Source organism: Bilifractor porci (genome assembly GCF_009696005.1).
GTDB classification, from domain to species: domain Bacteria; phylum Bacillota; class Clostridia; order Lachnospirales; family Lachnospiraceae; genus Bilifractor; species Bilifractor porci.
This window is the reverse complement of sequence record NZ_VUMV01000001.1, coordinates 173,015-616,609: the sequence shown is the minus strand read 5'-3', so window position 1 is coordinate 616,609 and position 443,595 is coordinate 173,015. Positions and strand designations below refer to the sequence as shown.

The 443,595-nt window shown below is 51.7% G+C and carries 396 protein-coding genes, 17 tRNA genes, 1 rRNA gene, 2 other RNA genes, 4 pseudogenes, 1 riboswitch and 1 other annotated feature (1 of these 422 running past the window's edge); of the genes and pseudogenes, 384 read left to right on the top strand and 36 right to left on the bottom strand.

The features are described 5' to 3' along the window. Window positions 1-107: ribosomal RNA gene (locus FYJ60_RS02845) — 23S ribosomal RNA — on the top strand; the annotation flags it as partial. 164 nt (window positions 108-271) lie between these two features. Beyond that, window positions 272-343: transfer RNA gene (locus FYJ60_RS02840), tRNA-Asn, on the top strand. Between the two features lie 251 nt (window positions 344-594). Here FYJ60_RS02840 and FYJ60_RS02835 read toward each other — a convergent pair. Beyond that, window positions 595-786, bottom strand: coding sequence for a DUF6472 family protein (locus FYJ60_RS02835; protein WP_154457046.1), 192 nt, complete (start codon window positions 784-786; stop codon window positions 595-597). 224 nt (window positions 787-1,010) lie between these two features. Here FYJ60_RS02835 and FYJ60_RS02830 point away from each other — a divergent pair, with 224 nt between their 5' ends. The 12 genes from FYJ60_RS02830 to FYJ60_RS02775 all read left to right on the top strand — a co-directional run bounded on the left by FYJ60_RS02830 (window position 1,011) and on the right by FYJ60_RS02775 (window position 16,059). Continuing rightward, window positions 1,011-2,618 (top strand): response regulator, encoded by a 1,608-nt coding sequence (locus FYJ60_RS02830; protein ID WP_154457045.1) that lies wholly within the window; start codon window positions 1,011-1,013, stop codon window positions 2,616-2,618. Next, window positions 2,615-3,667: a sensor histidine kinase gene (locus tag FYJ60_RS02825; RefSeq protein ID WP_154457044.1), complete on the top strand. Its 1,053-nt coding sequence runs from the start codon at window positions 2,615-2,617 to the stop codon at window positions 3,665-3,667. Before FYJ60_RS02830 ends, FYJ60_RS02825 begins: the two co-directional genes overlap by 4 nt. Continuing rightward, window positions 3,664-5,100, top strand: a complete 1,437-nt coding sequence (locus FYJ60_RS02820) for an ATP-binding cassette domain-containing protein (RefSeq protein WP_154457043.1) — start codon at window positions 3,664-3,666, stop codon at window positions 5,098-5,100. The genes FYJ60_RS02825 and FYJ60_RS02820 overlap by 4 nt, the downstream gene beginning before the upstream one ends. Before the next feature lie 131 nt (window positions 5,101-5,231). Beyond that, entirely contained in the window at window positions 5,232-6,410 is a 1,179-nt protein-coding gene (locus FYJ60_RS02815; RefSeq protein WP_154457042.1) for a sugar ABC transporter substrate-binding protein, read from the top strand. 69 nt (window positions 6,411-6,479) lie between these two features. Then, on the top strand, window positions 6,480-7,964 hold the full coding sequence (locus tag FYJ60_RS02810; protein ID WP_154457041.1) for a sugar ABC transporter ATP-binding protein: 1,485 nt from the start codon (window positions 6,480-6,482) through the stop codon (window positions 7,962-7,964). Between the two features lie 17 nt (window positions 7,965-7,981). Beyond that, a complete protein-coding gene (locus FYJ60_RS02805; protein ID WP_205838933.1) occupies window positions 7,982-8,950 on the top strand; it encodes an ABC transporter permease in 969 nt (322 codons plus the stop codon). Then, window positions 8,950-9,912, top strand: a complete 963-nt coding sequence (locus tag FYJ60_RS02800) for an alpha/beta hydrolase (protein ID WP_154457039.1) — start codon at window positions 8,950-8,952, stop codon at window positions 9,910-9,912. Before FYJ60_RS02805 ends, FYJ60_RS02800 begins: the two co-directional genes overlap by 1 nt. A gap of 323 nt (window positions 9,913-10,235) precedes the next feature. Continuing rightward, the gene (locus FYJ60_RS02795; RefSeq protein ID WP_154457038.1) at window positions 10,236-11,849 is read left to right on the top strand and encodes a mannitol dehydrogenase family protein; all 1,614 of its coding nucleotides are present in this window, start codon (window positions 10,236-10,238) and stop codon (window positions 11,847-11,849) included. Window positions 11,850-12,027: 178 nt separating this feature from the next. After that, window positions 12,028-12,999, top strand: a complete 972-nt coding sequence (locus FYJ60_RS02790; protein ID WP_330579083.1) for a radical SAM protein — start codon at window positions 12,028-12,030, stop codon at window positions 12,997-12,999. 129 nt (window positions 13,000-13,128) lie between these two features. Further along, window positions 13,129-13,923, top strand: a complete 795-nt coding sequence (proC, locus tag FYJ60_RS02785; protein ID WP_154457037.1) for a pyrroline-5-carboxylate reductase — start codon at window positions 13,129-13,131, stop codon at window positions 13,921-13,923. A 109-nt stretch (window positions 13,924-14,032) separates the two neighbouring features. Next, window positions 14,033-14,962 (top strand): DJ-1 family glyoxalase III, encoded by a 930-nt coding sequence (locus FYJ60_RS12750; RefSeq protein ID WP_154457036.1) that lies wholly within the window; start codon window positions 14,033-14,035, stop codon window positions 14,960-14,962. Window positions 14,963-15,144: 182 nt separating this feature from the next. After that, window positions 15,145-16,059, top strand: coding sequence for an HAD family hydrolase (locus tag FYJ60_RS02775; RefSeq protein ID WP_154457035.1), 915 nt, complete (start codon window positions 15,145-15,147; stop codon window positions 16,057-16,059). Between the two features lie 359 nt (window positions 16,060-16,418). On the opposite strand, the gene ffs is transcribed toward FYJ60_RS02775, so the two are convergent. Next, an RNA gene (ffs, locus tag FYJ60_RS02770) (signal recognition particle sRNA large type) lies at window positions 16,419-16,681 on the bottom strand. Window positions 16,682-16,899: 218 nt separating this feature from the next. Between ffs and FYJ60_RS02765 the strand changes: the two genes are divergently transcribed. From FYJ60_RS02765 to FYJ60_RS02610, 32 genes are all read left to right on the top strand, one after another. After that, window positions 16,900-17,979 carry a 6-phosphofructokinase gene (locus FYJ60_RS02765; protein WP_154457034.1) on the top strand — a complete coding sequence of 360 codons (1,080 nt, stop codon included), beginning with the start codon at window positions 16,900-16,902 and terminating at the stop codon, window positions 17,977-17,979. A 6-nt stretch (window positions 17,980-17,985) separates the two neighbouring features. Then, window positions 17,986-19,671 (top strand): DNA polymerase III subunit gamma/tau, encoded by a 1,686-nt coding sequence (gene dnaX, locus FYJ60_RS02760; protein ID WP_154457033.1) that lies wholly within the window; start codon window positions 17,986-17,988, stop codon window positions 19,669-19,671. A 133-nt stretch (window positions 19,672-19,804) separates the two neighbouring features. Continuing rightward, window positions 19,805-20,155, top strand: coding sequence for a YbaB/EbfC family nucleoid-associated protein (locus tag FYJ60_RS02755; RefSeq protein ID WP_154457032.1), 351 nt, complete (start codon window positions 19,805-19,807; stop codon window positions 20,153-20,155). A 25-nt stretch (window positions 20,156-20,180) separates the two neighbouring features. Next, complete coding sequence (gene recR, locus FYJ60_RS02750) at window positions 20,181-20,777, top strand: recombination mediator RecR (protein WP_154457031.1); 597 nt, start codon at window positions 20,181-20,183, stop codon at window positions 20,775-20,777. A gap of 271 nt (window positions 20,778-21,048) precedes the next feature. Next, window positions 21,049-21,702, top strand: a complete 654-nt coding sequence (gene fsa, locus FYJ60_RS02745) for a fructose-6-phosphate aldolase (protein ID WP_154457030.1) — start codon at window positions 21,049-21,051, stop codon at window positions 21,700-21,702. Window positions 21,703-21,724: 22 nt separating this feature from the next. Continuing rightward, the gene (locus FYJ60_RS02740; protein ID WP_154457029.1) at window positions 21,725-22,561 is read left to right on the top strand and encodes a transketolase; all 837 of its coding nucleotides are present in this window, start codon (window positions 21,725-21,727) and stop codon (window positions 22,559-22,561) included. Next, complete coding sequence (locus FYJ60_RS02735) at window positions 22,554-23,501, top strand: transketolase family protein (RefSeq protein WP_154457028.1); 948 nt, start codon at window positions 22,554-22,556, stop codon at window positions 23,499-23,501. The genes FYJ60_RS02740 and FYJ60_RS02735 overlap by 8 nt, the downstream gene beginning before the upstream one ends. 137 nt (window positions 23,502-23,638) lie before the next feature. Beyond that, on the top strand, window positions 23,639-25,369 hold the full coding sequence (locus FYJ60_RS02730) for a DUF5711 family protein (RefSeq protein ID WP_154457027.1): 1,731 nt from the start codon (window positions 23,639-23,641) through the stop codon (window positions 25,367-25,369). A gap of 313 nt (window positions 25,370-25,682) precedes the next feature. Beyond that, window positions 25,683-27,038 carry a trigger factor gene (gene tig, locus FYJ60_RS02725; RefSeq protein WP_154457026.1) on the top strand — a complete coding sequence of 452 codons (1,356 nt, stop codon included), beginning with the start codon at window positions 25,683-25,685 and terminating at the stop codon, window positions 27,036-27,038. Between the two features lie 5 nt (window positions 27,039-27,043). Then, window positions 27,044-27,625, top strand: a complete 582-nt coding sequence (gene clpP, locus FYJ60_RS02720; protein ID WP_154457025.1) for an ATP-dependent Clp endopeptidase proteolytic subunit ClpP — start codon at window positions 27,044-27,046, stop codon at window positions 27,623-27,625. 241 nt (window positions 27,626-27,866) lie between these two features. Beyond that, window positions 27,867-29,168 (top strand): ATP-dependent Clp protease ATP-binding subunit ClpX, encoded by a 1,302-nt coding sequence (gene clpX, locus FYJ60_RS02715; RefSeq protein WP_154457024.1) that lies wholly within the window; start codon window positions 27,867-27,869, stop codon window positions 29,166-29,168. Between the two features lie 11 nt (window positions 29,169-29,179). After that, window positions 29,180-31,513, top strand: coding sequence for an endopeptidase La (gene lon / locus FYJ60_RS02710; RefSeq protein ID WP_154457023.1), 2,334 nt, complete (start codon window positions 29,180-29,182; stop codon window positions 31,511-31,513). Between the two features lie 246 nt (window positions 31,514-31,759). After that, window positions 31,760-32,410, top strand: coding sequence for a GTP-binding protein (locus tag FYJ60_RS02705; protein WP_154457022.1), 651 nt, complete (start codon window positions 31,760-31,762; stop codon window positions 32,408-32,410). 11 nt (window positions 32,411-32,421) lie between these two features. Next, complete coding sequence (locus FYJ60_RS12745) at window positions 32,422-34,338, top strand: energy-coupling factor transporter ATPase (protein WP_154457021.1); 1,917 nt, start codon at window positions 32,422-32,424, stop codon at window positions 34,336-34,338. A gap of 20 nt (window positions 34,339-34,358) precedes the next feature. Further along, window positions 34,359-35,162, top strand: a complete 804-nt coding sequence (locus FYJ60_RS02695) for an energy-coupling factor transporter transmembrane component T family protein (protein WP_154457020.1) — start codon at window positions 34,359-34,361, stop codon at window positions 35,160-35,162. 118 nt (window positions 35,163-35,280) lie between these two features. Then, the gene (gene truA / locus FYJ60_RS02690) at window positions 35,281-36,048 is read left to right on the top strand and encodes a tRNA pseudouridine(38-40) synthase TruA (protein ID WP_154457019.1); all 768 of its coding nucleotides are present in this window, start codon (window positions 35,281-35,283) and stop codon (window positions 36,046-36,048) included. 290 nt (window positions 36,049-36,338) lie between these two features. Then, window positions 36,339-36,767 (top strand): 50S ribosomal protein L13, encoded by a 429-nt coding sequence (rplM, locus tag FYJ60_RS02685; protein ID WP_154457018.1) that lies wholly within the window; start codon window positions 36,339-36,341, stop codon window positions 36,765-36,767. Between the two features lie 17 nt (window positions 36,768-36,784). Next, window positions 36,785-37,177, top strand: coding sequence for a 30S ribosomal protein S9 (gene rpsI, locus FYJ60_RS02680; RefSeq protein ID WP_154457017.1), 393 nt, complete (start codon window positions 36,785-36,787; stop codon window positions 37,175-37,177). 580 nt (window positions 37,178-37,757) lie between these two features. Next, complete coding sequence (locus FYJ60_RS02675) at window positions 37,758-38,384, top strand: hypothetical protein (protein WP_154457016.1); 627 nt, start codon at window positions 37,758-37,760, stop codon at window positions 38,382-38,384. Beyond that, window positions 38,284-38,961 carry a sensor histidine kinase gene (locus FYJ60_RS02670; protein WP_205838932.1) on the top strand — a complete coding sequence of 226 codons (678 nt, stop codon included), beginning with the start codon at window positions 38,284-38,286 and terminating at the stop codon, window positions 38,959-38,961. Before FYJ60_RS02675 ends, FYJ60_RS02670 begins: the two co-directional genes overlap by 101 nt. A gap of 246 nt (window positions 38,962-39,207) precedes the next feature. After that, on the top strand, window positions 39,208-41,889 hold the full coding sequence (locus FYJ60_RS02665; protein WP_334296175.1) for an FAD-dependent oxidoreductase: 2,682 nt from the start codon (window positions 39,208-39,210) through the stop codon (window positions 41,887-41,889). A gap of 3 nt (window positions 41,890-41,892) precedes the next feature. Then, on the top strand, window positions 41,893-42,258 hold the full coding sequence (locus FYJ60_RS02660; protein ID WP_154457013.1) for a hydrogenase maturation nickel metallochaperone HypA: 366 nt from the start codon (window positions 41,893-41,895) through the stop codon (window positions 42,256-42,258). 76 nt (window positions 42,259-42,334) lie between these two features. Next, window positions 42,335-43,042: a FadR/GntR family transcriptional regulator gene (locus FYJ60_RS02655; protein WP_154457012.1), complete on the top strand. Its 708-nt coding sequence runs from the start codon at window positions 42,335-42,337 to the stop codon at window positions 43,040-43,042. Between the two features lie 72 nt (window positions 43,043-43,114). Next, a complete protein-coding gene (hypB, locus tag FYJ60_RS02650; RefSeq protein ID WP_154457011.1) occupies window positions 43,115-43,831 on the top strand; it encodes a hydrogenase nickel incorporation protein HypB in 717 nt (238 codons plus the stop codon). 15 nt (window positions 43,832-43,846) lie between these two features. After that, complete coding sequence (gene hypB / locus FYJ60_RS02645; RefSeq protein ID WP_154457010.1) at window positions 43,847-44,518, top strand: hydrogenase nickel incorporation protein HypB; 672 nt, start codon at window positions 43,847-43,849, stop codon at window positions 44,516-44,518. 73 nt (window positions 44,519-44,591) lie between these two features. Then, window positions 44,592-45,773, top strand: coding sequence for an NAD(P)-dependent malic enzyme (locus FYJ60_RS02640; RefSeq protein ID WP_154457009.1), 1,182 nt, complete (start codon window positions 44,592-44,594; stop codon window positions 45,771-45,773). Between the two features lie 576 nt (window positions 45,774-46,349). After that, the gene (mgtE, locus tag FYJ60_RS02635; RefSeq protein ID WP_154457008.1) at window positions 46,350-47,735 is read left to right on the top strand and encodes a magnesium transporter; all 1,386 of its coding nucleotides are present in this window, start codon (window positions 46,350-46,352) and stop codon (window positions 47,733-47,735) included. A 194-nt stretch (window positions 47,736-47,929) separates the two neighbouring features. Beyond that, on the top strand, window positions 47,930-48,865 hold the full coding sequence (argC, locus tag FYJ60_RS02630) for an N-acetyl-gamma-glutamyl-phosphate reductase (protein WP_154457007.1): 936 nt from the start codon (window positions 47,930-47,932) through the stop codon (window positions 48,863-48,865). A gap of 21 nt (window positions 48,866-48,886) precedes the next feature. Further along, on the top strand, window positions 48,887-50,284 hold the full coding sequence (locus FYJ60_RS02625; RefSeq protein WP_154457006.1) for an alanine/glycine:cation symporter family protein: 1,398 nt from the start codon (window positions 48,887-48,889) through the stop codon (window positions 50,282-50,284). Between the two features lie 53 nt (window positions 50,285-50,337). Next, window positions 50,338-51,102, top strand: a complete 765-nt coding sequence (murI, locus tag FYJ60_RS02620) for a glutamate racemase (RefSeq protein WP_154457005.1) — start codon at window positions 50,338-50,340, stop codon at window positions 51,100-51,102. 246 nt (window positions 51,103-51,348) lie between these two features. Then, the gene (locus tag FYJ60_RS12545; RefSeq protein ID WP_235903290.1) at window positions 51,349-51,747 is read left to right on the top strand and encodes a hypothetical protein; all 399 of its coding nucleotides are present in this window, start codon (window positions 51,349-51,351) and stop codon (window positions 51,745-51,747) included. Between the two features lie 226 nt (window positions 51,748-51,973). Further along, window positions 51,974-53,440 carry a class I SAM-dependent RNA methyltransferase gene (locus FYJ60_RS02610; protein WP_154457004.1) on the top strand — a complete coding sequence of 489 codons (1,467 nt, stop codon included), beginning with the start codon at window positions 51,974-51,976 and terminating at the stop codon, window positions 53,438-53,440. A 123-nt stretch (window positions 53,441-53,563) separates the two neighbouring features. Here FYJ60_RS02610 and FYJ60_RS02605 read toward each other — a convergent pair whose 3' ends face one another. After that, a complete protein-coding gene (locus tag FYJ60_RS02605) occupies window positions 53,564-53,878 on the bottom strand; it encodes a type II toxin-antitoxin system RelE/ParE family toxin (RefSeq protein ID WP_330579082.1) in 315 nt (104 codons plus the stop codon). Then, entirely contained in the window at window positions 53,865-54,131 is a 267-nt protein-coding gene (locus FYJ60_RS02600) for a type II toxin-antitoxin system Phd/YefM family antitoxin (RefSeq protein WP_154457003.1), read from the bottom strand. Before FYJ60_RS02600 ends, FYJ60_RS02605 begins: the two co-directional genes overlap by 14 nt. 156 nt (window positions 54,132-54,287) lie before the next feature. On the opposite strand from FYJ60_RS02600, the gene FYJ60_RS02595 reads away from it, so the two are divergent. Then, window positions 54,288-54,968 carry a uridine kinase family protein gene (locus FYJ60_RS02595; RefSeq protein ID WP_154457002.1) on the top strand — a complete coding sequence of 227 codons (681 nt, stop codon included), beginning with the start codon at window positions 54,288-54,290 and terminating at the stop codon, window positions 54,966-54,968. Continuing rightward, entirely contained in the window at window positions 54,934-55,524 is a 591-nt protein-coding gene (locus tag FYJ60_RS02590; RefSeq protein WP_330579081.1) for an ECF transporter S component, read from the top strand. The genes FYJ60_RS02595 and FYJ60_RS02590 overlap by 35 nt, the downstream gene beginning before the upstream one ends. On the opposite strand, the gene FYJ60_RS02585 is transcribed toward FYJ60_RS02590, so the two are convergent. From FYJ60_RS02585 to FYJ60_RS02575, 3 genes are read right to left on the bottom strand one after another with little or no spacing between them, the layout of a single operon-like run. Then, entirely contained in the window at window positions 55,521-56,300 is a 780-nt protein-coding gene (locus FYJ60_RS02585; protein ID WP_154457001.1) for a DUF4097 family beta strand repeat-containing protein, read from the bottom strand. The two genes, FYJ60_RS02590 and FYJ60_RS02585, sit on opposite strands and share 4 nt — an antisense overlap. Further along, complete coding sequence (locus tag FYJ60_RS02580; protein ID WP_154457000.1) at window positions 56,297-57,301, bottom strand: permease prefix domain 1-containing protein; 1,005 nt, start codon at window positions 57,299-57,301, stop codon at window positions 56,297-56,299. Before FYJ60_RS02580 ends, FYJ60_RS02585 begins: the two co-directional genes overlap by 4 nt. Then, window positions 57,298-57,633 (bottom strand): PadR family transcriptional regulator, encoded by a 336-nt coding sequence (locus FYJ60_RS02575; protein ID WP_154456999.1) that lies wholly within the window; start codon window positions 57,631-57,633, stop codon window positions 57,298-57,300. Before FYJ60_RS02575 ends, FYJ60_RS02580 begins: the two co-directional genes overlap by 4 nt. 484 nt (window positions 57,634-58,117) lie before the next feature. On the opposite strand from FYJ60_RS02575, the gene FYJ60_RS02570 reads away from it, so the two are divergent. The 4 genes from FYJ60_RS02570 (at window position 58,118) to FYJ60_RS02555 (ending at window position 62,964) form a co-directional block, all read left to right on the top strand. Further along, window positions 58,118-60,013 (top strand): OPT family oligopeptide transporter, encoded by a 1,896-nt coding sequence (locus tag FYJ60_RS02570; RefSeq protein WP_154456998.1) that lies wholly within the window; start codon window positions 58,118-58,120, stop codon window positions 60,011-60,013. 25 nt (window positions 60,014-60,038) lie between these two features. Next, window positions 60,039-60,449, top strand: coding sequence for a PqqD family protein (locus FYJ60_RS02565; protein ID WP_154456997.1), 411 nt, complete (start codon window positions 60,039-60,041; stop codon window positions 60,447-60,449). Continuing rightward, the gene (locus tag FYJ60_RS02560; RefSeq protein ID WP_154456996.1) at window positions 60,427-61,881 is read left to right on the top strand and encodes an aminoacyl-histidine dipeptidase; all 1,455 of its coding nucleotides are present in this window, start codon (window positions 60,427-60,429) and stop codon (window positions 61,879-61,881) included. Before FYJ60_RS02565 ends, FYJ60_RS02560 begins: the two co-directional genes overlap by 23 nt. A gap of 138 nt (window positions 61,882-62,019) precedes the next feature. After that, the gene (locus FYJ60_RS02555; RefSeq protein WP_205838931.1) at window positions 62,020-62,964 is read left to right on the top strand and encodes a mechanosensitive ion channel family protein; all 945 of its coding nucleotides are present in this window, start codon (window positions 62,020-62,022) and stop codon (window positions 62,962-62,964) included. Between the two features lie 88 nt (window positions 62,965-63,052). Here the strand turns inward: FYJ60_RS02555 and FYJ60_RS02550 are convergent, their stop codons facing one another. Both FYJ60_RS02550 and FYJ60_RS02545 read right to left on the bottom strand, forming a co-directional pair. Next, window positions 63,053-64,183: a type II toxin-antitoxin system HipA family toxin gene (locus tag FYJ60_RS02550; RefSeq protein ID WP_154456994.1), complete on the bottom strand. Its 1,131-nt coding sequence runs from the start codon at window positions 64,181-64,183 to the stop codon at window positions 63,053-63,055. Then, window positions 64,149-64,445: a helix-turn-helix domain-containing protein gene (locus tag FYJ60_RS02545; RefSeq protein WP_154456993.1), complete on the bottom strand. Its 297-nt coding sequence runs from the start codon at window positions 64,443-64,445 to the stop codon at window positions 64,149-64,151. Before FYJ60_RS02545 ends, FYJ60_RS02550 begins: the two co-directional genes overlap by 35 nt. A gap of 188 nt (window positions 64,446-64,633) precedes the next feature. Between FYJ60_RS02545 and FYJ60_RS02540 the strand changes: the two genes are divergently transcribed. From FYJ60_RS02540 to FYJ60_RS12715, 34 genes are all read left to right on the top strand, one after another. Continuing rightward, a tRNA-Pro gene (locus FYJ60_RS02540) sits at window positions 64,634-64,708 on the top strand. Window positions 64,709-64,713: 5 nt separating this feature from the next. Next, window positions 64,714-64,784: transfer RNA gene (locus tag FYJ60_RS02535), tRNA-Gly, on the top strand. Window positions 64,785-64,807: 23 nt separating this feature from the next. Further along, a tRNA-Arg gene (locus FYJ60_RS02530) sits at window positions 64,808-64,881 on the top strand. A gap of 39 nt (window positions 64,882-64,920) precedes the next feature. After that, a tRNA-His gene (locus FYJ60_RS02525) sits at window positions 64,921-64,994 on the top strand. A 25-nt stretch (window positions 64,995-65,019) separates the two neighbouring features. Then, window positions 65,020-65,091, top strand: a tRNA-Gln gene (locus FYJ60_RS02520). Window positions 65,092-65,095: 4 nt separating this feature from the next. Beyond that, window positions 65,096-65,168, top strand: a tRNA-Lys gene (locus FYJ60_RS02515). 13 nt (window positions 65,169-65,181) lie between these two features. Continuing rightward, a tRNA-Leu gene (locus FYJ60_RS02510) sits at window positions 65,182-65,265 on the top strand. A 352-nt stretch (window positions 65,266-65,617) separates the two neighbouring features. Further along, the gene (gene rho, locus FYJ60_RS02505) at window positions 65,618-67,522 is read left to right on the top strand and encodes a transcription termination factor Rho (RefSeq protein WP_330579080.1); all 1,905 of its coding nucleotides are present in this window, start codon (window positions 65,618-65,620) and stop codon (window positions 67,520-67,522) included. A 102-nt stretch (window positions 67,523-67,624) separates the two neighbouring features. Next, window positions 67,625-67,828 (top strand): 50S ribosomal protein L31, encoded by a 204-nt coding sequence (gene rpmE, locus FYJ60_RS02500; protein WP_330579079.1) that lies wholly within the window; start codon window positions 67,625-67,627, stop codon window positions 67,826-67,828. A 335-nt stretch (window positions 67,829-68,163) separates the two neighbouring features. Further along, entirely contained in the window at window positions 68,164-69,105 is a 942-nt protein-coding gene (locus FYJ60_RS02495; RefSeq protein ID WP_154456991.1) for a DUF1385 domain-containing protein, read from the top strand. A 30-nt stretch (window positions 69,106-69,135) separates the two neighbouring features. Continuing rightward, complete coding sequence (gene prmC / locus FYJ60_RS02490; RefSeq protein ID WP_154456990.1) at window positions 69,136-70,053, top strand: peptide chain release factor N(5)-glutamine methyltransferase; 918 nt, start codon at window positions 69,136-69,138, stop codon at window positions 70,051-70,053. Beyond that, a complete protein-coding gene (gene prfA, locus FYJ60_RS02485; protein ID WP_154456989.1) occupies window positions 70,046-71,128 on the top strand; it encodes a peptide chain release factor 1 in 1,083 nt (360 codons plus the stop codon). The genes prmC and prfA overlap by 8 nt, the downstream gene beginning before the upstream one ends. A gap of 167 nt (window positions 71,129-71,295) precedes the next feature. Then, the gene (locus FYJ60_RS02480; RefSeq protein WP_154456988.1) at window positions 71,296-72,210 is read left to right on the top strand and encodes a nucleotidyltransferase family protein; all 915 of its coding nucleotides are present in this window, start codon (window positions 71,296-71,298) and stop codon (window positions 72,208-72,210) included. A gap of 63 nt (window positions 72,211-72,273) precedes the next feature. Further along, window positions 72,274-73,620: a phosphoglucosamine mutase gene (gene glmM / locus FYJ60_RS02475; protein ID WP_154456987.1), complete on the top strand. Its 1,347-nt coding sequence runs from the start codon at window positions 72,274-72,276 to the stop codon at window positions 73,618-73,620. A 221-nt stretch (window positions 73,621-73,841) separates the two neighbouring features. Then, window positions 73,842-75,233 (top strand): tetratricopeptide repeat protein, encoded by a 1,392-nt coding sequence (locus FYJ60_RS02470; protein WP_154456986.1) that lies wholly within the window; start codon window positions 73,842-73,844, stop codon window positions 75,231-75,233. 50 nt (window positions 75,234-75,283) lie between these two features. Then, complete coding sequence (hflX, locus tag FYJ60_RS02465) at window positions 75,284-76,531, top strand: GTPase HflX (protein WP_154456985.1); 1,248 nt, start codon at window positions 75,284-75,286, stop codon at window positions 76,529-76,531. Between the two features lies 1 nt (window position 76,532). Then, complete coding sequence (locus FYJ60_RS02460; RefSeq protein WP_154456984.1) at window positions 76,533-77,600, top strand: M24 family metallopeptidase; 1,068 nt, start codon at window positions 76,533-76,535, stop codon at window positions 77,598-77,600. A gap of 253 nt (window positions 77,601-77,853) precedes the next feature. Continuing rightward, window positions 77,854-78,570, top strand: coding sequence for an IMP cyclohydrolase (locus FYJ60_RS02455; RefSeq protein WP_154456983.1), 717 nt, complete (start codon window positions 77,854-77,856; stop codon window positions 78,568-78,570). 77 nt (window positions 78,571-78,647) lie between these two features. Further along, window positions 78,648-79,826, top strand: a complete 1,179-nt coding sequence (locus FYJ60_RS02450; RefSeq protein WP_154456982.1) for a phosphoribosylaminoimidazolecarboxamide formyltransferase — start codon at window positions 78,648-78,650, stop codon at window positions 79,824-79,826. A 183-nt stretch (window positions 79,827-80,009) separates the two neighbouring features. After that, window positions 80,010-80,252 (top strand): hypothetical protein, encoded by a 243-nt coding sequence (locus FYJ60_RS02445; protein WP_205838930.1) that lies wholly within the window; start codon window positions 80,010-80,012, stop codon window positions 80,250-80,252. Further along, window positions 80,249-80,791 carry a DNA-deoxyinosine glycosylase gene (locus tag FYJ60_RS02440; protein WP_154456980.1) on the top strand — a complete coding sequence of 181 codons (543 nt, stop codon included), beginning with the start codon at window positions 80,249-80,251 and terminating at the stop codon, window positions 80,789-80,791. The genes FYJ60_RS02445 and FYJ60_RS02440 overlap by 4 nt, the downstream gene beginning before the upstream one ends. An 80-nt stretch (window positions 80,792-80,871) precedes the next feature. After that, window positions 80,872-81,099, top strand: coding sequence for a hypothetical protein (locus FYJ60_RS02435; RefSeq protein WP_154456979.1), 228 nt, complete (start codon window positions 80,872-80,874; stop codon window positions 81,097-81,099). Between the two features lie 137 nt (window positions 81,100-81,236). Beyond that, on the top strand, window positions 81,237-82,022 hold the full coding sequence (locus tag FYJ60_RS02430; protein WP_235903289.1) for an Mrp/NBP35 family ATP-binding protein: 786 nt from the start codon (window positions 81,237-81,239) through the stop codon (window positions 82,020-82,022). Window positions 82,023-82,123: 101 nt separating this feature from the next. Continuing rightward, the gene (locus FYJ60_RS02425; protein ID WP_154456977.1) at window positions 82,124-84,892 is read left to right on the top strand and encodes an ATP-dependent DNA helicase; all 2,769 of its coding nucleotides are present in this window, start codon (window positions 82,124-82,126) and stop codon (window positions 84,890-84,892) included. A gap of 84 nt (window positions 84,893-84,976) precedes the next feature. Then, entirely contained in the window at window positions 84,977-86,833 is a 1,857-nt protein-coding gene (locus FYJ60_RS02420; protein ID WP_154456976.1) for an ABC-F family ATP-binding cassette domain-containing protein, read from the top strand. A 472-nt stretch (window positions 86,834-87,305) separates the two neighbouring features. After that, window positions 87,306-87,529: a binding site (T-box leader), on the top strand. 295 nt (window positions 87,530-87,824) lie between these two features. After that, window positions 87,825-89,600, top strand: a complete 1,776-nt coding sequence (thrS, locus tag FYJ60_RS02415; RefSeq protein ID WP_235903288.1) for a threonine--tRNA ligase — start codon at window positions 87,825-87,827, stop codon at window positions 89,598-89,600. A gap of 89 nt (window positions 89,601-89,689) precedes the next feature. Beyond that, window positions 89,690-90,664, top strand: a complete 975-nt coding sequence (locus FYJ60_RS12430) for a hypothetical protein (protein WP_205838929.1) — start codon at window positions 89,690-89,692, stop codon at window positions 90,662-90,664. Window positions 90,665-90,861: 197 nt separating this feature from the next. Further along, a tRNA-Arg gene (locus FYJ60_RS02405) sits at window positions 90,862-90,934 on the top strand. A 201-nt stretch (window positions 90,935-91,135) separates the two neighbouring features. After that, the gene (locus tag FYJ60_RS02400) at window positions 91,136-91,867 is read left to right on the top strand and encodes a pseudouridine synthase (protein ID WP_205838928.1); all 732 of its coding nucleotides are present in this window, start codon (window positions 91,136-91,138) and stop codon (window positions 91,865-91,867) included. A 119-nt stretch (window positions 91,868-91,986) separates the two neighbouring features. Next, complete coding sequence (gene ligA, locus FYJ60_RS02395) at window positions 91,987-94,002, top strand: NAD-dependent DNA ligase LigA (RefSeq protein ID WP_154456974.1); 2,016 nt, start codon at window positions 91,987-91,989, stop codon at window positions 94,000-94,002. Window positions 94,003-94,053: 51 nt separating this feature from the next. Then, window positions 94,054-94,983, top strand: coding sequence for a homoserine O-succinyltransferase (locus FYJ60_RS02390; protein ID WP_154456973.1), 930 nt, complete (start codon window positions 94,054-94,056; stop codon window positions 94,981-94,983). Window positions 94,984-95,416: 433 nt separating this feature from the next. Next, window positions 95,417-95,584, top strand: coding sequence for a hypothetical protein (locus FYJ60_RS02385; protein ID WP_154456972.1), 168 nt, complete (start codon window positions 95,417-95,419; stop codon window positions 95,582-95,584). Between the two features lie 26 nt (window positions 95,585-95,610). Then, window positions 95,611-96,234 (top strand): glycerol-3-phosphate acyltransferase, encoded by a 624-nt coding sequence (locus FYJ60_RS02380; protein ID WP_205838927.1) that lies wholly within the window; start codon window positions 95,611-95,613, stop codon window positions 96,232-96,234. A 433-nt stretch (window positions 96,235-96,667) separates the two neighbouring features. Then, window positions 96,668-96,802: a hypothetical protein gene (locus FYJ60_RS12715; RefSeq protein ID WP_272818866.1), complete on the top strand. Its 135-nt coding sequence runs from the start codon at window positions 96,668-96,670 to the stop codon at window positions 96,800-96,802. Between the two features lie 91 nt (window positions 96,803-96,893). Here the strand turns inward: FYJ60_RS12715 and FYJ60_RS02375 are convergent. Both FYJ60_RS02375 and FYJ60_RS02370 read right to left on the bottom strand, forming a co-directional pair. Continuing rightward, window positions 96,894-96,964, bottom strand: a tRNA-Gly gene (locus FYJ60_RS02375). Between the two features lie 56 nt (window positions 96,965-97,020). Further along, on the bottom strand, window positions 97,021-97,836 hold the full coding sequence (locus FYJ60_RS02370; RefSeq protein ID WP_154456970.1) for a LytR/AlgR family response regulator transcription factor: 816 nt from the start codon (window positions 97,834-97,836) through the stop codon (window positions 97,021-97,023). 340 nt (window positions 97,837-98,176) lie between these two features. Here FYJ60_RS02370 and FYJ60_RS02365 point away from each other — a divergent pair, with 340 nt between their 5' ends. The 8 genes from FYJ60_RS02365 to FYJ60_RS02330 all read left to right on the top strand — a co-directional run bounded on the left by FYJ60_RS02365 (window position 98,177) and on the right by FYJ60_RS02330 (window position 113,641). Further along, window positions 98,177-106,729, top strand: coding sequence for a DUF7507 domain-containing protein (locus FYJ60_RS02365; protein ID WP_154456969.1), 8,553 nt, complete (start codon window positions 98,177-98,179; stop codon window positions 106,727-106,729). A 269-nt stretch (window positions 106,730-106,998) separates the two neighbouring features. Further along, window positions 106,999-107,310, top strand: coding sequence for a hypothetical protein (locus FYJ60_RS02360; protein ID WP_154456968.1), 312 nt, complete (start codon window positions 106,999-107,001; stop codon window positions 107,308-107,310). Window positions 107,311-107,348: 38 nt separating this feature from the next. After that, on the top strand, window positions 107,349-108,278 hold the full coding sequence (locus FYJ60_RS02355) for a class I SAM-dependent methyltransferase (protein ID WP_154456967.1): 930 nt from the start codon (window positions 107,349-107,351) through the stop codon (window positions 108,276-108,278). A gap of 74 nt (window positions 108,279-108,352) precedes the next feature. Continuing rightward, window positions 108,353-109,801: a L,D-transpeptidase family protein gene (locus FYJ60_RS02350; protein ID WP_154456966.1), complete on the top strand. Its 1,449-nt coding sequence runs from the start codon at window positions 108,353-108,355 to the stop codon at window positions 109,799-109,801. 268 nt (window positions 109,802-110,069) lie between these two features. After that, entirely contained in the window at window positions 110,070-111,110 is a 1,041-nt protein-coding gene (locus FYJ60_RS02345) for a D-alanine--D-alanine ligase (protein ID WP_154456965.1), read from the top strand. 10 nt (window positions 111,111-111,120) lie between these two features. After that, window positions 111,121-112,518 carry a UDP-N-acetylmuramoyl-tripeptide--D-alanyl-D-alanine ligase gene (locus FYJ60_RS02340; RefSeq protein WP_154457078.1) on the top strand — a complete coding sequence of 466 codons (1,398 nt, stop codon included), beginning with the start codon at window positions 111,121-111,123 and terminating at the stop codon, window positions 112,516-112,518. 352 nt (window positions 112,519-112,870) lie between these two features. Then, window positions 112,871-113,482, top strand: a complete 612-nt coding sequence (locus FYJ60_RS02335) for a TetR/AcrR family transcriptional regulator (RefSeq protein ID WP_154456964.1) — start codon at window positions 112,871-112,873, stop codon at window positions 113,480-113,482. 86 nt (window positions 113,483-113,568) lie between these two features. Beyond that, window positions 113,569-113,641 (top strand) — tRNA-Ala (locus FYJ60_RS02330). A gap of 62 nt (window positions 113,642-113,703) precedes the next feature. Here the strand turns inward: FYJ60_RS02330 and FYJ60_RS02325 are convergent. From FYJ60_RS02325 to FYJ60_RS02315, 3 genes are all read right to left on the bottom strand, one after another. After that, on the bottom strand, window positions 113,704-114,828 hold the full coding sequence (locus FYJ60_RS02325; protein ID WP_154456963.1) for a tyrosine-type recombinase/integrase: 1,125 nt from the start codon (window positions 114,826-114,828) through the stop codon (window positions 113,704-113,706). Window positions 114,829-115,194: 366 nt separating this feature from the next. Then, a complete protein-coding gene (locus FYJ60_RS02320; RefSeq protein WP_154456962.1) occupies window positions 115,195-115,905 on the bottom strand; it encodes an NYN domain-containing protein in 711 nt (236 codons plus the stop codon). Window positions 115,906-116,081: 176 nt separating this feature from the next. Further along, a complete protein-coding gene (locus FYJ60_RS02315) occupies window positions 116,082-116,771 on the bottom strand; it encodes a LexA family protein (RefSeq protein ID WP_154456961.1) in 690 nt (229 codons plus the stop codon). A gap of 118 nt (window positions 116,772-116,889) precedes the next feature. Here FYJ60_RS02315 and FYJ60_RS02310 point away from each other — a divergent pair, with 118 nt between their 5' ends. Then, the gene (locus FYJ60_RS02310) at window positions 116,890-117,099 is read left to right on the top strand and encodes a helix-turn-helix transcriptional regulator (protein WP_205838926.1); all 210 of its coding nucleotides are present in this window, start codon (window positions 116,890-116,892) and stop codon (window positions 117,097-117,099) included. Between the two features lie 228 nt (window positions 117,100-117,327). On the opposite strand, the gene FYJ60_RS02305 is transcribed toward FYJ60_RS02310, so the two are convergent. Continuing rightward, on the bottom strand, window positions 117,328-117,735 hold the full coding sequence (locus FYJ60_RS02305; RefSeq protein ID WP_154456959.1) for a DUF2513 domain-containing protein: 408 nt from the start codon (window positions 117,733-117,735) through the stop codon (window positions 117,328-117,330). Between the two features lie 96 nt (window positions 117,736-117,831). After that, window positions 117,832-118,257, bottom strand: coding sequence for a hypothetical protein (locus FYJ60_RS02300; protein ID WP_154456958.1), 426 nt, complete (start codon window positions 118,255-118,257; stop codon window positions 117,832-117,834). Between the two features lie 257 nt (window positions 118,258-118,514). On the opposite strand from FYJ60_RS02300, the gene FYJ60_RS02295 reads away from it, so the two are divergent. From FYJ60_RS02295 to FYJ60_RS01975, 66 genes are all read left to right on the top strand, one after another. After that, entirely contained in the window at window positions 118,515-118,751 is a 237-nt protein-coding gene (locus tag FYJ60_RS02295; RefSeq protein ID WP_154456957.1) for a hypothetical protein, read from the top strand. Between the two features lie 2 nt (window positions 118,752-118,753). Next, complete coding sequence (locus tag FYJ60_RS02290) at window positions 118,754-118,963, top strand: helix-turn-helix domain-containing protein (protein WP_154456956.1); 210 nt, start codon at window positions 118,754-118,756, stop codon at window positions 118,961-118,963. Next, the gene (locus FYJ60_RS02285; protein WP_154456955.1) at window positions 118,953-119,195 is read left to right on the top strand and encodes a hypothetical protein; all 243 of its coding nucleotides are present in this window, start codon (window positions 118,953-118,955) and stop codon (window positions 119,193-119,195) included. The genes FYJ60_RS02290 and FYJ60_RS02285 overlap by 11 nt, the downstream gene beginning before the upstream one ends. Next, window positions 119,192-119,449, top strand: coding sequence for a hypothetical protein (locus FYJ60_RS02280; protein ID WP_154456954.1), 258 nt, complete (start codon window positions 119,192-119,194; stop codon window positions 119,447-119,449). The genes FYJ60_RS02285 and FYJ60_RS02280 overlap by 4 nt, the downstream gene beginning before the upstream one ends. Before the next feature lie 146 nt (window positions 119,450-119,595). Further along, entirely contained in the window at window positions 119,596-120,312 is a 717-nt protein-coding gene (locus FYJ60_RS02275; RefSeq protein WP_154456953.1) for a rolling circle replication-associated protein, read from the top strand. 2 nt (window positions 120,313-120,314) lie between these two features. Next, on the top strand, window positions 120,315-120,746 hold the full coding sequence (locus FYJ60_RS02270) for a ribonuclease H family protein (protein ID WP_154456952.1): 432 nt from the start codon (window positions 120,315-120,317) through the stop codon (window positions 120,744-120,746). Beyond that, window positions 120,739-121,236, top strand: a complete 498-nt coding sequence (locus tag FYJ60_RS02265) for a hypothetical protein (RefSeq protein WP_154456951.1) — start codon at window positions 120,739-120,741, stop codon at window positions 121,234-121,236. The genes FYJ60_RS02270 and FYJ60_RS02265 overlap by 8 nt, the downstream gene beginning before the upstream one ends. Further along, window positions 121,233-122,957, top strand: coding sequence for a PcfJ domain-containing protein (locus FYJ60_RS02260; protein ID WP_154456950.1), 1,725 nt, complete (start codon window positions 121,233-121,235; stop codon window positions 122,955-122,957). The genes FYJ60_RS02265 and FYJ60_RS02260 overlap by 4 nt, the downstream gene beginning before the upstream one ends. A gap of 10 nt (window positions 122,958-122,967) precedes the next feature. Next, window positions 122,968-124,104, top strand: coding sequence for a hypothetical protein (locus FYJ60_RS02255; protein WP_154456949.1), 1,137 nt, complete (start codon window positions 122,968-122,970; stop codon window positions 124,102-124,104). After that, complete coding sequence (locus tag FYJ60_RS02250) at window positions 124,104-124,337, top strand: hypothetical protein (protein ID WP_154456948.1); 234 nt, start codon at window positions 124,104-124,106, stop codon at window positions 124,335-124,337. The genes FYJ60_RS02255 and FYJ60_RS02250 overlap by 1 nt, the downstream gene beginning before the upstream one ends. Continuing rightward, a complete protein-coding gene (locus tag FYJ60_RS02245; RefSeq protein ID WP_154456947.1) occupies window positions 124,327-124,779 on the top strand; it encodes a hypothetical protein in 453 nt (150 codons plus the stop codon). The genes FYJ60_RS02250 and FYJ60_RS02245 overlap by 11 nt, the downstream gene beginning before the upstream one ends. Beyond that, window positions 124,776-125,117: a hypothetical protein gene (locus FYJ60_RS02240; protein ID WP_154456946.1), complete on the top strand. Its 342-nt coding sequence runs from the start codon at window positions 124,776-124,778 to the stop codon at window positions 125,115-125,117. The genes FYJ60_RS02245 and FYJ60_RS02240 overlap by 4 nt, the downstream gene beginning before the upstream one ends. Window positions 125,118-125,399: 282 nt before the next feature. Further along, window positions 125,400-125,684 (top strand): hypothetical protein, encoded by a 285-nt coding sequence (locus FYJ60_RS02235; protein ID WP_154456945.1) that lies wholly within the window; start codon window positions 125,400-125,402, stop codon window positions 125,682-125,684. A gap of 402 nt (window positions 125,685-126,086) precedes the next feature. After that, window positions 126,087-126,251, top strand: a complete 165-nt coding sequence (locus tag FYJ60_RS02230; protein ID WP_154456944.1) for a hypothetical protein — start codon at window positions 126,087-126,089, stop codon at window positions 126,249-126,251. Window positions 126,252-126,261: 10 nt separating this feature from the next. Then, complete coding sequence (locus FYJ60_RS02225) at window positions 126,262-126,450, top strand: phage terminase large subunit family protein (RefSeq protein ID WP_154456943.1); 189 nt, start codon at window positions 126,262-126,264, stop codon at window positions 126,448-126,450. Window positions 126,451-126,459: 9 nt separating this feature from the next. Next, window positions 126,460-126,648: a hypothetical protein gene (locus FYJ60_RS02220; RefSeq protein ID WP_154456942.1), complete on the top strand. Its 189-nt coding sequence runs from the start codon at window positions 126,460-126,462 to the stop codon at window positions 126,646-126,648. Continuing rightward, a complete protein-coding gene (locus FYJ60_RS02215) occupies window positions 126,635-126,877 on the top strand; it encodes a hypothetical protein (protein ID WP_154456941.1) in 243 nt (80 codons plus the stop codon). Before FYJ60_RS02220 ends, FYJ60_RS02215 begins: the two co-directional genes overlap by 14 nt. Then, a complete protein-coding gene (locus tag FYJ60_RS02210; protein WP_154456940.1) occupies window positions 126,865-127,251 on the top strand; it encodes a hypothetical protein in 387 nt (128 codons plus the stop codon). Before FYJ60_RS02215 ends, FYJ60_RS02210 begins: the two co-directional genes overlap by 13 nt. A 19-nt stretch (window positions 127,252-127,270) precedes the next feature. After that, a complete protein-coding gene (locus FYJ60_RS02205; protein ID WP_154456939.1) occupies window positions 127,271-127,531 on the top strand; it encodes a DUF551 domain-containing protein in 261 nt (86 codons plus the stop codon). Further along, window positions 127,528-127,734, top strand: a complete 207-nt coding sequence (locus tag FYJ60_RS02200; RefSeq protein WP_205838925.1) for a Lar family restriction alleviation protein — start codon at window positions 127,528-127,530, stop codon at window positions 127,732-127,734. The genes FYJ60_RS02205 and FYJ60_RS02200 overlap by 4 nt, the downstream gene beginning before the upstream one ends. After that, window positions 127,731-128,105: a DUF551 domain-containing protein gene (locus tag FYJ60_RS02195; protein ID WP_205838924.1), complete on the top strand. Its 375-nt coding sequence runs from the start codon at window positions 127,731-127,733 to the stop codon at window positions 128,103-128,105. Before FYJ60_RS02200 ends, FYJ60_RS02195 begins: the two co-directional genes overlap by 4 nt. After that, complete coding sequence (locus tag FYJ60_RS02190) at window positions 128,102-128,461, top strand: hypothetical protein (protein WP_154456936.1); 360 nt, start codon at window positions 128,102-128,104, stop codon at window positions 128,459-128,461. The genes FYJ60_RS02195 and FYJ60_RS02190 overlap by 4 nt, the downstream gene beginning before the upstream one ends. Window positions 128,462-128,558: 97 nt before the next feature. After that, window positions 128,559-128,876: a hypothetical protein gene (locus tag FYJ60_RS02185; protein ID WP_154456935.1), complete on the top strand. Its 318-nt coding sequence runs from the start codon at window positions 128,559-128,561 to the stop codon at window positions 128,874-128,876. 104 nt (window positions 128,877-128,980) lie between these two features. Further along, on the top strand, window positions 128,981-129,397 hold the full coding sequence (locus FYJ60_RS02180) for a hypothetical protein (protein ID WP_154456934.1): 417 nt from the start codon (window positions 128,981-128,983) through the stop codon (window positions 129,395-129,397). A 159-nt stretch (window positions 129,398-129,556) separates the two neighbouring features. Beyond that, the gene (locus tag FYJ60_RS02175; RefSeq protein WP_235903287.1) at window positions 129,557-130,831 is read left to right on the top strand and encodes an N-6 DNA methylase; all 1,275 of its coding nucleotides are present in this window, start codon (window positions 129,557-129,559) and stop codon (window positions 130,829-130,831) included. Continuing rightward, window positions 130,791-131,234, top strand: a complete 444-nt coding sequence (locus FYJ60_RS02170) for a restriction endonuclease subunit S domain-containing protein (RefSeq protein ID WP_235903297.1) — start codon at window positions 130,791-130,793, stop codon at window positions 131,232-131,234. Before FYJ60_RS02175 ends, FYJ60_RS02170 begins: the two co-directional genes overlap by 41 nt. A 30-nt stretch (window positions 131,235-131,264) precedes the next feature. Further along, the gene (locus FYJ60_RS02165) at window positions 131,265-131,702 is read left to right on the top strand and encodes an HNH endonuclease (RefSeq protein WP_154456933.1); all 438 of its coding nucleotides are present in this window, start codon (window positions 131,265-131,267) and stop codon (window positions 131,700-131,702) included. Window positions 131,703-131,905: 203 nt separating this feature from the next. Beyond that, window positions 131,906-132,382 carry a phage terminase small subunit P27 family gene (locus tag FYJ60_RS02160; protein WP_154456932.1) on the top strand — a complete coding sequence of 159 codons (477 nt, stop codon included), beginning with the start codon at window positions 131,906-131,908 and terminating at the stop codon, window positions 132,380-132,382. A gap of 11 nt (window positions 132,383-132,393) precedes the next feature. Beyond that, window positions 132,394-134,130, top strand: a complete 1,737-nt coding sequence (locus FYJ60_RS02155) for a terminase large subunit (RefSeq protein ID WP_330579077.1) — start codon at window positions 132,394-132,396, stop codon at window positions 134,128-134,130. Beyond that, window positions 134,131-135,405, top strand: a complete 1,275-nt coding sequence (locus FYJ60_RS02150; RefSeq protein WP_154456930.1) for a phage portal protein — start codon at window positions 134,131-134,133, stop codon at window positions 135,403-135,405. After that, window positions 135,392-136,072 (top strand): head maturation protease, ClpP-related, encoded by a 681-nt coding sequence (locus FYJ60_RS02145; protein ID WP_154456929.1) that lies wholly within the window; start codon window positions 135,392-135,394, stop codon window positions 136,070-136,072. The genes FYJ60_RS02150 and FYJ60_RS02145 overlap by 14 nt, the downstream gene beginning before the upstream one ends. A gap of 26 nt (window positions 136,073-136,098) precedes the next feature. Then, window positions 136,099-137,241 (top strand): phage major capsid protein, encoded by a 1,143-nt coding sequence (locus tag FYJ60_RS02140; RefSeq protein WP_154456928.1) that lies wholly within the window; start codon window positions 136,099-136,101, stop codon window positions 137,239-137,241. 38 nt (window positions 137,242-137,279) lie between these two features. Then, window positions 137,280-137,408, top strand: coding sequence for a hypothetical protein (locus FYJ60_RS12710; RefSeq protein ID WP_272818865.1), 129 nt, complete (start codon window positions 137,280-137,282; stop codon window positions 137,406-137,408). A gap of 1 nt (window position 137,409) precedes the next feature. After that, on the top strand, window positions 137,410-137,700 hold the full coding sequence (locus FYJ60_RS02135) for a phage head-tail connector protein (protein ID WP_154456927.1): 291 nt from the start codon (window positions 137,410-137,412) through the stop codon (window positions 137,698-137,700). A gap of 1 nt (window position 137,701) precedes the next feature. Next, the gene (locus FYJ60_RS02130; protein ID WP_154456926.1) at window positions 137,702-138,025 is read left to right on the top strand and encodes a hypothetical protein; all 324 of its coding nucleotides are present in this window, start codon (window positions 137,702-137,704) and stop codon (window positions 138,023-138,025) included. Beyond that, the gene (locus FYJ60_RS02125; protein WP_154456925.1) at window positions 138,012-138,419 is read left to right on the top strand and encodes an HK97-gp10 family putative phage morphogenesis protein; all 408 of its coding nucleotides are present in this window, start codon (window positions 138,012-138,014) and stop codon (window positions 138,417-138,419) included. The genes FYJ60_RS02130 and FYJ60_RS02125 overlap by 14 nt, the downstream gene beginning before the upstream one ends. Beyond that, window positions 138,416-138,760: a phage tail protein gene (locus FYJ60_RS02120; protein WP_154456924.1), complete on the top strand. Its 345-nt coding sequence runs from the start codon at window positions 138,416-138,418 to the stop codon at window positions 138,758-138,760. The genes FYJ60_RS02125 and FYJ60_RS02120 overlap by 4 nt, the downstream gene beginning before the upstream one ends. A gap of 3 nt (window positions 138,761-138,763) precedes the next feature. Then, entirely contained in the window at window positions 138,764-139,312 is a 549-nt protein-coding gene (locus tag FYJ60_RS02115) for a major tail protein (RefSeq protein ID WP_154456923.1), read from the top strand. Between the two features lie 64 nt (window positions 139,313-139,376). Next, entirely contained in the window at window positions 139,377-139,781 is a 405-nt protein-coding gene (locus FYJ60_RS02110; RefSeq protein WP_154456922.1) for a hypothetical protein, read from the top strand. Between the two features lie 230 nt (window positions 139,782-140,011). Next, window positions 140,012-144,208, top strand: coding sequence for a phage tail tape measure protein (locus tag FYJ60_RS02105; RefSeq protein ID WP_205838923.1), 4,197 nt, complete (start codon window positions 140,012-140,014; stop codon window positions 144,206-144,208). Continuing rightward, the gene (locus FYJ60_RS02100) at window positions 144,205-145,044 is read left to right on the top strand and encodes a hypothetical protein (protein WP_154456920.1); all 840 of its coding nucleotides are present in this window, start codon (window positions 144,205-144,207) and stop codon (window positions 145,042-145,044) included. The genes FYJ60_RS02105 and FYJ60_RS02100 overlap by 4 nt, the downstream gene beginning before the upstream one ends. Then, entirely contained in the window at window positions 145,035-146,018 is a 984-nt protein-coding gene (locus FYJ60_RS02095) for a Gp37-like protein (protein WP_154456919.1), read from the top strand. Before FYJ60_RS02100 ends, FYJ60_RS02095 begins: the two co-directional genes overlap by 10 nt. Continuing rightward, a complete protein-coding gene (locus FYJ60_RS02090; RefSeq protein ID WP_154456918.1) occupies window positions 146,019-146,789 on the top strand; it encodes a hypothetical protein in 771 nt (256 codons plus the stop codon). It begins immediately after the preceding gene. 367 nt (window positions 146,790-147,156) lie between these two features. Beyond that, window positions 147,157-147,369: a hypothetical protein gene (locus tag FYJ60_RS02085; RefSeq protein ID WP_154456917.1), complete on the top strand. Its 213-nt coding sequence runs from the start codon at window positions 147,157-147,159 to the stop codon at window positions 147,367-147,369. Between the two features lie 46 nt (window positions 147,370-147,415). Continuing rightward, the gene (locus FYJ60_RS02080; protein WP_154456916.1) at window positions 147,416-148,084 is read left to right on the top strand and encodes a tyrosine-type recombinase/integrase; all 669 of its coding nucleotides are present in this window, start codon (window positions 147,416-147,418) and stop codon (window positions 148,082-148,084) included. After that, window positions 148,020-148,166, top strand: coding sequence for a tyrosine-type recombinase/integrase (locus tag FYJ60_RS12910; protein WP_154456915.1), 147 nt, complete (start codon window positions 148,020-148,022; stop codon window positions 148,164-148,166). The genes FYJ60_RS02080 and FYJ60_RS12910 overlap by 65 nt, the downstream gene beginning before the upstream one ends. 435 nt (window positions 148,167-148,601) lie before the next feature. Then, the gene (locus tag FYJ60_RS02070; protein WP_154456914.1) at window positions 148,602-149,012 is read left to right on the top strand and encodes a hypothetical protein; all 411 of its coding nucleotides are present in this window, start codon (window positions 148,602-148,604) and stop codon (window positions 149,010-149,012) included. After that, a complete protein-coding gene (locus FYJ60_RS02065; RefSeq protein WP_154456913.1) occupies window positions 149,009-149,146 on the top strand; it encodes a CD1375 family protein in 138 nt (45 codons plus the stop codon). The genes FYJ60_RS02070 and FYJ60_RS02065 overlap by 4 nt, the downstream gene beginning before the upstream one ends. 10 nt (window positions 149,147-149,156) lie before the next feature. After that, a complete protein-coding gene (locus tag FYJ60_RS02060) occupies window positions 149,157-149,504 on the top strand; it encodes a hypothetical protein (RefSeq protein ID WP_154456912.1) in 348 nt (115 codons plus the stop codon). Further along, entirely contained in the window at window positions 149,473-149,739 is a 267-nt protein-coding gene (locus tag FYJ60_RS02055) for a phage holin (RefSeq protein ID WP_154456911.1), read from the top strand. The genes FYJ60_RS02060 and FYJ60_RS02055 overlap by 32 nt, the downstream gene beginning before the upstream one ends. Before the next feature lie 5 nt (window positions 149,740-149,744). Next, window positions 149,745-150,806: a GH25 family lysozyme gene (locus FYJ60_RS02050; RefSeq protein ID WP_154456910.1), complete on the top strand. Its 1,062-nt coding sequence runs from the start codon at window positions 149,745-149,747 to the stop codon at window positions 150,804-150,806. Between the two features lie 497 nt (window positions 150,807-151,303). Beyond that, on the top strand, window positions 151,304-151,486 hold the full coding sequence (locus tag FYJ60_RS02045) for a type II toxin-antitoxin system HicA family toxin (protein WP_154456909.1): 183 nt from the start codon (window positions 151,304-151,306) through the stop codon (window positions 151,484-151,486). Window positions 151,487-151,517: 31 nt separating this feature from the next. Then, window positions 151,518-151,916, top strand: a complete 399-nt coding sequence (locus FYJ60_RS02040; protein ID WP_154456908.1) for a type II toxin-antitoxin system HicB family antitoxin — start codon at window positions 151,518-151,520, stop codon at window positions 151,914-151,916. A gap of 405 nt (window positions 151,917-152,321) precedes the next feature. Next, window positions 152,322-152,951: a signal peptidase I gene (lepB, locus tag FYJ60_RS02035; RefSeq protein WP_154456907.1), complete on the top strand. Its 630-nt coding sequence runs from the start codon at window positions 152,322-152,324 to the stop codon at window positions 152,949-152,951. A 62-nt stretch (window positions 152,952-153,013) separates the two neighbouring features. Continuing rightward, a complete protein-coding gene (locus FYJ60_RS02030; RefSeq protein ID WP_154456906.1) occupies window positions 153,014-158,152 on the top strand; it encodes a hypothetical protein in 5,139 nt (1,712 codons plus the stop codon). 184 nt (window positions 158,153-158,336) lie between these two features. Continuing rightward, complete coding sequence (locus FYJ60_RS02025) at window positions 158,337-159,959, top strand: isopeptide-forming domain-containing fimbrial protein (protein ID WP_154456905.1); 1,623 nt, start codon at window positions 158,337-158,339, stop codon at window positions 159,957-159,959. A gap of 157 nt (window positions 159,960-160,116) precedes the next feature. Continuing rightward, window positions 160,117-160,992, top strand: a complete 876-nt coding sequence (locus tag FYJ60_RS02020; protein ID WP_154456904.1) for a class C sortase — start codon at window positions 160,117-160,119, stop codon at window positions 160,990-160,992. Between the two features lie 7 nt (window positions 160,993-160,999). Then, window positions 161,000-161,965, top strand: a complete 966-nt coding sequence (locus FYJ60_RS02015) for a Cna B-type domain-containing protein (RefSeq protein ID WP_205838921.1) — start codon at window positions 161,000-161,002, stop codon at window positions 161,963-161,965. Next, entirely contained in the window at window positions 161,962-162,645 is a 684-nt protein-coding gene (locus tag FYJ60_RS02010) for a sortase (protein ID WP_154456902.1), read from the top strand. Before FYJ60_RS02015 ends, FYJ60_RS02010 begins: the two co-directional genes overlap by 4 nt. Beyond that, entirely contained in the window at window positions 162,632-163,240 is a 609-nt protein-coding gene (locus FYJ60_RS12425; RefSeq protein WP_205838920.1) for a hypothetical protein, read from the top strand. The genes FYJ60_RS02010 and FYJ60_RS12425 overlap by 14 nt, the downstream gene beginning before the upstream one ends. A gap of 638 nt (window positions 163,241-163,878) precedes the next feature. Beyond that, window positions 163,879-165,057 (top strand): THUMP domain-containing class I SAM-dependent RNA methyltransferase, encoded by a 1,179-nt coding sequence (locus FYJ60_RS02000; RefSeq protein ID WP_154456901.1) that lies wholly within the window; start codon window positions 163,879-163,881, stop codon window positions 165,055-165,057. A 96-nt stretch (window positions 165,058-165,153) separates the two neighbouring features. Then, entirely contained in the window at window positions 165,154-165,765 is a 612-nt protein-coding gene (locus tag FYJ60_RS01995) for an XTP/dITP diphosphatase (RefSeq protein ID WP_154456900.1), read from the top strand. 43 nt (window positions 165,766-165,808) lie between these two features. Continuing rightward, entirely contained in the window at window positions 165,809-166,294 is a 486-nt protein-coding gene (locus FYJ60_RS01990; RefSeq protein ID WP_154456899.1) for a metallophosphoesterase family protein, read from the top strand. Window positions 166,295-166,700: 406 nt separating this feature from the next. Further along, window positions 166,701-167,804, top strand: a complete 1,104-nt coding sequence (mtnA, locus tag FYJ60_RS01985) for an S-methyl-5-thioribose-1-phosphate isomerase (protein ID WP_154456898.1) — start codon at window positions 166,701-166,703, stop codon at window positions 167,802-167,804. Window positions 167,805-167,941: 137 nt separating this feature from the next. Then, window positions 167,942-169,867 (top strand): oleate hydratase, encoded by a 1,926-nt coding sequence (locus FYJ60_RS01980; protein WP_154456897.1) that lies wholly within the window; start codon window positions 167,942-167,944, stop codon window positions 169,865-169,867. A gap of 304 nt (window positions 169,868-170,171) precedes the next feature. Continuing rightward, window positions 170,172-170,504, top strand: coding sequence for a hypothetical protein (locus FYJ60_RS01975; RefSeq protein ID WP_154456896.1), 333 nt, complete (start codon window positions 170,172-170,174; stop codon window positions 170,502-170,504). Between the two features lie 269 nt (window positions 170,505-170,773). Here FYJ60_RS01975 and FYJ60_RS01970 read toward each other — a convergent pair. After that, a tRNA-Trp gene (locus tag FYJ60_RS01970) sits at window positions 170,774-170,844 on the bottom strand. Between the two features lie 285 nt (window positions 170,845-171,129). On the opposite strand from FYJ60_RS01970, the gene FYJ60_RS01965 reads away from it, so the two are divergent. From FYJ60_RS01965 to FYJ60_RS01915, 11 genes are all read left to right on the top strand, one after another. Then, on the top strand, window positions 171,130-171,462 hold the full coding sequence (locus FYJ60_RS01965; protein ID WP_154456895.1) for a DUF6951 family protein: 333 nt from the start codon (window positions 171,130-171,132) through the stop codon (window positions 171,460-171,462). Between the two features lie 33 nt (window positions 171,463-171,495). After that, window positions 171,496-171,654, top strand: coding sequence for a hypothetical protein (locus FYJ60_RS01960; protein ID WP_154456894.1), 159 nt, complete (start codon window positions 171,496-171,498; stop codon window positions 171,652-171,654). Continuing rightward, window positions 171,642-172,532, top strand: coding sequence for a metallophosphoesterase (locus FYJ60_RS01955; protein WP_154456893.1), 891 nt, complete (start codon window positions 171,642-171,644; stop codon window positions 172,530-172,532). The genes FYJ60_RS01960 and FYJ60_RS01955 overlap by 13 nt, the downstream gene beginning before the upstream one ends. A gap of 434 nt (window positions 172,533-172,966) precedes the next feature. After that, a complete protein-coding gene (locus tag FYJ60_RS01950) occupies window positions 172,967-173,881 on the top strand; it encodes a hypothetical protein (RefSeq protein ID WP_154456892.1) in 915 nt (304 codons plus the stop codon). 2 nt (window positions 173,882-173,883) lie between these two features. Further along, window positions 173,884-174,927, top strand: coding sequence for an NUDIX domain-containing protein (locus FYJ60_RS01945; protein ID WP_154456891.1), 1,044 nt, complete (start codon window positions 173,884-173,886; stop codon window positions 174,925-174,927). 17 nt (window positions 174,928-174,944) lie between these two features. Beyond that, entirely contained in the window at window positions 174,945-175,460 is a 516-nt protein-coding gene (locus tag FYJ60_RS01940; protein WP_154456890.1) for an HD domain-containing protein, read from the top strand. A 225-nt stretch (window positions 175,461-175,685) separates the two neighbouring features. Further along, window positions 175,686-176,243 (top strand): RNA polymerase sigma factor, encoded by a 558-nt coding sequence (locus tag FYJ60_RS01935; RefSeq protein ID WP_154456889.1) that lies wholly within the window; start codon window positions 175,686-175,688, stop codon window positions 176,241-176,243. Further along, window positions 176,182-177,462 (top strand): hypothetical protein, encoded by a 1,281-nt coding sequence (locus FYJ60_RS01930; RefSeq protein ID WP_154456888.1) that lies wholly within the window; start codon window positions 176,182-176,184, stop codon window positions 177,460-177,462. Before FYJ60_RS01935 ends, FYJ60_RS01930 begins: the two co-directional genes overlap by 62 nt. 321 nt (window positions 177,463-177,783) lie before the next feature. Continuing rightward, entirely contained in the window at window positions 177,784-178,668 is an 885-nt protein-coding gene (locus tag FYJ60_RS01925) for a methionyl aminopeptidase (protein WP_154456887.1), read from the top strand. A gap of 340 nt (window positions 178,669-179,008) precedes the next feature. Further along, a complete protein-coding gene (locus tag FYJ60_RS01920; RefSeq protein ID WP_205838919.1) occupies window positions 179,009-180,496 on the top strand; it encodes a L,D-transpeptidase family protein in 1,488 nt (495 codons plus the stop codon). A 497-nt stretch (window positions 180,497-180,993) separates the two neighbouring features. Next, the gene (locus FYJ60_RS01915) at window positions 180,994-182,475 is read left to right on the top strand and encodes an AAA family ATPase (RefSeq protein WP_154456885.1); all 1,482 of its coding nucleotides are present in this window, start codon (window positions 180,994-180,996) and stop codon (window positions 182,473-182,475) included. Window positions 182,476-182,939: 464 nt separating this feature from the next. On the opposite strand, the gene FYJ60_RS01910 is transcribed toward FYJ60_RS01915, so the two are convergent. After that, window positions 182,940-187,178, bottom strand: coding sequence for a 2-hydroxyacyl-CoA dehydratase (locus FYJ60_RS01910; RefSeq protein WP_154456884.1), 4,239 nt, complete (start codon window positions 187,176-187,178; stop codon window positions 182,940-182,942). A 357-nt stretch (window positions 187,179-187,535) separates the two neighbouring features. Between FYJ60_RS01910 and tgt the strand changes: the two genes are divergently transcribed. The 9 genes and pseudogenes from tgt to FYJ60_RS01865 all read left to right on the top strand — a co-directional run bounded on the left by tgt (window position 187,536) and on the right by FYJ60_RS01865 (window position 198,508). Further along, window positions 187,536-188,684, top strand: coding sequence for a tRNA guanosine(34) transglycosylase Tgt (tgt, locus tag FYJ60_RS01905; RefSeq protein ID WP_235903286.1), 1,149 nt, complete (start codon window positions 187,536-187,538; stop codon window positions 188,682-188,684). A 249-nt stretch (window positions 188,685-188,933) separates the two neighbouring features. Then, window positions 188,934-189,182: pseudogene (yajC, locus tag FYJ60_RS01900) on the top strand (preprotein translocase subunit YajC); the annotation flags it as partial. Between the two features lie 224 nt (window positions 189,183-189,406). Then, a complete protein-coding gene (leuB, locus tag FYJ60_RS01895) occupies window positions 189,407-190,498 on the top strand; it encodes a 3-isopropylmalate dehydrogenase (protein ID WP_154456881.1) in 1,092 nt (363 codons plus the stop codon). 160 nt (window positions 190,499-190,658) lie between these two features. Next, on the top strand, window positions 190,659-192,332 hold the full coding sequence (ilvD, locus tag FYJ60_RS01890; RefSeq protein ID WP_154456880.1) for a dihydroxy-acid dehydratase: 1,674 nt from the start codon (window positions 190,659-190,661) through the stop codon (window positions 192,330-192,332). Window positions 192,333-192,493: 161 nt separating this feature from the next. Beyond that, complete coding sequence (gene ilvB / locus FYJ60_RS01885; RefSeq protein WP_154456879.1) at window positions 192,494-194,167, top strand: biosynthetic-type acetolactate synthase large subunit; 1,674 nt, start codon at window positions 192,494-192,496, stop codon at window positions 194,165-194,167. Window positions 194,168-194,344: 177 nt separating this feature from the next. Beyond that, window positions 194,345-195,427 (top strand): 3-phosphoserine/phosphohydroxythreonine transaminase, encoded by a 1,083-nt coding sequence (gene serC / locus FYJ60_RS01880; RefSeq protein WP_330579075.1) that lies wholly within the window; start codon window positions 194,345-194,347, stop codon window positions 195,425-195,427. 2 nt (window positions 195,428-195,429) lie between these two features. Continuing rightward, complete coding sequence (locus FYJ60_RS01875) at window positions 195,430-196,593, top strand: phosphoglycerate dehydrogenase (RefSeq protein WP_154456877.1); 1,164 nt, start codon at window positions 195,430-195,432, stop codon at window positions 196,591-196,593. Between the two features lie 286 nt (window positions 196,594-196,879). Then, window positions 196,880-198,121: a DUF1015 domain-containing protein gene (locus FYJ60_RS01870; protein ID WP_154456876.1), complete on the top strand. Its 1,242-nt coding sequence runs from the start codon at window positions 196,880-196,882 to the stop codon at window positions 198,119-198,121. A gap of 141 nt (window positions 198,122-198,262) precedes the next feature. Continuing rightward, window positions 198,263-198,508 (top strand): hypothetical protein, encoded by a 246-nt coding sequence (locus FYJ60_RS01865; protein WP_235903285.1) that lies wholly within the window; start codon window positions 198,263-198,265, stop codon window positions 198,506-198,508. 84 nt (window positions 198,509-198,592) lie between these two features. On the opposite strand, the gene FYJ60_RS01860 is transcribed toward FYJ60_RS01865, so the two are convergent. After that, window positions 198,593-200,122 carry a PucR family transcriptional regulator gene (locus FYJ60_RS01860; RefSeq protein ID WP_154456875.1) on the bottom strand — a complete coding sequence of 510 codons (1,530 nt, stop codon included), beginning with the start codon at window positions 200,120-200,122 and terminating at the stop codon, window positions 198,593-198,595. A 415-nt stretch (window positions 200,123-200,537) separates the two neighbouring features. Here FYJ60_RS01860 and FYJ60_RS01855 point away from each other — a divergent pair, with 415 nt between their 5' ends. The 5 genes from FYJ60_RS01855 to FYJ60_RS01835 all read left to right on the top strand — a co-directional run bounded on the left by FYJ60_RS01855 (window position 200,538) and on the right by FYJ60_RS01835 (window position 209,239). Then, a complete protein-coding gene (locus tag FYJ60_RS01855) occupies window positions 200,538-202,826 on the top strand; it encodes an LTA synthase family protein (RefSeq protein WP_205838918.1) in 2,289 nt (762 codons plus the stop codon). A 72-nt stretch (window positions 202,827-202,898) separates the two neighbouring features. Then, window positions 202,899-204,530 carry an ABC-F family ATP-binding cassette domain-containing protein gene (locus tag FYJ60_RS01850; protein ID WP_154456873.1) on the top strand — a complete coding sequence of 544 codons (1,632 nt, stop codon included), beginning with the start codon at window positions 202,899-202,901 and terminating at the stop codon, window positions 204,528-204,530. Window positions 204,531-204,636: 106 nt separating this feature from the next. Then, window positions 204,637-205,572 (top strand): sugar phosphate nucleotidyltransferase, encoded by a 936-nt coding sequence (locus FYJ60_RS01845; RefSeq protein ID WP_330579074.1) that lies wholly within the window; start codon window positions 204,637-204,639, stop codon window positions 205,570-205,572. A gap of 42 nt (window positions 205,573-205,614) precedes the next feature. Continuing rightward, a complete protein-coding gene (locus FYJ60_RS01840) occupies window positions 205,615-207,918 on the top strand; it encodes a DUF2298 domain-containing protein (RefSeq protein WP_235903284.1) in 2,304 nt (767 codons plus the stop codon). Window position 207,919: 1 nt separating this feature from the next. Next, window positions 207,920-209,239, top strand: a complete 1,320-nt coding sequence (locus FYJ60_RS01835) for a replication-associated recombination protein A (RefSeq protein WP_154456872.1) — start codon at window positions 207,920-207,922, stop codon at window positions 209,237-209,239. Between the two features lie 91 nt (window positions 209,240-209,330). Here the strand turns inward: FYJ60_RS01835 and FYJ60_RS01830 are convergent, their stop codons facing one another. Further along, window positions 209,331-209,846, bottom strand: a complete 516-nt coding sequence (locus FYJ60_RS01830; RefSeq protein ID WP_205838917.1) for a DUF4364 family protein — start codon at window positions 209,844-209,846, stop codon at window positions 209,331-209,333. A gap of 237 nt (window positions 209,847-210,083) precedes the next feature. Here FYJ60_RS01830 and gpmI point away from each other — a divergent pair, with 237 nt between their 5' ends. The 10 genes from gpmI (at window position 210,084) to FYJ60_RS01780 (ending at window position 219,077) form a co-directional block, all read left to right on the top strand. Then, window positions 210,084-211,631 carry a 2,3-bisphosphoglycerate-independent phosphoglycerate mutase gene (gene gpmI / locus FYJ60_RS01825; RefSeq protein WP_154456870.1) on the top strand — a complete coding sequence of 516 codons (1,548 nt, stop codon included), beginning with the start codon at window positions 210,084-210,086 and terminating at the stop codon, window positions 211,629-211,631. Between the two features lie 305 nt (window positions 211,632-211,936). Beyond that, entirely contained in the window at window positions 211,937-212,860 is a 924-nt protein-coding gene (locus tag FYJ60_RS01820) for an ABC transporter substrate-binding protein (protein WP_154456869.1), read from the top strand. Window positions 212,861-213,022: 162 nt separating this feature from the next. Further along, a complete protein-coding gene (locus tag FYJ60_RS01815) occupies window positions 213,023-213,745 on the top strand; it encodes an amino acid ABC transporter permease (RefSeq protein ID WP_235903283.1) in 723 nt (240 codons plus the stop codon). A 16-nt stretch (window positions 213,746-213,761) separates the two neighbouring features. Continuing rightward, window positions 213,762-214,484 (top strand): amino acid ABC transporter ATP-binding protein, encoded by a 723-nt coding sequence (locus FYJ60_RS01810; protein WP_154457071.1) that lies wholly within the window; start codon window positions 213,762-213,764, stop codon window positions 214,482-214,484. Window positions 214,485-214,654: 170 nt separating this feature from the next. After that, window positions 214,655-215,095, top strand: a complete 441-nt coding sequence (dtd, locus tag FYJ60_RS01805; RefSeq protein ID WP_154456868.1) for a D-aminoacyl-tRNA deacylase — start codon at window positions 214,655-214,657, stop codon at window positions 215,093-215,095. Between the two features lie 75 nt (window positions 215,096-215,170). After that, a complete protein-coding gene (gene secG, locus FYJ60_RS01800) occupies window positions 215,171-215,419 on the top strand; it encodes a preprotein translocase subunit SecG (RefSeq protein ID WP_154456867.1) in 249 nt (82 codons plus the stop codon). Window positions 215,420-215,498: 79 nt separating this feature from the next. Continuing rightward, window positions 215,499-215,966 carry an SsrA-binding protein SmpB gene (smpB, locus tag FYJ60_RS01795; RefSeq protein ID WP_154456866.1) on the top strand — a complete coding sequence of 156 codons (468 nt, stop codon included), beginning with the start codon at window positions 215,499-215,501 and terminating at the stop codon, window positions 215,964-215,966. 139 nt (window positions 215,967-216,105) lie between these two features. Beyond that, window positions 216,106-216,475: a transfer-messenger RNA gene (gene ssrA / locus FYJ60_RS01790) on the top strand. A gap of 307 nt (window positions 216,476-216,782) precedes the next feature. Continuing rightward, window positions 216,783-217,469 carry a response regulator transcription factor gene (locus FYJ60_RS01785; RefSeq protein WP_154456865.1) on the top strand — a complete coding sequence of 229 codons (687 nt, stop codon included), beginning with the start codon at window positions 216,783-216,785 and terminating at the stop codon, window positions 217,467-217,469. A gap of 150 nt (window positions 217,470-217,619) precedes the next feature. After that, window positions 217,620-219,077, top strand: a complete 1,458-nt coding sequence (locus tag FYJ60_RS01780; protein ID WP_154456864.1) for a sensor histidine kinase — start codon at window positions 217,620-217,622, stop codon at window positions 219,075-219,077. Window positions 219,078-219,194: 117 nt separating this feature from the next. Here FYJ60_RS01780 and FYJ60_RS01775 read toward each other — a convergent pair whose 3' ends face one another. Next, window positions 219,195-219,980 (bottom strand): biotin operon repressor, encoded by a 786-nt coding sequence (locus FYJ60_RS01775; RefSeq protein WP_205838916.1) that lies wholly within the window; start codon window positions 219,978-219,980, stop codon window positions 219,195-219,197. A gap of 260 nt (window positions 219,981-220,240) precedes the next feature. On the opposite strand from FYJ60_RS01775, the gene FYJ60_RS01770 reads away from it, so the two are divergent. From FYJ60_RS01770 to FYJ60_RS01760, 3 genes are all read left to right on the top strand, one after another. Then, complete coding sequence (locus FYJ60_RS01770) at window positions 220,241-220,759, top strand: CarD family transcriptional regulator (RefSeq protein WP_154456862.1); 519 nt, start codon at window positions 220,241-220,243, stop codon at window positions 220,757-220,759. A 124-nt stretch (window positions 220,760-220,883) separates the two neighbouring features. Next, window positions 220,884-221,183, top strand: a complete 300-nt coding sequence (locus FYJ60_RS01765; protein ID WP_154456861.1) for a cysteine-rich small domain-containing protein — start codon at window positions 220,884-220,886, stop codon at window positions 221,181-221,183. 41 nt (window positions 221,184-221,224) lie between these two features. Beyond that, window positions 221,225-221,773 (top strand): DUF2284 domain-containing protein, encoded by a 549-nt coding sequence (locus FYJ60_RS01760; RefSeq protein WP_154456860.1) that lies wholly within the window; start codon window positions 221,225-221,227, stop codon window positions 221,771-221,773. Window positions 221,774-221,779: 6 nt separating this feature from the next. Here FYJ60_RS01760 and FYJ60_RS01755 read toward each other — a convergent pair whose 3' ends face one another. Then, a complete protein-coding gene (locus tag FYJ60_RS01755) occupies window positions 221,780-222,931 on the bottom strand; it encodes a DUF4317 domain-containing protein (protein WP_154456859.1) in 1,152 nt (383 codons plus the stop codon). A gap of 169 nt (window positions 222,932-223,100) precedes the next feature. Between FYJ60_RS01755 and FYJ60_RS01750 the strand changes: the two genes are divergently transcribed. The 47 genes from FYJ60_RS01750 to rplT all read left to right on the top strand — a co-directional run bounded on the left by FYJ60_RS01750 (window position 223,101) and on the right by rplT (window position 273,996). Beyond that, window positions 223,101-223,172 (top strand) — tRNA-Glu (locus tag FYJ60_RS01750). 69 nt (window positions 223,173-223,241) lie between these two features. After that, window positions 223,242-225,167 carry a DNA gyrase/topoisomerase IV subunit B gene (locus tag FYJ60_RS01745; RefSeq protein ID WP_154456858.1) on the top strand — a complete coding sequence of 642 codons (1,926 nt, stop codon included), beginning with the start codon at window positions 223,242-223,244 and terminating at the stop codon, window positions 225,165-225,167. A 63-nt stretch (window positions 225,168-225,230) separates the two neighbouring features. Next, a complete protein-coding gene (locus FYJ60_RS01740) occupies window positions 225,231-227,468 on the top strand; it encodes a DNA gyrase/topoisomerase IV subunit A (protein WP_154456857.1) in 2,238 nt (745 codons plus the stop codon). Window positions 227,469-227,545: 77 nt separating this feature from the next. Further along, complete coding sequence (locus FYJ60_RS01735; protein ID WP_154456856.1) at window positions 227,546-229,069, top strand: zinc-ribbon domain-containing protein; 1,524 nt, start codon at window positions 227,546-227,548, stop codon at window positions 229,067-229,069. An 89-nt stretch (window positions 229,070-229,158) separates the two neighbouring features. Then, window positions 229,159-230,628, top strand: coding sequence for a YARHG domain-containing protein (locus FYJ60_RS01730; protein WP_154456855.1), 1,470 nt, complete (start codon window positions 229,159-229,161; stop codon window positions 230,626-230,628). 68 nt (window positions 230,629-230,696) lie between these two features. Next, a tRNA-Thr gene (locus FYJ60_RS01725) sits at window positions 230,697-230,769 on the top strand. A gap of 73 nt (window positions 230,770-230,842) precedes the next feature. Further along, window positions 230,843-232,207: a citrate/2-methylcitrate synthase gene (locus FYJ60_RS01720; protein WP_154456854.1), complete on the top strand. Its 1,365-nt coding sequence runs from the start codon at window positions 230,843-230,845 to the stop codon at window positions 232,205-232,207. An 88-nt stretch (window positions 232,208-232,295) separates the two neighbouring features. Beyond that, complete coding sequence (ylxM, locus tag FYJ60_RS01715; protein WP_154457070.1) at window positions 232,296-232,637, top strand: YlxM family DNA-binding protein; 342 nt, start codon at window positions 232,296-232,298, stop codon at window positions 232,635-232,637. Between the two features lie 3 nt (window positions 232,638-232,640). Next, window positions 232,641-233,999 carry a signal recognition particle protein gene (gene ffh, locus FYJ60_RS01710; RefSeq protein WP_330579071.1) on the top strand — a complete coding sequence of 453 codons (1,359 nt, stop codon included), beginning with the start codon at window positions 232,641-232,643 and terminating at the stop codon, window positions 233,997-233,999. Between the two features lie 100 nt (window positions 234,000-234,099). Further along, window positions 234,100-234,345: a 30S ribosomal protein S16 gene (rpsP, locus tag FYJ60_RS01705; RefSeq protein WP_154456853.1), complete on the top strand. Its 246-nt coding sequence runs from the start codon at window positions 234,100-234,102 to the stop codon at window positions 234,343-234,345. A gap of 23 nt (window positions 234,346-234,368) precedes the next feature. Then, window positions 234,369-234,599: a KH domain-containing protein gene (locus tag FYJ60_RS01700; protein WP_154456852.1), complete on the top strand. Its 231-nt coding sequence runs from the start codon at window positions 234,369-234,371 to the stop codon at window positions 234,597-234,599. Window positions 234,600-234,653: 54 nt separating this feature from the next. After that, window positions 234,654-235,172, top strand: a complete 519-nt coding sequence (gene rimM, locus FYJ60_RS01695) for a ribosome maturation factor RimM (RefSeq protein ID WP_154456851.1) — start codon at window positions 234,654-234,656, stop codon at window positions 235,170-235,172. A gap of 13 nt (window positions 235,173-235,185) precedes the next feature. Continuing rightward, window positions 235,186-235,890 carry a DUF4190 domain-containing protein gene (locus FYJ60_RS12740; protein WP_154456850.1) on the top strand — a complete coding sequence of 235 codons (705 nt, stop codon included), beginning with the start codon at window positions 235,186-235,188 and terminating at the stop codon, window positions 235,888-235,890. Continuing rightward, on the top strand, window positions 235,890-237,119 hold the full coding sequence (gene trmD / locus FYJ60_RS01685) for a tRNA (guanosine(37)-N1)-methyltransferase TrmD (protein WP_154456849.1): 1,230 nt from the start codon (window positions 235,890-235,892) through the stop codon (window positions 237,117-237,119). The genes FYJ60_RS12740 and trmD overlap by 1 nt, the downstream gene beginning before the upstream one ends. A 124-nt stretch (window positions 237,120-237,243) precedes the next feature. Next, the gene (gene rplS / locus FYJ60_RS01680; protein ID WP_154456848.1) at window positions 237,244-237,591 is read left to right on the top strand and encodes a 50S ribosomal protein L19; all 348 of its coding nucleotides are present in this window, start codon (window positions 237,244-237,246) and stop codon (window positions 237,589-237,591) included. A 75-nt stretch (window positions 237,592-237,666) separates the two neighbouring features. Beyond that, complete coding sequence (lepB, locus tag FYJ60_RS01675; RefSeq protein WP_235903282.1) at window positions 237,667-238,362, top strand: signal peptidase I; 696 nt, start codon at window positions 237,667-237,669, stop codon at window positions 238,360-238,362. Between the two features lie 31 nt (window positions 238,363-238,393). Further along, window positions 238,394-239,305 (top strand): ribosome biogenesis GTPase YlqF, encoded by a 912-nt coding sequence (gene ylqF, locus FYJ60_RS01670; RefSeq protein ID WP_154456847.1) that lies wholly within the window; start codon window positions 238,394-238,396, stop codon window positions 239,303-239,305. Between the two features lie 30 nt (window positions 239,306-239,335). Then, complete coding sequence (locus FYJ60_RS01665) at window positions 239,336-240,115, top strand: ribonuclease HII (RefSeq protein WP_154456846.1); 780 nt, start codon at window positions 239,336-239,338, stop codon at window positions 240,113-240,115. Then, window positions 240,112-240,474: a diacylglycerol kinase family protein gene (locus FYJ60_RS01660; RefSeq protein ID WP_154456845.1), complete on the top strand. Its 363-nt coding sequence runs from the start codon at window positions 240,112-240,114 to the stop codon at window positions 240,472-240,474. Before FYJ60_RS01665 ends, FYJ60_RS01660 begins: the two co-directional genes overlap by 4 nt. Window positions 240,475-240,734: 260 nt before the next feature. Beyond that, window positions 240,735-241,079 carry a hypothetical protein gene (locus tag FYJ60_RS01655; RefSeq protein ID WP_154456844.1) on the top strand — a complete coding sequence of 115 codons (345 nt, stop codon included), beginning with the start codon at window positions 240,735-240,737 and terminating at the stop codon, window positions 241,077-241,079. A gap of 10 nt (window positions 241,080-241,089) precedes the next feature. After that, window positions 241,090-242,715, top strand: a complete 1,626-nt coding sequence (locus FYJ60_RS01650; RefSeq protein ID WP_154456843.1) for an ABC1 kinase family protein — start codon at window positions 241,090-241,092, stop codon at window positions 242,713-242,715. A gap of 184 nt (window positions 242,716-242,899) precedes the next feature. Further along, window positions 242,900-243,006: riboswitch (glycine riboswitch) on the top strand. A gap of 71 nt (window positions 243,007-243,077) precedes the next feature. Next, on the top strand, window positions 243,078-244,508 hold the full coding sequence (locus FYJ60_RS01645; protein WP_154456842.1) for an alanine/glycine:cation symporter family protein: 1,431 nt from the start codon (window positions 243,078-243,080) through the stop codon (window positions 244,506-244,508). Between the two features lie 170 nt (window positions 244,509-244,678). Beyond that, entirely contained in the window at window positions 244,679-247,282 is a 2,604-nt protein-coding gene (locus FYJ60_RS01640) for a glycoside hydrolase family 2 protein (protein WP_154456841.1), read from the top strand. Window positions 247,283-247,336: 54 nt separating this feature from the next. Beyond that, entirely contained in the window at window positions 247,337-248,782 is a 1,446-nt protein-coding gene (locus tag FYJ60_RS01635) for a glycoside-pentoside-hexuronide (GPH):cation symporter (protein WP_154456840.1), read from the top strand. Between the two features lie 113 nt (window positions 248,783-248,895). After that, window positions 248,896-251,274: an alpha-galactosidase gene (locus FYJ60_RS01630; RefSeq protein WP_154456839.1), complete on the top strand. Its 2,379-nt coding sequence runs from the start codon at window positions 248,896-248,898 to the stop codon at window positions 251,272-251,274. 215 nt (window positions 251,275-251,489) lie between these two features. Beyond that, window positions 251,490-252,653, top strand: a complete 1,164-nt coding sequence (locus FYJ60_RS01625; protein ID WP_154457067.1) for a galactokinase — start codon at window positions 251,490-251,492, stop codon at window positions 252,651-252,653. Window positions 252,654-252,876: 223 nt separating this feature from the next. Beyond that, window positions 252,877-254,424 carry a UDP-glucose--hexose-1-phosphate uridylyltransferase gene (locus tag FYJ60_RS01620; RefSeq protein ID WP_154456838.1) on the top strand — a complete coding sequence of 516 codons (1,548 nt, stop codon included), beginning with the start codon at window positions 252,877-252,879 and terminating at the stop codon, window positions 254,422-254,424. A gap of 332 nt (window positions 254,425-254,756) precedes the next feature. Next, window positions 254,757-254,840: transfer RNA gene (locus tag FYJ60_RS01615), tRNA-Leu, on the top strand. A 439-nt stretch (window positions 254,841-255,279) separates the two neighbouring features. Beyond that, window positions 255,280-256,446: a carbamoyl phosphate synthase small subunit gene (locus FYJ60_RS01610; RefSeq protein WP_154456837.1), complete on the top strand. Its 1,167-nt coding sequence runs from the start codon at window positions 255,280-255,282 to the stop codon at window positions 256,444-256,446. Next, the gene (gene carB / locus FYJ60_RS01605; protein ID WP_154456836.1) at window positions 256,446-259,664 is read left to right on the top strand and encodes a carbamoyl-phosphate synthase large subunit; all 3,219 of its coding nucleotides are present in this window, start codon (window positions 256,446-256,448) and stop codon (window positions 259,662-259,664) included. The genes FYJ60_RS01610 and carB overlap by 1 nt, the downstream gene beginning before the upstream one ends. A gap of 6 nt (window positions 259,665-259,670) precedes the next feature. Then, a complete protein-coding gene (locus FYJ60_RS01600; RefSeq protein ID WP_154457066.1) occupies window positions 259,671-260,564 on the top strand; it encodes an undecaprenyl-diphosphate phosphatase in 894 nt (297 codons plus the stop codon). Between the two features lie 114 nt (window positions 260,565-260,678). Then, on the top strand, window positions 260,679-261,161 hold the full coding sequence (locus FYJ60_RS01595; RefSeq protein WP_154456835.1) for a COG2426 family protein: 483 nt from the start codon (window positions 260,679-260,681) through the stop codon (window positions 261,159-261,161). A 194-nt stretch (window positions 261,162-261,355) separates the two neighbouring features. Then, window positions 261,356-262,042 carry a PspA/IM30 family protein gene (locus FYJ60_RS01590; RefSeq protein WP_154456834.1) on the top strand — a complete coding sequence of 229 codons (687 nt, stop codon included), beginning with the start codon at window positions 261,356-261,358 and terminating at the stop codon, window positions 262,040-262,042. 21 nt (window positions 262,043-262,063) lie between these two features. After that, window positions 262,064-263,098, top strand: coding sequence for an SPFH domain-containing protein (locus tag FYJ60_RS01585; RefSeq protein ID WP_154456833.1), 1,035 nt, complete (start codon window positions 262,064-262,066; stop codon window positions 263,096-263,098). A gap of 28 nt (window positions 263,099-263,126) precedes the next feature. Beyond that, window positions 263,127-263,576, top strand: coding sequence for a transcriptional regulator NrdR (gene nrdR / locus FYJ60_RS01580; protein ID WP_154456832.1), 450 nt, complete (start codon window positions 263,127-263,129; stop codon window positions 263,574-263,576). A gap of 139 nt (window positions 263,577-263,715) precedes the next feature. Beyond that, a complete protein-coding gene (locus FYJ60_RS01575; RefSeq protein ID WP_154457065.1) occupies window positions 263,716-264,837 on the top strand; it encodes an ABC transporter substrate-binding protein in 1,122 nt (373 codons plus the stop codon). A 22-nt stretch (window positions 264,838-264,859) separates the two neighbouring features. Further along, window positions 264,860-265,810, top strand: a complete 951-nt coding sequence (locus tag FYJ60_RS01570) for an ABC transporter permease (protein ID WP_154456831.1) — start codon at window positions 264,860-264,862, stop codon at window positions 265,808-265,810. Continuing rightward, window positions 265,811-266,605: an ABC transporter ATP-binding protein gene (locus FYJ60_RS01565; protein WP_154456830.1), complete on the top strand. Its 795-nt coding sequence runs from the start codon at window positions 265,811-265,813 to the stop codon at window positions 266,603-266,605. It begins immediately after the preceding gene. A 314-nt stretch (window positions 266,606-266,919) separates the two neighbouring features. Beyond that, window positions 266,920-268,134 carry an aminotransferase class I/II-fold pyridoxal phosphate-dependent enzyme gene (locus FYJ60_RS01560; RefSeq protein WP_154456829.1) on the top strand — a complete coding sequence of 405 codons (1,215 nt, stop codon included), beginning with the start codon at window positions 266,920-266,922 and terminating at the stop codon, window positions 268,132-268,134. Between the two features lie 57 nt (window positions 268,135-268,191). Continuing rightward, a complete protein-coding gene (locus tag FYJ60_RS01555) occupies window positions 268,192-269,553 on the top strand; it encodes a citrate/2-methylcitrate synthase (RefSeq protein WP_154456828.1) in 1,362 nt (453 codons plus the stop codon). Window positions 269,554-269,566: 13 nt separating this feature from the next. Then, a complete protein-coding gene (locus FYJ60_RS01550; protein ID WP_205838936.1) occupies window positions 269,567-270,067 on the top strand; it encodes a YqeG family HAD IIIA-type phosphatase in 501 nt (166 codons plus the stop codon). Between the two features lie 206 nt (window positions 270,068-270,273). Beyond that, window positions 270,274-270,837: an elongation factor P gene (efp, locus tag FYJ60_RS01545; RefSeq protein WP_154456826.1), complete on the top strand. Its 564-nt coding sequence runs from the start codon at window positions 270,274-270,276 to the stop codon at window positions 270,835-270,837. Window positions 270,838-271,028: 191 nt separating this feature from the next. Next, window positions 271,029-271,886, top strand: coding sequence for a DUF5688 family protein (locus FYJ60_RS01540; RefSeq protein WP_154456825.1), 858 nt, complete (start codon window positions 271,029-271,031; stop codon window positions 271,884-271,886). Between the two features lie 93 nt (window positions 271,887-271,979). Further along, window positions 271,980-272,684, top strand: a complete 705-nt coding sequence (locus FYJ60_RS01535) for a 4'-phosphopantetheinyl transferase family protein (RefSeq protein WP_154456824.1) — start codon at window positions 271,980-271,982, stop codon at window positions 272,682-272,684. Window positions 272,685-272,910: 226 nt separating this feature from the next. Beyond that, the gene (infC, locus tag FYJ60_RS01530; RefSeq protein ID WP_154456823.1) at window positions 272,911-273,408 is read left to right on the top strand and encodes a translation initiation factor IF-3; all 498 of its coding nucleotides are present in this window, start codon (window positions 272,911-272,913) and stop codon (window positions 273,406-273,408) included. Window positions 273,409-273,421: 13 nt separating this feature from the next. Then, complete coding sequence (gene rpmI / locus FYJ60_RS01525) at window positions 273,422-273,619, top strand: 50S ribosomal protein L35 (RefSeq protein ID WP_154456822.1); 198 nt, start codon at window positions 273,422-273,424, stop codon at window positions 273,617-273,619. Window positions 273,620-273,642: 23 nt separating this feature from the next. After that, window positions 273,643-273,996 carry a 50S ribosomal protein L20 gene (gene rplT, locus FYJ60_RS01520; protein WP_154456821.1) on the top strand — a complete coding sequence of 118 codons (354 nt, stop codon included), beginning with the start codon at window positions 273,643-273,645 and terminating at the stop codon, window positions 273,994-273,996. A gap of 588 nt (window positions 273,997-274,584) precedes the next feature. Here rplT and aroC read toward each other — a convergent pair. Next, window positions 274,585-275,688, bottom strand: coding sequence for a chorismate synthase (gene aroC, locus FYJ60_RS01515; protein WP_154456820.1), 1,104 nt, complete (start codon window positions 275,686-275,688; stop codon window positions 274,585-274,587). Window positions 275,689-275,902: 214 nt separating this feature from the next. On the opposite strand from aroC, the gene FYJ60_RS01510 reads away from it, so the two are divergent. The 10 genes from FYJ60_RS01510 to FYJ60_RS01465 all read left to right on the top strand — a co-directional run bounded on the left by FYJ60_RS01510 (window position 275,903) and on the right by FYJ60_RS01465 (window position 286,378). After that, window positions 275,903-276,847, top strand: coding sequence for a rhomboid family protein (locus FYJ60_RS01510; RefSeq protein ID WP_154456819.1), 945 nt, complete (start codon window positions 275,903-275,905; stop codon window positions 276,845-276,847). Window positions 276,848-276,928: 81 nt separating this feature from the next. Continuing rightward, window positions 276,929-278,200: a diaminopimelate decarboxylase gene (locus FYJ60_RS01505; RefSeq protein WP_154456818.1), complete on the top strand. Its 1,272-nt coding sequence runs from the start codon at window positions 276,929-276,931 to the stop codon at window positions 278,198-278,200. Between the two features lie 69 nt (window positions 278,201-278,269). Continuing rightward, window positions 278,270-278,353, top strand: a tRNA-Leu gene (locus tag FYJ60_RS01500). Between the two features lie 186 nt (window positions 278,354-278,539). Continuing rightward, the gene (gene tadA / locus FYJ60_RS01495; RefSeq protein WP_154456817.1) at window positions 278,540-279,100 is read left to right on the top strand and encodes a tRNA adenosine(34) deaminase TadA; all 561 of its coding nucleotides are present in this window, start codon (window positions 278,540-278,542) and stop codon (window positions 279,098-279,100) included. Window positions 279,101-279,252: 152 nt separating this feature from the next. Next, window positions 279,253-279,519, top strand: coding sequence for a 30S ribosomal protein S15 (gene rpsO, locus FYJ60_RS01490; RefSeq protein WP_154456816.1), 267 nt, complete (start codon window positions 279,253-279,255; stop codon window positions 279,517-279,519). 344 nt (window positions 279,520-279,863) lie between these two features. Then, the gene (locus FYJ60_RS01485) at window positions 279,864-282,011 is read left to right on the top strand and encodes a polyribonucleotide nucleotidyltransferase (protein ID WP_235903281.1); all 2,148 of its coding nucleotides are present in this window, start codon (window positions 279,864-279,866) and stop codon (window positions 282,009-282,011) included. Between the two features lie 30 nt (window positions 282,012-282,041). Beyond that, a complete protein-coding gene (gene dut, locus FYJ60_RS01480) occupies window positions 282,042-282,479 on the top strand; it encodes a dUTP diphosphatase (protein WP_154456815.1) in 438 nt (145 codons plus the stop codon). A gap of 22 nt (window positions 282,480-282,501) precedes the next feature. Next, window positions 282,502-282,873, top strand: coding sequence for a DUF1292 domain-containing protein (locus FYJ60_RS01475; RefSeq protein ID WP_154456814.1), 372 nt, complete (start codon window positions 282,502-282,504; stop codon window positions 282,871-282,873). Between the two features lie 125 nt (window positions 282,874-282,998). Beyond that, window positions 282,999-285,746 carry a translation factor GTPase family protein gene (locus FYJ60_RS01470; protein ID WP_154456813.1) on the top strand — a complete coding sequence of 916 codons (2,748 nt, stop codon included), beginning with the start codon at window positions 282,999-283,001 and terminating at the stop codon, window positions 285,744-285,746. Between the two features lie 89 nt (window positions 285,747-285,835). Further along, on the top strand, window positions 285,836-286,378 hold the full coding sequence (locus tag FYJ60_RS01465; protein ID WP_330579067.1) for a TetR family transcriptional regulator: 543 nt from the start codon (window positions 285,836-285,838) through the stop codon (window positions 286,376-286,378). Between the two features lie 31 nt (window positions 286,379-286,409). On the opposite strand, the gene FYJ60_RS01460 is transcribed toward FYJ60_RS01465, so the two are convergent. Further along, complete coding sequence (locus FYJ60_RS01460) at window positions 286,410-287,453, bottom strand: hypothetical protein (protein WP_154456812.1); 1,044 nt, start codon at window positions 287,451-287,453, stop codon at window positions 286,410-286,412. 452 nt (window positions 287,454-287,905) lie between these two features. On the opposite strand from FYJ60_RS01460, the gene rpsF reads away from it, so the two are divergent. From rpsF to FYJ60_RS01385, 15 genes are all read left to right on the top strand, one after another. Continuing rightward, window positions 287,906-288,196, top strand: coding sequence for a 30S ribosomal protein S6 (gene rpsF, locus FYJ60_RS01455; RefSeq protein ID WP_154456811.1), 291 nt, complete (start codon window positions 287,906-287,908; stop codon window positions 288,194-288,196). Between the two features lie 23 nt (window positions 288,197-288,219). Then, the gene (gene rpsR / locus FYJ60_RS01450) at window positions 288,220-288,486 is read left to right on the top strand and encodes a 30S ribosomal protein S18 (protein WP_154456810.1); all 267 of its coding nucleotides are present in this window, start codon (window positions 288,220-288,222) and stop codon (window positions 288,484-288,486) included. Between the two features lie 205 nt (window positions 288,487-288,691). Next, window positions 288,692-289,942, top strand: coding sequence for an FtsW/RodA/SpoVE family cell cycle protein (locus FYJ60_RS01445; protein ID WP_154456809.1), 1,251 nt, complete (start codon window positions 288,692-288,694; stop codon window positions 289,940-289,942). Window positions 289,943-290,075: 133 nt separating this feature from the next. Continuing rightward, entirely contained in the window at window positions 290,076-290,309 is a 234-nt protein-coding gene (gene acpP, locus FYJ60_RS01440; RefSeq protein ID WP_154456808.1) for an acyl carrier protein, read from the top strand. Window positions 290,310-290,459: 150 nt separating this feature from the next. Further along, window positions 290,460-291,188, top strand: coding sequence for an SIR2 family NAD-dependent protein deacylase (locus tag FYJ60_RS01435; protein ID WP_154456807.1), 729 nt, complete (start codon window positions 290,460-290,462; stop codon window positions 291,186-291,188). 44 nt (window positions 291,189-291,232) lie between these two features. Then, window positions 291,233-292,684 carry a glutamate--tRNA ligase gene (gltX, locus tag FYJ60_RS01430; RefSeq protein ID WP_154456806.1) on the top strand — a complete coding sequence of 484 codons (1,452 nt, stop codon included), beginning with the start codon at window positions 291,233-291,235 and terminating at the stop codon, window positions 292,682-292,684. After that, window positions 292,674-294,530, top strand: a complete 1,857-nt coding sequence (locus FYJ60_RS01425) for an ATP-dependent helicase (protein ID WP_154456805.1) — start codon at window positions 292,674-292,676, stop codon at window positions 294,528-294,530. Before gltX ends, FYJ60_RS01425 begins: the two co-directional genes overlap by 11 nt. Beyond that, window positions 294,530-295,009: a zf-HC2 domain-containing protein gene (locus FYJ60_RS01420; protein WP_205838914.1), complete on the top strand. Its 480-nt coding sequence runs from the start codon at window positions 294,530-294,532 to the stop codon at window positions 295,007-295,009. Before FYJ60_RS01425 ends, FYJ60_RS01420 begins: the two co-directional genes overlap by 1 nt. A gap of 27 nt (window positions 295,010-295,036) precedes the next feature. Next, window positions 295,037-297,712 carry a DNA polymerase I gene (gene polA / locus FYJ60_RS01415; protein ID WP_330579066.1) on the top strand — a complete coding sequence of 892 codons (2,676 nt, stop codon included), beginning with the start codon at window positions 295,037-295,039 and terminating at the stop codon, window positions 297,710-297,712. After that, window positions 297,699-298,316 (top strand): dephospho-CoA kinase, encoded by a 618-nt coding sequence (coaE, locus tag FYJ60_RS01410; protein WP_235903280.1) that lies wholly within the window; start codon window positions 297,699-297,701, stop codon window positions 298,314-298,316. Before polA ends, coaE begins: the two co-directional genes overlap by 14 nt. 45 nt (window positions 298,317-298,361) lie before the next feature. Next, window positions 298,362-299,159 (top strand): MBL fold metallo-hydrolase, encoded by a 798-nt coding sequence (locus FYJ60_RS01405; protein ID WP_154456803.1) that lies wholly within the window; start codon window positions 298,362-298,364, stop codon window positions 299,157-299,159. Window positions 299,160-299,210: 51 nt separating this feature from the next. Next, entirely contained in the window at window positions 299,211-299,483 is a 273-nt protein-coding gene (locus tag FYJ60_RS01400; protein WP_154456802.1) for an ACT domain-containing protein, read from the top strand. A gap of 68 nt (window positions 299,484-299,551) precedes the next feature. Beyond that, window positions 299,552-300,916 (top strand): PFL family protein, encoded by a 1,365-nt coding sequence (locus FYJ60_RS01395; RefSeq protein WP_154456801.1) that lies wholly within the window; start codon window positions 299,552-299,554, stop codon window positions 300,914-300,916. A 9-nt stretch (window positions 300,917-300,925) separates the two neighbouring features. Further along, window positions 300,926-301,537 carry an HAD family hydrolase gene (locus tag FYJ60_RS01390; protein ID WP_154456800.1) on the top strand — a complete coding sequence of 204 codons (612 nt, stop codon included), beginning with the start codon at window positions 300,926-300,928 and terminating at the stop codon, window positions 301,535-301,537. Window positions 301,538-301,602: 65 nt separating this feature from the next. After that, on the top strand, window positions 301,603-302,403 hold the full coding sequence (locus tag FYJ60_RS01385; RefSeq protein WP_235903279.1) for an inositol monophosphatase family protein: 801 nt from the start codon (window positions 301,603-301,605) through the stop codon (window positions 302,401-302,403). Here FYJ60_RS01385 and FYJ60_RS01380 read toward each other — a convergent pair. Then, window positions 302,393-303,664: a tRNA(Met) cytidine acetate ligase gene (locus FYJ60_RS01380; RefSeq protein WP_154456799.1), complete on the bottom strand. Its 1,272-nt coding sequence runs from the start codon at window positions 303,662-303,664 to the stop codon at window positions 302,393-302,395. The genes FYJ60_RS01385 and FYJ60_RS01380 overlap by 11 nt on opposite strands. A gap of 240 nt (window positions 303,665-303,904) precedes the next feature. Between FYJ60_RS01380 and FYJ60_RS01375 the strand changes: the two genes are divergently transcribed. From FYJ60_RS01375 to FYJ60_RS01225, 31 genes are all read left to right on the top strand, one after another. Beyond that, window positions 303,905-305,101, top strand: coding sequence for an acetate/propionate family kinase (locus tag FYJ60_RS01375; RefSeq protein WP_154456798.1), 1,197 nt, complete (start codon window positions 303,905-303,907; stop codon window positions 305,099-305,101). A 167-nt stretch (window positions 305,102-305,268) separates the two neighbouring features. Further along, window positions 305,269-306,261: a phosphate acetyltransferase gene (gene pta / locus FYJ60_RS01370; RefSeq protein WP_154456797.1), complete on the top strand. Its 993-nt coding sequence runs from the start codon at window positions 305,269-305,271 to the stop codon at window positions 306,259-306,261. Between the two features lie 124 nt (window positions 306,262-306,385). Next, entirely contained in the window at window positions 306,386-306,571 is a 186-nt protein-coding gene (gene rpmF, locus FYJ60_RS01365; RefSeq protein ID WP_154456796.1) for a 50S ribosomal protein L32, read from the top strand. 250 nt (window positions 306,572-306,821) lie between these two features. Further along, complete coding sequence (locus FYJ60_RS01360; RefSeq protein ID WP_154456795.1) at window positions 306,822-307,472, top strand: NUDIX hydrolase; 651 nt, start codon at window positions 306,822-306,824, stop codon at window positions 307,470-307,472. 91 nt (window positions 307,473-307,563) lie between these two features. Then, window positions 307,564-308,514 carry a hypothetical protein gene (locus FYJ60_RS01355; protein ID WP_154456794.1) on the top strand — a complete coding sequence of 317 codons (951 nt, stop codon included), beginning with the start codon at window positions 307,564-307,566 and terminating at the stop codon, window positions 308,512-308,514. 76 nt (window positions 308,515-308,590) lie between these two features. Next, entirely contained in the window at window positions 308,591-309,640 is a 1,050-nt protein-coding gene (gene plsX / locus FYJ60_RS01350) for a phosphate acyltransferase PlsX (RefSeq protein WP_154456793.1), read from the top strand. Between the two features lie 180 nt (window positions 309,641-309,820). Further along, on the top strand, window positions 309,821-310,513 hold the full coding sequence (gene rnc / locus FYJ60_RS01345; RefSeq protein ID WP_154456792.1) for a ribonuclease III: 693 nt from the start codon (window positions 309,821-309,823) through the stop codon (window positions 310,511-310,513). Between the two features lie 11 nt (window positions 310,514-310,524). Continuing rightward, window positions 310,525-314,085, top strand: coding sequence for a chromosome segregation protein SMC (gene smc / locus FYJ60_RS01340; RefSeq protein ID WP_154456791.1), 3,561 nt, complete (start codon window positions 310,525-310,527; stop codon window positions 314,083-314,085). Between the two features lie 48 nt (window positions 314,086-314,133). Further along, the gene (gene ftsY / locus FYJ60_RS01335; protein ID WP_154456790.1) at window positions 314,134-315,057 is read left to right on the top strand and encodes a signal recognition particle-docking protein FtsY; all 924 of its coding nucleotides are present in this window, start codon (window positions 314,134-314,136) and stop codon (window positions 315,055-315,057) included. A 42-nt stretch (window positions 315,058-315,099) separates the two neighbouring features. Continuing rightward, window positions 315,100-316,323 (top strand): threonine ammonia-lyase, encoded by a 1,224-nt coding sequence (gene ilvA, locus FYJ60_RS01330; RefSeq protein WP_154456789.1) that lies wholly within the window; start codon window positions 315,100-315,102, stop codon window positions 316,321-316,323. 62 nt (window positions 316,324-316,385) lie between these two features. After that, window positions 316,386-317,468 carry a lysylphosphatidylglycerol synthase transmembrane domain-containing protein gene (locus FYJ60_RS01325; protein ID WP_154456788.1) on the top strand — a complete coding sequence of 361 codons (1,083 nt, stop codon included), beginning with the start codon at window positions 316,386-316,388 and terminating at the stop codon, window positions 317,466-317,468. Window position 317,469: 1 nt separating this feature from the next. Then, window positions 317,470-318,117 carry an epoxyqueuosine reductase QueH gene (locus FYJ60_RS01320; RefSeq protein WP_235903278.1) on the top strand — a complete coding sequence of 216 codons (648 nt, stop codon included), beginning with the start codon at window positions 317,470-317,472 and terminating at the stop codon, window positions 318,115-318,117. A 49-nt stretch (window positions 318,118-318,166) separates the two neighbouring features. Next, on the top strand, window positions 318,167-319,546 hold the full coding sequence (argH, locus tag FYJ60_RS01315) for an argininosuccinate lyase (protein ID WP_154456786.1): 1,380 nt from the start codon (window positions 318,167-318,169) through the stop codon (window positions 319,544-319,546). 214 nt (window positions 319,547-319,760) lie between these two features. Then, the gene (asd, locus tag FYJ60_RS01310; protein ID WP_154457059.1) at window positions 319,761-320,846 is read left to right on the top strand and encodes an aspartate-semialdehyde dehydrogenase; all 1,086 of its coding nucleotides are present in this window, start codon (window positions 319,761-319,763) and stop codon (window positions 320,844-320,846) included. A gap of 44 nt (window positions 320,847-320,890) precedes the next feature. Further along, window positions 320,891-323,077: a DNA topoisomerase gene (locus tag FYJ60_RS01305; protein WP_154456785.1), complete on the top strand. Its 2,187-nt coding sequence runs from the start codon at window positions 320,891-320,893 to the stop codon at window positions 323,075-323,077. Next, window positions 323,055-323,723, top strand: a complete 669-nt coding sequence (locus FYJ60_RS01300) for an LbetaH domain-containing protein (RefSeq protein ID WP_154456784.1) — start codon at window positions 323,055-323,057, stop codon at window positions 323,721-323,723. The genes FYJ60_RS01305 and FYJ60_RS01300 overlap by 23 nt, the downstream gene beginning before the upstream one ends. A gap of 190 nt (window positions 323,724-323,913) precedes the next feature. Further along, window positions 323,914-324,606, top strand: a complete 693-nt coding sequence (locus tag FYJ60_RS01295) for an iron-sulfur cluster assembly scaffold protein (protein ID WP_154456783.1) — start codon at window positions 323,914-323,916, stop codon at window positions 324,604-324,606. 18 nt (window positions 324,607-324,624) lie between these two features. Continuing rightward, complete coding sequence (locus FYJ60_RS01290; protein ID WP_154456782.1) at window positions 324,625-325,644, top strand: GGGtGRT protein; 1,020 nt, start codon at window positions 324,625-324,627, stop codon at window positions 325,642-325,644. Window positions 325,645-325,955: 311 nt separating this feature from the next. Further along, complete coding sequence (locus FYJ60_RS01285) at window positions 325,956-327,353, top strand: LCP family protein (protein WP_154456781.1); 1,398 nt, start codon at window positions 325,956-325,958, stop codon at window positions 327,351-327,353. A 32-nt stretch (window positions 327,354-327,385) separates the two neighbouring features. Further along, on the top strand, window positions 327,386-327,640 hold the full coding sequence (locus FYJ60_RS01280; RefSeq protein WP_154456780.1) for a type II toxin-antitoxin system prevent-host-death family antitoxin: 255 nt from the start codon (window positions 327,386-327,388) through the stop codon (window positions 327,638-327,640). 386 nt (window positions 327,641-328,026) lie between these two features. Beyond that, on the top strand, window positions 328,027-328,746 hold the full coding sequence (locus FYJ60_RS01275) for a BglII/BstYI family type II restriction endonuclease (protein WP_154456779.1): 720 nt from the start codon (window positions 328,027-328,029) through the stop codon (window positions 328,744-328,746). Beyond that, the gene (locus tag FYJ60_RS01270) at window positions 328,703-329,383 is read left to right on the top strand and encodes an MT-A70 family methyltransferase (RefSeq protein WP_235903277.1); all 681 of its coding nucleotides are present in this window, start codon (window positions 328,703-328,705) and stop codon (window positions 329,381-329,383) included. The genes FYJ60_RS01275 and FYJ60_RS01270 overlap by 44 nt, the downstream gene beginning before the upstream one ends. A 229-nt stretch (window positions 329,384-329,612) precedes the next feature. Then, window positions 329,613-329,924: a hypothetical protein gene (locus tag FYJ60_RS01265; RefSeq protein ID WP_154456777.1), complete on the top strand. Its 312-nt coding sequence runs from the start codon at window positions 329,613-329,615 to the stop codon at window positions 329,922-329,924. Window positions 329,925-329,946: 22 nt separating this feature from the next. Beyond that, entirely contained in the window at window positions 329,947-331,977 is a 2,031-nt protein-coding gene (locus FYJ60_RS01260) for a V-type ATP synthase subunit I (protein ID WP_154456776.1), read from the top strand. Next, on the top strand, window positions 331,974-332,450 hold the full coding sequence (locus FYJ60_RS01255) for a V-type ATP synthase subunit K (protein WP_154456775.1): 477 nt from the start codon (window positions 331,974-331,976) through the stop codon (window positions 332,448-332,450). Before FYJ60_RS01260 ends, FYJ60_RS01255 begins: the two co-directional genes overlap by 4 nt. A gap of 161 nt (window positions 332,451-332,611) precedes the next feature. Further along, window positions 332,612-333,205 carry a V-type ATP synthase subunit E gene (locus FYJ60_RS01250; RefSeq protein ID WP_154456774.1) on the top strand — a complete coding sequence of 198 codons (594 nt, stop codon included), beginning with the start codon at window positions 332,612-332,614 and terminating at the stop codon, window positions 333,203-333,205. Between the two features lie 12 nt (window positions 333,206-333,217). After that, window positions 333,218-334,189, top strand: a complete 972-nt coding sequence (locus FYJ60_RS01245; protein WP_154456773.1) for a V-type ATPase subunit — start codon at window positions 333,218-333,220, stop codon at window positions 334,187-334,189. After that, complete coding sequence (locus FYJ60_RS01240) at window positions 334,182-334,502, top strand: V-type ATP synthase subunit F (RefSeq protein WP_154456772.1); 321 nt, start codon at window positions 334,182-334,184, stop codon at window positions 334,500-334,502. The genes FYJ60_RS01245 and FYJ60_RS01240 overlap by 8 nt, the downstream gene beginning before the upstream one ends. 19 nt (window positions 334,503-334,521) lie before the next feature. Further along, window positions 334,522-336,288: a V-type ATP synthase subunit A gene (locus FYJ60_RS01235; protein ID WP_154456771.1), complete on the top strand. Its 1,767-nt coding sequence runs from the start codon at window positions 334,522-334,524 to the stop codon at window positions 336,286-336,288. Between the two features lie 6 nt (window positions 336,289-336,294). Then, entirely contained in the window at window positions 336,295-337,668 is a 1,374-nt protein-coding gene (locus tag FYJ60_RS01230; RefSeq protein WP_154456770.1) for a V-type ATP synthase subunit B, read from the top strand. A gap of 139 nt (window positions 337,669-337,807) precedes the next feature. Next, on the top strand, window positions 337,808-338,461 hold the full coding sequence (locus tag FYJ60_RS01225) for a V-type ATP synthase subunit D (protein WP_154456769.1): 654 nt from the start codon (window positions 337,808-337,810) through the stop codon (window positions 338,459-338,461). A 117-nt stretch (window positions 338,462-338,578) separates the two neighbouring features. Here the strand turns inward: FYJ60_RS01225 and FYJ60_RS01220 are convergent, their stop codons facing one another. The 3 genes from FYJ60_RS01220 to FYJ60_RS01210 are packed head-to-tail and all read right to left on the bottom strand — an operon-like array spanning window position 338,579 to window position 341,413. After that, complete coding sequence (locus tag FYJ60_RS01220) at window positions 338,579-339,844, bottom strand: BaiN/RdsA family NAD(P)/FAD-dependent oxidoreductase (RefSeq protein ID WP_154456768.1); 1,266 nt, start codon at window positions 339,842-339,844, stop codon at window positions 338,579-338,581. After that, a complete protein-coding gene (locus FYJ60_RS01215) occupies window positions 339,841-340,752 on the bottom strand; it encodes a MurR/RpiR family transcriptional regulator (protein ID WP_154456767.1) in 912 nt (303 codons plus the stop codon). Before FYJ60_RS01215 ends, FYJ60_RS01220 begins: the two co-directional genes overlap by 4 nt. Continuing rightward, entirely contained in the window at window positions 340,745-341,413 is a 669-nt protein-coding gene (locus FYJ60_RS01210) for a DUF3786 domain-containing protein (protein WP_154456766.1), read from the bottom strand. Before FYJ60_RS01210 ends, FYJ60_RS01215 begins: the two co-directional genes overlap by 8 nt. A 428-nt stretch (window positions 341,414-341,841) precedes the next feature. On the opposite strand from FYJ60_RS01210, the gene cmk reads away from it, so the two are divergent. After that, complete coding sequence (gene cmk, locus FYJ60_RS01205; RefSeq protein ID WP_154456765.1) at window positions 341,842-342,516, top strand: (d)CMP kinase; 675 nt, start codon at window positions 341,842-341,844, stop codon at window positions 342,514-342,516. Further along, on the top strand, window positions 342,513-344,444 hold the full coding sequence (locus tag FYJ60_RS01200; protein WP_154456764.1) for a bifunctional 4-hydroxy-3-methylbut-2-enyl diphosphate reductase/30S ribosomal protein S1: 1,932 nt from the start codon (window positions 342,513-342,515) through the stop codon (window positions 344,442-344,444). Before cmk ends, FYJ60_RS01200 begins: the two co-directional genes overlap by 4 nt. Window positions 344,445-344,593: 149 nt before the next feature. Here FYJ60_RS01200 and FYJ60_RS01195 read toward each other — a convergent pair whose 3' ends face one another. Further along, window positions 344,594-345,772, bottom strand: coding sequence for a ribonuclease H-like domain-containing protein (locus FYJ60_RS01195; protein WP_154456763.1), 1,179 nt, complete (start codon window positions 345,770-345,772; stop codon window positions 344,594-344,596). A gap of 200 nt (window positions 345,773-345,972) precedes the next feature. Here FYJ60_RS01195 and ruvA point away from each other — a divergent pair, with 200 nt between their 5' ends. The 26 genes and pseudogenes from ruvA to rseP all read left to right on the top strand — a co-directional run bounded on the left by ruvA (window position 345,973) and on the right by rseP (window position 374,718). Further along, window positions 345,973-346,593: a Holliday junction branch migration protein RuvA gene (ruvA, locus tag FYJ60_RS01190; protein ID WP_154456762.1), complete on the top strand. Its 621-nt coding sequence runs from the start codon at window positions 345,973-345,975 to the stop codon at window positions 346,591-346,593. Window positions 346,594-346,708: 115 nt separating this feature from the next. After that, the gene (ruvB, locus tag FYJ60_RS01185) at window positions 346,709-347,707 is read left to right on the top strand and encodes a Holliday junction branch migration DNA helicase RuvB (protein ID WP_154456761.1); all 999 of its coding nucleotides are present in this window, start codon (window positions 346,709-346,711) and stop codon (window positions 347,705-347,707) included. A gap of 86 nt (window positions 347,708-347,793) precedes the next feature. Next, the gene (locus FYJ60_RS01180; RefSeq protein ID WP_154456760.1) at window positions 347,794-348,159 is read left to right on the top strand and encodes a cell division protein ZapA; all 366 of its coding nucleotides are present in this window, start codon (window positions 347,794-347,796) and stop codon (window positions 348,157-348,159) included. Window positions 348,160-348,253: 94 nt separating this feature from the next. Next, entirely contained in the window at window positions 348,254-350,641 is a 2,388-nt protein-coding gene (locus FYJ60_RS01175) for a peptidase U32 family protein (protein WP_408609141.1), read from the top strand. Window positions 350,642-350,697: 56 nt separating this feature from the next. Then, entirely contained in the window at window positions 350,698-352,359 is a 1,662-nt protein-coding gene (locus FYJ60_RS01170; RefSeq protein ID WP_154456758.1) for an FtsW/RodA/SpoVE family cell cycle protein, read from the top strand. Then, window positions 352,301-353,761, top strand: coding sequence for a penicillin-binding transpeptidase domain-containing protein (locus FYJ60_RS01165; protein WP_205838913.1), 1,461 nt, complete (start codon window positions 352,301-352,303; stop codon window positions 353,759-353,761). Before FYJ60_RS01170 ends, FYJ60_RS01165 begins: the two co-directional genes overlap by 59 nt. A 290-nt stretch (window positions 353,762-354,051) precedes the next feature. Next, on the top strand, window positions 354,052-354,504 hold the full coding sequence (locus FYJ60_RS01160; RefSeq protein ID WP_154456756.1) for an NUDIX hydrolase: 453 nt from the start codon (window positions 354,052-354,054) through the stop codon (window positions 354,502-354,504). Between the two features lie 90 nt (window positions 354,505-354,594). Continuing rightward, on the top strand, window positions 354,595-354,930 hold the full coding sequence (locus FYJ60_RS01155) for a hypothetical protein (RefSeq protein WP_154456755.1): 336 nt from the start codon (window positions 354,595-354,597) through the stop codon (window positions 354,928-354,930). Continuing rightward, window positions 354,931-355,956 carry a DUF2953 domain-containing protein gene (locus FYJ60_RS01150; protein ID WP_154456754.1) on the top strand — a complete coding sequence of 342 codons (1,026 nt, stop codon included), beginning with the start codon at window positions 354,931-354,933 and terminating at the stop codon, window positions 355,954-355,956. An 18-nt stretch (window positions 355,957-355,974) separates the two neighbouring features. After that, entirely contained in the window at window positions 355,975-356,364 is a 390-nt protein-coding gene (locus FYJ60_RS01145; protein ID WP_154456753.1) for a GerW family sporulation protein, read from the top strand. Between the two features lie 97 nt (window positions 356,365-356,461). After that, window positions 356,462-356,647, top strand: coding sequence for a 50S ribosomal protein L28 (gene rpmB / locus FYJ60_RS01140; protein ID WP_154456752.1), 186 nt, complete (start codon window positions 356,462-356,464; stop codon window positions 356,645-356,647). Window positions 356,648-357,104: 457 nt separating this feature from the next. Continuing rightward, entirely contained in the window at window positions 357,105-359,195 is a 2,091-nt protein-coding gene (locus tag FYJ60_RS01135) for an elongation factor G (protein ID WP_154456751.1), read from the top strand. A 211-nt stretch (window positions 359,196-359,406) separates the two neighbouring features. After that, window positions 359,407-360,438, top strand: a pseudogene (locus FYJ60_RS01130) (branched-chain amino acid aminotransferase); the annotation flags it as partial. A 231-nt stretch (window positions 360,439-360,669) separates the two neighbouring features. Continuing rightward, window positions 360,670-362,172, top strand: a complete 1,503-nt coding sequence (locus FYJ60_RS01125) for an aminotransferase class I/II-fold pyridoxal phosphate-dependent enzyme (RefSeq protein WP_154456749.1) — start codon at window positions 360,670-360,672, stop codon at window positions 362,170-362,172. A 1-nt stretch (window position 362,173) separates the two neighbouring features. After that, window positions 362,174-362,926, top strand: a complete 753-nt coding sequence (locus FYJ60_RS01120; protein WP_334296174.1) for an exodeoxyribonuclease III — start codon at window positions 362,174-362,176, stop codon at window positions 362,924-362,926. A gap of 131 nt (window positions 362,927-363,057) precedes the next feature. After that, entirely contained in the window at window positions 363,058-364,971 is a 1,914-nt protein-coding gene (locus FYJ60_RS01115) for a hypothetical protein (protein WP_154456747.1), read from the top strand. 76 nt (window positions 364,972-365,047) lie between these two features. Further along, window positions 365,048-366,670: a biosynthetic-type acetolactate synthase large subunit gene (ilvB, locus tag FYJ60_RS01110; RefSeq protein ID WP_154456746.1), complete on the top strand. Its 1,623-nt coding sequence runs from the start codon at window positions 365,048-365,050 to the stop codon at window positions 366,668-366,670. A gap of 5 nt (window positions 366,671-366,675) precedes the next feature. Beyond that, window positions 366,676-367,155, top strand: coding sequence for an acetolactate synthase small subunit (gene ilvN / locus FYJ60_RS01105; RefSeq protein ID WP_154456745.1), 480 nt, complete (start codon window positions 366,676-366,678; stop codon window positions 367,153-367,155). Between the two features lie 3 nt (window positions 367,156-367,158). Beyond that, complete coding sequence (locus tag FYJ60_RS01100) at window positions 367,159-367,767, top strand: DUF5662 family protein (protein WP_235903276.1); 609 nt, start codon at window positions 367,159-367,161, stop codon at window positions 367,765-367,767. A gap of 19 nt (window positions 367,768-367,786) precedes the next feature. Then, entirely contained in the window at window positions 367,787-369,106 is a 1,320-nt protein-coding gene (locus FYJ60_RS01095) for an aspartate kinase (RefSeq protein ID WP_154456744.1), read from the top strand. A gap of 64 nt (window positions 369,107-369,170) precedes the next feature. Further along, window positions 369,171-369,875, top strand: a complete 705-nt coding sequence (gene pyrH / locus FYJ60_RS01090; protein ID WP_154456743.1) for a UMP kinase — start codon at window positions 369,171-369,173, stop codon at window positions 369,873-369,875. Window positions 369,876-369,970: 95 nt separating this feature from the next. Next, window positions 369,971-370,528 carry a ribosome recycling factor gene (frr, locus tag FYJ60_RS01085; RefSeq protein ID WP_154456742.1) on the top strand — a complete coding sequence of 186 codons (558 nt, stop codon included), beginning with the start codon at window positions 369,971-369,973 and terminating at the stop codon, window positions 370,526-370,528. A gap of 100 nt (window positions 370,529-370,628) precedes the next feature. Then, window positions 370,629-371,345: a polyprenyl diphosphate synthase gene (gene uppS, locus FYJ60_RS01080; protein WP_154456741.1), complete on the top strand. Its 717-nt coding sequence runs from the start codon at window positions 370,629-370,631 to the stop codon at window positions 371,343-371,345. 24 nt (window positions 371,346-371,369) lie between these two features. Further along, a complete protein-coding gene (locus tag FYJ60_RS01075; RefSeq protein WP_154456740.1) occupies window positions 371,370-372,245 on the top strand; it encodes a phosphatidate cytidylyltransferase in 876 nt (291 codons plus the stop codon). Window positions 372,246-372,268: 23 nt separating this feature from the next. Continuing rightward, complete coding sequence (locus tag FYJ60_RS01070) at window positions 372,269-373,417, top strand: 1-deoxy-D-xylulose-5-phosphate reductoisomerase (protein WP_154456739.1); 1,149 nt, start codon at window positions 372,269-372,271, stop codon at window positions 373,415-373,417. Beyond that, window positions 373,414-374,718, top strand: a complete 1,305-nt coding sequence (gene rseP / locus FYJ60_RS01065; protein ID WP_154456738.1) for an RIP metalloprotease RseP — start codon at window positions 373,414-373,416, stop codon at window positions 374,716-374,718. The genes FYJ60_RS01070 and rseP overlap by 4 nt, the downstream gene beginning before the upstream one ends. A 190-nt stretch (window positions 374,719-374,908) precedes the next feature. Here rseP and FYJ60_RS01060 read toward each other — a convergent pair. Then, window positions 374,909-374,992, bottom strand: a tRNA-Leu gene (locus tag FYJ60_RS01060). Between the two features lie 326 nt (window positions 374,993-375,318). Here FYJ60_RS01060 and leuS point away from each other — a divergent pair. From leuS to scpB, 35 genes and pseudogenes are all read left to right on the top strand, one after another. Next, entirely contained in the window at window positions 375,319-377,733 is a 2,415-nt protein-coding gene (gene leuS / locus FYJ60_RS01055; RefSeq protein WP_154456737.1) for a leucine--tRNA ligase, read from the top strand. 192 nt (window positions 377,734-377,925) lie between these two features. Next, on the top strand, window positions 377,926-378,780 hold the full coding sequence (locus FYJ60_RS01050; protein WP_154456736.1) for a patatin-like phospholipase family protein: 855 nt from the start codon (window positions 377,926-377,928) through the stop codon (window positions 378,778-378,780). An 83-nt stretch (window positions 378,781-378,863) separates the two neighbouring features. Then, entirely contained in the window at window positions 378,864-379,220 is a 357-nt protein-coding gene (locus tag FYJ60_RS01045) for an Asp23/Gls24 family envelope stress response protein (protein WP_154456735.1), read from the top strand. 17 nt (window positions 379,221-379,237) lie between these two features. After that, complete coding sequence (locus FYJ60_RS01040) at window positions 379,238-380,896, top strand: DAK2 domain-containing protein (protein WP_330579063.1); 1,659 nt, start codon at window positions 379,238-379,240, stop codon at window positions 380,894-380,896. Between the two features lie 375 nt (window positions 380,897-381,271). After that, window positions 381,272-383,353: an ATP-dependent DNA helicase RecG gene (gene recG, locus FYJ60_RS01035; protein WP_154456734.1), complete on the top strand. Its 2,082-nt coding sequence runs from the start codon at window positions 381,272-381,274 to the stop codon at window positions 383,351-383,353. A gap of 230 nt (window positions 383,354-383,583) precedes the next feature. Then, window positions 383,584-384,207, top strand: a complete 624-nt coding sequence (locus tag FYJ60_RS01030; RefSeq protein ID WP_154456733.1) for a DUF6465 family protein — start codon at window positions 383,584-383,586, stop codon at window positions 384,205-384,207. A 457-nt stretch (window positions 384,208-384,664) separates the two neighbouring features. Next, entirely contained in the window at window positions 384,665-385,069 is a 405-nt protein-coding gene (locus FYJ60_RS01025) for a methylglyoxal synthase (RefSeq protein ID WP_154456732.1), read from the top strand. 2 nt (window positions 385,070-385,071) lie between these two features. Next, the gene (gene rsmD, locus FYJ60_RS01020) at window positions 385,072-385,644 is read left to right on the top strand and encodes a 16S rRNA (guanine(966)-N(2))-methyltransferase RsmD (protein WP_154456731.1); all 573 of its coding nucleotides are present in this window, start codon (window positions 385,072-385,074) and stop codon (window positions 385,642-385,644) included. A gap of 1 nt (window position 385,645) precedes the next feature. Next, complete coding sequence (gene coaD / locus FYJ60_RS01015) at window positions 385,646-386,203, top strand: pantetheine-phosphate adenylyltransferase (protein WP_154456730.1); 558 nt, start codon at window positions 385,646-385,648, stop codon at window positions 386,201-386,203. Beyond that, window positions 386,184-386,837 carry an ATPase gene (locus tag FYJ60_RS01010; protein ID WP_154456729.1) on the top strand — a complete coding sequence of 218 codons (654 nt, stop codon included), beginning with the start codon at window positions 386,184-386,186 and terminating at the stop codon, window positions 386,835-386,837. The genes coaD and FYJ60_RS01010 overlap by 20 nt, the downstream gene beginning before the upstream one ends. A gap of 150 nt (window positions 386,838-386,987) precedes the next feature. Then, window positions 386,988-387,821 (top strand): GTP pyrophosphokinase, encoded by an 834-nt coding sequence (locus tag FYJ60_RS01005; RefSeq protein WP_154456728.1) that lies wholly within the window; start codon window positions 386,988-386,990, stop codon window positions 387,819-387,821. A 33-nt stretch (window positions 387,822-387,854) separates the two neighbouring features. Next, window positions 387,855-388,433 (top strand): hypothetical protein, encoded by a 579-nt coding sequence (locus tag FYJ60_RS01000; RefSeq protein WP_154456727.1) that lies wholly within the window; start codon window positions 387,855-387,857, stop codon window positions 388,431-388,433. 15 nt (window positions 388,434-388,448) lie between these two features. Continuing rightward, window positions 388,449-389,459: an RluA family pseudouridine synthase gene (locus tag FYJ60_RS00995; RefSeq protein WP_154456726.1), complete on the top strand. Its 1,011-nt coding sequence runs from the start codon at window positions 388,449-388,451 to the stop codon at window positions 389,457-389,459. Next, window positions 389,456-390,109, top strand: coding sequence for a signal peptidase I (gene lepB, locus FYJ60_RS00990; protein WP_154456725.1), 654 nt, complete (start codon window positions 389,456-389,458; stop codon window positions 390,107-390,109). Before FYJ60_RS00995 ends, lepB (FYJ60_RS00990) begins: the two co-directional genes overlap by 4 nt. A gap of 262 nt (window positions 390,110-390,371) precedes the next feature. Then, a complete protein-coding gene (locus FYJ60_RS00985) occupies window positions 390,372-390,905 on the top strand; it encodes a Holliday junction resolvase RecU (RefSeq protein WP_154456724.1) in 534 nt (177 codons plus the stop codon). A gap of 58 nt (window positions 390,906-390,963) precedes the next feature. Beyond that, window positions 390,964-392,217 carry an ATP phosphoribosyltransferase regulatory subunit gene (gene hisZ / locus FYJ60_RS00980; protein WP_154456723.1) on the top strand — a complete coding sequence of 418 codons (1,254 nt, stop codon included), beginning with the start codon at window positions 390,964-390,966 and terminating at the stop codon, window positions 392,215-392,217. Then, complete coding sequence (hisG, locus tag FYJ60_RS00975) at window positions 392,217-392,867, top strand: ATP phosphoribosyltransferase (RefSeq protein ID WP_154456722.1); 651 nt, start codon at window positions 392,217-392,219, stop codon at window positions 392,865-392,867. Before hisZ ends, hisG begins: the two co-directional genes overlap by 1 nt. A 108-nt stretch (window positions 392,868-392,975) precedes the next feature. Further along, window positions 392,976-394,271: a histidinol dehydrogenase gene (gene hisD / locus FYJ60_RS00970; RefSeq protein WP_154456721.1), complete on the top strand. Its 1,296-nt coding sequence runs from the start codon at window positions 392,976-392,978 to the stop codon at window positions 394,269-394,271. 10 nt (window positions 394,272-394,281) lie between these two features. Beyond that, window positions 394,282-394,881: an imidazoleglycerol-phosphate dehydratase HisB gene (hisB, locus tag FYJ60_RS00965; RefSeq protein WP_154456720.1), complete on the top strand. Its 600-nt coding sequence runs from the start codon at window positions 394,282-394,284 to the stop codon at window positions 394,879-394,881. A gap of 72 nt (window positions 394,882-394,953) precedes the next feature. Continuing rightward, window positions 394,954-395,319: pseudogene (locus tag FYJ60_RS12905) on the top strand (HisA/HisF-related TIM barrel protein); the annotation flags it as partial. Between the two features lie 222 nt (window positions 395,320-395,541). Next, window positions 395,542-395,853: pseudogene (gene hisI / locus FYJ60_RS12900) on the top strand (phosphoribosyl-AMP cyclohydrolase); the annotation flags it as partial. Between the two features lie 147 nt (window positions 395,854-396,000). Next, window positions 396,001-397,245, top strand: a complete 1,245-nt coding sequence (gene hemA / locus FYJ60_RS00955) for a glutamyl-tRNA reductase (protein ID WP_205838912.1) — start codon at window positions 396,001-396,003, stop codon at window positions 397,243-397,245. Continuing rightward, window positions 397,235-397,693 (top strand): precorrin-2 dehydrogenase/sirohydrochlorin ferrochelatase family protein, encoded by a 459-nt coding sequence (locus FYJ60_RS00950; protein WP_154456717.1) that lies wholly within the window; start codon window positions 397,235-397,237, stop codon window positions 397,691-397,693. The genes hemA and FYJ60_RS00950 overlap by 11 nt, the downstream gene beginning before the upstream one ends. A 27-nt stretch (window positions 397,694-397,720) precedes the next feature. Continuing rightward, complete coding sequence (gene hemC, locus FYJ60_RS00945) at window positions 397,721-398,644, top strand: hydroxymethylbilane synthase (protein WP_154456716.1); 924 nt, start codon at window positions 397,721-397,723, stop codon at window positions 398,642-398,644. A 61-nt stretch (window positions 398,645-398,705) separates the two neighbouring features. Continuing rightward, window positions 398,706-400,235: a uroporphyrinogen-III C-methyltransferase gene (gene cobA / locus FYJ60_RS00940; RefSeq protein ID WP_154456715.1), complete on the top strand. Its 1,530-nt coding sequence runs from the start codon at window positions 398,706-398,708 to the stop codon at window positions 400,233-400,235. A 55-nt stretch (window positions 400,236-400,290) separates the two neighbouring features. After that, complete coding sequence (gene hemB, locus FYJ60_RS00935) at window positions 400,291-401,274, top strand: porphobilinogen synthase (RefSeq protein WP_154456714.1); 984 nt, start codon at window positions 400,291-400,293, stop codon at window positions 401,272-401,274. 141 nt (window positions 401,275-401,415) lie between these two features. Then, window positions 401,416-402,702, top strand: coding sequence for a glutamate-1-semialdehyde 2,1-aminomutase (gene hemL / locus FYJ60_RS00930; RefSeq protein WP_154457057.1), 1,287 nt, complete (start codon window positions 401,416-401,418; stop codon window positions 402,700-402,702). Window positions 402,703-402,721: 19 nt separating this feature from the next. After that, entirely contained in the window at window positions 402,722-403,216 is a 495-nt protein-coding gene (gene rnhA / locus FYJ60_RS00925; RefSeq protein ID WP_154456713.1) for a ribonuclease HI, read from the top strand. Window positions 403,217-403,239: 23 nt separating this feature from the next. Further along, window positions 403,240-404,481 (top strand): tyrosine--tRNA ligase, encoded by a 1,242-nt coding sequence (tyrS, locus tag FYJ60_RS00920; protein WP_154456712.1) that lies wholly within the window; start codon window positions 403,240-403,242, stop codon window positions 404,479-404,481. Between the two features lie 320 nt (window positions 404,482-404,801). Further along, window positions 404,802-408,803 (top strand): Cna B-type domain-containing protein, encoded by a 4,002-nt coding sequence (locus FYJ60_RS00915; RefSeq protein WP_154456711.1) that lies wholly within the window; start codon window positions 404,802-404,804, stop codon window positions 408,801-408,803. Window positions 408,804-408,993: 190 nt separating this feature from the next. Further along, window positions 408,994-411,720 (top strand): alanine--tRNA ligase, encoded by a 2,727-nt coding sequence (gene alaS, locus FYJ60_RS00910; RefSeq protein ID WP_154456710.1) that lies wholly within the window; start codon window positions 408,994-408,996, stop codon window positions 411,718-411,720. 127 nt (window positions 411,721-411,847) lie between these two features. Beyond that, on the top strand, window positions 411,848-412,024 hold the full coding sequence (rpsU, locus tag FYJ60_RS00905) for a 30S ribosomal protein S21 (protein ID WP_004602251.1): 177 nt from the start codon (window positions 411,848-411,850) through the stop codon (window positions 412,022-412,024). A gap of 96 nt (window positions 412,025-412,120) precedes the next feature. Continuing rightward, the gene (locus FYJ60_RS00900; RefSeq protein ID WP_154456709.1) at window positions 412,121-412,930 is read left to right on the top strand and encodes a metallophosphoesterase; all 810 of its coding nucleotides are present in this window, start codon (window positions 412,121-412,123) and stop codon (window positions 412,928-412,930) included. A 3-nt stretch (window positions 412,931-412,933) separates the two neighbouring features. Beyond that, the gene (locus tag FYJ60_RS00895) at window positions 412,934-413,725 is read left to right on the top strand and encodes a segregation and condensation protein A (protein WP_154456708.1); all 792 of its coding nucleotides are present in this window, start codon (window positions 412,934-412,936) and stop codon (window positions 413,723-413,725) included. Between the two features lie 261 nt (window positions 413,726-413,986). Further along, window positions 413,987-414,529 carry an SMC-Scp complex subunit ScpB gene (gene scpB / locus FYJ60_RS00890; protein ID WP_334296173.1) on the top strand — a complete coding sequence of 181 codons (543 nt, stop codon included), beginning with the start codon at window positions 413,987-413,989 and terminating at the stop codon, window positions 414,527-414,529. Window positions 414,530-414,730: 201 nt separating this feature from the next. Here the strand turns inward: scpB and FYJ60_RS00885 are convergent, their stop codons facing one another. The 3 genes from FYJ60_RS00885 to FYJ60_RS00875 are packed head-to-tail and all read right to left on the bottom strand — an operon-like array spanning window position 414,731 to window position 418,513. Then, window positions 414,731-416,629, bottom strand: a complete 1,899-nt coding sequence (locus tag FYJ60_RS00885) for an extracellular solute-binding protein (protein ID WP_154456707.1) — start codon at window positions 416,627-416,629, stop codon at window positions 414,731-414,733. Next, window positions 416,626-417,450 (bottom strand): ABC transporter permease, encoded by an 825-nt coding sequence (locus FYJ60_RS00880; protein ID WP_154456706.1) that lies wholly within the window; start codon window positions 417,448-417,450, stop codon window positions 416,626-416,628. The genes FYJ60_RS00885 and FYJ60_RS00880 overlap by 4 nt, the downstream gene beginning before the upstream one ends. Further along, complete coding sequence (locus FYJ60_RS00875; RefSeq protein ID WP_154456705.1) at window positions 417,440-418,513, bottom strand: ABC transporter ATP-binding protein; 1,074 nt, start codon at window positions 418,511-418,513, stop codon at window positions 417,440-417,442. Before FYJ60_RS00875 ends, FYJ60_RS00880 begins: the two co-directional genes overlap by 11 nt. A gap of 407 nt (window positions 418,514-418,920) precedes the next feature. Between FYJ60_RS00875 and FYJ60_RS00870 the strand changes: the two genes are divergently transcribed. From FYJ60_RS00870 to FYJ60_RS00850, 5 genes are all read left to right on the top strand, one after another. Further along, entirely contained in the window at window positions 418,921-420,354 is a 1,434-nt protein-coding gene (locus FYJ60_RS00870) for an acyl-CoA carboxylase subunit beta (RefSeq protein ID WP_154456704.1), read from the top strand. 13 nt (window positions 420,355-420,367) lie between these two features. Next, a complete protein-coding gene (locus FYJ60_RS00865) occupies window positions 420,368-421,120 on the top strand; it encodes an OadG family transporter subunit (protein ID WP_154456703.1) in 753 nt (250 codons plus the stop codon). A 15-nt stretch (window positions 421,121-421,135) separates the two neighbouring features. After that, window positions 421,136-421,534, top strand: a complete 399-nt coding sequence (locus FYJ60_RS00860; protein ID WP_154456702.1) for a biotin/lipoyl-containing protein — start codon at window positions 421,136-421,138, stop codon at window positions 421,532-421,534. 37 nt (window positions 421,535-421,571) lie between these two features. After that, window positions 421,572-422,726: a sodium ion-translocating decarboxylase subunit beta gene (locus FYJ60_RS00855; protein WP_154456701.1), complete on the top strand. Its 1,155-nt coding sequence runs from the start codon at window positions 421,572-421,574 to the stop codon at window positions 422,724-422,726. Window positions 422,727-422,806: 80 nt separating this feature from the next. Further along, window positions 422,807-424,204, top strand: a complete 1,398-nt coding sequence (locus FYJ60_RS00850) for an oxaloacetate decarboxylase subunit alpha (RefSeq protein ID WP_154456700.1) — start codon at window positions 422,807-422,809, stop codon at window positions 424,202-424,204. A 228-nt stretch (window positions 424,205-424,432) separates the two neighbouring features. On the opposite strand, the gene FYJ60_RS00845 is transcribed toward FYJ60_RS00850, so the two are convergent. Together FYJ60_RS00845 and FYJ60_RS00840 are read right to left on the bottom strand one after the other, a co-directional pair. Next, window positions 424,433-426,898: an HAD-IC family P-type ATPase gene (locus tag FYJ60_RS00845; protein WP_154456699.1), complete on the bottom strand. Its 2,466-nt coding sequence runs from the start codon at window positions 426,896-426,898 to the stop codon at window positions 424,433-424,435. A 213-nt stretch (window positions 426,899-427,111) separates the two neighbouring features. Next, complete coding sequence (locus tag FYJ60_RS00840; protein ID WP_154456698.1) at window positions 427,112-428,860, bottom strand: Rqc2 family fibronectin-binding protein; 1,749 nt, start codon at window positions 428,858-428,860, stop codon at window positions 427,112-427,114. Between the two features lie 239 nt (window positions 428,861-429,099). Between FYJ60_RS00840 and FYJ60_RS00835 the strand changes: the two genes are divergently transcribed. From FYJ60_RS00835 to FYJ60_RS00770, 14 genes are all read left to right on the top strand, one after another. After that, a complete protein-coding gene (locus tag FYJ60_RS00835; RefSeq protein ID WP_154456697.1) occupies window positions 429,100-429,978 on the top strand; it encodes a YicC/YloC family endoribonuclease in 879 nt (292 codons plus the stop codon). A 14-nt stretch (window positions 429,979-429,992) separates the two neighbouring features. Then, on the top strand, window positions 429,993-430,259 hold the full coding sequence (locus FYJ60_RS00830; protein WP_154456696.1) for a DUF370 domain-containing protein: 267 nt from the start codon (window positions 429,993-429,995) through the stop codon (window positions 430,257-430,259). Window positions 430,260-430,536: 277 nt separating this feature from the next. Then, the gene (gene gmk, locus FYJ60_RS00825; protein WP_154456695.1) at window positions 430,537-431,169 is read left to right on the top strand and encodes a guanylate kinase; all 633 of its coding nucleotides are present in this window, start codon (window positions 430,537-430,539) and stop codon (window positions 431,167-431,169) included. A 140-nt stretch (window positions 431,170-431,309) separates the two neighbouring features. Then, window positions 431,310-431,591, top strand: a complete 282-nt coding sequence (rpoZ, locus tag FYJ60_RS00820; RefSeq protein WP_154456694.1) for a DNA-directed RNA polymerase subunit omega — start codon at window positions 431,310-431,312, stop codon at window positions 431,589-431,591. After that, window positions 431,591-432,925: a 30S ribosomal protein S12 methylthiotransferase RimO gene (rimO, locus tag FYJ60_RS00815; protein ID WP_154456693.1), complete on the top strand. Its 1,335-nt coding sequence runs from the start codon at window positions 431,591-431,593 to the stop codon at window positions 432,923-432,925. The genes rpoZ and rimO overlap by 1 nt, the downstream gene beginning before the upstream one ends. Next, the gene (pgsA, locus tag FYJ60_RS00810) at window positions 432,922-433,452 is read left to right on the top strand and encodes a CDP-diacylglycerol--glycerol-3-phosphate 3-phosphatidyltransferase (protein WP_154456692.1); all 531 of its coding nucleotides are present in this window, start codon (window positions 432,922-432,924) and stop codon (window positions 433,450-433,452) included. Before rimO ends, pgsA begins: the two co-directional genes overlap by 4 nt. A 1-nt stretch (window position 433,453) precedes the next feature. Beyond that, the gene (locus FYJ60_RS00805) at window positions 433,454-433,948 is read left to right on the top strand and encodes a CinA family protein (protein WP_154456691.1); all 495 of its coding nucleotides are present in this window, start codon (window positions 433,454-433,456) and stop codon (window positions 433,946-433,948) included. 10 nt (window positions 433,949-433,958) lie between these two features. Further along, window positions 433,959-435,383, top strand: a complete 1,425-nt coding sequence (purF, locus tag FYJ60_RS00800) for an amidophosphoribosyltransferase (protein ID WP_154456690.1) — start codon at window positions 433,959-433,961, stop codon at window positions 435,381-435,383. Between the two features lie 141 nt (window positions 435,384-435,524). Further along, a complete protein-coding gene (locus tag FYJ60_RS00795) occupies window positions 435,525-437,150 on the top strand; it encodes a CTP synthase (RefSeq protein WP_154456689.1) in 1,626 nt (541 codons plus the stop codon). Window positions 437,151-437,215: 65 nt separating this feature from the next. Continuing rightward, window positions 437,216-438,430 (top strand): LL-diaminopimelate aminotransferase, encoded by a 1,215-nt coding sequence (locus FYJ60_RS00790; RefSeq protein WP_154456688.1) that lies wholly within the window; start codon window positions 437,216-437,218, stop codon window positions 438,428-438,430. A 44-nt stretch (window positions 438,431-438,474) separates the two neighbouring features. Next, window positions 438,475-438,768, top strand: coding sequence for an Asp-tRNA(Asn)/Glu-tRNA(Gln) amidotransferase subunit GatC (gene gatC / locus FYJ60_RS00785; protein ID WP_154456687.1), 294 nt, complete (start codon window positions 438,475-438,477; stop codon window positions 438,766-438,768). Between the two features lie 24 nt (window positions 438,769-438,792). Continuing rightward, complete coding sequence (gatA, locus tag FYJ60_RS00780; RefSeq protein WP_235903275.1) at window positions 438,793-440,238, top strand: Asp-tRNA(Asn)/Glu-tRNA(Gln) amidotransferase subunit GatA; 1,446 nt, start codon at window positions 438,793-438,795, stop codon at window positions 440,236-440,238. Continuing rightward, the gene (gene gatB, locus FYJ60_RS00775; RefSeq protein WP_154456685.1) at window positions 440,235-441,677 is read left to right on the top strand and encodes an Asp-tRNA(Asn)/Glu-tRNA(Gln) amidotransferase subunit GatB; all 1,443 of its coding nucleotides are present in this window, start codon (window positions 440,235-440,237) and stop codon (window positions 441,675-441,677) included. The genes gatA and gatB overlap by 4 nt, the downstream gene beginning before the upstream one ends. Window positions 441,678-441,697: 20 nt before the next feature. Next, entirely contained in the window at window positions 441,698-442,909 is a 1,212-nt protein-coding gene (locus FYJ60_RS00770) for an NADP-dependent isocitrate dehydrogenase (RefSeq protein ID WP_154456684.1), read from the top strand. A gap of 238 nt (window positions 442,910-443,147) precedes the next feature. Here the strand turns inward: FYJ60_RS00770 and FYJ60_RS00765 are convergent, their stop codons facing one another. Further along, window positions 443,148-443,595, bottom strand: the final stretch of a protein-coding gene (locus FYJ60_RS00765; protein WP_154456683.1) for an ABC-F family ATP-binding cassette domain-containing protein. Its footprint extends 1,553 nt past the window's final position; 448 of the gene's 2,001 nt are visible here — the last part of the coding sequence; its start codon lies off the right edge, out of view; its stop codon occupies window positions 443,148-443,150.

Below are 443,595 nucleotides of genomic sequence, written 5' to 3'. Positions count from 1 at the left end.
TTCGAAAGAAGTAAGACCCCTTGAAGACGACGAGGTAGATAGGGCAGAGGTGGAAGTGCAGCAATGCATGGAGCTGACTGTTACTAATCGGTCGAGGGCTAGATCAGGGAAGCGCGGAAGCGGAGCAGAAGAAGCGAGGCGGAGGCGTGGAGCGGTTCATGGAATTGCGGGATGTTTGGAAAGAGTATATGCAGTTTTGAAGGTACGGAAGACGGCCGGAAGGCCGCAGGAAGTACCGGGAGCGCGGAAGGGAAACGGAAGCGCGGAATAATCCTCGATAGCTCAATGGTAGAGCATTCGGCTGTTAACCGAAGGGTTGTTGGTTCGAGCCCAACTCGGGGAGTTTTTTAAGAGCAGCAGGGGAATTCTCCTGCTTTTGCATTTTTATAAAAATGAAAGAATGACTATAGATTGTTTCCGGCATCGACATAATCTCGAGGCCTTTATATAGCTGGAAACAGTGAGGTGCCCGGTTCTTATGAGCCGGGTTTCTTCTTTATAGGATAAATATAAAATCAACATCAAAAATTCAACGATTTCTTCCATGCGGAAAGTTGGGGAATAAACTGTCTGGAATCTCGTTTTAGGCCTGAACTACATCTGGTGTCGGACGACTGCATATTCATCATTGTTCCGATAATAAGGACAATGGGATTCCGGGTGCTCCATCAGCCGGCAGGCATCATCTTCTTCCATGTCGATATCACAGTACTGTTCTTCGTATTCGTCATCATAGAGATAGTAGGCGCAGCTTTCACATTCGCTTGATGATGTTTTATTCAACATATATCTCACTCCTTTTTCATTACTATAAAGCGTATCTTCTTTTAGCATAGCATATTTAATGATAGTGCTATAGCTTATTTGTTTACAAATTATTCTCACAAAATAAAAAATAAAGAATGCGCATAATCAAACTATATGCTACTTGGAAATGAAACTTATTATAAAAAATAGTATAATGGTTGAGAACTCTAGTGTCTTTTACTCTTTAAAATGGAGGAAATGGATTGTTTACCTTCTTAATAGCTGATGATGAAAAGATTATCTGTTCTATGATAGAGAAAATAGTAGACTGGGAAAAATTAGGCTTTAGATGCATTGGTGCTGTAAACACTGGTATTGATGCTTTAAACTGCATAAAAGAAAAAATACCAGATTTGGTAATAAGTGATATTCGTATGCCTGGATTAGATGGTATACAAATAATAAAAGAAGTTGCAGAAGCTGGCTTAAACGTGAAATTTATTATGATAAGCGGTTTTCGTCAATTTGAATATGCACAAGGCGCAATGAAATATGGGGTGAAATATTATCTTTTAAAACCATTAGATAAAGATGAACTGGAGAAGGCTGTTCAAAAGGTAAATGAAGAGATTAGTTCCGAGAGAAGGACTAGCATAATTTCTGGAAAATATACTGAAATAAGAAGTAAAGTTAAAGAACATTTTTTAATATCAAATTTTTTTGCAGGTAATAAGAAAAAAGAGTCAGATTCTGGGAACTTATACAGGATAAATCAGAAATATGAAACACAATTCACTGAAGGCGTTTTTCAGGGCGTGTTTATAAAAATAGATACTACTGATCCAGAACAAATTGATATTTCTTTTATTCTGACACAAGTTATGGATTATATTGATAATTTTGGTAATCACTGCGATGAATATATTAAGACGGAAATGAGTTCCGGTTTAATATTGTTGATCAATTATCGAGAAGAGCGAGAGCAAGAAATTGTTAATGCAATTGAAGTGCTTTATAATGATGTTTTGGATTACATTAAGCGCTTTAAAGGGGTGATGCTTACAATAGGTGTAGGAGTTAAGGAAAACAACATTTCAAGAACATGGAATTGTCTGGAAACCGCAATTGATGCAATAAAATACAGGTTGCGTTTTACGAATGTACGTATTATTTATTTTTCTGAATATAAATTTGAATACAGAAAGTTAGAGGATATATTAGGGATACAGCATTTTCAAAATTTGAAGAGTAAAATAGAGGCCGGAAATCTTGAAGAGATTCTGTATATGATTGATGATGATATCGGAAGGATAAGAATTGTAGATTCTAATTATTCCCCTCTCATGATATACGATCTTTGCATAAGATATTATGAAGAGCTGAAAAATTATATTGACAATATTAAAATATTGGAAGATACCATTGAAATGTGTTTGCATAACTGGAAAGTGATAACAGAAAACGATAGAACTGAGCTAAAACTTATTATTGATACAAAGAAATTATTTAGAGAGCTGATACCGCTTGTACAGTCTGTATTAAAACAGAAAACTGTGCGTCCGGTTAGAGAAGCCAAGGAATACATTGATCATCATTTTAGGGAGGAGATATCTTTAAATAAAGTGGCTGATATTGTAGAGTTAAATCCGGCGTATCTTAGTTCTATGTTTAAAAAAGAGTTTGGAATTTCTTTCTCTGATTATATTATGAAGTGCAGAATCGAAGAAGCAAAGGAGCATTTGTCAACAACCAAAGAAAAAATAGCAGCTATTGCAGTGTCAGTTGGATACCATGATTCAAAATACTTCAGTAAACTTTTTTTGAAAGAGGTTGGGTTGAAACCCACTGAATATAGGAAGTTATATTCATGAAACATTTAAAGAGATACACTCCAATGGATTGGGTAAAAATTTTTATATTACTAATTGCAATAAATTTTATTGTGATATTCACAGGAATTATGATAGAAAATAGTGAGGTGACAAATGCACAATCCATAGTAACTTTTATGCTTCTCAGCATACTTCTATTATTGCTCGCTATGTGTGTTGTTATAATTCGCTGTATTTATAAACCCTTAATACATGTGGTATTGCATGTACAGGAAAAGATAACATTGTGGGGAGAAAAAAATTATAAGAAATTCAGTTTTGATGATTTTTTAGATATAGATGAAGCGATTGATAATTTTTTTGATGAGAAACAAAGTCTTTTGATGAAAGAAAAAAATGCTGAAATCCTCATGAAGACGGCAGAAATCAATAATCTTCAAGATCAGATGAATCCCCATTTTTTGTACAATACTTTGGAAGTTATTCGTGGACAAGCACTTATCCAAGGGGATATGAAAGTGGCCGAGATGACAAATGCTTTTGCTAACTATTTTCGCTACAATATTAGTCGTACAGAGTCGTTTGTGTTGCTAAAAGATGAATTAAAAAATATTCAAAGCTATTTTACTATCCAAAAGTATAGATTTGGCGATAAGATGAACTTTCAGATTGTATTTCAAGATGGAGAACGCGAAATGCTGGAGAATTGCTTTGTACCTAAGCTTATTATTCAGCCAATTGCTGAAAATTCAATTTATCATGGGTTAGAATTGAAAGTAGGAAAGGGAACCTTGATTATTAGAATTTCAGCTGTTGATAACCATGTGCTTATCAGTGTTTCTGACGATGGGGTTGGGATGGATCCCAAAAAACTGCAGAATTTAAAGGATTATATCAGGGGAACCGCTCCAGATCAAACTTTTGGCAATAGAACGGAGCATACAGGTACTGCATTAGCGAATATTTATAAGCGGTTGAAATTATATTGGGGGGATTCTGCATATATGGCGATCACAAGTGTTTTAGGATTTGGAACAGAAATACATTTGGCATTTCCAATTGAGTTTGAGAAGTTAGAAAAACTATGAGAAAAAATACACTGTTGATGTTGGATGTTGCGATAGATAGAGGGAATTATCCGATACATGATTTTTTTCTACATATAATGTCAGGTGAGCTGGTAGGTTTGATTGGAACCGAAGGTAGTGGAAAACATGCAATTTTTGAGATTTTGACGGAGGATACTCCGTTAAAAAGAGGAAAAATAAAGTTTTGTGATACGGTGGATACCTTTTATGCTAAGGATTATTTTGAAAAAGCTGGAGGTATTTTTGTTATTAGTAGAATGCCAGAGATTGTACGTGAATACACAGTAGCTGAAACTTTGTTTATTTTAGAAGATGTTAACTATCTTAGCAGAATGGTATCAAAAAAAACTATGGAATTAGAAGCTGAAAAGATATTTAATAAATTTGGAATTATGATCTCTCCTAAAGCACGGATGTCTGATTTGTCAGATATAGAAATAAAAGTTGTTCAAATTATTAGAGCTTATATAAAACATGCACGGTTGCTAATTTTAAATGATATTATGGAAAATGCCATTCAGAAAGATGTCATGGTTTTGTTGAAGCTGTTGAAAAGTATTGCGAAACAAGGAATGTCAGTTTTATGGATTAATAGTTATCCTGATGCATTTAATGCTGTTGCTGATAAAACTGTGGTGATTAAAAATGGCTGTACGGCTTGCGTAATGTATTCAGATCAGTACGATGAACAGAGATTATTGAATGTTATGTCTGACGATACGGAATCATATACAAGGAAAGTGTTTGAGCATCCATTAAAAGGAAAGAAAATTTTACAGATAACAAACGTTTGCACGAAACAACTTCCACCATTTCAGTTAGAGTGTATGGAAGGGGAGATTTTAGGAATATATGATTTGGCAAATAATTTTAGTTCTGAATTGTTGAATATATTGCTGGGTGTTCAAAAATATAGTGGTATCATATATATGAACGGAAAGGCAATCAAAATCAAGAAAAAAAGCGACCTTGTTAAGAATAAAATAGGTATTATAAACGGAAAGACCTATAGAAATCAAATTTTTGGCAAAATGACCATTGTAGAAAATATTTCTATTGCGGCAGAGAAAAAAAGCTCAATTCTAAAGATGTTTCTCAATTTTCGTATCAAATCTTACGCTGAAAAAACAAGAAAAAGATTTATAAAGGAATATAGTAGATCAATTACCGGAGAGGAATTGGATCGGGATGATGCTATAAAAATAATTTTTTTACGCTATATGATCGCGGGTGTTAAGGTTCTATTTTGTTTTCAACCATTTTTAGGGTTGGATGTAAATGAACAAGAGCAGCTTATGACTATGATTCGTTCAATGACAAACAAGAAGATAGCGGTAATAATTATAAGTGCCGAAAAAAACAGTTTGAATAAGATATGTAATCGGATTATAGTTATCAGACATAGAAAAATTCTTGAAACAGACGAAGATTAAAATGTATTATTTGGTATCTAAAAATATTACACTTTTTTGAAAGACAGTCTCATTGGAATCTGAGACTGTTTTTTTTATTATACTAATTAGTTAATAACAGACCGATCTTGAATCTTGAAAGGGGGAAAATCATGAATAGGATAGGTCGTAATATTGTAATAAGTATTTTATCTTTGGGCATGGCGCTTGGGCTAGGCGCATGCGGCGGTAGCACCTCCGTAGCGAGCAGTGCATCTGAAAACGGTACAGCAGAATCATCAACAGTTTCGGCAACAACAACCGCATCAACTCCCGGAGAAGAAGCACAGCTTTCAGACACCTCTTCATCGAAGCTTGATAATGTGATATCAGAGTCGGTGACCACTGGTAGCAGCACAGATGCAAATACAGGAACAGGTCTTGCAAAAGAAGATCAGTTACCTGAAGGTACGGATCTTAGCGATATTTCGATTGCATTTGTTGTGAGTGATCTTTCTAATCCTTTTTTTGCCAAACTTGTTGATAAAATGAAGGCTTACGCAGATGAAAAAGGCTTTCAGTTTACAGCGCAGGAGTGTATTGAGGATTCAGATAAGATAGATGCTATTGAGAATTTTACATCATCTGGAACAGATGTTATTATCGTTCATGTTTCTAATGCTGATGCATTAAAAAATGCGGCACTAAATGCTGAAAAACAGGGGGTAAGAGTAATTTCTTATGATACTGATATTGAAGGAACATCAGCCTTTGTTGGAATTGATAATCATGAATATGGTTATGCAATTGGCAAGAATGCTGCAGAATGGATAAATGAAACTTTTGATCCCTCGGAAGAAGTAAAGGTTGGTGTCTGCACATATCCAGATTTTCCATTCCTCGTGGTTAGAGAGCAAGGAATTGAAGATGCGTTAAATGATATTTCTCCAAATGCAAAAGTAGTAGTCAGTGCAAAAGCGGGAGAAACACCTGGAGGTGTTGATGTAGGTGATGCATGGGTTCAATCTAATCCTGATCTTAATGTAGTTGTCGGTATTAATGATTCTGGAGTCCTCGGTGTGTATCAGGCATTCAAGGCTGCAGGCCTTACAAATAATGATAAGATTGGCTTCTTTGGTGGAGATGCTGTGGATGAAGCGTTAAGTGCTATTAAAGAAGGAGGAGCTTTTAAGGCTACTGTTAGTACAAATATGCTTTTGCATTATGAATATTTTCTGGATGCTGCTTGTACGCTTGCGATTAATGGGAAACTTGAAAACAGAGAAATCCTGTTTCCGCTGACAAAAGTAGATATATCTAATGTGGATGAGTATATTGAAAATAATCAGTGATACACAGGTATGATTCAGTGGTACAGGAAAATCCTGTACCACTGATTATATCAAGGATGAGGTAGTATAATGGGAAATATTCTTGAAATTCATGATTTAACAAAAACTTATCCTGGCGTTATTGCTCTTGACAATGTTTCTATCAATATAAAAAAAGGTGAGGTGCATGCACTTGTAGGAGAAAATGGCGCAGGAAAATCTACTCTGATAAAAACTATAACTGGTGCAAGTAAACCTGATTCTGGGAAGATTATTTTTGAAGGTAAGGAATATCCGTTTATGACTCCAAGATTATCCGGAGACCTTGGAATTGAAGCAATTTATCAGGAATTTAACTTAGCGCCTTCCCTTTCTGTACAAGAAAATATATTTATGGGAACAAGGATTAATAAAGGTATATTTATTGACACAAAAGCATTGCTAAAAAAAAGCAAAGAAGTATTAGATAATTTTAATGTTGAAATAGATCCTCTTGTGCCTGTAGGAAGTTTAAGCGTTGCTTACATGCAGCTTGTTGAAATCGCAAAAGCATTAGCAAAGAAATGTAAACTATTAATAATGGATGAACCAACGGCGCCATTAACAGATAATGAAGTAGAGATTCTCTATGACTTGATTAAAACACTAAAGGAAAAAGGGGTATCTATCATTTATATTTCTCACAGATTAGATGAGATTTTTCATGTTTGCGATACAGTAACAATTATGCGAGATGGGAAAGTTGTTAAAAATTGTGGGGTAAATGAAATCGATAAGGACCAGATGATTTACTATATGGTTGGACATACAATGTCTGAAAAATATCCTCAGAGAAATCCGCATTTTGGAAACAAAGTTCTTGAGATTAAAGATTTGGAAGGACAGGATAACCAACCTAGCTCATTTTATGTGAGGGCTGGTGAAATTTTAGGATTAGCGGGTTTAGTTGGCGCTGGGCGGACAGAATTAGCGAGATTAATTTTTGGAGCCGATAAGAAAAGTGGCGGGGATATATATATAAATGGACAAAAGGTAGAGATTAATTCTCCCAAGGATGCCATCAGTAATGGAATTGCTTATGTGTCAGAAGATCGTAAAAATTTAGGAGTCATCCTCAAATTCCCTGTTAGTTGGAATATAACACTCCCAATCCTGAAAAGTATCTCACATTTTGGGTTTATTGATTTAAAAAAAGAAGACGAATATGTTTGCCAATATAAAGATGCATTGAGGATAAAAACACCTTCCGTTAATCAGTTGGTTAATAATTTATCTGGCGGTAATCAACAAAAGGTTGCAGTAGCTAAATGGTTGGCTAGCCATTCTAAAATTTTAATTTTAGATGAGCCGACTCGTGGTATTGATGTTGGCGCAAAGGAAGAAATTTATGAATTGATCAATCACTTAACTGATCAGGGGCTGGCGATTATAATGATTTCTTCTGAGATGGAAGAAATTATGAAAATGTCGGATCGAATGATAGTTCTCTCTGAAGGCAGAATTACTGGCGAACTTAGTAAATTTGAGTTCAATCAGGAAAAAATACTGAGATATGCTTCGAATATTGTGGAATGAGAGGGAAGAATATATACATGAAATCTTTTAAGAATTTTTCAAAACAATATTTTATAGTTTATATATTGATTATTTTGGTCGCCTTTTTTGGAATAATGAAGCCTAGTGCATTTTTTACCGGCCAGAATTTTCTAACAATATTAAGGCAGTCCTCTATTATGGGTATCGCTTCTATTGGTATGGTTTTTGTACTGATAGCTGGGGGGATTGATTTAGGTATTAGTTCTCTGCTATCTATGGGATGCATCATGGCAGCAGCATTTATGGCGAATCAGCATATGCCGCTCATAGCAGCGTATATATTTGCGATTGTGCTTACAACGGCCATTGATCTTGTTACTGGTTTTATTATTGTAAAAACTGGTATCTTTGCAATGATTGGCACACTAGCAATGCAGATTATCTTACAAGGTGTCGCGTATCTCATTTGTGGAGGCATGCCTATATACGATATTTCTCCATATGCAACTGTCATAGCTCAGGGGAAAGTTGGTTTTATTCCAGTTCCGATTATTATTTTCGCAGTTGTTATTTTGCTTGCAGCACTGGTTCTGAATCGTACATATATTGGTCGTCATTTTTATGCAGTTGGTAGTAACGCTGAAGCAGCACGACTTTCTGGTATTAATACTCAGAAGTTACAGATAATTTCATATGGGATTTCTGGCTTTCTTGCGGGTCTGGCAGGTATTATAATGCTTGGCCGTATCAATTCTGGTCAGCCAACAGCCGGTAAGAACATGGAAATGGATGCACTTACCGCGGTTGTTCTTGGTGGTGTTAGCCTTGCTGGTGGAGAAGGAAAAATTTCTAAGGCGGTTTGCGGAGTTGTAATTATTGGAGTATTGACTAATGGGATGACAATTTTAAATATAAGTGAATACTATCAACAAGTAATTCGTGGTGCAATTCTCCTTATTGCGGTGTGTGCTGATGGTATACAGAAGATAATTTCTTCAAAAAACAAAAGAAAGGCGGCGGTGTAATGAAAGAATATCGTAAGTTTATTGAACCGGAATATGGGGAGGTTTCACCAGAAGTAAATATTGGAAAACCGCAAGTATTGGATCTGGAGCATCCGGATAGATGGAGAAGAAGATCCAATCTGGAATCAGTAGCAGCTATGACAGATGCAATAATGAGGTGTAATTGCTATGAAGATATGATGGCATTAGATGCGGAAGATATTACAGTATTAAATGGAAATTATCGCGTACCGGTTAGAATATATTACCCAGATGATAAAAAACAACACCCAGTGTTGATTTTTATTCATGGCGGTGGATTTGAATATAATAACATAGATGTCTATGAGTATGTAAACAGATATCTCTCTTTAAAAGGGAAGATGGTCGTAGTTTCGCCGGATTATAGGCTTGCTCCGGAATATAAATTTCCTATTGGTTTGAATGATTGTTATGCAGTTTTAAAATGGGTTTGTCAACATGCGGATAGTATTCATGGATTAACTAACAATATTTGTGTAGGCGGGGATAGTGCAGGAGGTAATTTTACGGCAGCATTAACTCTTAAAGCGCGAAATGAGGGAACCCCAGAGATTGCTAAGCAAATATTGGTGTATCCTTGTGTAATACAAAAAGCGGATCATCTTAGTACTTCGGAAATCCGCTACGGTCACGGATATTTTCTGGAAATCAATGGATGTGAAGGGATTAAGGAATATTTCAATGAATTAGAAGACATGAAGAATCCACTTGCTTCACCGTTACTGGAAGAGGATTTAACAAATCTTCCACCAGCGTGCTTTATCTCGGCGGAATGTGATCCGTTATTGGATCAAGGCCTTCAGTATGCAGCCAGGTTGTTTGATAGTGGCATATCTGTTGAGTATCACATTATGAAGGGCATGATTCATGGGTTCTTGAATAGTACCTATGAAAAATCATTTGAGGCTTTGAATTATATCGCAGCCTTTGTGAATCAATAATTTGAAAAAAGAAAAATGAAGGGAAGCTTATTGGTCAATAAGGAAAATAATAGGACTTTATTTTTTACGATTGTTAAACTAGATTCTTTCCTCGTGAGTATGCGTTGCTTAAATAAATATGCATTTTTTTAGTCCATGTTATATAATATATTTCGTGTCCTAACAGTTTTTAGTATGTCGGAGCAACAAAGAGTTAAGTCAGGATTGTAGTACGAATAACTATACGTAAACAGGGGAGGAAACATCCTGGCAGTTATTAAGAACGTGATAAAAATTCCGACATATAAATTGTCTGTTTCTAAATCTAAAGGAGGGTTTTACGCATGAAATTATCACTGGAAGGAATTAAGGACAAAGCGCAATGGGAGAAAATAGGATTCACTCTGCCGGACTATGATATTGAACAGGCGACTGAAAAGGCAAGAAAATCTCCTAGATGGGTGCATTTTGGGATTGGCAATATTTTCCGTATTTTTATCGGAGGTATCGCGGATGATCTGATGGAAAAGGGTTTGCTTGACCGTGGTATTACATGTGTAGAAACATTTGATTACGATGTAGTTGATAAAATATATGCACCATTTGACAATTTGGGGATTAGTGTCATTCTTAATGGAGATGGCACCAGAGAGTATCGTGTCATTGGATCTCTGGCGGAAGCAATTAAGGCAAAATCCGACGATCCCAAAGCATGGGCGAGGATGAAAGCGGTCTTCTCCAGCAGAGATTTACAGATGGTTTCTTTCACAATTACGGAAAAAGGATATGCCTTAAAAAAGACTGATGGCGGATATTTTCCATTTATTCAGGCTGATATTGAGAATGGACCGGATAAAGCAACCAGCGCAATGGCGATTGTTGCATCAATGTTATACACGCGCTATCAAAATGGGAAGACCCCGATTGCCCTGGTATCTATGGATAATTGTTCGCAAAACGGAGCGAAACTAAAGGATTCTGTACTCACTATAATTTCGGAGTGGTATAAGAGAGGTTTCGTAGATGATGGGTTTGTTTCTTACGTCGAGGATGAGAAATGTGTTACGTTCCCCTGGACTATGATTGATAAAATTACACCCAGACCAAGTGAGAAGATTGCAGATGATCTGGAAAAAATGGGAATTGAGAACATGCAGCCGGTCATCACATCAAAGAAAACCTATATAGCACCTTTTGCGAATGCAGAAAAAGTCCAGTATCTTGTTATTGAAGATAGTTTTCCCAATGGCCGTCCGGAGTTGGAAAAAGGATATGGAGTTTATATGGCAGACAGAGATACGGTCAATCTTACGGAACGTATGAAAGTAACTGCCTGTCTCAATCCTGTGCATACCGCCATGGGGCCGATCGGAGTGGTTTTGGGAGAAGAATTGTTTGCCTCCATGCTTAACCATAATCCGGATCTGTTGAAAATGGCACATATGGTCGAGGATGAAGGCCTTCCCATGGTAAAGGATCCGAAGATCCTTTCACCTAAGGCTTTTGCGGATGAGCTTTTTAACGACAGATTTCCAAATGAATATCTTGGAGACACAAATATGCGTTTAGCTGTAGATGTTTCTCAGATGGAAGGGATTCGTTTTGGGGAGACCATTAAAGCTTATGTGGCAAAATATGGAAGCGCAAATCAGTTGGTAGCTATTCCATTAGGAATAGCGGGCTGGCTGCGGTATATGCTGGCTGTAGATGATGCCGGTCATAAATTTGAACTGGCTCCTGATCCGATGGATGAGGAATTGACGGAAGCGTTTAAGGATATAGAAGTGGGAAAACCGGAGACTTTTACAAATCAGCTGAAACCGATTCTTTCCAATGAGCGGTTGTTTTTTACAGATTTATACAAAGACGGCGTAGGGGACAAGGTAGAAGAGATGTTCCGTGAGATGATTCAGGGTCCCGGAGCAGTACGAGCTACCATTCATAAATATATGGCATAATGTGATCCTTAATTTATAAATGCATGCATGTTGGGCGGTTTGTTTCTGTACGGAAAGAAATATTTCGGAAAAATATTTTCTTTTCGTATAGAATTGACCGCCTGTTTTTTGGTTTGGACAAGAGAGCATAAGATTTTTATTTTCGGATAGGGGAGACATCATGATATAATTACTCCATATGGAAATTACCAGAGATTTTATCAATGAAAAAATGAGTCGCTGTACGATCTGCCCCAGGCGCTGCGGAACCGACAGACAGAGCGGAAGAAAAGGATTTTGTGGTGTTCCCTCTCAGCTTTATGCTGCGAGAGCCGCGCTGCATTTTTGGGAAGAACCCTGCATATCCGGCAGGAACGGGTCAGGAACAGTATTCTTCAGCGGATGCAATTTGCGCTGTGTCTATTGCCAGAACAGGGAAGTCGCGGCAGCGCATGCAGGCATGCCGATCACTTTGGACAGGCTGATTGAGATCTTTTTTGAGCTGGAGGCTCAAAACGCCAATAATATCAACCTTGTCACTCCGACTCCCTATTTTCCGCAGATTGCCTTTGCCGCCGCCGAGGCAAAAAAGCAGGGTCTTAAGATTCCGTTTGTCTGTAACTGCGGAGGTTATGAGGATCCGGAGACCCTCCGGCTTCTGGACGGGCTCATAGATATTTATCTTACGGATTTTAAGTATATGGATCAGGCTCCGGCAATGCGTTATTCTTCAGCCGGGGATTATTCCTTTTGGGCGAAGCGTGCTTTGAAAGAGATGGTTCGCCAGTGTCCGGAGCCGGTGTTCGGTCCGGAAGCCGGAAATACATCCGGAAAAATCATGAAGAAGGGAGTCATTGTACGGCATCTGCTGCTTCCCGGTCAGGTGAAAAATGCGGAGCGGATCGTCTCTTATGTTTACAATACCTATGGCGATTCGGTATTCTTAAGTCTGATGAGTCAGTATACGCCGTTCGCTGATACAGAAGAGAAATACCCGGAAATCGGCAGGAAAATTACAAAAAGATCTTACGAAAGACTTGTGAATTTTGCTCTGGGGCTGGGAGTGAAAAACGCCTACATCCAGGAGGGCGGGACAGCAAAGGAGAGTTTTATTCCAAGGTTTGACGGACAGGGTGTGCAAAAGTGTGGTACAATTCCTGTGGAAAATTGATGCATGCAGGGCAGACAAAAACAGATTCCGTAAAAAAGAAAACTATGTTTTTGCGGTGAGAGGATTCTTCGGCGTATCATTCGGAGGAGCGTGCGGATAAAACCTGAAGATTTTACAGGAGGTAGACGGTTGAAAATAGGATTTATCGGATGCGGGAATATGGCAGGAGCTATGATAGGGGGAATTCTTCGGAAGAAGCTGGTTGCTCCGGATCAGATCATAGCTACGGCAAAAACGAGAAATTCCATAGAAAGAGCAAAAAAGGAATATAGCATTGGGGTTACTCCCGATAATCGGGAGGCCGCGTCGTTTGCGGATGTCCTTGTTCTGGCGGTAAAACCGGTGTACATGGAGGAAGTTCTGGATGAAATAGCGGACGCTCTAAAGCCGGATTCGATTGTCGTGTCGCTTGCTCCCGGAAAAACGCTGGACTGGTTTGCGAAAAAGCTGGGGCCGGATCGGAAAATTGTGCGTACCATGCCGAATACGCCTGCCCTTGTGGGGGAGGGAATGACGGCGATCTGTCCGAATGGAAATCTTTCGGAAGAGGATATACAGCTTGTTGAGAATATTTTCCAGAGCTTTGGAAAAACAGAAATTACAGCAGAATCTATGATTGATGTTGTTACAGGAATCAGCGGAAGTTCGCCGGCCTATGTATTTCTTTTTATAGAGGCGATGGCCGATGCGGCTGTTTTAAAGGGAATGCCCAGAAAACAGGCGTATGTTTTTGCTTCTCAGGCAGTGCTGGGAAGTGCGAAAATGGTTCTGGAGACCGGGAAGCATCCCGGAGAGCTGAAAGATATGGTCTGTTCTCCGGCCGGGACCACGATCGAGGCAGTAAAGGTTCTGGAAGAGAAAGGCTTCCGCGGAGCGGTAATGGATGCGGTGAGTGCCTGTGTGGATAAGGGGCGCGGCATATAAGGGGATGCGGGAAAATGCTGCTTGCTTGGAACGTCCCCCTTTGCGGATAATGGCGGAAACGCGGAGCACTGCCAGGACTTTTTGTGTATGAAAGAAAAGGAGGTCGGAAATGGCTAAGGTTTATGAGTTTCTTGCGGACGGACTGGAAGAGGTCGAGGCAATTACGCCTGTGGATTTTCTGCGGCGCGCAGGCAATGACGTGACAACGGTCTCTGTTATGGGGCAGAAGAAAATTCTGGGCTCACACAATATTTATCTTGCGGCAGACGCGGTGTTTGAGGAACTGGACTTTAAGGACGGCGAGCTTTTTATCCTTCCCGGAGGAGGACTGGGAACCAGGAACCTCTCGGAGCATAAGGGGCTTAGAGAACTTCTGAATCAGGCCTACACAGAAGGAAAAAGAGTCGCGGCCATCTGCGCTGCCCCGTCTGTTTTTGGAGCTCTTGGGTTTGTGAACGGGAAGAAAGCCACGGTCTATCCGGGGATGGAGGATACGCTGGCTGGTGCCGAGCCTGTGGATCTTGCCGTGGTTACAGATGGGACGGTGACAACCGGCCATGGGCCGGGAGCCGCCATGGAATTCGCGCTGGAGCTGGTCCGGCTGCTGAACGGCGAGGCGGCGGAGGAAAAACTCAGGGAACAGCTGGTATTCCAGAGAAAGCTGGATCACATTACGATCAATGTGAAGGATATGCGGAAAACGGAAGAGTTTTACGCTGATGTCATAGGGCTTCAAAAGCTGTACAACGTGGATATGGGAGATCATCAGATCCATTATTTTTCCCTGGGCGGTGATGCCATGCTGGAACTGATTCAGTATGAGGAGCCGGAAGGAGAGGCGCACCCGTCTGTCAAGACCAAAGGTATTTTGCGCCATCTTGCCATCCGCACCAGCCATCTGGATGAGATCTGGGAGAGGGCAAAAAAGGCAGGAGTAAAGGTGAACTGCGAGCCCGGTTATGTAGAAAAACTGCGGTTCCGCAACTTCCTTATTGAAGACCCCAATGGCGTGGAGCTGGAGATTCTTCAGAGAGCCTGAGACCTGACGCGGGAACCGGATGAGGAAACGCCGCTGTTTTACGCCGGAATTACCCCGTCTGTACCAGGAATAGTCGTTCTTTACAAAAGCGGCTCAAGTTCCATGACAGCGGCGGGATTAACTTGTCTGCATAAGAAGCCGCTGTCCTTTGAAAAGCAGGGGGAAAGAAAGGATTACAAATCATGAGACTGACAAAAGTGCAGAGCGCCCTTCGGGAAAAGGCCTATTCCTTTGACTATGAGGAAGAGGACGGTATCGGGAGCATTGATTTTGAGGACCGGGGACTGGAATATCATGTCTGGGAATTTCAGGATGATGACGGTTCTTTCGGCGCGGAGACAAATCTGATGCATGCCGGGCATATGGAAGAACTTCACGGTGATTATGAGGAACAGCTTCTCCGGCTTCTGGAGCCTTTTGAAAACCGAAAGACCGGGTGGCCCTCGGCTGTCATTTTTGATATGGACGGACTGATGTTCCAGACGGAGCAGCAGATTCAGCGCGCCTGGGATTTGGTGGGACCGTCTTTCACCGGGGAGCCGATGGGATATCATCTGAAAAACACCATGGGAATGAACAGAACATCCCGAATGGAATATTTTCAGAAAGCCTGCGGACCGGATTTCCCGTTTGAGAAATTTGAGCAGAGCTACCGGGCAGAGGTGGAGAGGATCAAGGAGACCGAGGGGATACCTGTCCAGAAGGGCCTTTTTGAACTGATGAAATTCCTGCATGAGAAGCAGGTTCCGATGATTCTGGCGACCGGATCCAGAGAAGAGAGCACGATGGAAAATCTGAGACTGACCGGGACCCCGAAGGACTGGTTTGCCTTTATCATTACGGGGGATATGGTAAAATATGCCAAACCGGACCCGTATATCTATACGCTCTGCTGCAGGAAACAGGGAATTCTGCCGCAGGACGGACTGGTACTGGAAGATTCTGTCAATGGAGTTCTTGCGGGGAGCAGAGCCGGTATCCCTACTTTTTTTGTCCCGGATCTACAGAAGGGAACGCATGAGGCGGACGGCCTGTATGCCCGTGAATTCCAGGATCTGACAGAGGTGGAGAAGTATCTCCGTCAGTATATTCTGTAGGGTCAGCTGCAGGAACAACTGCAGGAACAGACGGCAGAACCCGGACAGAATTGTATCGGAAAATTGTAAAAACGAGTAGAGAGATTCTTTTATATCTAAATCGTAAAAAACGTAAAAAGAGCGGATCGTCTGATCCGCTCTTTCTAAAAAAGGAAGGAGAACCGACCCTGTCGGCCGGTGTATGAAAAAGAAACAATTAAATGTGTTGTAAGCCTTAATCTTAATTCTCAGATGTTTTCTGTATCTGATGGTTTTAAGTATACGGGGGAAAAGTGTGCAAAGAATGTGCGGGATGAAAAAAAATACGGAACAAACCATGAATAAAATATGAACGAAACTGGACTTATACAATAAAAAAGCCGCGCGCCTTGCTTCGGACCGACACCATGCACGTTACTTCGGCAGTTAGCTCAGCCCAGGCGCCCTCACGGCACACGAAAGGTTCTGCTTAGTGCTGCTACATTCCTGTCCTGACACGGTTCACAGATTTCCGCTGCGTGAGACCCAGACGTCAGCGCCACTTTCCAAAGGCAGCTGCATCATGAAAAAGTCCTCGGTTCGGCATCACCCCTGCTATAGCGGATTGCAGGTACAGGGCACCGCTATCTCCCCGGCTGCGCGGATAAGCGCAGTATATCGTTTTTAACAGCACTTGTCAATTCCGGGAAGATGCCCCTGTCCCGCATGACTGTTCTGCGTGCAGCTGTACTCCGGCTGAGATTCCGGGTTCGCGGCGGGTTGTACTGAAAAAAATTTTCCGCTATACTGTATCTGGGATTTTCTGCGGAGGGAAATCCCATAGGACTTGAAAACAGCAGCACAAGAAAGGATCGTACAGCCATGTTGAGAATAGGAATTTTAACCAGTGGCGGAGACTGTCAGGCGTTAAATGCCACCATGCGCGGAGTTGTGAAGGGGCTTGCCAATAACGCGGAAGATCTTGAAGTATATGGCTTTATGAATGGTTACAAGGGATTGATTTACGGAGACTACCGGATGCTTACGGCAAAGGATTTTTCCGGTATTCTTACAAGAGGCGGTACGATTCTGGGAACCTCTCGCCAGCCGTTCAAGCTGATGCGTGTTCTGGATGAGAACGGACTGGACAAGGTGGAAGCCATGAAGCAGAATTACTATAAGCTTCGCTTGGACTGCCTGGTCATTCTCGGCGGAAACGGAACGCAGAAGACAGCGAACCTGCTGCGCGAGGAAGGGCTGAATATCATTCATCTGCCGAAAACGATCGACAATGATATCTACGGGACGGATATTACTTTCGGCTTTTACAGCGCGGTGGATATTGCAAGCAACGCGATTGACTGCATCCATACGACGGCGTCGTCACACCAGAGGGTATTTATTGTTGAAGTGATGGGGCATAAGGTCGGATGGCTGACCCTGTATTCCGGAATTGCCAGCGGTGCGGACATTATCCTGATACCTGAGGTTCCGTATGATATTGCAAAGGTCATCGAGGCAATCAATAAGCGGAAACAGCGCGGCAGCGGATTTACCATTCTTGCAGTCGCGGAGGGAGCCATTCCGAAGGAGATTGCCGCGCTGGGGAAAAAGGAGCAGAAGAAGGCGCTGGAGGACATTGCCAAGCAGTATCCCTCTATCTCCTATAAAATTGCGGATGACATTCAGAAAGAGACAGGGATGGAGATCCGTGTTACCGTTCCCGGACATATGCAGAGAGGCGGCAGCCCCTGCCCGTATGACAGGATTCTTTCTACCCGCCTCGGGTCGGAAGCGGCAAAGGCCATTCTGGACCGGGATTTCGGCAATATGATTGCCATGGTAAACGGCAAGGTAAAACGCGTTCCGTTGGGCGATGTGGCCGGAAAGCTGAAAACGGTGGACCCGAAGTGCCAGGAAATCCAGGATGCAAAACGGATCGGAATATCTTTTGGAGATTAAAGCATTATGAGCTATACGGCTCTTTACAGAAAATTCCGTCCCATCTCGTTTGAGGATGTGAAGGGGCAGGATCACATTGTCACAACGCTGAAAAACCAGCTGAAGGCCGGAAGAATCGGCCACGCCTATCTGTTCTGCGGGACGCGGGGGACGGGAAAGACGACGGTCGCAAAGATTCTGGCGCGTGCGGTGAATTGCGAACATCCGAAAGACGGAAGCCCCTGCAACGAATGTGATACCTGCAGGGGGATTCTGGGCGGAACATCGACAAATGTCATAGAGATTGACGCGGCGTCCAATAACGGTGTAGACAACATCCGTGAGATCCGGGAGGAGGTTTCCTACCGCCCCACACAGGGAAAGTACAAGGTCTATATTATCGACGAGGTACACATGCTCTCGACAGGAGCGTTTAACGCGCTCCTGAAGACGCTGGAGGAACCTCCGGAGTATGTGATTTTTATCCTTGCGACAACGGAAGTCAACAAAATCCCGGTGACGATTCTCTCCAGATGCCAGCGGTATAATTTTCACAGGATTTCGATTGATACGATTGCGGCCAGGGTACGGGAGCTTCTGGACAAGGAAGGCGTGCAGGCGGAGGACAGGGCCATCCGTTATATTGCGAAGGCGGCGGACGGATCCATGCGTGACGCGCTCAGTCTGACAGATCAGTGTATTGCCTTTTATCTCGGCCAGGAGCTGACATACGACAGGGTGCTGGATGTCCTGGGGACGGTGGACACGGATGTCTTCAGCCGTATGCTTCGGGAGATTATCAAGGGAGACGCGGCAGCCTGTATCCGGCTTCTGGGCGATCTGGTCCGGGACGGCAAGGAGATGGGGCAGTTTGTCAGTGATTTCACCTGGTATCTGCGGAACCTGATGCTGCTGAAAAGCTCGGAGGATCTGGAGGATGTTCTGGATGTCTCCACGGAAAATCTGAAGCAGCTGAAGGAGGAAAGCCGGCTGATTGATGATGACACGCTTTTCCGCTATATCCGGATCTTTTCGGATCTCTCCGGCCGGATACGGTTTGCGACGCAGAAGCAGATCATGGTGGAGACCGAGCTGATTCGTCTGTGCAGGCCGCAGATGGACACGGATCTTTCCGGGGTTCTGGACCGGATCCGGGTTCTGGAAGAAAAAACAGAGAAAACGGACAGCAGGATATCCGCTCTTCAGGAAGCGGGCTGGGTGCCGGGAACCGCTCCCGCCGGGAGTGCAGGCACCGGTTCTCCGGGTTCCTTTCCGCAGGCGGACGGCCGGGCGGTTTTGCCGGGCGTGGCGGAAGTTCCTGAGAAGGAGCAGAAAGCGGTCATGGCTGCCCCGGAGGATCTGAAAAAAATCCGTGAAAAGTGGGGACAGATAAAAGGATCGGCGGCGCAGCCGCTCCGCGCTTTCCTGGATCAGTGTGTCCCGAAATACGACAGTAAAAACGGCGGTTCCACACTGTTTCTGGAGCTTTCCGATCCCACGGTGCAGGAAGCGATGGACAGGCCGGATACCGGTAAGATAGAGGAGTTGCGGGGCATCATCCGGAAGGTGACGGGAAAGGATGTAGAAGTCAAGACAGTGCTGCCCGGAGGTTCCGGAGAACATCATCTGAATGACATCCCTCTGGAGGAGATTCTTGAAAACGAGATCCAGATGCCGGTGGAGTTTGTGGATCTTTCCGAGGAAGATACCTAGCAGACGGATCCATTTTCATTATTGCTGGCAGTTTCGTGTCCAGAGGAAACCTGGCAGATGGATTCATTTTTTTTATTGACAGCAGTTTCGTGCCCCGCCCTGCGGGACATGTGGATTTACGGAGGATAACAGTATGGCCAGAAAAGGCGGATTCCAGGGCGGCATGCCCGGAAACATGAATAACCTGATGAAGCAGGCGCAGCGCATGCAGAGACAGATGGCGGAGCAGCAGAAAGCGCTGGAGGAAAAGGAATTTACGGCCACCGCCGGAGGCGGCGCCGTGGAAGTTACGGTGACGGGAAACCGGCAGGTGACAAAGGTTGTCCTGCAGCCGGAGGCAGTCGACCCGGATGATATAGAAATGCTGCAGGACCTGATTGTGGCGGCTGTCAATGAGGCGCTCCGGAAGGTGGATGAGGAAGTGACCGCTTCCATGAGCAAGATGACCGGAGGCATAGGAAATCTCGGCGGCCTGAATTTTTAATGAGTTTTAACGTGGAATTGCGGAAATGGAATTATACAGCAAACATATCAGCAAGCTGATCGAACAGCTGGGGAGGCTTCCGGGAATCGGCCCCAAGTCCGCGCAGAGGCTGGCGTTTCATATTATCGGGCTTCCGGAGGCGCAGGTACAGGAATTGGCGTCGTCCATCACGGAGGCAAAGGAAAACGTACACTACTGCAGGGAATGCGGAACCCTGACGGATCAGGAACTCTGCCCGATCTGTGCCAATCCCAGGAGAAACCACCGCCAGATTATGGTGGTGGAGAATTCCAGGGATCTGGCGGCATATGAAAAAACACAGAAGTATGAAGGGGTATATCATGTGCTGAATGGAGCGATTTCCCCGATGCTCGGCATAGGTCCGGATGATATTCGGATGAAGGAGCTGATGCAGCGCCTCCAGGGAGATGTGGACGAGGTCATTATCGCCACAAATTCCAGCCTGGAGGGGGAGACCACGGCTATGTATATCAGCAAGCTGATTAAGCCGACCGGGATCAAGGTCACAAGAATCGCCAGCGGCGTGCCGGTCGGGGGTGATCTGGAGTATATTGACGAGGTTACGCTTCTGCGCGCGCTGGAAGGACGGGTGGAATTGTAACTGCGGTAACTGTGGGTAACTGCGGTTTCCCGGCTTGGATTCATTGACAAGGGATTGCGGTTGAAATATTATGGTAGTGGTCTGCGGAGCCGTCTTTCGGGAACGGATTCCGCGGATCCGGATACGTACAGGCACTTGCCGCGTTCAGGGCGCGCCAGATGTTTTTGGGGATGCCGGGCCGGATGCCGGCGGTGGAGAGGTACATACAGTTGGGCATGGCAGAACATGCCCTGGGACAGCATACTGGAAAAATGTAACAGGAGGAAGGAAAATGCGTTTTTTTATTGACACAGCAAATGTGGATGAAATCAGGGAAGCGAATGACATGGGAGTCATTTGCGGAGTGACAACGAACCCGTCGCTGATCGCGAAGGAAGGCCGTGATTTTAAGGAGGTCATCAAGGAAATCACCAGTATTGTGGACGGACCGATTTCCGGAGAAGTAAAGGCCACCACCACAGATGCCGAGGGCATGATCCGGGAAGGCCGCGAGATCGCCGCGATCCATCCGAACATGGTCGTAAAAATCCCGATGACAGCGGAAGGACTGAAGGCCATCAAGGCTCTTCACGCAGAGGGAATCAAGACAAACTGCACCCTTATCTTTACCGCGAACCAGGCTCTTCTGGCCGCACGCGCCGGCGCTACTTACGTATCTCCGTTCCTGGGCAGACTGGACGACATCAGCACTCCCGGCATTGACCTGATCCAGACCATTGCAGATATGTTTGATGTTGCGGGGCTGGATACACAGATTATCGCGGCATCCATCCGGAATCCGATCCATGTTACAGACTGTGCGCTTGCCGGAGCGGATATCGCCACGGTTCCTTATAAGGTTATCATGCAGATGACGAAGCACCCGCTGACAGATGCCGGAATTGTGAAGTTCCAGGAGGACTACAAGGCGGTCTTCGGTGAATAAGGGATGCGGAAAGGAAATTATCATGACTGATCTTGAGTTAAAGAAAACCGCGGTGGAGATCCGGAAAGGGATTATTACTGCCGTGCATGCGGCTAAATCCGGCCATCCGGGCGGCTCGCTCTCCGCAGCGGAAATTTTTACCTTTCTCTATTTTGAAGAAATGAAGAACCTGGATCCGAAGGATCCGAAGAAGGCGGACCGGGACAGATTTGTTCTCTCAAAGGGGCATACCGCGCCCGGGCTTTATGCCACGCTGGCGCAGAAGGGGTATTTCCCGAAGGAAGATCTGAAGACTCTCCGGCACATCGGCTCTTACCTGCAGGGCCATCCGGATATGAAGCATATTCCGGGCGTGGATATGTCCAGCGGCTCCCTGGGACAGGGAATTTCGGCGGCCGTCGGAATGGCGCTTTCCGCAAAAATTTTCCACGACAGTTTCCGCGTCTATACCCTGCTGGGAGACGGAGAACTGGATGAGGGACAGGTCTGGGAAGCTTCCATGTTTGCCGGCGCGAAGAAACTGGACAATCTCTGTGTGATTGTGGATAACAATAACCTTCAGATTGACGGTGCGGTAACGGATGTCAATGACCCGTATCCGATTGACAAGAAATTTGAAGCTTTTAATTTCCATGTCATCAATGTCGAAGATGGAAATGATTTTGACCAGCTCCGGGCCGCGTTTGCGGAAGCCCGCGGGACAAAGGGAATGCCGACCGCCATTATTGCCAGGACAGTGAAGGGCAAGGGCGTATCTTATATGGAGAACTCCGTCGGCTGGCACGGCAAGGCTCCGAATGATGAGGAGTACGAGACTGCCATGGAAGAACTGAGAAAGGCGGGTGAGGAACTTGGCTGAGACAAAGGAAGTAAAAAAGATCGCCACCCGCGAGAGCTATGGACACGCTCTGGTGGAGCTCGGGAAAGAGCATGAGGATCTGGTGGTGCTGGACGCGGATCTTGCGGCAGCAACCAAGACGGCGATGTTTAAGAGGGAGTTTCCGGAGCGCCATGTGGACTGCGGAATTGCAGAATGCAATATGATCGGTATCGCGGCGGGCATCGCCGCGACAGGAAGAGTGCCGTTTGCCAGCAGCTTTGCCATGTTTGCCGCGGGGCGTGCCTTTGAGCAGGTGCGCAATTCCGTCGGCTATCCGCACCTGAATGTGAAGATAGGCGCGACGCACGCCGGCATTTCGGTCGGAGAGGATGGCGCGACGCATCAGTGCAACGAAGATATCGCCCTGATGCGCACCATTCCCGGAATGGTTGTCATTAACCCCTCTGACGATGTAGAGGCCAGGGCGGCTGTCCGGGCTGCGTATGAATATCAGGGACCGGTCTATCTGCGGTTCGGCAGGCTGGCGGTTCCGGTGATCAATGACCGTCCGGACTATCGGTTTGAGCTTGGAAAGGGTATCGTTCTCCGGGAGGGGAAGGACCTGACGATTTTTGCCACAGGCCTTGAAGTATCCGAATCCCTGGCGGCTGCGGAGCTGCTTGCCGCGGACGGCATTCAGGCAAAGGTGGTCAATATTCACACCATTAAGCCGCTGGACGAGGAACTGGTCGTTGCCGCCGCGAAGGAGACCGGAAAAGTGGTTACCGTCGAGGAACATTCGGTCATCGGAGGCCTTGGAAGCGCCATCTGCGATGTACTCTGCGAAAAATGTCCGACTCCGGTGAAAAAACTGGGTGTGCAGGATGTTTTCGGTGAATCCGGCCCGGCAGTGAAGCTGCTGGAGAAGTACAGGCTGGACGCGAAGGGAATTTATCAGGACATCAAGGCATGGCTGTAGGCATTGTACAGTGACAGACAGCAGGCTGCCGCAACCGGCGCAGGCCGGAGTTGCGGCAGCTTTCTTGTTTTTATGAAGTCCCGGTCAACCGCCGGTGCAGGGAAAACCGAACGCGCCGCTATTTTTGGAAAGAAACTATGAGCGATAAAAAAATACCTTTTGCGGAGGATTCCTGGCTCTATGACCGGGAACCCCCGGCTGATTCTTCTGATAAAACTGCCGGAAAGGAACCGGCGGAAGACAAACGCGCCGAGGAGGAGATCATGGCTCCGGAACCGGATGCGGATTCCGGTCATGATGCGGATTCCAGGGAAATCTCGGAGGACGAGATTCTTTCCGCGGATTGGGAGAAAACCGGAAAACCCGCGCCGGATCTGGATTATTCGGACGTAGAGATCCGGGTGCCCCCGGTAGAATACGCGACCTCTGTTCCCGGCAGGGAGAAGCAGGAAGAGGCCAGGGACGACGGCTCTTTGGAAACCGGGGAGAACGGGGAAAAAACGGCAGATCTTCCGGAGGACAGCACAGAGAAGGCGGCGGATCAGGACGTTGGAGATGCCGGACGGAAACTGAAAACGGTAGGAAAAGCCTTTCCGGGAATCAGCTTCTTCCGGAAAAAGAAAAAGGCCGGAGAGGAAGACGACAGAGACGAGGAGGTTGAGGACGGAGATCCGGACGAGGAGGACGCGTATGAGGATGAGGAAGAGCAGGAGCGGATTCCTCTTTCTGTCCGCCTGCGCCTGCTGCGGGAGAGAATCCCTGTCTCGCTGAAAACAAAATCCTATCTTCTGGTTATCGGGATCGTCCTTCTGACGGCTGTTCTGGCGACGGCGGTCAATCATTTCTGGAAATATTCCGGCTACGAGGTGATTTCCACCCATGCGCAGGAGGATACGGCTTCTTTTTCCTACTGCAATGTGGACGGAACCATTCTGCGGTACGGGGCAGAGGGAGCGACCCTGTATGACAGGCAGAACCAGGAACTCTGGGGAATCAGCTATTCCATGGATTCCCCTGTGGCCGTGGTGAACGGCGATGTGTTCGCGATTTTCGACCAGGCGGGCACGACCATAGAAGTGTGCAGCAAGTCCGGGCAGATCGGAACCATCAGCACCAGCTATCCTGTGCTGAAGGCTGCAGTAAACCCGGAAGGAATGGTCGCGACCATCCAGGAATCCGGTTCGGTTACGTGGATTGAGTATTACTCCGGGGACGGAACTAAAATCGCGGAGATGCGCACGGCCCTGGACGATCCGGGATATCCCATGGACCTTTGTGTATCCGGGGACGGGACATTGCTCGGGGTGACCTATATCAGTTATCAGAACGGGGTGCAGACCGGCTCCGTGGATTTTTATAATTTCGGAAGCTCCGGCCAGAATCAGATGGATAACCGGGTGGCGGAGTTTACCTTCAGCGGAAGAGTTCTTCCGGAAATTGATTATATGAGCAATACGGTCTGTGTGGCGTTCCGTGACAACGGCTTTACGGTTTACTCCGGCGGCATGATTCCCAGCCAGAAAGCGGATGTGGCCGTTGACGGGGATATTGTCAGTGTCTTTCACGATGATACGTATATCGGCCTTGTCCTTTCCGGAGAGAGCGATAACAGCTTTTTGCTGCAGCTCTATAATACCAGTGGGAGAGTGGTCATGCAGCAGGAGCTGGATTTCACCTATAATACGGTGGATCTGGTGGACGGACGCATCAGCTTTTACGGCGCGCGCTCGCTGCATGTTTACACTACATCCGGCGTCTGCAAATTCAGCGGGGATTATGCGGAGACGGTGCAGGAACTGTTTGCGATAGGGACATACCGCTATGTTGCCGTTACCGATAAGGATATGGAGCTGATCAGGCTGAAATAGTTGCGTTTTACAAAACGGTGTGATATACTTGTACGACGCTGGCCGCGGGACAGATTGTGTCCGTTTCCGGCATATTGATGTGCCGGTTTCTGTCAGCCCTGCCGGGAAGCGGATGCTTCCGGCGCGGACGGATGGAACTTCCCGCGCGAAAGGTCGGGTCTGCGGAGAAGAAAGTTCTTCCCGGCAGTGCCTGCGGCAAGATTTTGATGGTTGAAGCCACGCGTAATCATAAGTGGGCGGCAAAAAGTATGTTTGACACCCAAAACATCGTGTACAACAGAAAAGATAGATGGAAGCAGGAGGAAGAATCAAAATGAGTGTCCAAGTTGAAAACCTGGAAAAAAGCATGGCAAAACTGACGATTACCGTTTCCGCGGAGGATTTTGAGAAAGCTCTTCAGCGCGCGTATCAGAAGCAGAAGAAGAACATCAGCATTCCCGGATTCCGGAAGGGCAAGGTTCCCAGACAGGTAATCGAAAAAATGTACGGCGCAGGCGTATTTTACGAGGACGCCGCGAACAGCATTCTTCCAGGCGCATATGCGGATGCTGCCAAAGAGAGCGGACTGGACATCACATCCACCCCGCAGATCGATGTGACACAGATTGAGAAGGGCAAAGATTTTATCTTTACCGCGACAGTAGCGCTGAAACCAGATGTGGTCCTGGGACAGTACAAGGGCGTAGAGGTTCCAAAGCCTGACAGAACCGTCACGGATGAGGATGTGGAGAAAGCTCTGAAGGAGGAGCAGGAGAAGAACGCGCGCCAGATTACCGTCGAGGACGGCGGAGCCGAAAACGGCGACAGCGTTGTCATGGATTACGAGGGAAAAATCGACGGAGAGCCATTTGAGGGAGGATCCGCAAAGAACCATACACTGGTACTTGGATCCGGAAGTTTCATCCCCGGATTTGAGGACGGACTGCTCGGTGTGAAGGGCGGAGAAACCAGAGATGTCGAGGTTACCTTCCCGGAGGATTATCACGCAGAGGAGCTGAAGGGCAAAAAAGCTGTCTTTACCTGCAAGGTAGAGAAGGTTACCCGCAAAGAGCTGCCTGAGCTGGATGATGAATTCGCGCAGGAGGTTTCCGAGTTTGATACGCTGGACGCGTACAAGGCGGATGTCAGAAAGAACCTGGAGACAAAGAAGGAAGAGGCTGCCCGTCAGGAGATTAAGGACAATGCCGTGTCTAAGGCTGCGCAGAACTCCACCATTGAGATTCCGGCGCCCATGATCGACACACAGGCAGACCGCATGATTGACAACTTCGCCAGAAGACTGCAGGCGCAGGGAATGAGCATGCAGCAGTACATGCAGTTTACCGGATCGGACGAGAACATGATGCGGGAGCAGGTAAAGCCGCAGGCAGAGATCCAGATTCGCAACCAGCTGACACTGGAGAAAATTGCGGAGACGGAGAATATTCAGGTGTCCGATGAAGAGCTGGATCAGGAAATCGAGAAGATGGCAAAGGCTTACAACCTGGAGCCCGACAAGATGAAAGAGATCATCGGCGACGAGGAGAAGGAGAACATCCGTAAGGATCTTGCGGAACAGAAAGCCATGGATCTGGTTGCCGATGCTGCCGTAGAAGTGGAGAAGAAGGAAGAGCCGGCAAAGGCAGAGGAAGCTGCAGAGGATGCCGGGGAAGCAAAAACGGAGGAATAATAGGAATGCCATTGGTTCCATATGTCATAGAGCAGACAGGACGGGGCGAGCGCAGCTATGATATTTATTCCCGGCTGCTGAAGGACAGGATTATTTTTCTGGGCGAGGAGGTTACGGATGATTCCGCGAACCTGATCGTCGCGCAGCTTCTGTTCCTGGAGTCAGAGGATCCGTCCAAGGATATCCATCTCTATATTAACAGCCCCGGCGGTTCCGTTACAGCCGGGATGGCCATCTACGATACCATGCAGTACATCAAGTGCGATGTTTCTACCATCTGTGTGGGACTTGCCGCCAGCATGGGAGCGTTCCTTCTGGCCGGAGGCGCGAAGGGAAAGCGGATGGCACTTCCGAACGCGGAAATCATGATCCATCAGCCGTCCGGCGGCGCACAGGGTCAGGCGACGGAAATCCAGATTGTGGCGGATCAGATCATCCGGATTAAAAAGAGAATGAACCAGATTCTCTCCGAGAATACCGGACAGCCGCTGGAAAAAATCACGCTGGACACAGAGCGTGACAACTACATGACAGCTGATGAGGCGTGCGCCTACGGACTTGTAGACAGCGTCATCACAAATCGTTAAACTAAGAAGCGAGGGTGTTTCAAAACCGCCGGATGGCCTTTTTGTAATACCCTTTTGCGCTATTATGGCACTGCGAATGTGCCGTGGTCATTGTCAGGAGACGAGGAGATACAAAAGCGCTTTTGCGCTATTACGGCACTGCGAATGTGCTGTGGTTATTGTCCATGGGACGAGGAGATATAAAAGCGCTTTTGCGCTGTTTTGGCACTGCGAATGTGCCGTGGTCAGAATAAGGAGAAATATGGCAAACAAGGGAAATGATATGAAGCTTCACTGCTCCTTTTGCGGAAAAAGCGAGGATCAGGTAAAAAAACTGATTTACGGGCCCGGAGGAGCTTATATCTGTGACGACTGCGTGCGAATCTGCGCGGAAATAATTGATGAGGAATTTGGAGAGGAAAGCGTATCGGGCGGCGGGGAGATTAACCTCATGAAGCCTGTGGAGATCAAGGAGTTTCTGGATCAGTATGTGATCGGGCAGGAGGAAGCGAAAAAGGTTCTGGCAGTTTCTGTCTATAATCACTATAAAAGAATTCTCTCGGCTAAAAAAAGCGATGTGGAGCTGCAGAAGAGCAATATCCTGATGCTTGGGCCGACCGGATCCGGTAAAACTCTTCTGGCGCAGACGCTGGCCCGCATGCTGAATGTGCCGTTCGCCATTGCGGATGCGACGACACTGACCGAAGCCGGTTATGTGGGAGAGGATGTTGAAAATATCCTGCTGAAGCTGATCCAGGCTGCGGATTATGATATTGAGCGGGCGGAGCACGGCATTATCTATCTGGATGAGATTGATAAAATCACCAGAAAATCAGAAAATCCGTCCATTACCCGCGATGTCTCCGGCGAAGGCGTCCAGCAGGCACTACTGAAAATGCTGGAAGGTACGGTTGCCAATGTACCGCCGCAGGGGGGAAGAAAACATCCGCATCAGGATTTTATTCAGATTGACACGACCAACATTCTGTTTATCTGCGGCGGAGCCTTTGAGGGTCTGGAATCTATTATCGAGACCCGTATGGACACAAAGAGCATCGGATTCGACGCGGATCTTGGCGTCAGGAAAAGAGAAGATGTGGGACAAGTCCTGCGGGAAGTTCTGCCGGAAGATCTGGTGAAATTCGGTCTGATTCCGGAGTTCGTCGGGCGTGTGCCGATCGTGGTGACGCTGGACGGCCTGAACCGGGAGGCTCTGGTGCGGATTCTGAAGGAGCCGAAAAACTCTCTGGTCAGACAGTATACCAAGCTTTTGGAGCTGGACGGGGTGGATCTGACCTTTGATGAGGACGCGCTGACGGCAATGGCGGAAGAAGCGCTGACAAGAAAGACTGGAGCCAGAGGACTGCGCTCCATTATGGAAAAAACGATGATGGATGTTATGTACAAAATTCCGTCGGATAACACCATCCGTTCCTGCGAGATTACAAAGGATTCTGTAGAAGCTTCCGGAGATCCGGTTGTGATTCACGGGGAGCCGCGCCCGGTTCTCCGGAGAAATATGAAAACCAGGCATCTTCGGAACACCAACCCGGAGACAGCCTGAGAGGGAAGAGAATGGAAGAAGAGACGAGAGCAGTGCTGCCTGCCGTCGCCCTGCGGGGGCGGACAGTGCTGCCATCGACAGTCATACATTTTGATATTAACCGTGTGCGGAGCGTCCGCGCCGTAGAAAATGCCATGCTGAAGGACCAGAAGGTTTTTCTGGTTACACAGAGGGACGCTTCCGTGGAGGAGCCGACGCAGGATGACCTTTACCAGATCGGGACGGTAGCGCTGATCCGGCAGGTGGTCCGCCTGAATCCGGGCTCGCTGCGCATTGTCGCGGAGAGCCAGTCCAGGGCAGAGCTTCTGGATCTGACAGAGACAGAACGGCTGCTGATGGCAGAGGTGGCTGTGCTGGAGGAAACGGACGATACCGTGGAGGATCCGCTTCAGCAGGAGGCGATGATCCGGAATCTGAAGGAGTTTTTTGAGGATTTCTGCAGCGGGAACCGTCAGGTGAGCAAAGACCTCCAGCGTCAGATTCTGGAAATCAGGGATCTGAAGAAGCTGGTGGACCAGATCTGCGTCAATCTCTCTGTGCCGTACGAGAAGCAGCAGCGTCTGCTGGAGGCCGTCAGTCTGTCAGAGCGGTATGACCTTTTATCCGCGATGCTGGCCAATGAAGCAGCGGTACAGAAAATCCGTGCGCAGCTGCAGGCGGATGTAAAGGCAAGGATTGACAAAAACCAGAAGGAATATATCCTGCGGGAAGAGCTGAAGCTGATCCGGGAAGAGCTGGGAGAGGATAATACCCAGTCGGAGCTTCAGCGGTACCGGGAGCAGACGGATGCGCTGAAGGCTCCGGCTGTGGTAAAGGATACCCTGCGGGATGAAATCAGACGCCTGGAAAATGTTGTGGGAAATCCTTCTGAGAGCGGTGTGATACGCGGGTATATTGAGACGCTTCTCGGCCTTCCCTGGGACAGAAAATCCAGGGACAACCGGGATCTGAAGAAGGCCCGCGCGGTTCTGGAGGCGGATCATTACGGGCTAGAGCAGGTAAAAGAGCGGATTCTGGAATATCTGGCCGTCCGTCTGGCGACAAAGAAGGGAGAGGCACCCATCCTCTGCCTGGTCGGGCCTCCGGGAACGGGAAAGACTTCTGTTTCCAAGTCTGTGGCCAAGGCACTGAATAAGACCTTTGTCCGTATTTCACTGGGAGGGGTCCGGGACGAGGCGGAAATACGGGGACACCGGAGAACCTACGTCGGCGCCATGCCCGGACGCATTGCGCAGGGACTGCATCAGGCAAAGGTGAGGAACCCCCTGATGCTGCTGGATGAAATCGATAAGACAAGCAGCGATTACAAGGGGGATATTGCTTCCGCCCTGCTGGAAGTCCTGGATTCGGCGGAAAATTATGCGTTTGAGGATCATTACGTGGAGGTTCCGATTGATCTCTCGGATGTGCTCTTTATTGCCACGGCAAATGACGTGCAGAATATTCCGCGGCCCCTGCTGGACCGCATGGAGCTGATCGAGATCAACAGCTATACGGATAATGAGAAGTTTCATATCGCAAAGGAGCATCTGGTTCCGAGACAGATTTCTGCCAACGGGCTGAAGAAAGATAAGATGGTTCTGGAGGACGAGGCGCTGGAAGAGATTATCAGTGCTTACACGAAGGAGGCCGGAGTCCGTTCCCTGGAGCGCCAGATCGGCCGGATCTGCCGGAAGGCGGCTCTTCAGAAGGCGGAAGAGAAGGGGACAAAGGAGACGGTTGTCCGTGTTACAAAAGAAACGCTGAAGGACTATCTGGGCAAACCGAAATATCACGTTAATCCTGCCAATCCGGAGCCGGAGACCGGGATTGTCCGTGGCCTGGCCTGGACCAGTGTCGGCGGTGATACGCTGGAGATCGAAGTAAATGTCATGCCCGGAAAGGGGGAATTCCTTCTGACCGGACAGCTGGGGGATGTCATGAAAGAGTCTGCGCAGACGGGAATCAGCTATCTGCGCTCGGCAGCAGGAAAGTGGAAGATTCCGGAGGACTTCTTCGGAAAACATGATATCCATATCCATATTCCGGAAGGGGCAGTTCCCAAAGACGGTCCTTCTGCGGGAATTACCATGGCGACAGCGATGCTCTCCGCACTGACGGGAATCCCCGTGAGGTCGGATCTGGCCATGACCGGGGAAATCACTCTCCGGGGCCGTGTGCTTCCTATCGGCGGATTAAAAGAAAAGCTCCTGGCGGCCAGGAAAGCAGGCATCCGGATGGTTCTGGTGCCGGACAAAAACCGCCCGGACGTAGAGGAACTGGATGCGGAAATCACACAGCAGCTGGATATCCGTTTTGTCAGCAGCATGGACCAGGTGCTGGACTACGCCCTGGTGCGGAAGTGAAGGAATATTTCCAGGTGAAACTACCGGGCGGTTGTGACTTTCTGGCGGTTCTACCGGAAGATCCGGCGCCTGAGTATAATAACCTTGCGGCTGTCAGTATGGGTAAAGCTGCCGGTAGCTCAGGCATGTGTGTATAATAACCCTGCGGCGCCAGTACGGATAAAGCAGCGGTTAAAGTCTCCGGGTACTTCGCGTATAAATATTAAAAATCGGCGGTTGGGATTAACTGCGGGGAGGGTTCGCCCAATGATTATCAGAAATGTGAAACTGGATATTGTGTGCGGCGTGACCAGCAGGCTTCCGGACACCGGCAAACCGGAGATCGCGTTCGCCGGGAAATCGAATGTGGGAAAATCCTCGCTGATCAATACGCTGATGAACCGGAAGGCGCTTGCCAGAACCAGCTCTTCGCCGGGTAAGACGCAGACCATCAATTTCTATCTGGTGAACGGGGCTGTTTCCACGGACCAGCCGGCCGGGGACGAAAATAATCCGGACGGAAGTCTGACAGACGCGTCCATGTATCTGGTAGATCTTCCGGGGTATGGCTATGCCAGCGTCTCGGAAACGGTAAAAGAATCCTGGGGCAGAATGATCGAGCGCTATCTTCGGAGCTCAAAGAATCTGCGGGCGGTATTTCTGCTGATTGATATCCGGCATGAACCTTCCGGAAATGACCGGATGATGTATGAGTGGATCTTGAGCCAGGGATACCAGCCCATTGTAATTGCCACGAAAGCGGATAAACTGAAACGCAGTCAGATTCAGAAGCAGGTCCGGCTGATCCGTGCAGGCCTGGACATGAAGCCGGGAAGCGTGATTTTTCCGTTTTCCGCCACAAGCAGGCTTGGGCGGGATGATGTCTGGAATTGTATCGATACACTGGTTCTGCAGTAAAGGAAAAAGGAATGTCTATCATACACGCGGAAAAACTGGGCTACGATTATGTTCAGTATGATGAGGACGAAGGCAAAGAGCCGGAGATTGTGCATGCTGTCCGTGACGTGGACCTGAAGGTGGAGCGCGGACAGTTTATTGCCATTCTCGGCCATAACGGAAGCGGAAAGTCCACACTGGCCAAGCATATCAATGCGCTTCTGGTTCCAACGGAGGGAACCATTTATATCGATCATATGGATACCAGAGATGATGATTCCCTCTGGAAAATCCGTCAGGAAGCCGGTATGGTCTTTCAGAATCCGGATAACCAGATCGTTGCGTCTGTGGTGGAGGAAGATGTGGGGTTCGGCCCGGAAAATCTGGGTGTTCCGACCGATGAAATCTGGAGACGGGTGGATGACAGCCTGGCGAAAACCGGAATGATCGCTTACCGGAAACATTCGCCGAATAAACTTTCCGGCGGACAGAAGCAGCGGGTCGCGATTGCCGGTGTCATGGCCATGAAGCCGAAATGCATTGTCCTGGATGAACCGACTGCCATGCTGGATCCGAACGGACGGAAGGAAGTCATTAAGGCGGTCCGTGATCTGAATCAGTCGGAGCACGTGACGGTTATCCTGATCACACATTACATGGAGGAAGTAACCGACGCAGACCGCATTTTTGTTATGGATGCCGGCGAGCTTGTCATGGAAGGGACACCTGTTGAAATCTTTTCCCAGGTTGAAAAGCTGCGGAAGCTTCGCCTGGATGTTCCCCAGGTAACAGAACTTGCCTACGAGCTGAAGAATTCCGGCGTAGACCTTCCGGACGGAATCCTCACGACAGACGAGCTGGTTCACAATCTCTGCGAAAAGGAACACCCGATTGCAGATTCCCGGAAGCTGGAGGATTCGCTGCAGGAAGATACAGCCAAAGAGAGCGAAAACCAGGCACAGCCTCAGCAGGAAGATAAAACCGCTGAAAGCGGAGAACCTGGTACTATGGCACTGGAAGGTAAAACTGCCGGAAACGAAGAACCGCTGAATATGCCGCGAGAAGGGAAAACGGCTGAAACTGGCGGTCAGGAATCACTTCGTCTGGAACATGTCAGCTACGTTTACAGCACCGGGACCGCGTATGAAATTACAGCCTTAAAGGATGTCTCCCTGGAGATCCCGAAAGGACAGTTTGTCGGCATCATCGGCCACACGGGAAGCGGTAAATCCACTCTGGTGCAGCATTTTAACGGATTGATCCGCCCGACCTCCGGGCATGTGTATTTTAACGGCAGGGATATCTGGGAAGAGGGGTATCCGCTCCGGGAACTCCGGTTCCACGTCGGACTGGTATTCCAGTACCCGGAGTACCAGCTGTTTGAGACGGATGTCATCAAAGATGTCTGCTTCGGCCCGAAAAACCAGGGGCTTTCCGAGGAAGAGCAGATGGAAAGAGCCAGGGAAGCTCTCCGCCAGGTAGGAATCCCGGAGGGGCTGTATGAAAAATCTCCCTTTGAGCTTTCCGGCGGACAGAAGAGGCGGGTAGCAATCGCCGGAGTTCTTGCCATGAACCCGGATATTCTGGTTCTGGACGAGCCGACCGCAGGACTGGATCCCAGAGGGCGGGAGGAAATTCTCAGTGAGCTGGACCAGCTCCAGAAGGAGAGAGGGATTACGGTTATCCTTGTTTCCCACAGTATGGAGGATGTAGCCCAGCATGTGGATCGGATCATTGCCATGAACAAGGGAGAGGTCGCTTTTGACGGAACGCCCCGTCAGGTGTTTTCCCACTATAAAGAGCTGGAGACGATGGGACTGGCTGCGCCTCAGATGACATACATCATGCATGCGCTGCGGGAACACGGGCTGCATGTCGATGTGAATGCATCTACTTTGGATGAGGCCCGCAGAGCCGTTTTACAGGCTCTGAAAGAAAAGACTGCCTGAGAAACGGAGACAGGAAAAATATGTTACGAGATATAACGATAGGCCAGTACTATCCGGCAGATTCCGTTCTGCACAGACTGGACCCGCGAGTAAAGCTGATAGGCACGATTGTATATATTATCTCCCTTTTTGTTTTTCATACCTGGGGATATATTCTGGGAACCGTTTTCCTGGTTTCCATCATCCTTCTCTCCAGGGTGCCGTTTACCTTTATGGTGCGTGGATTAAAGGCTATCGTGATTCTTCTGATTATTACGATGGCTTTGAATATTTTTCTGACGCCGGGTACTTATCTGTTCCAGTGGAAGTTTTTCCACATCAGCAGGGAAGGCGTCGTGATCGCGGTCCGGATGGCCATCCGGCTGATTTATCTGATCATCGGCTGTTCGGTTATGACGCTTACCACAACGCCGAATAAGCTGACAGACGGGTTGGAAGCCCTGGGACAGCCGCTGAAAGCGGTTCATGTTCCTGTCCATGAAATTGCCATGATGATGTCGATTGCGCTTCGTTTTATCCCGATCCTGCTGGAAGAGACAGATAAGATTATGAAAGCGCAGACGGCCAGAGGGGCGGATTTTGAATCCGGCGGAATGGTTCAGAAAGTAAAGGCAATGGTGCCGCTGCTGGTTCCTCTCTTTGTGTCCGCTTTCCGCCGCGCCGGCGATCTGGCCATGGCGATGGAGGCAAGATGTTACCACGGCGGAGAAGGCCGCACACAGATGAAGCCGCTTCGCTACGAAAGCAGAGATTTTATCGCTTACGGTGTGCTGGCAGGGTATCTGGCCGCCGCTATTATTCTTCGGGCAGTGTTTCATTGGTAAATCGCCTGTATTTAGCTGGCTGCAGAGAAAAAATGAATGTATTCATTTGCGGGGATTATCTTAAAAAATCTTACTAACAGGGTGCAGCAGCAGAGAGCAGCAGTGAGGAGGACATGGCTTGCGCAGAATTATGCTTGTTGTCGCTTATGACGGAACAAATTACTGCGGCTGGCAGGTTCAGCCAAACGGCATGACTGTTCAGGAAACACTGAACCGGGCTCTTTCCGAACTTTGCGGCAGCAGCATTCAGACCATCGGTGCAAGCCGGACAGATGCCGGCGTGCACGCAAAAGGAAATGTGGCGGTTTTTGATACAGAGATGCGGATGCCGGCAGACCGGTTCTGCTACGCGCTGAACACCAGGCTCCCGGAGGATATCAAGGTGCAGGCCTCCAGAGAGGTACCGCTTCGTTTTCATCCGCGTTATACCAGTACAGTAAAAACCTATGAGTACAGAATTCTGAACCGTAAGCTGCCGGATCCGACCAGAAGGCTGGATACGCTGTTCGTCTATTCAGATCTGAACCTTGCCGCTATGCAGGAAGCAGCGGAATGCGTCATCGGGGAACATGATTTCCGGAGTTTTCAGGCTTCCGGTGCTTCCGCGGAGAAAAGCACGGTACGCCGTATCTATTCTTCGGAAATACGTAAGGAAGGCGAACTTCTTACGTTCCGGATTGTCGGAAATGGCTTCCTTTACAATATGGTAAGAATTCTTGCAGGCACAATCCTGGAAATCGGCCGCGGCAATCTTCCGTCCGGCTCTATGCGTCGGATTCTGGAAGCACGGAACCGGGCGGCCGCGGGGCCTACCGCGCCGGCACACGGACTGACGCTGATCGGAATCCGATACCCGGAGTGGGAGAAACTGTGGGCGGAAAAGTAAAATTACATCTTGACACGTCTGTCGGCATATACTACTATAACTAAGTGCGACGCAGGGAAAGTGCGCTCTTCTGTAATTCCCAATACAGTCGGGTGTGCGGACGCCGCAGGAGGAGACGGAGCCAAAAGCCCTGGTGATGATGTCTCTGATATTGCAGATTCTGACCATCCGGACAGTGGCGGTTTCTGCGGCAGCGGTTCATGCAGGTCTTATCGCCTGCGCATATGGACAGCGGCAATTCAATACAGAAAACGAACCGCAGTCGGTTCTTCAATCAGGAGGTTTTATCCATGAAGACTTATATGGCAAATCCGGATAAGTTAGAAAAAAAATGGTATGTGGTAGATGCATCCGGACAGACTCTCGGACGTCTGGCTTCTGGTATAGCCGGAGTGTTAAGAGGGAAAAACAAACCGGAGTTCACACCTTTTGTAGATACCGGTGACTATGTTATTGTCATCAATGCAGAGAAAATCAAAGTTACAGGAAAGAAACTTCAGCAGAAGATTTACTACAGACATTCCGATTATGTCGGCGGACTGAAGCAGACCACCCTCAAGGAGATGATGGACAAGCATCCGGAAAGAGTAATCGAGTTTGCTGTTCAGGGAATGCTTCCCAAGGGACCTCTCGGAAGAGAAATGATCAAGAAGCTTCATGTGTACACCGGCGCAGAGCATAAGCATGCAGCTCAGAAGCCGGAAGTACTCACATTTTGAAAGGGAGGTAAAGAACATTGGCTAGCGTAAAATACTATGGAACAGGAAGAAGAAAAAAATCTGTAGCAAGAGTATATCTGGTTCCCGGTACCGGAAAAATCACGATCAACAAGAGAGATATTGATGAGTATTTCGGTCTGGAGACGCTGAAAACCATCGTTCGTCAGCCTCTCACAGCGACCGATAACGCCGACAAGTTTGACGTTCTGGTTAACGTTATCGGCGGCGGTTTCACCGGCCAGGCCGGCGCGATTCGTCATGGTATTGCGCGTGCCCTGCTGGAAGCAGATGCAGAGTACAGACCGGCTCTTAAGAGCGCGGGATATCTTACCAGAGATCCGCGTATGAAAGAGCGTAAGAAATATGGTCTCAAGAAAGCTCGCCGCGCACCGCAGTTCAGCAAGAGATAATCAAACAGACTCCCTGCGGAATCTGTTGCAAGAACTCCCTGTTATTATGGCAGGGAGTCTTTTTGATTACCGCAGCTTTGCTGCGGCCTGCTCGTCACTTTGGACTCGCAGGTACTCGCGGAGCATGTGCCACCTGCACATGCTCTGATCGCTCGTACAGTTCAGCAAGAGATAATCAAACAGACTCCCTGCGGAATCTGTTGCAAGAACTCCCTGTTATTATGGCAGGGAGTCTTTTTGATTACCGCAGCTTTGCTGCGGCCTGCTCGTCACTTTGGACTCGCAGGTACTCGCGGAGCATGTGCCACCTGCACATGCTCTGATCGCTCGTACAGTTCAGCAAGAGATAATCAAACAGACTCCCTGCGGAATCTGTTGCAAGGGCTCCCTGTTATTATGGCAGGGAGTCTTTTTGATTACATCCAACACATCACATTCATGAGCTCCTTTTTCCGGAGTTCGTCTCACTTATTCTTCAGTTTCTCCAGTTTCGAAACCTTATAATGTTTCTTCTTGGCTTTCTGCTGATGCTTGTCTCGTTCATGGTTGTTCAATTGGACCGCAGCGGGACCATTCTGCTATGGCTGGGCGCATTTATGGCGCTCACGGGGCTCTGGGGATGTTCCAGTTCGGATATTATATATTTTTACACAAACGTTCCAAACCTCTGGTACATGGTGAGTTATCTCAGCTTTTCAGCCTGTTTCTCCCGCTGGAGTTTCTGCTGGATGAGAGTGTGAAATTTCACTATAAGAAACCGGGAGCTATTCTAAAGGGCATTTTAATGGCAGCCATATTGGCTGCCTTGATTCTGCAGATGACAGGGAGTGTGATGTTTATACAGAGTACCCGGTTTTTCCAGGTCCTGCTTCCGGTTTCCATCTTTTTCTATACGGGCATGGTCATGTTTGAGGCTGTCTGGGACAAGAACAAGGCAGGCGCCCTGTGGAGCACGCCGATGCTGATTCTGACAGCGTCGTGTATCATGGAACTCGTCTATTACGTCAGGAATGTGGTCTACGCCTCATCCCGGTATTTCCTGATCGGAACGATGATTTTCTGCTTTTTTATGTGTATGATCGGCGGCGTGCAGATCCGGAAATCGATTGAGACTTCCCGGCGGGAGAGAGCAGGAATATCAGCTCTCGCTGATGAACCGGGAGATCGGCGAGCAGAAGAAGTACCAGGACACCCTTCTGGAGCATGAGAAGGAGCTGCGGCGGCAGCGGCATGATTATCGCCATCAGCTGACGGTTCTGCAGGAGTATGCCAACGAGGGAAAGCTGGAGGAGCTGAAGGAGTACCTGGAGGATCTGGGCCGCTCGATTCCCTCCAGCAAACATATAAGATATACGGAAAATATCGCTGTGAATGCCGTGATTTCGTACTACACACAGATGGCGGAAAATATGGGAGCTAAGGTGAGGGTTGACCTCGCGCTGCCGAGGAATATCTCCCACAGCATGGAGCAGAATTTGTGCGTGGTCTTCGGAAATCTTCTGGAAAATGCCGCTGAGGCGATCGGAAGAATTAAGAGCGGCAAAGATCACAGCGGCGAGGAAGAAAAGGACATCAGTCTGTCCGCAGTCGTTCATATGGGAAATCTGGTCATCCATATGGAAAACAGCATGAGCGGAAAACCGAAAAAGTGGGGACGCTTCTTTGTCTCCAGTAAGCGCGCCGAGATGGGGATCGGACTTACCAGTATTGCCAATATTGCCGGTCTCTACAATGGAGACGCCTTCGGGCCGGTGTCGGTGCCTTGCGGCATTCCCCTGTTTTGACTGTGGTATGACCAGTAGTGCATTTCGCGCAAAAATTATAGCAATTAATGTGAAAAACGCTGATTGCTATCCCGAAGAATGCATGTTAAATTATTGACATACGTGGTATGACCACAAGCATGAAAACGCATGAAAACGTTTGGAGGGAAGAATATGACAGCGAAGAATGACCCAGGATATCCGCTGCGCCCGGAGATTGCGAATGTGGACGGGCCGTTCCGTAAACCGGTGGCGAAGCTTGGAAAAATGATTACAGACCGGATACCGATCAAGCTCGGACTGCAGAAAATCACGAGAGATGACCCGGAGTACTGGGCGGTTTCCCGCCTCTGCACCGATGAGGAGGCGGAACTGGCGCTGAAATTCGGAGGCATCCGCAAGCCGAAGACCTTTGCGCAGTTGAAGAAGCTGTCCGGGATAGAGGATGAAAAGCTTCAGGAAATGCTGGATCATATGTCCTGGACAGGACTGATAGAGTGGAATTATGAGAATCCGCAGCACGAGAAGCAATATGTTCTGCCGATGTTTGTTCCGGGATCCGGTGAGTTCTCGAATATGAACAAGGACCTGATTGATGAGCATCCGGAACTGGGTATGTTTTTCGAGCATATGACCAGGCTTCCGCTGGAGAAGGTGACAAAGATTGTCCCGCCGGGCGGTGCGGGGATCGGCATGCACGTCATTCCGGTAGAGGCCGCGATTGAAATGAACAATGAGGCTATTGGGATCGAGAAGATTTCCTACTGGCTGGAGAAATACGATGGCAAGTACGCCAAGTCCCCCTGTTCGTGCCGCCGCAGCCGCAAGACCTATGAAGAGGGATGCGGCGATGTGGAGGACGGCTGGTGCATCGCGGTGGGAGACATGGCGGATTATGTCGTGGAGACCAATAAGGGCGGTCAGTATATCACCCGCGAGGAAGCGCTGGATATCTTTAAGCGGGGTGAGGAAAACGGCTTTGTCCACCAGATCACCAATATCGACGGCGAGGATAAGATTTTTGCGATCTGCAACTGCAATGTGAATGTATGCTATGCGCTGCGCACGTCTCTTTTATTCAATACGCCGAATCTTTCCAGATCAGCTTATGTGGCGAAGGTGGATAAGCAGAAATGTGTGGCATGCGGCCGCTGCGTGGAATATTGTCCTGCCGGAGCCGTAAAGCTTGGCCAGAAGCTTTGCCGTAAGGATGGCTCCGAGGTGACTTATCCGAAGCACGAGCTCCCGTGGAACAAGAAGTGGTCGGAAGAGGACTGGGACTGGGATTACCGGGATCACAACCGTATAGAAGCATACCGCAGCGGAACTGCCCCATGCAAGACGGCATGCCCTGCCCACATTGCCGTGCAGGGATACCTGAAGATGGCGTCCCAGGGCCGGTATCAGGAAGCGCTTGCCCTGATCAAGAAAAATAACCCGCTTCCGGCTGTCTGCGGACATATCTGCAACCGCCGTTGTGAGGACGCCTGCACCAGAGGAAGCATCGACGAAGCAATCGCGATCGATGAGGTGAAAAAATTTATTGCCATGCAGGATCTGAATGCGGAGACCCGTTATATTCCGAAGAAGGTCATTCCGAGAGTTGACGGGGATTTTTCCGGCGACAAGGTCGCTATTATCGGGGCGGGACCGGCAGGGCTTTCCTGCGCGTTCTATCTGGCAGAGAAGGGATATGCGCCGACTGTATTTGAGAAGAACAGCCGCGCAGGCGGAATGCTGGTGTATGGAATCCCTTCCTATAAGCTGGAAAAAAATATCGTAGAGGCGGAGATCGATGTAATCCGCGCGATGGGCGTGGAAATTAAAACCGGTGTGGAAGTTGGAAAGGATATTACGCTGGATGAGCTTCGTGCCCAGGGTTATAAGGCCTTTTATATCGCGATCGGCTGTCAGGGCGGCAGGAGCATTGGTGTTGAAGGCGAAGACGCGGACGGCGTGACGAGCGCTGTGGAATTCCTTCGCGAGGTTAATGAGAAAGAAACGTATGACATCCGGGGCGATGTTGTCGTGGTCGGAGGCGGAAATGTTGCGATTGACTGCTCTAGAGACGCGGTCAGAGTCGGTGCGCCGAAGGTGACCATGGTCAGTCTGGAGATCCGGGACATCATGCCTGCCTCAGAGGAGGAAATTCATGAGGCGGAGGAAGACGGTGTGAAGCTCGTTGGCGGATGGGGACCGAAAGAGATCCGGAAGGATGAAAAAGGACGGGTAAAGTCCATCGTTTTCAAAAGGTGTCTGTCCGTAAAGGATGCAGAAGGCCGTTTCCATCCGACTTATAACGAAGAGGAGACGATGACGGTAAGCGCGGCCCACATTGTTCTCGCGGTGGGGCAGAGCATTGTATGGGGAAACCTTCTCGCCGGAAGCAGGGTGCAGCTGGGAAGGGGAAACGGAGCCAAGGCGGATCCGGTCACTTATCAGACAGCGGAGCCGGACATTTTTGTCGGCGGCGATGTCTACACCGGTCCGAAGTTCGCCATCGACGCGATTGCGGCAGGAAAAGAGGGCGCTGTGTCGATCCACCGGTATGTCCAGCCGCATACCAGTCTAACTATCGGACGAAACCAGAATGATTATATTGCGTTGGACAAGAATGATATCCGGATAGAGAACTACGATAATTCCAGCCGGCAGATTCCCGGAAAGAAAGAAGGAGATCACAGATCCTTCCGTGATTATCAGGAGGCCTTTACAGAGACCCAGGTTAAGAAAGAGACGGCCAGATGTCTTTCCTGCGGCGCGTCCGTCGTTGATACGAATCATTGTGTGGGCTGCGGCATATGTACCACCAAGTGCGAATTTGACGCGATCCATCTTTTCCGGGATAACCCGGAATGTTCCGTGATGAGAAGAAGTGAGGATAAACTGAAGTATATCCTTCCCTATGCTGTCAAACAAAACATTCACATTAAATTTGGTAAGAAGTAAACGATGCATGAGTTAGGTGTTGTTTTCAAAATCAGAGATAGGCTGAAGATGCTGGCGTCGGAAAACGGATTCAGCAGGATCAATTCCGTTACGGTTGCATTGGGAGAAGTGTCCACAGTTATTCCGGAGTACCTTACCGACTGCTGGGACTGGATGCGGAAGAAGGAACCTCTGCTTGCGGAAGCAGAGATGCTTATCGAACCGGTTCCGGCAATCACTTTCTGTGAAGATTGCGGGAAAACCTATCCGACCGTAAAGTATGCCAGGATCTGTCCGCATTGTGGAAGCGAGCGTACTTTTCTGGTGCAGGGAAACGAGTTCCTGATCAAAGAGGTGGAAGTTCCGGAGCCGGAGGATGCCCGGTCCTGAGGATTATCTCAGAAGACTGTCCCGAATACTTATACTGGAAGATTAACGAAGAAGATGATCTCAGGGGAGGGCTCCTATGGAGATGAAAAAACTTACCGTTCCTACGCACAAAGAGCTTTTTATCAAAAGGATGCAGGAGGCCATACTGTCCGGGGAACTGGCTGCCGGCACCAGGATTCCGCCGGAGCGGGAGCTTGCTGAAAAGATGGGAGTGTCGCGGGCGGTCATCAATGCGGGAATTATCGCTCTGGTCAGCCAGGGATTTCTGGAGGTTCAGCCCAGGCAGGGAACATTTGTTGCCGACTACCGGCATGAGGGCTCTCTCGAGACATTAAATGCGATTCTGGATCTGAAGGGGGATATTTTCAGCGACAGAGAGATCCGGTCTATCCTTGAGATCCGCTGGGCATTGGAGCATCTGACTCTGAAAAATGCTATCGAGAGATCGCGGGACGAGGATTTGTGTGAGATGCATAAGATCGTGGAAGCCATACGAGGCGCGGCTGATTTTCGGGCCGCCGCGGAGGAGGCCTTCTGTTTTCAGAAGAAGCTTGCCATGGTCGGGGATAATGAAATTCTTGCCATGATCATCACCTCCTTTCGTAAACCGGTGGTTGCGCTCTGGACACGTTTCTGCAGCAGATATGGTTCACAGCTGCTCTATGAACACACCCTGAAGTCGCTGGAATACATCAGAAAGAGGGACTATGAGGGCGCTGTCAGGTGGCTGGATCATATCATGCAGGATGCCCTCGAAGGGGAGACTTCCATCTACAACCGGTAGAAGTTTTCCGGCTTTCAAATAGGAAGCCTGCGCATGAACAGGCAGGATGCTTTAGGAAAATGAGGAGAACAGATGAACAGCGAGGAGATCAGAATTCTTGAAACCAAAGAACATGTTCTGGCAGATAACGGCAAAGCGGCAGATGCCGTAAGGAAGCTGCTTCAGAAAAAGGGTATTTTTCTCGTGAATCTGATGAGTTCACCGGGTTCGGGCAAGACCACCACCCTGATCCGGACGATCCGGATGCTGAAGGATCGTTATCGGATTGGCGTTATGGAAGCGGATGTGGACAGTGATGTGGATGCGAGGGCGGTAATTGAGGCCGGGGCAAGGGCCATTCAGCTCCATACCGGCGGCTCCTGTCACATGGATGCGGATATGACCAGACGCGGACTGGAGGGCCTTGGAACCGACGATCTGGATCTGGTTTTTCTGGAAAATATCGGAAACCTGGTCTGTCCCGCGGAATTTGATGTTGGCGCTAATCTGAAGGTTATGATCCTCTCTGTACCGGAGGGGGATGACAAACCGCTGAAATATCCCCTTATGTTTTCTGTCAGCGACTGCCTTCTGATCAATAAAATTGATGTAAAACCGGTCTTTGATTTTAACAGCAGCGTCTGCCGGGAGCGGGTGCGCAGTCTGAACCCGGAGGCAGTCTGCATGGAAATCTCCTCTAAAACAGGGGAAGGTTTCGAGGACTGGATTCATTATCTGGAAGGAGAAATTGAGAAATTCAAAAGGAATGAGCCGAAAGGGATGCAGGAAGCAGACACGCGGCATGCATGAGGAGGGGGAGAATTCATGAAGGTGATCGAATTAAATGAATCGGTGACAGCCTCCAATGACAGAGACGCGGATGTGCTGAGAAAAGAAATGAGACAGGAGGGGACACTGCTGGTCAACCTGATGAGTTCACCGGGTTCCGGCAAGACGAGCCTGCTTTCCGGGACGATCCTGGATTTGAAAGGAGAGCTTGAAATGGCCGTCATGGAGGCGGATATTGCCTCCGATGTGGATGCTGTCCGGATTGAAAACCTGGGCGCCAGATCCATCCAGGCACACACCGACGGCATGTGCCATATGGACGCAGGGATGACAGGAAGAGCCCTCTCCGCCATGGGATATTCCGGCATTGACCTGGTTTTTCTGGAGAACGTGGGTAATCTGATCTGTCCGGCGGAGTTCGATACAGGAGCTGGCGCAAATGTCATGCTTCTGTCGGTTCCCGAAGGGGACGACAAGCCTCTGAAGTATCCTCTGATGTTTACAAAGAGCGACGTGCTGATTATCACCAAAATGGATACCATATCCTATTTTGATTTTGATCTGACAGCCTGTCAGGAAAGAGTCCGGAGGTTGAACCCGGGCATCCGGATCTTTCCGGTTTCTGCCAGAACCGGGGAAGGGATGGAAGAATGGGAAGGATGGCTGAAAACGCAGGTTTCCCGATGGAAGCAGTTCCGAAATATCTGAGTTTGTGATATGGTATATGGCGGGACGGAAAAATGGGAAAACGGCGGGACAGCAGGCCGGGAAGGGAAAAATCATGGATATTTATGAGGAGTCGTTAAAGCTGCATGAAAAGTACAGAGGGAAACTGGAGGTTACGCCAAAGGTACCTTGTGAATCTCCCAGGGATCTCTCGCTGGCCTATACGCCCGGGGTGGCGCAGCCTTGTCTGGAAATTCAGAAAAATCCTGAAAATGCCTACCGGTATACCGGGAAGGGGAACACCGTAGCCGTTATCACAGACGGAACAGCGGTGCTTGGATTGGGCAATATCGGACCAGCCGCCGGGCTTCCTGTCATGGAGGGCAAGGCGCTTCTGATGAAAAAATTCGCAGGCCTGGATGCCTGGCCAATCTGTCTGGACACCACGGATCCGGATGAAATTGTGGATATTGTTAAGAAGCTGGCTCCCTCCTTCGGTGCTGTCAATCTGGAGGACATCAGCGCACCCCGATGTGTTTATATAGAAAGAAAACTGATCAAGGAGTGCAGCATTCCTGTATTCCATGACGACCAGCATGGGACGGCCATTGCGGTTCTGGCGGCTCTTATCAATGCGATGAAAGTAAAAAAAGCAAAGCCGGAGGACATGAAGGTTGTGATAAGCGGCGCCGGTGCAGCGGGTTCTTCCATTATCCGCATGCTTTATAAGAGCGGATTCCACAAAATTTACGCCTTTGATATTGACGGGTGCATTGATCCGGATGACAGCGAGAAATATGATCCCCTGAAGAAGGAACTTCTGGAGTTTGTCAATCTGGATCATCAGCACTACGCAAGTCTTGCGGAGGGGATGAAGGGGGCGGATATCTTTATCGGCGTCAGCGCGCCTCGTCTTGTGAGCAGAGAGATGATCGCCTCCATGAATCCGGAAGCTATTGTATTCCCGATGGCAAATCCGGAGCCGGAAATCACGTATGACGAGGCAAAGGCCGGCGGCGCGTTCATTGTCGGCACCGGGAGATCAGACAATCCCAACCAGGTGAACAATCTCCTTGTCTTTCCGGGACTGTTCCGCGGCGCGCTGGATTATCGCGCGACAAAAATTACAGAAGAGATGCAGATTGCGGCGGCCAGAGGACTGGCTTCGTTAATCGATGAAAAAGATCTGTCGCCGGATCATATTATTGCCTCTCCGCTGGATCCGAGAGTCGTGCCGACCGTGGCAAAGGCAGTGGGAGAAGAGGCGGTACGGCAGAGCGTAGTGCGTAAAGCATAAGGCGCCTTGCTCTGTTTTCATATTTACAAATTGGAAAACGAATGTTATAGTTAGGCAGGTATCAAGAACGGAGAAAATATGTCTTATTTTCTCCGTCCGTGAAAAAATAAACAGCAGACAGAAGGGAAGTGAAAGTTGAATGGAAGGCAGTGATGGTGCGGGTCGAAGTCCTTATCACATACGTAAGATGCCACAGATACTTCGCTTTTCGGCAGCCGGATCCGCTTTTCTTTTGACGGAGGTTACTGTCTGCTGATCTTTTGTTCTGTGTGCATTTCTTATAGCAGTTTTCTGCGCATTCCGGCATTTGGTGCCGGGTTTTCTGAATGAAAGATAATCGGATATATGCCGTTTGTTTTCTCCGTCAGTCTGTTCTGGTATCGGCTGGTATTTCGGATTACCGGAGCAGCAGATTTTTTTTCGTTCGGAAACGGCATGGATAACTGTAAAGTGATTTGAATTTCCCCCAACCGAGAACTTTTTACCGCAAACCTGTGAAAACAGGTCTGTTTTTGTGCGCGGATCGGACTGGACAACGCAGTCTTTTCCGGTTCAGTAGAAAGAGGGAGGTTGAGAATGGAAGAAAAAGTAAATAAAGATTACAAACAGGAGATACTGGACATTATCCGGAGCAGGAATTCCCCAAAGGTTATGCGGGAAAAGCTGGAGGATTATCATTCCAATGATATCGCGCAGGTTTTGCCGGATCTGCAGCTGAAGGAGAGGGAAAATCTTTACCGGCTGCTTCCTATGGATACACTGGCAGAGGTCATGGAGTACGCAGACGGCGCGGACCAGTATCTGGAAGAGATGGATCTCCGGAAGGCAGCCTGGGTTCTGGAGCGGATGGAGCCCGATGATGCGGCGGATCTGCTGAAGGAGAGTGATTCGGTAAAAAAGACTGCCTGGCTGGAGCTGATGGACGACTCCTCCCGTGCGGAGATCAAGAAGCTGGCGTCCTATGACGAGGATCTGATCGCCAGCCGGATGACTACCAATTATGTAACCCTTACCAGCAATCTGACCATCAAGGAGGCCATGCATTCCCTGGTGGATCAGGCTGCCGATCATGATAATATTTCTGTTCTGTACGTTCTGGATGAGGAAGGGGTCTATTACGGGGCCATCGACCTGAAGGAGCTGATTATTGCCAGGCAGGACTCAAAGCTGGAGGACATCATCGTCACCGCTTATCCGTATGTGTACGGGAGCGAGCGGATTGAGGACTGTCTGGAGACGATCAAGGACTATTCGGAGGAATCTATTCCTGTTCTGTCGGATGACAATCACATCCTCGGCGTGATCACCGCGCAGGATGTCGCGGAAGTGATTGATGACGAGATGGGAGAGGATTACGCAAAGCTGGGTGGTCTGACAGCAGAGGAAGATCTGAACGAGCCACTGAGAGAAAGCATCAAGAAGAGAATGCCATGGCTGATTCTTCTGCTGTTTCTCGGCATGGGAGTTTCCAGCGTCGTCAGTGTTTTTGAAAAGGTGGTTGCCCAGCTCACGATCGTCATGACCTTCCAGTCCCTTATCCTGGATATGTCCGGAAATGTCGGCACCCAGTCTTTGGCGGTGACCATCCGGGTTCTGTGTGACGAAAAGCTGACAGGAAAGGAAAAACTCCACCTGATCGGTAAGGAAATCACCTGCGGTACCTTTAACGGATTAATACTGGGAGCATTGTCCCTTGTTGCCATAGGGTTTTATATTATGGTCTTCCGGCACATGCCGGTTGCTTCCGCATTTGCCATTTCCGGATGCATCGGCATTTCCCTGGTGGTTGCCATGCTGATCTCCAGCGCGGTCGGAACCGTTGTCCCGCTGTTTTTCAAACAGATTGGTGTTGATCCCGCGGCTGCTTCCGGTCCGCTGATCACAACAATCACAGACCTTGTCGGCGTAGTTACTTATTACGGCCTTGCATGGATCCTGCTGCTGGAAGTCATGCATATGTAATCCGGAGCAGTTCACTCTTTTCATTCTTATTCAAATTTGTTACTATAGGAAAGTACAAAAATTGAGTCAAGAGGGAGGGCAGTCGTTATACGAAGATTTCTGTTTCAGACGCAGAATCTCGGCGGCTGCCTTTTTTCTATACTGCATAAGTTTGGTTTGAAGGTTTTATACATCCTGCAGGGGAGAGATCTTTTATGAAGACAAAGGTATATATTGACGGGCAGAGCGGAACGACCGGTCTGCAGATTTATGATCGGATCGGCGCCAGAGAGGATCTGGAGCTGCTGCGCATTGCGGAAGAGAAAAGACATGACCCGGAGGAAAGGAAGAAGTATCTGAACGCGGCGGATATTGTCTTTCTCTGCCTGCCGGATGACGGGGCAAGAGAGGCTGTCTCCATGATTGAAAATCCGCATGTCCGTGTCATAGATGCTTCCACAGCGCACAGGACGGCGGAAGGCTGGACCTACGGTTTCCCGGAATATTCCCCGGAGCAGAGAACTGCCATTGCAAACAGCAGGAGGGTGGCAAATCCGGGATGTCATGCGACCGGATTTATTTCTGTCACAGCACCCTTGGTCCGCATGGGGATTCTGCCGGAGGATTACCCGGTCACCTGCTATTCTCTTACCGGTTATTCCGGCGGGGGGAAGAAAATGATCGCGGAGTATGAACAGACGGACCGGGGTCCGCGGCTGGCGTCTCCGGGCATTTACGGACTGAGTCTGAAACACAAGCATGTCCCGGAGATGCAGAAAATGACGGGGCTGGCCTTTCCGCCTGTGTTTCTTCCGGTGGTTGATGACTATTATAAAGGGATGGCGACAACCATTCTTCTTCAGAACCGCCTGCTTAAAAATACGCCGACAGCGGAGCAGATCTGCGCGCGCCTGCAGGAATATTATCAGAAGGAGCATTTTGTGCGCGTTCTCCCGTTTGGGGAAGGCAGGAAAACCATTTACGCCAATACGCTTGCGGGAACCAATCGCCTGGAAATTCTGGTTCACGGACACGAGGACCAGACCTGCGTCACAGCGCTTTTTGATAACCTGGGAAAAGGGGCTTCCGGGGCGGCCGTCCAGAATATGAATATCATGCTCGGTCTGGATGAGACCGTCGGCCTGGAATAAGCAGACAGCTGAGGGGGAAAAATGAAAAATATAACAGAACTGATTAACCAGTTTGATTCTCTGGTATGGGGGATTCCCATGCTGGTTCTGCTGCTTGGGACCGGTGTTTTCCTCAGTATCCGTCTTCGGTTCATGCAGTTCCGGAAATTCGGATTTATTATGAAAAAAACGGTCGGGCAGCTTTTTACCCATAAGAAAAACCAGGAGGGCAGCCTGACTCCGGTGCAGGCGCTCAGCACTGCCCTGGCAGGGACGGTCGGAACGGGAAACATTGCCGGCGTAGCGGGAGCCATAGCGCTAGGCGGACCGGGAGCCATTTTCTGGATGTGGATTGCTGCCTTGTTCGGCATGTGTACAAAGTATTCGGAGATTCTTCTTGCCGTGCATTTCCGCAAGAAAAATACCTCCGGCGACTTTGTAGGAGGCCCGATGTACTATATTCAGAACGGGTTGGGACCCAAATGGCATTGGCTGGCCGTTCTGTTCTGTATTTTCGGTTCTGTCGCCGCCATCGGCACCGGAAACATGACACAGATCAATACGATTGCCACGTCGATTGGCGCGGTTTTTACTTCCTTTCATCCTGACATCCCGCAGGGGGATCTGCAGGCGCTGTATATGGTTATCGGTATCGTGGGAGCGGTTCTGACGATACTGGTTTTGTTCGGAGGTATGCAGAGAATCGGAAATGTGACGGAGCGGCTGGTTCCGGTCATGGCACTGGTGTACATTGTGGCTGCCCTGGTTGTTGTTTTCGGAAATGTTGACAGGATCGGCGGCGTTTTTGCCCAGATTTTCCAAGGCGCGTTTGACCCGGAAGCGATCAGCGGAGGACTGGCCGGCGTGGCTGTGCAGCAGGCGGTAAAGGCCGGATTCGGGAGAGGAATATTCTCCAATGAAGCAGGCTTGGGTACTGCCCCGATTGCTCATGCTGCAGCGGATGTGGAACACCCGGTACAGCAGGGTATGTACGGTGTCTTTGAAGTGTTTGCGGACACAGTCGTCATCTGTACGCTGACAGCCCTTGCCATTCTGATCTCCGGACAGGCGGAGCCGTTCTACGGACAGACCGCCGGCACGGATCTCACGATTCTTGCATTCGGAAGTGTGCTTGGGACAAAAATCGCCTCCATCGTCATTGCGGTTTGTATCGCCATGTTTGCCTATTCGACGCTGCTGTCCTGGAGCCTTTACGGAAGCCGGTGCTTTGAATTTATGTTCGGGACAACCGGAGCAAAGGTTTATCAGGCAATTTATGTGATTTTTGTTGTTGTAGGAGCAAATGTCAAGCTCGGGCTGGCCTGGACGATCGCGGACGCGTCCAACGCACTGATGGCCTTTCCGAACCTGATTGCCATCCTGCTGCTTTCTCCGGTGGTGGTAAAGCTGACAAAAGAATATCAAGGACTGTATCACTAAGGATCCGATCGGGAGAACGGGAGAAAAATTTGTCTGGAATCAGCAATAGCGTAATGAGAGAAAAATATATCGGCGTATTTGACTCCGGCGTAGGGGGCGTGAGCATTCTGAAGCGGATGACAGAACTGCTTCCGGGAGAAAAGTTTGTCTACTACGGCGACTCTGCCCATGCGCCCTACGGGGAAAAAACGGTGGAGGAAGTCCGGCAGCTCAGCCTTTTCATCGCGGAAAAAATGCTCTGGGGAGGCGTGAAAGCGCTGGTCATCGCGTGCAATACGGCTACCAGCGCTGCCGGCGCTTTATTGCGCAAGAGGTATCCGCAGCTGCCGATTATCGGCGTGGAGCCGGCCATTAAACCCGCGGCGGAGCAATATCCGGACAGCCGAGTGCTGGTCATGGCGACGCCGGTGACGCTCCATCTGGAAAAATTCAGAAGCCTCTCCGAGCGGCTTGCCGGAAAAACAGAATTCCTTCCGGTCGAGTGTCCCGGACTGGCGGCGGCCATCGAGAAGGGAGAACCGGACAGCCCGGAGATCTATTCTCTCCTGCATCGCTTTCTCGATCCCTATCAGGGAAAGGCAGACGCCCTTGTGCTGGGATGCACCCATTATCCGTTTATACGGAAACAGATCAGAGATGTGCTGGGAGATATACCGATGTTTGACAGCGCGGACGGCACAGCCAGGGAGCTGCGCCGGGTTCTCGCCGCGGGCGGCCTGCTGCGGGATGGGACAGACGGGACGGTGGTATTCGATTCCAGCAGGAAAACCGCGGGAGAACTTGCCGTATACCGCAGATTTTATCGGATGGATACTTAGCTGTGATACGAATGCCGGTCATGCAAGGCCGGGTAATGCAACAGGCTTTTTATCGCTATCTATATATTTCACTCCGGCCGGTGAGAGGACATAGAGCAGAAGTCCGAAGGCAGCGGAGGTTTGCGGCACGGGAGTCCGCCGGGCAGAGAAGAATAATTGCACAAATACAAAACAGATATTGGCGAATAACTGGTAAATGTGTTATACTTCATTTGATCGGAATTTGACAGAAAGGTGGCATACAACATGGATAAAATACAGGAATTAATCGATCTTCTGAATCAGCAGAATAAAAAAGAAGAGAAAACATTTCACCCGTTCCAGCTGGTGCTGACCGTACTGGTGTCGATTGCCGCGGCAGCAGGGGCAGTTTATGCCATTTACCGTTATTTCACTCCGAATTACCTGGAGGATTATGACGACGAAGACTTCAAGGATGATTTTGATGATTACTTTGAAGACGAAGACATGAAAGAGGAAAAAGAAAAAAAGTCGGTTTCCCAGCGTGTGAATGACGTCCGGGAGGCTGCCGCCGCCAAGGTAGAGGAAGTAAAGGGCGTTGTTTCAGATAAGGCAGAGGCAGTTAAGGATGTTTTTACCGATACCGTTGAAAAGGTAAAAAGCAGCGTCTCTCCAGAAAAATAATGATCCATACGTTTTTATCAGAATGCAAATCCGGTGCCTTTCCGCATCGGATTTTTTTCGGTCAGCAGATTCCGAAAAGGTGCGTATTATTTCTCCAGGAAGGGCGAAAATCATGTAAGCATTTCCGGCAGACGTGCATTGTCGGCGGATATGGCCGGGATTGTGAGGAATGCATAGATTCTGGGAGAGCTGCAGGTATACCAAACAGTAGAATGAAAGGTTGTCTATGAAAAAAGGAGATATGGTCGAAGGAACCATCGAGAGAGTCGATTTCCCGAATAAAGGAATTCTGAAAGCGGACGGGAAAGAGATTATCGTCAAAAACGCAATCCCCGGACAGGAGGTGCGCTGCAGAGTGAATAAAAAGAAGGCCGGGAGGGTCGAAGCGGCTCTCCTGGAGGTGCTGCGGCACTCCCCCATGGAGACCAGCGCCGCCGGATGCAGTCTTTTTCCGGACTGCGGCGGCTGTCTTTACCGGACCATGGAGTATTCCTCTCAGCTGCAGATGAAGGAACAGCAGATCCGCCGTCTGATGGAGGGAGCCCTGCGGGACGCCGGACAGGATCCGGCCTCGGTTTTGTTTGAGCCGGTGCATCCCAGCCCATCCAGATGCGGATATCGGAATAAAATGGAGTACTCTTTTGGAGACAGCACCAAAGGGGGACCGCTGACTCTGGGACTGCATAAACGGAACAGTACCTATGATATCCTGACGGCTTCCGACTGCCAGATTGTGGCCCAGGACTTTAACCGGATTCTGGAAGCTGTCCTGGGGTTCTGCAGGCAGATGGAATGGGGGTATTATCACAAAATATCACATGAAGGATATCTGCGGCATCTGCTCCTGCGGCGCTCCGAGGCGGACGGAAGCATCCTTGTTGATCTGGTGACCAGCTCTCAGTACCTGTCCTCCGACGGCGCGGAGAGACCGTTGCCCCAGGAAGGGCAGAAGAGAGTGGGATCCGGGAACGGAGAAGCGGGGACACAGGAGGCACGGGACTTGCAGAAGTTCTGCGAAATGCTTCTGGAGCTGAAGCTTGACGGAAACATAACAGGCATTCTCCATACGGTAAATGATTCTGTCGCAGATGCGGTTAAAAGTGACAGAACCGATCTTCTGTACGGCAAGGATTATCTGACAGAATCCCTGCTTGGACTTCAGTTTAAGATCACCCCGTTTTCTTTCTTCCAGACCAATTCGCGCGGGGCAGAAATTTTATATTCGGTCGTTCGCGATTACCTGGAGGATGCGGAGGGAAAAACCGTTTTCGATCTTTACAGTGGAACAGGAACAATCGCACAGGTTCTTGCCCCGGCAGCCGGAAAAGTAATCGGGGTGGAAATTGTGGAGGAGGCAGTAGAGGCCGCCGCCGAAAATGCTGTCCGGAACGGTCTGGATAACTGCAGTTTCCTTGCGGGGGATGTGCTGAAGGTGCTGGATGAGATTCGGGAGAAACCGGATCTGATTGTGCTGGATCCGCCCAGGGACGGCATACATCCAAAGGCTCTTCCAAAGATTCTGGCCTACCAGGTTCCGGAGATTATCTACATTTCCTGCAAGGCAACCAGTCTTGCCAGAGATCTTTCTGCTTTTACGGAACAAGGGTACAGGATGAAGCGGTACACCTGCGTAGATTTGTTCCCCGACAGCCAGCACATCGAGACAGTCGCTCTGCTAGTTCGGCAGAACTAGAAATGAGCCGGAAAAGCCCGTTTAAGCCATTTCTGCGGCATCAGTCTTTCTGAAAAGAGAGGCGGGTGCCGCTTTTTCTGGCTGGGAAAATGTGAAAGTCGGTCTGGTTTGCCATTATGGAAATCAGTCATTCAGCAGTTTTTCCAGATCACGCTTGGAATATAGAACACGTCGCACTTCCATGGTGTCATCGATGACGACATAAAAAACGGAGAAATTTCTCACGTTGATTCTGTAATATGGATGTGGTCGTTTCTTGGATGAGTGAAACGGCGCAAATGACAGCGGTGCTTCAAGACGATTCCGAATTGCAGATTCGATGTCATCAACCAGACGATCTGCGGCGCTTGGGTTCTGGAGATCTGTTGTGATATAATCCACAATCTCATTCAGATCTTCTTCAAAAAGGGGAAGAAATGACAGCTTATACTTTTTCACGGATGCGGGTCCTTACTCTGCCGAAGACTTCCGCTTCGGAGTATCGCCTGTCCGATTTCACTGCTGCTGCATCGGCTTCGTCAAGCTTACGTTCTGTATCGTCGGTGAGCGCGGAGTACTGTTCGATGCTTAACAGGACCATGGTACCATAACCGTTTTTCGTGAGAAAGACAGGTTCATTTGATTCCATGACAGCTTCTTCAAGTTCAGGGAACTTGTTTCTGAGATCAGATACGGGACGGATGTTGATCATAGTTATTCCTCCTTTATTATCAATATAATATCATTATTTTATCATAATAACAAGGAAAAAGACGACGTTTGAACAGTAACGTGTTTTTACTCATAAATTTAATAGCAGCTCTTCTGTCTGGACGAAATCGGTGAGATTTTGTATACTGTAGCCAGAATGGAGAAGGAAAAAGACAAAATTACAGATTTATACGATTTAGAGAATATAAATACCGGGGAAGTGGCCGGCGCCGATTTTCTGGCTTCTGTCATCCGAATATGGATGAAGGGCTGCCGGAGAGGGTTGGTTGGAATGGACGGCATGTGCGGCAGCGGGAAGACGACACTGGCGAACCGGCTGGGACAGATTCTGGAAATTCCTGTTTTCCATATGGATGACTATTATCTGCCCTTCTCGCAGAGAGAGGCGGACTGGAAAAATATCTGCGCGGGGAACATGGATCTCTGCCGCCTGGAGAGAGAGGTGCTGCTGCCGCTGTCGCGCGGACAGGCCGTGAGGACTTTTCGCTATAACTGCCGGCAAGATAAAATGGTAAAAGACAACAGAGAAGCTGCTTCGTTTGCCATTGTAGAGGGAACGTACAGCCTGCATCCCCGGGTCCGGTCTTATTTTGATCTGACCTTTTTTCTTTCCGTCGCGGACCGGCTGCAGAAGAGTCGGCTGGAGGCCAGGGAGGGGACAAATTACCAGAACTTTCTGGATCTTTGGATACCGATGGAAAAGCATTATTTTCAGGAACTGGATCCGAAGAAAAACGCGGATTTCAGGATAGAACTGGATGCGGAAGGGAGAGTGATTCGCTGTGAAGAAACAGGAAAACGCGGAATCATCACGTGAGAAAACTAAGAAGATGGTTCAGGCTTCTGTTTTTCTGGCGCTCGGGCTTGTTCTGCCCTTTGCGGCCGGGCAGATTCCCCAGGTGGGGAAAATGCTCCTGCCGATGCACATACCGGTGCTGCTCTGCGGGATGGTCTGCGGAAGCGGATACGGGCTGATCGTCGGTCTGATCTGCCCGCTGCTCCGGTCTGTCCTTTTCGGAATGCCTGCCCTGTTTCCCAATGCTGTCGCCATGGCATTTGAATTGGGAACCTACGGATTTGTTTCCGGATTTCTGTACAGCCGCTCCCGGTGGCAGTGTGTGGCAGCTGTGGAAAAGTGTTTGATTGCGGCGATGCTCGCAGGCAGGGCGGTCTGGGGAATGGTCATGTTTGCCCTGATGGCCGCTGTCGGGAGTGAATTTTCGCTCAGTCTGTTTCTGGCCGGAGCCTTTGGGAACGCGGTGCCGGGGATTATCCTTCAGCTGATCCTGATCCCTGTCTGCATGCTTGCTCTGCACAAGGCGGGGCTGGTTCCCTTCCGGCATACCGGCACGGCAAAAACCAAGTGCAGTTAGTCCTCTACATCAATATCGCCGGACTGTGTCCGGAGCTTCAGCACTTTTGCTCCGCTGCCGATGGTGATCTTGTTTTCTTCGCCGTCCGTTGTGCTGTACGTGGTTTCTCCGATGGTGATGTCGCCGGACGTGGTAGAAGGCGATACGGTGTAGTTTTTTATGCTGTCATCCAAATTGACAATAAGGTCTCCGTTTTCGCTGCTCAGGTCGGACTGATCAAAGCTGACGTGTTCCATGCCGATATCTCCGTTGTCCGCAGAGGCTTTCAGGACGGAACCATGGCATTTGAGCAGCGAGAGATCTCCGTTTTCACTTGTCAGTGACAGATTTTTCACCGTGATGATATCGTTTGGCTCAATACAAATATCGCCATTGGCGGTATCCAGGGTAACGTCCTGCAGCGCTTCCAGGTCGGACGGAAAAGTAATCGTCAGTATTCCGCCGGTTCTGGTAGAGATGTTTCCGCTGTCGCTGACGGTCAGTGTGCCGTCTGCGGTCTTTGCGGTGGGAACGGCGTCTTTCGGACCCACATAGGTCATTTCATATCCATTCCCTGTTTTAAGCTCAATGTCGTTATTCTGCAGAGAGATTCGGAGTCCGGTAAAGGATTCCAGCTTTTGGGTTGTCTGTGTGTTGTTTTTGCCCGGAAAGTAAAAAGAAAAGTTTCCGTCCGAATGCAAAAAGACAGGTTTTCCCACATGCCACAGCGTTCCCAGGATAATGGCGGCCGCAGTGGCCGATGACAGCAGGATCAGGTAGATGTTTCGTTTCTTCATGATCGCTCATCCTCTTTTCTTATTCCGAAAATGGCTTTTATCAGGGTATCGGCGACGGCGGCCAGCGGCCAGATAATCCAGGTGATGTACCAGGCAAAGGACAAAAAGCTCCAGATCAGATAAATACAGGTTACCGTCGGCCAGAAAACAGACATGATAATGCGCACGGTTTTGTTTTCATAGCGGAACTCTCCGGCGTTCTGGCTGTAATAATTGGCAGAATACGGGCTGCTGTTCAGGTTCAGAAGCGTGCGGCAGCCGTCTTCACGGGAAGAACTGACAGTCAGAATCAGGACGCCCAGCCCCACCATAAAAAGCAGAATGTCAACGCCCAGCCCCGCAGATACGCCCTGGTCATTCAGCATAGTCAGGACGATCAGAGGAATGTAGCAGGTGCAGAAAAGCAGTATGGCAATCGTCCGCTGCAGTATGGAGGTATCGTGAGTGCTTCGTCTCAGGTCATTGATCATGCCGGCAGTGCCGTAATCGATACTGCAGGGTTCCTTTTTCAGAAAGTCCCACTTGTTCATCTGCAGACTGCTGTAGGTATGGAATGCCACGCAGGCCGCGATGGAGACAAACAGAAAAATCAGTCCGGCCACAATAGTTCTCTGTGAGGCGTATTCCAGTGTACTTGCAAGAATGACACCGCAGGAACAGATGATGGCAAAAAAGGTTCCCAGACCGTGGAACAGGGCATAGTGTGCTTTATCATCCAGATAGCTCTGCGCCTCCTGAAAGGTTACCTGGCGTCCGGCGGCGTATCTTTCGGATTCACTATTCAGGATGCTGCTGATTCCGAGAACATCGCCCAGCTCATCCAGGTTTCCGAATTCCGATATCACCTGCCCGACGGCTTCATTCTCCGATTTTCCTTCGCTGATCAGCTCGGTATATTTGTCCTCCATCATCTGTCCAAGCTCACATTTTGCCTTGATGACATCCGGCGTGTTCGGGAGCTTTGCAAACATTGATTCCAGATAACTGCGTATGGTGTTCATGGATTCTCCTCCTTAATAAATTTCTCCACAACAGTTTTCGTTAGTTTCCATTCCTCACATTTTTCGCGATAGTAGCGGCGTCCGGGTTCGGTGATCCGGTAATAAGTGCGCCGCTTGCCGTTTTCGGCAAATTCCGGGAACGATTCGATGCACCCTGCTTTTTCCAGACGGGTGAAGGCCGAATACAGGGTGGTTTCCTTTATGATATAGGCATCTTCCGTCATCACCCGTATTCTTCTGGATATTTCATATCCGTAAGACGGACCGTCCAGCAGCAGGCACAGAATGATGGTGTCGTTACACCCGCGGATGACATCACTGCTGATCCCCATGGCATCTCCTTTCTGTCAGGCTTGAAACAATCGTCTGTCGTACTACGACAAACATATTACGACAGACGTAGTATATCTGACAGACTGAATGTACTACGACAGACGAAGTATGTCAAGAGGAAAAGAGCGGATCGTCGTACCCATGTTCACGCGTTATGCCCGCAGAAAACCAAAACCGGCTGGATGCGTTTGGCAGGGGGAGCGGACAGGACACAGACAGAACAGAAAACAATTCGGCAATATAGTTATTTTCAGGTAAAAAACAGGGATTGCAGTAATCATATTGACGAAAATATACTTAAATTCTATAATAAATTATTATTCCGGTACACAAGAATACCGGAATTTGTATGAGTCCTGCACATCGTGCCGGGCCATGTCCGCTTGTGCCGCCCCTGTTCCGGCGCACCATAGGGTCAAGCACTGCGGCCACGTCCGCTGCGGCCGGGCTTATACAGAAAATCTTCAGAAAAGAGAGGGAAAAATGGAAAACAAGAAAGAAGAATTCAAACCTTACATTTCCGCGGATAAAAATCTGCCGGAGCTGACAGCAACATCAATTATTCTGGGTATCATTCTTGCCATTGTATTCGGCGCCGCGAATGCTTATCTGGGACTTCGCGTAGGCCTGACTATTTCCGCGTCGATCCCGGCGGCTGTTATTTCAATGGGAATCTGCCGGGGATTGCTGCGCAGAGATAATATTCTGGAAAACAATATGGTGCAGACAATCGGGTCGGCGGGAGAATCTCTCGCGGCGGGCGCTATCTTTACCATGCCGGCTCTGTTTATGTGGGCGAAAGAGGGAGCCATGGACGTCCCCACTGTCTCCACCATTGCCATCATTGCCATGCTCGGCGGTACGCTGGGCGTCCTGTTTATGATCCCGCTGCGTAATGCCCTGATTGTAGAGGAGCACGGAACCCTTCCTTATCCGGAAGGCACGGCCTGCTCCGAGGTCCTGCTGGCAGGAGAAGAGGGAGGCGCCAGCGCGAAGGGTGTGTTCACCGGACTGGGTATTGCGGCGGTATACAAATTCCTCGCGGACGGACTGAAACTCTTCCCGTCCGAAATCGCCTATGATTTCAAGAACTACAAGGGCGCAGGCTGCGGGATGGATGTGCTGCCGTCCCTGGTCGGCGTCGGCTATATCTGCGGACCGAAAATTTCCGCCTATATGTTTGGCGGCGGTATTATGGCCTGGTTTGTCCTGATGCCGCTGATCTTTGTATTTGGTTCGTCGCTTCCGGATGCTGTCTATCCGGCTTCCATGACCATTGCGGAACTTGGGACAACCGGAATCTGGAGCAGCTATATCCGTTATATCGGCGCAGGGGCTGTTGCCTGCGGAGGAATGATTTCGCTGATCAAGTCGTTTCCCATGATCATCCGCGCCTTCCGTAAATCCATGGTCAGCCTGAAAAACAAACAGACGGTCTACACAAGGACAACCAAAGACCTGCCGATGACCTTTGTGCTGATTTTGTCGGTGGTGATCATTCTGCTGCTCTGGCTGATTCCGGCTGTTCCGGTAAGTCTCCTGGGCGCCATTCTGATTGTTATCTTCGGTTTCTTCTTTGTCACGGTATCTGCCCGGATGGTGGGAATTGTCGGAAGTTCCAATAACCCGGTTTCCGGAATGACAATCGCGACTCTTCTGATTACCACGATTGTGCTGAAGGTAACCGGAAATATCGGAACCGGTGGTATGATCACGGCAATTTCCATCGGGTCAGTCATCTGTATCGCGGCTGCAATCGCCGGAGATGTCTCACAGGATCTGAAAACAGGTTACATTGTCGGCGCTACTCCCTGGAAGCAGCAGGCCGGTGAGATACTGGGTGTCCTTGCGTCTGCCGTTGCCATCGGTTTTGTTATGTATCTTCTGGATGCCGGGTACGGCTTTGGGTCACAGGAGCTCCCTGCTCCCCAGGCGGGCATGATGAAGATGATCGTGGAAGGCGTTATGAGCGGAAACCTGCCCTGGTCGCTGGTATTTGTCGGGGTATTTATCGCTCTGATTGCAGAGATGTTCGGCATTCCAGTCCTGCCCTTTGCGGTGGGTATGTATCTGCCGATCTTCTCTACTTCGGGTATTATGGTCGGAGGCGTAATCCGTCTGATTGTGGATAAAAAGAAAGAGGATGCGGAAAAGAAGAAAGCAAAGACAAATCGTGGTATACTGTTTGCGTCCGGTATGATTGCCGGAGAAGGACTGGTTGGCGTCCTGCTTGCGGTGTTCGCGTTTGCGGGCATTGATATAGGACTTCCGGCGGGGCTGAATCAGATCGGGTCTATTGTATTTTTTGCGGCTCTGATTGCCCTGTTTGTCATGGCAATTAACCGTAAGCCCGGAAAAACGAGTAAATCAGAGGCCTGAGACCGGTCTGTGAGGGACTGCAGAGATGGCAAAAGGGAAAAAAGAGAATTTTCTGGATTATATCCCACGGCCGAATCGTCTTTTTGAGACATCTGTCAATAAAGCCGGACACGTGGAAATTCTGACGGAACATCGTGGCTTTTATCATGTGATTGCGCAGAAAATCTTCAAAAAACCGCGGTTTTCCCACATTGAGCTGGATGATTTCGGGACGTTTGTCTGGAATCAGATGGACGGAGAGAGGAGTATATACCAGATCGGAACAAAGGTAAGGGAGCATTTTGGAGAAAAGGCAGAGCCGCTGTATGAGCGGCTCTCCAAATTCATCAGGGTTCTGCATGATCAGCACTATATTGTATACGAGAACAAGCTGACCGGAAAAAGCAGAGAAGCAGAACAGGAAAGGCAGCAAAATGGGAGTACTGGAAAATCTTGAACCGAAGAGCGTGTTTTATTTCTTTGAGGAACTGACGAAAATTCCCCGTCCGTCCTATCATGAAAAGGTGGTCAGTGACTATCTCGTTCAGTTCGCGAAGGATCGCAATCTGGAGGTGCACCAGGATGACCTGTATAATGTGATCATCATTAAGGAAGCATCGGAAGGATACGAGGATGCGGAGCCGATCATTCTGCAGGGCCATATGGATATGGTGTGCGAAAAAGATCCGGGCGTTGCCAAAGATATGGAGAAAGAGGGACTGGATCTGGAAATAGACGGAGATTATATCCGCGCAAAGGGAACCACCCTGGGAGGGGATGACGGAATTGCCGTTGCCTACGCGCTTGCTCTTCTGGATTCCAAGACCCTCCGGCATCCCCGGCTGGAGTTTGTATGCACGGTCTCGGAGGAGGTCGGTATGGACGGGGCTCACGCGATTGACGTATCCCCGCTGAAGGGCCATCTCCTTCTGAATATGGATTCCGAGGAGGAAGGCGTTGTTCTTGCCGGCTGTGCCGGCGGAGGAACCGCGGCAGTCACACTCCCGGCAGAAAGAGAGAAGTCGGACTGGAGCCGTATGCATGTACATATTCACGGGCTGACAGGCGGCCATTCCGGAAGTGAGATCAACAAGGGGCGCGCCAGCTCCGCGGAGCTGACCGGACGTGTCCTGCGGGGACTTTCCTCGGTAACTGAGCTTCGTGTCATTGCCTGTGTAAACGGAACAAAGGATAACGCAATCTCCCGTGAGGGACGGATTCTTCTGGCCGTTCGCGATAAGGATGCGGCGGAGAAAAAACTGCAGGAAATCGAAGCAGCTGTCCGCGGCGAATACCATGTGGCGGATCCCGGTATCCGGATCACATCCGAAGAGGTATCTGCTTATCCGGCTGAAGCGGACGGGCTGAACCCTCTGACCGGGGAATGCAGCAGAGCCGTCGTCTCACTGTTTACGGATCTTCCCCAGGGAATCCAGCGTATGGATGACAACATCCCCGGGATGGTGGAGACGTCTCTGAACTGGGGCGTGGCGACGCTGGACGGGGAAAAGCTGGAAATGCGCGCCGCTGTCCGCAGCTCTGTCGGGACGGCGAAGGAGGCGCTTTTTGAGAAGCTTCGCTGGATCGCGGAGAGCCTGGGCGCGTCCATGAAGATCACAGGGGAATATCCTGCCTGGGAGTGGGTGGAAAAATCGGTTCTCAGGGATAAAATGGCAAAGATTTACAAAGAGATGTTCGGGAAAGAGCTGGTCATCCAGACGATCCACGCAGGCGTGGAGTGCGGGCTGCTCTCCAAGAAGATTCCGGGGATGGATGCCATCTCCATGGGACCGGATATCCTGGACATCCATACACCAAAGGAGCATCTGTCGATTCCTTCGGTGCAGAGGATGTGGGACTTCATCGTCCGGATTATAGAAACCAGGTAAACGACTGTAAATCAGGGCTGTTTTTTCAGACAGCCTGTTTTCTTCCAGACCTCCCGGATGTGGATAAAACAAAAGGCGGTCTGGAGAAAAGCAGGTTCAAGCGTTTGCAATGTCAATCCGGTGCCGGAGGTAAAACAAATGGGTGTTGACTGGCAGCTGCTGCTCAGGACTGCAATCATTCTGGGAATTACTTTTTTAACGGTGTATTTTGTCCGCCGTTTTTTCAGAGGACTGAATAAGCGGACACAGAAACAGAGCCTGTATAATAAATTTTTTCAGAGTATTCTAACGGCGGGGATCACTATTATCGGCGTCTATTCCGCGCTTGGCTCCTTCGAGATTGCCAAGGAAATCAGCACTACCGTTCTGCAGAGCAGTGCCCTGCTGATCGCGGTTGCCACCTTTGCGGCACAGCAGACCCTTGGTAATGTCATTTCCGGTTTTTCACTTTCTTCCTCCAAGCCATGTGATATCGGACAGAAAATACAGATTAAAAACGGGGGGACGGTCATTGCAGAAGGGATCGTCCGCGATATGACCGTGCGGCATGTGGTGGTCGAGCAGGCGGACGGGCAGACCTGCATCATACCAAACAGTGTTGTGGACAGTTCCGTCATCGTCAATATGAGCAATCCCGATACCGTTGCCACCTTTGTTGAGGTAGAGGTGGACTACGCCACGGATATTGAGAAGGCAAGAAAAATCATCATGGAGATTCTGAAGACGGAACCTCTGGTTGTGGAGGCGGAAAAAACCTCGATTCTTGTCAGCGCCCTGACGGCAAACGGCATGCTGCTGAAATTTGCCGTATACACCAGGGATATTATGGAGAGCTATCTTGCCTGCAGCAATGTCCGTCAGAGAATTGTAAGTGAATTTGACAAGGCAGAGATTCTGATCCCCTACAACACCGTGACCATTGACGCGCAGGATGCCATCGTACAGTCGACGCAGATGCAGATGGCCATGAATGAAGCGCAGGAGCAGAAAGCGCCGCCGGAAAATCCCGTGGAGGGATTCGAGAAGGATCACTATCTGACAAAGCCGGAAGAGAAGCCGGAGCCGGAGAAGGAAACGCAATAGCCGGAGGCTGATATTATGCCTATCCCCGGATCATCGGCAGGGACACTCCCATGCAGTCAGTCCCATGCAGTCAGGGCATCAGGAAACTTCAGAGGTCATTTACATATTCGTTCAGATCTGCTTTCACAAAATCGTGTATCTGGTCAATAATTTCAGCGGCCTTTGCCTTCAAAATGCCATTTTCTGAGGCAATTTCCAGAAACTCTTTTTTTCCGGGATTTCTTCCGTTATAGTTCACAGATGTTGTGTGTTCGTTATAGGCGGTTGTGCTGAAGGTCAGATCATATGCCGGAGCTAATTTCCAGACGCGCTTCTTTTTATCATACAGAAACGAAAAGTTTTTGGAATGGTCATCCTGGTTGTGACTGAAAACGTTGAAACAGGCAATGCGAAACATCTGCAGAATTTGTTCTTCGCTGTGGCAGGTCAGGATATCCGTCATCCTCAGCAGGGAAGAATAATCGAGAGACGGCTGGTCAAACGCCAGTTCAAGAAGCCCCTTCACCGTTACTATGTGCTCCTTTAATCCGCCTTTCCGGTCAAACCGTTCGCTTCCGAAATAACCCCTGCATGTATCAGAAGGAAACAGACGGGTGCGGCTCATCGGAATGCCGCATTTTACCGCACACTGCGCGTACCGGTACTCCATCAGGCCGCTGTCCGGTATATCATGACGGGTCTGGAATTTTATCATCCATTCTTTCCCTTCCAAGGAGAGATAAATCTTAGGTCTTGTTCCACCGGTACTCCCGCCAAGCCGGAATAATGTGTCAAGATTTTCCGCATCCTCAGACTTCAGGACACGGCTGCATTGTTCCTGAATTTCATCCAGTGACAGGGCTGTTCCGATTTCTTCCTCAAAATGTTCCGCGGGGCGGTACTCCAGGTCGCCGATGCCGTTTTCGCCTACAATCGCGAGCCGGTCCAGCACATTGAGGCTGTCGGGGCGAATTCCTCTTTTTCCGAGCGCGCGGTCAACCAGCAGACGTCCCCAGGCATCCGGCAGGGAATCCTCGAACACACCGAAAAGTCCGCTGCAGTTCATATTCGCGGGAATATGCACCTCTGTGTCAAGCGGAAGCGAAAAAGGGGAAATAGAGAATCCGTTTCTAAGCCACACAGGGCTGTATTGAAATGCGGCGCGATGGTCAGGCATCATGGCCAGATCACCAACTTTGATCCCGTCAATAGATACATCCAGTCTTTTCGTATTTCTCATAATCCTTCACTACCTCATCAATCGAAGCATATGCCTTCCGGGAAAAGAGAGCGTCGATTTCTTTCGCCATATCCAGCGCCGCGGCGATTTTCGTCAGTCCTGACAGAGAAATTTCACCGGTCTGTTCAAACTTTTTATAGGTCCCGTAGGGGATATTGCATTTGTCTGCAAACTGAATTTGTGTATAACCTCTTTTTTTTCGCTGATATCGGACTCGTTTTGCCAGATCTTTATCAATTTCACTTATCGTTTTTAGAAGCATTGCAGTCTCCTTTCTGCTTAAATAGTATCAAATTCTTTAAAAATATCCCTAAATCTGATATTATTATATCATATTTGAATGTTAAGCATATATGAAAAAATCCGGTTGACATCTGAAAACCAGTATAATATACTAGGTTGTGCGTCAGGCGCAGGGGTCATGCGAACCTGTGCTGCCTACCCTTTATCCGGGGTGTGGCTCAGTTTGGCTAGAGCGCCTGGTTTGGGACCAGGAGGCCGCAAGTTCGAATCTTGTCACCCCGATGTGTGCAGGTGTAGTTCAATGGTAGAACACCAGCCTTCCAAGCTGGATACGTGGGTTCGATTCCCATCACCTGCTCTTACATGCCGCGGGGCATGTACGTGTTTGTAGCTCAGCTGGATAGAGCAACGGCCTTCTAAGCCGTGGGTCGGGGGTTCGAATCCCTTCAAGCACGCGGACAGCAGATGGGCTGTTTTCTAATTTTATACATATGGTGGATGTAGCGTAGTTGGTTAACGCGCCAGATTGTGGCTCTGGAGATCGGGGGTTCGAGTCCCTTCATCCACCCTGCCGTGATGGCGAAAAGAGATAGTGGGCTATCGCCAAGCGGTAAGGCACAGCACTTTGACTGCTGCATGCGCTGGTTCGAATCCGGCTAGCCCAGTTCTGGAGCATTAGCTCAGGTGGTAGAGCACTTGACTTTTAATCAAGTTGTCCGGGGTTCGAGTCCCCGATGCTTCAGTTTTTTTTGTCCGCGGTTATGGCGGAATTGGCAGACGCGACGGGTTTAGGTCCCGTTTCCAGCGATGGAGTGCAGGTTCAAGTCCTGTTAACCGCATACGAAAAGTAATGATGAGTTCAGTGTTCCGGCGGGAGAATGGATCTGTACATTCTCCCGCCGGATTTTTTTACATCTTCACGCCTCCGCCGCATCCGTCCCGGCTTTTCCGGGGCTTTTTCGGTATTTACATTTTTACCGGGAATTTGTATACTGAAAACATGTCAGGAGTCAGCCTGACGCATGAACAGCCAATTTTACAAAATCATAGCATGATAGGATGAATTGGAAACCTGGCCGGCAGTTCTGGCGGCCCTGCATATTCGCAAAATTCTCAGAATATTTCCCAATTTATTTGTTCTAAGCTCCTGTCCGGCAGGGGAGCATTTCCTATTTTACACAGAGGTATAAGATGAATTTAGATATTATGAAGGAACGCTACGAGTCACTTCCGGTTGTAGAACTTCGCGCAGTGGCCAAGGCAAGAGGAATGAGGGGGATTTCCGCTCTTCGGAAGGAAGACCTGATTATCCGGATGCTGGAGGAGGATAAAAAGGAAGCGAATCAGGAAGAGCAGGAAAAAACAGAGACCGCTGCGGCCCGGAACGATACAGACCAGCGGCAGGAAGAGAAAAAGGAAGACAAGAAGAAAATTAAGAAAGCAGCAAAAGAAGAAACAGCAGAAGCGGAAACGGAAACAAAGGCGGAAACAGAAACAACAGCAGAAGCGAAAACAGAAATGAAAACAGAAACGGAGGGCGCAGAAAAGGAAAACGCCCCTGAGAAAACAGCCCGGGAAAAACAGAAACGGAACGGAAGAACCAGACGCGGCATCCGGCAGAAGGACACTGTGGAGAACAGAAGAAATGAGAATCCGAGGACTGCCCGCGGAGAAGAAACAGCGGTTCGCGGCGAAAGGCATAACGGGCTGAAAGAAGAATCGGAAACCCGCAGGGAAAGAAAGAACAGTACAAGGGCGGGAGAAGAGCCGCACGGCGAGAGAAGAAACTCTGCCAGGGCAGAGGAGGAATCCCGCAGCGAGAGAAGAAGTACGGCCAGGACGTCGGAAGAGCAGCACAGCGAGCGCAGAACCTTCTCCAGAACCGAGGAGGAGCCGCGAAACGAGCGGCGGTACGGACAGGGCGAAGACGAGACAGACTTGGATTTCAAGAAGGACATCCGCGCGCTGGACAGCGGCAATGAGGCGGCTGGAATTCTTGAGGTCATGGCGGACGGATACGGCTTCATCCGCTCCGATAATTTCCTTCCCGGAGAAGATGATGTTTATGTTTCTCCGTCACAGATCCGGAAGTTCGGCCTGAAGACGGGAGACATTGTCTGCGGAAACACCCGGAATAAGAGCCAGACAGAGAAATTCTCCGCGCTTCTGTTTGTAAAGAGCATCAATGGAATGCCCCCGTCCATGAATACGCGCCGCAGGAATTTCGAGGATATGACCCCGATTTTCCCGAACGAGAGAATCCATCTGGAAAGACCGGGCGGGAGCACGGCCATGCGTATTGTGGATCTGGTCAGCCCGATCGGAAAAGGGCAGCGAGGCATGATTGTCTCCCCGCCGAAGGCAGGAAAAACTACCCTGCTCAAAGATGCGGCCAAATCCATTCTTCAGAATAATCCGGAAATGCATATCATTATTCTCCTGATTGACGAGCGTCCGGAGGAAGTGACTGACATGAAGGAGACGGTAAAGGGACCGAATGTGGAGGTCATCTATTCTACCTTTGATGAGCTGCCGGAGCATCACAAGCGTGTGTCGGAAATGGTGATAGAGAGAGCCAAGAGACTGGTGGAGCTGGGTCAGGATGTAATTATCTTTATCGATTCCATCACCCGCCTGGCCCGCGCCTATAACCAGGTAGTCCCGCCAAGCGGAAGGACGCTTTCCGGCGGTCTGGATCCGGCGGCGCTGCATATGCCGAAGCGGTTTTTCGGAGCGGCGCGGAACATCCGGGAGGGCGGAAGCCTGACCATTCTGGCGACTGCGCTGGTGGAAACCGGAAGCAAGATGGACGATGTGGTCTATGAGGAGTTTAAGGGAACCGGAAACATGGAGCTGATTCTGGACAGAAAGCTTCAGGAGAGAAGGGTGTTCCCGGCCATTGATCTGGCCCGCTCCGGAACCAGGAGGGAAGATCTGCTGCTCAGTCCAGATGAAATAGCCGCCGTCACACAGATGAGGCGCGCGCTGAATGGCATGAAGGCGGACGAGGCAGGAGAAACCATTATCAACCTGTTCGCCCACACCCGCACAAACGCGGAGCTGGTCCAGATGATCCGCAGACAGAGGATATTCTGAGGGGATATTCTGAGTGTAAAATAACATCTTGCATTTCACATGGCGGTGTGATATTATAGTCAAGCTGTTAGAAAAAATTAAGCATTGGAAGAGGTGAGAACAGTGAAAGAGGGAATTCATCCGGAGTATTATCAGGCTACAGTGACCTGTAACTGCGGCAATACATTTACCGTCGGATCCACAAAGAAAGAGATCCATGTCGAGACTTGCTCCAAATGCCATCCGTTCTACACCGGACAGCAGAAGGCAAGCAACGCACGCGGCCGCATCGAGAAATTCAACAGAAAATACGGTCTTAATAAGTAATTTCGTTTGCCGTGGAACGAGAATGATGAACAGGAGGGTTGAGAATTATTTCTCAGCCCTTTTTGTATATCAGCGGCGTGGGATATCTCGATAGTGTTTGCAAGTACTCGCTCTTTCCATTATCATTAAGAGCATAAAATCCCTGCCTTCAGGCATGGGGATATAAGCGGCCGCAAACAGATCCTTGTATTAGACAATGATACAAATAGACTTGTCTGCGCCGGAGCAGCAGATAAGAAGAAGGGCAGAGAAGGACACCGGACAGGAAGAACGGCAGAAAAGAGCACCAGGCAGGTAAAACGGCAGATAAGAACAGCAGAAAGGCGAAGGAGCTGATGAAATATTCCGGAATTGGCGGACAGGCAGTCATGGAAGGCATCATGATGCGCAACGGGGACCGGTATTCGGTCGGTGTGCGCAGGCCGGACGGAGAAATAGAAGTAAAGGTGGAACCTTACAGAGGCGTTCTTACCAATCAGACACTGATGAAAATCCCGATTATCCGGGGAGTGGCCGCGTTTGTAGATTCCCTTGTCATCGGAATCCGCAGCCTGATGTATTCCGCCACTTTTTATGATGATGAGGAAGAGGAAAAAAGGAAGGCGGAATCCATGACCAGGGAGGAAAAGGAGGCGTATGACGCCAAAAAAGCCAGAGAGGATAAGGCTTTTCTGACCGGCACGCTGTTTTTTTCCATTGTGCTGGCGGTTGCCGTGTTTATGGTGCTTCCTTATTTCCTGACCACGCTCCTGGAGAGGGCGGTCAGTACCCGCTGGGTGCTGAACCTGTTTGAATCGGTGATCCGCGTCGTCATTTTTCTGGGATACCTGTTTCTGGTTTCCAGGGCGAAGGATATTCAGCGCACCTTCGAGTACCACGGTGCGGAGCATAAATGTATTAACTGTATCGAACACGGACTGGAGCTGAATGTGGAAAATGTGCTGAAGAGCTCCAGGGAGCATAAGCGCTGCGGCACCAGCTTTCTGTTCTTTGTGATCATCGTCAGTGCTGTTTTTCTGATGTTTATCCAGACAGACAGCCATGTGCTTCGTATCGTTTACCGGATTCTGCTGGTTCCGGTGATCGCGGGAGTTTCCTACGAGATTATCAGGCTGGCGGGGAAGAGTGACAACTTCTTTGTAAATCTTCTCAGCATGCCGGGTCTCGCGCTTCAGCGGCTTACGACAAAGGAACCGGACGAAAGCGAGGCGGAGGTGGCCATTTCCGCGGTAGAGGCTGTGTTTGACTGGAAGGCCTGGCAGGCGGAAAATCTTTAGAGCGCAAAAGCAGGAAAGGCAGGCGGAAGAATGCCGGACCGTCATACAGAAACTAAAGCAGAAAATAAAATAGAAAATAAAACAGAAAACGGACAGCGTGCGAAAACTCCACACACCTATCAGGAGTGGCTTCATTACGGAAAAACGCTGCTGCAGGAGCAGGGCATTGCGGACGCGGAGACGGACGCCTGGCTGCTGATGGAATATGTCAGCGCTATTACAAGAGTGTATTATGCCATGCATGGCCGTGAGAAGATGGATGAAGCGGAGGCGCAGACCTATGAAGGACTGTTAAAAAAAAGAGCAGCCCATATTCCTGTGCAGTATATCATGGGCGAGGCCTGGTTTTACGGCTATTCCTTCCGGGTAACGCCGGATGTGCTGATTCCCAGGCTGGACACAGAGGTTCTGGTGGAACAGGCGGAGCTGCGGATAGAGCCCGGCATGAACATCCTGGACATGTGTACGGGAAGCGGCTGCATCCTCCTGTCGATTTTGAAACGGCATTCCGTTTCCGGCGTCGGGGCGGATCTGTCGGAGCGGGCGCTGGATGTGGCAAGGAGCAACCAGAAACGCATCGGGGTACGCGGGGCGTCCTGGATCAGGAGCGACCTCTTCCAGAATATCGGCGGCACCTTCTCTATGATTATATCGAATCCGCCGTATATCGCTTCGGCGGAAATAGAAACGCTTTCTCCGGAAGTGCGGGATTATGAACCCAGACAGGCTCTGGATGGACGGGCAGACGGCTTGTATTTTGAGAAAAAAATAGCGGAAGAGGCGCGGAAACATCTGAAACCAGGCGGGTGGCTGCTGCTGGAAATCGGATGCGGGCAGGGAAAAGAGATGAAGCAGTACCTGGCCGAAGCAGGCTATCAAGAAGTGGAAATTGTCAAAGATCTCGGCGGTAATGACCGGGTTGCGGCAGGGAGGACAGAACATGTTTGAAAAGCTGGAGGATGTTCAGATCCGGCTGGAAGAAATTGTAAGAATGATCGGGGATCCTGCAACGGCAGGGGATGCCGGGAAAATGCAGAAGTTGCTGAAGGAGCAGGCAGAGCTTCAGCCGGTTGTAGAGATGTATCAGAAATGGAAGGAAAACCGGCAGACAATAGCGGACAGCACAGAGATGCTGGAGGAAGAGGAAGACCCGGAAATGCGGGAGCTCCTGAAAGAGGAGCTGAATGAGGCAAAGGACAGGGAGCCGGAGCTGGAGAAACAGCTTCAGATTCTGCTGCTGCCCAGGGATCCCAATGATGAAAAGAATGTCATTGTGGAGCTTCGGGCCGGAGCCGGAGGGGATGAGGCCGCCCTGTTCGCCTCGGAAATCTACCGCATGTACGTCCGGTATGCGGAGCGGAGAGGATGGCGGACGGATCTGGTCAGCCTGAATGAAAACGGGCTCGGCGGTTTTAAGGAATGTACCTTCAAGATCATCGGCAGAGGCGCGTACTCCCGGATGAAATACGAGAGCGGCGTGCACCGGGTGCAGCGGGTTCCGGAGACGGAATCCGGCGGAAGAATTCACACCTCTACCATGACAGTGGCTGTCATGCCGGAGGTAACGGATGACATAGAAATTGAGATCCCGGAAAAAGACGTCCGCATCGACGTGATGCGTGCTTCCGGAAACGGCGGGCAGTGCGTCAATACGACCGATTCGGCGGTCCGGCTGACCCATTATCCGACGGGCATCGTTATTTATTCCCAGACGGAAAAGTCCCAGATTCAGAACAAGGCGAAGGCCTGGGCGCTTCTGCGTGCCAAGCTGTATTTTATGGAGATGCAGGAGCGGCATGACAGAGAGGCGGAGGAACGCAGGAGCCAGATTGGAACCGGCGACCGCTCCGAGAAAATCCGCACCTATAATTTTCCGCAGGGGAGGGTGACGGATCACCGGATTCATCTGACCCTGCATAAAATAGACAATATCATGAACGGGGATCTGGATGAGCTGATAGACGCGCTGACGGCGGCGGATCAGTCCGCAAAGCTGGCAGAAAGCGCAAAGCAGGCATCCTGAAGCAGCAGGGACGAGACAACGGCGCAAAAATAGAATATGCGTGTAAGCGGCACGGGAGTGCTGAACGCGGACGTGTGGCGGAAGCTTTGAAGCACTGTCTCCACGCGTCGTGAAGGGGTGGCAAAAGGTATTTCGACGCCCACAACATATTATGTAAGGAGAGGGATATGAAAAAAACAACACTGGCCGTTATGGCAGCGGGAATAGGAAGCAGGTTCGGCAAGGGAATCAAGCAGCTGGAGCCGATGGGACCCGGCGGGGAGATCATCATGGATTATTCGGTTCATGACGCCATCGAGGCGGGCTTTGACCGGGTTGTGTTCATTATCCGGAAGGATCTGGAAAAGGATTTCAGGGCGATTATCGGGAACCGCATGGAAAAGAAGATTGAGGTGGCATACGCGTTTCAGGAACTGGATGATCTTCCGGGGAATTTCACCAGACCGGCAGACCGCACAAAGCCCTGGGGCACCGGACAGGCAATTATCGCCGCCAAGAATGTGATCCATGAGCCTTTTGCCGTCATCAATGCCGATGATTACTACGGAAAAGAGCCGTTTGTCCGCCTTCATGACTGGCTGGTCGGGGAGCATGAGGGAGAACCGGGCATTCAGCAGATTGCCATGGCCGGGTTTATTCTCGGAAACACGCTCAGCGACAACGGGGGAGTGACCCGAGGGGTCTGCAGCATGGACGACCGGAACCGCCTGATCGGCGTGACGGAGACCTCCAATATTGTGCGGACTCCGGACGGGGCGGCTGTCCAGACAGAAAACGGTCTGGAACCGATTGACGCCGCCAGCCGTGTCTCCATGAATTTCTGGGGACTGCAGCCGGAATTTATCGACTTGCTGGAAGAAGGATTTGTGGACTTCCTGCAGAATGTAAAGGAAGGAGATATCAAGAGCGAGTTCCTGCTTCCTGTTTATATCGACCGCCTGCTGAAAGAAAACAGGGCTGTCGTACAGGTGCTGGAGACCAGTGAGACTTGGTTCGGCGTCACCTATCAGCAGGATAAGGATGCCGTTAAGAAGGCTTTTGCCGATCTTACGGAAAAGGGTGTTTACCCGAAATATCTGTAACCGGAACCGCAGACTCTTCAGAAGTAAAAGTAAAGCTGCAGCATCATTATACGAGGGAAAAACATGGGAAAATATTTTGGAACAGACGGTTTTCGGGGAGAGGCAAATGTCGGACTGACGGTAGAACATGCCTATAAAGTAGGACGGTTTCTGGGCTGGTACTACGGAAAAGAGCACCGGGCGCAGATTGTAATCGGGAAGGACACCCGCCGGTCCAGCTATATGTTTGAATATTCTCTGGCGGCAGGTCTTACGGCCTCCGGAGCGGACGCGTATCTGCTCCACGTAACGACGACGCCAAGCGTTTCCTATGTCGTTCGTACCGAGCAGTTTGACTGCGGGATCATGATATCCGCCAGCCACAATCCCTTCTACGATAACGGAATCAAAATCATCGCCGGATCCGGAAGGAAAATGGACGCGGCGGTGGAGGAGCAGATCGAAGCCTATATTGACGAGGGGGTTCCGGAAATCCCGTTTGCCCTCCGGGAAAACATCGGCCGCACCATTGATTTCGCGGCGGGCAGGAACCGCTATATCGGCCATCTGATTTCCATCCCCACACGCTCCTTCAAGAATATGCGTGTAGGTCTGGACTGCGCCAACGGCAGCGCCTCTTCGGTGGCCAAGAGCGTGTTTGACGCCCTCGGAGCCGAGACCTTTGTGATCCACAATGAGCCGGACGGAACCAATATCAACAGGGAGTGCGGTTCTACCCACATCGAGTCTCTGCAGAAATTTGTAAAAGAAAAACATCTGGACTGCGGCTTCGCCTACGATGGGGATGCGGACCGCTGTCTTGCCGTGGACGAGGATGGAGAGCTGGTAGACGGAGATAAAATCATGTTTATCTGCGGAAAATACAGGAATGAGTGCGGAAAACTTTCCGACCACACGATTGTCTCTACCGTCATGTCCAATCTGGGACTGAAGAAAGCCTGCGAACGGGATGGCATGAAAACGGTACAGACGCAGGTCGGAGACAAATACGTCTGCGAAAACATGATGGAGAACGGCTATGATGTCGGCGGGGAACAGTCCGGCCACATCATTTTTATGAAGCATGCGACGACCGGAGACGGGATTCTGACCTCGCTGATGCTGATGGGAGTCATGCTGGAGAAAAAACGCAGCCTGGGTAGCCTTGCGGGAGAGATTACCCTGTATCCGCAGCTTCTGAAAAACGTACGGGTGGCGGACAAGAAGCAGGCGCAGGAAAACAAGGCAGTCCGCGCGGAAGTGGAGAAGGTTGCCGCGGCGCTGGGCTCTGACGGCCGCATTCTGGTCAGAGAGAGCGGAACAGAGCCGCTGATCCGTGTTATGGTGGAGGCAGAGACGGAAGAACTCTGCGAGACCTATGTGGACCAGGTGATAGATGTGATCCGCGCCCAGGGGCTGGCGGTGGAGTAATTTTCCCGTCATCAGCAGCGGCACGGCGCGAAAGCAGCACAGCAGCGAAGTGGCACGGGGCGTCTGCCTTTTCACGACGGCAAGACGGGAGTCCGGCTGCGCAGTAAAAGCTACAGGCCGCGTAAAGGGCAGAAAGATTCGTTCCGTGAATGGAAACCGGCGGAAACATGGAGAGACACGAAGCCGGCAGGTGATTTTGTATCGAAAACGATAAGGGGATTATGACAGGAAAAGGTTTCAGAAAAACAATATGCGCGCTGGGTATTGCGGCGGTTCTTTCCGGATCCCTGACGGGGTGCGGGACCGAGAAGCAGCCTACCACGTATGAGCTGGGAATGGAGGCTCTGGAGAAGGGGAGCTACACAGAGGCCGTGTCCTATTTCCAGGATATGTTAGATAACGAGACGGGGATGGAGGCAGAGGCATACCGGGGACTGGGAATTGCGGCGGTCCGCCAGAAGGATTACGCGACGGCCATTTCCTGGTTCCAGAAGTGTCTGGACGCCATTCCGGAGAACCGGAATTATATGGACTTTACCGAGGACGTTCTGTTTTATCAGGCCAATGCCTATACCAAGAACGGCGATACCGATAAGGCCATGAATATCTACAACCAGCTGCTCACGGGGAAACACGCGGGGAGAGCCTACCTTCTCCGGGGCATTCTGTACGCGGACGACGGAAAGTTCGGACAGGCCGGGCAGGATTTCCGGAAGGCCGTGGACAGGGACGACAGCTATGAGGTCTATCTGCAGATTTACACCTGCTATGCCAGGAACAACCGGGAGGCGGACGGCGCGGCTTACCTGAAAGAAGCGCAGGAGAAAATTCCCCAGACCCCTGAGGAATACTACGAGATGGGCCGGATCAATTTCGAGCTGAAGGATTACGACGCAGCCATCAGCGACCTGAAAACGGCGGTGGAGGGAAATGTGGACGGCGCCATTATGCTGCTTGGCAGGATCTATCTGCTGAACGGCGATACAGACAGTGCCAGGGAACTTTTTCAGTCCGGTCTTTCCACGGAGGGGCAGGCATCGGTCTGCTATAACGGGCTTGCTCTCTGTGATATCGCGGACGGGGACTACGACAGCGCCCTGAACAATATTTCCAGCGGACTTTCCTCCGGTGACGGAAAGGTTCAGGAAGAGCTTTTATTTAACGAAATCATTGTTTACGAGAAGAAGCTGGATTTCACAACGGCACTGGAAAAAGCGCAGGCCTTTGCGGAGTCTTATCCGCAGAACACCGATGCCGCCAGAGAACTGAAATTTCTGCAGAACCGGACAGAGGCCACGCCTCCCGCATCTTCTTCTGAATCCTCAGGGGACACGGGAAGTGCAGGCGGCACGGACAGCACCGGAACAGACACAGAAGCGGGCAGCGGCATCGGTACATCAGACGGAACGACAGAAAGCGGCTATGGAGACGGAAGTACAGATACTTTGGGAACGTATGCCGGGACAGACGGGACGTACAGCGACGGAACGTATGCCGGGACGGACGGGACGTACAGCGACGGAACGTATGCCGGGACGGACGGGACGTACAGCGACGGAACGTACGCCGGGACGGACGGCGCATACGGGGACGGGACATACAGCGGAAACTGACACGGACAGCGGTGTCCGGTCCGCAGACAGCAGGGGAGAAAGCAGAAAGCATGTTTGAAAACAAGGCATTCCGGGAGAGAGCTATTTTATTCGCCATCACCTGGGGAAAAGAAGAAGAGACGCAGATCAGCCTGCGGGAGCTGCGCGCGCTGGCGGAAACTGCCGGGGCAGAGACCGTAACCAGCCTGGTGCAGCCCCGTGAGTTTCCCGATCCCGGCACATACCTGGGACGCGGAAAGCTGGAAGAGCTGCGGGAGATGACCGTGCTGATGGACGCCACGACGGTGATCTGCGACGATGAGCTCTCTCCCGCGCAGATGAAAAATCTGGAGGAAGAGCTGGGCTGCAAGGTCTGCGACCGGACGCTGCTGATTCTGGATATCTTCGCGGGGCGGGCAAGAACCAGCGAGGGAAAAATCCAGGTGGAGCTGGCACAGCTCCGTTACCGTCAGTCCCGGCTTGCGGGACTGGGAAAATCCCTCTCCCGTCTGGGAGGAGGGATCGGCACCAGGGGTCCCGGCGAAAAAAAGCTGGAGATGGACAGGCGGCTGATCGCGGACAGGATCAGCGCACTGAAAAAAGAGCTGGAGCTGGTAAAACGGCATCGGGATGTGCTGCGGAAAGGACGGCTGAAAAGCGGAAGAAAAACCGCGGCGATTGTCGGGTATACCAACGCTGGAAAATCCACGCTCCTGAATGTGCTGACGGATGCCGGTGTACTGGAGGAGGACGCGCTTTTCGCGACGCTGGATCCGACCACCCGCGCGCTGACACTCCCCGGAGGGAGCGAGGTGCTGCTTACCGATACGGTCGGTTTTATCCGCAAGCTTCCGCATCTTCTGATAGACGCGTTTCACAGTACGCTGGAGGAAGCGGCCCTGGCGGATATTCTGATCCATGTCGTGGATGCCTCCAGCCCCTATGCGGAACAGCAGATGGAGATTGTATACCAGACTTTGAGGGAACTGGGCGCGGAGGGCAAGCCGGTCATTACCCTGTTTAACAAGCAGGATCTGGTGACAGAGGAAAAACATCTGCACGATTTTCAAGCGGATTACGCGATTCCGGTCTCAATCCGGCACAGGGAAGGACTGGATCGGTTTCTGGAAATATTGGAACAGGTGGTAAGAGAAGGTCAGATTCTGGTGGAGCGGGTTCTGCCCTATCAGAACGCCGGAATCATCGCGCAGATCAGGCAGACAGGACAGATTCTGGAGGAGGAATATCTTGCAGACGGAATCCGGATCCGTGCCTATGTTCCGGAGGATCTGTACGGAAGACTACAGGAGGTTGATTGAAATGCAGAAAATTGCGGATGTATTCAGCAGAAGCGGCGTGCAGGCCCTTTTTATCACAGACCCGCACAACATGGGCTATATTTCGGGCTTTAACGGGGAGGGCATGCTTTATATCTCCAAAAAGCAGAAAATCATCATCACCGACTCCCGTTATACGGAGGCGGCGGAAAAAGTCTCCGCCGGGCGGGGATTTCATGTGACAGAGGAAAACGCGGCGCACAAGCGCAAGAAGATCCTGCAGGATCTGATAGAGGAAGACGGGGTTAGCATTGTCGGGTACGAAGACCGTTTCATGCACTGCTATGATTTCAGCCGCTTTGTCAACTGGCTTCCCGCGGTTCAGCAGTGGCTTCCGCTGGAAGACCAGATCACCGCAATCCGTCAGATCAAGACGCCGGAAGAGCAGGAAATCATGGCGCACGCGGAGGCGATCGGAGACGCTGCCTTTGCGGATATATTAAAGGAAATACGGCCGGGCATGACAGAGCTGCAGCTGGCGGCAAAGCTGGAGTATCAGATGAAAATGCACGGAGCCACAGGCTTTTCCTTCAGCACCATCGCGGCTTCCGGGCTGAACTCCTCCATGCCTCATGCCGTGCCGGGGGAAAAGGTGATTGAGAACGGAGATTTTATCACCATGGATTTCGGCTGCATCTGGAAGGGCTACTGCTCCGACATGACCAGAACGGTTGTCGTTGGAAAAGCGAATGAGAAGCAGAAGGAAATTTACGGCATTGTTCTGGAGGCGCAGACGGCGGCGCTGGACGGACTTCATGCAGGGATGACCGGACGGGAAGCGGACGCGATTGCCAGGGACGTGATTACAAAGGCCGGCTACGGCTCCTGTTTCGGCCATGCGCTGGGTCACAGCGTGGGGCTTTATATCCATGAAAAGCCGGCCCTTTCTCCGGCGGACCACACTGTGCTGGAGCCGGGGATGGTAGAGACCGTGGAGCCTGGAATCTATATTCCGGGATTCGGCGGGGTGCGGATCGAGGATATGGTGATTATTACAGAAAACGGAATCCGGAACCTGACATCTTCACCTAAGGGGCTGATTGAGCTGTAAACAGTCTCTCTTTCCGGACCCGGCAGCCCACAAGGTGTGTCCGCATCTTCCGGGGCAGCGGATTGAGCCCCGGTTTTCACTGCCGGATTCGTGAAAGACAGCAGAAATCCGCTGTTTCAGCGGTTGTTTCTGCGTCAGCTGTAACGGACGGGTTTGCAGAGGCAGCAGAAAAGGGGCAGAAGTTTCCGGCAAAACATGGTACGATAGAGACGAAACATAAAAAAGAACGCGGAGGGAAAGGAGCAGGGAACCGATGGAAAAGACTGATCTGTTTCAGGAGCTGAAGAACAACGCATATCCCGGAAGAGGAATTGTGATCGGACGCTCCGCGGACGGCAAACACGCAGTAATCGGATATTTTATCATGGGACGCAGCGAGAACAGCAGAAACCGTGTGTTTGTGGAGGACGGGGAAGGAATCCGCACACAGGCTTTTGATCCTTCCAAAATGGAGGATCCCAGCCTGATTATCTACGCGCCGGTTCGGGTTCCGGACGCTGTGCACACGATAGTCACAAACGGCGACCAGACCGATACGGTTTTCGACGGCCTGAAGGAGGGGAAAACCTTTGAGGAATCCCTGCGCAGCAGAGAGTTTGAGCCGGACAGACCGAATTATACCCCCAGGATTTCCGGCCTCCTTACCGTGGAAAACGGAACCTTCGGCTATCAGATGTCCATCCTGAAGAGCAACGACGGGGATCCTTCCCAGTGCCTTCGCTATACGTTTGACTACAGCGCGGCTCCTGCCGGAGAGGGACACTTTATCTCGACCTACAGGCACGACGGCAGTCCTCTTCACAGCTTCGAGGGAGAGCCGAAAAAAGTGGACATCCCGGATGACATTGACGCGTTTACCGGGGCGCTCTGGAACAGCCTGAACAGCGAAAATAAGGTTTCCCTGTTTACCCGTTATATTGATATTCAAACCGGGACGTATGAGTCGAGAATTGTCAACAAGAACAAATAAGAGCAGACAGGACATCAAGACCGGAACGCCCGGGATTGGCAGACCCTTTCCGGCGCCGGGAAGAAAGGAAGCAAGCGATGAATGAACTGCAGTTAAAATACGGATGCAACCCGAATCAGAAGCCGTCACGCATTTATATGGCGGACGGCAGGGATCTCCCGATTCAGATTCTGAACGGCCGTCCCGGCTATATCAATTTTATGGATGCGTTAAACGGCTGGCAGCTGGTGACAAATTTGAAGCAGGCTACAGGGCTTCCGGCGGCGGCGTCCTTTAAGCATGTCTCGCCGGCAGGGGCGGCAGTCGGACTTCCGCTCCCGGATGTCCTGAAAAAAATCTACTGGGTGGAGGAGTACGGCGATCTGTCCCCGCTGGCGTGCGCCTATGCCAGGGCAAGAGGGGCGGACCGTATGTCGTCCTTCGGGGATTTTATATCTCTCTCGGATGTCTGCGACGAGGACACAGCCATGCTCATCCGGCATGAGGTATCGGACGGCGTCATTGCTCCGGGGTACACGGAAAAAGCGCTGGAAATCCTGAAGGAAAAAAAGAAGGGCGGCTATGTCGTCATTCAGATGGATCCGGAATATGTACCGGAGCCGCTGGAGCACAGGCAGATTTTCGGCATTACCTTCGAGCAGGGAAGGCAGGAGTTAGCGATTGATGATCAGCTGCTCTCCAATATTGTCACCGAAAACAAGACAATTCCCGCGGAGGCCATGAGAGATCTGAAAATCTCCCTGATCACCCTGAAGTACACGCAGTCCAACTCCGTCTGCTATGTGAAGGACGGGCAGGCCATCGGCGTGGGAGCAGGGCAGCAGTCCCGCGTGCACTGCACAAGACTTGCGGGAGGAAAGGCGGACAACTGGTGGCTGCGCCAGAGTCCCAGAGTTCTGGAGCTTCCGTTCCTGGAGGAGATCGCGCGTCCGAACAGGGACAACGCGATCGATGTGTACATTGGAAACGATTCGGAAGATGTGCTGCGGGACGGCGAATGGCAGAAGGTGTTCAAAGTGAAGCCGGATCCGTTTACTGCGGAGCAGAAGCGGGAGTGGCTGGACAAAATGACCGGTGTATCACTCGGTTCCGATGCGTTCTTCCCGTTCTCCGACAACATCGAGCGGGCGGTAAGAAGCGGCGTCAAATATATCGCGGAGCCGGGCGGGTCCATCCGGGACAAGGAAGTCATTGACTGCTGCGACAGATATGGCATAGCCATGGCGTTTACCGGAATTCGCCTGTTCCATCACTGATTCGGCAGAAAGTCCCAGACAGGCAGCGTGCGGGAAAATACCCTGCTGGTATTGCCGATGCAGGAACTGTCCTGCCAAGTTTCCGCGCGGGGCTTTCGTTTTTAATGGAATGGCGAAATACAGAGCTGTCATGTCTTGCCTGCGCGCAGGGACAGCCGACAGAAAAGCGGTGTACAGGAACAGATGAGAAAGATGGAATTTAAGATGGAGCGGCCGGGACTTGTACAGGAGGGACAGGAGGTGGATGTGACAGAGAGCTCGCTTCCTGCCTCCTACTATTACACGATTATCCCGGCTGTTGCCATGAGCAAAAATTATCAGCCGTATGAGAGGCTGAAGTCACGAAAAGGAATTGTCAGGGAAGTCAAGGACACACCCAGGGGCTTTTATGTGGTCGTGGAATTTGACGAAGAAGAACCGAAATGAGGCAGAAAACAACGAAGGGAAAAATGCAGGCGGAGCATCAGGTGCATCCCATCCCGCCGTTCTATGACGAGAATTCCAGAATTCTGGTGCTGGGGAGCTTTCCTTCAGTGAAATCCAGGGAAACCGGCTTTTTCTACGGACATCCGCAGAACCGCTACTGGAAAATGATGGCGGAAATCTTCGGAGACGGTCAGAAAACGGCGGTGCCAGAGACCATACCGCAGAAAAAGGAATTCCTGCGGCGTCATCATATCGCCATGTGGGACACCATAGCGGCATGCACCATCACCGGATCCAGTGACAGCAGTGTGCGGGATGTGGTTCCGAATGATATCAGTGAAATACTGAGAACTGCCGATATCCGCCGTATTTTCTGCAACGGCGCCACATCCTGGAACCTGTACCGGAAATACATTCTTCCTGTGACAGGCAGAGAGGCGGAAAAAATGCCTTCCACCAGTCCGGCCAATGCGGCCTGGAGCCTGGAGAGGCTGGTGGATGCCTGGAAAGTGTGCCGGGTATACGCGGAGCAGGATTGAAAAAGGCATATTTGGCGTCAGACTAATTATAAAAATACCGGAAGTTCAGGAAGCATTAAAAGAACACGGAGAAAGCTGAAATGAAAGAATACGAGACAGTCTGGGAAATTTTCAACAAGTGCCCGAACAATCAGATGCGGGACGTGTTTATTGAAGAGATTCAGTGCGAGGATCCGGAGGCTTATATCCGTCAGAAATTTGCGGATAAGGTTCTTCAGTATGACAAGACGGTTCAGCCGGACGGGACCATCGTGTTTGATATTGTTACATCCGGCATTAAGCAGAGATATACCTTTACGGAAATCTGAGAGCAGAAGGAAAAAGATCGTGTAATCATGAATGGGCGGCAATCAGTACGTCTGCCCATATCCATGCATCAGAAAAATATATGAAATTCAGCGCCTGTGCCGCCGTCGGCGGGAATTGGGCGGGGAGGAAATTAAAAATGGATAAATCAGAATTTCAAGTGGAAGAAAATCCTTATTCCAACATCCGGCATATGATCGGTGTGGTAAGCGGGAAGGGAGGAGTCGGAAAATCCCTGGTTACAGCGTCTCTGGCCAATCTGATGGCGCTGCAGGGATACCGCGTCGGCATTATGGACGCGGATATCACCGGACCGTCCATACCCAGGATGTACGGCATTCACGGCCCGGCCGTGGGAGACGACAACGGGCTCTATCCGCTGGAAGCCGATAACGGCATCAAGATCATCTCCACAAACCTTCTTCTGCCGAATGAGGAAGACCCGGTCATCTGGCGGGGACCCGTCATTGCCAACATGGTGAAGCAGTTTTATACCGACGTCATCTGGGGAGAGCTGGATTATCTTCTGGTGGACATGCCTCCGGGAACCGGTGATGTTCCCCTCACGGTATTCCAATCGCTTCCCCTGGATGGTATTATCATTGTCACCTCTCCGCAGGATCTCGTGCGGATGATTGTCTCCAAGGCCGTCCACATGGCGGAGAAAATGGATGTCCCTGTTCTGGGTGTGGTGGAAAATTACAGTTACATGATCTGTCCCCACTGCGGAGAAAAGATTTCGGTATTCGGCGAAAGTCATCTGGAAGAGGCGGCGGAGGCGGAGAAGCTTCCGGTTCTGGGCAGGCTTCCCATCAATCCGGAGTATGCCCAAAAAGCGGACGCCGGCGATTTTGCCGGGGTCGCCAACGACGGCCTTGACCGGGCGGCAGAAGTCCTGCGGGCGATGAATGAGAATAAGAGCTAAAGTTTTGCGGATAACCGTGCGGGAAAAGATCCGGCGGAACCGGGAATAACGGCGGAAACAAGGCTGCAGTGAATCAGGAGGAACCAGGCAGGGAAAGACGGATGAAAGACGAAGAAATTATCATACGGACATCCGTCCGGGCGCTGGTAGAATTTATTCTCCGGAGCGGAGATCTGGACAACCGCCGGGGAGGGTGGGCCGAGCGGGAGGCAATGGCCGCCGGAAGCCGCGTGCACCGCAAGGTGCAGGGACGCCGGGGAACCGGTTATCAGGCGGAGGTGCCTCTTCGCTGGCAGAAGAAAGAGAAAACCTACACCCTTGTGGTGGAGGGAAGGGCAGACGGAATCCTGACGGCAGGCAAAAATGCCATGATCGAAGAAATTAAGGGCGTCTATGCCGATCTGGAACGGATCACGGAGCCGGTCAATGTCCATCTGGCGCAGGCGATGTGCTATGCCTGGATCTACGGCTCACAGAATAATCTGAAGAAGATCAGGATCTGCATGACCTATGTCAACCTGGAAACCGAAGCCGAGAAGAAATTCATGGAGGAGTACACGCTGGAGGAACTCCGGGACTGGTTCATGAATCTGATCGCGGAATATGAGAGGTGGTCCGATTTTCAGGTGCACTGGACGGAGAAGAGGAATGCCTCTGTCCACGGCCTGGAATTTCCCTTCCCCTACCGGAAAGGGCAGCACGAGCTGGTTGTCGATATTTACCGCACCATCCTGAGAAAGAAACAGCTTTTCGTACAGGCACCTACCGGGATCGGAAAAACAATGTCCGCTGTTTTCCCGGCGGTTCATGCGCTGGGAGAGAGAAAAGCGGACAAGATTTTTTATCTGACAGCCAGAACCATCACCAGAACGGTAGCCGAGGAAGCGTTTCTGATCCTCCGCGCGAAGGGAGTCTCCTGCAAATCCATCACCATCACAGCTAAAGAAAAAATGTGTATTCTGGACGAACCGGACTGCAATCCGGCGTCCTGTCCCCGCGCAAAGGGACATTTTGACCGGGTGAATGCGGCCATCTTCGAGATGCTGACCGAAGGCCGGGACTACACACGGGAGACCCTGCAGCAGCAGGCGGAGAAATGGAATGTCTGTCCGTTTGAAATGCAGCTGGATCTCTCTTATTTTATGGACGCGGTTATCTGCGACTATAACTATGTGTTCGACCCGAACGCGAAGCTGAAACGCTATTTCGGCGAGACGGGAAAGACCGGAGATTACCTTTTCCTGATTGATGAGGCGCATAACCTTGTAGACCGGGGCAGGGAGATGTACAGCGCGCAGATTTTCCGGGAGGATTTTCAGGACGCGGGAAAACTGGCAAAGGAAGTTCTGGCTCACCTCGATCAGACGGAGACAACAGGCTTTCCCGACGATAGTGGGGCGTCATTATTCTCTGAAACAGGGGTTCTGCAGGCAGGAACCGGGGAAGGAAGGAAGGCCGGGGCCGAAGCGGCTGCAGAGAGATCAGGAATTCCTGCGGAAGCAGCAGAAACAGGAGAACAACCCGCAGCAGTGACAGAGAGAGCTGTAATTCCTGCGGCAGCAGCGGAAACAGGAGAATTATCTGCAGCGACGACAGTCCGCCGGAAAAGCAGGGCGGACGAGAAGGAAAGAAAACGAAGGCAGAATCTCCGTTATAATTTGACCCGGATGCGGAAAACACTGCAGAAGTGCAGCCGGATCATGCTTGCCTACCGAAAGGAACAGGAAGCCCAGGAGGAATCGGAGGCCTGCGTGGAGGCGGTTTGGAAAAATCCGTTTGACGAATCCGGGGCAGGCAGGGGCCGGAACGGTCTCCGCAGAAAATATTTCAAGAGAAATTCCGTGGAAGAACTCTTCACGCAGCTGGTCAATCTGGCCGGGCAGACGGAGGAGGTTCTTTCCGACATGGGGGAAGGAGAACATCGGAAATCGCTTCTGAATTTTTATTTTCAGATCAGTGACTTTTTGAATATCGGCGACCTGCTGGATGAGAATTATGTGGTCTATTCCGCCGTTACCCGTCAGGATCGTTTTCTGCTCCGCCTGTTCTGTGTCAATCCCGCGCGGAATCTCCAGAACTGCCTGAACCGGGGCGTATCAGCGGTCTTCCTCTCCGCAACGCTGCTTCCCGTCCGTTACTATATGAGCCTTTTAAGCAGCCGGACGGACAATTACGCGGTCGCCATACCCTCTCCCTTTGACAGGAATAACCGTCTGCTTCTGATCGGACAGGATGTCAGCACGCTGTACAGCCGGAGGACGGCAGGGGAGTTTGAGAAAATCGCGGATTATATTTACGCGGCCGCGTCCGCCCGGAGAGGCAACTATCTGGCTTTCTTTCCCTCCTATCAGATGCTGCAGGATGTCTCGGAGATTTTTTCGGAAAAATACCCGGAGGAAAAAACCGCTGTTCAGGAGCCCTGCATGGAAGAAAAGCAGCGGGAAGAGTTTCTTCGGATGTTCCAGTCCGCGCCGCCGGAGGGAACAGGAAGAATCGGTTTCTGCGTCATGGGAGGAATCTTTTCGGAGGGAATTGACCTGACCGGGGAACGCCTGATCGGCGTGATCATCGCAGGCACAGGGATCCCCCAGATCGGGGAGGAACGGGAGCTGCTGAAAAATTATTATGACCGGAAAAACGGGAGCGGCTTTGATTATGCCTACCGGATTCCCGGAATGAATAAAGTGCTGCAGTCTGCAGGAAGAGTCATCCGCACGGCTCATGACAGGGGAGTCATCCTTCTTCTGGACAGCAGATTTGACATGCAGGAAAACCGGAGGCTGTTTCCCGCCGACTGGCGGGAGGACGCAAGACTCTGCAGCCTGAGTAATGTGAAGGACAGCCTTCAGAGCTTCTGGCAGGAGGACTGAACATTCTGTTCCGCTGCATGAAGATGGACAAAAGATTGAAGAAATGCCTTTAGGGCTTCTGGCAGGCAGACAAGGAGAAACAGAATGAATCTGATGAATCTGGAGCATATCAGCAAAGCATATGTCTCCCGTCCGATTCTGACGGACGTCACGGCGGGAATTGAGGACACCGATAAAATAGGAGTGGTCGGGGTGAACGGAACGGGGAAATCCACCTTTCTGGAAATTGCCTCCGGAACGATGGAGCCGGACAGCGGCCAGGTTATCACCCGCAAGGGCCTGCGGATCTCCTATCTGCCGCAGACACCGGCGTTTGATGCAGACAGAACGGTTCTGGAGAATGCCGTCTCGCGTGTTTCCGGGAAAGCCGATCACTGGGATGTGACGGGGGAGGTACGTGCCAGACTGCTGGAATTCGGGATTGATAATCCGGACATGACACCGGACAAACTTTCCGGCGGCCAGAAAAAACGGGCAGCCCTGGTCTCTGCCATACTTACACCCTGCGATCTTCTGATCCTGGACGAGCCCACCAACCATCTGGACGGAAGAATGATCGAGTGGCTGGAGGATTATCTCCGGAAATGGCGGGGAGCCCTGCTCATGGTCACGCACGACCGCTATTTTCTTGACCGGGTGACGAATCAGATTCTGGAACTGGACAGAGGAAAGGCATACCGCTATCACACCAATTATTCCGGATATCTGGAGCTGAAGGAAGAAAGATTGAACAGTGCTGTCGCCGCGGAGCGCAAAATGGCCGCTCTATACAAAAAAGATCTGGCCTGGATGATGCGGGGCGCAAGAGCGCGGTCCACCAAGCAGAAGGCTCATATCCAGCGCTTTGAAGCCCTGGCGAACCGGGAAAAAATCGTAGAGGAGCGGCAGATCCAGCTGGATTCCCTGTCCGGGCGCATGGGCAATAAAACCATCATTCTGGACGGAATCAGCAAGAGCTATCACGGAAAAACCCTGTTCCGCGACTTTACTTACCTGTTCCGGAAAACAGACAGGGTGGGAATTGTCGGCCCGAACGGCTGCGGAAAATCCACTCTGCTGAAATGTATCATCGGAGCGGTGCAGCCGGATTCCGGAACGGTAGAAATCGGCCAGACCATCAAGATCGGCTATTTCGGACAGGAAAATGAGGCGCTTATTCCGGACGAGCGCGTTATAGACTTCATCCGGGATACGGCGGAATATGTGCAGACCAGCGACGGGCTGGTTACCGCTTCATCCATGTGCGAGCGATTCCTTTTTGACGGGGAGATGCAGTACTCCCTGATCGAAAAGCTTTCGGGAGGGGAAAAGCGCAGACTCGCACTGCTGAAGGTGCTGATGGGGGCGCCCAACGTGCTGATTCTGGATGAGCCGACAAACGATCTGGATATTCAGACCCTTCAGATTCTGGAGGATTATCTGGATCGTTTTGCGGGAATCGTGCTTGTGGTCTCCCATGACCGGTATTTTCTTGACAGGGTCGTTACCCGCATTTTTGCGTTTCAGTCGGACGGGACGCTCTGGCAGAGTGAGGGCGGCTACACGGAATACCGGGAACACTGCGGAGAGACGGGCAGAGACCTGCTGTTCCGGGAGGAAGGAAGAGACAGCTCCGCGCAGGAAAATTCCGCAGGCACAGGGAAAAGCGGCGTGCCGGAAGGCGGAAACGGCAGCGGAAAACAGAACAGGCAAAATAGGGTCAGAAAGAAAAAACTGAGCTTTTCCGACCAGAGGGAATACGAGCATATCGAAGAGGAAATAGAAGAGCTGGAGCAGAAGAGCGCGGAGCTGGAAAAGCAGATGGAGGAAGCAGCAACCGATTACGGCAGACTGGCGGAGATTTCCAGAGAAAAAGAAGAGACAGATGCCAGGCTGGACGAGCGGCTGAACCGGTACATCGAGCTGCAGGAGCTCGTAGAGGAGCTGGAGAAGCAGAATTAGAATCGGAATATTCATTTTTTATGGTATACAGCCGGATTGCTGGAAAGCACAGGAAGGGCTGACGTGTTATACATGACAAGAATTTCTTTACAAGAAATTCGTTTTGTGCATGCTGCACGGCAGCCCTTTCTCTGGTACGTTCATCCGTTTTGAAAATGTTTTCCGGCAGTCTTGTTTTCCGCTGCTGTCTTTACAGAGAATGCCGGAAAAGTGCAGATATTGACATCTGCAGGGACATTGTATTACAGATCAGAAAACCTCCTTTTCCATGTGTGTAAGTTATACAGATTTTAATCATCTTGAAAGATGCACCGACCGGTGCGCAGAGAACGGACGAACGTCCATGTACATCATAACATAGCGGAAGGGTTAAATTCTATCCCAAGGTGGAATTTAGTTTTGCAATTAACTATTACATCACAGATGCAAGTATTCCCTTGACTTTTTTGGAGGCGCTGCCTATAATTGCGTCAGTAAAGCGATGAAGAGAAGAGTAGGCTGTGGAATTCCCAAGAGACAGGTTCGGCTGGTGAAAGAACCCGGACAGATGCAGCTGAAGACCACCTCCGAGCGGCCCCAATACGGCCCGGTGATTCCGTTATCGTCATGAAAAAAGAGGCTGCCGGAATGTCCTTTTATGGACAGGACGAAGCAGCAAGCAGGGTGGAACCGCGGATCAGAGTATTCGTCCCTCACAGACTTTGTTTAGAAGTCTGTGAGGGATTTTTGCATACAGGACGGATTTTCGAAAAAGGCCTGGGAACAGGAAGCTTTTTCTCATTCCGGATCTGGCAGCAGGCAGAAACGGGAAGTGGCGCGGAAGCGGCACAGAGACGTCTCTGCAGCATCTGTCCGCCCCTACAGAAGACTGCATGTTGATCGGGGTTACAGTCTGATTCCGTTCGTGACATGCACATTGCCAACAATGAGGCTGTACGTTGTTCAGGGTTTCAGTTCTGATTCTCCAGAACTGACAGAGAAAGGAGTTCAAATGGAGCGCGAAGAGTATTTACAGGTTTACCGTCATTCCCTTGCCCATATTCTGGCAAAGGCGGTTATTGAGATTTTCGGGAAAGACAAAGTGCAGTATGCGATCGGACCGCAGATTGAAAACGGTCTGTACTATGATTTTGTCCTGCCCAGGACGCTTACCACGGATGATTTCAAGATGATTGAGGACAAGATGCACGAGATCATCAAACGCCGTGAGCCGTGGACAAGAAAGGAAGTTTCCCGTCAGGAGGCGCTGGAGCTTTTTCAGGGACAGAAATTCAAAACAGAGCTGATCCAGGATCTTCCGGAGGACGAGACAATCACCATCTATTACACCGGTGATGATTATGTTGATCTCTGCCGGGGACCTCATGTGGACAATTCCCAGGAACTGATGAATGCTGCCTTTGAAATCCGTTCCGTGTCCGGTGCTTACTGGAGAGGAGACGAGAAGAGAGATCAGCTGCAGAGAATTTATGTCTATGCGTTTCCGGATAAAGCCCAGCTGAAGGAATTCAAGAAGTTCCTGAAAGAAGCTGCTGAGAGAGATCACAAAAAGATCGGACCGCAGCAGGAACTGTTTATGTTTGACGAGACCGCACCGGGCATGCCTTACTGGCTTCCCAGAGGATGGAAGCTGTTTAACGCTCTTCTGGATTTCTGGAGAGGAATCCACGAGAAGCACGGCTATCAGGAAATTTCCGGACCTGTCCTGAGCAATTCCAGGCTGTGGCAGACATCCGGACACTGGGGACACTATAAGCAGAACATGTTTATCATCCCCGGAGTAAAAGAGGATGAGAGCGATTACTACGCCTGCAAGCCGATGAACTGCCCGAACGCCATCCTGGTTTATCAGAACCGTCTGCGTTCCTACAGAGATCTGCCGTTCCGTATCAATCAGGTGGATGTGATTCACAGAAAGGAAAAATCCGGAGAGCTGAACGGGCTGTTCCGTGTGCAGATGTTCCGTCAGGATGACGCTCATATTCTGGTTTCCGAAGAACAGATCGCCGATGAGATCAAAGACATCATGGAAATCGCGACGGAAATCTACGGAACCTTCGGACTGACCTACCGGGCGGAGCTTTCTACCAGACCGGATGATTACATGGGAGACATCAACGTCTGGAACAAGGCAGAGGCCGAGCTGAAGGATATCCTGAATGATGTCTACGGAGAAGGCAACTACGAGGTAAACGAGGGAGACGGAGCCTTCTACGGACCGAAGATTGATCTGAAGATGAAGGACGCTCTCGGAAGGGAGTGGCAGATGGGAACCATTCAGCTGGATTTCCAGCTTCCGCTTAACTTCCATATGAAATACGCGGCACAGGACGGCAGCGTAAAGCAGCCGGTTATGATCCACCGCGCCATCTTCGGATCCATGGAGCGCTTTATCGGAATCCTGATCGAGAACTACAAGGGGGCGTTCCCGTTCTGGCTCAGCCCGTATCAGGTAGGCGTCGTTCCGATCCGCACCGAGCACAACGAGTATGCGGAAAAAGTAGTGTCCGCTCTTCGTGAAGCCAGTGTCCGCACAGAGGTGGATTACGATGACAAGAACATGAACGAGAAGATTAAAACCTTCAAGACATTCCGCGATCCCTATATTGTTGTTGTCGGAGACAAGGAAGCGGCGGAAGGAACGGTATCGATCACCGTGCGCGGACAGAAACAGCAGCTGCACGGGGTTCCGCTGGAAAAACTGGTGGAGATGTGCAGAACCATGAACCGGGAGCACTCCAAAGAGCTGATTGCTTCGGTGGAATAATTTTCCGTACGCCTTGAAAAAGACAGATATTTCCCGTACAATAGAACTGTTATTCAGAAGTCAGAAAAAACTCGTATGGGGGTATAAATATGGCTAAGAGAGTACTGTTGTTTATCATCAGCCTGGTTTTAATTGCCGGGATGGGAACGTTTGTCGGACTGAAGGTTCACAAGATGCAGAATACGCAGGATCAGCTGAACGCGCAGGCACAGGCGGAGGCGCAGCAGGAAGCGGCGGTGACGTCTACACCGACACCCACACCTACAGAGGCTGTAACTTCTGCCTCTTCTGTGACGGAGACACCGACACCCACTCCTACCGAGACACCGACTCCTACACCGGAGGCAGTTGCGGCGGGAATCAGCATCCGCGGGGACAGCTTTGATACAGATGACGCAGACCAATCCATCGGTTATCCGGCCAAGCTGCAGACGATTCTGAAGGATAACGGATATGACTACACGGTGGAGGACAACACCTGGAATATGTCCGGTTCCCTCTCACAGATGGCGCTGGCAGGAGTCAGCGACGAGGATATCCAGAATTTTATCAGCGGACACGCGGATAAGATGGCTGCTCTCGGCGTAGAGGGAAGCGCCACGGAAACGACGGTCAGGGATGATCTGGATCAGTACAAAAAAGACCGCGATGATCTGAACTATATTCCGGTTATCTGCATCGGCTATTACGGCGGCTGGGGCTACGATGTATCGGAGCTGGTAGAGCAGGAAAAGAAGATCCTTGCAACCTACACCAACCAGGATAAGTATATTATCTGCGGGTTCTATCCGGACAGCAGCGTTGTTTCCATCAATACCGATGATTATGACAATGCGCAGATTTCCGCTTTCGGTGATCACTACATCAACCTCTCGCTCCATATTGATGAGGCAGCTTATTCCGAGGCCGGACATGAGCAGATGGCACAGGCTATTTATCAGAAACTGTCCGATCTGGGATATCTGGATGCCAACGCGACTGCACCGGCAGAAAGCTCTTCCGATACGACACAGAGCACAGAAGGGCAGACTGCCACAGAAAATACAGATGCCACAGCAGCCTGATCCGGCTGAAGATTCTTTGCCGGTGACAGGGAAAATATTAAGAAATTTTTTGCAGGCGGTCATCTGTTTGGCGCACAGAAATCAGATTGTTGTTAAAGCATAAGCCCCGGTTTTCCGGGGCTTTTTTTCAGCGTTTGACAAGTAAAAAGTCATGTGCTAATATACTCATGTTGTCTCTCCGGACAATGTAATGCTATGCGTCTGTAGCTCAGCGGATAGAGCAACGGTTTCCGGTACCGTGTGGCGGGGGTTCGATTCCCTCCAGACGCGCTTCTAACCTTATGGGAATTTTACTCAGTCGGATGAATCCTATTCACCCGGCTTTTCTTATATAATGGCAGCCATTATAACAGCCGCAATAATAATAGAACAATAATAACGGCTGCAATAATAACGAAACAATCATAACGGTAACAATAATTACAGCAGTTATAATAACAGCAGCTATAATGGCTTCAGGGAGGGATTGCTTTGCGGATCAACAAATACCTTAGCTCCTGCGGGGTCTGCTCCCGGAGAATGGCGGACAGTCTGGCCGCAGGGGGAAGAGTCCGGATAAACGGCAGCCCTGCGGAGCCGGGCAGCCGGGTGGAGGCAGGGGATGTTGTTACGGTGGACGGGACGGTAGTTTCCCTGCCGGAGACAAAGACCTATCTGAAATTCTATAAACCAACAGGTGTTGTCTGCACTTTCGAGAAGAAGGAGAAAAACAACCTGACCGGTTTCCTGCCTGACCGGAAAAGAGTAACTTATGCCGGCAGGCTGGATAAAAATTCAGAGGGGCTGCTGATTTTAACGGATGACGGAGACCTGATCCAAAACATGATGGCGGCCAGAAATGCCCATGAGAAGGAATACGAGGTGACTGTCGGCAGTCCGGTTACGGATGAATTCCTGGAACAGATGAGGAATGGCGTTTATCTTCCGGAACTGAAAATAAAAACACGGCCGTGCCGGGCATGGAAAACAGGGGAACGGAAGTTCCGGATTGTCTTAACACAGGGTTTAAACCGTCAAATTCGGAGAATGTGCGGCGCACTGGGCTTTCGTGTGGTAGAATTAAAACGTTTCCGCGTGGTAAATGTGCTGCTGGGGGATCTGCAGCCGGGCGAAAGCTGTCCACTGACAGGGAAGGAACTGGAAACATTGCTTCGGATAACCGGTCGGCAGCAGGACAGCACCGCAAATTCAGCGGAGAAGTAGAATACCGGAGAATGAAAGTTGAAAAAGTAATAGCTGATTGGAAAACCATGACAGAACCGAAAAGAAGCAGCGGCATAGGAATACCTGAGGATACCTGACGCGGAAAGCAGGAGAGAACTTTGGAAGATAAGAAAAAAAGAATGCGGGAGCTTGTGGACACCCTGAACCAGGCGGCAAAGGCATATTATGCCGAGGACAGGGAGATCATGAGCAATTATGAATATGATGCCCTCTATGATGAGCTTCTCGGTCTGGAAAAGGAAACAGGAATGGTTCTTGCCAATTCGCCGACCCACCGGGTCGGGTATGAGGCGGTGGATTCTCTGCCCAAGGAGAGACATGAATCGCCCATGCTCTCCCTGGACAAGACCAAGGACGTGGAGCAGCTGCGGAGCTTCATCGGCAGGCACCGGACACTTCTGTCCTGGAAAATGGACGGGCTGACCATTGTTCTGACTTACCGGAACGGAGTCCTGGAGAAAGCCGTAACCCGTGGAAACGGCATCATCGGCGAGGTGGTTACCAATAACGCGAGAACCTTTGTCAATCTTCCCCTTCAGATTCCGTACCAGGGAGAGCTGATCATTCGCGGAGAGGCGATTATCAATTATCCGGATTTTGAAAAGATCAACGAGGAAATTGATGATGTAGACGCAAAATACAAAAATCCCCGCAACCTCTGCAGCGGTTCCGTGCGGCAGCTGAATAACAAAGTGACCGCACAGAGGCATGTGTATCTGTACGCGTTCTCCCTGGTACGCGCCATTCCGGAACCGGATTTCAAAAATTCCAGAGAACAGCAGTTCCTCTGGCTGCAGAAACAGGGCTTTACCACAGTGGAGTGGAGAGCTGTAACAGCAGACACGCTGGACGATGCGATGCACTATTTTTCCACGCAGGTGGCGGAAAATGAATTCCCTTCTGACGGCCTTGTCGCCCTGTATGATGATATCGCCTACGGGGACAGCCTCGGCACTACGGCGAAATATCCCCGGAATGCCTATGCATTCAAGTGGGCGGACGAAAAAAGAACGACCCATCTGCTGGAGGTAGAGTGGAGCCCTTCCCGCACCGGACTGCTGAATCCGGTGGCGGTCTTTGAACCGGTGGAGCTGGAGGGAACCACCGTTACCCGCGCCAGCGTGCATAACGTGAGCATCGTAAAGGAACTGCAGCTCGGGATCGGAGACGAGCTGGAGGTCTACAAGGCCAACATGATCATCCCCCAGATTGCGGAAAACCTGACCAGAAGCGGGACACTTCCCATTCCGGACAAGTGCCCGGTCTGCGGAGGACATGCGGAAATCCGCGCGGTAAACGAGGCGCAGTCCCTTTACTGTGAAAATCCGGACTGCCCGGCAAAAGCCATGAAGTCCTATACGCTGTTTGTCAGCCGGGATGCGCTGAACATCGAGGGACTTTCAGAGGCGACCCTGGAAAAATTCATGGCGCACGGGCTGATTCATTCTTTCGTGGATATTTTTCATCTGGATCAGCATAAAAATGTCATTGTGGCCATGGACGGTTTTGGCCTGAAGTCCTATGAAAATCTGCAGGCCAGCGTGGAGAAGGCAAAGCATACCACGCTTTCCCGCTTTTTGTACGGCTGCGGCATTCCGAACATAGGGCTTGCCACGGCAAAGTTAATCTGCCGTGCCTTTCAGGAGGACCCGGACAAGGTGCGGAACGCAGATGTGGAAGAGCTCAGCGCCATCGACGGGATCGGAACGGTAATCGCAGAGGGCTATGTGCAGTGGTGGACAGAGCCCCGGCATAGAGAAATGTTTGACAGCGTGCTGCGCGAGCTGGAACTGACCCGTGAATACGATCAGCAGACCGAAAACCGTCTGCAGGGAAAAGTATTCGTGATAACCGGCAGCCTGGAGCATTTTTCCAACCGGAACGCCCTGAAGGAATTCATTGAAAAACAGGGAGGAAAGGTGACGGGAAGCGTAAGCTCCAAAACAGACTATCTGATTAACAATGATGTACAGTCCACATCCGCAAAAAACAAAAAGGCCAGAGAGCTGGGAATCCCCATTCTGTCCGAAGAGGATTTCCTGAGATTGATGGAAAAACCGGCCTCCGGTATAACGGAAGAGTATTCCGGAATACCGAAGAAAGATGAAATATAGCAGAAACACGAAACGCAGCAAACAGCTATCATTGAAACGAGGTGTATCGAAATGCCAATCCGAGTACAGAACGACCTTCCGGTGAAAGGAATTCTGGAGGAAGAAAATATTTTTGTCATGGACGAGAGGAGAGCACTGTCCCAGGACATCCGCCCTCTGCAGATCCTGATTCTGAATCTGATGCCGCTGAAGGAGGATACAGAACTCCAGATTCTCCGGCTTCTTTCCAATTCACCGCTGCAGCTGGACATTACATTCATGATGGTAAAAACCCATCATGTAAAAAACGGCTCCATCAGCCATCTGAACAAGTTTTATCAATGCTTTGAGGAAATAAAAGAAAACTACTACGACGGCATGATCATCACAGGCGCGCCCATAGAGATGATGGAGTTTGAAGAAGTGGATTACTGGGATGAACTGAAGCAGATTTTCAGCTGGACAGAAAAGCATGTCACCTCCACTATGTTCCAGTGCTGGGGCGCCCAGGCTGCTCTGTACTATTTTTACGGCATTCAGAAGCATGTTCTTTCGGAAAAGCTGTCCGGCCTTTACTGGCACAGGGTTCTGAACAGAAAAATCCCGCTGGTCCGCGGCTTTGATGATATCTTTCTCTGCCCGCATTCCAGACATACCGACGTGGCACTCGAGGATTTAAGAAAAAATCCGGAGATTACCGTATTGGCAGAGTCGGACGAAGCAGGCTTCTTCCTGGCAATGGCGGATAACGGGCGGAAGGTGTTCGTACAGGGGCATCCGGAATATGACCGCATGACGCTGGACAAGGAATACCACAGGGATGTGGACAAGGGAATGGAGAATGTCATGATCCCCAGAAACTATTATCCGGGAAATGATCCCTCCCAAAAACCCCTGCTTACCTGGAGAGCCACATCCACCAACCTGTATTTCAACTGGCTGAACTTCTACGTCTACCAGGTAACACCGTACAACCTGTACGGAATCCCGGAAAAAAACTGAAGGCAGAGGGTGCGGATGCAGAAAGTGAGGGATTCTGTTTTGCTGTTCCGGACAGAAACGCTGACGGAAATATGGGAAAAAGCCTGAAAAATCGAGCCAAAATGCTCTTAACTTTGTACACAATAATTTGTATACCAGACTTGAATCCGCGAGAACGACTGCCTATAACTGATTATTACAAGCGGTGCGGGATCCATTCCTGCATCGCTTTTCTTTCTGCTTTCTTCATCCTGAGATGCATCAGACTTTATTTGATCATGTTCAATTTAACAAAGTCTGTTGAGCGGTATTTCCTTTATGCCTTGACTATTCCTATTAAATAGGGGATGTTAAAACTAGTGAAGAGGCAAACCAGACAAAGGAAGAACGGGAAAACCAGACGGTTATAAATTTTCTTTTGGAGAAGTCTGTCATCGCAACGGAGGCGGAAATAATGAGCGAGATATACGAAAGTATCATGCGTGGTCTTCAAGAAGTGGCTGATGATGCTGCCGGAAGGAAGAAACTGCCAAGAAAAACAGTCACAGTGGCTCCTGGGATGGATTGCAAGGTTTCGAGGGCAATAGGGAGGCGAAGCGCGGGCAGCGGGTGCATGAAATGATGTTGTTTTCCAGAATTATAAGTCTGTTGATAGGATATTTGTGTGGGTGTGTGCTTACCGCCGAGATCGTGACGCGTCGGCTGACCGGAAAGCCGTGTAAGAAGCTGGGAACAACCGGAAATCCGGGAATGGCAAATGTAATGGCACATCTGGGCTTTAGGCCGGGCATCCTTGTCCTGGCGGGCGATCTGGCTAAAACTGTGGTTGCGGTATTGGTGTCTTTGCTTCTATTTCATAAGGCAGGACATGTTATTATATACTATGTGGCACTTGGTACAACGCTGGGGCACAACTATCCATTCTGGCAGCATTTTCATGGCGGTAAAGGTGTTGCAACCTCCTGCGCAGGCTATTTCCTCTGCAGCCCTGCAGCCGGGCTTCTTTCGATGATTGCGGGAATGCTTGTGGTATTTGCAACCGGATATCTGGGGCTGGGGGCAATTATTATTGCCGCGGCATTTGTTCCGTTTTCCTTTGGAATATACGGGGCAGAAGCGGGTATCATCGCTGTGATTTTTGCGGTACTGATGCTCCTGAAACACCTGCCGTCGGTTCTTGGCATCTCCAAAGGGACAACGGAAAAAGTGGATGTACTTGGTGCGATAAGAAGAAAAATGAGCCGAAACGGAGATCATCGGAACAATGGATGAGCTGCATCACGAACCAAGAAGAAGCGATATCGTCTCCCGGATTCTTTTTTCGGATATGCAGCATGTTGTCCGTAAACAGAGGACCTGCAATATGGCATTTATAGACATCGACCTCGCTCCAAAAGAGTTCCTGCCCACATATCAATAAGAGCTTTGCAGGATGATTGCCACAAAGTTTGTAATTATCATCCACAGCCACAAGTCCATAGCTTTTTCTGATCTCATGAAATCCTTTGGTCAGTCGTATGTAATACTCCAGCGGCGGCATCGGCTGGAAATTTCCAAAACAGGCATTTTTGAAACGCAGTGAGGATCAGCTTCTGTGCCCTGGCCAGAGCCACTGCTTCCATGGGAGTCCCCTTTGAAGTGACTTTTCCGTAAAAAGAAGGGTGCGGCAAAGGTAAAGGAAGAGAAGAAACTGCGGGATTTCGAGGTGGAGGTAAAACACCGGAAACTCCATGGGCAGCTTTCGTTTCTGGCGGAGGATACAGAGAATGGGAAGTATGTTTTTCTCCTGAATCTCACCAATTTTACTGTTGCCATGCCGGAGGCGGCGTCAGAGCCGTAAGCAGAGCGGTCGGCACACGGGTGACGGTTCAGCAGCAAGCGTAAAAAGAACTCCGGAATTCTCATATGAAAGAATTCCGGAGCTCTTTCTCAGCAAGCGACGGGAATCGAACCCGCCTCCCGAGCTTGGGAAGCTCGTGTTCTACCGATGAACTACGCCTGCACAACGAAGTTAGTTTAACATAAATTCATCTTCCGCGCAAGGGCGCGAAGGCAAATTTATGAATTGAAATTGAAAAAATCCGATACCGTCTTTTTTATCTCCGTCATTTTCTTCGCGGGCACAGGCAGACTGCGTCCGTCCAGCAGAATGGCGTCCCGCTCGGAAAACCGGGCAATCTTACTCATGTTCACAATATTAATCCGGCTGATTTTCAGAAAGACGGGGCTCAGCTTCGGCAGGAATTCCTTCAGCTGCATTCTTGTCCGAATGGTGGAATCCGCCAGGTAGATTTCGGTATATTTGTCATCGGATTCCAGATAGTAGATTTCGCTTTCGCTGATAAAGTGCATCACGTGGACGGTGTCGGTGATCACCAGCTGCCGCGGGGTCAGCTTTTCCCTCACCTGGTGCCGGATATAGTTCTTAATATAAGCGCTCATCTTGGAGGGAAAATGCTCGCCTTCGGTGACCATCCATTCCCCGATCGGGCTGGAATTGGAAAGATGCACCAGAGAGAGCTGCTCCCCGCTCAGCCGCCAGATAGCCACACACCGCTGCTCCCCGGCGATTGCGTGCTCGGCATTGTCCCGGCTCATGACATAGTAGGAGCCGATGACCGTGCAGATACAGCCGTTATTTTGGGCAAGCAGATAGCGCTGGTTGGAAAGATAGCAGGGCGGAAGGTCAAGCAGGACCTTCTCGATATCCGCCCGGAATTTTTCAAAGCCGATATCAAACTGCTCCTTCTGCGCCCCGATCCAGGTGATGTCCGGACTGGCAACGGCGAAAACCGGTTCCGGGTTTCCGCTGTAAAAAGCTTCCATAAATTCCGAAGTCAAGTGAACGGTTTTCTCTGCTATCTGCCTTCTCATTGCACCGCCTCCTTCTTCTTAATCCCTATTATAGCAAAATAGACAGAAAATAAAACATAAAAATAAACACTTGTTCGAGAATGAGCGAAAAATAACGAAATAAATGTTAATAGTAAGACAAAGATTCTTTTTGACCTTTTATGTTGACACAATGTAAATTTTCTAGAAATTCACACCCGGTTTTCGGTCATTCACGCCAAAATGTTGTTTGGGATATTGCCTGTAATTTATAATGTATTCAAAGTAGTACACGTATGCTCATGATATTTCAGAATAATCAAATAATTATCGAAATTGCGTGGGCGTGCGGAAAAAGTCAACATACGGAGGGTAAACGGGTATGAAGAAAAGAAAAGGAACAAGGTTTCTCAGTATCCTGCTTGCACTTTGCGTCATTGCGACGACAGGCGTAATTTCACCGCTGCATACAGGCGCGGAGTCTGTGGACAGCGCGCCTGTTACAGAAGAGGCATCGCAGGAACAGACAGCAGAAGCTTCTGTCTCCCCGGCTGCGGAGGTTTCCTCTGCGGGTACACAAGAAGCCGCGTCGGAGACAGAAGAAACAGCGGCGGTTACAGAGGAAACGGCGGCGCCGCAGGACGGACAGCAGTCCGTAAGTCCGGCAGCGGCTGAAGAAACACAGCAGCAGGCTGCTGCGGCAGGCAGTTCCACCGATGCAGCGGCATCCGGGGAAGACACCTCTTCCGCGGCCGACGGCACGGAAGCTGCCACGGCAGAAGAACCGGCGGCAAATGCCGCAGAGGAAACACCTGTGGAGGAAGGACAGGAAGAAGCAGTGTCCTATCCGGAGCAGAGCTTTACCGGAACAGCCAATAACGTGACGGTCAACGTCTATGCCCCGGAGGGCGTATTCCCGGAAGGCACAACCATGTCCGTCACCGGAGTTTCCAGTGAGACGGCCATGAGTATTGCCGGCGAGGCGGCGGACAGCGGCACGGAAGTGGTGGACGCCATCGGCGTGGACATCACTTTCCGGGATGCCTCCGGCCAGGAGATCGAGCCGAAGGACGGACAGAGCGTGCAGGTCAGCATGAGCGTGGAAGCGGGCAGCGCCCTCTCCGGCGACAGCTTCTCCGTCGTACATCAGGAGGACACCGGAGCGGTGGAGACCGTCACACAGGAAGCCTCCGCGGACGGCGCAGTGTTCACGGCGGACGCGTTCTCCATCTATGTCATCACCGGTGCCGGAACCGCACAGCAGACTCCGGCGGTAGAGACATGGAACTTCTACGGAGCGGACAACACGACGCTTCTCTCCACACAGAGCGTGAAAAACGGAGAGACGATCGTATCTCCGGAGACGCCGGAGAAGGACGGCTATCTCTTCCAGGGCTGGGCGTATTCTGTGGAAAGCGCAGCATCCGGTATGGTGGATGTAACCGCCTTTACAACCAGGACGGTGGACGTATCCATTCCGCAGACGATCAATCTGTACCCTGTGTTCAGCCAGAAGCTGTATGTATTCTTTACGGATACCTACGGGCGGGTATGGCAGACAAAGGAAGGAAAGGAAGGAGATAAGATTTCCACCTCTGACGTCACCCTTCCGCTTGGCTCGGAGAAGTCCGTCACCGGATGGTATACGGACAGCGCTCTTGCAGGTGAGGCAGTTACAGAGGTCACGCTGGATAATTCTGACGTCAAACTTTATCCGAAGGTGGAGTCTGGACATTACCTGTTCTTCTCCTCCGGGGAAGGCGCCTCCTATGTGGCTCCGCAGTTTGTCTCCGCGAATGCCGTAACAGCGAAACCGGCAGATCCGACCAGAAGCGGCTACACTTTTGTGGGCTGGTCCGCCTCCCAGAATCCTGCCACGGCGGATTACACATTCGGCGGAAACCTCACCGAGAACACAACGGTCTACGCGGTATGGGAAGCAAAGGCAGATACGAAGTACACGGTTATTTACTGGAAGCAGTCGGTCAACGACGATAAGAATAAGAATGCTGACGACAGCCAGAAGACCTACGATTACGCGGGTTCCGATACCAGAACTGGAACCAGCGGGCAGACGGTTTCTCCAATGAGAAGTGACCAGAACAAAGGCTATACAGGATTTCATTATAATTCGTCCAAATCGGTAGCTGTCACCATCAACGGAGACGGCACCACTATCCTGAATGTCTACTACGACAGGAATACGCTGACGATTGATTTTTATAAGTACAGCAGGAACTGGATAGGAGGGACATGGACGAAGGATGATACGTTTACCGGTCTCTACGGACAGACACTGGCTCAGAACGGATATACCTGGCCGTCGGAATACGATTGGTACAATAGAAGCGAAAGTAATCGGCTGACATTTCTGGATGCTTTTATCTTTGATAATCTTGAACCTTATGGGGATGCAACCAGCATCAGCTTGTACAGATACGACAGCAGTGGCTTGTATACCATCAACCATTATAAGCAGAACTTGGACGGAACTTACAGCAACACTCCAACGAACTCTACCAATACAAGGACTGGAACTTTTTACTTCAGCAATAAATATAATGGCTTTACTATAGACAGCTATTACACGTACGGTATGGACAGATGGGAGCCTGCATCTGCCGGAGAAAGCACAGAGTATAACTCGAACCTGTATATCCTTTATAGAAGAAACTCGTATCCTCTTTCTTTCTATAATTATAACAGAACGGCGAAAACGGAATCAGTGCTTTATGAGGCTTCCCTGAAGTCCTACGAATCCTATGTGCCGGAGAGACCGTCGGATCTTTCGGATGAGTTTACTTTCGAGGGCTGGTACAAGGATCCGGAGCTTACACAGAAATTTGATTTTAATCAGACCATGCCGGCGGGCGGTATCACGCTCTACGCGAAGTGGGCGGAGCCGACCTACAACGGGACAGTGCATCTGACCATCGATGGAAGCGGAACATCTACCGGCCTTACCATCGGTTACGGCGCGACCATCAGCGAGGCAGATATGCCTACCGTAGTGGATGCAGACGACAAAACCGTGTTCCAGGGAAATGACAAGAATACGGTGACCCTTCCCAAAGATGTGGACTGGATCGGCTGGGCGACAAAGGACGGCACACAGTACACCGCCTTCCATTTCGCGACGCGGATTTACAGTGATATTACGCTGTACCCGTATTACGTGAGCAAAACCAAATATACGGTGACATACGATGTGAACGGCGGAAGCGGAACGGTCGCAGACAGCAAGAATTACGCGAGCGGCGCTTACGCGGACATCCAGTCCGGGGATGGTGTCACGGCGCCGGAAGGAAAGGCTTTCCTGTACTGGAATACAGATAAAGAAGGCAACGGAATTTCCTACTATCCGGGCGATAAGCTTCAGGTAACCGACAAGGTAACACTTTACGCGGTTTACGGCGATCCGGCCGAGACCACCAGCCTTACCTACAAAACCAACTATCCGGCGGGCTCCGGTCTGGAGGATGCGGATAAGCTGCAGTCTGTAAACGAGTCGGAGACACTGCAGAATAACGCCTCTTTCCAGGCACTTACGCTTACGGACGCGGGATTTCCGGTGCCGGAAGGATATTATTTCACCGGGTGGAATACCGAGGAGAGCGGCAGCGGAACCTCCGTGGCAGCGGGCACGAAAATCCTGGTGGACGCGAAAGGAACCAATACACTCTACGCACAGTGGGAGAAAAAGCAGGCGGTTGTCCTGACGGTGACAGGAAAGACAGCAAGCGTTCCCTATGACGGAAAGGAACATTCGGTCAAAGGGTATACCACTGCCATCACCGTGGACGGGGTGGCGGCCACCACTCTTCCGGGAAATCTGCAGCTGGATGAGACAAAAGCGAAAGACAAGGCAGCATCCGGTACAGACGCAGGTACATATTCGATCGGACTTGTGGAGGGAGATTTCTCCATAACCGGAAGCGATCTGGAGAGATACAGCGTAACTGTGCAGGTGACAGACGGCAGCCTGGCAATTCTGCCAAGAACCGTCACCCTGACGTCCGCAAGCGCGAAAAAACAGTATGACGGAACCGCTCTCACGGCGCCGAATGTGACAATCGGAAGCCTTGGCTTTGTCAATGGAGAAGTAACATCCATTACGGCGACAGGTTCGCAGACAGCGGTAGGAACATCAGATAATAAACCGATAGAAATTGTAAAGGGAACAAATTACAAAGACAGCAACTATGAGATTACAGAAGATTACGGCACGTTGACAGTGACGCAATCCACAGCTGCCTTTACCATCACGGCGAAAGGCGCGGAAAAGACCTATGACGGGACGGCTCTTACCGAAAACGGCTATACCGTAACCAAACCGCAGGGATTCGAGAAATTCGAGGTGACTGCAGTTGTCAGCGGAACCATTACGGATGCCGGAACTGCGTATAATATCGTTGATTCCTACACGATTAAAGATCCGTCCGGAAAAGACGTTACCAGAAATTTCACAAATGTAACAACAGTAAAAGGAACCCTGACGGTCAAATGCAGAGAGGTGACGCTGCACTCGGAGTCGAAGGAAAAAGAGTACGACGGCACAGCGCTCACGGCTCCGGCGGTGACGACCAGTGACCCCGCATTTGTGGACGGAGAGGTAACGGACATCAAGGCGATCGGAACTATCACGGATGTCGGCTCTGTTACAAACACCATTTCCTATACGGGAACGGAAAAATTCAAGGCGGCTAACTACGACATTAAGCTGGATGAAGGAAAGCTGACGGTAAGCAAGAGCTCGAAGAAAATTACGGTTACAGCGGAAAGCGCGGAAAAAACCTATGACGGGACAGCATTGACAAACAACAAATATGAGGTAGACGGTCTGCCGGATGGCTTTAGCGTCAGCGACGTAACGGTCACCGGTTCGGCTACCAATGTAACCGACACCAAATCCGGAAACAATGTAGTGACTGGCGGGAAAATCCTGAATGCTGAAGGCAAGGATGTAACCGAGTATTTTGCCAATATCACACGGATCAACGGCACGCTGAAAATCCTTCCGCGCCAGGTAAAGCTTACCTCCGCGACGGACAGCAAGAAATACGATGGAGTTCCTCTTACCAACAGCACGGTCACAGAGGGCGGCGACAAGTTTGTATCAGGAGAAGTAATAGATCTGAAGGCAACTGGAAGCCAGACAGAAAAAGGTACTTCCAATAACCCGATTTCCTACAACACGGTAACGGGTAAATTTAGGGCTGAAAACTATGAGATTGAGGAGGTTATCGGGACGCTGACCGTCTACGCCGCCGACACAGAGCTGGTTCTTACGGCTCCTTCCGGAACCTGGGAGTACGACGGAACAGTGCATTCCACAGGAAATAACGTGACGACTACATGGCCTTCCGCAGATGACGCGGCGAAGTATACGGTTTTCGCAACGGTGTCCGGCTCGGTGAAGGATGTCGCAGACGGAACGGTAGCCAATGTGATTGATACGAGCAGCATTAAAATTACGGATAGCACCGGCAAGGATGTAACCGGTAATTTTGATACGTCTAAGATCAAAACAGTAAACGGAACGCTGAGCGTCTATGCGCGCCAGGTAACGCTGACATCCGAGAGTGCGGAGAAGCCCTATGACGGAACCGCCCTTACCGCGCCGGATGTGACGGTCAGCGGCAGCGGCTTTGTAAAGGGAGAAGTATCGAACCTGAAGGCGACCGGTTCTGCCCTTACGACAGATGACGGAGAGGTTATAAACACTATTGAGTGGACTGCAGGAAAGAACTTCGATTCCAGGAACTATACGATCGTAAAGCATGAGGGCAAGCTGAAAATCACGCAGAATCAGGCGGTCATCACGGTAACGGCAGGAAGCGCAACCAAGGTCTATGACGGAAAAGTGCTGACTAATAGCGCGGCGACAGTCACCGGGCTGCCGAAAGGGTTCACAGCGACGGTTACGGTGGAAGGCTCTGCTAAAAAAGTGTCAGATACAACAACCGGAAACAATAAGGTGGCAGCAGTTAAAATTACCAAAGACGAGAAGGATGTCACCAATCAGTTTGCGAACATTACAAAGAAGGACGGAACCCTGACCATTACGAAACGTCCGGTTACCCTGAAGTCGGAATCCGGTTCAAAGCCCTATGACGGCACCGCGCTGGAACTGCCGAAGGTAACAATCACCGGAGACGGCTTTGTGGACGGAGAAATCGCAGAGGGAAGCATAAAGGCGACCGGTTCGATAACAGAGGTCGGGTCGGTAACAAACAGCATTACTTACAGCCCGAAGCTTCTTGGAAACTTTGATGAAGACAATTACGTGATTACAAAGGAGGAGGGAACCCTTTCCATCAGCAAGGCGGAGATCGCGTTCCGTGTTACGGCGAACAACCATACCTGGCCTTATGACGGGAAGGCACATACGGACAGCGGATACACAGTGACCATTCCGGATAACTACAAAGAGACTTATGGAAAATTTACGGTGGAAGCTGTTGTGGAAGGCTCCGTGACGAATGTAACGAAAAAACCGGTGGCAAATAAAATCACGAACGTAACCGTGAAGGAGAAGGACGGTCTTCTCTCGAAGGACGTAACAGGGCAGTTCGACATAGATGATATGATTCTGGTGGACGGTGAGCTGCAGATCAGCCCGGTGAAACTTACGCTGACATCGGATTCCGGAACGAAGGAGTACGACGGAACGCCGTTGGAGCTTCCGAAGGTGAAGGTGGAAGGAAGCATCATCAAAACGAATGACAAGGCGCAGATTACCAACATCCGGGCGACCGGAAGCGTCACCGGTGTGACAACCGACCCGATTCCGAATACGATCGCCTATGACACCTCGGAGGATTTCATTCGGGATAACTACGTGATTATAATGAAGGAGGGAACACTTACCGTCACAAAGAATACCAAGGCAGAGATTGTCTTTACGGCGAAAGACGCAGCAAAGACGTACGACGGAACACCGCTTACGGAACCAGGCGTGGAGGTGAAAGGACTTCCTGATGGGTTTACAGCCCAGGCGGAAGCAGGAGGAAGCATTACCAATGTCGCGCAGACCGCGGAAGGAAACAACCCGGTTGTCAAAGCCATTATTCTGGATAAAGACGGGAAGAACGTCACTGACTGGTTCAAAAATGTTACAAAGACGGCCGGAACGCTGACCATCACACCAAGAGAAATTACGCTGACCAGCGCCGATGCTAAGAAACCCTACGACGGCACCCCGCTGGAAAAGAAAGAGGTTACGGTCACCGGAACACACGGACTGGCGGATACGCATACCATAGAGTACACGTTCACCGGGTCGCAGACCTATGTGGGCTCCAGCCTCAACACCTTTACCTATCTCATAAAGGATAAAGAGGGCAATGTCATTCCGGCGTCGGAAGTGACGGCGGCTTCCAAAAAGAGCAGCCGGGCGGCCGTACAGGATAGCGTACAGAAAGGCAATTATAACATCACAGTTGTGTACGGCACGCTGACGGTAACAGATAAAGTGGAGCCGGGCGTTGTGGTGACCAAAAATCACGAAGAAAAAGCGTACCAGCTGGGCGAACAGATTGTCTTTGAAATTAAAGTGACCAATATTTACGACACCGCGCAGACCATTACGCTGACCGAGCAGGATGGCGTGGTATTTACCGGACCGGACACCTTTACTGACGTGCAGCCCGGAGAGAGTGTGACAACGAGTGCGTACCATGTGGTCAATGAAGAGGATCTGGCAAAGGGAAGCTACACCAACACGGTAAAGGCGGCCTTTAAGGAGGCCGAAAAGACCTGGGAGGGAACGGACGAAGAGGATCAGTTTGCGCACCTTACCTTGGCAAAGGAAGTGACCAATGCTCCGGCTAACGGAACTGCCTATGTCAATGGCGAGACCGTCAATTACCGGATCACGGTGACTAACGACGGAACCGCAAAGCTGTACAGCCTGAATATCGCAGATGTTATGACCGGAGACGAGTGGAACAATATACAATCACTGGCGCCCGGCGAGAAGCTGACGTTTGAGACCTCCTGGAAGGTGACAGATAAAGATGTAGAAAATGGCTATGTACGCAACCAGGCAGTCGGCAACGCGAAGGATGCCAATGATAACTATGTAAGACCGCAGCCGGCTTCGGTGCAGGTTCCGGTGCAGAAGGCAAAATCGAGCCTGTATGTGGAAAAGACATCGGATAAGGACAAAGCAGTGGAACTGGGCGAGACGATTCACTACATCATCCGCGTGGTGAACAACGGCAATACGCCGGTTTCAGACATCGTTGTAACCGATGAAATGACCGGGGACAGCTGGGATGCCGGAACACTGAAGCCGGGAGAGGACAAGACCTTCCGGACGGAATATGTGGTAACGGAGAAAGACATCCTGGCCGGAAGCGTGAAGAACGTAGCTCTGGCGGACGGCAAAGATCCGAATGGAGACAAGCCGGATGTCACGCCGGGAGAGAAGGAGGACAAGACAGTTCCTGAAAATTCACATCTGACGTTGACAAAGACGACCACAAGCAGCCCGAAGAACCGCTCCGGCTACGCGGCGGGAGAGACCATCCGCTACCGGATCGAGGCAGTAAATGACGGAAATCTGACGCTGACAGACGTGGAAGTGAAAGACCCGCTGACAGGAGAGACCTGGAAGGTGGAAAAGCTGGCGCCGGGAGAGAAGCAGACATTTGAGACGAAATACACGGTAACCGAAAAAGACCAGAATGCCGGCAAGGTCGTCAACGAGGCGACAGCAAAAGGAAAGACGCCGGGCAGCTCGGAGCTTATCGTAGTTCCCGGAAAGACGTCCGATCCGGTACTGCCGAAGGCAGCAGCGTCGGTGACGGTCTCCAATACGGTTCAGACCGGAGATCCCACGCAGACAGGCGCTTATCTGGCAATGCTGTTTGTGGCGGCAGGAGGAATCCTTGTCCTGGCCAGGAAGAAAAAGAAGGAACGCAGAAAATAAAAATCCGCAAAAAAGGATAACAGGTAAACCATGAATCGCCGGGCGGACCGGCACACCCGCGGCAGCTGCCGCGGGGCAGACAAAGGCTGAAGCCGGCGGCTGCCATCCGAGAAAACCCTCAGCACAGGGTTCCGGACGGCAGCCGTGTTTTTGTTTCTCCTTCCATTTTAGGAAAGATGTGCTAGAATAAACATACGCCGGCGCAGGCGGACACCTGGTATGCCTGCGGGACAAGGCGGTTTTATAAAAGAGATACGGAGGTAAGTGTCATGAAGAAATTTGGAAAATTTGTTCTTGCCGGCATGGCTCTTCTTGCGGCAGTTGGAGTGGCAGAGACTTTCAGAAAGATGAAAAAGGAGAAAGAAGAGGACATCACCGGAGATTTCCGCAAGGAGGAAAGCCCGGAGACGGAAACCGGCAGCAAAAAAGATTCCGGTCAGTGCGGATGCGCGTCAGGGTGCGTGGCGCCGGAACAGGACGCGGGGCAGGCGGCGGAAGCGGCCAGGGAAGACCGCAGGCGGAAGGTAAGAGATCTGGACAACGATCCCTTCTGCCGGCTGTTTGACGAGCTGTGTAAATAAAGAAGGATGGGCAGATACGTATAGAAAGGATTCCGGTTATGTGGCTTGCGGATCAGTGGAAGGATTATGAGGTTCTGGATACATCGGAGGGGGAAAAGCTGGAACGGTGGGGCAGCTATCTCCTGATCCGTCCGGATCCGCAGGTGATCTGGACCGCCGAAAATAAGGATAAGAGATGGAGGCATCCCAGCGCCCATTACCACAGGAGCAGCAAGGGAGGCGGCGAATGGGAATTCTTCGATCTTCCCCGGCAGTGGAGCATTCACTACAGGAACCTGACCTTCCACCTGAAACCGTTCAGCTTCAAGCATACCGGCCTATTCCCGGAGCAGGCGGTCAACTGGGACTGGTGCGCGGAACAGATTCGGAAGGAAAGGGAAAGCAGGAGGCGGGAAGGCATTCTGGATCAGCGCCCGGTAAAGGTGCTGAACCTTTTTGCCTACACAGGCGGAGCCACGGTTTCCGCCGCCGCCGCGGGCGCCCATGTCACACATGTGGACGCTTCCAAAGGCATGGTTACCTGGGCAAGAGAGAATGCCGTTTCCTCCGGCCTGGCGGACGCGCCCATCCGGTGGCTGGTGGATGACTGCACACGGTTTGTGGAGAGGGAAATCCGCCGGGGGAACACCTACGACGCGGTCATTATGGATCCGCCCTCCTACGGCAGAGGACCCAAGGGGGAGATCTGGAAAATGGAAGAGCAGATCTATCCGTTTATCCGGCTCTGTGCGAAACTTCTGAGCGACAGAGCTGTGTTCTTCCTGGTCAATTCCTATACAACGGGGTTGGCTCCCTCCGTCCTTACCTACATGCTTCATCTTGCCTTGCGTGACAGGGAGAAACAGCTGAAGGGAACTTATGAGGTACAGGCATCGGAAGTCGGCCTTCCCGTCACATCTACCGGGCTGGTGCTTCCGTGCGGTTCCGCGGGCAGATGGTTCCGGAAGGGTGGGGCTTGTTCTTCTTGACGGGACACAGGGCTTCGATTATAATGTGCGTTGTTACAACAAGACGTGATTTTTAAGGGGAAACATCTGATTTTATGAAAAAATTATCCAAAAATCTGGTGGGCATGGTCATGCTCCTTGTCCTGCTGGTGCTGCTGCTGGCCGGCGTATATATGTTCGGCATGTGGCATTTCAAGACGCATTTCTTCGGAGGGACAAAAATCAACGGTGTCAGTGTCGGGGAGCTTACGGTGGACGACGCAAAGTATCTCCTTCAGAATGAGCTGCGCAATTATACCCTTACCTGCGAGGAGCGGGACGGAAGCACCGAGACGATCACCGGGGACGAGATCTATATGCAGTACGTAGACGACGGCTCCCTGCAGAAGATCATGGACGGGCAGAAAACAGGACTCTGGCTGCTGTATATGGGGATCGGGAAAAACTACAAAGTTCCCATGGGCTTTACCTACGACAAAAATTCCATTGATTCCGTACTGGACGATATGAAGTGCATGGACGCGGGAAACGCGGAGGCGCCCACGGATTCCGCCGTTGTGGATAACGGGACAAGCTTCGAGGTTTCCGAGAGTACGCAGGGGGACACCCTGGACCGGGAAGCAACCAAAATGGCGATCATCAGCGCGATTGAGAACTGTCAGACAACCATCAACTTTGACCAGCTGAATCTGTACGAGACGCCCAGCCTGAATTCGGACAGCGCCACCCTGCAGGGAGACGCGCAGGCGCTGAACAAGATGCTGGAGACGAATATCGTCTACGATTTCTCCGACCGCACCTACACGGTGGACGCGGAAGTAGTCCGGAATTTCCTGACCAGAGACGGAAACGGCAGTTATTCCCTGGATACGCAGAAGGTCCGCGACTGGGTTGCGGATATGGCTTACGATACCGATACCTACGGCCTGGCGCATCAGTTTACCACCACCTCCGGCAAGACCATCACGCTGGAAAAGGGCGGCGACTACGGATGGTGCATCAATCAGGAGGCTACGGTCCAGACCCTTCTGAAGTACATTCAGAACGGCACGCAGGACACGGTCAAGCCGATCTACACCTACACGGCCAAGGATCGCTCCACCAACGACATCGGTGATACCTATGTGGAGGTCTGCATCGAGAAGCAGGAGATGTGGTGCTATAAGGACGGGGTTTTGGTTGTGGATACCCCGGTAATCACCGGAAACCACGCGGCAGGGCTGGACACGCCTTCCGGCTGCGTCTGGGCGATCGACGGAAAGAAGGCGGACGCCGTCTTTACCGACAATGGAGGTGTGAAAGTCAAATACTGGCTTCCGTTTGTGGATTCCTGTGGAATCCACGATGCGTCCTGGCGGACAGAGGCCATGTTCCAGAACAAGGAACTCTGGAAAACCAACGGCTCTGACGGCTGTGTCAATACACCGACCGAGGCCGCCGGAGAAATCTTTGACGTGATGGATGTCGGCTATCCGGTCATTGTTTACTACAGTGAGGATCAGCCGGTCGGCACGCAGCCGGTCAACGAGATATTACCGGGCTGACAGATGCCAAACAGGGACAGCGCGGCTCTCCTTCAGCTTTTGCTGTTTAGCAGAGGCAGACGGATGAAGTCAGCGCTATTTCCGGGCGGAACGGATGACGCTGCAACGTTATTGTATTGTATAGGCGGAGCAGAAGCCAGACAGTGGCGCGTAAGATGGGGCGTCCTCTGGCAGTACAGCCGCCGATTTGCAGTGTACGCATAACAACAGGTGCCCGATAAAAAATAGAAAAAATCTTTCATAAAAAAAAGAGGCAGGAGAAAAAGACATGAAGATCGTTGTACTCTGTGCGGGAACAAGCACGGAAAGAGAAATTTCCATTATTTCAGGAACCGGCGTGTGCAAAGCCCTTCGCGGGCTGGGGCACAAAGCGGTTCTGCTGGATGTCTTTACCGGGCTGGAGGGGGCAGATCCCGCAGCTGTTTTTGAAGGCGAGTACGATGTCGATCAGGCCGCGGAGCAGATCAGCAGCTGGAACAGCCGGATTCCGGAGTTGAAGAAGGAACGCCGGGTATTTTTCGGGCCGAAGGTGCTGGAAATCTGTCAGGCGGCGGATTTTGTGTTCATGGCTCTGCACGGCTCCAACGGAGAGGACGGCAGAGTGCAGGCAGCCTTTGACCTGCTGGGGATAAAATACAGCGGTCCGGACTATATCAGCAGCGCCATATCCATGGACAAGGCAAGAACCAAGCAGGTGTTCGAGGCGGAGCACATCCCCGCGCCCCACGGCTGCACCGTGTATCGGGGACAGGAGATCCGCACGGCGGCGGAGTACGGGCTGGAATTCCCGCTGATCGTAAAGCCGTGCTGTGGCGGATCCAGTGTTGGAGTCACCATCTGCCACAATGACGGGGAACTGAAAGAGGGACTGGAAAAATCCTTTGCACTGGAACCCGGAGCGGTAGTGGAAGAATATATCGAAGGCTCGGAGTACACGGTGGCGGTGATTGACGGAAAAGCCTATCCGGTCGTGCAGATCGCGCCGAAGCAGGGCTTCTACGATTATAAAAACAAATACGCGGCGGGAGCGACGGAGGAAATCTGTCCCGCGCCCATCTCCCCGGAAAAGACACAGGAGCTGCAGAAGGAAGCGGTACGCGCCGCGGAGGCGCTGGGCGTGACGGTATACAGCCGCATGGATTTCCGGATGCGCGCAGACGGACGCGTTTATTGCCTGGAGGCCAACACGCTGCCGGGCATGACACCCACCAGCCTGGTGCCGCAGGAGGCGCTTGCCGTCGGAATCGACTACGCGCACCTTTGCCAGCTGATGATTGACGTTTCCCTGAGAAAATACGAACAGAGATAGGGCTGTGAAAATGAAAAATCTGACGATAAAAAATATTGCCGCTGTAACAGGCGGCATTTGTTACGGTCTGGAAGAAAAACAGAATCTGGAGGTGTCCGCGGTTGTCACCGACAGCAGGAAGGCGCAGAAGGACTGCCTGTTTGCCGCGATCAAAGGAGAGCGCGCGGACGGCCATCATTTTGTGCGGCAGGTCTGCCAGGCGGGCGGAATTGCCTTGGTGGAAAACCGGGAATGCCTGGATTTTCCCGGAGCGGAGGCGGTTCTTGTGTCGTCCACGCTGGATGCTATCAAGAAAATTGCGGCGTTTTACCTGCGCCAGCTGGCCATTCCCGTCGTGGGGATTGTGGGAAGCGTCGGAAAAACCAGCACCAAGGAGCTTACGGCCTCCGTGCTTTCCCGCGGGTATCGTGTCCTGAAAACAGAAGGAAACTTCAATAACGAGCTGGGTGTGCCGCTGACCATCTTCCGTCTGACACCGGAGGATCAGCTTGCCGTCCTGGAGATGGGAATCAACCACTTCGGAGAGATGCACCGCCTTGCGGAGATCACCTGCCCGGAGACGGTTGTCTTTACCAATATCGGGTACAGCCATCTGGAATTCCTGGGAAGCCGCGACGGAATCCTGAAGGCCAAATCGGAAGTCTTTGACTTTATCCGCCCCGGAGGCCATATCATCTTAAACGGTGACGACGACAAGCTGATTACAGTTCAGGATGTACACGGCATCCGCCCGGTTTTCTACGGGATTAAGAATCAGGAGTGCACGTTCCGCGCCAGGGAGATCCGGTCTCTCGGCTTTTCCGGCAGCTCCTTTGTACTTGTCACGCCGGCAGGAGAAATTCCCGTGACCGTTCCGGCGCCGGGAATTCATATGGTTTATAACGCACTCGCCGCCGCTGCGGCAGGAATAACCTACGGGCTGACTCTGGAGCAGGTGCGCGACGGCATTGCCGCGGCTCCGTCCCTCAGCGGGCGGTTCCAGGTAATCCGCACCGATTACCTGACCATCGTGGATGACTGCTACAACGCAAACCCAGGTTCCATGAAAGCATCGCTGGGGATTCTGGGAACCCTCCCCGGCAGGAGAGTTGCCATCCTGGGCGACATGGGAGAACTGGGAGAGAACACAGAAGCCCTTCACCGGGAGGTCGGCTCATACGCGGGGAAACTCCGCCTGGATCTGCTCTGCACCGTCGGCACCCTTTCCCGAAAGCTTGCGGAGGCAGCCGCAGAGGAAAATCCGGAGCTGTCCGTCCGCTCCTATGACCGGGTGGAGGAACTCCTGGATGTCCTGCAAGACCAGACTGCGGAACAGCCCCTTCTTCAGAAAAATGACACAGTCCTGGTAAAAGCCTCTCACTTTATGAATTTCGGCAGAATTGTGGAGGCGCTGAAAAACTACAGGTAAAGAGCCAACATTTTGCTTTCCAAAAGAGAAATAAAAACTCAGCGAAACTTTTTAGTGAAATTTCGGTGAAATGGCGCGATTTGATTGACGGAATTTTAACAGAAGCATATACTTAAATCTGCGCATAAGTTTCCCTGTTTAGCTTTAGAGAGTTTAGGGGATTCAGACATGCGCCTGAATATGCGCATGACTGAACGCAATACATGACGGAGTTATAGATTAGGTTTTCCTGATGCCCTGATGTTAATACACAGGAATCAATTATTCGTGATGCTTTCAGCAATCGAACACAGCCAGGCGGATTCAGAACCCGAAGAGAGACTAATCAGAGAGGCAGTAGGGCGGGGGAAGTATGGGAAAAAACAACAATCACAGAGCGGATATCATGAGGGCAGCCATAGAGCTGGTCGCTGAAGATGGTATCAGTGCGGTTACAACGAGACATGTGGCAAGAAGAGCGGGTGTATCAGATGGTCTGATGTACCGCTTTTTTAAATCCAAGGAAGAGCTGCTGATTTCCTGTCTGTATCAGATTACGGACGAGTTCACCGGGGCTCTGCACGGATTCATGGAAATTCAGGCGGAAACCGTGACAGAATACAAACAGGAAGTAAGGACGCGCTGGAATGTATTCTTTTCCGTCCTGCTGGAGCATGTCTCCGAAACACTGTTTTTCCATGAATATGCAAATTCCGCCAGTATGATGAAGCTGACCAGGGAGGGAAAATTCCAAATCACGGATTTTACCCGGATGCTGGCAGAAAGACTTGGGGCGGCAAACCTGCAGTTCACCCGTGTAAGTGAAGAGGATATACCTTATTTCTGGCTTTATTTTATTCATGTCTCCATGCTTTTTGCCGTCAGAATTATTCGCGGGGAACTTCCGGACACAGAAAAGAGCAGGGATAAAATATGGGAGATGATCGCAAACGGGATCTCCAGTTTTATTGTCGCGGATCAATGAATGAAAAATAGTTAAAAGAAGAAAAGAAATGCCAGATAAAAAAAGCTTGTGCTGTGAACCGTAATCTGGTATTCTTTTTCACAGACGGGGCATTGGCGCAGCTGGGAGCGCGCCTCCATGGCATGGAGGAGGTCAAGGGTTCAAACCCCTTATGCTCCATCGGATAAGCCCGGAACTTTCCTTTATTTATAAGGGGTTCAGGGCTTCTTCTATGCTAGCATCTAGCAAATATCTAGCATTTTTACATTTTTAATCCGTTCGTCTGAACGCTGCTTCATTTTTTCTGTCACATGCATGTACACGTCTTTTGTGATCTTGCTGTCAACATGTCCCAACCTTCTACTGATTTCTTCCAGCGGTATTTCCGCCTCTGCCAGCAGTGCAGTGTGAGTATGCCGGAGGCTGTGTGGCGTGAGCCTCCTCCCTAAAAGATTCTCTGTATTCTCCCTGAAATATTTTGAAAACACACTATAATTTATATAATCGCCATTATCATCAGAAATAAATAATTTTGTACGATAAACAAACTGAATCTGTCTTTGCTTTTCAAATTTTTTGATTTTCTTGCATAGGGACAAAAGCTCATCCTGCATATAAATGTCCCGGACCGATGTGTCTGTTTTTGCGCTGTTGGTAATCTTGCGGATAACAACCGCATAGGTTTTTGTTACATGTATTACACGGTTAGGAATGTCAACATCAGAATCATCCAGCCCTATCGCCTCACCTATACGCATGCCGGAAAGTAAAAGAAATTCCGTAAGATTTCTCCACCTTTCAATCTTCATCCCTGACAGTAGTTTTGTGATCTCTTCGTGCTCCAGATACTTTTCCGCATCTTTGTAGCGCACTGGTGCGGTTTTTCTCCTGGTCAATTTGCTAATATATGAAATATCAGGCACCAAATCCGCCTTATACGCCCAGTTCATCATAGATTTGAATATTTTTAATCTTCCGTTATACGTCACAGGGTCATCATCCCAGAGTTTTTCACGCACAAGTGGCGCATTTAATCTGCATACCAGTGTATCTCCCCCTAAAAGCTTTTTAACGGTACTCAAGTGCATTTTAGAGCTTGCAGCTGTCTGCGCTTTATATTCCTGTCTCTGCCGTATAATATACTTTTCCATCAGCTCGTCCAGAGTGAGCGTTTCAGAATCCGGCATAATATTAGAGATGTTCTTCTTAATTTTCTCTCTGAGTGCGTCTTCAGCAATTCTTTCATCTGTTTTCTTTCTTCCGGATGGCTTTATGGTGATGGTTGCGGTTTTGGCTTTCCCGGTCAAAGGGTCTTTATATCGTTCGTAATAGCAGACATTTCCTGATTTTAGCTTTTGGCTCCACATAGCATACCTCCTGAAAAATGGGCGCAAAAATAGCGCCGTTGCTTGCAACAGCGCCTCCGGGACTGTATACTGACTATGCGGGTAGCCGGACTTGTTCCGGAGACTTCTGTCCTAGGCTGTTCCAGCAGTCTGGGACTTTTTAGTTTTCTCTAATATTTTTACAATTAGGGTTCGACAGTTGAATAATTAATTGCGTCGCCCATAACGTCTCCCTATAAAGCAAAGAGGCCTTGAAACTTTACGTATCAAGACCTCTAGCGGCCGCTCAGCAGCCATTCGCTAATTGAACTCATTGTATCACAAAAATAGGCCTTGTCAATTGTTAAAATTTGACATTTTCCTTTACAGCTTTCCCCTTGGTAGCCATTATGAAACGCTATTTTCCCTGGGCTTGCCCGGGGTTGTTCGATCAGAGTTTTTACTACTCTTTCCCCAGGGAGAATGCAGGCCGTCAATATGTTCAAATAAGCTATCTTTGATATTCGCCTGCATTGGATCAAGAATAAAATCAATCCCTTCTCGACGCGCCAATTTGGAAGCGGGTACAAAGTCGCTGTCTCCCGCAATCAAAATAATCTGATCAACTTGACGCTTGTAAGACAGCGACGCAATATCTAAACCGATTTTCATATCAACGCCTTTTTGCTGAAAGTTCACTTGGAAATCCTTTTCGGTAAGATCTGCAATGCCTATTTCCCCGGACAATAGGCGTTTAAGCTTTTCACTGTTTAGTCTGTAACTTGCATTTTCTTCCGAGAGCTCACCGAGCCGCAACGCCACTTTGCGTTGCTTTTTTAATTCATCAAAGAAACTGTTCGTCCAACCAAAAGTTTCGGAATGACGAAAGTCAATTCCGCGTTGTAGCAAAGGATGATAAATGGTCTTATCTAATGGAGGACAGTCATAGTAAAAAATACGATAGAGAGTTCTTAGCGGCTCAAATCGTTGCTCATGCTTTAGGTGAGCGTTGCAATATGCGATGAGCTCACTTGCTCTCTTGTCTGGATCCTTTTTCCCCCACAAGTAAGAGGCCCGCTTTCTGTAAAAGCCTCCATCGACTAAAATAGCTGTTTTCATAATATCCCCCCAAAAACGAGTAAAGCCCTAGGTATCGGCGATTCCCGTATCAGTGGGATGCCTAGCACCTAGGGCTTGTTTATGATTTTAAGATAGCACCCAAGGTCAAATTTGTCAATATGGTATAACGCTTAAATACGTGTATATGCGCCATGATGTGTTATGGTGTTGGGTTGTTACAGCTTTCCCCTCACCTCCGTAACCCTTCCAATAACCTTCACCGGCAGCTCCTCGACTTCCTTTTTAGAAAAATACATAGGTGCAATATTGGCATTGTCTGACAGGAGGGCGATTCCATCGGCATATCTCTTAATCCTCTTGCAGGTGGCGTGATCCCCGTTTACGGTGGCGATCACCACATCCCCATCTTCCCACCCCAATTCACTATCAAATATCACGGTGTCTCCGTTTTGGATCCGCGGAATCATGCTGTTGCCCTCGATCCGGCAGGCGCGGACGTGATCTCCGGGCTCCTTGTCATAGTCAATCCACTGCAGGACATCCTCTTCAGCAAAGATCGGCTTTCCTGCTGCCACAGTAGTCAGGACAGGGATGCGGTAGTGGCCGATCGGGATATCAGTGCGGAGGGCATCAGAGATATTTCTTTTTGCATCTAAGAATTTAGCTTCATCTTCTGATAAAAGCCTTGAAATTTTGTTCCAATTTCCATTTAGATATTCCATGTTTACATTAAAAAGGTCGCACAAAGCTTCTCTCATTTCCATTTTGGGCTGTTTTACGCCGCGTTCCCATTGAGATACGGCAACATTTGTGACTCCTAATTTTTCAGCTAAAACTTGCTGAGACCAACCTTTTGATAAACGTAACTGTTTTATCCTATCTTTTATATCTGCATATTCACCCATGTTTAAACCCTCGATTAAATAATGAAAACTTTGGGATTTGTTATTGACAATTATAAACTACTGGTTTATCATAATCAACGTAAACCAATAGTTTATGAAAGGAGGACGAACACAAAGGATGAGTAATACAGCTGAGCGGATAAAAGCTCTAAGACTCGAACACAAAGAGACACAGGCAGACCTCGGAAATGCAATAGGTGTCACTCCAATGGCAGTATCTAAGTATGAAAGTGGGTTATCGGTTCCAAGCGACGATACGAAAGTAAAGCTGGCAAGACATTATAACGTTTCTGTGGAATGGCTATTTTTTTGTCCAAAAGTAAACTAAAAGTTAATATTCAAACAGAAAGGAGGGAAAGAAGTGATTCCAATAATATGCGCAGTATTATTCGCGGCATTAGCAGTCATTTTTGAGATACGTGCATTTATTTACAAAGTGGCAATGCATCAGGCAATCATGGTTTTTACAGCATACATTGAACATCACAAGTATGCTAAGCCAACGCAGGAAGAGATAGACGGATATATAGCGTCTATAAATCACAATGAATTAGCTTCAGTTGTTTTTGGAAAGTCTTCCAATAGCCTCGGAAATTTCGGAAGAAAGTAACTGTGAGGCTATTGGAGAAACCACATTCAATGAAGAGGATCCAACGATCGCGATAACTTTCAAAATTTTTTTCCATCGAGGCATAGGGCGAATGCTATCAATGAACTGATACCCATCATACGTGATACGGAAAACGCTGAGTTCATCAATAGAATTATCACCATAATTACCGATCGTTTGAATAAATCCAGCTTCGTCAAGAACTTTAAGTGTATTTATTGTTTCTGGAATAGCAATATTGGTATCTTCGGAAATTTGTGTGTAGTCGATTTCATCGAATCCATCTTCAGAAACAGTCAGGTTTTCTTCGAGATAAAGAAGGAGTGTGCGTATCGTATCCAAGTTTAGTTTCATACGAAATGTCCTTTTCAAAAATTGAAATTATTCAAATTATACACCATCAAAACGAAAGGAGGTAACCACACGTGGAAGAAGATTCACATGCAAAATTCATTGTAGGATTCCTGCTAGGAATCGTAATAGGGTATCTACTGCTGCGGCTAGTGCTGGTTTGATGCCCATGCACAGTGAAAGAATGATGTCACTTGCGATGCCGGTAAGGACACCGGTCCAGAATTTCTTTGTGTATGCATCGAGCCATACCTCAAACCAGTGTTTGAGATCCAGAGTAATGGTGAAATAACTGTCGTAGGGATCCATGCTGACAATATTGAGTTTTCCCTGCTCGGCAAGACGTTCGATAGATTCACGAATATCTTCCGGCGGGTACTTGAGAAAGACAGACCGATCGAGCTCGTTCGCGTCGCGAACGACGTGGATTTCAGAGGTCTCGTTGGAATGGTACAGCTCAGTGTCGAGCTTCCGGTTTGTCAATTTTAGCGCCGCCTTGGCGACAGCACGATCGCAGCGAATCATATCATCACTCCTTTGTATAGACTCATTACTCAAATTATACATCATCAAAACGAGAAAGGAGGCAATCACATGAAAAGGAAGTATGCGTTCGATGACCAGGATCCTTGGGATATGCTTCGGCATGATTATAAGGTATCGAAAGTAATTTCAATTATTTCCTTGGCAATATCTATTGCGGTAATGATTAAGAAATTATTGCTGTGAGTAATTAAAAAATGGCAGTAAGAATGCTGACAACAAGAGCGGAGGTGAAAAGTATGTTGTATACATACGAAACCAGAAAGCAGCTTTCCAAGAGATACGCCGTCAGCGTATCTACTGTGGATAACCGCCAGAAGGAAATAAAGAAGCTGATCGGGAAGAGATACCCGGAAGAAGCATTCCTGGACAATGGAAGGATTCATAGAATCCGGAGTGATGTTTTCGATGACATCATGATATACGGAGACAGGATTGCCGCCGGGGTAGCGCCGGAATTTGGAGGGAGGGATTAGCCATGAATGCAGAAAAAACAGGAGCATTGATCACCTACGAAAGGTGCAAGAGGCATATATCCCAACTGGCCTTGGCGGCATATCTTGGGATTGACCCGGCAACGCTCCGGAAGATCGAGGGAGGAGAAAAGGTTCCCGATCAGAAAATCCGCAAAAAGCTTGCTGATTGCTTCGGAGCAGAACAATTCGAGGGTTGTTGGGATGATTGTTGAGATTTACCGAGGCAACGGCCTAACAGAATTAATCAATTTGGAGGGGAGCAATGAATATGCGGATTGGATGGAAAAATCATCTAAGGCTGATCAGCCGGGCAGCGGCAACATGGATGTTCCTGATGCCAATAGCAGGAACAATGGGAAGGTCAAGGGGTGTTTTGTTGGTCGCGATGGTGTCGCTGTGCTACTTGACCATCTGTGCGGTTGCAGATGGAAGGGAAAAAAATGACGGAGATTGAGGAATTGAAAGACATCACAAGGCGACTGCGAGACCTGTCCGCCAGGATAGGAAGATCGGTCGAAATAAAAACAACAGTCAATACGGAGGGACAGGCTACCAGCCAGGCGGTTGTAGGAGAATATTCCTTCACTGTTTATTACAGCGGGGATGATTACCTGACGTATGCGTTTGGGATCCGCGGAAGCATCCGCCCTGAATCAGTGCGATGGGGGAGGGAGCCGGAAGGCTGGGAAATAAAATAGGGACACCGCCTTGCCGTGCGGTGCCCCAGGGGGAAGTGTATCACTTCAAAAAGCAATTTTATTGTATGACATTTCCCCGAAAAAGTCAATGGAATCAAGGGCTTAAGACCCTTTTAGAGCTTGATTAGGAGATTAAAGTTAGATACATGCCGTACCGACAGAAAAAATTCATATTCAAAAATGCGATGGAGATCGAGCAGTATCACAGTCCCAGATACGGACCGTCCGGAATCAGGGGTCCGAGAGAAAAGCCGACACCGGAGCAAATGGAAAAGATCAATCACAAAAACAAGATAAGAACCTGCCGGCATAAGCTCCGACAGAATTTTGACATCAACGATTATTTCGTGTGTCTGTCCTACCGGAAGGATGAAAGGCCGGGGGACATGGAGGGCGCGAAAAAGGACTGGCAGAAGTTCATAAAGAAACTAAGAAGGGAATATCGGAAGAGGGACAGTGAGCTGAAATGGATCCGGAACATCGAACTGGGCAGCAAGGGAGCCTGGCATATCCACCTGATTATAAACAGGATACCGGACACGGATGTGATCTTATCCGCCTGCTGGGATCATGGGAGGGTGTGGCACGAGCTGCTGCATGACCGTGGAGAATTCCGTGATCTGGCGGAATATATCACAAAAGACGAGAAATCAGATCCGCGGCTGAAAGAAGCCAGCTATTCAACATCCCGGAATCTTCCAGTTCCCCCGCCGGTGAAAAAAGACTTTAAGAGAAAAACCTGGCCGAAAAAGCCGTGGTGCCCAAAGGGGTTCTACATTGACGAGGACAGCATCTATGAAGGGATTAACCGGATGGGGTTTGAATACCGAAGTTATACGGTGCTCAGATGCAGGAGGATCTAAAAGTGAATGTGAATATTTATATCGGGTTATCCAGTAAATCCCCGCGGAAAGCGGAAAGAAAAATCTGCTACATCCTGGGATGCCAGATACATCGACGGGAAGAAACCCGCGGAGGGGATCCGGAGACGGTAACGGAAACGTGTCATGGTGCAACCATCATAGCAATCAGCCGGGCGCTGAAGAGGATAACCGGACCGTGCATGGTAACCATCTATGCGGAAGATGCCTGGGTGCTGAACATGATAAATAAAAAACAGATGGAGGAGTGGGAAAAAACAGGTTTCCGCAACAAGAAAGGCGCACCAATCCAGCTGCAGAAAGAGTGGATGCAGATATGGTTGATATCCAAAAAGCATGAAATCCAGACAGTAGCCGGAAGGCATTCATTTAGCAGATGGATGGAAGAGCAGATGAAAGGAGAAAAGAATGTTTGAGCATTTTGGGGAAATCGGAAGCGCAGAGCAGCTAAATGAGTTGGCCGAAAACATTCTGAACGAGGGAGACACGGATTCCCTGAAGGCACTGGCAGAGGAAAACGGAATTGACGAAGAATTTGCTGAAGATTTCGCCAATGGGAATTCCGAACAGTTTGTGGACGCAGTGACGGCAGCGGTAGGGAAGATCAGCGTAGAAACAGACGATCTGAAGCCAAAAGGACTGATGGAGGACTGGATCTCCTACATCGAGGCAGAAGTCTTGGAAGATGAAGCGTTGGCAAAGGCCGTCCGGAAGGAAGGGAAAAGCCTGAAAGGCTGTATGGCCTCCCTGCTGGAGGCGGCATTTAAGACCCGTCAGGCTGTCGATAAAGAAATTATGGATAAAGTGAAATTAACCCCGAAGCCGAGCCGCGTGGAATTCGGGGTTCCGGGTATGCGGGAGGCAAAGAAAATCATCCGGGAGTACTATCTGGGAGGCAAGGAATGAAAAAGAAAGAATTACTGGCAGCCATCCCTAAGGAACTCCCAAAACAAAATATGGCCAGGGTAATCAAAACGTCCGAGGGGAAGGCGCTGATGGTTATCCTGCCGGAAAATATATTCCTGATTGATTACAGGGATGTTCATGGATGCGTGCATTTCACCTGGAAGAATGGATATTTGACGTATTACACGGAAATCGGGATGTGGGTAAGGAGGGCCTTCCGGAATATAGACGCAAATACATATCTGGAAGTTAGCGGATTTGATGAAAAATCACATGAGGATGTTGAAAGTTTCACAGGAATAGATGCGAATGTCGGCTATGGAATCAGGAAATTTGAAGAATCCATAGATTATAAAAAATGGGAGCACAGGATGGATAACAGGCAGGCGCGGATAAATAAATGGGCAGCGGAAGCACCAGCACTGCCAAAAGGATTCCTGAAATGGTGTGAAAAACAAATTCCTCAGAAACTGGGAAAGCGGCAGCGGCATGTCCACGGAAAAGAATATATCCAGCTATTCCAGAAATGCCGGACAGGGTGCTATGTCGAACGTATGTTCAGGGTGGAGTATGACATAACCAGGGAGAAACACTGGCACCGGACAACGGAGCTAGTCCGGGGATTCAGTCGGGTTCCAATAGGTAGTTGGGATCGTTGGTATTACGGAGTAATTGATGGCGCCGGCGGGAAAGAACAGCGCTGGTGGGATCGAAAAGGTGGAACGCAGGTAAATAACTGTCCCCAAAAAATGATTTTATACAGTAAAAACCTGAATGAACTGGGATTGCCGACCAATGTGGTAGAAACCCTTAAGGCGATGCACAAGCGAATGGACTACGGAACATTGGCGGTGGCGGCAGAAGAAAATCCGGAACTGGAGAAATTGGCAAAGGGAGGCCTACAGCAGCTGGTCTGCGATACTTGCATGAATAAATACACCAGGGAACAGAAATGGAAGATCGTACGGAAACTGACCAAGAGCCAGCTGCAGAAATTAGCAGAGATAGACGGAGGAATCTACGAGGCGGAAATGCTGGAGGCACACCCAGAAATGACCAGAGAAAGCCTGAAGATGCTACAGGCCTTCCGGGGTGGCGACCGCCGGGAAATCATCAAAGATGTGTCCGAAGGACTGAACATCAATCATGTATTGACGCTGTTGAAAAAAACGAATTCCTGCAGCATGGACAGCATGAGGGAATACCAGGATTATCTTCACATGGCAAGGGCCAGGGGGATGACGGTTACCGATGAAATTGTCTACCGGAACAAGAGGTGGAAATACTTCCACGCGCAATACGTCGAGGAGAAAGAGCAAAAAGAGGATGCAGAACTGAACCGGAAGAACAGCAATATTAGCACAGACTATAGAGTAAACTGCGAGGTCTTCCAGGCTTGCACGGACGGTTACCTGTTCCTGGTGCCGAGAAGCGCCGCCGACATCCGCGTGGAAGGAAATCTACAGCACCACTGCGTCGGCCGAGCCGGCTACATTGAAAAGATGAACCGGCGGGAAAGTTTCATCATATTCCTACGGAAAGCGGAAGAACCGAAGGTTCCATATTATACCATCGAAACCGATGGCTACCGGATTATACAGGCGTATGGAGCCTACGATCGCAAGCCGGACTGGGATACCGTAAACAAATTGCTGCAGGCGTGGATTAAAGAAGTGCGGAAGAGAAAAATGCAGCGGGAAACACAGAGAATAGCCATATAAGGGGGAAAGCATGGAATACGTTCAGATGACATTAACGGATTGGCTGGAGATGAAGAAGAAGCTGGAGGCCGATCTGACTGGTGTAACAGCGTCATTCATCCGGATCGGGTACACATTGCGGAGAATCGAAGATGAGAGGCTATACGAGCGGGACGGTTATTCTTCTGTGGCGGAATTCGCCAGGAAGGAATACGGCCTGTCTGCATCAACAGTCAGCAGGTTTATGGCGATAAATAAGAGGTATTCGATTGGCGGATATTCGGAAAAACTGGCACCGGAATATGCAGGGCTGGGAAGCAGTAAATTGTCGGAAATGCTGGCACTTCCGGATTCAGATTTATCCATGATCACCCCGGAAACGCCAAGGGACACCATCCGGGAATTGAAAGACTTCAACAAACAGGAGCAGGAAGGCAGCTCCGATCTGGATGTCTTCCTCCTGGAATTCTTTTCCTGCTGTGTGGGAGACTGGAAGAGCGCGGAGCCGACAGAGAAGAGCCTGAAAGAGGCTCTGAATCCCTCTGGTAGTCGGGTATACCGTAAGGGGAAGTATTTCATGGCCTTCTACGACGCTGACATCAAGATTAAGCGGTTCGGGGCGGAGCCGACGTCCCTGTCCTGGGGGAATCTAGCGGAATGGGTACAAGAACACACAGAAGAACTCATAGGGATGATCCGGAAGGAGAAAGATGCAGGATCCACGGAACAGGGCCAAGAGGAAGAGGAAGAAGAGGTTGCGCCGGCGCAAAAATCGGGAAAATCCGCAGAAAGACTGAATAAAACACCAGATCCGGAAGAGAAAGAACAAGGACAGGAGGAAGAAAAACCAAAAGACCCGGAAACGGCGGAGAAAGAGGAAATTGCGCCCGCGCAAAAGGTGGAAAAACCCGCAGAAATACTGGATACGAAGCCAGATTTGGCAGAAAACATGAACCCACCGGAAGAAAACGAAGCGGCAGAGGCCGAGGAACCGGAAAAAACCGCGGAAACACTGGATAAAGAACCGGTTTCCGGAGAAGTTGTAGACCGGGAAGATGAGCTGGAGAACCTGATCGGAAGATTAAAAGAACATGTTGAGAATAGACACTGGAATCTTGCGCTGTTTACGGCAGAGAAAATTGTAAAAAGATTGGGGGAGAAGGTCTGATGGTAAATGCCAGGGAAAACATGAAGATCGGAAGCTGGTACAGAATCCGGAGGACATCCGCCTATGTAAGCGGAGAGCCGGAGACAGATGTAAGGACACAGATTGTGGTCATGCAGATGATCAAGAGATACCGGCATTTTGCAGCATTTATTTCTAGAAAAGGGTATGTGGAAACATTCACATGGCCGGATCTGGATAAATATGCAGTGGAGGACGGAAAATATGGAAAGTAAAAAAGAAGAATTAAAAGAGCTGACCGAAAAAACAGAAGAGTATGCGGCGCGTATGGGAGGAAAAGAGTGGGGCGGAGCATTACGGGACAGGGTAGGTTCCTGTATGTTCTGCGGGCAGACAATTATGGTTAAGGCTCCCGCAGATGCGAATGAAAGGGAACTGGACAGGCTGGCCACGGATGCCTGCACCTGCGAGGCAGCAAAAGACTGGCAGTTTAAGCAGGACCAGAAAACATTTGCCGAAAAAAAGATTGATGAATGCTGCGCAAATGCAGCGGTAAACGGAATCCTGAAAGATCAGATAGAATATATCCAGAACAAGGATTATCAAAGCCTGCAGATTATCACCGAGGACGGGGTGGCCTTTTCGATCCGCCGGACAGCTACCGGAAAATTGAAGATCAAGGCCAAGACGGTATTGGTACAGGAGGCGGAAGCATGATCTACCCGAAGCCACAGCGTAAGAAGAAACGGAAGCAGCACGGGAAGAGCATTTTCCCACAGGCAGCGGGAACCTGCTACTTGTGCATGCGGCAAGGGGATTACAGCCGAAAATACACAGAGGTGCATCACATCTTCGATGGTCCGAACCGGCATATCAGTGAGGAACAGGGCTTAACCGTCCGCCTGTGCCTGAAACACCACAGGGAGGGGAAAGATGCTGTGCATAACAACGCAGAGAATATGCGGATTTTACAGCGCGACGCACAAGAAAAATATGAAATGACGCATTCCAGAGAAGAGTTTATGAGCCTGATCGGCAAGAACTATCTGGACTGAGCCATATAACCGCCCAGAAACAGGAAACACTTTTTCATGCAAGCAACTCATTGATGCTCTTGGGTGGGGAGCTAGAAAAGCGGACTCCGGCAGCGGGAAAGGGACTGCCGGAGTCGGGAGGAGGGATTGTGTTAACCAATGCACCCTGTATAAATTGCAAAGACAGGCAGGAAAAATGCCATGCATCATGTGAAAGATACAAGACCTGGAAGGAAAAGAAAGATAAAGAAAATATCCAGGAACAGCAGCCGTTGAAAAGGCACTGAAGAGGAGAAAAAAGTAATGTTTACCGAAGACGAAAAAACAATTGCAAGGAACATAGATAAAAAATTCGAGTGGATGGCAAGAGATAAAAGCGGATCACTATATGTCTACCAGGCTAAGCCAATTAAGAGAACAAATATTTGGGTAAACATAACTATTGACCATTTTTGCATTAGCTATATTTTGGGGTGTGGAATGTTTGAATCAATTAAATGGGCAGATGACGAACCGACAAGAATAAGTGACATTTACAATCCACAGATCCTTAATGACGTTGAGAGAATATCTCAAGGCGGTGCTTAAACCACTCAGCGATAAAGTGGACTATGTTATAAAATCTAGAGATGGACGTATTTATAAAGGCTCCTGTAGCAAAGAATTTTTGTTTATAAAATTTTATGACGGGGATTTTTCCTTTCCTAGTTTTGATTCAGGGAAAATGTATTCCGGAATGGAACCGGAAAAGAAATACAAACTGGAAGAACTGGGCATTACATACTGACATAAACCAAATGGTTTATATACTGCCCACAACAACGGAACCGACGGTTCCCTACAGGTTAAACGGAAAAATAAAAACAGGACGCAACGAAATTGTGATGGCACATATTGATTGCCGGACGGGGCAGCGGCACACAGACAGATGCTCCGGGGGATGGATGACGATAAAGGGATTCCGCTGCCCGGAGGTCTGGGGGAGGGAAGATGGGCGAGAAAAGCGTTAATGAAATCATCGAAGAAGTGAAAATCGAGATATGTGACAACTACTGTAAATACCAGGCTATCTACGATACACGAGAGGACAGTGGCGAAGATTACGATAGGATGTTTGGAGAGAAGTGCGACAGATGTCCATTGAATAGATTGTGAGGAATAAAAAATGAGGACGGATTATACCATTGTAAGCAAACCGGACTATATTAACGTGGAGTGCCCACACTGCGGTGAAAACGTAAGAATCCCGTTCGATCAGGTTGACTTTGAATCAGATTACTGGGGAGACGGAGGGTGGTGCATTTGTCCGGAATGCAAAAAAGATATCGAATTGGGTGATTATGAATATGATTGAGAGGATGGAATGATGAAGAACTTGCACATTTTATGCGGCATATTTGGAAATATTTATATAGCGAGAAAGCTTAAAAATAATATCATGGCAGACGATAAAATCAATGCTACAGACGAGGCGGTTAATGCTGTTGCGAATCATCTACTTTACGAGAAGGTCGGGGAAGATATGAGAGGTGAACAGGATGAAATGTGTTAGATGTCCTCTATACCACTACTGGAGCAATGAAAGCGATAGTGGCGAGGCGTGTGCGATATTTGGAGATGGGTGGGATAGCCCATTTCAGTATGAAGATAAAGACGGAACAACAGTAGGGTGTTATCTTGATAGACACTTTATCGAAAAAGCAGACGCAGAGCGAGATGAATACTATGCGGCAATGGCAGAAAGCATGATGAGAGGTGAACAGGACGAATGGATGATCTAATCAGCAGACAAGCGGCGATTGATGCGCTTAGAACGTGTTATGACACAGAAACTGTCACATACACAAACGGCAATGAATACATTGACTACGATCAAGCGTTAGATTTATTAAATTCGTTGCCGACCGTACAGCCCGAACCGTCAATCCCGTTGTCGTGGATTGAGAAACCAGTAATACATGCGCACTGGATTCCCTGTGAGAGTGAAACCGGAGAAGAAAGTAACACTTACAAATGTTCTGCCTGCGGCGAAATACAAATGATTATCAGCGGGACACCAAAAGAAAACGGCTGGAAATACTGTCCACATTGCGGTGCGAAGATGGAAGGCAACGAGGCAACTGTTCCTACATACATGACTTTTCAGCAGGATTGACGGAAGTAAAGGAGACAATATGAACAATAAAACATGGATTCCTTGTAGTGAGAGGTTGCCAGAAGAAAAAGACGCAGGAATTTTAAAGAAGTTGGGGACTGAAAAAAGGTCAGAGTATGTTCTCGCTACAGTAGAGGTCAAGGGCGAAAGAATGACCGTGACAGCTTGTACGTATGATGGCAAGTGGGACTGGAACATGAAATATGCATTTCCTGATTTTAAGGTTGTCGCATGGATGCCATTACCCGAACCATACAGGGAAGAAAGGCGGGAAGAATGACAGAGGGATTAAAACCTTGCCCATTCTGCGGTGAAAGCAAAGAATACATCGTATACAACATCGAAATGGAACCAGACGGCATCACATGTCCGGTCTGCCATATCGTGGTGAGGTTTCCTCACATCAAGGTAAAGGGTGGCGAGAAGTTTGAGGTTGCAATCGGGAAGATGACGGATGCATGGAACAGGAGGGCAGAAGAATGAGCGACGATATTATCAGCCGGGCAGCGGCGCTGGATGGATTGAGCAAACTTAGAATGATTGACACATATAAAATAGACGGTGACCCGTGCTTGAAGGTCAAGGCAATAGATGTTTATGAAATGCTTAAACAGTTGCCATCCGCACAGCCAGAACAGCGGTGGATTCCTTGCAGTGAGAGGCTCCCGGAAGATGAACAGCCGATACTTTTCAGCACAACAACTGGCCGGGTGCATCAAGGGCGGTTTCACATGGACAACAGTATTAACCAATGGTATTCGTCACTCGACAAAATGAGAGCATATAACAACACTGTCAATGCGTGGATGCCGTTACCAGAGCCATACAAGGCAGAAAGCGAGGGAGACGAATGAGACCGATTGATGCAGATGCATTGGAGAAAACGTTAGGAGATTGGATTAGAGATCACTGGACAGATGCTTTTACTGGTGATGATGCCGGTTCAGAGTTTGCAGACATGATAGAACATGCAAGGACTATTGATACCAATCCTACAGTACACGCACACTGGATAGAACACAGAGCCGACAACGGAAATATGCATTATATATGTTCACGCTGCGGAAAAGAAGTATCGTATCCGTATGCAAAAAAGAGGTGGAAGTCTTGCATAGAATGTGGCGCAAAAATGGATGCGATGACAACTGAAACACGGGAGGATGTAGAACCGTATGGAATTAGTTCAAATTCCGACACGAAATTAAACTAACTTGTCGGATATTCTAACAGGTTGAACTTGTCGGGAATTCTGACAGGTTGAACTATTCGGAAATACCGAAGGATAGAACGGGAGGAGACGATAGGGAGTGAATATACTAAAAATAGAAATTAACGGAAAAAGCCGTACGCTAAAAGAGTGGTCAGATATATCAGGCGTAAATCCCGATACAATACGTGGAAGGTATAACAGAGGTTGGAGAGGAAAGGCATTGATCCAGGTATCACGTACATATTCGCAGATTATACGGCGGGAAGAAATTGACGATGCATGTAAAAGAACAGATTGCTTTCAATGCCCATTTGAGGATTGCATCAATGATCACGGGCCGTATCCGGAATGCCATGATATACAGGTTGCACTGGGGAGTGGAGATGGAAGAAAGAAAAGAAGATTGGGTAACTGAGAAATTAAGACGGAGAAAAGAGGGATATATCTGGGTGCCGCCATTGAAGCTGTCGAGCGGATGCCGGTTTGGATATTGGAAGAAGGTTGCAAAGGGGACAGATCATGCCAAAGGTTAGAGCCGGATGGAACGGAAAATACACACTGTCGAAGCACGAATTCTATACAGCCTATCACTATGCCCTGCAATACAGCGAATGGGTTAAAAAATATGAGGATGCCACAGACACATCAAAGGGGATAGACAACAGCAGAGAAAAGGTTCAGACCAGTCCGGTTCCGGATGGTGTAGAGAATGCGGCGATCCGCAGCAGCGAGCTGCACGACAAAATCCGGACTGTTGAGGATACTGTAAAGGCGGCGGCTCCGGAAATTTATCCGTGGTTACTTCTGGCGGTGACAACCGAAGGCGTGACATACAAATATCTATCCGGATTGGAAAAACCGATTCCGTGCGGGAAGGACTACTACTATCTCAGGCGGCGAAGATTTTACTATATGTTGTCTCACAAACTGCCGTAATCAGGGGACATGTAAATGCGCTATATTGATAGCATGGCAAGATGGGGCAAAGGGTTTCACGATTGCGCAGGGTGCCGCTACACATAGTCTTTCATGCTTGTTCCTCCAATGATAACAACCATTGACTCCCATAATTGGCACCCTGCAATTTAAATATGATTGATTGATGGCAGCCTGATTGGCTGTCTTTTTGGTGCGCAAATGACATTGAATGAAATATTTGGGGCAAAGGAAAGCTATCAGCTTCCAGACAAGATTATGTGCGCGCTGCTGTCCGATAATGCTGTTGAATATATAAACTCTGTACGTGGCAGCGGGTATACGGATTTACGCGATTATTATCAGAGCGATGCCGGCGACCGCGCGAAGCTGAAACAGGATTTTACGCCGGACTGCGTGTGTGAGATTGTGTCTCGCCTTATGGTTTCTGGTGGCTGTCTGGATATGTGTGCGGGAACGGGAAGCTTAGGGAAAGCTGCGGCAAGACATGGGCATACGGTACATGCGCAGGAGTTTTCAGAGAGAACAATACCTTTCAATCTTCTTGATGCGGCATTGAATGGAACAGATGAGATACTAGACGAAGCGGATTGTCTGCGTGGGACGGTAACAAAAAGCTATGAAGTACACGATGGAAGGGTCCGGATATGTGAAAGTAAACCTGTCGGGAAATTTCAGAATGTCATTATGAATCCGCCTTACAGTATGGACTTCCCAGATACTGATTCGTATGAGTTTTATGGTATGCATGTTCCCAAAAGCAAAGCGGATTATGGGTTTGTTCTTCAGGGGTTGCGGCATATGGAAGACGGAGGCAGACTGATTGCCGTTCTTCCGCACGGTGTGTTGTTCAGGGGGCAAAAAGAGGCGGTTATCAGAAAATATCTTGTTGATAAGCAGTTGATATACGCTGTCATTGGCCTCGCTGACAATATGTTTATGAATACCAGTATTCCGGTTTTTATCCTGGTTTTGCAAAAGGGATCAAAGGAAACGCTATTCATCGATGCATCGAAGGAATTTAATAAACGAGGTAAAACGAACTACATGACGGAAGATCACATCAGGCATGTGATCAATGCATTCAACAGCAGAACGGATGAAGAGAGATATTGTCACGTAGCTGCATTGAATGAAATAACCGGAAACGATTATAACCTGAATATTCCCAGATATGTAGATACATTCGTCCCTGAGAAGCTACCTGACATGGGCATACTGCTGGACGAACTTGAGGAAATTGAGAAGAAAGAACAAATAACTCGGGTTCAGTTATTCGATATGCTTGGAAAACTTACGGCTGATCCGGAAGACATGAAGATAATTGAAAAGCATCGGAAAATATTGAAGCAGGAGAATAAAAAGGAGATGCAGCAGCTTTCGCTGTTTGACTATGGAAATGGATTTTCATACGAAACGAATCAATCTCAATGAGATATGTACTCTTGAAAGAGCGGTTGCCGGTAAAATATATAAAGCTGGCACATGCTATATAAAACTGAGTGCTACGGATGAAGAGGTCAGACAGATACACAAGCCTGGAACAATTGATGGACGATACGCTGCCATTGAACCAAATGGCAATATCAACACAGATTATCTTTTGATCGCGGTCGAGCGGGGCTTTCCGGAATTCCTCAGGAGATACAGGACAACAATTAACCTTCAGGCCGATACGCTGAAACATTTCGAAGTAGACTGGCATAACGATAAGGATGCACAAAAGTATATCACCAAATGTTACAAGGATGTACAGGACATGATTGATATGCTTAAAAACCAAATCAATAATGAAAAGCTGATAAAGAAGTGGTATTTGGAAAATATGATGGTATAAAACTTTTGTCCTTTTTCGTGGGGGAGAGCCATGATATCAAAGCAGTGTAAGTATTGCGGCAAGTGGATACCAGTTGACCAGACCTGCAGCTGTCATGCAGCGGCAAGGAAACAGGACACCCGGCAGCGGAACCATGACTATGATACAAACAGAAGGAATAAGGATGCAGCGGCGTTCTATTCTTCACCGGAATGGATAACAACGCGCAATGCTGTACTGAACCTTGACCAGGGGATTGACGTATACAGGTACATGACTACTGGTGAAATCCGGGCAGCGGATACGGTGCATCACATCATCCCACTGCGCGATGACTGGGGCAGGAGACTGGATACCAGCAATCTGATGAGCGTATGCAGTTCGACGCACAGTCAGATCGAGAGAGAGTATAGGAGGGTAGGTAAGCGGGAAATGCAGAAAAAGTTGTCAGAAATGTTGAAACAATACCGACAACAGGCATTGGAATAGCCCTAGGGGGCGTCAAAAAAGTTTGCGTTTTTGACTTCCAGACCGCACGTCCCTCTGAATCGTACGCAATTTTCTAAATGGAACATTTTCTAAAACGAGAAAAATAGGCCAAATTATCAGAAAACAGCACAGCATTTTTAATAAGTACGTAATTGAGATAAAAAAACGCTGAAATCTGATAAAAAAACAGAGGGGGAATCAGGATGAAAGGTAGAGCTAGAAAACCCCTGTCATCCCAGAAAGGAAACCTGAACAGGGAGAAGATCATCCGGCTGGAGTATGAGGAAAAATCCGTACAGACCGGGAAGGACGAACTGACCAAACCGCCGGTATGGCTGGTGAATAATGATGCAAAAAAAGAGTGGAAGCGGATTGTCCCGCAGCTGAAGAGTATTGATATTATCGGGAATCTGGATCTGGCAAATATAGCCGGATACTGCAATGCCTATGCACAGTACCGGTATTATACGGAACAGATCAAAGAGGCAGAGAAGATCGAAGATGAAGCGGAAAGAATACAATTTCTTTCTGCGGCATCCAATCTGCAGATTAAGTATGCACAGGAACTACGTCGTTTTTCGGATATGTGCGGGATTTCCGTATCCAGCCGGATGAAGGCGGCTGCAGAAAAAGCCAGCAAGAAGGAAGATAAGATTGAACAGGAATTTGGAGCAATCTGAGGAATGTTTATGTGACCATCCTAGAAGAAATAAAAAAGTACGCAGAGGACTGTATCAAAGGCGAAATTGTTGCCTGTGAAAAGCATAAGCACGCATGCCAGCGGTTACTGAGCGATTGTATAAAATCGGAGGATCCGGAATATCCCTACGAATGGAATGAGCAGAAGGCAAAAGAGATTGTTGACTGGTTCGCCCTGTTTAAGCATAGCAAAGGTGTGTTGGCTGGCACACCGATTATTCTAACGACTTGGCAGAAATTTGTAATCTGCCAGTTATACGGATGGAGGAACAGGAAAACCGGAGGCAAGCGGTTTACAAAGCTATTTGAAGAGGTGGCCAGAAAGAACGCAAAATCCCAGACACTGGGAGGAATTGCCCTGTTTGAACTAAGCGTGGAGAGCACACGGCATGGGGAGGTATACGAAGAGTATACTGCCGGAGTAAAAAGAGACCAGTCAAAGATTGTATTTGATGAGTGCGGTTTGATGTCACGCGGTTCCATCCTGCAGACAAGGTTTAAGTTCAACCGGAATGAAATTGTGCATATAAAATCCGGATCATTCCTGAAGCCGCTGTCAAAGGATGACGGTAAGAGCGGTGATGGAACAAACGGGGCTGTGTATATCCTGGACGAGTATCACCAGCACCAGAACACAGATTTCTATGATTTAGCATTGGGTTCTAACACGAAGGAGTCCCTGCTGACAATTATTACAACCGCCGGAAAAGACCTGAACGTGCCATGCTACCAGCAGGAATATGCATACTGCTCCAATGTCATTAACCCGAATATTGATGTCTGGAATGATGAATATCTGATCGACATCATGGAGCTGGATCCGGAAGATTATGCGGACCCGTACCATATCCCGGAAGAGGTTTGGATTAAAGCAAATCCTATCCGCATGACCTATCCGGAAGGCAGAAAGAAAATCCGGCAGGAATATGAAATCGCCTGCCAGATTCCGGATAAGATGACCGCCTGGCTGACCAAGATGGGGGATGTATGGGTACAAGCAAAGCATAACGGCTATATGGATATGGCAAAATGGAAGGCATGCGAGGTGAAAAAACTGCCGATCGACCTGACTGGCATGGATGTGTACTGCGGGGTTGATTTATCAAAGAAAACAGACCTGACATCCGTGGCGTGGGTATTCCCATACAAAAACGGGGAAGAGGTTAATTATATCGTATCAGAACACAGTTTTATCCCAAACCGGGATAAGCTGATGGAGCACATCGCAGTGGATCATTTTCCCTACGATGCAGCAGAGCGGGCAGGGCTGATCACGGTGACAGACACGCCGATTGTAGACCAGTCCGCTGTCATGGAGTACATCAAAACGACCGCAAAGGAAAATAGGTGGGATATTGTATCTGTCTGCTATGACCCTTCCGGAGCATCTAAGTTCGCAATGGATATGGCAGCGGAAGGATACGACCTGAAGGAGGTATACCAGTCCCAGCGGAGCCTGAATGAGGCAACACTGGGATTCCGTGAAGCAGTATATTCCGGGAAGGTGCTGTATCTTCCGGATGCGCTGCTAAATTTTTGTATATCAAATGCGGTCACGCGAACGGCCAACGGGATGATCAAGATTGATAAAGATGCCAGCCGGCAGCGGATTGACCCTGTGGATGCGGTTCTATGCGCATTCAAACTGGCTATGTATTGGATAACAGAGCAGAATAACCAGAAAAGCATTTTGAGCGATATAGACCGTTTTCTGGAAGAGGATTGGTAAATGGGAATTATTGACAGATGGAAAAGACGAAGAATAAGAAATTATGTGGAATCCGTCGGGCTGAACGATTCCAAGCTGCTGGAGTGGCTGGGAATTGATTCAGACCGGACAGAAGCAATTCAGGAGGCCACCTATTTCGCATGCATAAAATTGCTTTCCGAAACAATGGGGAAATTGCCCTGGAAATATTACCAGGATACCAGTTCCGGGAGGATCAGGGCAGACCCGACGGAAATGACGCGGCTGCTGACATTGCGCCCGAACCCATACATGACGCCGTCATGTTTCTGGCAGACCACAGAACAGCTGTGCCAGGAATATGGGAATGCATTCGTTTATGTCCAGTCAGGACTGGAACGGAAAGGAAACTATGGCGGGACCTGGCACTGGCGGGGGCTGTGGATTATGCGGCCGCAGGATGTAACCATATGGTTTGACAATGCAGGGGTATTTGGGAAACCGAACGGTATTCATTACCAGTACACGGATCCGAAGACTGGGGAGACGATGCTGTTTGACAGCTCGGAGGTATGGCATTTCAAGACCTGGTATTCCAGGGACGGAGGATATACCGGGGAGCCTGTTAAGGTGATATTGAAGGATACCATTGATTCCCTGGGGATGTCCCAGAAAGTTATTGCCAATAAGTACAAGTACGGCATGACGGCATCTATGGTGATGCAGTATACGGATGTTTTGGACGAAACGCGGATCCGGGCATTGCAGCAGAAATTTGCGGAGCGGCTGACAAAGCCGGAAAATGCCGGAAAGGTTATCCCGATTCCGCAGGGTATGCAGCTTCAAAAGCTGGATTCCAGTTTTGTAGACTCACAGTTCTATGAACTGAAAAAGTACACTGCCCTTCAGATTGCCGCAGCATTCGGAATATCACCCACATTCCTGAATGACTATGAAAAGGCATCATACAGCAACTCCGAGGCGCAGAACATACAGTTTTTAGTGAATACGATGTTGCCCCGCGTAAAAATGTATGAAGAGGAAATTAATTACAAAGGTCTGCTCCCCAAAGAACAGGATGCAGGCTTTTTCTATGCCCTGAATACAAACGCGCTTTTGAGGACAGACGCGAAGACACAGGAGGAAATTGTTACCGGATATGTAAACAATGGCATATATACGCCAAATGAGGGAAGACGGATGCTACAGCTTCCAGACAAGGAAGGCGGGGACATCCTGATGTGCAACGGTAACTATATACCGATTACCCAGGTTGGAAAACAGTACGGAAAGGAGGGAGACAATGGCAAGGATTGATATAAAAGGCGATATCATCACAAATGATGATGCATGGATTTATAACTGGCTGAAATGGGAATGCACCTATCCCAAAGCAGTAAAGGCAACGATTGACGCGACTAAACCGGACGAGACCATTGATGTCTACATCAACAGTCCGGGCGGATATGTCAGTGCCGGTCAGGAAATCTATTCTATGCTGCGGAATGATTCGCGGACACGGATCCACGTAGAAGGGCAGGCCTGTTCTGCCGCATCCATCATAGCAATGGCCGGACATTCGGACATTTCGCCGGTAGGCATGCTGATGATCCACAATGTGCAGGGATCCGGGCAGGGCGATTATCACGATATGAAAAAAATGTCTGACGTCCTGAAAACATTCAACAGTGCGCTGGCAGCGGCCTATGAGGAAAAAACCGGACGGTCACAGGAAGAAATCCTGAAAGCGATGGAAAACGAGACGTGGCTGACCGCAAACCAGTGTGTGGAAATGGGATTTATTGATGAAATTTCAAGTCCGGCAGAACCTTCCGGAACGATGATCAATGCGGTGGGCGGAATCCGCCTGACCGACGAAATCCGCAAAAAGGTTATGGAAGAAAAAGCCGAAAAGGAGGCAGAAGCCGCAAAAAAAGAAGAGGCGGATGCAATTTTACGTGATTTGGATGCGTTTGGCATCTGAATGATAGCAAAAATGGAGGTATGAAAATGAACAAGAAAAAATTACTGGAAATGCTGAACAGCATCAACGAGCAGAAGAAGAAGGTAAAATCCCTGGTTGACGCGGGGAAGCTGGAAGAGGCAAAGGCGGAAAAAGAAGAACTGGTGAAGATGCAGGAGACGTTCGACATCCTGAAGGATATGGATGAGGATCCGATCGTGAACCATGCAACGCCGGTACCGGGCGCAAATACGCAGGGAAAAGACCCTGTGAAGGACTTTGCCGACGCCGCGCGCCACGGATTCCGCAACTACAACAACGAGGGAACCGGAGCAGATGGCGGTTATACAGTTCCGCAGGACATCCAGACACAGGTGAACACCCTCCGAGAGGCGAGTTTTTCCCTTGCATCACTGGTGTCCAAGGAAATCGTCACCACATCTTCTGGACGCAGAACCTACAAAACCCGTGCGCAGCACACTGGTTTCGTAAAGGTGGGAGAAGGTGGAAAGATCGGGAAGAAAGACGGTCCGCAGTTCGGTGTTGTGAATTACACCATTGACAAATATGCAGGCTATCTGCCGGTTACGAATGAGTTACTGGCCGATTCCGATCAGGCGATAACATCCATGCTGACACAGTGGCTGGCAGATGAAGACCTGGCAACAAGAAACTCCCTCATCCTGGCGGAAATTGCGAAGGCGGCAGAGGTTGACCTGAAAAATCTGGACGGAATCAAAAAGGCTGTCAATGTGACGCTGGGTTCCAAATTCGCCGGGCTGATCAAAATCGTGACCAATGACGATGGCCTGCAGTATCTGGACACCCTGAAAGACAGTTCCGGAAAATACCTGCTTTCCGCGAATGCGAATGCGGCGGATCCGATTAAAAATGTTCTGGCAGTAGGAACCGGAAATATTCCGGTTGTGGTAATTCCGAATGAGGTTCTTGCCAGCACGGCAGCGGATACCGCGAAGAAAATCCCGTTTAAGATCGGTTCCCTTACGGATTATGTCAGAATTTTTGACCGCCAGCAGATGAGCATTGCTGTTTCTAACGAGGCAGCTGTCACAGATTTCAACGCATTTGAACAGGACATGACCCTGTTCCGTGCCATTGACAGGCTGGACTGCGAGGTTCTGGACGACAAGGCCATCGTAAACGGATATATCTCTGTCACGGGGGAATAATATCCGCCGCTGAAGCTGACACCGACTCTGACGGTACATTGTCGGAGTCGGAACTATCCGCCCTGACGATCAGCCAGATCAAGGCGGTGGCGGCGGAAAAAGGCTGGACGATAACAAAAACAAAGAAGGCTGACATCATAGCGGAAATTCTGGCACAGGAGGCGTGAGATGAATTTACTAACACTGGTAAAAATGCGCTGCGGGATTCCGGAATCCATTACGGCCTATGATGAGACGGAAATAAAACCGCTGATTAAGGACTGCATGATTGACCTGCAGTCCAGCGGGCTTCCGGTGTCCATTCTTCCGGAATCGGTGGAAGATGAAAACCCGGATCCACGGGTTGTTACGGCCATCAGCCTGTATGTCCTTGCCCATCACGGGCAGGACAGGAGCGATACTGACCTGTACATGAGAATGTACAGGAAGAAAGTGTTTAAGTTGTCATTGGAGAGCTGAGATGTGGGACAGGACAATTTCCCTACAGGGAAAAACGGAGTTAGTACGCGATTCGGAAGGATATGTAACAGAAAATATCACATGGATTTCCGGAATCCCTGCCAGCCGGAGGGATGTCACCCGGACGGATGAGATCATTGCGGCACAGGATGGGTATATCGCAGACGCTGTATACCGTGTAGCGGCCATCTGTTATTCCGGGCAGAAATGCCTGAAAGACGAGGCAGACGGGGAATTGTATGATGTGCAGCGCACCTTCAAGGGAGACAAAAAGATGTACATTGACCTGACCTGCCAGCGGAGGAGCAAGGATGGCAAAATTTGATGTGGATATGGGCGGGTTTGATGATCTGCTGGAAAATCTGGATCTTCTGGATCGGGGCGAGGTAGAAGAAAAAATGCTGAAGGCAGGGGAGCAAATCCTGGAGAGAAGCGTTAAATCACACGCGGCCGCACATGTAAAAACCGGGGCTATGGCAGCATCGATCAAAAGTACAGGCGTAAAGAAACAGGGAGACGGAAAATACCTGGTAGTGCGGCCTACTGGGAAGGACAAAAAGGGAGTCCGGAACATGGAGAAAATGGCCTATCTGGAGTTTGGGACATACAAGCAGGCAGCGACCCCGACATTAACCCCTGCAGTTAAGGAATCCGAAAATGCTGTTTTGGAAGCAATGCAGAAGGCATTTGACGAGGAGACAGAGGGAATGAAACTATGACGGCATTGGAAAAAATCAAAATGATTGCGGATTCTTTGGGGCTGCCAAATGAGCCGGATGTGTTAACACACTATGAGGAATTGCCAAAACAGTGGATTGCGTATAACTACGCCTATCAAGGCGGCGATGAATTCGCGGACGATGCGCCGCAGGAGGATACCGCGTCTGTCCAGGTGCATTTATATTCAAAAATATCCATCGGGACCACAAAGCTGCAGAAGAAGATCCAGAAGGCATTGTTTGAGGCGGGATTTACGTACCCTGAAATCACAGTAAACCGCGAAGATAGCTACAGACACATAATTTTTGAATGCGAAATTGACGAAGAAAGAGAGGAATAAATCATGGCGAACATTGGACTGAGAAAACCGTTTTTTGCCCCGTTCAAATCGACCGGGAGCGGATATGATGCGCCGGCCGCACTGGGGAAGGCGGTAAACGTAAAGGTATCCATCAACAAGGCAGAGGGAGAGCTGTATGGGGATGATGCGCTGGATGAAAGCGATTCCGAGTTTTCCAGCGCAACCATTGATCTGGGAGTAACCACTGTCCCGATTGAGTTCCACCAGAGCATGTTCGGGCACACGGTTACGGAGCAGGAAACCACCTATAACGTGAATGATGAGGCAAAAGAAGGAGGTTTTGCGATCATCGGTGTAGAGAAGGTGGATGGAAAACGAAAATTTGTTGCTAATTTTTTCCCCAGAACCAAATTCTCGGAGCCGGATTCTGAGTATGACACCAAATCCGGATCCATTTCATACAAAACCCCGTCCCTGAGCGGGACAGTAAAACCGGACAGCACAGGCGATTGGAAGAAAGATAAAATCTGCGACACAGAGGCGGATGCGCTGAGCTGGATTAACACGCAGTTTGGTGTTACATCAGGCTAAAATAAAATCATTAACGATATGGCAGCGGGAGGGATTCCTCCCGCTAATTTTATAGGGGACCAGAATGTTTGAAAAAGAATTGCAGAAATTGAAAATAAACGGGACGGAGTACCCGTATAAGTTTGATATATGCGTGCTCGAGAAGGTACAGCAGAAATATGAAGATGTCCTGAAATTTGAGTACGGAATCCGTGGCATGATTCCGGTATTTAAAGAAGGGGTACTGGACAAGAAGGAAACCCGATGGACGGTTCCTGACATCAGGATGACATGCAGCGGGATTGTCTGGATGATTCAGGAAGGACTGGATATTGCTGGTTCGGAAGAACCGGTACCAGACGAAAAAGACATCATGCGGCAGGAGGATTACACCATCACCGAGTTGGCACAAATTGTATTCGAGGGGTATCAATCCTGTTTTTTATCGAAAACCAGCAGGACGAAGAAAACGGAGAGCAGCAGGAAATAACCGATGATCCGCTAACCTTCGATTTTGCTGAGATTTTGTATTTGGGACTGCAATTTGGACTGCGGGAGAGGGAGATCGGGCATCTGACGTATGGGAAATGGACTGTTCTATACCGGCAATACCGGAAGGTATGGAACATGAGAGTTAAACGGATGATTTTTGAGGAACAGGAACCTGTAACATCTTCCCTGGATTTATAAACCATTTGCGCCCGCGCAATGGAGGTGTGTATGGCAGCTAGAAAAATAGGGGCAACCATTGCCCTGGATGGTGAGGCAAAATTCAAATCAGCGGTTTCTAATTGTAATAAATCGCTGAAAGAAATGCGATCCGAGATGGAACTGGTCAAGGAAAAGACATCCGGGCAGGCGAATTCCCTATCAACATTAAAACAGAAACATGATGTACTGGCCAAATCCCTGGATAAGTACAAGGAAAAGCAGACTGCCGTTGCATCCGGGCTGGAGCATGCCCAATCTGATTATGAACGTGTCGGAAAGACGCTGGAAAATTATAAAACCCAGCTGACTGAGGCACAGAAAAAGCTGGATGACATGAAAGTATCTGGTACGGCATCCCAGGAAGAGATGGACAAGCAGCAGGCCAAGGTGGATGAACTGGCCGCGACTGTTACCAACGGAGAAAAGGCCTATGAAAAGGCCGGGAATCGGGTACAGGACTGGCAGATTAAGCTGAACACAGCCGAGACAGAAGTTGTTAAGGCCAACCGGGCGCTGGACGAAAACGACCAGTACATGGCGGAGGCGGAGCATAGCACGGATAAGTGCGCCACATCCATTGACGAATTCGGGAAAAAGACCGCACAGGCGACAACGAAAATAGAAGAAATCGGAACAACCACATCCAAGATGTTCAACTGGTCTGCTGTTATGGATACATTGGATCGTGTTTCCCAGGGAGTGACGGAACTGGCATCAAAATCCTATGATGCGGCTCAAGAATTGGAGGAAGGTTATAACACAATTACGGCAAAAACCGGAGCAACCGGAGAAGCCATGCAGAAAATGGCAGGAATTGCCGATAACCTGTATTCCTCTATGTCAGTTTCAATGGATGATGTCGGTGCAGCTGTCGGAGAGGTGAATACACGATTCGGATTACAGGGGGATCAGCTACAGGATTTATCCGAACAATTTCTAAAATATGCGGAGCTGAACGGTACGGATGTGTCGGGCTCTATCGATAGCGTCCAGAAGGCACTTTCCGCATTCGGCCTCTCAGCTGAAAATGCATCAGACTTACTGGATCTTTTGAATAAGGTAGGGCAGGATACGGGGGCTTCCGTAGATACGCTCACGGAAGGGCTAGTGCAGAACGGGACAGCCTTCCAGGAAATGGGGCTTTCTATTGAGCAGTCAACGGTATTCATGGGGCAGATGGAGAAGTCCGGGGCAAATTCCGAAACGGTCATGCAGGGATTAAGAAAAGCCCTAAAAAATGCGACCAGTGAAGGAATTCCGCTCGACGAGGCACTATCTAATTTACAGAATACAATAAAAAATGGTACCAGTTCTGTAGATGGATTGACAGCAGCATATGATCTCTTTGGAAAATCAGGTGATCAGATCTATGGCGCTGTGCAGTCAGGGACGTTGGATTTCAGCAATCTCGCAAAATCTGTTGCTGGTTATGGAGATAGTGTATCACGAACGTTTGAGGAAACTGAAAAACCGTGGGATAAGGCAAAAATAGCAATGCATTCCCTACAGATTGCCGGAAGCGATCTGACGAAGGATGCACTGGGAACATTAACGCCGGCAATCGAAAAGGTGGCTGATGTTTCATCCGATGCGGTTAAAAAATTAGAAAAAATGCCGACCCCGATTAAGGCCATAATCGGGGTTACCGGTCTGGCAGTTACAGGAGCGGCAAAAGTTGCCCCTGTGATTGCGTCAATAACACGTACCTATGGCGTGCTGAAAACCATGAAGGAAACAACGGCGATTGCAACAGCAGCGGAAACCGCGGCAACAACCGCCCAGACAACAGCGACCGAGGCGGCAACTGTTGCGCAGACCGGATTAAATATTGCAATGGATGCGAACCCCGTCGGACTGCTTGCGCTGGCCATAGGCGGACTGGTAACAGGACTGACTATCTATGCCACTGCCACAGGTTCAGCCAATGATACGACTAATGATTTTACTTCTTCGCTGGACGAGGCCGTGGCAAAGTCAGAGGAATCCACGGCTGCCTTGAAGGACGCTGCCAACGATATGAACAGCAGTGTGTCGGAATCCTTCAATATCGCAAACCAGAGCATCAGCGGGGCTGTGGCATCGGCGCAGATGGCCGGAACCATTATTGATGATCTGGATGCGCTGAACCAGAAGCAGAACCTGACCAGCGATGAACAACAGCAGATGGCGCGGGACGTGGCCACCCTGAACACCCTGTATCCGGAAATGGGCGTCGCGATCGACGATACAACCGGAAAGCTGAACATGTCCACACAGGCCATGAGCGATTTTGTCGAGCAGGCAAAGCAGACCGCAATGGTCTCCGCGTACCAGAAGGCATATGAGGATATTGTCAATTCTTCCACAGATGCGCTGGAAAAGCAGATTCAGGCGCAGATGGATGCGAAACAGGTGCAGGAGGAAGCCAGTGATACGGCGGAAAATCTGGGCTCTATCATAGAGGATGCAAATACCAAGATAGCGCGGCAGACACAGCTGCAGGATAAGCTGAACAGTGGGCAGACCCTGACTAATAGTGAACTGAAAGAATATAATTCTCTTTCCGAAGAAGTACGGGACGGACAGGTAAAAGTCAACGGGAAATGGGAAGACGCTGCTAAGCTGAACCAGGAATACAGCGATGCGCTTAGTAAATCCAAAAAGGCAACAGATGATTACGACGATGCGGCAGAGACGGCGAAGAATTCCACCGATGAAATGAACAAAAAACTGGATCTGCTTAACGAGACCGCAGAAGCCAATGGCGTAAGCATGGATTCTGTAACATCGTCTATTCAGCAGACCGGTGAGGCTGCGCAGGAAACGGCGGAAACCGTGACAGAATCCGCGCAGTACATTGTAGATGCAACAGGCGAGGTAAAGCAGGTCCATGTAGATACAACCGGCCAGGTGCTGGATGATAATGACGAACTGGTAGCATCATCCGCAGAATCTGTGCAGCTGATGACGGAAGACCAGGCGAACCTGCAGAGCGAGTACGTGAAAACATATAATTCCAATCTGCAGTCCATCCAGGGGCAGATCGGGATGTTCGACGAGCTGACAACGAAATCTGATGTCAGTGCATCTACCATGCTGGCGAATATGCAGGGACAGGCAGATGCCTATACGCAGTACACGTCAAACCTGCAGAGCCTGTCTGACCAGCTGGCCGGAATGAATGGTTCTGATGTTTTCCTATCCCGAATGGCGGACGGTTCCGAGAAAAGCATCCAGGAAGTACAGGCATTAGTTGATGGGCTGGCGAATGGAAGCGTTACGGCTGATCAGATCATGCAGACATTCGGGAACCTGGACAGCGCGCAGCAGAACATGGCCACACACCTGACAGACATGCAGACCACAGTAGACGGTTCCATGAATGCGATTGCATCTGACACACAATCCGGAATGTCCAGCGCTAACGCGAATGCGGCGCAGGGGTCTAAGAATATCCAGAACACGGTTTCGGATACCTTCAAGGACACGTCAAACAAGGCGGGGAATTATGGAAAGGAAACCGGGACGCAGTACAGCAACAGGCTGGGGCAGACATCTTCCAACTCACGGGCAGCGGCGCAGAGCGTTGCCAAATCAGCGCTGGAAGGATTGAACACCAGCGGCGGATCCACAGCCGGGTGGTCGCTGGGCATGGACTATTATCGCGGAATCACATCCACACGCGGATCAGCCGGAAGTGCGGCGCAGAGCATTGCTGCAGCAGCGGTTGCGAACCTGAACAAACACAACGAGGCATATAATTGGGGCGCTGACATGGGAAATCAGTTTGCCAGGGGATTATCCGCAACCGTAGGGGCAGTTTCAAACGCAGCCAATGCGGTAGCCAATGCGGCAGCGAAGAAAATCCATCATTCGACACCAGATGAAGGACCACTAAAAGGTGATGATAAATGGGGCTATGAGATGGCCGAGAATTTTGCATCCGGAATGCTGGCGGGGGTACCCAAAATAGAAAGTGCCGCATATAGCATGGCGAGGGCAGCGGCATTCACGGCGCATGGAAGTATAGAGCAGGGAGGAAATAGTGATTCCGCACTGCTGAGAAAAATTGCATCGATGTTAGCCGCGCAGAAGACCATTACCCCGGAGCAGATTTATGAGGCTTGCAAGGCAGGAACCGCTGATGGGGCATCATCCAGCAAAACTGTCCTGAATGGCCGACAGTTGAACCGGGCATTAAAGGGAATGGGGGTTGCATATCAATGACCCATATCGTAAACGTGATATACCGGGCATCATCCGGAAATGAATATAATTTGCAGGCAAAACGAAAACTGAGGATTAAAAAGGGAAATTTCCATAAATATGAATGGAAAGCCATAGAAAAAACACTGACATTAGGCAGTAAAATCAACGGATTCACAAAAGAACCGGTATCGTATGAAACGACGCTGGTTTTCCAGGAGCAGGATAAAGAACTGCGGGAAAAACTGCATGATGATTTTGACAGCGATATTACTAATATGACCCCAGGTGTGATCATCTGGGGCGATTATTATATCAACTGTTATATTACATCATCGTCTACCTATCCAGACGAAAATATAGACCGATGGACGGACAACGACATCCTGATTTACTGCCCCTATCCGTTTTGGATAAAAGAGCAGGACTGGAGATATGAAATACTATCCGGATCCAGCGTACAGTCGGATTACCTGGATTACAAAATGGATTTCCCGTATGAATTTACGTCGAATAATTCTATCGCAAAATACCTGATCAATGATTCACAGAATCCAGTGAATTTCAAAATGATCATATATGGGAAATGCAGCAATCCAATGATCCAGATCGGCGGGCACACCTACCAGGTAAACACGACAGTGGGAGAAAATGAATATCTGGTGATCGACAGTAAAAACCATACCATCCAGCGGGTTCTGATGTACGGGACAAAGATTAATGAATTCAACAATAGGTATAAACGGGAAAGTGTTTTTGAGAAGATAAAGCCTGGGAAAATGTCTGTTGTATGGTCAGGTGCTTTCGCCCTGGATATCATCCTGATGTATGAAAGGAGTGAGCCTGCATGGAGCTGATTCTGGCAACGGCAGACGGCCGGGAGGAAGGATATGTCAGTAATGACATAGACATAGACATCGGGGACACGAATGATTTTGAAATGACCGTCAGCGTTGCAGACTGGTCAGAATATGATTATTCCAACGGAAAGAGGATGTATGTACCCGGAACAGAATACGGCGGGCTGATCGGGGATATTGAGAGTAATACCGATGAATCCGTGATCTATGTGCGTGGCTACACCTGGAGGGGGCTGCTGCAGAAGAAAATCATAGTCCCGCCTTCCGGACAGGACTATTACACAATATCCGGAGACCTGAACAGCTGCATTGCCACGCTGATCAGCGGAAGATTCGGCGCGCTGTTCCAGGCATCGGATAAAACGACAGTCAGCATAACCAATTATCAGTTTGACCGATACTGCACGCTGGTAGACGGGATAACTAAAATGTGTGAGTCTGCAGGTTATAAACTGGTAATCCGGTATATCCAGACAGATACAGGCGGATATGTAGAACTGGCAGCGGAACCACAGCAGAATTATGCCGATGACATTAGCATATCTCAGGATAGCAGGATGAATTTTATATCCGATAAAAAACAGAATGGAATAAACCATTTGATCTGCCTGGGATCCGGAGAGCTAAAAGACCGGATTGTTGTAAACCTGTATGCAGATGCAAGTGGAAATATTTCCCAGACGCAGACATTTTTCGGGCTGGATGAGCGAACAGAGGTTTATGATTTCAACAATGCAAACGAGGACGATCTGATAAAGAATGGGACAGAGCATCTGCAGCAGGAGATCAGCCGGTCAACATTTAAGGTGTCCATGAATGATGTGGATGATCTGAATGTAGACATTGGTGACATCATATCAGGTCAGGACTACATCACAGGAATTATTGTTTCACAGCCAATCGCACATAAGATTTTAAAATCAGAAAGCGGACAGGTAAGCATTGAATATCAACTGGAAGGAGAAAAATAAATGAAGATCGTAACAGGATATCAGGGGAAGGCACATATCACCAGTAATGATGATCAGGGAAGAAACCAGGGGATTTTCGGGACGGATTCCTATGTGACCAGCGTAGGGCAGCAGTTTGCGGCTACCCTAGTAAATGCCAATGAACTGGACATAGCAGACGGAGAAGGCGTGATGCAAGGCGTCCATTTCCGGATTGAACCCGGCGAGGTGGATGCGGCGAAGCTGCAGAACGGAACATCCGGAATGAAACGCATTGATCTGGTTGTGGCCAGATACACCAAGGATTCATCAACGGGAATAGAAAATGTTTCCCTGGTTGTAATCAAGGGGACAGAATCTTCCAGTACGCCAGCTGTGCCAGCATATAATTCCGGTGAGATCCTGAAAGGGAAGAATACTGTGGACTTTCCCCTGTATAAGGTTACATATAATGGAATCAATGTGTCCAGTGTTGACAGAATGTTCACGAAATTGCAGACAATGGCGGAATTACAGACGGCTGTAAATAAATTAAATACCGAGATCGTTACACAGGAATTTTCAATTGGTTCAGCTGATAATAGTAATTATTATGGTGAATTTTTATATTACGTACACATTCCAACCTCAATTATTTCTAAAAAAATTATCAGCTATAACGTAGTTTCATCCTCCGGCGTTGGAGTAATCAGGTCTGTAAATCTGAATGATGATTATTTGATAATGACCACAAACTCTAATTCAAATAATGGAAAAGTAAAATTTAGGTTTGTGCTTCAAAGTAAATCGTAAAATACCGATCTCAATGGGATAGGGATTATTTATAAAAACTATGGACAACGTCTTGTGGTTAAAGGCCAAAATACGTTTGAGTTGCCCGCCAATGTGCCATACGCAAACATTTGCAGCGTAATTGTAGAACTTGGTTGGTACATGCTTCCATCCCCAGCACTAAATCCAACTAATGGTGAAATAGATAATTCATATGCCATATCAGTAACGTTAGTCCCCGAAGGTTTGATTCTAACAGCAAATTCGGATTGGGGGTCCAGAGATTTATATGCAGTATTCTTCGTGAAGCATTGAAAGCGATATTTTATAAATTACGTCAAAATTCTGAGGATCCATGTGATAATCCTATCACAAGGAGGAAACAACTATGATAGACAGAATTATTGATGAAATTTTGACGGAAATGCAAGGACGAATCACGTATGAGCAGTTGAAGGATTTGGAAGGGGTGCTGGTAAGAAAGTTTCATGGATTAATTGTCAAGAAGGAGTGTACAGAAATTGCCATTTCAGATGACAGTTGGGAGAAGGTGATTAAACGGTTTGTGGCAACAAAAAAGGTTGGAGAATTGTGCCGATAGTACGTTATGCCAATATATTCGGGTTGTTAATATATTAAAGGATAGTTTGAATAAACCAATAAAGGAAGTTACAACAAATGACCTGAGGTATTTTTTATCGGTGTATCGAGAAGGGAAAGATGGAAAACAGAGATCATTATCATATATAGATACACTGCGTCATTATTTTTTATCATTCTTTGGATGGGCATCGGATGAGGGAATGATACCATATAATCCTGCTAAAAGACTGTTAAAGGTTAAGGTTCCGAGAAAAATTAAGCATCCATACACAGGAGAAGAATTTGAGAAACTGAAGAATAGCGCAAAAACGCAGAGGGATAAGGCACTGATAGAGGTACTGTACAGTACTGCATGTAGAATAGGAGAGATAACAGCACTGAATATCAGTGATATTGAGTGGCATGGAAGAGATGCAGAAGTTGTCGTTTATGGGCAGAAGGGGAAAGCAGAAAGAAGGGTATACCTAAAGGAGTCGGCAGCATTACATCTAAGGTGGTACCTAGCGCAAAGAAAGGATAAAAATCCTGCCCTATTCGTCAGTAGAAGGGGGTGTGCACGGCTGACGAATGCCGGAGTTCAGGCGATGTTGCGAAAATTAGGTGAAGAAAATAACATACACGCTCATCCACATAAATTTCGGAAGAACTATGTTAACCAATCTGGCGGAACATGGAATGGCGATACAAGAAGTGCAACGATATGCGGGTCATAAGGATATAAGCACGACAATGATATATGTGGAGGTTTCGGAGCAGTCGGTGATCAGGGATTTCAAGAGGTGCGCTAATTTCTAAAATTAAAAGCAATCTTGAAAAAAAGGCCGCCGATGGACGGCTTAATTTTCATGCCTAAAAACAGGTAAATAAAGAGGTGGATTTTGAATGGGCGTAATTCAGCTAAATATCGCTTTTCAAACCCAAGAAGCATTTATATAGATAGTTCTGTTTGTATACGTGTTAGAGGATATGTTATGTACATACACACGAATGATTCCCTTTGTATCCATAACAGCAACGCTGCATTGAAGTACATCGCTCCAATCTGCGCATGCGCCAATGGCTATATAATTTTGGGTTGGCAAGGTGATTTGAAAGGTTTTCGTTACACCTGCTGCAATAGAATCAACAGTAAATGATTTAATAGATTTTGCTGGAAGATCGGTATTTTAATAAAAAGGCAACCGCGTGATCAATGATCATTATTTTTTATACAAAAGAAAGGAAGAAAAAATGGAACTGAATTTTAACAATGGACAAAAGCTGACAATCACATCAGCCGCAGCGGGATCCGGAATTTTGACTATCCGGATGCTGCAACAGAACTTGGACGATCTTCAGAAATTATTTTCGGATGATTTGGGCACCAAAACTATGATTGTGCAGGAAGATGGAAAGGAGGATGTGACGTATGAAAATTATACGAAGTTGAACCGAATTTCGGTTTATACTGGTCAGATTTTTGAGGTGGAGCTGTGCCAAACGGAGGCCAGTGCAGAAGAAAAAATAAAATCCAATGCCGACCAGGTAACAGAGATGCAGGAGGCACTGGAGGAAATTTATACGCTGATAGATCAGCAGGGGCAGGAAATCAAGAACCATGAAACCAGGATAGCAGCATTAGAGGGAGGTAAAACAGCATGAGGGCAAGGATTTATGCGCGGCTAATCATCAAGGGAAGGATGACACTGACGGAGGTGTCGGAAAAATATCCCACCTATCTGGAAGAAGTGAAGCAGTCGTTGATTGAGCTGGGGCATCCGGAACTGACAGAGTAAGGAGAAAATTATGATCGACCCAAGCACATGGATTGCACTGGCGGCACTGGCGGTATCGCTGGTTCTTGGGGTTTTGAATGCCAATCACCAGTCAAATGGGGATGTAAAAGCCCAGATTGACGATGCCAGAGCAGAGGCATCCAGACAGGCACGGATAGAAACATCATTGACGGCGATTCAGTCGGATACATCCGATATAAAATCTGAAATGCGTTCAATGAAAAATGATGTGCAGGACATGTCTAAAAGGCTGGTAATTGTGGAGCAGTCTACCCGATCGGCACACCATAGAATTGATGAAATCGTGAAACGGAGGAATTTATTAAATGATCAACTGGAAAATCCGACTGAAGAATAAAAACTTTTGGCTGGCCATTGTGCCAGCCGTTTTACTGCTGGTTCAGGCCATTGCGTCAGTTTTTGGCTACGCTGTAGATTTTTCGGATTTACAGGGAAAACTAATTGCTGTGGTTAATGCTATATTCACCGTTCTGGCTATTGTCGGAATTGTGGTTGACCCCACAACATCCGGAGTATCTGATAGTAAACAGGCATTGACATATGATGCACCGCGGAAGGATGGTGAAACCTGAAACCTATGCCAAAACTAATCATTGATGTTTCCCAGTGGCAGGGTGTGATTAACTGGGAGACGGTAAAACCGCACATTGACGGAGCAATCCTGCGCATGGGATTCGGTTCTGATCAGGTAAATCAGGATGATGCGCAGTGGGAGCGGAATGTTAGTGAATGCACCCGGTTGGGTATTCCTTGGGGCGCGTATATTTACAGTTACGCCAATACCCCGCAAAAAGCGCAGAGCGAGATTCAGCATACATTGCGACTGCTGAAGGGGAAAAAACCACAGTTGCCAGTTTATTTTGACGCTGAAGATGTCAGCATCCGGGCATACTGCCATGCATCATTCCCGGCATGGGACGCGGCAGTAAAGGCAGCGGGATATAAAACCGGACTGTATTCCGGGTATTACTTCCGGCGTGACTGCATGCCCGCTGTAAATCCCGATACATGGTGGCTGGCGTGGTACAATGGCACAAACGGTATGAAAAAACCACTAACAGGGAACTGGATATATGATGCGTGGCAGTTTAAATCTGATGGTAGTTTTCCCGGAATTTCTGGACGCGTGGACACGAATTATTTCTATAAGGATTTTTTAGGTTCTGCGCCTATCTCAAACCCGGTTCCGGTTCCTGCCGCCAGCAGCTCCCCGCGGCTGGATCTGGAAATCCAGTGCCTGAATCGTGGCCGGAGCGGCAAAAAGGTGGGCGGTGGAGAATTGTGCATGTATGATGATGCAATCACAGGCCTGTCCATCGGTGTGACGGGCGGATGGGTAGAATATCGCGTGCATAAAATGGGCGGTGGATGGTTTTCCAGAATCACAAAATGTGATTGGGGAACTCCTGATGCATACGCCGGTGATCTTCACAGCATGATCGACGGCGTGCAGATATATTTCCACACAGATCCCAAACTGACCGGTGGAAAATATTACCGGGTCAAATACCAGGTAAAAACCCAGCATCATGGTTGGCTGGGAGAAATTTACGATACCGATTTTTCCAATGGGGACGGAAATACCACAGCGGGAATTTTTGGCGATCCCATCATCGGAATTCGTGCAAAACTGGTATGAAAAAACGGGGCGGTTTATCCGCCCCTATTTGCTTCAGTAAAATGAAATTAAATAATAAAATGTTTTTGCATGTATTTATATAAATGATTCCGTGAGGAATATCTAGCAAATATCTAGCAAAATAACATGCTACGGTACAACATGGCGGAACCAAAAACCTAGTAAAAACGCCTATTTGCGCTATGGTATAGCTAAAATAGAATCCCTTATGCTCCAGATTTTATTCCCGGAGACTCTGAGTTTCCGGGAACTTCTATATTCTTCTTGTCTAAGATGCGGCAGACTACAGCATTTTTATAAAAAATGTTGCTATCTGCACTTGCTTTCAGAGCATATTCCCTGTCTTTAATTTTTCGGCTGCGTTCTCATCAATCTTAATTTTATCGGATAATAACAGTTATGCGTTCTTATTTAAAATACGTATTTTTACATAAACAATATTGCAATACGTATCAATACGTGATACAATAATGATATTCAAAATGAAGGGAGGAGAGATGAAACGAGCTGAACTTGTTAAACAACTATCTCAAGGGAAAAGCAGAAAGATTCGGGAAGGTACAAATCACGAAATATGGTACAGCGAAATCACTGGTAAAACATTCGCAGTGCCAAGACACAAGAAAGAGATTGCAACCGGAACGGCAAACAATATTTTAAAGGACGCAGGACTGAAATAAGTTCCTTTCTACAGAACGGGAGGAAAAGAAAATGGCAAAGTACGCATATCCAGCAGTGTTTACTCCGGAAAAAGATGGGGGATACTCTGTTTATTTTCCGGATATAGCAGGGTGTTACACGCAGGGCGATAATATGGCGGATGCGATTTTTATGGCAGAAGATGCATTGGAATTGATGCTTTACGAATATGAGGAAGGTAACAAAGAAATGCCAAAACCATCCGATCTTCAAAAAATCAAATCAAACGAAGGGGAAATTGTCAGTTACGTTTCAGCAGACACATTGAAGTACAGGAAAATGTTTAACAACAAAGCTGTGAAAAAAACCTTGTCTATACCAGAATGGATGAACGAGGCAGCGATGAGAGAGAATATCAATTTTTCTCAAGTACTTCAGGATGCATTAGTACAACGATTAAATCTTGGGTGAAATAGTTGTTCGGAAGTGCTGCAAAAGGCACCGGATGAAATGATTTCAGCGTGAATAAGCGCCAGAAAAAAGAATAAGGGGTATGGGAGGACAGCTTTACCGCTGTCCTTTTTTCTTTGAAAAATAATTTGAACAACTTCCATTTTGTAAAAACACTCTTTCCTGATAAAAAAACGGTTATAAATAATAAATAAAATAATACCTGTTGCATAAAATACTGCAAGAAAACGGGGTATATTCTGAATATAATCTGAAAATTCTTGGGGGGGGGTAGTCGAATATTCAGATAAAAAATGTTATTCTTAATCCAAATATAAGTGAACGTTTGCTTAAATTGCTTACTTATGAGACAGGTTGATTGCTGTTGCTTTTCGTTTCCATAACGCAGGGCGGGGCGGACAGAAAATGTCTGATTATTGTTCGGAAGAAAAAATAAATGGAACAGCCGGGCAGGATGCTCCGGCGGAGAAGCTCTCTGTTACGACAGAAGAGCTGCAGTCTGAAATAGACCGGGTCGCGTATCAGCGGAAATTTCGCGATACGCTTCGAAGCACAATCTTTATTTTAATTACAGTGGCGGCGGCAGCGGTACTGATCGCGACGCTTATTCTCCCTATCTTCCGCATTGTCGGGACTTCCATGTCCCCGACTTTGGATGAGGGAAATGTTGTACTGGCGCTGAAGGACAAGAATGTGCATCAGGGAGACCTGGTCGCTTTTTATTATAACAACAGAGTGCTGGTAAAACGCGTTATCGCGACATCTGGGGAATGGGTGAGCATTGACGCCAACGGAAATGTCTATGTAAACGATCAGCTTCTGGACGAACCCTATCTGAAAGAAAAAAGTCTGGGAAGCTGCGATCTGGATTTTCCCTACCAGGTTCCGGATGGAACGGTTTTTGTCATGGGAGATCACCGGGATGTGTCGATTGACTCCAGAACAAAGGCCATGGGGTGCATCTCCGGGGATGAGATGATTGGAAAACTATGGATACGGATCTGGCCGCTGAAGCAGTTCGGGGCGGTCCGGTAAGGCATCCGGCAAAAAGTACAGATTAGGTCAGTCAGGATCAGAAAAGAGGGGGTACCGGCTGAATGAAGAATTCAATCGAGGAAAAAGCAAAGAAAGCGGCAGTTGGAAACCGGCAGAGGAAGAAACGCCGGCGTTTTACCAGTCTTCTGTGTGTATTTGTACTGGCAGCTACAACCGTGGGATTGGTTCTTCCCGCCAATACGGCGACCGCGGCGGTGATCTGCGGGAAGGAAGAACACACCCATACCGACGCATGTTATAAGGTAGAGAAGAAGCTGGTCTGCACGAAGGAAGAGCATACGCACACCGCGGACTGCTACGACGAAAACGGAAACCTGATCTGCGGAAAAAAAGAACATACCCATTCGGAGGGAGAACCCTGCTACGAAGAGGTAAAAACCCTGACCTGCGGAAAGGAAGAACACGTCCATTCGGAATCCTGTTATGAGCAGGCCGGAAAGCTGAGCGCTTCTGCATCGGACGGTATGACGGCGGAGACGGCGTATGATGCCGGTGTCCTGCACAATGGAACGGTTATGAAAGCACAGCTCCTGACAGGGGCAGATGCACAGGCGGTCCAGGCACAGATTCAGTCTGCCCTGGATCAGGAAAAGTCGGGCAAACAGGTTGCGGCTTTCTATCCCTATGACCTGAGTTTTGCGGATAAAAACGGCCAGAAAACGGAGCCGGACGGGAAAGTAGATGTCACGCTGACATTTCCGCAGCCGAAGTCTGCCGGAACCGAAGAGGTAACGTGGAAGCTCTATCATATCGCGGACGGTCAGACGGCAGAGGATATGGGGAGCGCCGGCATGAAGGCGGATCTGAATATCAGTGTCGAAAACCATGCGGTAACAAAGGCGGCGTTCCGGGCTTCTTCCTTCAGCCCCTATGTGCTGGCTGCGCTCAGTGACAAGACAGAAGAGGCGGATGCTGTCTCAACAGAGAAGGTTTCAGCGGCATCAAACAGCCAGAAATCAGCGGAAAACACACAGACAACCGGAAACAGCCCGTCAGAAGCAGAAAGCAGTGCATCTTCCGAAAGTACAGCAGAGAAGGAAACCATCGAAGAGGGGAGAGGAACCGAGAACACTGATGCAGAGTCAGCTTCTACGGAAGGTGACTCAGCGCCCGCAGACGTGAAGAAAATTTCCGGATTTAGAGCGCTGCGCGCACCAGCCTCCCAAAGTGTGGATTTTGCACCATATATTAGCAGTGTCACTGTGAAAAAAAATGAGAATGGTCAGTGGACAGCATCAGATACTTTTCAGGATGGAGATCAGGTAAAAATCGACATTTCATATGAAATTCCAAAGTCCACTCTGCAGAGCAGTGATGATACGATCTATTATCAGCTTCCGGATGGCGTAAGGCCTCTAATGGCAGAAACCGGAAGGGTGACAATCGGCGATAATGAAGTGGGAGACTATACCATCGGCACAGATGGAAAAATAACCATAAAATATGATCCGGATTTTACGTACACCGATCATATCATCGGCAGCATTACTTTTAAGGGAACTGTTACAAATACCGGTTCGGATAATCCGGGTACTATCAGTTTTGGCGGGAAAGGCGGATCCATAAAAGTTTATAAGCCGGTCGTTGATAATCACGACATCAGTGTTAAGAAGACCGGCAGCGTGAATGACAGCCGGACAGAAGCATCCTATGAAGTTACGGTATCTACAGAAAAAGGCACCGGTGAAAAGGTTACGGTGAGCGACCAGTATCAGAAGGACAACAGTTCCTCAGGAGCCGTTTTCCAATATAAACAGGATTCGTTGAAAGTCTATTGTGTCGGAACAGACGGCAGTAAAAACGAAGTGAGCGGCTATAGTCTGAGCTGGACAACGGACAGCGCAGGAACACCCGGCTTTACCATTACAGATCTTCCGGCTCTGGAGGCGGGTCAGAAATATGTGGTGGACTATAAAGCTGCTGTTTCGGGAACCGCCGCAGGTCAGGATGGAAAACTGGCGAATAATGCCTCAGCTGCCAGCGGAAATCATAAAGAATGGGGCTGGAACAGCGTCTCCTGGGAGAAAGATCTGAAAAAGACCGGAACGTATGATAAGACGACGGGAAAGATAAGCTGGAGAATTACAGTAAATCCAAGCGGCAAGGATATTTCCGGATGGAAGATAGAGGACACCCTTCCCTATTCCTTGTATGGACAGTATACGGTCTGGAACGAAGCAAACACGTATAAGGTGTCCGGCGGTCAGACAGGGGATAAAAAGCTTTTGTTCACGTTCCCAGAGGATCTTACGGATTCTCAGAAAAAGGACAAATATTATATTGACTACTGGACAGATGCACCTGCGGATAATAGTGAAGTGAGCAACAAGGCAAAGGTAACGGAGAAGGATGAAACCACTGTCACAGATACTGATGTTGTACCGGTGGAACACAGAACCTTTGATGTAAAGAAACACTTTTCCTCAGAGACGCAGACCGAAAGTGAGCCGTATAAGCTGACATGGAATGCAGAGGTAACTACTCCCGACACGGCACTTGGTACGTTTACCTATACAGATACCATTGAAAATGCTGTGAATTCTGAAGGCAAAGATCAGGGGGCGGACAGCCATTATGGAATCGCTTCGGAAATAGACGCTGCACTCACAGAACATCTTAAACTTATGGTTGATAATTACTCCTGGTATGAATATAAAGGAGCAGGGGAAAAAACTTACTGGCATTCCTATTATGAGAAAGAGAGCGGATATACGGATAAGGTTTCTATAACAGTGACCTATTATGATGCCAATGGAAACGTGATAACAAGCACGGATGCAGCAAGCCATGTGAAGAGTTTTCGGGTTACCGTTACGCCGAAAGAAGGTATCTCCATGCTGGCTCAGAAATTAACACTGGAAAATTATCCCACTTATCTGAATATGAAGGATGCCGCTGAGGGAGTGACATGGACAGCCAAAAATAAGGGCGTAACAGGAGATCATTTATCAGAAGCTTCACATGATCATACAAAGCCTAAGACATTTGAAAAAATGGTTTATACCGGGAAAGGTATCACGTACTCTTCCGGTGATGTCCAGGTTGCGTATGAAGACGTAAAAGGCGTCCTTACCTATCGGTTGATGCTGAACACAAAGGAAAGTGATGAAGGAATCATCACTATAAAAGACCACATTCCGGCGGGCGAGAGCTATGTCGAAGGTTCAGGGTATGCAAAGTTCTATAAGAACGACTATGACCAACATGATTCAAACTATGCGGGATGTACTTTTTCAAAGGGAACCAATCCTGCGTTTCATGCGGTGAAGAATACTGATGGCTCTACGGATTTGACCATCACAATCAGTGATTACAAATACATCAGCGGCTATCCGATGGTGGCGGTTTATTATTCGGCGTCTGTTGCGGATGATTTACATTGGCAGAATGCAGCGGCTCCGGGCAAGACTTACGGCAATACTGCGACATGGGGAAACCATACATCTACGCAAAATACGACGGTGACCAGGCAGGTAAAGAAGCTGGATAAGCAGGGAGTGCAGTTGGACAAAAAAGGAAAGCCGTTGGAGATCGGTACGGATGGAAATCCCGTCAGTGGCTCAGAACCCAGCGGGACGATCCGGTACGATATTGCGATTAATCCGGCTGCGGAGGATCTGGATCCGAATTCGGACAATCTTACGCTGGTAGATTTTCTTTCATCGAATGCAGCGGCATTCCATCCGGCTTTGGATTTGAATAAAGTAAAATTGTACTTCTATGATGGAACTGCGGAAGATCACAAGGGAAGTCTGATTGATCCGAACCGTTACAAGATTATGTATGATCAGACTTCCTTAAAGATGACTCTGGTTCTTCCGGATAAGGTGGGAGCGGTTCTAGAATATGAATATGTCCTGGACGGGGATTTTACTGATAAATTCCAGCTGGATAATACAGCAACCTTAAAAGGTACTTGGGATTCGGAAAATAAGACCGCGTTAAGAGAAACTTCTTCCTCCGCAACTGTTACAACGAGGAAAGTAGTGATCTATAAGGTTGACAGCAATGATTACAAAAAAATACTGCCTGGTACAAAATTCAAGCTGGATTACTGGAACAGCAGCGCAAAGGAATGGAAGGTGAAAAATTCTGAGCTGACAGTAGGCAACAGCGGAACGATTGTATTTGATATTGGAGAAGGGGACCTGGATCTCAGCACAATCTACCGTCTGAAGGAGACGGAGGCGCTGGAAGGCTATCGCAATGGAACGGATGACCCGGATGTTGTCAGGTATTTTGTGGTGATGCCGGAAAAGAGCAGTGACGGAAAGGCCGCAACCAAGGATACCACGTATAATGATATGGGAGGATATAATACCTTTGAAAATGGTGCCAAGGTTCCAATGAGTGAAGTTACATTCTTCCAGAATTCCGGCGGTGTCATGTATGTTCCAAACGAGTACAGGGCGATCCGTGTCCAGAAGGTATGGCTGAATGCAGATAATACCGATCTTACTGATCCGGGCAAAACGGCTGTGGTACATCTGTATCGCGCATCGGGAAGCTATAACTCCTGTAAAGTGACGGTAGTTGTTTCCGACAGCAGCAGCCGGACGGGGACGTATCAGGTGGAAGCGGAACCTGGCACTATTGTTTCCATGAAGATTTATTACAACGGAGTGTGGCTGTATTACGATGGACACCAGTTGACAAGACAGTGGGACAGTTCTGTAGGAATGAATTATTACCCGATTGATCTTGGAACTGTCAGCAGTGACCAGACAATCAATGTGCTGGCAGATTATGAGCTAAATATGAAAACGGTGCAGTTTGATTATACAAAGCCGACCACTTTCGTAAGGGCTGAAGAGAAGCTGCTGGACACACAGACGCTGAGTAGTTCCAACAACTGGCAATATGTCTGGGATGGAACCACAATGGATGCAGACGGTAATACTGTCAAAATTCCGGAATCAGACGGCAACGGCAATATCTACTACTATTACATAAAGGAAGATCCGGTCAGCGGATTCACCACCACCTATTCCGAAAACAACACGACAGGAATTCAGACGGGAGTGATCACAGTCACCAATAAAAAGGACAAAACCAACGGCTACGTCCTGCCGTCAACCGGAGGCGGCGGAACCTTCCGCTTTGCGGGTCCCGGACTGGCGCTGCTGTCGGTATCTGCCCTTGGTTTCCTGACCAGGAAACGGCGCAGGAGAGGCGGCTAAAGGAAGAGTTGCTTATTCATGGTGCATAAACGTTTCTCCGGATGCGGTCTGAACAGGAAGGGAGGGAAGCATTGCTTCATGTTGTCAGAAACCCCTGGAGAACCGGAAATTATTACTGGAATCTAAGAATTTAAAGGAACAGTCGTTAAATAACATAGTCATTCAAAATGAAAAGGAGAAGTCTATGAAGAAACTGAAAAAAGCTGCGGGAGTGCTTCTGGCACTGGCACTGGCGCTGGTCACACTTCTTGGCACAGGAACAGCAGTCCGGGCGGAAGATACTGCATCAACAACTACCGGAAACTCATTAACCATAACCAATACAGGTGCTACGGAGCATACCTTTGAGCTGTATCAGATCTTTACAGGAACGTATGGTGACGGAACCCTTGGTAATATTGAGTGGGGAAGTGGAGTTACGACTAAAGGTCAGGCAGCTTATGAGGCCGCAGATAAGGCAAAATCGTTGGTGAATGAGGCGGATGCAAAAGCTTTTGCGGATGAGCTGATAGATAAAGGTTACCTTACCACACCGACTACATCGAAGGTTGTTGCTTCATCTGGTACTTATACCTTTGAGAATCTGGCTGCAGGATATTATTTGGTAATAGATAAAGCTAAATCGCAGAATTATGATCCTGAAAAAAACAACCAGGTTAACGGAGCTTCTACATCTTATATCATACAGGTGGTTGGCGGAAAGATTGAATCTAAAACCAAAATACAGGTGCCGGAGATTGAAAAGAAAGTGGCGGATGCCAATAATTCCATCGAAGCAGCGGTAACCGATCCGTTGCAGGTTGATAAGGGTGCGTGGAAAGATGCCGCAGATTATGATATAGGAGATTCGATTCCTTACCGGATTACCGGAACACTTCCGTCAAATTATGGCGATTATAAGACATATAAGACATATACCATTACGGATACATTTTCTGAGGGATTAACACCACCGACCAGGGATCTGGTCACGGTTCGCTTGGAATCTAATGATAGCGCTAATCAGATCCAGAGTATGGATATTACAGAAAATTTTGACATAACTGTCAGTGGGCAGACTCTTACAGTGGCGCTGAAATCGGATAAGGATATGAAGAACATCACAAAAAATTCAAGTGATAAAATTGTGGTGTATTATAATGCGAAGTTGAATGAGAAAGCCATAATTGGTGCTACAGGCAATCCTAACACTGTGAATCTTCAGTATTCCAACAATCCGAACCAGGGCGGCAGCGGGGAGAAGGGAAAAACGCCGGACGATACAAATATTGTATTTACTTATGAATTAGACGTGAACAAATTCAAAGACAACAATAGTGATGAAAACAAGACAAATGAAGCAAACTTTAAGCTTTATAAGGAACTGTCAGATGGAAATGTGAAAGAAATTTCTATAGCAGCAGGGATAGACGATAAGACGTACACGGCAAAAGGGCTGGATGATGGTACATATATTTTACAGGAGACAGAAGCGCCAAATGGCTATAACAGGATGGAGGGAAGCGTTAATTTTGGTGAAAAATCCTATGATAATGCGTTTGAGTTTCAGATAGAGACTGAGAAAGAAGATGGGATGCCTCCGAAACTTACAAGTATAATGGCTTCAAAGACAGGACAAAGTTCAGATGATATAACTGAAGATGCTACCTCCGGGAAAATTTCCACCGACATCATCGACCAGAAGGGCTCTTCTCTTCCTACCACCGGTGGTATCGGCACGACGATTTTCTATGTGATCGGTTCTGTCCTGGTGATCGGCGCAGGTGTGCTTCTGATTACAAGACGGAGAATGAATAAGAAATCTTAATTCTTTTGGAATCAGGCGGACGGAGGGGACATGCGTCCTCTCCGGAAGCCGTTTCCGGGTGGCAGGCATTTTCAGAAGTAATCGAAAGAAACAGGAAGCGGAGTGCACCTGCCCGGAAATTCCATGACGCAGCAGCAAGGAGAAACCTGCAGAGAACATGAAGAAAAAATTAACAACAATTCTGCTGGTGGCTGCTTTTTTTGCAGGTCTGTCCTTATTGCTGTACCCGACCGTCAGTGACTGGTGGAACAGTCTCCATCAGACATACGCGGTTGCCGGATATGTGGAGAGTGTTGCAGATCATTCGGCGGAGGAAAACCAGAAGCTTCGGGAAGAAGCGGAGGCTTACAATCAAAGACTGTACCAGTCGGGCGAAGGTCTGCATAATCTGACAGAGGAAGAAGAAAAAGAATACAACAGCCTCCTGAATATCACGGAAGATGGAATCATGGGTTACGTTGACATACCGAAAATCAACGTCCAGCTTCCTATTTATCACGGCACAGACGAAGCGGTTCTGGAGGTCGCCGTGGGTCATATCCCTGGAAGCTCGCTTCCGGTGGGCGGGCCGAATACGCATACGGTCATCTCCGGGCACCGGGGACTTCCGTCGGCCAGGCTTTTTACGGATATTGACCAGCTTCGGGAGGGAGATACCTTTACGCTGAATGTGCTGGATGAGACGCTGACCTACGAGGTGGATCAGATTCGCACCGTCCTTCCCGACGAGCTGCAGGATCTTGCTATCCAGGAGGGACAGGATTACTGCACGCTGGTAACCTGCACGCCTTACGGCGTGAATACGCACAGGCTTCTGGTACGGGGGCACCGGATTGCAAATGCCTCAGATGATGTACATATTGTGGCGGATGCGGTTCAGATCAGTCCGTTGATGGTGGCTCCGGCGATTGCCGCGGTCATTCTTCTGATTCTGATGCTCTGGCTCTTTCTCAGCACCCGGTCAAAAAAGAATCGCCCGGAAAGCGCAGCGCGTTTCACCGGAGAACATGTTCAGAAAGGAAAAAACAGGTGATCTGCACATGAAAAAAATGGGAACCGTACAAAGGAAAAAAATGTCGGAAAGAGTGCTGACTCTGCTGCTGGCCTTTCTGTGCACGGCGGCGCTGCTCTTTTCCGGAAAACCTGTGGAGGCGGAAGAAGCAGGACAGAACAGCATCCGGCTGAAATCGGAAGAAGAGGGGGCGGCCTTTACCCTGTATAAAGCAGCGGATAAGCAGGACGACGGAACCTTTGTTCTTACTAAGGATTTTGCTGCCGCGGGGACAGAGGTAAACGACCTTACCACAGACGGACTGGCGAATTTAGGCGCTGTGTTATCTGCTTATATTGAAAAGAATCATCCGCAGCCGGTTTCCACCATGAAAATAACAGATGGAACCTGCCAGTGGACGGGACTGCAGGATGGATTATATCTGGCGGTCGGCTCCCTGATCAGCCGGGACGGGAAGCTGCTGGAGTTTTCTCCGGTGGTCGCCTATCTTCCGTACACGGACAACGGGACAAAGATGCGTGATCTGGACAGTGAGGTAAAACCGCCGGCTGCTGTGCCGGAAAATACCCAGTACAGTGTCTATAAAGTATGGAAAGACGAAACCGGTGCCGGCAGGCCGGACAGTGTGGAGGTCAGCCTGATTCAGCAGGATGCTTCCGGAAGTACGGTTTACGATACCCGTGTTCTGGACAAAAACAACAACTGGACTTATACCTGGAAGAATCTCCCTTCCGGCTATATATATAAGGCAATAGAGAACAAGGTTCCGCAGGGTTATACGCAGACCGTTATCCGCGGAAGGGCAAAAACCATCATTACAAACACCAGGCCTTCCGGGAAAAATACGCTGACGGCGGTTGCATCCGGGAAACTTCCGCAGACAGGACAGCTCTGGTGGCCGGTTCCTGTTCTGGTGGCTGCCGGACTGCTGTGCCTGCTGGTCGGGTTCTGGAAAAAGACCGGAAATGAGAAGAAGACAGGGGACAGGCATTGAATGCTCGAAAATCGGAAAAAAGAACGAAAATAAACAGAAAAGGCTGGAAGATCTGGTCTTTCGCGGGGCTGCTGCTTTTAGTGGCAGCCCTTCTTCTTGTGCTGTATAATAACTGGGAATCCCGTTTGGCGGGAGAACGTTCGGCGGAGGTGATTGCTGCTCTGGAAGAACAAATTCCGGAGCCGGCTCCGGCCGGTTCGGACGCGGAAGAAAATAGGGCTTCTTCCGGCGGAGAGGATGCTGCGTCCGAGAACCGGGAGATGCCGACGATTGAGATTGACGGCTATCGCTATATCGGCTATCTGGAGTGTCCTTCCATCCATCTGAAGCTTCCGGTGATGGAGGAGTGGGATTACACCAGGCTGAAAACAGCTCCCTGCCGGTATTCCGGTTCTGTGTATAAAAATGACATGGTCATTGCCGGACATAACTATGCCAGGCATTTCAGTCCGCTTCGCTGGCAGAAAATCGGCACGGAAATAAATTTTATAGACGCAGAGGGAATTCTTTATCCATATGAAATATCAGATATTGAAATCCTGAATCCGACTTCCATCCGCGAAATGACGCAGGACAGTAAGGACTGGGATCTTACGCTGTTTACCTGCACCATCGGAGGGCAGTCCAGATATACCATACGCTGTGTGCGGACAGACGGGAGAGACAATGCAGAAGGATAATACATTAAGGCGGCTGAACAGGGCACAGCTGCTGGATATGCTGTATGATGTGGTAAAAGAAAAGGAAGAGCTGGAACAGAAGCTGGAGGAAACCCGTCAGCAGTTAGCGGATAAAAATATTAAGATTGCGGAGTCCGGTTCGATCGCGGAGGCGGCGCTGAAGCTGAACAAAGTATTTGAGCAGGCACAGGCAGCCGCAGATCAGTATCTGTATAATATGAAAGAACTGGAACAGAAGCGTACAGACCACGGAAAAGAAGCGCAGGAGGCGGACAGCATTCACGGGCAGTCCGGCAGGGGTGAGCAGGAGGAAGCAGCAGAAGAAAAGCGGAAAGACGCCGGATGGAAGGAAATCGGGTTTTCTGTAGACGAGGACAGGAAAACCGACAGAAAGAAGCTTGTAAAAAAGCTGATGCAGGGTGCCAAGGTGACGCAGTCCCCGGCTTATAAGAACATTTTCTGGACAGACACAGGCAATGCGGTCTTTCTAAAAGAAAACGGAGACGGAAAACCTGCTTCCTATCAGACAATCCCGCTGGAGGAGATTCTGTATGATTATTACAGAAGATATTTCCGCACGGAGAAGACTATCTGAGACTTGAAAACATTTTTAAGCAAAAGTACATAACCGTTCAGCCGTGTCTGAGTGCCGGGATTTTCTGCTTCTGCAGGGAGTTCCGGCACTTTCGCGCTTCCGGGTCAGTGCATATAGTTTTGCGCAAAACATAAAAACCTGACAAAAATAGCCGCATAGAATTGTAGAAAATTCCACTTAAGGTCTGAAAAACCCTTAAAAATGGTCACAATCCTCCACTTTTAACGGATTTTTTCTTGCATTTTATCTTGCGGTATGCTATTATCACCTTTGTAAAAAGAATTTACCCTTCAAAAAATTTTTTTTACAATTAATAACCCCTTATTAATTATTTATACTCCCCTCGAAATGCCTCGGTAGCTCTCCTACCGGGGCATTTCTCTTGAGAGGCGGACAGCTACGAGGTTTTCGGGTTTTAGCCGGGATTTTTTCCGCCATCCTTCCGCCTTGGCGCCTTTACAGAATTGTTTTCTGCCATCTGGCTGTCGCTGTCTTTTTTTCGGCGAAGATGCCTGCAGGCGGGCAGCGGAAGAGGGAGAAGTGAAGGGAAAGACTTTACAGTTCAGAGCCGGACGGATAAGATGATGGTATTAGTCCGGAGTTATGCATTAGAAGCACAGTCAGTTAGTGGGAACAGAATGGAAAAATATGATTTAATCGCTCCCTGCCATTTCGGCTTGGAAGCACAGACAAAGAGAGAGATTACAGACCTGGGTTACGAGGTCACCCATGTGGAGGACGGAAAGGTAACTTTTGCCGGAGACGCGGAGGCGGTAGCTTGTTCCAATCTCTTTCTCCGGACAACGGAGAGAATTCTTCTCCGGGTGGGGCAGTTCCGTGCGGTCACCTTTGATGAACTGTTTGAAGCCACCAGGGCGATTCCATGGGAGAGGTATATCCCGAAGAACGGAAAATTCTGGGTGGCAAAGGCAAATTCGATCAAAAGCCGTCTGTTCAGTCCCTCGGATATCCAGTCGATAATGAAAAAGGCAATGGTAGAGCGGCTGAAGGAGAAATATCACTGTGACTGGTTTCCGGAGGACGGAGCGGATTTTCCGGTCCGGGTGACGCTGATGAAGGATGTGGTCACGGTCTGTCTGGATACGACCGGTGTTTCTCTGCATAAGAGAGGCTACCGCAAGGCGACGGTGAAGGCGCCTATCACAGAAACGCTGGCGTCTGCCCTTATCATGCTGACGCCCTGGAAGGGAGGTAGGATTCTGGCAGATCCGTTTTGTGGAAGCGGAACCTTCTGTATCGAGGCGGCTATGATGGCTGCCCATATGGCGCCCGGACGGAACCGCACATTTCTTGCGGAGCAGTGGACGAACCTGATCCCCGGAACCTGTTGGAAGAATGCCAGGGAAGAGGCGGATGACATGCTGGATCCTGGTGTGCAGACGGATATCCAGGGCTTTGATATTGACGCAGATGTTATAGCCGCAGCCAGGGAAAATGCGGAAAGGGCGGGTGTGGATCATCTGATTCATTTCCAGCGCAGGCCGGTATCGGAGTTTTCCCACTCCGGAAAATACGGCTTCATCATCACCAATCCTCCCTACGGGGAGCGGCTGGAGGAAAAGGAGAATCTTCCGGAACTCTACCGCACACTGGGGGAACGGTTTGAAAGACTGGATTCGTGGTCCCTTTATGTAATCTCCGCATGGCCGGACACCGAACGTTACATTGGAAGAAAAGCGGATAAAAACCGGAAAATCTATAACGGCATGATGAAAACCTATTTTTATCAGTGGCCGGGACCGAAACCGCCCAAACGTCCTGCTGTCCGCGAGGCAGCAAATAACAGGAAGGCGTGAACAGGGAGTTGTAATGATCGGGACTGTTCAGGCCGGATGCTTCGGACAGGGCTGTCCGGGGACAGTTACTGGAATACGGAAAGGAAAATAGCCGGAATGATTAAAAAAATCATATTTGCCACGGGCAATCAGAATAAAATGAGGGAAATCCGGGAGATTATGGGGAATCTTCCGATGGAGATTCTTTCCATGAAGGAAGCCGGAATCAAGGCGGACATCGAGGAGGATGGAACGACCTTTGAGGAAAATGCCGTAATTAAAGCGAAGGCGGTGGCCGATCTGCTTCCGGAAAAGGACAAAGAGGCGATTGTACTGGCCGATGATTCGGGACTGGAGATTGATGCCCTGAACGGGGAACCCGGTATTTATTCTGCCCGCTATATGGGAGAGGATATCTCCTATCATATTAAAAACGCGGAGCTGATCCGTCGGCTGGAGGGGGTTCCGGTGGAAAAAAGAACCGCACGGTTTGTCTGTGCAGTTGCCGCCGTTCTTCCGGACAGAACCTGTCTGACTGTCCGCGGAACCATCGAGGGCAGAATCGGTTACGAGGAGCGGGGGAGCAACGGCTTTGGCTATGATCCGATTTTTATGCTGCCGGATATGAGCTGTACCACGGCAGAGCTGCCGCCGGAAGAAAAAAACAGGATCAGCCACAGGGGAAAGGCCCTGCGTCTGATGGAGGAAAAGCTGAGGGGGATCCTGTAACGGTTCCGCATGGCATAACAGGAAGCAGCAAGGAGATGTGCTTATGAATATTCTGATAATCAGTGATACGCATGGCTTTGATGACCGGGTCAGGCTCATTCTGGATCGTATCGGTCCGTTTGACATGCTGATTCACTGCGGCGATGTCGAAGGGCAGGAGGCCGAAATTCAGGAGTGGGCGGACTGTCCCTGCCTGATGGTGGCGGGAAATAATGACTGGAGTTCCCGGCTGCCCAGGGAGATTGTCACAACCATTGATGATTATAAGGTGATGATTACCCATGGGAACCGGTACGGGGTATCTCTGGACAAGGAGATGCTTCGGGAAGAGGCGCTCAGCCGGGAGGTGGACATCTGCATGTTCGGACATACACATAAGCCGCTGGTGGAGACGAAGGGAAGCCTGACCATGCTGAATCCGGGGTCGCTGTCCTATCCCCGGCAGATCAGCCGGGATCCTACTTATATTCTCATGAGAATTGACGAGGAACACCAGGTTCATTACGATGTCCGTGTCTTTCACGACTGAACACCGGATGTGCCAAAAAACCAAGAATGTATACGGTGATTTGTGACCCGAGGTGTGCTGATAATTTTCGGCTTGTGAAAATCCTGTTTGTACATGGAGATTTGCGCCCGGGGCGTGCTGATAATTTCCAACGTGGGAAAAACCCTGTTTGTACACAGGAATTTGGCGTTGCGGCCGGGACATGGCCGCTCGGAGCCGAGGACCGGCAAAATGTGATCCGGTGGCAAAAAAGGAATGGGTCAGCAGAGAAACAGAAGACCGGATAACAGAACACCGGATAACAGAACACTGGATCATAAAACACCGGATAATAAAATATCGTATAATAAAGCACCGGATAACAGAACACCGGATCATAAAATACCAGACAGGTAGAAATGAAAATATATATGACAGGGAGGAAAAAATGTCGTCACTGAATGATTTTTTCGAGAAGGTTATTACGGTAAAATGGGGACCGGAAAAAAAGAGCGTGGATATTATTGATCAGACGCTGCTTCCGAATACCATAAAAAGAATCCAGATCCGCACGCAGGAGGAAATCTGGGAGGCAATCAAAAAGCTCCGTGTCAGAGGGGCGCCGGCAATCGGCGTATCCGCTGCCTATGGAATGGCGGTGATTGCCAATGATATACCGGATGAGGACTACGAGGGCTTCTATACAAAATTCAAGGCTTCCAAGGAATATCTTGCTACATCCAGGCCTACGGCTGTCAACCTCTTCTGGGCGCTGAACCGCATGGAAGACACGGTCAAGGCAAACCGGGAGAAACCGGTATCGGAGATTCGGCGTCTGCTTTACGCGGAGGCGGAAAAAATCCGCGAGGAAGATGTGCAGATCAGCAGAAATATCGGGGAAACAGGTTTCCGTCTGATGGAAGAGCTGAAGGAGGACGGAAAAGAGCTGGGAATTCTTACCCACTGCAACGCCGGAACCCTTTGTTCTGCAAAATACGGCACGGCAACCGCGCCGATGTACATGGCTCTGGAGCATGGCTGGAAGGGCACGGATATGCATGTATACTGCGACGAGACCCGTCCGCTTCTGCAGGGAGCCAGGCTGACATCTTTTGAACTTTACAACGCGGGCATCACGACGTCTGTGCAGTGCGACAACATGGCAGCGCTTCTGATGAAAACCGGAAAGATCAAAATCATTTTCGTCGGATGCGACCGTGTCGCGGCAAACGGCGATGCGGCAAACAAGATCGGAACATCCGCGCTTGCCGTGCTGGCGCACCACTACGGAGTGCCCATGTATATCTGCGCGCCAAGCTCTACCATTGACATGGCAACGCCGACCGGGGATGATATTCCGATTGAGATGCGTGACCCGGAAGAGATTAAGAGCATGTGGTACAAGGAGCCTATGGCTCCGGCAGGCGTGGACGCTTCCTTCAATCCTGCCTTTGATGTGGCGGACCATCGGCTGATTACAGGAATCATAACGGAAAAGGGACTCTGCAGCGCACCCTACGAGGAGGCATTCCGGAAATTCGGCATCAAATAAAAAATGGCGGAGATAAAATCATAAACGAATTATAAAATTTTTGCTGCCGCTGCGGATTCTCTTGACGAAAAAAGAGCGGGAGAGTATGCTTATCCCATTAAAATGACTAACGGTCATAAAATATCGGGAGGTATATGATGTATTACAGCAGCGGTAATTATGAGGCATTTGCAACACCTGAAAAGCCGGAGGGAATAGAGAAGAAGCATGCGTATATTGTCGGAACAGGGTTGGGCGGACTGTCTGCGGCCTGTTACCTGATCCGCGATGCGCAGATGCCTGGAGAAAACATCACGTTATTTGAGTCACTTCCTCTTGCGGGAGGTTCCTGTGACGGCCTGCATGATCCGCAGAAGGGCTATATCATGCGCGGCGGCCGAGAGATGGATAACCACTTCGAGTGCATGTGGGATCTGTTTCGTTCTGTTCCATCTATCGTTAACCCCGGAGAAACTATTTTTTCGGAATATTACAAGCTGAACAAGGAGGATCCGAATTACTCTCTCTGCCGTGTGACGGAGAAACAGGGTAAAGACGCGCATACAGACAGGAAGTATGATCTGAATAAAAACGCGGAAAAGCAGCTGATGAAGCTGATGTTTGCCAGCGACAAAGAGCTGGAAGACAAAACAATAGATGACTTTTTTGACGATGATTTTTACCGGACAAATTTCTGGATCTACTGGCAGACGATGTTTGCTTTTGAAAAATGGCACAGTGCGCTGGAGATGAAAAAATATATGCAGCGTTATGTGCATCACATTGACGGTCTTCCCGATCTGAGCGCCCTGCGTTTTACCAGGTACAACCAGTACGAATCTATGATTCTGCCGATGGTGAAATATATTCAGGACGCCGGCGCAGTTATTCAGTTTAATACCCAGGTGACCAATGTGGTCTGCGACTGCACACCGGCAAGAAAAACGGCTGTCCGGCTGGAATATACACAGGACGGAGAGGAAAAAGCCATTGATCTGACGGAGAATGACCTGGTTTTTGTGACAAACGGTGCGCAGGGCGACGGCACAGCCTATGGTGATCAGACTCATGCTCCGGAAATTGATATCGTGAACGGCCAGGGACCTTCTGTGGAGCTGTGGAAAAAGATGGCTGCCCAGGATGAGGCATTCGGCCATCCGGACGTATTTTTCCGTGATATCAGGGAGACCAGCTGGGAGTCCTGGACGATTGATACCGCCAATAAAGAAATTCTGGAGGCAATAGAGAAAATCTGTCACAGAGATCCTCTCTCCGGAAAGGTAGTGACCGGAGGAATTATTACGGCGAAGGATTCCAGCTGGCTGATCAGCTGGACCATCAACCGGCAGGGGCAGTTCCAGGATCAGCCGGATGACCACTGCCTGATCTGGGTGTACGGCCTGAACTGCTGGGATGACTGCGGAGATTATATTCAGAAGCCCATGTTCCTTTGCAGCGGCCAGGAGCTGTGCGCAGAGTGGCTGTACCACATCGGAATTCCGATGGATCATATTGACGAGCTTGCGGAGAAGGAGTGTAACACAACTCCCTGCATGATGCCTTATGTAACGTCGTTCTTCGAGCCTAGAAAGTACGGCGACCGCCCGCTGGTCGTTCCGGAAGGCTCTGTGAATCTGGCATTCCTGGGGCAGTACGCGGAGACTCCCAGAGACACCGTCTTCACCACAGAGTATTCTATCCGTACCGGAATGGAAGCTGTCTATACTCTCTGCAAGGTAGACCGAGGTGTCCCGGAAGTGTGGGGATCTATCTATGATATCCGGGATTTAATTACCGCCGGAGTCAAGATGAACGACGGAAAAATGATTAAGGACTGGCCCATAGGCGCAGCGGAAAAAGCGGCGATCATGGGAGCGCTGAAGCTTGCTCACAACACGGATCTGGAAACGCTTCTGATCCGGCTGGGCGCAGCGGAAGAAAAAGACTTTGAGCCGGTGATAGACAAGAAAAAAGTGGCGGACGTGGCGGAAACCGTAAAGAGCAGCGGCGTCACAAAAGCGGTCGGGACAGCAGCAGCCGTTGCAGCCGGAATAGCCGCGCTGAAGCATTTGAAGAAAAAATAAGCAACTAAAATAAGCAACTAAAAATAAGCAACTGACTGGATGCGGAAAATGTCAGCAATCAGGTGTACTGTCGACATTTGCTGCAGACATTGCAATCTACAGTGGTGATGCGGAAAAATGTCAGCATTCAGGCATACTGCCGACATCTGCTGCAGACATTGCAATTTACAGTGGTGATGCGGAAAATGTCAGCATTCAGGCGTACTGCCGACATCTGCTGCAGACATTGTAATTCATAGTGGGCTAAATAATATAATCACTGATAAAATCGTGCAGACCCTTCCGGTCGGCACGATTTTTGCACTTGAGCGACGCAAATCAAGAAACTCACAAAATCGCCGCCCGCCGCAAGGTATTCAAGCGGCGTGCAGGCGGCGCAAATCAAGAAACTCACAAAATCGCCGCTCGCCGTATGTTATTCAAGAGGCGGTCAGGCGACGCAAATCAAGAAATTCACAAAATCGCCGCCCGCCGCAAGGTATTCAAGCGGCGTGCAGGCGACGCAAATCAAGAAACTCACAAAATCGCCGCCCGCCGCAAGGTATTCAAGCGGCGTGCAGGCGACGCAAATCAAGAAATTCACAAAATCGCCGCCCGCCGCAAGGTATTCAAGCGGCGAGCAGGCGACGCAAATTGAGAATATCCCAAAATCGCCGCCCGCCGCAGGCTATATGAGAGGCGGCTGGGCGACGCAAATTGAGAATTTCACAAAATCGCCGCCCGTCACAGGTCATATAAGCGTCAGCCGGGCGACGCAAATCAAGAAATTTACAGAATCGTCGCCTGTTTTGGAAGAGAGTATATGGGAAACATTTTAGGACGATGGGAGATTCGGAATTTACAAGAAATTCTATAATAAAAAAAGCTGAAACCCTGAAACTACAAGGCATCCAGCTTTTTCAGAAGCAGGGGATGAGAGAATCGAACTCCCACCAAAGGTTTTGGAGACCCCTATCATACCATTTGACCAATCCCCTATCTGTATTGATTAGCGCTTTATTAACACGGACAAAGATATTATAATACAAGCAGCAGGGCTCCGCAAGAGCGTATTCACATACCTGAAGTGCCGTGGTGCAGCACATGAATTGAATTTCAAAGTTTCACTTGTCACCACGTCAGAATGTTTTGGTGCGTCAGCCGTGATGTTGCAACATTGGCACGGCAGCAGTAAAGCAGCGGCCGTGGCGCGGCAAGTTTGCTTGGGGTGTCGGGAGGGAACCGGGAAGTCCTGAAAGAAATTATTGTTTGGAGGGTTTGATATGACAAAGGTTAAGGTTGATCCGGGTATCTGCGGTTTTATTACGGCGGTTGATGCTTCATCCGAAGACGGGATGGAGGTAAAAGTCAGAGTGCGGACTGGCTGCAAGAGCGTCAAAGGGATGATGGATGAATTAGGAGACACATTCGATTCCTATGAGGTTTGTCTGGTAAAACCCGGAGAAGGGCCTTTTTACGAATATGCGCAGGAACATTTTCCGGTTCACGTGGCATGTCCGGTGATCAACGGTATCATCAAATGTATCGAAGCGGAGTGCCATCTTGCATTGAAGAAGGATGCGCATATCATCTTCGAGAAAGATCAGGAATCATAACAGACACAGGAGTATGCAGAAAAGAGGCGTAATATGAAGTTCAAGGAGGGAGACCAGGTTTATGTCAGGGCGACAGTTGTCCGTGCTCCGAGGGATGGACAGAAAATGTACCGCCTCATCAAAGAGGATGGCGCCGTTGTCTGGGCGAAGGAAGAAGAACTGGTAAAAAAAGATCAGTCATGCACTATGTAATTGGAGATGTACACAGCTGTCTTGACGAATTGAATACGCTTCTGGGTAGAATCGAAGAAAAAGATCCGGCGGCGGAATTCATTTTTGTCGGTGATTTTGCGGACAGGGGACCGCGCTATCTGGATACGATACGCTGGTGTAAAGAACATATCCGGCCGACCGGAAAGTACCGGACAGTGATTGGAAACCATGAGGATCTGCTTCTTCAGTGGTTCCCCGGATTTCGGGACTGGTGGGAAAACCAGGACAGGAAGGCGGAGCTGCGACGCGGAATTCCACAGACGCAGTATAATTTCAGCCGGATGATTCAGGAAGAAAAGAAGGCAGATCTGTCTTTTGTAGAGTCAGTGATGAATCTGATCCGGGAGTGGCCCTCGGAAATTTCTGTTACGGTTCCCGGAAAAAACAGGAATGTTACTTATCGGATTGCCCACGCCTGGCCTTCCGCGCAGTCCTCGGACGAGGAGGAAAGAAGAAACTGTAATATCTGGAACAGGGAAGATGAATATGTGGGGAATTTTGCCAACGATGACATCTATATCCACGGACATACCCCTACCATTTCGGACTATGACAACGGCAGACTGGTTCCGGGAATGATCGGCTACCGACGTCACGCGATCAATGTGGATGGCGGCTGCGTGTTTTCCTACAACCCGGAGTTTGGAAAAAGATATGTCTGCATGCTCTGTGCGATCTGTCTGGAAACACTGGAGGAAATTTATCCATGGTCTGTTCTGGAGAGAATTGCCTTCCTTCATCCGGGAGAATCCGCGTCCCGGATAGAAAAAATGTATGTGGAAATCAGGAAAAAGCGGAAAGAATATCTCTGCAACCCATACCGGAGCGAGATGCTGAAGATGCTGGGTGTGGAATAAAAAAGATTTTTAAAGAACTTCTGATGATCCAGGAGCGGGGCAGAAAAACTCTTTGTGTTTATCAGCCGGAAGATAAACAGTGTTATAAACCTTTGATCCGGAAGCAGCGTTTCAGAAACTGGAAGAGTTGGAAAAAATATTCTGGGTCTGGGAAGTCATGCGGATTTAGGCATGCGTCCCAGGTATTATATTTTGAGGCGGCAAGACTTTCAAGTTTTGATCTTGGAAGAAAATCTCGTGTTTTACAAGGGCTTTGCAAGGCGAATGAGGAAAGAAAAACGGCCATTGCTTATGCCGTTGTGGATCAGAGGCAGGATTATATCATTATTCTTCGGGGATTGTAGAATGGATGCATACGAACAGGCCGGTTCGTGATATACTGAAATCAGGTTCGTACACAGGAAAACATTAGAGCACGGGTTGAAGGGGGAAACATGTATACATTAAAAAACTGGAAAGTAGAAGCACATCACGGCAAGATGATTGTCTGGGGAGAGGTATACGGGCACGAAAAGTATCAGGATGGTCTGTCCCTTCATACTTCTATGATTCAGGCGGTGGATATGGATGACAGACATGTGCTGTTTTCCACAAAAAATTCCGTTTACAGCTGTGCGTTTTCTGCGCATGCCGTCAATGTGAAAGACGTGCAGGCGTTTGACCAGCTTCCGGATGAACTGTTTGCCTGTGACAGAAAAATAGTGAAAAAGAAAATCCTGGACGCGGTATCTGCCGGTCTGAACGCGGTGGCGGACAGGCTGCAGTCCTTTATGCAGGACGTCAGCGGAGATTATACACTGATCCTGTTTGATACCGACGCAGACTACTATTTCCGCTGGATGCTCCAGATTCGTGACGGGAAAAAATATCTGGTGCCGCAGAACGGCGTGGCAATCCGGGAGGGTTCTGTTCAGGACAGTGTTCTGATCGGAAACGGCGTAAAGGGTCAGGTTATGAAGTATTTCCCGTTTGCGGACAACCGCCTTACCTTCTATGAGTGGGAGGATTCCTGGGAGCCTGTGTTCTTCCTGAACGCGGGGAAAAAGGACATCCGTCTGGAGTGCAGCTACGGAAGCTTTGCGCTGAAAGCAGGGGAAAGGCTCTGCCCATCCAGGGAGTCGGAGAAAAACCTGGAGCCTGTGATAGAAAAAGAAGCGGAAACAGTAGAAGAAGTAACATCCTCAGCGGCATCTCCGAAGGATGAAGCACAGGCAGACGTAAAGAAACCGGTTTCTTCCCAACAGACCGGTGACAGCCAGGGGAAATCTTCGGTGTATGCGGAAGAACAGACCGGTGGCAGTCAGGAGCAGTCTTCCGTGTCTGCAGAAGAATACCTGTCGGGGCTGTAAACATGGCTCATCATCAAATAAACGCGGAGCTCAGTACGCTGTGCTATCTGGAAAAGAACGGACAGTATCTGATGCTGCATCGGACAGTGAAGAAAAACGACGTCAATCACGACAAGTGGATTGGCGTCGGCGGGCATTTTGAACAGGATGAGAGTCCGGAGGAATGCGTGCTCCGGGAGGTAAAGGAAGAAACCGGCTATACGCTTACATCCTGGAGATACCGGGGAATCGTTACGTTTGTTTCCGGCAAGGGAAGCATGGAATATATGTCTCTTTTTACGGCGGACGGTTTTGAGGGAACGGAGGCTCCCTGCGATGAGGGAGAGCTGGAATGGGTTGACATTGAGAAAGTCTGGAAGCTGAACCTGTGGGCAGGAGACAAAATCTTTTTCCGCCTTCTGGATGAGCAGGAGCCGTTTTTCTCCCTGAAGCTGGTCTATGATGCGGCGGATGTTCTGAAAACGGCCAGCCTGAACGGAAAGCCGATGGAATTGTTTGATGTTCTGGATGAGGACGGAAACAAGACCGGGAAAGTACAGGAGCGCGGTGTGGTGCACAGAGAAGGCGACTGGCACAGAACCGCGCATATCTGGATTGCCAGAAGAAAGGAAGCAGGCGGGGACTGGGAATTTCTTCTGCAGAAAAGAAGCATGGAGAAGGATTCCAATCCTGGAAAATATGATATTTCGGCCGCGGGGCACATCTCCGCGGGGGAAGAAAGAATACCGGCTGCTCTGCGGGAACTGAAGGAGGAACTGGGAATAACTGCTGAAGAATCGAATCTGGAACCTGTCGGCGTCCAGAAGATCTCCTATGAAAAGGTATTTTACAAAAAACCATTCCGAGACAGAGAGCTGGCGGATCTGTATCTTTTCCGGAAACCGGTGGATACGGATGAACTGCGGCTGCAGAAGGGAGAGGTTGATGAAGTACGCTGGTTTCCGGCGGAGTATGTTCTGCAAAAAGCCAGGACGGAGCCGGAACACAGAGAATTCTGTATTTATCCGGATGAAGTAGAAAAAATCATACATGCGCTGCAAAAGTAAGGAGCCAGACATCGTTTATGGAAAACAGCGAAAAGCAGGAAAGACTGAATACTTTATTTTTGAAAATGATTGCCTTTGATGAAGGAGATCCGAAACGAATCCAGCATTTTGTCAAGGTGCACAGCTTTGCGAAACTGATCGGGGAGCTGGAAAAGCTGGACGCGCGTACCCTGTACACGCTGGAGGCTGCGGCTTATCTGCATGATATCGGTATTCGGATTGCAGAGGAAAAGTTCGGAAGAAACGACGGGAAGCTTCAGGAACAGGAGGGGCCGGAACCGGCCGGAAAACTGATGCGGGAATGCGGCTTTGAGGAAGAAGTCATCAGCCGTGTACAGTATCTGATCGCTCACCATCATACCTATCAGGGAATCGACGGACAGGATTATCAGATCCTGGTGGAAGCGGATTTCCTTGTCAATCTGTATGAGGACGGAGCTTCCGAAAAAGCCGTGAGGACGGCGGGGGAGAAAATTTTCCGTACAGCGGCAGGGACAGACATTCTAAAAAAGATGTTCCGAATATCGGATTAAAGTTCAGGCGTCGGAGGCAGGAACCTCCGGCGCTTATTTTTTATTCTTTTTCAGATGAACTGTAACAATCGGGTTCCTTTCTGCGTGTATCTAGTAGAGCGTTCACCAGTTGTCTGGACTAGTTGATACACCGAAGTTGACTTTGCCCAGTGCCATTTTGCAAAATCTCAGGTCTGTTTATTTTCTGAACGTTCTGCTAGTAGAAGCCGGAGGAAAGGAGGATGCATGGAGCATAATACATTTGAAGACGCAGTGGATGCCTGGGGAGACCTGGTCTACCGGTTTGCGCTGACCCGTCTGCAGAACAGAGAGGATGCGGAGGATGTGTTTCAAAATACCTTTCTCAAGCTGCTGGAGTACACAGAATGGGAACACTGGGAGAAAGATCATGTCCGGGCATGGCTTGTGCGCATTGCCATGAGCGAGTGCGCGGATGTGGGGAGACGCAGGGGAAGGCAGTCTTTTCTGACAGAGGATGATCTGGCAAGGCTGACGGAAGAACCTGTGCCGGCAGATCAGACAGAGGTCTGGGATCAGGTCGCAGACCTTGACGAGCCGGACAGAAGTATCGTGTACCTTCATTACGGAGAAGGTTATTCGCTGAAGGAAATCGCACAGATGCTGGGTATTACCTATGGAAACTGCAGGGTGATTCTGCACCGGGCACGTAAAAAGCTGAGAGAAGAGCTGGCCGGGAGAGAAACCGCGGAAAGGAGAAGGCATGGACGAATACAGGAAATATCGGAATATCGTGAAAAACATTCATGTGCCGGAAGAACTTAAACGAGATCTGCTGCTGCAGGCGGAGAACAGGAAGAAAAAAGAGGCCTCCGACAGAATCAAAGAATTTCAGGTTGGGAGGAAAGCGGCAGATGAAACGGAAAAGCAGTTGACTGGAAAGAAGGGGCAGGACAGAGGTAAAAGAATTAAATTTGCGGGAAGCAGGAGAAAAATACAAAGAGTAACGAAGGGCGTGGCGGCGGCAGCCTGCGTCTGCGCTCTTCTGACAGGCGTGCTTGCGTATCAGAATTTTCTTCCGGGGAAGACAGCTTCCATGACCGGAAATGCGGGCGCAGACCAGCAGGCGGGAACAACAGCAGTACCTGACGGCAGTTCCAATGGAGAAGTAAGCGGGAAAGTGGATAACAGAAACAAATTTTATCTGGCCGGACCGGAGGAAGAAGCCGGGGATGTAACTGCCTCTTCCATGCAGGGAGAGAGTGGGACGGTGAAGGATCCTTCAGAGACAGAGGAACCAAAGACAGAGGAAAATGCAGATGGAGAATCCGGAACGTCAGAAGGTGAAAACGTGGAGGACTATCAGGGGTCTTCTGCACAGACCGGACAGGCTGGCAGTGATGTGGTGAAGAGAATAGCACTTACTCCTGTAGATACTTACGCAGGCACACAGTATTTCCCCGGATGTGAGTTCCTGGTGGGCGGAGACAATATCCGGTCCGTGTCCCTGCAGATAGATAGAGGAGGACTGTATACTGTTGCCGCAGAGACGATGACTGACTTGGAAGCACGGGAAAAGCGTAAAGAGTTGACACAAAATGCCGATTACATCGCGGAAAACTATAAGATTACGGATTATGAGATCGATGAAACCAATGCCTCAGAGGATGATTCTGTCGTAACATTTTATACCAAAACATATGTCGGACAAACCCTTACCTTGGAGGGCAGAGAAGAAATGCAGGAGAGAGTCGGCTTTTATCTGCCGGACGAGGCGTTTTCGGATGAGGATGAGGCTGTCGATCTGCGGCAGGCCGCACACAAATCTCTGGATTACCTGAACGGGGCAGTTCTTTCTCTGAAAGTATCATTTTCGGACGGAACAGAAGAAAATTATTCCTACCGGCTGGATACCGGAAAAATAAAATACAGCTATGAGGGCGGGGAAGGACACATCATACCGGAATTCCTGTCTGAGGAAGAAGCCCAGGATCAGCCGTATTTGTACGGTATTCTCATGACAGATGTAACGGCTCGGCAATAGAAGCCTGTCTGAGGCTGTCGTTGTTATTGAAAAAGGAGTCATGCTGACAGAGGAAACAGATGCCGGGTAAATGTTTCCCCAGACTTTATTATCAAAACGCAGATGTCCCGGCGGTTTCATCTGCGTTTTCCCTCTTTCTTTTCCCGGACGGAAAGAGTAAGATAAAGACCGGTCGGTTGTATTGGGAATTTCCGAAAAATAATTTTTTGCCTAATGTGCGGTCATAGGATATGACGAAAGTAATGAGTGGCGGCTGAGATTGCGCAGCGGCGGGCAAAGAGGCGGAGATATTGGTACGGCCGGGAAAGGAGAGAACGGAACATGCATTTTACAGAAAAAAAGATCAACCGTAACGACCCCTGCTGGTGCGGAAGCGGAAAAAAATACAAAAACTGCCACGAGGCATTTGATGAGAAGTTAAAACAGTACGAGATAAAGGGGATTGAAATTCCGCCGCGAAAAATCATCAAGACGCCAGCGCAGATCGAGGGGATCCGGGAGAGCGCAAAGATTAACATTGCCGTTCTGGACGAGGTCGCGGATAAAATCCGGATCGGCATGACAACCGAAGATATTGATAAAATTGTCTATGACACGACAACAAAAATGGGCGGTATTCCGGCGCCTTTGAACTATGAGGGGTTTCCGAAAAGCGTCTGTACGTCCCTGAACAACGTCGTCTGCCACGGAATTCCCACGGATCAGGAAAAACTGCTGGACGGGGACATCATCAATGTAGATGTCTCTACGATTTACAACGGATATTTCTCTGATTCCTCGCGTATGTTCTGCATGGGGGACGTGGATCCGGCATGGAAGCGGCTGGTTGACGTCACAAAGGAATGTGTGCAGATCGGTATCGAACACGCAAAACCCTGGACGCTGCTGGGCGATCTTGGGGCTGCGGTTCACAAACATGCCGTAGACAACGGCTATTCTGTTGTCCGGGAGATCGGCGGCCACGGATGCGGCGTGGAGTTTCACGAGGATCCGTTTGTCAGCTATGTTTCCCTTCCGGGGACAGGAATGCTTCTGGTTCCCGGCATGTGCTTCACCATCGAGCCGATGGTAAATATGGGGACGGATGAAATCTTTGAGGACGAGTATAACGGGTGGACTATCTACACGGATGATGATAAGCCTTCCGCACAGTGGGAAGTACAAGTGCTGATTACGGAAGACGGCTGTGAGGTTGTCACCTATTAATCATAAGACTGCGGTTTCAAAATCATGTCAGGACGGGTTCCAAGGTCAAACGCCTTTTCGTGCAAGCACGAAGGCGTTAAGACCTTTTGACCCTGGTATCATATCTTGTAATTTGTGAATAATCTTTTTTTATTAAGATGTACACAGAATGTTTACAATTACATGATACAATCTTTATTACAGCCGACGGAAGAGGGGGAAAATCCGGCGGGATGCGTTGAAATTCAGGTGAAAGACCGGGGACGGATTCCGGAAACGGCTGTTTCATGCAGCGGAAGCTGCAGAAATTTTTTAAGGGGACTGGCAGAAACTCAAAAAATTTACAGAAGGGATGATTTTTTTGAGCAAAGGAGTAAAGATACTGATTGGTATTCTGATTGCACTGTTTGCCGCGGGGGCGGCAGTCCTGGGAATCGGATACTTTATCAATAAAAACAGTGACGGATTTTTGAAAAAGACCTGGATGAATGGCACAAGTATTGAGGGAAAAACGCCGGAGGAGGTCGCACAGACGATTGCTTCTCAGTACGGGAACAGCAAGGTACAGCTGGTGGAGAACGGAACCGTGGTTCTGGAGGGAAGCCTTTCTGATTTCGGCTACACCTTTAACCAGGACGCCGTGCAGAAGGAACTGGAGCAGGATCTGCAGCAGCAGAAGAGCGGGCTGGTCCAGGTCTGGAAAACGCTGCTTATGGGCGATTATCTGCACATAGAGACAGGCTACGATTTTGATGAGACGAAGCTTCAGGCTTATTGCGTCAGCCAGTCTTTTTCGGTTCCCAGGGTGGAGTCCTCCGAGGCTTCCCTGCAGCTGAACACGGAAGAGGAGAAATATGAGGTTATCCCTGCGGTGCAGGGCAATATGATCAATGATGCGGCACTGCAGGCGGATCTGAAGCAGTATCTGGACGAGCAGACATCTTCCGGAGAGCTGGGAGACGTTATCTCCTATGAGATTCCTTCGGATGTTTATACCTCTCAGACAGTGTCCACGGATACCACGGAGCTTCAGAAAGAGTGCGACGAGAAAAACAAGGCTCTGCAGCTGGATGCCTATAAAAATGTTTCGGTCACATACACCTTCGGAGACCAGACAGAGGTGCTGGACAGCAGTACCATCATCGGCTGGATTACCCTGGCGGATGACGGGACTGTAACCGTGGATGACAGCAAAATCGCGGATTACGTATCAGGCCTGGCGTCCAAATACAATACCAGGTATCTGGACAGACAGTTTACAACCAGTACCGGACAGACGATAACCATTTCCGGAGCATCCAATGAATATGGCTATACCATTGATCAGGACGCAGAGTGCAAACAGCTGAAGCAGGATATTCTTTCCAAACAGGCTGTGACCAGAGAGCCATGCTATGTATCGGAAAACAGCTACGGCAATCCGCTGTACTATAAGCGCAGCGGAACGGACGACCTGGCCGGAACCTACGTGGAGGTAAATATCACAAAACAGCATCTCTGGTTCTACAAGGACGGACAGCTGGTGGTGGAAAGCGATGTTGTGACAGGAGATGTCGCCACCAATCAGAACACAGAATGCGGTGTATTCCCTCTTGCCTACAAGGAAAGCCCGTCTACGCTGAAGGGCCAGCATGTAGACGGAAGTGATTATTCGGTAGAGGTTCAGTACTGGATGCCTTTCTTCGAGGGGCAGGGACTCCATGATGCCTCCTGGCGTTCTTCCTTCGGCGGAACCATCTATCAGGCCGACGGTTCCAACGGATGTGTCAACTGTCCGCCGGCGGTGGCAAAGACCATCTACGAGAACATAGATGCGGGAACCGCTATCGTTATCTATCAGGAATCCTGAGGCCCATCATCAGTTATTATCATTAATTGGAATTCGGGAAACAGGCGGAAAACAACAAATGCGGAAAAACTAACCGATTAACGGGCGATCTTACCAGATGATAGGAAAAACCGGTCATCAAGACGCTTCAAAAAACAGGTTAGAAAGGCAGGATGAAATAAATACATTTAAGTAAGAGAAAGACAAAGGAGCTTCGGCAGATTGGTACCTGCCGGGGCTCCTTTTTCAAAATGATGAAAGGATGATTTCTGCTTCCAAAGTGTTCTTCTGAACTGCTGTTTTTCAACAGGTTACTCAGCCGGCTGTCATTCTCCTGCATGTTTTTCATCAGGTTATTCAGCCGGCTGTCATTCTCCTGCACATTTTTCACCAGGTTATTCATCTGGCTGTCTTTTCTTGCATATTTGCCCTGCAGGCTCTACTCCGGGATTGAGTTTTCCGGGGAAGATGTGCATAATGAATAAGATAAAAAATGTTTGCGAAGGGAGAAGGATCATATGCCGGTTTTTGATTTTAAGGGGGCTCCCGCGGATAAGACCAGGGCAGTTCTGACTTACACTGTATTTTCCTCTGACGCGTCGGAGGCATCCCCGGATCAGCCGATCCTGATATTAAACAACAGTACCCACCAGTGGCCGCATCATGCCCATGGAATTTTTACCAACCCGTCCCACAGGACATCGTTCGAGTTTGACGGGGAAAACGGAATAGAGAGCGCGGACATCCTGAAAATAGACGCCCGTTTTGTAAGTCTTCTGAAATGGCTTGGAGCCAACCGGATTCCGGTCAGACTTTCCGGTGAAAACAGAGAAGGCGGGTATGCGGTTTACCGGATCCGTGAAAAGGCCTTTGGAGGCGGTTCTAAACTCTCTGCGGAGGACGGCTTTCTGCAGTACATGATCGAGAGGCTGTTCTCCAGTCCGGCTCCGAAAAACACGGAGGAAAACCAGGATGCGGAGATTTCCGGAGATGATATGAAAATTACAAGCATTCAGACAATCACAGATTTTCTGACATGCGCCGGAAGCACTCTGCCTGAAAATATCCAGGTCTGGGCAAGAAGAAACCTTGCGGTGGCAAAATCCGCGGAGGTTTCCCCGGAGGAAAAGCGGCACGCGCAGCGGGCGCTGTCCACCATGCTGAACATCCGCTGGAAGAGTAATTATTTTGATTCCATCGATCCGGCAGAGGCCAGGAGGATTCTGGATGAAGAGCTTTACGGAATGGAAAAAGTAAAGCAGAGAGTCATCGAGACAATTATCCAGATCAACCGGACTCACACGCTGCCCGCCTATGGCATCCTGCTGGCCGGTCCGGCCGGAACGGGAAAATCACAGATCGCCTATGCCGTGGCAAGAATCCTGAAGCTTCCCTGGACCACTCTGGACATGAGCTCTATCAACGATCCGGAACAGCTTACGGGAAGCTCACGCGTGTATTCCAATGCCAAGCCGGGCATCATCATGGAGGCGTTTGCCGCGGCGGGAGAGTCCAACCTGGTCTTTATCATCAATGAGCTGGACAAAGCCAGCGCGGGAAAAGGCAGCGGAAATCCCGCCGATGTCCTGCTGACACTCCTGGACAACCTGGGATTTACGGATAATTATATGGAATGCATGATTCCGACAGGCGGAGTCTACCCCATAGCAACCGCCAATGATAAGAGTAAAATCAGCGCGCCGCTGATGTCCCGGTTCGCGGTGATTGACATTCCGGACTATACACCGGAGGAGAAAAAAGTGATCTTCTCCCGCTTTGCCCTGCCGAAAATTCTGCGCCGCATGCGCATGAGAGAAGAGGAATGCATCCTCACGCCGGAAGCACTGGACGCAGTCATCGGGCGCTACCGCGATACGACAGGAATCCGCGATCTGGAACAGGCGGCAGAACATATCGCCGCAAACGCCCTGTACCAGATTGAAACCGGCCATAAAACCCAGGTCATCTACGACGCGGAGATGATACATCAGCTGCTGTAACATACCTTCCCTGTTATGGCAAGGCGAGATACCTTTCGATTTGTCTCCTGATTCGCTAACCATCCGCCCTGGTATGGCCTAGATGTTAGGATATCGCTGTAAACGTCCGGGACAGGTTTAGATAGATTGCTTCCGTACGTCTCTGGTATGGCCGAGGTATTGGGATATTACCGCAAACCTGTTCGCCGGGTGTTTATACAGTCTGCTGGCAAAAACCAGAAAAAACTGAGCATCCGCACAGAAAAAAGAAAAGGAATACTCTGAAAGAAACATCCGCAGCGCCGGTACTTTCTCCCTGCAAGCGCCAGCGCAGCAGGAAGATTAGTACCGCTGCGCGAGGACAGAGCGCAAGCGGTTTCTGGAAGAGTATTCCTTTTCGTATGGTAAACCTTTTTATATGGTAACCCTTTTCGTATTGTATTTTGTTTCGTATAGTATCTTATTGCATTCCGCTGTCAGCCTCTTCACACCGTCCCGCTCAGGTTCCGGTTGGCGGTACTGAGCATCAGCTTGATACGGTTCAGCTGGTTCACTTCCGAAGCTCCCGGATCATAATCGATGGCGACAATATTAGCCTTCGGGTAATCCGCCCGGATGTGCTTGATGACACCCTTTCCGACAATGTGATTGGGCAGGCAGCCAAACGGCTGGATGCAGACAATATTCATAACCCCGCCGTGGATCAGCTCCATCATCTCACCGGTCAGGAACCAGCCTTCCCCGGTCTGGTTGCCGACAGAGACGATGGGGGAGGCATATTTTGCCAGATCCTCAACCTTGGCGGTCGGCGTAAAGTGCATGCTGTGAATAAATTCTTCGTTCATCGCGGTGCGGAGCACGTTGACAGCCTTTATCGCGGCGTTGCACATCATGCGGGATTTTTTCGAGGTTCCCAGATGTTCCGCCTTGAAATTAGTATTGTAGAAGCTGTACATGAAGAAGTCTACAAAGTCCGGGACAACAGCCTCCGCCCCTTCGGATTCCAGAAGCTCCACCAGATGATTGTTTGCCGCGGGCGCGTACTTCACCAGAATCTCTCCGACGATACCGACCCTCGGTTTCTTTACGTTGGTAATCGGAAGCCGGTCGAAATCCCGGATAATGCTCCTGCACAGCCGGTTGAATTTGGGGAGGGAAACGGATTTTCCGGTCAGGAAATGAATGACAATTTCCTCCCATTTCTTATGCAGCCGGTTTGCAGACCCCTTCACCTTTTCATAGGGACGCATGCGGTACAGACAGCGCATGAAGATATCCCCGAAGAGAGCCGCATAAACCACACGGATTCCCATTCCCGGAGAAATTTTCAGACCAGGATTGCTCTCCAGTCCGACCAGATTCAGGGAGATAACCGGAACCTGTTCCATCCCTGCCTTTTTCAAGGCACGGCGGATAAACGCGATGTAGTTGGATGCGCGGCATCCGCCTCCGGTCTGGCTCATAATGACCGCTGTGCGGTTCAAGTCATATTTTCCGGACTGCAGGGCGTCCATAATCTGTCCTACCACCAGAAGGGAAGGGTAGCAGGCGTCGTTGTTTACGTATTTTAATCCGACATCCACCGCGTGGCGGTTATCGTTCGGAAGAATAACCAGATGATAGCCGCCCGTATTAAATGCCTTTTCGATAAGGTTGAAATGAATCGGGGAAAGCTGCGGGCAGAGGATTGTGTATCCCTCCTCCTTCATCTCCTTGGTAAAAATAACCCTGGGCTGCGCGGAGCTGTGAACCTCGCGCTTCATCCCCGAACGGTCGCGCGCGCGAAGGGCGGCCAGAAGAGAGCGGACGCGGATTCGTGCGGCTCCCAGGTTATTTACCTCATCGATCTTCAGAACCGTGTAGATTTTTTCGCTTCCGGACAGAATCTCATAAACCTGGTCGGTCGTCACGGCATCCAGGCCGCAGCCGAAGGAATTCAGCTGGATCAGATCCAGGTCGTCTCTGGTTTTCACGTAATTTGCCGCTGCGTACAGACGGGTGTGGTACATCCACTGGTCGTTGACGCGCAGGGGGCGCTCCACCGGCGCCAGATGAGAGACGGAATCCTCCGTCAGCACAGCGACGTCATAGGAAACAATCATATCCGGAATGCCATGGTGAATTTCCGGATCGATGTGATAAGGACGTCCGGCCAGCACAATGCCGCGGTGCCCGGTCTCCTCCATCCACCGAAGGGTTTCTTCCCCCTTTTTCCGAATATCCTCTCTGGTTTTTGCCATCTCCAGCCATCCGGCATGAGCCGCCTCCCGAACCTCGGATTCGGGTATGTCATGGAAAATTTTCACCAGCTCGCCGGTCATTGCTTCCTCGTCTGAAAGAGCCAGGAAAGGATTCATAAACCGGATGGACGGGTCGCGCAGCTCATCCACGTTGTTTTTAATATTTTCCGCGTAAGAGGTTACAATCGGGCAGTTGTAATGGTTTACCGCTCCGCTGAATTCCTTTCTCTCAAACGGGATGCAGGGATACCAGATAAATGTCAGCCCGTGACGGATCAGCCACTCAATGTGTCCGTGAGAAATTTTTGCGGGGTAGCAGGCAGTATCACTGGGAATAGACTCAATACCCATCTCGTAAATTTTCCGGGTCGAGGTGGGAGAGAGCACAACCTGATAGCCCAGTCTGGTAAAGAAGGTAAACCAGAGAGGGTAATTCTCATACATATTCAGGACACGGGGAATCCCGACCTTTCCCCTGATGGCTTCTTCCTCAGTCAGAGGCTCATAGCCGAAAATCCGGTTGTATTTATACTCGAACAGGTTCGGAATATGGTTTGCGTTCTTCGGCTTACCGATTCCGCGCTCGCAGCGGTTGCCGCTGATGTACTGCCTTCCGCCGGAAAAATGGTTGACGGTCAGGCGGCAGTGGTTCGTACAGCCTTTGCAGTACGCCATTTTGGTGGAATACTGCAGGGCGTTGATCTTCTGGATCGGGAGCATGGTGGTCTCCTGCCCCTCGTAGCGGTCCCTGGCGATCAGCGCCGCCCCGAAAGCTCCCATAATGCCGGCAATATCCGGACGGATGGCCTCGCAGTCCGCAATCCTCTCGAAGCTGCGCAGCACGGCATCGTTGTAGAAGGTTCCGCCCTGGACAACAATATGATTGCCCAGCTCTTTGGCGTCGGAAACCTTGATAACCTTATAGAGCGCGTTTTTAATCACAGAGTAGGCCAGTCCGGCAGAAATGTCCGCCACGGACGCGCCTTCCTTTTGCGCCTGTTTGACACGGGAGTTCATAAAGACCGTGCAGCGGGTGCCCAGGTCGATGGGATGCTCCGCAAACAGGGCTTCCTTTGCGAAATCCTGGACGCTGTAATCCAGCGACTGGGCAAAGTTTTCGATAAAGGAGCCGCAGCCGGAGGAGCAGGCCTCGTTCAGCTGTACGCTCTCGACCGCATGATCGCGGATTTTGATGCATTTCATATCCTGGCCGCCGATGTCCAGTATGCAGTCCACATCCGGATCAAAGAAGGCGGCGGCCGTGTAATGGGCGATGGTTTCCACCTCTCCCTCATCCAGAATGAGGGCGGCCTTGATCAGCTGTTCTCCGTAACCGGTGGAGCAGGAACGGACAATCCGGGCAGTCTGCGGCATTTTGGAATAGATGTCTTTGATCGCGCGGATGGAGGTCCCCAGCGGATCTCCGTGGTTATTGTCATAGAAGGAGTAAAGCAGATCCCCGTTTTCGCTTACGACGGCTGCCTTTGTCGTGGTGGATCCGGCGTCGATTCCCAGAAAGCAGTTTCCGGAATAGGTGGAGAAGTCCGCTGTTTTTACCTTGTAACGGCTCTGCCTCTTCAGAAAATCCTCATAGTCCTCCTTTGTGGCGAACAGAGGATCCATACGGGCAACCTCAAATTTCATCTTTACGCCGTGGCGGAGCTTGTCGCGCAGAAAATCAAGGGAAAACTCCGGGTTTTCCTCTTTTGCGTTCAGCGCGGAGCCCATGGCGGCAAAAAGATGCGAGTTTTCCGGAATAATCGCGTGTTCCTCATCCAGATTCAGGGTACGGATAAAGCAGTTCCGCAGCTCGGAAAGGAAATGAAGCGGGCCGCCCAGAAAGGCAACATGGCCTCGGATCGGTTTCCCGCACGCCAGTCCGGAGATGGTCTGGTTGACAACCGCCTGAAAAATAGAGACAGACAGATCTTCTTTTGTCGCACCCTCATTGATCAGCGGCTGGATATCGGTCTTGGCGAACACGCCGCAGCGCGCGGCAATGGGATAGACAGCCTGGTAGTTTTTCGCGTACTCGTTCATGCCCGTGGCGTCGGTCTGAAGAAGAGAAGCCATCTGATCAATAAAAGATCCGGTTCCTCCGGCGCAGACGCCGTTCATCCGCTGCTCGATATTGCCGTTCTCAAAATAGATGATTTTTGCGTCCTCGCCGCCAAGCTCAATGGCAACATCTGTCTGGGGAGCCTGGAACTGCAGGGCGGAGGAGACGGCAATAACCTCCTGGACAAAGGGTATGCTGATATTCTGCGCAAGAGTGAGGCCGCCGCTTCCGGTGATCACCGGCCGCAGCTGCAGATCCCCCAGCTTTTCGGAAGCTTCATCCAGAAGATCCGCAAGGGTTTCCTGTATCCGCGCAAAATGTCTCTTATAATCGGAAAAAAGAATGTGACGTTCCTGGTCCAGAATAACAATCTTGACTGTGGTCGAGCCAATATCAATTCCCAGGGTATTGGTAATATCTGTCATAGTATACAACTCTCCTTTTAACGTAATGGATTATACGACAACGGTTCTGCAAAAACAACCGAGGGCAGATCGGTGAATTCTAAAAAAAAGATAAAAAGGTAACGGATTCGGTTTTTTGGTAAAAACAGGGAAACTTGAATTGCAGACGGTTCTTTCGTATACTTGGAACGCGAAAATATGTGAAACGCGGGATGCGGGAGGGATATTTTCGGCTTAATTGGAAAAACATGACGGTATAGGGGGTGCGCCGTAGAGGCAGAAATGCGCCGGCTGGCATGCTGTCCGTGTGTCATGACGTTTGGTGCTGTACTCATATTTCGACATAAAAGACATAAACAAGGAAGAGGAGAGGGAAAATTGGCTGTTTATAAAATAATTGCAGAAGAAGGCCGCGCGAAGCGGGCGGATTTTGAGACGGTGCACGGGGTTGTCCATACGCCGGTTTTTATGAATGTCGGTACGGCTGCCGCGATCAAGGGAGCGGTTTCCACGGAGGATCTGGAAAGAATCGGGACACAGATAGAGCTTTCCAACACGTACCATCTGCATGTGCGTCCCGGCGACGAGGTTGTAAAAAAGATGGGAGGCCTGCATAAATTTATGTCCTGGAACCGGCCGATTCTGACGGATTCCGGCGGCTTCCAGGTTTTCTCGCTGGCAGATCTGAGAAAAATCCGGGAGGAGGGGGTGACCTTCCGCTCGCATATTGACGGCCGTAAAATTTTTATGGGGCCGGAGGAAAGCATGCAGATCCAGTCCAACCTGGCGTCTACCATCGCCATGGCGTTTGACGAGTGCCCCTCCTCCGTGGCGGAGCGGTCTTATGTAGAACAGTCCGTATCCCGGACTGCCAGGTGGCTGGAGCGGTGCAAGCGGAAAATGGAGGAGCTGAACAGCCGGGAGGACACCATAAATAAGGAACAGCTTTTGTTTGGCATCAACCAGGGAGCCATCTATCCGGATATCCGGATTGACCACGCAAAACGGATCACAGAGATGGAGCTGGACGGTTACGCGGTCGGCGGTCTTGCGGTCGGTGAGACGCACGAACAGATGTATGATATTCTGGACCAGGTGGTTCCTTATCTTCCGAAGGACAAACCTACCTATCTGATGGGGGTAGGCACCCCGGCCAATATTCTGGAGGCCGTGGACAGGGGAGTGGATTTCTTTGACTGCGTCTATCCCAGTCGGAACGGAAGGCACGGCCATGTCTATACCAGGCACGGCCATCTGAATCTTTTTAACGCGCAGTATGAGCTGGATCAGCGGCCGATTGAAGAAGGCTGCCAGTGCCCGACCTGCCGGCGCTACAGCAGGGGATATATCCGCCATCTGCTGAAAGCAAAGGAAATGCTCGGCATGCGGCTCTGCGTCCAGCACAACCTGTATTTCTATAACCATCTGATGGAGGATATCCGCAACGCAATCGAACAGGGAAGATATGCCGAATTCAAGAGACAGACGCTGGATTCCATGGCGGAAAATGATGGGAGAAAGGATTAACTGCGCCTGATGGAAAGGGGAATTCCCTGCTGCGGTATTCCGGCATGACGGCAGATTTCTTCCGGAAATGCTTGCGCATCGGGAAACGATTGTGTATCATATGAAAAGACGCGCTGGTGAGACATTTGATGTATTTTTGTACATCAATTATCCGCTCCGTGCGAAAACGAATAACGGTATACTGCCGGATTGATTGGAGGATGAAAAATGTTATTTGTAAGTTCTGGTAGTTCCAGCGGCGGCCTCAGTATGATTATTCTCATGGTCGCGATGATTGCCCTGCTGTATTTTATGATGATTCGTCCGCAGAGGAAGGAACAGAAGAGAATGCAGGCAATGCTGGACAGTATGGAGATCGGCGATGCTGTTGTTACCACCGGGGGCTTTTACGGTATTATCATTGATATTACCGATACAGATGTCATCGTAGAATTCGGCAATAACAAGAACTGCAGAATTCCCATGAAGAAAGAAGCGATTGCCCAGATTGAGAAACCGGAGCAGGCAGTCGCGGCAAAGGCTGAAAAAGAAGAAAAAACCGATAAGACAGAGAAAACAACGACAGCCAAAGCAGACAACGAGAAAAAGTAAGAAGAGAGAATGATTTTTATGCGCCTGCTGCGGGAAGCTCCTGCGGACAGGCGTGTTTCATTTTACGGGCAGGTATGGTCGGTTTCCGGCCGTCTGACTTTGGCCTTAACAGATTACAGGAGGAAAACGGGATGGAATATAAAATCGGTTTGATTCACGGGGACGGTATCGGCCCGGAGATTGTGAATGAGGCAAAGAAGGTTCTGGATTCTGTCTGTGAAAAGTACGGACATACCTTCACCTATGAAAATCTTCTGCTTGGGGGAGCGTCTATTGACGCGACAGGTCTTCCGCTGACAGAGGAAACGGTAGAAAAGGCAAAATCCTGCGACGCCGTGCTGATGGGTTCGATCGGAGGAGACGCCAAAACATCACCGTGGTATAAGCTGGAGCCCTCCAAACGCCCGGAGGCAGGCCTGCTGGGAATCCGGAAGGCGCTGGGGCTTTTTGCCAATCTCCGGCCGGCTTACCTGTATAACGAGCTTCGCGCGGCATGTCCCCTCCGTGACGACATCATCGGGGACCAGGGCTTTAATCTGATTATTGTGCGGGAGCTTACCGGCGGTCTTTATTTCGGGGAGAGAAAGACTGAGGAGGTCAACGGTGTGACAACCGCCGTGGACACTCTCAGCTACAATGAAAACGAGATCCGCAGAATCGCCAGACGCGCGTTTGAGATTGCCCGGAAGAGGAGAAAAAAGGTAACAGAAGTAGACAAGGCCAATGTTCTGGATTCCTCCCGGCTCTGGAGAAAGGTCACCGCGGAGGTGGCCAAAGAATATCCGGATGTGGAGCTGGAGAATATGCTGGTGGATAACTGCGCGATGCAGCTGGTCCGTGATCCGAAGCAGTTTGACGTTATTCTGACAGAGAATATGTTCGGCGATATCCTGTCCGACGAGGCGAGCATGGTTACCGGTTCCATCGGTATGCTTTCCTCTGCCAGTCTGAATGAGAGCAGCTTCGGCCTTTATGAGCCGAGCCACGGTTCTGCTCCGGATATTACAGGGAAGAATATCGCCAACCCGATCGCGACAATTCTTTCGGCTGCCATGATGCTCCGGTATTCCCTGAATCTGGATCAGGAGGCAGACGCGGTGGAGGCGGCTGTGCAGAAGGCTCTCTCGGACGGCTTCCGCACGGCGGATATTTATTCAGAGGGAATGAAAAAGACATCCACCACAGAAATGGGAGATGTTATAGCAGAGAATGTCCGTGGCTGAAGCGAAAAACAGGCCGAAAGAGAGAAGGGCAGGAATACCGCTGCTTCCGGGAATCCACAGCCGTTGAAGAAAACAGCCGGAACAGGACGGAAAAACAAAAAATGCCCGGCCATCAGAAAAATACAGATGACGGAGTACCGCAGAAAAAGGAGACAGATAAATGAAGAGTGATCATGTAAAAAAAGGAATGCAGCAGGCGCCGCACCGCAGCCTGTTTAACGCGCTGGGGATGACGAAGGAGGAGATGGAGAAGCCGCTTGTCGGTATCGTGTGCTCCTATAACGAGATTGTTCCCGGCCATATGAATCTGGATAAAATCGCGCAGGCGGTAAAGCTTGGCGTGGCGGAGGCAGGCGGTATGCCGGTCATGTTCCCGGCCATCGCGGTGTGTGACGGCATTGCCATGGGCCATATCGGAATGAAGTATTCGCTGGTAACCAGGGATCTGATCGCGGATTCTACAGAATGTATGGCGATCGCCCACCAGTTTGACGCCCTTGTTATGATCCCGAACTGCGACAAAAATGTTCCGGGACTTCTGATGGCAGCGGCAAGAGTGAATATCCCGACTGTTTTTGTCAGCGGCGGTCCGATGCTGGCCGGACATGTCAACGGAAGGAAGAGAAGCCTTTCCTCCATGTTCGAGGCTGTCGGCTCTTATGCGGCAGGGACGATGACGGAGAGTGATGTCCGCAATTATGAGGAGCATGTTTGTCCGACGTGCGGTTCCTGCTCCGGTATGTACACAGCGAACAGCATGAACTGCCTGACAGAGATTCTGGGCATGGGGCTGGAAGGAAACGGCACAATTCCTGCCGTTTACTCGGAGAGAATCAAGCTTGCCAAACACGCCGGCATGGCTGTCATGGATATGCTCAGAAAGAATATCCGTCCCAGGGATATTATGACGAAAGAGGCGTTTATCAACGCGCTGACCATGGATATGGCTCTCGGCTGCTCGACAAACACCATGCTCCATATCCCGGCCATCGCACATGAAGCCGGATTCGATTTTGAAGTGGAGCTTGCCAATGAGATCAGCGAGAAAACGCCGAATATCTGTCACCTTGCGCCGGCCGGCCCGACCTATATGGAGGATCTGTACGAGGCAGGGGGCATCTACGCGGTGATGAAGGAAATTGCAGGTCTGGGACTTCTGAATCTGGACTGCATGACCGTAACCGGAAAAACCGTAGGGGAAAATATCAAGCATGCGGTCAACAGGAATCCGGAAGTCATCCGTCCTGTGGACAATCCTTATATGAAGACCGGAGGACTTGCGGTGCTGAAGGGAAATCTGGCTCCGGACACGGCTGTTGTAAAACGCTCGGCGGTTCTTCCGGAAATGATGGTTCACGAGGGGCCGGCCCGCGTCTTCGACTGTGAAGAGGATGCCATTGCCGCCATCAAGGGCGGGAAGATTGTTCCCGGAGACGTTGTAGTTATCCGCTACGAGGGACCAAAGGGCGGACCCGGAATGAGAGAGATGCTCAATCCGACATCGGCCATAGCAGGAATGGGGCTGGATAATTCCGTTGCGCTGATTACGGACGGACGGTTCTCCGGCGCGTCCCGCGGCGCGTCCATCGGCCATGTCAGTCCGGAGGCAGCCGTCGGGGGACCGATTGCCCTTGTGGAAGAAGGCGACATCATTTCGATCAATATCCCGGAGTACAAGCTGGAGCTGAAGGTCAGCGATGAGGAACTGGCAAGGCGGAAGGCGGCCTGGGTTCCCAGAAAGCCCAATATTACCACAGGGTATCTGGCAAGATACGCAAAGCTGGTTACCAGCGCAAACAGGGGTGCGATTCTTTCCGCGGATCAGGCGGACTGACATCCGGATCTGTTTTTCGGACAGGACGCGAATCCGTACATCCGGTCAGATTTGCCAGTGGAGTGAAATCCGCGCGGCAGCAAACGCGGCGGAGAACGCCTGCGCTTTGCGTCGCGGCCGGCAGGAAGATTGATAGAAATAGAAGAGTAAGAGGGAAAAAGATGCAGCTGAATGGTTCACAGATCATCATGGAATGTCTGAAGGAACAGAAGGTCGATACTGTTTTCGGATATCCGGGTGGTTCTATTCTGAATGTATATGATGAGCTCTACCGGCATCCGGAGATTCATCATATCCTTACCTCCCATGAGCAGGGAGCTTCTCATGCGGCGGACGGCTATGCCAGGGCGACCGGAAGGGTAGGCGTATGTTTTGCCACCAGCGGTCCGGGGGCGACAAACCTGGTGACCGGCATTGCCACCGCTTACATGGATTCTGTGCCGATTGTGGCGATCACCTGCAATGTGGGGAGGACGCTTCTTGGGAAGGACAGCTTCCAGGAGGTGGACATCGTGGGCATTACCATGCCCATCACAAAGTACAGCCTGATTGTCAAGGATGTTACGAAGCTGGCGGACTCCATACGCCGCGCCTTCCGAATCGCGAAGAGCGGCAGACCCGGCCCGGTTCTTGTGGATGTCACCAAGGATGTGACGGCCGCGTCCTGCGAGTTTACGCGTAAAGACCCGGCTCCCGTGAAGCCTTCTGCAGAGGGAATGACGGAGGAAAGCCTGGACAGGGCGGTTCAGATGATCAACGCATCTAAACGTCCCTTCCTCTTTGTCGGGGGCGGAGCGATCATCTCAGACGCTTCCCAGGAGGTTCGTGAGCTGGCAAGGAGGCTGCAGGCACCGGTCTGTGATACCCTGATGGGGAAGGGCGCGTTTCCAGGTACGGACCCGCAGTACATGGGCATGCTTGGCATGCACGGGACAAAGGCTTCCAATCTCGGCATGTACAAGTGTGATCTGCTGATCGTGCTGGGAGCCAGATTCTCCGACCGTGATGTCGGAAGTCCGAAGAATTTTGCCAGGCAGGCAAAGATTCTCCAGATCGATGTGGATTCGGCCGAGGTCAACAAAAATGTGGTGGTGGACGCCAGTGTGAACGGCGATCTGAAGCTGGTTCTGAATCGGATTCTTCCCCGGCTGGAACAGAAGAACGGTGCGGACTGGCTGAACCAGATGGAGGAGCTGAAGAAGGAAACAACCGTTCCTGTGCCGCAGGACCGGCTGACCGGGCCATACATGGTAGAGCAGACCTATCTGGTGACAGAGGGGAAGGCCATCATCACCACAGATGTCGGACAGCACCAGATGTGGGCCGCCCAGTACTACAAGTACACGGAGCCTCGCACGTTCCTTTCTTCCGGCGGCCTGGGAACCATGGGCTACGGCCTGGGAGCCGCGCTGGGAGCAAAGACCGGAAGGCCGGACAAGACAGTTATCAATATGACCGGGGACGGCTGCTTCCGGATGAATATGAACGAGCTGGCCACTGCTGTGCGCAGTGATATACCCGTCATAGAAATTGTATTTAACAACCATGTACTGGGGATGGTAAGGCAGTGGCAGACCTTGTTCTACGGCAAACGTTATTCCCAGACCATTCTGCGGGACAAGGTAGACTATGTAAAGGTGGCGGAGGCCATGGGCGCGGTCGGAATCCGCGTGACGAAGCCGGAGGATTTTGCCCCGGCGCTGCAGAAGGCGATCGAACTGAATCAGCCGGTTGTCCTGGACTGCCTGATTGATGACGATGACAAGGTCTTTCCGATGATCCCTGCGGGGAAACCCAATTCCGAGGTCTTTGACCAGACGGACGTGGAACAGTAAAAGCTGCCATGGCGCTTTGCGGCCTTTTTTCCGGCAGAAGCCTGTTTTTGCCGGAGACGAGGAAAGGAATTCTGTATGCATAGGACGCGTTGAAAGGGACAGCAGCGGATTGACAAAATTATATCAAGAGACTACACTTGTACAAGAAAACCCAAAATGAGACAGGAGGAAACAAAAGTGGGAAGAGTATATAACTTTTCGGCCGGCCCGGCGGTTCTGCCGGAAGAGGTTCTGAAGGAAGCGCAGGCGGACATGCTGGATTACAAGGGATGCGGGATGTCTGTCATGGAAATGAGCCACCGCTCCGCGATGTTCGACAACATCATCAAGGAAGCGGAAAAGGATTTCCGGGAGCTGGTCGGCGTTCCGGACAATTACAAGGTTCTGTTTTTACAGGGCGGCGGTTCTCTTCAGTTTGCGCAGATTCCCATGAATCTCATGAAAAACCGTGTCGCAGATTATATTGTAACAGGCAACTGGGCTAAGAAGGCGCTTGCGGAGGCAGAGATTTACGGAGACGCGAAAGCGGTTGCCTCTTCCGCCGACAAGAATTTCACCTACATTCCCGACTGCTCCGACCTTCCGATCCGTGAAAACGCAGATTATGTCTATATCTGCGAGAATAACACCATCTACGGAACAGAGTATAAAAAGCTTCCGAACACAAAGGGCAAGCTGCTTGTGGCCGATGTCTCTTCCAACTTCCTGTCTCGCCCGATTGATGTAGAGAAGTACGGCCTGTTTTTCGGCGGCGTGCAGAAAAATGTGGGACCGGCCGGCATGGTTATTACCGTAATCCGCGAGGATCTTGTCACGGATGATGTCCTTCCGGGAACACCGACCATGATGAAGTATAAAACACAGGCCGACAAGGATTCTCTCTACAACACGCCGAACTGCTGGTGCATTTACATCTGCGGACTGGTGTTCAAATGGCTGAAGAACATGGGCGGTCTGGAGGAAATGAACAAAAGAAACGAGAAGAAAGCTGCTCTTCTCTATGATTATCTGGATCAGTCGAAACTGTTCAAGGGAACGGTACGCAAAGAGGATCGCTCTCTGATGAATGTTCCGTTTGTTACCGGTGATAAGGATATGGACGCGAAGTTTGTCGCGGAGGCAAAGGCAGCAGGACTGGAGAACCTGAAGGGACACCGCACGGTGGGCGGCATGCGCGCCAGCATTTACAACGCCATGCCTTACGCAGGCGTTCAGAAGCTGGTAGAGTTTATGGATAAGTTTGAAAAGGAGAACAGCTGATTATGTTTCAGTATCATTGCCTGAACCCGATTGCTTCTGTCGGGTTGGACGGCTTCGGAGATAATTACAGACAGACGGATGATTTTAAGGAGGCGGACGCGGTACTGGTCCGCAGCGCAAAAATGCTGGATATGGAACTGCCGGGCAAGCTTCTGGCAGTCGGCCGCGCCGGCGCGGGAGTCAATAATATTCCTCTTGACCGCTGCGCGGATCAGGGAATTGTTGTTTTTAATACGCCAGGCGCGAATTCCAACGGGGTCAAGGAGCTGGTTCTGGCCGGGATGCTTCTGGCTTCCAGAGATATTGTCGGAGGTATCGAGTGGGTAAACAGCCAGAAGGATAATCCGGATGTGGGAAAACTGGCGGAAAAGCAGAAGAAGCAGTTTGCCGGCAGCGAAATCAGCGGGAAAAAGCTGGGAATTATCGGTCTTGGCGCTATCGGACAGAAGGTAGCCAACGCGGCGACGCATCTGGGCATGGACGTTTACGGCTATGATCCGTTTATCTCCGTAGACGCGGCCTGGAATCTTTCCCGTACCATTCATCATATTCAGGATGTCAATGATATCTATCGGAACTGCGATTTTATAACCATCCATGTCCCGCTGACAGACGGCACCAGGGGAATGATCAGCCGGGAAGCCATTCAGATGATGAAAGACGGAGTAGTGGTGCTGAACTACGCGAGGGACGTGCTGGTTGACGAAGAAGCTATGGTCGAGGCACTGAACGCGGGCAAGGTAAAACGCTATATGACAGATTTTGCCAACCCGACGGTTGCGGGAGTAAAAAATGTCATTATTACGCCGCATCTGGGAGCTTCTACCAGGGAGTCAGAGGACAACTGCGCGGTTGCGGCCGTCAAGGAACTGAAAAACTTCCTTGAAAACGGAAATATCAAAAACTCTGTGAATTATCCGGCATGCGATATGGGCGTCTGCACCTCCGCAAGCAGAATTACCATCTGCCATAAAAATGTTCCGGACATGATCCGGCAGTTCACCAGAATTCTCAGTGACGCAGGTGTCAACATCACGGATCTTACCAATAAGAGCCGCGGCAGCTATGCATACACCATGATTGACATGGAGACACGGGCCAGCGAGCAGATTATTACCAAGATCGCCTCGGTTGAGGGAGTGCTCCGCGCGCGGATTGTGAAATAATCCTCTGTGTCAGAAAATTGGATTGTAAGCTTTTGTTGTACAGCCGGGGTTGTGCAGTAAATAACGGCACCGCAGCAGAAGATCATTAAAGATAAGAAGGATTGATTCTGCCTGTATATGGCGGAAAACAGAAAAGAAAGACCGGCCGTCAGTTCTGCGTCTGCAAATGCGGGCGCGGAACTGGCGGCCTCTTCTGTATTTCCGTCGGCGGGGAAATGGCAGACAGAACAGGAAGCTGTGTCTGCATATTTGTCTGTTTATCGGTAAGAGAAAAGGAGAAGTTCAAATGGCAGCGATAAAACCATTCCGGGCGCTTCACCCGACCAGAGAAAAAGCAGCGGAGGTGGCCGCTCTTCCTTATGACGTATACAGCAGAGAGGAGGCCAGGGCGGAGGTGGCAAGGCATCCGCGGTCTTTTCTGGCAATCGACCGCCCGGAGACCCAGTTCCCGGAGAACCAGGATATGTATGCGCCGGAGGTTTACAAGAAGGCGGCCGAAATGCTGCGGGACTGGGAAGAAAAGGGGATCTTTGTGCAGGACGAAGAGCCGTATTACTATATCTGGGAACTGACCATGGATGGAAGAACCCAGACCGGGCTGGTTGCCTGCTCTTCGGTTGATGACTATCTGAACGGTGTTATTTTACGGCATGAAAATACCAGAAAAGAAAAAGAGGCTGACCGCACCCGGCATGTGTCGGTGACAAGTGCGCAGACCGGGCCGATTTTTCTTGCGTACCGCAATAATTCGGAGATACGGAGCGCGGTGCAGGACGCCTGCACCGGCCTTCCGTATTTTGATTATACAGAGGAGGACGGAGTCCGGCACCGCGTCTGGAGAGTAGAGGACAGGGGCATGGCGGGCAGGCTCACCGATGCCTTTGCGAAGCTGGAACATACCTATATCGCGGACGGACATCACCGCGCAGCTTCCGCCGTCTCCGTTTCGCTGGAGCGCAGAAAAAAATATCCGAACTACACAGGAAAGGAAGAGTTTAACAGCTTTCTGTCCGTCCTGTTTCCGGATGACGAGCTGAAAATCCTGGACTATAACCGCGTTCTGAAGGATCTGGCAGGCAATACACCGAAGGAACTGCTGGAAAAACTGGAGAAACAGTTTGAGATAGAAGAATTCGGCAGGGAGCCGTTTCATCCGGGGAAAAAGGGAGAAATGGGATTGTATCTGGATGCCTTCTGGTACCGGCTGCAGGTAAGAACGGAGCGCATTCAGACAGATCCGATCGGCATTCTTGATGTCTCTTATCTGCAGCGGGAGGCGCTTCAGCCGATCTGGGGAATTTCGGATCCCCGCACAGACGACAGAATTGATTTCGTCGGGGGCATCCGCGGCCTGGAGGAACTGGAGAGGAGATGCCGCACGGATTGTTCTGCCGCTTTTTCGATGTTTCCGACTTCCATCGGAGAGCTGTTTGCCGCCGCAGACGCGGGTATGCTGATGCCTCCCAAGTCCACCTGGTTTGAGCCGAAACTGCGGAGCGGGCTGTTCATCCACAAAATTGAGCCCTGATTTAAGATATACATAAGTATGCTTTTGGGGGCTGCAGCATGTTATAATGGATCAAAGTGAGAATGTGATTTCCGGAATGAGCCGGGATTACATTCAGGCTTCTTTATCCTCATAACCTTGCTTTTTCTGGGAGGTGATCATATGGAACATCATCCTTTTTTATCCTTTGACGATGGGTTAGAGATTACTTTTTCAGATCTGAAAAGAAAGAAGAACGGATCAGAATATATTACCATCTATTTTGAACAGCCCAATCCGGAAGAGACAGATTTCTATTCTGCCCAATGTGACTACCCAGGCGGCAGCTTTACAAATGTGGTCGGCTATACAGATAGGGATCTCAGCAGATTGTGGGAGCATGTGGCCAAAGCGGGCACGCTTCATTGATGCCTGACAAGACCGTTATTGAAAACAAGAGGACGTTTACTGTCCTCTTGTTTTACAATACGGCTGTAAAAATTGAGCCCTGATTTACAGGTAAAACTGGAACTGCATGCCACTTTCCGGTTCTTTCAGGAGATGGAAGGAAATGCCCAGGTACAGGCGGGTATCAAAATTATCCAGATCCAGACTGGTGATCTCCTCAATCCGTTCCATGCGGTTGATAAAGGTGCTGCGGTGTATGTACAGTTTTTCTGCCGCCCGTGACATATTAAAGCGTTCCCGGAAAAAAGTGTAGAGAGTCAGGTAATAACTGGTGTTTTTTTCCTGGTCGTGGGTGCGCAGCTTCAAAAGCGCGGGGTGGCACACCTGTTCCGGCTTAAAGGAGCCAAGTCCGTATTGAATCAGATAGTCCAGCCCGTAATCATCAAAGCGGAAATACCAGCGGGTGGAATCCTTTTTCTGGCCGAATTCGATGGAGAACTGTGCCTGGCGGAAATACTGAGGAAGCTCCTGCAGACCGGTAAAGGGTCTGCTGCACCCGGCGATCATCAGGCCGTCCCGGACCAGATACGCCAGAGACTGATAAAAATCATCCAGCTTTTTCAATCCTCCGTAAACAGAAAGGTTTTCCAGAAGAACAACAGTTCCCTGATTGTCCACCGCGCAGGCGCCTTTCCAGCGTTCTTCAATCTGGGAGATCAGGTACGGAGGATACAGTTCTTTTTTCAGGCGGTGTTCCGGAAGAAAAACAGCAATCAAGTAGTTCTGATCCTCTGTCCATCCGGTACTCTGCTCCAGTTCGCCGATTTCCTGAGGACCGGGAACCGTGCCTTTTAGAGATTCGGAAAAAAAGGAGTGAAGGGTATTCTGGGCGGCGGAGCCGACCCGGAGAGACCCGTACCGGTGGAGCAGAATCGTGGTGAAATAAGCAAGCTTTTCCAGGATCCGGCTGTTTCTTGCCAGATAGTTCTGCCGGGGCTGACCCAGGATCAGCCTCCCGTGATATTCGCCGTTGTCAATCAGGTTGTATACCAGGTAAGTGCTGTCCATCTCCAGGGTGCAGACGCCTTTTTTTGTCTCCAGATCCCGGTGCCTGGGATTGGAGATCATGTCTTCCATCACTTCAGGAAGCAGGTTGTCGTCATTTTCAAAGAGAGAAAGATTGGTTCCTGGATCGTGTGCAATCGCGATAATTTTGAACTGGTTGTCTATCAAAAGAATCGGAAGCTGGAAAAACGACCATGTTTTCCGGATCAGGGTCCGGTAATCCTGGTATCTGTCGATGACCTGCAGACATTCGTTCTCCCACTCGTCAAAAAGATCATAGATAGACTGCAGCTGATTGTAGATCCGGAAAAGATTCAATTCTCTCGGCAGAATGATATAGGAGGTATTTCTGGGGCGGCTCATGTTGGGAGCTTCCCAGCAGATATAGGAGCCGGGGCCGACCGGGCTGTCCCCGTGGTTGGTAAGAAAATAGAGATAGCCCTCCGGGGAGTCCGGCCCTTCATAGTAACGGGGCCGTCCCAGTTCTCGCTCGCCGGACGGATTCGCGCGGTAAGTAAGAAAGAAAGAAGGGGAGAGCATGTCTGAGATAATATCAAGATAAAGCTTCATACAAAATATCCATTCGATCCTTTATATCATGATGCCAGGCCGCCAAAATGTAGTCCGTTTTGCCTGTGCTCTTTCTAAAAATACCATATTTTTAAGAAAATCGCAATTTAAATGACAAAAAAACAGACTACATTCTGTAGTATGAACAGGTTGAAATCTCCTTTGTTTTAACGGATGTACGGATGAGCGGGAGCAGATTATAATTCAGTCATACTTAACAAGTAACCCATTACTACTCTATACACATAAGGGAAGCGGAGCGTGCACGGCCCCGCTTTTCTTATTTTGTCCCTGCCGCTTTCCCTTTCCAATTTTTTCTCCATGGTGTATAATGGCGTCGTTCAACTGGCCGCAGGGCAGTCTTTTTTGGAGTGCCCGGAAATGCGGTCTGAAAGATTTCGGAGGAACTGCCCAGATGCATTTTAAAACAGAGGACGAGACAGACACGCTAGAGGGAAGTACGCAGGAGAAGAAGTCCAAACATGAGAGGAAGGCAGAAGCTCCGGCTTCTGACCTGGAGCGCGACGAAAATCTGCCGTTTGAAGAGGCAGGTAACAGTGAGGCGGATGGTTCCGAACCCGGCGGAGAAGCAGACAGCAGTGAACCAGACAGCACAGAACCTGTCGCAGAGGCCGTCAGAACCGCGGGACATTTTCCGAGAACAAGGAAATACCTGGTTTTCTGGTCCTGCTATTTTGCCGCCGTCCTGGTTTTTCTCATTACCCAGTACCGCCAGGTTGTGGGAACGGATCTGAATGACAGAAAATACGGAAACCTGATTTTTATTCTTCTGGCGGGCTCGGTCGCGGTCACGGCAGTGATGACGATGTTTGTCATGCAGCCGAAAAAACTGAGAGGAAAGAACGGCAAAGAACTGAAGCAGCGGATACGGCCCTGGGATTTTGCCATTATTCTGGCGGCGGATATCTGCGCCTTTCTGGTGATCGAATATGTCAATAATGATATTTTTGACCAGATGGAATTCCGGTACATGGCACTGAATGTACTCGGCATTTTTATCATGAACATGATTCTGCTGTTCTGGCTGAATTCGGTCAGGCGTTCCCTGATGGCGGTCACGGCCATCTGGGGCTGCATGAGCATCGCTTTTTACTATGTTTACCTGTTCCGGGGAGAGCCGCTGCAGCTGATCGATTTTTTCAGTATCACGACGGCGGCGACGGTTGCCGGGAGCTATACCTTTACGCTTACCAGGGCGATTGTGGTGGATATTGTGGTCAGCGCCTGTCTGATGGCCGTGTGGCTGAACATGCGCTGCCATGTCATCGCGAAGAAGCTCTGGGGAAAGCTCCTGATGCGCGCCGGGATAGCCGTATTCATGTTCGGCATGTATTTCTTCTATCTGAACGTGAACTGGAACGGCGGCCTGGGCATTCTGACGGATCTGTTCGCGCCGATGAAAACCTATCAGGAGTACGGGACAACCGTCGGGTTTTTCTGCGTCGCCAAGTACATGCGGCTGACGCCCCCGGACGGATATTCCGTTTCTAAAACCGAGAAAATAGCGGAGGATTCCTGCGAGGAGGAATCTCCCAATACGACGACAGCCACAAAGCCCGTAAATATCATCTGCATTATGAACGAGTCCTGGGCCGATTACCGTATGGTGGGAGATCTGGAGACAAACCAGCCGGTGATGCCTTATTATGATTCTATGGAAGAAAACACCATCAAGGGACATACGCTGGTGTGCATCCGCGGAGGCGGCACGGCAAAGACAGAATATGAATTCCTGACCGGCAATTCTGTAAAGAGATTTCCGGGGATGGTTCCCTACGTCAGTTATTTTACCCATGATGAGTACGGGCTGGCCAGGACGCTGTCCGCGCAGGGGTACGAGACGGCTGCCATGCATCCGTACAAGGGGAGCAACTGGAACCGCTACACGGCCTACCGCCTGCTGGGCTTTGATCATTATTACACCGAGGACGACTACGACGCGGATACGGAAAAGGTAAGGGGTCTGATCACGGATAAGGCGAACTATAAAAAGATCATTGACCTTGTCAACAGCAAGGAGGATCCGACGCAGCCGTATTTCCTGTTTGACGTCACCATGCAGAATCACGGCGGCTATACCTCCGCTGATTATACCGGGGATATCACGGTGGACGGCTACACCGATGATTCCGTCAATCGTTATCTGTCCCTGGAGCATCTGAGCGATCAGGCGCTGGAGGAGCTGATCGAATATTTTAAGAATTATGATCAGCCTACCATTATCTGTATGTTCGGCGACCATTATCCGACCCTGCCGGATTCCTTTACGGAGTATATTTCCGGGTCCAGCTATGATGACCTCTCCCTGCAGGATCAGATGTGGTACTACGCGACGCCGTTCTTCATCTGGGCGAACTATGATATCCCGGAGGAGGAAAATGTTCTGACCAGCACAAATTTCCTGAGCACCATGCTTCTGGAAAATACCGGGCTCCAGATGACCGATTATAATTATTATCTGAAGGATCTGCAGGAGACAATTCCGGCACTGAACCACATGGGATATGTGAACGCGGACGGAGTATATACCGCATGGCAGGACGGAGACACGGAGAGCCTGCAGGCCGAGTGGGAATATGAATGCCTGCAGTACAACAACCTGGGGCCGAAGGGCAGACGGATTGACTGGTTCTTTGCTTTGACGGAGGATTCGGGCAAATCCAGGAAGATCAGCGGCGGATAAACCGCAGCTGACGGTAAGAACTGTAAAACACTATGCCGGCTCTGCCGGCACAAAGAGAAAGGAACGCAAACCATGATCGCAGCCAGTAATATCAGCCTGAGAGTCGGGAAAAAAGCACTGTTTGAAAATGTAAATATCAAATTCACCGAGGGCAACTGCTATGGTGTAATCGGCGCGAACGGAGCCGGAAAATCTACGTTTCTGAAGATACTCTCCGGACAGCTGGAGCCCACAAGCGGGGAGATCACCATTACACCCGGACAGAGACTTTCCTTTCTGGAACAGGATCATTTCAAATATGACCAGAATGTCGTCCTGGACACGGTTATCATGGGAAACCAGAGGCTCTACGAGGTGCGTCAGGAGAAGGACGCCCTCTATGCCAAGGAGGACTTTACGGATGAGGACGGAATCCGAGCCAGCGAGCTGGAGGCGGAGTTCGCGGAGATGAACGGCTGGGACGCGGAGACAGACGCGGAGACCCTCCTGAACGGACTGGGCATCCCCACGGAGCTGCACTACGCCCAGATGAGCACGCTGACCGGACCACAGAAGGTGAAGGTGCTTCTGGCCCGCGCCCTGTTCGGAAACCCGGATATTCTGCTCCTGGATGAGCCGACCAACCACCTGGATCTGGACGCCATTGACTGGCTGGAGGAATTTCTGATCAATTTTGAAAATACCGTAATTGTCGTCTCGCATGACCGCTATTTTCTGAATAAGGTCTGTACGCAGATTGCGGATATTGATTATGGAAAAATCCAGCTGTATGCCGGAAATTATGATTTCTGGTTTGAATCCAGCACGCTGCTCATGAAGCAGAAAAAGGAAGCAAACAAAAAGAAAGAGGAGAAGATCAAGGAGCTGCAGGAGTTTATCTCCCGGTTTGCCGCGAATGCCTCCAAATCCAAACAGGCGACTTCCCGAAAGAAAGCGCTGGAGAAAATCCAGCTGGATGACATTAAGCCCTCCAGCAGAAAATATCCATACATCGATTTCCGCCCGGATCGCGAAATCGGAAATGAGGTTCTGGAGGTGAACGGGCTTTCCAAAACCGTAGACGGGGTGAAGCTGCTGGACAACATCTCGTTCACACTCCGCAGGGAGGACAAGGTGGCATTTGTCGGCTCCAATGAACAGGCTGTCTCCGAGCTTTTCAAGATTATCGCGGGAGCGGAGGAGCCGGATTCAGGCTACTACAAGTGGGGAATTACAACCAGCCAGGCCTGGTTCCCGAAGGATTACACGAAGGAATTTGATTCGGATCTGACGATTGCCGAATGGCTGACGCAGTATTCGGAAAACAAGGACACGACCTACGTGCGCGGCTTCCTGGGACGCATGCTTTTTGCCGGAGAGGACGGCGTCAAGCGTGTGCGGGTACTCTCCGGGGGCGAGAAGGTGCGCTGCCTTCTTTCCAAGATGATGATCTCCGGGGCAAATGTGCTGATTCTGGATCAGCCTACCAACCATCTGGACATGGAGTCTATTACCGCCCTGAACAACGGACTGATCAAGTTTCCGGGCGTGCTGCTCTTTACCTGCCATGACCACCAGTTTGTACAGACAACGGCGAACCGGATCATGGAGATCACGGAAGACGGCAGACTGCTGGATAAGGTCACAACCTATGACGAGTATCTTGCCGGGAACGAAGAGGCGCGCAAGAAGCATGTCTACACACTGGATGAGGAAGATAACTGAGACGGGTCTGTCCGCACAGTATGATATATGGCGGCGGACTGCTGCGGCACGTCTGTACCCGTGGGGGCGCGGAAGCGTACCGTAAGAGCTGGAAAAGAGGGATATTATGGGAATGGAGAACAAGCCGGTCCTTGTTATTATGGCAGCCGGCATGGGCAGCCGCTACGGCGGCCTGAAGCAGATGGATCCGATGGACAAAAGGGGACACCTGATTATTGATTATTCGATTTATGATGCCCTGCAGGCGGGGTTTCAGCAGGTCCTGTTTGTGATCCGGGAGGAAAACGCGGAGCTTTTCAGGGAAAAGATCGGAAACCGCGTCGCCAGGCACATGAAGGTCGGCTATGTGTACCAGCGGCTCTCTGACATACCGGCGGAATTTTCTGTTCCGAAGGGGAGGACAAAGCCCTGGGGAACCGGGCATGCGGTTCTCTCCGCGTACTTTGCCACGGAAGGGGCTCCTTTTGCCGTCATCAACGCGGATGATTTTTACGGAAGAGATGCTTTCTGCAGGATGTACCGCTTTCTGGAAAACCAGAGGGATCTGGAGGGAAAGTACCGCTACGCAATGGTCGGCTATCAGCTGAAAAATACGGTGACGGAGAACGGCTCTGTTTCCAGGGGAATCTGTGACCTGGATGAAAAGGGATACCTGAAGAAGATTACCGAGAGAACACGGATCGAGACAAAGGGGGACAGAATCGCCTTTACGGAGGATGAGGGGAAAAGCTGGACAGAGCTTGCGCCTGACACCCCGGTGTCCATGAATTTCTGGGGATTCTCCAACAGCATCATGAATGAGCTTCTTACCGGATTCCGTGCCTTTCTGGAGGAAAATCTGGATAAAAACCCGCTGAAATGTGAGTATTATCTGCCTTCTGTCGTAGAAAAGCTTTTAAGGGAAGGCAGGGCGGAGGTACAGGTGCTTCCCAATGCGGACAAGTGGTACGGGGTGACGTATAAAGAAGATAAGGAGCAGGTGGTCCGGGCTCTGGCGGCCATGAGGGAGAAAGGGATTTACCCGGAAGAACTTCTGGACTGAAGATCCGGAACTGCTGCTGGAAAAACAGGGTGGTAGAGAACTATGCTGGCAATGCATCGTAAAAAAATCTGTTATGCCGGAATCCTGGCGGCACTTATCCTGGCGTCTGTTGTTCTGCTGCGGCGGGATGCGTGGGTTTTTCTGAAGTGGTATTTTTTTATCACCCTACTGGGGATTCTCGCGGCTCCGGTTGCGGACAGGGTTTTCGGGGGATTTGACGATCACGGCTGGCTTTTTTCCAAGGTGATCGGCCTGCTTTTCGGCGGGTATTTTGTATGGCTGATGGCCGTGATCGGGCTTGTACAGTTTACCAACCGCAGGGCTCTGGTGGAGACGCTGATCCTGGCGGGGATTCTGTGGACAGCCGCGCTGCGGAAACAGGGAAAGACCTTTCCGGACTGGAATACCGTCCTTCTCGACGAGATCCTTTTTTTCGGCTTTTTTCTGATGTGGACATGGTTCGTGTGCTTTAATCCCCAGGCAAAGGGGACGGAGAAGTATATGGACTACGGTTTTCTGGCAGCCATGATGCGGAGCTCCGCCCTTCCGGCCAAAGACATCTGGTATGGTCTGAAGAATATCAACTATTACTACGGCGGACAGTATTACGCTGCCTATCTTGCCAAGATTTCCTACACGGATGCCAGTGACGCATACAACCTGATGCGAACCATGATCTCTTCCTTTGGCTTCGTGCTTCCGTTTTCGCTGGTTCGTCAGATGCTGCTTTCGCATTACGGAAGAAAAACCTTTGCGGGACGCCGTCTGGGAACCGGGAGGTCTTTTCTGGGAGGGATTCTCGCCGGGACAGCGGTTTCTCTGGCGGGAAATATGCATTATGTCCTGTACGGCCTGTTCGGGAAGGTGTTCCGCCTGTCCGGCTACGAGGATTACTGGTTTCCGGCTTCCACCAGGTATATCGGCCACAATCCTCAGACAAATGACCAGTGTATCCATGAATTCCCGTGTTATTCCTTTGTGCTTGGGGATCTGCACGCGCATATGGTAAACATCATGTTTGTGGTTACGCTGGTCGCCATTCTGTATTCCTGGGCGGTGCGGGTCAGGGAGCAGAGGCAGGAACGGCTGCGGCGGGAGGCACTGGAGGAGAAGGAGCAGCTGAAGCGCCCGAAAAAGTATGTAAAAGATCCTTTGCCGCGCAGAATTCTCCGGTTTGCCTGGAAAAACATCTGGGAACCCAGGCTCCTGCTTGCCGCTTTTTTCGTCGGCCTGTTCAAATGGACAAATTACTGGGATTTTGTCATCTATTTTACGGTGACCTTTTTCTGTATTATTCTTGTGGCGTTTTACCGCTACGGGGAATCGCCGCTTCAGGCGGCGGGCTGCATCATCCTCCATGCGCTGGAGGTCTTCGGATTTGCGACGGCAGCAGCCCTCCCGTTTACCCTGACCTTTGAGACCATGGTATCGGGCGTGGCATTATGCACCAGCCACACAGCCTTCTATCAGCTGGTTGTTCTGTGGGGGCTGCCGGTGGCTGTCCTGGTCGTTTTTACGGTTTATCTGATCGGGAGCTTCGGAAAACGGTACAGAAAAAGAAGGGACGGGAACCGTTTCACCGCCTTCTGCAGAAAAATGGAGCTTTCCGATGTCTTTATCTGGATGCTGGGATTCTGCGGATTCGGACTGATTCTGATCCCGGAGCTTGTGTATGTGCGGGACATCTACGAAAACGGCTACGCAAGGTCCAACACGATGTTCAAGCTGACCTATCAGGCATTTATCCTTTTCGGCATGATGATGGGGTATGTCTTTGTACGCCTGATTTCAGAGAATGTCAGAAAATGGGTCCGCGGGATAGTGATTGCTCTTCTGGGCCTGTTCCTCCTGACATGCGGCTATTTCCCGTACTCGGTTTCCTGCTGGTTCGGGAATGTGTTTCAGACAGACCGGTTTCAGGGGATAGACGCAACCATGTTCCTGGAAAGCACCTATCCGGAGGATGCCGCCGCGATCCGCTGGCTGAATCTGAACGCGGACGGACAGCCTATGATCCTGGAGGCGTACGGGGACAGCTACAGCGACGACTGCCGTGTCTCCGCCATGACGGGGCTGCCTACGGTGGAAGGCTGGTACGTGCATGAATGGCTCTGGAGAAGCAACCCGGAGGATCTGACCGCAAAGAGACAGGAAATAGATACCATCTACACATCGCAGGACGCGCAGGAGGTGGAAACGCTGGTCAGGAAGTACGGAATCCGGTATATTTTTGTGGGAAGCCGCGAGAGAGCGCATTATTCCAATATTAACGACAGCCTGCTGGAGAGTCTCGGCTCCGTTGTGTTCCGGCAGGGCAATACCTATATTGTAGAGATCGGACAGTAGCATGGATTTATTTGAGTATGCCAGCTCCAGAAAAAAAGAAAAGGAAGCGCCCCTGGCTGCCAGGATGCGTCCGCGGACGCTGGATGAAGTGGTGGGACAGGAGCATATTATCGGGAAGGATAAGATGCTCTACCGCGCGATCAAGGCTGACAAGCTCAGCTCGATTATCTTTTACGGGCCTCCCGGAACCGGGAAAACCACACTGGCCAGGGTCATCGCCAATACCACAAGCGCGGAATTTACGCAGCTGAACGCGACGACCTCCGGGAAAAAAGAGATGGAAACCGCGGTCAATGGCGCCCGTGACCGGATGGGAATGTACGGGAAGAAGACGATCCTGTTTATCGACGAGATTCACCGCTTCAACAAGAGCCAGCAGGATTACCTGCTTCCGTTTGTGGAGGACGGCACCGTTATCCTGATCGGCGCCACTACGGAGAATCCGTATTTTGAGGTGAATTCCGCCCTGATCTCCCGGTCAGTTATTTTTGAGCTGCGTCCGCTGTCGAAGGACAATATCCGGACGCTTCTGGAACGCGCCGTGAAGGATGAGGAGCGGGGGCTGGGAAGCCTTCACCCGGTTCTGGAACCGGACGCGGCGGATTTTCTGGCGGATATAGCCGGAGGCGATGCCAGGGAGGCGCTGAACGCGCTGGAGCTGGGTGTCCTGACGACAGAGCCGTCGGAGGACGGACGGATCCACATCGACCTGGATACGGCCTCCGAGTGCATCCAGAAGCGGGTCGTGCGCTATGACAAGACGGGAGACCAGCATTACGATACGATTTCCGCCTTTATCAAGAGCATGCGTGGCTCCGATCCGGATGCAGCGGTGTATTATCTCGCGAAAATGCTCTATGCGGGAGAGGATATCAAGTTTATTTCCCGCAGGATTATGATCTGCGCGGCAGAGGACGTGGGCAATGCCGATCCGATGGCCCTGGTGGTAGCTGTATCCGCGGCGCAGGCGGTAGAGAGGATCGGAATGCCGGAGGCAAAGCTGATTCTCTCCCAGGCGGCGATCTATGTGGCCAGCGCGCCGAAGAGCAACGCCTGTACTGAGGCGGTATTTGCCGCCCTGCGCTCGGTCCGGTCCGTGCAGACAACTGTTCCCGCCCATCTGCAGGACGCCCATTACAGCGGCCATGAAAAGCTGGGACACGGCACGGGCTACAAGTACGCGCATGATTTTCCCAATCACTATGTCGAACAACAGTACCTTCCGGACGAGATTCTGGGCTCAAAGTTCTATGAGCCCACGGAAAACGGATACGAACAGAAAATCCGGGAGTATTTCAGAAAAATACACCCGGAAGGATAAAGAGTTAACAAAAGTATAATTACGTGTCAATCAGTCCAACCGCCACATGTATACAGGCATACGCGGCGTCGGGCTGTCGGCACTGTAATGATCATACCAATAGTTTCATAACGGCCGCATAGACCTCCTGGCTTTTGGCTTTCCAGTTTTCCGCCAGCGTCTGTGCGGCTTTTTCCGTCGGGACGCTGAGCTTCATCTCAATCAGCGTGGTGTTTCCCTCCCGGACGCTGCAGCTGACCGTGTAATCCATGTCCGCGGAGCGGTAATAGTCCGCGATGCAGGAGGATTCGCTGCGCATCTCATAGGAATGGAGGACCAGGTAGTTTGAGATGTCCCGGCGGATTTCCGGAGAAATTTCCCCCTTGAAATATTCCAGTGTCTTGGCGCCCTTTTCGGTCCGGCTGTAATAGGTGGTGTGGTTGTGAACCTCTGTTTTGATCAGTCCGGAATCAATCATATTCTGCAGTATTTCCTGAAGCTGAAAATATCGTGTGTAGTCCTCGCTGAGCATCAGGTTGGTGATCTGCGAATTGGTCATGGGAAAATTTACTTTTCCCAGAGTGTAGAGAATAATCAGCTTATAAAGGGTCGTTGTGGTATCCAGCATGGGTGATCTGCCTCCCCGCAGGTTTGGGTGCTGCATGTGCGCGGGACAGCCGAATCCTGCGTCCGTCGTGTCTGTCTGTTGCGAATCTGTTCAACAGTATAGCACAGAACAGACTCCTGTTGGAAACCTGTACTTGAAATTTCAGAACGGACTGGGTATGATACGTCTGACAGAGGATGAAAAGAAGCTTTTGTTCTGGCGCATTTTGTCAGAATCGATAGGCAGAAGGAGAGAAGAATGAGTAAAAAACCTACTGTACTGATGATTTTAGACGGATACGGAGAGAATCCGAAGAGAGAACATAACGCGATCGCGGAGGCGGATACGCCGGTTATGGATAAGCTGAAAGCAGAGTGCCCTTATGTACAGGGACAGGCCAGCGGCCTGGCAGTCGGCCTGCCGGAAGGACAGATGGGAAATTCGGAGGTCGGCCATATGAACATGGGCGCCGGACGGATTGTCTATCAGGATCTGACCCGTATCACAAAGGCCATCCAGGACGGCGATTTCTTTAAGAATGAAGAGCTGATCCTGGCAATGGAAAACGCGAAGAAGAACGGCAGCTCCCTGCATCTGTTCGGACTTCTTTCCGACGGCGGGGTGCACAGCCATATTACACATCTGTACGCGCTTCTGGAGATGGCAAAACAGCACGGACTGAAAAAAGTTTATGTACACTGCTTCCTGGACGGAAGAGATACGCCGCCTACTTCCGGCATCGAGTATGTGGAGCAGCTGATGAATAAGATGAAAGAAATCGGCGTGGGGGAAATCGGCGTGATTTCCGGCCGCTACTATGCCATGGACCGCGATAATCGCTGGGACAGAGAGGAAAAAGCGTATACTGCCCTGACCAAAGGGGAAGGCGTTGACGGAGGAACCGATCCGCTGAAGGCGCTTCAGGCGTCCTATGACCAGGGGGTCACAGACGAGTTTGTTGTTCCTACGGTCATGAAGAAGGCCGACGGAACCCCGGTTACGGTGATCAAAGACGGAGATTCCGTGATCTTCTTCAATTTCCGTCCGGACCGCGCGAGACAGATTACCCGTGCGTTCTGCGATCCGGAATTCAAGGGCTTTGAAAGAGAAAAGCTTCTGAAGCTGACCTATGTCTGCTTCAAGGATTACGATGAGACAATCCCCAATAAGCTGGTTGCCTTTAAGAAGGAGCATCTGGTCAACACCTTCGGGGAGTGGCTGGCAAACCACGGAATGACACAGGCCAGAATCGCCGAGACGGAAAAGTACGCCCATGTCACCTTCTTCTTTAACGGAGGGGTCGAGGAGCCCAATAAGGGAGAGGACAGAATCCTGGTACATTCCCCCAAAGTGGCCACCTATGACCTGAAACCGGAGATGAGCGCTCCGGAGGTCTGCGACAGGCTCTGCGAGGCAATCCGTTCCGAGAAATACGATGTTATCGTCATTAACTTCGCGAATCCCGACATGGTCGGACACACCGGGGTAGAGGCCGCCGCGATCAAGGCGATTGAAGTGGTGGATCAGTGCGTCGGCAGGGCGGTAGAGGCTCTGAAGGAAGTGGACGGCCAGATGTTTATCTGTGCGGATCACGGAAATGCAGAGGTGATGGTGGACGAGAAAACAGGAGAACCCTGGACGGCCCATACCACCAACCCGGTTCCGTTTATTCTGGTCAATTATGACCCGGCATACGGACTGCGCGAGGGCGGACGTCTCTGCGACATTGTTCCGACCCTGATTGAGATGATGGGAATGCAGAAGCCGGAAGAGATGACAGGAGAGTCTCTTCTTATCAGGAAATAAGAAGAAGGTCTTATCCCGGTTCCTGCAGTCCTGCAGGTATAATCGGGGCATGGCTTTTGACACAGGCATCAGCATGTAATTATTTACTAATTATTCCTTAATACTGCTTAATACTTGCCGACACCGCGGGATTTGACAAGAGGATTGCGCGGTGCTACTATTCTGAAATCAGATATACATTCTGCTGCATACTTATGCAGGCGGCCGCCTGAGGGCGGAAGGCTGCAGCGCGCGGAATTTTATCTGCGGCAGCGCCGGTAAAATCCGGCAAAAGGTTCATTCAAAAAGGAAAGAGGGAATTTATTATGAAAAAGAAATTGGCACTTGCCCTGACAGTTCTTATGACGGCCGGGCTGGCTGCGTGCGGCGGGAGCGCTTCTTCTTCCGCTTCTTCTGCAGCCGCTTCCTCGGCATCTTCCGCATCCGCGTCTTCCGCGGAAGCATCTTCCTCCGGCACTGCCGGAACGGAAGAATCCGTTACCAATTCCGGATCTGCAGCTGTATCCAGCTCTGCCGCGGTTACCGGGGATTTTACGACGGTAGAGGCGGGCAAGCTCCACATGGCTACCAACGCGGCATTTCCTCCTTATGAGAGCACATCCGATGACGGGGGCTTTGAGGGTATCGATATTGATCTGGCGCAGAAGATTGCGGATGACCTGGGCCTGGAGCTGGTTGTCGATGATATGGATTTCTCTTCCGTCATCACTTCGGTACAGTCCGGCAAGGAAGATATCGCCATGGCCGGCCTTACCGTCACAGATGAAAGAAAGCAGAACGTAGATTTCACAGACACCTACGCAACCGGCGTGCAGGTTATTATTGTACCGGAGGATTCCGACATTAAGACCGTGGACGACCTGGCCAATGATAAGATGATCGGGTGCCAGGAGGGAACCACCGGCTACATTTACTGCTCCGATACGCCGGAGAACGGCGGATACGGGGAGGATCACGTTGTTGCCTACACGAACGGAGCAACGGCCATTCAGGCGCTGCTGGCAGGAAAGGTAGACGCGGTTGTCATTGATTCCCAGCCGGCTCAGGAATTTGTCAAGGCAAATCCGGGACTGAAGATTCTTGATACCGAATATGTATCGGAGGACTACGCGATCGGCGTCAGCAAATCCAACACCGGACTGCGGGACGCGCTTAACGCGGAGCTGAAGAAACTGAAGGACGATGGAACTGTTCAGGAAATCCTGGATAAATACATCAAGGCGGAATAACGCGGAGACTGCCGCATCGTTCTTCCGGGGCCGGCTCTTGTCGGCTCCGGCGCCTGACCGGAAAATTGCGGGAGTTTCAAAGAAACGGAGCAATTCGTGATATCGTTTGGGGGCAAAAGACCTTTTGCCCCCGACATCATATTTTATAGGGGGAACAGATCTTTGCCTGCATGGATGCTAAAAATCGGACATGCGTTTTATCAGAGCTTTATTGAGGCGGACCGCTGGAAGCGTTACCTGAGCGGACTGGGTGTTTCGTTCACCGTCACGCTGGGAGCCCTGGCCATTGGTATTGTACTCGGTGTGCTGGTGGCGATTGCAAGGACACAGCACGACCAGCAGAAAACAGGGCAGAAGCCGAACCGGCTGATTTCGGTCCTGAATGTCATCTGCGAGATCTACGTTACCGTTATCCGCGGTACTCCTATGATGGTTCAGCTTCTGATCATGGGGCTGGTTATCTTTGCGTCCAGCCGGAACCTGATCGGCATTGCCATCCTTTCCCTGGGCATCAACTCCGGCGCCTATGTCTCGGAAATCATACGAAGCGGCATTATGTCCATTGATCCGGGGCAGATGGAAGCAGGACGCTCTCTCGGCATGGGCTATCCGGTCGTCATGAGAGAGATCATCATTCCCCAGGCGATTAAAAACATTCTTCCGGCGCTGGGCAACGAGCTGATTACCCTTTTCAAGGATACTTCTCTGGTTACGGTAATCGGGCTTGCGGATCTGACAAAAGTGGCCATTCAGATTCAGGCGAAAACCTATCAGGCCTTTATGCCGTTCTTCGGGATAGCAGCCATGTACCTGATAGTGGTCATGATTCTTACCAAGCTTCTTGGAATTCTGGAAAGGAGGCTGCGCAGAAGTGACAGACGTTAACAGCCAGGGCAGAGCTTTGATCCGTGTCGAGCATCTGACCAAAAAATTCGGAGATACCCTTGTTCTGGATGATATTTCAGAGCATATTGACGAAGGAGAGAAGGTCGTCATTATCGGGCCATCCGGTTCCGGAAAATCAACCTTTCTCCGCTGCCTGAACCTTCTGGAGATTCCCACATCGGGAAGGGTCTGGTTTAATAACCAGGAGATTACTTCCCAGAATACAGACATCAATAAAATCCGCTGCCAGATGGGGATGGTGTTCCAGCATTTCAACCTGTTTCCCAATAAAACAGTGAAACGGAATATCACACTGGCGCCCGTCCGCACCGGACTGATGACACAGGAACAGGCGGATCAGAGAGCCATGGAGCTTCTGCACCGGGTCGGCCTGGAGGATAAGGCAGACGTCTATCCCGCGTCCCTGTCTGGAGGGCAGAAACAGAGGATAGCCATTGTTCGTGCCATGGCGATGAATCCCAGGGTGCTGCTTTTTGACGAGCCGACATCCGCGCTCGATCCGGAAATGGTCGGGGAGGTTCTGGAGGTCATGCGGGAGCTTGCGGAAGACGGTATGACAATGGCCATTGTCACCCACGAGATGGGCTTCGCCAGAGAGGTCGGAAGCCGCGTGCTCTTCATCAATGAGGGCAAGGTACAGGAAGAAGGAACCCCGGAGGAGATTTTCAGCCATCCGAAAAATCCCAGGCTGCAGGATTTCCTGTCCAAGGTTCTGTGAACATCCTGCGCGGAAGCGCCTGAGCTTTGCGTCTATTGTGGAGCAAAGATTTCTGATACGCAGACGCTTTGGCCTGTCTGTGACTTGTTTAGAAAGTAATTTATACGATGATTTAATGGATGAATGTATCCTTACGGGTTGTAGCTGAGACATAAAGGGCGGGCACAAACATGAAATTTGTAATCCAGCGTGTAACGCGGGCAGACGTCCAGGTGGATGGAAAAGTAATCGGAAAGATCGGAAAAGGATTTGTCGTCCTGATCGGCGTCGGCCCGGACGACACAAAGGAAACTGCCGACAGGTATCTCCGGAAGTTGATCGGCCTCCGTATTTTTGATGATGAAAACGGGAAGACCAATCTTTCTCTCGCGGACGTGAACGGGGAACTCCTTCTGATTTCGCAGTTTACGCTCTATGCCGACTGCAGAAAAGGGAACCGGCCGAGCTTTATCAATGCCGGTGAACCGGGAATGGCAAAAGAACTCTATGAATACATCGTCGCGGAGGCTCAGAAGGCAGTGCCCTCTGTCCAGACCGGAAGCTTTGGCGCGGACATGAAGGTCTCTCTGGTGAATGACGGGCCGTTTACGGTAATTCTGGAAAATCTTTAAGCGGTGGCTTGCCATTTGCCGGACGGTATGATAAGATACCCGTTGTGAGTCTTTTTGCAGCAGGAGGAAATTGCATTGACTGCGGTTATCCGTACAATTTTAACAGTAATCTTTACCATTGACTGTGTTGCCCTTATTATTATCATCCTTCGGCAGCAGGGCAAGGACAACGGCCTTGGCGCAATCGGCGGTATGACATCCGCGGATACGTACTGGAGCAAGAATAAGGGACGTTCGGAGGAAGGACGGATGATTCTGGCAACCCGCATCATGTCGATTGTTTTTATCGGCCTTGCGGTGCTTCTGAATACTAAGTTCATCTGATCCGTATCTGCATAAAAATGGTTGAAGACTGGCTGTTGCATATTTCTGCAGCAGCTTTTGTATTTCTGGAGAAATCAGAATGTCCGGGGACAGCTATAAACTGATTGCCAATAATAAAAAGGCATATCATGAATATTTTATTGATGAAAAATATGAGGCGGGAATCTCTCTGGCAGGAACAGAGGTAAAATCCTGTCGTATGGGAAAATGCTCCATCAAGGAAGCGTTTGTCAGGATTGAGGACGGACAGGTCTACATCTACGGAATGCATATCAGCCCTTATGAGAAGGGGAATATCTTCAACCGGGATTCTGTCCGGGTGCGGAAGCTGCTGATGCATAAGGATGAGATCCGGAAGCTGGACGGCAAAGTCCGCGAAAAAGGAGTTACGATTGTGCCTCTGCAGGTCTATTTCAAGGGACCGCTGGTCAAGGTGCAGATCGGCCTGGCCCGCGGAAAGAAACTCTATGACAAGAGGGACGACATAGCGAAAAAGGATATGCGGCGGGAGGCGGAACGCAGCTTTAAGGTAAAAAATCTGTATTGAGACAGACTTCTGTCTGCTCTGCTTTTATGGTACATGCCAGGGACAGCCGGTTATAGATTTATGATCAGCTGCGTGGAGCATGGAGTATTTGTGTCAGTTAATTCTTGCGCCTGACGCAGGGATTTACTATAATATATCTGGGTCTGTACTGGTTTCGACAGGTCGTTGGAGACGGTAGCAGCACGCCGAGGATGGTGGACACCTCGTAAATCCGACACCAAACAATATTCGCTAACAACGAAGAACCGGTAGCACTGGCCGCCTAAGCAGTGCATCCCCTCGTGGGATCAAAGCTCTGCGGATATCGCCGCTGTATTCCGCAGGGTCCAAAGGAAGCGGCTGCACACAGTTAATCAAGCTGTCAAGAGACTGTGCCAAGATAATCTTGCCAGACCACTCTGTACAGTCTGTCCGTGAGGATGGCAGAGAAGGCAGGAAGACGGACTAAGCGTGTAGAGGAACCGGCAAAGGCGGTTTGGACACGGGTTCGACCCCCGTCAGATCCACTCTTCTCAAAAAGCGTGAATATGGGACACTCTTGCTTCTCCCTTATTCATGCTTTTTTTGTAAGCAGGGAAGGAACCTGGAGGTGTAAGAAATTTCTTCTCTTCATTCTGTTCTTCACAGCGCGGACACAATTAAAAGCTAGGATAGCTTTATACGCGGCAGTTCAGCAGGAGCAGTCTGTTGTTTCTGCGAAACCAGGATAACTTTAGACACAGGCGGAAATAAGGAATGCCTGCGGGGTTTTTCGTAAACAAGTACACCCTGCCGGGGGTACTGCAGGAAGCATAATAGAAGGTAAGAGGAAATCATATGGACGGATTAAAAATACTGGTTGTGGATGACGAAGCCCGTATGCGCAAGCTTGTTCGGGATTTTCTTGTGAAAAAAGACTTTACGGTGCTGGAGGCCGGAGACGGGGAAGAAGCGCTGAATCTTTTTTATTCGGATAAAGATATTAAACTGATTATTCTGGACGTTATGATGCCCAAAATGGACGGATGGGAAGTCTGCCGGGAGATTCGGAGAGAGTCAAAGGTGCCGATCATCATGCTGACGGCCCGCGGGGATGAGAGGGATGAACTGATGGGTTTCGATCTCGGCGTGGATGAGTATATTTCCAAGCCATTCAGTCCGAAGGTTCTTGTAGCAAGGGTGGAAGCCATCCTCCGCAGAACCAGCCAGATCGGAGGCAATGATATTCTGGAGGCAGGGGGCGTTCGGATTGACAAATCGGCGCATATTGCCTCTGTGGACGGAAAAGAGATGGATCTGAGCTTTAAGGAGTTTGAGCTGCTCACTTATTTTCTGGAAAATAAGGGGATTGCGCTGTCTAGGGAAAAAATACTGAATAACGTATGGAATTATGACTATTTCGGCGACGCCAGGACGATCGACACCCATGTAAAGAAACTTCGGAGCAAGATGGGGGAGAAAGGTTCCTACATCAAAACCATCTGGGGGATGGGGTACAAATTTACAACCGATGACAATAATTAAATTTTGAGATTTTACACAGGCCGGCTGATTCAGCCGGCCTTTCATGAAGGGAATGGGAAGAAGAAACGCCTGAAAATGTTCCTATGATGTTCCGTTTACTGTTATAATGAAATATATGTTTTATGCGTTTTGTGAACAGGAAAATAAATTATGAAGAAATCAATCCGAAAAAAAATCGCGTTTACTTTTATTATTATCATGGTGCTTGTTCTGGCAGCTGTAGGGGTGTTCCAGTGGTCTTTTGCGGGAACCTTTTATGCTTCCCAGAAGCAGAAAAAGCTGGTGGAGAGCTATGAGAAGATTGCGGATCAGGGGAATGACACGGACTGGGACGCGTTTAACAATTACTGCAGCGTGAACGGCCTCACCTACTGTGTCACAGACTCGCAGATGAATGCCACGCAGACGAACGCGCAGAATGATGATGCCATGGCAGGCCGGCTCTTCGGCTTTATCATGGGGATGGAGGATGATCACGCGCATATCATACAGTCTTCCGGATCCTATAAAATTATCCAGCTGAAGGACCGCTTTACCAATATGCAGTACCTGGAGCTGTATGCCGGGATGGAGGACGGCGGCTACTACATGGTGATGTGCCCGGTTCAGAGCATTTCTGACGCGGCACAGGTTTCCACGAGGTTTTTTGTCTATATCAGCGTGGTCGCCGTCATTGCCGGGGCACTTGCCATGTGGCTGATTACCAGAAAGATTGTGCAGCCGATTCAGGAGCTGACGACGCTCTCCAAGCGGATGGCAGATCTGGACTTCGATGCGCGCTACACCAGCGGGGGACAGGATGAAATCGGAGAACTCGGAGAGAACTTTAATCAGATGTCTGATAATCTGGAACATGCCGTGGAGGATCTGAAAACTGCCAATACAAAGCTGCAGAAGGATATCGAGCAGAAAACGCAGATTGACGATATGCGCAAGGAGTTTCTTTCTAATGTTTCGCATGAGCTGAAAACACCGATCGCGCTGATACAGGGATACGCAGAGGGACTGAAGGACTGCATCAATGATGATCCGGAGAGCAGGGATTTCTACTGCGACGTCATTATCGACGAGTCCGGAAAGATGAATACAATGGTGAAGCAGCTGCTGACGCTGAACCAGCTGGAATTCGGGAATGATCTGGTTTCTATGGCCAGATTTAATCTGACGGAGCTGATCAACGGCGTTATACAGTCCGCGAAGGTGATGATTCAGCAGGCGCAGGTTCGCGTGGAGTTTGAGCAGGAGGATCCGGTCTGGGTCTGGGGCGATGAGTTTAAGATCGAGGAGGTTGTCACAAATTATCTGACGAACGCCATCCATCACGCGGAGGGAGAGAAGATAATCTCGGTCCACTGCCAGGAGATGAATGGTGTCGTGACAACCTGCGTCTTTAACACCGGCAGCCCGATCCCGGAGGATTCTCTGGATAAGATCTGGATCAAATTCTATAAAGTGGATAAAGCCCGCACCAGGGCCTACGGCGGAAGCGGCATCGGTCTGTCCATTGTCAAGGCGATCATGGACGGACATCATCAGAAATGCTGGGCGGAGAATAAGGAGAACGGTGTGGCCTTCTATTTTACGCTGGAGAGTAAAGTAGAACTGTAAAAGACGGAGGTCGAACGGCAGTTTCCTGCTGCTGTGGGGTTGCTGTGGTATTCCCGCCTTCCGGGGAAGTATATGCCATGCTTCCGTCGGCAGGGGAGAGAAGACTGGTGTCGGAAGTTACGGTTCGCGCGCGGCGTTGTATTCCCGCAGGAATGCTTTCGGATCGGTGTAATTGATCTGCCTGACCTGCGAGGCAATCTCGGCAATCAGGCGGTTTCTGCCGCACATCTTTTTTCCGTCTGCGGTTGTCAGGGAAAGATAGAGGCCGATTCCGATGATCAGACGGTCAAACAGGCCGGATTCCAGATCGGAGGAGTTTGCCTCGCACAGAATGCCGCCGGTTTTTTTCCGTTCCAGATAGAATTCGTCGGTTCCGCGGATGGAGAGCGGGGGCAGCTGCAGGGCGGAAAATGCCCGGAGAACGGCCACTGCGGTACCGGAAAAAACATTTTCAAGCTGGTCGGGGCGGAGACCGGCGTGCAGCAGGAAGCTGCAGTAAATGCCCTTGTTGGCGGGGGAAGGAAAGCTGCTTCCGTTGTGGCCGCGCCCGGCGGTCTGGGTGTCGCTGACCAGCAGAAGCTCTCCGGTCTCTCCGGCGCTAAGAAGACGCGCCGCCTCCCGGTTTGTGGAGTCTACCTCCCGGTATACCTTAAGCTTCAGGCTTCGGCAGCTTTCGGGCAGCCAGGAACGGATCACAGAGGCGGACAGGAGATCGGAGGAATCCGTCAGAAAGTAGCCCCGGTTTCCTGCAGATGCAACAGGATAGCCCTCCTGTATCAAGGCATGGATGGCTTTCCATACAGCGTTTCGGGAAACTCCCAGAGCGTCTGCCAGCTGCTGCCCGGACACCGGCTTTCCCTCTCTTTTATTCAGTTCTTCCAGCAGTTTTCCCTTTATACTCATTTTTTCTCCTGACGCCCAAACCTGTAAAAAGCCTAACATAAGCGTATTCCACATGCAATACAGACAAATGTAAAATCATTGGTGCATTGGAAATAATAATCAGAATATACGTAGAATTCACATGTAAATTCACTACTTACAAAAAATGCGTTTTTTTGTTATAATTAAGTAGAAATACGGACGACAGAAGAATCAGAGTTCCTCTAAGACTTTTATGGATTGCCGCAGGTTTACGTTTTTTGGAGAGAGGAAGTAAAAAAATGTTTGAGAAGGGAGAATATGTGGTTTACGGGACCAACGGGCCCTGTCTGGTAGAAGAGATCACGAAGCTGAAGATGCCCGGCTGTGACGCGCGCAGAAAATACTATGTGCTCCGCCCGGTGACAACAAATAAGAGCGTGATCTATTCTCCTGTGGACAATGAAAAGGTGGTTATGCGCAAAGTGGCCACCAGGGAAGAGGCGGCAGAATTACTGAGGGAGATTCCCTCCATCGCGGAGGCTTCCGTGGAAAATGAAAAGCTGCGGGAGGCCACCTACAAGAGTATCATGAAGGAAAGCGACCTGAGCAAATGGGTGGGAATGATCAAGATGCTGCTCTCCCGGAGAAAAATACGGGAGTCACAGGGGAGAAAATTCACATCGATTGACGAGCGATACCTGAAGGAGGCGGAAGATCTTCTGGATTCGGAACTCTGTCTTGCCCTGGGCGAAGACAGGGACACGGTCCGCAAGATGCTGGCAGACACTCTGACGGACGCGGCGGAACAGAATGCCTGAACGGCGGAACCATGGCTCTTACGGGGCCGATGGTTCTTTTTTTACCTTTTTTTGTCTTGTTTTGACAATTACAGATGCCGGATGTACTATGAAGACAAGCATTTTAACGACCGGAGGGAGACACATGGAGAATTCATATCGCTTCTTTGCGAATAAGGACTGTAAATACTATCCCTGCCACAAGGGGCAGGAGGATTTTAACTGTCTGTTCTGCTACTGTCCGTTCTATCTGAAGGAAAAATGTCCCGGCAGACCGGAATTCTGGCAGAAGGACGGGAAAATTATCAAGGACTGTACCAACTGCACCTTTCCTCACCGTCCGGAAAGTTACGATGTGATCATCAACTGGATCAAAAAAGAGAACGAGAAGCGGGAGTTCAGTGAGGAAATCAGAAAAAAGGCGAAACCGGTCGGACAGGGCTGAAAAATGCCGGTTTTTGCCGTTATATCACAGGAGGATTTGTCATGGCGTTTGAGAAGGAAACACTGATTGAGGATGCATTGAAGCTGGGATTTTCCCACGCCGGCTTTGCCAGCATTGATACGCTCAAGCCGATGGAAGAGGTGCGGGACATGTGCGCGGTGGACAAGTGCCACGCCTATAATAAAACCTGGACATGCCCTCCCGGCTGCGGCACCGTCGCGGAGTGCGGGGAACGCATGAAAAAATATGACTGGGGCATCCTGGTTCAGACGACAGCGGAGCTGGAAGATTCTATGGATTACGAGGGAATGATGGACGGCGTGAACCGCCAGAAGGAGAACTGCGCGAAGTTCCTGAAAGAGCTGCAGGGCGTTTATCCGGATATTCTGGCGCTTACCTCTGCCAGCTGCGACATCTGCAAAAAATGCACGTTCCCGGACGCCCCCTGCAGATTTCCGGAGAAAGCTACCTCCGCCATGGAGGGGTACGGCCTTCTGGTCAGCCAGGTCTGCAAGGACAATCAGATGAAATACTACTACGGCCCGAACACGGTGACCTATACCTCCCTGTTTCTCGTAAAGGACAGGTAGACCGGGTCAGTCTTCCGGAGTTTCTGCTTTCCCGGAGCCGGAACGGATTTTAATTCCGTTTACCTCGACATTGCCGGTTACCGGGATCAGGATATACTCGGTTCCGTCTATGATTCTGGACTCAATCAGATCTGTGCGGGAGGAACTGACAGATATTTTTACGTCATCGGAGCTGACCTCGAATTTCCGGGTGTTTGCGAGGTTGCTGGCCAGCAGGCAGTTTCCGTTCTCCGGGTCGTCCTGGTAGGCCGCGTCAAAGCGCTCCAGCTGTTCCGGACGGGCACCGCAGTGCTCCAGCAGATGGCGGATTTCATTTTTTTCCAGAGGAGTCGGTTCCGGCTCCTCTTTTTTTCCCTCCAGCAGCGCGTTGATGTTCTCGTGAACAGATTTTGCCGTCTCAAAGTCACAGTTTTCCCCGAAGGTTTCTTCAATTACTTCGTTGAAGGTGCTTTTCTGGTCGTCTGCCGGGAGCGGGGTGACGCACCCCAGAAGATCGGTGATCAGCTCCGGGTGAAGCAGATCCGGATTTTTGCTGTAGTAGAGAAGGCTGTGGATGTCTGTATTCCTGTCGTTAAAGGCGGGAAAAAGAAATCCGGCTGCCGGCATCTGGACCATCCGGTCCTGCGTCTTGTCAATAAAGGTTCCGGCGGAAGGGTCATAGCAGAGCCCGGCTTTGGACAGGGAGACCGGGCAGATGCTGCACAGAAGGAAGCTGTAGACGTAGTCCGAGGCATCCTCCAGCTCCAGGCCGTCGCTGGTGTGCCCCGGTACGTCGTAGGTCCCGTACACCAGGAGGATCAGATAATTCTCCGCATCCAGATAGGTCTCGATCACCTTGTCATAGAAGGCGGTCACCATGTCCTCATCCTTCAGCTCCGAATCCCGCAGGGCAAGCAGCTGCTGCTGACGGCCTCCGGGAACTTCTTCCTTCAGCGGAAACTCCAGGTTCAGGAGATTTTTTCCCACGGAGCCGGAAAGTGTTTTCTTCAGGATATCGGAATACTTAAACATTTCCTCTTCCGGAAGGGAGAGGAAGGCCTCTTTCATGGTGGCTATTGTTTCCTTGTGGCCGTCCACATAGCATCCGCAGATCCGGTTTACGTGGCAGTTGTCTTTTTTCAGCTGTTTTTGAATTTCAAGTACTTCTTTTTTATTCATTTCTTCAGGATCTCCTGTATCTTATTTCCTGTAAATCCCATAAATTCAGCCCTGCGGCGCGAAAAATACGCGTCCGCCGCGCAGGGCACAAAAACCAATCCTAGTATAGCAAAAAAAGTTTTGTAAAAAAAGCTTGCTTTTTCCCTGACCCTATGGTAAGGTACTACTTGGTTGATTGGTCAAGCGGTTAAGACGCCGCCCTCTCACGGCGGAAACAAGGGTTCGATTCCCTTATCAACTGCGCAGCGTCCGGTGGTTTTACACCGGACGCTTTTTCCATTTATCGACAGCAGATTCAGAAGGAACTTGCATGACTAAGAAGATTGATTACAGTGAAAAAAGCATCCGCGTGCTGGAAGGACTGGAAGCGGTGCGGATGCGTCCCGGCATGTATATCGGCAGCACCGGGAGGAAGGGACTGAACCACCTGATCTATGAAATCGTGGATAATTCGGTGGACGAGCATCTTGCGGGATGCTGCGACAAGATTATCGTCGTTCTGGAGCCGGACGGTTCCTGTACGGTTTCGGACAACGGCCGCGGAATTCCCGTCGGCCTGCATGAAAAGGGAATGCCGGCGGAGCGCCTGGTGTTTACCACCCTCCATGCCGGCGGAAAGTTCGACAATAATGTCTACAAAACCAGCGGCGGACTGCACGGAGTCGGATCCTCGGTCGTGAACGCCCTTTCCTCCTATATGGATGTCCGGATCAGCAGGGACGGCTATATCCATCATGACCGGTTCGAGAGAGGGGTTCCGGTCATTGAACTGGAAAACGGAAAGCTCCCTGTGCTGGGGAAAACAAAAGAAACCGGAACATCCATTAACTTTCTGCCGGACAGTGAGATCTTCGAGACGACAAGATTTTCCTCGTCGGATCTGAAAAGCCGCCTGCACGAGACCGCCTATCTGAATCCGAACCTGACGATCCAGTTCAGCGACCGCCGGGACGGAAGGGACGAGACGGTTGTTTTTCACGAACCGGAAGGCATTGTCGGGTTTGTGCGGGATCTGAACCGGAACCGGGAAGTGCTGCACGACCCGGTTTATTTCAAGGGAGAATCGGAAAATATTACCGTGGAGGTGGCCTTCCAGTATATCCGGGAGTTCCAGGAAAATGTTCTGGGCTTCTGCAACAACATCTATAATTCCGAGGGAGGCACGCACATCACCGGTTTCAAGACGCAGTTTACCATGGTGATGAATAATTACGCCAGGGAACTCGGCGTTCTGAAGGAGAAGGACTCCAACTTTACCGGCGCGGACATCCGGAACGGGATGACGGCGGTTATTTCCATCAAGCACCCGGACCCCCGGTTCGAGGGACAGACCAAGACAAAGCTGGACAACCCGGATGCGTCCAGGGCGGTGGCAAAGGTTACCGGCGAGGAGGTGACGCACTATTTTGACCGCAATCTTCCGGTGCTGAAAACGGTGCTGGAGTGCGCGGAGCGGTCGGCAAAAATACGCCGGTCGGAGGAAAAGGCAAAAACCAATATGCTGGTAAAGCCGAAATACTCCTTTGATTCCAACGGAAAGCTGGCCAACTGCGAGAAGAAGGATCCGGAGAAATGCGAGATCTTTATCGTGGAGGGAGACTCCGCCGGCGGCTCGGCCAAGATGGCGCGGGACAGAAATTATCAGGCGATCTTCCCGATCCGCGGGAAAATCCTGAACGTGGAGAAGGCGACGATCGACAAGGTGCTTGCCAATGCGGAGATCAAGGGAATGATCAACGCCTTCGGCTGCGGCTTCTCCGAGGGCTATGGAAACGATTTTGATATCACAAAGCTCCGTTATAACAAGATTATTATCATGGCGGATGCGGATGTAGACGGGGCGCATATTTCCACGCTGCTGCTGACCCTGTTCTACCGGTTTATGCCGGAGCTGATCTATCAGGGGCATGTGTATATCGCCATGCCTCCTCTCTACAAGACCATTCCCGCAAAGGGAAAGGGGGAATACCTGTACGATGACAAGGCGTTGGAAAGGTACCGGAAAAAGCATCAGGGGCAGAAGTTTACCCTGCAGCGCTACAAAGGACTGGGAGAGATGGATCCGCAGCAGCTTTGGGACACGACGCTGAATCCGGAAACCAGGCGTATGCGGCTGGTGGAAATCGAGGACGCACGTCTTGCGTCAGAGATGACGGAGATTCTGATGGGAACCAGCGTTCCGCCCAGAAAGGAATTTATCTATGAGCATGCGGCGGACGCGGAGCTGGATGTGTAGAAAACAGCCGGTCCGATCCGGGAAGCATAAAGAAGCAGAGAAGAATCAGAGCAGGAGAGCAGTATGGAAGAAATCATAAGAACCGAATACTCGGAGCTTATGCAGAAGGCATATATCGATTACGCGATGAGCGTCATTGTGTCACGCGCGCTTCCGGATGTCCGGGACGGGCTGAAGCCGGTACAGAGGCGGACGCTGTATGACATGCTGGAGCTTGGTACCTACTGGGACAGACCCTACCGGAAATCCGCCCGTATCGTGGGCGATACCATGGGTAAATATCACCCGCACGGCGACAGTTCGATCTACGACGCGCTTGTCGTTATGGCACAGGATTTCAAGAAGGGCCAGCCACTGGTGGACGGGCACGGGAATTTCGGCTCCATAGAGGGAGACGGGGCCGCTGCCATGCGTTATACGGAGGCCCGGCTGATGAAGATCACGCAGGAGGTTTACCTGCAGGATCTTGATAAGGATGTTGTCAACTGGGTTCCGAATTTTGATGAGACAGAGAAGGAGCCGGAGGTACTTCCCGTCCGTATTCCCAATCTCCTGGTAAACGGGTCGGACGGTATTGCGGTCGGTATGGCAACCAGTATCCCCCCGCATAATCTTGGAGAAGTGGCGGACGCGGCAAGGGCTTATATCCGGAACAGCAGCCTGACCAGCCGCCAGCTGATGAAATATATCAAGGGTCCGGATTTCCCCACGGGCGGCATCGTCGTAAACATGGATGAACTGCCGGAGATCTACGAGACCGGAACCGGGAAAATCCGGATCCGCGGCAAGGTGGAGGTCGAGCAGGGGAAAAACGGAAAACAGTATCTGGTTATTACCGAGATTCCGTACCCGATGATCGGGGCGAATATCGGGAAGTTCCTCTGCGATGTGGCGGAACTGGTGGAAAGCAGGCAGGCGCCGGAGATCACAGACATCTCCAATCAGTCCTCCAAAGAGGGAATCCGGATTGTTCTGGAGCTGCGCCGCGGGGCGGATGTGGAGAGGCTGAAAAACCTTCTCTACAGGAAGACCCGTCTGGAGGACACCTTCGGCGTCAACATGCTGGCGGTTGTGAACGGCCGGCCGGAGACGCTCGGACTGAAACAGATTCTGGATCAGTTTGTGGATTTTCAGTTTGACATCACCACCAGAAAGTATCAGAGACTTCTGGCGAAGGAGATGGAGAAGGAGGAAATTCAGGAGGGGCTGATCCGGGCGGTCGATGTGATCGACTTGATTATTGAAATTCTCCGGGGAAGCAGAAACCAGCAGCAGGCAAAGGACTGCCTGACGATGGGCGTGACGGACGGCATCCGCTTCCGGCACAAAACCAGCGAAAAGCAGGCGAAGGAGCTCTGCTTTACCAACCGGCAGGCGCAGGCGATTCTGGACATGCGCCTGGTAAAGCTGATCGGACTGGAGCTGGACGCGCTGTACAAGGAGAATGAGGAGACAAAAAAGAAAATTGATCTCTACGAGAATATCCTGAACAACTATGACGCCATGGCGGATGTCATCCTGAAGGATCTGGAGCATACCAAAAAGGAGTTTGCCCGCCCCCGGCGCACACAGCTGATGAATGCGCAGACGGCGGAGCCGGAAGAACCGGAGGAAGAAGATGCAGAGCTGGTATTCCTGATGGACCGGTTCGGGTACGCCAGAACGGTGGAGCCCTCTGTCTATGAGAGAAACCAGGAAGCGGCCGACAAGGAAAATAAATATGTCTTCCGATGCATGAGCAGCGGCAAGATCTGCATTTTTACCGACCGGGGGACCATGCACACGGTTCGCGTGAAGGATCTTCCTTTCGGAAAATTCCGTGACAAGGGCACGCCGGTGGACAACCTTTGCAATTATTCTTCCGCAGAGGAAGAGATTGTCAGCGTCACTCCCCTGGCGGACATCCTGGATAAGAAGCTGGTCTTTGTTACATCTGCCGGGATGGTCAAAGTGGTAGACGGAGGGGAGTTCAACGCTTCCAAACGGACTATTTCCGCTACCAGGCTGTCCGTGGAAGAGGACAGGCTTGTCATGGCTTCTCCGGCCGACCAGGGAGAGTTTCTGGTCATGCAGACCGTGGACGGATACTTTATCCGCTTTGCGGTGTCAGAGATACCGGAGAAAAAAAAGACCGCCGTCGGTGTGCGGGGAATCCGCCTGGGCGCGGACGACCGGGTGGAAAAGGCATGGCTGATTGCCTCCCGGATGGAATTTGCCGTATCCTATAAGGAGAAGAAGCTCATCCTGAATAAGATCAGGCTGAGCAAAAGAGACGGAAAGGGAACGAAGGTCCGTGTCTGATAAGTCCCGCCGGGGCGGGACAGGGAGTATATTCTGCGGCGCCGTAAAGAGAAGGGGGCGGCCCGCAGGAGAAAGGTTTGATAAGGGGAAAGGAGCGGAAGAATATGCGCTGTCCGAAATGCGGAAGAGAAATACCTGATAATTCAAAACTATGCAGATACTGCGGACATCCGATTGCGGAGATCAGTATAGAGCTGGACGGCGGGTTATCCGGAACCGGCGTGCAGGATCGGACGAAAATTATTCCGGAAGCCGGCTCCGGTTACGGGGCGGACCCGGCCTCCGCGCGGGATGGCGGGACCGGCCGCAGGGGAGGCCAGATACCGGAGGACGGAACAGATTATGATGTGACCGGCTACGCGGACGATCCTTACGCGGGAACAGACGCAGAGGATTCTTATTCTTATGACAGAAGAGAAAGCGCCCGGCGCAGCCCGGACACCGGCAGAGACGGCAGCAGGAATTACAGAAACGGGAACAGAAACGGGAACTATGGAAACGGGGACAAAAACAGGAGCCGTGCTTCCGGAAAACGGAAAAAAAGCGGGAAGGGCAAGCTGGTGGCCTGCCTTCTCTGCATTGCGGCGGTTCTGATCGTCATTCTGGTCCTCTGGTGGAAACTGACACACACGGGCAACAGTACGCCTGTAGTGGTCAGTTCTTCCTCGGAGGATAACACCGATATGTCCCTGTATCAGAGCGCGGACCTGAACGGGGTGGATAATCAGACCGTCACGGCGGACGGCACGCTGCTGATTACTTCGGACGGCCAGGGCTTCCTGCAGATGAATCCGGCAGTTTCTGTTTTTGCGGATACGGCGGACGGGAAACAGGCATACCTGTCCACGGTGCGCTCGCTGCGCCTGCTGCCTTCGGGCAGTACGACGGTCTCTTCTGTCAGCGAGTACAGCGGGCAGAAGATCGAAGTGACAGGAGTGCTGAGCATTAACGAGAGCCAGGAACCCTGTCTGACCCTGTTCCAAGTGATACCGCTGGAGACGACGGCCGCGCCGACGGATGCCGCGGTGGTAACCGCAACTCCCACACCGGAAGTGACCGATACCCCGACGCCCACGCCGACCGTCTCTCCGCTGACACCGGATAAGACATCGGCGGTAACGGCAGAACCCACATCTACGCCGACGCCCACGCCGACGGCCACTCCCACCCCCACGGAAGAGGCGGAGACAACAGCCACCTATCGCCTGGTGACCGGGGACTGTACCTGGGAACAGGCCTTTCAGGAGGCGAAAAACGCCGGAGGAAGGCTGGCGGTGGTTGACAGCGAGGAAAAGTATCAGCAGATCGTCAGCCAAATCAAAAGCCAGGGGCTGACCGGCACTTTGTTCTATGTCGGAGGCCGCAGATCCCCGTCGGACATGAAATATTACTGGGTGAACGCGTCCAATCAGACGTCCGGGGAGGCGATCGAAACATTCTGGGCGGCCGGCGAACCGGACGCGACGGAGGAAGAGACAGCGTCAAACGGCACGGTCGTGCTGATCGGCAGCGACGGCCTGCATGACGGAGACGACAATTATCTGTCCTCCAATCCCGATCAGTCCGGCAGAATCGGGTATATTATTGAAATTGACTCCTGATGTAAGGTATAATAATCCGTAAAGCTGCCGGTTTTGCGGCGCTGCTTTGCAAAGGAACAGATACAAAAAGCGAAGGAGAAGTTTTTAGTATGGCTGATAACACCGGGAGCAGACGCTCTCACAGAAACAGGAGAAACAGGAGTGGAAACAGCCGAAACGCGGCAGATGTAACGGCTGTTTCCGCAGAAAAGCCCGTAACGGACCAGGATGTCAGGGAAGATCTGACGGCTTCGGAAAGCGGAGAAGAAAAAGAACTGCAGGAGACACAGGCGGCGGAAAAGGAGCTTTCGCAGGAGGTTTTGAAGGCTGCTTCTTCCGGCATGCCGGGCAGGGAAGAACCTGCCTCGTCGGACAGGGCAGAAGATTCTGCTGAGGCCGGAGAGCCGGGTGATTCTCCGGAAGACAGCAATGCCGGAGAGCCGGATGGTTCTTCGGAAGGCAGTATCTCCGGGGAGTCCGGTGCGGAACAGGAAAACGGCGGCGAGAGTGCCGGAGAAGACACGGCAGAAGAAACGGTTTCCGATCCGGAAGCATCGGGAGAGGCCGCTCCGGAGGCGGATGCGGACGGCGGTCCGGAGACTAAGGAACCGTCCGGGGATTCCCTGACAGATCTGGAAAATACCTCTGCCGCGGCGCCGGAGGATATCTGGAGCAGCGAGGCCGGCAGGGAAAGCAATCCGAAAAGCACCGCGGAAGAGGACACCGGTTCCGGAAGCTGGGAAGACAGTCAGGAAAATCCGGAACCTTACAGCAGCGAGGAGCTGGAGAGCGAGGCAGAGGAGCTTCGCGGCAGGGATTTTGTGTTTGAGGAAGATCCCTATAAGCAGCGGAGGGCAGAAGCAAGATTAAAAAGACAGCAGGAGGTAAAAAGGCAGAGACAGCTGATTGTCACCCTGGCCTGTGTCTGTGTGGCTGCCGCCTGTGTGGTCGCCATCATGGCTTTCATGCTTCTGCGCCAGCAGCGGGGAACCGATGCGACGGCAGCAGTGGATACCAGTTCTGTCACGGCCGTGCAGGGAAACAGCAGCAAAACCGCTGCCGGCAAAACCACGGTGACGCCCACGGTAACGGCGACGCCCACACCGACGGCAACGCCTACCCCCACCGCGACGCCCACACCAACGGAGACACCGACGCCCACGCCGACAGAGACACCGACACCGGAGCCGACGGCGGAAGCGACATCGACGCCAACAGCCGCACCGGCGACACCTGCCCCGACACAGCAGGCCGCGGCGACGCCCGCGCCCACAGCGGTTACGGCTGCTCCGACGCAGGCACCTTCGTCCTCCACAGAGGGACAGATTTTCCCGAACAGCAGCACCGTGCTGCTTACACAGGCGGATGTGGATGATCTCTCAGACGGACAGGCACAGCTTGCCATCAACGATATTTATGCCCGCCACGGCTATATTTTCCGGAGTAACTGGTGGCTGAACTACTACCGTCAGTTCTCCTGGTACACGGAGAGTATTCCGGCGGATCAGTTCAGTTCTTCCATGCTGAATTCCGTGGAGTACGAAAACGTCCGTATGCTGGCGGAGAAACTCGGAAGATAATGCATAAAAATTTTTTCTTGCACTTTTGCGCGGAGTCTGTATAATAGTTCATGTGCGTATCCGCGCGTGCCGGAATAGCTCAGTTGGTAGAGCACCTCACTCGTAATGAGGGGGTCGTCAGTTCGAGTCTGATTTCCGGCTTCTGCGATTAACCTTGTGCCAATGGCGGCGCGCGGGTTAATCGCTTTCTTTTTATAAAAACGGAGGTGTTCCTATGACCATGGATCCGGAGACCAGAGACAGAGAACTGCAGCAGCTGATTGAATACAGCCGGAAATCCGGGAAAATTGATCTGACTCTGTATCAGGAATACGATGTAAAAAGAGGCCTGCGTGATTCCAACGGCAAGGGTGTCCTGACGGGCCTGACGGAGATCTCGGATGTCGATGGCTTCCGGAATACGCCGGACGGCAACCGTGTTCCGTCCGAGGGGCGGCTTTACTATCAGGGCTATAATATCAATGACCTGATCGGGGGAATGCGGAACCGCAGATTCGGGTTCGAGGAGATCACCTATCTGCTCCTGTTCGGGGATCTGCCGACGGAGGAGCAGCTGGGCAAGTTTGTCGACATTCTCAGCGAGTTCCGCTCCCTGCCGGAAGAGTTCACCAGGGACGTTATCATGAAGGCGCCCAGCACAAACATGATGAATATGCTTCAGAAATGTGTGCTGACGCTGTACTCCTATGATGATAATCCGGAGGATATCAGCATATCCAATGTTCTTCGGCAGGCGCTCGGCCTGATCGCCAAAATGCCCCTTCTGGCCGTCTACAGCTATCATACGCACCGGCATTATCACCTGGGACATAACCTGATTATCCGGAATCCCAAGCCGGAGCTCTCTCTGGCGGAAAATCTTCTTCAGATGCTTCATCCGGACGGGCAGTATACACAGCTTGAGGCAAAGGTACTGGATATCGCGCTTATCCTGCACGCGGAGCACGGCGGTGGAAACAACTCCACCTTTACCACCCATGTGGTTTCTTCGACCGGGACAGATACCTACTCGGCCGTGGCTGCTTCCCTGGGCTCCCTGAAAGGCCCCAAGCACGGAGGAGCCAACCTGAAGGTCCTGCAGATGTTTGAGGACATCGAGGAACATGTGCATAACTGGGACAACGAAGACGAGATCCGGGATTATCTGAACCGGATGCTCGATAAAGAGGTTTTCGATCATTCCGGCCTGATTTACGGAATGGGTCATGCGGTCTACACCCTGTCGGATGCGCGCGCGGTTATTCTGAAGGACTATGCGCACAGGCTTGCGGTCGAAAAGGACGCGGAAGAGGAATTCAGGCTCTATGAGAATGTGGAGCGGATCGGCAGGGAGTGTATGGAAAAGAAGCTCCGCCTGGTAAAGCCGGTCTGCGCCAACGTAGATTTCTACAGCGGTTTTGTCTACTCGATGCTGGATTTCCCCAGGGAACTGTTCACCCCGCTGTTCGCCATCGCCAGAATTTCCGGCTGGTCCGCGCACCGCATCGAGGAACTGGATAACGGCGGAAAGATTATCCGTCCTGCCTATAAATATGTCGGACGCCACCGCCATTACAAGCAGCTGGAGGATCGCGCGTAAGCAGCATGTCAAGCAAAAACACTTGACACGCGCTTTCTCATGAGATATGATTTGCAGGTACCCGCGTGGCGCCTGCTTTTTTCATGCTATGGAATCTTTTGTAGAAAAATCTTTACTGTTTGATTTTTACGGAGAACTGCTTACCGAACATCAGAGGCGGATTTTCCAGGAAATAGTCTTTAACGATTATTCCGCCGCGGAGGTTGCCCGTGACGAGGGCATCAGCCGCCAGGGGGTTCATGACCTGATGAAGCGTATTGAGAAAACGCTGGAGGATTACGAGAACCGTCTCCACATGGTTCAGCGGTTCCTCGCCATTCGCGGCAGGGTAAGAAAAATTCAGGAGCTGACAGAGAATCCCGGAGATTCCGCGGAGGAGGCACTGAGGCAGATCCGATCCATTTCATCAGACATTCTGGAGGAATTATAGGGCGTGGCATTTGATAATTTAAGTGAAAAACTGCAGAATGTATTCAAACAGCTCCGCAGCAAAGGCTCCCTTACGGAAGCGGATGTCAGGGCAGCCCTGAAAGAAGTGAAAATGGCCCTGCTGGAAGCGGATGTCAATTTCAAGGTCGTCAGGCAGTTTACCAAAACGGTTCAGGAGAAGGCCATCGGGCAGGATGTGATGAACGGCCTGAATCCCGGACAGATGGTCATTAAGATTGTTCACGACGAGCTGGTCTCCCTGATGGGAAACGATAAGGCAGAGCTTCCGCTGAAACCGGGAAATGAGATCACCGTTTACATGATGATCGGTCTCCAGGGCGCAGGTAAGACGACAACGGCTGCCAAGCTGGCCGGCAAGCTGAAGGCAAAGGGAAGGAAGCCGCTTCTGGCTGCCTGTGATGTTTATCGTCCGGCTGCGGTAAAACAGCTGGAGGTCAACGGGGCAAAAGTCGGTGTTGATGTATTTTCCATGGGCGACAGGAAAAACCCTGTGGATATCGCAAAGGCGGCGGTGGAACACGCGAAAGCTTCCGGTTACAATGTTGTCCTTCTGGATACTGCCGGCCGTCTGCAGATTGATGAACAGATGATGGATGAGCTGGTCGCCATCCGGCAGGCTGTGACGGTAGACGCGTCTGTCCTGGTTGTGGACGCGATGACCGGGCAGGAAGCTGTCCATGTGGCGCAGACCTTCCAGGAAAAGGTCGGTATCGACGGCGTCATCCTGACGAAGCTGGACGGCGATACCAGAGGCGGTGCCGCGCTCTCCATTAAGGCAATCTGCGGAAAGCCGATTTTCTATGTCGGCATGGGAGAAAAGCTGGAGGATCTGGAGCAGTTCTATCCGGACCGGATGGCCAACCGGATTCTCGGCATGGGGGATGTTCTCAGCCTGATTGAAAAGGCGCAGGCCAATATCGATGAAGAGAAGGCAAGGGATCTGGAGAAGCGTGTCCGCAAGGCGCAGTTTACCTTTGACGATTACCTGGACAGCATGGAGCAGATGCGCAAAATGGGCGGCATCGGCAGCATCCTCAGCATGATGCCGGGCATGACCGGGGGAAAAGCGCAGGAGCTGGAGAGCATGGTGGATGAAAAGGATCTTGCCAGAAAAGAGGCGATTGTCCACTCCATGACAAAGGCGGAGCGGGCAAATCCGGATCTGCTGAATCTTTCCAGAAAACAGAGGATCGCAAAAGGGGCAGGCGTCAACATCGCGGAGGTCAACCGCTTTGTCAAGCAGTTTGACCAGACGCGGAAAATGATGAAACAGATGCCCGGCATGATGAAGGGCCGCGGAAAGAGACGCGGAGGTTTTGGAGGCTTCAACCTTCCGTTCTGACGGATTGTTGTTCTCATAAACAGATTACGGTGTCAGAAGTCTGACTCCACACGTAATCAAAAAACAAAGAAATCATTTAGATTCATGGAGGTAGAGAAAAATGGCAGTTAAAATTCGTCTGAGAAGAATGGGACAGAAAAAGGCACCGATCTACAGAATCGTCGTTGCGGATTCCGCTTCTCCCAGAGATGGAAGATTTATTGAGGAAATCGGAACCTATGATCCGAACACTGATCCCAGTACCTTCAAGGTAAACGAGGAAGAAGCCAAAAAGTGGCTGAATAACGGGGCACAGCCTACCGCGGTAGTTGGAAAAATCTTCAAGCTGGCTGGAATCGAGAAATAATCGAAGTACGGAGGTGCCTTGTGATGAAAGAGCTGGTTGAAGTGATTGCCAGGGCATTGGTGGAACATCCCGATGAAGTGGTCGTCACGCAGACCGAGAGCAGCAGCAGCATGAAAATAGAGCTGAAGGTTGCTCCGTCCGATATGGGAAAGGTCATCGGCAGGCAGGGCAGAATTGCAAAAGCAATCCGTTCCGTTGTGAAGGCGGCTGCTTCTCGTGAGGATAAACGGGTCATCGTTGATATTGTGCAGTAACAGACATGGCGGGAGAAAATCCCGCCCTTGTTATATCCGGAGGAACCAAAGTCTATGAAACAGCTTCTGCAGGCAGGGATTATTACCTCTCCGCACGGAATACACGGAGAGGTGAAGGTATATCCGACAACGGATGATCCTGCCAGGTTCAGGGAACTGAAAACCGCCGTGCTGAAGAGCGGCGCAAAGTCGGAGCGGCACGGGCTTGAAAGCGTGAAATTTTTTAAGAACATGGCGATCATTCACTTTTCCGGGATTGACGATATGGATACCGCCCAGAAATACCGCGACTGGGAGGTCCTGGTCACCAGGGATCAGGCGGTCCCGCTGGGAGAAAATGAGTATTACACGGCGGATCTGATCGGCATGGATGTCACAACAGACGAGGGGGAAGCCCTTGGGACGCTGACAGATATCCTGCAGACGGGAGCGAATGATGTTTATGTCGTCAGCACGGAACGTTACGGAGACGTGTTGATTCCTGCCATCCGTGATTGTATTATACAGGTGGATGTGAATAACAACAGGATGAAAGTTCATCTTCTTCCCGGGCTGGCGGAAGAGAAAAAATGATGGAGGTGCGGCCGTGAAAAAATGCGTTTATTGCGGTGCGGAACTGAATGATGATGCGAAGGCCTGCAGCAATTGCGGACGGATTCTTCCCAGGGAGGAGTGGCCGGAGGAAAAAAAGACGGATGACTCCGGGAAAAACCAGGACAGCCGGAACGGGCAGGACAGCGCCTGGAACAGCCGGAATAATGACAGTAATAATGGCTGGGGAGGCCGGGATAACGACAGCACTGAAACCTGGAGCGGACGCGGCGGTCAGAACAGCGGAAACAGCGCCTGGGAAAACCAGAACAGCTGGAACACACAGAACGGGCAGAATCCCTACGGACAGAACCCTTACGGCCAGAACTCTTATGGGCAGTATCCCGGAGGAAATACGCAGGGGTACGGAAACCAGCCTCCGCTGCAGCAGAAAACGAATACGTTTGCCATTGTGGCTCTTGTGCAGGGAATCCTCTCTGTGTTTCTGAACAGCGTTCTTTTCTTTATCCCGTCCGTTATGGCCATTGTGTTCGGGTGCATCAGTCTTTCCCAGCTGAAGCAGAACCCGGATCAGAAGGGAAAGGGAATGGCGGTCGCAGGCCTTGTCCTGGGAATTGTATTTCTGATTCTGACGATTGTCCTGACGATCCTGGCTGTCTGGCTGATCAGCACCGATTCGGAATTCTCCAGGATGTTCCAGGAGCTCTACAAACAGCTGGAAGGTGGTTCCGGCGTCTGATGAGATACTATGTTTGCACCTTGTTTCCGGATATGATTCATCAGATTATGGGAACCAGCATCCTGGGCCGCGCGGAGAAAAACGGGTATATCTCTGTAAACACCGTCAATATCCGGGATTTTTCCCGGAAAAACTCCATGCGTGTAGACGACTACCCTTACGGGGGCGGAGCCGGGATGGTCATGGAGCCGGAGCCGGTTTATCAGGCGGTTCAGGCGGCGCTTCAAAGGGCTGAGGCCGACCGGAGGGCAGAGGCCAGTCGGAGGGCGGCGGACGGCCGGAGCGCCGGGGCTGAGCAGAGAGCTGAGCTTGACCGGCGAGCAGCGGAGCCTGCGCAGACGGAAGAATCCCGGGAGGAGAAAAGCACGCCGAGCGGCAGAAGAACCAGGGTCATCTATTTGACCCCCCAGGCCAAAGTGCTGGATCAGACCCTGGTGGAAGAACTGGCCAGAGAAGAAGAACTGGTTCTTCTCTGCGGCCATTACGAGGGAATTGATGAACGGGTCCTCCAGGAGACGGTAACCGATTACGTGTCCATCGGCGATTATGTCCTTACGGGCGGCGAGCTGGGCGCGGCTGTCCTGATGGACGCGGTCTCACGGTTTGTACCGGGGGTTCTTCACAACGACGAATCCTCCCAGTTTGAATCGATGCAGGACAATCTTCTGGAGTATCCGCATTTTACCAGGCCGGAGGAATGGCACGGGCGGAAGGTTCCCCCGGTGCTTCTTACCGGAGACCACGGAAAAATAGAGGAATGGCGGTATCAGCAGGCGGTGGCGCGGACACAGGAAAGACGTCCGGACCTTCTGAAAAACAGTTTTACGCTTCATACCTTCTGGTACGGGCCGCAGGCGGCGGAGGAGTACGCGGTCTGCCTTCACGGAAGAATTTCCAGATACGGGGAGATTCAGAACTACAACAGAAACAAGCTGATCCGGTCCCGTCATGTGCTGGGGGATCAGGAGCTCCTGCTCTTTGTCGAGGGAGCCGGGGCGGACGGGGATGTCCCGTTTGAAGAACGGTTCCGCAATCTGTACGGAACCGGAAAAACCCTTGCCTGGATCTGTTCGGGCGGCAGTCTGACGGAGAAGAAAATGGCGTTTCTGGCCGACAGAGGATTCCGGCTTCTGGGTTCTTCCCGGTATTCCGGGACCGAAACCGCGGAACAGGTTGATCTGCTTGCCCTGGACATCAGAAAAAAAGCCTTGCATCTTGCCGGGAGATAGGATATAATTTTTGGGTCTGTGGCGGAATGCTGCAGAGACGGTCCGCTGTCACGTTTATCGGTGGTAAGAACGTCCGGTTACGGCGCGTTTGCGGCGCCTGTTCAGAAAGATAAGGAGACAGAAAATGCAGGAAATTATCAAAAAGATTGAAGAAGAGCAGCTGAAGAAGGATGTTGCGGAGTTCCGCGTCGGCGATACCGTCCGGGTATACGGAAAGATCAAAGAGGGAAACCGTGAGAGAATCCAGGTGTTTGAGGGTATCGTCATTAAGCGCCAGGGCGGAAGCAGCCGTGAGACCTTTACGGTCCGCAAGACTTCCAACGGTATCGGCGTAGAGAAGAGCTGGCCGCTTCATTCTCCGAACGTGGAGAAAATCGAAGTTGTCCGCCGCGGCAAGGCAAGACGGGCAAAGCTGAATTACCTGAGAAACCGTGTCGGCAAAGCGGCAAAGGTAAAAGCTGTTGTAAAATAAAATCAGTCAGATGCTGTCTGGGAGCCCGTACGGATGTACGGGCTCCCGTTCTATCAGGGGTGCGCAGGGGCTGTTATGTCAGAGGATAAAAAAATTCTGATTATAGATCCGTCTGTCCGGGAGACGGAGAGGAAAGAACCCGAAATTTCGGAAAAAGAAAAGAAAAAGAGAAGACGCCGGGAATTCATGGAGGAGAAAAAGAGACAGCTGGCGGAATGGCGGAAGGCACATCCCTTCCGCGCTTTGGTCCGGATTGTCCTGTCATGGGTCGTCCCGGTTGTCTGCGTCATCCTTCTTGCCTACGGCTTCTCGCGTTTTTTCTGCCAGACCGTCCAGGTGCAGGAGGGCTCCATGGAGCCGACGCTTTCCACCGGGGACACGCTTCTGGTCAATGAGCTTTTTCCAAAACTCTCTTCGCCACGGCGGTTTGACATCATCGCTTTCCGGACGAGGAACGAGACTGGCGCGTCCGTGCATATCAAGCGGGTTATCGCTCTTCCGGGCGAGACCGTGCAGATCACGGACGGAGCGGTTTATATCAACGGGGAGAAGCTGGACGAGTCGGCATATGGTTTTGACGCCATCCTGAGCGGGGGACTGGCGGAGGAACAGATCGTCCTGGATGACGATGAATATTTTGTGCTGGGGGATAACCGGAACGGAAGCGGGGACAGCCGTTACACGGATATCGGAAATGTCAAGCGGGAAAATATTATAGGAACCGTCTGGTTCCGCGTCTGGCCTTTTCAGAGAATAGGAAGTATTCGGTAGACTTCATAGAGTTATTCGGACAGGAGTGTTTATGGAAATACAGTGGTATCCCGGACATATGACAAAGGCGAAGCGGCAGATGCAGGAGGATCTGAAGCTGATCGACCTGATCATCGAGCTGATTGACGCCAGGGCGCCGGAATCCAGCCGGAATCCGGACATCCGTCACATGGGAGAGGGAAAAGCCCGTCTGATCATTCTGAATAAGGCAGATCTGGCGGACGAACGCGTCAATCGTGAGTGGAAACAGTTTTACACCGGGCAGGGGGCGCAGGTGCTCGCGGCGGATTCAAGAAAAAAGACGGATCTGAAGCAGGTGCAGGCTCTTGTGCAGGAGGCATGCAGGGAGAAGATTGCCAGGGATGCCCGGAGGGGAATCAAAAACCGTCCGGTAAGGGCTATGGTGGCGGGAATTCCGAACGTAGGGAAATCGACCTTTATCAATTCTGTCGCGGGAAGGGCATCCGCAAAAACCGGAAACAAGCCCGGAGTGACAAAGGGAAAGCAGTGGATCCATCTCGGCAGGGGTCTGGACCTGCTGGATACACCGGGAATTCTCTGGCCGAAGTTTGATGATCCGGAGGCCGGCGTCCGGCTGGCGCTGATCGGCTCGGTAAAGGATGAACTTCTGAATGCGGCGGAGCTTTCCCTCCGGCTGATCGGTTTTCTGCGGGAGGCGTATCCACAGGTTCTGGCGGGACGCTATCATCTGGAAGAGACCGGGAACGATGTCCGGATTCTGGAGCAGATAGCCAGAAACAGAAACTGCCTGGCAGGAGGCGGGGAAATTTCCTATGACAAAGCGTCAGCCATTCTTCTGGATGAGTTCCGGAAGGGCGTTCTGGGAAGAATATCCCTGGAGCGTCCCGCGGGCGGGGAGACTTTTTCACCGGAAAGCGGCGCGGACGCGGAAAACATCGGTAAGCAGGGCGGCGGTAATTAGAGAAGGAACCACCGGAGAAGGTGCGAGAGGATGAGTAAGAAAGAAGAGGCCGAAAAGGCCAGGGCGGAACGGCGGGAAGCCAGGCTGATAAAGGAAAAAGAACGGGTGGAGCAGATGTGCTTCTTTGAGAAAAAGTACAGCGATTATCCGTTTATCTGCGGCATCGACGAGGTGGGGAGGGGACCGCTTGCGGGACCGGTTGTAGCTGCTGCCGTCATACTTCCCCGTGACAGCAGAATCCTCTACATCAATGATTCTAAAAAGCTGACGCCGAAGCGCAGGGAAGAGCTGTTCCAGGTGATTCAGGAGGAAGCTGTCGCTATCGGCATCGGCAGCGCGGATCAGAATCGAATTGATGAAATCAACATTCTGCAGGCCACCTATGAGGCAATGCGGAAGGCAGTTGCGGAGCTTTCGGTACAGCCGTCTCTTCTTCTGGTGGACGCCGTTCATATTCCGGGACTGGACATCCCGCAGGTCGGAATCATCAAGGGAGACGCCAAAAGCCAGAGCATTGCGGCGGCCAGCGTCATCGCCAAGGTGACAAGGGACCGCCTGATGGAAGCGTACGATCCTCTTTTTCCGGAATACCATTTTGCCTCCAATAAGGGTTACGGCACGGCTGCCCATATCGAGGCTCTGAAAAAAAACGGCGCCTGCACGCTGCACCGGAGGACTTTTATCGGAAAATTTCTGGACGGGGAGCGGCAGGAGACATCCGGATTATCTACGGATAAAAAAATGGCGGAAACGGAGGAGCCGGCAAAAACGGCAGATAGGGCAGATACGGCAGGGGGAGAGGAACATTGAAGAAAAATCCGCTGTACAAAAGCTTTGGTTATGCTTTCCAGGGCATTTTTGCCTGCATAAAAAAGGAACGCAACATTAAGATTCATCTGACCATGATGACGCTTGTTATTCTGGCGGGAATCATCCTGAAGATCAGCAGGACGGAGTGGCTGGTCTGCCTGATCCTCTTTGCCCTTGTCCTGAGCCTGGAGCTGGTAAACACGGCGGTGGAAGCATGTGTGGATCTTGTCACAGAAGAGAAAAAACCGCTGGCGAAGCTCGCAAAAGATACGGCGGCGGGAGCGGTTCTGATCGCGGCGATTTTTGCCGCCCTGATCGGGCTGCTGATTTTTATTCCCAGATTTGCCGCCATCCTGTGACATCCCTGCAAATCCGGAATTCAAGCTGCCTTTGGGTTGGCCGGCAGGTACCTGCATCCGGCTGCTGCCTGCGCGGGCAGCATGGATTTTCTTTTCTGCCGCCGCGATGCTGCTGCCCTACGGATCCCACGAAATCACAGGCGGGGGCGTCGGCATTGGCGTGTTCCCCAGAAAAATGACTGACAATTTGGCTCATTCATGGTAAAATAGCCGTATAGGAGCAGAAAAATATGCCATCCCGTTCGGAAGGAGGAAATATCATGAGTGATGATCTGCATTTTTCTAAGGCAATAAGAACGATTTTCCTGACCGGTGTGGGCGCTGTCGCCGCCGGAGCGGAGAAATCCAAGGCGTTAATAGACACGCTGGTGGAAAAAGGAGAGCTGACGGTCGAGCAGGGAAAAGTTCTGAACCAGGAGCTGAAACATAAAATAGACGAGACGACGGAGTCCGTAAAGGCAAAGGCGAAGGAAGCCGCTTCCAAAAAGAACGCGGCGCCGGAGGGAACGGATTTTTCCGGTATGCTGGATAAGCTGACTCCAGAACAGCTGGCAGCCCTGAAGGAACAGCTGACGGCAAAGGAAGAGAAGAGCGAAAACGAGTGAAGGTCCGTTTATGACAGAGAGCAGGGGAATAGGACAGGAAAATAAGAGGGACGGGAAGGGCGAGAGCACTTCCCGTCTGAAAGAAATCACGGAGATTCTGCGCCGGAATAAAGTCCTGAGAGGGGTGACGCCGCAGAAGCTCCGTGTTGTTTTAGAGGAACTCGGACCGACCTACATCAAGCTCGGACAGATTATGTCCCTGCACTCCGATATTCTTCCCAAGGAATACTGCGAGGAGCTGATGAAGCTGAATTCCGAGGTGACGCCCATGCCCTTTTCGGATGTGCTCTCGGTCATCAGCGAATCCTACGGGGACGACTGGTCTACTACTTTTTCCTATATTGAAGAGACGACACTGGGCTCGGCATCTGTGGCGCAGGTCCACCGTGCCAGGCTGGTGTCCGGGGAAGAAGTCATTGTCAAGGTTCAGCGAAAGGGAATCCGGGAACTGATGGCAAGGGACATCCGGCTTCTTCATAAGGCGGTCCGGTTGATTCCTCCGGTCGGCGGTCTGAAAAATGTCGTGGATCTGGATCAGATCCTGGATGAACTCTGGAAAGTGGCGCAGGAGGAGATGGACTTTCTCCAGGAAGCGGACAACATGGAGGAATTTGCCCGCAATAACCGGAACGTCGCTTTCGTGGGTGTTCCGCGCCTCTACCGGCAGTACACCACCTCGCATGTCCTTGTCATGGAGTACATCGACGGCTATTCTATCGTGGATAAAAAGACCCTGGAGGAACATGGGTATGATCTGAATGAAATCGGCGAAAAGCTGGTAGATAATTTCATCAAGCAGGTCATAGAGGACGGCTTTTTCCACGCGGACCCTCATCCGGGCAATCTTCGGATCCGCGGAGGCAAAATTGTCTGGATTGATATGGGAATGATGGGGCGGCTGACGGATAAGGACCGCCGGCTTCTGGAGGAAGCGGTGCAGGGCATTGCCGACCGCGATGTGGCAAGAGTCGAAAACGCGGTCCTCTCCCTGGCGGACTTCCGCAAGGGAAAACCGGACCGGGAACAGCTCTATCAGGATCTTCGTGAGATTCTGCAGCGGTACTCGGAGACAGATATTCTGGGAATTGATATTGCGGAATTTTTCATGGACGTCATGGATGCCATGAAAAAAAACAAGATCACCATGCCGCACGGCCTTACCATGCTGGCAAGGGGGCTGACGCACATGGAGGGCGTTCTCGCGGAAATCTGTCCGGACATCAATATGGAGGAAATCGCGGAAAAGCGTATGGCGGAAAGCCGCATCGAGCACCTGGATCTGAAGAACACCTTGCTGCACGGCGGAAAGGATTTCTACAAAGCGGCCAGCGCGTCCGCCAGGATTCCCTCTCTGGTCTCGCAGATTATGCAGGAATATCTGAACGGGCAGAGCCGCGTCAACCTGGAGCTGAAAACCTCCAAGGATCTTGCCTGGCTGCTCCGGAAGCTGGTCCAGAACCTGGTGATCGGCATGTGGGTCATGGCGCTCCTGATCTCTTCCAGTATTATCTGCACCACGGATATGACGCCGAAGATCTTCCGGATTCCGTGGCTGGGCTTTCTGGGATATGCCGCCGCGGGGGCCATTGTGTGTTTCCTGGTCGTCAGACATTTCCTGACAAGACCGAAAAAGTAGGAGAAAAGCCGTGAAACCGCGCTGACCGGGTTGACGCGCCATGCGGTTCATGGTACGATAAACAAGTTCTTATTTTCAATTACATATCTGTTACGTAGAAGTTTTCAGAAAAAGAATGTCGTGAAAGCGATTTCTGCCGAAGGAGTAAAACTCTCAGGTACCGGATGCGGTTGACGACTGAAAACGGAGTAGCTCTGGAGAATCCCAATAGGGTGCCGAAGGTGCAAACGCCGGTCTGTAAGGATGCAGATGCGGCGCCAATCTCTCAGGCAAAAGGACAGGGTTTTTGATCTGCTTAACGGCAGTTTTTTTCGTGTTCCGGCATGATTTTTTCTTCTGCGTGCAAGCTTGAGGAGGAAGTTATGTCACTGCAGTCTGTTTTACTGACAGTCGTTCAGACTATCAACTCTTATCTTTCCGATTATATCCTGGTCATCCTGCTTGTGGCGGTCGGACTCTGGTTTACCATCCGGACCCATTTTGTCCAGGTACGCTATTTTGGCGAGGGCATGAAGCGGACCTTCGGGAATCTCAGCCTGAACGGAAAAAAGCATGAAAGCGGAATGAGCTCGTTCCAGGCACTTGCCACGGCGATCGCGGCACAGGTCGGCACCGGAAATATTGTCGGCGCGTCCGGAGCTATTCTCACCGGAGGCCCCGGAGCCATTTTCTGGATGTGGATCATTGCCTTCTTCGGGATGGCGACCATCTATGCGGAAGCGATCCTGGCCCAGAAGACAAGAAAGAAAACAAAAACCGGCCATGTACAGGGCGGCCCTGTTTATTACATCACGACAGCTTTTAAGGGAAAGGGCGGAAAGTTCCTGGCAGGCTTCTTCGCGGTTGCCATCACGATTGCCCTTGGCTTCTTCGGCTGCATGGTCCAGTCCAATTCCATCGGCTCCACCTGCGCCAACGCGTTCCATATTCCCTCCTGGGTCATCGGAATCTGCCTTGTTATCTTCTGCGGCATCATCTTTATCGGCGGAATCAAGCGGCTGGCGTCTGTAACGGAAAAAATTGTGCCGATCATGGCGCTGCTTTTCATCGTGGGCGGTGTGATTGTCCTGATTGCCCGCGCCAAATATATTCCGGACACCTTTGCCATGATCTTTACCTATGCGTTTAAGCCCCAGGCGATCATCGGCGGCGGCTTCGGCATGGCGTTAAAGACGGCCATCTCCCAGGGGGCAAAAAGAGGACTGTTCTCCAATGAAGCCGGCATGGGCTCTACCCCGCACGCGCACGCGCAGGCAAACGTCAAGGATCCGCACGAGCAGGGCACGGTTGCCATGATCGGTGTATTTATTGATACCTTTGTCGTTCTGACGCTGAACGCCCTGGTCATCATTTCCACCCTTTATACACCCGGAGGCCCTCTTGCAGAAGGATATACGGGAGCGGTGACAGAGACGCTCGGAAAGGCTAATCTGGCACAGACCGCCTTCGGAACTGTGTTCGGGGCGGAGGCAGGCAATGTTTTTGTCGCGGTCTGCCTGTTTTTCTTCGCGTTTTCCACCATTCTCGGATGGAACATGTTCGGAAAAATCAATGTGATTTATCTGTTTGGCGAGAAGTCCGTAAAATTCTACAATATTATCGCGCTGGTATTCATCTTCCTTGGGACGCTGGCCTCCAACGACCTGGTATGGGAGCTGTCCGATATGTTTAACCAGCTGATGGTTATCCCCAACGTCATCGCGCTGTTTGCCCTTACCGGAATGGTCACATCCAGCGCCCTGCATCGGAAAAAAGAAAAGATCCTGATGCAGAAGGAGGAGGGAGAACAGTAATCCCGTCTCTGTCTGTCTGCGGATGCTTCCGCAAGTTGATACGACATTTCGCAAGCCGTTTCCGCTCTGCTTTCCGGCAGTGTGGAGGCGGCTTTTCTGCCCTTGCGGCTCTGTGCTTTGCAGAGTAAACTAAAAGACAGTAAAAGAAAATCCGGAGGAGCGTCGGAGCGATGGGAAAACGGTTTTATATCAATAACGGATGGGAATTCACAGAACACTGGTCGGATGCCTTTCTGCGTCAGGAGTCGCGGGAAGAAGGCGGTAAGCCGGTGTCCGGCGTGCCGGATGGTGCGGCGGGGCAGCGGGAAGCCGGCAGCGGCGCCTGGCGGCAGGTAAGGCTCCCCCACACCTGTAAAATCACCCCGTATAACTATTTTGATGAAAGTATCTATCAGATGGTCTGCGGGTACCGGAGAATCCTGCGCCTGCCGGAGAGCTGGAAGAAGGACAGGGTCTTTCTTGTCATCGGGGCGGCGGGGCATTCCGCGGAGGTCTTTCTCAATGGGAAGAAGGCCGGGGAGCATCACTGCGGCTATACTTCCTTCCGGACAGAACTCACGGAGCTTCTGCAGCCGGGCGAAAATCTGCTTGCCGTAAAGGTGGATACCAGGGAGCAGCAGAACATTCCGCCCTTCGGCCATGTCATTGATTATATGACCTATGGAGGTCTGTACCGGGAGGCCTACCTGGAGACTTCCGGAAGCGTCCGTATGGGGGATCTGTTTGTTTCACCCCGCATTCCGGAAAAGGCGAGCCTCCTTCACAGCGGTATGAGCCTGGAAGAGTGCAGGGACGTCCTGGACAGCATACAGTTTCACGGACAGATACGCACGGAATTTGTTCCGGACGGGCAGGAGCCTGACGGAGAAAAACTGCGGATCTCCCAGAGGGTTTTTTCCTGCGGGAAGGACGCAGGAGATGTGCTACTGGCGGAAAACGATCTCTCCCTGGCAGAGTGCCAGCCCGTCCGCAGAAACTATGCACAGGGGAGCCGGACCGCGTATTCCTTCCGGACGGAGGTGGACGGCGCCAGGCTCTGGGACGTTCTTTCGCCGACGCTCTTCCGGGTTGTCACGCGGCTTTACAAAAAAGGCGGGAACGGTGAGGAGGTACTGCTGGATGAACAGACAGAGAGAGTCGGATTCCGTCGCTCCGTATTCCGGGAAGACGGGTACTATCTCAACGGCAGGAGGCTTCAGCTGGTCGGGCTGAACCGTCACCAGAGCTGGCCGTATGTCGGCTATGCCATGCCTGGCTCGCAGCAGGAAAAGGACGCGGACATCCTGAAGAACGAGCTGGGCGTCAACGCGGTGCGGACTTCCCACTATCCGCAGTCGCCCTATTTTTACAGCAAGTGTGACGAACTGGGACTTCTGGTCTTTACCGAAATCCCCGGATGGCAGCACATCGGGGATGAGGAGTGGAAAAATCAGGCCGTGCGGAACACGGAGGAAATGGTTCTCCAGTACCGCAGCCACCCTTCGGTGATCCTCTGGGGCGTCCGGATCAATGAGTCGCTGGACGACGACACCCTGTATACCAGGACGAACGAGGTGGCACACAGCCTGGATGGCACCAGGCAGACGGGAGGCGTCCGCTATCTCCGGAAGAGCCATCTTCTGGAGGATGTCTACACCTATAATGATTTTTCGCATGACGGCAGGACGCCGGGATGTGAAAAAAAGAAAAAGGTCACACCCGACCGGCGGAAGCCCTACCTGATCAGTGAGTGCAACGGGCACATGTTCCCGACCAAAATCTTTGACAGCGAGGAGCGCCGCACCGAGCATATGCTCCGTCATGCCCGTGTGCTGGACGCGGCCGCGGGGGAGGGCGATATTGCCGGCACCTTCGGCTGGTGCATGTTCGATTACAACACGCACCGGGACTTTGGGAGCGGGGATCGGATCTGCTACCACGGCGTGACGGATATGTTCCGGAACCCGAAGCCGGCGGCAGCCCTGTACGCGGCGCAGCAGGAGGATTTTCCGGTGCTGGAGGTGACTTCGTCCATGGATATCGGCGAGCATCCGACAGGAAACCCGGGCTGTGTGTATCTGGTAACAAATGCGGATGAGGTTCGGATGTACCGGGGCGGAGTCTTTGTCAAGAGCTTCTTCCCGAAGGATTCTTCCTGGAAAAACCTTTCCCATGGCCCGATCCTGATCGATGACTATATCGGGGACAGTATCAAGCAGGAAAACTTTGCGCCGGAGCAGGAAAAAACAGTGAAGACGATCTTAAATTATGTCGCCCTGCACGGATTCCTGCATCTGCCGCCACGGGTTCTTGCCCTGGGAGCGGAGCTGGCAGTCCGGTATCATATGAAGTTTGAGACCGCGTATGAGTTATACAGCAGATATATCGGGAACTGGGGCGGAGAGGCCTCCGGATACCGCTTTGAGGGATTCTGGAAGGGCAGACGGCTGAAAACACTGGTCAAAGCGCCGGTTCAGTCCGTGCATCTGCACGCAGAACCCGATCACACCGTCCTGCATGACGGCGCCTGCTATGATGTTGCTTCCGTGCGCGTCGAGATGCGGGATCAGAATGACAACCGCCTGCCGTTTTATATGGGCACCGTATCCGCGCGGACAGAGGGACCGGCCGAGATCATCGGTCCGTCGGAGCTTACGCTGCGGGGAGGCTGCGGAGGCGTCTATCTCCGGACTTCCGGAAAAACGGGACAGGTTTCCCTTCTCCTGCGGAATGAACAGGCGGGAGAGACGGAGTGCAGATTCACCGTGGAGCAGGACAGCAGGGCGGAAATATAGAAGTCACAGTATGACTTTTGGCGCTGTAACGATCAGATGATGGGGGAAAATAACATGGAGGAGAAAAAACAGCTGACAGGTAGGGAAAAGGCTTCCTACGGACTGGGAGCTGTCGGAAAGGACATGGTCTACATGCTTTCCGCCAGCTACGTGCTTTACTATTTTCAGGATATTATGGGAGTCAGCGCCTATGCCATGGCGGTCATCCTGCTGGCGGCGCGTATCTTTGACGCGTTTAACGATCCGGTGATGGGCGTGATTGTGGCCAAGACCAGAACCAGGATGGGAAAATTCCGCCCCTGGCTGCTGATCGGGACGCTGACCAACTCGGTGGTGCTGTACGCCATGTTTGCCTGCCCGCCGTCTCTGGACGGTCCGGGTCTTGTGGCTTATGCGGCGGTGTCCTACGTCCTCTGGGGAGTCACGTATACCATGATGGACATCCCGTTCTGGTCTATGATACCGGCATTTACCAGAGGAGGAAAGGAAAGGGAGAATCTGACGGCGCTGGCCCGGTCCTGTTCCGGCGTCGGGGCGGCAGTTGTGACCATCCTGACGATGGTTGCCGTACACGCCCTGGGCACCAGGTTCGGGGGAAGGGACGCCATGGAGATCGAGAGGATCGGCTTCCGCTGGTATTCGCTGATTATCGCCGTCCTTTTTTCCGTGTTTATCCTTATCACCTGCCTGAACGTAAAGGAAAAATCCACGGTATCGGTGCCGACGGCCTCCGTCCGCGATATGTTCCGCTCACTGGTGCGCAACGACCAGGCAATGGCGGTTGTCGTTACCATTGTCCTGGTAAATACGGCCATGTACATCACATCCAATCTGGTGATTTATTTCTTTAAATATGATCTGGGAGGGAGCGGATGGTACAAGGACTACACGCTTTTTAACACGGTGGCAGGCGCGGCGCAGATCCTTGCCATGATGGTCCTGTACCCCCTGCTCCGCCGGCTGTTCAAGGTTTCCAATACCGGCATTTTCTATCTGGGACTGCTGATGTCCGCCGCAGGATACGGCATCCTGCTCGGGTGCTCGGTCTCCGGGGCAAAGACGATCACTGTGTTCCTGATTCCCGGAGTCCTGATTATGGCCGCCTCCGGCATCAATAACGTCCTGACGACCATCTTTCTGGCCAACACGGTGGATTACGGGGAACTGAAGAATCACAGGAGGGATGAATCGGTCATCTTCTCCATGCAGACCTTTGTGGTGAAACTGGCTTCCGGGCTTGCCGCGTTTATCGCTTCTGTCACGCTGGGGCTTCTGCGGCTGTCCGATAAGGCGACGACGGCCTCGGAACAGACGGTGGATTTTGCCTCCGGCGTCGCCCTCTCACAGAAGATGGGGCTTCGCCTCGTCATGACCCTGCTCCCCATTGCCGGACTGGCTGCCGCTTTTTTCTGGTTCCGCAGAAAATACCGCCTTACAGACGCGAAGGTGGAGGAGCTCACCGCACAGGCGGAAGAACTGCACAGGAACCGGCAGATATAAAAAACGTGAGCGGCTGAAAGTCCGATCTGCATAACAGCTGACGGCAGCCGCGGCTGAAAGTCCGCAAAACCGGAACGAAAGACCGCGGCGCCGGGAAATCAGGAGGACAGGATTTGATTACCATATTGAATGACACCGTTTTCTGCCTGCAGACGCTGCATACCACCTATCTGTTCCGGAAAATGCCCTCCGGGCATCTGGAACACCTGTACTACGGGGAATCGCTGGGAACGGTCACAGAGGAGGACGCCCGCGCCCTTTCGGAAAAGCGGGGATGCGAGACAGGCAACATGATCTGCTACAGCCAGGATCAGAAAACACTTCTCCTGGAGGATACCTGTCTGGAGATGTCCGCGGAGGGAAAGGGAGACATCCGGGAGCCCTTTGTGGAGATGATTCACGCGGACGGAAGCAGGACGTCGGACTTTCTGTTTGACCACGCGGAAATTTCGGAGGAAAAGGAATGCTTCGGGGAACTGCCTTCCTCTTACGGGCTGAAGGAGGGGAATCATCTCTGTGTGACACTGCGGGACAGGCAGTACCGGCTCCTTTTGGAGCTGCATTACTATGTCTATGAGGAAGAGGATGTAATCGGCAGGAGCAGCCGTCTGGTGAACACCGGCGAAGAGACGGTGAGGCTGGAAAGACTGCTGAGCGCGCAGCTGGATCTTCCGGAAAGCGGCCTGCGGATGACTTCCTTTACGGGAGCATGGGCCAGGGAGATGTGCCGGACGGACAGGACGGTGACGGCGGGGAGCTGTGCGGTGGGATCGGCTGCCGGATCGTCCTCCAACCGGGCCAATCCCTTTGTCATGTTCAGCTGGCCGGAAACAGGCGAGAAGAATGGCCGCTGCATCGGCGTCAACCTGATTTACAGCGGAAACCATTTTGAGGCGGCGGAGGTCAACGCGTACGGAAAGACCAGGATTCTCTGCGGAATCCATCCCAGAGGCTTTTCCTGGCTGCTGCATCCGGGAGAAAGCTTTGACGCGCCGGAGGCGGTGCTTTCTTTTTCCGCGCGCGGATGGACCGGGCTCAGCCTGCAGATGCACGCCTTCGTGCGCGGTCATATTCTGCGCGGCGAGTGGAAGAACCAGCCGCGGCCGGTTCTCCTGAACAGCTGGGAGGCGGCGTATTTCCGGTTTGACGAAGGCAGGCTTCTGCGTCTGGCAAGGGCGGCCAGGGATGTAGGAATCGAGCTGTTTGTCCTGGACGACGGGTGGTTCGGGAACCGGAATGACGACACCAGCTCTCTGGGGGACTGGACGGAAAACCGGAAGAAGCTGCCGGACGGGCTGGACGGCCTCTGCAGAAAAATTCACGCGATGGGAATGAAATTCGGCATCTGGGTGGAGCCGGAGATGGTCAACACGGACAGCAGCCTTTATCGGCAGCATCCGGACTGGGCTCTCTCCATACCGGGAAAACCGCATGCAGAGGGAAGAAACCAGAGAATTCTGGATCTGTCCAATCCGGATGTGGTGGATTATCTGACCGAAGAAATGAGCCGGGTCTTCTCCACTTCCGGGACAGACTATGTGAAATGGGATATGAACCGGATCTTTTCGGATGCCTTTTCTCCGAACCTGCCGCCGGAACAGCAGGGAGAGGTCTGCCACCGGTATATCTGCGGCCTGTACAGGCTCCTGAACCGGCTGACGGAGAGGTTTCCGCATATCCTGTTTGAAGGATGCGCCTCCGGAGGCGGCCGGTTTGATCTCGGTATGCTGTGCTTTTTCCCGCAGATTTGGGCGAGTGACAATACGGATCCGGTCTGCCGGGCGGAGATTCAGGAGGGGTACAGCTACGGCTATCCGCACTCTGTCCTTTCCTCCCATGTTTCCGCCAGCCCCAATCATCAGACCCTTCGGAAAACGACCCTCTATACCCGGTTTGCCGTGTCGGCCTTCGGGATCTCCGGGTACGAGCTGAACCTAAACGATTTGAAAAAGGAGGAACTGGACGAGATCCGCCGTCAGATTGCGTGGTATAAGCAGTGGAGAGATGTCCTGCAGACCGGGAATTTTTACCGGGGAACCGGGGATGCGCCGTGTGGGGACGGAGCTGCCCGGAATTACAGCTGGACTTGTGTTTCCGCGGACAGGAAAAAGGCGGTCGGCTTTACACTCCAGACGCTTGTCAGGGCGAATGCCCCATACCACTGCTACCGGGCGGACGGCCTGGAACCGGAAAAACGGTATTCCTTCCGGAATCCGGAACATAAGGAGGATATCCGCCGGTTCGGGGACATGATCAATACCCAAACCCCGGTGCATATCCGTCAGGATTCCCTGGGACAGCGGGTGGCGGCCAGATTTGTAAAGCTGGACGGAGAGAAGGAGCGGTATGAGTCCCTCTCCGGAGCCGTGCTGATGAACGGCGGAGTCAGGCTGACCGGCTCCTATACGGGAAACGGATGGAACGAAGAGGTGAGGTGCTATCAGGATTTTGACGCCCGCCTGTATACGATGGAAGAGGTGCAGGACACCTGACGGATTCTTGTAGAACAGGCCGCGGCTTGTTACAATAAGAAAGAAATGAGGATTGTGGGAGCGCGAAGCGGGAGCAATCCGTCACCATGAACAGGTGGCAGAGGGCGCTTTTGACGCACCTGTCATGACTTAGGAAAAATAAAAAAGAATTCAGGAAACAGGAGACAGTCCGGAGGACAAAAAAGATGACAATGACAGAGAGTACGCAGGAAAAGATGAAGGCGGCCGTAATCCGCGGTTTTGAGGAGAAATTCGGGGAGCTGGGAGACGGGCGGGTCTACTTCGCGCCCGGCCGCGTCAACCTGATCGGGGAGCACACGGATTATAACGGCGGCCATGTGTTCCCCTGCGCGCTTACGCTGGGAACCTACGGCGCCATGCGCAGAAGAGACGACCGCATTCTCCGGTTTTATTCCGTAAATGCGTCCGGGAAGGGTGTGATCGAGACCTCACTGGACGAGCTCCAGCCGGACGACAGATTCGGCTGGACCAACTACCCGAAGGGGGTTGTGTATACCTTCATCAAGGAGGGGTACCCGGTGGAGACCGGGTTTGACATGGCCGTTTACGGCAATCTTCCCAACGGCTCCGGACTCTCTTCTTCCGCGTCGCTGGAGGTTCTGACGGGATTTGCCCTGCGGGATCTCTACGGCTTTGAGATGAGCAATCAGATGCTGGCCATCTACGGGCAGGACGCGGAGAATAATTACTGCGGGATGAACTGCGGGATTATGGATCAGTTTGCGGTTGCCATGGGGAAAAAGGATCACGCGATTTTCCTTCACACCTCGGATTTGGAATATGAATATGTCCCGCTGAAGCTGGATCACGCGAAGATTGTGATCAGCAATACCAATAAAAAGCATAAGCTGACGGATTCCAAGTACAATGAGAGGCGCTGCGAGTGTGAGCAGGCGCTGGAGGAACTTCAGAAAGTGGTGAATATCGAGCATCTGTGCGACCTGACCCCGGAGCGCTTTGAGGTTTATAAGGATGCCATCAAAGATCCGGTGCGGCAGAAGAGGGCGAAGCACGCGGTCTACGAGAATGCCCGCTGCGTGGAGGCAGTGAAGGTTCTCAAAGAAGGTAACGTACGCCGGTTCGGAGAACTGATGAATGAGGCACATCTCTCCATCAGCAGGGATTACGAGGTGACAGGTATTGAGCTGGATACGCTTCAGGAGGAGGCACTGAAAATCCCCGGCGTGATCGGATCACGTATGACCGGAGGCGGCTTCGGCGGCTGCACGGTTTCCATCGTCGAGGATTCCGCCCTGGATGAATTCAGAGAAAAGGTCGGCGCCGCGTACAAAAAGAAAATCGGATATGACGCGGACTTTTATATTGTAGAGGTCGGAGGCGGCCCGGAAAAACTCTGAAACGGCTGCGGTCAGGGCGGCAATGCCGCCGCGGCATTTTGACCGCTGTCCGTTTGATGGATACTTTTCGTTTGTGAAGCGGCGCACATTCGCGACAGTCGTGTGAGGCTTTACGCGTGAAAGTAGACGGATGCTTACGCGGTGAGAACGGTGTTTTACAGAAAAAGGGTACATGTCGGGGCGCCCCGCTTCGCGGGGAGCAGCACGAAAAAAGGGGTGTGAAATGAATCAGGTACAGCAGGCCATTGCGGATCTGGCAGGTTACGCTCTTGCGGCGGGACTGATCGAAAGAGAAGATGTGATATACAGCATCAACTGTATTTTGAAGGAGATGGAGCTGGATGTCTACGAGGGTACGGAGGAGGATGCGCTTTCCTTTGCGGAAACCCTGAATGCGGAAAAAATAGCAGACGGTTCTGTACTGGAGAGGATTCTGGACACCCTGACGGAGGATGCCGTTTCCCGCGGGCTGACAGGCGGAGACAGTGTGGTCTTCCGGGATCTCTTTGACACCCGCCTGATGGGCGTGCTGACGCCGCGGCCGGGCGAGGTCATCCGCCGTTTCCGGGAGCTTTACAGGGAAAGCCCGAAAAAAGCGACCGATGCTTATTACGCCTTTTCCTGCCATACCAATTACATCCGCAGATACCGGGTATTAAAGGATTTGAAGTGGAAAACACCGACAGAGTACGGCGACCTGGATATTACGATAAACCTCTCCAAGCCGGAGAAGGATCCGAGGGCGATCGCGGCCGCGGGAAAGGCAAAGCAGGGCGGCTATCCCAAGTGCCAGCTGTGCCGGGAGAACGAGGGCTACGCGGGCAGGCCGGATCATCCGGCAAGGGAGAACCACAGGGTGATCCCTGTGACAATCCGCGGAAGCCGGTGGGGGTTCCAGTACTCGCCGTATGTCTATTACAATGAGCACTGCATTGTTTTTAACTCACAGCATGTGCCGATGAAAATAGAGAAGGACACGTTCCGGAAGCTCTTTGATTTTGTGAAGCTGTTTCCGCATTATTTTGTCGGGTCGAACGCGGATCTGCCGATTGTGGGAGGCTCAATCTTAAGCCATGACCATTTTCAGGGCGGAAATTATTCCTTTGCCATGGCCAGGGCGGAAACAGAACAGGAACTGGTCTTTTCCGGGTTTGAGGACGTCTCGGCCGGTATTGTAAGGTGGCCGATGTCTGTCATCCGCCTGGACGGACCGGATTCGGAGAGAGTGGTGGAGCTGGCGGACAAGATCCTCGTCGCGTGGCGGGGGTATACGGATGAATCCGCGTTTATCTTTGCCCGGACAGACGGAGTGCCGCACAACACCATCACACCCATTGCAAGAAAGCGCGGAGACAATTACGAGCTGGACCTGGTGCTCCGCAATAACATCACGACAGACCAATATCCGCTCGGCGTTTTCCACCCGCACGCGGAACTGCATCATATTAAGAAGGAAAACATCGGCCTGATAGAAGTGATGGGGCTTGCGGTTCTTCCCTCGCGTCTGAAGAAGGAGATAGAGGAACTGAAAGAAGCGATTCTGACGGGGGCGGATATCCGCAGAAATCCGGATCTGGAGAAACACGCGGACTGGGTGGAGCAATTTCTGCCGTCTTACCCGGAGATCAGCGCTTCCAATATAGACGGAATCCTGCAGGACGAGATCGGCAGAGTCTTTGCGAGGGTTCTGGAGGATGCCGGAGTCTACAAACGCACGCCGGAGGGCAGACAGGCGTTCCTGCGGTTCGCGGAGGCGGTCAACCGCTGCTGATTCTGCGGAGAGAACAGGGCAGTTCCTCCTGCATGATAAGAATGATTGGATTATTGGTGCAAGGTTGTTTTCGAATTGCGCCGCACACAGGAAAAAGCGAAGGGGTTTTCCCCCGTATTTCTCCTGTGTGAAGCGCCGGCCGGGCGCAGCTCCGGCTCTGCCCCTGTAAGTTCAGCACCAGTAACGCAGCCGGTCGCGCCGGATTCTGATAATTTTCCGAAAAAATGAGGAAGTATGCGAATTCAGGCAATCGGAAAAAATTCCGTTGACAAGAAAACGGCTTTCTGGTAGTATATCCGTTGTGAGCGAAACAGCCCACGAACAGAACATATGCAGGAATGGCGGAATTGGCAGACGCGCAGGCTTCAGGTGCCTGTGGTAGCAATACTGTGCGGGTTCAAGTCCCGCTTCCTGCAGCCTTTTCAAAAACCGGAACTCAGACTGAGGTTCGGTCTTTTTTTAGGAATGATCTATGAAGAATACCGGAATATGGGTAGTGCCAACTGAACAGAAAACTTGTATAATGAGGGAATGAAATCCTGACGGGGTTCCATTCCCTTTTTACTGCATAAGTCCAGTCGCAAAGCAGGCCCGGACGCATGCTTGCATGCAGGACCGGCCATGCTTTAGCGACGACAACAGGTATGAGCATGGAGTGACGCGCAAGCGGCACGGGAATGCGAATACCTGTTAGCGGTGCGAGAGCTGCCTTAGGCAGCGGAGCAGCGCGTGGGACTTATGCGAGATAACCAGGCAGTCCAGTCGCAAAGCAGGCCCGGTTCGGCTTTAGCGACGACAGATGTAGGCACGGGAATGTGAAGGTATGCACTGCAGCTTTGAGGAAAGGATGAAAATATGAAGGCTTTTTTGATCTTGGAGGACGGTACGGTTTTCACCGGAACAAGCATCGGCTCCCGCAGGGAGGTAATCAGCGAGGTAGTATTTAATACATCCATGACCGGATACCTGGAGGTTCTCACCGACCCTTCCTATTCGGGGCAGGCGGTCTGCATGACCTATCCACTGATCGGAAACTACGGTGTCTGCGGGGACGACCAGGAGTCTCTCCGCCCGTGGCTGGACGGCTACATTGTGCGGGAACTCTCCCGTATGCCCAGCAATTTCCGCAGTCAGGATACCATTCAGAGATTTCTGAAACGATATGACATTCCGGGAATAGCCGGTATTGATACAAGAGCGCTTACCCGTAAGCTCCGGGAGAGCGGCACCATGAACGGAATGATCACCACGGACGAAAATTTCCGTCTGGAGGAGGTTCTTCCGAAAATTAAAAGCTACCGGACCGGAAATGAGGTAGAGCTGGTAACCCGCTCCGAGCCGGAATTTTATCCGGCTGGCATGCAGGAGAGCTGTATTCCGGACGGACACGCCATGGCGGTCAGGGAGGTGCCTGCCGACTGGGAAGGAAACGGCCAGGGCCGGCAGGGGAAAAAGCTGCGTGTCGCCCTTCTGGATCTCGGCGTAAAGGAGAATATCATCCGCTCCCTTCAGAAGAGAGGCTGTGACGTGACGGTCTATCCGGCGTGGACTTCCGCGGAGGAGATACTGGGAACGCATCCGGACGGCATCATGCTGACAAACGGGCCGGGAGACCCGAAGGACTGCCCGAACGAGATCCGGGAGATCCGGAAGCTCTATGAATCCGATACGCCGATTTTCGCGATCTGCCTGGGACATCAGCTGATGGCGCTGGCGACAGGCTCCGACACCAAAAAGATGAAATACGGGCACCGGGGAGGCAACCATCCGGTCCGTGACCTTTCCACCGGGCGGGTGTATATTACCAGCCAGAACCACGGCTATATGGTGGACACAGACACGGTAGACCCCAGTGTGGCGGTTCCTGCCTATGTTAATGTCAACGATCAGACAAACGAGGGACTGAAATATCTGAACAAGAACATCTTTACCGTGCAGTTCCATCCGGAGGCTTCTCCGGGACCGAGGGATTCCGGGTATCTGTTTGACCGTTTTATTGAGATGATGGGAGGAAACAAGTAATGCCAAGAGATCTGAGTATAAAGAAGGTTCTGGTTATCGGTTCCGGCCCCATCGTCATCGGACAGGCAGCCGAATTTGATTACGCCGGCACGCAGGCATGCCGTTCCCTGAAGGAAGAGGGAGTCGAGGTCGTCCTGCTGAATTCCAACCCGGCGACCATCATGACGGACAAGGATATCGCGGACAGGGTTTATATTGAGCCCCTGACGGTAGAGGTTGTGGAGCAGCTGATCCGGAAGGAGAAGCCGGACAGTGTTCTGCCCACGCTGGGCGGACAGGCAGGGCTGAATCTTGCCATGGAGCTGGAGGAGCGCGGATTCCTGAAGGAGCAGAACGTGCGCCTGATCGGGACCACCGCCCTGACCATTAAAAAGGCGGAGGACCGCCAGACCTTCAAGGATACGATGGAAAAAATCGGCGAGCCGGTGGCGGCTTCGCTTGTCGTCCACAATGTGGAGGACGGCATTGCGTTTGCGGAGCAGATCGGCTACCCGGTTGTCCTGCGCCCTGCTTACACGCTGGGAGGCTCCGGCGGAGGAATCGCCGGGAACCGGGAGGAGCTGGTGGAGATTCTTTCCAACGGACTCCGCCTCTCCCGTGTGGGAGAGGTGCTGGTGGAGCGCTGTATCTCCGGCTGGAAGGAAATCGAGTACGAGGTGATGCGGGATTCCGCCGGAAATGTGATCACCGTCTGCAACATGGAGAATATCGATCCGGTCGGCGTGCACACCGGTGACTCCATTGTCGTGGCGCCCAGCCAGACGCTGGGAGATAAGGAATACCAGATGCTCCGGACCTCCGCACTGAACATTATTTCAGAGCTGGGAATTACCGGAGGCTGCAATGTCCAGTACGCGCTGAACCCGGAGAGCTTCGAGTACTGCGTCATCGAGGTGAACCCCCGTGTCAGCCGGTCCTCCGCACTTGCGTCCAAGGCGACCGGCTACCCGATTGCCAAGGTCGCCGCGAAGATCGCCCTCGGATACACCCTGGACGAGATTCCCAATGCCATCACGAAAAAAACCTACGCAAGCTTTGAGCCCATGCTGGACTACTGCGTCGTAAAGATCCCCCGCCTGCCCTTTGACAAGTTCATCAGCGCGAAGAGAACCCTGACAACGCAGATGAAGGCGACCGGCGAGGTGATGAGCATCTGCACGAATTTTGAGGGCGCCTTAATGAAGGCGATCCGCTCGCTGGAGCAGCATGTAGACTCCCTGATGTCCTATGATTTCACGGGACTTACCGCGGAACAGCTGTTGGACCAGCTGGCAGTCGTGGATGATATGCGGATCTGGAGGATCGCGGAGGCGGTCCGCCGCAACATCTCCTACAAAAAGATTCACGAGATCACCATGATTGACGAGTGGTTTATCGATAAAATCGCCATCCTGGTGGAAATGGAGCAGTCGCTGAAGACGCAGGAGCTGACCGAGGATCTGCTGCGCGAGGCAAAGCGCATGGAATTCCCGGATTACCTGATTGCAAAGCTGAACGGAAAGCTGTCCGAGGCGGATGTGAAGGCGCTGCGCGAAAAATACGGAATTACCGCTTCCTATAAAATGGTGGATACCTGCGCGGCGGAGTTTGCCGCGACTACGCCGTATTATTACTCCGTGTACGGCGGAGAGAACGAGTCGCTGCCGGGACATGCCCGCAAGAAGGTCCTCGTCCTCGGATCGGGGCCGATCCGTATCGGACAGGGCATCGAGTTTGACTTCTGCTCCGTACACGCGACCTGGGCGTTCTCCAAGGAGGGATGGGAGACCGTTATCATCAACAATAACCCGGAAACCGTCTCCACCGACTTTGATATCGCGGACCGCCTGTATTTCGAGCCGCTTACCCCGGAGGATGTGGAAAATGTCGTCAGGCTGGAGCATCCGGACGGCGCGGTGGTGCAGTTTGGAGGCCAGACGGCTATCAAGCTGACGCAGGCGCTTATGGAGATGGGAGTCCCGATCCTGGGTACATCCGCGAAGGATGTGGATGCCGCGGAGGACAGGGAGCTCTTTGACGAGATCCTTCAGCAGACACAGATTCCCAGAGCCGCGGGACACACCGTGTACACGGCGGAAGAGGCGGTAAGAGTCGCCAACGAGCTGGGCTATCCGGTTCTTGTCCGCCCGTCCTACGTCCTCGGCGGACAGGGCATGCAGATTGCCATTAACGACGAGGATATCGTGAAATACATCGGCGTGATCAACCGCTACACGCAGGATCACCCGATTCTGGTAGACAAGTATCTGGAGGGAAAGGAAATCGAGGTTGACGCCGTCTGCGACGGCCGGGATATCCTGATCCCCGGCATCATGGAGCATATTGAGAGGGCGGGCATCCATTCCGGAGACAGTATTTCCGTTTATCCGGCCAGAAGCCTCTCAGACAAAATCAAAAAGAAGATCGAGGAGGACACGACAAAGCTGGCAAGGGCGCTGCATGTCCTTGGCATGATCAATATCCAGTTCATCGTCTATCAGGACGAGGTGTATGTCATCGAGGTAAATCCCAGGTCCTCGCGGACGGTTCCCTACATCAGCAAGGTCACGGGAATCCCCATTGTGCCGCTTGCCGCCCAGGTCATCCTGGGGCATACGATCCGGGAACTGGGCTTCGAGCCCGGTCTGCAGCCGGAGGCGGACTATCTGGCGATCAAGATGCCGGTGTTCTCCTTCGAGAAGATCCGGGACGCGGATATCAGCCTCGGACCGGAAATGAAATCTACCGGAGAATGTCTCGGCATTGCGGACACCTTTAACGAGGCTCTTTACAAGGCGTTCCTGGGGGCGGGCATCCGCCTGCCGAAGTACCGGAATATGATCATCACCGTGCGCGACCGCGACAAGGAGGCCATGGTGCCGATTGCCCGCAGGTTTGCGGCTCTCGGCTACAAGATTTACTCCACCAGGGGAACCGCGGCGGATCTGAATGCCTGCGGCGTCCGTGCGCTTCCGATCAATAAGATCGAGGAGCAGAGCCCCAATCTGATGGATCTGATTCTGGGACATAAGATTGACCTTGTTATCGATATCCCGGAGCAGGGCGTCGAGCACGCCCACGACGGATTTGTTATCCGCCGCGCCGCCATAGAGACCGGGGTGAATGTCATAACAGCCATTGATACGGCGGAGGCCCTGGTAACCTCCCTGGAGAACACAGACAGCCGCAATCTGCATCTGATCGATATTGCCAGGATAGACAGAAGGGGAAGGGTATAAGCCATGCTGCTGACATTGCTGAAAACGATTATCCTGGGTATTGTGGAGGGGGTCACGGAGTGGCTTCCCATCAGCAGTACCGGTCACCTGATCCTGGTAGGAAATCTTCTGGATCTGGGGCAGAGCGAAGCCTTCACGGAGATGTTCAACGTGGTCATCCAGCTGGGCGCGATCCTGGCTGTCGTCGTGATCTATTTCTGGAGGCTGTGGCCGTTTCACACCGCAAAGAACGCGGCGGAGAAAACACAGTTCAGCTACCGGGCATCGGGCGGGTTCACAAGGAAGTTCCAGGATTTCGCGGATAAATATCTGTACATGGATAAGATTGTGCTCTGGCTGAAAATCGCCGTGGCACTGATTCCGGCCGTACTCGTGGGAGCCCTTTTTGATAACTGGCTGGAGGCGCATCTGTACAAGCCGGTTCCGGTTGCGGTCATGCTGATCCTGTATGGCGTTCTCTTTATTGTCATTGAGAACTGGAACAGGGGAAGAAAGCCGCGGATTTCCCGCATCCGGCAGATCAGCTGGAAAAACGCCTTCCTGATCGGCTGTTTTCAGGCGCTTGCCGTCATTCCAGGAACCTCCCGTTCCGGGGCTACCATCGTCGGAGGCCTTCTTCTTGGCATGTCCAGAACCGTGGCGGCGGAATTCACCTTTTACCTGGCCATTCCGACCATGTTCGGTGCTTCCGTCCTGAAGCTGGCAAAATTCGGCCTGCATTTCTCGGCCGCGGAGGCGGTCATCCTTCTGACAGGCATGGTTGTGGCGTTTGTGGTCTCCATCTTCGTCATCCGGTTCCTGATGGAGTATATCAGGAAACACGACTTTAAGGTGTTCGGCTGGTACAGAATTGTGCTGGGCGCCCTTGTCCTTGTGCTTGCTGCCGCCGGCATCCTTTAAGAAACTGACGGTCTGCCCTGTATGCGGGGTACTTTTACAGAAATCATTGATACGCGGCGCCTGAAACGCCGCGCTTTCACGTTTCGGTTTTTCCCATGGGGGTATCAATCATTTATGTTTACAAAATATCTGATTACTTTTCTGGTATCTATGGTGCCGGTCGTAGAGCTCCGCGGCGCGATTCCGATCGGGGTTGGCCTGGGCCTGCCGCTGGTTCCCACCTATATTCTCTGCGTGATCGGAAACATGGTCCCGGTTCCCTTTATCTACCTGTTTGCCAGAAGAATTCTGGAGTGGGGGGCGGATAAAAAGGTGATCGGGAAACCGTTCCGCTGGATTCTGGAAAAAGGAAAACGCGGAGGGGAAAAGCTGCAGAAGGGAGCTGGGAACGGCCTGTTCGTGGCGCTGATGCTTTTTGTCGGGATTCCCCTTCCCGGGACCGGGGCATGGACCGGGACGCTGGCTGCCAGCCTCCTGGACATGAATTTCCGTAAAAGCGTGATTGCCGTCATGTGCGGCGTCTGCATCGCCGGCGTCATTATGGCACTGGCTTCCATGGGGCTCTTCGGGGCGATCGGGGCGGTCTTCCTGAAATAGAATACGGGGTGAGCTTTGTCCGGTTTTGCTTTTCAACAGAACCGGATTTGTATATAATGGTAATAACAGCTCCGGATCAGGAAAGCCCTGGAAGCTCCGGATTCGGAGAACCCCGCGTACCGGCGGGGGACGACGGATAAGAAGGACACAAAGCAGATGGTTCTTGTTGGCCTGATTGGATGGAGGACACCGATATGGGAATCCTGAAACGTTTTAAGGACATTATGTCCGCAAACATCAATGCTCTTCTGGACAAGGCGGAAGACCCGGAAAAAATGATTGACCAGTATCTCCGGGATATGGAAAGCGATCTGGGCAAGGTGAAGGCAGAGACGGCGGCCGTTATGGCCGACGCGGAAAAGGCGAAAAGGGATCTCGCGGAGTGCGACGCCCAGATCTCGAAGATGCAGGCTTACGCGGAGAAGGCTCTTCTTGCCGGAAACGAGGAGGACGCCAGGGCGTTCCTCGCGAAAAAGACTGAGCTGGCAAAAAGCCGGGAGACTCTTCAGAAAACGGCGGACGCCACGGCGGAAAACGCCGACAAGATGCGTCAGATGCACGACAAGCTGACCAAAGACATCGCCTCGCTGAACGAGCGGAAGGCGTCTGTCAAGGCGACGGTCGCGGCGGCAAAGGCGCAGCAGAAGATCAATGATCTGAACGAAAAGGTCGGAAGCATGAACCTCACAGACGGAAATGCCGCGTTTGACCGCATGGAGACAAAGGCGCAGCGGATGCTGGACGAGGCGAATGCCAGGGCAGAGCTGAACCGGTCCTCCGAGGACACCTCTGTGGAAAAGCTTGCGGAGAAGTACGATGACGGCACAGACCGGGACGTGGACGCGGAGCTGGAGGCACTGAAGAAGAAACTCGGTATGTAAAGCGCAGCGGGAGGAAAGGCAATGGGCTTAGGCAGTCAGTTCGCAAATGTGGTGGAGTGGTCGGATTTCGACGAGGAAATGCTTTTCTGGAAATGGCCGAACAGCGAGATCAAGAAGGGAAGCAGACTGATCATCCGCCCCGGTCAGGACGCGATTTTTATGTACAACGGAAAGACAGAGGGCATCTTCCGGGACGAGGGAAGCTTTGACATCGAGTCCCAGATCATTCCTTTTCTTTCCACGCTCAGAGGTTTCCGGTTCGGCTTTAACAGCGGTCTGCGCGCAGAGGTGCTGTTTGTCAACACAAAGGAAATCACCGGGAAATGGGGGACGAAAAACGCCATTCTGATCCCGGCGCAGGGACTGCCGGGGGGCATGCCGGTGCGGGCATTCGGAACCTTCACCTGTAAGGTTTCGGACGACCAGGTGCTGATTGAAAAAGTGGCCGGCGTCAAGTCCGTGTTCACGGTGGCAGATGTGAAGGAAAGAATTGTCTCCAAGCTGGATCAGCTTCTGATGAAGCATATTGTCCAGGAAGGAAGGGACATGTTCCACCTGCAGGCCTTCGCGGGCGAGATCGGCAGGGGGATTCAGACGGATCTGGATTACGAGCTGTGCAAAATCGGCATCGGCATCACAGACTTCTCCATCTCCAGCGTTTCCTATCCGGAAGAAATTCAGCGCATGGCGGAGAAGGCAGCTTCTCAGAGCATGGTCGGGGATATGAATAAATACCAGCAGATGGCAATGGCGGATGCATTAAGCTCCGGCAATTCCGCTGCCGGAAACACCGCCGGGGCGATGGCGGGAATCGGTATGGGAATGGCTATGGGTCAGCAGATGGCCAGCCAGTTCAGGCAGGCTTCCCAGAATATGCAGACGGAACCGTCGGCGGCAGAAGCCGGGCCGCAGTCCATCGGGTTTCAGCAGACTTCCGACACGCCGCCTGCCCCGGAGCAGGGTGCGGGCGGGAAAACCGTAAATTTCTGCCCGAACTGCGGAACCAGGGTAAACGGAGCAAAGTTCTGTCCGAACTGTGGAACCAGGCTTTGTTGAATTTTAATTGTCAGAGGTTGAAAGTATTATGAAATGTCCTTACTGCAGCAGTGAGAATACCCGCGTGGTAGACTCCAGACCGGTAGAAGAAAATAACTCAATCAGAAGAAGAAGGGTGTGTGACAACTGCGGCAAACGGTTTACCACCTATGAAAAAATAGAGATGATTCCGCTGATCGTCATCAAAAAGGATCAGAGCAGGGAGCAGTACAACCGGGACAAGATCTTTAACGGCGTGCTGCGTGCCTGCCACAAGAGGAAGGTCTCGATCCAGCAGATCAACGAGCTGGTCAACAAGGTCGAGATTGAAATCTTCAACCGGGAGGATAGGGAGATCCCCAGCACGGAAATCGGGGAGATCGTCATGAACCGCCTGAAGGATCTGGATCCGGTCGCCTATGTAAGATTTGCCTCCGTCTACCGGGAGTTTAAGGACGTCAATACATTTATGGATGAGCTGAAAAAGCTGCTGGAGTGATCCGGCGGCTTTTTTCCGTAAAACCGTGCCGTTGACGTGTTCCGGGAGGTATGATATAGTTGTCAGAGTACTTTAGCACACCAATGCGTTACGCATTCATGTGCTAAAGATCTTATCAGGGAGGGATCAATCTATGAAAATGAAAAAAACAGTATCGGTTTGTAGCGCTGCCCTTATGGCAGCAGCTATGCTTGCCGGATGTACCGGCGGCACTTCTTCCGCGGCATCGTCTGCGGCTTCCTCTGCGGATACGGCCTCCTCGGCCTCCTCGGCCTCTTCTGCGGCTTCCTCCGTTTCATCGTCTGCGGGTTCTTCCGCCTCTTCCGAGGGCGTCACAGCCTCTTCGGGATCCGCGAATTCCGACGCGACCTATCTTGTCGGCATCTGCCAGCTGGTTCAGCACCCGGCTCTGGACGCGGCAACCAAGGGCTTCGAGGACGAGCTGAAAGCGGAATTCGGGGACAAGGTGACATTTGACGAGCAGAACGCGGCGGGAGACGCCTCCACGGCAACACAGATCTGCCAGAACCTGGTTTCCGAGAACTGCGACCTGATTCTTGCCAACGCCACCGCTTCCCTGCAGTCCGCGGCGGCCGCGACCAGCACAATCCCGATTCTCGGAACGTCCATCACCGAATACGGCGTGGCGCTGGATATCAGTGACTTTGACGGAACGGTAGGAGGAAACATCTCCGGTACTTCCGACCTGGCTCCGCTGGACCAGCAGGCGGATATGGTTACCGAGCTGTTCCCGGACGCGAAAAACGTCGGCATCGTATACTGCTCCGCAGAGCCGAACTCCAAATACCAGGCAGATAAGGTTCAGGAGTATCTGGAGCAGGCCGGACTGACGGTTAACACCTACACATTCTCCGATTCCAACGATGTTGCGTCTGTGGTCGGAGAGGCTTGCAGCAATAACGATGTCCTCTATATTCCGACGGACAACACGGCTGCTTCCTGCACAGAAGCCATCAACAACGTGGCTCAGCCGGCAGGGGTTCCGATCGTCTGCGGCGAGGAGGGGATCATGGCAGGCTGCGGCGTCGCCACACTTTCCATTGACTACTATGAGCTTGGCAAAACCACCGGCGATATGGCCATTAAGATTCTGAAGGGAGAGTCCGATATCTCCACCATGCCGATCGAGTATTATCAGAATCCGGTCAAGGAATACAACCCGACCATCTGCGAAGCTCTTGGCATTACCGTTCCGGACGGCTACACGGCTTACACTCCGGAAGAGGATTCTGAATCATAACGGACAGGGGGATGACTGAACTATGGCGGCATACTTTGCGTCACTGAATCCGCTGGACCTGCTGGGCAGGTTTCCGGCGGGAATCGCACAGGGTCTGATCTGGGGCATGATGGCTCTGGGTGTCTACATTACATTCCGGCTTCTGGACATTGCCGATCTTTCCGTGGACGGAACTTTTTCCACCGGCGGGGCGGTTACAGTTATGCTGATCCTGGCCGGCTGGAATCCATGGGCCGCGCTGGCCATGGCCTTTCTTGCGGGAATGCTCGCCGGGGCGGTCACGGGAATGCTTCACACGCTTCTGGGCATCCCGGCAATCCTTGCGGGAATTCTGACACAGTACGCGCTGTATTCCGTGAACCTTCTGATCATGGCGATGAAGGCCAACCAGGCGGTCAGTGTTGACAAGTATGTCCTGATTCTGTCCGGAAGAACGGTTCCGCTTGCCATCTGGGTGGGCGGGATCATGGCGGCTGTCCTGATCATCATCCTCTATATCTTTTTCGGGACCGAGGTCGGATCGGCGATCCGTGCTACCGGCTGCAACGAACAGATGGCGAAGGCGCAGGGAATTAACATCAGCCTGATGAAGGTTGTCGGCCTGGCGCTTTCCAACGCCATTGTCGCAATGGCGGGAGGCCTTGCCGCGCAGTATTCGGGATTTGCCGATGTCAACAGCGGAAGAGGCTCCATCGTCATCGGACTGGCCGCCGTCATCATCGGCGAGGTGCTTGGCGAAGCCATTATGGGAAAACGGCTGAATTTCCTGGGACGCCTGATTTTTGTCGTCATCGGCGGAATCATCTATTATCTGGTTTACACGCTGGTGCTGTGGCTGAAGATCGATTCCAATCTGATGAAGATGTTCACCGCGATTATCGTTGCAATCTTCCTTGCAGTACCGTATCTGAAGGGACAGCGGAAGAGCTCCTTCTCCCGTGCGGCAAGAAACGCGAGAGGGGAGGGAAAGTAAATGCTGGAAATTAAAAATATCAGTAAAACCTTTAATCCCGGCACCATCAATGAAAAACGGGCTCTTACCAATGTCAGCCTGACGCTGAATGACGGGGATTTTGTCACGGTCATCGGGGGCAACGGAGCCGGAAAATCCACGCTGCTGAACGCGATTGCGGGTGTATGGCCGGTGGACAGCGGGTCGATTGCCATAGACGGGCAGGACGTGACGGGACTGCCGGATTACCGGAGGGCGAAGCTGATCGGGCGGGTCTTCCAGGATCCGATGACCGGGACGGCAGCCACCATGCAGATCGACGAAAACCTGGCGCTGGCAAAGCGCAGGGGACGAAAAAGAGGACTCCGGTGGGGCGTGACCCAGGCGGAGCGCGGGGAATACAGGGAGCGGCTGAAACTTCTGAACCTCGGGCTGGAGGACAGGATGACATCCAAGGTCGGCCTTCTTTCCGGCGGACAGCGGCAGGCTCTGACACTGCTCATGGCAACCCTCCAGAAGCCGAAGCTTCTGCTTCTGGACGAGCATACGGCCGCGCTGGATCCCAAGACCGCGGAAAAGGTTCTCAACGCTACAGAGCGCATCATCGACGAGGAGCATCTGACGGCGCTGATGATCACCCACAATATGAGGGACGCCATCGCGCACGGAAACCGTCTGATCATGATGCATGAGGGACACATTATTTTTGATGTATCCGGAGAAGATAAGAAAAACCTGAAGGTTTCCCAGCTGCTGGAAAAATTTGAGGAGGCAGCCGGAGAGGAGTTTTCCAACGACCGGATGATGCTCGGCTGAGCAGAGCGGTCCGGCCGCCAGAATCCCGGACGGGAATGCAGTTTCTGCATCTCCCGGCCGGGATTCGTGTCTTACAGATTATTCCGCCGACGGGCAGGATTCCAAAATCCTGTGTCCATTTGCATTCCCGTGGGGAAGGAGCAACCATGCATGCCCCTGTACGGGTGCGCCATAAAGTTATCACCCTACCGGCAGGCAAACTCTCCGCGGGGGGGCAAGACTTTTGACTCCGTAATCATTGTATTGTAAATTGTGCATAAAAATGATATGATAAATCAATCGTTATCAACAAAAACAGCCAAGGAGGCCTGGTTATGCGAACTTTTAAGAAATCCTCTAAACTGGACAATGTTTTGTATGATGTGCGGGGTCCGGTGGTTACAGAAGCCGCCAGGATGGAAGAGGAAGGACGCAAAATATTAAAGCTGAACATCGGAAATCCGGCTCCTTTCGGTTTTTCAGCGCCGGATGAGGTCATTGCGGATCTGATTCAGAATGCGGCAGACTGCGAGGGGTACTCGGATTCCCGTGGACTGTTCTCCGCCAGAAAAGCCATCATGCAGTATTATCAGCTGAAGAAGCTCCCGAATCTGCACATTCAGAACATCTACACGGGCAACGGTGTCAGCGAGCTGATCAATCTGGCCATGCAGGCGCTGCTGGACGACGGGGATGAAATCCTGATTCCGGCGCCGGACTATCCGCTCTGGACAGCCTGCGCGACGCTTTCCGGCGGACATGTGGTTCATTATATCTGCGATGAGCAGGCGGACTGGAATCCGGACATCGAAGACATCAAGTCGAAGATTACCGACAAAACGAAGGCGATTGTCGTTATCAACCCGAACAACCCGACCGGGGCGGTGTATGAAAAGGATGTGCTGGAGCAGATTGTGCAGGTGGCCAGGGAACACGAGCTGATGATCTTCTGCGATGAGATATACGACCGCCTGATTATGGACGGGTATCAGCATACCTCCATTGCCTCTCTGGCTCCGGATCTGTTCTGCGTGACCTTCTCCGGTCTCTCCAAATCGCATATGATTGCCGGGTTCCGGATCGGCTGGATGGTTCTGTCCGGCGACCTGTCCAAAGGAAAAGATTATATGGAAGGTCTGAACATGCTTTCCAACATGCGGCTGTGTTCCAATGTTCCGGCACAGTCCATTGTCCAGACGGCGCTGGGCGGCTACCAGAGCGTCAATGAATACATTGTCCCGGGCGGAAGAATTTACGAGCAGAGAGAGTTTATCTACAATGCCCTGAAGGATATTCCGGGAATCAGCGTTGTCAAGCCGAAGGCTGCATTTTATATCTTCCCGAAGCTGGACACCGAAAAATTCCATATTACGGACGACATGCAGTTCGCCTACGACTTCCTTCATCAGAAGCAGGTGCTTGTTGTGCAGGGAACCGGGTTTAACTGGATTGCGCCGGACCATTTCAGAATTGTGTATCTGCCTCACCGCAGAACACTGTCACAGGCAATGCAGAAGCTTTCTGATTTCCTGGAGACCTATCATCAGTAAGGGAACCGCTGTCAGAGGCTGCTGAAACAGAACAGGGAAAGAGAGGAAAAGAATCCGATGAGTTTTCAGATGAAAACAACACCCCAGATAGAAATGCTTACCAGCGAGTGTGTGAGCCATTCCACCCTGGATACTTCACTGTACAAAAAATATGATGTGAAGCGCGGCCTGCGCGATCTCAACGGGACCGGCGTTCTTGCCGGCCTGACACAGATTTCCAATATCGTGGCATTTAAGGATGTGGACGGGGTAAAAACTCCCTGCAACGGGGAGCTTTACTACCGCGGCATCAACATCAAAAAGCTGACCGCGGGATTCCTGGAGGAAGACCGGTTCGGATTTGAGGAAACCGCTTACCTGCTTCTGTTCGGAAGACTCCCGAACGAGGCAGAGCTGAAGGAATTCACAAAGCTGCTGGCGAACCAGCGGGCACTTCCCAAAAATTTTGTCCGCGACGTGATAATGAAGGCTCCCAGCAAAAACATGATGAACACGCTGTCCCGCAGCGTGCTGACCCTGTATTACTACGACAGTAATCCGGATGACATCAGCCTGTCCAATGTTCTGCGGCAGTGCCTGAATCTGATCGCGGATTTCCCCATGCTCTCTGTTTACGGCTATCAGGCCTACAATCATTACATCAAGGGAAAAAGCCTGTATATTCACAACCCGTCCCGATCCCTCTCCACAGCGGAAAATATTCTCCGGATGCTCCGCCCGGATAAGAAGTTTACTCACTTTGAGGCCAAGGTGCTGGATCTGGCGCTGGTGCTCCATATGGAACACGGCGGCGGAAATAACTCCACATTTACCACCCATGTGGTGACTTCTTCCGGAACCGATACCTATTCCACCATTGCCGCGGCTCTGGGCTCCCTGAAGGGACCGAAGCACGGCGGCGCCAACATCAAGGTGGTGGAAATGATCGCAGATCTGAAAAAAAACGTGAAAGACACGACCGACCCGGGACAGGTAGAGGAATATCTGCGCATGCTTCTCCACAAGGAGGCGTTTGACCGGAAGGGGCTGATCTACGGCATGGGACACGCGGTGTACTCCATCTCCGATCCGAGGGCGGAAATCTTCAAGCGGTTTGTGGAGGAACTGGCGGAAGAGAAGGGACGGGAGAAAGACTTCCGTCTGTACAGCATGATTGAGGAGCTGGCAAAGAAGGTCATCGCGGAGGAGAGACACATCTACAAGGGCGTCAGCGCGAACGTAGATTTTTACAGCGGCTTTGTTTACAGCATGCTGGATCTCCCGACGGAGCTGTACACACCGATTTTCGCGTGCGCCCGCATTGTCGGCTGGAGCGCCCACCGCATGGAGGAGCTGATCAACACCGACAAGATTATCCGTCCTGCCTACAAGAACGTGCTTCCGGAGCAGGACTATGTACCGCTCAGAGAAAGAGAGTAATCGCTTGGGACATTTGTTATCTGCTTTTTATCCGGATGAACGGGCGGAATCCGTCTATGAAATTGATTTTGAAGCCTGGTACCGGAAAGGGTTCCGCGGGCTGGAATTCGATGTGGACAATACGCTGGTGCCCCACGGGGCGCCGGCGGACGCCAGGTCGGTCGAGCTGTTCCGGAAGCTGCGCGGCATCGGCTTCCGTACCTGCCTGATCTCCAACAACCGGAGAACCAGGGTAGAGCCGTTTGCGGAGGCGCTGGGGACAGAATTCATCTCCATGGCAAACAAGCCCTTTACCGGAGGCTACCGGAGAGGCTGCGCGGTTCTGGGTACGGATGAGCGGCACACGCTGTTTATCGGCGACCAGCTGTTTACCGATGTGTGGGGAGCCAGAAAGGCCGGAATCTATACCATTCTGGTCAATCCGATCAACCCGAAGGAGGAAATCCAGATTGTCCTGAAGCGGAAGCTGGAGAAGAAAGTGCTGGACCGCTATGAACGGGACAGGCGCGGCTGACCGCAGATTCCGTGTTGACAGAGGTAGGGAAATACGGTATCATCTTAACGTTTAAGAGTGAGCTTCAGGCGCATTTCTGCCGCCGCTGAAGCATAACGGGATGGATCTGCATGCGGGCATGCGTCCGTCTTTGTTTTGCGGCCGGATTTCTGCAGGAAGCGCGGTTTACACTAATATATACATGGTTTTTAAGGAGGAACATCACGATGGCAGATGTAGCAGCTGGCGATTTTAAGAACGGCATTACCCTGGAGATTGAAGGCAAGGTTTGTCAGGTTATGGAGTTTCAGCACGTAAAGCCGGGTAAGGGCGCGGCTTTTGTCAGAACAAAGCTGAAGGATGTCATCAATGGCGGTGTTGTGGAAAAAACCTTCCGCCCGACCGAGAAATTCCCGGCGGCCAGAATTGACCGTGTGGAGATGCAGTATCTGTACAACGACGGAGATCTCTATTACTTCATGAACACAGAGACCTTTGACCAGATCGCTGTCAATAAGGAAACCGTCGGCGACTCCTTGAAGTTTGTCAAAGAGAATGAGATGGTAAAGATCTGCTCCTACAACGGCAATGTATTCGCGGTAGAGGCTCCTCTGTTTGTCGAGCTGGTTATTACAGAGACAGAGCCCGGATTTGCCGGGAATACCGCGCAGGGGGCATCCAAGCCGGCTACCGTTGAGACCGGCGCGCAGATCAGCGTTCCTCTTTTTGTCAATGAGGGCGACAAGGTTCAGATTGACACCCGTACCGGTGAGTATCTGAAGCGCGTGTAATCCCGCATACCGATTAGAACAGCTCCCGACAGGGCTTCCGCTGGACATCCGGCGGTTAACATGGTATTCTGAAACTGCCTTTTTCAAGGCAGTTTCTTTTTTCCGGAAATTCTTCCGATGCGGAGAACCGGACATTTCTTTTTTCATTTCTAATCTGCCGCGTTCCGCGGTCCTGTCGAAAGGAGTTTGCTATGATGCAGTACAGGGAATTTGAGGATATGCTTGTCAAAGAGCTGCAGAAACAGTCGGAAGGGTTGTTTTCCGTTTCTGTCGGCGAGGTCAGTAAAAACAACGGGCTGAAAAAACGTGCCATTATCCTGAAGGGAGAAAACGGTTCCGTCAGTCCCACGGCCTATCCGGAGGATTATTACCGGAGAGCCCGGTATTCGATGAGCATCCCGGAAATCGCCGATGAAATCATTGACAGCTGTATTCAGTGTGTACACGCGAAGGACGCGCTTCCGGAAGATTTTTTCCTCCGCTATGAGACGGTAGCCCCGCATGTTTACTGTCAGCTTGTCAGCAGGAAAAAGAACGAAGAACGGCTGGCCGGGATCCCTTTTGAGCCGTGGCAGGATCTTGCGATCAGCTATTATTACCAGCCGGACGGAAGACTGTCGGATTATCACATCCAGATCTGCCTTTCGCATCTGGAAAAATGGGGAATCGGGCAGGAACAGCTGAAAAAAGACGCCTGGCAGAACACTCTGGAAAAAAAGCGGGCCACTCTGCGCAGACTCTGCGACATTTTGAAGGAAAGTCCGGAATATGCCCGTGACGGCGACCTTCCGGATTCCAATCTTCTGGTACTGACCAACAGCGACGGGGTGGCAGGCGCTGTCGCCATTGCCTACCCGAACCAGGTCGAAATAATCCGTGCGGGGCTGGACAGCGGATTTTATATGATACCCTGCAGCATTCACGAATGCCTGATCCTGCCGGACGACGGGACATACCGGGAGGAAGAACTGAACGGCATGGTGCAGGAGGTAAACAGGACACAGCTCCAGCCGGACGATGTGCTTTCCGACCATGTCTATAAATTCTGAGTTCTGTGCGGGCGGGAAAGGGAGTCAGCCATTTCTTCAAGGAAATCCGCATATTCGCTGGGTTCTGCACGGACGGGAGAGGAAGAGAGACAGTTGCATCAGATCAGCATTTATTCTTTCCGGATGGATGGAAAAAAGTCAAAGGACGATGTCTTTCGTCAGGCGGTCGAAAGATACTGCCGGAAGAACGGATTCGGCAGTCCGGAGGATTCCGCCTGGGAGGTGCTGAAAACGGAAAAAGGGAAACCGTTTTTTGTGAATCAGCCGGACAGATATCTTTCTGTCACAGACAGCGGACGAACCCGGATGATTGCCCTTGGCGGCTGCCCGGTGGGGATTGACCTGCAGTTGCCGGAGACCCGTGGAGGAGGGGGACGGACAAGAGAGGAACAGTGCCGTTTCCTGGCCGGCCGATGGTTTCACCCGGAGGAGAGCCGCTGGATCGCAGGGGCGGAGGAATTTAAGGAGGATAACACGCCGTATACGCGGAGAATTCCGCGGCCGGACAGCGCAGAGAGTTTCGGAAAAGATGGTTCTTCCGGCGTCGCCGACAGGTTTTTCCAGGTCTGGACGGGCAAGGAGGCGTATGTCAAATATACCGGAGCGGGGATAGATGAGAATTTTTCCCGTTTCTCTGTGCTGGATCCCGCCCTTCCGGCAGTCCTCTCCTGGTTTATTGTGCGGGCGGAGGACAGGCAGGGAAGGGAAAAAGACGCCCTGCTCTGCGTCTGTACAGAAGAAGAGGCGGAAATCTGGCTGGAACCCGCCGAATCATGCAAATCAGAAAAAGGGCATTGACAAATATAGGAAACCCGTGTTATGGTAGCAGATGTTGAAAAGAAAGAAGAGTATCTGCTCTCACCTTAGCACGGCGCGTGACTCGGGTTAATATGTTCAGACCGGGACAGGCAAATCCTGTTCTGTGCTGTCGTATGAGAGTGGATAGTCTGTCTATCCACTTTTTCTTTTGCAGGGGATCATCAGTTCAGAGATTATTCGGGAGGTATTAAAGATTAGCGAGTTAATGATTAACGAGCAGATCCGTGACCGCGAGGTCCGTCTGGTCGGAGAAAATGGGGATCAGCTGGGAATCATGTCAGCGAGAGAGGCCTATATGAAGGCGCAGGAAGCCGGCCTCGACCTTGTTAAGATCGCCCCGATGGCCAAACCGCCGGTGTGCAAGATTGTGGACTACGGCAAGTTCAGATATGAACAGGCCCGCCGTGAAAAAGAGGCGCGTAAGAAGCAGCATACCGTGGATATTAAGGAAGTTCGGATGTCGCCCAACATTGACACCAATGACCTGAATACCAAGGTGGGCGCAGCCAGAAAGTTTCTGACCAAGGGCGACAAGGTAAAGGTAACTTTACGGTTCCGCGGAAGAGAGATGGCGCATATGAATGCCAGCCGTCATATTCTGGATGATTTCGCAGAAAAGCTTTCTGACATCGCGTCGGTGGAAAAGCCTGCCAAGGTGGAGGGAAGAACAATGTCTATGGTTCTGGCAGAGAAGCGTAAGTAAGGAGGAATGAATTATGCCTAAGATGAAAACAAAAAGAGCAGCGGCTAAGCGTTTTAAGGTTTCTGGTACAGGTAAGCTGATCAGACATAAAGCATATAAGAGCCACATCTTAACCAAGAAAACGACAAAGCGTAAGAGAAATCTGAGAAAGGCAGCTGTGCTGGATCAGACAAATGTACGCAGCATGAAGAGAATACTTCCGTACGATTAACTGGTTAAGGAGGAAAAGGAACTATGGCAAGAGTTAAAGGCGGTTTGAACGCAAAAAAGAAACATAACAGAGTATTGAAGCTGGCAAAGGGCTACAGAGGCGCAAGAAGCAAACAGTATCGTATCGCGAAGCAGTCCGTAATGCGCGCAATGGCTTCTTCCTATGCGGGAAGAAAACAGAGAAAACGCCAGTTCCGTCAGCTCTGGATCGCACGTATCAACGCTGCGGCCAGAATGAACGGCCTGTCCTACAGCAAGTTTATGTACGGCCTGAAGAAGTCCGGCATCGATCTGAACCGCAAGGTTCTGGCAGATATGGCTGTTGCGGACAAGGAAGCTTTCGCAAAGCTGGCTGAGACCGCAAAGGCAGCGCTGTAAAAAAAGAAAATCAGGTTATCCGTCCATACGGATAGTAAAAACCGGCAGAGACACCGCCGATCTTCGGATTGGGAGTGCTTCTGCCGGTTTTTTGCGATGCTCCTGACAGAGCATATTTCAGCAGTCTGCCAAAATGTTTGCTGTGGATGACAAATTTTCAACGAAAACTTGTCCGAAAAATTGCGAATTAAGACAACAAGGAGTACAACAGCAATGAAAAATAATCGTTTGTTCACATCGAACATAGGACTATAGCAAAAAATCATAAGGACAAAAGAAAGGTGAAAACGAGAGCACCCGGTTTCATAACCACATCGGAGCCTTTCGCAGAAAGGCTGTCTTGAAAGAACTTACACTGAATTTCACTCTGTGTTATATTATAAATACGAATTGCGGTGGTCGTCTTCGGACAACACCTTGAGGAAGCCTGATGCGTCGGGCTTATTTTCTTCGATAAAAGCGTGGACAGCAGTCCTGTGATTCGCTCTGCCTGGTTCGGTGTTTTTTGTTCCTCCGGAATGAGCGGGGAGGTTTCACATCATTATAGCCGTGCCTACAAATACATAAAGGCGTGTGGAGCTGGTTTCTTCAGCGTTTCCAAACGGCCTTTACATTGTCCAGACGGGCGGACATTCCGCAGAGAAGGGCATCCGCCAGCGTGAGGGCAGTCATGGCTTCGACAACAACAGCGGCCCGCGGGACGATGACGGGATCGTGTCTTCCGTGAATAGACAGATCCACCGCTTCTCCGGTTCTGCTGACAGTTTTCTGGACGCGGGAGATAGAAGGGGTCGGCTTGACGGATGCCCGGATCCGTATGGTACTTCCGTCTGAGATTCCGCCCAGAATGCCTCCGGCATGGTTGGATGCCTTGCGGACGGCGGCGGAATCACGACCGCCGGGAAGGAAAGGATCGTTATTTTCTGCCCCGGTGGCTTCCGCCACGGCGATCCCGTCCCCGATTTCCACGGCCTTAACGGCGCCGATCGACATAATTGCCTTTGCCAGGCAGGCGTCCAGCTTGTCAAAGACCGGCTCACCGGCTCCGGCAGGCATTCCCGTAACCAGGCACTCCACGGTTCCGCCGGAGGAGTTCTGCTCCTTCATGCATTGTTCCAGCCAGAGGGAGGCTTTTTCCGCCGCCTCGGCGTCCGGCATGTACAGCCTGTTTTTCATGATCTGTGATTCATCGAAGGAAGAAATCTTTACCGGCCCGATGGATCTGGTATAGGCGGTCAGACGGATGCCCAGTTCCTCCAGCAGAAGGACGGCGATGGCTCCGGCCGCGACTCTTCCGGTGGTCTCCCTGCCGGAAGAGCGTCCGCCGCCTCTGTAGTCGCGGAATCCGTACTTGGCGTCGAAGCCAAAGTCCGCGTGTCCGGGGCGGTAGACATCCGCCAGATTGCCGTAATCGGCGGAATGCTGGTCGTTATTCCGGATCAGCAGGGAGATCGGTGTTCCGGTGGTTTTTCCCTCGAAAACACCGGAAAGAATTTCCACCCTGTCCGCCTCGGAGCGCTGTGTGGTGTAGCGGCTCTGTCCGGGCTTCCGGCGGTCCAGAAACGGCTGAATCCGCTTTTCTGAGAGTGAAAGGCCGGCCGGACAGCCGTCCACAACAGCTCCGACAGCTTTCCCGTGGGATTCTCCCCATGTCGTGACGCGAAAAATAGTTCCGATGGATGATCCTGCCATTTGTGTGTCCTTTCCTGATTCTGCTCTGTTTTTTGTATCCTACCACAGCGGAAAGGGTAATTGCAATGCGGCAGAGGAAACCGTTTCACGCAGATATCCGGAGGTGCAGGGGAATTTTGACAGAATTGACAAAGATGTTCAGGTTTCCTATAATCGGTTAAGCTGCAGGCGCAGCAGTCAGAGTATCTGCATACGGATCAAAGGAGTTGCGTACATGAACTTTCTTCACAAAATGGAGCGAAAATTCGGGAAATATGCCATCCGGCATCTGACCATTTATATTATTATCACCTATGTGACCGGATATCTTCTTGCCATCATGCAGCGGGCCACCGGTGCCAATTACATCGGGTATCTGTCTCTGAATCCGGACGCTATCCTGCACGGACAGGTCTGGCGGCTTGTCACCTGGTGGCTGATGCCTCCGGGGTCTCTGGATATTTTTACGATCATCATGCTGATTTTCTATTACCAGATCGGAACCGCCCTGGAACGTGTCTGGGGAGATTATTTCTATAATCTGTATATTTTCTTCGGCCTTCTGATGACGGTCGTCGGAGCCTTTATTATCAATGCCATCTACGGCTCGTCGCTCTTTTATTACGCGGACAGCCAGGGCATCGCGCTGATTTCCACCTACTATGTCAGCCTGTCCATTTTCCTCGGATTCGCGCTTACTTTTCCGAATCAGCAGGTGCTGTTTATGTTTCTGATCCCCATCAAGATGAAATATCTTGCCTGGGTCGATGTGGCGTTTCTGGTTTACTCCGTGTTCCAGAGTTCTCTGAAGCTGTTTACGCTGATCATGATTCTCTGTTCCCTGGCAGGAACGATTGTTCTTCTGGTTCTGAAGCAGAAGAGCCCGGCGGAGAGGAGAAGACAGAGGGAGTTCCACAGACAGATGAACGGCTACGGCACCCGGAATACGGCGGGCGGGAATGCCTGGGACAGTCGGAGAAATACCCAGGATTACAGCGGCCAGGGGCAAAAGGTAGACCGCACAACCTTCGGGGGAAAGAAAATCGCGGTTCACCGCTGTGCGGTCTGCGGAAGGACGGAGCTGGACGACCCGAACCTGGAATTCCGGTTCTGCTCCAAGTGCAACGGAAATTACGAATATTGTCAGGATCATTTGTATAATCACGTTCATGTAAAATAAATGTCATGCCCGCGGGCTGACAAATAGGAAGAGGAAGGAATGGCCGCTTCCCGTACAGCAGGACAGAAGAAAGGACAGAAAATGAAAAAACCATTTACAACTAAGGAAAAGCTGGAGGAAATCGCACGGGAAATTCCGACGCCGTTCCATATTTATGACGAAAAGGGAATCCGGGAAAATGCGCAGGCGGTTAAGGAGGCGTTTTCGTGGAATAAGGGCTTCCGGGAGTATTTCGCGGTCAAGGCCACACCGAATCCCTACCTGATTAACATTCTGAAGGAATATGACTGCGGCTGTGACTGCTCTTCCATGACCGAGCTGATGCTCTCCGGGGCAATGGGATTTGACGGGGATCACATCATGTTTTCGTCCAATGACACCCCTCTGGAGGAATACCGGGAGGCGGACAAACTGGGAGCGATCATCAATCTGGATGATTTTACGGGAATTGAAGACCTGGAGGAGTCCCTGGGCTATATCCCGAAGCGCATCTGCTGCCGCTATAATCCGGGCGGACTCTTCGCGCTCTCCAACGGAATCATGGACAATCCGGGAGATTCCAAATATGGCATGACGACAGACCAGCTCTTTTCCGCATTCCGGATCTTAAAGGAAAAAGGAGTGGAGGAATTCGGCATTCATGCTTTCCTCGCAAGCAATACGGTCACAAATGAATATTACCCGAAGCTTTCAGAGGTTTTATTTAAGCTGGCAGTCCAGCTTCAGAATGTGACCGGCGCGAAAATCACATTCATCAATCTTTCGGGGGGCGTAGGCATTCCTTACAAGCCGTGGGAGGAGCCGAACGACATCCGCGTCATCGGGGAAGGTGTACGGAAGGTGTATGAAAAGGTTCTGGTGCCGGCAGGAATGGGAGATGTGGCGCTGTACACCGAGATGGGACGCTTTATGATGGGACCCTACGGGGCGCTTGTCACCCGTGCGATCCATGAAAAGCACATCTATAAGGAATATATCGGCGTAGATGCCTGCGCGGTGAACCTGATGCGTCCGGCCATGTACGGTGCGTATCACCACATCACTGTCATGGGGAAAGAGGATGCTCCCTGCGATCACAAATATGATGTGGTCGGTTCGCTCTGCGAGAACAATGATAAGTTTGCCATTGACCGCATGCTTCCGGAAATCGAGAAGGGGGATCTCCTGTTTATTCATGATACAGGGGCGCACGGCTTCTCCATGGGCTATAACTACAACGGAAAGCTCTGGTCCGCCGAGGTTCTTCTGAAGGAGGACGGAAGCTTTCAGATGATCCGCCGCCCGGAGACACCGAAGGATTATTTCGCCACGCTGGATTTTTCGCCGGAATACCGGAAAATGTTCGGGGAATAAAATGCGGTACGCTTGCATTTGGTTCCTGTATATGTTAAGATTTTCTTTGCGTTTACCGCAGCAATGCCTGCCGGCGTGTCGGAACTGGTAGACGAGGCAGACTCAAAATCTGTTGGCAGCAATGCCGTGTGGGTTCGATTCCCACCGCCGGCACATAAACGATATACCGGAAATCCTTACGAGGGCTTCCGGTATTTTTTTGAATCAGATGTTTTATGGTAATTATATTGATCATTCCGATACCGCAGTAAAAAAGAAAAATAGCGTATGAAGCATAAAGCCCATAAAGGAACCATGGAGTGTAAATGACGAATGATAGAAGGCGGAGCAGATAAGGGCATGACCGAGCAAGAAAAGATCCGGAAAAAAAGAGAGAAATATATGCGGGAGGCCATCCGGCAGGCACGGAAGGCGGAAGCGCTTATGGAGGTGCCGATCGGCTGCGTGATCGTCCGGGACGACCAGATTATCGCCAGGGGGTACAACAGGCGGAATACAGATAAAAACACCCTGTCCCACGCGGAGCTGAACGCGATCCGGAAGGCGGCCCGAAAGCTGGGAGACTGGAGGCTGGAGGGCTGCACCATGTATGTGACGCTGGAACCCTGTCAGATGTGCGCCGGCGCGCTTGTGCAGTCAAGGATCGACGAGGTGGTTATCGGGTGCATGAATCCGAAAGCCGGGTGCGCGGGGTCCGTGATGAATCTCCTTCAGGTGGAACGGTTTAATCATCAGGTGAGGATTGTCCGCGGTGTGCTCGAAGAGGAGTGCAGCAGTATGCTGAGCAGCTTTTTCCGGAAACTCCGGGATCAGAAAAAACAGGAAAAAACAGCCGACGATTGCGGGACGGCGGAAGAACTGCCGGCAGAACCGGCGGCAGGACCGGCGAAAACACGCTGAAAATTATATTGCAATGCATTTCCCGCTATGCTATAGTTGTCGGGTATGAATCTGCCCCGTTCAAGGGGCTCTGTAAACAGCCCGGATTCAGATCACGGAATCTCCAACCGGTTCTTAATTCGCGGCGGTCATCAATCACATGGAGGAATCACATGATTACAGCAGAAAAGAAACAGGAAATTATCAAGGAATTTGCCAGAACAGAGGGAGACACCGGTTCCCCGGAGGTTCAGGTAGCCATTCTGACAGAGAGAATTTCAGAGCTTACCGAGCATCTGAAAAAGAACCACAAGGATCATCATTCCAGACGTGGTCTTCTGAAGATGGTAGGTAAAAGGCGCGGCCTTCTTGATTATCTGAAGAGCAAGGATATTGAGAGATATCGTGCGCTGATTGAGAAGCTGGGACTTCGTAAATAATCAGGAGAATGTCAGGGCGGGTAGAGGTTCTATCCGCCCTGTGTTCGTGCATAAGCAGGAACAGCCGCAGGGCAGATGTACGTTCTGCGGCAGACAGCCGGGAACAGACAAAAAAGCTTGTGCATGGCCGGAAGGCGGGAATTCCTTCTGTGTTCCGGCATACCGCTGCTTCTGCGGCGGAAGAGCTGCGGAATTACCGGACTGTGCGCGTTCCGCGGGCTGCTGCTTTGTCCCGCCCTTTGGGACAGGGGCTTTTCAGCGCAGTCAGGCCCTCCGGGTAACGTCTGCCCGGCGGGGTGAATGGTAAGACGAGAAGAGGAAGAAAAAGAGGAAAAATCAGAAAGATGGACGAAACAAAAACTTTTTCGACGAAACTGGAAAATCCGTATAAGACCTACACCATGGATCTGGCGGGGAGACCGCTGAAGGTGGAGATCGGCCGCGTGGCAAAGCAGGCAAACGGGGCAGCCTTCATGCATTACGGCGATACAACGCTGCTCTGCACGGCAACGGCATCCAAGCAGCCCAGAGAGGGCGTGGATTTCTTTCCGCTCTCGGTAGAATACGAGGAGAAAATGTACGCGGTGGGAAAAATCCCCGGTGGCTTCAACAAGCGCGAGGGCAAGGCTTCCGAACACGCGGTTCTTACCTCCCGTGTCATCGACCGTCCCATGCGCCCGCTTTTCCCGAAGGATTACCGGAACGACGTGACACTGAACAACATGGTTATGTCTGTGGATCCGGACTGCAATCCGGAGGTTGTTGCCATGCTGGGTTCTTCCATTGCGACAACGATTTCCGATATTCCGTTTGACGGCCCCTGCGCGGCTACGCAGATCGGAATGATTGACGGAAAGCTGATTGTCAATCCGACGCTGGAGCAGAACTCCGTTTCCGACCTTCAGCTGACGGTTGCGTCCACCAGGGATAAAGTCATCATGATCGAGGCCGGAGCCAACGAGGTTCCGGAGGCGAAGATGATCGAGGCCATTTATCTGGCGGATGAGACGAACAAGAAAATCATTGCGTTTATAGACACCATTGTGGCAGAGTGCGGGAAGCCGAAGCACGACTATGTAAGCTGCGCGATCCCGGAGGAGCTTTTTGCTGCCATCCGCGAGGAGATTCCGCAGGAGGAGATGGAGCAGGCGGTCTTTACCGACGACCGTTCCGTCAGGGAGGCGAATATCGCCGCCTATACGGAGAAGCTGAGAGAGAAATTTGCGGATCAGGAGGATTGGCTGGCAGTTCTGGATGACGCGATGTATCAGTACCAGAAAAAGACCATCCGGAAGATGATCCTGAAAGACCACAAGCGTCCCGACGGCCGTGCCATCCGGCAGATTCGTCCGCTGGCCGCGGAGGTTGACACCATTCCCCGTGTTCACGGCTCTGCGATGTTTACCAGAGGACAGACACAGATCTGCAACGTGGTTACCCTGGCGCCGCTTTCCGAGGCTCAGAAGGTGGACGGGCTGGATCCGTATAAGACCGAGAAGAGATACATGCATCAGTACAATTTCCCCAGCTACTCGGTAGGAGAGACAAAACCGTCCAGAGGGCCGGGTCGCCGCGAGATCGGACATGGCGCGCTGGCGGAGCGTGCGCTTCTTCCGGTGCTCCCGGACAAGGAGACATTCCCCTACGCGATCCGCTCGGTTTCCGAGACATTCGAGTCCAACGGTTCCACCTCCCAGGCCTCTGTCTGCGCTTCCTGCATGGCACTCATGGCCGCAGGCGTGCCGATCCGGAAGATGGTGGCGGGAATTTCCTGCGGTCTGGTGACCGGAGACACGGATGATGACTACATCGTCTTGACCGATATCCAAGGTCTGGAGGATTTCTTCGGCGACATGGACTTCAAGGTTGCCGGAACCCATGACGGGATCACGGCTATCCAGATGGATATTAAAATCCACGGACTGACCAGAAAGATTGTCGAGGAGGCTATCTCACGCTGCAAGGATGCCAGAGAGTATATCCTGACAGAAGTGATGGAGCCGACCATTTCCGAGCCGCGTCCGACCGTCAACGAATATGCGCCGAAGATTGTCCAGATTACCATTGATCCGGATAAGATCGGCGATGTCGTCGGCAAGCAGGGCAAGGTCATCAATGAGATTATCGCCCGCACCGGGGTCAAGATTGACATTGAGGATGACGGATCAGTATCTGTCTGCGGAACCGACCCGAAGGCCATGGACCAGGCTCTGAATTATATTAAGACGATTGTGACCGATTTCGAGGAAGGACAGATTCTTACGGGCAAAGTTGTCAGCATCAAGGAATTCGGCGCGTTTGTGGAGTTTGCTCCAGGCAAAGAGGGAATGGTGCACATCTCCAAGATCGCGAAGGAGAGGATCAACCGTGTGGAGGACGTCCTGACGCTTGGCGATGTGGTGACGGTGATCTGCCTTGGCAAAGACCGCATGGGACGCATGAGCTTCAGCATCAAGGACTGCCCGAAAAACGCAAAGCCCTGCAACGCCTGAGACCCTGTCCGGCAGCAGAAGAAAAAACAGATGGAAATTAAGGTTAAAAAATTAAGCATTACGGCGAAGCTGCCCACAAGGGGCAGCGCGTACGCCGCGGGATATGACCTGTACGCGGATATCGCGGAACCTGCGGAAATTCCGCCCCACCGGACGGTAATGATTTCCACGGGGCTTTCCATGGAAATACCGGAAGGGTATTTCGGCGCGATCTTTGCGCGAAGCGGACTGGCGGCCAGGGAATCCCTTCGTCCGGCCAACTGTGTGGGGGTTGTGGACGCGGATTACCGGGGCCCTTTTATGATCGCTGTGCACAATGACGGGGAAACCGCCCGGACGGTCATGCCCCAGGAAAGAATCGCCCAAATGGTAGTGATCCCGTTTCTCCCGGTGGAATTCTGCGAGGCGGAGGAATTGAGCGATACGGCCCGCGGCGAAGGCGGATTCGGAAGTACAGGGAAACAATAACAGATGACGGGAGGATTGTCGTATGAGTGAGGATTTACGTAACAGCGGTGCGTGCAGCGGAGACTGTGCCGGCTGCGGCGGCGACTGCACCTCTTTTGATTCGGAGAAGCAGACGATTACGCTGACGCTGGATGATGATTCGCAGCTGGAGTGCCGGGTCATCAATATTTTTCAGGCCAAGGAGCAGAAATACATTGTGCTTCTTCCGCTGGACAGCACGGACGGAGAAGGATATCTGTTCCGTTTCTTCCAGGAGGAGGGAGGAAATCCGCGGCTGGAGAACATTGATGACGAGGATGAGTATTCTTTTGCGGCGGATGTGTTTGAAAATCTGATGAGCCAGGCAGGCTTTCTGGAGCCGGAAGACCAGGAGGATGAGTCTGCACAGGAATAATACCCCGCAATACAATAGCCCTGAGCCTCTGGTATCAGGGAAATCTGCAGGAAAAGGCCCACAGACAGACCGCGGTTTTCGCGGTCTGCCTGTGGGCTGTCTGTTTCAAAGGGAAAGGGACTGTTATGGGAAACATACAGAGCGGAAATATCTGTCTGGGACTGCTGGCACATGTAGACGCCGGCAAGACGACGCTGTCCGAGAGCCTGCTGTATCTGTCCGGGGCGATACGGAAAAAGGGGCGTGTGGATCATGGGGATACCTTCCTGGATACGGATTCTCTGGAAAAAGAGCGCGGCATTACGATCTTTTCCAAACAGGCGGAGTTTCAGGCGGGAGGCCTTACCTTTACCTTGATGGACACGCCGGGTCACCGGGATTTTTCGCCGGAGATGGAACGGACCCTTCAGATTTTGGATGAGGCGGTTCTGGTGATCAGCGCCGCGGACGGGGTGACCGGACAGGTAAGAAATCTCTGGAAGCTGCTGAAGCATTATCGGATTCCTGTTTTTATTTTTGTTAATAAAATGGATCAGCCGGGAACCGACCGGAAAGAAATTTTCCGAAGGCTGCAGTCTGCGCTGGGACCGACGCTGGTAGATGTCACAGACGGACTGGAAGAGGAGACGGTACAGGAAAATGCCGCCGTCTGTGACGACGCGCTGATGGAGCGGTTTCTGGAGGGGGTCCCGGTCACAGACCGGGATGTACGGGAGCTGACGGCGCAGAGAAAGCTGGTTCCGGTCTGGTTCGGTTCCGCGCTGAAGATGGACGGGGTGGACCGTCTGCTGTCGGGCCTGGAGAGGTTTACACAGAAAAAGGAATATCCCGATGAATTCGGGGCAAGGGTGTTCAAAATTAACCGGGACGAAAACAGGGAGAGGCTGACCTGGCTCAAGATCACCGGGGGAACCCTGCGGGTGAAGGAGACGGTCAGCCGCGGCGGACAGGAAGAGGAAGGGAAAAAGGTCAACCAGATCCGTATCTATTCCGGTACTGCTTTCCGCCCTGTGCAGGAAGTCCGGGCGGGGCAGGTATGCGCGGTGACCGGGCTTGCGGACAGCCGGATCGGGGAAGGCTGGGGGTCGGAACCGGAAGGCGGCGGTGAACTTCTGCAGCCGGTTTTCTCCAGTGAAGTGATTCTCCCGCCGGAAGAGGACCGCATGTCCGCGCTTCAGAAGCTGAGAATCCTGGAGGAAGAGGAGCCGATGCTCCATGTCCGCGCGGAGGAGCAGACAGGCCGGATTTTTGTCCAGGTAATGGGCGGGGTCCAGGTGGAAATCCTGAAAAAGCTGCTGCTCCGCAGATTCGGTCTTCGGGCGGAGTTCGGGCCCGGCCAGGTGGTGTACAGAGAAACAATCGCGGCTCCGGCAGAGGGAATCGGGCACTACGAGCCTCTCCGCCATTACGCGGAGGTGCATCTTCTTCTGGAACCGGGCGCTCCGGGAAGCGGCATGCAGGTTACCTCCGCCTGCTCCACGGACGTGCTGGCAGGAAACTGGCAGAGGCTTGTTCTGGCCGCGCTGGAGGAAAGAACACCGGTCGGCGTGCTCACGGGAGCTCCTCTGACGGATATGCGGATCACACTGATCGGAGGCCGCGCGCACGAGAAGCACACCGAGGGCGGGGATTTCCGTCAGGCAGCCTTCAGGGCCGTCCGCCAGGGGCTGATGCAGACAAAGAGCATCCTTCTGGAACCGGTGTACCAGTTTCGCGCCGAGCTTCCGGCGGAAAACGCCGGGCGGCTGATGAATGATATGCGGAACCGGCATGGGAGCGCGGAGATGACGGAGACGGAAACGGTTTCCGGCAGCGGCACGCAGGTGACCGTGACAGGCAGTGTCCCGGCGTCTTCCTATGGATCCTACCAGCAGGAATTGATCGCCTATACCCATGGGAACGGAAGCATCACCGTCACGCCGGACGGATATCAGCCCTGTTACAACGCGCAGGATGTCATTCTGGAAAAAAATTACGATCCGGACGCCGATACGGAAAATCCCTCCGGCTCTGTTTTCTGCAGCCACGGGGCCGGTACCTTTGTGCCGTGGAACGAGGTTCCGCAGTACGCCCATGTGCAGACAGGCTGGGGCGGGAACCGCACCGGCGGGGAGGAAGACGGCAGGGAAGGATACGCGGGAGATTCCTTTGAGGCGCGGCAGGAGATTGTGAACCGCAGCAGGAAAACCTGGCAGGAGAGGGAAAAAGAGCATTCCGCCGGGGAAGAGGAGCTGAAGGCCATTTTCGAGAGAACCTACGGCCTCGTCAAAACCCGCGGGGAGCAGGAGGAACGGCCGCCGCAGGAATCCCGCTATGCTGACGCGTACACCGCGTACTGGAAAGGAAGCAGCGGACAGATGGGGAAGCGGCCCGGGGGAAAAGCCTATTTTCTTGTGGACGGCTATAATATCATCTTTTCCTGGGACGATCTTCGGGAGCTGGCCTCTGTCAATATGGACGCCGCCAGGGACAAGCTGATCGAGCTGATGCAGGATTACCAGGGATATCTGGGGGAAACACTGATTCTTGTGTTTGACGCCTACCGGGTAAAGGGCGGCAGGGGAGAAGTGCAGAAAAACAACAACATTTATGTGGTATACACGAAAGAGGCGGAGACCGCGGACGCCTATATCGAAAAGACGGTGCATGAACTGGGACGCCGCCACCGGGTGACGGTTGCCTCCTCGGACGGGCTGGAACAGGTCATCATCCTGGGAGAAGGGGCGGTAAGGATGTCCGCGCGGGAACTCCGGTCAGAGATCGAGCACAGGAAGAAAACGGTCGGGAACGGGTGGAAGGACGAGCAGGCGGGAAGAAAAAACTATCTGCTGGATCATGCCGATGCAGAGACGGCAGAGATGCTGAAAAAATAGCCGTCTGCTTGCAAAGCTTTTGCTGTTCCCGTATAATGGGAACAGATTCAGACATTTGTCCCACAGCTGCGGAAAGGACGGTGTGAAGGGTGCCTGATGCCAATATTACCAAAAAAGCTCTTGCCGCTTCCATGAAGAAGCTTATGGAGGAAAAGCCTTTTGACAAAATCAGTGTCATTGATATCTGTGAAGGCTGCGGCATGAACCGCAAAAGCTTTTATTATCACTTCAAGGACAAGTACGATCTGGTCAACTGGATTTTCTATACGGATTTTATTATCCTGGCCAGCAGCTCCAGCTATACCGACGGCTGGGATCTGCTGCAGGCTGTCGTGGAACTGTTTTACAGGGATCAGTCCTTTTATATCTGCGCGCTGGAGATTGACGGGCAGAATTCCTTCCGTGAATATTTTTATGAATCCACGGAGCCGATTTTTAATCTGTTTACCTCCGCCATAGGGGATGTAGACGGCATGGGACCGCTGGACAATCACTATGTCGTGGATATTTTTCTGGTAATCATCTACCGGTGGCTCAAGGAAGGATGCGTCATGGGTCCGGAGAAATTTACCACGTATCTTCGCCATGTGATGATTCTGGTCGGGAAAAAGCTGACAGAGGGCTCCCTGTAGCCGGCGGCTTTCTGACGGACGCCGGCGGCGCTCATCCGGCGCTGTCCTGCGTGGGCAGGGGAAGCGCGATGGAGAGTATCTGCTCCAGCGAAATGGTATGCCGGAAATCCGTCAGTACGCCCTCCGCGGTGTGAATGTCTCCGTTTTCCAACATCTCAAAGAACTGTCCTCGGGCAGAGATAATCTTGTCTACCATAATCAGGTCACTGTAAAAATCAAAGCAGATAAACGGATACTCCGGATGTGTCCTCATGTTTCTGCAGTATTTCCCCATTCTGGCAGCGATTTTTGCGGAACATTGATCGGTCGCGACTGTCAGGATAAAGCCGGAATTGTAGCCGGTCAGCCCGGCCCAGTGTTTTCCGTCCATCCATTCTGCTGCAGTTTCATCATTATAATAGATGTAGACCGAATACCACGATTTCTGGGCGCGCATTGCCTCGATGTTCCGGGAGACGGTGGGAGTGTCAGCCGGAAACAGGAACAAGGTGTTGGTCACGCTGCGGATTGCCTTCAGGTGCTCGGGATGCAGAAGCTGATCCGGGAGCATGCAGAAGAAGGAGCAGTCCGGGTTATTCCGGAACATCGCCAGCAGCTTATTCAGACAGGCAATGGACTCCTCGCAGCGGATGATATAGCAGTAAATCCCCAGAGGCCGTCCCTGCTGGATGCAGCTCTCAATTTCGGAGACGGTGATGCTGGTACGCCTGGCGGGATTGATCCGCATGGAAATGCACCACGGGATATGGAATGGCTTGACGCCGGCCAGATCCTGAATGGTTTTTCTCCCGATTGTGAACCCGTTGTAGCCGATATTGATGCCGAAATCCTTCAGATTCTGGCGGTTCGTGTTTCTCAGCAGGTTTTCAATTACCGTGTAGTAGGTGCTGTCGTCATTTCGCAGAAGATCCTGTACCATGGCGTAAATTTCATCCAGAAACGGCCCTCGGTTAAACATTCTCCCCATGTCCGTCAGCTTCCTTATGCTGCGCTTGGGATCTTCCTCTACCTCGCGGATGCCGCGGTCTACAGTGGAATCTATAATTGCTCTTGTAATCGGATTCGGTTTCGCCATATGCAGAACGTCCGGCGCAAAAAAACGGCAGGCCGGGCGCGCCTCCCTTCTTTATATTAATGAGATGATACAGCTTTCCACCGGAAAGATACGGTTTATAGAAAGATGCAGTCCCCGAAGAAGCAGGAACCCTGACGCTGTAAACATCCTGTACTTTCTATCATAAAAAAAATTAAGGAAAAGAACATGGTCAGATTTTCCGATGTGTGATAATATCGAAACCGCTCTCTCCGCAGACGGAGCGCCGCGGCGGGAGACACGTTTGGAGAAATCACTCACAGAGACCGGAAAAACCCGGAAAAACCGGAAAACCGGCGGAAAACCGGCGTGAAGAAAAGGCCTTTACAATCCGGGCGGATAATGTTAGAATAACAGATCGTGAGGCGCGTCCGCGCCGCATCCTTGTTCCCTGCACAGTCAGGAAGCCAAAGACCAAAAGGAGGAAAAAACGCATGAACAAGTATGAATTAGCACTCGTTGTCAGTGCCAAAATTGATGATGAGGCCAGAGCGGCGGTTGTAGAGAAAGCAAAAGACTACATCACCCGCGTAAACGGCGTCATCGGCGAAGTTGAAGAGTGGGGCAAAAAGAGACTGGCTTATGAGATCAATCATGAGCGCGACGGTTTCTATTATTTCATTCCGTTCGAGGCAGAGCCAACCGCTCCCGCCGAGATTGAGAGACATGCCCGCATCATGGATAACGTTCTTCGTTACCTGATTGTTCGTACAGACGCTGAATAAATTCGCATAAGGAGGAAAAAACCATGGCATTTGAAAATAACGGAAGTGCAAGAGAAGATGCTCCGAGCAGAAGAAGAGCTCCCCGCAGAAGAAGAAAAGTATGTGTGTTCTGCGGAAAGGACAATGTAATTGATTACAAGGATGCCGCAAAGCTCCGCAAATACATCTCCGAGCGCGGTAAGATTCTGCCGAGAAGAGTAACCGGAAACTGCGCAAAGCATCAGAGAGCCATTACTCTGGCGGTGAAGCGCGCAAGACATCTTGCGATTCTTCCCTACGTAGAAGACTAATCAGAGAAAAGACTGTTGAGGGGCTGTCGCTTTCCATGCATGGTATATGAATACTCCGGGCGGAGATTTGTTTCATGCATAAGGTGACAGTCCTTTTTCACTACCAGCCGCAGTTTTCCTTTGCTTTTTCGTGTCCCGGATTACCGTCCGGAAGACACGGAGGCGGCGCGCAGTCAGTACGGCTTTGACAGCCGGGGAGTTTTCTATGGCAGATTCGGCTAACGCATCAGTCGGTGCGTCGAAAAGAAAATGGGGTCTCGGAAAGAGGCGCAGAGAAAAGGACGGGCAGAAAAAAAACCAGAGGAAGTATGTGTATTTTGATTACAACCTTTTAGCGGTTGTCATTATCCTGATCTGCTTCGGTCTGGTTATGCTTTATTCCGCCAGCGCGTACGAGGCTGCCAATGACCCGAATATCAACGATGATATGTACTATTTCCGCAGACAGGCAGAGATCAGTCTTGCGTCGGTGTTCATCGCGCTGATTATTTCCAGAATCAATTACCGGATTGCGGTCAAGCTGGCCCCGGTTTTCTATATCATTGCGCTCGGGCTGATGGCCATGGTCCGCTACACGCCTTTCGGAGTTACCGTTAACGGGGCAAGAAGATGGCTGAATCTGGGCATTCAGTTCCAGCCGGCGGAGATCTCCAAGATAGCGGTGATCTGCATGATTCCGTTTCTGATCCTGAAGATGGGAAAGAAGTGGGAGCGGTTCCGGAATGTGCTGCTGGTGTTTCTGTTCGGCGGCGTACAGGCTTTCGGAGCGTATTACTTTACCGAGAATTTAAGTACCGCAATCATCATTTTCGGCATCTGCTTCTTCGTGATTTTCCTGGCACACTCCAGAACAGGCCCGTTTGTCGCTCTGATGGCGGGAAGCGCAGGGGTAATTGTGGTGGGACTTATTGTGCTGAACCGCACGGTAAGCAGCAGCTCCAACTTCCGAATCCGCAGAATTCTGGCCTGGCTTCAGCCGGAAAACAACCTGAACTCCGGCGGCTATCAGGTGCTGCAGGGTCTGTATGCCATCGGATCGGGAGGCTTTTTCGGAAAAGGCCTGGGCAACAGCACGCAGAAGCTGTCCACCATCCCGGAGGCGCAGAACGATATGATCTTTTCCATCATCTGTGAGGAGCTGGGGCTTTTCGGCGCCATCATCGTGCTGCTGCTTTTCGGATATCTGCTGTACCGCCTGTTTTTCATCGCGCAGAATGCAAAGGATCTCTGCGGCTCGCTGATTGTGATGGGCGTGTTTGTGCATGTCGCCCTCCAGGTTATCCTGAACATCTGCGTGGTGCTCAACCTTATCCCCACAACCGGCGTAACCCTGCCCTTTGTCAGCTACGGAGGCACATCGGTTCTGTTCCTGATGAGCGAGATCGGGCTGGCGCTCAGCGTCTCCCGCCGAATTTCCTACGATGAACAGGGGGATGCCGAAGTCAAAAAAACATAAGGCAATCCTGTCCGCGTGAAACGAGGGTTGATCCCGGAGTCCGCGCAGGGCAAAGGGCATTGACAAAAAACTGCCGGACAAGTACACTTTTCTTGAAGAAGGGAAGCAGAAGCTTCCTGAAAAGGAGGTTATTATGCTGGAAAAAATGAAGAAAATTCTGGCTCAGCAGCTGGATCTGGACGAGTCGGAAATTACCCCGGAGTCCAGGTTCAAGGAGGATCTGGAGGCGGATTCCCTGGATTTGTTTGAGCTGCTGACAACGCTTGAGGAGCAGTATGAAATAGAAATTCCGGCGGAGGATATGGAACAGCTGACAACGGTCGGTGCTGTTATGGATTATCTGAAAACAAAAGGGATTGAAGAATAAACCTCGGCGGAACAGACAGAAAGGCAATCAGACTGCTTCAGAAACCAGAAGGCTGATTGCTTTTTTTCTTTACTGGTGTCAGCTTAACCCGAAACGGTGTGGACTCTGCCGGTGCGGCCGGCAGGAGCATTTGTGCTGGGAGGTGAAAGTATGAGCGAGAGATACCTGAAGGAAATTCTGCAGAAAAGTTTCAACATTGTCTGCCTGCTGGGCAGGGCTCCGGCCGCGGAGCAGGGGTGTGACTTCTACACGGACGATTTCAGCTTCCATGTGGAGGAAAAATACGGAAGGACTCCGGGGGAAATCTGCTCCAGCACCTTTTACAACAACCGCCCGCAGGAATTCTACAGCTTTTACCGGGACAATATTCTGCGGCGGAGGGGCGAACCGGACGAGGTGAATTTCACGCTGAAGCGGATGGAGGACGACGGAAGGCTGAAGGGCATTATTACCCGCGGCTTTTTTGACCTCAGCCACCGCGCCGGATGCCGGGACGTCATTCACCTGTACGGAAACATCGACAGCAACACCTGTCCGCACTGCGGAAAGGTGTTCGGCGCGGATTATATCCTGACCCACACGCCGCTTCCGTACTGCGACCGGTGCGGCATGCTGATCCATCCGGGAATCGCGCTTTCCGGAGAGATGCTGGACAGCCAGGTGATGACGAAGGCCATCGAGAGAATTACATCGGCGGAGGTACTGCTGGTGCTCGGATGCAGCCTCCAGTCTACGCTGGGGTCTATGGCGCATTATTTCAACGGGGAGAAAATCTGCCTGGTCAACCGCGTCTCCGATTACTCGGATCAGGCGGCCGACTGTGTCTGCATCGGGGACATCGGGAAGATTCTGCGTACGGCCTATCCGCCCCGTGAATAAAAGGACGGAAATCTATATACAAACAAGGAGAGCATTGAAACATCATGGTTAAAACAAGATTCGCGCCGAGCCCGACGGGCCGGATGCACGTAGGCAACCTTCGGACAGCACTGTATTCCTATCTGATCGCAAAACACGCGGGCGGCAGTTTTATGCTCCGGATCGAGGACACCGACCAGGAACGGTTTGTGGACGGGGCGCTGGAGCTGATCAACCGGACGCTGGCGGATACCGGGCTTGTCTATGATGAAGGCCCGGACAAGGACGGTGGAGTGGGGCCGTACGTGCAGAGCGAGCGCTGTAAGCAGGGCATCTACATGAAATACGCAAAGCAGCTGATTGACCAGGGCGATGCCTACTACTGCTTCTGCACAAAGGAGAGGCTGGAGGGGCTGAAACGCACGGTGGCGGGAAAGGAGATCTCCGCTTACGACAAACACTGCCTTCATCTCTCCAAAGAGGAAATCCAGGCGAATCTGGACGCGGGAAAGCCCTATGTCATCCGCTTTAATATGCCCACGGAAGGAACCACCACATTCCATGATGAAATTTACGGGAACATAACAGTCAATAATGAAGAGCTGGACGACCTGATCCTGATTAAATCCGACGGATATCCCACCTATAATTTTGCCAACGTGGTGGACGACCATCTGATGGGCATTACCCATGTCGTCCGCGGAAACGAATACCTGTCGTCCACACCGAAATACAACCGGATCTACGAGGCATTCGGATGGGAGGTTCCCACCTATGTGCACTGTCCGCTGATCACAAACGAAGAGGGGCAGAAGCTGAGCAAGCGCTCCGGCCACTCCTCCTTTGAGGATCTGATTGACCAGGGGTATGTGAAGGAAGCAGTGGTAAATTTTGTGGCGCTCCTCGGCTGGAGCCCTGCCGGAGAGCGGGAAATCTATTCGCTTCCGGAACTGGTGGAGGCGTTTGATTATCATCATATCAACAAATCCCCGGCGGTCTTTGACATGACCAAGCTGAAGTGGATGAACGGCGAGTACATCAAAGCTATGGACAGCGAGGAATATTTTAAGCTGGCGGAGCCGTATCTGAAAAAAGCCCTTCCGGAACATATGGATATCAGGAAGGTCGGGGAAATGGTGAAAACCCGTATCCAGATTTTCCCCGATATTGCGGAACAGGTGGACTTTTTCTCCGAAGTTCCCGCATACGATGTCTCTATGTACGTCCATAAAAAATCCAAGAGCACGCTGGAGACTTCCAGGAAGGTGCTGGCGGAGACCATACCGCTGCTGGAGAAGGCGGAGGATTTCGGGAACGACGCGCTGTTCGGCCTGCTGTCCGCGTACGCGAAGCAGAACGAGATGAAGGTGAACACGGTTATGTGGCCTCTGCGCACGGCTGTCTCCGGAAAGCAGGCGACTCCTGCCGGGGCTACCGGTATTATGGAAGTTCTGGGCAGAGACGAGACGGTCAGAAGGCTGCGGGCAGGACTGGATAAAATTGAACATGCAGTTTAATGAAGCACAGCAGAGGGCGGTACAGCACAGGGACGGGCCGATGATGGTTCTTGCCGGACCGGGTTCCGGCAAGACAGCGGTCGTGACCGGCCGCACCTGCCGTCTGATTGAAGAAGGGATCTCTCCTTCATCCATTCTGGTGGTGACTTTTACCAGAGCCGCCGCCGCGGAGATGAAGGAGAGATTTTTAAGACAGAGGGGCGAGGCGTCCACGGCAGTGACCTTCGGCACCTTTCACGGTGTGTTTTTCGGAATCCTCCGGCACACCTATTCCATCAGCGGGGGGACTGTCATCGGAGAACAGCAGAAGCTCTCGTTGCTGAAGGAGCTGCTGCAGCAGCTTTATCCGGGGGCGGAGCAGGAAGCGGATCTTCCCTCGCAGGTGGGAAGGGAGATCAGCCAGATCAAGGGAAGCGGGCTCTCTCCGGAAAATTATTACTCCGGCGTTCTTCCCCAGGAGGTATTCCGAAAGGTCTATGCCTCCTATGAAAAGTGGAAGCAGGAAAACCGGAGAATGGATTTTGACGACATCATTGTACGCTGCTGGCGGCTTCTCTCCAGCCGTCCGGAGCTCTGCCGCGCCTGGCAGAACAAATTCCGGTATCTGCTGGTTGATGAGTTTCAGGACATCAGTCCGATGCAGTATAAAATTGTAAAGCTGCTGGCGCATCCCCGGAACAATCTCTTTATTGTCGGGGACGACGACCAGAGCATCTACCGCTTCCGGGGAGCTAATCCGGAGCTTATGCTCCGTTTCCCGAAGGAGTTTCCGGGCTGTCAGACTGTCACCCTGGATCGGAATTACCGGAGTACCCCGGAAATCCTGGAAACGGCGGGAAAGCTGATCGCCGTGAACCGGAAGCGGTTCCCGAAAACGATCCATGCCGTGCGCGGCCACGGGGAGCCGGTGCGGCTGGAAATCTTTTCCAATCCCCGGAAGGAGTGCATCCATCTGGCGCGGGAGATCCGCAGAGAAAAGGAATCCGGAACCGATTTCGATAAAATCGCGGTCCTGGTCAGGACAAATTCCGGCTGCCGGGAGGCGGTGGAACAGATGATGGCATGGCAGATTCCTTTCTCTGTCCGGGAGATGCTTCCCTGTATCTACGACCACTGGATCGCCCAGACTCTTTTCGCCTATATGCGTCTGGGCGCGGGAAGCAGGAAAAGAACGGATTTTCTCCGGATCTACAACCGGCCGAACCGCTATTTTTCCAGAGACGCCTTTCTGGCTCCGGAGATCTCCTTTGATTCCCTGTTCCGCTATTATCAGGACAAGGCGTGGATGATGAAGAGAGCCGCCAAGCTGGAGGACGACATTCACGTCCTCGGACGGCTGGCGCCCTACGGACAGGTGATCTACATCCGCCGGGAGATCGGCCTGGACGACTACGTAAAAGAGTACGCCGGGGAGAGAGGAATTCCGGAGGAAGAGCTGTTACAGGTTCTGGATGAGCTCAGCGAGAGCGCAAGAAACTATCCTACCTGGGACGCGTGGCAGAAGGGGATAGAGGAATACCGGGAGAAGCTGCAGGCGCAGGGGCAGAAAGGAAAAGAGGCCTCCGGTGTCTGCCTTTCCACGCTGCACGCCGCCAAGGGGATGGAATACGACTCTGTCTATATCCTGGACGTCAATGAGGGCGTCATTCCTTATCACAAGGCTGTTCTGGACGCAGATCTGGAGGAAGAGCGGCGCATGCTCTATGTGGGGATGACAAGGGCGAGGCTGCGGCTTCACCTGTACGCGGTAAGGGAAAGGTATGAGAAAAAGGCGGATCTTTCACGCTTTCTGAGGGAATGCGGCAGTTCATGTCCGGACATCCGGACAGGAAGGGGCGATCGTTAATGGCCATGGATGAATACAGAGATGACAGGGAGATTCCGGAACCGTCCGGGTACAGGAAAAACAGGAAAAAGGAGCGGCATACCATCACGACGACGACCAGGCTCCTGACCTGCAGGGAGATTATTTCCATGATTCCGGATTACCTGAATAATAACCTGTCTGACAGGCAGCTGGAAAAATTTCTGGAACATATTCAGCACTGTTCCAGCTGCTATGAGGAGCTGGAAACCAATTTTATGGTAGATCGGACGGTCCGGTATCTGGACAAGCCCGGAAGCGGGGACACCTCGTTTAATCTGAAGCCGATGCTCCGCCAGGATCTGGAAAGAAAACAGAAGCAGCTGAAGGAGAAACGGATTTCCGGCCGGGTACGGCTGCTGATTATTCTGATCACGCTGCTCCTGATCGTCCTGCTGGTCCTGGATGTCACGGGCGTGTTCAAGATTACGGTCTTCCTGTCATCCATATTATCACTGTAATCATTTTTTCAGACGGAGAGAAAAAGAGTGAGCGGAAAAATTGTTTTGATTGACGGACACAGCATCCTGAACCGTGCCTTTTACGGCCTGCCGGACCTGACGGCATCGGGAGGAAGGCATACGGGCGCGGTTTACGGTTTCCTGAATATTCTTTTTAAGATTCTGGAGGAGGAGCAGCCGGATTACCTGACGGTCGCCTTCGATACGCACGCGCCGACCTTCCGCCATAAAATGTATGAGGCTTATAAAGGGACGCGTCACCCCATGCCGGAGGAACTCCGGGAGCAGGTGCCGCTGACGCAGGAGGTTCTGAAGGCCATGGGTGTTCCCATCGTCATGAAGGAAGGCTTTGAGGCAGACGATATCCTGGGAACCCTTTCGGTAAAGGCGGAGAGAGAGGGGCTGGACGTCTCCGTGGTTTCCGGCGACCGGGATCTGCTGCAGCTGGCGACAGAAAAGGTCCTGATCCGGATTCCCCGGACAAAGGCCGGAAAGACGGAAATTACGGATTATCACGCCGGGGATGTGGAGGAAGCCTACGGACTGACGCCTCCCCAGATTGTAGAGCTGAAGGCGCTGATGGGCGATACCGCGGATAATATTCCGGGTGTTCCCGGAATCGGTATCAAGACGGCCACGAAAATCCTGAAGGAATACGGGACTGTGGAGAATGCCTACGCGCATGTAGAGAACATCAGACCCCAGAAGGCCATGACAGCCCTGCGCGACCACTATGATTCCGCGCTTCTCTCGGAGAAGCTGGCAAAAATTAATACGGACAGCCCGGTAGAGCTGGATCTGGAGAAGGCAAGACTGGAAAACCTTTTCACGCCGGAAGCCTACGAGATGTTCCGGGATCTGGGCTTTAAGAAGCTGCTCACACGCTTTGAGGCAGACCCTGCCGCCGAAAAGAGGGTGGTGGAGGTCCGCACGGTCACCGGGCTGCAGGAGGCGGACGCTCTGCTGAAAAAAGCGGCCGGGACGGACAGGGCCGGTCTTTACCTCCTTCAGCAGACCGACCGGAAATCGGGGAAGTGCCGTGTTTACGGACTCGGGCTGTCCCTTCCGGATCAGAAGGGCGGCGTCGGCGGAACCTATTACATTCCCGCGGGCGGTTTTGTGACAGAGAATCTTCTTCTGGACGCGGTGCGCCGGATTGCCGGGGAATGCCCGCTTCTGTGTACCTTCGGCTTCAAGGAGATGGTGCGTGCGGCGGAACTGCCGGAATCCGCAGAGGGCAGTGTGTTTGATATCAAAATCGCGGCCTATCTGCTGGACCCGCTTACCAGTGACTACAGTTTCGATACGATTGCGAAGGACTGCGGGACGGAGCGTGTGCTTTCCGCGGAGGAGATTTTTCAGTCGAAAAAGATCCCCCTGCCGGAACAGATGGAAGAGGACAAGGCCGCCGTTTACGCGGGAGAAACCGCCTTTACGGCGCTGGCGGCGCAGCCGTTGCTGGAGCGGAAGCTGGAGGAAAACGGCATGCTCGCGCTTTTCCGCGGCATGGAGATGCCGCTGGTCTATGTGCTTGCGGATATGGAGCGCGCCGGAATCCGGGTGCTTCCGGAGGAACTGGAGCAGTACGGAAACCGTCTGACGGAAGGCATACGGCAGGTGGAGGCTTCTGTCTACGAGCAGGCAGGAGAGACCTTTAATATCAATTCCCCGAAGCAGCTGGGCGAGATCCTTTTTGAAAAAATGAAGCTTCCGGGAGGAAAAAAGACAAAGACAGGGTATTCCACTGCGGCGGATGTACTGGAAAAGCTGGCGCCGGAGGCGCCGATCGTCCGGGATATCCTGGAATACCGTCAGCTGACCAAGCTGAAGTCCACCTATGCGGACGGCCTTGCGTCCTTTATCGCCGATGACGGACGGATTCACTCCGTCTTTCACCAGACCATCACGGCGACGGGACGGATCAGCAGCACCGACCCGAACCTGCAGAATATTCCGGTTCGGATGGAGCTCGGCAGACAGATCCGCAAAGTGTTTCTTCCGGCGGAGGGGTTTGTCTTTCTGGACGCGGACTACTCGCAGATCGAGCTGCGTGTCCTGGCGCATCTGTCCGGGGACCGGAAGCTGATTGACGCCTACAAAATGGAAAAGGACATCCACGCGATCACGGCATCCCAGGTGTTCCATGTCCCGTTTGACCAGGTGACGCCGCTGCAGAGGCGAAACGCGAAGGCTGTCAATTTCGGTATTGTCTACGGGATCAGCTCCTTCGGGCTGGCGGAGGATCTGGGGATCTCCAGAAAGGAGGCAGCGGAATACATCGAGCAGTATTATCAGACCTATCCGGGCATACGCTCTTTCCTGGAGGGACTTGTGACTTCCGCCAGGGAGAAGGGATATTCCGAGACCATGTACGGACGCCGCCGTCCCATGCCGGAGCTGAAATCCAGCAATTTCATGCAGCGGCAGTTCGGGGAGCGGGTGGCCAAAAACGCCCCGATTCAGGGCACCGCGGCGGACATTATCAAGATCGCCATGATCCGCGTCAATCGCAGGCTGAAACAGGAAAAACTGAGATCCCGCCTGATCCTGCAGGTGCATGATGAGCTGCTTCTGGAGACGGCGAAGGATGAGCTGGAGACGGTAAGCCGGATTCTGGAGGAGGAGATGACCGGGGCAGCTAAGCTGGCAGTCAGGCTGGAAATCGACATGCACACCGGAAACAGCTGGTATGAGGCAAAATAAGATGTATCTGATTGGTGTGACAGGGGGAGTCGGGAGCGGAAAAAGCGAGCTGCTGCGCTATGTGCGGGAGCGGTACGGGGCCTATGTGCTTTTTGCGGACGAGGCGGCCGCCCGTCTGATGCGGCGGGGAGAACGTTGCTTTGAGCCGGTTGTGCGTCTCTTCGGTCCGGAGGCGGTAGGGGCGGACGGCGAACTGGACAGGGGCAGGATCGCGGGGATGATTTTTAACAGCGATCCGCTGAGGGAGAAGCTGAACCGGATTGTCCATCCCGCGGTGAGGGCATATATTATGGAAGAAATCAGCGCCGAGCGGGAAGCGGGAACCCAGCTGTTTTTCCTGGAGGCCGCTCTTCTGATCGAGGAAAAATATAATGAAATATGCGATGAGTTGTGGTATGTTTATGCAGATGAGGCCGTCCGACGGAAACGGCTGAAGGAATCCCGCGGATACACGGACAGTAAGATTACTTCCATGATCCGCAGCCAGCTTCCGGAACAGAGGTTCCGCGAGGCGGCGGATTTTGTGATTGATAATTCCGGGCCGCTGGCTGATTCTATCAGACAGATCGACAGCAGGCTGGGAGAATTACCGGGCAGGGAGTAAATCCCTGCTGTTTTCCGGACTTTTATACGGACAGGGAGATCGTTCATGAAGTTGTGCAGTCTTGCCAGCGGAAGCAGCGGAAATTGCATCTTTGCGGGAAGCGAGGAGACCAGCCTGCTGTTTGACGCCGGAATCAGCGGAAAAAGAGTGGAGCAGGGATTGAATTCCTTCGATTATACAGGGAAGGATATCCAGGCAGTCTTTGTCACGCACGAGCACGCGGACCACATATCCGGGCTGGGCGTCCTGGCCAGAAGGCTGGGCGTCCCGATCTATGCGACAGAGGGAACCATACGCGCGATAAAAAATACCTCGCAGGTCGGCAAAATACCGGACAGCCTGTTTCACCCGGTTTACGCGGACCGGACGGTACAGATCGGGGATATGGAGATCGAGCCGTTTTCCATCTCGCACGACGCGGCGGAACCGGTCGGGTACCGGATCACAAACGGCAGCCACTCCGCGGCGATTGCCACAGATATGGGAACGTACACGGATTATACCGTGCGTCATCTGCAGTTCTGCGACACACTTCTTCTGGAGGCAAACCACGACATCCGCATGCTGGAGATGGGGCGCTACCCTTATCCGCTGAAGGTGCGAATCATGAGTGACAAGGGACATCTCTCCAACGAGGCGTCCGGCCGTCTGCTCTGTCAGGTGCTGCATGACAATCTGAAATATATTGTCCTGGGCCATCTCAGCGCGGAGAATAATTATCCCGCGCTGGCGTATGAGACCGTCTGCAGCGAGGTCACGGCCGGGGACAACCCCTACCGCGCGGATGACTTCCCGATCTCTGTCGCGGGACGGAGCAGCGTGGGAGAACTGCTGGAATTCTGACAGCCGGAACAGGGAATGGATCACAGGGAAACGACACAGAGGAGGAAAGCCATGAAAAAGACAATCATTACGGTAACAGGCAGGGATACGGTGGGGATTATCGCTAAAGTCTGCAATTATCTCGCGGAAAACAACGTCAACATTGAGGACATTTCCCAGACCATCCTTCAGGGATATTTTCATATGATGATGATTACCGACACCTCCGGTTCCGACAAAACCACGGCGGACCTCTCCAGGGATCTGGATGAAATCGGAGAGAGCATCGGTGTGAAGATCCACTGCCAGAGAGAAGATATTTTCGATATGATGCACCGCATCTGATCACGGTTGGCTTTTGGCACGGGAGTATACGCAGGCAGCCTTACGGCTGTGTCAGGACAGGAGCAGGCATGATAAATATTTTTGAAGCAAATGAAACCAATGAGATGATCGAGAATGAGAATCTGGATGTGCGGACCATCACCATGGGCATCAGCCTTCTGGACTGTGTGGATTCCAATCTGGATCGTCTGAACCATAAAATCTACGACAAGATCACCACGATGGCCAGAAATCTGGTCTCTACCGGAGAAGAGATCGAGGCGGAATTCGGGGTGCCGATCGTGAACAAGAGAATTTCGGTCACGCCGATCGCCCTTGTCGGGGGAGCGGCATGCAAGACCCCGGAGGATTTTGTGACTATCGCGCAGACGCTTGACAGGGCGGCGCACGATGTCCACGTCAATTTTCTGGGCGGCTACAGCGCCCTGGTCTCCAAGGGCATGACAAAAGCGGATGAGATGCTGATCCGTTCCATCCCCATGGCGATGGCAAAGACGGAGCTGGTGTGCAGCTCTGTGAATGTCGGTTCCACCAAAACCGGCATCAACATGGACGCGGTCAAGCTGATGGGAGAAATTATCAAGAGCACCGCGGCGGCGACAAAGGAAAAGGACTGTCTCGGCTGCGCCAAGCTGGTGGTATTCTGCAATGCCCCGGACGACAATCCTTTTATGGCCGGCGCCTTCCACGGAGTGACGGAGGCGGACGCGATCATCAATGTCGGCGTTTCCGGCCCCGGGGTAGTTAAACACGCCCTGGAAAAAGTGCGCGGGGAGAGCTTTGAGGTTCTCTGCGAAACCATCAAGAAAACGGCCTTCAAGGTGACCCGTGTCGGTCAGCTGGTGGCGCAGGAGGCGTCCCGCAGGCTGGGCGTCCCGTTCGGCATTATCGATCTTTCTCTGGCGCCGACGCCCGCCATCGGGGACTCGGTGTCGGATATCCTGGAGGAAATCGGCGTGGAGTCCACCGGCGCGCCGGGGACAACAGCGGCTCTCGCCCTGCTGAACGACCAGGTGAAAAAGGGAGGCGTCATGGCTTCTTCTTATGTCGGCGGACTGTCCGGCGCGTTTATCCCGGTCAGTGAGGACCAGGGGATGATCAATGCCGTCAACAGAGGCTCTCTGTGCATGGAGAAGCTGGAGGCCATGACCTGTGTCTGCTCTGTGGGACTGGATATGATTGCCATTCCGGGGGATACCAGGAGCACGACCATTTCCGGCATCATCGCGGACGAGATGGCGATCGGAATGGTCAACCAGAAAACCACGGCGGTCCGTCTGATTCCCGCGATTGGGAAAAAAGAGGGAGACGTGCTGGAATTCGGCGGGCTTCTTGGAAGCGCGCCGATCATGCCGGTCAACCGGTTCGGCTGTGACGCGTTTGTAAACCGTCCGGGGCGGATTCCTGCGCCGGTGCACAGTTTCAAGAATTGAGGTGTTTCTTTGCGGTACAGAAATATTCTGCTGGATATGGGCCATGTGCTGGTGGATTACGACGCGTATCTGTCGATCAGCCGCTTTACGGATGACCCGGAAATCAGCCGGGAGGTATATCTGGTTGTTTTCCGCTCCTCGGAGTGGACCATGCTGGATGCCGGGCTGATCTCCGAGGAGGAAGCGCTGGAGACCATGCACCGACGCTGTTCCTCGGAGAAGGTCTGGGAAGCGGCCAGAGAGTCTTTCCTCCACTGGCACGAGTACAACATGATCCCTATTCCGCATATGGACGAGGTGGTGCGCGATCTGAAAGAGGCTGGGCACAGGGTGTACGTGCTGTCCAACGCCAGCATCCGTCTGCCGGACCATGACAACTGGAAAAGTATTCTTCCTGTCCCGGAACTGTATGACGGCGTATTTTTCTCCGCTTCCTACGGGTACATCAAGCCTCAGCACAGAATTTACGAGCTGTTCCTGGATAGGTTCCGGCTGGAGGCGGAGGACTGCTTCTTTGTGGACGATCTGGAGAGAAACATTGCGGCGGCGCGTGAATGTGGGATCGAGGGATACCGGTTTGACGGAAACATTCTCAGGCTGCGGGAAGTGCTGGGCATCTGACAGAGAAAACGGGATCCGGACGCGGTGCCGTTCCGGATTTCCGGATGCAGGGAGGAGACAGGAGATTGAAACGCAGAAAAGTACAGCTGGAGGATATGACCCGCATCGTCTGTTCGGCGAGGGATCTTTTTGAGAACAAAGAGGACAGCGCCGCTGTCCATGTCAAGGGACGCTCCGACTATGTCACGGAGGTGGATCTGCACGTCCAGGCTTATCTGCAGTCTGTTCTGGCGGAGAACTATCCGGACATCCCCTTTATGGGAGAGGAAAAGGACAACACCGGCCTGGATCTGTCCGGCGCCGTCTGGATTCTGGATCCGGTGGACGGGACGACCAATCTTCTGCATGACAGCAAGGAAAGCTGCATCTCGCTGGCGCTTGCCGACCGCCACCGGGCGGTGCTTGGCGTCATCTATAACCCGGACACCGGGGAGCTTTACACGGCGGAGAGAGAAAAGGGGGCTTTCCTGAACGGGGAGAGGCTCCATGTCAGCGGGGCGGAGAAACTGGAGTCCTGTCTGGTCGAGATGGGGACGGCTCCCTACTACCACCAGTACGCGGACTGGACCTTCCGGGTGGCAAAAGCTCTTTTTCTGGAGAGCCAGGATGTACGAAGAGGCGGTTCCGCCGCCCTCTCCCTGGCGCACATTGCCGCGGGGAGACTGGATGTTATGTATGAAAGGATTCTTCAGCCGTGGGATTATGCTGCCGGCAGCCTGATTCTGGAGGAGGCCGGAGGGAAGCTCACAGACCTGGAGGGCAGGCCGCTGGACTGCTGTGTAAAGACAAGCGTCCTGGCGACAAACGGAGCCGTCCATGAGGAGGCGCTGAAGATCATCCGGCAGGCAGGAGCGGTCAGCGGATGATGACGGCCCGGCTGAATTCCGGCTGAAAGGGAAGGCCGGTTTTCCGGGACTTTACGGATTCGTACAGCTCCGAGGCAAACAGGTCACGGTTATAGGAAAAGGAAGAGAGCGCGGATGCCTTTGCGATCAGGGGCAGGCGGCTCTTTTTTTTGATTTCGGGGAGAAGCTCCAGGCAGCGGCGCATGCCGAGCATCCGGACAAAAGAGGGGGACGCAGCCTGCTCCAGATCTTCTTCCGTCAGGCGCAGAAGCAGATGCAGGAGCGCGCGGTTAATCTGAGTTCTGGTGGTATTTCTGGTTTTCAGCAGTCCGGCAAACTGGGAGAACGAGCGGAACTCCGGAAGAAGGCGGAAAGCACGGCGCAGGAGGTCACCGGGGACATCCAGAAAGGCGGGTCCGGAAAACAGACTGCCGTCCATTCCGGACTTTAATTCGGACAGCCGGTACAGCAGCATTTCCGAGAAATCATCTTCCGTCAGGATACTGTCTGCGGAGAGCTCCCGGCGGTAGAGGGGGAGGCAGGCCGCGGGAACCAGGGCGGAAAGCTTTGCCTCCATGTCCCGGACATCCGGCGCAGAGTGCTCTTCCCCGGACGGATTTCCGGTCAGGAGGGCGCGCACCGCGGATGCGGAGGGGAATTCCTCTCCGCTTCCGGCATCGGTATCGTGATAGCCTGCGCCCCTGCGCCGGACGGTACAGGGACGGATTGGGCTTTTCAGCTTTTTCAGGGCAATACAGTATTCCAGCCCCAGAATATTATTGGGAGAAGAAAGCACATCCGAAAGCTCCCCCTCCGGGACGGAATCCGGAAGAAAGACCCGGAGCGCACCTGCCCTTGCCCTGGGAAAAGACATGCCGGAGGCCAGATTTTTCCGCAGAAGCGCGCGGTATTCCTCCGGTTCCCGGGAAAGAATGTCCGATAGCATGTGGAAGAGGCGCATGCTGCCGCATTCGCTGCCGAACCAGAGCTCGTCCACAGTGCCCAGACCGTCCAGAAGCCGGACGGCACCCTCCGCAAACCGCGGCGCGCTGCCGCAGGAGGCGGCAAGAGGAAGCTCCAGGACAAGATCCGCGCCGCCGGCCAATGCCATCTCCGTCCGCGTGTATTTATCAAAAACAGCGGGGGTTCCCCTCTGCGCAAAGTCTCCGCTCATGACGACAAGCAGAAAATCGGCGCCGGAGAGACGGCGCACCTCCTGCAGCATATAGGCGTGCCCGCTGTGGAACGGATTGTATTCTGCTATCACTGCCGCTGTGCGCATAGAGCCTCCTTGACGACCTTTTTTCCGCCTCTTCGCATCGATTTTCCGGGGCGCTGAACAGTTACGAAAATTGTATCAATTATAGGACACTTTATTTCCCCTGACAATGCGGATTTACCCTTGTACGGTCAGAAATTAGGTACTATAATTAAATCCCGGTGAGGTGTTTTTCCGCCGGAATACAGGAAATTTCATGCGGGACGGCACCGGAGAACAGAAAACGTGTATAGGGAGGTTAACATGAAAGTTCTTGTAATCAACTGCGGCAGTTCATCCTTAAAGTATCAGGTGATTGATTCCGATACCGAAGCAGTTCTGGCAAAGGGACTCTGTGAGAGAATCGGAATTGACGGACGGCTGGTATATCAAAAGGCAGGCCTGGACAAAGAGATCACCGAGGCGGCAATGCCGACGCATAAGGAAGCTATCCAGATGGTGCTGGACGCGCTTCAGAATGAGAAAACCGGTGTGATCAAGTCCCTGAAGGAAATCGACGCGGTGGGCCACAGGGTCGTACACGGCGGAGAGAAGTTTGCCTGCTCTGCAAAGGTTGATGACGAGATGATCAAGGCTCTGGAGGAGTGCTCCGGTCTTGCTCCGCTTCACAATCCGGCGAACCTGATCGGTATCCGTGTGTGCCAGGAGCTGATGCCCGGCGTACCGATGGTGGGCTGCTTCGACACCGCTTTCCATCAGACCATGCCGAAAAAGGCTTATCTTTATCCGATCCCGATTGAATATTACGAAAAGTACGGAATCCGCAAGTACGGCTTCCACGGAACCAGCCACAGCTTTGTTTCCAAGGAAACAGCAAAATTCCTCGGCATGGATCTGAATCATTCCAAAATTATCGTCTGCCACCTGGGCAACGGCGCCTCTGTCAGCGCGGTTGTAAACGGAAAATGCGTGGACACCTCCATGGGACTTACGCCTCTGGCCGGCCTTTGCATGGGAACCCGCTCCGGTGATGTGGATCCCTCTGTGGTGGAATTCCTCGGCAAGAAGCTGAACCTGGACGCTTCCGGTGTTCTGCAGATTCTGAACAAGAAATCCGGCGTATACGGTCTTTCCCGCGGTCTTTCCAGTGATTTCCGCGATCTTGCCAGTGCGGCGGCGGACGGAAACCAGGACGCAAAGGTTGCCCTGGAGGTGTTTGCGTACCGTGTTGTTACCACCATCGGCGCCTATATCGCGGCCATGAACGGTGTGGATGCCATTGCCTTCACCGCGGGAATCGGTGAGAACGACAAGGAAATCCGGAAAGAAATCATGAGCAATTTCACCTACATGGGAATTCAGATTGACGACGAAAAGAACGCTGTCCGCGGAGAAAATGTAAAGATCTCCACCGACGACTCCAAGGTCGCGGTATGCGTTATCCCGACCAACGAGGAGCTTGCCATCTGCAGGGATACCGTGGCAATCCTGAAGGGCTGATTCCGGAAGAAAGGTCTGCTTTTTCGGCACTCACCCGGCAGAAGACCGCGGTGGTCTGAAAGAGGCTGATTCTGAGAGGGTAAGAAGCTTCCGGGAAGCTCCCGGAGGAACAGATAAAACGGCGGCCGGCTTTGCCGGCGCCGCAGGATGAAAAGGAGAAAAAAACAATGGCTAACAATGGTTTTGGAGTACTGATTGACAAGCTGAAAAAGAATCCGAAAAAGATTGTTTTCACAGAGGGCACTGATCCCCGTATCATCGAGGCAACCTCCCGTCTGCTGTCCGGAACTTTCCTTAAGCCGGTTCTGGTAGGAAAGCCGGATGAAATCGCGGCGGCGGCAGAGGAGGCCGGATACAATATCAACGGGGCAGAGATCATCGATCCGGAGAACTATGACCGTTTCGAGGAGATGGTGGATCTGTTCTGCGAGCTGAGAAAGAAAAAAGGCGTGACGCCGGAGCAGGCAAGGGGAATTCTTTCCGCTTCCAACTATTTCGGTACCATGCTGGTCAAGATGGGAGTGGCAGATGCCCTTCTGGGAGGCGCTACCTATTCAACTGCCGATACGGTTCGTCCGGCGCTGCAGCTGATTAAGACAAAGCCCGGAAACAGCATCGTATCCTCCTGCTTCATTATGGTACGTGAGAAGGCTACCGGGGACAACGAAGTGCTTGTTATGGGAGACTGCGCGATCAACATTCATCCTACCGAGGATGACCTGGTGGAGATCGCTGGGGAATCCGCGAAGTGCGGCAGAATTTTCGGCGTAGACCCGAAGGTCGCTTTCCTGAGCTATTCTACACTCGGTTCCGGAAAGGGAGAGGATGTAGATAAAATGCGTAACGCCGCGGCGAAGGCTAAGGAGAAATATCCGGATCTTCCGATCGAGGGAGAAATTCAGTTTGACGCTGCCGTATCTCCCAGGGTTGCGGAGGTAAAATGCCCCGGATCCGCAGTTGCCGGACACGCGAACACCTTTATTTTCCCGGATATCAACGCAGGAAACATCGGATACAAGATCGCGCAGAGACTGGGCGGTTTTGATGCCTACGGACCCATCCTTCTGGGACTGAACGCCCCGATCAACGACCTTTCCAGAGGCTGCAACGCAATGGAGGTTTATTCCATGGCCATTATCACTGCCGCGCTGTCCGATTGAAAAAAACGTTGACAAGGATGGCCTGCCCGTGTATAATCCTTTAAGTGTCTGAGCGATTTTCTGCCGGAACCGGTAAGGATTTTGGCGGTTCAGCATACATATCAGAGTACGAGGAGGTGTTAAAATGTCTATCTGCCCAAAGAATAAATCATCGAAATCGCATAGAGATAAGAGAAGAGCGAACTGGAAAATGTCTGCTCCGACTCTGGTAAGATGCAGCAAGTGCGGCGCTCTTATGATGCCTCACAGAGTCTGCAAGAACTGCGGAACATACAACAAGAAGCAGATCATCAAGATGGATGAGGCATAATGCTTCTCATTCCAGCGTAAATTCAGGCTGTCGGGAAACCGACAGCCTTTCTTTTACTGCATAAGTCCAACCGCAAAGCAGGACCGGGCGCGCGCCTGCAAGCAGAGCCGGTATGCTTTAGCGGCGGCAGCAGGTATGGGCATGCAGAGCCGCGGCGGACTTACGCGGCAGAGAAAGTATGCGTGAGGATTTTTAGTTATCAGAATCCGTCAGGCAGTGGGACAGTCCGCCTGCGGACCAGGAGGGAAAAATGAACAGATATAATACTCCGGTGCGGATCACGCCGCCGGGAAAAGGAGCGGCCGTGCTGATCCCTCTGCTGCGGGTAGAGGGAGAGTGGAACATACTCTTTGAGGTGAGAAATCCTGGAATCGCGCAGGGCGGCGAGATCTGCTTTCCCGGAGGGAAGGTAGAGCCGGGCGAGAAGCCGTCGGATGCCGCCGTCCGCGAGACGCGGGAGGAACTGCTTGTCAGGACAGAGCAGATCCGCTGCGTCGAGGCACAGAACCTGGTCACCGGGCCGGGCGGAAGAGATATTTATTCCTATTCCGGGGTGCTGGAGGGATATCAGAACACCTTTTCGGAGGCGGAGGTGGCGCGGATCTTCACGGTTCCGGTGAAAGAGCTGCTCCGGCAGAGGCCGGAGACCTACGAGGCGCATTACGAGATCCGCCTTCCGGATGATTTTCCCTATGACCAGATTCCCGGAGGGAGAAATTATCCCTGGGCGGTCATCCCGCGAAAGCTCTACTTCTACCGCTATCTGGAGAACCGGATCTGGGGACTTACGGCGGAGCTTCTTCATGCCTTTCTGGAAAATTCCCGAGGCGGAATGGAATTTTCCTGCGCTGACCGGCCGGAGGCTATTGCTTCGCGCGTTCCTTCGCGCAGGGCGCGGTGACGTTGACAGCATTTCTTGTGAAATGCTATAATATCTCCACTTGTGGAACCACACAGGCTGTTTTTTGTATACAGAAAAGGGGAAATATTTAATGAAGGGAAAAAAAATAACGCTGCTTTTCGCTGTAGGACTGAGCATGTCCGTTTTACTTAGCGGATGCTCTTTTGCCCAGTTTACCGAGAAGCTGATCAATATTGTGGAGCCTTCTGCCTCCGGGCAGACCGTGTCCGGCAGCACCCTGGAGGGGGAGGTGTTCCCGGATTACATCGTAAACGAGTCCATAGAGGCGCCGACATTCACGCAGGACCTGAGCGGAACGGTGAATGTAGAGGCCGGTTCCCAGACGACGCTGACGGTGGCGGCCACAGCCTCCGGCGGAGAGGTCAGCTACCAGTGGTATTCCAATAATGTGAACGCCAACGGGGGCGGAACGCTGATCGAGGGAGCCACCGAAGCATCCTACAGTCCGGTCATTCCCGCAAAAGGGGCAGACGCGTCGGTTTCCGCGGCTTCTGCCGCTTCTTCTTCCTCTGCCTCTGTCTCTGCAGATACATCAGGAGAAGCAGTCGTATCATCTTCCGGCACACAGGCAGACCAGACGGCGGACAATACCCAGACAACCTATTATTATGCGGTTGCCATCAACACGGTAAACGGGGAAGTGAATATGACTACCAGCCAGACCATCGGCGTCACCGTGTGGGATAACATGTACTGGGCGCAGAGCGCGGATAACGGCGGCTACCAGTATGTGAACCGGAGCACCGGAAAATTCCCGACCAATACGACCATGACGATTGACGGCGTGGAATATACGTTTAATGCCGACGGGTATATTGTCGATGCCAACGGCAATCTTCTGGATTATGCCACAGGGCAGCAGGCCGGCGGAAGCACGGCCTCTTCTGCCGACGCTTCGCAGGCGGCAGCGCAGAGTACGGATCAGGCGGCAGCCCAGAGTACAGACCAGGCCGCGTCACAGAGTACCGATCAGGCTTCGGACCAGGCGGCAGACCAGGGCGGCGATACTTCAGGACAGTAAGACGGACAAACCGGCGTGAGAACGTACCTGCGCAGCGGGCGGCGGTTTAGCGGCGGCATCCGGAGTGGAGGGAAAAATGAGTGAACTTGTGCGGGTGGCTGTAGACGCCATGGGCGGAGACTATGCCCCGGCCGAGCCGGTAAAGGGCGCTGTGGAAGCGCTTCGGGAAAACAGCGGGATCCGGGTCATCCTGACAGGAGACAAGGATGCTATTGCGCGGGAACTGGAAAAATATCCGGATGTGCCAAAGGACCGTCTGGAAGTGATCCCTACAACCCAGGTCATTGAGACGGGAGAACCTCCTGTTAAGGCGATTCAGGGGAAAAAGGACTCCTCGCTTGTGGTCGGGCTGAATCTGGTCCATAAGGGAGCGGCGGACGCGCTGGTCTCCTCCGGAAGCACGGGCGCCGTGCTGGTCGGGGGACAGGCGATAGCCAAGAAAATCCGGGGTATTCAGAGGGCTCCTCTTGCGCCGCTGATTCCCACGGAAAAGGGAGCTTCCCTTCTGATTGACTGCGGGGCAAATGTAGACGCCCGTCCGGCGCATCTGGTTCAGTTTGCCGTGATCGGCTCGATCTATATGAAGAGCATCTGCGGCATAGAGAATCCGCGGGTCGGACTGGTCAATATCGGCGCAGAGGAGGAAAAAGGCAATGCCCTCTGCAAAGAGACCTACCCGCTGCTGAAGGCCAGAACCGATATCAATTTCATCGGAAATGTGGAGGCGAGGGACATTCCTTCCGGCGCCGCGGATGTCTACGTGACAGAGGCGTTTGTCGGGAATGTCATTCTGAAGATGTACGAGGGCGTAGCGAAGACCCTGCTGAAAGCGGTCAAGAGCGGGATCAAATCCACGCCGGTTTCTTCTCTCGGCGGTCTTCTGATCAAGCCGGCGCTGAAGAAAACACTGACTTCCTTTGACATCAGCAGCTACGGCGGGGCTCCCCTGCTGGGACTCCAGGGGCTTGTGGTCAAGACACACGGCAGTTCCAAGGCGAAGGAAATCAAGAACACGATTCTCCAGTGCATCCAGTTTAAGGAAGAGGATGTAAACGGGAAGATTCAGGAATTCCTTCGCAAAGAGAAAGAAGAAAAAGCCGCGGGAGGGCAGGAGTCCGCGGAATAAACAAATACAATAAGAAAGAAAACGGGGCTGCTGCTTTCCATGCATAGTTGTGTCATTCCGGAAGAATTATGCACTGCATGCGTAAGGCGGCAGCCCCTTATGACGGATTCTGCGGGAGCCAGGAGCAGGCAGCCTGGAAAGGAACCTGCTGCGTTCCGGGAGACCTTAGGAGAGACAGAGATGGATCAGAGATCAAAATTAAAAGAACTGGAAGAGAAAACCGGACACCGGTTTCAGGATTTTCATCTGCTGGAGCAGGCAGTGATACACAGCTCCTACGCGAATGAAAAGAGACTGGGGCACCTGGGCTGCAACGAGAGGCTGGAATTTCTGGGAGACGCGGTGCTGGAGGTGGTTTCCAGCGAGTATCTGTACCGGAATTATCCGGAGATGCCGGAGGGACAGCTGACGAAGCTGCGCGCCAGCCTGGTCTGCGAGCCCACGCTGGCGGAGGACGCGGGGCAGATTCATCTGGGAGAATATCTGATCCTGGGCAAGGGGGAAGAGGCCTCCGGGGGCAGAAAAAGAGCTTCGATTGTTTCCGATGCCCTGGAGGCGGTCATCGGCGCCATTTTTCTGGACGGGGGCTTTGACGCGGCAAAGGCATTCATCCTCCGCTATGTGATGAACGATGTGGAGAATAAAAGGCTCTTCCACGACAGCAAGACCATGCTGCAGGAGCTGCTGCAGGCCGAAGGAAGAGAAACCGCGGTCTATGAGCTGGTAGAGGAGTCCGGGCCGGACCACAATAAGAAATTTACGGTGGAGGCCCGTCTGGGGACGGAAGTGCTGGGAACCGGCACCGGCCACTCCAAAAAGGCCGCGGAACAGCAGGCGGCATATCACGCGATCTGCATGCTGAAAAAATCGTAAGAGGAATTCCTATGTACTTAAAATATATGGAAATTCAGGGCTTTAAGTCCTTTGCCAATAAAATACGGCTGGAGCTGCACGAGGGTGTTACCGGCATTGTGGGACCGAACGGCAGCGGAAAGAGTAATGTGGCGGATGCCGTGAGATGGGTGCTTGGCGAGCAGAGCGCCCGGCAGCTTCGCGGCGGAAACATGCAGGACGTTATTTTTTCCGGTACCGAGAACCGGAAGCCGCTGGGATTTGCCTCTGTGGCCATTACCCTGGATAACGCGGACAGAGCACTGAAATTCGACGCGGATGAAGTGACGGTAACGCGGAGGCTGTATCGCTCCGGCGAGAGTGAGTATCAGCTGAACGGGGTAAACTGCCGCCTGCGTGACATCAACGAATTGTTCTATGACACCGGTATCGGAAAAGAAGGATATTCCATTATCGGCCAGGGACAGATTGACCAGATCTTAAGCGGCAAGCCGGAGGACCGCCGCGCCCTCTTCGATGAGGCGGCGGGAATCGTTAAGTTTAAGAGAAGAAAGGCGGCCTCGCTGAAGAAGCTGGAGGAAGAGCAGTCCAACCTGACCAGGGTGAACGACATCATCGCGGAGCTGGAGCACCAGCTCGGCCCGCTGGAAAAACAGGCGGAGAAGGCAGGCGAATATCTGAAGAAGAGAGACCGGCTGCGAAACCTGGATATCCAGCTCTTTCTGGCAGATTCCGAGCACACGGAGAAGCAGCGGAAGGAGATTTCCGAAAAGAAAACCATCGCCGGGAACCAGCTGGCGGAAATCAACGCGGCATTCGAGGAAACCCGCCGGGAATACGACCAGGTGGAAAATCAGCTGGAGACGATTGACCGGAAAATCGCGGACATGAAGGAGCAGGCGCAGCAGGCCGCCCTGAAAAAGCAGGAGGCGGAGGGACGCGTCAATGTGCTGAAGGAGCAGATCCATACCTCCCGGATGAACAGCGATATCTATCGGAGACGCCTGGAGGCCGTCGGGAAGGACAGGGAGCGGCGGCTGGCAGAGCAGAAGGAGGAGCAGGCAAAAAGAGATGGACTGAACCGGAAGCTGGAGGCTGCCCTTGCGGAAAAAACAGCGAAGGAAAAAGCGGCCGCCGCCGTTCAGGAGGAGATTGACAGAAAGACCAGGGACGAGTCCCAGGGAAAAAACGACACCATTTCCCTTCTGAACAACCGCTCCTCGATCCGGGAAAAAATGCAGCGCTATGACACCATGGCGGAGCAGATCGGGATCCGGAAATCGGAGCTGGCCTCCCGCATGCTGCAGATGAAGGGCGAGGCGGACCAGGTGCAGCAGCAGCTTTCTTCCCTGGACAGGGAGCTGCAGGATGTCACGGACGCCGGAAACCGGAAGAGACAGGAGATCGAACAGACGGAACAGCAGCTGGAGGAGCTGAAGATCCGCCTGGACAGGCAGAACAAGCAGCTGGAAATCGGGCAGACGGCCTATCACAGAGAGTCTTCCCGTCTGGAATCGCTCCGCAATATCACCGAGCGGTACGAGGGGTACGGAAACAGCATCAAAAAGGTCATGGAGCAGAAGGAAAACAATCCGGGCATCCATGGCGTTGTCGCGGACCTGATCAAGACAGAAAAGAAATACGAGACGGCCATTGAAACCGCGCTCGGAGGCAGTCTCCAGAATATTGTCACAGACAATGAAAACACAGCGAAATATCTGATTAACTACCTGAAAAAAGGACACTACGGGAGAGCCACCTTTCTCCCCCTGACATCCATGCGGGAGGAACAGCCTTTCGGAAACACCGCTGTCCTGCGGGAACCCGGTGTTCTGGGCAAGGCGGATGAACTGGTCAGCTGTGACCCGATTTACCGCGGCGTCGTCCGGAGGCTGCTGGGCAGAACCGTTGTCGTGGATCAGATTGATCACGCCATCGCGGTGGGCAGGCGGTATCATCAGTCGGTCCGGATGGTGACCCTGGAGGGCGAGCTTCTCAGCCCCGGAGGCTCTATGACGGGAGGCTCCTTCCGCTATAACAGCAATCTTCTCGGCAGGAGAAGAGAGATTGAGGAGCTGGAGAAGAGCGTCCGTCAGCTGAAAACCGAGATGGCGGGACTGCAGAAGAAAATCGAGGCAGACCGCACGGAGAGAAACCGTCTGCGGGATCTGCAGAATACGCAGAATGAAGAGCTGCAGAAGCTGTTTCTCCGGCAGAATACCGCGAGGGTAAACAGGGACGCGGGACTGGAAAAAACGGCCTCCTTCCGCAGCAGTTATCAGAAGCTGCAGCAGGAGAGAGGGGAGATCGAGGGACAGCTGGCGGAAATCGCGCGGAAGAGATCCGTAATCTCTCTGGAGCTGGATGAATCCAAAGAACAGGAGGACAGGCTGACGGCATCCATCCGGGATCTGCAGGAAGAGCTGAAGAGCCTGCGGGAGAAGGAACAGCAGGCACTCCGGGAACAGGACGCGGCCAGGCTTTCCTTTTCCAGGGTACAGCAGATGGGCGCCTTTATCGACGAGCGCCTGCAGGCAGCCGGAGAGGAACTGGAGAGACTGGAGGAAGAAAAGACCCGCCTGGAATCTGTACTGAATTCCGGGACGGGGGACATCTCCGGAAAGGAAGCGGAAATCGAGAAGATCCGGGCGGAAGCGGAAGGCTTTGGCCGGGACGCCGAAGCCTGCGGAACCGCGGCGGAAAAGCTGACGGAGCAGAAGGAAGAGTTAAATCGCTCCCACAGACAGTTTTTCGAGAAGAGGGACGAGCTTTCCGGGCAGAAAAACCGGATGGAGCAGGAATGCTTTCGGCTGCAGTCGCAGGAAGAAAAGCTGGACGAGGCAAGAGAAAACCAGATCAATTATCTCTATGAGGAATATGAGCTGACGCCTGATCAGGCGGAGAAATTCGTGTTTGACGAGATCCCGGAGCGCGGCGCTCTCCGGAAGGAGATCACGGCGCTGAAAACCGCCATCCGTCAGATGGGAAGCGTCAATGTAAACGCGGTGGAGGAATACCGGGAGTTGAAGGAGAGGTATGATTTCCTTCACGGCCAGCAGCAGGACCTGGTTAAGGCGGCCGGCCAGCTGCAGGGGATTATTGCGGAGCTGGACGAAGGCATGCGCAGACAGTTCCGGGAAAAATTCAGGGATATCCGCACGGAGTTCGACAAGGTTTTCAAGGAGCTGTTCGGAGGAGGAAAGGGAACCCTGGAGCTGGCGGACGAGGAGGACATTCTGGAGTCAGGCATCGTCATTATCTCGCAGCCGCCGGGGAAAAAGCTGCAGAATATGATGCAGCTCTCCGGAGGAGAAAAAGCGCTGACCGCGATTGCCCTTCTGTTCGCGATCCAGAACCTGAAGCCCTCCCCCTTCTGCCTTCTGGATGAGATTGAGGCAGCGCTGGACGACAGCAACGTGGGGCGGTTTGCCGGCTACCTGCACAAGTTGACAAAGCACACCCAGTTTATTATCATAACGCATAGGCGCGGGACGATGGCGTCCGCGGACCGGTTGTACGGAATTACTATGCAGGAAAAGGGAGTTTCCACGCTGGTTTCCGTCGACCTGATCGAGTCCCAGCTGGACAAGTAGAAAAGCAGACAAGACGGCAGCGGTGCCGGGAATCGGGAGAAGAAGGAGATGGCAGAGGGATTTTTCAGCCGTCTGTTTCACGGGCTGACAAAAAGCCGGAAGCAGATGTCCGAGGGTCTGGACGAGGCGTTCGGATGTTCGGAGATAAACGATGAATTTTACGATAACCTGGAAGAAACGCTGGTCATGAGCGACATCGGCATAGAGACCACGGAAACGGTTATCGAAAACCTGAAGATTCTGGTGGATGATTACGGAATCACAAAGCCCTCCGAGTGCAGAAAGCTGCTGGCGGACTGCCTGAAAAACCAGATGAAGGTCGGAACCACAGATTACGCGTTCGAGCGCGAAAAATCGGTCGTCCTGGTCATCGGCGTCAACGGGGTGGGGAAAACTACTACGGTCGGCAAGCTGGCCGCCAAGCTGAAGAAACAGAAAAGGCGTGTCCTGGTGGCTGCCGCGGACACCTTCCGCGCGGCGGCGACCGAGCAGCTGCAGACCTGGACCAACCGGGCAGGTGTGGAGATTGTGACGGGACAGGAAGGCTCCGACCCAGCCGCCGTTGTCTACGACGCGGTTGCCGCCGCCAAGGCGAGAAAGACGGATGTCCTTCTGGTCGATACGGCAGGAAGGCTCCACAACAAAAAGAATCTGATGCAGGAGCTTCAGAAAATCTACCGCATTCTGGACAAGGAATACGCGGAGGCGCATCTGGAAACCCTGCTTGTCCTGGACGGGACGACCGGGCAGAATGCCATCTCCCAGGCAAAAAGCTTTCAGGAGATTGCGGACATCACGGGCATTATCCTGACGAAGCTGGATGGGACGGCAAAGGGCGGCATAGCCATAGCCGTGCAGTCGGAGCTGGAAATACCCGTAAAATATATCGGAGTAGGAGAGCAGATCGACGATCTGCAGAAATTTGATCCCGACGTTTTTGTGGACGCTTTACTGGACACAGCGGACAGATAGGGGATGCAGGCATCGGCGGACAGGGACAGAAAGAGTGAAAAAATGGAACAGACAGAACTGACACTGGACAAATTTGAAGAGGCATCGGAAGTTGTCAAGCGGGTCACCGCAGATACCAAGCTCATCTACAGCGAACACTTCAGCCGTATGACGGGAAACAAGGTTTACCTGAAGCCGGAGAATATGCAGGTAACAGGCGCCTATAAGATCCGCGGAGCCTACTATAAAATCAGCACGCTCACCGAGGAAGAGAGGCAGCGCGGGCTGATCACCGCCTCTGCCGGAAACCACGCGCAGGGTGTCGCCTACGCCGCAAGGGTGTACGGCTGCAAGGCCGTCATCGTCATGCCTACCACCACACCGCTGATCAAGGTCGAGCGCACCAGGAACTACGGGGCGGAGGTCGTCCTGTACGGGGATGTCTACGACGACGCCTGCGCAAAGGCGCTGGAGCTGGCGGCGGAAAACGGATACACGTTCATCCACCCGTTTGACGACCTGACCGTCGCGACGGGGCAGGGGACAATTGCCATGGAGATCGTCAAGGAGCTTCCGCTGGTGGATTATATTCTGGTTCCGATTGGCGGGGGCGGCCTGGCAACCGGCATCTCCACGCTGACTAAAATGCTGAACCCGAAGATCAAGGTGATCGGCGTAGAGCCGGCAGGGGCGAACTGCCTGCAGGTATCTCTGGAGAAGGGGGAGGTCACGACGCTTCCTTCCGTAAACACGATCGCGGACGGCACCGCTGTGAAGCGCCCCGGAGAGAAAATCTTCCCGTATCTTCAGAAAAACCTGGACGACGTCATTACCGTATCGGATGAAGAACTGGTCGTGGCTTTTCTGGATATGGTGGAAAACCATAAGATGATTGTGGAAAATTCAGGCCTCCTGACGGTGGCCGCCCTGAAGCACTTAAACTGCAGGGATAAGAAGGTGGCTGCTGTTATGTCCGGCGGAAATATGGATGTCATCACCATGTCCTCTGTGGTGCAGAACGGCCTGATCGCCAGAGACCGGATCTTCACGGTGTCTGTCCTGCTCCCGGACCGTCCGGGAGAGCTGGTGCGGGTTTCTTCCGTCATCGCGGACAAGAAGGGAAATGTCATCAAGCTGGAGCACAACCAGTTCTACAGCACAAACCGCAATGCCGCGGTAGAGCTCCGCATTACGCTGGAAGCATTCGGAACAGAGCACAAGAAGGAGATCCTTGCCGCCCTGGAGGATGCCGGCTTTAATCCGAAGCTGGCTCACACAAATCTGTGAAGAAAACAGGCAGGCCGGCTGCCGGCCTGTCAAGGTAACCCGCTGTCCCGGAATACGACGGAATGAGTAAAAAGATCAGAGAGAAAAAAAGCACACTGTTCAGCCTTCTGTTTATCGCCGCGGTCATTCTTCTGACGCTGTGGAGTCTTTCACGCGCGGAAGATCCGGATAAGCTGATCGAGGATATCAAAAACGCCAGTCCGGTCTTTCTGGTCCTGGCGGTTCTTTGTGTACTTATTTTTGTCTGTCTGCAGGGCGTCGTGATCTGGCTGCAGTGCCGCTCCCTGAAGCTGCAGGAAAGCCTCTGGCGCTGCATCCTGATTGCCTTCCACGGATATTTTTACTGCAGCATCACACCGATGCAGAGCGGCGGCCCCCCGATCCAGATCTACGATCTGAAGAAGGAGGGAATCCACATCTCTGTCGGAACGCTGATTATTCTGATGGAGACTTTTCTTTTTAAGGTCGTTCTGGTCATTCTCAGCCTGGGAATGCTGCTTTTCGGACACAACCTGATGCGCCGGTATATCTGGCCGGGGCTTTTTTTCTTTATCCTGGGTACGATACTTACCTGTGGAATCGTGGTCCTGATCTATCTCTCCATGTTTCATTCCGGCCTGCTCCGGAGACTGATTCTCTGGTTTTTCCGGAAGCTGGAAAAACACCACCTGATCCGCAGTAAGGAAGGACGGGTGGAGAAGCTTATCTCGGCGATGGATAAATACCGCGCGGCGGCGGGATATTTCCGGAATCAGAGAAAGCTGTCGGTTCTCCTGCTGGCTGTTACCATGCTGCAGAGACTTGCTTATTTTTCCACCACCTATTTTATCTACCGCAGCTTCGGACTCCACGGGGTCTCCTACTGGACGATTGTACTGCTCCAGGCGGCCATCAGTATCTGCGCGGATATGCTTCCGATTCCCGGCGGGGTCGGAATCACAGAGGCACTGTTCCAGGTCTTTTTCCGGGACATCTTCGGGGCTATGACCATTCCGGGACTCTGCCTGTCCAGAGGAATCACCTTCTATGCCCAGCTTCTGTTCTGCGGCATTTTCAGCATCGCCGCCCGTGTGGCATTCCGGGTGGACAAGTCCCGGCTGGGTTTCTTTCAGACCTCATTTATCGTTCCGGAGGATGCACCGTAATATGCAGAAGATCAATTATCAGCGTGAAATGGAACAAATTCTTGCGGAAGAGACGGCGGCCGGCCGTGTGCCGAAACTGCTTCTCCACAGCTGCTGCGCGCCCTGCAGCAGTTATGTCCTGGAGTATCTTTCCGGATATTTTCAGATCACAGACTTCTTTTATAATCCCAACATCTCCCCGGGGGACGAGTACAGGAAACGGTCGGAGGAACTGAAACGGCTGATCCGGTCCATGCCGCTTAAAAACCCGGTGGCCTTTGTGGAGGGAACCTACTGCCCGGAGAAATTTTTTCAGATGTCCATGGGACTGGAGGATGTCCCGGAGGGTGGGGAGAGGTGCTTCCGCTGTTATGAGATGCGTCTGCGGGAGGCTGCGGAGGAGGCACAGAAGCGATCCTGTGACTATTTTACCACCACGCTCTCCATCAGCCCCCTGAAAAACGCGCAGAAGCTGAATGAGATCGGACTGCGGCTGGAAAAGGAGTATCATGTCCGCTATCTGGTCTCGGACTTCAAGAAAAAAAACGGGTATCAGAGGTCTGTAGAGCTGTCCGGGATCTACGGCCTGTACAGGCAGAATTACTGCGGCTGCGTTTTCTCCAGGAAAGAGGCGCAGGAAAGGGAAAAGAAAAAACAGCAGCAGCTGTAATGATACATGGCAGCAGAGTAGTATTTTTTCAGAAAAGGAGACAGGAGACATGGCACAGTTATGGGGAGGCCGTTTTACCAAAGAGACCGACAGGCTCGTATACAATTTCAACGCGTCCATCGGTTTTGATCAGAAATTTTACCGTCAGGACATCCGGGGCAGCATTGCCCATGTGAAAATGCTGGCTAAGCAGAACATCCTGACAGAAGAAGAGAGAGATACCATCATCCGCGGCCTGGAGGGGATTCAGAGGGATGTAGAGAACGGAACGCTGAAAATCACCTCCGAGTATGAGGATATTCACAGCTTTGTGGAGGCAAATCTGATTGAGCGGATCGGGGACACCGGGAAAAAGCTGCACACGGGAAGAAGCCGGAATGACCAGGTGGCGCTGGATATGAAGCTGTATGTGCGGGACGAGATCGACGAGACGGAGAGCCTACTCAAGACCCTCCTGTCTGTCATAGACCGCATCATGAGGGAAAATGTGCACACGTATATGCCGGGATTCACCCATCTGCAGAAAGCCCAGCCCGTCACGCTGGCGCACCATTTCGGCGCCTATTTTGAGATGTTCCGCCGTGACCGGGAGCGTCTTCTGGACGTCCGGAAGAGGATGAATACCTGTCCCCTGGGCGCGGGGGCGCTTGCCGGGACCACCTATCCGCTGGACCGTGACTACACCGCCCGTCTGCTGGATTTTGACGGGCCGACCCGCAACAGCATGGACTCTGTCTCGGACAGGGACTATGTCATCGAGCTGCTTAGCGCGCTCTCCACGATTATGATGCACCTGAGCCGGTTCAGCGAGGAAATCTGTATCTGGAATACGAATGAGTATCGCTTTGTAGAGATCGACGACGCCTACAGCACCGGAAGCTCCATCATGCCGCAGAAGAAAAATCCCGACATTGCGGAGCTGGTCAGGGGAAAAACGGGAAGGGTCTATGGTGCGCTGATCACCATGCTGACGGCGATGAAGGGGCTTCCGCTGGCCTATAACAAGGACATGCAGGAGGACAAGGAGCTGACCTTTGACGCCATCGACACGGTGAAGGGCTGCCTGGCTTTGTTTACCGGCATGCTTGATACCATGAAATTCCGGAAGGATGTCATGGAAGCCTCCGCCCGCCGCGGATTTACCAATGCGACGGACGCTGCGGATTATCTGGTGGGAAAGGGTGTTCCCTTCCGGGACGCGCACGGCATTATCGGCCGGCTGGTCCTGCACTGCATTGACAGAGGCTGCGCCCTGGACGATCTGTCGCTGGAGGAATTCCGTTCCTTTGACAGCCATTTTGACCGGGATATTTACGATGCCATCAGCATGAAAAACTGCGTGGAGAGAAGAAATACCGCCGGTGCGCCGGGACCGGCCGCCATGGCCGCGGAGCTGGAGGCGGACAGGGAATATCTGGATCGAACCTGATCCGAAGGACGTCGGAATCGGCTTTTTGCATAATTTTCTCTTGCAATTCTCGTGCAGAAAGTCTATAATACGCAAATGACGCACATATGTACGCGTGAGAAAGACACCGCAGAGGAGAGTTTCACCTGCAGATCCGGAAGGACGCACATGTGTACGACTGGGAAAGACAAGCAGAGAGTCATATGTCATCATTACAGGAGTCTAGGTCATGGAGATGGAGAAGAAACTGAGAGTAGGTATTCTGGGAGCAACAGGAATGGTCGGACAGCGTTTTGTCACGCTGATGGAGAATCATCCCTGGTTTCAGCCGGTTGTGCTGGCGGCAAGCGCCAGAAGCGCGGGACAGACTTACGAGGAGGCTGTGGGCGGACGCTGGAAAATGGAAACGCCCATGCCGGAGTATGTGAAGAACATGCAGGTGCTGAACATCGACGAGATCGATAAAATCGCATCTATGGTAGATTTCGTCTTCTGCGCCCTGAACATGCCGAAGGATCAGATCCGCGAGGTGGAGGAACGGTACGCGAAGGCGGAGGTTCCGGTTGTGTCCAACAACAGTGCGCACCGCTGGACGCCGGATGTTCCCATGGTTGTTCCGGAAATCAACGACAGCCATTTTGATGTCATTCCCTTCCAGAGAAAAAGACTGGGGACGGCAAGAGGATTTATCGCGGTAAAACCGAACTGTTCTATCCAGAGCTACGCGCCGATCTTAAGCGCATGGAAAAAGTTCGAGCCGACAGAGGCTGTGGTCTCTACCTACCAGGCTATTTCCGGAGCCGGAAAGACCTTTAAGGAATGGCCGGAGATGATGGGAAACATCATTCCCTTCATCAGCGGGGAGGAAGAGAAGAGCGAGCAGGAGCCGCTTCGTCTGTGGGGAAGCATTCAGAACGGAGAAATTGTAAAATCCGACTGCATGAAGATTTCCGCCCAGTGCATCCGCGTGCCTGTCCTGAACGGACACACGGCTACCGTCAGCCTGAACTTCAGACAGAATCCTTCCATGGAGGAGCTGGTGGAAGCGGCAGAATCCTTCCGGGGCTATCCGCAGGAACACAGCCTTCCCAGCGCGCCGAAGCAGTTTATCCAGTATCTGAGGGAGGACGACCGTCCGCAGGTCAGCAAGGATGTGAATTTTGAAAACGGGATGGGCATTTCCTTCGGGCGTCTGCGCAAGGACACCATCTTCGACTGGAAGTTTGTCGGCCTCTCCCACAACACGCTCCGCGGGGCGGCCGGAGGCGCTGTCCTCAGCGCGGAGACACTGGTTTCCAAGGGCTACATTACCGCAAAATAAAATCCGGCCCGGCCGGGCAGAAATACAGGCAGGAATCATACGGAATGGGAAAATCCTTATACATTGCAGAAAAGCCGTCCGTGGCGCAGGAATTCGGGAAGGCGCTGCATGAAAATCTCCGGCGGATGGACGGCTATCTGGAATCCGACAGCAGTGTGGTTACCTGGTGCGTGGGGCACCTGGTAACCATGAGCTATCCGGAAAAATATGACGAGAAATACAGGCGGTGGTCCTTCGATACACTGCCTTTTTTGCCGCAGAAATTTAAATATGAGGTAATCGGAAGTGTCAAAAAACAGTTTGACATTGTGAAGGGGCTTCTGAACCGGGAGGATGTAGACACCATCTATGTCTGCACGGACTCCGGGCGGGAGGGAGAATATATCTACCGCCTTGTGGCAATGATGGCAGAGGTGCCGGCTTCCAGAAGCCAGAAGAGAGTGTGGATTGATTCTCAGACGGAGGAGGAAATTCTCCGCGGGATCCGCGAGGCAAAGGATATTTCCGCCTATGACCATCTGGCTTCCGCTGCGTTCCTCCGGGCAAAAGAGGATTATCTGATGGGAATCAACTTTTCCCGCGCGCTCTCCCTGCGGTATTCCTTTGCTGTCACAGACTATCTGGGGCAGAAATACCAGGCCATTTCCGTCGGAAGGGTTATGACCTGTGTGCTGGGAATGGTTGTACGGCGGGAGAGAGAAATCCGAAGCTTTGTCAAAACACCGTTTTACCGGGTGGCTGCTACCCTTCGGCTGCAGGACAGGAGCTTTGAGGGAGAGTGGAGAGCCGTGGAGGGCAGCCGGTATTTTCAGAGCCCGAAGCTCTACAAGGAAAACGGGTTCCGCGAAAAAAAGGATGCGCAGGAGCTGATTCGACTGCTGGAGGGACAGCCCTCTCAGGATGCTTTGGTGGAAAAGCTGGAAAAAAAGAAAACCAGAAAAAATCCGCCTCTCCTCTACAACCTGGCGGAGATCCAGAACGACTGTTCCCGCATGTTCCGGATCAGCCCGGACGCCACCTTGAACATCATTCAGGAGCTTTATGAGAAAAAACTGGTCACGTATCCCAGGACAGACGCCAGGGTCCTATCCACGGCCATTGCCAGGGAAATTAACAGGAACCTGTCCGGACTGAGAAACTATGGGCCGGCCGCAGGCTTTGCTTCGGAGATCCTGCAAAGCGGCAGCTGGAAGGGAATCGCAAAGACCCGTTACACGAATGACAGCCAGATTACAGACCATTATGCCATTATCCCCACCGGGCAGGGTCTGAACAGCTTAAAGCAGTTAAGTCCGGTGTCACAGAAGGTTTATGACGTCATTGTGCGGAGATTCCTGTGCATTTTCTATCCGCCTGCGGTTTACACGAAAATCGCGCTGACAGCGTGCATGCATATGGCAGGCTTTCCGGAGGGGAAGGAGTCGGACGAGCGGTTTTTCGCGAATTTCAGCGTCCTGACCGAAGAAGGATATCTGAAAGCTGCCTACCGCCCCCGCGCTTCAGCCGCAGAAAGCACAGCCCCAGGACAGGCGGAAAATACGGGGACGGCCGGAAAGAAAAAGGGGGCTGCGGCGGAGAATTCCCCCGCGGGAGAAGAAGACGGAAATCCGGAAGAGACCTCCTGCGACAGCAGTCTCCTGGAGGCTCTCTCGGGTCTGAAAAAAGGAAGCGCTCTGCCGGTGGAGGGCTATGCGGTAAAGGAGGGTGAGACATCACCGCCCAAGCGTTATTCCTCCGGTTCCATGATTCTGGCTATGGAAAACGCCGGTCAGCTGATCGAGGACGAGGAGCTCCGTGAGCAGATCCGCGGAAGCGGGATCGGAACCTCCGCGACACGGGCAGAGATTCTGAAAAAGCTTTTTCACATCAGGTATCTCTCCCTGAACAAAAAGACACAGATTATCACACCGACCCAGATGGGAGAAATGGTTTTTGATGTGGTGAACTGCTCCATCCGGTCACTGCTGAATCCGGAACTGACCGCAAGCTGGGAAAAGGGCCTCACCTATGTGGCGGAGGGAACCATACAGGAAGAGGAATATATGAAAAAACTGGAGAACTTTGTGGCGAAACACACCAATCAGGTGAAACAGACGGATCACCGGGCTTACCTGAGACGGTTTTTTGATGCTTCCGCTCCCTATTACAGAAAGACATCCGCAAAGACACGCGGGAAACGAAATCCGAATTCGGAAACAGGAGATAAAAATGTTAAAGTACGCGACAATTAAAGAGCTTTTTAATCTGGATGAGACGCTGGCGAAACCTCTGCTGGAGAGCCGGACCTGGCCCTGGGAGGTTCTCCCGCTTATTCATGATTATATTCTTCAGATCGGTCCGACTCTCCCTTCGGAGGAATATGAACAGAGGGAGGAGGGCGTCTGGATTGCCAGATCCGCAAAAATATGGCCGACGGTATCCATTACAGGCCCCTGTATTGTTGGAAAAGAGGCGGAGCTGCGCCAGTGCGCCTTTATCCGCGGAAATGCCATCATCGGCGAGCATGCGGTAGTCGGAAACTCTACCGAGCTGAAAAATGTCATTCTGTTTAACTTTGTGGAAGCTCCTCACTATAATTATGTCGGAGATTCTATTCTGGGCTTTCATGCCCACATGGGAGCCGGATCTATCACCAGCAACATCAAATCCGATCGGAAAAACATTGTGATAAAGGGAGAGGACGGAACCATAGAGACGGGAATGCGCAAAATCGGCGCAATGCTCGGCGACTGGACCGAGATCGGGTGCGGTTCTGTACTGAATCCGGGAAGCGTCATCGGCGCCCACACAAACGTCTATCCGCTTTCCAGCATCCGCGGGATCATTCCGCCAAATTCCATTTACAAACGCGAAGGGGAGATTGTACCGAAGCGTTAAAATCAGATTTTTTCCGGTATATTTTTTATACACCTGTTTTTTACACATATGTCCGGCAGAAGGGACATTCCCGCACAAGGCAGTCTGTCTGGCGGCCGGATAAGAATTCCCCCTTTACTTGCCTCCTGTTTTATGCGAAAATACAGGCAGCTTAATGGCTATATGATTACATTTTGAAAGGAGTTATACGATGATTTATTCACAGGAAGTAGAAGATATGTGCGTTGTGCATCAGGGCGTACATCATGGTGCTGCTCCTATTCCCGAAGAAGCAAAATGGGTTAAGAGCAGGGAAGTAAAGGATATTTCCGGTTTCACTCATGGTGTAGGCTGGTGCGCTCCCCAGCAGGGCTGCTGCAAGCTGTCCCTGAACGTAAAGGAGGGCGTAATCCAGGAGGCTCTGATCGAGACTATCGGCTGCTCCGGTATGACCCATTCTGCGGCTATGGCGGCAGAGATTCTTCCCGGCCTGACGGTTCTGGAAGCTCTGAACACAGATCTGGTATGTGATGCCATTAATACCGCAATGAGAGAGCTGTTCCTGCAGATTGCCTACGGACGTTCCCAGAGCGCCTTCTCCGAGGACGGACTTCAGATCGGCGCCGGTCTGGAAGATCTTGGAAAGGGTCATCGCTCCCAGGTCGGAACCATGTACAGCACCCTGAAAAAAGGCCCCCGTTATCTGGAAATGACAGACGGCTATGTAAAAGAGCTGGCTCTGGATGAGAATGACGAGATCATCGGTTACAAGTTTATCAACTTTGGAAAGATGATGGACTTCATCAAGGCCGGAGACGATGCCAATACCGCATTCGAGAAGGCTTCCGGTCAGTACGGCCGTGTCGCAGATGCAGTTAAGTTCATTGATCCGAGAAAAGAGTAACAGGGGAGGACGAAAGAAATGGCTTTATTTGAATCATACGAGAGAAGAGAAAAACAGATTCTGGCAAAGCTTTCCGAGTATGGGATCGGTTCTATTGAAGAGGCTGCTGAAATCACTAAGGCCGCGGGACTGGATGTTTATCATATGGTAGAGAATATTCAGCCGATCTGTTTTGAAAACGCAAAATGGGCATACACCGTAGGCGCCGCCATTGCCATCAAGAAGAACTGCCGCAAGGCATCCGAGGCAGCCGCGGCCATCGGAGAGGGACTTCAGTCCTTCTGCATCCCCGGTTCCGTCGCAGACCGCCGGAAGGTCGGACTTGGCCACGGCAATCTCGGAAAGATGCTTCTGGAAGAGGATACCGAGTGCTTCGCGTTTCTGGCAGGCCACGAGTCCTTTGCGGCGGCAGAGGGCGCTATCGGCATTGCGGAGAAGGCAAACAAGGTTCGTAAAAAACCGCTCCGCGTTATCCTGAACGGACTTGGCAAGGACGCCGCCAAGATCATTTCCCGTGTAAACGGATTTACCTATGTAGAGACCGAGTACAACTATAAGACCGGCGAGCTGACAGAGCTTTCCCGCACCTGCTACAGCAAGGATCCCAACGGGGCCCGCGCAAAGGTTAACTGCTACGGGGCAGACGACGTGCAGGAAGGTGTTGCCATCATGTGGCATGAGAATGTGGATGTCTCCATTACCGGAAACTCCACCAACCCGACCCGTTTCCAGCATCCGGTTGCAGGTACCTACAAGAAAGAGCGTATCGAAGCAGGAAAGAAGTACTTCTCCGTTGCTTCCGGCGGCGGTACAGGACGTACCCTTCATCCGGATAACATGGCGGCCGGCCCTGCTTCCTATGGTATGACTGATACCATGGGACGTATGCACAGCGATGCACAGTTCGCAGGATCTTCCTCCGTTCCGGCCCACGTAGAGATGATGGGACTGATCGGCGCAGGAAACAACCCGATGGTCGGCATGACCGTAGCGGTTGCCGTCAGTGTCGAGCAGGCGGCAGAAGCCGGGAAGTTCTGAAAAATCGCCTGACCATCATTGTCTGGCTTTTTGCAGGCAAGCGTCAAATCAAAAAATTTATACAACATTAAATCCGGTCCGTGCGGCCCTGCGGTTTCATCGTCAACTGAATTTCCGCAGAAGCGCACAGACCGGATTTTTTCGCAAAATGTTAAATGCCGGAGAAGAAGCAGGCAGTGAGTTGTGAAATTTGCTGTCATTCAACAACATTCTTCCGGCACATTTAGACAGAATAACAGTTTCCTGCCTTCTTTCTGTAATGCTATAATACATACTTATGAGATTTTTTAATTTTTCATGAGGAAAAAAGAATGATCAAGAAAATTATTGCAATCGTTGTGATTTTTGTGGCAGCCGTTGGTGGCGTCGCCATGCTCTATGTGACAAACCTTCTGGGACAGGTGAATCATGTGGACGGGACGGAAAACACGGCGGACGTAACCGGTCTGCAGGCGGTAAACGCAACATCAGAAGGCGGGAACAGCGTCGACCTGACAGGAATTGATACGAACGTCCTCTCGGATGCTGACATCAAAAACATCCTGATTATCGGTCAGGATCGCCGGGAGGGAGAGACCGGCCGCACCCGTTCGGACACGATGATTATCTGCAGCATCAACACAAAGACGAACAAGATCTATCTGACATCCCTGATGCGTGACATGTATGTCCCGATTCCCGGTTATGGGGCAAACAGAATCAACGCGGCTTATGTGTTCGGCGGCATGGATCTGCTGGATTCCGTCATTGAACAGGATTTCGGCGTCAAAATTGACGGAAATGTAGAAGTAGACTTCGACGGATTCCTGACAGCGATTTCCGAACTGGCTCCTCTGGATATCGAACTTACCCAGGAGGAAGCAGAGTACATGATGACACATCCGCTGGATGGAACCATCAAGGAAGGGGATGCTCCTTGGGATCTGCACGAGGGAGTGAATTCTCTGCAGCCCGGAGAACTCTTGGAATATGCCAGAATGCGGTACGTCGGCAATTCTGATTGGGACAGAACAGAGCGTCAGCGTAAACTGATGAAGGTGGCGTTTGCAAAACTAAAGACCTGCGACATCTTTACCATGCTGAAATTCGCAAAGGAAGTGGTGCCAAGCCTGACCACCGACCTGACAAACAGTGAGATCCTCGGATATATTTATTCTGTGTATTCCAAGAATATGGAAGTTGATGACGAGACGCTTCGTGTTCCGATTGACGGCGGATATGAAGGTCAGTCTATCGGCGGAATGTCCGTTTTAGTTCCGGATTTTGACGCCAACGCAGAGGCGATTCAGAAATATATCTATGGAAAAGTCCTGAATGCAAAAGTGGCACAGCTGAGCGACACGGATCTCAGTGAGGAATCCATTAAATCCAACTATCAGCAGGCGGAAGAACTTGCTCCGTCCCAGGATGAGGATGAGTATTATACCGATACCGGGAGCAGCTCTGAGCAGAGCTCCGGAACAGAATATACGGAAACGACGGTAACTCCGACAGCGGCGCCGACAGAAAGCGGCACAGCCGGCGGGGCTGGCGGTACGGTTAACGCAGGAGGAGATACCGGGAATACCTCCGGCGGCACGACTGTCGCTCCCACAGAGGCTGCCCCGACGGAAGCACCGCCAACGGCGGCTCCGACACAGGCACCTGCGGTGGATGTACCTTCGGACGCCGGGGGCACCGGAGACGCTGCACAGGAGGCAGCCGGCTGAGATAATCTATAGTTAGAAAGGAGTTGAGCAATATGCCAAACATCAAACCGATTTCTGATCTGAGGAATTACAGTGAGGTATTGAATGATGTAGCAGTTGGAGCTCCTGTCTTTCTGACAAAAAACGGGCGGGGACGGTATGCGATTCTAGATATGCAGGATTTTGAAAAGGCACAGGCAACGCTCTGGTTGATAAACGAACTTGCAAAAGGCAGGAAATCTGGCGAGGAGAAGGGATGGTTGACGTTGGAAGCTGTGGAGGAGAACCTTGGTATTGTGAGTAAATAATCTGTCTGAGTTTTTACCGAACTTATGGACATGAGGTCTATTTGGATTGTATGCGCTATTCAAGTCGGGTTTATATGCGTGTCCTGTTTGGGGATATTTCACCAGAAGAAATGGGCGAATAATCATTCTATTCTACAACCGCTTGCTTAAAAGGCAGGCGGCTTTTTTACTACGGCTTTTGGAATACTTTTGGGAGAAAACAGATTTTATTGAAACAGAGGGAGAGCAGGGGTACAATAACTATGAATTATAAACTTGCGATATTGAAAATAAGTTTTTTCAAAGGCTAAAATAACAATTCATTGCCTGTCATGGTTTTAATAAGTATCTGCAATAGAAGCTTTGAGCCAAGTTTGATAAGCGGATCAAAAGTGAGGGCCGTAGAGATGGATAGTTCAAAATATATAGATTCTGATCTTATTGAAAAATTTGAGTTTTATAATTATGGTCATTCTTTGGAAATCCTGCATGAATCATTTCCGGAAGAATGGAAGGAACTGCAGGAATGCTTCAGAAAGCTCAGCCTCTCTATCGACGATATAAAAAAATCCGGCGGGAACGAGTCTCCTATTCCCAAAAAATTTGATGACATTCTTTATCCTTATGGCTGGAGAGAAATCCGGATATCCGGAGATTTGATTGTAAAGAAATATCCGAGAAAGGTAGCACAGCGCAGAGGAAAATTTGCGGATGAACCTTATGAAGTAGAAACAATTACCGGTTATATAGATGGCCATAATATAGATTTTCTGAAAAACCGGGTTGCGTTTGATCTGGAATGGAACAGTAAGGATCAGACGTTTGATCGAGACCTGCTTGCCATGCGAACATATTTTGACTGCGGGCTTATTGATGTGGGTGTGATTGTCACAAGAGCTGAGGAATTAAATGATATATTTCGGGAAATACGAGATGAACATGGACAGATCTTAATGAAGAAATATGGCGCAAGTACTACATGGATGGGGAAGTTAACCTATCGCCTCGATTCAAGAAGAAATGGGGGATGTCCTATACTTGCAGTTGGTATCAGAAAGGAATGCGTAGAGGATTATGGAAGACTTGCGGCTTACAATTCAGAGCTTGAAAAAATTCACAAGCGGTAAAAAATACAATACGATTTATGCGGATCCGCCCTGGCAGTTCCAGAACAGAACCGGTAAGGTTGCGCCGGAACATAAACGATTGACACGTTATGAGACATTGACTGTTGAGGAAATCAAAAAGCTTCCTGTATCAGAATTTTCCGGTGACAAGGCGCAGTTGTATCTCTGGGTACCAAATGCGCTGCTTCCTGAGGGGTTGGCTGTAATGGACGCGTGGGGATTCGATTATAAAACAAATATTATCTGGGAGAAGATTCGAAAGGATGGACAGCCGGATGGACGTGGAGTGGGATTCTATTTTAGAAATGTTACGGAAATAATTCTGTTTGGAATAAAAAAGAAGAGTGCGCCGAACAGAACCCTGGCGCCTGCAAGATCGCAGGTGAATATTCTGCGCACAATGAAAAGAGAACACAGCCGTAAACCTGATGAAATCATTCCGATTATAGAAGCCTGCAGTGCCGGCCCCAGGATTGAGCTGTTTGCAAGAGGCGACCGCGAGGGATGGGATATGTGGGGAGATCAGGCGGATGCCTCATACGAACCGACCTGGGACACTTATGCAAATCATACGGTTTCTCCATTAACGCACCAGGATAAAACGCGGGAAATTTCTCTACATGCGTCCGGAAAATAAATAAAGCATAACACACTCTGCTGCCAGCTTCAGGCGGTGGAGTGTTTCTTTATAGAAAAGATTTGTACACAAAATGCACTGTGTATCAATAGATTCTTAAGAATCTTATTTTTCTGACTTTTTCATGGAATGAAACGCGTTAATGTGTTAAAATGTTTTTCAGGTTTTACGAAAACCTGCAAAAATAAGCCGGCGTATGATACAGGAAGGCGAAAAAGGTGGTGAGGATATGATTGATGATTCTATCCGTGCCGTAAAGGATGCGGAGAGGAAAGCCAGCCAGATCATTCTGGATGCCCATTCCTCCGCGGATCAGTTGATCAAGCAGGCGGAAGCGGAGGCAGAACAGATACGGGCAGATGCCGGAAACGGCGCCGCGAAAGCCGCAGAAGAGAAGATGGAGGAAGCCCGCAAAAAGGGCGCGGAGGAGCTGAAGCAGTCGGATGCCCTTCTGGATAAAGACCGGCAGGGGCTGGAGGCCATTGCCGGAAACAAAGTGGAACAGGCAGCGGAAGCTGTAATCCGGGAAATTTTGTCGTGACAGAGAAAGGCGGGATTTTTGCATGGCAATAGTAAAAATGCAGAAACTCAGCATCTGCGCAACAAAAAAACACAGAAAGGCCATTCTGGAATTTCTGCAGTCCATGGGAGCCATGGAGGTTCACACAGAGAACCTGAATGATCCGGAGCTGAAAAAGATGGACACGCAGGCGTCCCGTTCTACCTTTCTGAAAAACGCGGATGCTCTTGAACAGGCCGCCGGTCTTCTGAAAGCGTATCATCCGGAGAAAAAGTCCGGACTCTCCCTGTTTTCCGAAAAAAAGGAAGTGGAGAGAAAAACATTTGATACGATCGCGGATGACCAGCAGACCTATGTCGGAGATGCAAGAGCGATCCTGAAAGCTGAGAAAACAATCAATGAATGTAAAGCCGCTGTCAGCAGAGACCGGAACCTGATCGATTCCCTTCAGCCCTGGATGCGCCTGGATATACCGATGAGTTACAGGGGCACCAGAGATACCGCTTTTTATGTCGGAACCATTGAAGGGGAAATTCCGGAGGCGGAACTTCTGGCGGCGGTGACGGCCGGGATGCAGGATCCGATTCCGGTCAGTGTCGATGTTCTGGACACCGGGCACAATGTAACCTATCTTTCCGTGCTGTGCCACAAAAAGGTACAGGAACAGATGGAGGCTAATCTCCGGGAGGCCGGCTTTGCAAGACCCTCGCAGCCGGTTAAGGGAATTCCTTCCGAAGAGGCGGAGAGGGCGGAAAAAGATATCCGCGCACAGGAAGAGAACATTGCAAAACAAAAAGAGAAGATTATCCGTCATTACGACAAGCGCGGCAGGCTTCTTGTCCTGTCCGACTATTACCGGACCAGGGCGGAGAAGTACAGGCTGCTAGGAACCATACCGCAGTCGGAGAAGGTATTCTTTCTGGAAGGCTGGATTCCGGATGCAAATGTAAAGGAGATCACGGAGATTCTTACCGGTAAATTCCACGCGGTGGTGGAGACCGAAGAGAAGGAACCGGATGAGACAGAGCCGACGCTGCTGAAAAACAATCATTTTTCAGAGTCGGTGGAAGGGGTTCTGGCTTCCTACGGACTGCCGCAGCATGGGAAGGTGGATCCGACTTTTCTCATGTCGATTTTCTATGTGTTCTTCTTCGGCATGATGCTGTCGGATGCGGCGTACGGAATTATCATTTCCGTCATTTGCGGGATTGTGCTGAAAAAACACCGGCATCTGGAAAAAGGCCTGCAGAAGACGCTGCGTCTGTTTTTCTATTGTGGGCTTTCCACGGCCTTCTGGGGCTTTATGTACGGGAGCTTCTTCGGAGACGCCATTGATGTCATTGCAAAGACGTTCTTCGGTTACACCGGGGCGACGCCTATACTGAAACCGCTCTGGTTTGAGCCGCTGGGAGATCCGATGAGACTGCTGATGTACTGCATGCTCTTTGGTCTGATCCATCTGTTTACGGGACTTGGAATCAAGGGCTGGCAGATGCTCAGGGATCATGATATCGTCGGCTTTGTCAGTGACATTCTGGCCTGGTATATGTTCCTGATGGGGCTGATCCTGCTGCTGCTTCCTACCTCGCTGTTTGAATCTATCGCGGGGACGGAGTTTAATTTCCCGTCGTGGATGCACGGCTTCGCCCTTTTCCTGACCTTTGCCGGAATGGCAATCATTCTTGTGATGTCCGGCAGGGATCATAAGAACTGGGCGCTTCGGATTATCCTGGGAGCGTATGATATCTATGGGGTCACCAGCTGGCTGTCAGACGTGCTTTCTTATTCCCGTCTGCTGGCTCTGGGACTTGCAACAGGCGTCATCGCCAGTGTGGTGAATATGATCGGAAGTATGTTCGGCGGAGGGCCGGTTGGCGCCGTCCTCTTTATTCTGATTTTTGTATTCGGGCACACCATGAACCTGCTGATCAACCTGCTGGGTGCCTATGTGCATTCCAACCGTCTGGAGTTTGTTGAGTTTTTCGGAAAATTTTACGATGCTGGCGGTCAGCCGTTCCAGCCTTTCACTACCAAAAACAAATATATTGAAATCAAGGAGGAAAAGGTATCATGAGTTTAGGATTTGCACTTGCGTTAATCGGCGCGGCACTGGCAACGGCTCTTGCCGGAAGCGGTTCCGCCTGGGGTGTCGGTGTTGCGGGACAGGCAGCGGCAGGAGTTGTCAGCGAGGATCCCGGACAGTTTGCCAAGGTTCTGATTCTGCAGCTGCTTCCCGGCACACAGGGTATTTACGGCCTTCTTGTTACCTTTATTACACTTTCCAAAATAGGTCTTCTCTCCGGCTCTCCGGCGACATCCATGGATCTGGGCACCGGTCTGGCTGTTTTTGCGGCATGCCTGCCGATTGCCATTGTCGGTCTGATTTCCGCGTATCATCAGGGAAGAACCTCAGTCGCATCCATCGGCCTTGTGGCCAAGAACCCGGATCAGTTCGGTAAGGCCATGCTTTTCCCGGCAATGGTTGAGACTTATGCGATTCTGTCTCTGCTGGTTTCTATTCTTGCTATTTCCAACATCAGCCTCTAAAGAAAGATCAGTCGTCAGGGTCGGGGTGCAGGAAGATCCGCAGCCGGCTTTGCGGCAAAAAAAACGGGCGGTGAGACAAACATATCAGAAGGAAATAAGAACGGAAGTCTGCTGCCTGCCGGCTCTGCCGGCAGGAAAGCATAACAGGAAAGGAATCAGTTATGGCAGGAATTGAGGCAATTACGGAGGAAATCCTGCAGGATGCGCAGAAGGAAGCGGACAAAATCATCGACAGCGCCAGGGAACAGGCAGAGGAAATAAGGAATGCCGCCCGGACGGACGCGGAAAAGATCAGGCAGAAAGCCGCTTCCCGAACAGAACACGATCTGGCCGTTTACTCCGAGCGCCTGCAGTCTCAGAAAGAGATGCGGAGGCGCCAGGCCGTTCTTTCCGCGAAGCAGAAGATGATCGGCGAGGCGATCGAAAAGGCTTATGCAAGGCTTGCGGAACAGGACGAAGCAGATTATTTCTCCATGCTGGAAGGAATTCTGCAGAGGGAAGCGGAAGAAGGGCAGACCGGCGAGATTCTGTTCGGAAAAAGAGATCTGGAACGTCTTCCGGTGGATTTTGAGGAAAAGGCGAACAGGGCTGCCGTGAAAAAGAACGGAAGCCTGACGGTTTCCCGGACTCCGGCAGATATCGAAAATGGTTTTGTTCTGCGTTACGGAGGTATTGACGAAAACTGCAGCCTTCGCGCCCTGTTTGAAGAAAAGCGGGAAACACTGCAGGATATTGTGAATAAAATATTGTGGTAAAGGAGTGCGCAAATGAGTAACAGTGATTATATCTTTGCCGTTGCGCGTATCCGTGCCAGAGAAAAGTGGCTTTTAAGCGATGCGGATGTCCGACAGATGACAGCCATGAAGAGTGAAGGAGAGGTGCTTGCGTTTCTCTCCGACAAAGGCTGGGGTACCTCAGATACCGGCCGGGATGCGGAAAGCATGCTGGAGGCGGAGGAGAAAAAGAATCATCGGATTCTCCGGGAACTGAAGGTGCCGAAAGCCGTGCAGGATGTCCTGTCCCTTCCGCAGTATTACCATAATCTGAAGGCCGGGATCAAGGAGATCTGCACCAGCGAGGATTTCGAGGGTGTGTTCTATGATCTGGAGGATTTCAGCAAGAAGGATGTCGTAAAAATCCTTCAGGAAAAAACCTTCTACCGGCTGCCGGAGCATATGCAGAACACCGCGAAGGAAGCATACGAGATTATGCTGCAGACCATGGACGGACAGCGCTGCGACATCATTGTAGACAGGGGATGCCTGGAGGCTATGATCAGCGCGGGCCGTGCTTCCGGGGACGCTATGCTGAAATCCTACGCGGAGTCTAACGCGGTTACAACAGATATTAAGATTGCGGCGCGGGCTGCACGGACCGGAAAATCCGTCCATTTTCTGAAAGAGGCGCTTGCGCCCTGCGACGGGCTGGATGTAAAAGCACTTGGAGAGGCTGCCGCCAGAAGCGAGGAGGGACTTCTCTCTTATCTGGAGGGACACGGATTCCGCGAAGGTGCGGAGGCGCTGAAAAAGTCTCCTTCCGCGTTTGAAAAATGGTGTGACAACCGGCTGATGGCCAATCTGAAGCTTCAGAAACGCAATACGGATTCGGCCGGACCGGTTGCGGCCTATTATCTGGCAAGGCAGAATGAAATTAAGATGGCACGTATTATCCTGACGGCGAAGGCAAACGGGTTTACGGAAGAAGATATCCGGGAAAGGGTAAGGGACATGTATGTTTAAGATTGCAGTCATGGGAGATTATGACAGCATCTATGGTTTTTCTGCTCTTGGCCTTACCATCTTTCCGGTCAAAGACGGGGAGACGGAAAAAGCGGCCAGGACCCTCCGGACACTGGCGGATGGAGAGTACGGGATCATTTATATGACAGAAAAACTTGCGGCATCTCTGGGAAAAGAGATTGACCGGTATAAGGAGCGTATCCTCCCCGCCATTATTCTGATTCCGGGTGTCTCCGGAAATACAGGAAGCGGCGTCCGGGCCGTCAGAAAATCCGTAGAACAGGCCGTCGGCAGTGATATACTGTTTGGCTGACAAAAGAAAGGCACGTATTATGAGCAAAGGCGTAATTAAAAAAGTAGCCGGACCGCTGGTTATTGCCACAGGGATGCGGGATGCGAACATGGGTGATGTTGTCCGCGTCAGCAGCCAGAGGCTGATCGGAGAGATTATTGAAATGCACGGCGATCAGGCTTCGATTCAGGTATACGAGGAGACCAGCGGCCTGGGACCGGGCGAGCCCGTGGAATCCACAGACAGTCCGCTTTCTGTAGAGCTGGGACCCGGACTGATGGGCTCTATCTATGACGGTATTCAGAGACCCCTGAACAAAATCATGGAGAAAACCCACAGCAATCTGCTGTCCAGAGGAGTGGAGGTGCCTGCCCTGGACAGGGAGAAAAAATGGGAATTTCACGCAACGGCACAGCCGGGAGAAGAGGTAGAGGCCGGAGACATTCTCGGAACCGTTCAGGAGACCACTGTGGTGGAGCAGAAAATCATGGTTCCGTACGGGGTGAAGGGCACGCTGAAGAGCATACAGTCCGGTTCCTACACGGTGGAGGAGACGATTGCCGTTGTACAGACAGAGAAAGGAGAACGCCCGCTGACGCTGATGCAGAAGTGGCCGGTGCGCCGCGGCAGACCCTATGCGAAAAAACTTCCGCCGGATATGCCGCTGATCACCGGGCAGCGGGTTATTGATGCTTTCTTCCCGATTGCCAAGGGCGGTGTTGCCGCCATTCCCGGACCTTTCGGTTCCGGCAAGACGGTCACACAGCACCAGCTGGCCAAGTGGTCCGAGGCAGATATTGTCGTCTATATCGGCTGCGGAGAGCGCGGAAACGAAATGACGGATGTTCTGAATGAATTTCCGGAGCTGAAGGATCCCCGAACAGGCGAATCTCTGATGAAGAGGACCATACTGATCGCCAATACCTCCGATATGCCCGTAGCTGCCAGAGAGGCATCCATTTATACAGGAATTACCATGGCGGAGTATTTTCGTGACATGGGATATTCCGTCGCGCTGATGGCGGATTCCACGTCCCGTTGGGCGGAGGCTCTCCGTGAGATGTCCGGCCGTCTGGAGGAGATGCCCGGCGAGGAAGGATACCCGGCTTATCTGGGTTCCCGTCTGGCACAGTTTTACGAGCGCGCCGGCCGTGTTATTTCCCTGGGTAAAAACGGCAGGGAAGGACAGCTCTCCGCAATCGGAGCAGTTTCACCGCCCGGAGGCGATATCTCCGAGCCGGTTTCCCAGGCTACCCTGCGTATTGTCAAGGTGTTCTGGGGTCTGGACGCGGAGCTGGCGTATCAGCGGCATTTCCCTGCGATCAACTGGCTGACTTCCTACAGCCTGTATCTGGATGACCTGGAGCCCTGGTTTAATAAGAACGTCGAGAGTGACTGGATGGAAACCCGGCAGAATCTGATGAGTCTGCTTCAGGATGAGGCTTCGCTCAATGAGATTGTCAAGATGGTCGGAATGGACGCGCTTTCACCGCAGGACCGTCTGAAAATGGAGGCCGCAAGGTCTATTCGTGAGGATTTCCTGCACCAGAACTCCTTCGATGAGATTGATACCTACACCTCTCTTCAGAAGCAGTACGATATGATGAAGCTGGTGTATGAATACTACAAACAGGGAACAAAGGCGCTGAAGGAAGGAGCGGACATTAACGATCTGGTAAAGCTTCCGGTCCGCGAGGCCATCGGCCGTTTCAAATATGTAAAGGAAGACCAAATCGGACAGGAGTATCCGAAGGTGAAGGAAGAAATTATTAAAGAAATTGCGCCGCTTACAGGAAAGGAGGACTGATCAAAGATGGCAAAGGAATATCGTACCATTCAGGAAGTTGCCGGTCCTCTGATGCTGGTAAAGGGAGTTGAAAACGTAAAATATAACGAGCTGGGAGAGATCGAGCTGGCGAACGGGGAGATCCGCCGCTGCAAGGTACTGGAGATTGACGGCTCCAACGCGCTGGTGCAGCTGTTTGAATCCTCCACAGGAATTAATCTGTCCAACAGCAAGGTCCGCTTCCTGGGCAGAGTGATGGAGCTTGGAGTATCCGAGGATATGCTCGGCCGTGTGTTTGACGGACTGGGACGGACCATTGACGGCGGACCGGAGATCATCCCGGAAGCCAGAATGGATATCAACGGACTGCCGATGAACCCGGCGGCGCGGGTGTACCCGGCGGAATTTATTCAGACCGGTGTATCCGCGATTGACGGATTGAATACACTGGTCCGCGGGCAGAAGCTGCCGATCTTTTCCGCCTCCGGACTGCCGCATAACCGGCTTGCCGCGCAGATCGCCCGGCAGGCAAAGGTAGTCGGGACTGACGAACCGTTTGCCGTTGTTTTTGCGGCTATGGGTATTACCTTCGAGGAGGCGAACTTCTTCCAGGAGTCCTTCCGGGAGACAGGAGCGCTGGACCGGACAGTACTGTTTATCAACCTTGCCAACGATCCGGCAGTTGAGCGTATTTCCACTCCCCGTATGGCTCTGACGGCGGCGGAATACCTTGCCTTTGAAAAAGGAATGCACGTGCTGGTCATCCTGACCGATATTACGAACTACGCCGACGCCCTGCGTGAGATTTCCGCGGCGCGGAAAGAGGTGCCCGGACGGCGCGGATATCCCGGCTACATGTACACCGATCTTGCGCAGATGTATGAACGCGCAGGACGGCAGAAGGGAAAAGACGGATCCATCACCATGATCCCGATTCTGACCATGCCTGAGGATGATAAGACGCACCCCATCCCGGACCTTACCGGATATATTACAGAGGGACAGGTTATCCTGAGCAGGGAGCTGTACCGGAAAGGCGTCACACCGCCGATCGACGTGCTGCCTTCCCTGTCCCGGCTGAAGGATAAGGGAATCGGCGAGGGCAAGACCAGGGCCGACCATGCGGCTACCATGAACCAGCTGTTTGCGGCTTATGCCCGCGGCAAGGATGCCAAGGAGCTGATGGTCATTCTGGGAGAGGCGGCTCTTACCGACATCGATCTGATCTACGCGAAGTTCGCGGATGAATTTGAGAGCCGGTATATCTCTCAGGGCTACAACACGGACCGCAGCATTCAGGAGACGCTGGATCTCGGCTGGGAGCTGCTCCGCATTCTTCCCAGATCGGAGCTGAAACGTATCCCGGATGCCATGCTGGATCAGTATTACGATAAGAAATAACGCGGCGGCATTCGTGCCGCGGTTGTGAATTCCGTAATTGTGCAGGCGGGAGAAGAGCCGGAGCTGTAGTTACGGCTTCCCGCGCCTGTCGTGACATGGCTCAAATTATGGAATAGTTACAGAAAAAAGGAGGCTTTACATGGCGGCTTCACAGGTGAATGCGACCAGAATGGAGCTCACCAGACAGAAGAAAAAACTGGTGACGGCGGAAAAAGGCCATCGGCTTCTGAAGGATAAGCGCGACGAACTGATGCGTCAGTTCATGGATCTTGTCCGGGAGAATATGGAACTTCGGAAAAAGGTGGAAAAAGGCATTCAGAACGCCAACCGGAATTTTGTCCTGGCGAAAGCCGGAATGTCAGAGGAAGCCCTGCGGACGGCGCTTATGACCCCCAAGCAGGAGGTCTATCTGAAGTCCGGGAAGAAAAATGTGATGAGCGTGGATATACCGGTCTTTGACTGGACGACCCGCACATCAGATAAAAACGACATCTATTCTTATGGCTATGCTTTTACGTCCAGCGATCTGGACGGGGCTGTGTATTCACTGTCGGAGGTTTTTCCGGACATGCTCAAGCTGGCGGAGGTGGAAAAGTCCTGTCAGCTGATGGCTTCGGAGATCGAGAAAACACGGCGCCGCGTCAACGCGCTGGAACACGTTATCATTCCGGAGACAAGAGAACACATCCGCTATATCTCCAACAAACTGGACGAAAACGAGCGGAGCACACAGGTCCGTCTGATGAAGGTAAAGGACATGGTGCTGCAGGACGCGCACCATTATCAGGAATAATACAGGGAAAACAGCAGGGATGCGCATTTTTGTCATGCTCCGCATGGCTTGATGTCCATACCTGCTGTTGTTTTCCGGACAGGGATTCTTTTGTTTGCTCTATTAATTGTGCCGCGTTTATTTTTTCAGAATCCCCTCCGCCGCGGTATGTGCGGTCGCCCATGCGATCTGCAGGTTATAGCCTCCCGTCACGCCATCCAGATCTAGGACTTCTCCTGCGAAGAAAAGGCCGCTGACACGTCTGGATTCCATGGTGGACGGGTTGACATCCCTCACAGAGACCCCTCCCTGTGTGATGATCGCCTCATTATAGCTCCTGGTTCCTGTAATGGTAAAAGGAAAGGATTTGATCAGAGCGATGAAGCGTTTTCGTTCTTCCTTTGTGACCTCACGGACAGGTTTTTCTCCGGGTATTCCGGACAGCTCCAGCATGACCGGCCGGAGGCTGGCCGGAAAAAGTCCCGGTATCACATTCTTAAATTCTTTATTTTTCGCTTCTCCGAACTCACGGAGCAGTCTGTCGTCCAGCTGTTTTTCCGTCAGCGCCGGTTTCAGATCCAGAGAGGCCGAAAGACCTTCTCCGCCTTTTTTTTGATTTTCCTCCAGAGCACTGCCGATATAAGAGCTGGCGGAGAGTGCCAGCGGTCCGGAGATGCCGAAATGTGTGAAAAGGAGTTCTCCGAATTCTTTGAACTCTTTTTTCTTTTCATAGGGAATACGTAGTGTTACATTGCGCAGAGACAGTCCCTGCATTCTCGGAATATAGGCTTCCGCCGCAACAAGCGGAACAAGGGCAGGCCTGCATGGGGCTATCCTGTGCCCGGTTTCTTCCGCAAAGTGATAGCCGTCCCCGGTCGCGCCTGTCGAGGGATAGGAAAGTCCTCCGGTGGCCAGAACCACGGCGTCCGTGGATACAGCAGTTCCGTCGGACAGAAGCACTCCTGTTATTTTTTCTTTCCCGTCTGCGCCCGCATCTGTCAGAAGCTTCGATACTTTTGTCCGGAGGCAGATGTGTACCTTTTTTTCGCGCAGCCTTTTTTCCAGCGCCCGGATGATATCCGAGGAGTGGTCAGAGGCAGGAAACGCCCGGTTTCCTCTCTCGATTTTCGTTCTTACCCCCAGCTTCTCAAACAGATCTATGGTCTGATTGCTGTCCCATCCGTAAAAGGAACTGTATAGGAAGCGTGGATTTGTCACAATATGAGCAAACAGCTCATCCACATCACAGGCATTCGTAAAGTTACAGCGCCCCTTACCCGTTATAAAGAGCTTCTTGCCAAGCTTCTCATTTTGTTCCAGCACACAGACCTCTGCCCCTGCCTCCACAAGAAACAGGGCGGCCGCCATTCCGGCTGCGCCTCCGCCGATTATCACACATTTCATAGACTTACCTTATCATCCAGACGGTTAATCTCGTCCCCGGTATATACCTGATATTCCTTCCAGAGCTGCTCCATGGTTTTCAGTGTATAAACAACTTCCTTCTGCCTGCGCATGCAGAGCGCGACAATCAGGGCATTGATCACAGACAGGGGAGCCACCAGACTGTCCACGATCGAAGCCATATCGCTTCTGGCAATCAGATTGCAGGAAGAATACAGGTTCATGGGCGAGTGGACACTGTCTGTGATGGTAATGACTCTGGCATTTCTGTTGTTGGCGAATTCCATGGCCTTCAGGGTGCGCATGGAATATCTGGGAAAACTGATTCCTATCACTACATCTTTTTCACTGATCCGGATCATCTGCTCAAAAATTTCACTGGCATTGTTCGTGCTGACCAGCCTGACATCCGGAAAAATCTGTTTCAGATAAAAACTGAGGAATTCCGCCAGCGGGGCGCAGCTGCGTATTCCCACCACGTAAATGGTTCTGGCCTGAAGAATGTCATCCACAGCCATCTGAAAAGCTTTTTTATCTGTCTGCTCCAGCGTCATGCGGATATTATTCTCGTCATGGCGGAGTACGGTGTCCAGAATTTTTTCCCTGGGAATTCTGCCGTAGGTAACCTCCATGCGCTGGATGGAATTCAGCTTCATGCGGACCATTTCCTCCAGATTGTCATGGAATTCCGGAAACCCGCTGTAGCCGAGCAGTGCCGCAAAGCGAACCGCTGTTGATTCGCTGACTTCTGCCTGTCTGCCAAGCTCCGCCGCCGTCATAAAGGCTGCCTTTTCGTAATGCTCCATGCAGTAATCCGCCAGCCTTTTCTGCCCTTTGCTCATAGATGAATAATGGTCGTTTATTCTGCTGATCAGGTTATCGGAAACCTGTGCGTTTGCTTTATTCATGAAACTTTTCCATTCCTCCCATGGCACCGATTAAAATGCCTCCGATCTCCGCAAGATCATAGGTCTCAAATGCAGTGCTGAAATTGGAGGAAAAAAGAATCTGGGCAGAGGCAGGGAATTCCTCATCCCCTTCCCACAGGATCAGGCGGACAAACAGCCCCTCAAACAGCTCAAAATCGTAACAGGCATCCGCGTAATCCACCTTTTTGGCGCCGAATTTTTCGCAGATCTCCCGGAAAACGTTGATCCGTTTTCCGTACTTGCCGATCAGCCGGAAAATGCATCTTCCCTGGAACTGCTTAAAATACAGGTCTCCCCCCGGCATATCCCGGAAGGACAGAAACTCTCCCGTGGCAGGCGCGGGACTGGAAAGACAGAGGTAGCGGAGCATCAGAATCCTGGCGCTGTCGCTGCCGGAAAGAGCGTCCATGCCCGGTTCCGCCATGGTGATATGAAAATCCGGATGGCTGATATGGTATTTTTTACCCAGGAAGCGGATACACAGCTCCCCGGTCTCCCGGTTAAAGGGAAGATGAAGCCGATCCGCAATCTCCTGCGGGTCTGCCTCTCTGAATTTTTCTCCGTAAAACTCCAGCGGCTGGCCGTGGAGATTATCTTTATATTCTGCCGGCGCTGAACCTGTTACCTTTTCCTTATCCATCTTATTTCTCCTGAATCCGAAAATTTGTTTTTACCTTTTATGAGTCTCTTCTTAAAGATCCAGTTCATTATATAGATATTTCCGATATAAGTCCAGTTCCTGACACGGGTGTATCGCGGCCAGTGTATCGAGACCAAACACCTCCAAACGCCCAGACTCAATTTATGTGTTGCTCGATCTTCGAGCAGAATGAGAGAAACTATGCAGAAGGGCAACGCACACGCTTTTCCGATGATTGTTATTCGATTAACAGCTTGCCGTGTATTTGCAGCGTGCTGCAGGTGCTTTTGACACCTGTGTTATATTATAGTATACAATATAGGAACAGAAGCCAGCGTAGAAACAAACTGCTAAAATATACAATTCGATATAAAAATACTGCGTATGAATACGGATGGAAGGCTGCAGGAACAGAGCGGGAGAGGAATATGAGTTTTCAGATAGCGATAGACGGACCGGCGGGAGCCGGAAAAAGTACAGTGGCAAAGGCGGTGGCACAGAAGCTGGGGTATCTCTATGTCGATACCGGGGCAATGTACCGTGCCATAGGGCTTTATTTCCTGGACCACAGCTTGGACACAGAGAACGAAGAGACTGTCAGCAAAGGGACAGAGGGGGCGGATGTGACGCTTCAAATTATCAACGGCACACAGCATGTTTTCCTGAACGGTGAAGATGTTACGGAACGCGTACGCACAGAAAAAGCAGGCATGATGGCCTCCCGCATCAGTGCGCTTGCTCCGGTAAGGGAAAAGCTGGTTCGCATGCAGCAGGAGATCGCAGGGAAAAATGATGTGGTGATGGACGGGAGGGACATCGGGACGGTTGTCCTTCCGGATGCGCCCCTGAAGGTGTATCTGACAGCCAGCGTGGAAGCGCGCGCAGAGCGGCGGTGCCTGGAGCTGAAGACGAAGGGGCAGGAGGCGGATCTCCGGGAGATCGAGGAAGATATCCGGAAGAGGGACCGCCAGGACATGACCAGAAAAATATCTCCGCTCAGACAGGCGGAAGACGCGGTGCTGCTGGATTCATCCTGCCTGGACGCCGCGCAGGTAACGGAGCGCATTGTCAGTCTTGCGAAAGAACGGAGAATCAGGGCATGAAGATTACAGTGGCGGAATCCGCAGGCTTCTGCTTCGGCGTGAAGCGGGCGGTGGAGGAGTGCTTTCATCAGATAGAAAATGCAGACGGGCCGGTTTACACGTTCGGACCGATCATCCATAACGATCAGGTTGTGGAAGAGCTGAACCGGAAAGGCGTGCAGGTCATTTATTCGGAGGAAGAACTGGAACAGGTCCACCGTGGCGTTATTATCATCCGCTCTCACGGGGTGCCGGAGAGAATACAGAAAAAGATGGAAAGCCTCGGCGTAAAGGTGGTGGACGCGACCTGCCCGTTTGTGAAAAAAATCCATACCATCGTGCGGAAGGCCGGGGAAGAGGGCAAAACCGTTATCATAGCGGGAAGCCCGGATCATCCGGAGGTGCAGGGGATCATGGGCTGGGCGGCAGGCCCTGTCTATGCGGTGCAGTCCGCGGAGGAAATGGAAAGACTGGAGCTTCCGGCCAGAACAGAGGCGGTGCTTGTTGCGCAGACGACATTTCATGCAGGTAAATTTGAAGATATTGTTGATATTTTCAGGAAAAAGGAATATTATAACTCTGTGAATAACACTGTCTGCAGTGCAACTGACAAACGGCAGACGGAAGCGCGGGAGATCGCGCAGCAGGTAGATGCTATGGTTGTTATTGGCGGCAGGCATAGTTCGAATACCCGCAAGCTGTATGAAATTTGCATGGAAGAATGCAAAAATACTTACTTTATCGAGACACTCGTTGATTTGGACACGAAGCCTTTTCAATCATTTTCTCACGTAGGTATTACGGCAGGGGCATCTACCCCAAAAAGTATAATTGAGGAGGTTCACAGGAAAATGTCAGAAGAACAAACTTTTCAGGAGATGCTGGACAGCTCATTCAAAACGGTAAGAAACGGTGAAGTGGTAGAGGGAACCGTTATCGACGTAAAGCCGGATCAGATTATTTTGAACATCGGCTACAAGGCAGACGGAATCCTTACCAGAAATGAGTATTCCAATGATTCATCCGTTGATCTTACCACGGTTGCCAAGGAAGGCGACACCATGGAGGTTAAGGTCCTCAAGGTGAACGACGGAGACGGCCAGGTTATTCTTACTTATAAGAGACTGGCTGCAGAGAAGGGCAACAAGAAGCTGGAGGAGGCTTTCAATAACCATGAGGTTCTGAAGGCAAAGGTTGTACGGGTCCTGAACGGCGGACTGAGCGTCCTGGTAGACGGCGCAAGAGTGTTCATTCCGGCTAGCCTTGTATCTGATACCTACGAGAAAGACCTGGGCAAGTATCTGGATCAGGAAATCGAATTTGTCATCATCGAGTTTGATCCCAGACGCCGCCGCATCATCGGTGACCGCAAGCAGCTGATTGTCGAGAAGAAGAAAGCAATGCAGGAGGAACTCCTGGAGAGAATTCAGCCCGGCGATATTGTAGAGGGAACCGTAAAGAATATTACAGACTTCGGTGCGTTTATCGATCTGGGCGGGGCGGACGGACTGCTTCATATTTCAGAGATGTCCTGGGGACGTGTGGACAATCCGCGTTCTATTCTGAAGGTAGGACAGAAGCTGAAGGTTCTGATTAAGGACATCAAGGGAGACAGAATTGCCCTCAGCCTGAAGTTCCCGGATGAGAATCCGTGGCTGACTGCGGGAGAGAAGTATTCCGTAGGCACAGTTGTTACCGGCAAGATTGCCCGGATGACAGATTTCGGCGCGTTTGTAGAGCTGGAGCCCGGTGTAGACGCCCTGCTTCATGTTTCCCAGATCGCCAAGGAGCACATTGACAAACCGAGCGATGTACTCAGCGTGGGACAGGAAGTTACCGCCAAGGTCACAGACTTTAACGGAGACGACAGAAAGATCTCCCTCAGCATCAAGCAGCTGGAGAGAGACAGTGAAGACGGCGATTCCGAAGCGTACGAGACAGAGGAATAAGCAGGTTTTGTCAGAACGCGTACTTTCGAGTACAGCAGTTCGGACATCTGCTTCATCATCATTAGAAAAAGAAAAAAGACGGCACTGCCGTCTTTTTTCTTTTATGCACAATATAGACATTGTGCCTTTGCTTGTGCGGCCAACAGACTTTATGTTTTGGATGTGCCGCCTGCGGCAAGACAGCTGGCGGCCAGGACAGACGCGTATTTCGACAGTTTTTCGGGATTTCTGCCAAACTCCCCGTCCGGGCGGAACCAGAGCGGACGGTCATGGAATCCGCTGCGGAAGGCGGGAGAAAACAGTTCGTCCGGCTGCGGAAGAAAAAGTCCGGACACCCGCTGATAGCAGTTGGACGCTTTTGCTTTTTCCCTGTGCTCCGGATCTACGTAAACGGCGACGCTTTTATGGATCGCCTGATCTTCGACAGGCAGGTAATAATAGTTTTTATAGTCGGGAAAGAAAAGCTTTAATTCTCCCCGGTATGCCGGGATCTGCAGCGAAAAGGAGGAGTCTTCCGCGGAAAACACGGCAAGGTCGGACGCTGCCTGAAAACCTGTCGGAACAGGAAGCGTCAGTGTGCCGTTCAGGAATACTGAATCTGTATTTTCCTCGTTGTTTTCGTCACCTGGTTCGGAGAATAAAGGCTTCTGAAAATATTCCGGCTCCTGCCGGAAAAGCACATCATAGGCCAGCACCGGAAGAATCCGGAGAAGCCCTGTCACATCATCGTGGTTGTGCAGCAAAAGGATCCGTTCTGTGCTGCTGTCGCCGGTGCGGAGATACTGCTGATAGACGGGGATCAGTTCTCCCCCGTCACAGACATCCTCTCTTTCTGCGCCGAGAAATAATTCCACATCCTTCTGGCGCAGAGAACCCAGATGGAAAATCCGTTTCAGCGGCCTGGCGCAGCGGTACAGATCCAGACTGGGAAAAGAGAGAGAACGGTCCGCTCCGGTCTGAGGGCTGATGCGGTAAAATCCCAGCTTGCTGCGCAGATAAGGGATGTCAAAGGTATCTCCGTTAAAGTGAACCAGAAACAGGGTCTTGCCGTTTTCAACAGCCTGTTTCTCTGCATCCCCAAGAAAACGGTAAAAATCCCGCAGGCAGACGTCCTCTTCGACGGGGGAGTCCAGAAACCACTGCCGGAATGTCCAGATGCCGTTTTTGCGGAAGATCACACCGATCAGATAGATATGGGAGTTCCGCCACGAAAGTCCGGTTGTCTCAATATCAAAAAAGACTGGCTCTCCTTTTGCAAGCAGATGTCGCAAAAATAATTCTTTCTCTTCCGTCAGCGCCCTGCTGACCGGTTCTTCCAGTATTTTCATTTCGCTTCTCCTGACAGATTCGCTGCGAGTGCAGTGTCTGATACGAATTGTATCACAATCCTAAAGTATGTTATACTGTTCAAGTGTGCGAAAGCTTGACAGACAGGTTATAAAAAACGTTTTCCACAGGCAGCGCGGCCTTATTCGATTTCTTCGGGTGGGGCGCGGATTGCATAGGGAAGCGGTTTTGGAGATAATATATGATCGGATACATTAAAGGGACAGTTTCATATCTGGGGGAAAACTACATTCTTCTGGACAATCACGGAATCGGATACCGTATCTTTATACCTGCGGGTTATCAGGAGAGCGGGCTCCGGGTCGGAGACGAAGCACGGCTCTATACCTACCTGAACGTGCGGGAGGATGCGCTTACGCTTTTCGGTTTTCTGTCACAGGATGACCTGGAAATGTTCCGGATGATGCTGAATGTCAGCGGTCTGGGACCAAAGGGCGCGCTTGGAATTCTTTCCGTGCTCTCCGCGGACGACCTGCGGTTTGCCGTTTTGTCCGATGACGCGAAGGCGATCGCCAAGGCGCCCGGTGTCGGACAGAAAACGGCGCAGAAGCTGATTCTGGAGCTGAAGGACAAGCTCCGGCTGGAGGATGCCTTTGAGAAAAAGCTGGAGCATCAGCAGGCGTCTGAAGAAAAGAAAGACACTGCCGCGCCCGGAGGAGGGGCGGAGGCGGACGCCATTCAGGCACTGGTCGCCCTGGGATATTCCAATACGGAAGCCTTCCGGGCGGTTCACAAGGTGGAAATTTCCGCCGATATGGATTCGGAAGCCGTGCTGAAGGCGGCGCTGAAATACATCATGTGATAAGAGAGCCTTCGCTGCCTGCATGCAGGCCTGCGGGGCTTTGGTCAGGAATCATCCTATATAGATTACGTCCCGCAGGCGGACGCTGTGACAGGCATTTGTCCGGAGAATACAGATGGAGAAACGGATTATTCAGACAGAGGTTCAGAATGAGGATGTGCGGGTGGAAAAAAGCCTGCGTCCCCAGACACTGGACGAATATATCGGCCAGGAAAAGGCCAAACAGAATTTGAGAATATATATTGAGGCGGCGAAACAAAGGGGAGATGTCCTGGACCATGTGCTGTTCTACGGCCCACCCGGCCTTGGAAAAACAACGCTGGCGGGAATTATCGCAAACGAGATGGGAACGCACCTGAAGGTGACCTCCGGACCGGCAATCGAGAAGCCGGGCGAGATGGCGGCCATCCTGAACAATCTGCAGGAGGGAGATATTCTTTTTGTAGATGAGATCCACCGGCTGAACCGCCAGGTGGAGGAAGTGCTGTATCCGGCTATGGAGGATTATGCCATTGACATCATGATCGGGAAAGGTTCTTCCGCCAGAAGCGTCCGGCTGGAGCTTCCCAGATTTACGCTTGTGGGCGCGACGACCAGGGCAGGCCTGCTGACGGCTCCGCTGCGTGACCGGTTCGGCGTTGTACAGCACATGGAATTTTACACGGTACAGGAGCTGACGGAGATTGTTCTCCACTCCGCGGCTATCCTGAATGTGGAGATTGACGAGAAAGGCGCGGAGGAGCTGGCCAGAAGATCCCGCGGTACGCCCCGCCTGTCCAACCGGCTGCTGAAAAGGGTCCGCGATTTTGCCATGGTGCAGTTTGACGGAAAAATTACGGAGGAGGTGGCCTCGCTGGCACTGGATCTGCTGGAGGTGGATCAGTACGGACTGGACCAGACAGACCGGAAAATACTTCTTACCATCATTGAAAAGTTTTCCGGAGGACCGGTCGGTCTGGAAACCCTGGCCGCGGCGATCGGGGAGGATTCCGGTACGATTGAGGATGTGTACGAGCCGTATCTGATAAAAAACGGTTTTTTGAACCGGACACCCAGGGGAAGAGTCGCCACAGAGCGCGCTTTTCATCATCTGGGCATCGCGATTCCGGAGTGAGGAATTCGCCTTGCCACCAGTTTCTTTTGGAGTTACACTGTTGGAAACAGTTCAGTTCAGAGCAGAACAGATCAGGAGACCAGGCAATGGCAGAGAAAAAAAAGGTCAGAGTGCTAATTGACGGAAAAATCATCACGCTGGGCGGTTATGAATCCGAGGACTACATGCAGCGTGTCGCTTATTATATCAATACAAAAATCGCAGAGCTGTCCGCAATGCCGGGTTACAACAGGCTCACCGCGGATACGAAGGCGACGCTGCTTTCCTTAAACATCGCGGATGACTACTTCAAGGCAAAATCCCAGGTGGATGTCATGGAGCAGGATATTGAAAACAAGGATCAGGATACGTATGACGCGAAACATGACCTGGTATCTGCCCAGGTGGAAATTGCCCGTCTGAAGAGAGAGATTGACCGGCTGAGGAGTGGTAAGTCTGTTGAACAGAAATAAATTCCCGACAGAGAAAACGGATCATCGCAGTTGTTTTGCCGGAGCCGAGCTTCTTGCGCCCGCAGGCTCCGTGGAGGCTCTGCGCGCGGCGTTTATGGCAGGAGCGGATGCCGTCTATATCGGCGGAGACCGCTTCGGTGCGCGCGCCTACGCGGATAACCCCGGAGAACAGCAGCTGCTGGAGTCTATTGATCTTTCCCACAGGCTGGGAAAACGGCTCTATCTTACGGTCAACACGCTCCTGAAGGACCAGGAGCTGGAGGAGGAGCTGTATTCCTGGATGCTGCCCTATGTGCGGGAAGGACTGGACGGCGTTATCATCCAGGATTTCGGCGCTGTCAGGCTGTTTCAGAACATGTTTCCGGATCTTCCGCTTCACGCGAGCACGCAGATGACAGTCACGGGGCTCCATGGTGCGGAATTTTTACAAAAACAGGGATTTACGCGGATTGTTCCCGCCAGGGAGCTTTCTCTGGATGAGATCAGGGAGATCCGGCAGAAAACAGGGCTTGAAATAGAGTCGTTTATCCACGGCGCCATGTGTTACGCCTATTCCGGACAGTGCCTGTTCAGCAGTATGCTGGGAGGCAGGAGCGGAAACCGCGGAAGATGCGCCGGAATCTGCAGGCTTCCCTTTGAGGTTTACCGTGCGGATGAAACATTCCGTATCGGAGAAAAACTGGAATACCGTCCGGAAGGCAGGACCGGGTACAGGCCGGGTAAACGGCAGTCAGACAGGCGGGACTGGCACGGCTCCCGGAATTCCGGGAACAATCCGCAGAGAGAATATTACCCGCTTAATATGAAGGATATGTGTACGGTGGAAATCCTTCCGGAGCTTCTTCGGGCCGGAATCTGCTCCCTGAAGATTGAGGGACGGATGAAAAAGCCGGAGTATACGGCGGGAGTTGTCTCTGTGTACCGGAAATATCTGGACAGGTACGCCGAAAATCCTGACGCGGCATCCTGGCGGGTGGAGGAAGACGACCTGAGGTTCCTCTGGGATCTGTTTAACAGGGACGGCTTCAATAGAAGTTATTATTTTGAAAAAAACGGGCGCGATATGATCGCCCTGAAAAATGAGAAGCTGGATCATGTCCGGCAGCAGGCTGCGCAGGAGCTGACAGACCGGATACGGAGGGAGCTTTCTTCCCCGGACCGGCAGAAAAAACTGCAGGCACCTGTGGAGGGAACGCTCGTTCTTCAGGAGGGCAGGGCTCATCTGGAGCTTGCGGTCTGTCTGCCTTCTGCGGAAAATGCCGGGACGGGTTCCCGTCCGGAGGTTTCCCTGGATAAAGCTGGTGTGCAGAGGGCGCAGAATCAGCCGATGACCGAAGAACGTGTCAGAAAGCAGATGAACAAGACCGGGGGCAGCCAGTTCTATTTTTCTTCCCTGGATATTCACATGGAAGATTCCCTTTTTGTCCCGGTTCAGCTGCTGAATGAAATACGGAGAGAAGGCTTTTCTCTTCTGGAAGAAGCCTGCCGGAACGCGTACCGGCGCGAAAGCGGGGAAGGAGCTGACGCCGCAAAGCACCGCCCTGGTGTATACGAATACCGCCGCGGAGGCAGGAAACCGTATCAGGAATCTGTGATTGAGGGGAATTTCCCCGAGGCGGATGCGAAGATCAGAAACGGGCGCCTGCCGGTTTGGGCGGCGGTGGAAACGGCGGAACAGGCGGCGGCTCTTGCGGGAAAGGAAAGCCTGGAGGGGATTTATCTGCCCGCCCGTCTGTTTCTGGGGCCGGACAGAATCCGGACCCTCCTGCAGAGCATGCGGGAACATGCCATCCTGCCGGGGCTTGCCCTGCCTTATATTTTGCGAAGAGACCAGGTAAAGGAGGCCGGTCGGGCTGCAGAAGCTTATCTGGACATCCTGGACGGTCGGACACCGGCTGTTCTGGTGCGGAACCTGGAGGAAGTCGGGCTGACGGCAGAAATTTTCCGGAAAAGAAATCTGGATACCGCGGGCGGCACCATACTGGACAGCACGGTGGGAACCATGAATACCGGGGCGGAAAAATGGTTTGCCCTGTCCGGGTTTCCGGTTAATACTGTCTCTCCGGAGCTGAACCACAAAGAAATGCTTCGCAGGGACAACAGCCGCTCGGAGCTTGCGGTCTACGGCAGAATCCCTCTGATGTTTTCACAGCAGTGCCTGCAGAAAACCATGGATGCCTGCAATCACGGGAGAAATCACCTGATCCTGAAGGACAGAAAGAATATCCGGTTTCCGGTCCGGTGCGACTGCGGAACCTGCACCAATATTATTTACAACTCACTGCCGACCAGCCTTCTGGGGCTGAAGGAGGAAGTACTGCAGACCGGCTGCCGTTCGGTACGGCTCTGTTTTACGACAGAGGACAAAAACCAGACAGACCGTGTCGCCGACGCTTTTCTCCGGGTTTATGCCGGAGACGGGGAACCGGGGGAGGAGCTGGAACAGACAACCCGCGGACATTTTCACAGGGGCATTCTCTGACGTACCGTATCGTCTGGCCGGAACGCGGACATGCTATGCGAGGAAGATAACAGGACATGAATACCATCGTTTCACAGGCATCAAAATATATCCTGCTGGCTCTTATGGTGCTGTTTACCATAGAGACCTATATGGTGCTGCGCCGCAGGGACGAAAAGTCCAGAAACCGTATCATGCGGAAGCAGATCGGCCTGATGGTCATGTTTAATCTGGTGGCCTATCCGACCATGTATCTGCTGTCCGGGGATTTCCAGATGCTGGTGATGTTTCTGGCTGTCGTCTGCTTTATTCTGGTCGTCCAGGTGCTTTACCGCCTGATCTACCGGCGCGCCTCCCTGATTCTGCTTAATACCATGTGCATGATGCTTTCGGTCGGCTTTGTCATCCAGTCCAGGCTTGGAATGGATACGGCCATGAAGCAGTTCATCATTACGTCTCTGGCCACGCTGATCTGCTTTATCATCCCGGTGTTTATCCGGAAGGTCCGTATTGTGTCCCGGCTGACCTGGCTGTACGCGGTGGCCGGCATCGGGCTTCTGGGAGTCGTGCTTCTTTTCGGACGCATCACCGGAGGGGCGCAGCTCTCGGTTTCGCTGGGCGGCATTACGTTTCAGTTCTCTGAATTTGTTAAAATCACGGTAGTCCTGTTTATGGCCGGCATGCTGCAGAACCGTCACGATTTCAAGACTGTTCTGGTAGTCACGCTGGTGGCGGCTGTGCATGTGGGGATTCTGGCTCTCTCGGCGGATCTGGGCGCGGCGCTCATCTATTTTATGGCATATATCGTTATGGTCTTTGTGGCTACCCGGAACCCCGGATATGCTTTCCTCGGACTGGGAGGAATGGCGGGCGCCTCGATTATCGCGTACCGACTCTTCGAGCATGTGCGTGTCCGTGTCGCCGTCTGGAAGGATCCGTTCCAGGATTACGAGGGAACGGGCTACCAGATTGTCCAGGCGCTGTTCGGTGTCTGCGCCGGAGGCTGGTTCGGAACCGGACTTTTCAAGGGAAATCCCGATATGATTCCGCTTGCCTATGAGGACTTTACCTTTGCCGCCATCTGCGAGGAATTCGGCGTCCTGTTTGCCATCTGTCTGATTCTTCTCTGTATGGGGATGTATCTGCTGATTGTCAATATCGCCACAAAGCTGGAAAAGCCGTTCTACAGGCTGGTAGCAGTCGGGCTGGGGACGGAATACGCCTTCCAGGTATTTCTGACGGTCGGCGGAACTACAAAATTTATTCCCATGACGGGAATTACGCTGCCCCTGATCAGCTATGGCGGAAGCTCCATCATGTGTACCATTATCATGATATCTATCATTCAGGGGCTTTATATCATGCGGACAGACGAGAGCCAGGCAAGAGAGGAAGAACGGATGCAGCAGCGTCTGCGCCGACGGATTTCCGATCAGGAGCAGTACCTGAAGGGGTACCGGAGCCCGGCGCGGCGGGACGGTTATTCCGGGCAGGGGCAGGGAACCCCCGTACAAAATGTCCGCTATGGCGAGAATTCCCGGAATGGCGGCGGTGATGCCCGTGCAGGATATGCGGACGGCGGGACGACAAAAATCATCCGTAAGCTGAACCGCTCGCAGAACGGGCAGAATCCCGCGGATGGACGAGAGAAAAAGAACGGACAGGAGATCGGAGATACGGATGAGCTCGCAAAAAAAATCGAAGAACAGACAAAAAACGGACTTGAAATCCATTACTAGGCCGTACCGGATTGTTTCCTATATCAGTCTTGCCCTGTTTGCCTCTCTGATCGGCTACATGGTGTATTTTCAGGTGTTTCTGAGTGATGACCTGCTGAACAGTCCGTATAACAAGCGGCAGGAGATTGTGCAGGAGCAGATTGTCAAGGGCTCTCTGCTGGACAGGAGCGGAAACGTTCTGGCGGAAACCGTCACCGCAGAGGACGGGACGGAGAGCAGGAACTATCCCTACGGAAATCTGTTCGCGCAGGCGGTCGGCTATTCGGTCTACGGAGGCAGCGGACTGGAATCCACGGAGAACAGTACCATGCTGCAGTCTCACGCGGATATTGTGACGCAGATGCAGCAGGACATCCAGGAAGAAAAGAAGCAGGGGGATAACGTAACCACAACCCTGTCCGCCGTGCTGCAGCAGGCGGCATCCGATGCCCTGGGGTCCAACAGGGGTGCTGTTTTTGCCATGGACGCGGACACGGGGGAAGTTCTGGTGGATTACAGCAGCCCGAATTTTAACCCGAACACCATCGAGCAGGACTGGGAGTCTCTGGTAAACAGCGAGGACGGTGTGTTCCTGAACCGGGCGACGCAGGGCCAGTACCCGCCCGGATCCACCTTTAAGATTGTGACGGCGCTGGCCTACTACAGACAGCACGGAACCTTCGATGATTTCAGCTATACCTGTACCGGAAGCTATGAGAGTGACGGCTACACCATCCACTGTGCCGGAAACGAAGTACACGGACAGGAGAGCTTTCAGGACGCCATGGCGAATTCCTGCAACTGCGCGTTTGCCTATATGGCGGTCAATCTGATCGACAAGGATCTTCTCCGCCAGACGGCGGATCAGATGGGATTTAATCAGGATATTCCGGTGGAGCTGCCGTATAACGGAGGCGAATTTTCACTGGATGCCAATACACCGAACCAGCTGACCATGCAGACGGCTATCGGACAGGGCGATACGCTTGCAACTCCCATGCTGATGTGCATGATCGCGGATGCCGTGAAAAACAACGGCCAGATGATAACGCCCATCTTTGTGAAAAGCGTTGACAGCGCCACCGGAAGCAATGTTAAAACCGTGCAGCCGCAGGTGTTTGGTGAAGTGATGACGACGGAGGAAACCCAGGCGCTGGAACCGCTTCTGGAAGCGGTGGTGCAGCGGGGGACGGCAGCGGATGACCTGAGCGATCTTCCGTACCAGATTGCGGGAAAAACAGGAACCGCGGAATACGGAGATATCAGCGAGGGGAAGGCCCATTCCTGGTTTACCGGGTACACCAATACCGGAAACAATGATATTGTGATCTGCGCGGTTGTGGAAGACGGCGGAAACGGCAGGGCTCCGGCCACACAGGTCGCAAGAAGTGTGTTTTCTGCCTGGGGAACGGGAACTTATTAAATTGGCAAAGGCACTTTTGGCACTTATATTATGATGCTGGGGTCAAAAGGTATTTTGGCCCCAAATGATACCCTCGGATTGCTTCATTGCTTCGCAATTCCCGCAATCCTCCCGCCATTCGCAATCTCGCAGAATCCTTATAAAACAAGGGTTCTGCTTCTTGCTCATGTCGGGGGCGGGTCCCAAGGTCAAACGCCTTTTCGCGCAAGCACGAAGGCGTTAAGACCTTGGGACCCTGGTATCATATTAGTTCTGAAAAAAATAAAAAGAAACGGAGAAGGGATCTGCGGATGGAAGCCACCAGTTGCGGAGGAGTAGTTGTTTTTCGCGGAAAATTGCTGACATTATATAAGAACTACAAAGGGCGCTATGAAGGCTGGGTGCTTCCCAAGGGGACGGTGGAAAAGGGGGAGACCCCGGAACAGACCGCGCTCCGCGAGGTTGCGGAAGAGGCGGGCGTCCGCCCTGTGATCATGGGATATATCGGGACAAGCCAGTATTCCTTTTTTGTGCCGGAGGGAGAGGTCCACAAGGAGGTGCACTGGTTTCTGATGATGGCCGACAGCTACCACAGCAAGCCCCAGAAGGAAGAATATTTTCTGGATTCCGGTTATTATAAATACCATGAGGCGTATCATCTGCTGAAGTTCTCCAATGAGAGGATGATACTGGAAAAAGGCTACCGGATGTACCAGAAGCTGAAACAGGGAGGCCTGTGGGTTCCGGCAGAAGGACAGGGATAATGCTGCGGCTGCAGTCCGGTTCCGTCTGGTGCCGGCGGATCCCGGAAGAGGACAGGAAAAACCGAAAAATTCAGGAGGTTTCAGTCGGTTATGATCCGTTTTGCGGAACATCTTTATGTGGGCGAAACTGCCGCCCGGAAAAAGAAAAAATATATCAGGGAGATTCGGGACGGAAAATTCCGGCCGGATCTGTACCTGATTACTTATTCGGCAAGTGACAGGGATATGCTGGACATTGTCTGCTCTGTCTATCTCCGTCAGGAGGCGCTCAGAAAGCGGCTTCCGGAAATTGTAGGCATTGCATGCGGAAGAAGTGAGGCGCTGGAGCTGGTCCGGAAAATGGTTGAGGACTGTTTTGCGGCTGTCGGAAACTGTAATGTGCGCGATTACCTGAAATCGCTGGAAACATCAAAAGAGGAGAATTAGATGGCAATCATGCTGCATGTTCTTGGAATCATAGGCAAAATCCTGCTGATTCTTCTGTGTATTCTTCTTGCCCTGCTGCTTCTCCTGCTGCTGGTGCCCTTTCGGTACCGCGCGGATATCAGAAAGCATGGAGATACCGTAGGAGTTCACGCAAAGGTTTCCTGGCTGTTTCGGGCCATATGGTTCCGGTTTGATTTTGTTCATGAGGAAAAAAACACAAGGACAACCGATCTGCGGATATTCGGGATACCCGTCCTGAAGCTGATTTCCGGCCGTAAATCCGGAAAAAGCAGGCCGAAAAGCCACCCGCGCAGGGACGGAGCCGACGGGAGGAAAAAAACCGAAACAGACAAGGTTTCCGCGCGGGAAGAAACAGGAAAAAAGGCGCGTACAGAGGAAGAAGCCGAGCGCAGGATGCGCGAGGGGGCAAAAAAGAAGCCGACCGTCCGGCCCGGAGAGAGGACAGAAAAAGCGCAGGGCGGACCGGAAGTCCGGGTATTTCACCGGAAACAGCCGGGCTTGCTGGAGAGGCTTTCCGCGAACATCATGGCTTTTACCGGGAGAGTAAAAAGAACGGTAAAGAAATTCTTCTCCAATCTTGCGGAAGCCTGTGGTAAAATAAAAAAATGGAATGCATATCTGCATTCGGAGCAGTTCAGAGATGCATTAAGAGTGATAAAGGAACAGGGTATTCCTCTTCTGAGGCACGTACTTCCCAGAAAAGCGGAAGGTACAGTGGAATTCGGTATGGAGGATCCGGCTGATACAGGTGAAATTCTAGGGGCAGCCGCCATGTTCTTTGCACTGATTCCGGAGGAGCTTCATATTATTCCGGATTTTACACAGAAGAAACTGGAAGCGGATGTGACGCTCCGCGGACATATTATTCTGTTTCCTGTTCTTATCAGAGTACTCAGGATATTACTGAATAAAAACGTCAAGGCGTTGATTCGGGTAATCCGTAAAAAAAATCCCGACGCGGCAGCAGGGCACAAAACATCCGGACAGGATCACAAACAGAAATAGAAACAGGGAGGATTGAAAATGGCAGATAAAACAGAATTTTCTGATAATGTAGAGGCACTGTTTAAGGGACTGGACGGTTTCCTGACGACCAAAACCGTAGTCGGCGAACCGATTAAGGTTGGCGAGAGCACCATGATTCCTCTGGCGGATATTTCCTTCGGGCTGGCCGCCGGTGCATATGCGGGGAATTCCAAAAACAACGGCGGGGGCGGAATGGGCGCAAAGGCAAGCCCGACAGCGGTCCTTATGATCGATAAGGACGGAACCACAAGACTGGTAAGCCTGAAGAATCAGGACGCTGTCGCCAAGATTCTGGATATGGCGCCGGATATCGTGACGAAGATAAAAGACGCCGTAGGCGGAAGTAAAAAAGCAGAAGAAAAAGACAGCCCGGAATTTGAGGATTAATTAAAATACACTCTTGCAAATGTCCGGTTATTCTGTTAAACTAGTCTAGTCGTGAGCCGTAAGGCTGACATAAGTTGATTTTTAAGGAGGTGTGATCATGGCAAAGTGTGCTATCTGCGATAAGGCCGTTTACTTTGGTAATGCCGTCAGCCATTCTCATAGAAGATCCAATAAAACGTGGAAAGCAAATGTGAAGTCTGTTCGTGTTAAGACTCCGCAGGGAAACAAGAGAATGTATGTATGTACCAGCTGCCTGAGAAGCGGTAAAGTAGAGCGCGTGTGATCATGCGCCTCTGGACGGAATCCTGCAGACAGGGACGTCCGTTTTATTACATTCAGTTCAATGAAAATCCGACCTTAGCGGCCGGATTTTTTCTTTTCCTCTTTTCTTCCGCTCCATCTTTTCCTGGACCATCTTTCTCAGCCCTGTTCCATTTTCCCTTGCATCACTCTATTTTTCCCGGGACAAATGTATTGGTTCTTAGTCCTGCGCCATTTTCATTTGCATCACTCTATTTTTCTTGGGACAAATGCATTGGTCCTCAGCCCTGCTCCGTTTTTGTCGGCCTCAGCCGGAGATGCGTACCATCAGCCTCCGCAATTTACGCAAATTTGTGCAGAATTCATATTTGTATTGAAAAATAAACTTATTTTTAGTAGAATATACCCATGGTGTGTCTGATAATTAAATTTACGTTTCAGAATATACCGAAAAAACTACGCATGGGAGGTTACAATTTATGGAGGTTTACAGAACAGACAGGGTCCGTAACGTCGCGGTTCTAGGGCACGGCGGCGCCGGTAAGACAACATTGGTAGAAGCTATGGCCTATTTATCCGGTATCACCAGCAGGCTCGGAAGCGTCGGCGACGGAAACACCATCAGCGATTACGATAAAGAAGAAATCAAACGTAAATTCTCAATCAATACATCAGTTGTTCCCATTGAGTGGGGGAAACACAAAGTTAATATTCTGGATACACCCGGTTTCTTTGATTTTGTCGGAGAGGCAGAGGAAGCAGCCGCGGCGGCGGATGCTGCGGTTATTGTAGTCTCCGGCAAGGCAGGCGTGCAGGTAGGAACGCAGAAGGCATGGGATCTCTGCGAGCGCTACAGTCTCCCGCGCATCTTTTTTGTAACGGACATGGACATTGATGATGTCAGCTACCGTGAGGTCGTGGAGAAGCTGCAGGAAATGTACGGCAAGAGAATTGCCCCGCTGCACATGCCGCTTCGTGAAAATGGAAAGTTCTACGGCTACATCAATATTGTGAAAAACAAGGGACGCCGTTATATCAATAAAAATGAAAAAGAAGAGTGCCCGATTCCGGATTACGAGGAGCCCTATCTCTCCAAATACAGGGAGGTACTTCTGGAATCTGTCGCGGAATCCAGTGAGGACTTCATGGACCGCTATTTCGCCGGGGAGGAATTTTCTGTTGCGGAGATCAGCGCTGTTCTGGCAAACAATGTGGAGGACGGAAGCATCGTTCCCGTCTGCATGGGCTCGCCGATCAACCTGCAGGGGGTAAAGATTCTCCTGGATGATATTGTCGGCTATTTCCCGGATCCCTCCAAGCGCAAGCGCGCCGGACTGGACAGGACCAACAATGATACCTTTGACGCAGATTACGACTTCCAGAAGCCGAAGTCGGCTACAATTTTCAAAACGATCGCCGATCCGTTCCTGGGCAAGTATTCCCTGCTGAAAGTATGCTCCGGCGTTATCAAGAGCGATGACACCCTCTATAATGTCACACAGGATGTGGAGGCGAAGGTCGGAAAGCTCTATGTGATGTGCGGAAATAAGGTGACGGAGGTTCCGGAGCTCCACGCGGGAGATATCGGAGCTGTCGCAAAGCTGGCAAGCGCAAGAACAGGGGATTCGCTGGCAACAAAAGCCCATCCGGTGGAGTACGGCCCGATTGCCCTCTCTAAGCCCTATACAGCAAAGAGATACAAGGTTGTGCAGAAAGCGGATGTGGACAAGGTCGCGCAGGGTCTTGCAAGACTGGCATCCGAGGATCTGACCATGCGTGTAGTGAATGATTCCGCGAACCATCAGTCGCTGATTTACGGAATCGGTGATATGCATATTGATGTCATCGTAGCCAAACTTCTGAACCGCTATAAGGTGCAGGTAGAACTCTCAAAGCCGAAGATCGCTTTCCGGGAGACCATACGTAAAAAATCCGACGTGGATTCCAAGTATAAGAAACAGTCCGGCGGACACGGCCAGTACGGTCATGTAAAAATGCGCTTTGAGCCCTCCGGCGATCTGGATAAGCCGTATGTCTTTGAAGAAGAGGTGGTCGGCGGATCGGTTCCGAAGAACTATTTCCCGGCGGTAGAAAAGGGACTGGCCCAGTCTGTGGAATCCGGCCCGCTTGCCGCATACCCGGTTGTAGGGGTAAAGGCGGTTCTGTATGACGGCTCCTACCATCCGGTAGATTCCTCGGAGATGGCATTCAAGACCGCTACTGTTATGGCTTTCAAAAAAGGATTTATGGAAGCAGATCCGGTTCTTCTGGAGCCCATTGTATCTCTCCATGTAACCGTTCCGGACCAGTACACCGGTGATGTGATGGGAGACCTGAATAAACGGCGCGGCCGTGTTCTGGGCATGACGCCGGACAAGAGCGGACTGACAGTAGTTGAGGCGGAGGTTCCGGAGATGGAGCTTTACGGCTACTGCAACAGCCTTCGTTCCATGACCGGCGGCGCGGGAGACTTTGCCTACGAGTTTGCCCGCTATGAACAGGCACCTGCAGATGTGCAGAAACAGCAGGTAGAGGAAAGGGCAAGCAAGATTACCCAGGTGGAAGAGTAAAACAAGGTTTTTATTTGTATATCCTTCTTTTGTTCCAGGCATGTGCGTATGCGGAAAGATTCCGTGTGACGCACATGCCTGCTTCTCTGGAATGAAGATGAATAAAATTCAATGAACAGATAAGCAGGATGAAACAAGTGCCCGACTGTTGACAAGAAAAGCGGCGAAAAATATAATAGCAAAGAAGTAAGAAGTCAGACAGGAGGACAGAACAATGGCAAAGGATATTGATTGGGGAAGTCTGGATTTCAGCTACCGACCCACAGATTACAGTTACGTTTCCATGTATAAGGACGGCAAGTGGGATGCGGGGAAGCTGACAGCGGAACACACGGTGACAATGAGCGAATGCGCCGGTGTTTTACAGTATTCCCAGTCTTGTTTTGAAGGCCTGAAAGCATATACAGAAGAGAACGGAAAAATCGTATGCTTCCGACCGGATTTGAATGCGAAGAGAATGGCAGATTCCTGCAGACGTCTGGAGATGCCGGTTTTTCCGGAGGACAGGTTCCTCAAAGCTGTTGACGAGGTGGTTGCGGCGAACAAGGACTGGGTTCCACCCTACGGATCCGGCGCGACGCTCTATATCCGTCCCTTCATGTTCGGCTATAATTCAGTCATCGGTGTAAAGCCGGCGGATGAATACATGTTCCGCATTCTTGTTACTCCGGTCGGCCCGTATTTCAAGGGCGGGGCAAAGCCGGTTGTTGTACGGATTCCGGATTTTGACCGCGCGGCGCCGCATGGCACAGGCGGAATTAAGGCAGGACTGAATTATGCCATGAGCCTGCATCCGATCATGGAAGCGCACAGAGAGGGCTTTAACGAGAACATGTATCTGGATCCGGCTACCAGAACAAAGGTAGAGGAGACGGGCGGAGCCAATATCATCTTTATCAAGGATGGCGGAAAAACTCTGGTCACCCCGAAGTCGGATTCGATCCTTCCGTCCATCACCAGACGGTCTATCTGCTACATTGCGGAAAATATGCTCGGCATGAAGGTGGAGCACAGACCGGTCATGTACAGCGAGGTTCCGGAGTTTGAGGAAATGGGACTCTGCGGGACAGCAGCTGTCATCTCTCCTGTCGGAAAGATTTTTGATCACGGGAAAGAAATTGATATCCCCAGCGGTATGGAAAAAATGGGGCCGACCCTCCAGAAACTGTACGACACTCTCACCGGAATCCAGATGGGACGGATTGCCGGACCGGAAGGCTGGGTTCATGAGATCAAGTGCTGAGTCCTGACCTTCTGAGGCGCACGCCTGCATAGCGTTTTTAGCAGGTAAACAGAACAATCAGAACAGACAAACAGACTCCCCGGAGTATCCCGCCATTCAGACGGCTTCCGGGGAGTTTCCTGTTTTCTTTACCTTGCCAGATCGGTTTCGGTGGGGTAGGATAAAGAAGAATCCTGTTCAATATAGTGAAAAATCAGAAAATTCAGAGAAGACGGGAGAAAGTATTCCATTATGCTGGATCAGTCCAGGACACCATTATTAGACGCAATTAAAAAATTCCAGGAGGAGGATCCGGCTTATTTCCGGATTCCCGGCCACCGGTTCGACAGGGGAACGGACGAAAAAGCCCGGAAGCTTCTGGGACGCAAAGCTTTCTGCGCAGATCTGACAGAGGCAGAGGGTCTGGATGACCTGCACCAGCCGGAGGGAGTCATTTACCAGGCAGAGGCGCTGGCGGCGGATCTGTTCGGATCCGACTGCTGCTGGTTCCTGGTCAATGGAACAACCTGCGGCAACGAGGCGATGATTCTTGCCACAGTCCGGGAGGGGGAAAAAATACTTGTTCCCAGAAACGCGCACAAATCCGTCCTGATGGGGCTGGTTCTCAGCGGGGCGGTTCCGGTATGGATGCAGCCGGAATATCTGGAATCCTGGAATATTTCGGGGGCGGTCCGTCCGGAAACGGTGGAAGAGGCACTGAACCGGGATTCCGGAATCCGCGCGGTATTTCTGGTAAGCCCGACGTATTACGGGATCTGCAGCGATATCCGGAAAATCGCGGACATCTGCCACGCGCACGGCGTACCGCTGTTAGTGGACGAGGCGCACGGCGCACATCTGTATTTTTCGGAGAGCCGCCCCGGAGGCGCAATAGCGCTGGGCGCGGATCTCTGCGCGCAGAGTACACATAAGACGCTGGGCAGCTTTACGCAGAGCTCCATGCTGCACTTAAAAAGCAGCCTGGTAAACAGAAACCGGGTGGAAGAAAGCCTGAAACTGGTCATGAGCACCAGCCCTTCTTACCTTCTGATGGCATCCCTGGACGGGGCAAGACACCAGATGGCGGAGGAGGGAGGAAAGCTCTTTTCGCAGGCGGAAAGCCTGGCGCGGAAAGCCAGGGAGCTTCTCTGTGAAGTCCCCGGCATCTCTGTGCTGACGGAGGATAACGCACATTCCCGCGGGAAAATCAGCCTGGATCCGCTGCGGGTGGTGTTCCGTGCCGAAAGCCCGAAAATACGGGGCTATCAGCTGCAGGACAGGCTTTTTGCGGAAGAACTGGTCAGCACGGAGCTGGCAGATGAAAATAACGTTGTCGCGGTAATCACCTGGGGAAATACAGAGGAGGATATCCGGAGGCTGGCGGAGGCGGCAGACGACATTGTCAGCATGACGCCGGACATCACCGGGAACAGCTATCAGACGGAGGAAGAACGGCAGAACTTATCGTTCCGGATTCCGGAGCAGGTCATGACGCCCCGCCGGGCATGGATGAGCCAGAGCAAGGCCTGTTATCTGGAGATGGCGGAGGGTCAGGTCTGCGCGGAGAGTGTGATCCCTTATCCACCTGGAATCCCGATTCTTTATCCGGGGGAAAGAATTACCAGAGAGGCGGCAGAAGCGGTCCGGTTCTGCAGGGATCATCGCCTGCATCTGCACGGCTGTGCGGATACAACGCTTCGGACGCTGCAGGTGGTCACCGCTTATGCGGGGAAGGAAGGAGGACAGATTGACTGATATCCGATTTATTTCCTGGAATGTAAACGGCCTGCGGGCCTGCCTGAAAAAAGGCTTTATGGATTATTTCACAGAGGCGGACGCGGATTTTTTCTGCATTCAGGAGAGCAAGCTCCAGGACGGACAGATTGATCTGGAGACAGAGGGCTATTATCAGTTCTGGAACTACGCGGAAAAAAAGGGCTACTCCGGAACCGCGGTTTTTGCCCGCAGGGAGCCGCTATCTGTTTCCATGGGAATGGGTATAGAGGAGCACGACCGCGAGGGGCGGGTGATCACGCTGGAATACCCGGATTTTTATCTGGTAAATGTCTACACGCCGAATTCACAGGACGGCCTGAAGCGGCTGGATTACCGGATGAAATGGGAGGACGATTTCCGCGCTTTTCTGGGCGGGCTTTCCCGGAAAAAGCCGGTTGTTGTCTGCGGAGACATGAATGTCGCCCATGAAGAAATCGATTTGAAAAATCCGAAAACTAATCATACCAATGCCGGATTCTCCGATCAGGAGAGGGACAAGTTTACACAGCTGCTGGAGTCCGGATTCACAGATTCCTACCGCAGCCTCTATCCGGATCGGGTGGAATATTCCTGGTGGTCGTACCGCTTCCATGCCAGAGAGAAAAACGCGGGGTGGCGGATTGACTATTTCCTTGTCTCGGACAGCATCCGGGACCGGATCACAGACGCGTGCATCCACACGGATGTGACGGGTTCCGACCACTGCCCCGTGGAGCTTGTTTTGAAGGGATAGACCCGGGCGGCACAGAAATTGCGCTGTTTAAGGACACAGAAGAAGTGTACCGTTAAGAAATCCGGATAAAAAAAGATATTTTCAAGAGAAGACAAAGCCAGCGTGCAGACGGCGGAAAAGGAGACAGGCGTATGCAGAACAGGACAGATTACGCAGTGACCATGGGAAGGCCGGAGCATCCCGGAGCATGGTCGGAGGGAAACCGGGTCGGCTTTACCGTAGAGCTTCCGGAGGGGGCGGAGGCAGAACTTCTGCTCTACCGCGAAGGAGAGGAACTTCCCTGTCAGGAAATCCCTCTGCCGGAGGAAAAAAGAATCGGGCTGGCAGCGTCTGTCTGTGTGGAAATTCCCGAGGGAGAGAACCTGGAATATAATTACCTGGTGAACGGCCATGTGGTCAGTGATCCCTGTGCGTCCGGAATCCGGAGACTTCATTTCCATCATGCCGCGCCTTCTTCTGTCCGTACGGGAGAGGGGACGCAGGAGCCGGAGGACAGGGAGGAAATCCGCTGCAGCTGGCAGAGGAGTGGCAGGGTAAAAACACACCCGCCGGTGATTCCCTATGAGGACTGTGTTTTCTATAAGGCAAATGTAAGAGGCCTGACCATGGAAAAGCCGGCGGGCGTCAGGCATCCGGGTACCTTTCTTGGACTGCAGGAATTCATTCCCTATCTGAAAAATCTGGGAATCAATTCCCTGATCCTGATGCCGCTGTACGAGTTCACGGAAGACCCGGCAAAGACAGAACAGTTTTATCTGCTGGATGATTCGGTAAGGGTCAGAAAGCCGGCCGGAGGAAGCCGGAAGAAGAATTACTGGGGATATGCCGAGGGGCTTTATTTCACGCCGAAGCTGTCCTACAGCGCCACGGGAAACCCGCAGCAGGAGTTTGCAGAAATGACGGACGCCCTGCACCTTGCCGGAATCCAGCTGATACCGGAGTTCTATTTTCCTCCGGAAGCCGGCGGCAGGCAGGTTACGGATGTGCTCCGCCACTGGCTTCTTACCTACCGGATCGACGGCTTTCACCTGGTCGGCCGGGGAGACTGGATCTCCACGGTCAGGACGGATCCCCTGCTGAAAAAAAGCCTGCTTCTGTACACGGACTTCCCGGATTCGATCCGGGAGTTTCGCTCCCAAAAGCCGCATTCCCGCAGCCTGGGTATTTATAACCTTGGCTATGAACAGGCCATGAGGCGCTTCCTGAAAGGGGATCCGGACTGCGCGCCGGAAGAAATTGCCGGCCTGCTGCGCAGAAACGACAGCGGGTGCGGGTACCTGAACTTCATGGCGGATCAGGACGGCTTTACCATGGCGGACATGGTTTCCTACGAAGAAAAGCATAATGAGGAAAACGGGCAGAATAACCGCGACGGTTCCGACTGCAATTATTCCTGGAACTGCGGGGAGGAAGGCCCCAGCAGAAAGAAGGCGGTCAGAGCCCTGCGCAGGCAGCAGCTTCGGAATGCGTTCCTTCTGGTCATGACCGGACAGGGCTCGCCCATGCTCTATTCCGGAGATGAAGTCCTGAACAGCCAGGGCGGCAATAACAACGCGTGGTGCCAGGACAGCAGGACCGGATGGGTTACCTGGAAAAAGAGCCGGGACATAGAGGAAATGTTCGCCTTTGTGAAAAACTGCATCACTTTCCGGGAGGAGCACCCGGTGCTGCGCCAGAGGCAGCCCCTGCGCATGTCGGATTATAAAAAAACGGGATTTCCGGACATCTCGTATCACAGCCACACGGCCTGGATGTATGAATCCGGGCAGACAAAGGCCGGCATCGCCGTCCTGTACAGCGGCGGCTACGCGGAAAAAGCCCCCGGTGTTCCGGATGATATGATCTATATCGCCTACAATATGTACTGGCGGGCGCAGTCCTTTGCCGTACCGGCTCTTCCGGCGGGCGGGCAGTGGTATATCAAGGCAGATACCTCTTCGGAAGAAGGATTTTACGCGGGAGACGGTATTCCCCTGAAAATGCCGGAGGACAAAAAGACTTTTGAGGTGCCGCCGCGCACGGTGGTCATCCTGATCGGGAAGTAAAGAAAACATTGGATTGTTTTCTTCATTGTGATATGATCCTTTTCAAAGCGAAAATTTGCTGGCAGGAGGTTTCTACATGATAACAGGTGCACAGGCATTGGTAAACGGTTTACGGGATCAGGGCGTTTCCGTGTGTTTCGGATATCCCGGCGTAGCCATTGCTCCTTTTTATGACTGTCTGGCACAGCAGACAGAAATCCGTCATATTCTGGTCAGAACCGAGCAGAGCGCGGGCCATGCGGCCAGCGGTTACGCGAGAATGACAGGAAAGCCGGGTGTCTGCATCACGACATCCGGTCCGGGCGCGACTAATCTTATGACAGCACTGGCCACGGCTTACGCGGACAGCGTGCCTCTGATCGCCATAACCGGTCAGGTGTCCTCGCAGCTGCTCGGACACGATGTCTTTCAGGAGGTAGATACCACAGGAACCGCGGAGGCATTCGTGAAGTACAGCTATCTGGTCAAGAACGCCGCGGATATTCCCAGAATTATCAAAGAGGCATTCTATATCGCCAATTCAGGAAGAAAGGGACCGGTTCTGATTGATGTTCCGGTCGATATTCAGAAAAGCAGCTTTAAGGAGTATGAGCCGGGAGAGATTAACCTGCGCGGTTACAAGCCATACACAAAGGGAAATTCGGTTCAGATTGCAAAGATTTTGAAACTGCTCGACAAGGCGAAGCATCCGCTGATCTGCGTCGGCGGAGGTGTCATTCTCGGAGACGCGATTTCCGAGGTGCGCCAGTTTGCGGAAAAGACAAATATTCCTGTCGTCTCCACGATGATGGGAATCGGTGTGATGCCGAAAAATCATCCGCTTTACTTCGGTATGCTCGGATCTAACGGGAAGCCGTATGCAAACCGCGCTGTGCTGAAAAGTGATGTGATGGTGATCGTGGGCGCAAGGGTGGCGGACCGCGCCATCACAACGCCGAACAACGTGGAAAAAAACACCACTATCATCCATATCGATATCGATACGGCCGAGATCGGGAAGAACATGGGATTTACCATCCCGCTGGTCGGCGACGCGAAATATATTTTCGGAGAGATGCTGGAAAAATCGGAGGTGGGAAACCACAGGGGGTGGATCGAAGAACTGCAGGAAATCAAAAAATCCTGTGTGGATCCGCGGGTATTCCATGACGAGTATGTCAATCCCTGCCGCTTTGTCCAGATCCTCAGTGACAAAATGGATGACAACGCGGTTTATGTTGCGGATGTTGGGCAGAACCAGATGTGGTCCGCCGACAATTACATCACCAAACGGGGGCGGTTCCTGACCACCGGCGGGCAGGGAACCATGGGCTATTCCATTCCGGCGGCGATCGGCGCGAAGCTTTCCGATGAGAACCGCCAGGTAGTGGCTGTCTGCGGAGACGGCGGATTCCAGATGAGCATGATGGAGCTCGGAACCATGCGCCAGCACCATGTCCCGATCAAGATTGTCATCATTCAGAATAATTACCTGGGCCTGGTCAGGGAGTACCAGCATAAAACCTACCACGACCGCTATATGGCGGTTTCCCTGGAGGGAAGCCCGGACTACGAGAAAATAGCGGAGGCTTACGGAATGCCTTACTATTATCTGGAGAAAAACGAGGACATCGAGAAGACGGTTGATGAATTTCTCGCGGAAAAAGGCGCGGCGCTAATGGTCTGCAGGGTCTATGAGCTGGATCAGGTAAAGGGGTGAGGCAGATGAGAGGAATTTTTTCAGTTACGGTAGAAAACCGCTCTGGTGTTCTTTCCAAAATTGCAGGTCTGTTTGCGCGCCGGGGCTTTAATATTGAACAGCTTACCGTAGGGGAGACGGATGATCCTACGGTTTCCAGCATTACGATTGTCTCGGAGGGAGACGACCGCACGATGGAGCAGATTGAAAAGCAGCTGAATAAGCAGATTGACGTGATCAAGGTCCGCCATCTGAACGCGCTGCACAGTATCGAGAGAGAGGGTGTGATCATCAAGGTGAATTACACCCGGTCCAATCGTCTGGATATCATGGAAATCTGTTCCGTCATCGGAGCCAGAATTGTTTACATGGGGACGCAGAGCCTTGTCATCGAATATTTCGGAGAACCGGAGATGGTACAGAGCCTGCTTCTGAACTTGCGTCCGATGGGGATTCAGGAGGTTGCCAGGACAGGAGAGCTTGCCCTGCAGAAAGAGCAGAAATAACGAATGAGCTACGCACGGGAGCATTTTCACACAATAACAACACACAAACTGCTGGTCGCCGGGTACTGCTTCCGGATGGGACTGTACCGGCAGGGCCTGATGCATGACCTGTCCAAATATTCTCCAACGGAATTTCTGGAGGGAGCCAGATACTGGCAGGGAACCAGGAGCCCGAATAACGCGGAGCGCGAGGCCACGGGCGTTTCTCTCGCTTGGCTTCACCACAAGGGGCGGAACAAACACCATTTTGAATACTGGATTGACTACGGAATCAACTGTGATACAATCATCAAAGGTGTGCCGATTCCGCGCCGCTATATCGCGGAGATGGTGGCGGACCGGATCAGCGCTTCCAGGGTTTACCTGGGAGATGCCTATTCGGACCGGGAGCCGTATCTGTATTTTGCCAGAAGAGGGGACCATCTCTGGTTTGTTCATCCTCAGGTAAAAAATGACTTGCTTTACCTTTTGGGAATGCTTTCGGAAAAGGGAGAAGAGCGGACCATCCGCTATATCCGTTTTCAGTATCTGAAGGGGCGGCAGGTTCCAGAGGTTTATCACGAGGGAGAGGACTTTCCGGAACCGGCGGAAATGTTCCGGAATCAACAATAGGCAGGAGAATAGATAACAGATGAAAAAGGTTGTTAAATTCGGAGGCAGTTCACTTGCCAGCGCAGAACAGTTTGAGAAGGTAGGAAAAATTATCCGCGCGGATGAGGGGCGCAGGTTTGTGGTGCCCTCCGCGCCGGGCCGCAGGTTCGCCGGCGATACAAAGGTTACGGATATGCTGTACGACTGCTATCATCAGGCGCAGCAGGGGCAGGACTTCAGCGGGACGCTTGCCAATATCAAGGACCGGTACGACGCCATTATCCGGGGGCTGGATCTCAAGCTTTCTCTGGACGAGGAATTCCGGATTATCGATAAGAATTTTCACGCGCTGGTCGGAGAGGACTACGCGGCTTCCCGCGGAGAGTATCTGAACGGACTGGTAATGGCCGCTTTCCTGGATTATGAATTTGTGGATGCGGCAGACGTCATTGCCTTTGACGAAGACGGTTCTTTTAACGCGAAAAAGACGGACAGCCTTCTGTCGGAGCGTCTCTCCGGAACAGAGTGCGCGGTCGTTCCCGGATTCTACGGCGCCAAGCCGGACGGCAGCATTCATACATTTTCCAGAGGCGGCTCGGATATCACGGGTTCCCTCGTGGCAAGGGCCATTCATGCCGACATGTATGAGAACTGGACCGATGTTTCCGGTTTCCTGATGACAGACCCCAGGATTGTGGAGGACCCTGTCACCATCTCCACCATCACCTATCGAGAGATGCGGGAGCTTTCCTACATGGGCGCTACCGTTCTTCATGAGGACGCGGTATTCCCGCTCCGGAACGAGGGAATCCCGATCAACGTGAGAAATACCAACCGTCCGGAGGATCCGGGCACGATGGTTGTGGAGAGTACCTGCAACAAGCCGAAATACACCATCACCGGCATCGGCGGGAAGAAGGGCTTTGCGTCTATCACGATTGAAAAGGCCATGATGAACTCCGAGGTGGGCTTCGGAAGAAAGGTTCTGCAGGTCTTTGAGGACTGCGGCATGACCTTCGAGCATACGCCGTCCGGTATTGATACCTTTTCTGTCTACGTCAATCAGCATGAGTTTGAGCCTCACGAGCAGCAGGTCATCGCCGGCCTTCACCGCATGGTACATCCGGATATGATCGAGCTGGAATCCGACCTGGCCCTGATTGCCGTCGTGGGACGCGGCATGCGCCGCACACGCGGAACTGCCGGAAGAATTTTTTCCGCCCTGGCACACGCCCATGTCAATGTAAAAATGATTGACCAGGGATCCTCCGAGCTGAACATCATTATCGGTGTGGAAAACCGCGATTTTGAGACCGCGATACGTGCGATTTACGATATCTTCGTCATTTCACAGCTGTAAAAGCAGGTTTTGTGGTATAATTTCTTCAGGACATTTCTTCTGACGATTGGAGGAAGCAGAACAAATGAAAAGAGTGTTACTGAAACTTAGCGGTGAGGCACTGGCAGGAGAGAAGAAAACCGGATTTGATGAAGAGGTAGTCACAGGAGTCGCCAAACAGGTCAAACAGCTTGTTGACGAGGGCGTACAGGTAGGCATTGTAATCGGCGGAGGGAATTTCTGGAGAGGAAGATCCAGCAAAAACATCGACAGGACAAAAGCAGACCAGATCGGGATGCTTGCAACCGTGATGAACTGTATCTATGTCTCGGAGATTTTCCGCTCACAGGGGATGATGACGTCGGTTCTCACACCTTTCGAGTGCGGCGACGTCACCAAGCTTTATTCCAAGGACCGCAGCAACAAGTATTTCTCCAGAAACATGGTTGTGTTCTTTGCGGGCGGGACCGGACATCCGTATTTTTCCACGGATACGGCGACCGTACTGCGGGCGGTGGAAATTGACGCGGACGAAATCCTGCTGGCAAAGGCAGTGGACGGTGTGTACGACAAGGATCCCAAGGATCATCCGGACGCCAGAAAATTTGACCGGATTTCCATTCAGGAGGTCATTGACAGAAAGCTTCAGGTTGTGGACATGACCGCTTCCATTCTCGCAATGGAAAATAAAATGCCGATGGTTGTGTTCGCCCTTCAGGAGAAAGACAGTATTATCCACGCGGCGCACGGAGAGACAACCGGGACAGTCGTTACGGCGGATGCCTCCTGATGCGGAGAGACAGCCGGAACGGTGTTACGGCAGATACCTCCGAACGTCCCGGATGCGGCGCGCAGGCGAAAGAAAAATGATGAGAGGGTTTTACAATGGACGAAAAAATTAAAATCTACGATTCCAAAATGACAAAGACCATTGCCAGCATGGAAAGCGATCTGGCGGCCATAAGAGCCGGAAGGGCAAATCCCCATGTGCTTGACCGTATTACCGTAGATTATTACGGGGCACCCACACCGCTTCAGCAGGTGGCCAACATCACGGTCCCGGAAGCCAGAATGATCCAGATTCAGCCATGGGAGACATCGCTGATCAAGGAGATTACGAAGGCAATCCAGACCTCCGATCTCGGAATCAATCCGAACACCGACGGAAGGGTCATCCGCCTTGTTTTCCCGGAGCTCACCGAGGAACGCAGAAAAGAGCTGGTTAAGGATGTCCGGAAAAAAGGAGAGGCGGCCAAGGTGGCTGTCCGGAATATCCGCAGGGACGCGAACGAATCCTTCAAAAAACTGGAAAAAACAGACGAGTCCGTGTCCGAGGACACCGTAAAGGAACTCCAGGAGGAGATTCAGAAACTCACGGATAAATACATCAAAGAGATAGACACCAGGATCGAGACCAAGACAAAGGAACTGATGACTGTCTGAAAAACAGAACAAATGAGAGGGAGTACAGCGCCGGACCTTCGGGCCTGGTTCTGTACTCTTTTGCTTTTTTTCGGATATCTGAAGGGGAATGGGATTTTTTATGGAAGAAGAGAAAAAAATACCGAATCACATTGCCATTATTCTTGACGGCAACGGGCGGTGGGCAAAGAAGAGGGGAATGCCCAGAAGCTACGGACATGTGGTGGGGTGTGACAATCTGGAAAAGATGTGCAACGTCATCTGCGACAGAGGGGTGAAATATCTGACGGTCTATGCGTTTTCCACAGAGAACTGGAAACGTTCGTCCGAGGAGATCGGCGTCCTGATGAACCTGTTCCGCAGGTATCTCAAGCGGTGCGAAAAAAATGCCGTTAAGCGGCAGATGCGTGTGAAAATCATCGGAGATCCGACCGGTCTTGCGCCGGACATCCAGGATATGATCCGGGAGCTGGAGGGGATGTCCGCCGGTTATGACAAGATGTTCTTCCAGATTGCGCTGAATTACGGGGGCAGGGATGAGATCCGCCGGGCGGCCGGAAAAATCATCGCGGATGCCAGAGAGGGAAAAATCACAGAGGCGGATATGACCGAGGACTGCTTTGCCTCTTATCTGGACACGGCCGGAATCCCCGATCCGGACCTTCTGATCCGCACCAGCGGGGAAGAGCGGATTTCCAACTTCCTGCTCTGGCAGCTGGCATACACGGAGTTTTATTTTACCGATGTCCCATGGCCGGCTTTTAATGAAGAAGAGCTGGAAAAGGCGATTGACAAATATAACCGCAGGGACCGCAGGTTCGGCGGAGTAAAACAATAACCGACAAAGTAAGGAGTAAGAAACATGCAGACTTGGGATATTATCGCGCTTTTGGCGCTGGCTGTTGTTCTGATAGTTCAGTTCCTGACCAGAAACATCCATAATTCCTTTATCACCAGGACAATCAGCGGCGGTGTCCTTCTTCTGGCTGCCCTTCTGACGATTATCAACGGGGGCTGGATTCTGTTTTTTACAACGCTGATCCTTTCGCTGATCGGCCTGCGGGAGTTGGATAAAGCTATCGGTGTCGTGGAAGAAAATACCAGGACCGGCCCGCTGGAAGCGGCGGCAATGGCCGGTGTTGTTCTCTATTATGCCAGCCTTCATCTTTTCTACGGAAGGCTCCAGGTCCTGGCCCTGATCCTGGGTCTGGTCCTGCTCATGTTCGTCTATGTGTTTACCTATCCCAGATACCGTTATCCCCAGGTGATGGGGGCTTTCTTCGGAATTCTGTACTGCGGCGTGATGCTTTCCTTTGTCTATCAGACACGCATGCTGGATACGGGCAGGTATCTGGTCTGGCTTACCTTTATCGCCTCCTGGGGATGCGATACCTGCGCCTACTGCGCGGGAAGGGTGTTCGGAAAACATAAAATGGCGCCTGTGCTGAGTCCTAAAAAGACCATCGAGGGCGCAGTCGGCGGAATTGCCGGAGCCATGCTTCTCGGCCTGCTCTACGCGTCTCTTACCCGCGGACCCCGCCTGGAGTATGTGGCCATCTGCCTTTTCGGCGCCCTGGTTTCCATGATCGGAGATCTGGCCGCCTCTGCCATAAAGCGGAACGCGGGAATCAAGGATTACGGTAAACTGATACCCGGCCACGGGGGAGTCATGGATCGGTTTGACAGCGTGATCTTTACGGCACCGGTCATTTATCTTCTGGGGGTTACGATTCTGTAAAAGCATCTGCGGAGAATGTGCTTATGAAAACAATAGCGGTTATGGGGTCTACCGGGTCCATCGGGACACAGACCCTGGATGTGGTTAGAAGAAACGGTGATATACAGGTGGCCGGGCTCTCGGCGAACCGGAACGTGGAGCTGCTGGAAAAACAGGTGAGGGAATTCCATCCGCTTCTGGCGGTTGCCGGATCGGAGGAAGCGGCGGCGGATCTGCGGGTACGGATCGCGGATACCGATACCCGTGTGGCCTCCGGCATGGACGGACTGATCGAACTGGCGCAGATGCCGGAATCGGATGTCCTGGTCACAGCGATTGTCGGCATGATCGGGATCCGCCCGACCATGGCGGCCATAGAGGCAGGAAAGGATATTGCGCTGGCCAATAAGGAGACGCTGGTCACTGCCGGGCATCTGATTATGCCGCTGGCAGAGAAGAACCGGGTCCGGATCCTCCCGGTTGACAGCGAGCATTGTGCGCTGTTTCAGTGCCTGCAGGGAGGAAAGCACGGAGAAGTCTACAAACTCTGGATTACCGCTTCGGGCGGTCCTTTCCGCGGCAAAAAGAGGGAAGAGCTGAAAAATATGCGTCCGGAGGATGCGCTGAAGCATCCGAACTGGAGTATGGGGGCGAAAATCACCATCGATTCCGCGACCCTGGTAAACAAGGGACTGGAGATTATCGAGGCAGGTTTCCTGTTCGATATGCCGCTGGATAAAATCGGCGTCGTGGTACAGCCGCAGAGCCTGGTACATTCCATGGTGGAATTCTGCGACGGCGCGATTCTCGCCCAGATCAGCGAGCCGGATATGCGGCTTCCCATCGAGTACGCACTCTATTATCCGGAGCGGAGGCAGACCGTTATTCCGCGGGTTGATTTTCATACCCTCCGGCAGATTGCCTTTGAGGAACCGGATACGGAGACCTTTTCGGGTATTCCTCTGGCGCTGCGGGCGGCAAGGGAGGGCGGTTCCATGCGCACGGTATTTAACGCGGCAAATGAACAGGCGGTAGCGCTGTTCCTGCAGAAAAAAATCGGATTCCTGGATATCTATGACATCATTGCACAGGCAATGGATCATCACAGGCGGATTCCGGATCCGGATCTGGGACAGATTCTGGAAACGGAGAAGGCTACCAGAGACTGGATTAAAGGCAGGTGGAGTGATTGAAGATTATAGTCGGACTGCTGATTTTCAGCGTTGTCATTCTGTTTCATGAGTTCGGACACTTTCTTTTTGCAAGGCTGAACCATATTGTGGTGCTGGAATTTGCCCTTGGCATGGGTCCCACTATCCTGAAGCATAAAAGTAAAAAAAGCGGAACGGTGTATGCCTGGAAACTTCTTCCGTTCGGCGGTTCCTGCTCCATGCTCGGAGAGGACGAGGATGACGAGGGAAATGAGCAGGAGGGCAGCTTTAACAAGGCGGCCGTCTGGAGAAGGATCAGCGTGGTTCTGGCAGGACCGGTTTTTAATCTGATTCTCGGTTTTGCCGCGTCTCTGGTTGTCATTTCCTGCATCGGTTCCGATCCCGCCAGAATTACGCAGGTGGAAGCCGGATCCGCGGCGGAAGCGGCCGGACTCCGGGAAGGCGATCTGATTACACGCTATCAGGGAAACGGAATCGCAAACGGAAGAGAGATGTATATCGATCTGGTTATGGACGGGGTTCCGACAGATACTGTCACCATCTCCTATACCAGAGACGGGAAGAACTACAAGGCAGTCTACAGCCCGGATATCTATAAGAAGTACATGCTGGGCTTTTCCTACAGCGAGACGTCCGACGGAGTACAGATTACAAGACTGGATAAAAACGGCGTCCTCCGGAAAGCGGGCGCGGAAACAGGGGATTATCTGACAGCGATCAACGGAACGGAAATTTCTTCCATGGAAGAGCTGCAGCAGTATCTTGCGGAAAACCCGCTCAGCCGGGGAGAGGTAAACATCACCCTGCGGAGAGGAAACCGCACCATAGAGCTGGACGGCCTGCAGCCTCAGGAGGTTACAAACGGAGACCTGGGCTTCAGCTTCAATATGGCCAGGGAAAAACTTCCCTTCCTCCAGACCATCCAGTATACCTTCGGAGATATGGAATACTGGCTTCACACGACATTCAAATCGCTTGCCAGTCTGTTCAACGGTACATTCACGATTGCCGATATGTCGGGACCGGTCGGCATTGTTAAGACTGTCGGGGACGCCTATGAGGAGGCGCAGCCGGAAGGAGCCCTGATTACCCTCATGACTGTCCTGAACGTCCTCTGCCTGATTACAGTGAACGTCGGGATTATGAACCTTCTTCCCCTGCCGGCGCTTGACGGCGGAAGAACGCTGATGCTGCTGATCGAGGCAGTACGGCGAAAGCCCTCAAACCGGGAGCTGGAAGGCAGGATTAACTTTGCAGGACTGATGGTACTGATGGTGTTCATGGTCTATGTGACCATCAACGACGTGATGAAGCTGATCTGAAAGTATATTGCATTACGACTGGACGTTCTGGTAAGTGTATAAGTCCCTGCGTCATTTCATGCTCATTCCTGTTGTCGTCGTTAATGTCGTTGACCATTGGTGAGTAAACTCCCCATGGTCAACGACATTACGACTGGACTTATACACAAAAAAAGCCCGCTGTCTTGTGTAAGACAGCGGGATAAAAATATGCGGAAGAAGGGAATCGAACCCTCACGGTATTGCTACCACAAGATCCTTAGTCTTGCTCGTCTACCAATTCCGACACTTCCGCATCTGTCCGGATTGCTCCGGCAACATTGGTAATTCTAACATCTCACCCTACTATCGTCAAGAACAATTTTTAATTTCCGAAATAGGAGCCGAACGGAGCTTCCGAACGACTTCCGAAATGAGGCTGAAAGGCACTTCGGATAACGCTTCGGACGCTTCGGGCGATGCCTGTGGTACATTTCGGGCTTATATGTCCGCGGCACACTTCTGGCAAGGGTTGACACGGAAGCCGCGTTTGCGTCATAATAAGCAGGATTGTTCAGCTGCGAACAGATTAGATTTGCCGCCGGAGGCGGCGGAACTTTTTACCGGAAGAAGGGCTGCAGAATGAAATACAATTTTAAGCGGATTGAACCAAAATGGCAGAAAGCCTGGGAAGAAAACAAGGTCTTTCAGGCAGTGGATTTTTCTCCGAAGCCGAAATGGTACGGACTGGTAGAATTTCCTTATCCGTCAGGAGCGGGAATGCATGTCGGACATATCAAGGCGTATTCCAGCATTGAAATTCTCTCCAGAAAGCGGAGAATGCAGGGATATAACGTGCTGTTCCCCATCGGTTTTGATTCCTTCGGACTTCCGGCGGAAAACTATGCCATCAAGACCAATACGCATCCGCACGACATCACAGAGAAAAATATCCGGCATTTTACAGAGCAGCTGAAGAGCGTCGGGTTCTCCTTCGACTGGGACAGAGAATTTGCGACATCTCGAAAGGATTACTATCACTGGACACAGTGGATCTTTGAAAAACTGTTTGAACACGGCCTGGTATTCCGGTCTAAGACGCTGGTCAATTACTGCCCGCACTGCAAGGTTGTCCTTTCCAATGAAGATTCACAGGGAGGCAAGTGTGATATCTGCCACAACGATGTGGTCCAGCTGTCCAAGGACGTCTGGTTCCTCCGCATCACCCAGTATGCGGATAAGCTGCTGGAGGGACTGGATCATGTGGATTATCCGGAAAGCATCAAGCAGCAGGAAATCTCCTGGATCGGAAAATCCACGGGCGCGTTTGTAGACTTCCCGCTGGACGGGACCGATGAAAAATTGGAAATCTACACCACACGCTGTGATACGCTCTTCGGCGTTACCTTCATGGTGGTTGCTCCGGAACACCCGGTGCTGGATAAATACAAGGACCGCATCAAAAACTGGAGTGATGTGGAGGCCTACCGGCAGGAGTGCGCGAAAAAGACAGAATTTGAGCGGACGCAGCTGGTGAAAGACAAGACCGGTGTAAAGATAGACGGACTGGCGGCAGTAAACCCGATTACCGGAAAGAAAATCCCGCTGTTTATCGCGGATTATGTCATGATGGGTTACGGAACTGGCGCGATAATGGCTGTACCGGCCCACGACCAGCGTGATTACGAGTTCGCGAAAAAATTCGGAATGGAAATTATCCAGGTCATCAAAGGCGGGGACATTGAAAAGGAAGCTTATACCGGCGACGGCGAGATGATCAATTCCGGTTTCCTGAACGGATTGACAAATAAAAAAGACTCCATTGAGAAAATGCTGGAATACCTGACGGAAAAAGGCATCGGGCGCAAGGGAGTCCAGTATAAGATGAAGGACTGGGCATTTAACCGCCAGAGATACTGGGGCGAGCCGATTCCGCTGATTCACTGCCCTAAGTGCGGGACGGTGCTGGTTCCGGAAAACGAGCTTCCGCTGGAGCTCCCCCCGGTCAAGAACTTTGAGCCGGGTACGGACGGACAGTCCCCGCTGGCTAAAATTCCTGAATTTGTAAACTGCACTTGTCCCAAATGCGGAGGACCGGCCAAAAGGGAGACAGACACCATGCCGCAGTGGGCAGGATCTTCCTGGTATTTCCTGCGGTTCTGCGATCCGCACAACGACAAGGTATTTGCCGACAGAAAGAAGCTGGAATACTGGATGCCGGTGGACCACTACAACGGGGGAATGGAGCATGTGACCCGTCACCTGCTGTACTCCCGGTTCTGGCATCACTTCCTCTACGATATCGGCGAGGTAAACACACCGGAGCCCTACGCGAAGCGTACTTACCAGGGGATGATCCTCGGCGCGGACGGAGAGAAGATGTCCAAATCCAAGGGGAATGTGATTGATCCGGTGGACATCGTCAACGAGTACGGCGCAGATACACTGCGGACCTATGTCATGTTCATGGGCGATTACGCCAGCGCCGCTCCCTGGAGCGATGAATCGGTAAAGGGATGCCGCCGTTTCCTGGACCGTGTCGCCGGACTGACGGACATCATGACCGCGGAGAAAGAGGATCCGCAGATCGAGGCAGACCTGCACAAGACCATCAAAAAGGTCTCCGATGATATCGAGAACATGAAGTTTAACACGGCCATAGCCGCGCTGATGACACTGCTGAACGAATTTACAAAAGCCGGAAGCATAACCAAGGCGGATTTGATCACCTTTATCAAGCTGCTTTCCCCGTTTGCTCCCCATATCACAGAGGAGATGTGGCAGTACATCGGCATGAATCCGGACGGGAAAACCTTCCTGACGGTTTCCGAATGGCCGTCCTATGACGAGGACAAGACCCGCGACGCGGAAAAGGAGATCGGCGTACAGGTGAACGGTAAGGTCCGTGCCTCCATCCGGCTTGCGGTAGACTGTCCGAGAGAAGAGGCTCTTTCCAGGGGAAAAGCAGAGCCGAATGTGGCCAAATACCTGGAAGGAAAAACGATTGTAAAGGAAATTTATGTTCCGGGCCGGATTCTGAATATTGTTGTAAAGTAAGAAGTTTGCGTAAAAGCTTCTGTGGCGGCGCGCCGTGCGCGCGCCGATATCAGGGAGCTGCAGCTTGATTGATGAGGAGAAGAATATACCGGAGGTTCCGGAAGAAAATTCTTTTCCCGCAGGAGGCTGCGGTTCCCTGTTTTTTAAGAGATAAAAAGAATACTGGCTTGAAAAGCTTACGGGAGGAATCACATGGAGAAAACAGGATTGGTCGTGGAAGGCGGCGGTATGAAATGCGCCTACAGCGCCGGGGTGCTGGATAAGTTTCTGGATGACAGGATTACCTTTGATTATGCCATAGGCGTCTCCGCCGGTTCCGCCAATGTAGCTTCCTATCTGGCCGGCCAGAGGGGAAGAAATCTCCGCTTTTATACCGAGCACATCCATGAACCCGGTTATTTCGGCTTTCGGAGCTTCCGCAGGACAGGAGATCTGTTCGGCCTGGATTACATCTATTCCGACTGTACCAACTCCTACGGGACGGATCCGCTGGATTTTCCCGCGATCATGGCAAATCCCACAGAGTACGAGCTGGTTGCCACCAGTGCCTATACCGGGCTGCCCCGGTATTTCTCCGGAAAGCAGATGAAGCAGGATGATTACGAGTATGTCAAGGCTTCCTGCGCGCTGCCCGCCGCCTGCAGGCCGAGAGTCATCGACGGGATTCCCTATTATGACGGGGGCATGTCGGATCCGATCCCGGTGGACAGGGCGTTCTCGCAGGGCTGCAGCCGCGTGGTCGTTATTCTCTCCAAGCCCAGGAGCTTCGTAAAAAAACCGGAAAAGATGAAGTTGTTCTACACGGTGGCCTGCCGCAAATATCCGGCCATCGTTCATATGCTGAATAACCGCCACATCACTTATCCGAAGCATATGAAGCATGTCTATGACCTGGAAAAAGAGGGGAAGGTATTCGTTTTCGCCCCCAGTAAGCCGCTGGAAATGGGCACATTTGCGATGGACGCCGAAGAAAACAGGAAACTGTATGATCTGGGTGTGGAGGATTATAACGCGCAGAGAGAAGCGCTGGATGCCTTCCTGAAATGATAGTTTCCAAAACTCCGGATTTCGGTTATACTTAGGAATTGGAAAACCTGCATCCGGTGTATACCGTGGAGAGGAGGCTCACAATGAAAGGGAAAATTGAAACCAGCCTGGGTGAAGTAATCATCAATCCGGACGTGATTGCCACCTATGCGGGAAGCGTTGCGGTGGAATGCTTCGGGATTGTAGGCATGGCCGCCGTAAATATGAAGGACGGGCTTGTCCGTCTGCTGAAAAGGGACAGCCTGAAACATGGCATCAATGTAAGCATCGAGAACAACAGGATATCTCTGGATTTTCATGTCATCGTTGCCTACGGGGTCAGCATATCCACCGTGGCGGATAACCTGATCGAAAGTGTGAAATACCGCCTGGAGGAATTTACAGGCATGAAGGTAGAGCATGTACGCATTCTTGTCGAGGGCGTGCGTGTAATTGACTGATGAAGGAGGATATTGCTGTGTCTGAGAAAACAATGGACGCCGCACTTCTGGCTAAAATGTTTCTGGCCGGCGCACAGAATCTGGATGTAAAGAAGGAATGGATCAACGAATTAAATGTCTTTCCTGTTCCGGACGGTGATACCGGTACCAATATGACCATGACCATTACGTCTGCCGCCAGGGAGGTACAGTCCCTGGACAAGCTGACCATGAAGGAACTCTGCAAGGCTATTTCCAACGGAAGCCTGCGCGGCGCCAGAGGAAATTCCGGCGTTATTCTCTCCCAGCTGCTCCGCGGCTTTACCAAAACTGTCCGGGGAAGCGAGACCATCGATATTCCGCTGATCGCCGACGCCTGCGAGAAAGCAGTGGAGACCGCCTACAAGGCAGTCATCAAGCCGAAGGAGGGAACCATCCTCACGGTGGCCAGGGAAATGTCGAAAATAGCCCGGAAGCTGGCGGACGGGCAGATGGATCTTCCCGCCTATCTGAAATCCATTATCGATTACGGGAACCAGACGCTGGCCAAGACGCCGGACATGCTTCCTGTCCTGAAGGAAGCAGGCGTTGTGGACTCCGGCGGCCAGGGGCTGATGGTGGTCATGGAGGGCGCGTATGACGCGCTGATGGGAAAGGAAATCGACCTGAATTTTGCCAAGCCGGAGACCACAAAGCAGAATGTCGAGACCATCAATGACGAGGATATTAAATTCGGCTACTGCACCGAATTTATCATCAACCTGGAAAAAGCACTTTCCGGCAGCCAGGTGGAGGAGCTTCGCCGCTTCCTTACGGAAATCGGAGACTCGATAGTCCTGGTACCGGATCCGGAGCTGGTAAAAGTACATGTTCACACCAACGATCCGGGAATGGCCATCAGCAAGGCTCTTACCTACGGCTACCTGACCAACATGAAGATCGACAACATGAGGGTGGAGCACCGGGAAAAGCTGATTAAGGATACAAAGAAGCTGGAGCTGGAAAAAGAGGCAGAGGCAAAAAAGTCGAACCCTCCGAAAAAGGCGGGATTTATTGCCGTAGCAGCCGGTGACGGCTTCCGCGAGATTCTGCAGGGGCTTGATGTGGACTATGTGATTTCCGGCGGCCAGACTATGAATCCCAGCACAGAGGATGTGCTGAACGCCGTGGACATGGTCAACGCGGAAAATATTTTCCTCTTCCCGGATAATTCTAATATCATTATGGCTGCGAACCAGGCACGGGAACTGGTGCAGGAGAAAAACGTCATCGTCATTCCGACCAAGACCGTTCCCCAGGGAATCTCAGCCATCATCTCCTACGATCCGGATAAGACGATCGAGGAGAACCAGAAGGCAATGAACGATGTGATTACTACTGTAAAGACCTGTGAGATTACCTATGCGATCCGCGATACGACGATCGATGACAAGGAGATTCATCAGGGCGACATTATGGCGGTGGGAGATTCCGGCATGCTTGCCGTGGGCCGGGATATTCAGGAGACTGCTCTGGAGGCGGTTGCAGCCATGATGACGGATGATGCCGCGCTGATCAGCATCTATTACGGGAAAGAGTTTTCAGAAGAAAACGCGAACCGCGTGGCGAGAGAGCTTACCTCCCGTTACCCGGACTGTGATGTGGAAGTAAATAACGGAGGCCAGCCGGTTTATTACTGTATTATCTCCGTGGAATAAAAAGCGTTTTTCGGAAGATTTGGCGGCGGCACCGTACAAAAAATGCATATTGGCCATACAGCGTGGTTTTCCGGTTGGATTTTCCGCGCGGTATGGCTGTTTTTTTATCCGGTTGCGGACTGCGCAAGTATTTTTTTTATTTTTCAATCGCCGCGTTGAAATACAGGTAGGGACAAAGAGATCCGCTGCGGCGCTTAGAAAAGACAGAGACAGAGACCAGTGATACGCTGCGGCGCTTAAAAAGACGGAGACAGAGACAAGTGATACACCGCAGTGCTTAAAAAGACGGAGACAGAGATAAGCGGTACGCTGCTTGGAATAGAAAACGTCAGAGAAAACGTGAAGATCGGAAACCTGGAAAGAGGAAGGAATGCGATGAATTTACAGGATCAGCCCCTGCGGGCGCTGAAGGGAATCGGGGAAAAAACAGAACTGCTGTTTGCAAAGGCCGGAATCCGCAGCCTGGAGGATCTTCTTCATTATTATCCGAGAGAATATGACTGCTACGAGGAACCTGTCTCCGCGGGGGAAGCTGTTCCGGGTGAAAAGAACGCCGTGAGAGCTGTTCTGACGGCTCGGCCCTCGGTACGAACCTTCGGGAAACAGTCGATTACCATGGTCACCCTCCGGGACGGGGGAAAAACCCTGCAGGTGAACTGGTTTCACATGCCTTTTCTGCGGAGCACCCTACAGGTGGGAAAAACGTATATCTTCCGCGGGTCTGTCACGGAAAAAGGCGGCAGAAGAATCATGGAACATCCGGAGCTCTTCCGGCCGGAGGAATACGATAAAATCTGCGGGCAGCTGCTCCCGGTCTACAGTCTCACGGCGGGGCTCTCCAACCGAACGGTCCGGAAGGCTGTGCAGCAGCTGCTGGAGATGAAACCCGCGGAGCGCGATTATCTTCCGGAAGAGATTCGCGCGAGTTACGACTTGTGCGGAATCAACGACGCCCTGCGGCAAATCCATTTTCCGGAAAGCCGGGCAGTCCTGCAGAAAGCCAGAAGCCGTCTGGCCTTCGGTGAGTTTTTCCTGTTCCTTCTGGGTGTGGAGAGGATGAAAGCAGGGAAAAACGCGGCGCCGAACCATTTTCCTATGAAGAAGACCTGGGTCACCGAGCAGGCGGCGGAGAGTCTTCCCTATCCTTTGACGGGGGCGCAGCAGCGGGTCTGGAGAGAGCTCGAAAAAGATCTGTCCGGGCAGCATCTGATGAACCGCCTGATCCAGGGAGATGTGGGAAGCGGCAAAACGATCCTGGCCTTTCTGGCTATGATCATGGCGGCGCAAAATGGTTCCCAGAGCGCGCTGATGGCTCCGACGGAGGTTCTTGCCATGCAGCATTACAAGGCACTTACAGAGCTTCTGGAAAAAAACAGCCTGTCTGATTTTCATCCTGTGCTGCTCCGCGGAAGCTGCACGGCGAAGGAAAAGAAAGAGATAAAGGAAGAGATACGCTCCGGCAGAACCCGTATGATCATCGGCACCCACGCGCTCATTCAGGAATCCGTCGATTTTGAAAGACTGGGCCTGGTCATCACCGACGAGCAGCACCGCTTTGGCGTCCGTCAGAGAGAGACGCTGGCGGAAAAAGGGACGCAGGGCACAGGCGGGGGCGGCGCCGAACCCCATGTCCTGGTCATGAGTGCCACGCCCATTCCCAGAACGCTGGCCATGATTCTGTACGGAGATCTGGATATCTCCATTCTGGATGAGATGCCCGCCCGGAGGCTTCCGGTCAAAAACGCGGTGGTGGATACATCCTGGAGAGAGAATGCCTATCGGTTTATCCGCAGGGAGACAGAAGCGGGGCACCAGGCATACGTGATCTGTCCCATGGTAGAACCCAATGAGGAAATCTCCTGTGAAAATGTCACGGATTACACGGAAAAACTGAAAAAGGTCTTCGGCGGCGCGGTGCGGGTGGAAATGCTTCACGGACAGATGAAGGCGCAGAAGAAGCAGGAGATTATGGAGGCGTTTGCGGATGGAAGCATACAGGTCCTGGTTTCCACCACGGTGGTGGAGGTCGGCGTAAATGTCCCGAACGCCACCGTGATGCTGATCGAAAACGCGGAGCGGTTCGGGCTTGCGCAGCTTCACCAGCTGCGGGGGCGCGTGGGAAGAGGCAGCGCGCAGTCCTACTGCATCTTTATGCAGGGGGACGGAAAAAAAGAAACCGCAGAGCGTCTGAAGGTGCTGCAGAAGTCCAACGACGGATTTTACATTGCGGAGCAGGATCTGAAGCTGCGGGGACCCGGAGACCTTCTGGGCGTCCGCCAGAGCGGAATTGCCCTGTTTGAAGTCGCGGACATCTACCGGGACGCGGAGCTGCTTAAAGAGGCCGGAAAAGCCGTGCGCCGGACGCTGGAAAAAGACCCGGGGCTGGAGCTTCCGGAGAACCGGGCGCTGTGTGAGAGGGTGGAAGAACTGCTGAAAAAACAGAAAACAGAAAATTGAAAAAAGCGGCGGAGGTTCCCGCAGAAGGTGCGTTTTACACAAAAAAAGCCGTTTTGGTCTGGTCATAATCACAACCGTTTTCCGAAAGAAGAGAGTTCTTGTGTGTCAAATGACGAAAATTTGCAGACATCTTGATTCTTATTGTTTTATAAACTATTATTAACCAGAAGCGATTTTCCTGTCGGCGCATTCGGCGCCATCAGATCTTTCATTCCGGGAGGAGAGAAAAAATGGCAGAATTAAAGAAAACAGAGACTGCAGCACCAAAAGAAGAAAAGATAACAGAGACTGCAGCTGTAAAAGAAGAAGAGAAAAAAACGATAGCCGCAGTAAAGGAAAATGCGGAGAAGGCAATCGGCGAGGCCGCCGGAAAAGCCAGGGAAACCGCAGATGCAGTAAAGAAGTCTGTAGATACCGCTGTAAAGAGCGTCAAGAAAGCTGCTCCGAAAACACGTGCCCGGAAGACTGAGAAAAAAGCAGCGGATGAATCTCTGACAAAGAAAGCAGCGGATAAAATCGAACAGGCGGAAAAGAAGGTTGAAGCAATGAAGGAAGAAATCAAGAAGGAAGCGGCTCCGGTGAAAGAGGAAGTGAAAAAAGCGGTAGGCAGAAAGCCGGCCGGAAGAAGAAAGACAGCCGTTAAGAAGGCGGAGGAGCCCAAGAGAGAGATCACTGCGGTTCTGCAGTATATGGGAAGAGAATTCTCTTTCGATGATATTCTGAAAAAGGCAGATACCGTCCTTGACAGAGAGGGCAGAAAGACCGCGGACGTAAAGCTTTACGTAAAGCCGGAGGACGGAAGAGTATACTATGTCATCAACGACGGAGAGGATATCGGCAGCTTCGAGCTGTAAAAAGAATCCGGACTGAATGGCAGTGAATTTACTGCTGCGGTCAGATGCCGGCAGGCAGCTTCGGGCTGTAAATAGAATCCGGACCGTCGGACGGAAGACGGGCTGCAGCTTTGTATGTGGAAAGGAAAATCCCGGGAAAGACCCGCAGGAAATTTTTCTTCAGGCATACAGAAGCGGCAGCCCTCTTTTATGCGTTTTTTATGTTTTTTATGTTTTTTATGCGGCCTGTGCGGCCTTTACACATCCGTCCGGCCGGGATATACTGTTCAAATACCGTTAAAACCCGTTCTTTTCCTTGTGGGTTAGCAAAACACTAGGGTAATAATCTATAAAATTACAAATATTATTGCCATTTTCTTGTGCATTTGTTATAATGAATTTGCCATTTATCATGTGGTGCAATGGATGACATTAAAATCACAATCGTTTCAGCTGCAGAAAGGAAATGACACCGGGCATGAACATCGGAATAATTGCACATAACAGTAAAAAGAGCCTTATTGAAGATTTCTGTATTGCGTACAAGGGAATCCTTGCACGGCATGAGATATATGCAACTGGAACAACCGGCCGCAGAATAGAGGAAGTAACCAATCTTCATGTACATAAATTTCTGGCGGGAAGCCTTGGGGGAGATAAGCAGTTCACGGAAATGATTGAAAGAAACGACATGGATATGGTCATCTTTTTCTATAACTCCGCCATCACAGAGCCCAGGGAGCCGGATGTCGCGAAGATTGTCCGCGCCTGCGACCAGTACAACATCCCTGTGGCGACCAACATTGCCACGGCGGAAATGCTGATTCTCGGTCTGGACAGAGGAGATCTCGACTGGAGAATTCAGTACAAAGAGGATATGTAAGCATGAGAGTTATCGCCGGAAAGTGCAGAAGTCTGCCGCTGAGGACGATTGACGGAAACGGAATACGACCGACAACAGACCGGATCAAGGAAACCCTGTTCAATATCATCCAGGGGGAGATTCCGGGCTGTTATTTTCTTGACCTTTTTGCGGGAAGCGGGGCCGTCGGAATCGAGGCGCTGAGCCGCGGAGCAGAATACGCCTGCTTTGTGGAACAGAACCGGCAGGCACTGAAAGTAATAAGGGAAAATCTTGCCTTTACGAAGCTGGATGCGGATGCGGACGTTGCCGCCGGGGATGCGGCTGCCATGGTCCGGAATCTGCGCCCGAAAAAGCCGTTTGACGTGGTCTTTATTGATCCGCCATATTCCTGCGGCCTGGAGCGTCAGGCATTGGAGGCCATCCGTGACGCGTCCTGCGTGACAGATGATACGCTGTTTATTGTAGAGGCCAGGCTGGGAACGGATTTTTCTTATCTGGAAAGTCTGGGCTACCGTCTCCTGCGCGAAAAAAAGTACAAGACAAACGAGCATGTATTCCTGAAACGAAAGGAAAATCAGGAGAAAGAGCACTGAAATGAGTATTGCTGTATACCCCGGAACGTTCGATCCGGTCACCTTCGGACACCTTGATATTATCAAAAGATCCTCCCGGCTTTTTGACCACGTAATCATAGGCGTCCTGTTTAATTCAGCAAAAACTCCGTTGTTTTCTGTAGAAGAACGTGTTAATATACTTAGGAAAGCGACAGAGGACATTCCGGGTGTGGAAGTGCGCTGTTTTAACGGGCTTTCTGTAGAATTTGCGAGAAGCTGCGGGGCGAATGTCATTGTCCGCGGTCTGAGGCTTATTACGGATTTTGAATATGAGTTGCAGATGGCGCAGACAAATAAAAAGCTTGCTCCGGATGTGGACACGACATTCCTGTTCACTTCACTGCAGTATTCGTATCTCAGTTCCACTACGGTAAAAGAGGTTGCCGCTTTCGGTGGAGATATCAGTGAGTTTGTACCGGATTTTGTGGCGGAGGCCATCAAAAAGAAGTACGGGCTCCGGAAAATCGGGACGGAAGGGCGTCCGGATGAATTTAAGGGGATACGAGGAGAGCGTAAAAATGAGCAGCAGCAGAATTGAGCAGATCATCGAAGAAATTGAGGAGTATGTAGAGAACTGCCGGTACCAGCCTTTGTCTACAACCAAGATCATTGTAAACAAGGAGGAGCTGGAAGAATTACTCCGGGAGCTCAGGCTGAAAACGCCGGATGAGATCAAGCGTTATCAGAAAATTATCGGGAACAAGGACGCAATTCTTGCGGACGCCCAGTCCAAGGCGGATAAAATCGTGGCGGATGCCCACGAACAGGCCAAAAAACTGATTTCCGATACCGAAATCATGAAGGAGGCCTATGCTCAGGCCAACGAAACAGTAAATGCTGCCAACAAGCAGGCGCAGGATATTGTGGATGAGGCTCAGACAGACGCCAACAACATCCGGACCAGCGCAATCGGTTACACCAGCGATCTTCTTTCCAATATTTCCGACATCATGGGAAATACCCTGCACGAAGTCGGGGATAAATACAACGAGTTTACCATGTCACTGCAGAGCTATTACGATCTGGTCAATCAGAACAGAAATGAGCTTGCGCCCATGGAGGGCTCCAGAAATACGGCGTCTTCGGACAAGGCAGCTTCACCCGCGCCGACCGATACGGATGAAGATGACATCGATGATTACGATGACATAGATGACGGAGACGAGGACTAATTCAGAAGTTGTAATATCGGGGCTGTCGCTTTCCGCGCATACGTAGATGGATGTTCCGGAGGAATATTCTCTGTATGCGTCAGGCGGCAGCTCTTTTTCTTTCTCACTTTTCCGGCTACGGGAAACGGAGAAAGTATTCAGGTAACAGATATGGATATTGTACAGTGGCACAGGCTTCTCTACCCCTATGAGCAGGCGGTGGACGAGCTTATGCTGAAATTCAACTATATGAAGAAGGAATACCAGGTTCTCGGCAGATACTGTCCGATTGAGCATGTCATCGGGCGGGTCAAGAGTATTACCAGTATTCTGGACAAGCTGCAGAGAAAGAACGTTCCTCTGGAAAGGGTAGAGCAGGAAATTGAAGATATTGCGGGAATCCGCATTATCTGTCAGTTTGTAGAGGATATCAGCCGGATCGCGGACGTGATCTCCAAACGCAGCGACATTGAAGTGGTGGAGATCAAGGATTACATCCGGAACAAAAAGCAGAGCGGCTACCGCAGCTTTCATATGGTCGTGAAATATGTTGTGAATTCCCTGGACGGGCCGAGGACGGTCAATGTTGAGATTCAGATCCGTACCATGGCCATGGATTTCTGGGCGACCATCGAGCATTCCCTGCAGTACAAATACAAGGGAGAGATCCCGGAGCACGCGGATGTCCGCCTGAGCAATGCGGCTAACGCGGTGAGCGCCCTGGACAAAGTGATGTCCTCCGTGCGGGAGGATGTCATGGACGCGCAGCTCTCTTCCCAGATCCGGAACCAGATGGTCAAGGACATCGCGGTGACGATCGAGCGCCTGTACCGCATCACCCCGAAGCGCGAGGTGGAAAAAATACAGGATGAATTCTACCAGATCTACCAGACGGGAAACCTGGATCTTCTGACCAGGTTTTACGAGCAGATTCAGCTGATCGCCGAGACCTATAAGGCACAGGTAAACGAGCGCGGCGAGGGGTTGAAGAAAACTGACGACTGACCGGAGACAGCAGAAAAGGCGGGGCGGACCAGAATGAAAATAAGCAAGGGCGATTACGGATATATCAGAAGCCAGAAAATCAGAAGACTCGGCAGAACAGCGGCGCTTTTTGCCCTGGCGTTCGGCATCTTCGCCGTGGGGATGATCCTGAACCACGGGGACCGGAAAAACATTTATTCTATCGTGGCGGCCGTCGGGACAATTCCCGGCGCCATGTCCCTGGTCAGCACCATCATGATGTGGATGCGGCACCCTGTATCGGAGGAGCTGCACGAGGAGATTGCCCGTCACGGGGGCGATCTCCGGATCCTGTACGAGCTCTATCTGACGACCAGGGACATCAACCTGTTTCTGGACGCGACGGTCGTCTGTGGTCCTTATGTAACCGCGTATTCCTCCGAAAAGACAACCCCGCAGAACATTCACTTTATGGAAGAACACATCCGGAAATCACTGATGACAGAGCGGTTCAAGGAGTCGGTGAAAATCTTTTCCGTCTCCGAAAAAGATAAATTTCTGGAGCGGGTGGATCAGATCCGGGCAAAAAGGGAAGAACTGGAGACCGACCAGGATGACCAGAAGGCAGCCGTGCTTCAGGCTATCGCTCTTTAAGACAGGCAGGTTTTCATGAGAGAAATCACCATTCGGAAACAAAACGCAGAACAGCGCCTGGATAAATTTCTCCGCCGTTATCTTCCGGAAGCGGAAAACGGATTCCTGTACAAGATGCTCCGGAAAAAGAATATAAAGCTGAACGGACAGAAGGCCTCCGGCAGAGAACTGCTGCGGGAGGGGGATGTCATTCAGCTTTTTTTTGCGGAAGAAACGCTGAAAAAATTTATGGGAGAGAAAGAGGACGCGTTGCAGGCGAAGCCCCTGCCGGAGAAATGGATTCTTTACCAGGATTCCCGGATGCTGGCCGTAAACAAACCGGCGGGACTGCTCTCCCAGCCGTCGGCTTCCGGGGAGGACTCCCTGGTGGAAGAGCTGCGCGCCTATCTTTTGACAGACGGAGGCATGACGCAGGAGGATTTTCGGAATTACCGGCCGGGGGTCGTGAACCGCCTGGACAGAAATACCAGCGGCCTGGTGCTTGCGGCAAAAACCCTGGACGCCGCGCAGGCTCTTTCCCGGCTGATCCGGGAACGGAATGTGGAGAAATATTATCTGGCGGCCGTGTGCGGCAGCATGCGGGAGGAGCGGACGGTCCGCGCCTGGCTGAAGAAGGACGAGGCGTCCAATCAGGTGGAGGTTTCCGGGAGGGACTTCCCCGGCGCGGCGGAAATTGTGACGGGCTACGAGCCCCTGGAACACTACCGCTTCCGGGGACAGGACTACACCCTGCTGAAAGTCCGGCTGGTTACGGGAAAAACGCACCAGATACGCGCCCATCTGGCTTATATTGGACATCCGGTTGCCGGTGATGTAAAATATGGCAGGTATTCTGTAAACGCGGAGCTGAAGAAACAAACCGGATTCCGGAGGCAGGCTCTGCACGCCTGGAAAATCGTATTCCCGGAGCTGCCGGAACTGCCGGCGCTGTCCGGGATTTCCGGCAGGACACTGACGGCCGGCCTTCCGGATGATTTCCAGAGACTCAGGCGCCTTCTTTCGGGCTCCGGAGAGGAAATAACATGAACCAATCACAGAACAGAGACGACCGGGACCGGGAACACATAGAAAACACAGGAAAAGGGACAGACGGGGAAAAGGGGCAGAAATCCGCGAATTTCAAAAAGGAGCTGTTCAGCTATATCCGGATGATCGCCGTCGTCGTTCTGGTTATTGTGCTGCTGCAGGAGTTTATCATTATCAACGCGAGAATCCCGTCCGCTTCCATGGAGCCGACGGTCAGCGTCGGAAATCAGATTTTCGGAAGCCGCCTGACCTATAAATTCCGGGATCCGGAGCGCTATGACATCATCATTTTCCATGATCCGGACAACTCGAAGAAACTGCTGATCAAGAGAATTATAGGCATGCCGGGAGATACCGTGGATATTCGTGACGGCAGCGTCTATATCAACGGCTCGGAAACACCGCTGGAGGACAGCTTCTGCATGGAGCCTTCCAGTACGCTGGATGGGAATCTTGTCTATCCGATTGTGGTGCCCTCCGACAGCTACTTTGTCCTGGGGGACAACCGGATGGATTCCAACGATTCCCGTTTCTGGACCAACACGTTTGTCCAGAAGGATGAGATCCTTGGGAACGCTGTGTTCCGCTACTGGCCGGTCTGGGAGATCGGACCCATCCACGGGGCGGAGGCCGGCTGGTACAATCCGTAGGGCGTGTAAGCACGCCATTTTGCCGGTAGGCAGGATGGCATTTACAAGAATAAAACGGCTGCCTGCAGCGAAGAACGTCTGCGTGCGCCGGGATACAGAGGCAGAGGGATACAGAGTGGATGCAGGCCAGACAGCATGTAACCAATGAGGCAGCGAGACCATTGGCGCAGATACGGTAAGTGCCGGGTCTGCACAGGTCTCTGTAAGTGTCAGGGCGTAAGCGGAACAGGGAGAACGGCCGGGAGAAGGAAGAGGGAGAACGATGAGTACATGGAATTCCCGCGGGCTGCGCGGCTCTACGCTGGAGGACATGGTCAACCGGACCAACGAGCAGTACAGAGAAAAAGGGCTGGCGCTGATCCAGAAGGTTCCCACGCCCATCACACCGATTACGATTGACAAGGAGAGCCGGCATATCACGCTGGCTTATTTTGAACAGAAAAGCACCGTGGACTATATCGGCGCCGTGCAGGGCATTCCCGTGTGCTTTGACGCGAAGGAGTGCCGGACAGACACCTTCCCCTTAGCCAATGTCCATCCCCACCAGGCTGCTTTTATGGAGGATTTTGAGAAACAGCAGGGGGTTGCCTTTCTGCTGATCTTTTATTCCGATCGGGACCAGCTCTATTATCTCCGGTTCCGCGAGCTGCGGAAATTCCTGGACCGGATGGACCGCGGAGGACTGAAACGGATTCACCGGGAGGAGCTGGATGCGTCCTTTTACCTGCCCCGGAAACCCGGAATCCTGGTCCCCTATCTGGACGGGATTCAGAAGGATCTGGAAGAAAGGGCTTGACAGGGTTGTTTTATATGATACCATAGTAGCGTGCTAAAGCGCTGATAAGGAGTGAACGATGGACAGACGGATACATACTCCGGAGGGAGTAAGGGATATTTTCGGGATCGAGTGCGACAAGAAGAGATATCTGGAGAGAAAGATAGAAAAACTGTTTCATTCATACGGGTATCAGTCGATCGAGACCCCCGGCTTTGAATTTTTCGACGTGTTTTCCAGAGAGGTGGGAACCATCCCTTCCGCCAGTCTTTACAAATTTTTCGACCGGGAGGGAAACACCCTTGTCCTCCGGCCGGATTTTACGCCTTCTGTCGCGAGGGCGGTTTCCATGTATTTTAAGGAGGAGGATATGCCCCTCCGCCTTTGCTATAACGGCAGCGTATTTATCAATAATTCCAGCCTCCAGGGAAGGCTGAAGGAATCCACCCAGATGGGCGTGGAATACCTGAACGACGACAGCCCGGAGGCGGACGCGGAAATTCTGGCTTTGGTTGTCACCATCATGAAAAATTCCGGCCTGGCGGATTTTCAGGTCAGCCTGGGACATGTGGATTATTTCCGCGCTCTTACCGAGGAGGCGAAGCTGACGGAAACCCAGGTGGAGGAGCTCCGCCATCTGATGGCCATCCAGAACCGGTTCGGCGTGCAGGAATACATTCAGCACCTGCAGCTGCGCCGGGATCTGGAGGAGGCGTTCTGCCGCATGCCGGAGCAGTTCGGCGGGATCGAGATGCTTCAGGCGGCGCAGGAAAAAGCCGGGAACCGCAGATGCCGGGAGGCCATAGAACGGCTGATCCGCATCTACGACCTTCTGAAGCTGTACGGATGTGAGCGATACATCACCTTCGACCTGGGAATGACTTCCCAGCTGCAGTATTACACAGGCATTATTTTCCAGGCGTACACCTACGGCTCCGGGGACGCCCTGATAAAAGGCGGAAGATACAACCGGCTGATCGAGCGCTTCGGGAAAAAAGCGGACGCGGTCGGGTTTGCCACAGAGGTGGACCAGCTCCTGATTGCGCTGGACAGACAGCATGTGGCTCTCCCGGTGGAGGATATCAAGACCATGGTGCTCTATCCGGTTTCCCTGGAACCGCTGGCCATCCGTTTTTCCGCGGCGCAGCGGAAGAAGGGAATTGAGGCTGCCTGCGTCCGTTTCCAGGCGGACAAAGTTTTGGATGATTACCGGCGCTACGGATCCAGAAACCAGTTCGGCGGCATTATCTATTTCCGCTCCGCGGAGGAGGTCTATGCCATCAACCTGAAGACGGGCGAGACGAGAAGGATTGAAGTGAAAGGATACATGTGATGAGATATCTGACATTTGCCCTGACAAAAGGGCGGCTTGCCGTTCAGACCATGGAGCTTCTGGAAAGGCTGGGAATCTCCTGTGAAGAAATGAAGGACAAGCATACCAGAAAGCTGATCTTCACCAATGAGCAGTACGGTCTGCGCTTTTTTCTGGCCAAGGGGCCGGATGTTCCCACCTATGTGGAATACGGAGCGGCGGACATCGGGATTGTCGGCAAGGATACCATCATGGAGGAAAATCGGAACATCTACGAGGTTCTCGACCTGGGCTTCGGCAGATGCAGGATGTGTGTCTGCGGGCCGGAGGCCAACAGGCATTACCTGCAGCACAACCAGCTGATCCGGGTGGCGACTAAATATCCACGGATAGCCAGGGATTATTTCTACGAGAAGAAGAACCAGACGGTAGAGCTGATCAAGCTGAACGGATCCATCGAGCTTGCGCCCATTGTGGGGCTGTCCGAGGTCATTGTGGATATTGTGGAGACGGGAAGCACCCTGCGGGAAAACGGGCTGACGGTTTTGGAGGAGATCTGTCCGCTGTCCGCGCGGGTTGTGGTAAACCCGGTCAGCATGAAAATGGACAACGCGAGAATTACACAGCTGATTCAGGCCATGCGGGCAAACCTGCCCGATGTCAGGAGTTGAGAGAAGCTGGTTATACGAAAAAAACAAAGGCACCTGGTCCGGGCGCGTGTTCCGTCGGGAACGGTGCGCCGCGGCAGGAGATTCGGAATCAGGAAGCGGGGATGAATCATGAAAATAGTGGAATTAAATGAGCAGACAAAGGCAGAGGTGCGGGAGAAGTTCCTGAACCGCAGCCCGAAACAGTTCGGAGAACAGGAAGCGGTCGTGAAGCAGATTATCGCGGACGTTGCGTCCAGAGGGGACGAGGCCTTGTTTTCCTACACGGAGAAATTTGACCACGCGAAGCTGACAAAGGAAACCATAGAGGTAACGGAGGAAGAGACAAAGGAAGCCTACGCGGCGGTGGATCCCTCGCTGGTAGAGGTGATCCGGAAGTCGCTGGTAAATATCCGGAGTTTCCATGAAAAACAGAAACAGAACAGCTGGATTACCACCGAAGAGAAGGGAATCCTCCTGGGGCAGAAGGTGACCCCCATGGAGAAGGCCGGTGTCTATGTTCCCGGCGGCAAGGCTGCCTACCCGTCCTCGGTCCTGATGAACATTGTGCCGGCGAAGGTGGCCGGTGTGGACGAGGTAATCATGGCGACGCCCTGCGGCAGAGACGGAAAGGTCAATCCGTCCGTGCTGGTGGCGGCCAAGGAGGCGGGCGCGGACCGCGTGTTCAAGATCGGGGGCGCGCAGGCGATTGCCGCTCTGGCGTTCGGCACGGAGAGCGTTCCCAAGGTGGACAAGATTGTCGGTCCCGGAAATATTTACGTCGCCCTGGCAAAGAAGGCCGTGTTCGGAAATGTCAGCATTGATTCGATCGCCGGTCCCAGTGAAATCCTGGTTCTGGCGGACGAGACGGCAAATCCCCGGTATGTGGCGGCGGATCTTCTCTCGCAGGCGGAGCATGATGAAATGGCCTCGGCCGTCCTTGTCACCACAAGCCGCAGTCTGGCGGAAAAGGTCAACGAAGAGATCGAGGGATTCCTTCAGGTTCTCTCCAGAAAAGAGATCATCCGCAAATCCCTGGAGGGGTACGGATGCATCCTTGTGACGGACAGCCGCAGGGAAGCGATTGACGCCGCCAACCTGTTTGCGCCGGAGCACATGGAGATTGTCATGAAGGACGCCTTCGAGGTGATGACGAAAATCCGCAACGCGGGGGCCATTTTTCTGGGAGAGTACAGCAGCGAGCCACTGGGCGATTACTTCGCGGGACCGAATCACGTGCTGCCCACCAGCGGGACGGCCAGATTCTTCTCCCCGCTGTCGGTGGAGGACTTTGTCAAGAAGTCCAGCATTATCCATTACTCCAGGGAGGCGCTGGAAGAGATTCACAGGGACATCGAGCAGTTTGCAAAATGCGAGCAGCTGACCGCGCATGCCAATTCCATTGCGGTCCGTTTTGAGGAAAAATAAGGATTTTGCCATGAATGAGGAAACAACACGCTGCAGTACCGTGGAGCGGAATACAAAGGAAACAAAAATAAAGATCAGCCTGAATCTGGACGGAGAGGGAAAGTATGAGATCGACACAGGGGTTAAGTTTTTTGACCACATGCTCTCCGGCTTTGCCCGGCACGGGCTTTTTGACCTGACTGTAAAGGTGGAAGGAGACATCGAGGTGGACGACCACCACACCATTGAGGACACGGGAATTGTACTGGGAACCGCCATCCGCCGGGCGCTGGGCGATAAATCCGGAATCCGCCGGTACGGAAGCAGCATCCTGCCCATGGACGAGACACTTGTGATGACCGCCGTGGATCTGGGCGGCAGGCCTTACTTCCGGTTTCAGGGAGACTTTGACGCGGACCGCTGCGGCGATATGTCCACGCAGATGGTGCGGGAGTTCTTCTATGCAATCTCCTACAGCGCCGCCATAAACCTCCATATGAAGATTCTGGACGGGGTCAATGACCACCACAAGGCGGAGGCGCTGTTCAAGTCCTTTGCCCGCGCGCTGTCCGAGGCAGCTGCCAAAGACCCGAAAATCCACGGCGTCCTGTCCACCAAGGGAAGCATCTAAGCCTGCGCGTCCGGAAAGGAGTTCCGGTTCTGCCTGTCCGGGGCAGCATCGGCGCACAGAGAAGGAGAGGTTATGAACTACGAGATCGTGAGCATTTATCTGAAAGACGGAAGGAATGCCACCGGCCTGTCCGGCCAGAGCGGGGCGGCGGAGTGCTGCGTCGGCAGCTACGAGCCCTATGCCATCATGATGGGGTGTCAGAATAACGGGGATCGTGCCATGATGGTTTTCGATCTTGCCAGGGACAGCGAGGAAGAGGCCGTAAACCTGGAGAAGCTTCGCCTCCTCTGCAGAGACGGTGCCATTCCGGTTTACGCCGCCGGGAAAATCGAAAATCTTGAGAATATCCGCACGTATCTGGATCTGGGGTGTGAAAAGGTATTCCTGAATTTCCGCTCTTCCTGCGGGGAAAAGCTTCTGGAAGAGGCTGCCGCGGCGTTCGGAAGAGGGAAGCTCGGCTGGTATATGGAGACGCCGGAGCAGGTTCCCGAAAACGGGGCGCTGCCGGAGCAGGAGGTCAGCATGCTGCTGCTGGAGCCTGCCGCCGCGGGTGTGAAGGACAGAACAAAGCTTCCGGTCCTGCTGCACGAGGAAAAGCGGGCAGTCTGCACCGCGGACAATGTTCCGACGTATGTATACAAGAGCGCCATTCCGTGGGAGAAATTCAAGAAAAACAGCGACGGGCTGGTTCCCGTTGTGGTGCAGGATTACAAAAACAACGACGTCCTGATGGTCGCCTATATGAATCAGGAGGCTTTTGAGGCCACCTGCAGGACCGGGCGGATGACCTACTGGAGCAGAAGCCGCCGGGAGCTCTGGGTAAAGGGGCTTACCTCCGGGCACTTTCAGTTTGTGCGGAGCTTGACGCTGGATTGCGATAATGATACAATTCTGGCGCGGGTAGCGCAGATAGGGGCTGCCTGCCACACCGGACACAGGAGCTGCTTTTTCAAACAGCTGGTCCGGACAGATGGGGAATATCGTCAGGATGACTGACTGACACAGAAAGAAAGAGCATCAGCGGGGATGCCTGGACAGCGGAGAATACTGGAAACAGTGTCTCTCCGCTCTTTTTTAGTGTATAAGTCCAGCCGCAATATATTTCAATTAGGAGTTGTTATGCTGCATATGATTGGTACGGATTACTCGCTGGCCCCGGTCAGCGTGCGGTCCGTGTTTGCCTGCACAAAGGCGGAGAGTGTATCGCTGATGGAGACCGTCCGCAAGGAGCTGCAGGCGGAAGGCGTTCTGATTCTGAATACCTGCAACCGTTTTGAACTCTGGATCAGCGTCAGCGGGCAGAAGAACGGGGGAGAGGCCAGACTTACGGAGCGCCTTTTCCGTGTGCTGTGCAAGGACAGGCGGGTGGCTCCGAAGGATTACCGGAGCTTTTTTGTCAACCGAAGCCAGGAGGAGGCGGTAAAGCACCTGTTCTGGCTTACCTGCGGGCTGAAGTCCGCCATTCTGGCGGAGGATCAGATACTGACCCAGGTGAAGGACGCGCTTACCTTTTCCCGTGAGAACGGATTTGCGGACAGCAGTCTGGAGGTCTTGTTCCGGATGGCGGTAACCGCGGCCAAGAAGGTTAAGACAGAGGTGAAGTTCAGCCGCGCGGATTCCTCCGCGATCGAGCAGGCGGTCAGCCTTCTGAAGCAGCGGGGCTTCGCCCTGCAGGGGAAGAAATGCCTGGTGATCGGGAACGGGGAGTACGGCCGTCTGGCCGCCGTTGTCCTGCGGGAGCAAGGAGCGGATGTGATGATGACGGTCCGCCAGTACCACCACGGCCTTGTGCATGTGCCGGAGGGCTGCCGGCAGGTGGATTACGAGTCCCGGTACGAATACCTGGCCTACGTGGATCTGGTTGTCAGCGCTACCAGCAGTCCGCACTGCACCATCCACAGGGAAGAGCTTCTTGCCTGCCGGATCGACCATCCGCTGGTGCTGATTGACCTGGCGGTTCCCAGGGATATCGAGCCGTCGATTGCGGGAGAGGACGGTTTTACACTGTTTGATATTGATGATTTTTATACCAGGGACAGTTCCCTGAACCGGGACGCGTGGTACCAGGCGGATGAAATCCTGAACCAGGCCATGCAGGATTTCTGGACCTGGGAGAATAACCGTTTTCTGGTGAAGAAAATCAAAAAGGTACAGGGACTGGCGGTGGAGGATCTGGATCTCCGTCTGCACAAGGTGATCGGCAGGCTGGAGCTTCCCGATGCGGAAAAGAAGGAGCTGCTGGAGGAGATCAACCGGGCGGCGGGAAAAACCATCGGCAAGCTGATCTTCGATCTCCAGGACAATATTTCCGGGGATCTGTTTGAGGAGGCCGTCAGCGGCATGGAGAAGATCTATGAAGAATAAATATTTTCCGTTTTTTGTCGATCTTTCGGAAAAACAGGTTGTTGTGATCGGCGCGGGCAGCATTGCGTCCAGGCGGGTGCGCACCCTGCTATCCTTTGCGGATCACATTACGGTTGTGTCGCCGGAAGCCACGGAGGAGATCGCGGGGCTTGCCGCAGAGGGAAAAATCCGTTGGATCAAGGAGAAATACAGCCGGGAAAGGCTGGCGGACGCGGATCTCGTTCTTGCCTGCACCGATCATCCGGAGGTCAACAGCGACATTCACGCCGCCTGTAAATGTCTGGGAATCCCGGTCAACCTCTGCAATGACAGAACCCGCTGTGACTTTTATTTTCCGGGCATCGTGGAGAAGGATAACGTCGTGGTCGGGATTACGGCAAGCGGGAGCGACCATCATCTGGCCAGACAGGTACGGGAAATAATCAGCAGCGCACTGGAGAAAATCTGAGGCCTTTGCCGGAAAGGACAGCAGGATATGCAGAAAAAGAAAATAGTAATCGGGAGCAGGGAGAGTGCTCTTGCTGTTGTGCAGAGCCGCCTGGTCATCACCTGGCTGAAGGAGCATCATCCGGAGGTGGAGGCACAGCTTCTGACTATGAAGACAACGGGAGATAAAATACTGGACCGCAGGCTGGACCAGATCGGCGGTAAGGGACTCTTTGTAAAGGAGCTGGACCGTGCTCTTCTGGATCATAAGACCGATTTTTCCGTCCACAGCACCAAGGATCTTCCGATGGAAATACCGGAGGAGCTGCCACTGGTGGCGTTTTCCTCCAGAGAGGATCCCAGGGATGTGCTGGTTCTTCCCAAAGGTCAGGAAAGACCGGATCTGACAAAGCCCATCGGAACCTCCTCGCTGCGCCGGATCATCCAGCTGAAGAGGCTATTTCCGGAAGCGGAATTCCAAAGCGTCCGGGGAAATCTGCAGACCCGGATCCGGAAGCTGGACGAGGGACAGTACGGCGCCATTGTCCTGGCTGCCGCTGGAATGAAACGAATGGGGCTTGCCGGACGGATCAGCGGTTATTTCGATACGGCGGATGTTATTCCGTCGGCCGGACAGGCAGTGCTTGCTGTACAGGGAAGAAGAGACGGGGACGCTTCGATGTTTCTGGATTTTACAGACCAGGACGCAGCGGACGAGGTTACCGCAGAGCGTTCTTTTGTGACGTACCTGAACGGCGGCTGCTCTTCTCCGATCGCAGCCCACGCGCAGGTCTCCGGAGGGGAGATACATCTGGACGGCCTGTATTTTGATGAGAATACCAGAGAAGCCTTTCGGGGAAATCTTTCTGGCGGACGTGAGAAAGCGGAACAGCTGGGTGTAAAACTGGCGCAGATGCTGCAAAGGCACGAGGGGGAATATCTGGGTACAGAGGACAGAGAAGAGAACATCTGAACAGATGAAAGATAGTTTCAAGTTTCCCGGAAAAACCGGGATGCAAAAAGGAGCGGAAACCATGAATACTGGAAAAGTCTGGCTGGTTGGCGCAGGCCCCGGAGACGCGGGCCTTTTTACCAGAAAAGGATACGAGGTGCTGCAACAGGCGGATGTGGTGGTCTATGACAGTCTCGTGGGGGACGGCGTACTTGCCATGATCCCGGAGAATGCGCGGAAGATTAACGCCGGCAAGCGATCCTCCCACCATACCATGCCACAGTGGAAGATGAACGAGCTGCTTTTGGAGGAGGCGCAGAAGGGAAACCGGGTAGTCCGCCTGAAGGGGGGAGACCCCTTTCTGTTTGGCCGCGGCGGAGAGGAGCTGGAGCTGCTTGCGGAGCATCAGATCCCGTTTGAGGTAGTTCCCGGCATCACCTCCCCGCTGGCCGTTCCTGCCTACAACGGGATTCCCGTGACGCATCGGGATTATACGTCCTCCCTGCACATCATTACCGGGCACAAGAGAGAGGGGCAGGCATATGATATCAACTTTCGCGCTCTGGTGGAGACAGAGGGCACGCTTGTTTTCCTGATGGGGGTGGCATCGCTTCCGGATATCTGCAGGGGGCTGACGGATGCGGGGATGGATCCGCAGATGCCCGCCGCTGTCCTCCAGAAAGGCACGACCGCGGGACAGAAGCGAATTGTCGCCACGGTTTCCACGCTGCAGGAGGAAGTGGAAAGGCAGGGCGTGGAGACGCCGGCTATTATCGTGGTGGGAAAGGTCTGTGCGTTAGCGGACACCTTTGCGTGGTATGAGAAGCTTCCGTTGGCAGGCTGCAAGGTTCTGGTTACCAGACCCAAAGAGCTGGTTTCATCTATGTCCCATCGCCTTCGTGTGATGGGGGCGGAGGTTCTGGAAATTCCCGCCGTAGAGACCAGGCCGATTCGGGACAACAGGAGTCTGGAAAACGCGCTGGGTCATCTGCAGGAGTATTCCTGGATTGTGCTGACCAGCCCCACAGGGGTTAAAGTGTTTTTTGAATGTCTGCTGGAGTCCGGTAAGGATATCCGCAGTCTGGCTTCTGCCAGGTTTGCCGTGATCGGCGAGGGAACGGCAAAGGCGCTGCGGGAGAGAGGCATCCGGCCGGATCTGATGCCGTCTGTCTATGACGGGGATCATCTGGGCGCAGAGCTGGCAAAAAAAATAAAAGAAGAAAATCCGGACGGGACAGAAAAAATTCTGCTCCCACGCGCAGAGAAGGGGAACCGCAGCCTGGCGGAGCAGCTGCGGGAAGCCGGTGCGCAGGTGGATGACATACCCACCTATCAGACTATATACCGGAAACAGGATGTGGTAGATGTAAAGAGAGAGTTTGAAGAAGGACGGATTTTCTGCGCCGCCTTTACCAGCTCTTCCATTGTCCGCGCTTTCGTGCAGGCCAATGAGGGACTGGATTTTACGAAGGTGCGCGCCGCCTGCATTGGAAAGCAGACAAAAGCCACCGCAGACAGCTTCGGCATGCAGACGGAGATGGCGGAAAAAGCCACCATGGACGATCTGGCGGAGTTAATCCTCAGGATGTGGAATGCGTCTGGACGTTTGTGAAAAAGACAGTTACAATAGGCATTGCAGAAAAATAATAATTTCAGGAGGTATCGCTATGGATTTACTGTACAGACCGCGCCGCCTGCGCGGAAGTGCTGTTTTACGAAAAATGGTCAGAGAGACCCGTATGGATCCCTCATCTCTGATGTATCCCATGTTTGTGATGGAGGGAGAAAATAAAAAAGAAGAGATCCCTTCTATGCCGGGGCAGTACCGGTATTCCATAGACCGTATGCCGGAAATCCTGAATGAGCTGGCGGATGCCGGGGTAAGCAGTGTCATGCTTTTCGGTATTCCGGATAAGAAGGATGAAAAAGGTTCCGAGGCCTACAATCCGGACGGGATTGTACAGAGGGCGCTGCGCGCCGCAAAGAAAGAGGTGCCGGATCTGTTCTATGTGACAGATGTCTGCATGTGCGAGTATACCTCCCACGGTCATTGCGGACTGCTGAAGGGAAAGGACGTGGATAATGATCCCACGGTGGAACTGCTTGCCCAGACCGCGCTGTCCCATGTACAGGCAGGGGCGGACATGGTGGCTCCTTCGGATATGATGGACGGCCGTGTGCTGGGAATCCGGACAAAGCTGGATGAGAACGGCTTTTCGGAAATCCCGGTCATGTCGTATGCCGTGAAATACGCTTCTGCCTTCTACGGACCTTTCCGGGAGGCGGCGGATTCCGCCCCCTCCTTCGGAGACAGAAAGACCTATCAGATGGATTTCCACAACAGCCGGGAGGGAATCAAAGAAGCGCTGGCCGATGTGGAAGAGGGTGCGGACATTATTATGGTAAAACCCGCGATGTCCTTTCTGGATATGGTTACAAAAGTTCACGACGTGGTGGATGTCCCGGTTGCGGCCTACAGCGTAAGCGGAGAGTATGCCATGGTAAAAGCCGCGGCTTCCAAAGGCTGGATTGATGAGGACCGCATTGTCGGCGAGATGGCCACATCCACGTTCCGTGCCGGTGCGCAGATCTATATCACCTACTACGCGGAGCGGATTGCAAGGCTGATGAGGGACGGCGTAATCGGCTGAATGATGCAGGAGCTTTTCCTGTGCCGCTGGTATGTGCCACTGCGGAAGCAGAATCGGATCTTCACTCTTTCGCGCATTGCGGCGTGCTTTCGGATAGATTTTTGACTGGAACAGAACCTGGAACCGGATGGAGGAAATATGATGGACAGATCACAGCAACTGATGGACCGAGCGGTAAAGTTTATTCCCGGCGGGGTCAACTCACCGGTGCGTGCCTGCGGCAATGTGGGAATGGCGCCCCGTTTTATCCAGGGCGCCACAGGACCCTATGTGATAGACGCAGACAGCCGCCGCTATATTGATTATATCTGTTCCTGGGGACCCATGATTCTGGGTCACAACAACCCGGAAGTGCTGGACAAGGTCATCCGCGCCTGCGAGAACGGACTGAGCTTCGGCGCAGCCACAGAGGCAGAGGTGGATATCGCGGAATATATCTGCACCAGAATTCCCCATGTGGAGATGATCCGCATGGTGAACTCCGGAACAGAGGCAGTGATGAGCGCCATCCGTCTTGCCCGCGGCTATACAAAACGGGACAAGATCATCAAATTTGCGGGAAATTACCACGGACACAGCGACTGCCTGCTGGTAGACGCCGGAAGCGGTCTGATGACGGCCGGTATTCCCGGAAGTGCGGGCGTGCCGGCCGGCTGTACGGCGGACACCCTTTCCGCTGTGTACAATGATCTGGATTCTGTAAAGAAGCTCTTCGAGGCGAACGAAGGAAAGGTAGCCGCCGTCATTGTGGAGCCGGTAGCCGCCAACATGGGTGTTGTCCTGCCGGAGAAAGGATTCCTGAAGGGACTGCGCGAGCTCTGCACGCAGAACGGCGCACTTCTTATCTTTGACGAGGTGATCACCGGTTTCCGCCTGGCTTTCGGCGGGGCGGCGGAGAGGTTTAAGATTAAACCGGATCTGGTGACCTACGGAAAGATTATCGGCGGAGGCATGCCGGTCGGCGCCTACGGCGGGAGAAAGGAAATTATGGAGCTTGTCGCTCCGCTTGGACCGGTCTATCAGGCAGGAACACTTTCCGGAAACCCGGTCGCCATGGCCGCAGGCATGGAACAGCTGAAGCTTCTGGCCGAAAATCCGGACATCTACAGCAAGCTGGAGGCCGCAGGAGAGAAGCTGTACGGAGGTATGGAGAATCTGATCCGACAGTATGATCTTCCGTGTACGGTCAGCCACATCGGCTCTCTGGGCTGTGTATTCTTTACCTCTGCGGAGGTGAAAAACTATGAGCTGGCAAAGACCTCCGATACAGAGGCGTTCGCCGGATATTATAAATTTATGCTGGAGCACGGTATCCATCTGGCTCCGTCCCAGTTTGAGGCAATGTTCCTGTCACTGGCACATACCGATGAGATTCTGGATCAAACCCTGGAGGTGTTTGAGGATTACTGTAAATCGGTTTCCGCGTAAATCAGGATGGGAGGAAACGATGCAGCATGTAGATATTTACACAGACGGGGCGGCCCGCGGCAACCCGGACGGACCGGGCGGTTACGGATGTGTCCTCCGGTACATGGATTCCAGAGGAGGACTTCACGAGAAAGAACTCTCCCAGGGGTACATTCAGACAACGAATAACCGGATGGAGCTGATGGCTGCCATCGTCGGGCTGGAAGAACTGCGGAAGCCCTGTGAGGTGACGCTTTATTCGGATTCGCAGTACCTGATCCGGCCTTTTCAGGAGCACTGGATCGACAGGTGGGTGGCAAATGGCTGGACAAGAGGAAAGAAGGAACCGGTCAAGAACGTGGATCTCTGGAAGCGGCTGTTAAAGGCAAAGGAGCCGCACAGGGTAAACTTTGTGTGGGTTAAGGGACACAATGGCCATGAGATGAACGAGCGCTGTGACAGGCTCGCCACCTCCGCGGCGGACGGCGACGGTCTGATTCCGGATCCGGGATTTATCGCACAGGCATCATCATAATAAATAAAAATTGGAGGAAAACGATGACACTCTATGAGGAGCTGCAGGCACGTGGTCTGCTGGCACAGATGACAGACGAAAAGGAAATTGCAGAGCTGATTAACAACGGCAAGGCAACCTTTTATATCGGATTCGACCCGACCGCAGATTCCCTGCACGTAGGACATTTTATGGCACTTCTCCTTATGAAGCGCCTGCAGAACGCCGGAAACCGCCCCATTGCACTGGTGGGCGGAGGTACTGCCATGATCGGCGACCCCTCCGGGCGTTCCGATATGCGGAAAATGATGACCGTAGACATGATCGACCACAACGTGGAATGCTTCCGGAAACAGATGTCCCGCTTTATTGACTTCGGACCCGGCAAGGCGCAGATTGTCAACAACGCGGACTGGCTGCGCGACCTGAATTTTCTGGATTTTATGAGAGAAATCGGTTCCCAGTTCAATGTAAACGAGATGCTCCGGGCACGCTGCTACGTAAACCGTATGCAGACGGGGCTTTCTTTCCTGGAGTTTTCCTACATGCTGATGCAGAGCTATGACTTTTACCGTCTGTATCAGGATTACGGCTGCCAGATGCAGTTTGGCGGTGATGACCAGTGGTCCAATATGCTGGGCGGCATCAACCTGATCCGCAAAAAGCTGAGTAAGGACGCCTACGCCCTGACCATCAACCTTCTTCTGAAGCACGATGGAACTAAGATGGGAAAAACCGCGGGAGGAGCTGTCTGGCTGGATCCGGACAAGTACGCGCCGTATGATTTCTACCAGTACTGGAGAAACGTGGACGACGCGGATGTGCTGAAATTCCTGCGGATGATGACCTTCCTTCCGCTGGAACAGATCGACGAGATGGACAAGTGGGAGGGAAGCCAGCTGAACACGGCAAAGTCCATCCTGGCCTATGAGCTGACCTCTCTGGTGCACGGCGAGGATGAGGCGAAGAAGGCGGAGGCCGGAGCAAAGGCTGTCTTCATGGGTTCCGGAAGTCTGGACACCGTTCCTTCCGTGGAGCTTACCGCAGAGGACTTCAACGAGAACGATGGTATAGACATCATCAGCCTTCTGGTAAAAACCGGGCAGGCCGTCTCTCGCTCTGAGGGAAGAAGAGCCATCACCAAAGACCACAGCATCAGCGTGGGAGACAGCAAAATAGACGACTTTACCTTCGAGGTAAAGAAGCAGGACATCCCGAAAGAGGGACTGCTGATTAAGAAGGGAAAGAAAAATATCCGCAAGGTCGTGCTGGGAAGCAAAGGGTAAAAACAATAAGCGCAGCCAGGACGCAGAAAGCGGAATCATTTTGAAAACGCGATATCTGTAATGAATGAAAATGGCCGGAAACTCTGCGGATGCGGAGGATTCGGTCATTTTTGGACGATGTCCCGTCTTATCATTTCAGTTTTCTATGGTGCAAATCCGGTTGATACAATTCATGAATCGGTTTTGTAACAGAAATTCAAGCAAAAGAATTTACTTTCCTTTTTCCGTATGGTATAAGAAAATAAGAATTAATACTGATTTGTCTATCGTTAAGTATTCAGCAACTATTTCGATTCTATGTGCATGAAAGGCGGCTAATTTTGAAAAATCGAAAAAAGATTGGTGGACTGCTTCTGGCTTTGGCTCTGACTGTCAGCATGCTCCCGCAGACAGCTCTGGCAGAGGGGACCACAGAACAGGCATCGACTGGTTACCAGACGGAGGAACAGACTGACGCAGCCCAGACGGAAGAAACAACGGATGCAGCACAGGAACAGGGCGGGACAGACAAGACAACCGTAGAAACAAGCGCTTCGTCTGATGGAGAAGGTGTGGAAACAGAAAACGGGTCTGTTTCCGTTTCCGAAAGCACCGATATTTCTGATTATGGTGCAGATTTCAGACCCGGAGAAAAGGCAAACGAGCCTGGAGAATCATACCCGGCGGTATCATTTAATACAAAGGCTGATGACGGAACAGAGATTAACATCAGTGCAGCGGAGAATACACCTCCTGTTAAAATCGACTATGACGGTAAAGCAATTCATTCAGTTACCGATAGTGATGGCAATAAGATAATCTTATACTGCATGAATAATGAACTGCACTGGCCGCATGCAACTATTGATTCACCGGATGTGCCTCTTTATTCAGAAACGACATTTGAAGATTTTTTTAATGCGAATGGCATTACGGGTGAAGACCAGAAAACACTGAAAACCAAGCTGGAAAATCTTCTGTATGCAGGTTACCCATACAATGGGTATGGTCTGTATCAGATTGTGGACAGTGCTCCTGTAATTTCGGAGGAAGAATTTGATCAGCTGCTGACGCCACCTCAGTATCTTCGAGAAGATTTTCCGAATACTCTCGGTACCAATACCTTTAGCTATGCTGATCGTACCGACAGCAGCAAAATGGAACTGTTAAGGAACTTTTTAATAGAAGTGGGAAATTACTTCACAGGAGGTACCACACCTTCCGGGCTGAATTATCAGCAGCTGATGCAGCTTCCTTTCATTAGAGCGGCATATTGCATGGCTTATACGTATGATCCTGTACAGTCCTATACAGAGGCATATCTGACTGATTATCTTATAACAGAATCGCAGGCTTATGACGGTACGCGTGATGCCATTTGGTGGGTGTTAAAGAATGCCGGTTTACCGAAAAATGGTAGTGATGTTATGGACACCCAGCTGGTTAAAAATTTACTTGGCGCAGATACAAGGGATATGATTCTCACTGATCAGCCGGATGCCAGCAATGTCAGCGTGTCGGGAGACCCCACATTTTATTACAGCACCGATGATCAGAAGTGGCACACGGGGAAACTGACGCTTACGGCGCCGGCCAAATATAACGCAAAGTTTAAGTTAGCTCTTCCGGATGGCATAACGGAAGAGTCCGGGAAGACACAAATTAGTGCGGGCGAGGGCTTTTCACTGGTTTCCTCTGACAAGCCGGAGAAAACACCTTCCATTACGCTTTCAGCCACGATTCCCTGGATGGATTCGGATCTCAAGGTGTATGTGGCGGACAGCAAGGCGCAAGCTAGCGATGGAAAAGGGTACCAGAACATGATCGGCGCAGTTATTCGGCAGACGCCGGTTTCAATAACGGCAAGCCTGGCTGTGTCGCCTACTGTGAATTTTACATTTACTAAGGTATGGGAGGATGGGAACAATCAGGACGGAAAACGCCCGGTGCCTTCGACCTTTGTTTCCAAACTTCATCTGAAAGCGGATGGCGTCGAGGTGACAGGATATACGCCGACCGTCAAGGATAACGGAGATGGTACGTGGACTGTTCAGTATAAGGATTTACCAGGCCTTCCTAGTGGCAAGACCTATTCGGTAACTGAGGACAGTATACCTCCCTATACCAGTGTTTCAGATACGGTTAAGAACGACGGTAAGCTGAAGAATCATTATACGCCGGAGACTGTTACTGTATCCGGTAAAAAGATCTGGAATGACAATAACAATCAGGACAAGAAGCGTCCGGGAAGCATCACGGTCAGGCTGCTTGCCAATAACGAAGAAAAGACCCGCACGACAGTGAAGGCGGATGCGGATGGCAACTGGACATACAGCTTTGAAAACCTTCCGAAGTATGAGGACGGCAAGGAGATTACTTATACCGTCACGGAGGATGCAGTAGCAGAATACAGCACAGAAATCAAGGATTATAACATTACAAATTCCTACACGCCGGGAGAGACCAGCGTGACGGTCACCAAGGCCTGGGACGATCAGAATAACCAGGATGGGAAACGCCAGCCTGTGCAGGTGCAGCTATATGCGGATGGTGTGGAGGAAGGAACCCCGGTAACCCTGGGTGAGGCAGTGAACTGGACACACACCTGGGAGCACCTGGCAGAGAAGAAAGCCGGGAAGGCAATTACTTATACGGTAAGGGAGCTCACGGAGGTTCCCGGGTATACTTCACAGGTAACCGGGGATGCGAAAACCGGGTTTACGGTTATAAATACCCACACACCGGAAACAACCTCAGTGTCCGGCAAAAAGACCTGGAATGACGGGAACAACCAGGACGGGAAGCGTCCGGAGAGTATCACGGTCAGGCTGCTTGCCAATAACGAAGAAAAGACCCACACGACAGTGAAGGCGGATGCGGATGGCAACTGGACATACAGCTTTGAAAACCTTCCGAAGTATGAGGACGGCAAGGAGATTACTTATACCGTCACGGAGGATGCAGTAGCAGAATACAGCACAGAAATCAGGGATTATAACATTACAAATTCCTATACGCCGGGAGAGACCAGCGTGACGGTCACCAAGGCCTGGGACGATCAGAACAACCAGGATGGGAAACGCCAGCCTGTGCAGGTGCAGCTATATGCGGATGGTGTGGAGGAAGGAACCCCGGTAACCCTGGGTGAGGCAGTGAACTGGACACACACCTGGGAGCACCTGGCAGAGAAGAAAGCCGGGAAGGCAATTACTTATACGGTAAGGGAGCTCACGGAGGTTCCCGGGTATACTTCACAGGTAACCGGGGATGCGAAAACCGGGTTTACGGTCATAAATACCCACACACCGGAAACAACCTCAGTGTCCGGCAAAAAGACCTGGAATGACGGGAACAACCAGGACGGGAAGCGTCCGGAGAGTATCACGGTCAGGCTGTTTGCCAATAACGTAGAAAAGACCCACACGACAGTGAAGGCGGATGCGGATGGCAACTGGACATACAGCTTTGAAAATCTTCCGAAGTATGAGGACGGCCAGGAGATTACTTATACCGTCACGGAAGATGCAGTAGCAGAATACAGCACAGAAATCAAGGATTATAACATTACAAATTCCTATACGCCTGGAGAGACCAGCGTGACGGTCACCAAGGCCTGGGAGGATCGGAATAACCAGGATGGAAAGCGGCCGGAATCTGTACAGGTACAGCTTTATGCGGATGGTGTGGAAACAGGAGACCCGGTGACCCTCAGCGAAGGCGTGAACTGGACCTATACGTGGAACAATCTGGCAGAGAAGAAAGCCGGGAAGGCAATTACTTATACGGTAAGGGAGCTCACGGAGGTTCCCGGGTATACTTCACAGGTAACCGGTGATGCGAAAACCGGGTTTACGGTTATAAATACCTATACACCCGAAACAACGTCGTTAACCTTCACAAAGAAATGGGTAGATGACGGAAATAAGGATGGAACACGTCCCGGTGTTGGGAGCTTTATGCAGAGCCTCTCCCTTATGGACGGGGATGGAAAGGTAAACGGCTATGCCCCGGTTGTTAAAGATAATGGGGATAACACCTATACGGTCACCTATTCCGGACTGCCGAAATACAAAGACGGGAAGGAAATTTCTTACTTTGTTCAGGAGAAAAACATTGCCGGATATGTGCAAAGTTCATCGACTGTGAAGAACGGAGGGACTCTGACAAATACAAAGACAAATACAAAGGTTAAAACAGCTCTGACGGTCAGAGGAGGAGATTCTTCTCCAAAAACAGGTGATAATTCTAATATTTACCTGTACGGAATAGCTGGAGTTTCCGCACTTGCACTGCTTCTTCTGCTTCTTATGTGGAAGAAACGCAGGGACGGAAAGGCAGAATAAAGTAAATTGTAATTACCCTGTCGGTTTTTCGGAACTGACAGGGTAATTGCAAACTGTCCGGGTTCGTGTTATTATTTTACATTGCGTGAACGGGGGTTTCTGCCGTTTCCGGCAGTCTTTCCTGTGGGGCGTGGTTACTATATCATCAGAATTTCAGCCTGTTTTCAGGCGGATAAAAAGGGAAAATATTATGGCACCAAGGAAAAAGTACGGAGTGAACGAGCTCCGGGAGATGTTTCTTCATTTTTTTGAGACAAAGGGATGTCTGCGTCTGAACAGTTTTTCGCTGATTCCGCATAACGACAATTCTCTTCTTATTATCAATTCCGGTATGGCTCCTATGAAGCCGTGGTTTACCGGACAGGAAATACCCCCCAGAAGAAGGGTAACCACCTGCCAGAAGTGCATCCGCACCGGTGATCTGGAGAATGTCGGCAAAACAGCCCGTCACGGCACCTATTTTGAGATGCTGGGTAATTTCTCCTTTGGTGATTATTTCAAAAAGGAGGCGATTCCCTGGGCATGGGAGTTTCTGACGGAAGTGGTCGGACTGGATGCGGATCGTCTCTATCCTTCTGTCTATGTGGATGACGACGAGGCCTATCAGATCTGGCTGAACGACATGCATATTCCGGCGGAGCGGATTTACAAGTTCGGCAAGGAAGATAATTTCTGGGAGCACGGGTCAGGTCCCTGCGGGCCGTGCAGCGAGATTTACTATGACCGCGGACCGGAATTCGGCAACGGGCCGGAGGATGTCATGGGCGGCGAGGGCGACCGCTTTATGGAGGTCTGGAATATTGTGTTCTCCCAGTTTAACAACGACGGACACAACCACTACACGGATCTTGCGCAGAAGAATATTGATACCGGAATGGGTCTGGAGCGTCTTGCTGTAGCGGTGCAGGAAGCGGGTTCTATTTTTGATGTGGATACCTTGAAGTCCCTGCGTGATCTTGTCTGCACCCTTGCGGGCGGAATCAGCTACGAGCAGCCGGGAACTGAGCAGACAGATGTTTCTGTCCGTATCTGTACCGATCATGCCAGAGCCATGACCTTTATGATCTCGGACGGTATTATGCCTTCCAATAACGGAAGGGGCTATGTGCTGCGCCGTATTATCCGCCGTGCGGTACGCCACGGAAGAAAGCTGGGAATCAGCGGATCCTTCCTGACAAAACTGGCGGAGAATGTGATTGCGGAATCCAGGGACGGTTATCCGGAGCTGGAGGAAAAGAGAGATTTTATTCTGAAGGTCATCCAGGCGGAAGAGGATAAGTTTGAAAAGACCTATGAGCAGGGCATGGATATTCTTCAGGAGATGGAGGACAGGCTGGAAAAGGAAGGCAGCAAAGAGCTTTCCGGAGAGGACGCGTTCCGGCTGTACGATACCTATGGTTTCCCGCTGGATAATACGAGGGAGATTCTGGAGGAGCGGGGCTTTTCCGTGGACGAGGCCGGCTTCCAGGCTGCCATGAAGCATCAGAAGGACACCGCGCGGGAGGACCGCAAGAAATCCGGAAAGTCCTCCACCTATATGGGCGCTTCGGCTACTGTTTATGAGGAGATGGATCCTTCTGTCAATTCGGCCTTTGTCGGGTATGATAAAACCGTCTCTGACAGTAAAATTGCGGCACTTGCGGCCTTTGCGTCCGAGGACGGCGAAGAGGATGCGGTTGTGCAGGCTCTTTCTGACGGACAGAAGGGTGCTGTGATCACGCTGGAGACTCCGTTCTACGGAACCATGGGCGGACAGGTCGGGGATATCGGCCGTATAGTGGTTGGCGATGACAGCGGGACGGAGGGTGCTGCCCTTGGGAAGGGAGCTGCCGTATTCCGTGTGACTGCCACAGAGCATGTGGCGGGTAATAAAATCGCGCATATCGGGTATGTGGAAAAGGGAATGCTGAAACAGGGAGATCTGGTTCACCTGGAGGTGGATGCAGGAAACCGAATGGCAATCTGCCGGAACCACAGTGCGACTCACCTTCTTCAGAAAGCGCTGCGAGAGGTGCTGGGTACCCATGTAGAGCAGGCGGGTTCCTATCAGGACGCAGGACGCACAAGGTTTGATTTCAGCCACTTCCAGGCGATGACCTCGGAAGAGATCAAAAAGACAGAGGATCTGGTCAATAAAGAGATTCTGGAAGGGTTGGATGTCGTAACAGAGGTTATGACGCTGGAAGAAGCCCGCAAGACAGGCGCGATGGCTCTGTTTGGAGAGAAGTACGGCGACATGGTACGGGTTGTCCGCATGGGAGATTTCTCCACAGAGCTGTGCGGCGGTACGCATGTAAAGAATACCAGCCAGATCGGTTTTTTTAAGATTATTTCCGAGAGCGGCGTAGCTGCCGGTGTCAGAAGGATCGAGGCGCTGACGGGAGAAAATGTCCGTGCCTATTATGAGGAGCTGGAGAAAAAACTGAATGAGGCGGCGGAGCTTCTGAAAACCAGTCCGTCGGAGGTGCCGGAGCATATCGGCAGACTTCAGAAGGAACTGAAGGAGGCGCGCTCCGAGAATGAATCGCTGAAAAGCAAGGCAGCCAGGGATGCGCTGGGAGATATCATGAACAAGGTTCAGGATGTGGACGGCGTAAAGGTTCTGGCATCTGCTCTGGAGAATGTAAACATGAACGAGCTGCGCAGCCTTGGAGACGAGCTGAAACAGAAGCTTGGCGACGGAGTCATTCTTCTTGCGTCCGGAGAAAACGGGAAGGTCAGCCTGATGTGCATGGCCGGGGATGAGGCGCAGAAGAGAGGCGCGCAGGCCGGGAAAATTATCAAGGCCGCTGCGGCGATTGTCGGCGGTGGCGGCGGCGGACGTCCCAACATGGCACAGGCCGGGGGCAAGAATCCGGAGAAAATACCGGAGATGATCCAGAAGGTTCCGGGCATTGTCGCAGAGATGATCCGGTAAAAATCAATAAAAATTCCGCATTTTGATTGACATTTGCGGAAAAAATGGTATCATAAAGAAAGTGCAAAAATACCCAAACAGTTGTATTAGCACAATCCAAAACCGGAGGGAGGTTAGGTTTGGGCATATGGCTAATGTAATCGTAAAAGAAAACGAGACATTGGATAGCGCTTTACGTAGATTCAAACGCAGCTGTGCGAAAGCTGGAATCCAGCAGGAAATCCGTAAAAGAGAGCATTACGAGAAACCAAGTGTTCGTCGTAAGAAAAAATCTGAAGCTGCCAGAAAACGTAAATATAACTAAAACAAAAGCTCCGACAGGAATCTGCCGGAGCCTTTTCAATGAAAAAACGAATGAAGCAAAACCGCGCCCGGAAGCGCGGAACACAGATACAGGCTTATGAGAAGAAGGACACTCCGGACAACCAGATATCAGATTCCGCTTCGGAAAGAAGAAGTTCCCTCCGGGAAATTTCGGTTTGCATTTTTTACGGATCTGCATAATTGCTGCGGAAGGGAGGAGGCGGAGCGCCTGCTCTCTGCCCTGGAGGCGGGGAAACCGGATTTTGTCCTGTGCGGCGGGGATTCTATTGTGGCAAAGCCGGACAGACCGACAGCACCGGCGGTTGCGTTTCTGCAGGAGGTCGGAAGAAGGTTTCCTCTCTACTGCGGGACAGGAAATCACGAGTACAGGGCCAGAATTTATCCGGACACGTACCAGGACATGTACCGGGAGTTTACAGAGCCTCTCCGAAAGTCCGGTGTCACAATTCTGGAAAACTCTACGGTCTCTTTTCTCTGCCGGGATATCCCGGTTCAGATTCTGGGATTTGATCTGGACAGGTACTATTACCGAAGGCTTCATCACAGCATTCTGCCGGAAGGAGAGCTGGACAAGGCGCTCGGGCGTCCGGATTCCCACGCGGTGACGATTCTGCTGGCACATAATCCGCTGATGCTGCAGACGTATCTGAGCTGGAAGGCAGATATGACTCTTTGCGGCCACTATCACGGCGGCGTGATGCGGTTCGGCGCGCATCACGGGCTGATCAGTCCGGATTTCCGCCTTTTTCCCGGCGACGCATACGGTCTTTTTCAGCAGGAGGGAAAATACTGTATTGTCAGCTCCGGGTGCGGGGAGCACAGCATTCCCGTACGCATTCACAATCCGAGGGAGTTTGTCGTTGCAGATCTCACAGTCAGCAGGTAAGATATGGCTATTGAAGTAAAACTGCAGGCATTTGAAGGCCCTCTGGACCTTCTGCTGCATCTGATAGAAAAGAATAAAATAGATATTTACGATATTCCGATTGCCGAGATTACTGACCAGTATCTGGACTATGTACGGCAGATGGATCATGAGGATCTGGACACCACCAGCGAATTTATGCTGATGGCAGCCACGCTGATTGATATTAAATGCCGCATGCTTCTACCCCGCGAGGTGAACGAGGAGGGAGAGGAGGAAGATCCCAGGGATGAGCTGGTAAGACAGCTGCTGGAGTATAAGGAATACAAGCTGCTTTCCATGAAGCTCCGCGATTATATGGAAAACGCCGGAGATGTCGTGACGCGGAAGCAGAAGCTCCCCCGTGAGGTCGCCGCGTTCCGGCCGAAGGCAGATGTGCAGGAACTTCTGAAGGACATGACGTTAGACCGGCTTCACAGCATTTTTGAGTTTGTCCTGAAGCGTCAGGAGGATAAGATTGACCCGATCCGGAGTAAATTCGGGCATATCGAAAAGGATCCTGTATCACTTCCGGACAAACTGAACTATGTGGAAATAACCGCCAGAAGGAAGCGGAAGATTTCTTTCCGTGGGCTTCTGGAGGATCAGGACGGGAAAATGCAGGTGATCGTCACCTTTCTTGCTGTCCTGGAGCTCATGAAGCTGGGAAAAATCCGGGTGGTTCAGACGGAAACATTTGGCGACATCGAGATAGAGTCCCTGGAGGACGAAAATGACACCACCCTGGTGGGAGATTCCTATACGGAGGATCTATAAGGGCTTCCGTGTTAAAGCTGTGTTCTTTGGGGACAAGGGAATAATAATTAAACTCGCATAAACGGAAAGAACGGAACAGAAACGGGAACAGACCGGGAGGAAGGCAAATTGCAGGACATCGGTAAAGAAGAGCAGGAGACTGCGGAAACAGAGGTGTCGGAACAGGGAGTACAAGAGGTTCCGGGAACCACGCCGCAGGATGGGACGGAGCCTGTAGCAGATCGGGCGCGGAGAGATCCTTCCTGGAATGAAGAAGGAGCCATAGAAGCTATTCTGTTTGCTATGGGGGATTCCGTGGAGTTGAACCGCCTGGCTTCCGCCATCGGTCTTTCTGCCGCAGAGACAAAGAAGATACTGGATCGTCTGAAGGAAAAATACAATCGGCCGGAGTCGGGAATCCGGCTGCTGGAACTGGATTCTTCCTATCAGCTCTGTACCAAGAAGCAGTATTACGGAAATCTGATCATTCTGGCAAAACAGCCGAAGAAACCCCAGCTGACCGATGTTGTCATGGAGACGCTCTCCATTATTGCCTACAAGCAGCCGGTGACCAAGGCGGAGATTGAGAAGATCCGCGGCGTCAGTTCCGAGCATGCCATCAATAAGCTGCTGGAATACGAGCTGATCCAGGAGCTGGGACGGCTGAATATCCCCGGCAGGCCGATCCTCTTCGGAACTACCGAGAAATTTCTACGCTGCTTTGGGGTGGAATCCACCGACGAGCTTCCGGTTCTGGATGAGGTGCAGATTGAGGATTTCAAGGCAGAGGCAGAGGCTGAGCTCGATGTTCATGTTGATGTTTAACGCATATTCTTTAACACAAGATTCCTATATAAAAACTGTTTACGGTCATTGGGATAAATGATTTTATGAGTTGTATACAGTGAGAGGGGCAGACGCTTTTATACAAAAGCGGCTGCCCCTCGCTTATTAGATGAATTTACGTATTTATTCAGCACCCCAGACTCAGAACGCGCTGCGTTCCTCGTTTACATTGTTTCCATTTCAGCTTGACTTTACCTCATTCCACAAATCGTTGTATATTTCTTCGGCGTCAGCTCCCAGGTAGGAGTAGGTCTCGCAGCGCTCCAGAGTGGCATTGTCCGGGAAGGCCACCTGGCTGTTGCGGATGTCCGGATCCTCAATCAGTTCCTGCGCGGCCGTGTTGGGCGTGGAGTAGGTAATGTACTCAAAATTCTTCAGCGCAATATCCGGCCGGCAGAGAAAATTCAGAAACTTCTCCGCGTTTTCCTTGTGAGGTGCGTTTTTGGGGATGACCCAGGAGTCGATCCAGACATTGGAACCCTCATCCGGAACGACATATTCCAGGTTCGGGTTTTCCTTGGCGGTGTAAATGGCCTCGCCGGAATAGATAACGCCCAGAGCCGCCTCGTTTCCGATCATTTTATCCCGCACCTGGTCAATCACATAGGCCTGCACCAGGGGTTTCTGGGCAATCAGGAGGTTCTTGGCTTCCTGCAGCTCCTGCATGTTTGTGGTGTTGGCGGAATAGCCCAGATATTTCAGGGCGACGCAGAAGGCGTCCCGGACGGAATCCTGCATCAGGATGCTGTCTTTGTATTTGCTGTCCCATAGGATTTTCCAGCTTGTTACCGGCTCGTCCACCATAGTTTTATTGTAGAGAATTCCCATGGTTCCCCAACAGTAGGGGATAGAGTATTCGTTGGTCGGGTCGAAGGCGCGGGAGGTCTCCTGGTAGATTTCACCGATATTCGTTATGTTCGGAACATTGTCAAAATCAATTTTCTGGAGAAGGCCATTGTCGATCATTTTTTTAATCATGTAATCGGAAGGGCATACGCAGTCATAGGCGACAGCGCCAGCCTTGATTTTCGGGTACATGATTTCGTTGGTCTCGTATTCTTCATAGACGACGTGAATGCCTGTTTCCTCTTCAAACTGGGTCAGGACATCCGGGTCGATATATTCCCCCCAGTTGTAAACAATGACCTGATTCTGACCGGCCGCAACGGAGCTTCCTCCGTAGTAGATGCCGCCAGCCGCAAGGGCGGCGATTAACAGGCCAGGTACCAGACGGCCGACAACCATATGTCTGCTGAAGATCCGGCGGCGCCCGGTTTTTGCAAGATAGCGGGAATCCTTTTCCAGCTCCTCCCGGCTCTCTTTTGCCGGGGCAAGGTTGATCAGCAGGAGAAGCACCATGACGGAGACAAACAAAATGGTTGACAACGCGTAAATTTCCGGCTTAATTCCCTTTCGCACTTCGGAATAGATTTTTGTGGAGAGCGTGTCCACGCCGGGTCCCTTGGTAAAATAGGTGATGACAAAATCATCCAGGGACATGGTGAAGGAGAGAAGGAAACCGGAGGAAATTCCCGGCATAATATCCGGAAGGATGGTTTTCCGGAAGGCATAGAAGGGCGTGGCGCCAAGATCCAGCGCAGCCTCGTATACGTTCCGGTTCGTCTGCTTCATTTTCGGAAGAACACTTAAAATGACATAGGGAATGTCAAAGGTAATATGCGCCAGCAGGATGGTCGAAAAGCCCAGCCGGATCCGCAGAATGATGAACAGCAGCATTAGGGAGACGCCCATGACAATTTCGCTGTTCAGCATGGGAATGTTGGTGATGCCGGTAAAGACCGTCCGCATCTTTTTTTTCATGGCGTGTATGCCGATGGCCGCCAGTGTCCCGATCAGGGTGGCAAGCACGCTGGCCAGCAGGGCGATCACCAGTGTGGTATAGAACGCCTCCATGATCTCCTGATTCTGGAAAAGCGACCGGTACCAGGACAGGGTAAAACCGCCCCATTTTGCCCTTGACTTAGAGGAGTTAAAGGAAAGAACGATCAGCGTGGCAATGGGGGCGTACAGCAGAAACAGAATCAGAACCATATAGATTCGCTTCAGGATCTTTTTCATAGCGCGGTTCCCTCCCCGGTCTTGTCGTATTTATTTTCGACGACCATAGAAACAATGACGAACAGAAGAAGAATCATGGACATGGCGGAGCCCACGTTCCAGTTATTCAGCTGCTTGAATTCCTGCTCAATCATATTGCCGATCAGAAGAATCTTTCCTCCGCCAAGAAGGTCGGAAATAACAAAGGTAGTAAGCGACGGAATAAAGACCATCGTAACGCCGGAGATCACGCCGGGAAGGGAGAGCGGAAAGGTTACCTTCCAGAAGGTCTGGAAAGAACTGGCGCCCAGATCTCTGGCTGCGTTCACCACATCCTGGTCAAGTTTGATCAGCACGTTGTAAATGGGAAGAATCATAAACGGCAGGAAATTATAAACCATGCCGAATACGATCGCCCAGGGCGTATTGATTATTTCGAGCGGCGGCAGATTTAAGGCACCCAGGACAGTATTGATCACACCGTTCTTTTCCAGCAGGGTCTGCCAGGCAAAGGTACGCAGCAGAAAGTTCATCCACATGGGGAGGATGAAAATAAAAACGATAAAACTTTTCTGACTTACCTTCATCCCGGCCAGGATCATGGCCAGCGGATAGGCCAGCAGAATACAGATCAGGGTGCTTACAAGTGCCAGGCCGAGCGAAAGTCCCAGGGCTTTCATGACCTCCCCGGTAAAAACGTCGCCGAAATTGGCCAGGGTAAATCCGCCGGTCTCCTGCGAGGTAAAGGCGTAGAAAACGATCATAACAAGGGGGATGATGATAAAGCCGGCCGCCCATACGCCATAGGGCGCAGCCAGCCATTTTAAGCGGTTACTCTTCAACTGGTACGGCCTCCTCGTCCGTGGATTCCGGTTTGTTCATAATCTGTATATTGAAGGGATCGACATAGATGCCTACCTCTTTTCCGACCTCCTGCAGCCGTGTGCTGTGTACCAGCCAGTCGTATCCGTTTGCGTGGACTTCCATCTCATAGTGGACGCCCTTGAAAATAATATTCGTGACGCGTCCGGAAAGAATGCCTTTTTCCGGTTTGACAAGTTCCACGTCCTCCGGACGGATTACTACGTCTACGGGCTTGTTCTCTCCGAATCCGGTGTCTACGCAGTCAAACTTCACACCCAGGATTTCGACCAGCTTGTCACGGATCATCCGTCCGTCCAGAATGTTGCTGTCGCCGATGAAATCCGCCACAAAGGCGTTCTGGGGCTCATTGTAAATGTCCTCCGGTGTGCCGATCTGCTGGATATATCCCTGGTTCATGACGACAATGGTGTCGGACATGGTCAGAGCTTCCTCCTGGTCATGTGTGACGTATACAAACGTGATGCCCAGTTCGTTTTTCAGGCGCATCAGCTCATACTGCATGTCCTGCCGGAGCTTCAGATCCAGGGCTCCAAGGGGCTCGTCCAGAAGAAGAACCTTCGGCTCGTTGACAATGGCGCGGGCAATCGCGACCCTCTGCTGCTGGCCGCCGGAAAGGGCGGCAGGATAGCGGTTTTCATACCCGTCCATGTTGACAAGCTTTAAGGCATAGCGGATTTTGTCATCAATGTAGCCCTGGGGCTTGTTTTTGATTTTCAGTCCGAAGGATATGTTCTCCGCCACAGACATGTGGGGGAAAAGCGCGTATTTCTGGAATACGGTATTCAGCTGTCTTTTGTTTGGGGGAAGCCCGGTAATGTCATTTCCGTTAAAAAAGACATTCCCGTGGTCGGGACGCTCAAATCCGCCAAGGATACGAAGCGTGGTCGTCTTGCCGCATCCGGACGGGCCCAGAAGGGTCAGAAACTCGTTTTCACGGATATAGAGATTCAGTTCGTCCAGAACCGTCACTCCGTCATAGGATTTCGAGATGTTGACAAGGTCGATCAATTTGTTTTTCAATGTCCGGCTGCTCCTTTCTTAAAGAAGGGCGCCTTTCCTCCGGAACAGTTCTGTGCTGTACCGGAAGCAGGCAGGAAATATCAGTCTGCGGGTGTCTGTTTCGGCCTTGTATCTTTGGCGGCATGTCGGTTTCTGCCTTGCATTTTCGGCCACGCATATCATAGCATGTTTTACGGTTCTGCAACATACTGAAATAACCGTATCGGTAAGGGCTAAGGCAAAATTCGGGGGATGGTAAGGAAACTGTGCATTTGTAAAAACATGTAAAATTTTTCTGCCCTGATTTATGAATTCTTTACAAAATCGGTTGAAAAATCCGGCTTAAAACGCTATATTACAATAGATGTAGATTTGGCTTTGGCTGCGGCCGGAGTTCATGCATAAATAAAAGATATGGAGGTAATGGAATGAGCAACACAACACAAAGCCCTGCCAGAGCAAGAATTACTTCCTTGCTTGACGCAAACAGCTTTGTTGAGATCGGCGCCGGGGTAACTGCCCGCAGCACAGATTTTAACATGGCTGAAAAAAAGGCACCTTCAGACGGCGTTATTACCGGATACGGTCAGATTGACGGAAATCCTGTCTATGTATACAGCCAGGATTCCAGTGTTCTCAACGGAACCATCGGTGAAATGCATGCCGGGAAGATTGTCAACATCTATCAGCTTGCTATCCGGACAGGAGCACCTGTCATCGGACTGATAGACTGTGCCGGAATGCGTCTGGAAGAGGCTGTGGACGGACTGCACGCCTTCGGACAGATTTATCAGGCGCAGGCGGATGCTTCCGGTGTAGTTCCGCAGATTGCAGGCGTTTTCGGCCTGTGCGGCGGCGGAATGGCGCTGGTTTCCGGTATGGCGGATTTTACCTATATGGAGTCCTCTGCCGCGAAAATGTTTGTAAACGCCCCGAATGCCCTGAAGGGCAATTCCGAGGACAAGTGCGATACATCCTCCGCGGAGTTTCAGGCACATGAGACCGGCATGACAGCGGGAGACGGCACAGAAGCAGAAGTTATTGCTAAAATCCGTGCCCTGATTGATGTTCTTCCCGCCAATAATGAAGATGATATGTCTTATGGGGCAACCAATGACGATCTGAACCGTCAGATCCCGGATCTTGCAGCGTGCGTGGAAGATCCTGCCCTGATGCTGCCCCGGATCAGCGATAATTCCCTCTTTATTGAAACACAGCCGGAATACGGACCGGATGTTGTGACGGCTTTCATCCGTCTGAATGGATATACGGCAGGTGTCGTGGCAAACCGCGCGGCGCGCCTTGCAGCGGACGGAAGCAGGGAATCCTTCGATAAGACCATCAGCGTCCGCGGAGCAAAGAAGGCTGCGGAGTTTGTTAAATTCTGCGACGCGTTCTCAATCCCTCTTGTCACGCTCACCAATGTCAGGGGCTTCAAGGCGACCAAATGCTCGGAGATGAACATGGCCAAGGCCGCTTCTTCTCTGGTCTACGCTTTTGCCAGCGCAACTACGCCGAAGGTTAATGTTATTACCGGCGAGGCATTTGGCAGCGCATGCGTTGCCATGAACAGCAAATCCATCGGGGCTGATCTTGTTTACGCCTGGAAGGGCGCCAAAATCGGCATGATGGACGCGAAGGAAGCCGCAAAGATTATGTACGACGGACAGGGCGGAGAGGTGATTCAGAAACAGGCCGCTGCCTACGATGCGCTTCAGAACAGCACAGATGCTGCGGCTGCCCGCGGGTACGTGGATACCATTATTGATCCGGCAGAAACCAGAAAGTACCTGATTGGCGCCCTGGACATGCTCTTTACCAAGAGACAGTTCGGTCCGGACAAAAAGCACGGCACAATCTGAAAGAGGTGGCAAAATGAAGAAAAGTTTTAAGAGAATACTGGTTCTTGCAGCCAGCCTGATTCTGGCTCTCTGCATGGCCGTTCCGGTCTTTGCGGATCTGGACCAGACCACAGCGGACAACCTGAAGTCTTCTGTCCAGCAATTCCTGGAGCAGGTGTATACGATGGACGAGGACACGCTGCAGCAGATGAAATCCAGCGGCGGATTCTACGAGGTTTTCTATGACTCCTGGGAGGAGTCCAGGGACGAGGTAGGAGAAGTACAGTCTGTTGAGGTAAAGGATGTAAAAGAGGCCAAGGACGGAACCATCACAGTCACCTCCGAGGTACAGTTTGCAAAGCGGAGCGCGGAAGTCCTGGTATATTTTGATGGCAGCACCATGCAGCCAACCAATTATGAGATGAATATCAGCTACACCCTTGGAGAGAAGCTGGAGCAGGCGGCGCAGAATATGGCGGTCGGACTGATTGTCGTATTTGCGATTCTTATTTTCCTTACGCTTGTTATTTACCTGTTCCGGTTTATCCCGCATGGTGACAAATCAAAAAAAGCGCAGTCTGATTTAGAGGCGCCTGCTGCTCCGGCATCCAGACCGGCAGCCGCGAAGGCGTCGGCAGCCACTGCCGCAGGCAGAGAATCAGATGACGAGCTAGTGGCTGTTATGGCTGCGGCAATCGCCGCCGCTATGGAGGAAGCACCCGTTGAGGGCGGCTATGTGGTCCGCTCAATCCGCCGTGTAGGCACCAGAGGATGGAAGAGAGTTTAGGAGGATACTGGAATTATGAAAAACTATACAATCACCGTGAATGGAAAAGTATATCAGGTAACTGTTGAAGAAGGAACGACTGCAGGCGCTGTGCAGCAGGCCGCTCCTGCTCCTGCTCCTGCACCCGTGGCGGCTCCGGCGGCAGCTCCCGCACCTGCGGCGGCTCCTGCGGCAGCTCCGGCTTCTTCCGGAAATCAGGGCGGCGTTGCGATTACAGCCTCCGTACCCGGAAAGATTATCCGTGTGGATGCTCCGGTCGGAACCTCTGTAAAGGCTGGAGACAGCGTAGTTGTCCTGGAAGCCATGAAGATGGAAATCCCTGTCGTTGCTCCGCAGGACGGAACCATTGCCTCTATTGAGGTTGCCGCAGGGGATGCGGTGGAATCCGGCGACGTACTGGCTACCATGGACTGAGCTCCGACACTGAAATCCAATAACCGGAGGTAAAAAAATGATTTTAACGACATTGTCGAATCTGATTCATCAGACGGCATTCTTTAACATAACATGGGGCAACTTCGTCATGATCGCGGTTGCTTTCCTGTTTTTATACCTGGCAATCAAACATGATTTTGAGCCGCTGCTTCTGGTTCCGATTGCCTTTGGTATGCTTCTTGTAAACATTTATCCGGATATTATCGCAGCTCCCACCGTGGACGCAGCCGGGATTTCCCATGCCGGCGGATTGCTTTACTATTTCTACACACTGGATGAGTGGTCTATTCTTCCGTCCCTGATCTTTATGGGCGTCGGAGCCATGACCGATTTCGGCCCGCTGATCGCAAATCCGATTTCCTTCCTGATGGGCGCAGCTGCGCAGCTGGGTATCTATGTCGCTTATTTCCTTGCCATTCTCATGGGCTTTAACGGAAAGGCCGCGGCGGCGATTTCTATTATCGGAGGAGCGGACGGACCGACGTCTATCTTCCTCTGCGGAAAGCTGGGACAGACGGCGCTGATGGGACCGATTGCGGTAGCCGCGTATTCCTATATGTCCCTGGTTCCGATTATCCAGCCCCCGATCATGAAACTCTGCACAACTGAAAAAGAGCGGAAGATCAAGATGGCGCAGCTGCGTCCGGTTTCCAAGCTGGAGAAGATCCTGTTCCCGATCATCATTACGGTTGTTGTCTGCCTGATTCTGCCGACAACCGCTCCGCTGGTAGGTATGCTGATGCTTGGAAACCTGTTCCGTGAGAGCGGCGTCGTGAAGCAGCTGACGGAAACCGCTTCCAACGCACTGATGTATATTGTTGTTATCCTTCTGGGTACATCCGTTGGTGCTACCACCAGCGCGGAGGCATTCCTGAATGTAACAACACTGAAAATTGTCGCTCTCGGTCTGGTTGCCTTTATGTTCGGAACCTTCGGAGGCGTCATGCTTGGCAAGCTGTTATGCGTTGTCACGCACGGGAAGATTAATCCGCTGATTGGTTCCGCCGGTGTTTCCGCGGTACCGATGGCAGCCCGTGTCTCTCAGAAGGTCGGCGCGGAGGCTGATCCTACCAACTTCCTTCTGATGAACGCGATGGGACCGAATGTCGCGGGCGTTATCGGTACGGCCGTAGCGGCAGGTACCTTTATGGCCGTGTTTGGAGTGAAATAAACGGTCTGCCTTTTGGCGGAATCTTTGCCGGCTCTGCCGGCTGCATCAGTTGTCAGACATTTTTAGAAGGGAGATAACAAATGGGTGTAAAAATTATGGAAACCATCCTCAGGGATGCACACCAGTCCCTGATTGCGACTCGTATGCCGACTGAGGAAATGCTTCCGATTGTAGATACCATGGATCAGGTCGGATATCACGCAGTAGAGTGCTGGGGAGGAGCTACCTTTGATTCCTGCCTGCGTTTCCTGCACGAAGATCCGTGGGATCGTCTTCGCAAATTAAGGGACGGCTTCAAGCACACAAAGCTTCAGATGCTGTTCCGCGGCCAGAATATCCTGGGATATAAGCCTTATGCCGACGACGTCGTAGAGTATTTTGTTCAGAAATCCGTTGCCAACGGGATTGACATCATCCGTATTTTCGACTGCATGAACGATCTGCGAAACCTGCAGACCTGCGTAGATGCCGCAAAGAAGGAGAAGGGCGCGGAGGCGCAGGTAGCCCTGTCCTATACCCTGGGAGATTCCTACACACTGGAGTACTGGACTTCCAAGGCAAAAGCCATTGAGGAAATGGGGGCAGATTCCATCTGCATCAAGGATATGGCCGGCCTTCTGATGCCCTACCAGGCAACAGAGCTGGTCAAGGCTCTGAAAGAGACCACAAGCCTTCCCATCGAGCTGCACACACACTATACCTCCGGCGTGGCTTCCATGACCTATCTGAAGGCGGTAGAGGCAGGTGTGGATATTATTGATACTGCGATTTCCCCGTTCGCTCTGGGAACCTCCCAGCCCGCGACAGAGGTTATGGTTCAGACCTTCAAGGGCACGCCGTACGATACCGGACTGGACATGACCCTTCTGGAGAAGATTGCGGATTATTTCCGTCCGTACCGCGATGAATGCCTGGAGAATGGACTTCTGAACCCGAAGAACATGGGCGTGAATATCAAGACTCTGGTATACCAGGTTCCGGGCGGAATGCTCTCCAACCTGACCAGCCAGCTGAAACAGCAGCACGCGGAAGATAAGTTCTACGATGTTCTGGAAGAAGTTCCGAATGTAAGAAAAGACCTTGGAAATCCTCCGCTGGTAACTCCGTCCTCACAGATCGTCGGAACTCAGGCTGTGTTCAATGTTATCATGGGCGAGCGTTACAAGATGATCACAAAGGAAACTAAGGATGTGCTGGCAGGAAAGTACGGCGCTACCACCGATCCGGTCAATCCGGAGCTGCAGAAAAAGGCTCTTGGCGACGAGAAGCCGATTACCTACAGACCGGCGGACGATCTGAAGCCGCAGCTGCCTGAGATGGAGAAAGAGGCCGCTCCTTACAAGAAACAGGATGAGGATGTTCTTTCCTACGCCCTGTTCCCGCAGGTGGCGGTAGACTACTTCAAGTACAGAGATGCCCAGGACACAGGCGTGGACGCCACAAAGGCAGACAAGGAAAACAAGGCTTACCCTGTGTAAACGAACGGCTTTGATCTGCGTTCATCAGAATTAGAGTTGATTTGAATTCTGAGTTCTTTTGAACAGAGATAAGAAGATTTTAAATAGAAGGGCTCCTGAACGTTAACGTTCAGGAGCCTTTTTCGTCGGTATTTGTTATGAGTTTATGTAAGAATTCCTGATGTGTGCTTCTCATCTGACAAGCCCGGACAGGACCGATTCATACAGCATCTTTTCATGCGGCATGATTCAGACATCCTCCTGTCGCATCTTCCTGCGCGCATTTCGCGCGAACGCGTCCTTGGCCTTATTGTAGAGGATATTGATCTTGCGTACCAGACGGATCAGGTAGCGCAGAATCGGCTCGGTTGTGATGGAGAACACCACAAACAGCATGATGCAACGCATGGACATTCCGGTAATTCCGAACAGATCCCGCAGAAATACCAGACAGAAGACCATCCCGGCCATACAGATCCAGATGATGATGTACTTGTAGATATTCATCGGCTTGATAATTTCATGCAGAATCATAAAGCCGACGATTGCCATCAGGATGGCACAGGCAGTCGAAATATCCACAGAGCTTACGTCGAAAACTTCTCCGAACACAACCAGGGACGCGACAACAATAAAGTCTGTCAGGGCTGCGGGCATGGCGCGCAGAAGCACGTTGTTCATAAATTTTCCGCGGATCAGATCCTGGTTCGGCAGCTGGGAGAGCAGAAAACCGGGAAGACCGATGGTAAACATACTGATCAGTGAAATCTGCGAGGGTTTCAGCGGATAGCTGAAGCCTACGGCTATGGAGAAAATTGCCAGCAGCAGGGAGAAGATGTTCTTGGTAAGAAACAGGCTTCCGGATCTCTCCATGTTGTTGACAACCTGGCGTCCTTCCATGACAATTTCCGGCATGTGGCCGAAATCATTATCCAGCAGGACCAGCTGTGAGGCCTGGGCCGCGGCATCACTGCCGGCAGCCATGGCGACCGAGCAGTCTGCGTCCTTCAGGGCAAGGACGTCGTTGACGCCGTCTCCGGTCATGGCGACGGTGTGGCCTGTCTCTTTCAGCGCGTGAACAAACTGCCGTTTCTGCGCCGGTGTGACGCGGCCGAACACCGTGTATTTATTGACTGCTTCCCGCAGAACCTCCGGCGTTTCCAGGGTGGAAGCGTCGATGTACTGATCCGCGTTGGCAATGCCGGCCTGGGTTGCCACCTCGGAAACGGTAACCGGGTTATCCCCGGAAATCACCTTGATGGCAACTCCCTGTTTGGCAAAGAAACGGAAGGTTTTGTCCGCGTCCTTCCGGATTTTATTTGCCACAACGATCAGCGCGTAGGGGGTAACCCTGCCGGTAAGGGCGGTTCCGTCCGGTGTTCCCTCGTATTTTCCGAACACCAGAACACGGTAGCCCTTTTTTCCCTGTTCCTCTATGGCCTCCCGGTAGGTGTCGTAATCCTGGCGGAGAATAAATTCCGGCGCGCCCAGCACATAGCTTCCTCCCGAAAAACTAACGGAGCTGTATTTATAGGCGGACGAAAAGCCGGTGACGCCGGTGGGGACAGAACCGGAAGTATTGGTAAAAAACGCCTTCATGGCTTCCATGGTAATGTTGTCCGCCTGCTGTGCGGAAGCAAAATCCCCCAGAAGCTCATCCAGCGGAAGGGCAGGAGAGTCCGTTTCATAGGGCGGAAGCTTGATCACCTCCTGCACAAGCATCTTATTTTCCGTGATGGTTCCGGTCTTATCCACGCAGAGAACATTGACCCTTGCAAGGGTTTCAATGCATTTCATATCATGAACCAGAACGTTTTTGGTGGACAGCCGGATAAAGCTCACCGCCAGTGTCACGCTGGACAGCAGGTAAAGCCCTTCCGGTATCATCCCGATGACGGCGGCGACCATGGAAGTCACGCTGTCCTTCAGCGTGTTTTCCTGCTGAAAATAGCCCTGATAGAAGAGCAGGATGCCAATCGGGACGATCATAATTCCGGCAAACATAACGATATGGTTCAGGGAGCGGATCATTTCCGACTGCTCGCCCTCCCTGGATGCCTTTGCCTGGATGGTCAGCTTATTGATATAGGAATCCGCACCTACCTTTTCCAGTCTGGCATAGCAGGTTCCGGAAACAATAAAGGAACCGGACATCAGGTGGTCTCCCGGATTTTTCCGGATCTCGTCCGACTCACCGGTCAGCAGGGATTCATTGACGGCGACAGAGCCCTCCACTACAACGGCGTCAGCCGGTATCTGGTTTCCGGCGTGAAACACGACAATGTCGTTCAGAACCAGGTGTTCCGCGGCGATTGTTTTTTCTTTTCCATTCCGGACGACCGTCGCCTTGGGGGCGTTCAGGACCGTCAGGTTATCCAGTACATTTTTCGCGCGCAGCTCCTGGATAATGCCGATCAGCGAGTTTGCGATGATAATCGGGAGAAAAGAGAGATCCTTAAAGGATTTCACCAGAATCAGCAGGATGGAAATCAGCAGAAAAATTCCGTTGAAATAGGTCAGGACATTGCTTTTTATAATATCTTTTGTCGATTTGGAGGGCGCTTCAACCGAAACGTTTCCCCACCCGTTTTTCCGATAATAAACAACCTGCTCTTTTGTCAGGCCGGTGTGATAATCCGCCTGAATTTCGTCTACCGGATGCCGTTCGGGCATGGTCGGATTCAGAATAGCTTTTTTTCTGCGCCTGGAAGGCATAATGTACACTCCCCTTTGTATTCCTTCGTGACATTTTTTATGAAAAGCCCGATTTTATCGGACAAAACTGCGATTGTACACTGGCAGTATGTAAACCTAATCATACCAGATCAGCAATAAAAATAAATAAAAATATGATGAAATATTTGTTACTTTTACATGTGGTTTACATGTGATTAAATATCCGATACCTGTTTCATGCAGAATCGGAGGCTATTGATCCGCCTCCCGGATTCCGGAAATATCCGGTCTGCTCATCATGGAGTAGTTGGTGTAATACACGACAAATCCGGGCTTTCCTCCGGTCGGCTTTTTCAGGTTTTTGCGAAGGGTATAGTCAATTTCTACCTTGGGCGCGTTTTTTCCTTTGGAATAGTAAGCGGCAAGTCTGCCAGCCTCCTCAAAGGTACGGTCCGGAAGTTCTTTCCCCATGGTTTTTACAATAACGTGGGAGCCCGGCATATCGTTGGCGTGGAACCACCAGTCCCCGCCGGAGGCAATATGGAAGGAAACTTCTTCATTCTGATAATTGTTTTTTCCAACATACATATCAAATCCGTCGGAAGAGATGTAGTGGAGAGGAGAGGAAACAGGCCTGTTTCCCTTCTTTTTTCCTTGTGCATGACGGCGTATGTAGCCGGAATCCTCCAGTTCCTGGCGGATCTGTCCGAGATCACTTTCTGTTCGCGCAAGATCCAGTGAGGTAAGAATACTTTCCAGGTGAAGAATTGTTTCCTGTGTTTCCTTCATCCTGCTGCCCAGAGCTTCTGCCGTGCGCTTCAGCTTCCCGTATCGGTCAAAATAATGCTGCGCGTTCTCGCGTGCGCTTTTTGTCGGGTCCAAGGGGATTCGCACCATTTTTCCGGTGTTGTAGTCCTCCGCCTCCAGGACATCCGCGCCCTCCGCAAGCGTATAGCCATAGGTATTCAGCAGTTCGCCGTAGATTCTGTATTTATCCCGTTTCTCGGTGTCCTTCCTCTGCTTTTCCTGAAGATTCAGCGTGCGGACATTCCTCTCCAGGACGGTGTTCACAACTTTTCGCAGGTCTGTGGATTTCTGGCGGATTCTGTTCACGCGGTCTCTTTCTTCATAATAAGACTGCAGAAGAGCGGACATAGAAGGACAGGAAACCTCCCTCATATCCTTGAACTGAAGCATCCGGAAAGCGGAAAATTCAACGGGACTGTCGTTTTTGTCATAGTAAACAGCTGGTTCAAAATTTCCTTCCCGCACATCCTCCATGAGCCGCGCAAAAGTATGGTACAGATGTGTCTTGGCCGGGGCATCCAGGGCTTCCGCAGAGAAACCTCCGTCCAGTGATGCCCGGACGCAAACCTCTTCTGCCATAACATAGGAAAAGCCGGTAAAAGCGCCGGCGATGGCCTTTGCCAGAGGCAGGGGCTTTTCAAAAACCGCGGAGGCAAAATCTTCCTCTGGGATGGAGAGGGGGTCGCATTTGTTCTGGGTTTCCGGGATAAAGTAATTTCTTCCCGGCAAGACTTCCCGTACCGAACTTGTGCGGAAGCTGACATGCCGGGCAGAATCCAGAATGGTGTCGGCATCGTCGGTGAGAATCAGGTTGCTGTATTTCCCCATTAGCTCCAGAATCAGGCGGTACTGCTTCATGTCCCCAAGCTCGTCGCGGTGCTCCACGCGAAAATTAAGCACCCGCTCCAGACCGGGCTGTTCCACTGAGAGAATTTTTCCGCCCCCGATGTATTTGCGCAGCAGCATGCAGAAATTCGGCGCTGTCAAAGGTGCAGTCTGATTCTTTTTTGTCAGGTAGGCAAGCGGGAGGGCGGCGCTGGCAGAAAGAAGCAGCCGGTATTGTTTTCCGTTATTTTTTACTGTAAGCAGAAGCGCGTCCGGCTCCGGCTGAATAATTTTAGATAGATACCCGCCCGAAAGCGCATCTGAGAATTCCTTCCGCAGACAGGCGACCGTAAAACCATCAAAAGCCATTCTTTATTCCTCTTTCCTATTAAATTGTAAGAATAGAACTACTATAACACGGTTTGCAGCAATGTTCTAACCATCCTTACCGAGAAGAAAATTTTCTTATAAAAATGGCGGGCTGTAAGCAGGAGAATAAAAACATCTATCTGCTATCGGTATTTTTGTATCCAGGATTACCGTTGACGCTTCTCCCGCATTTGTCTTATAATATCTCTGAATGTGAAAACACAGGAGATAATGATTTTATGATATACAGTATGACAGGTTTCGGTCGTTCGGAGCTGCAGAATGAGCAGCATAAATTTACCGTTGAGGTGAAGTCCGTTAATCACAGATATCTTGAGCCTTCTATCCGCTGTCCAAGGCGGCTTTCTTCTTTTGAGAACAATATCCGCAACATAGTAAAAGAATACGCCTGCAGGGGAAAAATAGATATTTCTGTTTCCTTTGAGGATTATACCTGCTCCAATCTTCATCTGAAGTATAACGAGGAGCTTGCGTCTCGCTATGCAGAGTATGCCGCTGAAATAGAAAAAAAGTTCCTTCTCCCCAATGATCTGACTGTTTCCAAACTGATGGCCTGTCCGGAGGTTCTTACGATGGAAGAAGAACCCTCGGATGATACGGAACTGTGGGAAGAGCTGGAAAAAACGCTCAGGGACGCACTGGAAAAATTTCGGCAGTCCAGAAATACGGAAGGAATGCACTTGCAGCAGGATCTTCTGGGAAAACTGGATCATATGGAAGAAAATCTGAACCGTCTGATCCGGCGTGCTCCCGGTATTCTGGAGGATTATAAAGCAAGGCTCCGGGAAAAAACCAGGGAACTTCTGGAAGACGCTCAGGTGGATGAGAGCCGGATCGCCGCGGAGGTTGTTCTGTTTGCGGATAAAATCTGCACCGATGAAGAAACGGTCCGTCTGCAGAGCCACATTAACAATATGCGAACCGAACTGAAGCGTGGAGGCGGGGTCGGACGGAAACTGGATTTTCTGGCGCAGGAAATGAACCGGGAAGCCAATACCATTCTTTCCAAATCCAACGATAAAGATACCACAGAGCTTGCCGTAGAGCTGAAAACCGAGATAGAAAAAATCAGAGAACAGATCCAGAATATAGAGTAGGACAGGTGAATGTCATGCTGTTGAATATAGGATTCGGAAATTCCGTGAACACGGATAAAATTTTTGCTGTGGTAAGTCCTGTGGCAGCTCCGGTTAAACGGCTGGTTACACAGGCCAGACAGAGCGGAACCGTCATAGACGCGACGCAGGGCAGAAAAACCAAATCTGTCCTTGTGTTATGCGACGGCTGGATTGTTCTTTCCGCCCTGCAGCCGGAGACGCTGACCCATCGGTTCAATCAGCCGTGTGCGCCCTGTGACGCGGCGGAGGAGGCAGAATAGTTTTTGTCCGCCGCGCGGCATGCCAAACAAGGGCAGGCAGCAAGTATCAGGCAGGACTTTTATTTGACTCGCTTTCTGCCAGCGTGTATAATCTTTTACTATTGTACGATGGTGTCAGTGACACAAGGCCATCAACCGGTCATGCCTGCATGCAGGTGGCGGAGGAATTGATTGCCGGACTCGTACAGCTTTTAACTGTACCTGCGGCAGAGAGGCATGCAGGTGCATAAAAGAAGGCAGCAGAGCTGCCCGGATATTAAATTACAGGAGACGGCGCATGAAACAGGGATTGCTGATCATCCTTTCCGGATTTTCCGGTTCCGGCAAGGGAACAATAATGAAGCGGCTTCTGGAGAAGTATGACAACTATGCTCTTTCTGTGTCTGCAACGACCAGAAAACCCCGTCCGGGCGAAAGAGAAGGAGTGGATTACTTCTATAAAACAGAAGATGAATTCAAGAAAATGATTGAGGAGGATGCTTTTCTGGAATATGCCTGCTATGTGGAGCATTCCTACGGAACGCCCGCGGCTTACGTTGATGAACAGCTGGAAAGCGGCAGAGATGTCATTCTGGAAATTGAAATCCAGGGGGCACTGAAGGTAAAGAAGAAACGTCCGGACACGCTGCTTGTTTTTGTGACACCGCCGAGTGCACAGGAACTGGAGCGCCGTCTGGTCGGACGTGGTACGGAATCCGGAGAGGTTATCCGCTCCCGGATGAAACGTGCGCAGGAAGAGGCAAAGGCAATCCCGCACTACGATTATCTTCTTGTCAATGATGATCTGGAGGAAACAACGGACCGCCTTCACAACCTGATTCAGTCGCAGCATATGCTTGTCTCCAGACAGGAGGCATTTGTCGGGGAATTCAGCCGGGAGCTGGAGGAACTGGAAGCTGCGCGGAAGTAAGGCCTGCAAAGTTATATTCCGCAAAATTTTTTACTGCAAATTCTTCCTGGAAGTCTTATATTAACAGCAGCGCCGGCGAAGCCGGCATGGCTTACAGAAGTCGGAAAACTGCAGTTTTCCGGTAAGAGAGGAGAAAAGAAATGATTCATCCGTCCTATGTGGAAATGATTGACAGAATTAACGGAGACAACGGAGACAGAGAGGAAGCGCCTCTTGTTACCAGCCGTTATTCCATTGTGCTGGCCACCGCCAAACGCGCGCGTCAGCTGATTGCCGGAGCGGAGCCCTATGTCAATCAGTTTGACAGGAGCGGCAAGGAGAGAAAGCCTCTTTCTATCGCCGTGGAAGAGCTGTATGAAGGTAAAGTGCATATTCTTCCCCGTGAGACAGAAGAGGAAGATTCTCACGAAGATCTGGAGTGATGAAGATTTTATTTGTGTCGCTCGGATGCGACAAAAACCTGGTGGATTCGGAACATATGCTGGGAAAACTGGCCGGCAGGGGCTTTTCCATGACGGACGATGAGACGGAGGCAGATGTTATCATCATCAATACCTGCTGTTTTATAGATTCCGCGAAAGAAGAAAGCATTCAGACCATTCTGGATCTGGCCCGCATGAAGCAGGAGGGCGTCTGCAAGGCGCTGATTGTCACCGGCTGTATGGCAGAGCGCTATAAGAAAGAAGTCCTGAAGGAAATTCCGGAGGTGGACGCCATTGTCGGGACCAGCAGCTATGATAAAATCGAAGAGGCGATACGTTCCGCGTGTTCCGGAGAGAAGGCAGCTCTTTTTGATGACCTGAACCGGATGCCGGAAGGTGAACATAAAAGAATTATGACAACCGGCGGATGCTACGAGTACCTGAAGATTGCCGAGGGCTGCGACAAGCATTGTACCTACTGCGTCATACCGTCGCTGCGCGGCGCCTACCGGAGCGTGCCGATGGAGGATCTTCTGGTGGAGGCTCGCGCGCTTGCCGAAGACGGCGTCCGGGAACTGATTCTGGTTGCGCAGGAGACAACCTGCTACGGGAAAGACCTGTACGGGCAGAAGTCCCTGCACGTTCTTCTGAAAAAGCTCTGCGGTATTCCCGGTATCCGCTGGATTCGTATTTTATACTGCTATCCGGAGGAAATTTATCCGGAATTGGTCCAGACGATTAAAGAAAAACCGAAGATCTGCCATTATCTGGATCTTCCGATTCAGCATGCCAGTGACCGGATTCTGAAACGGATGGGAAGAAAGACATCCAGAGGCGACCTGGAGAGAATTATCGGCAATCTTCGGCAGGAAATACCGGATATTGCCCTTCGGACAACACTGATTACCGGATTTCCCGGAGAAACTCCTGCCGACCATATTGAGCTGATGGATTTTGTCAGCCGCATGCGGTTTGACCGTCTGGGAGTGTTTACCTACTCCAGAGAGGAAGGGACGCCGGCTGCGGAGATGGACGGGCAGGTTGACAGCGGGACGATGCAGAGCCGCAGGGATGAGCTTCTTACCATGCAGCAGGAGATCTCGAAGGAACGCGGCGAGTCCTTTCAGGGAAAGACCCTGGAAGTGCAGATCGAAGGGGAGATCCCGGAGGATCACACCTTTGTGGGACGCACCTATGCGGACGCGCCGAACGTGGACGGCTATTTTTTCGTACACAGTGAGGAACCTCTCCACACCGGAGATTTTGTCTCTGCCAGGGCAACCGGTGCCATGGAGTATGACCTGATCGGAGAATATACAGGAGAAGTGCTATGAATCTTCCAAATAAATTGACCTGCCTGCGGATGATCATGATCCCGTTTTTTGTACTGTTCATGTATCTGCCGTTTCCCGCGGCGCGTTACATTGCCCTGATTATTTTCATCGCGGCAAGTCTGACCGATACTGCCGACGGCTATATTGCCCGCAGAGACCACCTGATCACGGATTTCGGAAAATTTATGGATCCGCTGGCGGATAAGCTTCTGGTCTGCGCCGCCATGATCTGCCTTGTCCGTACCGGGGAGCTTCCGGCATGGGTCGTCATCATCATTATTTCCAGGGAATTTATTATCAGCGGCTTCCGCCTGATCGCTGCCGATAACGGTATTGTCATCGCCGCAAGCATGTGGGGAAAGGCAAAGACGGTCACGCAGATGGCAATGATTATTGTCATACTGCTGGATATTCCCGCCCTGCATCTGTTAGAGGTTATCCTGATCGCCGCGGCCACGGTGCTTACGGTAGTGTCGCTGGCGGATTATATCGCAAAGAACCGAGGGGTTCTTTCAAGCAAGAAGTAAGATGAGAGAAGAAGAACAGCTGATTGAACTGCTGAGAGAAAGAAAATGGACGGTCACTACCGTGGAGTCCTGCACAGGCGGTGCCATTTCCGCCCGGATTGTAGATGTTCCGGGTGCCTCGGATGTGCTGCGGGAGGCTTTTGTCACATACTGCGACGAAGCGAAACACAGCCTTGTGGGAGTCAGCCTGCGGACGTTAAAGAAATACACGGCGGTCAGCAGCCAGACCGCAGAGGAAATGGCGCTTGGGGGCGCGGAAAAAGCGAAAGCTGACGTGGCGCTTTCTTCCACAGGCATTGCCGGTCCCGGGGGAACAGAGGAATTCCCGGCCGGCCTGGTCTATATTGCGTGCGCCATCCACGGTGCGGCAGTCACCAGAAAATTCCTTTTTTCCGGAGACAGAAATGAAGTCCGCCGGCAGGCCGTTCGGGAGGCGCTGAAGCTTGGCGTTGCAATGGTAAAGGTACACGAGGAAGAGCAGGAAGAGGAGTTCTGAGGAAAAGTCTATGAGCGAACGTGTAACTGGTGTCGGAGAAGAGTGCGGCGTTTTCGGGATTTATGATCTGGACGGCAATTCTGTGGCGGAGACGATCTATTTCGGCCTGGAGGCTCTTCAGCACAGGGGGCAGGAATCCTGCGGAATTGCGGTTTCAGATACCGAGGGCCCCAAGGGAAGGGTGAATTCCCGCAAGGATCTGGGACTTCTCAGGGACGTTTTCCGCCCGGCAACGATTGAGCCGCTGAAGGGGAATATCGGAATCGGCCATGTGCGCTACGCGACATCCGGTTCTACCAACGTAAACAACGCGCAGCCGCTGGTCCTGAACTATATCAAGGGATCACTGGCTCTTGCTCATAACGGGAATCTGATAAACGCGCTTGAGCTCCGTGAGGAAATGGAGAATACCGGCGCGATTTTTCATACATCGATTGATTCGGAGGTCATTGCCTACTGTATTGCCAGAGAGCGGGTAAAGGCGCCGGATATTGAGACGGCCGTGCGGAAGGCTCTTCTTTCCGTCAAGGGCGCTTATGCGCTGGTCCTTATGAGCCCCAGAAAGCTGATCGGCGTGAGAGACCCCTACGGGCTGAAGCCGATCTGCCTGGGAAAGAGGGACAATGCCTATATCCTGGCTTCCGAGAGCTGTGCGCTGCAGTCCGTAAACGCGGAGTTTATCCGGGATCTGGAGCCCGGAGAGATTCTGACAATCAGCGGGGACGGGCAGATCCATTCGGATTTTCTGCCAAAGGCTCCCTGCCCTGCGCACTGTATTTTTGAATATATCTATTTTGCCAGACTGGACAGCAGCATAGACGGGATTCCCGTTTATGACGCCAGAATCCGCGGCGGCAGGGCGCTTGCCAGGAATTTTCCGGTAGAAGCGGATCTTGTTGTCGGCGTTCCGGATTCCGGGCTGGCGGCCGCAAAGGGATACTCCGAGGAATCCGGCATTCCCTTCGGGATGGCTTTCCATAAAAACAGTTATGTGGGAAGAACCTTTATCAAGCCGACGCAGAAGGAAAGGGAATCCAGTGTAAAAATCAAGCTGAGTGTCATCGGCTCTGTTGTGAAGGGGAAGCGGATTGTTCTGGTGGACGATTCCATTGTGCGCGGCACGACCATTGCCAACCTGATCCGGATGCTGAAGGGCTGCGGGGCGTTGGAGGTTCATGTGCGGATCAGTTCGCCGCCGTTTCTCTATCCCTGCTTTTTCGGGACGGATGTGCCTTCCAACAAGCAGCTGATTGCCTCTGCCCATTCCACAGAAGAAATACGCGAGATGATCGGTGCGGATTCCCTCGGCTACATGCCGGTGGAGGAGCTTCAGTCCATGGTTGGGAATCTGCCGATCTGCACCGGGTGCTTTACCAGCCGGTATCCCATGGAAACACCGACAGAAGAAATCCGTGATCTGCTGGAACAGAGCTGAAAAAAGAAATAAATCCAGAAAGAAAAACGACACAGCGGGTATTGCCCGCACCACAATTTGTAAAAGCCCCTCGCGGTGCTACGCTGCAGCGCAGTTTTTGCATCGCCCATACAGCAAAACAGTACGACTGGAGGAAAGGATATGTCAGTAAAATACGTGTTTGTCACAGGCGGAGTGGTCTCCGGGCTCGGAAAGGGTATTACCGCGGCTTCTCTGGGCCGTCTGCTCAAGGCCAGAGGCTACAAGGTAACCATGCAGAAGTTTGATCCCTACATCAACATTGATCCGGGAACCATGAATCCGATTCAGCACGGAGAGGTCTATGTCACGGATGACGGAACCGAGACAGACCTGGATCTGGGACACTATGAGAGGTTTATTGATGAGAGCCTGGACAAGAATTCCAATGTGACCACAGGGAAGGTGTACTGGTCGGTTCTGCAGAAGGAGCGCCACGGGGATTATGGCGGCGGAACGGTCCAGGTTATCCCGCATATCACAAATGAGATTAAAAGCAGGTTTTACCGCGCCAAAAATGTCGACGAAGACAGCATTGCCATCATCGAGATCGGCGGTACGGTCGGCGATATTGAGAGCCAGCCGTTCTTGGAGGCTATCCGGCAGTTTATGCATGACAAGGGACCGGGCAACTGCGCGCTGATCCATGTCACCCTGATTCCGTATCTGAAGGCTTCCGGAGAGCTGAAAACCAAGCCGACCCAGCAGAGCGTCAAGCAGCTGCAGGGAATGGGAATTCAGCCGGACATTATTGTGTGCCGCTCCGAGATGCCGCTGGACCAGAACCTGAAGGATAAGATCGCCCTGTTCTGCAATGTGCCGAACGGCAATGTCCTTCAGAATCTGGATGTGGATTATCTGTACGAGGCTCCGCTGGCGATGGAGAAGGAAAAGCTTGCCCAGGTTGTCCTGAAAACCCTGCAGCTGCCCTGCCCGGATCCGGATCTGTCAGACTGGATCGATATGGTAAACACGCTGCGCAACCTGAAGCGCAGTGTACGGATTGCCCTGGTTGGAAAATACATCTCCCTCCACGACGCCTATCTGAGCGTGGTGGAGGCTCTGAAGCACGGCGGAATCGCGAATCAGACAGAGGTCGTCATCGACTGGATTGATTCGGAGGAGCTGAACAAAGACAATGTTGACGAAATGTTGAAGGATGAGGACGGCATCCTGGTTCCGGGAGGGTTCGGCAGCCGTGGGATAGACGGTAAGATCCTGGCGGTTAACTACGCAAGAACACATAAGATTCCCTATCTCGGTCTCTGCCTCGGCATGCAGCTGGCCATTGTGGAATACGCCAGAAATGTGGTCGGCTACAATGACGCACACAGCATCGAGCTGGATCCGAACACCATGCATCCGGTGATCGCGCTGATGCCGGACCAGAACGGGATCACGGATATCGGCGGAACGTTAAGGCTTGGCGCCTACCCGTGCCATCTGAAGGAAGGAACTATTGCCAGAGATCTCTACGGAACCGGTGATATCTCCGAGAGACACCGCCACCGCTATGAGGTCAACAATGACTACAGGGATGAGCTGGTGAAGGCCGGCCTGGTTCTTTCCGGCCTTTCCCCGGACGGAAATATTGTAGAGATGGTGGAGCTTCCCAGAGAGGTGCATCCCTTCTTTGTGGCGACACAGGCGCATCCGGAATTCAAGAGCCGCCCGAACCGCCCGCATCCGCTTTTCCGCGGATTTGTAAAGGCGGCGCTGGACTACAGCGAAAAAGCAGAACAGAAGTAAGTATTTTCCGGCAGAGGCAGGGATTTCATTGGTTGCATATTTGAATGCAGGACAGGAGTTGCAAAATGGTAAAGGCTAACGCAAATTACGGAAGATTACAGGGAAATTATCTTTTTTCGACGATTGCCAAAAAGGTTGCCGCCTACACGGAGGCTCACCCGGACGCCGGCATTATCCGGCTGGGAATCGGCGATGTGACGCAGCCGCTCTCTCCGGCGGTTATTTCCGCGCTCCACAGTGCGGTAGACGATATGGCGGACGCAAAAACCTTCCACGGCTATGCGCCGGATCTGGGATATGAATTCCTGCGGAGTGCGATTGCCGAACAGGATTACCGCGCTAGAGGCTGCGAGATTTCCGATGATGAGATTTTTATATCGGACGGCGCCAAGAGTGATTCTGCGAACATCCAGGAGATTTTCAGTCCGGACGCGAAAGTGGCCGTCTGTGACCCGGTTTATCCGGTTTATGTGGATTCCAATGTCATGGCCGGAAGATCCGGGGAGTGGATCGAGTCGGAGCAGAGATATTCCGACTTTATTTACATGCCCTGTACCGAGGCCAATCATTTTATGCCGGAATTTCCGAAGGAAAATCCGGATCTGATTTACCTGTGCTTCCCAAACAACCCGACGGGAATGACGATAACAAAGGAACGGCTGCAGGAGTGGGTGGATTACGCCAACCGGATTCACGCGGTCATTCTCTATGATGCGGCCTATGAGGCTTATATTTCCGAACCGGATGTCCCGCATTCCATCTATGAGTGCGAGGGGGCAAGAACCTGCGCGATCGAGATCCGCAGCTTTTCCAAGAACGCGGGATTTACCGGCGTCCGTCTGGGATTTACTGTTGTGCCGAAAGATCTGAAGGCTGACGGCGTCGCCCTCCACGGGCTCTGGGCCAGAAGGCACGGAACCAAGTACAACGGCGCTCCTTATATTATCCAGAAAGCGGGAGCCGCGGTTTATACGCCGGAAGGACAGAAGGAGATCCGCCAGCTGGTGGGCTACTACATGGAAAACGCCAGGATGATCTATGAAGGATTGAAGGATGCCGGATATACGGTTTACGGCGGCGTCAACGCTCCCTACATCTGGCTGAAAACTCCGGACGGTATGAGCTCCTGGGATTTCTTTGACCACCTGCTGGACAGCAAACATATCGTCGGGACGCCCGGTTCCGGCTTCGGTCCCCACGGAGAAGGGTTCTTCCGCCTGACGGCATTCGGAACCCATGAAAATACCCGAGAGGCGATTAAGCGGATTACCGAGGCATAAGCAGGCGGTATCGAGCGGTAGAAAAAATAGAAACGAGGTCCGAAATGGCAGAAAAAATAACAGACGAGACCATCGACTATGTCAGTATCCTGGCCAAGCTGAAGCCCTCCCCGGAGGAAAAGATACAGGCCAGAAAAGACATGCAGCAGATGCTGGATTATATTGACAAGCTGAACGATCTGGATACCTCGGGCGTGGAGCCCATGTCGCATCTGTTCCCCCTGAATAACGTATTCCGGGAAGATACCGTGACCAACGGGGACGACAGGGAGAATATGCTCCGCAACGCGCCGGAGGAAAAAGACGGACAGTACGTTGTGCCTATCACCATTGAGTAGGCTGCAGAGATGAGGAAAACAGGAATGACTGCAACAGAATTAAGCGCTGCTATCCGCAGGGGCGAGATCAGGGTCGCAGATGCCGTAAAACAGGCTCTGGCGGAAATCCGGGAGAAGGACGGGGAGATCCACGCCTTTCTGACCGTGGATGAGGAAGGAGCCCTGAGAAAAGCCGAAGAAATACAGAAAAAAATAGATGCCGGTGAACTGACAGGTCCTCTGGCTGGTGTTCCCATTGCCGTAAAGGACAACATCTGCACAAAAGGGCTGAGAACAACCTGTGCCTCCAGAATACTGGAAAATTTTGTCCCGACGTATCAGGCGGAGGCTGCGGATCGTCTGGAAAAAGCAGGAATGGTGATTATCGGAAAGACCAACATGGATGAATTTGCCATGGGAAGCACAACAGAGACCAGTGCCTTCGGCCCCACACAGAACCCTGCCGCTCCCGGACATGTGCCGGGGGGATCTTCGGGAGGCTCCTGCGCCGCGGTTGCTTCCGGCATGGTGCCGCTGGCTCTGGGTTCGGACACAGGCGGGTCCATCCGCCAGCCAAGCTCCTTCTGCGGAGTGACCGGGATGAAGCCGACCTACGGCACGGTTTCCCGTTACGGGCTGATTGCCTACGGTTCCTCTCTGGATCAGATCGGGCCGGTCGCCGGAAATGTCGCAGACTGCGCCGCCCTGCTGGACGTCATTGCCGCTTACGATGAAAAGGATTCCACATCCATGAAGAGAGACCGCTATGGTTTTTCCGATGCCCTGAAAAAAGATGTCAAGGGCATGAAAATCGGCATTCCGAAGGAATATTTCGGGGACGGGCTGGCAAAGGATGTGAAGGACCGGATTCTGGAAGCCGCGGAACTGCTGAAAAATGCGGGGGCGCAGGTGGAGGAGTGCCATCTGGGGCTGATTGATTACGCGATTCCGACCTACTATGTGATAGCCTGCGCCGAGGCAAGCTCCAACCTGGAACGCTTTGACGGTGTAAAGTACGGCTACCGCGCGGCAGACTATGAAGATCTGGATGATATGTACAAGAAGAGCCGCTCCGAGGGCTTCGGGCCGGAGGTCAAGCGCCGGATCATGCTGGGCAGCTTTGTCCTAAGCTCCGGATATTACGACGCGTATTACCTGAAGGCTCTCCGGGTAAAGGCGCTGATCAAAGAGGCGTTTGACCGGGTGTTCTCGGAATACGATATGATCCTGGCGCCTGCGGCTCCGGATACGGCTCCCCGGATGGGATCTTCGCTGGAGGATCCGCTGAAAATGTACCTGAGTGATATTTATACGGTTTCCGTCAATCTCTGCGGACTTCCCGGAATCACCATTCCTGTCGGCAAAGACAGGAATGGGCTTCCGGTGGGAATGCAGCTGATCGGAAACCGCTGCGAAGAGGCGAAGCTCCTGCAGGCCGCTTATACCTGCGAGTGTCTGCAGAAAGAAAACGGAAAGGAGCAGATGGCATGAGTAAGGAATACGAAACTGTCATCGGACTGGAGGTCCATGTGGAGCTTGCCACAAAGACAAAAATATTCTGCGGATGCTCCACAGCTTTCGGGGGCGCGCCCAATACCCATTCCTGTCCGGTATGCTCCGGTATGCCCGGCTCCCTGCCCGTGCTGAACAAGCAGGTGGTAGAGTACGCCATGGCGGTAGGTCTCGCCGCGAACTGCGAGATCAACCGGAACTGTAAATTTGACCGGAAAAATTATTTTTACCCGGACAATCCCCAGAATTATCAGATCAGCCAGCTGTACGAGCCGATCTGCCGGAACGGCTGGATTGAGATTGAGAAAAAAGACGGGGAAAAAAAGAAAATCCGAATTCACGAAATTCATATGGAAGAAGATGCCGGAAAACTGGTACACGACACGTGGTCCGATACCTCCTATGTGGATTTTAACCGGAGCGGTGTCCCGCTGATCGAAATTGTGTCCGAACCGGACATGAGAGACGCGGACGAGGTCATTGCCTATCTGGAACAGCTCCGGATGATTGCGCAGTACATCGGCGCCTCGGACTGCAAGCTGCAGGAAGGCTCCATGCGGGCGGATGTCAACCTTTCCGTCAGGGAAAAGGGTTCCGAATCCCTGGGCACCAGGACAGAGACTAAAAATCTGAGCTCTTTCCGGGCTATCTCCCATATGATAGACGGCGAACGGGCAAGACAGATTGACCTTCTGGAATCCGGACAGCCAGTGGTGCAGGAGACACGTCACTGGAACGAGGACAAGGAGACCTCCTATGCCATGCGTTCCAAGGAAAATGCCCAGGATTACCGGTATTTTCCGGATCCGGATCTTCCTCCCGTCCATATCAGCGACGAATGGCTGCAGCGCGTGAAGGATTCCCTTCCGGAGCTTCAGCCGCAGAAGCGGCAGCGCTATATCGATGCGTATGGGCTGCCGGCATACGACGCCTCTATCCTGACCGGATCCAAGCGCCTGGCGGATCTGTTTGAGGAAACAGTAGCGCTGGGGGCAAATCCGAAAAAGGTATCCAACTGGCTGATGGTGGAAACCCTGCGCCTGGTGAAAGAGAAAAGCATGGATCCGCAGGATATCCGCTTCTCCGCAAAACATCTGGCGGATCTGATACAGATGGCGGAAGACGGAACTGTGAATAACCAGGTGGCCAAGGACGTATTTGAAAAGATTTTTACGGACGATATCGATCCGGTTCAGTACGTGAAGGAGAACGGCCTGGCCAGTGTAAACGACGCCGGAGCGCTGGAGGAAGCGGTACGGAAAGCCCTGCAGAACAACCCGAACGTCGTACAGCAGTATAAGGAAGGTAAGACAAAGGTCATCGGCTTCCTTGTCGGACAGGTGATGAAGGAAATGAAGGGAAAGGCCAACCCCGCAAAGGTAAACGAGCTGATCGGGAAGCTGATTCAGGAATACTGAGCAACGAAGGAGAGAGCAAAATGACTAAAATTCAGATGAAAACGCCTCTGGTAGAGATGGATGGAGATGAGATGACCCGGATTCTCTGGGAGATTATCAAAAAGGAGCTTCTGACCCCGTTCATTGACCTGAAGACAGAGTATTATGACCTGGGGCTGAAGCACCGCGATGAGACTGACGACCAGGTGACCAGAGACTCCGCCGAAGCGACCAAAAAATACGGGGTCGCCGTCAAATGCGCGACCATCACGCCGAATGCGGCCAGAGTAGAGGAGTACGGCCTGAAAGAAATGTGGAAAAGCCCGAACGGAACCATCCGCGCCATGCTGGACGGCACTGTGTTCCGCACTCCAATCGTGGTAAAAGGGATAGAACCCTGCGTGAAGAACTGGAAGAAACCGATCACCATTGCCCGTCATGCCTACGGGGATCTTTACAAAAATGTGGAGATGCGGATTCCGGCTGCAGGAACGGTAAAGATGACCTACACCGCCGCAGACGGAAGCGCCGTAAAATCCGTCCTGGTACACACCTTCAACGGCCCCGGCGTTGTACAGGGACAGCACAATCTGGACGATTCCATCACAAGCTACGCGCGCAGCTGTTTTGAATACGCCCTCTCCGAGAAAAAGGATTTGTGGTTCTCCACAAAAGACACCATTTCCAAAATCTATGATCACAGGTTCAAAGATATTTTCCAGGAAATGTACGACACAGAGTATAAGGAAAAATTTGAGAAAGCCGGGATCACTTATTTCTACACGCTTATCGATGACGCGGTTGCCCGCATCATGAAATCCGAGGGCGGCTTCATCTGGGCCTGCAAGAACTACGACGGAGACGTAATGTCCGACATGATCTCCTCCGCCTTCGGCTCCCTGGCCATGATGACATCCGTTCTGGTATCACCCCACGGCTATTACGAGTATGAAGCCGCACACGGAACCGTACAGAGACATTACTACAAATACCTGAAGGGAGAAGAAACCTCCACCAATTCCGTTGCGACCATCTTTGCCTGGACAGGGGCACTCCGGAAGAGAGGAGAGCTGGACCAGATTCCGGAGCTTTCCGAATTCGCGGACAAGCTGGAAAAGGCCACCATTGATACGATAGAATCCGGAAAAATGACAGGAGATCTTGCCAGAATCACAACCCTCCCGAACCCGGTCACCCTGAACAGCGAGGACTTCATCAAGGCCATCCGCAGCACGCTGGAGAAGAGCTTATAAATTCAGCGCCGGTCCTGTCTCCCTGCAAGCTTAAGCGCCGCAGGGAGATTAGTACCGCTGCGCGAGAACAGAACGCAGGCGGTTTACGGAAGAAGTACGGAAAAGAAGTGAATATTCTGAAGGAAACATCCGCAGCGCCGGTCCTGTCTCCCTGCAAGCTTAAGCGCCGCAGGGAGATTAGTACCGCTGCGCGAGGACAGAGCGCAAGCGTTTTCCGGAAGAATATTCACTTCTTTCTTCATTCAACCTGTTCCGACAGCGTCTCCCACTCCTCATACAACTGCTCCAGCCGTTCTTTGTTTTCTGTCTGCTCTTTGGACAGAGCGCTGCATTTCGCCACATCCGTGCCGGTTTCCGGCTTCAGGAATTCTTCATCAATCTCTTTATTTCTGTTCTCCAGCTCCGCGATTTTCTGCTCTGTCTTTTTCAGGCTGTTTTCCAGTTTCCTTTTCCGGGCCGCTTCTTCTTTCTGCGCCTGCCAGCCGGCGCTTCCCCCGGTCGGTGCAGGGGAACTATCACTTTTTCCCGAAGTCGGTTCAGCAGAAGAGCCGGCCGCGGCATGACTGCTTCCCCCGAATGCGGTTCTGCGTCCTGAGAAAGCTGCTGCTCCTGTGTCAGACGCAGACAGGCTCTGTTCTTCTTTTTTCTCCAGATAATAATCATAGTTGCCGATATAATTGACAAAG

Excerpts from the sequence above, each read along its gene's own strand:
- FYJ60_RS02835 (WP_154457046.1), bottom strand. The coding sequence starts at position 786 with ATGTTGAATAAAACATCATCAAGCGAATGTGAAAGCTGCGCCTACTAT.
- FYJ60_RS02825 (WP_154457044.1), top strand. The coding sequence starts at position 2,615 with ATGAAACATTTAAAGAGATACACTCCAATGGATTGGGTAAAAATTTTT.
- FYJ60_RS02820 (WP_154457043.1), top strand. The coding sequence starts at position 3,664 with ATGAGAAAAAATACACTGTTGATGTTGGATGTTGCGATAGATAGAGGG.
- FYJ60_RS02815 (WP_154457042.1), top strand. The coding sequence starts at position 5,232 with ATGAATAGGATAGGTCGTAATATTGTAATAAGTATTTTATCTTTGGGC.
- FYJ60_RS02810 (WP_154457041.1), top strand. The coding sequence starts at position 6,480 with ATGGGAAATATTCTTGAAATTCATGATTTAACAAAAACTTATCCTGGC.
- FYJ60_RS02805 (WP_205838933.1), top strand. The coding sequence starts at position 7,982 with ATGAAATCTTTTAAGAATTTTTCAAAACAATATTTTATAGTTTATATA.
- FYJ60_RS02800 (WP_154457039.1), top strand. The coding sequence starts at position 8,950 with ATGAAAGAATATCGTAAGTTTATTGAACCGGAATATGGGGAGGTTTCA.
- FYJ60_RS02795 (WP_154457038.1), top strand. The coding sequence starts at position 10,236 with ATGAAATTATCACTGGAAGGAATTAAGGACAAAGCGCAATGGGAGAAA.
- FYJ60_RS02790 (WP_330579083.1), top strand. The coding sequence starts at position 12,028 with ATGGAAATTACCAGAGATTTTATCAATGAAAAAATGAGTCGCTGTACG.
- FYJ60_RS12750 (WP_154457036.1), top strand. The coding sequence starts at position 14,033 with ATGGCTAAGGTTTATGAGTTTCTTGCGGACGGACTGGAAGAGGTCGAG.
- FYJ60_RS02775 (WP_154457035.1), top strand. The coding sequence starts at position 15,145 with ATGAGACTGACAAAAGTGCAGAGCGCCCTTCGGGAAAAGGCCTATTCC.
- FYJ60_RS02765 (WP_154457034.1), top strand. The coding sequence starts at position 16,900 with ATGTTGAGAATAGGAATTTTAACCAGTGGCGGAGACTGTCAGGCGTTA.
- dnaX (WP_154457033.1), top strand. The coding sequence starts at position 17,986 with ATGAGCTATACGGCTCTTTACAGAAAATTCCGTCCCATCTCGTTTGAG.
- FYJ60_RS02755 (WP_154457032.1), top strand. The coding sequence starts at position 19,805 with ATGGCCAGAAAAGGCGGATTCCAGGGCGGCATGCCCGGAAACATGAAT.
- recR (WP_154457031.1), top strand. The coding sequence starts at position 20,181 with ATGGAATTATACAGCAAACATATCAGCAAGCTGATCGAACAGCTGGGG.
- fsa (WP_154457030.1), top strand. The coding sequence starts at position 21,049 with ATGCGTTTTTTTATTGACACAGCAAATGTGGATGAAATCAGGGAAGCG.
- FYJ60_RS02740 (WP_154457029.1), top strand. The coding sequence starts at position 21,725 with ATGACTGATCTTGAGTTAAAGAAAACCGCGGTGGAGATCCGGAAAGGG.
- FYJ60_RS02730 (WP_154457027.1), top strand. The coding sequence starts at position 23,639 with ATGAGCGATAAAAAAATACCTTTTGCGGAGGATTCCTGGCTCTATGAC.
- tig (WP_154457026.1), top strand. The coding sequence starts at position 25,683 with ATGAGTGTCCAAGTTGAAAACCTGGAAAAAAGCATGGCAAAACTGACG.
- clpP (WP_154457025.1), top strand. The coding sequence starts at position 27,044 with ATGCCATTGGTTCCATATGTCATAGAGCAGACAGGACGGGGCGAGCGC.
- clpX (WP_154457024.1), top strand. The coding sequence starts at position 27,867 with ATGGCAAACAAGGGAAATGATATGAAGCTTCACTGCTCCTTTTGCGGA.
- lon (WP_154457023.1), top strand. The coding sequence starts at position 29,180 with ATGGAAGAAGAGACGAGAGCAGTGCTGCCTGCCGTCGCCCTGCGGGGG.
- FYJ60_RS02705 (WP_154457022.1), top strand. The coding sequence starts at position 31,760 with ATGATTATCAGAAATGTGAAACTGGATATTGTGTGCGGCGTGACCAGC.
- FYJ60_RS12745 (WP_154457021.1), top strand. The coding sequence starts at position 32,422 with ATGTCTATCATACACGCGGAAAAACTGGGCTACGATTATGTTCAGTAT.
- FYJ60_RS02695 (WP_154457020.1), top strand. The coding sequence starts at position 34,359 with ATGTTACGAGATATAACGATAGGCCAGTACTATCCGGCAGATTCCGTT.
- rplM (WP_154457018.1), top strand. The coding sequence starts at position 36,339 with ATGAAGACTTATATGGCAAATCCGGATAAGTTAGAAAAAAAATGGTAT.
- FYJ60_RS02675 (WP_154457016.1), top strand. The coding sequence starts at position 37,758 with ATGGCTGGGCGCATTTATGGCGCTCACGGGGCTCTGGGGATGTTCCAG.
- FYJ60_RS02665 (WP_334296175.1), top strand. The coding sequence starts at position 39,208 with ATGATTACAGACCGGATACCGATCAAGCTCGGACTGCAGAAAATCACG.
- FYJ60_RS02660 (WP_154457013.1), top strand. The coding sequence starts at position 41,893 with ATGCATGAGTTAGGTGTTGTTTTCAAAATCAGAGATAGGCTGAAGATG.
- FYJ60_RS02655 (WP_154457012.1), top strand. The coding sequence starts at position 42,335 with ATGGAGATGAAAAAACTTACCGTTCCTACGCACAAAGAGCTTTTTATC.
- hypB (WP_154457011.1), top strand. The coding sequence starts at position 43,115 with ATGAACAGCGAGGAGATCAGAATTCTTGAAACCAAAGAACATGTTCTG.
- hypB (WP_154457010.1), top strand. The coding sequence starts at position 43,847 with ATGAAGGTGATCGAATTAAATGAATCGGTGACAGCCTCCAATGACAGA.
- FYJ60_RS02640 (WP_154457009.1), top strand. The coding sequence starts at position 44,592 with ATGGATATTTATGAGGAGTCGTTAAAGCTGCATGAAAAGTACAGAGGG.
- mgtE (WP_154457008.1), top strand. The coding sequence starts at position 46,350 with ATGGAAGAAAAAGTAAATAAAGATTACAAACAGGAGATACTGGACATT.
- argC (WP_154457007.1), top strand. The coding sequence starts at position 47,930 with ATGAAGACAAAGGTATATATTGACGGGCAGAGCGGAACGACCGGTCTG.
- FYJ60_RS02625 (WP_154457006.1), top strand. The coding sequence starts at position 48,887 with ATGAAAAATATAACAGAACTGATTAACCAGTTTGATTCTCTGGTATGG.
- murI (WP_154457005.1), top strand. The coding sequence starts at position 50,338 with ATGAGAGAAAAATATATCGGCGTATTTGACTCCGGCGTAGGGGGCGTG.
- FYJ60_RS12545 (WP_235903290.1), top strand. The coding sequence starts at position 51,349 with ATGGATAAAATACAGGAATTAATCGATCTTCTGAATCAGCAGAATAAA.
- FYJ60_RS02610 (WP_154457004.1), top strand. The coding sequence starts at position 51,974 with ATGAAAAAAGGAGATATGGTCGAAGGAACCATCGAGAGAGTCGATTTC.
- FYJ60_RS02600 (WP_154457003.1), bottom strand. The coding sequence starts at position 54,131 with ATGATCAACATCCGTCCCGTATCTGATCTCAGAAACAAGTTCCCTGAA.
- FYJ60_RS02595 (WP_154457002.1), top strand. The coding sequence starts at position 54,288 with ATGGAGAAGGAAAAAGACAAAATTACAGATTTATACGATTTAGAGAAT.
- FYJ60_RS02585 (WP_154457001.1), bottom strand. The coding sequence starts at position 56,300 with ATGAAGAAACGAAACATCTACCTGATCCTGCTGTCATCGGCCACTGCG.
- FYJ60_RS02580 (WP_154457000.1), bottom strand. The coding sequence starts at position 57,301 with ATGAACACCATACGCAGTTATCTGGAATCAATGTTTGCAAAGCTCCCG.
- FYJ60_RS02575 (WP_154456999.1), bottom strand. The coding sequence starts at position 57,633 with ATGGGGATCAGCAGTGATGTCATCCGCGGGTGTAACGACACCATCATT.
- FYJ60_RS02570 (WP_154456998.1), top strand. The coding sequence starts at position 58,118 with ATGGAAAACAAGAAAGAAGAATTCAAACCTTACATTTCCGCGGATAAA.
- FYJ60_RS02565 (WP_154456997.1), top strand. The coding sequence starts at position 60,039 with ATGGCAAAAGGGAAAAAAGAGAATTTTCTGGATTATATCCCACGGCCG.
- FYJ60_RS02560 (WP_154456996.1), top strand. The coding sequence starts at position 60,427 with ATGGGAGTACTGGAAAATCTTGAACCGAAGAGCGTGTTTTATTTCTTT.
- FYJ60_RS02555 (WP_205838931.1), top strand. The coding sequence starts at position 62,020 with ATGGGTGTTGACTGGCAGCTGCTGCTCAGGACTGCAATCATTCTGGGA.
- FYJ60_RS02550 (WP_154456994.1), bottom strand. The coding sequence starts at position 64,183 with ATGAGAAATACGAAAAGACTGGATGTATCTATTGACGGGATCAAAGTT.
- FYJ60_RS02545 (WP_154456993.1), bottom strand. The coding sequence starts at position 64,445 with ATGCTTCTAAAAACGATAAGTGAAATTGATAAAGATCTGGCAAAACGA.
- rho (WP_330579080.1), top strand. The coding sequence starts at position 65,618 with ATGAATTTAGATATTATGAAGGAACGCTACGAGTCACTTCCGGTTGTA.
- FYJ60_RS02495 (WP_154456991.1), top strand. The coding sequence starts at position 68,164 with ATGAAATATTCCGGAATTGGCGGACAGGCAGTCATGGAAGGCATCATG.
- prmC (WP_154456990.1), top strand. The coding sequence starts at position 69,136 with ATGCCGGACCGTCATACAGAAACTAAAGCAGAAAATAAAATAGAAAAT.
- prfA (WP_154456989.1), top strand. The coding sequence starts at position 70,046 with ATGTTTGAAAAGCTGGAGGATGTTCAGATCCGGCTGGAAGAAATTGTA.
- FYJ60_RS02480 (WP_154456988.1), top strand. The coding sequence starts at position 71,296 with ATGAAAAAAACAACACTGGCCGTTATGGCAGCGGGAATAGGAAGCAGG.
- glmM (WP_154456987.1), top strand. The coding sequence starts at position 72,274 with ATGGGAAAATATTTTGGAACAGACGGTTTTCGGGGAGAGGCAAATGTC.
- FYJ60_RS02470 (WP_154456986.1), top strand. The coding sequence starts at position 73,842 with ATGACAGGAAAAGGTTTCAGAAAAACAATATGCGCGCTGGGTATTGCG.
- hflX (WP_154456985.1), top strand. The coding sequence starts at position 75,284 with ATGTTTGAAAACAAGGCATTCCGGGAGAGAGCTATTTTATTCGCCATC.
- FYJ60_RS02460 (WP_154456984.1), top strand. The coding sequence starts at position 76,533 with ATGCAGAAAATTGCGGATGTATTCAGCAGAAGCGGCGTGCAGGCCCTT.
- FYJ60_RS02455 (WP_154456983.1), top strand. The coding sequence starts at position 77,854 with ATGGAAAAGACTGATCTGTTTCAGGAGCTGAAGAACAACGCATATCCC.
- FYJ60_RS02450 (WP_154456982.1), top strand. The coding sequence starts at position 78,648 with ATGAATGAACTGCAGTTAAAATACGGATGCAACCCGAATCAGAAGCCG.
- FYJ60_RS02445 (WP_205838930.1), top strand. The coding sequence starts at position 80,010 with ATGAGAAAGATGGAATTTAAGATGGAGCGGCCGGGACTTGTACAGGAG.
- FYJ60_RS02440 (WP_154456980.1), top strand. The coding sequence starts at position 80,249 with ATGAGGCAGAAAACAACGAAGGGAAAAATGCAGGCGGAGCATCAGGTG.
- FYJ60_RS02435 (WP_154456979.1), top strand. The coding sequence starts at position 80,872 with ATGAAAGAATACGAGACAGTCTGGGAAATTTTCAACAAGTGCCCGAAC.
- FYJ60_RS02430 (WP_235903289.1), top strand. The coding sequence starts at position 81,237 with ATGGATAAATCAGAATTTCAAGTGGAAGAAAATCCTTATTCCAACATC.
- FYJ60_RS02425 (WP_154456977.1), top strand. The coding sequence starts at position 82,124 with ATGAAAGACGAAGAAATTATCATACGGACATCCGTCCGGGCGCTGGTA.
- FYJ60_RS02420 (WP_154456976.1), top strand. The coding sequence starts at position 84,977 with ATGAATCTGATGAATCTGGAGCATATCAGCAAAGCATATGTCTCCCGT.
- thrS (WP_235903288.1), top strand. The coding sequence starts at position 87,825 with ATGGAGCGCGAAGAGTATTTACAGGTTTACCGTCATTCCCTTGCCCAT.
- FYJ60_RS12430 (WP_205838929.1), top strand. The coding sequence starts at position 89,690 with ATGGCTAAGAGAGTACTGTTGTTTATCATCAGCCTGGTTTTAATTGCC.
- FYJ60_RS02390 (WP_154456973.1), top strand. The coding sequence starts at position 94,054 with ATGCCAATCCGAGTACAGAACGACCTTCCGGTGAAAGGAATTCTGGAG.
- FYJ60_RS02385 (WP_154456972.1), top strand. The coding sequence starts at position 95,417 with ATGAGCGAGATATACGAAAGTATCATGCGTGGTCTTCAAGAAGTGGCT.
- FYJ60_RS02370 (WP_154456970.1), bottom strand. The coding sequence starts at position 97,836 with ATGAGAAGGCAGATAGCAGAGAAAACCGTTCACTTGACTTCGGAATTT.
- FYJ60_RS02365 (WP_154456969.1), top strand. The coding sequence starts at position 98,177 with ATGAAGAAAAGAAAAGGAACAAGGTTTCTCAGTATCCTGCTTGCACTT.
- FYJ60_RS02360 (WP_154456968.1), top strand. The coding sequence starts at position 106,999 with ATGAAGAAATTTGGAAAATTTGTTCTTGCCGGCATGGCTCTTCTTGCG.
- FYJ60_RS02355 (WP_154456967.1), top strand. The coding sequence starts at position 107,349 with ATGTGGCTTGCGGATCAGTGGAAGGATTATGAGGTTCTGGATACATCG.
- FYJ60_RS02350 (WP_154456966.1), top strand. The coding sequence starts at position 108,353 with ATGAAAAAATTATCCAAAAATCTGGTGGGCATGGTCATGCTCCTTGTC.
- FYJ60_RS02345 (WP_154456965.1), top strand. The coding sequence starts at position 110,070 with ATGAAGATCGTTGTACTCTGTGCGGGAACAAGCACGGAAAGAGAAATT.
- FYJ60_RS02340 (WP_154457078.1), top strand. The coding sequence starts at position 111,121 with ATGAAAAATCTGACGATAAAAAATATTGCCGCTGTAACAGGCGGCATT.
- FYJ60_RS02335 (WP_154456964.1), top strand. The coding sequence starts at position 112,871 with ATGGGAAAAAACAACAATCACAGAGCGGATATCATGAGGGCAGCCATA.
- FYJ60_RS02325 (WP_154456963.1), bottom strand. The coding sequence starts at position 114,828 with ATGTGGAGCCAAAAGCTAAAATCAGGAAATGTCTGCTATTACGAACGA.
- FYJ60_RS02320 (WP_154456962.1), bottom strand. The coding sequence starts at position 115,905 with ATGAAAACAGCTATTTTAGTCGATGGAGGCTTTTACAGAAAGCGGGCC.
- FYJ60_RS02315 (WP_154456961.1), bottom strand. The coding sequence starts at position 116,771 with ATGGGTGAATATGCAGATATAAAAGATAGGATAAAACAGTTACGTTTA.
- FYJ60_RS02310 (WP_205838926.1), top strand. The coding sequence starts at position 116,890 with ATGAGTAATACAGCTGAGCGGATAAAAGCTCTAAGACTCGAACACAAA.
- FYJ60_RS02305 (WP_154456959.1), bottom strand. The coding sequence starts at position 117,735 with ATGAAACTAAACTTGGATACGATACGCACACTCCTTCTTTATCTCGAA.
- FYJ60_RS02300 (WP_154456958.1), bottom strand. The coding sequence starts at position 118,257 with ATGATTCGCTGCGATCGTGCTGTCGCCAAGGCGGCGCTAAAATTGACA.
- FYJ60_RS02295 (WP_154456957.1), top strand. The coding sequence starts at position 118,515 with ATGTTGTATACATACGAAACCAGAAAGCAGCTTTCCAAGAGATACGCC.
- FYJ60_RS02290 (WP_154456956.1), top strand. The coding sequence starts at position 118,754 with ATGAATGCAGAAAAAACAGGAGCATTGATCACCTACGAAAGGTGCAAG.
- FYJ60_RS02285 (WP_154456955.1), top strand. The coding sequence starts at position 118,953 with ATGATTGTTGAGATTTACCGAGGCAACGGCCTAACAGAATTAATCAAT.
- FYJ60_RS02280 (WP_154456954.1), top strand. The coding sequence starts at position 119,192 with ATGACGGAGATTGAGGAATTGAAAGACATCACAAGGCGACTGCGAGAC.
- FYJ60_RS02275 (WP_154456953.1), top strand. The coding sequence starts at position 119,596 with ATGCCGTACCGACAGAAAAAATTCATATTCAAAAATGCGATGGAGATC.
- FYJ60_RS02265 (WP_154456951.1), top strand. The coding sequence starts at position 120,739 with ATGTTTGAGCATTTTGGGGAAATCGGAAGCGCAGAGCAGCTAAATGAG.
- FYJ60_RS02260 (WP_154456950.1), top strand. The coding sequence starts at position 121,233 with ATGAAAAAGAAAGAATTACTGGCAGCCATCCCTAAGGAACTCCCAAAA.
- FYJ60_RS02255 (WP_154456949.1), top strand. The coding sequence starts at position 122,968 with ATGGAATACGTTCAGATGACATTAACGGATTGGCTGGAGATGAAGAAG.
- FYJ60_RS02250 (WP_154456948.1), top strand. The coding sequence starts at position 124,104 with ATGGTAAATGCCAGGGAAAACATGAAGATCGGAAGCTGGTACAGAATC.
- FYJ60_RS02245 (WP_154456947.1), top strand. The coding sequence starts at position 124,327 with ATGGAAAGTAAAAAAGAAGAATTAAAAGAGCTGACCGAAAAAACAGAA.
- FYJ60_RS02240 (WP_154456946.1), top strand. The coding sequence starts at position 124,776 with ATGATCTACCCGAAGCCACAGCGTAAGAAGAAACGGAAGCAGCACGGG.
- FYJ60_RS02235 (WP_154456945.1), top strand. The coding sequence starts at position 125,400 with ATGTTTACCGAAGACGAAAAAACAATTGCAAGGAACATAGATAAAAAA.
- FYJ60_RS02230 (WP_154456944.1), top strand. The coding sequence starts at position 126,087 with ATGGGCGAGAAAAGCGTTAATGAAATCATCGAAGAAGTGAAAATCGAG.
- FYJ60_RS02225 (WP_154456943.1), top strand. The coding sequence starts at position 126,262 with ATGAGGACGGATTATACCATTGTAAGCAAACCGGACTATATTAACGTG.
- FYJ60_RS02220 (WP_154456942.1), top strand. The coding sequence starts at position 126,460 with ATGATGAAGAACTTGCACATTTTATGCGGCATATTTGGAAATATTTAT.
- FYJ60_RS02215 (WP_154456941.1), top strand. The coding sequence starts at position 126,635 with ATGAAATGTGTTAGATGTCCTCTATACCACTACTGGAGCAATGAAAGC.
- FYJ60_RS02210 (WP_154456940.1), top strand. The coding sequence starts at position 126,865 with ATGGATGATCTAATCAGCAGACAAGCGGCGATTGATGCGCTTAGAACG.
- FYJ60_RS02205 (WP_154456939.1), top strand. The coding sequence starts at position 127,271 with ATGAACAATAAAACATGGATTCCTTGTAGTGAGAGGTTGCCAGAAGAA.
- FYJ60_RS02200 (WP_205838925.1), top strand. The coding sequence starts at position 127,528 with ATGACAGAGGGATTAAAACCTTGCCCATTCTGCGGTGAAAGCAAAGAA.
- FYJ60_RS02195 (WP_205838924.1), top strand. The coding sequence starts at position 127,731 with ATGAGCGACGATATTATCAGCCGGGCAGCGGCGCTGGATGGATTGAGC.
- FYJ60_RS02190 (WP_154456936.1), top strand. The coding sequence starts at position 128,102 with ATGAGACCGATTGATGCAGATGCATTGGAGAAAACGTTAGGAGATTGG.
- FYJ60_RS02180 (WP_154456934.1), top strand. The coding sequence starts at position 128,981 with ATGCCAAAGGTTAGAGCCGGATGGAACGGAAAATACACACTGTCGAAG.
- FYJ60_RS02170 (WP_235903297.1), top strand. The coding sequence starts at position 130,791 with ATGGAAATGGATTTTCATACGAAACGAATCAATCTCAATGAGATATGT.
- FYJ60_RS02165 (WP_154456933.1), top strand. The coding sequence starts at position 131,265 with ATGATATCAAAGCAGTGTAAGTATTGCGGCAAGTGGATACCAGTTGAC.
- FYJ60_RS02160 (WP_154456932.1), top strand. The coding sequence starts at position 131,906 with ATGAAAGGTAGAGCTAGAAAACCCCTGTCATCCCAGAAAGGAAACCTG.
- FYJ60_RS02150 (WP_154456930.1), top strand. The coding sequence starts at position 134,131 with ATGGGAATTATTGACAGATGGAAAAGACGAAGAATAAGAAATTATGTG.
- FYJ60_RS02145 (WP_154456929.1), top strand. The coding sequence starts at position 135,392 with ATGGCAAGGATTGATATAAAAGGCGATATCATCACAAATGATGATGCA.
- FYJ60_RS02140 (WP_154456928.1), top strand. The coding sequence starts at position 136,099 with ATGAACAAGAAAAAATTACTGGAAATGCTGAACAGCATCAACGAGCAG.
- FYJ60_RS02135 (WP_154456927.1), top strand. The coding sequence starts at position 137,410 with ATGAATTTACTAACACTGGTAAAAATGCGCTGCGGGATTCCGGAATCC.
- FYJ60_RS02130 (WP_154456926.1), top strand. The coding sequence starts at position 137,702 with ATGTGGGACAGGACAATTTCCCTACAGGGAAAAACGGAGTTAGTACGC.
- FYJ60_RS02125 (WP_154456925.1), top strand. The coding sequence starts at position 138,012 with ATGGCAAAATTTGATGTGGATATGGGCGGGTTTGATGATCTGCTGGAA.
- FYJ60_RS02120 (WP_154456924.1), top strand. The coding sequence starts at position 138,416 with ATGACGGCATTGGAAAAAATCAAAATGATTGCGGATTCTTTGGGGCTG.
- FYJ60_RS02115 (WP_154456923.1), top strand. The coding sequence starts at position 138,764 with ATGGCGAACATTGGACTGAGAAAACCGTTTTTTGCCCCGTTCAAATCG.
- FYJ60_RS02110 (WP_154456922.1), top strand. The coding sequence starts at position 139,377 with ATGTTTGAAAAAGAATTGCAGAAATTGAAAATAAACGGGACGGAGTAC.
- FYJ60_RS02105 (WP_205838923.1), top strand. The coding sequence starts at position 140,012 with ATGGCAGCTAGAAAAATAGGGGCAACCATTGCCCTGGATGGTGAGGCA.
- FYJ60_RS02100 (WP_154456920.1), top strand. The coding sequence starts at position 144,205 with ATGACCCATATCGTAAACGTGATATACCGGGCATCATCCGGAAATGAA.
- FYJ60_RS02095 (WP_154456919.1), top strand. The coding sequence starts at position 145,035 with ATGGAGCTGATTCTGGCAACGGCAGACGGCCGGGAGGAAGGATATGTC.
- FYJ60_RS02090 (WP_154456918.1), top strand. The coding sequence starts at position 146,019 with ATGAAGATCGTAACAGGATATCAGGGGAAGGCACATATCACCAGTAAT.
- FYJ60_RS02085 (WP_154456917.1), top strand. The coding sequence starts at position 147,157 with ATGATAGACAGAATTATTGATGAAATTTTGACGGAAATGCAAGGACGA.
- FYJ60_RS12910 (WP_154456915.1), top strand. The coding sequence starts at position 148,020 with ATGTTAACCAATCTGGCGGAACATGGAATGGCGATACAAGAAGTGCAA.
- FYJ60_RS02070 (WP_154456914.1), top strand. The coding sequence starts at position 148,602 with ATGGAACTGAATTTTAACAATGGACAAAAGCTGACAATCACATCAGCC.
- FYJ60_RS02065 (WP_154456913.1), top strand. The coding sequence starts at position 149,009 with ATGAGGGCAAGGATTTATGCGCGGCTAATCATCAAGGGAAGGATGACA.
- FYJ60_RS02060 (WP_154456912.1), top strand. The coding sequence starts at position 149,157 with ATGATCGACCCAAGCACATGGATTGCACTGGCGGCACTGGCGGTATCG.
- FYJ60_RS02055 (WP_154456911.1), top strand. The coding sequence starts at position 149,473 with ATGATCAACTGGAAAATCCGACTGAAGAATAAAAACTTTTGGCTGGCC.
- FYJ60_RS02050 (WP_154456910.1), top strand. The coding sequence starts at position 149,745 with ATGCCAAAACTAATCATTGATGTTTCCCAGTGGCAGGGTGTGATTAAC.
- FYJ60_RS02045 (WP_154456909.1), top strand. The coding sequence starts at position 151,304 with ATGAAACGAGCTGAACTTGTTAAACAACTATCTCAAGGGAAAAGCAGA.
- FYJ60_RS02040 (WP_154456908.1), top strand. The coding sequence starts at position 151,518 with ATGGCAAAGTACGCATATCCAGCAGTGTTTACTCCGGAAAAAGATGGG.
- lepB (WP_154456907.1), top strand. The coding sequence starts at position 152,322 with ATGTCTGATTATTGTTCGGAAGAAAAAATAAATGGAACAGCCGGGCAG.
- FYJ60_RS02030 (WP_154456906.1), top strand. The coding sequence starts at position 153,014 with ATGAAGAATTCAATCGAGGAAAAAGCAAAGAAAGCGGCAGTTGGAAAC.
- FYJ60_RS02025 (WP_154456905.1), top strand. The coding sequence starts at position 158,337 with ATGAAGAAACTGAAAAAAGCTGCGGGAGTGCTTCTGGCACTGGCACTG.
- FYJ60_RS02020 (WP_154456904.1), top strand. The coding sequence starts at position 160,117 with ATGAAGAAAAAATTAACAACAATTCTGCTGGTGGCTGCTTTTTTTGCA.
- FYJ60_RS02015 (WP_205838921.1), top strand. The coding sequence starts at position 161,000 with ATGAAAAAAATGGGAACCGTACAAAGGAAAAAAATGTCGGAAAGAGTG.
- FYJ60_RS12425 (WP_205838920.1), top strand. The coding sequence starts at position 162,632 with ATGCAGAAGGATAATACATTAAGGCGGCTGAACAGGGCACAGCTGCTG.
- FYJ60_RS02000 (WP_154456901.1), top strand. The coding sequence starts at position 163,879 with ATGGAAAAATATGATTTAATCGCTCCCTGCCATTTCGGCTTGGAAGCA.
- FYJ60_RS01995 (WP_154456900.1), top strand. The coding sequence starts at position 165,154 with ATGATTAAAAAAATCATATTTGCCACGGGCAATCAGAATAAAATGAGG.
- FYJ60_RS01990 (WP_154456899.1), top strand. The coding sequence starts at position 165,809 with ATGAATATTCTGATAATCAGTGATACGCATGGCTTTGATGACCGGGTC.
- mtnA (WP_154456898.1), top strand. The coding sequence starts at position 166,701 with ATGTCGTCACTGAATGATTTTTTCGAGAAGGTTATTACGGTAAAATGG.
- FYJ60_RS01980 (WP_154456897.1), top strand. The coding sequence starts at position 167,942 with ATGTATTACAGCAGCGGTAATTATGAGGCATTTGCAACACCTGAAAAG.
- FYJ60_RS01965 (WP_154456895.1), top strand. The coding sequence starts at position 171,130 with ATGACAAAGGTTAAGGTTGATCCGGGTATCTGCGGTTTTATTACGGCG.
- FYJ60_RS01960 (WP_154456894.1), top strand. The coding sequence starts at position 171,496 with ATGAAGTTCAAGGAGGGAGACCAGGTTTATGTCAGGGCGACAGTTGTC.
- FYJ60_RS01955 (WP_154456893.1), top strand. The coding sequence starts at position 171,642 with ATGCACTATGTAATTGGAGATGTACACAGCTGTCTTGACGAATTGAAT.
- FYJ60_RS01950 (WP_154456892.1), top strand. The coding sequence starts at position 172,967 with ATGTATACATTAAAAAACTGGAAAGTAGAAGCACATCACGGCAAGATG.
- FYJ60_RS01945 (WP_154456891.1), top strand. The coding sequence starts at position 173,884 with ATGGCTCATCATCAAATAAACGCGGAGCTCAGTACGCTGTGCTATCTG.
- FYJ60_RS01940 (WP_154456890.1), top strand. The coding sequence starts at position 174,945 with ATGGAAAACAGCGAAAAGCAGGAAAGACTGAATACTTTATTTTTGAAA.
- FYJ60_RS01935 (WP_154456889.1), top strand. The coding sequence starts at position 175,686 with ATGGAGCATAATACATTTGAAGACGCAGTGGATGCCTGGGGAGACCTG.
- FYJ60_RS01930 (WP_154456888.1), top strand. The coding sequence starts at position 176,182 with ATGGACGAATACAGGAAATATCGGAATATCGTGAAAAACATTCATGTG.
- FYJ60_RS01925 (WP_154456887.1), top strand. The coding sequence starts at position 177,784 with ATGCATTTTACAGAAAAAAAGATCAACCGTAACGACCCCTGCTGGTGC.
- FYJ60_RS01915 (WP_154456885.1), top strand. The coding sequence starts at position 180,994 with ATGCCGGTTTTTGATTTTAAGGGGGCTCCCGCGGATAAGACCAGGGCA.
- FYJ60_RS01910 (WP_154456884.1), bottom strand. The coding sequence starts at position 187,178 with ATGACAGATATTACCAATACCCTGGGAATTGATATTGGCTCGACCACA.
- leuB (WP_154456881.1), top strand. The coding sequence starts at position 189,407 with ATGGAATATAAAATCGGTTTGATTCACGGGGACGGTATCGGCCCGGAG.
- ilvD (WP_154456880.1), top strand. The coding sequence starts at position 190,659 with ATGAAGAGTGATCATGTAAAAAAAGGAATGCAGCAGGCGCCGCACCGC.
- ilvB (WP_154456879.1), top strand. The coding sequence starts at position 192,494 with ATGCAGCTGAATGGTTCACAGATCATCATGGAATGTCTGAAGGAACAG.
- FYJ60_RS01875 (WP_154456877.1), top strand. The coding sequence starts at position 195,430 with ATGTTTCAGTATCATTGCCTGAACCCGATTGCTTCTGTCGGGTTGGAC.
- FYJ60_RS01870 (WP_154456876.1), top strand. The coding sequence starts at position 196,880 with ATGGCAGCGATAAAACCATTCCGGGCGCTTCACCCGACCAGAGAAAAA.
- FYJ60_RS01865 (WP_235903285.1), top strand. The coding sequence starts at position 198,263 with ATGGAACATCATCCTTTTTTATCCTTTGACGATGGGTTAGAGATTACT.
- FYJ60_RS01860 (WP_154456875.1), bottom strand. The coding sequence starts at position 200,122 with ATGAAGCTTTATCTTGATATTATCTCAGACATGCTCTCCCCTTCTTTC.
- FYJ60_RS01855 (WP_205838918.1), top strand. The coding sequence starts at position 200,538 with ATGCATTTTAAAACAGAGGACGAGACAGACACGCTAGAGGGAAGTACG.
- FYJ60_RS01850 (WP_154456873.1), top strand. The coding sequence starts at position 202,899 with ATGATCGCAGCCAGTAATATCAGCCTGAGAGTCGGGAAAAAAGCACTG.
- FYJ60_RS01845 (WP_330579074.1), top strand. The coding sequence starts at position 204,637 with ATGGGAATGGAGAACAAGCCGGTCCTTGTTATTATGGCAGCCGGCATG.
- FYJ60_RS01840 (WP_235903284.1), top strand. The coding sequence starts at position 205,615 with ATGCTGGCAATGCATCGTAAAAAAATCTGTTATGCCGGAATCCTGGCG.
- FYJ60_RS01835 (WP_154456872.1), top strand. The coding sequence starts at position 207,920 with ATGGATTTATTTGAGTATGCCAGCTCCAGAAAAAAAGAAAAGGAAGCG.
- FYJ60_RS01830 (WP_205838917.1), bottom strand. The coding sequence starts at position 209,846 with ATGCTGGATACCACAACGACCCTTTATAAGCTGATTATTCTCTACACT.
- gpmI (WP_154456870.1), top strand. The coding sequence starts at position 210,084 with ATGAGTAAAAAACCTACTGTACTGATGATTTTAGACGGATACGGAGAG.
- FYJ60_RS01820 (WP_154456869.1), top strand. The coding sequence starts at position 211,937 with ATGAAAAAGAAATTGGCACTTGCCCTGACAGTTCTTATGACGGCCGGG.
- dtd (WP_154456868.1), top strand. The coding sequence starts at position 214,655 with ATGAAATTTGTAATCCAGCGTGTAACGCGGGCAGACGTCCAGGTGGAT.
- smpB (WP_154456866.1), top strand. The coding sequence starts at position 215,499 with ATGTCCGGGGACAGCTATAAACTGATTGCCAATAATAAAAAGGCATAT.
- FYJ60_RS01785 (WP_154456865.1), top strand. The coding sequence starts at position 216,783 with ATGGACGGATTAAAAATACTGGTTGTGGATGACGAAGCCCGTATGCGC.
- FYJ60_RS01780 (WP_154456864.1), top strand. The coding sequence starts at position 217,620 with ATGAAGAAATCAATCCGAAAAAAAATCGCGTTTACTTTTATTATTATC.
- FYJ60_RS01775 (WP_205838916.1), bottom strand. The coding sequence starts at position 219,980 with ATGAGTATAAAGGGAAAACTGCTGGAAGAACTGAATAAAAGAGAGGGA.
- FYJ60_RS01770 (WP_154456862.1), top strand. The coding sequence starts at position 220,241 with ATGTTTGAGAAGGGAGAATATGTGGTTTACGGGACCAACGGGCCCTGT.
- FYJ60_RS01765 (WP_154456861.1), top strand. The coding sequence starts at position 220,884 with ATGGAGAATTCATATCGCTTCTTTGCGAATAAGGACTGTAAATACTAT.
- FYJ60_RS01760 (WP_154456860.1), top strand. The coding sequence starts at position 221,225 with ATGGCGTTTGAGAAGGAAACACTGATTGAGGATGCATTGAAGCTGGGA.
- FYJ60_RS01755 (WP_154456859.1), bottom strand. The coding sequence starts at position 222,931 with ATGAATAAAAAAGAAGTACTTGAAATTCAAAAACAGCTGAAAAAAGAC.
- FYJ60_RS01745 (WP_154456858.1), top strand. The coding sequence starts at position 223,242 with ATGACTAAGAAGATTGATTACAGTGAAAAAAGCATCCGCGTGCTGGAA.
- FYJ60_RS01740 (WP_154456857.1), top strand. The coding sequence starts at position 225,231 with ATGGAAGAAATCATAAGAACCGAATACTCGGAGCTTATGCAGAAGGCA.
- FYJ60_RS01730 (WP_154456855.1), top strand. The coding sequence starts at position 229,159 with ATGGCTGATAACACCGGGAGCAGACGCTCTCACAGAAACAGGAGAAAC.
- FYJ60_RS01720 (WP_154456854.1), top strand. The coding sequence starts at position 230,843 with ATGACCATGGATCCGGAGACCAGAGACAGAGAACTGCAGCAGCTGATT.
- ylxM (WP_154457070.1), top strand. The coding sequence starts at position 232,296 with ATGGAATCTTTTGTAGAAAAATCTTTACTGTTTGATTTTTACGGAGAA.
- rpsP (WP_154456853.1), top strand. The coding sequence starts at position 234,100 with ATGGCAGTTAAAATTCGTCTGAGAAGAATGGGACAGAAAAAGGCACCG.
- FYJ60_RS01700 (WP_154456852.1), top strand. The coding sequence starts at position 234,369 with ATGAAAGAGCTGGTTGAAGTGATTGCCAGGGCATTGGTGGAACATCCC.
- rimM (WP_154456851.1), top strand. The coding sequence starts at position 234,654 with ATGAAACAGCTTCTGCAGGCAGGGATTATTACCTCTCCGCACGGAATA.
- trmD (WP_154456849.1), top strand. The coding sequence starts at position 235,890 with ATGAGATACTATGTTTGCACCTTGTTTCCGGATATGATTCATCAGATT.
- rplS (WP_154456848.1), top strand. The coding sequence starts at position 237,244 with ATGCAGGAAATTATCAAAAAGATTGAAGAAGAGCAGCTGAAGAAGGAT.
- lepB (WP_235903282.1), top strand. The coding sequence starts at position 237,667 with ATGTCAGAGGATAAAAAAATTCTGATTATAGATCCGTCTGTCCGGGAG.
- ylqF (WP_154456847.1), top strand. The coding sequence starts at position 238,394 with ATGGAAATACAGTGGTATCCCGGACATATGACAAAGGCGAAGCGGCAG.
- FYJ60_RS01665 (WP_154456846.1), top strand. The coding sequence starts at position 239,336 with ATGAGTAAGAAAGAAGAGGCCGAAAAGGCCAGGGCGGAACGGCGGGAA.
- FYJ60_RS01655 (WP_154456844.1), top strand. The coding sequence starts at position 240,735 with ATGAGTGATGATCTGCATTTTTCTAAGGCAATAAGAACGATTTTCCTG.
- FYJ60_RS01650 (WP_154456843.1), top strand. The coding sequence starts at position 241,090 with ATGACAGAGAGCAGGGGAATAGGACAGGAAAATAAGAGGGACGGGAAG.
- FYJ60_RS01645 (WP_154456842.1), top strand. The coding sequence starts at position 243,078 with ATGTCACTGCAGTCTGTTTTACTGACAGTCGTTCAGACTATCAACTCT.
- FYJ60_RS01640 (WP_154456841.1), top strand. The coding sequence starts at position 244,679 with ATGGGAAAACGGTTTTATATCAATAACGGATGGGAATTCACAGAACAC.
- FYJ60_RS01635 (WP_154456840.1), top strand. The coding sequence starts at position 247,337 with ATGGAGGAGAAAAAACAGCTGACAGGTAGGGAAAAGGCTTCCTACGGA.
- FYJ60_RS01625 (WP_154457067.1), top strand. The coding sequence starts at position 251,490 with ATGAAGGCGGCCGTAATCCGCGGTTTTGAGGAGAAATTCGGGGAGCTG.
- FYJ60_RS01620 (WP_154456838.1), top strand. The coding sequence starts at position 252,877 with ATGAATCAGGTACAGCAGGCCATTGCGGATCTGGCAGGTTACGCTCTT.
- FYJ60_RS01610 (WP_154456837.1), top strand. The coding sequence starts at position 255,280 with ATGAAGGCTTTTTTGATCTTGGAGGACGGTACGGTTTTCACCGGAACA.
- carB (WP_154456836.1), top strand. The coding sequence starts at position 256,446 with ATGCCAAGAGATCTGAGTATAAAGAAGGTTCTGGTTATCGGTTCCGGC.
- FYJ60_RS01595 (WP_154456835.1), top strand. The coding sequence starts at position 260,679 with ATGTTTACAAAATATCTGATTACTTTTCTGGTATCTATGGTGCCGGTC.
- FYJ60_RS01590 (WP_154456834.1), top strand. The coding sequence starts at position 261,356 with ATGGGAATCCTGAAACGTTTTAAGGACATTATGTCCGCAAACATCAAT.
- FYJ60_RS01585 (WP_154456833.1), top strand. The coding sequence starts at position 262,064 with ATGGGCTTAGGCAGTCAGTTCGCAAATGTGGTGGAGTGGTCGGATTTC.
- nrdR (WP_154456832.1), top strand. The coding sequence starts at position 263,127 with ATGAAATGTCCTTACTGCAGCAGTGAGAATACCCGCGTGGTAGACTCC.
- FYJ60_RS01575 (WP_154457065.1), top strand. The coding sequence starts at position 263,716 with ATGAAAAAAACAGTATCGGTTTGTAGCGCTGCCCTTATGGCAGCAGCT.
- FYJ60_RS01570 (WP_154456831.1), top strand. The coding sequence starts at position 264,860 with ATGGCGGCATACTTTGCGTCACTGAATCCGCTGGACCTGCTGGGCAGG.
- FYJ60_RS01565 (WP_154456830.1), top strand. The coding sequence starts at position 265,811 with ATGCTGGAAATTAAAAATATCAGTAAAACCTTTAATCCCGGCACCATC.
- FYJ60_RS01560 (WP_154456829.1), top strand. The coding sequence starts at position 266,920 with ATGCGAACTTTTAAGAAATCCTCTAAACTGGACAATGTTTTGTATGAT.
- FYJ60_RS01555 (WP_154456828.1), top strand. The coding sequence starts at position 268,192 with ATGAGTTTTCAGATGAAAACAACACCCCAGATAGAAATGCTTACCAGC.
- efp (WP_154456826.1), top strand. The coding sequence starts at position 270,274 with ATGGCAGATGTAGCAGCTGGCGATTTTAAGAACGGCATTACCCTGGAG.
- FYJ60_RS01540 (WP_154456825.1), top strand. The coding sequence starts at position 271,029 with ATGATGCAGTACAGGGAATTTGAGGATATGCTTGTCAAAGAGCTGCAG.
- infC (WP_154456823.1), top strand. The coding sequence starts at position 272,911 with ATGATTAACGAGCAGATCCGTGACCGCGAGGTCCGTCTGGTCGGAGAA.
- rpmI (WP_154456822.1), top strand. The coding sequence starts at position 273,422 with ATGCCTAAGATGAAAACAAAAAGAGCAGCGGCTAAGCGTTTTAAGGTT.
- rplT (WP_154456821.1), top strand. The coding sequence starts at position 273,643 with ATGGCAAGAGTTAAAGGCGGTTTGAACGCAAAAAAGAAACATAACAGA.
- aroC (WP_154456820.1), bottom strand. The coding sequence starts at position 275,688 with ATGGCAGGATCATCCATCGGAACTATTTTTCGCGTCACGACATGGGGA.
- FYJ60_RS01510 (WP_154456819.1), top strand. The coding sequence starts at position 275,903 with ATGAACTTTCTTCACAAAATGGAGCGAAAATTCGGGAAATATGCCATC.
- FYJ60_RS01505 (WP_154456818.1), top strand. The coding sequence starts at position 276,929 with ATGAAAAAACCATTTACAACTAAGGAAAAGCTGGAGGAAATCGCACGG.
- tadA (WP_154456817.1), top strand. The coding sequence starts at position 278,540 with ATGACCGAGCAAGAAAAGATCCGGAAAAAAAGAGAGAAATATATGCGG.
- rpsO (WP_154456816.1), top strand. The coding sequence starts at position 279,253 with ATGATTACAGCAGAAAAGAAACAGGAAATTATCAAGGAATTTGCCAGA.
- FYJ60_RS01485 (WP_235903281.1), top strand. The coding sequence starts at position 279,864 with ATGGACGAAACAAAAACTTTTTCGACGAAACTGGAAAATCCGTATAAG.
- dut (WP_154456815.1), top strand. The coding sequence starts at position 282,042 with ATGGAAATTAAGGTTAAAAAATTAAGCATTACGGCGAAGCTGCCCACA.
- FYJ60_RS01475 (WP_154456814.1), top strand. The coding sequence starts at position 282,502 with ATGAGTGAGGATTTACGTAACAGCGGTGCGTGCAGCGGAGACTGTGCC.
- FYJ60_RS01470 (WP_154456813.1), top strand. The coding sequence starts at position 282,999 with ATGGGAAACATACAGAGCGGAAATATCTGTCTGGGACTGCTGGCACAT.
- FYJ60_RS01460 (WP_154456812.1), bottom strand. The coding sequence starts at position 287,453 with ATGGCGAAACCGAATCCGATTACAAGAGCAATTATAGATTCCACTGTA.
- rpsF (WP_154456811.1), top strand. The coding sequence starts at position 287,906 with ATGAACAAGTATGAATTAGCACTCGTTGTCAGTGCCAAAATTGATGAT.
- rpsR (WP_154456810.1), top strand. The coding sequence starts at position 288,220 with ATGGCATTTGAAAATAACGGAAGTGCAAGAGAAGATGCTCCGAGCAGA.
- FYJ60_RS01445 (WP_154456809.1), top strand. The coding sequence starts at position 288,692 with ATGGCAGATTCGGCTAACGCATCAGTCGGTGCGTCGAAAAGAAAATGG.
- acpP (WP_154456808.1), top strand. The coding sequence starts at position 290,076 with ATGCTGGAAAAAATGAAGAAAATTCTGGCTCAGCAGCTGGATCTGGAC.
- FYJ60_RS01435 (WP_154456807.1), top strand. The coding sequence starts at position 290,460 with ATGAGCGAGAGATACCTGAAGGAAATTCTGCAGAAAAGTTTCAACATT.
- gltX (WP_154456806.1), top strand. The coding sequence starts at position 291,233 with ATGGTTAAAACAAGATTCGCGCCGAGCCCGACGGGCCGGATGCACGTA.
- FYJ60_RS01425 (WP_154456805.1), top strand. The coding sequence starts at position 292,674 with ATGCAGTTTAATGAAGCACAGCAGAGGGCGGTACAGCACAGGGACGGG.
- FYJ60_RS01420 (WP_205838914.1), top strand. The coding sequence starts at position 294,530 with ATGGCCATGGATGAATACAGAGATGACAGGGAGATTCCGGAACCGTCC.
- coaE (WP_235903280.1), top strand. The coding sequence starts at position 297,699 with ATGAGGCAAAATAAGATGTATCTGATTGGTGTGACAGGGGGAGTCGGG.
- FYJ60_RS01405 (WP_154456803.1), top strand. The coding sequence starts at position 298,362 with ATGAAGTTGTGCAGTCTTGCCAGCGGAAGCAGCGGAAATTGCATCTTT.
- FYJ60_RS01400 (WP_154456802.1), top strand. The coding sequence starts at position 299,211 with ATGAAAAAGACAATCATTACGGTAACAGGCAGGGATACGGTGGGGATT.
- FYJ60_RS01395 (WP_154456801.1), top strand. The coding sequence starts at position 299,552 with ATGATAAATATTTTTGAAGCAAATGAAACCAATGAGATGATCGAGAAT.
- FYJ60_RS01380 (WP_154456799.1), bottom strand. The coding sequence starts at position 303,664 with ATGCGCACAGCGGCAGTGATAGCAGAATACAATCCGTTCCACAGCGGG.
- FYJ60_RS01375 (WP_154456798.1), top strand. The coding sequence starts at position 303,905 with ATGAAAGTTCTTGTAATCAACTGCGGCAGTTCATCCTTAAAGTATCAG.
- pta (WP_154456797.1), top strand. The coding sequence starts at position 305,269 with ATGGCTAACAATGGTTTTGGAGTACTGATTGACAAGCTGAAAAAGAAT.
- rpmF (WP_154456796.1), top strand. The coding sequence starts at position 306,386 with ATGTCTATCTGCCCAAAGAATAAATCATCGAAATCGCATAGAGATAAG.
- FYJ60_RS01360 (WP_154456795.1), top strand. The coding sequence starts at position 306,822 with ATGAACAGATATAATACTCCGGTGCGGATCACGCCGCCGGGAAAAGGA.
- FYJ60_RS01355 (WP_154456794.1), top strand. The coding sequence starts at position 307,564 with ATGAAGGGAAAAAAAATAACGCTGCTTTTCGCTGTAGGACTGAGCATG.
- plsX (WP_154456793.1), top strand. The coding sequence starts at position 308,591 with ATGAGTGAACTTGTGCGGGTGGCTGTAGACGCCATGGGCGGAGACTAT.
- rnc (WP_154456792.1), top strand. The coding sequence starts at position 309,821 with ATGGATCAGAGATCAAAATTAAAAGAACTGGAAGAGAAAACCGGACAC.
- smc (WP_154456791.1), top strand. The coding sequence starts at position 310,525 with ATGTACTTAAAATATATGGAAATTCAGGGCTTTAAGTCCTTTGCCAAT.
- ftsY (WP_154456790.1), top strand. The coding sequence starts at position 314,134 with ATGGCAGAGGGATTTTTCAGCCGTCTGTTTCACGGGCTGACAAAAAGC.
- ilvA (WP_154456789.1), top strand. The coding sequence starts at position 315,100 with ATGGAACAGACAGAACTGACACTGGACAAATTTGAAGAGGCATCGGAA.
- FYJ60_RS01325 (WP_154456788.1), top strand. The coding sequence starts at position 316,386 with ATGAGTAAAAAGATCAGAGAGAAAAAAAGCACACTGTTCAGCCTTCTG.
- FYJ60_RS01320 (WP_235903278.1), top strand. The coding sequence starts at position 317,470 with ATGCAGAAGATCAATTATCAGCGTGAAATGGAACAAATTCTTGCGGAA.
- argH (WP_154456786.1), top strand. The coding sequence starts at position 318,167 with ATGGCACAGTTATGGGGAGGCCGTTTTACCAAAGAGACCGACAGGCTC.
- asd (WP_154457059.1), top strand. The coding sequence starts at position 319,761 with ATGGAGAAGAAACTGAGAGTAGGTATTCTGGGAGCAACAGGAATGGTC.
- FYJ60_RS01305 (WP_154456785.1), top strand. The coding sequence starts at position 320,891 with ATGGGAAAATCCTTATACATTGCAGAAAAGCCGTCCGTGGCGCAGGAA.
- FYJ60_RS01300 (WP_154456784.1), top strand. The coding sequence starts at position 323,055 with ATGTTAAAGTACGCGACAATTAAAGAGCTTTTTAATCTGGATGAGACG.
- FYJ60_RS01295 (WP_154456783.1), top strand. The coding sequence starts at position 323,914 with ATGATTTATTCACAGGAAGTAGAAGATATGTGCGTTGTGCATCAGGGC.
- FYJ60_RS01290 (WP_154456782.1), top strand. The coding sequence starts at position 324,625 with ATGGCTTTATTTGAATCATACGAGAGAAGAGAAAAACAGATTCTGGCA.
- FYJ60_RS01285 (WP_154456781.1), top strand. The coding sequence starts at position 325,956 with ATGATCAAGAAAATTATTGCAATCGTTGTGATTTTTGTGGCAGCCGTT.
- FYJ60_RS01280 (WP_154456780.1), top strand. The coding sequence starts at position 327,386 with ATGCCAAACATCAAACCGATTTCTGATCTGAGGAATTACAGTGAGGTA.
- FYJ60_RS01275 (WP_154456779.1), top strand. The coding sequence starts at position 328,027 with ATGGATAGTTCAAAATATATAGATTCTGATCTTATTGAAAAATTTGAG.
- FYJ60_RS01265 (WP_154456777.1), top strand. The coding sequence starts at position 329,613 with ATGATTGATGATTCTATCCGTGCCGTAAAGGATGCGGAGAGGAAAGCC.
- FYJ60_RS01260 (WP_154456776.1), top strand. The coding sequence starts at position 329,947 with ATGGCAATAGTAAAAATGCAGAAACTCAGCATCTGCGCAACAAAAAAA.
- FYJ60_RS01255 (WP_154456775.1), top strand. The coding sequence starts at position 331,974 with ATGAGTTTAGGATTTGCACTTGCGTTAATCGGCGCGGCACTGGCAACG.
- FYJ60_RS01250 (WP_154456774.1), top strand. The coding sequence starts at position 332,612 with ATGGCAGGAATTGAGGCAATTACGGAGGAAATCCTGCAGGATGCGCAG.
- FYJ60_RS01245 (WP_154456773.1), top strand. The coding sequence starts at position 333,218 with ATGAGTAACAGTGATTATATCTTTGCCGTTGCGCGTATCCGTGCCAGA.
- FYJ60_RS01240 (WP_154456772.1), top strand. The coding sequence starts at position 334,182 with ATGTTTAAGATTGCAGTCATGGGAGATTATGACAGCATCTATGGTTTT.
- FYJ60_RS01235 (WP_154456771.1), top strand. The coding sequence starts at position 334,522 with ATGAGCAAAGGCGTAATTAAAAAAGTAGCCGGACCGCTGGTTATTGCC.
- FYJ60_RS01230 (WP_154456770.1), top strand. The coding sequence starts at position 336,295 with ATGGCAAAGGAATATCGTACCATTCAGGAAGTTGCCGGTCCTCTGATG.
- FYJ60_RS01225 (WP_154456769.1), top strand. The coding sequence starts at position 337,808 with ATGGCGGCTTCACAGGTGAATGCGACCAGAATGGAGCTCACCAGACAG.
- FYJ60_RS01220 (WP_154456768.1), bottom strand. The coding sequence starts at position 339,844 with ATGAAATGTGTGATAATCGGCGGAGGCGCAGCCGGAATGGCGGCCGCC.
- FYJ60_RS01215 (WP_154456767.1), bottom strand. The coding sequence starts at position 340,752 with ATGAATAAAGCAAACGCACAGGTTTCCGATAACCTGATCAGCAGAATA.
- FYJ60_RS01210 (WP_154456766.1), bottom strand. The coding sequence starts at position 341,413 with ATGGATAAGGAAAAGGTAACAGGTTCAGCGCCGGCAGAATATAAAGAT.
- cmk (WP_154456765.1), top strand. The coding sequence starts at position 341,842 with ATGAGTTTTCAGATAGCGATAGACGGACCGGCGGGAGCCGGAAAAAGT.
- FYJ60_RS01200 (WP_154456764.1), top strand. The coding sequence starts at position 342,513 with ATGAAGATTACAGTGGCGGAATCCGCAGGCTTCTGCTTCGGCGTGAAG.
- FYJ60_RS01195 (WP_154456763.1), bottom strand. The coding sequence starts at position 345,772 with ATGAAAATACTGGAAGAACCGGTCAGCAGGGCGCTGACGGAAGAGAAA.
- ruvA (WP_154456762.1), top strand. The coding sequence starts at position 345,973 with ATGATCGGATACATTAAAGGGACAGTTTCATATCTGGGGGAAAACTAC.
- ruvB (WP_154456761.1), top strand. The coding sequence starts at position 346,709 with ATGGAGAAACGGATTATTCAGACAGAGGTTCAGAATGAGGATGTGCGG.
- FYJ60_RS01180 (WP_154456760.1), top strand. The coding sequence starts at position 347,794 with ATGGCAGAGAAAAAAAAGGTCAGAGTGCTAATTGACGGAAAAATCATC.
- FYJ60_RS01175 (WP_408609141.1), top strand. The coding sequence starts at position 348,254 with ATGGCAGGAGCGGATGCCGTCTATATCGGCGGAGACCGCTTCGGTGCG.
- FYJ60_RS01170 (WP_154456758.1), top strand. The coding sequence starts at position 350,698 with ATGAATACCATCGTTTCACAGGCATCAAAATATATCCTGCTGGCTCTT.
- FYJ60_RS01165 (WP_205838913.1), top strand. The coding sequence starts at position 352,301 with ATGAGCTCGCAAAAAAAATCGAAGAACAGACAAAAAACGGACTTGAAA.
- FYJ60_RS01160 (WP_154456756.1), top strand. The coding sequence starts at position 354,052 with ATGGAAGCCACCAGTTGCGGAGGAGTAGTTGTTTTTCGCGGAAAATTG.
- FYJ60_RS01155 (WP_154456755.1), top strand. The coding sequence starts at position 354,595 with ATGATCCGTTTTGCGGAACATCTTTATGTGGGCGAAACTGCCGCCCGG.
- FYJ60_RS01150 (WP_154456754.1), top strand. The coding sequence starts at position 354,931 with ATGGCAATCATGCTGCATGTTCTTGGAATCATAGGCAAAATCCTGCTG.
- FYJ60_RS01145 (WP_154456753.1), top strand. The coding sequence starts at position 355,975 with ATGGCAGATAAAACAGAATTTTCTGATAATGTAGAGGCACTGTTTAAG.
- rpmB (WP_154456752.1), top strand. The coding sequence starts at position 356,462 with ATGGCAAAGTGTGCTATCTGCGATAAGGCCGTTTACTTTGGTAATGCC.
- FYJ60_RS01135 (WP_154456751.1), top strand. The coding sequence starts at position 357,105 with ATGGAGGTTTACAGAACAGACAGGGTCCGTAACGTCGCGGTTCTAGGG.
- FYJ60_RS01125 (WP_154456749.1), top strand. The coding sequence starts at position 360,670 with ATGCTGGATCAGTCCAGGACACCATTATTAGACGCAATTAAAAAATTC.
- FYJ60_RS01115 (WP_154456747.1), top strand. The coding sequence starts at position 363,058 with ATGCAGAACAGGACAGATTACGCAGTGACCATGGGAAGGCCGGAGCAT.
- ilvB (WP_154456746.1), top strand. The coding sequence starts at position 365,048 with ATGATAACAGGTGCACAGGCATTGGTAAACGGTTTACGGGATCAGGGC.
- ilvN (WP_154456745.1), top strand. The coding sequence starts at position 366,676 with ATGAGAGGAATTTTTTCAGTTACGGTAGAAAACCGCTCTGGTGTTCTT.
- FYJ60_RS01100 (WP_235903276.1), top strand. The coding sequence starts at position 367,159 with ATGAGCTACGCACGGGAGCATTTTCACACAATAACAACACACAAACTG.
- FYJ60_RS01095 (WP_154456744.1), top strand. The coding sequence starts at position 367,787 with ATGAAAAAGGTTGTTAAATTCGGAGGCAGTTCACTTGCCAGCGCAGAA.
- pyrH (WP_154456743.1), top strand. The coding sequence starts at position 369,171 with ATGAAAAGAGTGTTACTGAAACTTAGCGGTGAGGCACTGGCAGGAGAG.
- frr (WP_154456742.1), top strand. The coding sequence starts at position 369,971 with ATGGACGAAAAAATTAAAATCTACGATTCCAAAATGACAAAGACCATT.
- uppS (WP_154456741.1), top strand. The coding sequence starts at position 370,629 with ATGGAAGAAGAGAAAAAAATACCGAATCACATTGCCATTATTCTTGAC.
- FYJ60_RS01075 (WP_154456740.1), top strand. The coding sequence starts at position 371,370 with ATGCAGACTTGGGATATTATCGCGCTTTTGGCGCTGGCTGTTGTTCTG.
- FYJ60_RS01070 (WP_154456739.1), top strand. The coding sequence starts at position 372,269 with ATGAAAACAATAGCGGTTATGGGGTCTACCGGGTCCATCGGGACACAG.
- leuS (WP_154456737.1), top strand. The coding sequence starts at position 375,319 with ATGAAATACAATTTTAAGCGGATTGAACCAAAATGGCAGAAAGCCTGG.
- FYJ60_RS01050 (WP_154456736.1), top strand. The coding sequence starts at position 377,926 with ATGGAGAAAACAGGATTGGTCGTGGAAGGCGGCGGTATGAAATGCGCC.
- FYJ60_RS01045 (WP_154456735.1), top strand. The coding sequence starts at position 378,864 with ATGAAAGGGAAAATTGAAACCAGCCTGGGTGAAGTAATCATCAATCCG.
- recG (WP_154456734.1), top strand. The coding sequence starts at position 381,272 with ATGAATTTACAGGATCAGCCCCTGCGGGCGCTGAAGGGAATCGGGGAA.
- FYJ60_RS01030 (WP_154456733.1), top strand. The coding sequence starts at position 383,584 with ATGGCAGAATTAAAGAAAACAGAGACTGCAGCACCAAAAGAAGAAAAG.
- FYJ60_RS01025 (WP_154456732.1), top strand. The coding sequence starts at position 384,665 with ATGAACATCGGAATAATTGCACATAACAGTAAAAAGAGCCTTATTGAA.
- rsmD (WP_154456731.1), top strand. The coding sequence starts at position 385,072 with ATGAGAGTTATCGCCGGAAAGTGCAGAAGTCTGCCGCTGAGGACGATT.
- coaD (WP_154456730.1), top strand. The coding sequence starts at position 385,646 with ATGAGTATTGCTGTATACCCCGGAACGTTCGATCCGGTCACCTTCGGA.
- FYJ60_RS01010 (WP_154456729.1), top strand. The coding sequence starts at position 386,184 with ATGAGCAGCAGCAGAATTGAGCAGATCATCGAAGAAATTGAGGAGTAT.
- FYJ60_RS01005 (WP_154456728.1), top strand. The coding sequence starts at position 386,988 with ATGGATATTGTACAGTGGCACAGGCTTCTCTACCCCTATGAGCAGGCG.
- FYJ60_RS01000 (WP_154456727.1), top strand. The coding sequence starts at position 387,855 with ATGAAAATAAGCAAGGGCGATTACGGATATATCAGAAGCCAGAAAATC.
- FYJ60_RS00995 (WP_154456726.1), top strand. The coding sequence starts at position 388,449 with ATGAGAGAAATCACCATTCGGAAACAAAACGCAGAACAGCGCCTGGAT.
- lepB (WP_154456725.1), top strand. The coding sequence starts at position 389,456 with ATGAACCAATCACAGAACAGAGACGACCGGGACCGGGAACACATAGAA.
- FYJ60_RS00985 (WP_154456724.1), top strand. The coding sequence starts at position 390,372 with ATGAGTACATGGAATTCCCGCGGGCTGCGCGGCTCTACGCTGGAGGAC.
- hisZ (WP_154456723.1), top strand. The coding sequence starts at position 390,964 with ATGGACAGACGGATACATACTCCGGAGGGAGTAAGGGATATTTTCGGG.
- hisG (WP_154456722.1), top strand. The coding sequence starts at position 392,217 with ATGAGATATCTGACATTTGCCCTGACAAAAGGGCGGCTTGCCGTTCAG.
- hisD (WP_154456721.1), top strand. The coding sequence starts at position 392,976 with ATGAAAATAGTGGAATTAAATGAGCAGACAAAGGCAGAGGTGCGGGAG.
- hisB (WP_154456720.1), top strand. The coding sequence starts at position 394,282 with ATGAATGAGGAAACAACACGCTGCAGTACCGTGGAGCGGAATACAAAG.
- hemA (WP_205838912.1), top strand. The coding sequence starts at position 396,001 with ATGCTGCATATGATTGGTACGGATTACTCGCTGGCCCCGGTCAGCGTG.
- FYJ60_RS00950 (WP_154456717.1), top strand. The coding sequence starts at position 397,235 with ATGAAGAATAAATATTTTCCGTTTTTTGTCGATCTTTCGGAAAAACAG.
- hemC (WP_154456716.1), top strand. The coding sequence starts at position 397,721 with ATGCAGAAAAAGAAAATAGTAATCGGGAGCAGGGAGAGTGCTCTTGCT.
- cobA (WP_154456715.1), top strand. The coding sequence starts at position 398,706 with ATGAATACTGGAAAAGTCTGGCTGGTTGGCGCAGGCCCCGGAGACGCG.
- hemB (WP_154456714.1), top strand. The coding sequence starts at position 400,291 with ATGGATTTACTGTACAGACCGCGCCGCCTGCGCGGAAGTGCTGTTTTA.
- hemL (WP_154457057.1), top strand. The coding sequence starts at position 401,416 with ATGGACAGATCACAGCAACTGATGGACCGAGCGGTAAAGTTTATTCCC.
- rnhA (WP_154456713.1), top strand. The coding sequence starts at position 402,722 with ATGCAGCATGTAGATATTTACACAGACGGGGCGGCCCGCGGCAACCCG.
- tyrS (WP_154456712.1), top strand. The coding sequence starts at position 403,240 with ATGACACTCTATGAGGAGCTGCAGGCACGTGGTCTGCTGGCACAGATG.
- alaS (WP_154456710.1), top strand. The coding sequence starts at position 408,994 with ATGGCACCAAGGAAAAAGTACGGAGTGAACGAGCTCCGGGAGATGTTT.
- rpsU (WP_004602251.1), top strand. The coding sequence starts at position 411,848 with ATGGCTAATGTAATCGTAAAAGAAAACGAGACATTGGATAGCGCTTTA.
- FYJ60_RS00900 (WP_154456709.1), top strand. The coding sequence starts at position 412,121 with ATGAGAAGAAGGACACTCCGGACAACCAGATATCAGATTCCGCTTCGG.
- FYJ60_RS00895 (WP_154456708.1), top strand. The coding sequence starts at position 412,934 with ATGGCTATTGAAGTAAAACTGCAGGCATTTGAAGGCCCTCTGGACCTT.
- FYJ60_RS00885 (WP_154456707.1), bottom strand. The coding sequence starts at position 416,629 with ATGAAAAAGATCCTGAAGCGAATCTATATGGTTCTGATTCTGTTTCTG.
- FYJ60_RS00870 (WP_154456704.1), top strand. The coding sequence starts at position 418,921 with ATGAGCAACACAACACAAAGCCCTGCCAGAGCAAGAATTACTTCCTTG.
- FYJ60_RS00865 (WP_154456703.1), top strand. The coding sequence starts at position 420,368 with ATGAAGAAAAGTTTTAAGAGAATACTGGTTCTTGCAGCCAGCCTGATT.
- FYJ60_RS00860 (WP_154456702.1), top strand. The coding sequence starts at position 421,136 with ATGAAAAACTATACAATCACCGTGAATGGAAAAGTATATCAGGTAACT.
- FYJ60_RS00855 (WP_154456701.1), top strand. The coding sequence starts at position 421,572 with ATGATTTTAACGACATTGTCGAATCTGATTCATCAGACGGCATTCTTT.
- FYJ60_RS00850 (WP_154456700.1), top strand. The coding sequence starts at position 422,807 with ATGGGTGTAAAAATTATGGAAACCATCCTCAGGGATGCACACCAGTCC.
- FYJ60_RS00845 (WP_154456699.1), bottom strand. The coding sequence starts at position 426,898 with ATGCCTTCCAGGCGCAGAAAAAAAGCTATTCTGAATCCGACCATGCCC.
- FYJ60_RS00840 (WP_154456698.1), bottom strand. The coding sequence starts at position 428,860 with ATGGCTTTTGATGGTTTTACGGTCGCCTGTCTGCGGAAGGAATTCTCA.
- FYJ60_RS00835 (WP_154456697.1), top strand. The coding sequence starts at position 429,100 with ATGATATACAGTATGACAGGTTTCGGTCGTTCGGAGCTGCAGAATGAG.
- FYJ60_RS00830 (WP_154456696.1), top strand. The coding sequence starts at position 429,993 with ATGCTGTTGAATATAGGATTCGGAAATTCCGTGAACACGGATAAAATT.
- gmk (WP_154456695.1), top strand. The coding sequence starts at position 430,537 with ATGAAACAGGGATTGCTGATCATCCTTTCCGGATTTTCCGGTTCCGGC.
- rpoZ (WP_154456694.1), top strand. The coding sequence starts at position 431,310 with ATGATTCATCCGTCCTATGTGGAAATGATTGACAGAATTAACGGAGAC.
- rimO (WP_154456693.1), top strand. The coding sequence starts at position 431,591 with ATGAAGATTTTATTTGTGTCGCTCGGATGCGACAAAAACCTGGTGGAT.
- pgsA (WP_154456692.1), top strand. The coding sequence starts at position 432,922 with ATGAATCTTCCAAATAAATTGACCTGCCTGCGGATGATCATGATCCCG.
- FYJ60_RS00805 (WP_154456691.1), top strand. The coding sequence starts at position 433,454 with ATGAGAGAAGAAGAACAGCTGATTGAACTGCTGAGAGAAAGAAAATGG.
- purF (WP_154456690.1), top strand. The coding sequence starts at position 433,959 with ATGAGCGAACGTGTAACTGGTGTCGGAGAAGAGTGCGGCGTTTTCGGG.
- FYJ60_RS00795 (WP_154456689.1), top strand. The coding sequence starts at position 435,525 with ATGTCAGTAAAATACGTGTTTGTCACAGGCGGAGTGGTCTCCGGGCTC.
- FYJ60_RS00790 (WP_154456688.1), top strand. The coding sequence starts at position 437,216 with ATGGTAAAGGCTAACGCAAATTACGGAAGATTACAGGGAAATTATCTT.
- gatC (WP_154456687.1), top strand. The coding sequence starts at position 438,475 with ATGGCAGAAAAAATAACAGACGAGACCATCGACTATGTCAGTATCCTG.
- gatA (WP_235903275.1), top strand. The coding sequence starts at position 438,793 with ATGACTGCAACAGAATTAAGCGCTGCTATCCGCAGGGGCGAGATCAGG.
- gatB (WP_154456685.1), top strand. The coding sequence starts at position 440,235 with ATGAGTAAGGAATACGAAACTGTCATCGGACTGGAGGTCCATGTGGAG.
- FYJ60_RS00770 (WP_154456684.1), top strand. The coding sequence starts at position 441,698 with ATGACTAAAATTCAGATGAAAACGCCTCTGGTAGAGATGGATGGAGAT.